Here is a 461,373-nt window from a genome sequence, read left to right on the forward strand (position 1 = left end):
TTGACGCTAAGTTTGCACAAGACAAAATAAAAGAATTGGAAAAACAATACTATAAGAAATATATGTTCATTAATAATACTGCAAAGTTGCTGAAATCCAAGCACAACATAATCCTTCAAGGTGCGCCAGGAACTGGCAAGACCTATAATACGGCAGCCATTGCGCTCAGTGTGCTCGGTATAGACGGAGTCGACCTTGACAATCACGATGAAGTAATGAAGAAATATCAAGAGTTGCAGGACGACCGCATATTCTTCACGACATTCCATCAGTCTCTTGACTATGAGGATTTCGTCGAAGGTTTGAAACCTCGCATTCAGTCGAATGAGAATGGCGAAAGTCTTGGCGTAACCTACGAGCCCGAAGACGGCATCTTCAAACGAGCATGCAACGCAGTGGTGACCGATGACAGCAAGGATATTATAGAGTGCATTGATGATTACCTGCAAAAGATAAAGGGATTTGAGAACCGTCGTGAAATACCTACGGTAACCGGGAAATCGTCGTTGTATGTATGGTGGAACGAAGGGAACAAGACCGTCAGCAGTAGAAGTACAAACTCTACAAGTCAACGTGAGGAAAGTTACTCTCCGTCTCCACTGAATATTGAGAAAATCAAGGCTCAAGCCTTGGGAAAAGGATGTGAGAATAATTGGCAGCAATATGCTCAGGCTTTCATTGAAGCGGTCAAGAATGAATATCACGCCAAGACAGACAAATCAGTGGTACTCATCATTGATGAGATAAACAGAGGAAATGTTTCCAAGATATTTGGTGAACTGATTACATTGCTTGAAGCGGACAAACGAGACAAAGGCAATCACCCTATAAAAGTGACATTACCATACTCCAAGACATTGTTTGGCGTGCCAAGCAACCTGTATATCATAGGCACAATGAACACAACAGACCGAAGTACGGGGACGCTTGACTATGCCCTCCGTCGCCGCTTTGCATTTGTGACGTTAAAGTCTGACCCGAATGTGATAGTCAAACATTATGAGAAATTGGGCAACGACGACTTGAAAGCAATAGCTATCGACTTGTTCAACAATATCAAAGCCTTCATCACAAATCCAAAACATCTGTGTGGCGACTTGGGCATTGACGACCTGATGGTGGGCCACAGCTACTTTATGGCATCCTCTAAAGAAGAACTACAATGCAAGGTGGAATTTGAAATAATACCCCTCATCGCTGAATATATCAATGACGGCATCTTGACCGTGAACGACCAAGAGAAAGAAAAGGCATTTGATGCCTGGGAGTCCCTCCACCCCGTGCAGATTGTAGACGATGAGGACGAAGATAATATAGACGAAGAAGACGAATAAAATGATACAACTCCAAGAACACGAACAACTATGCAAGAATGACTTACCCGTTGAAAAAAGCGAAAGGTACGATAACCTTCAACTCATTCAATGGGATAAGCCTATGGATAATAGTGCATGGGGGTACTATGCCTCATTCAAAATTGGAGCAGAATGGATTGACAAGCAAGAAGCATTGGTGGTTACGGCAAAACGGGGAATGGAGAAAATCGATTTCCTGCGCATGTTTATGACATGCTTCTGCTCTGACCTTGCGGTGGAATCGTTTTCCAAAATCTATTCCATTGATCAGGAGAATCCTGCCATTGTAGCCCCTGTATTGAGCAGTGTTGTTAGTCCACTTATCGTGTTTCATTTCATAGGAGTGGTAAACAGAATCAAGTCGTTAAGAAAAGGATATGTTCTGCGCCAAAAGAACCTTAAGAAGGTGAAGGGGCATATCAAGATGCTCAAAAACGAACGCATCAATATCGCCGTAAAACGATACGACCGTATTTATTGCGAATACGCTGACTACTCAGTAGATACTCCAGAGAACAGACTGCTAAAGAAAGCACTTGTCTTCTCTCAGAGATTTGTCGCCAAGATAAATCGCAATAATGTAGTATATTCAAAAGTCAACCAGATGGTCACGAAAGCACTATCGAAATTTGATTATGTGAGCGATGACATCAACATCAATTCCATTGGGCAAATACGCTCCAATAAACTCTATCGGGAATATGCGGAAGCCATGCGATTGGCCAAGGTCATATTAAAGCATTTTGACTATAGTCTCTCAAATGTGGAAGCCACGGAAAATAGGGTCACGCCGTTTGTGCTCGATATGTCTTTACTATACGAACATTATGTGTACGGTTTGTTACATGAAGCTTATCGGGAGAAAATCAGTTACCAGTATCCGGGAGTAACTGGACTGCCAGACTTTTTATACAAGTCGAAACATTTCAATGCTATACTGGATACCAAATATATCCCTAAATATGAGAAAGGGACGCTTGACAACTACGTCATTAGGCAACTGAGTGGCTATAGTCGCGATCTAACAATTTTGAGAAAGTTAGGATATGAAGACATTGACGAAGACTCACCGGCTCCTTCTGTTCCGTGCATCATTATATATCCCAAGGAAGGTGGAGATACTACCAATCCGTTCAAAAGCAATAAGCTGAGAGATCTTTGCACGAGACATCTAAAAAAAATCTCGAGGTTTTACAAAATCAGCATCTCTGTTCCAACTATTAGCAGATAAAAGAGAAAAATGTCGGCCTGTACGGTTGAAATTACCCAATACGCCCTTTCAGGGCGTGTGGAACTTACATGCGAAACTTGAACTTTATTATACTTCATCAGATTGTGATGAGGTTGCAAAAGTAAACTGTGTCAAATTACTTTGGTTGTAACTTGACACAGTTTTTTTATATCTCCAACTCTTAACGCAAGAACTTTCCGGTAAGGCTTGCCTTGCAGGCAGCTACTTCTTCCGGAGTTCCGGCAACAACAAGATTGCCGCCTTTATCGCCGCCTTCAGGACCGAGGTCAATGATATAGTCGGCACACTTGATGACATCCAGATTGTGCTCAATCACTACCAGCGAATGGCCCCTTTCTATCAGGGCATTGAAGGCATGGAGCAGGCGCTTGATGTCGTGGAAGTGAAGGCCCGTGGTAGGCTCGTCGAAGATGAAGAGCGTAGGCTCCTGTTCTTCCTTACCTATGAAGAAGGCGAGCTTTACACGCTGATTCTCACCACCCGAAAGCGAACTTGAATTCTGACCGAGCTTGATATAGCCCAGACCCACATCCTGAAGCAGCTTCAGGCGGTTTACGATGATGCGGCAGTTGTCGAAGTCGCCCTCGTTGCGCTGCAACTTTTCATCGCTGAAGAACTCAATGGCCTCGTTTACCGTCATGTTCAGCACATCATTGACGTCTTTTCCGCCATAGCGTACCTCCAGGATATCGTGCTTGAAACGCTTGCCCTTACAAGCCTCGCAGGTCAGCGTGAGGTCTGCCATAAACTGCATCTCGATGGTAACATATCCTGCACCCTTACATTCCTCGCATCTTCCACCTTCGGTATTGAAAGAGAAGTACTGGGGCGTGAATCCCATCTGCTTAGCCAGTGGCTGGTTGGCAAAGAGGGCACGTATCGCATCGTATGCCTTCAGATAAGTGGCAGGGTTGCTGCGGGTACTCTTTCCGATAGGGTTCTGGTCAACAAACTCTACATGACTGATGCTCTTCCAGTCGCCTTCCATCGATGCATATTCGCCTGGTGCCTCTGCTACGAGGTCCAGACGGCGACGCATGGCAGGATAGAGGATTCCCTTGATGAGCGAACTCTTGCCTGAGCCTGATACACCGGTTACACAGGTGAATACATTGAGCGGTATCTTAACGTCGATGCCGCGCAGATTGTTCATCCGGGCTCCCTTGATTTCGATATACTGGTTCCAGGCACGGTGGCTCGTTGGCGCCTTTATCTCCTCGTTGTGGGTCAGGTATTTGATGGTATAACTCTCCGGATATTCAGCCAGCAGCTTTTCCTGTTCAGCCTTGTCGGTGGTTGAATATTCTGATGACGGACCGGCGTAGACCACTCTTCCGCCCAGTCTGCCGGCATCGGGACCGATATCGATGAGATAGTCGGCTGCCCGCATAATCTCTTCGTCGTGTTCTACCACAACCACCGTATTGCCCAGTTGCTGCAGTTCTTTCAGCACCTTAATCAGTCGGGCGGTATCGCGGCTATGGAGTCCGATACTAGGTTCGTCGAGGATATATACGCTACCCACGAGCGATGAGCCCAGGTTGGTAGTCAGGTTGATGCGCTGACTCTCACCGCCGGAGAGGGTGTTGGAGAGTCGGTTGAGCGTAAGATACCCCAGACCTACATCCAGGAGGAACTGCAGGCGGTGGGTGATTTCGGTGAGCAGACGCTTGCTGATTTCCTTCTCATGCTCAGAGATTTCCAGTTTCTTGAACCATTCGCTCAGGTTCACAATCGACATTTCAACCAGTTCGGTGATGCTCTTTCCGCCAATCTTTACATAGTTGGCTTCCTTCTTGAGTCGGGTACCATGGCAGTCGGGACAAATCGTCTTTCCACGGAATCGGCTCAGCATCACGCGGTATTGTATCTTGTACTGGTTCTCCTTTACCATTCTGAAGAACTCATCGATGCTCACCCTTTCCTGCTGTTTACGTTTCTTTTCGCCAGGCAGACCGTGCCACAGCCAGTCCTTCTGCTGCTGAGTCAGTTCGAAATAAGGCTTGAAGATAGGGAAGTCGTATTCTGCAGCTCTGCGGATGAATTCCTTGAGCCACATACCCATCTTTTCGCCTCGCCAGCAAACCACACATCCGTCATATACGCTCATCGAAGTGTTCGGGATGACGAGTTTCTCATCGATGCCTATTATGCTGCCGAAACCTTCGCAGGTAGGGCAGGCTCCGAGAGGGGAGTTGAAGGCAAACATATTGTCGGTAGGCTCTTCAAACTGCATGCCGTCAGCTTCGAACCGGGTAGAGAAGTCGTAGCAGATATTGCTTGGCAGGAAGACGAGGCGGCAGGCTCCATCTCCCTCATAGAAGGCAGTTTCGGCAGAATCCATCAGTCGGCTGATGTCATCCTTCTCATCGCTTACCGAAGCACGGTCGATGACCAGGAAGATTTCTTCATCCTTCTGCTGCATTCTCTTTTTCAGTTTGTCGCCGCTTACTTCCAGCAGTTCCTTATCCGCCTGCTCCATGAAGTCTTCTATGCGCACGAATTCACCTTTTATATATATACGCGCGTAACCTTCCTGGTTGTACATCTCCAGCTGTTTGCCCAGACTGCGCCCTTCGATGACGTGGATAGGGGCGAGGATGACAAACCTGGTACCCTGGGAATACTGTCGGGTGCAGGCGAGTACATCTTCGGTAGTATGGCGTTTCACCTCCTGTCCGCTGATAGGCGAATAGGTTTTTCCGATGCGTGCGTAGAGCAGTCGCAGGTATTCGTAGATTTCGGTGTTGGTGCCCACGGTAGATCGTGGGTTGCGCGAAATCACCTTCTGTTCGATGGCGATGGCCGGTGGCAATCCCTTGATGAAATCACATTCCGGTTTGCTCATACGTCCCAGAAACTGGCGAGCGTATGAAGAGAGCGACTCCACATAGCGGCGCTGGCCCTCAGCATATAAGGTATCAAAAGCCAACGATGATTTTCCCGATCCTGAGACACCCGTAATGGCAACAAACTTGCCCTGAGGTATCTTCACATCGATATTCTTGAGGTTGTTGGCTCTTGCCCCTTTTATTTCTATATATTTATCTTTTGGCATATTCTTTCTTCTTTTAAGATTAGGGGACCAGCGATGGAATCGCTGGGGACGGGGGCGCAAGGGGGAAAGGCTCTTTTTACCTTTTTACCTTTTTACCCTTTTACTTTTTTACCCTTTTACCTTTATTCGTGGTGGTAAGGCTCACCTTTTATAATAGTACATGCTCGATAGAGCGCCTCGGTAAAGATAAGGCGCACCATCTGATGCGAGAAGGTCATCTTGGAGAGGGAAATCTTCTCGTTGGCGCGGTCGTAGACAGACTGTGAAAAGCCGTAAGGACCGCCGATGACAAAGACGAGCCTGCGGGCAGTAGCCTGCTTGCGCTCTATCCATTTGGCAAACTCGATGCTTCGGAATTCCTGTCCATGTTCATCCATCAGCACCACGGTATCCGAAGGCTGGAGGAGTTTCAGAATCAGTTCTCCTTCCCGTTCCTTCTGCTGCTGTTCGCTGAGACTCTTGGTGTTCTTGAGCTCAGGAATGGTTGTTATGTTGAAAGGCATATAATGGGTGATGCGCTCGGCATAATCCTTGATGCCCGCAATGAAATGCTTGTTCACGGTCTTTCCGACCAGAATGAGTTCTGTCTTCATTTCGCTGGCGTTTTCTTCCTATACACTTTACACTTGAATTGACTTTCACTTCGTCCGTCGAACGTTGTTTCTTCGTTCTTCACTTCGCTTCGTCCCTGTAATATCCTGTTCCTATTCTTTTCGGATTCTTCGGGAACCAGCCTTTCTCGCAGCGTTGTCTCTGTTCGAAGAGTTCACCGATGCTCCAAAGGCATGAAGCACCTACTACGCCCAGTATGGCAGAGAAGAGCACGTTGGCAACCAGGAAGGCAGCTCCGATGCAGATGATGCCTGCAACGAGGAAAACCCACCAATAGCGGGTGCCCGTATAATATTCCGTCTTCATGACGATAGGGTGAAAGATACCTATTATTAAAAAGGTGGATACGGCGATGATGACGCCCGTGTAATATACTTCCATATTCTATTGTTTTATATTTTGTTCATTCAACTTTTGCTATCTTACCAATACGATGTTGCTAAATATTAGCCTTATTCTATTTTCAATTCCATTTCAATGTGCAAAAATACAAAAAAAACTTCAAACATGTTTGGTTTATCAAATATTTTATATAACTTTGTACGCAAATAGAGAAAATATGCATTGTTTTCGTGCACATCCTTCTCGATAAGAATTAATTAATAACTTAATATAATCAAACTATGGCTAATAACGCAGAATTGATCAAGCAGTGTGAAGAAAGAGCACAGCAGTGGCTCACACCTGCTTTTGACGAAGAAACCCGTAAGGAAGTAAAGGCAATGCTCGACGCAGAGGACAAGTCTGCTCTCGTTGATGCATTCTATCAGAACCTGGAGTTCGGTACTGGTGGTTTGCGCGGTATCATGGGCTCAGGTACTAACCGCATGAACAAGTATATCGTTGGTATGGCTACCCAGGGCTTTGCTAACTACATTCTCAAGGCTTTCCCAGGTGAGGAGAACCTTTCTGTAGTGGTAGGTCACGACTGCCGTAACAACTCCCGTCTCTTCGCTGAGACCGTAGCTGCCATCTTCTCTGCCAATGGCATCAAGGCTTATCTCTTCGAGAGCCTCCGTCCTACACCAGAGATTTCTTTCGCTATCCGCGAGCTCGGTGCCAAGGCTGGTGTCAACGTAACAGCTTCTCACAACCCTAAGGAGTACAACGGTTACAAGGCTTACTGGAGCGACGGTGCTCAGGTTCTGGCTCCACATGATACAGGTATCATCGAGGAGGTGAACAAGGTTACTATCGACCAGGTGAAGTTTGAGGCTAACTGGGATAAAATCAAGATTATCGGTGGTGAGATGGATTACGACTACATGACAGCCGTTCATTCTGCTATGATTGACCAGGATGTCATCAACCGTCAGAAAGACCTCAACATCGTTTATTCTGCTATGCACGGTACAGGTCGTGTCATCGTTCCTCTCTGTCTGCGTTCTTGGGGCTTCCAGAACATCAATGTAGTTCCTGAGCAGATGGTAGTAGATGGCAACTTCCCAACAGTGGTTTCTCCTAACCCAGAGAATGCAGAGGCTATGACCCTCGGTATGAAGCTCGGTACTAAGTTGAACGCTGACCTCGTGGTAGCTACCGACCCAGATGCTGACCGTCTGGCTATCGTTTGCCGCGACGACAAGGGCGAGTGGATAATCATCAATGGTAACCAGACAGCCATGATGTTCTGCTACTACATCATCGAGAACAAAAAGAAGTTGGGCAAGTTGAAGCCAACAGACTTCCTCGTAAAGACCATCGTAACAACAGAAGTTATTGCTGAGATTGCCAAGAAGAACAACGTAGAGTTGCGCGACTGCTACACCGGTTTCAAGTGGATTGCACGCGAGATTGCTATCTCTGAGGGCAAGCAGCAGTACATCGGTGGTGGTGAGGAGAGCTTCGGTTTCTTGCCATACGATAAGGTACGCGATAAGGATGCTCCTGCATCTATCTGTCTCATCTGCGAGATTGCAGCATGGGCTAAGGATCAGGGCAAGACACTCTACGACCTCCTGATGCAGATTTATGCAGAGTATGGCTTCAGCAAGGAGTTTACTGTAAACGTAGTTCGCCCAGGTAAGACCGGTGCTGACGAGATTAAGCAGATGATGGCAGACTTCCGTGCCAACCCTCCACAGGAGTTGGGTGGAAGCAAGGTGGTAACCTGGAAGGACTACCAGAGCCTGGAGGCTAAGCATGCTGACGGCAGCGTAGAGAAGCTCGATATGCCTGCTACAAGCAATGTACTCCAGTGGTTCTGCGATGACAACACCAAGGTAAGTGTCCGTCCATCAGGTACAGAGCCTAAGATTAAGTTCTATATTGAGGTTAAGGATCCTTCATTCAAGTGCGCTGGCTGCTACAACCGCTGCACAGCTGCTGCAATGGATAAGATCGAGGCTATCAAGAAGAGCCTGAAGTTGGATTAATTTCATAGGAAATCATATCATGGCGCTCCGGTAATTATTGCCGGAGCGCTTTTCGTTTCAGTAGCCGTTTATTCTCCTCGAAATAGGGTAGCAAGTTACCCTCATTATCATGTTTTTATAGAAAAAAAGCAAAAAGACTTGCATATTTTCTGATTTTTATTTATCTTTGCACCCATATTACAAAATTATAACATAGAATTATACTCTTATGGGAGGCATTTTCGGAACTATTTCCAAGAAAAGCTGTGTCGCAGATCTCTTTTACGGCACAGATTACAACTCACATCTCGGCACACGCCGGGGCGGTTTGGCAACCTACAGTAGTGAGAAGGGCTTCGTGCGCTCTATCCACAATCTGGAAAGTTCATACTTCAGAACGAAGTTTGAACCTACACTCAACAAGTTTGAAGGAGCTACATCGGGCATCGGCGTGATTAGCGATACAGATGCCCAGCCACTCATCATGAACTCTCATCTTGGCCGCTTTGCCATTTGCACTGTAGCTAAGATAGTAAACAAGGATGAACTTACTCAGCTTCTGCTCGAAAAGAACATGCACTTTGCAGAGATGTCTTCGGGTAGTACCAATCCAACTGAGTTGGTGGCTCTGCTTATTATTCAGGGTAAAACCTTCAGGGAAGGTATCGAAAACGTTTTCCATCACATCAAAGGTTCCTGCACAATGATGATCCTTACCGAGGATGGCATCATCTGTGCGCGTGACAGTTGGGGACGTACTCCAATCATCATTGGCAAGAAGGAAGGTGCCTATGCGGCTTCCAGCGAAACCACCTCGTTCCCTAATCTCGATTATGAAACAGCATATGAGGTAGGACCAGGCGAAATCGTGAAGATTACAGCTGATGGCATGGAGCAGATCCGACCTGCCAACAAGAAGATGCAGGTTTGCTCTTTCCTCTGGGTTTACTATGGTTTCCCTACATCTACCTACGAAGGCAAGAATGTAGAGGAGGCGCGTTTTACCAACGGCTTTAATCTCGCCAAGACCGATGATGTGGAGGTAGATTGCTGCAGCGGTATTCCTGATTCGGGTACAGGTATGGCGATGGGTTATGCTGCCGGCAAGGGTGTGCCTTACCAGCGCTGCATTGCCAAGTATACTCCTACATGGCCTCGCAGCTTTACTCCTAGCAACCAGAGCATGCGTTCGCTGGTAGCCAAGATGAAGCTGATTCCTAACAAGGCGATGCTGAAGGGCAAGCGAGTATTGTTCTGCGATGACAGTATTGTGCGTGGTACCCAGCTTCGCGACAATGTAAAGGTGCTTTTCGACCAGGCTGGCTTGAAGGAGTGCCACATGCGCATAGCGTGTCCTCCATTGGTATATGGTTGTCCGTTCATCAACTTCACTTCTTCCAAGAGTGATATGGAGCTGATTACCCGCCGTATCATCGAGAAGTTTGAGGGCGATGCCAACAAGAATCTTGAGAAATACGCTACCACCGGTTCTCCTGAGTATCAGAAGATGGTAGGTGAGATTGCCAACCAGTTGGGCTTGACTTCCCTGAAGTTCAACACCATCGAGCAACTGGTAGAGGCCATCGGTCTTCCAAAGTGCCAGGTATGTACCCATTGTTTCGATGGCAGCAGTGCATATACTCTGAATGAGTTTGCTGATGAAGACTAAAATAAGAATATAAGTTCTTGATAGATTAGAAGATAGGTCTAGCGACCCCGCTTAGCGCAGTGTAACTAGACCTATTTTTATTGTTATTTTCGGAAATTTTGAACATATTATGATAAGATGTGAATAGTCATTTATCACCGAAAAGCCGTATCTTTGCACCCAGATAATAAATGAAACGTAAATCAATAAAAATCATTAAAATAGAAATCATTAAGAAGAAATGAAGAAAATAATCATCTTATGTTTCGCGCTCGGAGCTTTCCATACACTTGGCGCACAGGAGACGCTTACGCTCAGCCAGTGCCTGCAGATGGCAGTGGATAACAACCTGTCGCTCCAGAGCAGCCGAAACGAAATAGCTAAGGGAAAGTACGCTATCAGCGAAAATCAGGCTAAACTCTATCCGCAGATTAATGCGGTGGCACAGCTCAACGACAACTTTACGCCGCCAGTTTCGGTTACCGACGGCTCGGCTTACGGCAAGCCTTATAATGTAACCAAGACGTTGCAGTATAATGCATCGGCGGGTGTACAATTGCAGATGCCACTGTATAACCAGATGATTCTTACCGCCATCGACATTACCAAGATTGCCGATAAACTCAACCAACTCTCTTATGAGAAGGCGCGTGAAGACCTCATCGTGCAGACTGCCAAGATGTATTACATGGCGCAGAACATATCTGAGCAGATTCGTCTGACGAATGACAACATCAAGCGACTGGTAGAACTCAGAAACATCACCCAGGCTTTCTATGATAACCAGATGAGTCTGGAGGTAGATCTGAAGCGAGTGAATCTCAATATCGAGAACCTCACCGTGCAGCGCGATAACGCCATCGCCATGCTCGAACAGCAGTATACCATGCTCAAGTATGTGATAGATTATCCTGCCGAGAAGGAGATGAAGGTGACAGCCGTAGATCCGGGAAAGATTGAGATGGTGAAGGCTGACGGACTGGATACGGGACTCTACGAACTCCAGTTGCTGGAACAGAAGAAACTGCTCACCCAAAAGCAGACCAAACTAGCCAAGGACGGCTATCTGCCATCGCTCTCGCTGACCGGAAACCTGATGTATTCTGCCTTTACCGATAGGATAGATCACTGGATTCATTCGGGCGAGTCAAACCACTGGTATGGTTCCAACGGTCTGGGCATCCAGCTGCGAGTGCCTGTATTCGATGGTTTTGAAAAGCGTTCTAAAATCAGAAAGGCGAAGATAGAGGAGGAGAATGCACGCATCGGTTACGAGGACGCCCTGAAGGGACTGCAGGCAAACTATATGAATGCGGTGAGCGAGGTGAACAACAGTCAGCGCAACTACAAGAAACAGTTTGATAATTATACCATGGCGCAGGATGTTTACAACGTAACAGCCGACCAGTATAAGGAGGGTGTGGCTTCGATGACAGCGGTGCTGCAGGACGAGATGCGTATGAGCGAGGCGATGAACAATTATCTCACAGCCTACTATAGCTATAAGGTTGCCAATCTCTCGCTGCTCAAGTTGACTGGACAGCTCAACCAGATTTCGGTTGCTAAATAACGGAGAAGAATAAATCATTAAAAAATAAAATATAAACAGGAAAACGGGACATAAAAAAGTTTACTTCATATTCCCTGATTCCAAATTACAATATAACTATGGAACAGAACGAAAATAAAAATGTAGAAACAGCAGAGGCTACACAGGTATCTCACGAAGAAACCATGAAAAAACTGAAGAAGCAGCGCGTAAGACAGATTGTTGCCAGTCTGATAGGTATTGCTATTCTGGCTTTCGGACTCTGGAAAATCGTATGCCTCTTCCTCGATTATAACTCTAACGAAACGAGCAATGATGCTCAGATAGAGCAATATATCTCACCGGTTAATCTCCGTGCATCCGGCTATATCGCCAAGGTATGCTTCAGAGAACATCAGGAAGTACACAAGGGAGATACCCTCCTTGTGCTCGACGACCGTGAGTATCGTATCCGTCTGATGGAGGCTGAAGCAGCCCTCAAGGATGCCAAGGCAGGAGCCAATGTCATCAACGCTACAGAGCAGACCACCGAGACTTCAGCTTCTATCTATCAGGCATCCATCGATGAAATAAATGTACGACTTGCCAAACTTGCCAAGGACTGCGAACGTTATCGCAACCTGGTAGAAAAGAAGGCGGCTACTCCTATCCAGCTCGAACAGCTGGAGGTGGAATATGCTGCTACCAGGAAGAAACTCGAAGGGGTAAAGAAGCAGCAGGCTGCTGCCTATAAGGGCGTAAACGAGGTAACTACCCGCAAGCAGAATGTGGCTGCCTCCATCGAACGTGCCGAGGCTGCCGTAGAGATGGCAAAGCTGAACCTCTCTTACTGTGTGGTTGTGGCCCCTTGCGACGGTAAACTGGGTCGCCGCTCTATCGAGGAGGGACAGATGGTAAATGCAGGAACCACCATTACCTACATCATTCCAACTAATAACAAATGGGTGATTGCCAACTATAAGGAAACCCAGATAGAGAATCTCTATGTTGGACAGAAGGTGCGTATGACCGTAGATGCCATCAGTAACAAGGAGTTTGAGGGTACGGTGACCGCCATTTCTGGTGCTACCGGTTCGAAATATTCGCTGGTACCTACAGACAATTCGGCTGGCAACTTTGTCAAGATTCAGCAGCGTGTGCCTGTAAGAATCGATTTCAACAACCTTAGCAAAGAGGATAATGAGCATCTTGCTGCCGGCATGATGGTGGTTGTCAAGGCTGAGAGAAAGTAAAAAACAGCTAGATGGAAATGAAGTAATATATGGAAGAAGAATATAAGAATTATCCGTTTTATGATTGGGTGCCCAAACCGCTCGGCATCATCTTCATGATCATCCTCTTCGTGCCGATGATTACGATGAGTGGCGTCTATTCTGCCAACAGCGGCGAGATGATGAGCGGGCTCGGCATCCAGTCGGAATACATCGCCTTTGCGGGCTTCTGCACCTCGATAGGAATGGCGGCTTTCTCGCCGTTCTTCTATGAACTGGTGTGCATCCGTAGAGAGAAGATGATGTGTATCGTGGGCTTCTCCATTCTCTTTATCCTCAGTTTCGTGTGTGCCCAGACCGACTCGCTGTTTATACTCGGACTGTGCAGTCTGCTGATGGGTTTTGTCCGCCAGACGCTGCTGATGGCGCATCTCTTCGTGCTCATCAGATATGGTTTCGGAATAGAGGCTACGAGGAATCTCACGCCGGGATGCGAGCCTACTACCGAGGAAGCATGGGATGCGGCAGATTCGGAGAAGATGGTGTCGCAGCCGGTCATCTATCTCTTCTTCATGATTATCGGACAGTTGGGAACCTGGCTAACGGCATGGCTTGCCTATGCCTATGAGTGGCAGTATGTTTATCATTTCATGATGGCATTCATGCTGGCAGGCATCATTATCGTGTTCTTCACCATGCCTTATCATAAGTATCCGATGCCTAAGTTCCCGATAACGATGTCGAAGTTTGGCAATGTTACGGTGTTCAGTATCATGCTCTGTTCGTTTGCTTATGTCATGGTATTCGGTAAGACGCTCGACTGGTTTGATGATCCTACCATCCGTTTCTCTTCGGTGGTCTGTCTTATCTTTACCGCTCTGTTCATCTATCTGGAGAAGACGAGGCGTTCACCTTATTTCATCATGGAGGTGTTCCAGCTCAGGGTCATCAACTACGGCATCCTGCTCTTCTTCCTGATGATGGTCTGCAATTCGAGTGCCATGTTTGTCAACGTGTTCACCAATGTGAGCATGAAGATAGATAACTGGCAGAACGCCACGCTAGGCAACTGGGTGATGGTGGGCTACACCGTGGGACTGATATTCGCCGTCATCGCCCGAGCCAAGAATGTTCACCTGAAGTGGATGTACTGTCTGGGCTTCCTCTTTATCGGAGCCTATGCGCTGTACATGTATTTCGAGGTACAGAACGACGGCATGTATGAGCGTATGAAATGGCCTATCATCATCCGTTCTACGGGAATGATGCTGCTCTATTCGCTCATCTCCACGATAGCCAACCAGCGCATGCCTTACCGCTTCATGTCAACCTGGGTTTGCATCATGCTTACCGTTCGTATGGTCATTGCCCCTTGCATCGGCTCTGCGCTCTATACCAATGTGTTGCAGCACAGACAGCAGTATTATGTAACCCGCTTTGCCCAGGATTACGACCGCACGAACATCGAGACGGCGAAGACTTACGACCAGACGGTGAGAGGCATGCAATATCAGGGCAAGAGTGTAACCGAGGCGCAGAATATGGCTGCCATGAGTACGAAGGGAAAGGTACAGGTACAGGCCACGCTGGTGAGTATCAAGGAGATGGCAGGCTGGACCTTCTACGGCTGTCTGCTGTGTGCCGGACTGATGCTCGTTCTCCCTTGGCGCAAGCGCAATATCGGGGAACTGACGCGTGAGTATCTGCTGAAGAATGTAGATGTGAAATCCCTGGGAAGAAGGTAGGGGAGTGCTAAAATATCATAAAAGATACAGGGTGCTCATCTGATGAATGGATATTTTTGTTATCTTCGCAGTTAAATCTGAAGATAACAGACCCATATTCATCATGAAAATAACAGATAATATCATCATATACGAGGCTCATGAGTTTCCTCAGCTGTTGATGCAGCCTTTCTACTCCGACTATGTCGGAATCGTAATCTGTCATCAGGGGATGTTCCGTTTCTGCGTAGACGGAACATCCTTTGTTGCATCTGTGGGTGAGACAGTTTTCCTCACCAAAGGAGTGATGTTTCATGTGCAGGAAACGGGCAAGAACCTTAAATATACCCTTCTTTTTTACCGTGCTGAACAGATTCGTCACATGTTGGGCAATACTGTGGTTACCATGCGTCTTTATGCTACGATTTATCCCAAACCCTGCCATGTCAAGACGACGGGCTATGAGGATATGCTTACTTCTTATGCCATGATGCTGAGGAAACTGGAGCTGGAAAAAGAGAAGAGTGGTGAACTGGATGCCTATTGTGTGCATGAGCAGAAACTGTTGCTGATGGCTGTTACGTACCGTTTGTGCAGCATCTTCTCGGCATCGTTCAAGGCTGCCGGCAAGGAGATGGAACGGAAGATTGCCATCTTTGAGTCGCTGGTGCTGCTGATAGAGAAGAACTATATGCGTGAGCGCAGTGTGGCTTTCTATGCAGACGAACTCTGTCTTACACCGAAATATCTGTCGGTACTGGTCAAGTCGGTTTGCGGTCAGACGGTCCAGCAGTTGCTTTTCAAGGCGATGATCCGTCGCAGTATCTATCTGATGAAGAGCACCACGAAGACGATACAGCAGATAGCCAATGAACTCAGTTTTCCTAATGCTTCAGCCTTCGGAACCTTCTTCAAGAAACATACCGGTCTGTCGCCTAAGCATTACCGTAATTGGGAAGAGGGGAATGAACCGCCTTCTTTCAAATAAAGATTTCATCCTATACCTATAAAATAAAAAGGGACAGAGGATTTGTTCTGTCCCCTGTCCCGAAACTGTGATATAACTAAAACAACTGAGCGAAAGCCTCGGCTGTCTTTCCTGTATAGGTCTTCATCTCTGTAACCGGCTTGTAACCGAAATCCTTGAAGGCAAGGAGCTGTGTGGCAACAAACTGGTGGTCGTCAGAGATGCAAGCCTGTAACTTCATATTACCCATGCTGATGGAAGAAACAGGGAATTTGCTGATCGCTGTTTCTACATCCTTTGGGGCTGCTCTGAGGATGTTCTCAAGCTTTCTTCCATCCTCTGTAGAATATTCTTTCTCTTTTATCTTAATCACACTGTTGGTAGGTTGATAGATGAGCTTGACAGTCAAACCCATGAAACCTTTCTTTACCTGTACATCCTGGAGTGCCAAAACATCAGCACCCATCTCTAAATGATTAATCTTTGCCATAATTTTATACTGTTATTTGCTTATTCTTAATTCTTGAAAAATAATATATATTGAACTGTTTTTTGTTTTGAATAGGGGTGTAACCAGTCTTATCGCAATTCTTAGGAAAGATGCGATAAACCTATATGAAATTTTAAAAAGAGAAAAGAATAAGCACTAACAGAGCAGATGTCGCAGGCAAATGACATAATACTTGCTGGCGACATCAAAGTGGATTGGGGCAGTTTCCTGTCGGAAAGGCTCCATGCCACCTTCTATAGCTGATAAAAGGGATGATAAATAACGGATTCTATTTGTAAGCAATCTACTGGCAGTCTGACTGTTGTGCATGTTGCCACTTGGCAATAAGCGCTGCGGACGGCTGCTACAGATGCGGTAAGCAAGTTGTGAGGCGTTTTCAAGCTGTGCCTCAGGCTGGCTCTTGTCATGCTCAACCTTCGCCAAACCATCTTTCTTATGGCTTGCATCTTCGGTATAAGAATCCTCGGGGGTAAAAGAAATAGAGGCAGCAGATACCTCTCCATAGCCTGAGAAGACCATGGACACCAGAAAAAGGATGTATAGTATCAACTGCCTCATATTTGATATGTAGTTAAAGGAGTTAAAGAAGTTATCGCTCCCTACGGTCGCTGAGGAGTTAAGACAATAGTCTTTTTAGCCTGTTTTTGGGCGAAGTGACATACGTCTAAACTCCTTAACTCCTTAACTTCCCGTTTAATTAATAGCTTCTTGCGATGATGACACGGGCTACGGCTGGCTTGCCGCTTACCATATCTACCCCTGGAGTCTGCTCGTAAGCGAAAGGCACGCAGCGGATGGTAGCCTGAGTCTCCTCCTTAATCTTAGCCTCGGTCTCGGCTGTACCGTCCCAATGGCAGAGGAAGAAACCACCGTCCTTCACACGCTCCTTGAACTCCTCGTAGTTGTCGCACTCATAAACGTGAGCATCACGGTAAGCACGAGCCTTCTCGAAGATATTCTTCTGGATGTCTTCCAACATATTCTTTACGAGCTCAACGATGCCGTCGAAGCTTACGTTCTCCTTCTCCAAGGTATCACGGCGCATGATTTCGATGGTGTTGTTCTCCAAGTCACGGCCACCCATAGCCAGACGAACAGGAACACCCTTCAACTCATAGTCAGCGAACTTGAAGCCAGGACGCTTGGCAGGGTTGTCATCATACTTCACGGTGATGCCCAACTCGCGGAGCTGGTCGATGACAGGCTGCAACTTAGCAGTAATCTGAGCCAACTGCTCGTCGCCCTTGTTGATAGGAACGATAACCACCTGGATAGGAGCCAGCTTTGGAGGCAATACGAGACCGTTGTCATCGCTGTGAACCATGATGAGGGCACCCATCAGTCGGGTAGAAACACCCCATGAAGTAGCCCATACATACTCAGGCTTGTTCTCCTTGTTCAAGTATGTTACGTCGAAACTCTTGGCGAAGTTCTGACCCAGGAAGTGAGAAGTACCGCTCTGGAGAGCCTTGCCATCCTGCATCATTGCCTCGATGGTATAGGTGTTGAGAGCACCTGCGAAACGCTCAGTCTCACTCTTCACACCCTGCAATACAGGAACACCCATGTAGTTCTCTGCAAACTCAGCGTAAACCTTGAGCATCTCCTGAGCCTTTGCCTCAGCCTCTTCCTTAGTGGCATGAGCGGTATGACCCTCCTGCCAGAGGAACTCAGAAGTACGGAGGAACGGACGGGTACGCATCTCCCAACGCATTACGTTGCACCACTGGTTGCAGAGGATAGGGAGATCACGCCATGAATGGATCCAGTTCTTATAGGTGTTCCAGATGATGGTCTCAGAAGTAGGACGGATGATGAGCTCCTCATCGAGCTTTGCGTTAGGATCAACCTCAACCTCTTTTCCATCCTCTGTAGAACGGAGGCGGTAGTGGGTAACTACGGCACACTCCTTGGCGAAACCTGCCACGTGCTCAGCCTCACGAGAGAAGAAACTCTTCGGGATGAGGAGAGGGAAGTATGCGTTCTGTACACCTGTCTGCTTAAACATCTTGTCGAGCTGCTGCTGCATCTTCTCCCAGATAGCGTAACCGTATGGTTTGATAATCATACAACCACGAACTGGTGACAACTCAGCGAGATCAGCCTTTACTACCAAATCATTGTACCACTGACTGTAGTTGTCAGCGCGCTTGGTTAAATTCTTGAGTTCTTTAGCCATATTGCTTTATTCTATTTATTTTGTTTTTTATTTCTTCTGTTATTTATATATTAAGGTATAAACATGAGCCCCTTCATCATCTGCTGACGGCAGTTCATCTGTCTGCAGATTTCTGAAATCCTACTTTTAGGGATTTTCCACCCCCAAATAGGTGATTTCCTAGCTCTATTTCGACAAATACCCTTAAATTTGCATGCAAAAATACAAAAAAATATTAGAAAACTCTCCATTATGGAGAAAAAAGAGTTATCTTTGCAATTAAATAACATAAATATAGGAGATTTTAAAATGAAAAAGACTAATTTTGCAGTTGCAGGCCTCTCTTTGTGCTTGCTTTTCTCAAGTTGTGGAACCAATCAGAAGACAGGTACAGCTGTAGGTGCCGGTTCTGGTGCAGCCCTGGGTGCTATCGTTGGTGGATTGCTCAACAATAGCCATCGTGGTACAGGTGCTCTCGTAGGTGCTGCTATCGGTGCAGCTGTTGGTGGCGGTGCTGGTAACCTCATCGGAAAGCACATGGATAAAGTGAAGGCTGAGGCTGAACAGGTGAAGAATGCACAGGTTGAGACTGTAACAGATGCCAATGGCTTGTCTGCCGTTAAGGTAACATTTGCTTCTGGTATCCTCTTCCCAACTAACGGTTCTACTCTCAGCAGCAGCGCAAAGACTGATTTGGCTCAGTTTGCCGGTGTATTGAAGAACAATACCGACTGCGAGGTTTCTATCCAGGGTTATACTGATGCTACAGGTAATGACGGTATCAACTTGCCTTTGAGCCAGAAGCGTGCTGAGGCAGTTTACAACTATCTCGCTTCTTGCGGTGTTACCAGCCGTCAGGTAAAGAATGTTCAGGGTTTTGGTTCTGCTAACCCTGTAGTGAATACTACTGCTGCTTGTGCCCAGAACCGTCGTGTAGAGGTTTATATGTATGCTAGCCAGGCTATGGTTAACGCAGCCAACAACGGTACATTGAAGTAATAACTTTCATGATCCCGGAAGGGAAAAACTAAATAGATGATTTTGAAGAAAATCAAGAATATAGTAAAATGGGTGGTGGTGCTGTTTTTCAGTACCACCATTCTTGCTGTAGTGGCATATAGGTTCATTCCTGTGTATGTCACTCCTCTGATGTTTATCCGATGCTTCCAGCAAGTAGCTGATGGAGAGAGTATTACCCTGCATCATCATTGGATTTCGATGGATAAGATTTCGCCTCACATGCCAGTGGCGGTAATGGCGAGCGAAGATGCGAGATTCCTGAAGCATCACGGTTTCGACTTCAATGCCATCGAGAGTGCGGCGAAGAATAATGCACGTGGTGGAAAGGTGCATGGAGCCAGTACCATCAGTCAGCAGACTGCTAAGAATGTCTTCCTGTGGCCTGGCCGTTCATGGACCCGCAAGGGATTTGAAGTCTACTTTACCTTCCTCATCGAAATGATGTGGAGCAAGCAGCGCATCATGGAGGTTTATCTCAACAGCATAGAGATGGGACCGGGTATATATGGTGTGGATGCGGTTGCAGAATATCATTTCGACAAGAAAGCGAAAGATCTGTTTCGTGGCGAGTGTGCGCTGATAGCAGCTACACTTCCTAATCCGCGCAAATTCAGTTCGCTGCATCCTAGCGCTTATATGAAGAAGCGCCAGCGACAGATAGAACATCAGATGAGATTTATCCCTACCTTCCCTCGTGAGGGCGAAGATTTCGACCCGGGCACGGCTGTGGGAGGATATAGGGTGAAGTAATACTTAGTTGATAGTTTATAGTTTATAGTTGATAGGGGTGACCTTAAAATAGTTTTTTGCCTCAAATATTGATTCATGGATTTACTGAACGACTTGAACGAAGCGCAGCGTGCTGCGGTAGAATATATTGACGGACCTTCGCTGGTGATAGCCGGTGCAGGTTCGGGTAAGACGCGTGTGCTTACTTATAAAATAGCTTATCTCCTGAGCCAGGGCATGAAACCCTGGAGCATCATGGCGCTCACCTTTACCAACAAGGCGGCTAGGGAGATGAAGGAACGTATCGGAAAACTGGTGGGAAATGATCTCGCCCAGCATCTCTATATGGGTACCTTCCACAGCATCTTCTCCCGAATCCTGAGAGCGGAGGCTGAGCATATCGGCTTCAACAACAACTTTACCATTTATGACGAAAGTGACTCGCGCTCGCTGATCAAGGCGATAGTGAAGGAGATGGGGCTGGATGATAAGAAGTATAAGCCTGCTGCCGTTCATGCCAAGATTTCGATGGCGAAGAACAACCTGATGAGTGCTGCGGCTTATGAGAGCGATGCGACTATCTTCGAGCAGAACAAGCGTGCGCAGATGCCTGAGGTTGGTAAGATTTTCGTGGCTTACGTGCAGCGCTGCAAGCAGGCCAATGCCATGGATTTCGATGATTTGCTGATGCTTACCTATCAGCTCTTCAGGGAGCATGAGGATATTCGCCACAAATATGCCGCCCGCTTCGATTATGTTCTGGTGGATGAGTATCAGGATACCAATCACGTTCAGATGTCTATCGTCATGCAACTCTGTCAGGAGAAGCAGCGTGTTTGTGCCGTGGGTGATGACTCGCAGAGTATCTATAGTTTCCGTGGTGCCAATATCGATAATATTCTCAACTTTCAGCGCCAGTTTCAGGGCACGCGTCTCTTCAAACTGGAGCAGAATTACCGTTCTACCCAGACCATCGTTGAGGCGGCTAACAGTCTGATCAAGCATAACCGCAACCAGATTCCTAAGGATGTGTTCAGCGAGAATGCGAAGGGTGAGAAGATTCAGTATAAGCCTGCTTACAGCGACAAGGAAGAGGCGGCGATTGTGGCGAAGGACGTGAAGCGTATCCGGCGCGAGGATGGCTGCCAGTATAGTGATTTTGCCATTCTATACCGCACCAATTCCCAGAGTCGCAGCTTCGAGGAGGAGTTCAGAAAGCAGGGTATTCCTTATCGCATTTATGGCGGACTGAGTTTCTACCAGCGCAAGGAAATTAAGGATATTATTGCTTATTTCCGTCTGGTAGCGAATCCGAATGATGAAGAGGCTATCAAGCGTATCATCAACTATCCGGCTCGTGGAATCGGTGCTACTACGGTGCTGAAGATTGCTGACTGTGCCCATCAGAACCAGGTGAGTTTCTGGGAGGTGATCGGTGCCCCTGAGCGGTATGGACTGGCGGTTAACAAGGGTACGATGAACAAGCTGGAAACCTTCAGATTGCTGATTTCTTCGTTTATCGAACGGGCTCAAACCACGGATGTCTATGAATTGGGTGATGCCATTATCAAGGAGAGTGGTATCAGTCAGGATATCATGTCGGGCAAGGATGCCGATGATCTGGCACGTCAGGAGAACCTGGAGGAATTCTTGAGCGGTATGTCGGCTTTTGTGGAGGAACGGCGTGAAGAGGGTAAGTTCGATGAACTCTTCCTGCAGGATTATCTGCAGGATGTGGCGCTGCTTACCGATGCTGACAGCGATGGTGATAAGGATGAACCTCGTGTTTCTCTGATGACGGTTCATGCTGCCAAGGGTCTGGAGTTTCCTACGGTTTTCGTGGTTGGTTTGGAAGAGAATATCTTCCCGAGTCCGCTTTCTGCAACTTCGCTCCGAGACCTGGAGGAGGAACGGAGATTGCTTTACGTAGCCATTACGCGAGCTGAGAAACATTGTATCCTGACGAACGCCAAGAACCGCTGGCGATATGGCAAGATGGAGTTTGATAATCCGAGTCGGTTTATCGATGAGATTGACGGCAAGTTGATTGATAGCCTGGATGAGGCTGGTGGAAGCTTGTTTGGCTCTATGTCTGACCAGCCGGAGTGGGCGAGAGCGCAACGTCCTCGCAGACCGTGGGAGGATGCTGAGCAGCCTAGATACAGTAGCAGGTATCAGAATTCCAAACCGGTAGCATCGCAGTTTGTGGCAGATCCTAAGCCTTCTCTCTTTGATGATGAACCGGAGACTTCACGTATTTCCGGACGCTCGTCTGTTTCCGGACGCTCATCTCTCTCTGAAGGTAATTTCAAGTCTGTTAGAGCGCTGAATGCAGCGAAGCGTTATATGGAGACGCATTCTTCTCATCCTGCTTCTCGCGGTACAGGATCTTCTGCAGCATCAGTTTCTTCTTCTACAGCTTCATCTGCTGGCAGTTCTTCTTGCGGTTTGCAGGAGGGAATAAAGATTGAACATCAACGTTTTGGACGGGGAACGGTGTTGAAGATTGAAGGTACTGGTGAGAATACGAAGGCTACGGTTGAGTTCGTTCATTCTGGCACCAAACAGCTTCTGCTGAAATATGCCAAGTTTACGTTAGTAGATTAAGTTCAGTAGTCTGATGTTTATATTTAAAGGTTTATCCTGTTTTGAAGTTCTCTCTTACAGGTAGAATCTTATAATATAGATAAAGAGTTATAAAAATAGATTGAGCGAGGCCATCTCTGGTCTTGCCCTTTTTGTTTCTATATACTATAAATTGAAAAAGCGTCCCCGCAGTAGCCTCACGGTCACTACGGGGACTTATAATTACTAACATCTAACTTTAGCATTTTTGTTTAAACTTAAAAACATATTCTTTATGAGAGTAATTTCTCCATTATCTATAAACATAAACCAAGTATCTCATATATTGCAAGTAACTTGTATCCTGCAAATATCTTGATTATTTTTATTTTATTGCTTTTTGTCCGTTTAATATTAAATACTTTTAATTTGCAATGCAAAGATATAAAAAAATGGGTAAACTCCAAATTAATTTTGTTTTATTTTGTATTAAATGGCTTTTTTTGTACTTATGCAGCGGTTTTTAAGGACTAACCGGCAAAGTTAAGAGGGTGTATCATAAACATTCAAATGCTTTATGACACACTCTCTTTCTCAGAATTCTGAATATTTTTTCGTGTTTATAACGCTTCGTCTTCAGGACGTGGCATCTGTATCTGGGGCTTCTGTTTCTTGCCTGACTTCATGAATAGTTTCTTTTTCTTGAGCCATGCAGCCTTGCGTATTTCGTATTCTTCGCGATGACGCTCCAAAAAATTATCTGCCATGTTTCGTTTCCTTTTTTACTTTGCGTTATGAATGCTTATTCTTCTTTAAACTTACTGTAAATCACCTTGATTCGGATCGGACCAGATGCCACCTTCTTACCAGTCTTCTCGTCTGTGGTATAATCCTTGTCAGGATCATCCGTACCCACGATGAGTCGGGTAGAAGCGAGTGACATATCGTGATTAATCTTGGAGATGACGGTAGTATATCCCTGTGTGGTTGTGATGACGTTTACAGGAACCAGCACTACTTTATTCCAGTTTTCCCCCTTGCCCTTGTTCTTATACATGGCAGAAATCAGGTTGGCGATATTCTGGAATGTATAGGCATTCTTGTAGGTGCCGGTACTGCTGTAGCTTGCCGTATAAGAAGTACGATTGTCAGCCAACTTGCTCTTTTCGAAGAACGACTGCAAACTATCTTTCTGAACCATCAGGATGGTGCTTGGTGTAGCAAAGTTGTATGGGTTGTCTTCGTTTTCATTGTTGAGTCGTGGGAAAGAGATGGTAGCTGTGTTAAGCGTATCCTTCTCATGACCATTCATGATGTCTTCGATAGGGAGGGTAACCTCGGTGAAGATACCTGCCGGTGACTTGAGATAAGTACATTTCTCCTGATCCTGACTTGCCAACTTCTTCAAGTTCTCGGTATCGTTCTCAATCTTGTTGAGCTGCAATACCTCTTCTGTACCATCGAAACGGTTGTATCCGATGCTTACAGCAGTACTGTCAGTAACGCCGTCCTTAGCCTTGATGGTCTTGTGGCGGGTCCAGTAGAAGATAAGCTCTGTATTCCAGATCTTAGCCATGTTACCCGTACCGCCTACGTTCTTGATATAGAAGCCAGGGCAGACGTTGTGCAGGAACTTGTAGTTGGTCTTGAAGTACTCAGGATGTTCGGCGTATGTTTGCATGATGTAAGAACCATAGTTCTTGTATGTCTTGCCATCTTTCTTGTACTCCTTATTCAAGTATATCTTGAAGTTCTTGACATCTGATGTATTGCTCAAGTTGTAATTACTGCTCCAGTGCTGGTTGTTTTCGCTTACCCAGCCTTCCTTGACCTTGAAGGCATCATAATTAGAGTAATACTCCTGATCTTCTGCCATCGGCTTTGTCATCTCATAGGCTGTCACCTTCATTGGGGCGATGGTATCACCATAGCTGGCGTTGTATGAAACCAGGAGGTAGCATGAGTCTGCTTCGATAGAACCTTTGTTTGCCTGCTTGATGTAATCGAGTGTATCTACAGAGAAAGTAGGCAATACGCTCAACTGGGTCATGTAGTCGCCCTTTACATAGTTGCCGGTTTCCGGGTCTTTCATCTTTCCGATGAGCCCCGTGTTGTTGCGGCTCAATACGGAATCTGCTACTATAGACTTTGTGGTAACATTGAACGCTGAGTCAGAAATGTTAATGTTGTCTATCTTATTAGTGATGCTACCACCGATTCCCTCGGTGGTATCATCACATGCAGCGAAAGTAAGCGCTGCTATTACTAATACTGTTAAGAGTCTTAAAATTTTCATTATCCTTGTATGTATGTGTCTCTGTTGTCGGAATTTTATTCTGCGTCAGGACAAACCTTGTTGATGAAGTCTGCGTATGGCTCCTGGATATCTTCTCCCGGATAAGCCAGTACAGGCTTGTTCTTCTCCTTCGCATAATCAAAGAGAATCTTGTTAGCTTCTTCTTCACCTTCTACCACACCGTCGCTATAGTCGATGGCGAGTTTGCCGAGCTCAATGAAGTTGAAGTCGTCCTGATAGCCGTCGAGCAGTTCAGACTTGGCATCGCGGAAGGCAACGCAACGTTTGAAGTTGGTACCCAGTTCACCCTTGAGTTCGTTGGTATAGAGAGCGGTAATCACCTTTGATTCTGCAAATGAAGGCTCTTCGCTATAGGCAGTCTTTACATAGAAAGGCACTACTGCGCTAGCCCAACCCTGGCAGACGATTACATCAGGCTGCCAGCGGAGCTTCTTTACGGTTTCCAATACGCCACGTGCGAAGAAGATAGCTCTTTCTCCGTTGTCGGCATATTCCTTTCCGTTTTCATCGGTACCCATCTGGCGGCTCTTGAAATAGTCGTCATTATCGATGAAATAAATCTGCTGTCGTGTTGTTGGTATAGATGCAACCTTGATGATCAGCGGATGGTCTGTATCATCTATGATAAGGTTCATACCAGACAGGCGAATGACCTCGTGCAATTGTCCGCGACGCTCGTTGATGGTGCCCCACTTAGGCATGAAGGTGCGGATCTCAAAACCTGCTTCCTGCATCTTCTGAGGCAGTTCGCGTCCCATGATTGACATGTGAGACTCGGCTACGTATGGGTCGATCTCCTGATTGATAAATAATACTTTTTTTGCCATAAAATTTAAATTTTATTCTTACGAATTACGTGCAAAGGTACAAAAAAAACTTCAAATAGGGGCATTTTTTCTCCGAAATTCATTATTTTCGGCAATAATTCGCATATTTTTAGGTTTTTTCTTTCTCATTTGAGAAAAAAGTTGTTATTTTGCACCCGAAAACAGATTATGACGATGAAAGTATTCAATAAGATTGTTGACCTCCAGAACGAACTCTTCATGTGTCGTAAGGAGGGAAAGGAAATCGGCCTTGTGCCAACTATGGGTGCGCTGCATGAGGGTCACGCCTCTCTTGTTAAGCGCTGTGTGAAGGATAATGGCGTGACTGTAGTTTCTGTGTTCCTGAATCCTACACAGTTTAATGATCAGGGTGACTTGGATCGCTATCCTCGTACCCTCGATGCTGACTGCAAGCTCTTGGAGGCTTGTGGTGCTGACTATGTGTTTGCACCATCGGTGAAGGAGATGTATCCTACACCAGATACACGCCACTTTGAGTTTCCACCTGTTTCTACCGTGATGGAGGGTGCCAAGCGCCCGGGTCATTTCAATGGTGTATGTCAGGTAGTGAGCCGTCTTTTCTATATCGTTCGACCAACTCGTGCTTATTTCGGTGAGAAGGATTGGCAGCAGATTGCTGTCATCAAGCAGCTCGTGAAGTACATCAACAGCGATGTGCAGATTGTGGAGTGTCCTATTGTCCGTGATGAGGATGGTTTGGCTAAGAGCAGCCGTAATACTTTGCTGGCTCCTGATGAGCGTGCCATTGCGCCAAACATCTATAAGGCCCTGAAGGAGAGTGTGGAGTATGCCAAGACTCATACCGTACAGGAAACTCACGATAAGGTGGTTGCCGACATCAATGCTGTAGAGGGTCTGGAGGTAGAGTATTTCCAGATTGTGGATGGCGACAGCCTGCAGGATGTTTCTTCATGGGAGGATAGTGCCTATGTGGTAGGTTGCATCACCGTTTATTGCGGTAAGACTCCTATCCGTCTCATCGACCATATCAAGTATAAGGGATAATTCCTCGATAGATTTCTTTATTAAGTTTAATCCGTAACAGATCAAGTAATAACAGAACAATGCAGATAGAAGTATTGAAGAGTAAGCTCCATTGTGTAACCGTAACTGAGGCTAACCTGAATTATATGGGTAGCATCACCATCGATGAGGACTTGATGGACGCTGCTAATCTGATAGCAGGCGAGAAGGTTCAGATTGTAGACAACAACAATGGTGAGCGCTTGGAGACCTATATTATCAAGGGTGAGCGTGGCAGCGGTTGTATCTGCCTGAACGGTGCTGCAGCCCGCAAGGTGCAGGTGGGCGATACCGTCATCATCATCGCTTATGCCCTGATGGACTTTGAGGAGGCTAAGACCTTCAGGCCAACCGTGGTTTTCCCAAAAGAGGGAAATAAGGTTTAATCCCAACACGCCCTGCATCGCGTTTTGTTTTTCCCAACACGCCCTGCATCGCGTTTTGGCTTTTCCCACACGCCCTGAAAGGGCAGAAGCTCCTAGCCCAGGGCAACACCCTGGGTTAACATGCAAGCAACAATGTCGCCCTGTAAGGGCAAAAGCTTTAAAAAGCCAAAAGCTTTTGCCTTTGCAGGGCGATTATATTTTATTCTTCGAGAAATGACTCATGATGAACCTGCCTCCGAAACTCAACACCAATACGATGCCGCCCGCCAGAACCGTATATCCCGAAGAGAACTCTACGAAAAGGGGAGCAACATGCTTTGAAACCCAAGGCACGATGAGCAGGGTACCCCATACGCCATAGATGACGGAGGAAAGTCCGGCTAGAATATCGAGCAGCGGATATATCCCTTGTCCTGCAGCTTGTTATAAGGCACATGGTGCTTCTTTACATACTGCTCCACATCCTCTTCGCTCCAGTTGATGAGCGGGTTCACCTTAATCAGGTTATGAATGTCGTCCCATTCCACTACCTGCATATCCTTGCGGGTTACGCTCTGCTGCTTTCTCAATCCGCAAATCCATACATCCAGTCCCTGCATCGCCCGCTTCAGCGGTTCCAGTTTTCTAACCTGGCAGCAGCGGTGTCGGCTTTCAATCGAATTATAGAAGAGGTTGATGCCTTCTTCCTTCACCATCTGCTGCACCGCCTCATAGTTTGGGAAGAACACTTCCAGGTTGATGCCGTAGGTCATGTTTGTCTTGTCGATCAACTGGTAGGTCTCCGGGAAGAGTCTGCCTGTATCGAGTGTGAAGATGCGGGCAGATTTATCTATCTTCACGAGGGTGTCGCCACGCGAAATGTCGATGTCATCGTTCAGCGTCAGAGTAATGCTCATAGGGGCATAAGCCTCCTCCAAGTGCTCCTCTACGAAGTCGATGCTCTTCACGGTGCTCTCCGTGCCCGATGGCAATACTCTTATCTTATCGCCCGGACGGATGATGCCGCCGCTTACTCTGCCCGCATAACCTCGGTAGTCAGGGAACTGATATCCAGCGCCTCCGACATCTTCTTATAGTCGGCAACAATCTTGTCGTATACATCTTTACTGAAATCAACCAGGTCCATCTTGTTGATAGCCACCAGGATATGTGGTATGCCGAGCAACGATAAACTTGCGTTTCGGTGTGGCGAAATAGCGGTAAGCCACATCGATTGTGATGCCCTGTTCGCTTTTCTGGGTGCAAAGGTACTGCGATTTCCCCACTTGGGCAATACCACATGTGGTGTAAAAAGACTACCATACAGGGTGTAAAGAACATACCATACATTTGGTATAAGGCTGCCAAACGTATGGTATGTATGATGGATTAGGATGTGTGTCCTATATATAATAAGGTGTAATTGGGATAGACCAATTAAAATAGTATCTTCATTTTATTGCTAAATAATTATAAAGAAGTTGTTGGTATCAAATAAAAAGAGTATATTTGTACGATATAAAATTAATAAATCATGGCATTACCAATAAATATAGAAAGCCTTCTTAGTGGAAGTGCAGTAGAAAGCAACCAGCTTGAATACAAGGAAGGTTGGAATCCAGATACAATATATCGTAGCATCTGTGCCTTTGCCAATGATTTTGAAGACACTGGTGGTGGGTATATCATTGTTGGTGTAAAGGAAGAACGCGGTCATGCTGTTCGTCCTGTTTTAGGTGTTAATCCTAATTTGATAGAACAGATAGAGAAGGATATGGTTGGTTACAATAATCTTATCCGTCCATACTATCAACCTCGTCTTTTCATTGAAGAGGTTGATGGCAAGACTATTCTTGTAATCAAAGTGACGGCAGGAGAACGCCGTCCATATAAGGTGCCTGATCGTATTACTGCAAAGCAGAAGGATTTCAACTATTATATCCGCTATAATAGTAGTAGCATTGTGCCGAAAGATGAGTATGAACGTGAGCTGATAAATTTGGCTAATCGTACACCTTTTGACGACCGTGGCAATGATCAGATAAGTCTTAGGGATATTTCGGCTACTTTGTTGAGAGACTTTCTTGTTGAAGTAGGTAGTAATTTGGCAGATCAAGATCTATCGGGTGAAAACTTGAAAATAGTTCTTGACCAAATGGACTTGTTGGAAACTACACCAGAAGGTTTCAAGGTCAAGAATGTTGCTGCGATGATGTTCTGTGAGCATCCTGAGAAATTCTTCAAAATGACCCAGGTTGAAATCGTAATATTCCCTAAGGGGAGATTACAAGATCCTGATAATATGATAGAGATTGCACCGATAAGGGGTTGTGTGCCTAAGATGATTCGTGATACGATGAATTATCTCAAGACAAATATTATTCAGAAAACAATTCATAAGCCAGAGGATACCGAACGTTCCGTTGTTACATATAATTATCCTTATCAAGCTTTGGAAGAAGCTGTCGTAAACAGCCTTTATCATCGCAGTTATATTGAAAGAGAACCTGTTGAGATAACTATCGAACCAGATAAGATTAGTATTCTCAATTTTGGAGGACCTAATCACACAATATCTATGCAGGCTATAAAAGAAGCTCGTATGCTTCGTTCTCGTCGATACACAAATCGCCGATTGGGAGAGTTCTTAAAGGAATTGAATTTGACAGAGGGTAGAGCTACGGGGATTCCTACTATTCAGCAGAAGTTGCAGGAAAACGGTTCGCCTCGTGCAATAATTGAGACCGATGAGGAACGTACATATTTCTTAATCGATATACCATGTAATTTAGACTATATCGGTGTGCCTATTGGTAAAGAATGCAAGAAAGAATGCAAGAAAGAATGCAAGAAAGAACAGTCTGAATTACAGATGCTTATCATGGGGGCGTTGTCTGAAAATGCTAAGTTAACAATACCAGAATTAGCAAGAATGATGGGCATATCTGCAAGAAAGATTTCTCAGGAACTAAAGTCTTTACAGGAAGAATTTCAGGTCTTGAAACGTGAAGGAGGTCGCAAGAATGGTTATTGGGTAGTATTGAATCATGACGTGTAAAACGTATTATAAAATACAATTTATTTCTGTACGATAGCAAGTGCTTTCTAAAGTAACTCGAATGGTTGGGAGTTATTCAGAGCATAACTTGCTATCGTCAGATATTTCGTTCTGTTACGGATAGATTTCGATATGGCTGCTGCCGGAGTTGCCATTCTTGATAATCCTTATCTGGGTGGTGATGCGCTCGCTCATCGTGTCGGTATGACTGATGACGCCCACCTTCTTGCCTTGCGAACTTTGCAGCATGGCGAGGGAGTCGATGACGGTGGCTAGGGTATCGGGGTCGAGGGTTCCAAAGCCTTCGTCGATGAACAGGTTTTCGAAGGAGATGTTGCGGGAGGATAATGCCGACAGGCCCAAGGCGAGACCGAGACTCACGATGAAGGTTTCGCCACCTGATAGGGAGGTGGTGTCTCGGATGTCGTCGGCACGGTCGTGGTCGATGACTCGGATGCCCAAGGAATGCTTTACCTGCTGCAGTTCGTAACGGCTGTTGAACTTTCTGATTTCCTGGTTGGCGTGCGCTATCAGGAAACTGAGTGTATAGCATTGGGCTATCTTGCGCAGCGTCTTGCCGTCAGCTCCGATGGCATCCGTAATGGCTGTCCAGTCGTCCTTTTCCTGTGTTACTAGATTCAGAGCCTCAGCCTTGTCACCCAACTGCTTCACGGCTTCCTGATGGTTCTGCATCCTGGCGTTGGCAGCAATCAGTTCGTTGCGCTGGCTTCTCTCCTGATACTCCTGCTGAATGGCTAGGAGAGCATCACGGGTTTGGGCAGGCTGATGTTCCAAGTGCTGCTGATGCGCCTTTTCTGCACTCTGGTAAAGGGCGGTAGTCGAAGCCACGGCTTTCTCCTTTTCGTCCTTTTCCCGTCGGATAGCGTTCCAATCTTCGGCAGAGTGAAGCATCTCCCGGATGGTATTTCGGTCGATAAGGCTTGGCTCGATGCTTCTTTCCTCGATGCCTTCCTCTTCGGAGTCTTTTCCTTCGATGCTCTTTTCTTCAAGCTGCTTGTTGTATTCCTCAATCCAAAGGTCGAGTTCCTTTTCCTTCGCCAGCAGATTCTCTTTCATCGTCTTGTTCTGAGACAGCATGGTTTGATGCGAACCTTTGCTGTTGGCGAGTTCCGCCTTCAGTTTGTTAATGTTCTCGTTCTGCTTATCTGCTGCTTTTGTTGCCTCATCCTTTGCTGCTGTCAGTCTTTGTTCAGCCGCGTCTGGTTCTTCGCCATTCAGAATCTGCTGGTATTGCGCCTGCCATTCCTCCATTTCCTTCTTGGCGCTATTCCATGCCTGAAGGGCTTTCACGTAAGCCTCCTCCTTACTCTTCTGTTGCGAGATGAGGTTGGATGTAAGTGCTTTTTGCTCAGCTAGTTTTGTTGCGCAGGTTGAAGTGCTTTCTTGGGCTTTGTTCTGTATAGTAGAAGCCTTGCTTTCATACGCAGCTTCATCCTTTACAGCCTTATCCTTGAGTTGGGTCAGCCGTTCTATCTCTTTCTGAATCTTGTTAAAGAGGCTCAGTTTGCTGCTCGCATCTTTCGCCTTGTTTTCATAGATAGGCAAGAGCGATTTCAGTTCTGCCTCTGCCTTTGGAATCTTTGGATACTGGGCGATGAGCGCCTTCCAATCCTCTTCGTAAGTTGCTATTTCTTCCGAGAGCTTTTCCTGTTGTTTCTGGAGCGTCTGTACTTCGCCATCGTTCTGTTTTCTCTCGCCGGAAAGAACCTTCTCCTCTTTCTGCTGCAGTTTCAGCAGATTCTCCTTGACTTTCAGAAGTTGAGAGAGTTCCGTGGTGGCTTCCTCAAACTGTCTGTTGTCGGTATGATAAGGATGGGTCGTGCTGCCACAGAGCGGACACGGTTTGCCTTCGGTCAGGTTGGCACGATGAATCTCCCATTTCTCGCTCACCATGAGGGTATAGGCATTTCTCAGCGTCAGGGTCTCTTGTGTCAGCGCCTCGATGGTCAACTTGCCCAGGGCTGCATCTATCTCAGCGTTTCTCTTGCCCAAGACCAGGATGCGCTCCTCATTCTTCTGCTTTTCTTTTGTGGCAGTATCGAGATGAGCCACAACCTTGATGGCTTGCTGGACATCCTGCAGTTTCTTTTCGGCTGCCGATTTATGGCTCTGCAGCTCCTCTATGTTCTGTCCGGCAGTCTTATTTCTTTCCGTCTCCCAAGCCTGTTCAGCGGCTTGCGTCGCTTCGTGCAGAACCTGTTTCTGCTTGGCAATCTCTTCCTGTGTTGTTTTGAGGGCAAGGTTCGCTTTCTCCGTTTCTGCTTCCCATTTTTGGATGTTTCGGGCGTTTTCCTCCACGTCTTTCTGGGCAGTTTGATTCTCTTTCTGAGCCAACTCCAATGCCTCTTTCTTTTCTTTCAGATTCGGCATCGCCGCTTCCATTTTGGCTTTCAGCGCTCTTGCTTCTGCGATGACCGGCAGCGCCTTTTCCAGCTGTTCCTGTGCCTTGCTTACTGCTTCCTTCAGACTGGCGAGAGTTTTCTCGCTTTCGCTGATGGCAGACTCTTGACTTTTGATGTTTCCTTCCGCTTTCAGAATGTTTTCTTCCTGCTCGTGGATGCTTTGCGTCTGTCGCTCTACTTCCTGCAGCAGGTTGACGGCTGGCTGTACTTCATCGTGCAACTGAAGACGGAGAATCTGGGCTTGCATCGCTTTAATGGCATCTGCTGCTTGCTCCATATCAGTCTGGCAAATAGTGATTTGCTTGATTTGCTTATCGTTTTCCTCAAACCATTGCAGGTCTTTCGAAATGGCTTGCAACTGGCTGTCGAGTTCCTTCTCAGCCTTTTCCAAGCGGGCGATTTCCTCCTTCAGTTGGGCGAGTTCTTCATCGTTCAGCAGGTTCTGTTTAACGGCTTCCACCGATGCTGCCATCTGGTTGTAGGCATCCGTCGCCTGGTCTTTCGCCTTCTTGATTTCAGTAGCGATGTTCGTATAAGTTTCCTCGCATCCGATGAGTTTTTCCAGGAGTTCGTACCGCTCGTTTTCCTTCGCCGTCAGGAAGTTGGCAAATGAGCCTTGGGCGATGAGTACGGTGCGGAGAAACTGGTCGTAGTCGAGTCCGATGATGTTCGGCAGCTCGTTCCAGTCGGCAGTTTCCTCCGTTATCTCTTCGCCGTTTCTTGTGATTTTATAGAGCGCAGTCTTGGCGTTCTCGTAGCGCACTCTCTGGAATCTGACGTGCCATTCTGCGCGATAGATGCTGCCGTTGTTGGCAAGGAAGGTGAGTTTGCTGTAGCCTTCCTTCTTGCCCCGGGTCAGGATGTTTCGGCTGTCGGTAGGTGCCAGACGGTTACTTTCGCTGGCATCGGCAGCTCCGAAAATCTCGATGTTCTGGTTCTTGTCGCCTTTCTTCCTGGGGTAGCGAGGGGCGCGGTTGTAGAGAGCCAGACAGATAGCATCGAGTAGGGTGGACTTGCCACTTCCCGTCGGACCTACGATGCTGAAGATGGTGCTCTCGCCTAAGGCACCTTCTTCAAAGTTGATGACCTCGCCTCCCTGTTTGTCAAGCGAAGCGAGGTTGAGTATTTCGAGTTGTAGGAATTTCATAATGATGATGTCGTTAATAAATCGGATAACATTTTCTCCTGTCTTTCGTTCATCGGAGCGTTGTGTCTGATGGCGAAGGCTTCCTTCAGCGTGTCGAGCGGAGGACGGTTGATGATGTCTTCTATGCTGGTGATATGCTGGGAACCCTGGATGGTGGAGAGGTCCAGTTGCGGGATGATGCGCTGGATTTTGCAGAGCACGGCATCCTTTTCGTTGACGAGTTTCTCCAGTTCCTTGATGTCATCGCTGGTCAGTTTCTCCTGTTTCACCTTCAGCATCACGTAGTCGAAATGGTCGCTCAGTTCGCCGTCTGTTCTCTCCGAGAGTTCAGAATTGATGAGCTTCTGCCATTTCTTGAAGGTCAGCTCTTCCTCATCTTCGGGCAGGATGCGGAGGGCGTGCTGAGGCTTGTATTCCAGGAAATCTACTTTCCATTCCTTACTCTTGCCGGTTTCCTTTCCTTCCTCCTCTTCTCCGTGTTCTATGGTGATGAGGTCGATGCCGTGGGTGTAGTCTTTCTCGGCAAACGACATCGGGAGGATACTTCCCGTATATCTTGCCCAGTCGGTATTCCAGATATGTTGCCGCTTGTGGATGTGTCCGCAAGTCATATAGTCGGGATGGTCGTTCCATCCTTCCAGGTCCACTTCCTCCTGTCCGCCGATGATGATTTTCTCGCTCGCATCCTTTTTGGCGATATCCGAACCCTTGGCGTACATGTGTGCCATCATGATGCATTTCCTGCCCGGGTATTTCTGTCGAGCCTCAGCCGTCAGTTCTCTCAGAAAGTCGTTGACACCCTGCGAATAACTGGCGTTCTGCACCACATCGCTTCTTAGGAAAGGTACGGCGAGGATGATGACTTCTTCTCCTGCCTCGTTGGTTACGGGGATGATGAGGTCATCGAAGGAATATATCCAATGTCCGCCGGTTTTATCATCGTCCTCGCTTTCTCCCTGCTTCCAGATTTTCCTTACGTTTCCTCTTATTTCCACGTGGTATCGGGTGAGCAGCGGACGGGGAGCCTCCAGTCGGCTGGCGGAATCGTGGTTGCCGGCGGTAATGATAACCTGCATGTTCGGGCACAGTTGGGTAGCATCGGCAAGAAACTCGTAATAAACGGTCTGTGCCGCTGCCGATGGATTTCCGTTATCAAAGATGTCTCCTGCTATGAGGAGAGCATCGGGCTTTTGTTCAGCTATCTGTTCCAGGAGCCATTTCAGGAAATGCTTGTGTTCCGGCAGACGGTCGTTGCCGTGAAACAGGTTGCCCAGGTGCCAGTCGCTGGTTGCTAATATCTTCATACTCATAAGAATGTCTAATCTTTGTCTTTTTCTTTGTTTTTGGCTTGCAATCCTTTGGCCTTTTGCTTGCAATCCTTTGGCCTTTTGCTTACAATCCTTTGGCTTTTGGTTTGCAATCCTTTGACCTTTGGCTTGCAATCTGACTACAAAGTTAACACAATTATTTGGGATACGCAAAGAAATAAGCTCAAAAAACGAAGAATTATGGCCGGAAAAGTAAAGATATTCAGGAAAAGTCTTGTTTTATATCTGATAAAGTTGTATCTTTGCATAGTAGAAATCTTCGTTCACCGACGTTGAACCGACATTCACCGACGTTGAACCGCCGTTCACCGACGATGAACGGACATTCAGCGTCGGTGAACGGAGATTTCTCCTAGGATAAAATACTTTTCTTCCTAGGTTTGTGGTCTTTTCTTCTTAGGTATGATCATAAATGCTGTAGGATGCAAAGGCTGCTGCAATAAGGAGTGATAACAATCTTAATAAGAAAGGAAACTGATATGGCTAAGTACAAGTTGCAAGAGTTGAATGATTTGCGTGATGAAGGCAAGCGCAGAGTTTATCCCAAGATGGTGACCAACCGTACACTATCCCGAAAAGAGTTCGTCAAGATGATGCAGAACTACCATCGCGGTATTTCGGAAAGTACCACGGAGGCTGTATTGACCGATGTGGTTGATATGCTGACAGACATGCTCTCCATGGGGTACAACGTGAATCTGGAAGGTTTCGGCACCTTCTCCCTCTCCCTCGCTTTCGAGGATGAGAAGCCTAGGGAAATTCTGAATCCAGATGATAAGATGACGTACCGCAAGGTGGGTGTGAAGGACATCAACTTCAAGGCGTCTCCTGAGTTTATCAAGGAGGTGAAGCGTGAAACCGACCGTGACCTGGAGCGTGATATGGGTGGTGTAAAGGTTATCCGTAAGCAGCTCTATTCCAAAGAAGAGCGCATCGCCCGTGCCCTGGAGGTGATAGAGAAGAACGGAGTCCTCACCCTAGGCGATTATGCCTCCATCAACAACCTGAGCCGTACTTCTGCCTCTATGGAACTGAAGGAGCTGACCTGTGATAAATCTTCCCCGATAGATTCACTAGGCCGCGGCAGCCATAAGGTTTGGGTGAAGAGAAAAGAATAAATGCAAATATCTTTCAGAATATTTGTTAGTTTCAATTCTTTTTCGTATTTTTGCGGTGTAATAAAAATGATAGTGTTATGACGACAATAACAAGGGAACATCTTGAAGATGAGGTACTCAAGTCGATTCAGAAGAAAGCGGAGTCGATTATGCCGAAAGATGCCAAGGTTATCCTTTTCGGGTCAAGGGCTAGAAGGGATGCTAAAGCAGATTCCGACTGGGACATCCTTGTGCTTTTGAACAAGGATAAGATAGATGAGCAGGATCATGATAATTACACCTATCCTCTTTGGGAATTGGGATGGCAAATCAATCAGATGATTCACCCGATAGTGTATTCGATGAAGGATTGGAACTGCAAAAAGGGTAGTCCCTTTTATAATAATGTAGAAGAGGAAGGGGTGATGCTATGCTAGAAAAAAAGGATAATGGTATGCCGACAGATAGCCGCTATTTTGCGCAAAAAGCAATAGATGCCGCAGATGAATTGTGGGATAAGGGCTTGATAGATGAAAATACTATTGAGCAATGGAAGCATGAACATATGAGAACGCCTTATTCTGAATAAATGCAGCGGATTGTATTAAAATAGATGTTTAATTTAATGTCCAATAATTATGGAGCAGATTACCATAGATTTTAAGAACGCTTTTGATTGTTCCAAGAAGGAAAAGTCGAAGGTTTGTCGCTCTGGCTATGTACGTTTGGTTCGTTTTATGGATGATAAGAAGCATACTAGACCACAAGTGTATGAGGGCGATTTGTTGGAGGCTATTATGGATGTAAAGAGGGGGAATGTCAAGAACTTCGATACATTGGAGGATATGATGAACTATCTGGAAGCTTAGACATGAGTATAAAATGCCTGGTTAAGAAGTAAATCATTGAACTTTTGCATGTGGTTCAAGCACGGGCTGAAGGCCCAAAAGCTCCTAGCCCAGGGCAACACCCTGGGTATTAAGATGTTGTATCCCTGCGCCCTGTAAGGGCAAAAGCCTTGAATATATGCTGCTTTATAACCGATTTTATTGTGATTTGCAAGAAACTATTTTTCTTTTAAATCATTTGCCGACTTTTCGAAATCAGCTTTGATTTCATCTAATAGTGGATTTCTGTTTTAGCATAAATGTCAATGCCATCATATTGTTTTGCTCTTTCGAGCATCTCCTCTTTATGTTTTAGGAGTTGTTTAAACTTTCTGATGTTTTCCTCCTTTGTATTGTTCTTTATTGCTTGCATAATAACCTCCTTTTTAATGTTATTGTTATTAATTTGGTGGCAAAGATAAGAAAAGTAAATGAGATATGCAAGAAAAAAGACCCAAAATTTTGTGAACCCAATTCTTTTTCGTACTTTTGCAGTTGTCTTGCTGTGGATGGCTGGCGATGAGTCGCTGGCTAGGTAAAATCCATGGCTTGGCCTATCATAATTAAGAAAGACGTTCTCTACGTTTTCTTCTGACCTATTGAAATCTGGTAAATTACAAAAGGTGTTCAGAGGGAGACAGCAGTGGGCGTCTACCCACTGTGTATATACACATGGCATAGGTGTGCCCCTTCGTCTGGAGGGGGTACGCTCTGTGCTATCATATATATACCCGCTTGGCGTAGGCTCTATTGCTTCTTATCCTTGACACCAGGGTTTTACCAGAACCTCAATAGGCAAGGATTATGCGAGTGATAGATTCCCTACGCCTTCCTTTTTGATAGCTAATCAGTTATCCTATTCCTTATCTTACGATGAGGCTGGACTAGAATCAAAATAATCTTTTAAAATCAGATGGTTTCTGCTTTCGGGAATCGGTGGAGTAATAGGATGGCAAGGCTTTGCTATGCTCCCATCGGCAACGGAAGTTATGGCAAAGAAACAGCAACTCAGCTATAAGGAAATCGAATCCCGATTAGAATCGTTTAAAACTAAAGTGGTGCCAGCCTCTGAGGTTGGCTATGAGATACTGAAGGCTTTTGGTAAAAGCGAAAAGGATGTGTCGAGATACAAGGAAGGAAAGGGTGTCTTGAAGACATTCGACGGCTTGCTTATCAAAGGCTTGTTCTGCTATCAGGCTGTAGATACTTTGCATCTTACCACCAGGTTGGAGGCATTGAAGACCGATGCTCAGGTAAAGAAGGCTGCACCAAAGATTATTGCGGTGAGCGATGGTGAAATCCTCCTTGCTTGTGATACTCGTGAGAATGATACTTACGAGCAGAAACTCGTCAAGATGCACAGCGACTTTGGCTTCTTCTATCCTTTGATGAATGTTGAGCGAGTACACACTACGGCAGAAAACCCTGCCGATGTGAAGGCTGCTGAGAAACTTGCCAAGCTGCATGATGAGATTCGTGCTTATAACGAATATAATAGTGATGACGACTTGCACGACCTCAATATCTTCATTACCCGCCTGCTCTTCTGTTTCTTTGCCGAAGACACAGGTATCTTTGCCGAAAATCTCTTTACCAACTTTATCAAGCAATTTACCAAGGAAGATGGTTCCGATCTCGGCGAGATGCTAGGTCAGGCATTCCAGGTGATGAATGTGCCAAACAAGGAGCGTTCGGAAGAACTTACCAAGGAAATCAATCAGTTTCCTTACGTGAATGGCGGTCTTTTTGCCTCTGACATTCCTATCCCAAAGATGGGTTATAAGGCTAGAAAGATTATCATCGAATGCGGCGACTTGGATTGGAAGGACATCAATCCGGATATTTTCGGTAGTATGATTCAGGCGGTGGTGAATCCTGATGTGCGTGCCAAGGAGGGTATGCACTACACCAGTGTGCCTAATATCATGAAGGTAATCAATCCGCTCTTTATGGATGATTTGAGAGGGGAATATAAGAAACTGGAAGAGTTTTACGAACAGAAGAAGAACCTGCTTGATATGAGTGCCTTGTCTCAAAATCAGTTTATTGACGAGTGCAAACCAATCATTAATGGTTGCAATAAGTTGATGGTAAGAATGAGCAAGATGAAGTTCTTTGACCCAGCTTGTGGTAGTGGTAATTTCCTGATTATCACTTATAAGCAGTTGCGCTTGCTCGAAATGGATATTCTGCATCTCCGCAAGAAATGTACGCCTGAGCAGATGCTCGACTTTATTGATGGTTCGTGCATCCGTTTGGAGCAGTTCTTTGGAATAGAACTTCTCGACTTCCCTCACGAGGTAGCCATGCTTTCGCTCTGGCTTGCTGAGCATCAGATGAACAACAAGTTTCACGCCGATTTTGGTGTGAATGTTGCTGCCTTGCCTTTGCATAATATCAACCAGATAAAATGTGGTAATGCCTGTAGAATGGATTGGGAGGTAGTATGCCCACATACCAAGGATGAAGAAGTGTTTGTATTTGGAAATCCGCCGTATTTGGGGAGTAAATTACAAACCAAGGAGCAGAAAGAAGATATAAGTTATGTCTTTGGTAAATTAAAGAATAGTAAGATACTGGATTATATCACAATTTGGTTCTATTTGGGAGCAAAATATATTCATGAATCCAAAGCCAAGTACGCTTATGTGAGTACAAACTCAATATGCCAAGGAGAACAAGTATCTGTGCTTTGGCCTCAAATTTTGAAAATGAATGAAGAAATAGCTTTTGCTTATACTTCTTTCAAATGGACCAATAATGCAAAATATAATGCCGGTGTTACTGTTGTGATTGTTGGGGTGTTCAATAAGAGTAATAATAAGAAACTATTGTTTACCTCCGACAAACAAATAGAATCTTCTGTGATAAATCCTTATTTATCTGTAGGAACAGAAACGATAGTATATAAGGATGTTCATACACCTGATGGCTATCCGAAATTATGCTTTGGCTGCATGCCTTATGATAATGGTAACTTGTTGTTTAACAAAGTTGAATATGAAGATTTTATAGCCAAATATTCATCATTCTCTAAGTATTTGCGAATGATGTATGGTTCTGAAGAATTTATAAATGGGAAGCCTAGATACTGTTTGTGGATAGACGAACAGGATGCTGATGAGGCATTGAAAAATGAAGAAATTGCAAGGCGTGTAGAAAGAACTAAAGAACTTCGGTTGGATAGTACTGATGCTGCTTGTTTGAAATTGGCAGAAAAACCTTATCAGTTTAGAGAGCATCCGATATTAGATAGAGACAAGATTATCATTCCTCGTGTATCGTCTGAAAGGCGAAAGTACATTCCTATGGGATTTTTGGACAAAGGAACTGTTATTTCAGATTCAGCTTTCGCTATCTATGACGCATCACTATGGCTCTTTGGCTTTCTTACCAGCGAGATGCACATGGTGTGGGTTAGAACAGTAGGAGGCAGATTAAAGACTGATTACAGATATTCCGCAGGTCTCTGTTACAACACTTTCCCCTTCCCATCCATCTCCGACACCAAGAAGTCTGAGATAGAAGAGGCGGCAACGAATGTGCTTCTGGCTCGTGAAAACTATCCAGAGAAGACGCTTGCAGATCTTTACGACCCGGAAAAGATGCCGGAGGATTTGCGTACTGCACATGAGGAACTGGATGCCATCGTAGAAAGCTGCTATCCTGGCGCTCCGTTCCCAAATGATGAGGCTCGATTGGAATGCCTCTTCAAACTCTATGAGAAAATGACAGCTAACAAGTAATAATTTGAATGGCTTATGAACAAGATAAATGATAATATCGTTGATATTTCGTATCAGCAAACGGGTAAATCGAGTAATACGAATGAACTCGGTATGAGAGAGATGCAAGCCAAGGCTTACGAAGTCCGCAACCATCGCTTTCTGCTTATCAAGGCGCCACCTGCATCTGGCAAGAGTCGCGCCTTGATGTTCATCGCCCTGGATAAGCTGAAGAATCAGGGCATCAAGAAGGTTGTAGTGGCTGTACCGGAAAAGAGTATCGGCCGCTCCTTCCAAAACACCGACCTGATGAAGTATGGCTTCTTCGCCGATTGGAGGGTGGCGCAACAGTATAATCTTTGCGATAATAATCTTTGCGATACTACCGACGAGAAAGTTAAGGCGGTACGCTTTAAAAATTTCTTCCATCAAGATAAAAACAATATCCTGGTTTGCGCCCATGCTACCCTCAGAAACGGCATGAAGGAAATAAGTGACGAGGAGTTTAATGATTGCCTCTTGGCGATAGATGAGTTCCATCATACTAGTGCTGATGTGAACAGCGGATTGGGCGATATTGTGCGCCGGGTGATGAATAATTCCACCGGTCATATTGTTGCCATGACGGGCAGTTACTTCCGTGGCGATGGCGTTCCGGTGTTGAGGGCAGAGGATGAGGCCCGTTTCTTCCCGGTAACCTACAACTATTATCAGCAACTCAACGGTTATCGCTATCTCAAGAACCTTGTCCTGGGCTATCACTTCTATCACGGCAGTTATCTCGACCATATCGCCGAGGTGCTGGATACTACCAAGAAGACCATCATCCATATTCCGAGTGTCAACTCCCGAGCATCCAGCGGTTTGGGTAAATACACGGAGGTGGATGAAATCATCAAGATTATCGGTAAGGTAGAGGAACGGGATTACAACAATGGCGGCATCTATCACATCAGAACCAAGGACGGCAGACTACTGAAGGTTGCCGATCTGGTGGAAGACCACGCCGAGACCCGCAATCTGGTGCAGGGATATTTGCAGCGGATAAAGAAGCGTGATGATGTAGATATTATCATCGCTCTGGGTACTGCCAAGGAAGGTTTCGACTGGCAATGGTGTGAGGAATGTCTGACCATCGGTGTGCGTGGCTCGCTGACCGAAGTGGTGCAGATTATCGGAAGATGCACCCGTGATTGCGAAGGCAAGGAAACCGCCAAGTTTGTGAACATGATAGGAATGCCTGATGCCAATCAGCCCGATGTGAAGGTGGCGGTGAACGACTTTCTGAAAGCCATTACCGCATCGCTTCTGATGGAGCAGGTGATGGCGCCTAGTTGGCATTTCAAGACGGTGAAGGATGTGGATAGTGATGAGGGTAGTCCGTTGGATGCCCGTACCCTGGTGATAGAGGGCTTGAAACCTTTGTCGAGCGAGAAGACGAAGATGATTGTAGAGGAGCAGTTGGATGATTTGAAGGCTTCTATCTTGCAAGACGAACTGGTGGTGAAAGCCATCAGCGGAAGTACTACGGCTGAAACCATCACCAAAACGCTCATTCCGAAAGTGATTCGTGAAAAGTATCCGGATTTGAGCGAGGACGAAGTGGAAGAAGTTCGTCAGCGCCTGCTGCTTGATACCCTTGTCAAGGGTGGTGAAGTGGTGGATGATAAGGGAAATCCTATCGATTTCGATGCTTCGGCAAACGATGAGGAGAAGGAGTCGGAAGGCAATCGCCTCATCAAACTGGCAAACCGAATGATTAACATCGACCAGTTGAGCATCAATCTGATTGATTCCATCAATCCTTTCCAGCGTGCTTACGAAGTGTTGTCGAAGAATGTGGATAAACAGACCCTGAAGATTATCCAGGACACGATGGCTGAACAGAAATTCGATATGACCATCGAACAGGCGATGATGCTGTTCAAGGGGCCCTATAAGCGATGGGTGGCAGAGCATGACGGTCTGCGCCCAGACATCAATGACCCTGATCCGAAGGTAAGGGAACTGGCTGCTGCATTCCAGAAACTCAAGAACCTGAAGATTCGAAAGATGATGGGATTGGAGTATGAGCCGGAAAAGTAACATTTAACATTAACATAAATGGATTGGCCAGAAGAATTATTAGAGATATTTGATGACCCCTTGTTGGCGGATGTACGTCCGAAACCGAAGGCACCGACGCCCGATGACAGGCTGGCACAGAAATTGCTTGAAATCAACAAGTGGGTGGCAGAGCATGGTAGCGAACCTACAGCTGACGGTGGCTTGAAAGAAAAGTTGCTTGCTGCATCGCTCAAGGCTCTGCGAACCAAGGCAACAGATAGCCTCAGACAGTATGATGAGTATCATCTGTTGGGATAGGCTATAGTTTTTCACCTTATTATATATAGTGATATGGATATTGATAAAGAATTAGAAGATATATTCAGCGATCCCTTGATGGATGTTTCCTATCAGGAGGCAAAACTCTTCGATGTGCCTGCCGACATGAAAGGCGTAATGGCTCAGAAGAAGGATGCGCCCGACCATGTGGCGCAAAGAAAACTGTGTGAGAATTTCGCACAGTTTAAGCCGCTCTTCGAACAGGTGCATCAGGATTTGAAGACCGGTAAGCGACAGTTGCAGAGAATCTCGAAGACGACGAGCTTATTGGCTGGACGCTATTATCTTGTAGATGGTCAGATGGTTTTGTTATATGAGATTATTGAGAAGAAAAAGGGTACTAATGGTTTGCCCGATGGCAGAACCCGTTGTATCTATGAAAATGGTACGGAGTCGGATATCTATCTCCAGACACTTCGCAAGAGTGTGGTGGCAAGTGGTTATGCCATCACCGAAACTCTGGAGGAGACGGATGCTCATTTCTTCAATCCTGAGGATGTGAAGCAGGAAGACCAGGTGACGGGTTATATCTACGTGCTTCGTTCGAAATCAGAGAATCCGGAAATTCGTAACATCAAGAATCTCTATAAAATAGGTTTCTCTACGAATCGGGTGGAGGAGCGTGTGGCAAATGCCGAGCATGAGCCTACTTATCTGATGGCACCTGTAGAGATAGTAAGCACTTACAAGATAGTGAACATGCACTCTCAGAAGTTTGAGGACCTGGTGCATCAGGTGTTGCAGACGGTGAACTTCCGTTTTAAGGTGGCTGATGATAAGGGAGAGATGCATGAGGCTACGGAATGGTATCAGGTTCCGCTGGAAATCATCGACAGTATCATTCAGAAAATCATGAATGGCACTATCATCTACTTTGCCTACAATAAGGAACAGCAATGTCTGGAGCAGCGGATAGAGAAAAAGCCATCGCAGTTAAATCTGTCGGGCTTGAAGGTTTTGACGCTGATTATCGAGAAACAGTATTTCGAGGAGATTGTATCTGGTGTGAAGACCGAGGAGTACCGTTCGCTGAAGCAGACCACGCTTAACAAATATACTTATATTGATGAGGCTGATGGCAAGCGTTATCTCCGTCGTTTCGATGCGATAAGGTTTTATGTGGGTTATCATTCGGATAGGGATAGTGCCGTGGTTCAGGTATTGGACACCACCTATGAGGATGGCTTGGTAACTTATCATCTCGGAAAGGTATTGGAGGTGATAAGGGGAAAGGAAAATAAATAAAATAGTTGAAAACCAATAGTTTAAGGTCACAAATTGTGACCTTAAACGCTATTTCTATGTGTTCTAATATAGAGTGTTATACGAAGCTTTTGCCCTTACAGGGCGCATTGCTGACTGCGAGTGTACCCAGGGCGATGCCCTGGGCTAGGAGCTTTTGGGCTTTCAGCCCGTTCTTGAACCACCTGCAATGTCCTATATGTTAGACCTTTCGAGTATTGTGCGCATAGCACGATAGCGAGAATAATTTTGGTATTGCTTTTATTGGATAAGCCATAATCCTTCTGCCTTTAATTCTTCTATAAATTCTTCAAAATCTGTAGTCTTGCCTGTCCTTTCGTATTCCCCTTCAATGGCTTCAATCCTAGCCACGGCTTCTTCTTCATTAGCCGGATGCCAGCCAATTGGATATCTTTTCTCCTTCATAAGCTTTTTCCTTTATAGTTTTCTTTTGAATTGTCTAATCAGATATCTAGGACTTCTTCTCATATCCCATAAATCTACGAAAATGACGAGGTCGTTGGCTTCGTCGTAGCGATAGATAATCTTCCAATTCTCCTTGATAATTGCACTATGGTAAGGACGGTGGAATCGCTTAAGCATAGGCTCTCTGGGTGAAGAAAGAGGATGTTTGCTAAGTCTGTTTATTATTGCTTGCAAGCTTTCGTCAAATCTTTGAACGCAAAGTCGACCAAAGTTTTGATAACTATAGTCGGTTGTTTCTTTATAAATTTGAAGAAAGCTATTGCGTAGTGTTACTTTAGCCATGTTCGTTCTTCGTTTAGTTTATTGAAAAACTCTTCTACACTATAGCTAATGCCTGTCCTTTCATACTCCGCCTCAATAGCTTCAATCCTAGCCACGGCTTCTTCTTCATTAGCCGGATGCCAGCCAATAGGAATCTTATTCCAGTCAATAACTTCTTCTGCACATTCATCCTCGGGAAGTGCTATGGCGGCATTTCCGTGATAGGCTGGTGCAGGCTCTGCTGCGAAAGCTGCATCTTTCTGCTCTTCTGGCAATGTATATCTTTTCTCTTTCATAAGCTTGCGTATTTTATCTGCTGCAAAAATACGATTATTATCTGAATCATGCAAGAAAAATGGGAGAAATGTTTTATAAAGTATCTTATAATCAAGGTTTTTGTTCTTTGTAGGGCTTTGGGGTGGTTCTGAAAAAAAGTCACAATACCTAGCTGATAGAGCTGGGTATTGTGACTTTGCTTTTTGCTATATGTGTTTATTCGAAAATAATCACTAAATCTTAGTGGTGTTTCAAATCACACGCTGCCTGCTCATAGTCGATGAGATGATCGATGGTAGGGTGGTCGCCGCAGATTTCGCAGGATGCACGCTTCTTTACCTTGATGGTGCGGAAGTTCATCGTCTTGGCATCGAAGGTGAGCAATCGGTCGGTGAGCAGTTCGCCCACACCGAGGAAGTACTTCAACGCCTCGGCAGCCTGGATGGTTCCGAGCATACCAGCGATGGCACCAAGGACTCCTGCCTGGCTAGAGGTAGGAACAGTGCCTGCTGGAGGTGGTTCCTTGAAGAAGCAACGGTAACATGCCGTGCCTGGCAAGTGGGTAAAGGTCTGTCCCTGGAATCTCAGGATGCCGCCATGCGAGAATGCCTTGCCCAGTCGCACACAGGCGTCATTGATGAGGAACTTCACCGGGAAGTTGTCGGTGCAATCAATGACGAAATCCCATGGCTTGATGATTTCCTCGGCATTGTCTGAGGCGAGGAAGGTATGGTAGGTTGTTACCTCCACATCAGGATTGATGGCAATCATCTTCTCCTTGGCGCTTTCCACCTTAGGGGTGTTCAAGTCCTTGGTCTGGTGGATGACCTGTCGTTGCAGGTTGCTGAGGTCAACCACATCGGCATCCACGATACCGATATGTCCCACGCCAGCCGCAGCGAGGTAGAGGGCAACTGGGGAACCCAAGCCTCCGGCACCAATGATGAGCACCTTGGCATTGAGGAGCTTTTCCTGTCCCTCGAGGCCTACATCCTGAAGGAGGATGTGGCGGCTGTATCTTTCTATCTGTTCTTCTGTTAAATCTATCATTTTATAGTACTTTATGTCTTTTTTCTTTAGTAAAAAATTACTTTGTATAGCAGTTTATGCTCATACAGCAGTATAGAAAAAGGTCGCAAACAATTAACAGCTTGCGACCTTTGATATTCTTTATAAGAACCCGAATTATAATCCCGAATCTGGAAGTATAATTCTCTAATTCTCAAATTCTTGATTTACTCGATTACTACGAGTGCATCCTCTTCGAGCACAGCCTGACCAGGCTTAACGCAGATAGCAGTAACCTTACCATCCTTCTCAGCCTCGATGTTGTTCTGCATCTTCATAGCCTCGAGAACGACAACAGTATCACCTGCCTTCACCTCCTGACCAACAGCTACCTCGATGCTGGTGATAGTACCAGGGAGAGGAGCCTTTACAGCATTGGCTGTATTTACGTTGGCAGCTGGAGTAGCCTCAGCATCATCAGATGAAGCAGCTGGCTGACCAAGCACAACCTTCTTCTTCTCTGGCTCAGCCTCCTGTTCCATCTCAACCTTGTAAGCTTCGCCATTCACGTTCACGCTTGCGATGTTACCCTCAACAGCGTCAATCTGAACCTTGTATTCTTTTCCGTCAATTGTATATTTAAACTCTTTCATTTCTATATCTTTATGGTTTAGCTGTTAAACTCAAGAACTTGGCGTTCCACATCGTCAGACGTGGCTTGATAGTGATGATGCCAGGCTCCTTGTCGTGTACGTTATTGCCCTGGTACTCATAAAGAGCCATGGCAATCGCAGCATAAATATTCTTATCCATTTATTCTAATGTTTAATTGTATCATTACATTGGCATACAGCCATGCTTCTTAGCTGGCAAGCTCTGACGCTTGGTAGCGAGCTGAGCCAAACCACGGCAGATGCGGAAACGGGTGTTACGTGGCTCGATGACGTCATCGATGTAACCATACTGAGCTGCCTGATATGGATTAGCGAACTTGTCAGTATACTCCTGCTCCTTCTCAGCCAGGAATGCCTTTACATCCTCGCCAGCTTCCTTCTTAGCCTTAGCTTCCTTACCACAGAGAACGGCAACGGCACCGCTGGCACCCATTACAGCAATCTCTGAAGATGGCCAAGCGAAGTTCAAGTCGGCACGCAACTGCTTGCAACCCATCACGATGTGGCTACCACCATAGCTCTTACGCAATGTGATAGTAATCTTTGGCACGGTAGCCTCGCCGTAAGCGTAGAGCAACTGTGCACCGTGGAGGATGACAGCGTTGTACTCCTGACCTGTACCTGGCAAGAATCCTGGTACGTCAACCAGAGATACGATAGGAATATTGAAGGCATCGCAGAAACGGACGAAGCGGGCTGCCTTGCGGCTAGCGTTTACATCGAGTACACCTGCGTAAGCTGCTGGCTGGTTGGCTACGATACCAACGCTCTGACCATTGAAGCGGGCGAAACCTGTGATGATGTTCTTGGCGAACTTAGGCTGAATCTCGAAGAACTCTCCGTTATCGGTTACAGCACCAATCACCTTATACATATCGTATGCCTGGTTTGGATCGTCTGGGATAATCTCGTTCAGAGTATCGTCCATGCGGTCGATTGGGTCTGTGCACTCTACGCGTGGAGCCTCTTCTGTATTGTTGCTAGGGATGTAAGAGAGCAGGCTCTTGATCATCTCGATAGCCTCTTCCTCAGTTTTAGCAGCGAAGTGGGTTACACCACTCTTGGTTGCGTGAACAGATGCACCACCGAGGTGCTCTGCATCGATGTCCTCACCAGTTACGGTCTTGACAACCTTAGGACCAGTCAGGAACATGTAAGAAGTCTGCTCCTTCATGATGATGAAGTCGGTCAAACCTGGAGAGTAAACGGCACCACCGGCGCAAGGGCCCATGATAGCAGAAATCTGTGGGATAACACCAGAAGCGAGGATGTTGCGCTCGAAAATCTCACCATAACCAGCGAGGGCGCAGATACCTTCCTGAATACGAGCACCACCAGAGTCGTTCATGCAGATAACAGGTGCACCCATAGTCATAGCCATATCCATTACCTTGCAGATCTTCTGTGCCATAGTCTCAGAGAGTGAACCACCATTTACGGTGAAGTCCTGAGCATATACGTAAACCAGACGGCCAGCTATAGTAGCGCTACCAGCTACAACACCATCACCGAGGTACTGCTTCTTCTCCATGCCAAAGTTAGTGCAACGGTGCAACTTGAACATATCATACTCCTCGAAACTGCCGGCATCTACCAACATTTCGATACGCTCACGAGCGGTATATTTGCCACGTGCATGCTGCTTCTCGATGGCCTTCTCGCCACCGCCAAGACGAGCCTGTTCGCGCTTAGCGATCAGCTCCTTAATCTTTTCTACTTGTTTGCTCATAATTGATTATTATGTATTATTTCTTTATTCTTTATAGAATGGTTTTCTGAATCCATGGGATGAACGGACGAACCGTCATCGCATAATTCGGGCGCAAAGATACGAAAAAAACCGCAGATAGCGAACTATCTACGGTTAAATATTTAGAATAATGTGAAAAATCACTATTATTTGGTCCTAAAATTCCAAAAGAATGCGGGCATTGAGCTGTCTGCCGGTAAGATAATTAGGTACGGCGTATTGCTGACTGGTTACATCTGTCACCCAGTAATAGCTGTTTACGTTGTCTATGCCGAAGAGGTTGAGACAATCTACCCCCAGCATCACATTCTTCAGGAAGGTCTTCTTCTCCCGGCGGCTGTTGTCGAGCAGCTGATAGCTCATACCGATATCTGCACGGCGATAGGCGGTGGCACGGAAACTGTTGGTCTCCAGCTCTCTGTGGGGTGCTGCAAAAGGAAGACCATCGGCAAAGGCGAGTTTCAAAGACATGCGCCATTTCTTGCTGCCCGGGAAATAATCGGTGAAGAAGAGGTTTATCGCATAACGCTGGTCGGTAGGCAAAGGTATGCTCTTGCCACCCAGTTTCATCTTTGTATCCATGAGCGAAAGACTGAGCCAGGAATCGGTACCCGGAACAAATTCTCCGTAGAGCTTGAAGTCGAGTCCTGCTGCATGACCGCTGCATTCGTTCTGTCCGTAATAAACTACCTTCACGTTACTAACCGAATAAGGAACCAGATTGCCCAAAGCCTTGTAATAGGCTTCGGCGGAGAATTTATAGCGTTGGTCTCCTATCTTGAACCTATAGTCGTAGCCGGCGATAAAGTGGATGCTTCGCTGGCTCTTGATTTTCTTGTTCAGCGATGCGATGGTTATGCCGTTCACCGTAGATGTATCTCTCAATTCCTTGAAGAATGGAGCCTGATAATACAGACCTGCCGCAAAACGGAGAGTTGTATTCTCATGGTTGGCTGGTATGATGGCGAGCGACAGACGAGGACTCACGATGGTTTCTCTGTTGAAATTCCAATGACTCATTCTGATACCATAGTTCAGGGTGTAATGTGTCTGTCCGTTCCCGGTACTGTCGGCTGTTCCTCCCGAAAAACGGTAGGTGTCCTGGATATAAGCTTCCATGCGGTTGGCATTCAGTTCGTTGCGAGCCTTCAGTGAATAAACCATATAGAGGTCTTTGCCATTGTGAGGAATACTGTATCCTGCAGAATCACGCATCTCATATTCTACAGAATTCTCCTCGATATGTTCACGCTTCAGGCTTACTGCGGCCTCTATCTGATGTTTCTTCACCTTGTGTTTGAGCATCAGTTTGGCACTCATCACGCGAGCCGTAAGATAGTTTCGGGCATGTTCGAAATAGGTACCTACACCCAGGTTTTCTGAAGTCTCGGTTTCGTCGAGCCAGTATTGTCCCTGAATGTCATATTTCTCCTGTTCCTTGGTATAGAAAGCACTGCCCAGAAGCGAGAGACTGGTGTTGGCTGTAAACTGGCGGGTAATGCCGAGTGTACCGAAGTAGGTGAGGAAACGGTCTTTCTCCTGACCGTCAAAATATACTCTGAAGCTCTTTACGTTTTCCATTGTTCCGAACTTCGTTTCTCGGTCTTCCGGTTCGAAGTTGTAGTGATTATCAGAGATGTAGCCTATGAAGTCAAGCTTCCAGCGTTTGTTGGGCTGGTAACTCAGATATGTTTGATAGTCCAGATAGTTTGGCTTGTATTCGCCTTTGGTTTCCATCGAACCGAGCAGGTAAGAGGTAGTTTTGTAGCGCACGCTGTTGAGCCATGAAAGTTTCTGGGTTCCCAGACCGATGTATGCGTCAGCACCCAGCAGACTGGCAGCCAGACTGCCTTCAACCACCGGTTTCTTGCTTTTTGCTTTCAGGGTTTTGTAGGTGATGTCGAGAGCCGAACTCATCTTGTCTCCGTATTTGGCAGCATATCCTCCGGTTGAGAAACCGATTTTATCTACCATATAAGGGTTGATGACGGAGAGGCCTTCCTGCTGCCCGCTGCGAACCAGGAAGGGGCGGAATACTTCTACGTTGTTGATGTATACGGAGTTCTCATCGAAGGCACCGCCACGTACATTATATTGCGAAGAGAGTTCGTTGTGGGTACTCACGCCAGCCTGTTGCTGAACCAGACTTTCCACCCCATTTCCGTTGGCAGATGGCGTCATCTTCATGTCCTTAGTCTTCAGCTCCTGTATCTGGTCCGACTGTATTTTTTCTCCCTTGATATTCACCTCATCGAGGGTGGTGGATGCTTCGCGAAGTACCACCTGCAGGGTTTGTTTTCCTCGCGGTCTTCTCAGCACTTTTGTTTTTGTTTTGAAACCGATATATGAGAATTTGACTACCACGCTGTCTGCTGAATGCAGTTTGAGGCTATAGTCTCCCTTGATCGAAGTAACGGCAGTCTTTCCCTGGCTAGCCACCGAAACGATGGCAAACTCCAGTGGCTGGTTGTTCTCGTCTACCACTTTGCCGTGAAGGGTAAACTCCTGCGCCATCATCTTTATGGTTGCGATGAGGCATATTGTGAGTATCAATAATCTTTTTTTCATACTTTTATTAACGAGAAAAACTGAAAAATATTGTAGATGGTTGCAAGTTTTGATGAATGTCACTGGTTGTAATGCATTTGCGTCAGCCCGATTTGGCAGTCATGACGAGACCATATCTACATCAACCTTTATGATTGATGCAGCAAAGATACATTCTTTTCTGTTTCATAGCTATGCGATTTGTGGCAATTGTGTGGATTCGGGAAATAAAGTTGGCGAAAATTATATTTTTATGCCTTATCTTGAAAATCGAAGAAATATTTCCGAAGAATAGAAAATTATCTCCGAAGGATAAAATAATATCTCCGATAAATAGGAAAATATCTCCGAAGGATAAAATGATATCTCCGAAAGAGAATTGTCTCCTGATTATATATCCCGGCACAGATTGCTGCAGATGATTTTCTGTTGCATGCAGAACAGGATTTTGGATGTGATTTTTGGGAGGTGAAGGGTGGTGAAGGCACTTTCTTGTTTTGTATTAAACACTTTTTTGTATTTGGACATTTTAAGGAGAGTTTGGTTGGGAACGGAGAAATATGAACTTGCTTAGGAAAAGCGAAAGGAGATGATGAAAAAGCCCGATAAAAGAGTCTTTTATCGGGCTGGAATTGTTATGATTATTTACTTGTTGAATGCATAGAACAAACCATCATTCATAGCCATGCGAACCTGGTATAAACCATTGGCATCTGCTGGGACGTTGATCTTCTCGCCACTTGGCAAGCAAGCCTGGATGCTGCCATCCTCGTTGAAGCTGAAAAGCTCACGGATATCGCCATCCTTGCTGTATGACCAACTCTTGTGCTTCTTGTCGAACACAAAGTATGATTTCTCACCATCTGGGTCGGTAATCTCGTAGCCATTCTTCAATGTCTTGATGGCATACATGCGGCCATCCTTACCCATTACGTCCTTAGTAGTTCCTACCTGGCCAATCACCTTGTCGCCTGTCCAGAACTCGATAGAGTTGATAACGAGAAGGTCTGCAAATGAACATACTGCGTAAGCTGGAGAGATAAGCACGAAGATAATCTCGTTTACAAACTTGTTGTCTGTTGCTCTCTTGTTCCAGTCAAGTACGGAATTTGTCAGACCAAATGAGCCGATGCAAGAACTGAATGTCAAGGCGCCCAGCAGGACTGCGATGACAGGTTTAGTTAAATTTTTCTTCATAGTCATAAATTAATTTATATGTTGAGTATCTTTTACTTCGCAGACTCAAACTCGCGCAAGAAACGAGTATCGTTCTCAGAGAAGAGACGAAGGTCGCTCACGCGATATTTCAAGTTGGTGATACGCTCAACACCCATACCGAAGGCATAACCCGTATAGACATTGCTGTCGATACCGCAAGCCTCGAGATCATGAGGGTCAACCATACCGCAACCTAAAATCTCAACCCATCCGGTATGCTTGCAGAAGTTGCAACCCTTACCGCCACAGATGTTGCAGGAGATATCCATCTCGGCACTAGGCTCTGTGAATGGGAAGTAGCTAGGACGGAGACGAATCTTGGTATCTGCACCAAACATCTCACGGGCAAAGGTAAGGAGCACCTGCTTGAGGTCGGTGAAACTTACGTTCTTATCTACATAGAGACCTTCTACCTGATGGAAGAAACAGTGAGCGCGGGCGCTGATAGCCTCGTTACGGTAAACGCGGCCTGGGCAGAGCACACGGATAGGTGGCTCATGAGTTTCCATATAGTGAGCCTCGTCGCCAGAAGTATGGCTGCGGAGAAGCACATTCTTGGTAACGTCGTCGCTGTTGGTCTTCTCTATAAAGAAGGTGTCCTGCATATCGCGGGCTGGGTGGTCGGCAGCAAAGTTGAGCATCGTAAATACGTGCTTGTCGTCATCTACCTCAGGACCCTGGAAAAGGGTAAAGCCCATGCGAGCGAAAATGTCGATAATCTGATTCTTCACTACGGTGAGTGGATGGCGGGTACCGAGTGCTACAGGGTAGGCGGTACGGGTCAAGTCGATATCATCGCACGATGCCTCGGCTTCTTCCATCTGCTCCTTCAGTCCGTTGATCTTCTCAAGGGCTGCGTTCTTCAGTTCGTTGATTTTTACACCAACCTCTTTCTTCTGGTCGGCTGGCACTGTGCGGAAGTCGGCCATAAGGGCGTTAATCTCGCCCTTCTTGCTCAGATACTTGATTCGAAGCTGCTCTACTTCTTCTGCGTTTTGGGCAGTCAAAGTGCTCACTTCTTTCAAGAGTTCGTCTATTTTTTCTAATAACATATCTATATTTTTATCTTTTTTGACTGCAAAGATAACATTTTTTGCTTAAAAGATGAAATAATTCAAAAGAAAGTTGTACTTTTGCATGGAAAATTTGAGAAATTTAATAGGTTTATGAAAAAACTCTGTTTATTAACGGTGTTAATGGCGGTGCTTACCATCGTTTGTTTCACGTCTGTGGGATGCACAGACAAGAAGCCTGCGCCTGCCATTGATTCGGCTTCATCCGACTCGGTGATTGCCGACACCCAAGCGATGGACTCTACAGAACAACTGATAGAGGAGACTCCGATGCCAAAGGCGGCTGACGAGCTTTTTGATGATTTCGTGTTTAATTTTGCAGCTAACAGAAAGTTGCAGAAAAGTCGTATTGTCTTCCCGCTGCCGGTATATCACGGTAAGAAACTGACCAAGAAGATAGAAAAAAAACATTGGAAGATGGAGCATTTCTTCATGCGCCAGGATTATTACACGCTGATCTTTGATAATCAGAAACAGATGAAACTGATGAAGGATACTACTATCGATCATGTAGTAATAGAAAAGGTGTTCTATAGTAGAAAGACAGTTCAGCAGTTTGTGTTTAATCGCATCAATGGTCAGTGGATGATGACTAGCATCTGCTACGTGCCTATGTATCAGAATAATAATGCCAGTTTCCTGAAGTTTTACGGCCATTTTGCTACTGATACCGCTTTCCAGGCTCGCCATATCCATAATCCGGTGAAGTTTACCGGTCCTGATCCTGATGATGATTTCAGTACGATGACAGGCGATATAGACCCGGAAACATGGCCTGCCTTTGCGCCTCAACTGCCTCACGGCATGATTTACAATATAATCTATGGTCAGAAATATACCGAGAGCAACCGGAAAATCTTCGTGATTCGTGGTATTGCCAATGGTATGGAAACCTCTCTTACTTTCAAAAAGAGTGGAGGTAAATGGGAACTGATCAAACTGAATATGTAGCTTTTTAGTTAGTAGTAATAGTTTTAACCAGATATGAAGGATATTCGTAACTACAGCCTTTTGGCTCACAATACGTTTGGCATCGATGCCAAATGCAGCAGATTTCTGGAGTATGAATCGGTTGAGGAAGCCCGGCAGATAGTGAGTTTGCTGACAGAGGCAGATCAGCCGCTGCTTATTCTGGGCGGTGGCAGCAATCTCTTGCTGACCGGTGATTATGCAGGTACAGTGCTCCATTCGGCTATTATGGGTATTGAGGTTCTAGACAACAAGACTTTGGCAGCTGCAGAGGGGGATGATGCTTTGTGCAATCCGGATTGGGTATTCCTTTCCTGTGGTAGTGGTGAGGTGTTTGATGATGTGGTAGCTTATGCCGTAGAGCATGGCTATCATGGAGCGGAGAATCTGAGTATTATTCCGGGTGAAGTAGGTGCCAGCGCGGTCCAGAATATCGGTGCCTATGGTGTGGAAGCCAAGGATATTATATATAAGGTGGAAGCGGTTGAGATAGATACGGGTAGGGTAGTGGTGTTTGATAATGCTGACTGCGAGTATAGTTACCGTCAGAGTAAATTTAAGCATGACTGGAAGGATAAGTATCTTGTAACGCATGTGGTTTACCGTTTGCAGAAGACCTTCCGCCCGGATCTGGATTATGGTAATATCCGTTCTGCGCTCGAGGCTAAGCATATTGCTGAGCCTACAGCCCAGCAGCTTCGTGACGTCATCATAGAAATTAGAGAGGCAAAATTGCCTGATCCTAAAGTGTTGGGTAATGCAGGCAGTTTCTTTATGAATCCTATTGTAGAGAAGGCTAAGTACGAAGAACTGGCTGCTCTTTATCCGGGTATGCCTCATTATACCATCGATGAATCTCATGAAAAGATTCCGGCTGGCTGGATGATTGATCAGTGTGGCTGGAAGGGAAAGAGTCTGGGACGGGCCGGTGTGCATGATAAGCAGGCACTGGTGATAGTGAATCGTGGCGGTGCTACGGGCGAGGAAATCGTAAAACTCTGTAAGACCATCCAGGATGATGTGAAGCAGAAGTTTGGTATAGAGATTCATCCGGAAGTGAATGTGAAGTGAAGAATTCGGTTGTTTTCAGAAAAATATTTGATAATTAATGAAGGTTACTTTATTAGGTACAGGCACATCGGGCGGTGTTCCTTCGTTGGGATGTAACTGTGAAGTGTGCCGAAGTACGGATCCGCATGATAAAAGATTGCGTAGTGCGGCAATGATAGAAACGGAGAATACCCGTATTCTGATAGATGCCGGACCTGATATCCGACAGCAGTTGTTGCGTGTGCCTTTCAGAAAGATAGATGGCGTCCTGGTTACGCATATCCATTATGACCATGTTGGTGGCATAGATGATTTGCGCCCTTTCTGTATCTTTGGTGATATCAATATCTATGGCGATGAAATCGTTACTGCGGGGCTGCCTCATACGATGCCTTACTGCTTTCCGAAGAATGCAGAAAAACTCTATCCGGGAGCTCCTAAACTCAAATTGCATACCATTCATCCGCATGAGCATTATCAGATAGGTGACATTGAGTTTGTTCCTATCCGTGTGATGCACGATAAGATGCCTATTCTCGGCTATCGGTTTGGTAAGTTTGCCTATATTACTGATATGAAATCTATGGGCGATGAAGAATATGCTTATTTGGAAGGCGTGGAAATGCTCGTAATTAACGCACTCAGATTTGAGAAAACACATCACAGTCATCAGCTTGTATCTGATGCTATTGAGGTGTCGCGCAGGATAGGAGCAAAACATACTTATTTTATCCATGTGACTCATCAGATAGGTTTTCACGATGAGGCGAATAAAAGGCTGCCCGAAGGCTTTGAATTTGGCTTCGATGGAATGGAGATATATGTAGAAAAAGAATGATTTTTATCGAAAAAGGCTTAAAAATAGGTCTATAAAAGTTAATTAAACTAAAATAATGGGTCTTTTGCTAAGAAAAATTTGCGAGTATCATAGATTATTTCTATATTTGCATGTGTGTTTTTCATAGTATTAGATTTAAGGTTAACAAGGTATTGGGGTCGCAGCGGCGACCCTTTTTTGTTTTTATCCCCTTTTGGATGACTAAAAGATACCTTTTTTCAAGGCATCTTTCCTTTCCCCAAAACGGTATATGATTCATCTCTTCCGAGGTTTGAATCTCCGGTAAAGTTTCCAAGCCAACAGTGCACCGTCGAATGCTCCTGCTCCCACCTGCAGCAAACTCTGCAGTCGCTTGCTAGGACTCGTATTGCGTGACAGGATTGCAGGTTTTGTGAAAAGCGAGTTCCATAAAGTCTGAATCTTGGCATCATCGGCATCAATTTCCTTGCGTATCGCCTCTTTTTTGAGTCGGATATCGTTTAAGGAATTATATTCTGTGATTTCTGAATGATTTGTCATGTTGCGAAAAGGAGATTATTTTTCCATTAAGAGGCTGGCCAGAAATCTGACCAATGGTCTCTCGATCCACTTATGGCGGAAAATTACAAATAATATTAATATAAATAGGTATACTGCAGCAACAATGCAGAATCCGAAAGTCAGACTACCTATTAAGTCTGCCAATACAAAAGCAGCGCCAAAGGATAGGTAAATGAGGGTAAGCGTAAGTAAACCCAGGAGTACCAAGGTCATGGTAATGACTGTAAGCAGGCGTACCACCTTATCCACAATATCGAGCTTCAGAAATTCGCTCTGAAGCCCGATGTAATGTTTAAGCACCTCAATGAGCTGCCCGATAGTTTCTACATTTTTATCGTTAGAGAACATCATGATAGGTGATGATTAAACCTCAGGAGCAGCGTCCTTGATATCGTCAACCAGATCATCAACGTCCTTACGGCTCAACTTGATGTCGTGCTTCTTGCAGAAATCGTCTACTGCACCTGCAATCTTACTACGTGTATCCTCACCCTTCTCAGGAGCGAAAATCAAACCGAGTGCTGTACCAGCGATAGCACCGCCGAGGAAAGCACCAATGTAACCTAATGTTTTCATATGCTATAAATTTTAAACGTTAAACGATTATCTTCTTGTCATTTTCATTTGACAATGCAAATATACTAAATTCTCTTTAAAAAACAAGCCTTTTAGCCTTAATTTTTCATTAAAAATGTTTTAATAGCCTTATTTAACAAACTTTAGGCGGCATATTCTTCGTTTTTCGGGCATTTTTTTGTATTTTCGCAGAGTAAAAAACGCATAACGCGAAATTTATATTGAATGAACAACAAAAATAAACAATAAAACGAATAAGAATTATGAAGAAAATTACAGTATTAAGCATGGGTATGTGTGCAGTTTTGGCGCTTGCAAGTTGTGGTACATCTAAGGAAAGTGCATATAAGAAGGCATATGAGAAGGCTCAGCAGCAGGAACAGCAGGCAGCTCAGGCTCCTGTTGCTCAGGAACCAGTTGTAGCTCCTCTCGAGACTCAGGCTCCTTCTGATGAGCAGACAGAGGTTGATAATGCTACTGTTCGTTCTGAGGATGTTTCTCTCATCTCAGGTTCTGGTTTGTCAAGCTATAGCGTAGTAGTTGGTTCTTTCTCTCTCAAGGCTAACGCTGAGGGATTGGCTAGTACATTGAAGAGCGCTGGCTACGATGCTCAGATTGCCCTGAACACAGAGCGTAACATGTATCGCGTGGTAGCTTCTACATTTGCTGATAAGGCTGCTGCTGTCAAGAGCCGCAATCAGCTTCGCGCTGGTAAGTATCCTGATGCTTGGTTACTCCTTAAGAAGTAAACTGATATTATATAAGGATAAGATATCCGTAGATTAATGCGAATTTTATCTATAGATTACGGTAAAAAACGTACCGGACTGGCTGTGACCGACCCATTGCAGATTATTGCCAATGGGTTGGCCACTGTTTCTACACATGAACTTTTCACTTATATCGAAACTTATATTCAGAAAGAACAGGTGGAGCGCATTGTTATCGGAAAACCGATGCAACCTAACGGGCAGCCAAGTGAAAACCTGGCAAGAGTAGAAAACTTCTACAACCGTTGGCGAAAGGCTCATCCTGAAATTCCAATTGAATATTATGACGAGAGATTTACATCAGTCCTGGCACATAGAGCCATGATAGATGGAGGTGTAAAGAAGAAAGTGAGAAAAGAAAATAAAGGATTGGTAGACGAGATAAGTGCTACCATCATATTACAGGATTATTTGCAATCAAGAAGATAATGATTTTACCGATTTATATTTATGGTCAGCCAGTGCTGAGAAAAGTGGCTGAAGATATTACACCTGATTATCCAGATCTCAAGGTGTTGATTAATAATATGTATGAAACCCTTGATTCCAGCAACGGCATCGGACTGGCTGCACCTCAGATTGGCTTGCCTATCCGCCTCGTTGTTATCGACCTGGATGTGCTCAGCGAGGATTTCCCTGAGTATAAAGGATTCCGTCATGCTTTCATCAATGCCCATATCCTAGAGCGCGATGAGGAAAATACCGACTCTTCTGAAGAGGGATGTCTTTCTATTCCTGGTATCAATGAGAAGGTGGTTCGTCCTACACGCATCCATGTAAAGTATATGGATGAGGATTTTAATGAACATGATGAGTGGATAGAGGGATATCTGGCTCGCGTGATGCAGCATGAATTCGACCATTTGGAGGGTACAATGTTTGTTGACCGTGTGTCTCCTCTTCGCAAGAACATGATAGCAGGAAAGCTCAAGAGTATCATCAAGGGCAATTTCCGTGCTGCCTATCGTACTAAGATACGTCGATAGTTCTTCCGAAAATATAGTAAGCTTCATGGTAATCGTGACGATTGGGCTTACTATATTTTTTTATTCTACATTCAATAGGTTTTATTTCAGAGAGTTACGAACAGATGAAGAAGATTCTCTTAGTTCTTTTTATGGTAATGGGTGCCATGTCGACTTCTGCCCAATATCGTGTAGACCGACTTGTTACGGCCGGTCGGAGTGCTTTGTATTATGAGGATTTCGTCCTTTCAATCAAGTATTTTAATCTGGCTATCGGTGCCAAGCCTTATCTGTATGAGCCTTGGTATTACCGCAGTGTGGCAAAATTTAATCTGGATGACTTTACGGGTGCCGAAAGTGATGCCAGCGAGGCGTTGCATCTTAATCCCTATATCAATGATATTTATGACTTGAGAGCCATCTGTCGCATCAGACAAAACAGGTTTGATGATGCGATAGCTGACTATAATGAGGCTATCAGACTGGAACCGCGCAACCGAAATTACTGGTTCAACCGGGCTATCTGCCAGATGGAAAACAAAAAGTATGAGGCGGCGCAGCAGGAACTGGATACCATCGTGGGAAAATGGAAAGACTGGTCGAATGCTTATTCGCTCAAAGCTGAAGTGTATCTGCATCAGAAAGATACCGTGCAGGCTGAGAAATGGCTAGACAAGAGTCTGCAGCTCAATCCGTATGATGGGGATGCCTGGACTACGCGTGCCTATATGGCGCTGGCTAGAAAGGAATGGAAAACGGCTGATGAGGCATTTACCAAGAGTCTGCATTTCAAACCTAACAATGTGAACAGTTACATTAACCGTGCTTTGGTGCGTATCAATCTGAATAACCTCAGGGGGGCGATGAGCGATTATGACAATGCCCTTGATCTGGATCCGAACAATTTCCTGGCTCATTATAATAGAGGACTGATGCGTGTACAGTTGGGTGATGATAACCGTGCTATCACCGATTTCGACTTCATTATCAAGATGGAACCCCAGAACTTCATGGCTATCTTCAACCGAGCTCTATTGCATGACAAGACCGGTAATCTGAGAGCAGCCATCAAGGATTATACTATGGTTATCAACCAGTTCCCTAACTTCTGGACCGGTTTGTCTAACCGTGCCAGCTGTTACCGACGCCTGGGCATGACAGCCAAGGCAGAGATGGATGAATTCCGTATCTTCAAGGCGCAGATGAACAAGCATATCGGAATCCAGCCGAGATGGAGCGCAAAGACCAAGAAGGAGATGCGTAAGCGCTCTGAGGTTGACCCGAATAAGTTTGCTTCGCTGGTAGTAGATGACGAACCGAAGTATGAACACAACTATAAGAGCGAGTATCGTGGTAAGGTTCAGAACCGTCAGGTAGAAACCGCCTTCCTGCCGATGTATCAGCTCTCTTATTTCCCAAACAATCAGAATGTAAATGGAGTTCAGGCTTATGACAAGGAGGTTGATGCGCTCAATCAGCATACCAAGGCAGACAAGGTTTATATCGTTTGCAGTAAGGAGCAACTCGATGAGAATGGTTCTATGAAGATATTCTCGATGATTGATAAACTTTCGGCAGAGTTGAGTGTGGCGAGCGATAATGAAACCAGAAAACGTCTCCTGATGCGCAGGGCCATCGCTCATAGTGTACTTCGTGATTTTGAGGCTGCCATCAGTGATTTCACCTATTATATTTCGCTCGATGACAAGAACTCTTTGGCTTACTGGCAGCGTGCTGTCTGCCAGGCTGAGATGGATGAATTTAACAAGGCAGAGGGCAAGGGTGTTCTGAACATCCATTCTGCCGAGGCTGATTTCAGTGATGCCATCCGCCAGAACAGCAACAATGCTTACATCTATTATAATAGAGGTAATCTTCATGCAGGCAGAAACGAACTATCAAAGGCAATAGATGATTATACCATTGCCTTGAGAATTGATAACCGCCTTGCAGAGGCTTATTATAATAGAGGTATAGCACGAGCCAAGAGTGGCAATAAGCAGACTGCCATCCAGGATCTTTCAAAGGCAGGAGAACTTGGTTTGTATGATGCTTATTCTGTGATCAAGCGCTTGAATAAGTCGAAATAAAAAAATCCCGCAGATTTCTCTGCGGGATTTTTTTATGGTTATTTCTGTATTCCGGTTTTATATTCTCGTTACCTGCTTAACGCCCTTCACGGCGCTCAGTTTCTTGATGAGTGCATCAGTCTTGCCGGCATCATCAATCATCACGGTAACATTGCCTGAGAAGAGACCATCCTTGGAAGAGATGTTGATGCCTCGCATGATGAGTTTGTCTTCCTTGGAAATGATGTTGGTGATGTTGCTCACGATACCGATATCGTCGTTTCCGATGATGCGGAGCGTGATGGCATACTTGGATGTTCCCTTGCCGCTCCATTTCGCCTTCACGATGCGGTAACCGAAACGGCGGCGCAGTTCCTTGGCGTTAGGACAATCCATGCGATGTACCTTGATACCCTTGCTGATGGTAACGAATCCGAAGATTGGGTCGCCGTAGATAGGGTGGCAGCAATGAGCCAGCTCGAAATCGATGCCCTTGAGGTGCTCATCGATAACCAGTACATCGTCGCTCTGCTTCATCAGTTCCTCGGTAGGATTCTCAAACTCAAAATTCTCTGCGCTTTCTGCAGGCTTGTTGGTATTGGCGAGGTTCAGGTCGTGGTCGCGCTCCTCTATGTATCTCTCGATGATGCTGTTCACGTCGATTTTCTCCTCGGCTACATCCTTATAGAAGTCTGAATTCTCCTTATATCCCATTTTCTTGATGATACGCGCCATGATGCTCTCATCAATTTCCAGTTTCCTGTTCTTGAATCGGCGCTCCAGAAGTTCCTTGGCATAGAGGCCGTCCTTCTTCTGGGTTTCCTTCAGTGCTAGACGAATCTTGGCCTTAGCCTTGGATGTCTGCACGATGTTGAGCCATTCGCGGCGTGGCTTCTGGTTGCTCTGTGTGAGGATTTCTACCTGATCTCCCGAATGGAGTTCCTGTCGGAAGGTGACGGCTCTTCCGTTAATCTTTCCGCCCACACAGGTATTGCCGATGCGGGAGTGGATATAGTAGGCAAAGTCGAGTACCGTAGCTCCCTTCTGGAAGTTCAGCAGGTCGCCCTTTGGAGTGAACACGTATACTTCGTCTTCCTTCAGGTCGGTGGTAAACTGGTCCATCAGCTGCAGATCATCGTTGCTTTCCAAGGCAGCACGGATATTGGCAAGCCATTCGTCGATGCCGCCTTCTCCCTGCTTGATGCCCTTGTAGCGCCAGTGGGCAGCAAGTCCGTGCTCTGCAATATCGTCCATGCGCTCGGTTCTGATCTGTACCTCTACCCATTTGTTTTCAGGACCCAGTACTGTGGTATGCAGACTTTCATAACCGTTGCTCTTAGGCACGCTGAGCCAGTCGCGCATACGCTTTGGGTTTGGCTGATACATGTCGGTGATGAGGGCAAAGGTCTGCCAGCACTGCATATACTCTTTCTCTCTTGGTGCATCGAGGATTATACGGATGGCAAAGAGATCGTATACACCCTCGAAGGCGCACTTCTGCTTCTTCATCTTCTGCCAGATGGAGTGGATGCTCTTGGTGCGGCCTTTCATGTGATATTTCAGACCGGCAGCATCGAGCTTTTCCTGGATTGGCTGGATGAAGCGGGCAATATAGGCATCGCGCGAAGCCTTGGTGGCGTTCAGTTTGTCCTTTATCATATAGTAGGCATCGTGCTCGAGATACTTCAGACTGAGGTCTTCCAGTTCGCTCTTCAGTTTGTAGAGTCCCAGTTTGTGGGCGAGTGGGGCATAGAGGTAGCTTGCCTCTTCGCTTACTTCATGCTTTGCCTCTTCCTGTTTGGTATCGCGTATCTGTCTCATCACATTCACGCGGTCGGCAATCATGATGAGGATGACGCGCATATCCTCAGAGAATGAGATAAGCAGATTTCTGAAGTTCTCGCTCTCGATGATAGGGTTACGCTTATATAAATCGTGGATGCGGAGTAGACCACTGATAATGTGGGCTACGCTATCTCCGTATTTCTTCTGTATCTCTTCGATGGTCTGATAGCCATCGATGACGCTGGTCTGCATCAGGATGGCGATGATGCCATCTCTTTTCAGACCTATCTCGTTTACTGCGATTTCTGCGGTTTGCAGGGCAGCGAGTATTGGATTCATTCCAAAGACATTGCGCTTAATCTGATGGTTGATGAAGGCATGCTGTATGTCTTCACGCAGATGCTGCTCATCGCCTGGCTTGAATGTATCGCCCACGGCGGTTCTCAGGCGCTCCAGTATCTGGAGTGTCTGCTCCTTTTCTTCGGATGTGAATTTAAAAGTAGTTTCATTCATTGTCGTTCCCTCCTGCTGATGATATATTTATTGAGTTGTTATAACTCGTCTATCCACTTCTGACCTGATTTCGTGTTGAGCCAGATGGCGAAGCTGGTTCCTATTACCATCATGATAAACATGAATAGAGTAAATACTTCCATAATTAAAAATTTTAATCGTTATATTTCATTACTTTGTTTGCTGCATAGGCGAACATAAAAGCAGATAATGTACCAAATGCTAGACAGAGATAATTGAATACTGCTATTTCTCCACCTGTGACAAGTGGTGATAAACCACCGATTCCTGTTCCGCTAAGAACAAGATTAGACACTCCATAAAGATAGTGTGATAGGCCTGTTCTGCGGTCGTGCTCTTTTGATAATTTACTAACCATATCTGAAAGATCCTATTTTAAATTTGACAAACAATGGCGATTCGGCGTTAAAAAACGCCTACTTCGTTAAATTTTCAATGCAAAGGTACAAAAAAAAGCGGAAATATTTCTGATTATCAGAAAAAACTATTATCTTTGTAGCACATATAGTGTAAATTTAACATAAATATGGTATTATGAATCAGCAAGATCTAAACCAAATCTCTGCTCGCGGTATCTCCGAGCAGCAGATTGAACACCAGTTGGAACAAATCAAGAATGGCTTCCCATTCCTCAAGCTCGAGGGTGCGGCTGCCATCGGTAAGGGTATCATGGCTCCTACAGCTCAGGAAGTAAAGAACTACGAGAAGACGTGGAACGACTACAAGGCTGAGGGTCACAAGATTGTGAAGTTCGTACCTGCTTCAGGTGCGGCAAGCCGCATGTTCAAGAACATGTTTGCATTCCTCGATGCTCCATACGATGTTCCTACTACTGACTTCGAAAAACAATTCTTCGAGAATATCAAGAAGTTTGCTTTCCGCAAGGCACTCTGCGATAAGTGCCATGTAAACAACGAGAAGGGCATCATGTGCCTTATCAAGAAGGGTGATTACAAGGCTATCGTGGCTAATCTCCTCAAGCCAGAGGGATTGAACTACGGTCAGTTGCCTAAGGGATTACTCCAGTTCCACGAGTATGAGGACGAGGTTCGCACTCCAATGGAGGAGCATCTGGTTGAGGCTGCGCTCTATGCTAGCAGCAACGGCGAGGCAAACGTTCACTTCACCGTTTCTCACGACCACCTGGAACTCTTCAAGCAGATGGTAGCTGAGAAGGCTGATAAGTATGCACAGCGCTACGGCATCAAGTTTAATATCTCATTCTCAGAACAGAAGCCTAGCACCGATACCATCGCTGCCAATCCAGACAATACTCCTTTCCGTAACGAGGATGGCTCTTTACTGTTCCGTCCGGGCGGTCATGGCGCACTCATCGAGAACCTCAACGAGATTGATGCTGATGTGGTATTCATCAAGAATATAGACAATGTGGTTCCTGATCGCCTGAAGGCTGAGACTGTTACCTGGAAGCAGGTGATTGCAGGTGTATTGGTTACTCTGCAGAAGCAGGCTTTCGATTATCTGAAGGTTTTGGATTCTGGTCAGTACAACCATGAGAAGCTGGAGGAGATTATCCGCTTCGTTCAGCGCGACCTCTGCTGCCGCAAGGATGATATCAAGGAGCTGGAGGATGCCGAACTGGTTATCTATCTGCGTAAGAAGTTGAACCGTCCTATGCGTGTCTGCGGTGTCGTTAAGAACGTGGGCGAGCCTGGTGGTGGTCCATTCCTTACTTATAACCAGGATGGTACCGTAAGTCTTCAGATTCTGGAGAGCTCTCAGATTGACAAGAATAACGAGGAGTATATGAAGATGTTTACCGAGGGTACTCACTTCAATCCAGTAGATCTCGTCTGCGCTACCAAGGATTACCAGGGCAAAGCCTTCGATCTTCCTAAGTTTGTTGATCCATCTACCGGTTTCATCTCTAGCAAGAGTAAGAATGGCAAGGATTTGAAGGCACTCGAGTTGCCAGGTCTCTGGAATGGTGCGATGAGTGACTGGAATACAGTATTCGTAGAGGTTCCTCTTGGTACATTCAACCCAGTGAAGACCGTGAACGATCTGCTCCGCGACCAGCATCAGGCTGTAGAGGGTGGCATCAAGCACGAGCATCATCACGGAGAGGGCGGCTGCTGTGGTAAGCACTAATATCCGATTCCGTATATCTCGTTGATAAGATATAAACACAATAAAGGCTCAGTTCCCGATTTTATTCGAGGATTGAGCCTTTATCATTGAGCTAATAATGTGTCTGCTAAAAATTATAAGATGTTCTGAATCAAATAAAATAGCCTCATGTTTCATGTCTGCTAAAGAAAACTATCTGATACAAAGGATAGGAATCCTAAGCAGGAAGTTCTTAGTTGTACCAAATTTCTCCGCCTAATACTGTTGGATACTCTTCAGCTGTTGTTCTTTCTACAGGAGCCGCAATTTCTACGAACTCACCATACTCCTTTACTTTGTTAATGTTCATAATTTGTAGGTTTTGTTGATTTATTAATTTATATTACGGATTGGTATCTATTAAGGATACTGATCTTTTACTTTTTTTCTACGCTGCAAAGTTACACAAAAAAATGATATGCAACAAGTTTTTTGGCTAAAAATCTGTCGATATTTAACCTTCTTTAAAAGTTTCCTGCAATACTATTCTGTTTTAGTAGAATATTTTTGTTTGTATTTCGCTAAATACCTCATAATGAGCGGGTAAATGACAGCCTTCTAATCTATAGCTTAATCGTATACACTATTAGGAGGCTGTCATTTACTTCCATTGCTTCATTATATGGATGAAGATTTCACCTTATATTATATAGAGATTTCGCCCGCCAGAGATTCTGTCAGTTTTTCTCTTACCTTTTTATTGTCAGCATATCTTCCCTGCAGATACATCATCTTGGTGACCATAGCCTCTACCGTAGAATCGTATCCGCTTATCACATGAGCAGCTTTCAACTGGAAGCCGGCTCCGTAGCGTTCCATCTCTACACTGCCCGTAAGACATTGGCTGATATTCACGATGTTTACTCCGCGATGGGCAGCCTGATCCAGAAGACGCATGATCCATGGCGTGTGAGGAGCATTACCTGAACCGAAAGTACGCATCACGATGCCGCGGAGGTCTGGTGATTCCATCACGTGGCGCACAATGTTATCCTGGATACCCGGGAAGAGACTGAACACGATGACGTTCGGATCGAGCTTCAGATGTGGAACCATTGGCTTTCTGTAATCCGGCGTAAGAATGTGATGGTCGTGATATTGGAAATTGATTCCTACATCGCAGAGGTGAGGGTAGTTGAATGATTCGAAAGCATGAAATCCCTCGGCATTGATCTTGATGGCACGGTTACCGCGAATCAGCTTGCCGTTGAAGAAAATGCATACCTCGGGCACCATCGGGCGTCCTTCAGCATTCTTGGAAGAAGCAATCTCGATGGCTGTCATCAGATTCTCCTTGCCGTCGGTTCGCAATTCACCGATAGGCAACTGGCTACCTGTCAATATTACAGGCTTGGTCAGATTCTCAAGCATGAAAGATAGGGCAGACGAAGTGTAAGCCATAGTATCAGTGCCATGAAGGATTACGAATCCGTCATAGTCGTTGTAGTTGTTGGATATCATGCTTACGATTTCTGCCCAGCGCATAGGATCCATGTCGCTGGAATCGATAGGTGGGTCGAATTTTCGCACATCGATTTCTGCCTGAATGAGCTTGAATTCGGGCATGGAAGAAACGAGGTGATTGAAATCAAGAGGTTCCAGTACACCTGTCATCGGGTCCTTTCCCATTCCGATGGTACCACCGGTATAGATGATGAGAATCTTTGGTTTTGCCATTTTCTATGTTTCTTTACATTTTGTCACGTTATCGGATGCAAAGATAATGAAAATATTTGTTTCTCCAAAACTTATTGGCTAAAAATGTATCTGAATTTTACAAAGTGTTACGAAATGTTGGTAGAAAAGCAGATGAAAACTTCAATATCTCAGCATTTTCGGTCTTAAAAGCCCTTAATATAAAGAGGTATTAGCAAAGTTTAGCAAAATAAATGCATTTTTATTCGCTTGTTACAAAAAGAAATCGTACTTTTGCAGGCGATTTAATAAAAATACTAAGTTGTTATGGTAAAAATCACATTCCCAGACGGATCTGTTCGTGAGTATGAACAGGGCATAACTGGTTTACAAATCGCCGAGAGCATCTCACCGGCTCTCGCTCGCAACGTTGTATCTTGCGGTGTTAATGGTGAGACAGTAGAGTTGAACCGTCCTATCAATGAGGATGCAAATGTAGAACTCTACAAGTTTGAGGATGAGCAGGGTAAGCACACATTCTGGCATACATCTGCCCACTTGTTGGCTGAGGCTCTTCAGGAGCTTTACCCAGGCATCCAGTTCGGTTTCGGTCCAGCCGTAGAGAGTGGTTTCTTCTACGATGTGATGCCAGCCGAGGGGCAGGTGATCTCTGAGAATGATTTCGCCAAGATTGAGGCTAAGATGATGGAACTTGCCAAGAAGAACGAACCTGTGGTTCGCAAGGAGGTGGCTAAGGCTGATGCTCTCGCTGAGTTTAAGGCTGACGGTCAGACTTACAAGTGCGAGCATATTGAGCAGGACTTGGAGGATGGTACCATCACCACATATACCCAGGGCAATTTCACCGATCTTTGCCGTGGTCCTCACTTGATGAACACTGGCCTTATCAAGGCAGTGAAGATTACCAGTGTGGCTGGTGCATTCTGGCGCGGTGATGCCAAGCGCGAGCAGATGACCCGTATCTACGGTATCAGCTTCCCTAAGAAGAAGATGCTCGACGAGTACTTGGTAATTCTCGAAGAGGCTAAGAAGCGTGACCACCGTAAGATTGGTAAGGAGATGGAACTCTTCATGTTCTCTGAGCGTGTAGGTAAGGGTCTTCCTATCTGGTTGCCAAAGGGTACACAGCTCCGCCTGCGTCTGCAGGAGTTGCTCCGTTCTCTCCTGAAGCCTTACAACTATCAGGAGGTTATCTGCCCAGGTATCGGTGGCAAGAGTCTTTATGTTACATCTGGTCACTATGCTCACTATGGCAAGGATGCATTCCAGCCTATCCAGACTCCTGAGGAGGATGAGGAGTATATGCTCAAGCCAATGAACTGTCCTCACCACTGCGAGGTCTACGCTCGTAAGCCTCGTTCTTACAAGGATCTTCCTTTGCGTATTGCAGAGTTCGGTACTGTATTCCGCTATGAGAAGAGCGGTGAGCTCCATGGTTTGACTCGTGTTCGTACCTTTACTCAGGATGATGCACATATCTTCGTTCGTTCAGATCAGGTGAAGTCTGAGTTCGAGAATGTAATCGACGTAATCCTGAAGGTATTCAAGATTTTCGGTTTCGAGAACTACGAGGCACAGATTTCTCTCCACGATCCTAAGGATACAGAGAAGTATATCGGTTCTGATGAGATTTGGGAAGAGAGCGAGAACGCTATCCGCGAGGCTTGCAAGGAGAAGGGTCTTGAGACTCGTGAGGAGGTTGGCGAGGCTGCCTTCTATGGTCCTAAGCTCGACTTCATGGTAAAGGATGCCATCGGTCGTCGTTGGCAGTTGGGTACCATCCAGGTAGATTACAACTTGCCAGAGCGTTTCAAGCTGGAGTATACAGCTGAGGATAACTCTAAGAAGACTCCTGTGATGATCCACCGTGCACCATTCGGTTCACTGGAGCGATTCACAGCCGTTCTCATCGAGCATACCGCCGGTCACTTCCCATTGTGGTTGACTCCAGATCAGGTTGCAATTCTTCCTATCTCTGAGAAGTTCAACGATTATGCTCAGAAGGTACGTCAGTATCTTGACAAGCAGGGTGTACGTGCTTTGGTTGATGACCGTAACGAGAAGATTGGCCGCAAGATTCGTGACAACGAGTTGAAGCGTGTTCCTTACATGGTCATCGTAGGTGAGAAGGAGAGTGCCGAGGGCTTGGTATCTATGCGTAAGCAGGGTGGTGGCGAACAGGCTACCATGAGCATGGAAGAGTTCGCTCAGCGCATCAATGCCGAGGTTGCAGAGCAATTGAAGGCCGCTGAGGAGTAATCCCGCAGATTGATATTTTCTAATCTCCCGCAGATTTCACAGATTTACACAGATTTTTTCTGTTGAGGGTTTAGTCCCACAGATTTCACAGATTTACACAGATTTTTGTGTGTTCTGTTGAATATCTGTAACAACTGTGACGTCTGTGGGAGATTTTTTTTGTTAAGGAGGATTTTAAAATCGTTTGGTTATGACAGAAAATGAGATATCTTATAAGATCATTGGAGCTATTTATAAGGTTTATAATGAATTGGGACCAGGTTTACTTGAGTCGGTTTATGAAGCAGCTCTGTGCTATCAGTTGCGCAAAGATGGACTTAGGGTAGAGAATCAGGTAAAGTTGGATGTCATGTATGATGGTAAGGTTTTGCCTGTAGATTTCCGTCTGGATATTCTTGTAGAAGATAAAGTCATAGTCGAACTGAAGTCTGTGGCAGAAATGAAAGATGTCTTTCATAAGCAATTGCTTACGTATTTGCGTGTGGCGAAGAAGCATCTTGGAATATTGGTCAATTTTTCCACCACAGATATACGAAAATCAATCTTCCGTAAAGTCAATGGATATACTTCCATCGATTGATCTTCTTTAGTCCCGCAGATTGTTTTCTTTTAGTCCCACAGATTTCACAGATTTACACAGATTATTGAAGCAAAGATTTAAATCTGTGTAAATCTGTGAAATCTGTGGGACAAAAAACGAAAACTGTGTGATTTTTAATAAAATATAAGGTTAAAAATGAAAAATCTGCGGGAAATCCTTGGTGGTTTCACAAAATAATCGTAACTTTGCAGCCGTTTAATCAAAAAGACAAAAAAAGAATATATCGAATAGTTAATGAAAAATGACAAAATGAAAAATCAGTACCGCGTAAACGAACAGATTCGTGCACGCGACGTGAGAGTAGTGAGTGATGGTGGAGCAGAAGTGATGCCAACACGTAAGGCGTTGGAGTTGGCACGTCAGCAAGAGCTTGACTTAGTCGAGATATCTCCTAATGCGCAACCACCAGTTTGCCGTATAGTTGACTATTCTAAATTCCTTTACCAGCAGAAGAAGCATGCAAAGGAAATGAAGCAGAAGCAGGTAAAGGTGGAGACCAAGGAAATCCGTTTCGGACCTCAGACCGATGAGCACGACTATCAGTTCAAGCTCAAGCACGCTATGGAGTTCCTCAACGAGGGCAACAAGGTTCGTGCATACGTTTTCTTCCGTGGTCGCTCTATTCTCTTCAAGGAGCAGGGTGAGGTTCTTCTTCTCCGTTTCGCCAATGATTTGGAAGAGTACGGAAAGGTGGAGCAGATGCCAAAGCTTGAAGGTAAGAAGATGTTCCTCTACATGAGTCCTAAGAAGGCTGGTACTGCAAAGAAGAGCCAGCAGAAGATGGACCGTGAGAAGCGAGAGGCTGAAGCTAAGGCTGCTGCAGATGCAGAGCGTGCTGCTAATGCTGAGAAGAATGGCTTGCTCGCCAATGCTAAAGGCGGCGATACCCTGAAGAAACTCGCAGAAGGAACAGAGGATTAAGAAAAAAAGATGCGTAACGCCCTGGTATATGCGTTGCCATCGCTATAATAAATAACAATTTAAAATTAAAAGTAAAAATGCCAAAAGTAAAGACTAATTCCGGCGCAAAGAAGAGATTCCGTTTCACCGGTACAGGTAAGATTAAGCGTCATCACGCTTTTCACAGTCACATCTTGACTAAGAAGACAAAGAAGCAGAAGAGAAATCTCCTTGGTGAGACTCTCGTAGACCGTTCAAACTTGAAGCAGGTTCGCGACTTGCTCTGCCTCCGTTAATTATTAACTTTTTAGTCGAACTTTTAAAGAAAAAAAATTATGCCAAGATCAGTAAATCACGTTGCATCAAAAGCAAAAAGAACAAGAATCTTGAAGCTCACTAAGGGTTACTATGGAGCTCGCAAGAATGTATGGACAGTAGCTAAGAACACTTGGGAGAAGGGTCTTACCTACGCTTATCGCGATCGTCGTAACAAGAAGCGCACATTCCGCGCATTGTGGATTCAGCGTATCAACGCTGCTGCTCGCCTCGATGGTATGAGCTACAGCCAGTTGATGGGTGCTCTTCACAAGGCTGGTATCGAGATTAACCGTAAGGTTCTCGCTGACCTCGCTGTAAACAACCCTGAGGCTTTCAAGGCTATCGTTGCAAAGGTGAAGTAAATCCGACGCTAGGCTCTTTTCTTCCGTGAATTTTTCTCGTAAGAAAGTGTTTAGCCTCTAGATTAAAGAAAACTGAAGATTGCATTGGTTGGAAGTATTTCCGCTGATGCAATCTTTTTTTGTGCCTGGAAAACTAGGATGAAAACCCCTAGCGCCCTGAATCAATGGTAAAGGGCAGTAGTTCCAAAAGTTGGCAAAGATGTCTCCATACGCCCTGAAAGGGCAGAAGCTCTTAGCCCAGGGCAACGCCCTGGGTTAAACAAGAAACAGCAAGGCGCCCTGTAAGGGCAAAAGCTTTAATATATGGATAATAAAGCTTTTGCCCTTACAGGGCGCCTATGCTGTATCTTGTTTATACCCAGGGCGTTGCCCTGGGCTAAGAGCTTCTGCCCTTTCAGGGCGTGGGGGCAGAAGCTCCGGTTTACTTCATCAACTCAAGACCTGCCTCGAACTTGTTGGTCTTGCCCATCAACTCTGGCAACTGCTTTACAATCGCCTTGACCATTCCGGCAAAGCCGTTCAGATCTTCATCACCGAGGCTCTCAACCATTTTAACAAGAACCGGATTAGATGCCAATTTTGTAGCAAAATCCTGATTCAGATAGAAGAATGCAGTATTGTTGTCGTTGAAGCGAACGTTTACAGGAACACCATCCTTGAAAGCAGACAGAACTGCACCGATGGCAGCCTGCTTGGCAGGATCTGTAATAGTGCCGGCAATCTTTTCGTTGCTCAGGAAAACGATGATCTGGTTCTCATCTACAATCTTGTAAGTTGCATAGCCTTCAGCAATCTGCCAGTTTGGAGTGGCAGGTGCCTCTGTACCAGTTTCGCCTAACTTAGCCTCTGCGTATTGAGCGATGATCTTGCCATCAGCTGTGAATGTTACAGACTTCAAGAGGGTTGGTAACAACTGGTTTACAATGCTTTCTGCCATCTGTGGTGCTGTTGCTGCAGGGATGAAACCCATGATTGGAGGGCAGTCTGCTGCAGTTTCCCAATTCATCTTGAATGAGCCCTTCCATGCCGTAGCATCATCTTGCTTGTCTGTCTGATTGCCGTTCTCGTCATACATGGTTACAGGCTCGAGATTCCAGGTTGCAAGAAGCTTGGAAACTGCTGGCTTTTCTGTGCTGTTGCCTGCACTGAATGTACCATCTGCTGTCTTAAGTTCAACGCTGATGTTCTTGTAGTCTGCAGAAATCTTGGCTGTAAAATTTACCATCTCTGAGTTGGTGTTGTCTGTAGCCTTGGTTACATTGTCGTTATAGGTTACCGTTCCCTGTCCTCTCAATGTGTAACCATCCACTGCAATAATGGTTGCCTCTGGTATGTTCACGGTTACCTTGCCACTCTTGTCTGTCAAAGTTACCTTGGCAGTTTGATCTCCAGCCTTTTCGATATTCATATCGAAATCCATGAAGTTATAATCTACTTCGCCATCTTCTGTATCGAGCTCCTGCCCCCAGACATTGTAAGTACCTGCCTTGAATGTGTCCCATACCGTAGGATCATCATCATCGCTGCTACAAGCAGTGAAGAAGCCAAGGGTGCAAACCATGGCCATTAAATAAATAAACTTTTTCATTTTTCTTCTCTTTTTTGTGTATTAATAAATAATTATTGTATTGTTTCTATTTATTTATATAATAATGTACGCATACATTATATGATATATTACTTCAGCTGATACGTGATACCTACGCTGCCGTAGATAGGATACATCGTCTGCTCGATGGTCTCGAAATCTTTCTTGAAGATACCATTTAAGCCCCAGCTCAGGTCGGCGCAGATGCCCCAACGGTTGTTCAAGCGCCAGTCTATTCCGAAATCTACGCCCACCTGCCAGTTGCGCATATCATCGCTGAAATCATAATCACCACGCTCGCCTTCATCATGACCCAACTTTACCTTTTGTCCAGTAGGATCACCCTTAGGATGACCTTCCTCCTGGCGGCGCAAGTAACCATCGTATGCCCAGCCTTCAAACTTCTTTGATGTCACATAGCTAACATATGGACCCAACTTGAAACGGAGGTTGTCGCAAATGTCGTATGTTGCCTGCAATGGTACTGTGATGAGACTCATGTCTACCTTCGTAACCACGTTGCCTGTAAATATGCCTTTCAGCTCTTCGCCTCCACGAACTATTCTCATATAATAGTTTTTTACGCCTGCATCAATCTTCATGCCCTTGTTTTCAAAGTGCAGACCTCCAACGAATCCCCATTTGCCTGAAAGTGGGTGATAAGCATCAATACCCAGACTGAAGTTAGGTTGCAGGGTATAGCTGTGTAGTGTACGGATGGTGGCTGGAAGACCGATAGGGGCTGTGCCTCCTATATTATACGCCACGCGAGCCTGATACTGGTAGCCGTGGAGATATTTGTTCCACGAGCTGCGCTTGCTTTCTTCTACCTGTTTATGCTCCTCAGCTTCTTGATTTTCATTTTCTCCTGCCCATGTAGCAGTGCCCCATGTCAGCAGGAGAGCTAATATTGTTATCTTCTTCATTCTATGTTTTCCTCCTTAGCTTATTCGCAAATCAACTTGAAACTGTCTATCCAAAGGGTACTGCCTACGGCACCCAGGAAGTTAGCTCCATCTGAACTGGATGAACTGACAATAGTGAGACTGTAGCCACCATTCTTCAACTTGTTTGGGTCTATGGCTTTCTTGTACTCGAAATCTACGCTGAAGTGATGCCATTCCTTTGTGTTTCCAATAGCAACTTTTCCGTTGTCATCATGGGTTTCACCTACCAGAGCAAGTGCTACTATCTGTTTGCTGGTCTGTACATTATCTCCGTAGAGTAATACGGCATTTCCCTTTTCATCGATGTTCTCGTAAAGCACAGCATAAATGGTTCCGTAGTCATGGCGGTCAAGTTCCTTCATATTCTTATCGGTGAATTTTTCGCCAGCCTGATACTTATACCATCCTTCTAACTTAGCAGGTTGGGCATCGAAACTGAATGGATGACCAAACTTTGTTGCCTTCATCGCATCGCGCAGGGCATCGGTGGCATCAAACTGTCCGATGAAGAGGTTGCCGGCAGCGATAGGCTTGTGTACCATATCAGCGATCTTGCTTGTGCGTCGGGTTGTGAGTTGCACTCCCTTTCCCCTGTGTCCATCTTCAATCATCAAGGTAGGATATTCTTCCGGTTTAGATGAACTGTTACTCATTTTGAATCCAGAGTTTCCTGTTGCCCAGATGTCGAGTTTATTGCCGTTCCAGTTCTCTTGCCAGTTGTAGTATCCTTTGTCGAGATATGCGTCTTCAAATTCGAATTCTTTCTCGGTTAGTATAGTAGTCTGTCCCTTCTTGATGCTTACCTGATAGGTGCGGCTCCATTGCTTGTCTTCTGAAGTAACTGTATATGTTACAGGCCCTTTTGAGAAATCCTGAAGGCTTCCACTTTCTGGTGAGATGGTCGCTCCAGGTGTGAGGCGGAATATTGGCGCCTGTTTGGTAAGAGCGGCAAATGGTCTCATCGTGAACTCGATGTTTGTCTGATCACTCTGCACATTGACCAATGTATCAGATGGATTAGTAAACAATAAGTTCAATAAAATCTTGTTGTCTACATGTATGTATGCCTGCTCGATGTCGCATTCGGCATTGAGCGGTTCTTCCTTAAAGCAGGAGGAGAGGGTAGTGATGCAACTCATTGATAAAGCGGCTACTATAAATCTTGACTGTTTCATATCTTGAACTTTCTTTTCCTTTTGTACTCTGGAGAATCGCTTCTCTTTCTTTTCTGCTAATTCTTGAGAGAATGATTTCTCTAGATTGTCATTCGGTTGCAAAGATAAACAGAAAACTTGAAATCGCCAAAGGTTTTTGTATTTTTCGACATGTTTTGATAGAAAAATACCATAAATTAGTGGTTTTAGAACATGAATTAGTCGAGATGAGTTTACTGAAGTTGGCAGATAGCGCCTGATAGTTTTTTAATACACCTAATAAAAAAAGGGGACTGAAATCTCATTACTGAAATTTCAGTCCCCTGAATGTTATTTAGCTAATGAATAGCAAAAGCCTGATCTGTTTAAGATTAAGCCTTGCCCTCCATCTGAGCCTTCAACTTAGCGAGTGCATCGATATCACCGAGTGATGTGCTAGCAGCAACGTTGTTGATCATAGCTGTCTCGTTGTTGTTCTTGCGACCGCCGTTTGTACGCTTGTGAGCTGGCTTAGCAACTGGCTCGTTACCCTCCTCGAATGTACGAGAGTGAGAGAGGATAATGCGCTTTGTCTCCTTAACGAACTCGATAACCTTGAAGTCGAGAGTCTCGCCCTTCTTAGCCATTGTGCCGTCCTCTTTAGTGAGGTGCTTAGGAGTAGCGAAACCTTCACCACCCTCAGCGAGAACTACAACAGCACCCTTGTCCATCAACTCAGTGATAGTACCCTGATGAACAGAACCTGGAGTGTAGATTGCCTCATACTCATCCCATGGGTTCTTCTCCAACTGCTTGTGGCCGAGGCTCAAGCGACGGTTCTCCTTATCGATTTCGAGAACTACTACGTCGATAGAAGCGCCTACAGAAGTGAACTCAGATGGGTGCTTAACCTTCTTAGTCCAAGAGAGGTCAGAGATGTGGATCAAACCATCAACACCTTCCTCAAGCTCTACGAAGATACCGAAGTTAGTGAAGTTGCGAACCTTAGCTGTGTGCTTGCTGCCAACAGGGAACTTAGTCTCGATAGCCTCCCATGGATCTTCCTTGAGCTGCTTGATACCAAGGCTCATCTTGCGCTCAGCGCGGTCGAGAGTCAGGACAACTGCCTCTACCTCGTCACCTACCTTCATGAAGTCCTGAGCAGAACGCAAGTGCTGGCTCCAAGACATCTCAGATACGTGGATCAAGCCCTCTACACCTGGAGCAATCTCAACGAATGCACCGTAGTCAGCCATAACCACTACCTTACCCTTCACGTGATCACCTACCTTGAGGTTCTCGTCGAGAGCATCCCATGGATGTGGAGTGAGCTGCTTCAAACCGAGAGCGATACGCTTCTTCTCCTCATCGAAGTCGAGGATAACAACGTTGATCTTCTGGTCGAGAGATACAACCTCGTGTGGATCGCTTACGCGGCCCCATGAGAGGTCTGTGATGTGGATCAAACCGTCAACACCGCCGAGGTCAACGAATACACCGTAAGTAGTGATGTTCTTAACGGTACCCTCGAGGATCTGACCCTTCTCGAGCTTGCCGATGATCTCCTTACGCTGCTGCTCGAGCTCCTGCTCGATGAGAGCCTTGTGAGATACAACGACATTGCGGAACTCCTGGTTGATCTTTACAACCTTGAACTCCATTGTCTTGCCTACGAATACGTCGTAGTCGCGTATAGGGTGAACGTCGATCTGGCTTCCTGGCAAGAAAGCTTCGATACCGAAAACGTCAACAATCATACCGCCCTTAGTGCGGCACTTGATGTAACCCTGGATAATTTCCTCGTTCTCGAGAGCTGCATTAACACGCTCCCAAGACTTGCTGAGGCGAGCCTTCTTGTGAGAGAGTACCAACTGACCCTTTACGTCCTCCTGGTTCTCTACATAAACCTCAACCTTGTCGCCTACCTTGAGGTCTGGGTTGTAACGGAATTCAGAAGCAGGGATAATACCATCGCTCTTGTAACCGATGTTTACGATAACCTCTTTCTTGTCTACAGAGATTACTGTACCCTCTACAACCTGGTGTTCTGTTACCTTGTTAAGAGTTTCGTCATAGGCCTTCTCGAGGTCTGTTTTGCTGACGTTTGCGCTTGTGCCATTCTCAAACTCATCCCAATTGAAGTCGTCCAATGGCTTTACGTTCTTTAAATCTGACATAAAAAATAATTAAAAAATTAAAATTAATAAAGTTTGACTTTATGTGAATTATATAAATCGGGCGCAAAATTACTCATTTTCTTTGAATTACAGGCATTTACTCTTGATTTTATTCTTTTTGTTAGTAATATTTAACTTAAATCGCTGTTTTTGGTGGGTTCCTTCGGGGAAATACATAATATATATATATGCGCATAACCTATTAAATGTTCTGATAACTTCCTCCTCGATATTTCTTCCTGTGTTGTTCTTCTCTGTAATCCGTGTTTTCATCTGATTCTATGATGAAAATGAAGAGGGAAGAAAAAAACTGGCGAAATTTTCATTTGTATGAAAATGAGTTAAATTCATTAAAAAAAGACACCGAAATGTTGGCGATAACAAAATAATTGTTACCTTTGCGTTCAAAATGTAATGAATATAATAAAATAAATGATATGACACTAGTCATCCTTGCCATACTGATACTGGCATATATTCTCATTGCAACCGAGAATATTACCAAGGTGAACCGTGCTGCCGTAGCCATCTTTGCTGGAACGGTAGGATGGGTTCTCTATATCTGTTTCGGTATGGACTTCGTGACCAGTGAACACTCTTCTGATTATTCACGCTATCTGAATCTCGGAATGTGGAACGAGATAGAATCCACCAGTACAACGGTGAAGTATTTTATTGCCCGTAACATCTTCCTTCCTTATGTGGGTAGAGCAGCAGAAATCGTACTCTTCCTGTTAGCCACTATGACGATAGTTGAAATTCTCAATAACAACGGATGCTTCGATTTCATACGCCAGTTGTTACGTACCCGAAGCGCCAAGAAAATGCTATGGATTCTCGCTGCCGTAACCTTTGTTATCTCGGCAAATCTCGATAATCTTACTACAACAGTGATGATGCTTACGATGATGCATGGGGTAATTCCAAACCGTCGTCAGCGCATGGTGTATGGAGGTGCCATTCTCCTTTCTGCCAACTGTGGCGGAGCTCTTACCGTTATCGGAAATCCGGAAGGACTGGTGATGTGGAATATGGGTGCTGTAACGGCTACTCATTATTTCCTGTCGCTTCTGCTCCCATGTCTTGCTGCCTGGCTTATTCCGTTGTTGATGATGCAGCGCATGCTGCCTGAAAGAGTAGAGACAGAATGGATTGCTATGCCATACCGCGGGGATGATACCCGTCTCAATGTATGGCAGCGCTTGCTGATGCTCTTTGTGGGCATCGGTGGATTGTGGTTTATCCCTACCTTCCATAATATTACGAAATTAAGTCCTTTCCTCGGTGCGCTCTGCGTATTGGGCGTACTTTGGATTGTGAACGAGATATTCAACCGTAAACTCATGAATATGGATGCGATGGCTGACCGTCGCACTCCTAGAGTGTTCCAATACGGAGTTGTCCAGATGATTCTCTTCGTGATGGGTATCATGCTTGCCATCGGAGTGGTGAAGGAGACCGGCGCTTTTGACGATTTTGCTACTCTTCTCAACTCTGTCGGTATGGATGATAAGCGTCCTGGCGTGCTGTTGCATGGCGTCTTGGCTGGTATCATCAGTACTGTACTTGACAACTTTGCTACAGCCATGAACTTTTTCTCCCTTCATGATCTGGCAAATGTGAATGATCCTTCATTCAGCATGCTTACTGATTATCATACCAATGGTATCTACTGGCAGATGATTGCATATTGCGTAATGGCTGGTGGTAACGTTCTTGGTATCGGTACAATCAGCGGTCTTGCCCTGATGAAGATGGAACGTATGCACATGGGATGGTATTTCCGCAATATTGGCTGGAAAGCTTTGATGGGTGGCGTCATCGGACTTGCTATCCTTTGGCTCTCCCATATCCTGGTGGCTGGTGCCGCAAACCTAATTATTTAAATCGATAAACCCAAACAAAGCAAGGGGTATACCCTTGGATACCTACTGTTTATGTAGGGGTAATGGATGAAAAACATCATCCTGAGAGGATAATAAACTAACATTAAAAATATATATATAATATAATAAGGTATAGTTATGGCAAAGATTAAGACTATTGGAATTTTAACATCTGGAGGAGATGCTCCAGGTATGAATGCTGCTATCCGTGCGGTTACCCGTTCGGCTATCTACAACGGTTTCACTGTGAAAGGTATCTATCGTGGTTACGATGGTCTCATCAATGATGAAATTAAAACCTTTTCTACAGAGAATGTAAGCGGTATCATCGGCACAGGTGGTACGATGCTGAAGACAGCCCGTTCTAAGGAATTCATGACCGAGGAAGGTCGCCAGAAGGCATTTGAAACGATTCAGAAAGAGGAAATTGATGCGCTTGTCGTGATTGGCGGTAACGGTTCGCTGACAGGTGCGATGAATTTCGCACGTGAGTTTGATATATGCTGCATCGGATTGCCAGGAACAATTGATAATGACCTTTATGGTACAGACAATACAATCGGTTATGATACTACGATGAATACCATCGTAGAATGTGTAGACCGCATCCGTGATACTGCACAGAGCCACGAGCGTATCTTCTTTATCGAGGTGATGGGCCGTGATGCCGGTTTCCTGGCACAGAATTCAGCTATCGCCAGTGGAGCAGAGGCAGCTATCATTCCAGAGGATTCTACCGACGTAGACCAGTTGGCTCAATTCATGGAGCGTGGTATCCGTAAGTCTAAGAAGAGTTGTATCGTCATCGTGTCAGAGAGTCCTAAGTGCGGTGCTCTTTATTATGCCGACCGTGTGCGCAAGGAGTTCCCTGAGTTTGATGTACGTGTATCTATCCTGGGTCACTTGCAGCGTGGCGGCCGTCCGTCAGCCCGTGACCGTATTCTTGCGAGCCGTACCGGTTGTGGTGCCATCGAGGCTATCATGCAGGGACAGCGCAATGTGATGATTGGCGTACGCAATAACGAGGTGGTATACGTTCCGCTTTCTGAAGCTATCCGCTCAGATAAGCCATTCGACCGTAAACTGATCAAGGTTTTGGACGAGTTGAGTATCTGATTGATAGAGATTGGAGTAAGAAGAAGGGAGTTTGGACTCCTGACTTCTTGCTTTTGCATAGGAAAATGGTTTAAAGGGAACTAAAAATGGTTTAATAAGGTATAAAAGCCGAATAAAACTTTAAATTAATTTGTGGTTTCCATAAATTGTTGTTACTTTTGCAGTCAAGAATAATATAAATATATATATAACTTTTAAACTAATAAGCTTATGTCACAAATTAATGGACGTATCTCTCAGATTATCGGTCCTGTTATCGACGTTTACTTCGATACAAAGGGCGAGAATCCAGAGAAGGTGCTTCCTAAAATTTATGAAGCTCTGAAGGTAAAACGTCCAGACGGACGCGAGCTTGTCATCGAGGTGCAGCAGCATATCGGTGAGGATACGGTTCGCTGTGTCGCTATGGATAATACTGACGGTTTGCAGCGCGGCTTGGAGGTTATCCCTACAGGTAACCCAATCCAGATGCCAGCCGGAGAGCAGATCAAGGGCCGTATGATGAATGTCATCGGACAGCCTATTGATGGTATGAATGAATTGGACATGAAGGGTGCTTATCCTATCCACCGTGAGGCTCCGAAGTTTGACGAACTTTCTACTCACAAGGAGATGCTTGCTACCGGTATTAAGGTGATTGACCTGCTTGAACCTTACATGAAGGGTGGTAAGATTGGTCTTTTCGGTGGTGCCGGTGTAGGTAAGACGGTGCTTATCATGGAGTTGATCAACAACATTGCCAAGGGACACAACGGCTACTCTGTATTTGCCGGAGTAGGTGAGCGTACCCGTGAAGGTAACGACTTGATTCGAGACATGCTCGAGTCTGGTGTTATCAAGTATGGTGAGAAGTTCCGTAAAGCGATGGAAGAAGGTAAGTGGGATCTCTCACTTGTCGATCCTGAGGAACTTGCCAAGAGTCAGGCTACCCTGGTATATGGTCAGATGAATGAGCCACCTGGGGCACGTGCTTCTGTAGCTCTCTCTGGTTTGACCGTAGCAGAGGAGTTCCGTGATCATGGAGGTAAGAATGGTGAGGCAGCGGATATCATGTTCTTTATCGATAACATCTTCCGTTTCACCCAGGCTGGTTCTGAGGTATCTGCGCTGTTGGGTCGTATGCCATCAGCCGTAGGTTATCAGCCAACGCTGGCTTCTGAGATGGGTGCCATGCAGGAGCGAATCACTTCTACCAAGAATGGTTCCATCACCTCTGTACAGGCCGTTTATGTGCCTGCCGATGACTTGACCGACCCTGCTCCAGCTACCACCTTTACTCACCTGGATGCTACCACTGAGCTTTCCCGTAAGATAGCATCTCTCGGTATCTATCCTGCCGTAGACCCGTTGGGTTCTACCTCTCGTATCCTCGACCCGCTGATTGTGGGCAAGGCGCACTACGATTGTGCACAGCGAGTAAAGCAGTTGTTGCAGCGTTATAACGAGTTGCAGGATATCATCGCCATCCTCGGTATGGATGAGCTCTCTGATGAGGATAAGTTGACCGTGAACCGTGCACGCCGTGTACAGCGTTTCCTGAGCCAGCCATTCACCGTAGCAGAGCAGTTTACCGGTTTGAAGGGTGTGATGGTTCCTATCGAAGAGACTATCAAGGGCTTCAACGCCATCCTCGACGGTGAGGTAGATGACCTGCCAGAGCAGGCATTCCTCAACGTAGGTACTATCGAGGATGCCAAGGAGAAGGCTAAGCAGTTGCTCGCAGCAGCACAGGCGTAATCTTTAAAAATCCACGGCTTATGTTACAGCTAAAGATAGTATCTCCTGAGAAAGTCGTCTTCCAGGGTGAGGTAGAGAGCGTACTGGTTCCGGGAACCCTCGGCTCGTTCGAGATTCTCAAGGATCACGCGCCTATCATCTCTTCGCTCGAAGTGGGCAAGGTGGAATACACTACCAAGGAAGGCAAGCAGGTAATGAACATCCAGGGCGGATTCGTGGAATGTAAGAAAAACGAAGTAAGCCTTTGCGTAGAAGTATAATTTAGTTAATAGTTGACAGTTAATAGTTGACAGCTAATAGTTGACAGCTATATTGATAAAATAGAACAATGGAAAAAGACGAAAAGTTGCGCTTGCAGACTATCAGACAGGCGAGTATCAGGTATAAGCAGATTTCTTTGTGGCTTACAGCAGCAGTGGCTCTTGCCGTGCTCTTTGCCTGCAGATTGTCTGCTCAATGCGATGATATGATAGCCCAGGTTGTTAACCCGCTGGTAGTGAGTGCGATATTCTCACTCGTTGCAAGTACTGCTTATGGTGAAGCATGGAAGGCTGTTGCAAAGTCATCGCCAGCCAATCTCGCCAAGTTCTATCTGGCGGCACTGGTCTTGAAGCTGATGGCTGGTACGCTGGTATTCCTCATCTATGTGCTGGTATGCGACAGGCAGAACATTCTGGGCTTTACCGCCATCTTCGCCCTTTTCTATGTCGTACTTCTCGTGTTCGACTGCATCTACTTCGCTCGGGTAGAGAAAAAGAACCGTCTTTCATAAGCGGTTCTGAAACAAATAATTAATAAACAAAAGTAAGAATTAAAGAATATGAAACATCTCAAGCAATTCCTCTTGATGGCGATGCTGCTCTTTACGCTGGCACCTCTGCAGGTATCGGCTAAGGAGAACATCGACGTGAAAGAGATATTGTGGGGTCATATCAAGGATTCTTATGAATGGCATATCACCAAGGTGGGAGACCATCCCGTAGTGATTCATCTGCCAATCATCGTTAACACCACTTCGGGCTGGCACGTGTTCTGCAGCAGCGAATTCTCGGAAGAGAAGGATGCTAATGGAGACCGTCCAGGACCTTTCAACCTGGTGATCAAGAACGCTGATGCGCAGGCGAATCCCAACAAGATAGTAGAGAAGGTGGGAGGCCAGGAGGTTCGTCCGCTTGACATCTCCATCACGAAGACCGTTTGCGTGCTCTTCATCGATGCTATCATCCTGTTGCTCTGTGTCCTGATACCAGCCCGCTGGTGCAGGAAGCACAAGGTGGATGACCCTGCACCAAAGGGATTTGTGGGACTGATGCACATGTTCATCATGTCGGTATATACCGATGTAATTGAGGCCACCCTGGGTAAGGAAGCGCCAAAGTATGCACCATGGTTGCTTACTTGCTTCTTCTTTATCTTCGTGGCGAACATCATGGGTATCGTACCATTCCCTCCAGGTGGTGGTAACCTGACGGGTAATATCGCCTGCACCGTATTCTTCGGTGTAACGACATTCCTGATCACCAACTTCACCGGTACCAAGGAATACTGGAAGGAAATCTTCTGGCCGGAGGTACCAACCTGGTTGAAGGTCCCTGTGCCACTGATGCCATTCATCGAGCTCTTCGGAATCTTTACGAAACCGCTGGCTCTGATTATCCGACTTTTCGCCAACATGATGGCGGGTCACGCCATCGCACTTTCGTTTGCGGCTATCATTTTCATCATGTTCAACATCAGTGAGAATGCTATCGCCAATTATGTGGCAGGTACGGGTATGACAATAGTAAGTGTTGCGATGAGCGCCTTTATGATGCTCCTCGAAGTATTGGTAAGCTACATTCAGGCATTGGTATTCACCATGCTGAGTGCAGTATTCATCTCGCTGGCTCATGTAAAGTCTCATGAGGCTGAGCCAGAGGTAGTGAAGTAGTTTATAGTTTATAGTTTATAATTTATAGTTTATAGATTATAGATTACGGATCTAATTTCATTCAGATAATAAACAAAGAAAATATAAACAACTTAAATTATTAAGATTATGTTATCACTTTTATTAGCAGCAGAGATTGCAAAGTTGGGTGCCGCAGTAGGTGCAGGTTTAGCCGCTATTGGCGCAGGTATTGGTATCGGTCGCATTGGTGGCCAGGCTATGGACGCTATGGCTCGTCAGCCAGAGAAGATGGGCGACCTCCGTTCTTCTATGATTATCGCAGCTGCGTTGGTTGAGGGTGTTGCGTTCTTCGCTGTCATCATCGCCATCCTGGCAATCGTTATGTAATCATCTCATCTGTCACTATCATCTGCCCCGATAAAAGGAAGTCTCAGGCTTCAGCCTGATGTCTTTCCGGGGCATGATAGAGATGATTCTAGAGTTAGTTAAAATAAAACGTTTAAGTAAAACTTTAACCAGTATATATGGATTTATTAATTCCTGATAGCGGTTTGCTCTTCTGGATGACGCTGGTCTTCATCATCGTCTTCATCATTCTTTGGAAGGCTGGATTCCCAGCCATCATTAAGATGGTGAACGAGCGCAAGGCTTTCATCGATGATAGTCTGAAGAAGGCTCACGAAGCCAACGAGAAGCTTGCCAATATCCAAAAAGAAGGTGAATCCATCTTGCAGGAAGCTCGCGAGAAGCAGGCTGCTCTCCTCAAGGAGGCTGCCGAAACCCGCGATGCCATTGTAGAGAAAGCACAGGATAAAGCACGCGAAGAAGGCGCACGTCTCCTCTCTGATGCCAAGAAGCAGATTGAGACCGAGAAGCAGAACGCCATTCGTGAAATCCGAGGCCAGGTAGCCGAACTCTCTGTTCAGATTGCAGAGAAGGTGCTCAAGGCTAAGCTCTCTGACGACAAGGCACAGATGGATATGATAAATCGACTGCTGGACGAGGTTTCTTCTGACAACAAATAGTAAAGCTTATGGATATAGGTGTAATATCGGTGCGTTATGCCCGTGCCCTCATCAAGGCTGCACTCGGCATGAAGCTCGAAGATCAGGTCTACCAGGAGATGCAGACGCTCTTTAAGAGCTACATCGACGTGCCTGAACTGAGATTTACGATAGACAACCCTATGCTTTCCAAAGACAAGAAAGAGGCACTTCTCACCACAGCCCTGGGCAAAGAGCCTACGGAACTGAGCAGGAAGTTTATCGCTCTCGTCTTGAAAGAGGATAGGGAGAGCACCCTGCAATTCATGGCTGCTTCGTATATCACTCTTTACAGGAAACAGAAGAACATCATCCGCGGTAAGCTGATCACCGCCACTGCCGTTGATGCCTCTACGGAGGACAAGATGCGCAAGATGGTGGAGCAGAGAACGAAAGGTACTGTGGAGTTCAAGACCGAGGTGAACCCTGAACTGATTGGCGGTTTCATCCTTGAGTATGATACTTACAGAATGGATGCGAGCGTAAAGACTAAGCTCAACAACATTCTGACACAGCTCAAAAAGTAATTTTTTTGAGTAGTTAAGAATTTAAGAAGTTAAAGGAGTTAAGACAACACCTTTATCCTGATAAAACAGGAGGACTTCTTAATAATGAGAGAAACTGGATATAAGATAAGCTATTGTCTTAACTCCTTTAACTTCTTTCAACTCCTTAACTCCTCATTTAACAATTAAAGTAAATAAACAATGTCAGATAAAATTAAACCAAGTGAGGTGTCTGAGGTTCTTCAGCAGCAGCTCCAGGAGGTTAATGGCTCTCAGCAGTTTGACGAGGTGGGTACTGTGCTTACCGTCAGCGATGGCGTGGCTCGTATCTATGGTCTGCGTAATGCCGAGGCTAATGAGCTTCTTGAGTTTGAGAACGGAACCATGGCTATCGTCATGAACTTGGAGGAAGACAATGTAGGTTGTGTCCTCTTAGGTCCTACAGCTGGCATCAAGGAGGGACAGAGCGTGAAGCGTACACACCGTATTGCTTCTATCCGCGTAAACGACAACTTCCTCGGACGTGTCGTAAACCCTCTGGGTCAGGCTATTGATGGTCTGGGTGACATCGACCTCACCGATTCTTTCGAGATGCCTTTGGATCGTAAGGCACCTGGTGTAATCTATCGTCAGCCAGTAAAGGAACCTCTTCAGACTGGTTTGAAGGCGGTAGACTCTATGATTCCTATCGGTCGTGGACAGCGTGAGCTGATCATCGGTGACCGTCAGACCGGTAAGACTGCCATCGCAGTGGATACCATCATCAACCAGAAGAGTTTCTATGAGGCTGGCAAGCCAGTATATTGTATCTATGTAGCTATCGGTCAGAAAGCATCTACCGTTGCTGCATTGGTACAGAACCTCAAGGAGCATGGCGCCCTGCCATATACCATCATCGTAAGTGCTACCGCTGCCGATCCTGCAGCCATGCAGTATTACGCACCATTTGCCGGTGCAGCTATCGGTGAGTACTTCCGCGACCGTGGTTACTCAGCTCTCGTCGTATACGATGACCTGAGTAAGCAGGCTGTGGCTTACCGTGAGGTATCTCTGATTCTCCGCCGTCCATCCGGACGTGAGGCTTACCCTGGTGATGTGTTCTATCTCCACTCTCGTCTGTTGGAGCGTGCCGCTCGTATCAACGACCAGCAGGAGGTAGCCGAGCAGATGAACGACCTTCCAGAGTGCATGAAGGGTCACGTTAAGGGTGGTGGTTCTTTGACAGCCCTCCCTATCATCGAAACACAGGCTGGTGACGTATCAGCATACATCCCAACCAACGTGATTTCTATCACCGATGGTCAGATCTTCCTTGAGACCGACCTCTTCAACCAGGGCTTCCGTCCAGCTATCAACGTAGGTATCTCCGTATCCCGTGTAGGTGGTTCTGCCCAGATCAAGAGTATGAAGAAGGTAGCTGGTACACTGAAGATTGATATGGCTCAGTATCGTGAGCTGGAGGCCTTCTCTAAGTTCTCTAGTGATATGGATGCCGTAACAGCGATGACTCTGGACCGTGGCCGTAAGAACGACCAGTTGCTGGTTCAGCCTCAGTACCGCCCAATGCCGGTAGGCGAGCAGGTAGCTATTCTCTACTGTGGTGTTCACGGATTGATGCACGACGTGCCAATGGATAAGGTTCGCGACTGTCAGGATCTGTTCCTCGATGCAATGCGCAGCCAGCACGCTGATGTGATTGAGACTTTGGGCGATGGTAAGTTCACCGACGATGCCATTAAGGCAGTCGAGGAGACCATGGCTAATGTTGCAGGACAATATAAAGCGTAATAGCCTATGCCGTCATTAAAAGAGATTAAAACTCGCATAGCCAGCGTTAACAGTACCCGTAAGATTACGAGTGCAATGAAGATGGTGGCTTCCAGTAAATTGCATCATGCTCAGGTAGCTATCCAGAATATGCTGCCTTATGGAAATATGTTGGAACATATCCTCAAGAGTTTCCTGGTAAGTACTCCGAATGTCGACCATCCGTTGCAGTTGGAGCACAAGGAAACCAAGCGTGTAGCTCTTGTGGTATACAGTTCTAACAGCAGCTTGTGTGGTGGATTTAATTCCAACGTTATCAAGATGATGATGCATGCGGTGGACGAGTATAAGGCTCAAGGCATTGACGACATCACGGTATATCCTATCGGACGAAAAGTGGCAGAGAAGGCACAGAAACTGGGTTTGAAGATTGGCGGTAACTTTAATGATCTTGCCGATCATCCTCATGCCAGCGCCTGTGCAGATATCGCCCATTCACTTGCCAGGCAGTATGCTGCTGGTGAGCTCGATAAGGTGGAGATGATTTATCATCACTTTAAGAGTGCCGGTTCACAGATTCTGACCCGCAAGACTTTCTTGCCTATTGACCTCAGCACTGAGGCGATAGGAGTGGACAACGATCGTGACCTTACCTCTAATGTGGTTACGGCAAAGGCTCAGGAATATCTGCGCCAAAAGCAGGCTGAAGCTGACGGACGCCAGAGTTCTGAGGCAAAACCTCTGAATGATGACTTCATTGTAGAGCCAGACTTGGAGACTGTTTTGGGAGTCTTGATTCCTAAGCAGCTTCGTCTGATGATTTATACAGCGTTGCTGGATAGCCAGGCGAGTGAGCATGCTGCCAGAATGGTGGCCATGCAGACCGCTACGGATAATGCCGATGAACTCTTGCGCGAACTCAACTTGCAGTACAACAAGAGTCGTCAACAGGCCATTACCAATGAATTGCTTGATATTGTGGGAGGTAGCGTAAACAACTAAGTTGCGCATCTCTTCAATCTATAAAATTAAATCGGGATGTTTGCAGTTCTGAACTTGCAGACATCCCGATTTTTTTATCTCCCTTAGTTACGAATGCTATCTCCCTTAGTTACGAATGCTATCTCCCTTAGTTACGGGTATTATCTCCCTTAGTTATGAAAATATCTCCGAAGGTTATGAAATTATCTCCGAAGGTTATGAAAATATCTTTCGGAGATATTCTCCTGTTATAGTCCTGTATATTTCCTGATAGCCTTGATGAAGGTATCGCCATATTTATTGAGCTTGAATTCTCCGATACCACTGATCAGGCTCATGGCATTCTTGGTGGTAGGTTTCATTCTTGCAAGTTCATGAAGGCTCTTGTCGCTGAGTACGATATATGGAGGATAACCCTGTTCGTCGGCAAGGTTCTTGCGTATCTTTCTGAGGTGTTCAAAGAGCCCTTTGTCTTCCACGCCTTTCGAGTCTTCCTGGAAGAGGACACGTTCGGCATGTACCTCAGGAATGAGATTTCCCGGCTGGGCGATGGCGCCCTTCCTGTTGCGTACCGTTTTCTTTGGGCGGGTGGCTTTATCATCTTCTTCGATATAAGCCAGCGAAACATGATGTTCTCCCTTCAGTACCTTCCAGCCTAAATCGGTAACCTTCATGTAGTTGTGGTTGTTGTAGGCAATCTCGAAGAATCCCATCTGTAGCATCTGCAGCAGATAAGCATTCCAGTCCTTAGATGTTGTATCCCTGCCCACACCGAAGGTTTTCATCTCGTTGTATTTGTTTTTCACAACTGCAGAAGAATGCATGCCTCTCAGAATCTCGATGCAGGTACCTACTGCAATATGCTCACCCGAACGGACTACGGCACTCAGGGCTTTCTGGGCTCTGATGGTGCCGTCGAAGGTGCGTGGAGGATTCTTGCAAACATCACAGTTGCCGCAGTTGCAGGATGATGTCTCGCCAAAATAATTCAGCAGAATGCGTCGTCGGCATACTCTCGATTCGGCATATTCCTCCATGCGGCGCAGTTTCTCCATGTTCACATCACGCTGTCCGCTTTCTTCACAGAAAGAACGGAGGGTGATGATGTCGGCCATCGAATAGAACAGCACGGTATCTGATGGTGCTCCATCTCTTCCGGCTCTACCTATTTCCTGATAGAAACTCTCTATGCTTTTAGGCATATTATAGTGGATTACCCAGCGCACATTACTCTTGTCGATGCCCATTCCGAAAGCGATGGTTGCACATACCACCTGAATCTGGTCCATCTTGAACCGCTCCTGTACTGATGCTCTGGTCTGGGCAGTCATTCCGGCGTGATAGGCTGCGGCATTGATACCCAGATCGATAAGTTCCTGAGCTACCATTTCGGTGTTCTTGCGGGAGAGACAGTAGATGATGCCTGCTTCTTCCGGATGATTACTGATGAAGCGGGTGATGTATTGGAGCTTTGCCTTTTTGGTGCTCTCCTGTCTTACGGTGAGGGAGAGGTTGGGGCGGTCGAAACTGCTTACGAACGTCTGCCCATTGAGATGAAGCTGGCGTATGATATCTTCGCGCGTTATCTTGTCGGCTGTGGCTGTGAGCGCCATCACCGGGACATTGCGGAAATTCTCGTGCAGCATACCGAGTTGCGAATACTCCGGACGGAAATCGTGTCCCCACTGACTGATGCAGTGGGCCTCGTCAACGGCAAAGAGCGAAATCTTGATGTTGCTGAATAAATAAGGTATCTCGCTGATGAGTTTCTCGGGCGAAACATAAAGAAGTTTCAGTTCTCCCTTCTCGCATCGGCGGCGGATGATGAGTTCATCGGTCGTGTCGTTTCCGCTGTTCAGTGCCTCAGCCGGGATACCGTTTGCCTTGAGCGCCTCCACCTGGTCGTGCATCAGACTGATGAGCGGTGAAATGACCACAGCGGTACCTTCCATCGCTAATGCGGGAACCTGGTAGCACAGACTCTTTCCACCACCTGTCGGCATGAGAACCAGACAGTCGTGTCCCTGCATTACCTCTTTGATAATCGCTTCCTGGTTGGGGCGGAAGGAATCGTATCCAAAATAGCTTTTTAATATCTCGTTTATCTGCATGATTGCCGTTTTATGATTTCTGCCTTTACCGGCATGTTTTTGTTTTGATTTTCATGCAAAGGTAATGAATAATCTGCATAAATAAAAGTTTTCTCCAAGAAAAAGTGCATATTTCAAGTAAAAAACTTTGCAAAGAGCGAAAAACAGGAGGAAAAGTTTGGTATGTGGAAAAAATGTATTACTTTTGCATGGTAAATACAGATAAAAATGGCAAAATGTAATGTAAACACTCAAGAGCGATTTGCCGATATCCAGATGCTCCGTTATGAGCTGAAGGGTTTCGAAAACCTGTCGCTCACACAGAAAATTTATATTTATTGCTTGTCGAAGGCAACCCTCTTGGGACGAGATATCACCTTCGACCAGCAGGGCAAATACAACCTGCGCATCCGTAAAACCCTGGAGGCTGTATACCTTCATTACGAGGGTAATCGCGAAAGCGAAGATTTCAAGGCTTTCGAAGTTTATCTGAAGCGTGTCTGGTTTGCCAGCGGCATCCATCATCACTATGGATGTGAAAAGTTTGTGCCAGGATTTTCAGAGGAATCTTTCTATGAGATGGTTGGGGCTGTAGCCGATGAATATCTGCCTCTTTCCAAGGGACAGAGCAAGGAAGATCTGTTGGGCATTCTGGTGCCTGTCATCTTCAATCCGGAAGTTATGCCTAAGCGCGTGAATCAGACGGATGGCGAGGATCTGGTGCAGACTTCAGCCTGCAATTTCTATGAGAATGTTTCTCAGGCAGAAGTAGAACGTTTCTATGCCAGGATGAAGGAAGAGGGCAACGAACAGGCACCTTCGTATGGACTGAACTCTAAACTGACCAAGCGTAATGGTGAACTGGTGGAGCTGAAATGGACTGAAGACGGCCTCTATGGAGCAGCTATCAAGGAGATTGTTTCCTGGTTGCTCCGTGCTCAGAAATATGCAGAAAATGAGGAACAGAAACATCTCATCGATCTCCTGGTGAAGTATTACCGAACAGGCGATCTGAAGGATTTCGACCGTTACAGCATTGCCTGGGTGCAGCAGCACGAGGGAATGATTGATTTTATCAACGGATTTATCGAAGTGTATGGCGATCCGCTCGGACTGAAAGGTACTTGGGAAGGCATCGTAGAATATAAGGATCTTGAAGCAACGAAGCGCACCCAGACCATCAGTCAGAATGCCCAGTGGTTTGAGGACCATTCACCTGTAGACCCACGTTTCCGCAAGCCGGAGGTGAAGGGTGTTACAGCCAATGTCATCTGTGCTGCGATGTTGGGTGGCGAGGAATATCCTGCTTCTGCCATCGGCATCAATCTTCCGAATGCCAACTGGATCCGTCAGGAATATGGTTCTAAGAGTGTGACCATCGGTAACTTGACCGAGGCATATAACAAGGCAGCTCAAGGCAATGGTTTCCGCGATGAATTCGTTATCGACGAGGATACCATCAGTCTGATGAATCAGTACGAGGATATTACAGATGATCTGCATACCGACCTGCATGAGTGTCTGGGACATGGTAGCGGACAGCTCTTGCCTGGTACCGACCCTGATGCACTGAAGGCGTATGGCAGTACGATAGAAGAGGCGAGAGCCGATCTTTTCGGACTCTATTATGTAGCCGACCATAAATTGGTAGAACTGGGTCTGACTCCGAATGATGAAGCATACAAGGCTCAGTATTACGGTTATCTGATGAACGGTCTGCTCACCCAGACCATCCGCATCAAGGAAGGCGACAAGATAGAGGAAGCCCACATGCGCAACCGTGCGCTGATAGCCTGGTGGGTGATGGAGCATGCCGAGGGGGCTGTGGAACTGGTGAAGATGGATATGAACTATGCTTCTGCCGAGGATGCTTTGAAGGACAGTGAGGGCAATATCATTACGACGAAGACTTATGTGAAGATTAATGATTATGCCAAGCTCCGCCATCTCTTCGGCGAGTTGCTTGCTGAAATTCAGCGCATCAAGAGCGAGGGCGATTTCGAGGCTGCCCGCCTGTTGGTAGAGAAGTATGCCGTGAATATTGATCCGGAATTGCATCGCGAGATACTGGCAAGATACAAGAAACTGAATCTCGCTCCATACAAGGGATTCATCAATCCGAAGATGACGCTGGAGATGGATGAAGAAGGCGAAATTACAGACGTGGTATTGGATTACGAGGAGAGCTATGTCGACCAGATGTTGCGCTACTCTGATGAATACGGAACGCTTTAGAAAGTTAATAGTTAAGAGTTGATAGTTTATAGGGCAATCTTGCCATACGGCAACCATGCTATACGGCGAAGCCGCTATAAACTGTTAACTATAAACTTTTAAAAAAACGATGATAGATAATAAGAACGAGGAATTTCCGATAGTAGATGAAATGGGCAACATCCTGGGCGCTGTTACCCGCGGTCATGCCCATGACGGAAGCAAGATATTGCATCCGGTAGTTCATCTGCATGTATTCAACAGCCGGGGGGATCTGTATCTGCAGCATCGTCCAGCCTGGAAGGATATCCAGCCGGATAAATGGGATACAGCCTGCGGCGGTCATGTTGATTTAGGCGAAAGTGTGAGTCAGGCTTTGCATCGCGAGGTAAGGGAAGAATTGGGTATCACCGATTTTGAACCGGAATCTTTGGGACATTATGTCTTTGAGAGTCAGCGGGAAAAGGAACTGGTTTACGTACATCGCTGTGTATATGATGGCGAGGTGAAACCGAGCCAGGAAGAATTGGCCGGTGGCAGATTCTGGACAAAGGATGAAATCAGCGAAAACATCGGCAAGGGTGTTTTCACTCCGAATTTCGAAAACGAATACCAGAAGTATTTCATGTAACGCTGAAATTAGCCATAAAAAAACGTCCCGACGTAGCATTTGCTGCATCGGGACGTATTTTTTTGTATGTCGGGACGCAGCAAATGCTATGTCGGGACGTATTTTCAGCAGGGTCGTGGCCTGTTTCTGACTGCGTCAGCAGAGCCATTATATCTCGTAGATACCCTTGAGTGCGCCTCTTGCAATTTTCTCGAAATCTTCACCGAAGTCGCAGAAACGGAGAACCGCATTAGAGGCAGCATGTTTTATTCCCATGTTGTCACCCTGCAATGCAGTGGCAGCCTGATCCAGGAATTCGTTGATGCCACGCTCGTTAGGCTCTTTCCCATTGGCAAAAAGACGGGCAAGGAGCTGGAAACCGGCAATCTCATAGAGTGGCTTATCACTTGCTATCCACTGATAGGCGATGACAGGTGCATAATCTACGTGTTGCAATAGGTTGAAGGCAAGCATCTCTGCCATCTCCTGACTCTGTACCTGTTCCATCCATATATCTGTGATTTCCGGAAGCATCTTATCGGCAGGCATGATGAGTGTAGCCAGAATCTTGCATTCCCGGATATCTTCCTTCCACAGTTCGATGGCGAGGTCATAGTCTTTACCATATTCTTCAGCCATCTTTTTCAGTTCATAGAATGGTACGCCCCAATTCAGTTTATATCCCAGTCCCTTATCGCGCATAGATTGCGATCCCGGACCGTTCATCAGCAAGCGGAAGCTTCGCTTGATAGTCATCAGTTTCTGATGTGTTTCTTCGTTCATTATATTTAGAGTAAACTATTAATTAAATTAAAGTTTCATTATTTTACAGAACATTCCTTCGAACTGTTCCTCTATATTTGCAGGTTTATGCTTGAAGATACCGAAGATGGCACTACCGCTACCACTCATCGCTGCATATACGGCACCCAGGTTGTACAGCTTCTGTTTGATTTCTGCCAGTTCCGGGTGCATCTTGAAGATAGGTGCCTCAAAATCGTTGACAAGTTCCTCTTTCCAAGTCTCGATAGGCTGGCGTACAATGTCGCGGCAACATTTGGCTGGAGCCTGTGGGGTGATGGCTGCATAAGCCTCTTTGGTGCTGACGGCAATATCATCGCGCTTCACCACAACCAGATGATAGCCCCTCAGATTATCGCCAGGACCACTTACCGGCATCAGTTCTTCGCCGATACCTTCTGCATAGCAAGCAGTATCGCCATCCTCAGGATTGGCAGAAATGAAGTAGGCACAGTCTGCGCCCAGTTTGGCAGCATATCTTTCCATCTCAGGATTACCGATATTGAGGCGGAAACGCTCGTCAAGCAAACGGATCATGAAGGCTGCATCGGCAGAACCGCCACCCAAACCAGCCTGCGAAGGAATACGCTTCACCAGGTGAGCATGGATGCGTGGAATCCTGAAGTCGGCAGCCAGGAGATTATAAGCTTTTACAACGAGATTGTTCTGTTCGTCGCAATCCACGGCGTTACCTGTAATCTTCAGATCACAAGGAACATCGCTAGGGAATTCATCGCCCATGAGCTTGATTTCAAGTGCATCGGTCAGCGGAATAGGGTAGAACACCGTTTCAAGATTGTGGTATCCATCTTTCCGCTTGCTAACTATATTTAAACCAAGATTAATCTTGGCGCAAGGAAATGTAATCATAACTTTTCAGTTTAATGGGTTCGTTACTATTTCTTTTTCTTTGCAAAGATACGGAAAAATATCTAACATGGTGCATCTTTTACAGGATTATTTTTATCAGTAGCATTAAAAATATTAAAATAAGCCCTGTTTTGCAATATCTTTTGTATCTTTGCAATTACAAATTATTAATAGATTATGAAAAAAGGAGATAAAGTCAGATTCTTGAGCGAAGTGGGTGGCGGAAAGGTTGCCGGCTTCCAAGGTAAAAATATTGTGCTTGTTGAGGATGAGGATGGTTTTGAGATTCCGATGCCTATCAACGAGGTGGTTGTGGTGGAGCAGGATGAATACTCCATGGGCAAGATGATTTCGGCTAAAATGGATGCGCAGCAGAAGGCTGAGGAGCATGCCAATACCGAACTGCATCAGGACAGCCGGAGTATCAAGGCCATCTTGAATGATCACGATGACGTGGATATGGATGTAGAGGAATATGATGCTGCCGACCGTGAGATAACCTTTGTGAAACCGGTTCAGGAACGTACGGGAGGCAACAAACTCAGTGCTTATCTCGCCTTTGTACCTATCAACATCAAGGACGTAACCAATACCCGTTTCGAGACCTATATGGTAAATGACAGCAACTACTATCTCCACTATACCTATCTCGTGGCTGAGGGAAATGCATGGACTCTGAAAGCAGAGGGAGAAATAGAACCGAACACCAAACTCTTCATCGAGGAATTCGGTCGTGAGGCTCTGAACGAGATGGAGCATATCGCCATCCAGATGATAGCCTACAAGAAGGACAAGCCATTTCTCCTAAAGCCGGCAACAGATGTTCAGTTCCGTCTCGATCCCGTGAAATTCTACAAACTTCATCTTTTCGAGGAGAACGATTTCTTCGAGACTCCAGCCTATCTCTTTACGATTGTAGAGAACGATGAAATAGCCCGTCCGCTGGTTATCGATTCCAAGCGTCTGAAAGAGCAGATGTATAAGGATGAGAAGGTTGTCGCCAACACCAGCAAGAAGAAGAGCAAGAAGGATGATGGTACCCTTGTGATAGATCTTCATGCGGATGAAGTGCTTGAAACAACTGCTGGAATGAATTCTGCAGATATTCTTCATTATCAGATGGATATCTTCAAGAAGACCATGGAGGAATATAAGAAAAAGAAGGGACAGAAAATTATCTTTATTCATGGAAAGGGCGAAGGTGTGTTGCGCCAGACTCTCATTCATGAGTTGAACTATCGCTATAAGAGTTGCACCTATCAGGATGCTTCTTTCCAGGAGTATGGCTATGGTGCTACACAGGTAACAATAAAGTAATTTATTATGAAGTACGGATTTATTAAGGTAGCTAGTGCCATCCCTGCCGTAAAGGTGGGTGATGTCATTTTCAATACCCAGCAGATAGAGGAACAGATAGCGCTGGCTGAGGGAAAGGGTGTAGAGATCATTACATTTCCGGAACTCTCTATTACGGGCTATTCCTGTCAGGATCTCTTCCGTCAGCAGATGCTTCTCGAATCATCTGAGCAGGCGGTGATGATGTTGCTCGATTTCACACGCAAACTCGATATCATCTCTATCGTGGGTGCGCCGGTGATAGCGGGCGACTTGTTGCTCAATTGTGGTATCGTTATCCAGCATGGACAGATTCTCGGTATTGTACCGAAGACATATCTTCCAAACTACAGCGAGTTTTATGAGAAACGCTGGTTTGCCTCGGCTCAGGACCTGAGAGATTGCGAAGTCCGTTATGCCGGACATAAGGTGAAACTGACGCCTGATGTTCAGATTTTTCAAACTTTCGATGGCGTACAGTTTGGTGTGGAAATCTGCGAAGATGTATGGGCTCCGGCTCCTCCTAGCAACAAACTGGCGCTAGCAGGAGCAGACCTGATTTTCAATCTTTCTGCAAGCGACGAACTCATCGGAAAACATCATTATCTGAAGAGTCTGCTCAGCCAGCAGAGTGCCCGTACCATGACAGGATATATCTACAGTTCCTGCGGATTCGGTGAGAGTACGCAGGATGTGGTTTATGGTGGAAATGCCCTGATTTATGAGAATGGAGTTTTACTTTCACAGAGTGAACGTTTCTCTATTGAACCGCAGATGGTTATCTCACAGATAGATGTAGAGAAACTCCGCTCTGAGCGTCGTACGAATTCTACTTATGTAAATGCCCAGCGCAATATTAAGTATTCTGTTCTCGGCGGTCAGTTCAATATCCGTAATATCGAAGCCGATCCTACCGAAAATGAACGCGATTTTGTGTTGGAACGTGAGGTGAATCCTCATCCGTTTATTCCTACCAGCAGCGATATGAATGCCTCTTGCGAGGAAATTTTCAATATCCAACTCATGGGACTAGCCAAGCGTATCGTTCATACCCATGCCAAGACCGTAGTAATCGGTATTAGCGGCGGTTTGGATTCTACGCTGGCCTTACTCGTTTGTGTAAAAGCTTTTGATAAACTCAAGGTGAACCGAAAGGGTATTGTAGGTGTCACTATGCCGGGATTCGGAACCACAGACAGAACCTACAATAATGCTATCTCGCTGATGCAGAGTCTTGGTATTACCATTAAGGAAATCAGCATCGCCAAGGCTGTAACCCAGCACTTTGAGGACATCGGTCAGGATGCCAGTGTGCATGATGTGACTTACGAGAATTCCCAGGCTCGTGAACGTACCCAGATCCTGATGGATTTAGCCAATAAGATGGGGGGTATGGTTATCGGTACCGGTGACCTTTCAGAGTTGGCATTAGGATGGGCTACCTATAATGGTGACCACATGAGCATGTATGGCGTGAATGCCAGCATTCCTAAGACCCTGATCCGTCATCTTGTAAATCATGTAGCAGAGAGTGGGGTAGACGAACAGAGCCGCATCACCCTTCGTGATATCATCGATACTCCTATCAGTCCAGAGTTGATTCCGGCAGATGAGAATGGAAATATCAAGCAGAAGACGGAAGATTTGGTGGGACCATACGAACTGCATGATTTCTTCCTCTACTATTTCCTGCGTTTCGGTTTCCGTCCTTCCAAGATTTACATGTTGGCAAAGAAGGCATTTATTGATTCCGAACTGGAGCGTGTAAAGATCAGTGATAATGATCCTGACAGCTATGATGAGGAGACTATCAAAAAGTGGCTGAAGACCTTCGTGCGCCGTTTCTTCAATCAGCAGTTCAAGCGCAGCTGTCTGCCAGACGGCCCGAAAGTAGGTAGCGTAAGCCTCAGTCCTCGTGGCGACTGGCGTATGCCTAGTGATGCTGCATCTGCCATCTGGCTGCAAGAGGCTGAAAATTTATAATACATGGCAGCGAAGTTTTAATAAAACGGGAAATAAAAAGTTAGGAGTCGGGACGCTGTTCCAACTCCTAACTTTTTCGTTTATAATAAAATAATTATATAAAAAGTCTTTCTATTTTTGGGTAAAACATATTTTTTTTGTAACTTTGCGCCCAAAAGTAAAAACATTATAAAAATATAAGATAATATGGCTAAGAAATTTGCCGAGCACAACGGTCTGAATTTGACTCAGACAAACAATGACGTACTAGCAGCGTGGGAGAAAAATGATATCTTCCACAAGTCTATCGACGAGCGTGAAGGCTGCCCTCAGTTTATCTTCTTTGAGGGACCTCCATCAGCTAATGGCCACCCGGGTATTCACCACGTGTTGGCACGTAGTATTAAGGATACATTCAACAGATACAAGACCATGAAGGGTTTCCAGGTTCACCGCAAGGCGGGATGGGATACCCACGGACTCCCTGTTGAACTCGGTGTCGAGAAGGAACTCGGCATCACCAAGAAGGATATCGACAACAAGGCTTCAGAGAAGTATATCTCTACTGAGGATTATAACCACAAGTGCCGCGAGAACGTGATGAAGTTCACCGCTGAGTGGCGCGAGTTGACCGAGAAGATGGGTTACTTCGTAGATCTCGATCATCCTTATATCACCTACGATAACAAGTATATCGAGACTCTCTGGTGGCTCCTCAAGCAGCTCTACAACAAGGGGTTGCTCTACAAGGGTTACACCATCCAGCCATACTCTCCAGGTGCAGGTACAGGCTTGAGCTCTCACGAGTTGAACCAGCCTGGCTGCTATCGCGATGTTAAGGACCTTACCACCACAGCCCAGTTCCTCATCAAGGATCCTAAGGCAGAGTGGACCAAGTGGGGCAAGCCATACTTCATCGCATGGACCACTACACCTTGGACTCTGCCTTCAAACGTGGCTCTCTGTGTGGGTCCTAAGATTGACTATGTAGCCATCGAGACCTACAACCTCTACAATGGCGAGCCTATGACACTCGTGATGGCTGAGGCTCTGGTAGGGTCATATCTGAAGGCAGACCAGGAGTGCAAGGAAGGCGATCTCCTGCCATTCGACAAGGAGAAGAAGCAGTGCCCATGGCGCATTATCGACCACATGAAGGGTACCGACCTCGAAGGCATGCACTACGAGCAGCTCCTGCCATGGGTGAAGCCATGCGAGAAGGTTGATCTCTTCGCACCGGCTTTCGTAACAGAATATGCTGCTGCTCATCCTGAGAAGGTATTCGCTTCAGAGGATGGTCGCGATCAGTTCGTAGAGATGGATAGCGAGGCTTTCCGCGTAATCCTCGGCGACTACGTTACTACCGATGATGGTACAGGTATCGTTCACATCGCTCCTACATTCGGTGCCGATGATGCCAAGGTGGCTAAGGATGCCAACATCCCAGCTCTCTACCTTATTAATAAGAAGGGCGAGACCCGCCCAATGGTTGACCTGCAGGGTAAGTTCTATCTCATCGAAGACCTCGATGCCAACTTCGTGAACGCTTGCGTCAACAAGGAGGCATACGCTCATCACGCAGGCGACTACGTGAAGAATGCCTACGACCCACAGTTTAATGTGGATGGCGTCTGGGACAAGAAGGCTTCTGAGAAGGCTGAAGACCTGAACATCGTGCTCTGCTACGAACTGAAGCAGGAGGGCAAGGCTTTCAAGAGCGAGAAGCACGTGCACAACTATCCTCACTGCTGGCGTACCGACAAGCCTATCCTCTATTATCCATTGGATAGCTGGTTTATCAAGGATACAGCCCGCAAGGAGCGCATGGTAGAACTCAACAAGACCATCAACTGGCAGCCTGAGAGCACCGGTACAGGCCGTTTCGGCAACTGGCTCGAGAACCTGAACGACTGGAACCTTTCACGTTCCCGCTTCTGGGGTACTCCATTGCCAATCTGGCGTGACGAGAACCGTGGCGAGAAGTGTATCGGCAGCTTGGAGGAACTCTATGCTGAAATCGAGAAGTCTGTGGCTGCCGGTATCATGCAGAGCAACCCATTGAAGGAGAATGGTTTCGTTCCTGGCGACTACAGTCAGGAAAACTATGATAAGATTGACCTCCACCGTCCATACGTTGACAAGATTGTATTGGTTAACGAGGAGGGCAAGCCAATGTATCGTGAGAGCGACCTCATCGACGTTTGGTTCGATTCAGGTTCAATGCCTTACGCCCAGCTCCACTACCCATTCGAGGGTGAGATGGCCCGTGGCACAGAGGCAGACCGCGATGCACTCATCCACAGCACCTACGAGGGATATGCTATTCCTCCTAAGTTCTATCCAGCCGACTTCATCAACGAGGGCGTGGATCAGACCCGTGGATGGTTCTTCACCCTGCACGCCATCGCTACCATGGTATTCGATAGCGTAGCCTTCAAGAACGTAATCTCTTCTGGTCTCGTTCTCGATGCCAAGGGTAACAAGATGAGTAAGCACGTGGGTAACGTGACTAACCCATTCGAGATGATTGACAAGTATGGTGCCGATCCTGTTCGTTTCTATATGATGACCAACAGCGAGCCTTGGGACAACCTCAAGTTCGACCCTAATGGTGTGGACGAGACCCGTCGTAAGTTCTTCGGTACCTTATATAATACCTACAGCTTCTTCGCCCTCTATGCTAATGTAGATGGTTTCGATGCAGAGGCTGCTCAGGTGCCATTCGAGAAGCGCCCAGAGATTGACCGTTGGATTCTCTCTTCACTCAATACCCTCATCAAGGGCGTTGACAGAGAGTTGGCTGGCTATGATCCAACCCGCGCAGGCCGTCTCATCGATGCTTTCGTCAACGATGACCTCTCTAACTGGTACGTTCGTCTGAACCGTAAACGTTTCTGGGGTAAGGAGATGAGCGAGGATAAGCTGAGTGCTTACCAGACTCTCTATACCTGCCTGATGACAGTGGCTAAGCTGCTGGCATCATTCGCTCCATTCTATGCAGACGAGTTGTATCACGACTTGGGCGGCGAGTTGGAGAGCGTACATCTCGATAAGTTCCCTGTAGCCGATGAGGCTGCTATCGATGCCGACCTGGAGGAGCGTATGGCCATCGCCCAGAAGATTACTTCTATGGTATTGGCATTGCGTCGCAAGGTGAACATCAAGGTGCGTCAGCCACTCCAGCAGATCATGATTCCTGCAGTAGATGATGTACAGAAGGCACACATCGAGGCAGTAGCCGGACTGTTGAAGAACGAGGTGAACGTGAAGGAGGTTAACTTCATTGAGGGTCAGGGCATTCTCGTAAAGAAGGTGAAGTGTAACTTTAGAGTGATGGGTAAGAAGTTCGGCAAGCTGATGAAGGGTGTTGCTGCCCAGATGTCAGCGCTCGATCAGGACCAGATTGCAGCCTTCGAGAAGGCAGGCAACATCACATTGAATATTGACGGACAGGAAGCCGTGGTAGAGGTAGCCGACGTTGAGATTATCTCTGAGGATATTCCAGGATGGCTCGTATCTAACGAGGGCAATCTGACCGTAGCGCTTGAGGTAGAGTTGACCCCAGAATTGAAGAAGGAGGGTATGGCTCGTGAGTTGATCAACCGTATCCAGAACCTCCGCAAGGAGACAGGTCTGGAGATTACCGACCGCATCAACGTAACTGTGGCTCCTAATGAGGAGACTGACGCAGCCATCGAGGCATTCGCCGACTACATCAAGGGTCAGGTATTGGCAGACAGCATCGAAATCGGCGACAATGCAGGTGTTGAGACCGAGTTTGATGACTTTAAGTTGAACATTCTCGTAGAGAAGAATTAAATAGTTAGGAGTTAGGAGTTAGAAGTTAGGAGCATTTCCAAACTGCTTGCTTCTAACTTTCTAGTCCTTATTCCCTAAAAACATTAACAAATAACATAATAGATAACATCTATGGCTAACGAAAAACTACGTTATAGCGATCAGGAGCTCGAGGAGTTCCGCGCTATCATTAATGAGAAATTGAAGGTGGCAAAGCAGACTTATCATGATTGTATGGCTCAGCTGAACCACTCAGACAGTAATGATGTGGTAGATACATCACCAACCTACAAGGCTCTTGAGGAGGGTAGTGAAGCACAAAGCAAGGAAGAAATCATCCAGATGGCTCAGCGTCAGCAGAAGTTTATCAAGGGATTGGAAGCAGCTTTGGTTCGTATCCAGAACAAGACCTATGGTATTGACCGCGAAACAGGCGAGTTGATTCCTAAGGAGCGTTTGCGTGCTGTACCTCATGCCACTTTGAGTGTAGCTTCTAAGGAGGCTAGAAAGAAGTAATAAATGGAGAAAACAAGTAAAATTAAATGCGGATGGCTCGTCACGGCAATGGTGGTTGTGCTTCTTGTTATCGATCAGATTATCAAGGTGTACATCAAGACCCATTTTTGCCTTGGCGAGTCTGTTCGTGTTACTGATTGGTTTTATATCGAATTTGTAGAGAACAACGGAATGGCTTGGGGTATGTCGTTTATCGGCAAGTTCTGGCTAAGTCTGTTGCGCCTGGTAGCCATCTGTGCGTTGAGCATTTATCTGCATCGCATCATTAAGCGTGGTACCTATCGCTTGTTATATATCATTTTGGTGGCGCTGGTTCTGACGGGTGCAATCGGCAATATGATTGATTCCATCTTCTACGGACTTATCTTCACCGGTGCTTCACCTTATTATGTATCTTATCTTGTGCCTTTCGGCGAGGGGTATGCACCCGTGCTCATGGGCAAGGTGGTTGATATGTTCCGCTTTCCGTTCTTCACCTATACATGGCCTGAATGGTTCCCTTTCTGGGGTGGACAGCATGGTACATTCTTCGATCCTGTATTCAATTTTGCAGATTCCTGTGTATCAGTCGGCATCATTTCTCTCTTGCTTTTCTGTAGAAAAGAACTGGAAGCTCTCGGAGGTGGTGATAAGGAGAAGAAGGTTAAAGATTCTTCTTTTATTGAAACTGCTGAAGAAAAGATAAAGTCTCAATCTAAAGAAAATAAGGAGGACAACTAATCATGAAGAAAGCTTTTCTTTATCTCTGTTGGATAGTAACCTTTTGTGCAGCCTTCGCTTCTTGCAAGCCTTCGCTGCCAAGAGATGTGCTCTCTAAAGGAAAGATGACGGATATTCTCTTCGATTATCACATCGCTCTTGCTATGGCGCAGAGCGAAGACGGTGGTAGTGAGAAGAATAGTCTGGCTTATCGCGAGGCTGTACTGAAGAAACATGATGTCACCTCGGCAGACTTCGACAGTTCGATGGTTTATTATATGCGCCATACAGAATTGCTGCATGATGTGTATAAGGATTTGGCTGAAAGATTGGATAAAGAGGTGGTTGCATTGGGTGGAAACAGTGCAGGAAATAGTGATTTTGACAATCTTACTGCTGTTGGCGATACTGCCAATATCTGGAAAGATGCTACTTCGATGGTATTCTCGCCTGATGAGGGCTTCAACAGTCGCAGTTTTAAAATTGAAGCTGATACTGCTTTCCATAAGGGTGACCGGTTCCGTCTTGATTTCGAATCGCAGTTTATCTTCCAGGATGGTATGCGTGATGGTATCGCTTTGCTGGCTGTTCAGTTCAAGAACGATAGTGTGGCACAGACTGTAATTCATATTCAGAGTGCTCAGCACTATAGTGTAGAACTCGCTGATAATGATAGCCTTGGAGTCAAATGTATAAAGGGGTACTTTATGTTGAATGAGGGTGGCTTCAGTTCTGATGCCGGTTCTTTGACGACTCTTAAACTGATGTTTGTCAATAAGATTCGTCTCATCCGTATGCATCCTAAAAAGGTGGCACCGGTTTCTTCTTCTGCTGCATCTTCTGATTCGGCAAAAGTAGATACTGCTCGTAAGACCCGTATACCAGGTCCGAGTGTTCCAGCACGTCCGGATGGAGCTTTGGCACCTCCGACCAGTGCACCGGTTCCTATGCCTGATAAACCTATTCAGATGACGAGTAATTAGTCTGGATGTTTAAGATATGGCTGAAATGAGAAGATGCGGAGCCCATCAGGTGATATTGCCGGATGGCTCGATATTGCAGCAGGCTGTGGTAGAAATACAAGAGGGCAGGGTGGTGAACTACTTCGAGTTTCGAGAGGAGTTGCCGATGACCGAATGGTTAGGCGGCGAAATCCGGGTGGAATGCGATGAGGAAGGCATCCTCCGTGCCCTGTGGAACGGAAAAGTAATCAATAAACATTAAACATAAACATTAATAATATGTTAAGCGTAGATCAATTAGAAGACAAGTTGATAGACTTGGCATTTGCTGAGGATATCGGTGATGGCGACCACACAACTTTGTGTTGTATCCCAGAAGACGCCATGGGTAAGAGCCACTTGCTTATCAAGGAAGATGGCGTGTTGGCAGGTGTTGAAATGGCAAAGAAGGTATTTGCGCGTTTCGATCCTACCATGAAGGTAGAAGTGTTGCTTCAGGATGGAACCCACGTTAAGAAGGGTGACATTGCAATGATTGTAGAGGGTAAGACCCGTTCTTTGCTCCAGACAGAGCGTTTGATGCTCAATATCATGCAGCGTATGAGTGGCATTGCTACCATGACTGCTAAGTATGTAAAGCGTCTTGAGGGTACAAAGACTCATATCCTTGATACCCGTAAGACAACTCCAGGTCTTCGCATGTTGGAGAAGCAGGCTGTGAAGATTGGTGGTGGTATGAACCATCGTATCGGTCTCTTCGATATGATTCTCCTCAAGGACAACCACATCGATTTCGCTGGCGGTATCGATAACGCCATCGACCGTTGCCATGCTTATCTCAAGGAGAAGGGGCTCGATCTGAAGATTGAAATCGAGGTTCGCAGCTTCGATGAGCTCGACCAGGTATTGAAGCATGGTGGTGTAAATCGTATCATGCTCGATAACTTCTCTGTGCCTGATACTAAGAAGGCAGTAGACATCATCGCAGGTAAGTATGAGACTGAGTCTTCTGGCGGTATCACTTACGATACCATCCGCGATTATGCAGAGCAGGGAGTTGATTTCATCTCAGTTGGTGCCTTGACACATAGTGTAAAGGGCTTGGATATGAGTTTCAAGGCTTGCGAATAAGTGAAGAATGAAGAGGGAAGAGTGAAGAATTCAAATGCTCTTCTCTTTTTGTGTATATAAACTTGGTATATATAAATTAAGGTATATTTTATGAATAAGATTTTCGCTTCAGCCATAATGGCTGTAGCTATGTTGGGCAGTGTCTCTGAGGCTGAGGCATGTACCAACTTTATAGTAGGAAAAAAAGCATCGGTTGATGGATCTGTGATGTGTTCATATAGTGCCGATGACTATGGTATGTTCCAAAATCTCTGTCATTTTCCTGCCGGTAAGCATGCTAAGGGCGAGATGCGTAAGATTTACGATTGGGATACCAATAAATATCATGGTGAGATTCCGGAGGCTGCCGAGACTTATAATGTGATTGGCAATATCAATGAATGGCAGGTTACCATCGGTGAAACTACTTATGGTGGACGTGAGGAGATGGCTGATTCTACAGGTATCATGGACTATGGTTCACTCATCTATGTTGCCCTGCAGCGTAGTAAGACAGCCCGTGAGGCTATCAAAGTGATGACAACCATCGCCAATACTTACGGCTATAATTCAGAAGGCGAGACCTTTACCATCTGTGATCCGAACGAAGCTTGGATTATGGAGATGATGGGCAAGGGACCAGGCTCTAAGGGCGTGGTTTGGGTAGCTCTCCGTATTCCGGATAATGCAGTTTGTGCACATGCTAACCAGAGTCGCATCGGTAAGTTCAATATGAAGGATAAGAAAAACGTGATGTATGCCAAGGATGTCGTTTCTTTTGCTCGCAGTAAGGGATGGTATCAGGGCAAGGATGCTGATTTCTCATGGAAAATGGCATATGCTAAGCCTGATTTCTCAGGACGTCGTTTCTGTGATGCTCGTGCTTGGGCTCTCTTGAATCATTTCTATGATATGAGTCCTTATCTTGATTGGGCTTTGGGTAAGGATCCTAATGCGAAGGATATGCCTCTCTGGGTGGTTCCAAACAAGAAGGTGAGTGTTGCTGATGTTGAGGCTTGCATGCGTGACCATTATGAGGGTACACCTCTTTCTGTTGCTGATGGAACTGATATCGGAGGTGGTATCTGGCAAATGCCTTACAGGCCAACTCCATTGATGTTTAAGGTGGATGGAAAGCAGTGCTTCAACGAACGTCCGGTCAGCACCCAGCAGACTGGTTTTGTTTTTGTTAGCCAGATGCGATCATGGATGCCTAGAGAGATTGGCGGTGTTCTTTGGTTTGGTAATGATGATGCCAATATGGTAGCGTTCACACCAATCTATTGTTCTTCTACAGTTCGTCCTGAGTGTTATAACACGCCGGGAGCAGATGCTGTGAATTTCAGTTTCAAGAATGCTTACTGGGTGTGCAATATGACCAGCAATATGGTTTATCCTCGTTACAGCCAGATGTTCCCAACTTTGAAGGAGGTTCGTGATAGTCTGGATAACAGCTATTTTGCTGCACAGCCAGGTGTTGAGGCTAAGGCTCAGGAACTGTATGCACAGAATCCACAGGCTGCAGTCAAGTATCTCAATGATTATGGTATTGAGAAGGCACAGCAGATGTTGGCGCGTTGGCAACAGCTCTTCCAGTTTATGGTAGTGAAGTATAATGACATGATTATCAAGCCAACCAAAAAAGATGGCAGTTTCGAGAAGACTCCTTATGGATTAGGTGCAACTCCTGTTCGTCCTGGGTATCCTGAGAAATATGCCAAGGAACTTATTAAGCAAACAGGAGACAAGTTCCTGGTTCCTGAAACAAAGTAACAATATTTATCATCACATAAAGAAAGCCGATTCAAGTATATTACTATACAAGAATCGGCTTTCCTGTTTGCTTGACTTAAAATACTAAATAATCGTATTATAATTTTTAAAGTTACGTCTTTTAAAATCTATTACTTGAAGTATCTCTTGTAGAGACCTGCAAAACCTGCACAGTGGCGGGCTTCATCCTTAGCCATCTCATGAACGGTATCGTGAATAGCATCTGAACCCTGCTCCTTAGCAAGCTTGGCAATGCGGAACTTATCCTCACAAGCACCCTTCTCTGCTGCAATACGAGCCTCGAGATTGCTCTTGGTATCACCCAAAACCTCACCGAGAAGTTCTGCAAAACGAGAAGCGTGATCAGCCTCCTCATAGGCATAACGTTTGTAAGCCTCTGCAATTTCAGGATAGCCTTCACGATCTGCCTGGCGTGCCATAGCAAGATACATACCTACCTCGCCACACTCACCATTGAAATGGTCTTTCAAACCCTTGATAACGTCTTCATTAACGCCATCCTTAAATGCCTGACCGAGAACGTGAACGGTAGCAAATGTCATATCGTCATCTACTGCTTCTTCCATCTCTTTGAACTTGCTGGCTGGAGCCTTGCAGATAGGGCACTTCTCTGGTGCTTCTGTACCTTCGTAAATGTAACCGCAAACGGTGCAAATAAACTTTTTCTTCATAATGTTTTTGTTTTAAATATTGTTGTATAATTATTGTCTTTTGAATTAGTGAACAGTCTCTGTGAGAGGTGACTTTACACCTTTTTTAGCGCATTCTGCACAGATTCCTCTGTAGTAGAGCTGTTCTTCCAATACGATGTTTCCTTCAATTTCCTTTCCTGGTTCCACCGTTGGAGCAGGTTCGCCGAAAAAGTCAATTACCTTGCCACAATTTCTGCAATAGAAGTGAACATGGCTTTTAATATTTCCATCATAACATACGCGATGTTCATCGATTGTGATCATCTGGGCCGCATTGTGCTCACTAAACATTCTGAGCGTGTTGTAAACGGTTGTCTTGCTCAATGTTGTGATACTCTCGGCTAATCCTTTGTACACATCCTCGATAGTTGGATGAGTGGGATGCTTGATGAGCCAATCCATAATGGCAATACGCTGGAGTGATGGTCGGATACCTTTCTCCACGAGTCTTTGATAGGCTTCTGTCTGCTTCATAATTACTTGTTTTTATAATTTCTTAATGCAAAGATAACCAATTCTTTTGTATCTGCCAAATGTTTTTGCAAAAATTCCAAAGTATTTTTGAATATTTTACAATTACATAGTTGTTTTAAGATTTGTTGTGCAAAAAGGGAGAGTCTATGATTCGCTTTTGGAAATTATTGATACTAAAACCCTTTTGGAAAAAGTAATGCCCCGTCACGCTACCGGAGTGTTGTGGCGGGGAATCTTATTTGAAAATAAACTTTATACGATTTTTCTGGCAATTATCTCAGGTCGATGACTTCAGCTCCTGGACATTCCTTGCTGTTGAAATTGAATGTGCTGTTAGAAACGCTCCTGGCTCTGAAGTTACTTACCGTGATGGTACTCCAGGTATTGCCCTGTCGCATCTTGACAACTGATGGAATATGTGTCTTTTTGTTGATGGTGATATACATTTCGGCTACAGAACGTTTCTGGTTATTGGCAACGAGATGTACTACATAGTTACTGCCTACTGTCTTGAGCGTTGACTTATAACCAGTCTTATATATATTTGTAAAGGTATAAGGGTTCATGGACATCTGCTGAGCCTGTGTAGGGTTGCTGACATTCACCTCGTTGGTTTTCTTTAGATAAGTCCACTGGGTCTTGCCGTTGAACCAGACGATGGCTTGCGGGGTACGGGCGTTAAACTTGTTGCCTTTGATGGCAATACTGCCGCTTGCTGATCCATACTTAGAACTGCTCATATTGAAGTTGGCGCTAGCTCCACCTTTGTTGCCAATAACGGCAGCGGTCTTATCAAGTACCTGTTGCGCTGTCTGCGCCATGGCTCCGATGCTCATCATTGCAACGAAAGCCAATGCTAAAATCTTTTTCATTTTTATCTTTTCCTTTCTTTTAAAATTCTATGTTATATTATATCTTCTAAAATTTCATACTCTATCATAAAGCCGTAAAAACGTCTTTTCTCTCTTAGACGTTTTCACGGCTTCAGGGTTTAATAATTTAACCTTTTCCAATATTATCTTCTTTCATACCCTTAGTTATTTACTAAAATTAAGAGTTTCGAAGTGCCATTAACAGATTATTAAGCTGGTTTTCATCCTGTATCAGTACCTCACGAGGCTTGCTGCCCTGTGCTGCACCTACGATGCCTGCAGCTTCCATCTGGTCCATCAGTCGTCCTGCACGGTTATAGCCGATACTGAACCGGCGCTGTATCATGCTGGTAGAACCCTGCTGCGAAAGAACAATCGCATGGGCTGCCTCTTCGAAGAACGGATCCAGTTCGCGGGCACTGATGCTGCCGCTTCCACCTGCGCTTCCTTCATCATTAGCTGGTTCTGGCAACTCCATAGGTTCGATAGGGCCAGGCTGTTCGCAGATATACTCGTTGATGCGCTCGATTTCAGGTGTATCAACAAAGGCGCACTGTACACGGACAGGTTCATTGCCGCAGAGATAGAGCATATCACCACGACCAATCAGCTGGTTGGCTCCTGTACGGTCAAGAATGGTCTTTGAGTCGATGGCTGATGTAACCTTAAAGGCGATACGGCCAGGGAAGTTAGCCTTGATATTACCCGTGATGATGCTGGTTGTAGGACGCTGGGTGGCAATAATCATGTGGATACCCACGGCACGTGCCAGCTGGGCGATACGGGCAATAGGAAGTTCTACTTCCTTGCCGGCTGTCATGATCAGATCACCGAACTCATCTATAATCACCACGATGTATGGCATATACTCATGTCCATCTGTCAACTTCAACTTGTGGTTGATATACTTCTGGTTGTATTCTTTGATGTTACGGGCTCCTGCCTTTTTGAGCAAGTCGTAACGGCTATCCATCAGTACACACAGACTGTTCAGGGTTCTAACCACCTTGGTTACATCGGTTATGATAGGTTCTTCCTCATCAGGAAGCGCAGCCATAAACTTGTTGGCAATACGGGAGTAGACGCTAAACTCCACCTTCTTAGGGTCGATGAGAACCAGTTTGAGTTCGTTTGGATGTTTCTTGTATAATAAAGAGGTGATGATGGCATTCAAACCTACAGATTTACCCTGTCCGGTAGCACCCGCAACAAGCAGGTGAGGAATCTTAGCCAAATCAACCATAAACACTTCGTTGGTAATGGTCTTACCCAAAGCGATAGGTAACTCCATCTTGGTTTCTTGGAATTTCTTTGAGTTTAAAGTACTTTCCATACTAACGATGTTCGCCTTTGCGTTAGGTACCTCAATACCGATGGTTCCCTTTCCTGGGATAGGAGCGATGATACGGATGCCGAGAGCTGCCAGACTCAAGGCGATGTCATCTTCCAGATTCTTGATCTTAGAGATACGTACGCCTTCTGCAGGCTGGATTTCGTAGAGTGTGATGGTAGGACCAACCGTAGCACGGATGGTTTTGATCTGTACGCCAAAGTTGCCCAGCACCTCGATGATGCGGTTTTTGTTGGCGCGCTGCTCTTCCTCATCGATGGATACGCCGTCATCCTCATACTTCTTCAGAAGGTTGAGTACCGGATATTTATATCTGGTGAACGGCTCCTTCGGATTGATCGGAGTATTCAGTACTTCTGCATTGCTCAAGGTATTGCCTGTAGCCTTCTCGTCGGCTGTGGCTACAGAGATGTCCATACCTATATGCTCAGAAGCTGCAGCAGCCTCGGCAGCTTGCTTTTCCAATGCTTCCTGTTCAGCCCGTTTTGTACGGAGTTCGCGCTGACGTGCAATGAGTGACATATTCTCGTTCTGCGTGCCGTTGGCTATAGCGATGGTTTCATCTTTTTCTGTATCACCTTCTGTTCCTGTAGCTTCCGGTCCGTCTGCCTCTGGTTCAACAGGCGTAGAAGGTATGTCCGGGGTTGCGAAAGTCTGGTCCGGATCCAGATTCAGGTCGATGACTTTGGCAGGTTCTTCTTCCTTATATTCTTCTTTCTCATCCTCAGTGCCAGCACCATATGCTGCGCTGGCGTATACCTCGTCGATAGCTTCCGTATCTTTCCTGTTCTTTCCATGGTTAGTAATCTCAAATTTTACCTTATTTGATATATAACCGATAGGGTTGAGTGCTTTTCTGATTACCGTAATGGTTTCAGTGGTGAGATAGGTGAGGAATGCTACCGCCACGAAGAAAAGAATGGCAGTAAGTCCTGGAGGACCCATGATGTTCTCCAGATTCTGCACGACATAGAGTCCGTGCTTTCCGCCCGGATTGAAGATGAGGCTTGGCATGATAGGTGCGATGAACTTGGCAAAGGTTACCGACATCCATAGCATGACCACAATCATGCAGAAGAACCATTTCCACAGGTTCAGCTTGTAGGCATGCATCATCTGCAATCCCACCATAATGACAAAGAATGGGAGCATGAAGGCTGGAAATCCGAAATTGATGGCAATGAGCCAATAGGATACAATGGCTCCCCAGGATCCGCAGTAGTTCTGAAACTGTTTTTCCGTGTTGGTCCATTCACCCGGCTTCAGATTTTCGAGCAAACTCTGGTCATTGGCTCCTGTGTTGAGAAAGGAGATCATAGCGATGATGATAACCACAGCAATGACTACCAAGGCTAATCCTATGAAAAAGTCGGTGATAGTATTGTTGAAAATATACTGTAAACCAATAGCTTCGCTAAAGGTTTTGGTCTTTTTTTCAGTTCTTTTTTTAGCCATTTTATATATTTTTGAATAATTTATCTGCAAAATTAGCGAAAATAATTGAGAAAACAATTCTTTTTCTCATCTTTTTTTTCTAATTTTGCAACTTGTAAAGAATAAAAAGCATAATGAAGATTATTTTCACTAGTTTCGACAAGGCGGCAATCACGAATTTGCCAAGAGCTTTGTTTCCTGGCAAAATCGTAGTCGTTGACAAGCCTGAAGATACAGAAGCGGCTGTTAATGACCTACTTAGCCATTATATACTGGGTGTGGATACAGAAACGCGCCCATCATTCAAGCGTGGTCAGGCTTACCATGTTTCGTTGTTGCAGGTGAGTACACATGATACTTGTTATCTCTTCCGCCTGCATCATACGGGCATTACTCCTGCCATCATTCGCTTGCTCGAAGATACCACCGTGCCAAAAGTAGGACTTTCCTGGCACGATGACTTGCTGCAGCTCCATAAGCGAGCTGCTTTTAAGGCTGGCTACTTTATCGAGTTGCAGGATGTTGCAAAGAACTTTGGTATCGCAGACATGAGTCTGCAGAAACTGTATGCTAACCTGTTTCACCAGAAAATCAGCAAGGCGCAACGGTTGAGCAATTGGGAGGCTAGCGATTTGAAGGAATCGCAGGCTCTCTATGCAGCAACAGATGCCTGGTGCTGCATTAATCTGTATGAGGAATTCAAGCGTTTGTCTGCCACAGGCGATTACGAGCTCGATGAACTCAGGGTATGATATAAGTGGTAAGGAATAGAAATTGATAATCGTAAGAAACTTCATATATAAAATATGTATAAAAGCGTATATTTAAAGAAAGGTAAGGAAGAATCGCTCAAGCGTTTTCATCCATGGATCTTCTCGGGTGCTATCCAGGCAATGGATGAGGGCATAGAGGAGGGCGACATTGTGAGAGTGTTTACCCGTAGTGGTGAATTCATTGCTATAGGTCATTATCAGATCGGTTCTATCGCTGTACGTGTTCTTTCTTTTAGAGATATTGAGATTGATGAGGAGTACTGGTGTGCCAGATTGGATTCGGCATATAAAATGAGACTCGCTTTGGGTATTGCCGGTAATTCATCCAATACTACTTATCGCTTGGTTCATGGTGAGGGGGATAACTTGCCGGGACTTGTTATCGACTGTTATGGGCCTACTGCTGTCATGCAGGCTCACAGTGTGGGTATGCATGTTTGCCGCATGGAGATAGCCAAAGCCTTGAAGAAGGTGATGGGCGAAGCACTGGAGAATATCTACTATAAGAGTGAGACAACCTTACCGTATAAGGCTGACCTCAGACAGGAAAATGGCTTTATACTGGGAGGTGATGCTGACGATGTTGCTGTAGAGAATGGACTGAAATTCCATATCGACTGGTTGCGTGGTCAGAAAACGGGTTTCTTCGTAGATCAGCGTGAGAACCGTTCGCTGCTCGAGCATTATGCCAAGGGTAAGAGTGTGCTCAACATGTTCTGCTATACCGGCGGCTTTTCTGTTTATGCGATGAGAGGCGGGGCTAAGGCTGTTCACTCCGTAGACAGCAGTGCCAAGGCGATAGAATTGACCAATGAGAATATTGTGCTCAATTTCCCTGGAGATGCACGCCATGAGGCTATCTGCGAAGATGCCTTCAAGTATCTTGATGAACATGACCAGCAGTATGATCTGATTGTTCTTGATCCTCCTGCTTTTGCCAAGCACCGTGCGGCTTTGCGCAATGCGTTGAAGGGCTATACCCGCCTGAACGTAAAGGGCTTGCAGCGTATTAAGAAGGGCGGCATCCTTTTTACCTTCAGTTGCTCTCAGGTGGTTACGAAGGATCAGTTCCGCAATGCTGTGTTTACTGCTGCAGCGCAGGCTGGAAGAAAGGTTCGCATCTTGCACCAGTTGCACCAGCCTGCCGACCATCCTATCAATATTTATCATCCGGAAGGTGAATATTTGAAGGGATTGGTTCTCTATGTAGAATAACAAATGATTAAAGGATAGATAATGAATAAGTTCAAAACGTTTACAGCCTTGATGCTCTTGCTGGCTATAGGATTTGCAGGATGTGGCAAGTCGGAAGCAGAACGTCATCGCTTGAGCAAGAAGGAAAAGGCTAGATTGGATAGCCTAGACCGTGCTGCGCTGAAGATAGCGGTGATGCCAACAATGGACTGCCTGCCAATCTTTCTGGCATGTGATGACAGTATCTTCCAGCAGCAAGGTGTAGACGTACATTTGCGTAGATATACTGCACAAATGGATTGTGATACTGCTATCGAGCGCAAGCGCGTAGAGGGAGCCGTGACCGATCTGATTCGTGCTCATCATATAGAGAAACGGGGTACTGCTTTGACGTATCCTATTTCTACCAATCTTTATTGGCAGTTTATCACCAATAAGCGTTCGCGTATATCCGAACTGAAACAACTGTCAGATAAGATGGTGGCAATGACCCGCTACTCTGCAACTGATTATCTGGCTACTTTAGCAATCGATAGCGGTAAGCCTAAATATGATGCTTATAAGGTTCAAATCAACGATTTGAACATCCGTCTGCGTATGTTGCTTAACAACGAGATGGATGCCATGTTGCTGCCAGAACCTCAAGCTACCAAAGCCCGACTTGAACAGCATGTAAAACTCTTTGACAGCAGAGATAAGAACTTGCAGTTGGGTGTTGTTGCTTTCCGCAAGAAAATACTTTCAGAGCCGCGCCGTAAAGACCAAGTTGCCAAGTTTATCAAGGCGTATAATATTGCTGTTGATAGCATAAACAGTCGTGGGGTACAGCATTATGCAAGAATCATCACAAAATATACGGGTGCCGATGCTGAAACCATCAGTAATCTTCCAAAACTTAAATATGAACACGCTATGGAGCCAAGACGTCGTGACCTGGCTGTAGCACAAAAATAAGCGGCTTATGAAAAGAGAAGATTTTAGCTGGACAAAGTTTTCGCATGAAAATGTCACTACGATATCCAGAATAGAGGCAATTCGCAAGATAATTGACCAGGAAGTGGGTTTGGAGCCATGTCTGCCTGGAATAGCGGAAATAGAACAAAGATATGATGCTTTATATCATGATTATATAGATGGCAAACTTAAACATCGGGAACTTTATGATCTTGCTTCAGATTTGGATATGGATATAGACAAGCTCTATAGTAAAATGCGCCACGAATGGATTTTGGCTAATGAGTCTACATTTGTTGCACTTTGCAAAAGAGCTCAGAATCTGACAAGTTTTGATGAGGTACAGGAAACCTTTGAGAAATTTGCTACAGATGAAGCTATGCTAAATTTGAGGGTAGACTTGTCTGAAGAACAGATAGACGAGGAAAGACAAAAGATACAAGAGCAGCTTAATGCCTATCGCAATATGGTGTTTTCTTATATTTTGACAACTGATGATTGGAATGATGATTTTGTCAAGAATATTCTTGATATCATCGCTTCCGATTTGGTAGATCCATACACCATCAATATGATTGTTTCGGCTGTTTCATTGTCATGCTCTGTATTCATGGAGGCCCCTAGACTTGCAGTCTTGATGCGCTTAATCAAGTCTGACGACAGTACTTGCAGTGTTCGCCAGCGAGCTTTGGTGGGTTTCGTTTTCTGTGCAATAACCAATTCGGGTGAAAAACAGAAATATTGGGATTCTGCTGCTGGCTTGATCATGGATGATGAATTTTTGGCAGCCTGTGTTGATCTCCAACGCCAGATGCGTCTATGTCTTACCAGTAAAAAGGATAGCAAGGAGATGATGCATTCCGTGGTGAAGACCATGTTCACTTCTTTTACTCAGGATTTGGCCGAAAAGATAGACCAAACGGGTGAATTGGGACTTAATTGCTTCTCAGCAGATGGGGAGAATCCTGATGATGCCCTTAAGGGAGCCTTCGACTATATGTTGAATTCAGAAGATATAGGAGTTGATGTCTATTATCATCAGTTTGCCAATCAGAAGAGCTTCGGTCATTTCCATTCACTCTATAATTGGTTTGTTCCTTTCTATGTCCGTAATTCTACGCTCAAGAATGTTCGGGCTACGATGAAACAGCATCGCAATTTCATCAACAATCTGTTGAAAGGTGTCTCTATGTGTGATACCGATCTGTATAGCATCATTCTTTCATTGAATAATACATCTAAAGAATTTATTAAATCATTGGATATTGCCCCGGAAAATATGGTGTCTGGTCCTGTTTTTTATGACGAAGAAGATGAGGAGGAAAAAGAGCAGAATACCGAAGAGCCAGTAGAGGATGAGAATGATTCTACAGAAGCAAAGGATTCAGAAAATGTCACACTGCTTGATTCGGTAATGGAACATGAAGAGAATCTCTCTGAAGAGGAAAAGAAGAAACGTGCAATCAGGGTTCGTCATCGCTATGTGCAGGACCTCTACCGATTCTATACTCTCTCTCCGATGAGGAAGGCATTTGATAATCCTTTCGAAGTGCAGAAGGAAATTCCTTTCTTTACTACAGGACTGTTTGCTAAACCGGAATATGACAAGTATCGCCTGTCGCTGGCCCGTTTCTCTGCTAAAAGAGGTGACTATGCCTTTGTTAGCAAGATTTTGCGTAATCTGGAAAAATATACCGACGAAGAGCATATGATGCTTGCATTGGCATACAAATCGGAGGAAAAATATGATGAGGCGCTTGAACATCTCTATGTGATTAAGAAAACAAGCCCAACTTATAAGGCTGCCACGGAGTTGAAATTAGAAATAGAAGAAGAGATAAAAGATCCGGCGGCTTTAATATCATTGAATTGCTTGATTAAAGAAGAATCAGATGAGAGTAAGCAGTTTAAGCTCAAGCTGAAAAAGACCGATCTCTTATTGAAATTCCATCATTATAAAGAGGCTTTGGAATGGGCTTTCCAGATGGATGAACAGTATCCTAAGGAAGAACAGGTTGAATGCAGACTGGCTTTCTCTTTGCTCTTTTCAGAATCGGAAGGCGATAAAAACATTGACCATGCAATGGCTTTAATAGAACCTTATCTGCAAAATAGTGATGATAATGAGATCAGGGAAATTTTGAATTCTGACATGACAGATATGGATAAGGATGATAAGCAACGCATGTTCATGAAAATGTTATCTGCGATGGTGAGCAAAGTTTCCAAGCCACAAGACCACAGATGGGAGTCTTTGAAATTTTTCTATTATGGACTCTGCGTTCTAGTGAAAAAGGGAGGAACTGCAGCTATCAGATTTTTGGATGAAGCATCTGGTCATGCAGCTTTTTCCCCTAAGGAAGATATAGATGCATTCGGCCTGCTCGAGATGGGAGATTGGCTCGATGATCGTGGTATTGCGCCTATAGAATTGGAATTTATAACAAAAAAAGTTTTCGAGGAAAGGAAAAAACAATAAAGATGGCGGAGAATAATAAAAATAAGAATAAGGTACAGATAGATCCAACCTACGCCCATTTGCAGCCGCAGGCTGTGAATGTGGAGCAGGCGGTACTGGGTGCCTTGATGATAGATTCTGATGCCTTTTCGGTGGTGTCGGAGTTGCTCAAGCCGGATACTTTTTATGACCCGCGTCATAAGAGAATATTTCAGGCTATCCAGGTGATGAACATGGAGGAACGGCCTGTGGATATCATGACTCTTGCCGATCAGTTAGCCAAGACTGGCGAACTGGATAAGGTGGGAGGAGCACAATATCTCATGGATATTTCTGCAGGCATGGCTTCGGCTGCCCATGTAGAGTCGCATGCCCGTATCCTGGCGCAGAAATATATGCAGCGCCAGCTGATTCATTATGCCGGCGACATCGAGACGATGGCGTATGAAGAAGGTGTGGATGTGGATGAACTGATGCAGAAAGCTGAAGGTGAACTCTTCCAGCTTTCGCAGAACAATATGAAGCAGGATTATACACAGATTGAGCCGGTTGTAAAGGAGGCCGTTGCCATCTTGCAGCGCGCCGCTCAGAACTCGGGTGGTCTTACCGGTATTCCTACGGGTTATCGTGGATTGGATGATATAACATCAGGTTGGCAACCGTCCGACCTTGTGATAATCGCCGGTCGTCCTGCCATGGGTAAGACTTCCTTTGCATTGAGTATTGCCAAGAATGTGGCGGTAGATTATGATGTGCCTATCGGATTCTTCTCTCTGGAAATGAATAACGTTCAGTTGGTGAACCGACTCATCTCGAATGTTTGCGAGATTTCGGGTAAGAAAATACTGAACGGACAATTGGAACAGCCAGAATGGGAACGGTTGGATAAAAAACTGAGAAAACTGACAGGTGCACCTATTTATATTGATGATACGCCTGGTCTTTCTGTTTTCGAACTCCGTACCAAGGCGCGCCGACTGGTAAGGGAAAAGGGTGTTAAACTGTTGATGATCGACTATCTCCAGCTGATGAATGCCAATGGTATGAAGTTTGGTAGCCGTCAGGAGGAGGTGTCTACCATCTCCCGTTCGCTCAAAGGTATTGCCAAAGAGCTGAATATTCCTGTGCTTGCTCTTTCGCAGCTCTCCCGTAATGTAGAGAACCGTGAGGGTTTGGAAGGAAAGCGACCTCAGTTGAGTGACCTCCGTGAATCCGGTGCCATCGAGCAGGATGCCGATATGGTGCTTTTCGTTCACCGCCCGGAATATTATCACATCTATCAGGATGAAAAGGGTAATGACCTTCATGGTATGGCACAGATTATCATTGCCAAGCACCGTAAGGGCTCTGTTGGAGATGTTCTCCTGAACTTCCGTGGAGAATTTACCCGATTCCAGGATCCGCAGGATGCTGCAGCAGCACCTGTCGAAGAAGGTGGTGAGATTGTAGGCTCTAGAATGAATGGCGGAGGGCTGGATGGTAGTCCGCTACCACCGCCGCCTGCAGAGAATCTGCCTTTCTAAGGTTAGAGTTTGTCAATTTTTTCACTCAAAAACTGGCTTTTTCGCCAAATTCTTGCACAGGATTAACGTTTTTGGGTAAAAAATCTATAAGATTATAGGAATTTGTTATCATTTCTATTAAAAAAGTTATAAATTGTTTGCTAGTATCAAATAAAAGTGTTACCTTTGCATGCGAATTTAAGAATATAACATAATAAGATAGATATGAGAACAACATTGTTGAACATTACAAGCATTATTATTCGACTTCGACTGCAGTTTGTGGGCGGAAGTGATAAGGTGTGCGTATAGTTCATCGCTTAAGATATTAAAAGCCTTTCTACACTTCCGTCTATGGAGTGGGGAAAGGCTTTTTACTTTATCTGATGCTTCTGCACGGATTGCTATATAAACGTAGTGCGTTCTGAATGTGTAGCTCTTATATATAATAAGGTGTAAATTTAAAATTTTAAAGATATGAGTGACAGATTATACATTTTCGACACGACCCTCCGCGATGGCGAACAGGTTCCGGGATGTCAGTTGAACACAGTTGAGAAGATTCAGGTGGCAAAGCAACTGGAGCAGTTGGGCGTGGATGTAATTGAGGCTGGATTTCCAATATCAAGTCCGGGCGACTTCAATTCAGTGGTAGAAATCTCTAAGGCTGTAACCTGGCCTACTATTTGTGCACTTACCCGTGCCGTAGAAAAAGATATTGATTGTGCTGCTGAGGCTTTGCAGTATGCCAAGCATAAGAGAATCCATACCGGTATCGGTACCAGCGACAGTCATATCAAGTATAAGTTCAATTCTACCCGCGAGGAAATCATCGAACGTGCTGTAGCTGCTGTCAAGTATGCTAAAAAGTATGTTGAGGACGTAGAGTTCTATGCTGAGGATGCAGGCCGTACTGATAATGAGTATCTGGCTCGTGTCGTAGAGGCTGTTGTCAAGGCGGGTGCTACTGTAGTGAACATTCCTGATACTACAGGTTATTGTTTGCCTGATGAATATGGTGACAAAATCAAGTATCTCATGGAGCATGTTGATGGCATTGACAAGGCACGCCTTTCTACCCACTGTCATAACGACCTCGGTATGGCTACTGCCAATACCCTGCAGGGTGTTTTGAATGGTGCACGCCAGGTTGAGGTTACCATCAATGGTATCGGTGAGCGTGCAGGTAATACTTCTCTCGAAGAGATTGCCATGATTCTGAAGTGTCACAAGCATATCAATATTGATACCAACATCAATACCACCAAGATTATTCCTACCTCACGCATGGTGAGCAGCCTGATGAATATGCCTGTCCAGCCGAACAAGGCTATCGTGGGTCGCAATGCGTTTGCTCATTCTTCCGGTATCCATCAGGATGGTGTCTTGAAGAATGTCCAGACTTACGAAATCATTGATCCTAAGGATGTGGGATTGGATGACAATGCTATCGTATTGACTGCCCGTTCAGGTCGTGCTGCATTGAAGTACCGTCTCCATGTCAATGGTGTAGAGATAAATGATGAGGAGAAGCTCGACAAGATTTACAAGAAGTTCCTCCAACTGGCTGATAAGAAGAAGGAAGTTACCGATGAGGATGTTTTGATGCTTGCCGGTGCTGATTCTGCTGATAAGCATGGTGTTCAGCTCGACTGGTTGCAGGTTACTACAGGTAAGGGCGTGAAGAGCGTGTCAAGTATCGGTCTTGATATTGCAGGTCAGAAGTTTGAGGCTGCATCATCTGGTAACGGTCCGGTAGATGCTGCTATCAATGCTCTCAAGAAGGTCATCACCAAGGAGATGAACCTCAAGGAGTTCACCATCCAGGCTATCGACAAGGGCTCTGATGATGTGGGCAAGGTTCACATGCAGGTGGAATACGATGGTCATGTATATTATGGCTTCGGTGCAGATACCGACATCGTTACGGCTTCTGTTGAGGCTTACATCGATTGTATCAACAAGTTCAAGGTAAGATAAAATTAATTCAGATAAATATATAATAAACAGGATATTATGAATACATTATTCGACAAGATTTGGGACAAACACGTTGTCCAGATTGTTCCGGACGGTCCTACACAGCTTTACATCGACCGTCTCTATTGTCACGAAGTAACATCACCTCAGGCATTCGCTGGTATGCGAGCACGCGGACTCAAGATGTTCCGTCCAGACCAGATTTTCTGTATGCCTGACCACAATACTCCAACCCACGATCAGGATAAACCAATCGAGGATCCTATCTCAAAGAAGCAGGTAGATACCTTGGCAAAGAATACCGCTGATTTCGGTGTAACTCACTTTGCCATGAACACAAAGGATAATGGTATCATCCACGTAGTAGGTCCTGAGAAGGGTCTTTCTCTTCCTGGTATGACCATCGTTTGCGGTGACTCTCATACTTCTACTCATGGTGCCATGGGTGCCGTAGCTTTCGGTATCGGTACTTCTGAGGTCGAGATGGTGATGGCTTCACAATGTATTCTCCAGAGCAAGCCAAAGTCTATGCGCATCAGCATCAACGGTAAGCTCAGCAAGGGCGTTACTGCCAAGGACGTTGCTCTCTATCTGATGAGCCAGCTCACTACTTCTGGTGCTACCGGTTACTTCGTTGAGTACAGTGGCGATGTAGTGAAGGATATGTCTATGGAAGGTCGTCTTACACTCTGTAACCTCTCTATCGAGATGGGTGCCCGTGGTGGTTTCGTAGCTCCTGATGAGACAACATTCGAGTACATCAAGGGTCGTGAATATGCACCTAAGGGTGAAGAGTGGGACAAGGCTGTGGCTTACTGGAAGACCTTGAAGAGTGGCGATGATGCTGTATTCGACAAGGAGTTGACTTTCGAGGCAAAGGATATCGAACCACGTATCACCTATGGTACCAACCCAGGTATGGGTATCGGCATTACCGGGAATATCCCAACTCTCGATGAGATTCCTGAGGAAGAGCAGGCTGGTTTCAAGAAGAGCCTCAACTACATGGGCTTCCAGCCAGGCGAGAAACTCGAGGGGCATCCTATCGATTATGTATTCTTGGGCGCATGTACCAATGGTCGTATTGAAGACTTCCGTGCTTTCGCTTCTCTTGTTAAAGGAAAGAAGAAGGCAGATGGTGTAACTGCTTGGCTTGTACCAGGTTCATGGTTGGTTGATAAACAAATACGTGAAGAGGGAATTGATAAGATTGTTGAGGCTGCCGGCTTCGAAATCCGTCAGCCTGGATGCTCTGCCTGCCTGGCAATGAACGATGATAAGATTCCTGCAGGCAAGTACTCTGTAAGTACATCCAACCGTAACTTCGAGGGTCGTCAGGGACCAGGTTCCCGCACCATCCTTGCCAGTCCATACGTAGCAGCTGCTGCCGCTATTACAGGTAAGATTACTGACCCAAGAGAGTTTATGTAATGTTAAGTGTTCAATGTTAAATGTTAAATTGAAATGAAACAGAAATTCAATGTAATTACATCAAGCTGCATTCCTCTTCCTTTGGAGAATGTAGATACAGACCAGATCATCCCAGCCCGTTTCCTCAAGGCCATCGATAAAGAGGGCATGGGCGACAACCTCTTCCGCGACTGGCGCTACAATGCCGACGGAACTCCAAAGCCAGACTTCGTGATGAACGACCCTTCTTACAGTGGTGTCATCCTCGTAGCTGGCAAGAACTTCGGCTCCGGTTCTTCCCGTGAGCACGCTGCCTGGGCTATCGCAGGTGCAGGCTTCCGTGTAGTCATCAGCTCTTTCTTTGCTGATATCCACAAGAACAACGAGTTGAACAACCTCGTATTGCCAGTAGTAGTAAGCGAGGAATTCCTGAAGGAACTCTTCGAGAGCATCGACAAGGATCACAAGACAGAGGTGAAGGTAGATCTTCCTAACCAGACTGTGACCAATCTTGCTACCGGCAAGAGCGAGCACTTCGAAATCAACGGCTACAAGAAACACTGTTTGGAGAATGGTTTGGACGATGTAGACTTCCTCGTTCAGAACCGCGACAAGGTTGAGGCTTGGGAAGCTAAAAACAAGTAATTATGAACGTTAACGCAAAGAGAGATAATTCCCGTATCAAGGAGATTGAAATCATGGACTGCACGCTGCGCGACGGCGAGCAGACCAATGGTGTCAGTTTCCTTCCTCACGAGAAGTTGATGATAGCAAGAATGCTGTTGCACGACATCAATGTAGATCGCATTGAGGTGGCTTCAGCGCGTGTGTCAGAAGGTGAAAAGGATGCTGTCGCTCGAATTTGCCGTTATGCTAAGACTATAGGTAAACTGGATTCCGTTGAGGTATTGGGATTCGTGGATAACAACAAGAGTGTGGATTGGATTGCTGAATGCGGCGGTCATGTCATTAACCTCTTGGCTAAGGGTAGCTACAAGCACTGCACCCAGCAACTCAAGATGTCGCCAGAGGAGCATCTCGCTCATATCAAGCAGACCATCGGCTATGCTTTGAGCAAGGGATTCACCGTGAATCTCTACTTGGAGGACTGGTCGAGCGGTATGCGTGACAGTCGTGACTATCTCTTCATGATGATGGATGAGTTGGTAAAACAGCCTATCAAGCGCTTCCTTCTTCCTGATACGTTGGGTATTCTGAACCCATTGCAGTGTGTGGAGTATATGCGCCAGATGGTGCGCCGTTATCCGAATTCTCACTTCGACTTCCATGCCCATAACGACTACGATCTGGCTGTGAGCAACTCGCTGGCTGCCGTATTGAGCGGTGCCAAGGGTCTTCACGTTACCGTGAATGGTCTAGGTGAGCGTTGTGGCAATGCACCATTGGCAAGTGTTCAGGTGATTCTGAAAGACATGTTCGAGGCAAAGACCAATATTAAGGAAGACCGTCTGAACGATATTTCCCGATTGGTTGAAGGATATAGTGGCATTGCCGTGGCTCCGAATACTCCGGTAGTAGGAGACAACGTCTTTACTCAGGTAGCTGGTGTGCATGCCGATGGTGACAACAAGGACAAGCTTTATTGCAACGACCTGGTACCTGAGCGTTTCGGCAGACATCGTGAGTATGCGTTGGGTAAGAACTCTGGCAAGGCGAATATCGTGCAGAACCTCAATGAACTGGGATTGGAACTGACGCCTGAGCAGACCAAGGCGGTGACCAAGCGAATCACAGAACTCGGTGACCGTAAGGAACTGGTAACCCAGGACGACCTGCCATACATCGTGAGTGATGTGTTGAAGCATGGAGCTCCAGAGGATAAGGTGAAACTGGTAAGTTACATGGTATCAACCTCATACGGTTTGAAGCCTATAGCCAGCGTGAAGGTAGAAATAGAGGGTAAAGAGTATGAAGACCAGAGCTCCGGTGATGGTCAGTATGATGCTTTCGTGAAAGCTCTCCGCAATATCTACAAGGTGAAGCTCGGCAAGACCTTCCCTAAGCTCGACAACTATCAGGTAACTATCCCACCTGGTGGTCGTACAGATGCCCTCGTTCAGACCGTCATTACCTGGCGTGAAGGAGATCGTATCTGGCGCACCCGAGGCTTGGATGCTGACCAGACAGAAGCAGCTATCAAGGCAACGCTGAAGATGATTAATATGTATGAGGCAGATAAGAGCGACGATCAGGCTGTTTCGCCTCGAAATCTTGATATGGAATAATATCTCCGAAGATTACGAAATTATCTCCGAAGATTACAGAATTATCTCCGAAGATTACGAAAATATCTCCGAAGGTTTCTATTCAGCAGCACGCCCTGAAGGGGCAGAAGCTCCTAGCCCAGGGTAACACCCTGGGTATAAGATAGCATTTAGCAATGCGCCCTGTAAGGGCAAAAGCTTTAATCATTCAAAAAATAAACAATTAAAAAATCAGATAAGATGAAATTAAACATTGCAGTTCTCGCCGGTGATGGTATCGGACCAGAGATTATGAAGCAGGGCGTAGCAGTTATGCAGGCCATTGCAGAGAAGTTCAACCACGAGTTTACTTATAACGAGGCTATCTGCGGCGCTCACGCCATCGACGAGGTAGGTGATCCATTCCCAGAGGAGACCTTCAAGACTTGTATGGATGCTGATGCTGTACTCTTCGCAGCCGTTGGCGACCCACGTTTCGACAACAACCCTACAGCCAAGGTTCGTCCTGAGCAGGGTTTGCTCGCTATGCGTAAGAAGTTGGGCCTCTTCGCCAATGTTCGCCCAGTAGCCACATTCGATTGCCTGCTCCACAAGTCACCATTGAAGGATGAACTCCTGAAGGGTGCTGACTTCGTAGTTATCCGCGAGTTGACTGGCGGTATGTATTTCGGTGAGAAGTATCAGGATAACGATAAGGCATACGATACAGATATCTATACCCGTCCTGAGATTGAGCGCATCCTGAAGGTAGCTTTCGAGTTTGCCATGAAGCGCAACAAGCACTTGACAGTAGTAGATAAGGCAAACGTATTGGCATCTTCTCGTCTCTGGCGTCAGATTGCCAAGGAGATGGAGCCACAGTATCCTGAGGTAAACACCGATTATATGTTCATCGACAACGCTTCTATGCGCGTATTGACTGAGCCTACATTCTTCGATGTTATTGTTACAGAGAATACCTTCGGTGATATCCTGACCGATGAGACTTCTTGCATCACCGGTTCTATGGGCTTGCAGCCATCTAGCTCTCTCGGTGAGCACACACCATTGTTCGAGCCTGTTCATGGTTCATGGCCACAGGCAGCTGGCAAGAACCTGGCTAACCCAGTAGCTCAGATTCTTTCTGCAGCTATGTTGTTAGAGCACTTCGGCTTGAACGAGGAGGGCGCCTTGATCCGCAAGGCAGTAGATGCTTCTCTCGATGCCAATGTCCGCACACCTGAAATTCAGGTTGAGGGTGGTGCTCAGTATGGCACAACTGAGGTTGGTGCATGGATCGTTAACTGGATTAAGAATGCTTAATCTGTAAATGGATTTTTCGGCGCTGGATGAATTTTCTATCCAGATGCTTTATAGATAAAAGCCTTAAGAGGAGTGTTTCTTTCTCTTAAGGCTTTTCTTGTTGATTGTCCTGTCTTTCTGAAATTTAGTTCTTTTTGTAAAGTCAAATAAGTTTTATAGTTTTTTATTTGGCAGTTTGCGAAAGTCTTCTTAACTTTGCACCATGAAAAGTTTTTATACATTATTATTGGCATCGATGGTTTCTTTGTCTGTATCTGCGCAGAACGTAGATGCCGACAAGGCACGTGCTGCTCAGAATCAAGCCTTGCGCGATTCACTCTCCAAGGCTACAGAAGTGCTTGCATATCATCCCGATAGTATCGATCTGCGACTGAAAAAGGCTGCTTGGAATATCCAGTTGGAGCAATGGCAATATGCGAAGGATGATCTTGATAAGGTACTCTTTCTGAACAATACCAATATCGCCGGTTTGTTCTATCGTGCCTTTGTCAATGAGAAGTTGCTCCGTTATAACTTTGCACGTCTAGATTATCAGAATCTTCTGGTACTTGTTCCTGGCAACTTCCAGGCGCAACTCGGTCTGGCTTTGCTCAATGAGAAAGATAAGCATTATACCGAGGCTTACGATGGCATTAACAGTCTGATAGAGCAGTATCCTGACAGTGCGATGGCTTATGCTGCAAGAGGTGGCATGGAGAAGGAGAGGGGTATGCTTGAGCTGGCAGAGTTTGATTACGCCAAGGCGATGGAGTTGGATGCCGGTAATGAGGATTTTGCTTTCAATCATGTAGACATCCTGATTCTGCTTGGAAGAAAGGACGAAGCCTATCGTGATTTGAAGAAACTGCTCGATGCCGGTTGTCAGCCAGGTCGTTTGCAGAATTTCTATGCAAGGTTGAAAAAGAAGAAAAAGTAGTATTTCAGAGTTATAAAAAGGAGTTTTAATGATTAATAAGACAAGAATGCATAAAATTATTTCCTATATCCTGTCTGTTTGTTGTCTCTGTATGATGGCATCCTGCGATACCGTCTTCGATGTTCACCCGTATGATGTGCAAATCGATGGGGCAAGAAACTTGAATGTTACCAATATTCAGAAGATTGAGGCTGCAGTCAAGTCGAAAGATACAATCCGTTTTGCTATGATCAGTGATTCGCACCAGTGGTTGGATGATTTGAAGAGTGAGGTTAATGATATCAATCGCCGCAGTGATTCCCTCGATTTCGTGATTCATTGTGGAGACCTTACCGACTTTGGTGCTACCCGTGAGTTTCAGTGGACCCGTGACCATCTTCAGAAGTTGAAGATACCTTTCGTGGCTCTGCTGGGTAATCATGACTGTTTGGGAACAGGTAACCAGTCTTATCAGAAAATCTTTGGTAATCCGGATTTCAGTTTCATCGCCGGTAAGGTAAAGTTTGTCTGTCTCAATACCAATGCCATAGAGTTTGACTATTCCCGCCCTGTACCTAATTTCGATTTCATGGAAGAGCAGGTTAAGGCAGATGCAGATGACTTTTCGCGTACCATTGTCTGTATGCATGCTGCCCCTTATTCAGAGCAGTTTAATAATAATGTAGCTAAGGTCTTCAATTTTTATACGCATCAGTTCCCAGGTTTGATGTGCTGCCTTTACGGTCATGGTCATCATACCAAGCAAGAAGATATTTATGGCGATGGCATTATCTATTATCAGGTGGCCAATGCCGCTAAGCATCAGTACTATATATTCACCATTACTCCAACAGATTATCGTTATGAAATTATTGAGTTTTAAGCATATATTCATTCTGGGAGCTTTGCTTGCTGCAGGTTCTGTACAGGTTCATGCTGCCGATGAGGTTACCGGGAAAAGTGAGGAGTTGGAACTGACGGATAGTATTGTTCATGATACTCTGGTGTTGGCGGATGGCAAACTGACCCGATATGACCGCCGCGTCATGCGCTACCGTAAGCATTGGGATTTGCTGATACCTACTAGTGGCATCATTCAGACCTGTGGCAATATGGGTATCATTTCGCTGGGTATCGGGTGGGAATATGGTAAGCGCCGCCAGTGGGAAACGCAGCTCTTGTTTGGCTACATCCCGAAGTTCAGTTCTGACGATGAGAAGTTAACCATGACGCTCAAGGAGAATTTCATTCCTTGGCGTCGTAATATAGGTAAGGGCTGGTGGTTTGAACCGCTGGAGTGCAGCCTGTATTTCAATACGGTGTTCGGACATGATTTCTGGACTAAGCAGCCTACCAAGTATGAAAGCGGCTACTATCCGTTCTCTACCAGAGTCCGTCCTAATATCGCCTTGGGTGAACGTTTTAAGTATGATATTCCGCACAATAAACGTAAGCGTATCAAGAGTATTACGTTCTTCTATGAGTTGGGTACAACGGATATCTACTTTATGCGTTTCTACCGTAATGGCAATGCCGGTTTCTGGGATGTCTTCGGCCTCTCTATCGGTGCCAAGGTGCAGTACCTTTAAACCAAGAACTGGTTGATGAGTTTGCTTACTCTGATGATATCTTCATCGTTGAGCGATGAGTTGCAAGGCAGACTCAGTTCTTCGTCAGCTATTCTCTTGGCTACCGGAAATTCCAGATGATTCATTTCCGGATAGCATGGCTGCAGATAGGGTGGGCGGAAGTAATGAATCTTTGTGCCGACCCCATTCTCAGCCAGGAAAGCTTTCAGTTGGTCTCGTTTCGGGGTAAGGAAAGGGAAGACGTGGAAAACATTTTCATGAGCAGGAGAGAGGAGTTTCGCAGCGATGCATCTGTCCTTGATATCGTCATCCAGATGCTCCAGATATAGCTGTACCTGTCTGTATCTCGCTTTCTGTTCGTTTTCAGGATATTGCAGTTTCACATTCAGTACCGCAGCCTGAATCTCATCCATGCGCGAGTTGACGCCCTGGTATATGAAGATGCCGTCTTCTATCTTTCCATATTCGTGTAGTGACATGATGGCTTTCGCCAATTCCCTGTTATTGGTAGTTACAGCTCCTGCATCTCCCAATGCTCCCAGATTCTTGCTAGGATAAAAACTGTGGGCGGCAGCATCCGAAAGATTGCCGGTATATCTTCTTTTCGATGGTTTTTCAGAAGAATCAGCTAGAGTAGTGGAGCATCCGAATCCCTGCGCATTGTCTTCGAAAAGCAAGAGATGATGCTTCTTGCAGATTTCAGCAATCTTCGGAGTCCATGCCAGTTTGCCATAGAGATGAACAATCATGATGGCTTTGGTCTTCGGTGTGATTCGGGCTTCTATCAGTTGGTCATCTATCTGTAATGTATCGATATTGGCATCCACCAATACAGGAGTCAGTCCTACGCTGCTGATGGCAAGTACGGTAGCGAAATAAGTGTTGGCAGGCACAATCACCTCATCACCTTTCTGTAACTTTCCGATAGCCAGTTCGCCCATCAGCATCAGCTTGAGCGCATCCGTCCCGTTAGCGCAGCTGATGCAGTATTCAGTACCGATAAACTGTGCATACGATTTCTCAAACCTTTTTACGGCTTCACCTTGCAGATACCATCCGCTGTTGACCACCTTGTTGATAGCATCCTTTATCTCCTTCTCGTAAGGCTCATTGATAGCCTTCAGGTCGAGATAAGGAATCTTCTTTACTTCTGTTTCCATTGTTTCTTCTGTGATGATTTATACAAGTGATAAGACTTGTTTCTATAAATAAAAACGGATGTTTTGCGGTATTTATTATATGGGGAGCTATAAAAAAGACAAGAGCAGCTATCTTCTCAGACAACTGCTCTACATTCAATAGGTATTAGTTTTCTTTAAGGTAAAAAGATTGTATTCAGGATAACGTTTGCAAAGGTACTAAAAAAAAATGAAACAAAAAAATAAAATGGCAACAAAATTACCATCAACTTAAAAAAAAGTTTTAAAAAACCTTTGCGGAGTCTTTTCTATTTGTACAAGGAACCAGATTTTTATATAAATAATGCCAAATAAAAAGCTGTGAAATGGAAAAACTGTCACGAAACCGTCTTTTTCCCTTTCACAGCGTTCGATGTCTAAAATCTTTCGATTTGTATGTTTGAAATTACTCAACTGAGCCCTTCGGCCTGTTTCAACCATACAGTTCGCACCAATTTCTTCTGCAACTTTCGAGAATTGGATATATTTTTCAGCCTTTTATCGTTTAAAAGAATCTAAAAATCAATAATTGTCGTTTACGAGTTCCCACTATGGGAACTCTCATTTATTTTATTTTTACTATCTTTGCACCGTGTGACACAGATTAGTACCTTATTACCTACTTTGGAGGCGTCGCGATAAAAACAGTAATGTACGGATCTCTACTTCCGAAAGCCAACGGAGGCGGAGACAGGAGAGTTTATGCCCATAGCAAGAGAGCTATACAGAGCATTCTCTGCTCAGTGTTTACGGTGACAGGGTGACACGATGACACTAGTTTTTCAACTTTTCGCCTCGCACGCGGGCAGGCAGGAAAAATCAGGGCGAAAGTTCCTGCCTGCCCGCGCGAAAGTAAATCTTCAGAATTCCCTGTCACCTCTGTCACCCTGTCACCCAGAAGTCGGTTGCTTCCGAGACGGAAATCAAAGACTTACGATGCAAAAGTCAGTTACTTACGATATGAAAGTCAGGGACTTATGATGCAAAAGTCAGTAGCTTACGATGTATAAGTAGCTACTCATTAAAATATTTTGCCAAACAGGATGTTCATCATAGTTTTGAACAGAATCTTAGCATCAAACCACCAGGATCTGTGTTCCAGGTAGTAGAGGTCAAGACTCAGTCTTCTCAACATCTTCGGCATTGTATCCGTATATCCGTTATATAGGGTGGCATAAGAAGTAGCACCCGGTCGGATCTGATACAGATAAGTATAGCGAGGATCATGCTTGATGATTTGGTCAATGTAGTATTTCCGTTCCGGGCGTGGACCAACCAATGACATGTCTCCCTTTAGAATATTCCATAACTGTGGAAGTTCATCTAAATGGTGAGTTCTTATGAATTTTCCCACACGTGTGAGTCGCGTGTCGCCCTCAATCTCGAGTAGATTTGGACCATCTTTTTCTGCATCAGCCTTCATAGATCTGAACTTATAGATGTTGAAAGGTTTCCCGTGCAAACCTATACGTTCTTGCTTGTAGATGATAGGTAATCCATCTTCCCATTTGATAGCTAAGGAGATAATGACAAATAGGGGAGAAGATAGAACGAGACAAGGTACAGAAACAAGAATATCTGTGGAACGTTTTACAAAACGCTCCATTCTGTTGTTTCTATTCTTGGTTTCTGTTTTGTTTTGTTTGGTCATTTCTCTATTTTTTTCTTTAGTTTGATTTTTTGATTGATACCGATGTGTAGCATTGTATAGAGGGCTATATCGATAAGTAATATTCCTGTTAATCCTACACTCATATTACCTAGTATTACGTTGGTTCCAATGAATGCTAGGGCTAGTAGGATAATAATGAATAATGTATAGTGCTGGTTATATCCCATAGCCAGGAACTTGTGATGTATATGGCATTTGTCTGCATCAAAGATTGGTTTTCTGTTTCTGATGCGATGAAGCACAACCCTTACGACATCAAATGTTGGAATGATGAGTAGACTGTATGCTATCAGAACGCGTTTTGGAGACATAGGCATCACGTTCGGATTTACAGCAATTGCTTTGACAAATAGAAATGCCAAAAAGAATCCCAACGTTAAGCTGCCCGAATCACCCATGAATATCTTGGTTCCTTTTTCTACTTTCCCATACATGTTAAAATACAGGTATACAACCAGAACGCCTAACAATCCTGCAATCATTACTTCATAAGCAATCAAGTCGTATGGTATGAAGCAATAAAAGAAACCCAGCAGAGCTATGATGGAGAGACTTGTTGCCAATCCATCTATGCCATCTATCAGATTGAGTGCATTGTCTATGAACACAAATACAAGGATGGTTAAAGGAATACCAACAACCGAAGGTATTTCGTAAATTCCAAACAGTCCGTAAAGATCATTGATTTGAAGTCCACAGAAAGGCATGATGCTGGCAGCGAGAATTTGAGCGACAAATTTCACTTTAGCGTTAAGACCGATTAAATCGTCAATGATTCCTACAGAGTAGATAATTGACAGACTCAAGATAAAACCTACGCTCCACATACTGAGAGAGATTTTGTCTTGAATATTATTTGTAGCTATGATAAGCAAAACAGCCACAGCTGAAATCATCATGCTTGGTATGAATGCAATGCCACCCAATCGTGGTATAGGTGCGCTATGCACTTTTCTTAGGGTTGGAATATCATACAACTTTTTTTTCTTGCAGAATTTCAGCACTGATGGAATGAAAAACACACCACATGTCATGCTCAGTATGAATGCTCCTATGATTGGTAATATTTCTGTTAACATATTTATATCTTCATTTTATTATATAAACTGAAAAGGTACGTGAATATTGTATAAAACATAAAAATTGTTTGGCTGTTTCATATAAAAGGAGTATATTTGCAGAAAAATGAGACAAGATGACGCAACTGAATAGAAAATTGCCTTTGGGCATACAGGATTTTGAAGAGATGCGTAGAGATCATTATATCTATGCTGATAAGACTGATATGGTTTGGAAACTGGCTAATGGTACTAAATACAATTACCTGAGCCGTCCACGCCGTTTCGGTAAGTCTCTTTTGTGCTCTACCCTTAAGTGTTATTTTGAGGGTAGAAAGGAACTCTTTGAAGGTCTCAAAATTATGGAACTTGAATCGGAGTGGGTAAAACGTCCTGTAATCTATTTCAGTATGAGTTTGGGTGGTTCTTCTGCACAGACGCTTACAGAATATTTGAACAATGTATTGTCTTCATATGAGAAGATATATGGCAGAAATCCGGATGAGCAGTCTTTAGGTAATCGTTTAAATGGTATCATTCAGAGAGCATACGAACAGGCAGGAGTACAGATAGCCATTATCGTAGATGAGTATGATATTCCTTTGCAGCATACCTATGAAACCAATCATCATGATGCATGCCGTGAGATATATCGTAACTTCTTTACAGGGTTAAAAGACTATGGTTACTGCATCAAGTGCGTCTTTATTACTGGCATTACTAAGTTTACTCAGATAAGTTTGTTTAGTATGCTTAATACATTAACTAATGTCAGTTTTAGGAATGAGTACGCAACAATATGCGGTTTGACTAAAGATGAAATTCAGTTCTATTTTTCAGAACAGCTATCTGAATTGGCAGATAACTATGCTATCACGAAGAGTGCCCTTATGGATACAATGAGTTCTATTTATGATGGCTATCATTTCTCTCGTAGTCTCGTCGGTGTTTACAATCCTTTTAGTGTATGTAATGCCTTGGCTAATCTGCGCCTTAATTCTTATTGGATAGCTTCTGGTTCCAACGAAATGTTGCTCAAGGTTTTGCGTAAATTCATCAACGAGATTCCTGAGCTGGATAATTGTTTGATTGATTCTGACTATTTGGAAATGAGTGATGTCAATATGAATGATCCAAAACTCTTCCTTTATCAGTCCGGTTATCTTACAATCAAAAAGGTAGTAGGTAGCAGTTATATGTTAGGTTATCCTAACCGAGAAGTCCGAAATGCGATGTTTGGTATGATTCTTCCGATAATATTGCATAAGGAGTCTTCGCAAGTAAGCAATGCTATTCAAGAATTAAAGATATCGATGCTAGCTGCTAATATTGATAGGAGTATGCTTTGTCTTAAGCAGTTGGTTGCTGGCACTCCTTACAGTACCCAAAAGAAGGAAAACTTTGTTTTTGAGGAGCATTTCCGTTTTATTCTGAAAAATATTTTCTATCTCTGTGGCTTTAAGGTCTCAGAGGAACAGCAGATGTCTGCAGGTAGAATAGATTTGGTGGTCGAGACCTCAGAAAATATCTACATTTTAGAACTTAAGATGTCAGATAATGGTGGGGTAGTTTCTGCCTCACATCAAATCGCTTCTCATCATTATGCTGATGCCTATGCCGCATCTTCCAAACCTGTTATCTCACTTGCGCTTGAGTTTGATAGAGAGAGTAGGGGGCTGATGGATTGGAAGAAACTGAATATAGCACTAAAACAATACCGCTTGTAGCACTCATATGATACCACGTATTGTAGTTATATGAACGCTGCAAGCTGTATGAACTATGGATTTGCTTTTATCTCAATGCATGTTTATATATAAGTTCTCTTACAGAGTAAGGAACAATTCTGACAGCAAATCGGATTATGACATTTTGTAAAAAGCGATGGAAAGTAGTAAAGCCCATTTTATGAATGTTCCATTGCGTAATGGCTTCATCGCAGGCATATTTCCATCCTCCTCTTCTTTTGAATACACCAATATCAAATCTAAACCACAGAAGACTTTCTTGAATGTTATAGATTTTACAACCATTCATTAACATTCTTATCCATAAGAAATAGTCTTCCGGAAAGTATTTCGTTAAGTAACCTCCTGCAGCAAGTACATCTTTTTTGCGATACATAACAACAGGATGATTCACGGGACATCTTTTCTTTGCATATTTATAAATTTCATCAGGTGTCTCAGGAACCTTTCGGATGGATGATACATGGTTTATGTCTGTTATAAATTCGTCAATCCATGCTCCAACCATAGCATATTCAGGGTGAGATTGCATAATTTGTAGTTGAATCTCCATGCGGTTCGGTTTGGATATGTCATCCGTATCCATACGAGCAATTATTTCATTTTTGCATCTGCATAACCCATCGTTTAAAGCAAAGCCTAATCCTCTGTTTTTTGTAAATCTAAGAACATGTAGTTGTTGGTATTTTTTTTCATACTCACATACAACATCTTCTAGTTCTTTACCTAAAGTGCCATCTTCTATCAGTACTACATCATTGGACGTTACTGTTTGGGTAAATATAGAATCCAAAGCTTGTCTTAAGTTAAGTGGATCTTCCTTATAATATAAAGACATAAGAACAGAATAATTCTCCATAATGTTATAATTAATTATTTCTAAATTTCTTTCGTTCAACTAAAAATACTAAAACATAGAAAATCCAGCAATATAATGATAGCCAGATAAATCCTTTTAGTTCTATGTTATAGACTGCTACTAAAATCGTGCCCAACAATAGAACGGTAAAGTATTTCACTCTAAATGTATTTACATGCTTTTCATCAAAGACATGAAGGATATATTTTTTTAAGAATTTGTTTTGATATCCAAATTTCCCTTTGACGCTTAATTCCATGAAGATAAGTAGAGGATGTACTGCGAGCATCCAACAACTTAGTGCAAGATTTGCAAAATTGCATGAGAAGAAAACAGGAACAGCATATCTTAAAAACATAAGTATTACATGTATATGAAGATTCCATTTACATCTTATATGATTGTATATAAGGAATACGGGTATAGTTGTTACTGCAAGTATTATGATGAGTATTTTTATACCTATGGCATAAGATATTGCGATAAGTAAAAGCATGTAAAATAATCTAGACGCATAAATAGAGCCTTTGTGCTTTTCATAAAATACAAGGTCGTCATCTGTTAAACGCATAGTTGGATACTCTTCGTATTTTATAGTTTCTGCATCGTTTTGAATATACCCAAATTCATACATGGTGAACATTAGGAACATTCCAAGTATGAAATAGAAACCATTAAAAAATTGTTCATAGGCTTGTGAGCCCATGAAACATATCATTATATATTTAAATATAAAGGCTATAGTGCCTTTAATTCCTTTATAGCGAGTGTAAATTGAATACACTCCTGGAATATAAAAAAACAATTTATTCATATATCGTAATTAACTTTGTTTCAATGTTTAGTTTGTCAGACAAATGTTTCCAATAGTTCTTCTTGTTGCTGTATTGGATCAAAAATACATGTTGCGATTTCTTTATCAGCGCCATATCCGAATAGTTGTCTGTTATGATTCCCCAATAAGGAGGATTGATTTTATTATCAACTAGTACATTTAGCTTATTAGTTAATAAATCATGCTGTAAGCGTCCAAGACATTTATTATTCTTAAAGGCAAGTTTCGATGAGAAGACGCAAGGTATATTCATATTCTTAGAAACAGCAAAAGCTATGCAATCTAAAGTTGCAGAAACTAGAATAAGTTCCTTATTTTCTTCTTTAACTCTATTGATTATTTCTATAGTTTCATCGTTAATGCAATTAATTAGATAATTGTTATAGAATTCTTCAGCCATCTTGTTTAGCTGTTCTTTTGAATAACCTTTAAGATGGGTGAGTGCCCAATATCTTAAAAGATCTATTTTTGACAGACGCATGACTATAGCATTAACTATGATTAGAAATCTTGTTTTTCTAATTATAGTCAATACTTTATACCATGGTTTCTCTGAAAAAAAATATTTCAAAAAATCAAATGTCGTGTTCGAATTAAAAATCGTACCGCAAATATCAATTATGAAAATGTTATTTGTCATATGAATTTACTTCATTTTTAAAATTACGGAATCCATATCTTGAGCAAATGAATCCTTTAATTAATTGTTTCCAACAAGCCAGTCCTTTTCTATGATGCATAAATGGAAGAAAGACAATTCGAGCTATAAATTTTATTCCAGTCGCTAGTTTCCATTTAATTGGTACATAGTTAACTGTTATTAGCCATATGAAATTACGAGCCTGGAAATAATACCGAAATGGTGTCCAAACAAGTATTTTATAGCTACCTATAGTTATGCTTTTACCACCAACTTGATGATTCATTTGTATGTTCTGAGTGATTCCACATGTATACCCTTTATGTTTTGCTCGCCAGCACAGTTCAAAGTCTACGAAGTCTATGAAAAGAGTTGTTAATGTAAGACCTATTGATTGGAGTGTCACTAGTTCGATAATGCTTCCCGAAGAAATTATTTCACGCCTTTGGGTGAAACCTTCTTTGACGGTATCGTTTTTATGAACAGGTGATTTGTATTCCTCTTTCGTATAGTCATCTATTACCCTAGGTCCTAAAAACGCTAGCTTTTTATTATTAGACTTAATCCTACCGTATTCTTTTTGCATTTTGAGAGGAAAATCGATATCAATTTTACTATCTTGATCTAAAAATAAAATGTGCGTTATGCCGTTAGTTGATATTAGGCGCTTTATTCCTATATTTTGTGCAAATGCAATCCCAGTATTGTTCTCTAAAGGGTAATAGGTCATGTAACCTATTTTATCTTTTATAAAGTTACGGTAAGGTGAATTATCTACAATTACTCCCTTATAGTATAAGGCTATGTTTTTAACATTGTCGATTTCTTTCATGCTAGGGTTGTACATCACAATGATAATGCCTATATTTTCTGATAGTAATTTATTTTCCATATTCATTCGTCATTTTATATGTAATGCCAGTTTTTATTCCGTTTATCATCATTTTAATGCGATTAAATTTATCATCTTCTAGTAAGATGATTCTCAAAATTCGCATGATAAAAAAATCTTTAATTATTCGATATTTATCTTTGAGGGTTAGCCAATCGCGATGTTTGCGCCATAATAATACTTGGCTTCTGGTTATTTCTTTAGTTCGCCAGGCACTATAATTATTGGCTTTAATTGGCAGCCATTTTGCACTAGTGGGATTGCCCATTGTGTGACTTAAATTGTAATTTGTTAAACACACAATACTAAAACCTGCTTTCTGAACTCTTATGGACAAGTCATGATCAAGTGCATCCAAAGGAAAGCGTTTGTCAATTCCTCCTATAGCATTTAAAATTTTGGTTGGATATACTGTTCCTGAGTTTATGAATATTCGGCGTTGTTGAATTTCTTTGCAAATTGGCCATTTGTCTCCACCCAGTATGTACGGAGTATAAACACAAAATATGTTTTTTGAAAAAAACATTTCTATTTCTTTACGGTATGCTCCAAAATCTTCCCATTTACTATCTTGATCCATCGTTAGAACAAAATCGTAATGTTCGGATTTCGCATAATTCCATGCAAATTCTATTGCAGGAGCGATATATAAATTTTCTCCTGTAACATGCCATAAAACTTTTTCTTCCTCATTTTGCAATAAGCTCTCCATTCTCTTTCGTACAGATTTATCCTTATATGAATTATCCCAGATAATGAGTTTGTCTATGAAAGGAAGAAATAAATTAATATTAGTAGCAACCTGTTCTATTTCTGGGTTATATAATGTTACTACCCCAAGCATTCTATATTTATACATTGTCATATCAATTATTTATTGTAAAATTCTACTTATGTAAATTCTTATTCAATTTGTAAAGATCTACTACCTCTACTCTTATGAATTGTAAATTTTATTTTATTTTGACAAATTATATATACTAAGAACATGCGTTGCAAAAATTGTGGTATAGCCACAAAAATTAGTTCATCGAAAAATTGCATTGTTAGCACAAAAACTAAATATGTATACATACAAATACCAAACGCATTTCCATTACGAGCTTTACGATATATAAAACCAGTTACTAATCCATATATAAATGCATAAAATGCAACACCTATTGTGCCCAAATCTTGATAGAATGGTTTCATAATAGTGTATACATTTGTTGGCATTGGTACATATACAAACTCTCCGAAATCTTCGTGTTGAATAATACTTCCTGAACCCATGAGACGGTTTGTATATGCATATATCGTCCATAGACTTTCTGAACAGAATGAATCTGATATAGTTCGACGAAGATGCCCAAATGCAACAGGTGGTGACATAAGATACATGCCAAGAAAATCTAGTATAGATGTGTTCTTTTGGTAATCACTGTCACTATCTGATCTTGACAGATTGAAAATGTAGAATCCTATTATTAGTAAGATGCCACAAATAACAATAGTTCGCAGCTTAATAATCCTTCGTTCGAACAGCACGAAAAAAATCGTGATAAAGACAAGGAAAAAAGTCAGTTTTTCCATGTTGGCGATTGCATACGCTAGGCAACATCCTACAACACATATAATTTTCCATTTCGGGAGATAAGGAAAACGCCATAGACCTGTAAGGAGTAAAGCTTGATTTATCACCATAGTATAATTAAGAAAACCATGTCCATTGCCATTAACAGCTAATTCGCGCATATTATTCATCAAATCTTTTGAATCAAACATAGTCACAATTTTATAAATCTGATACATGTATAATGGTGTCATAATCATAGATAAGAAGAACAATATATTGAATATCGTTATATTAATTTTAATACCTTTTACGCCTGTTTTTATGTCTTGATTAGCTGGCATAAGTAGATATGTGCTAATAGAGGTTGCTGTAAATATTGCAAGCCAGACTGATATATTAGTGTAAAAGACATCTTGTATTGGGTCTATAATATCACTTGAGAAGGCTATAATAATGCCTAAAATGCTCCATATTAACAATGATAGAGTCCATGGCGCAAATATGTCTCCTAGGTCGTTGCTATAATACTTTTTAGTGACAACCTGTTTGTTCTCTCTCTGCCTGTATAGCATAAATGCTTTTACAAAAACTAAAGAGAAAATGTTGAAAAACAGAAGGTAACCTATGAGATGTTTATTGCTATGTTGCGGAACTACCACATTTCTTATAACAGCAAAAGACATATAATTCCTAGTAAATAAAGCTTTTTGACGCGCATACGCAATTGTTGCCTTTTGATAGGCAGCAAATGTTTGGGTCTTGTTGTTCTGTAATGTGCTAGCATTTTGCTTTCCTTCAACAGTTTGTTCATCAATATGACTATCCATATAATTTGCGTATTGTTTTTGAGCTTTATGATAATTTGAAGCTGTTGTAATAAGTTCTTGTTTTGCATTTTGCAAATATGCTTTGGATATATTGTGGCGTGTCTGAGTTACAAAATTTTGGAGCATCACTACAATGGAATCGAGCATTTGGGCTGCAATAACAGGATCTCTATCTGTAAATTGTATAGTTAAAGTTTGATGCTTTGTTGAAATATTGTACTCGATGTTATCTTTAATCATATTGATAGTGTCCTTGCATGCAAGATATTCCCCATAGGTCATACCTTTAACTGGTACATTTTTTTTTGATAATATTCTTGCAAAATCTTCAGTTTTTAAGGTTTTGCAATAGACTTCAATATCATTAATGCCAGAATTTTCACATCCAGAAAGGTCTCTGATTTTTGCACTAATATCATTTAGACCTATTGCAAGATCTGTTTCTTTAAATTCATCACCTAGTTTTGTTGTAGCTGAATATTTATTGGGCGTAAAATACCATGCTACTATTGAGAAAATAGTAGCCAAAATAATAGCGACAATATAGGGATAACTTTTAATATAATTCATTTTGAAATTGGTGAGAATTCTTCTTAAATAATGTAAATATTTATTGTGTTATGAATAATCTTAATTGATTCCATCCAAGTATGGTTGCACGGACTATAAATCCTAAAAACATCCATATAAAAATCGTCATGATTTTTGAACGACTGCTTGGCCGAATCGGTACACTTGCACTTTGTACAACTGTAAAAGCAGGAGTCTTTTCTTGTACTTTTGCTTGTGCTAATTGTAACTGTTCTACTACTTGTTGGTATATGTTGTATTTTAGTTGCATATCATTTTCTAAATCCTCAGTTTTTAATTTATAAGATTGAAGACTCAGATCCATATCCGCGTCTGCTGCAGCGCCATATTGTTGCCTGGCTTTATCGTATTGTTTACGTGCCTCATCAAAAAGTTTTTCCATATATTTTAAATCAACACGTGCTTTCTTTGTTTTGTAATTTGTAATTGCGATTTGAAGATGAGCTTTTACTGAGTCAGCCATAAGTGCAGCAACTAATGGGTCTTGATCAGTCACAGATATTGTTATGACACTAGTTTTTTTGTCAACGATACAATTAATATTTTGTTCTGTGGCTTTTGCAATGTTCGCTTCATCTTTGGTTAGCCAAAAAGGATTGATTTTGTTGTTCTCACGATGAGGGGTGATATCCTTTTGAGTAAACTTCTCTATAACTTTAGATAATGCTGCCAAAGGCCAATCCATAAGTGCTTTTTTTTGATGTTCTTTCAAATATGTGTAATAGTCGCACATGATTAAATTATCTTTAGTTCTAATTTTTACATTAAAAAGCCCAATAATAAAATCAGTAGAAGAAACCAAATCTGGATATATTTCAGGATAAAGGGCATCGCCAGACTGACCGATTTTCATATTCATACCGACCATTGAGGCCAATGAAGATATACTACCAGAAAAGCCAGCACCAGATTCTTCTGGTGCTAACATAACTGTACTCTTGTATGTTTTTGGAGTTGTGAATGCTACTATTAATCCTAATATGCCTGCTATAAATATATAGATAAGTATATATCGTTTGTCTGCCAGTAAGATTTTTATACAACTAACTAAATTAATTTTAATCTGTTTGTTGCAATTTTTATTTTCAATGTCTTTTCTCATAATGATATTTATATAATGTTATATTATTACTCTAACCAAATTCCGTGAGCTTTGCCACTTAAGATTTTGTAATATTGTTTGATGTTTATAATTAATCCAGGAACATTTATTAGCCACATAACAATGAGTAGACTATATATGCTTCCGTATACTCTACTTACTCCTATTGCTAAGGGTATATATATAGCAGCTGCTCCTGTTGTTGTTATTAGTTGAAGTTTAAGAGTACCTATTCCGTTTATTATATATGAGTAGCGTATACTTATTAACATTGTAAGAATGTACAGAGCCACTAAAATTTTCATTTTTATAGGTATATATACATTTGTACCTATCCAAATTGGAAATATGAATTTAGATGCGAATAACAAAGCTGCAATAAGCACAATAATTACTATTAAATACTTGTTCAATGTTATGTCTGAATGTCTAATCCATTGTATATCCCCCCTTCTATACGCATCTGTGGTTGCTGTCCAATATGGCATGCATATAATGTTAAAAAGTAACTGTGCCACGCTAAAATAACGATATGAAATTTGGAAAGGTGTCACTAATTCTGGGGTAAAAACATTTGATATAATTATATTAGATGACATGAATAATACCATACCAGCTAATTGAAGAATAAAAAATTTAATACCCATAGAAAATAATTCGGTTACCGTATTCCATTTTAAATATCGCAATGATGGACTTATGTACTTATACTTTCCATAAAAAGTAAGCCCCCAACTTGCTAGATATACGACTAATGGAGATGCTGTATTAACTAGCGTGATGGCAAGCAGAGAATGAATATCACTATAATATAATGCTGCTGTACCTAGTAACATGAGGGTTTGACCTGCGGTAACCATAAAGTTGTTTATTGCAGGTAACTGGAGTCCCATGAAAAAATTCCCAATAAATTTAAAAATAAATGTTGTACATATAACCGTGACAGCTGTGGTAACGACAGCTCGCAAATTATTGATAATTTCAGGATCTACATTAAAGAAAGCGTAAATATCTGTTTTCCAAATTAAGATATTAATGATTACGCAGGCTGGTAAAATAACGATAATGAGCATAATAAAGGTTGATGATACAGCTTTACGTGCACCATCTATATCGTTTTGAGCTAGACTTTCAGCCAATTTGTTTCGGAGACCATTTCCTAATCCAATGTCTAGGTTATCTACCCAAACTAGCATTGAACTTATTGTTAGCCAAACGCCATTTTCGTATGTACCTAAACATTTTAGAGTTAGTGGGACAAGGGCGAACAGTACTATTGTTGACCATCCCTTGATGAGAAGAGATGCTGCAATGTTTTTTTGTATAAGTGCTGTGCGTGGGGATTTTCCCCAAATTCTATTTCTCATGTTCTATTATAAAATAACCTTTAAAATATTTGATTTTTTACCACATCTTTCTAAGACAATCTCTTGTATTCATTTTTTTAAAACGATAATGGCTTACCCATACTGATGTCTCTTGTTTTTCTCATTGCGAGAAAAATAGAATGTCTTTATGTCTTTCGTCTTAAGACCTGTATAGAGACGGTCTTGATCGTCTTCAAATAGTTCTTTCATTGCTTCTGAATATTTGTTGCCTAGTATTTGCTTCAATAGGGTGTTAGCCCACGCAAAGTCGAGTAGAACAGAAGAGTGAGTGGAGATAATAACCTTATAGCCTGCATTCATCACTGCTATCACTTGCAGCAGAACTGTTTGCATGGCGTTTGGGTGAAGACCCATTTCTGGTTCTTCATTCACTATGTATCTATAATTTGGGGTAAGTCTCAGGTCCGCTAAAATGCTTTCCTCTTCATTGCGATGGTTGAAGATAATCGTACCATTCAAATCTTTGCATTGTTCTTCTGTTACGAACATACTCCCATTCACTCTTGGCTGTAAGACAAAGGAGTATTGGCTTTCTTCACAATTAATAACAGAACAGATTTCTTGGGTATGCTTTACACCGAAATAAACTAAGTCTTCGGCATTATTTTGCATAGTATAGTTGCATAACCTTTGTTCGTAAAGATTATGTATAAGTAAGAAATAGGATATAAAGTTACTCTTATCAGAGCCATTAGCTCTGATAAGGACGTTTATATCTCTTAGTTCCAGTTCCATCATTTTGATGGATTTGTAGTCTTCTATTGATATCTTTTTTATCATATAGTTTTATTTCTTTACTTACTCATATTAGCAATCGTAGCAATCATGGCGGCGATGCTGCTCATGCTGCTTCCAACTCTCAACTCCTCTTGTTTTGCTGGAGAAGTTGATGCCAAGCTTGACAACTGTTCGCTTATCCATAGCGAAAGGAGCTGCATAGTTTTTGACTTCTATCTGTTGCAGAGCTTCTTCGGCGCTTCCATCTAATTTGCATTCGATGATGTAAATGTAGTCGGAAGTTTGAATGAGAACGTCCATCCTGCCATCACTTGTCGGTATTTCTACCTGTGTGTGGAATCCCATAATCTTAAAAATGAGATATAGGGCATTTTGGAAGTAAAGTTCTGCTTCGCCTGCTACCTGATAGCTGTTATCTGCAAAGAAAGCCGTAAGCCGATTCATAAATTGTTCAACATGTCCTGCTTCAACATCCTTCACAAACTCATCGACCATAAAGGCGGAACGATCACCTGCAGAACAGTATAACGGTAGGAGGAAGTTAAGGAAACCTTCTTCCACCTCTTTGTTCGGGAAGCCTAGCAGATATTTCTTAAACCTTTCGTCATAGCCTTTGATAGTGAGATAACCACTCTGGTATATCACAGGTATCGGATTGGTTGACAGCGAATCCACGCTGTTGATTACATCGTCTGATACCCTTTCCTTTGTCATGTCTGGCAAACGATAGTTGTGCATTTTCAGCAAGTCAACTAGAAATGTTGGTGTGCCAGTCTCAAACCAGTAGTCTTTATAGCGAAGTCTTGACAAAGTGTTCAGTACGCTGAATGGGTTATAGATGCCTACTGTATTTTCCTCGAAATGATATCCGTCGTATCTTGCCTTCAGTTTTGCTATTGTGGCTTCTTCTGTATCGCCATTGGCTTCGGCTAATTCGTTGATACCTTCCTTGAAATTCGTAAGCAGTTCCTTCTCTGTCATTCCGCAGATGCTAATATAGCGGTGGTCCATCGAGATATCCGTCAGGTTGTTGAGGTCGCTGAACACGCTAACCTTGCCAAACTTGGTTACACCTGTGAGGAATGCAAACTTGATATATCGGTCTTGTGTCTTCAATACAGAATAGAATGCTTTCAGCTGTGCACGGTGTTCTGCCTGTAACTCTGGGTCGCGCAGGGTTTGGAGTATAGGCTTGTCGTATTCATCTATAAGAATTACGACACCACATCCTTCTTTCTCCGCAGCTCTTGCTATCACACCCTTGAAACGAAGGGCAAGTGTGGCTTCTGACTCACGGGCTCCATATTTGCTTTCCCAAGTTGTGAGGTAGTCATTAAGAACTGTATACAGACTATCTTTCTCTCGAAAGTTGGCTGTGTTGAGATCAATATGGAAGATAGGATATTTCTTCCAATCTGTTTCCAAGTCATATATGGCTAAGCCCTCGAAGAGTTCTTTCTTACCCTGGAAGTATGCTTCCAAAGTAGACAGAAAGAGACTCTTTCCGAATCGGCGTGGACGACTGAGGAAATAGTATTCTCCCTCTGTCGCCAACTTGTACACGAATCGGCTCTTATCTACATACGAATATCCATTTGTACGTAGCTTTTCGAAATCTTGTATTCCTATAGGATATTTCATAAAATGACTCCTTTTTTATAGGTGTTTGATTATTCTTACTTATTCATATTGGCAATCGTAGCAATCATGGCGGCGATGCTGCTCATGCTGCTTCCCATACTCATCATTTCGGCGGTACTCATCTTGCGCTTCAGCTTGGCTGGGATGACAATCTCGCTGCCTGGCTGCACTTTGGCACCATGAGAGAGCTTGGCTACCTTGCCATTCATATAGATGATGTATGCTTTGCTCTTTAATGCATCTGAGGCAAAACCACCTGCCTGGTCGATGTAGTAGCTTGGCTTCTTGCCCTTTTCGTAGGCTACCGTATTGGCAAACATTACAGCACCGTTGATCTTTACCGTACCATTGTACTGAGGAATGACCAGACGGTCACCCTCGCGCAAGATGATGTCGGCATCACTGCCTGGGTTCGCCAGTGCTTCTGGAAGATCAATACCTACAGGGTATTCGCTAGGTACATTGAACTTCTCTATGTTGGTGCGTTCTACATCCTTAGAGGTCTGCGAGATGGCACTGGCATTGTTGCTGCTGGAGGCTAGCTGCAGAAGATTTTTCTGCATCTCTTCGCGCTGCATCTTCAATACTGCCTCCATGCGCTGCTTCTCTTGTTCGTTGGCTTTGCGGATGATGCGGGCTCCCTTGAGATATGCCTGGTCGGTAGCTCCACCTGCCTTCTTGAAGAGTTCACTCAGGCGGGCGTTGCGACGGTCTAATGTATAGAGACCGGCAAACATCACTTCACCGGTAATCGATACGTTCTGCTGCTCTACATAAGCCGGACTCTGACGGATCATTACTTCATCAAATGGCATCAGCTTGAAGCCAGGGGTGCCGTCGATAACGAAGCCGTCTTTAAGAGATAGGGTGTAGGTCTTGGCGATAATGCTATCTGGACGTAAAGCCTTGGCATCCATTACTCTACGGCTTACCATTACATTAACGGTTGAAGCCTTGTCGGTCAAGCCGCCTGCCTGAAGAACGAAGTCTTCGAGGGTCTCATTGTCGGCATATTGATAGACGCCTGGATACTGCACTTCGCCACGGATGGTGAGGGTGCGCTCTACAATCTTTTCCTGTCGGGTAGGGATGAAGAGAACATCGTTTTCCTTCAATGGGATATCTGGAGTCTTGCCGTTCATAATGCCGGCAATGTCTACACTTACTACTTCGAGTGAGCGGTCTGACTTCATGCGGTGCATAACGGCACGGTTGGTGAAGGCTTCCTCTGTTAATCCTTCGGCATGCTCTATCAGAGTGCGTACGCTGTTGATCTGCTCGCCCAGGTTGTACATGCCAGGACGGAATACGGCTCCTTTCACCTCTACGGTGTTGGCGTAGCGTGGCAGGATGCTGTCTACGCTGATTGAGTCGCCGTCATCGATACGGAAACTGGAGAAGTCGAACTCTTCTATATTATATACGGCACGTTCTCTGCCGGTCTTGCGGTTCAGTCTTACTGATTTCTTATAAGCATCGCCTGTAAAACCGCCGGAATACTTCAGAAGGGAATTGACGCTCTCGTTCTTCTTCATTTCGTAAATCATCGGGCGCTTAACCTTTCCGGCGATGGTTACGAGACAATCGTATGGACCTACTACGATGACATCGTTGTCGGCAAGACGGACATTACCCGTCAGTTTGCCGTTCAGAATATAGTCGTAGATATCAACAACCGTTACCAGTTTGTTGTGTCTGTATACCTTGATGTTTCGCAATGTACCCAGATCGTTGGTTCCGCCAGCCATGTAGAGTGCATGGAATACGGTAGCGAAGGCTGAGAGGGTATAGGTGCCCGGAATCTTAACCTCGCCCATTACGTTTACCATGATGGTCTTGGTCTGTCCTACGGTAAGCTTGATGCGGCTTGAACGGTATCTGCTGCCCACGGTATTGCGCAGGCGGGCATTAGCCTGAGCTACGGTTAAGCCTGAAACGCTGACCGGTCCATAACCCTCGATGGTTACTTCACCATCTGGCGAAACGGTGCTCTCGATGGTTTTCTGAGAGGCGCCATAGATATCTATGATGACGGCATCGCCAGGCCCCAGACGATAGTTCTGTGGGGTAGCGATGTTCATATTTGGCTCGAAACTGAGGTCTTTGTTATTGAAGATGTCACGGCCGAAAACCTTACTGCGCTTCTGGTTGAGCTCAGCCTGCAGCTGTTTTACCATGGTAGCGGTATCGGGTACCAGGGCGTTCATTTCCTTGCTGAAATCGTCATAATCTGGGTTGGTTTCATCATAAGATGAGTAGTAGCTGTCGTTCTGCTTGCTCTGGATGCGATAATTGCTATAGGTTGAAGCCTGTTTCTCTTTTTCCTTGTCCTGGTAATCTTCTCTTTGCTTACCATTGTTGGTCCGCATTCTCTTGTTGCCTGCATTTCCTGCAGCGGTTGTGCTGTAGAGCTCGTTCTGCTGCGACATCTTCTGATACTTATTGCGTACACGTCGAATCTGGGAGATGTCTACGCCCTTCTGCATCAGTTTGGTAACAATCTGCGAATTGGCTGTGCCACGCTCATGTTCTTTCACTACAAAGCTCATGACCTGATCATCGGTCATGTGTGAACTCTGTGCGAAAAGAGGCCCTGAAGACAGGACGAGCGCCAGTACAAGTATGATATGTTTCTTCATTATTATTCTTTTATCTTAGTTTAATTTATATAATAACTCGAAATGAGTTATTTTGTTGTAGTAGAAGATTGAAAAGATGTTAATAAAACAAGAAACCCAGGGCTGAACCCTGGGTTACTGATGTTCTGAGCGAGATACGGGAGTCGAACCCGCCTCACAGGCTTGGGAAGCCCGTGCACTACCGATGTGCTAATCTCGCGAAGGAAAATACTAACTCCTTTCACAAGAAAGAGCCACGAGCGGGACTCGAACCCGCGACCCACGCATTACGAATGCGTTGCTCTACCAACTGAGCCATCATGGCTTTTTGCCCGAAAGCAGATGCAAAGGTAATGAATATTTTTTGAAATAAGAAATTATTGCCTAAACTTTTCTCGTGGTTAACTCTTATTAACTAAAGTTCGTTAGATACTTTGCCGGGGTCATAATAAAAGAGGGACTATCGCCAGTGGATAGTCCCTCTTCAGATTATACTTTCTTGAATGTCAATTCTTCTTTTTTCGAATTTTTGCCTACCGAGATGGTGTCGCCTGGCTTCATTGTGCCATCGAGTAACATCTCGCAAACGGAATCTTCGATGTAGGTCTGGATGGCGCGGCGGAGTGGGCGGGCACCAAACTGTACATCGTATCCCTTCTTGGCTACCATCTCCTTTGCCTTTTCGGTAATCTGGAAATGGAATCCCAGTTCTTCTATTCTCTTGACCAGTCCTTCCAGGTCGAGGTCGATGATGCGCTTGATGGCATTGAGATCCAGCTGGTCGAAGGTGATGATGTCATCGAGGCGGTTCAGAAACTCTGGAGCAAACTGCTTGCTCAGACTCTTCTGGACGATGCTGCGGGCATACTCCTTGTCTTTCTCATCCATCGCCAATCCGCCTTTTATACCTGCAGAAGTAAAGCCGACGCCTCTGCCGAAATCTTTCAGCTGGCGGGTTCCTGCATTAGAGGTCATGATGATGATGGTGTTGCGGAAATCGATGAGTCGGCCGTTGCCATCGGTGAGTCTGCCTTCGTCGAGTACCTGTAAGAGCAGGTTGAATACCTTGCTGTTGGCTTTCTCTATTTCGTCGAGCAATACGATGCTGTATGGTTTGCGGCGTACCTTTTCGGTCAGCTGTCCACCTTCGTTATAGCCTACGTATCCTGGAGGTGCACCTACCAGACGTGAGGTGTTGAAACTCTCGGAGAATTCGCTCATGTCTATTCTGATGAGTGAATCTTTCGAACCAAACATTTCCTCGGCAAGTTTCTGGGCAAGATAGGTCTTACCTACACCCGTAGGACCCAGGAACATGAATACGCCAATAGGATGGTTAGGGTCGCGCAAGCCTACACGGTTCCTCAGAATGGTCTTTACCATCTTGTTGATGGCATTATCCTGAGCAATCACCTTGTGCTTCAGGTTGTGTTCCAGATCTTTCAGACGTTTGCTTTCACCCTCTGCCATGCGTTGAGCCGGTACGCCGGTCATCATGCTGATAACGTTGGCAATGTCTTCGGCTGTCACCTCAACATATTCGCCAATCTCTCCCTGCTGCCATTGCGCCTTCATGTCCTCAATCTCTTTCTCGATCTTGGTCTGGGCATCTCTGCATGAGGCAGCCATCTCGAAGTTCTGATTTGCTACAGCCTGCTGCTTCTTGCTGATTATCTTTTTCAGTTCTTTTTCCAGCTTGATATATGGAGCAGGAACACTTGCATTATTAATATGTACGCGCGAGCCGGCTTCATCTATCACGTCGATAGCCTTGTCTGGGAAGTGGCGGTCGGTGATATAGCGCTCTGTCAGTTTGACACATGCCTCGAGAGCCTCGTCTGTATATCTCACACAGTGATGCTTCTCGTAATGTTGCTTGATATTGTGCAGTATCAGCAGGGTCTCTTCGCGTGTAGTAGGTTCAACGAGAACCTTCTGGAAACGGCGCTCCAAGGCTCCGTCCTTCTCAATGCTCTTGCGATACTCATCGAGCGTGGTGGCACCGATACACTGGATGATACCTCTTGCCAGGGCTGGTTTCAGAATGTTGGCAGCATCCATGCTTCCTTCGCCGGAACCGGCGCCTATCATGGTGTGAATCTCATCTATGAAGATGATGATCTCCGGATGGTTCTCCAGTTCCTTGATGACATTCTTGATGCGCTCTTCAAACTGTCCGCGGAATTTGGTTCCTGCAACGATGGCAGTCAGGTCGAGACTTACCAGACGCTTGTTGAAGAACATAGGCGATGTTTCCTGGTTGTTGATGAGCTGTGCCAGTCCTTCTACGATGGCACTCTTTCCTACGCCCGGTTCACCTATTAATACTGGGTTGTTCTTCTTTCTGCGACCCAGAATCTCGAGCACGCGCTGAATCTCCTTCTCTCTGCCCACGACAGGATCCAATTTTCCTTCGGCTGCAGCCTTGGTCAGGTCGAAACTGAATTTGTCGATGGTAGGGGTGCTGCTCTTTTTGCGCGGAGTTCCATTTGGACGGGTAGACAGTCTCATCGGGTTCTGGTCCTTTTCCATATCGAATGGCTCTTCGTCAGTTTCCATCATGTCGTTCTGCTCGTTGTAGTCATCTTCTGCTTCTATTCCACCTGCCATCTCCAGATTCTCTGCTTCCTCTTGCCTGTCAGCATCAGGGATTTCTGAATCTGGTGTTTGGGGTTCCATTTTGAAATCCTTCGGCTCTTCTGTCTTCTGCTCTTCATCCTTGTCAGTAGGATAGAGCATTTCGATGGCACGGTCGTAGCTTAAACCCAGTTGACTCAGCCAGTTGGCTACAGGGTTCTTGTCATTTCTCAAGATGGCAAGCAGCAGATGTCTTGGCTCTACAATCTTGGAGTGCTCGTAGTTGTTTGCCTCGCGGATAGAGTCTCTGATAATGCTGTCTGTTATCTGGCTGAATGGGATGTGGGTGTTCTCCTTCACGTTATCGGCAGGAGTTTCTTCCACACGCTTTTCCAGTTTGCTGTTAAGGACTCCGCTGAAAGCCATCGGACTGATGTCTGCGCCCTTCAGGAGCTTGTTGACATCGCTGTCGTTCTGGCTGATCAGACTCAGCATCAGATGCTCCACGCTGATTTCTCTTCCCATGGTGCGTGCTGCTTCTTTGCTACTTCTTTTCAGTATGTCCTGTATATGTGAAAACGGATTTATCATATTTGCTTATATTTTTAAATATTTCAGTGCAAAAGTACACATTATTTTCAATAATAGCAAATGATATGCCAACTTTTTTGCATTGTTAAAATACAAATAATGCTAAAATAATGCGATTTTTCGCCTCTAAAGCGTTTTGGTATCATTTTTTTTTGTATCTTTGTCGGGAAATTCAAAAGGGTAAAACGGCTTAGAACGCAAGGAAATGCCCTTAAACGCGATTTCCGGATGGAAAACAGGCGTTTTGAAAGTAATGAATAAACAATAATACATTAATATAAGAAATGGACGAAAATCAGACAATGGATCATGATAGAATCATGAAGATCAACATTGAGGAGGAGATGAAGTCGAGCTACATCGATTATTCGATGTCAGTTATCGTGGCTCGTGCCCTCCCTGATGTACGCGATGGTTTCAAGCCTGTGCACCGCCGTATTCTTTACGGTATGCTCGGTATTGGAAACACCAGTGACAAACCTTATAAGAAATGTGCGCGTGTTGTTGGTGAGGTGCTCGGTAAGTATCACCCTCACGGCGACTCTTCTGTTTACGGCGCTCTGGTGCGTATGGGACAGGAGTGGAACATGCGTTATACCTTGATTGACGGACAGGGTAACTTCGGTTCTGTTGACGGTGACTCTCCTGCTGCCATGCGTTATACAGAGTGCCGCCTCTCCAAGATGGGTGAGCATATCATGGATGACCTTGACAAGGAAACGGTTGATATGACCAACAACTTCGATGATACCCTGCAGGAACCTACCGTGATGCCTACCAAGATTCCTAATCTTCTGGTAAATGGTGGTAACGGTATTGCAGTAGGTATGGCTACCAATATGCCTACCCACAACCTGGGTGAGGTAATTGACGGTTGCTGTGCATATATCGATAATCCTGACATCGACACCGATGGATTGATGCAGTATATTCCTGCTCCTGACTTCCCAACCGGTGCTACCATCTATGGTATCCAGGGAGTGAAGGATGCATACGAAACGGGTCGAGGCAGAATCGTGGTTCGTGCCACTGCCGAGATTGAAAGTAGTGAAAACCATGATAAGATTGTTATCACCGAGATACCTTATGGCGTTAACAAGGAGCAGCTCGTGATGGCTATTGCTGACCTTGCCAAGGAAGGCCGAGTAGATGGCATCGCTAACGTAAACGATGAGTCTGGCCGTCAGGGTATGCGTATCGTTGTTGATGTGAAGCGTGATGCCAATGCTAATGTTCTTTTGAACAAACTCTTTAAGCTGACAGCTCTTCAGAGTTCATTCTCAGTGAATTGCATCGCTCTTGTTAATGGCCGTCCACGTCTTTTGAGCTTGAAGGAGTGTGTGAAGTATTTCGTAGAGCATCGTCATGATGTTACGATCCGCCGCACCCAGTTCGAACTGAAGAAGGCTCAGGAGCGTGCTCATATTCTCGAGGGCTTGATCATTGCCTGCGACAACATCGACGAGGTGGTACATATTATCAGAGCCAGCAAGACTCCTTCTGATGCTCAGCGCAACTTGGAGAAGCGCTTCGAACTCGATGAACTTCAGAGTAAGGCCATTGTGGATATGCGCCTCAGCCAGTTGACAGGCTTGCGTCTGGAGCAGTTGCACAATGAATTCAACGAGTTGATGAAGACTATCGACTACTTGAACCAGATTCTGAACGATCCTGAGCTCTGCAAGAAGGTAATGAAGGATGAACTTAACGAGGTGAAGGAGAAGTATGGTGACGCACGTCGTACCATGATTAAGCCAGATGACCATGAGTTCAATCCAGAAGACTTCTATCCAAACGACCCAGTGGTTATCACCGTGAGTCATCTCGGATATATCAAGCGCACCCCATTGTCAGAGTTCCGTGAGCAGGCTCGTGGTGGAGTAGGTTCTAAGGGTGCCCGTACCCGTGATAAGGACTTCACCGAGTATATCTATCCTGCTACCATGCACCAGACCATGCTGTTCTTCACAAAGAAGGGCCGCTGCTACTGGTTGAAGTGTTATGAGATTCCAGAGGGTGACCGCAACTCCAAGGGTCGTGCTATCCAGAACCTCCTCAACATCGAGAGCGATGACCAGGTGAATGCATTCCTCCGCCTCAGAGGCTTGAACGACGCTGAGTTCATCAACAACCATTATGTAGTCTTCGCTACCAAGAATGGTACGGTGAAGAAGACCTGTCTGGAGGCATATTCCCGTCCACGTGCCAACGGTGTGATTGCTATCAACATCGTAGAGGGCGATGAGGTGGTAGATGTTCGTCTGACAAATGGTCATAACGAGCTGATTATTGCCAACCGCAATGGTCGTGCTGTCCGTTTCGACGAGAACGAGATTCGTACAATGGGCCGTACATCTACCGGTGTTCGTGGTATGCGCCTCGATGAGGGTGATGATGCCGTAGTAGGTATGATTGTTGTCAACGATCCTGAGAAGGAAACCGTGATGGTAGTGAGCGAGCAGGGTTATGGTAAGCGTTCTGACGTACTCGATTACCGCGTTACCAAGCGTGGCGGTAAGGGTGTGAAGACACTGAATATTACCGACAAGACCGGTCGACTGGTAGCTATCAAGAACGTAACCGATGATAACGACCTCATGATTATCAACCAGAGTGGTATCGTGATTCGTCTTGCCGTAGCCGATTGCCGTGTCATGGGCCGTGCTACCCAGGGTGTACGCCTCATCAACCTTGCCAAGAAGAATGATGTCATTGCCAGCGTATGCAAGGTGATGAGTTCTGAGCTCGAGGCTTCTGTAGAAGAGGAGAGCCGTTCTGCTTGGGCAAAGAAGAGCGAGGAGATAGAGAATGATACCGTTGGTGCCAAGACTGCCGAAGAGGCTGCCGAGGCTGAGGCTCATCTCGCTGACGAAGCATCTGAAGCTGAGGATACCGATTCGGGCAACGTAGATTTCGAATAAAAGAAAAGACGCGTAAAAATAAATAACAACAACTTTTAAACTCATTAAGAAAAATGAAAAAGTTTTTAGTAGCTGCAATGATGGTACTAGGTGCCACATCAGCATTCGCAGGCGACAGTGACGCTCTCAAGGCTGTCATGAAGGCTAAGTCTTATGCCGAGGCTGAGGCTTTGGTTAAGCAGAATTTGGGTCAGATGGCTAACGATGCAGAGAAGGCCAAGGCTTACAACAAGCTCGTTGATCTCGCTATGAAGCAGTTCAACGACCAGCAGAGCATCCAGCAGACCAATCAGATCATGAAGAAGAACGACCCGGTTGACGAGGTTGCTATGTCTGAGGGCGCTTACAATGCATTGATCAATGCTATTGAGTGCTACAAGTACGACCAGCTTCCTAACGCTAAGGGTAAGGTTGCTCCTAAGTTTAACAACAACGCTAGCCGTGTATGGGGTGCTCGTGTTCAGCTCGTTAATGCGGGTCAGACTGCAGCTCAGAACAGTAAGGCTGATGAGGTATTGAAGTATTGGGGTACATTCCTCGATACAGACAATGAGCCTCTCTTCGCTTCTATAGACCAGAAGCAGAAGGATAGCGAGAATGAGTATATCGGTCAGGTTGCTCTCTTTGCAGCCCGTTATGCATACCAGGCTAAGGATGTTGCCCGTTGCGAGAAGTATTGCGACATCGCCATGAAGAGTGAGAAGGAGGCTAAGGATGCCCTCAACCTCAAGCTCTATGTGATGAAGGACGGCTTGAAGACTCACGAGGATTCTCTTGCCTATGTTAACAAGCTCAAGGACATCTTTGCAAAGGACGAGACCAATGAGGTTGTTCTCGATGGTTTGAACTCTATGTACACTTCATTGAAGATGGAGAAGGAGCAGACTGAACTTTTGGACGCAGCTATTGCAAAGAACCCTAACAACTTCGTAGCTCTTGCCAACAAGGGTATGATGTATATCCAGAAGAACGATGCTGACAACGCTATCAAGTGTTTGAAGCAGGCTCTTGCTGCAAAGGAGGATAACGTAGTTGTTCTTACTTATCTGGGTGCTTGCTACAACAGCAAGGCTGGTAACTTGCAGGATCCTAACGGCCGCAAGGTTGTTTACCAGGAGGCTATCAAGGTTCTCGACAAGGCTAAGCAGCTCGATCCAGAGAAGGCTCAGGCTAACTGGGGTTACACCCGTTACCAGGCTTACTATGGCTACTATGGTCCTAACGCAGCAGAGACCAAGCAGGCTGAGGCTGAGAGCAAGTAAAGTTTAAGCTTCAAAAGTATTTGATTCTCATAGGGGGATGTCACCTAGCGTGGCATCCCTTTTTTTGTTTCTTTGAGATAGTGAATTGTTCTCAGTTTTACCAAAGTATTGATCGGAATATGACTATAGTTTTTTTGACAAATACCCAGCTGAGATTCCCGTATTTTCATCCTGCTTTTATTTTGCTGTGAATATTGAAAATATGACAGAAAATCACAATATCTTGATAAACAGGAAGTTATGTGATTGTTGGTAAACGGCTTTTGCACAGATTCTTTAGTTGTACGGCTAAATGACCTATAGTTGTACGACCATAACTCTACGGTTGTACGACTATAGGTGTTATAGTTGTACAACCATAGCTCTACAGTTGTACGACTATAGGGGTTATAGTCGTACAACTATAGATTTTTCTCTTATAGAAAAACAGGTAATATGGCAAATGAAGTGCTTAATAGCTCTATTTCTATCTCTAGATTGTATAGTAATCAATATCAAAAATCCGGTTATAAGTTTTTACAAAACAGATAGATAAAACCATCTGTGACTAATGTTGGTTTGCTGTAGGCGCCCATCAGCTGGTCTGCGCATGCACAACAGGTGTTGTGCGAGCGCATATCAGCTGTTATGCAAGCGCACAACAGCTGTTGTGCGGCCTACGGAACTTACTTCTCCAGGAACCTATACTATCTTTTCCGACAACTTCATCTGTCTTTTCCGACAACTTCTTCCGTATTCTGCGATTGTATCTTACGCATTATCCTTTGATATCATACGCTTGCGTGTATTTAATAATGCAATAATACTAATAATTCGCTGAAAATCAAAGGAAATACCAGCTTTTTTATAGATTTGCCAGAAAATATTTGGTATTTTGAAAACTTCTGTGTATTTTTGCATGAAATAAGTGATATTCGGTATTTAGAAAGCAAATTTTTAAAAAGGATTTTGTATGACAGCATTAAATATACAAGCAGCACAGAATGATATTATTCGTCAGGTGCTTAATACACAAGATATCCATCTTTTGGATAGGATAAGAAACCTCTTTGCAAATAAAGAGGCAAATGAGGCGTGTATGGTTCAAGAAGAGCCTTGTATGACTAAAGAAGAAATACTCTCGGGTTTCGACAATGCCCTCCATGAGCTGAAGTCCTATCGTGAAGGAAAGCTAGAGCTTAAACCATTGGAGGACGTGCTGAATGAGTTGTAAGATATTTACTTTCCCTTCTTTTGAAAAGGAAGCTAAACGATTGAATAAGCGCTATAAGTCGTTTAAATCTGATTTGAAGGAATTGATGAATGAGTTAAGTTCTTCCCCCTCTTTGGGTGCAGATTTAGGTGGCGGCTTGCGTAAGGTTCGTATGGCTATTAAATCGAAAGGAACTGGTAAAAGTGGCGGTGCCCGTATTATAACAGTTGTGTTAGCCGATATAAAGGATGGTCTCGGCTTGCTTTATATTTATGATAAATCGGAGCGGAGTACTATAAAGGGGAAAGAATTGACAGATTTGTTGAAGAAGAATGGCTTAGTTTGATATGCTATTGAAGAAAGGAGTAAATTATGAAGGAAAAGAAATTAAAAATATTCACTCTTCCTATTGAGGAGTTTGAAAAGAAATATCCTGTTAGCTATTCGATAGTAGTACCAGGAATTCCTGAGGGACATGTGGCAAAGGTAGTTTCTGTACGCCCTTGCTAAACTTTTATAATCTTTGTAGATATGCAAAAGATTAGTAAGAAGCATCCATGTAGAGTAAATACAATTCAAACAGATTGCGTTATAACTTTCTTTTAAAAGAGAGGGTGTTAGTATCCTTAGGTTAAATCTGGCATTTTCTCGATTTTGGGAGTTTGTTGAATTGAAGTATACAGAAAATGAAAATCGAATGGTGTGAAATCTTAATGGGTTTTACAGGCTTTTAATGGTATTTGTTTGATTGGACTATTTATAAATAAGATTTACGGTATGATTTTGCAAGGACAACAATCGTATTTCTCATAGAATTTTATTACTTTTGCATCAAAATTAAAACATTTGATTCGATATGACAAATCTCAACAGACTAAAAGTTGTGCTTGTGGAATGTGGCAAGACTGGCAAATGGCTTGCAGGACAGTTGGGTAAATCAAATTGTACTGTTAGTAAATGGTGTAGTAATAGTATTCAGCCAGACTTGGTTACTTTGAACAAAATCGCAAAAATATTAGATGTTGACGTAAGAAGTTTGCTCAACAATACAAAAGAAGAGGATTGAACCTCTAATTTGTAATAGGGCTACTGCTAATTGTTTCACTTTATCTTAAAGAATAATGTCAAATTATACATTTACACAGCTATTTCGTAAGGGGCAGGAGTCTCTCAACCAATGGCAGCCTCAGGCGAAAAGAACTTCTGAGGCAGCTTTTGATGTAATTGACTTTTTCTGTTGCGGTGGTGGAATGTCTTTAGGATTTGCCTCTTTGCAGGAGTACTTCCGAATCATAGGTGGTGTGGATATCAATAGTACTTCATTAAAGACGTATGAGTTGAATTATGGAACTCCTGTGATGAACGCTGACATTACAACCATATCACCAAATTCAAATGTGGTTCAACAAACCTTCAAGATAAATAAAAAACGTCCTTTAGTAGTAATTGGATGCGCTCCATGTCAAGGCTTTTCCGCTCATCGCAAAAAGGATAGCGATAAGCCAGAAGACAAAAGAAACACTTTAATTGGTTACTTCTCTGACATTGCTGTAAATCTTAATCCTGATTTTGTGGTTATGGAGAATGTGCCAGAAATTCTTACTGGCAAATATAAGATGCACTACGAGGAAGCTAAAAACGTGTTCATCCAGAACGGCTATTATGTGGTCCAACGGGTTTACAATGCTGCAGGATTTGGTGTTCCTCAAGCAAGAATTAGAGCTATAATTGTAGCTTCAAAATATAAGAATTTTGTACTGCCTGACGAAATGCTATCCGTAGAGGAATACAAGACAGTACGTGATGCTATTGCCGATTTACCACATGTGGATGCAAGACACCAAATTCCAATGGTTGATAGGTACCATCGTTGCTCGACCCATAAACAAAGTACAATTGATGTAATAGCACAAGTACCCCATGATGGTGGAAGTCGCCCCAAAGGGGTTGGTCCAAAATGTTTGGACAAAGTAAATGGCTTTAGCGATGTTTACGGACGATTAAGATGGGATAAACCCTCTATAACTATCACACAATATGCCAGAAATCCGGCAAGTGGTAGATACTCCCATCCTGAACAGAACAGAGGATTGACCATACGTGAAGTCGCTCGCTTGCAAAGTTTTCCTGATGGTTATCTTTGGAATGGTAGTTTGGGAGACGCCTTTAAGCAAATCGGAGAAGCCGTTCCCCCTCTACTAGCATTAGCAATTGCCACACAAATAGCATTAACAATTAAAACGCAAGAAAACAATGAATAAAAAATATAAATGCATAGATTGCTTCTGCGGGGCAGGTGGATTGTGCCTTGGTCTAATTCAGGCAGGCTTTGATATTCTCTATAGTTTTGATATTGAGGCAAAAGCGATAGCTACCATAAAAGCGAACCCTGAGTATTTTAAAAATCATAAAGCAGAAACGCGTGATATTTATGACGTAGAAACAGCAGAGCTGTTGAAATCGCTAAACCTCAAATCTGGCGAACTTGATTTGTTAGCCGGCGGTCCTCCGTGCCAAGGCTTTTCTGTCCAAAGAATCGGAGCAGACCTTGACGAACGTAATCATCTTGTTGAGGAGTATATCAGCAAGGTTATTGCTATTCGGCCAAAGATGTTCATACTCGAGAATGTTCCTGGTATAGAAGGTAAAAGAGGTAAAAATATTCTGCATAGTGCCCTGGAAAAGGTTGAGAAAAGTGGATATTTCATTCATGAAAAGATACTCGATGCACAAGATTATGGCGTCCCTCAGCGCAGGAAAAGGGTTGTAATAGTTGGTGAGAGGAAGGATCATAAAATTCCACTCTTTGAATATCCAAAGCCACAAGAACATAAAATCACGGTAAGAGAAGCAATTGCATATCTTCCAGAACCGCCTGAAGATGGAAGCGATCATCCGCACATTTCCTTGCATCGTAGAGATAGGTTGTCTGCAAAAAATATTGCGCGATTGCAGGCACTTAAACCTGGGCAAGGTCGCGATTTTCTTCCTCCTGAACTACTTGCAGATTGTCATAAGGTAAGTTCTAAATTAATTGGGCATAGAAATGTATATGGTAGAATGCCGTGGGATGATGTTGCTCCTACTATAACTGCACGCTTTGATAGTTTCACACGTGGGATGTTTGGGCATCCTGAACAGAACCGAAGTATTTCACTACGCGAGGGGGCTATACTGCAAACGTTCCCCGCAGATTTTGTTTTTGTGGGAAATAAAGTTGAAGTAGCACGCCAAATAGGCAACGCTGTTCCAGTAGCTATGGCTATGGCAGTAGGATTACAAATAAAAAAATGTCTTGACAAATGGAACAATTGAATAAAATACTAGCAGAATATGTAAAGCGACTTGGCAATGACTACGAAACAGCTATTGCCACAGGTAATGCTACACCGGAGCTTTCGTTTCGTCCAGCATTAGATGATTTTCTCGTGCAGATGTCTGGATTCATAGATCGTAAGATTGATAGAATCTTTGAGCCTCGTCAGCAAGGAAAATATGGTCGTCCTGATTGGTTGTTCTGCAATAAGGACACAATGGGAATCTATGGTTATGTAGAAGCAAAGAGCTTCAATCCAAATGTTGTTCTTAATCCTGTCGATTATGAAAGACAGGTAAAGCGTTATCTGTATTTGGGCAATCCGGTGATTCTTACAGATGGGATCGACTTCATTGTGTATTATCCCAATAAGACATCATCTCTTATATCTGTCTGTAAAAAGCCTATCAATTGGAATGCGCCAGAATTAAATTCGGACATATTCCCTATGTTCAAGAATTTTTTCAAAAAGGAAGGGTTCAGAACTATTAGTGAGAAACAACTTGTTGCCGAATTGTCTAAACGTGCTAAGCACCTTTGTGAGGATTTAGAAGGAATCCTCGACATTAATGAAGATGAGGCAGAAAATGAAACTGAAAGAAAAACAATCATTTCGTTGAAGCATTTGTGGGATGTAGCCGCTAAGAGTCATGACAAGTCGCTTGCCGATAATCATACATTTGCAGGATTTGTTGCACAAATACTTGCATTTGGCTTACTTTATGCCCATCGTTATGTAAACGAAAAGGACATCACACCAGCCGATAAGTACCAAAAGTTACAGGTCTTTTGGAATTCACCTTCATTTAAGACACAAGCTTTACGTCTACAACCTTTCAAAACCCTTGTAAATGCACTTGCAGATGAACTTAATTCCCCATTCAGTAAAATAGGTATTTGGTATGACAATACTAGACGCATGCTTTCTTGCATTCGCTTGTCGGAGCATCAGATTACCACTCCTAATTTTCATGAACTCTATGAGTCATTTCTTGCTGCTTACGATGGCAAGACAAGAAATGACTTTGGGGCATGGTATACCCCTATGCCATTGGCAGAGTACGCAGCAAAGTTTGTTGATGCAATCCTGCCGTCTGTATTGCCAGGAGAAAATGTACGTGATAAAGCCATCAAGGTTGTTGATCCTTGCTGTGGTACTGGCACATTTATCGAAGCTGTTCTCAACAAGATGCCCCTTCTTGAAGGCTCTAAGATTATTGGATTTGAGATTTTACCTGTTCCATATGCTTTAGCCAACTATCGTATTTCAATGTTAGACGTTACCGACAATACTGATATTGTAGTTGTTCTTACAAATACGTTGAGTGATTCTACTTTCAAACAAACACATATAGAAGGAAGAGCAAGCGATGTCGTTTCCACCTTTTTTTTGAATGAACAACGAAAAGCCAAGAAACTCTCAGAACCACCGTTGACTATCATAATTGGTAATCCACCTTGTTCTGATTCTGTTGACATCAACAACGAGGGAAAGATTATTGCAAAACTTATGAACGATTTCCGTCCGAAAGTTCGTAAGGGGCGTTCAAACAAACAGAAGCAATTGGCAAACGAAATGACTAAGTTTCTGCGTTGGTGTCTGTTTAAGGCAGAGAAGAGTCGTCCTTCCATCTTCGCACTTGTTCTTCCATCCACGTTTGCGCAGAACGAATCATTTGTAAACGCCCGAAAGTATTTGGTAGAACATGTTAGCGAAATGTGGGTATTAGATTTTGATGTTGATAATCGAGCAGGTCATAATGCAGAAAACCTATTCAATACGCTTCAAGGAAGATTGTTGCTTGTTGGTACGCTTAGAGAACTGGATTTATCAATTCCTCATATTCACTACAAATGTATTTATCCACTCAGCAAACGTGAAAAGATTGAATTCTTTAATGCAAATGTCGATTTGGCTGATTGGGAAGATGTTAAAATAGGCAAGAGATACCTTTTCAAGCCTACATTAGATGTTAATGAAGAGTTGTATTCTAAGTTCTGGCATTTGAAGTCAGAATATGAACCTGCCATCTTTGATCGTGATTGCTCTGGATTAAAACTTGCACCTACACATCTGCTTGTGCATTTTTCTAAGGGTACATTGAAAAGACGTAGCCGTTTCATTGCTGACGAAAACAATACATACGAGCAAATTAAGGATTGTTGGTACAAAGGTCAAATGAAACCACCTGCACAGAAGAAACTTACGCATGAGGTTAAAAAAGCCCTTGCGAATAGTGATATGAGGATTGTTGATTATTCCTTTCGACCGTTCCTTACTGCAAGTTTAATATTAGATAATTCTTTAATGGATGCTTTGAGGAATACGCCAGGAGGGGGGATGCGTGAACGTCCGGAGGTACAAGCCGCCTACAGCGATGAGGGAGTTTTTGGTTTCGCAGTTGCTCCAGCACCTGCAGATATAAGTCCTGTAATCAAGAAATTCTCATCTTTCTGTTGGTATATTCCTGATAATGATCTCGCCACACGCGGGAATGCTCACATCTTCTGCAATCGTTTCCCAGAGTACAAAGCTGGAGGAAAAGAATGGGAAGGTAAAGCCGTTACTAATATTAATAAGAATTTGCTTCAACGGCTTGTTGCAATATTTGGGGAATCTGTTAACCAGTTGACAGATGAGATTGTTTACTATTCCTATGCATCTTTGAATTCCAACTTCTATATGAAGGCATTTGAAGGTAAGTTGCATACGGTTGCTGGGGAATGGGCATCTATTCCAATAACTTCTGACAAATCATTGTTTGAATCAATGGCGAAAGTAGGAAAGAATATGGCAAATATAGAACGCAAGGAATACAAAGCTAAGGAATCTACATTGATAACTGTATTAGAAAATGTTTCATCTAACAATTATCAGGAGTTTAAACTGTCTGATTATCAGATATCAGAAGGAAAAATCATCCTTCTTGACGAACATGAATCTGCAATTGTTTCCGTCGGTGTTTCTGACACCATCTTGCGATTTGAAGCCTCAGGTTACAACATCATAGAACAATGGCTTAAGTATCATCGTTATGCCTATTATCGTAAAGTATGCTCGAACGAAGATATTCATGATCTCTTCAATTTAATTGGAAGAATAGCAGAATATCAGACAGAAGCAGCAATAAGTGATGGTATCATGAAAAAGATTCTCAAAGGAGAATTAATAAAGCCAATTAAATAGCAGTACAACGTTAAAAATTGAAGATTATGATACTAACAGTTAAAGATGTAGATTATTTAGGAGATTATACTCTTCTTTGTACATTTAATGACGGAGTGACGAAGAAGGTTGATTTGCAGCCTCTGTTGAAATATCCGGCATTTGCAGAATTGAAGGACAAGAAAAAGTTCGTTCAATTCGGACTAGACCAAACTATCTTCTGGTATAATGGAGCTGATATTGCTCCGGAATATCTCTATGATAATGGTGTTATGGCTTAAAGATTTCTTAGGTTGAAAGACAGTCTGCCTTTCCATAAAAATAGGCTGAGCCATCATGCGATGACTCAGCCTTAATTCTTTTTTATCCATTCAGAACTTTACTGCTGAACAGGAATCTTCTTGACGCGACGCTCGTGACGGCCACCCTCGAATGTTGTGGCAAAGAACTCGTCGAGAATAGCCTCGGCGGTCTTGTTGTCTACGAAACGACCTGGAAGTACCAATACGTTGGCATCGTTGTGCTGACGAACCAAATGAGCAATCTCCTTGCACCATGCCAATCCGGCACGTACACCCTGATGTTTATTCAATGTCATGGCGATACCTTCGCCGCTGCCGCAAATGCCGATACCTGGATATACTTCGCCGCTCTCAATGCCTTTAGCAAGAGCATGACCGAAGTCAGGATAGTCTACACTCGCATCGCTGTATGTACCATAATCCTTTACAGGATAACCCTTCTTTTCCAAATATTCCAATACAAATTGCTTCAATGGAAAACCTGCGTGATCGCATGCAATACCAACTGTCTTTACTTCCATAATACTTAAGTTTTTAAGTGAAGAAAACGGGGTAAACCCTTATCCTTCACAAGGTTAATGTTAAAAGAGTGAAAGGAGTCGGATGCCGGAAATGGAAATCTGCCATCCGGCAAAATCTCCAACTCCAGCTTCCAACTCCTGTTTAGTTTATGCTAATTAAGCCTCTGCCAAGAAAGCCTTTACCTGCTTGTAAACGTTCTCGCCTGTGTAACCGAGCTTCTCATCAAGTACCTTGTAAGGAGCTGAGAAACCGAAGCTCTCCATACCCCAAACCTTACCATTAGCGCCTACGAGACCCTGGAGTGTTACAGGAAGACCGGCAGTCATACCGAAGATCTTAGCGTTCTTTGGCAATACGCTCTCCTGATACTCCTTGCTCTGACCGCGGAACAAGCCCTCTGATGGAGCACTTACCACGCGAACCTTGATGCCGTCGGCACGCAAAGCCTCGCAACCAGCCTCCAATGTAGAAACCTCAGAACCGCTAGCTACGAGGATAACGTCTGGATTCTCGTCGCTGCCTGCTACGATGTAAGCACCCTTGGCTGCCTGCTCATAGTCTGTTCCCTCTGGCAATTTAGCGATGCCCTGGCGAGAGAAGATCAAAGCTGTAGGAGTCTCAACATTCTCCATAGCGAGCTTCCAGCAAACTGTAGTCTCGTCAGCATCAGCTGGACGGAATACGCGAACGCTGTCCTTACCTGCGTGGTTCTTCAACTTCTCCATCAAGCGGATCTGTGCCTCCTGCTCAACTGGCTCGTGAGTAGGTCCATCCTCACCAACGCGGAATGCATCGTGAGTCCAGATGAACTTCACTGGAACCTGCATCAGGGCAGCGATACGAACAGCTGGCTTCATATAATCAGAGAATACGAAGAATGTACCCATTGCTGCAACCACACCACCGTGGAGCATCATACCGATACACATATCAGCCATTGTCAACTCAGCAACACCTGCCTGAAAGAAAGCACCTGAGAAATCACCACGAACGATGCTCTTGGTCTTCTTCAAGAAACCATCTGTCTTATCAGAGTTAGAAAGGTCAGCAGAAGCACAGATCATGTTAGGAACCTGCTCTGCCAAAACACCGAGACAGGCAGCTGATGCTGCACGTGTAGCTGAACCAGCCTTCTGCTCAACCTTGCTCCAGTCTACCTTAGGAGCCTTGCCGCTGAACCACTCATCCATCTGGGCAGCCTTCTCTGGGTTAGCCTTGCGCCACTCAGCCTCTGCAGCCTTGCGCTCAGCTACGATCTTCTTCAACTCCTCAGCACGCTTAGCGTAGATTTCCTTTACATCGTCGAAGATAACGAATGGATTCTCAGGATCACCACCGAGGTGCTTGATGGTATTAACGTAAGCGTCGCCACCGAGAGGAGCACCGTGAGTATTGATGCAAGCCTCGTAGCTTGTGCCGTCTGCGCGGAGAGCACCCTTACCCATTACGGTCTTACCGATGATGAGGGTAGGACGGTCCTGCTCCTTCTGGGCAGCATCGAGCGCCTCACGAATCTGAGCTACGTCGTTACCGTTGATCTTGATGACATTCCAGCCCCAAGCCTTGTACTTCATCTCTGTATCCTCGTTCATTACAACGCCACACTCTGTAGAGAGCTGGATGTCGTTAGAATCGTAGAACATGATGAGGTTGTTCAGACCGAGGTTACCGGCGATACGACCAACACCCTGAGAAATCTCTTCCTCTACAGCACCATCAGAGATGTATGCGTAGATCTTGTGCTGCATCATGGTTGAACCCAGACGAGCCTCGAGGAACTTCTCTGCAACAGCTGCACCAGCTGCGAGGGCATGACCCTGACCGAGAGGACCAGATGAGTTCTCGATACCACGCTCAAGGTCGAGCTCTGGGTGACCAGGAGTTACAGAACCCCACTGGCGGAACTGCTTGAGGTCTTCCATTGAGAAGAAACCACGCAAAGCCAAACCTGCATAGAGCATTGGACTCATGTGACCTGGGTCGAGGAAGAAACGGTCACGACCTGTCCATGTTGGATCTGATGGATCATAAACCAGGTACTCAGAGAAGAGCACGTTGATGAAGTCAGAACCACCCATAGCACCACCTGGGTGACCGGAATTTGCCTTTTCTACCATTGAAGCAGCCAAGATACGGATGTTATCAGCTGCATGATTCATTACTTTAATGTCGTTCATAATTTTATATTTATTATTGTTGTTATTTCTGCTGAAATATTCTTGTTTTTCTAGCTCTGAAGGCTACTCAAAAGAAGGATACTTCCTTTTTTCGCCTTCAAAAATACTATTTTATTTTCAAAACTACGATAGATTTTGCAGGAATTTTTACTTTAAGGGTGTTTTTCTTTACTTTTGCATCCTTAAAAACTGCAGGCTTCACTACATCCGGGTGTGCGAAGTCGTTGTAATCGCTCACCTTGTTGCAGGAAAGAATCTGTCCTGTTACAGTTTTCGGAGCAGCTGCACCATCCAGATTAAACTCTACCTGCTGAGCCTTGTCAAGGCTGACATTGGCAAGAGCAACCACAATGGTTCCATCTGCCTTCTTGGCTGCTGAAGTAGATACCAATGGAATCTTTCTTCCATCTCTTGCGTGATCATCGCCGCGAACATCCATAGAGTCGCACTTTACATCCATTGGGAGATAGGTTGCCTCCTGGAAGTCCTTGTACATGTTGAATACATGATAGGTTGGAGTCAGAACCATGTGACCTGTTCCCTTTGTATCTGTCAGGATCATTGACTGGAGTACGTTGACAATCTGTGCGATATTGGTCATCTTCACACGCTCTGTATGGCGGTGGAATACATTCAGCGAGAGCGCAGCAACGAAGGCATCGCGCATACAGTTCTGCTGATAGAGGTGGCCCTTGATAGTGCCAGGCTCCTCATCCCACCAGGTTCCCCATTCGTCAACGAGGAGGGCTACCTGCTTCTTTGGATCAGCCTTGTCCATGATAGCCTCGTGCTTCTTGATGACATCTTCTATGCCGAGCGCCTTGCCCATGGTCCAGTAGTAATCCTCATTGTTGAACTTGGTGGCAGAACCCTTGCTGCCTGTCCAGCCTGTTACTGTATAATAATGTAGAGAGATGGCGTTGGCACGGTTGCCGATGCGGTCCATCAATACCTTAGTCCAGTTATAATCGTAATCGCTCGCTCCAGATGCAATCTTATAGAGCTGGTTTCCGTCATAGTTGCGGCAATAAACAGAGTAGCGGCGGAAGAGATCTGAATAATACTCAGGACGCATGTTGCCACCGCAGCCCCAACTTTCGTTACCAACACCGAGGTATTTTACCTTCCAGGCCTTGTCGCGGCCGTTCTGTCGGCGGAGTTTTGCCATAGGAGTATCTCCATCGCTGGTCATATATTCCACCCACTTTGCCAATTCCTCAACAGTGCCGGAACCCACGTTACCGCTGATGTAAGGCTCGCAACCCAACATCTCGCAGAGATTCAGAAACTCGTGTGTACCAAAAGAGTTGTCCTCAATGGTTCCACCCCAGTTGTTGTTCTGCATCTTTGGTCGCTTCTCACGTGGACCGATACCATCCATCCAGTGATACTCGTCAGCGAAGCATCCTCCAGGCCATCTTAATACAGGTACTTTCAGGTCCTTGAGGGCTTGGAGCACGTCGTTGCGGTAACCCTGAGTGTTAGGAATCTTAGAATCAGGACCTACCCAAAGACCACCATAGATACAACTTCCGAGATGCTCGGCAAACTGGCCATAAATCTCTTTATTGATTTTCTGTGTTCCCTGGTTGGCATGGATTGTTCCTGTTACATCCTGAGCTTGAGCTGAGAATGCAACTGCTGTTGAAAGCAATGTGGTAGCGAATAGTTTCTTCATCATTGTTCTTATTAATTGTTGTCGATTTTTAGTATAATACGTTTGTGGAGGTAGAATCCCCACAAACGTATTTATCTTTTATTTACTTTTTGTTCTCAATTGCTGCCTTTTCGATAGCAAGACCAGCCTTGTAGGTTTCAATATATTTATCAAAACCGGCTACATCTTCGGCAGTAGGTGCAATCTCTACACCAGTATTGCCTGCAAATACCTTCTTGTCGAGATAATCTGCCAGGCTCAACTTCTCTTCGTTGTTAACGAGATAACCTGCGAGCAGGGCGATACCCCATGCACCACCTTCGCCTGCTGTCTCCATGACAGAGATAGGGGAGTTAATGGCTGCAGCGAGGATGCGCTGACCTACACCCTTGGTCTTGAACAAACCGCCATGACCTGTGATGCGATCTACCTGTACCTTCTCGTCCTTGAACAATACATCGTTACCAATCTTCAATACAGCTACTGAAGCATAGAGGTTGGCACGCATGAAGTTGGCAAGGTTGAAGTGGTCGTTGGCAGAACGTACGAACATAGGGCGACCTTCTGCAAGACCTGTTACAGGCTCACCAGAGATATAGTTGTAAGCAATCAATCCTCCGCAATCAGCATCGCCTTCAAGAGCGTGGTTGTAGAGCTTGCCGAATACCTCGTTCATATCTACTGGAACACCGAGCAACTCCTGATATTGCTTGAACAAACCTACCCATGCATTGAGGTCGGAAGTACAGTTGTTACAGTGAACCATTGCTACAGGGCTGCCGTCTGGAGTAGTCACCATATCAATGACTTCGTAAGGTTGGCTCAAGGCTTTCTCCAATACAATCATAGAGAAAGAAGATGTACCTGCACTGACGTTACCTGTACGCTGACGTACAGCGTTGGTAGCTACCATACCAGTACCTGCATCACCTTCTGGAGGACAGAGTGGGGTGCCTGCCTGGAGTGCGCCTGATGGGTCGAGCTTCTTTGCACCTTCCTCGGTCAATACGCCAGCATCTTCGCCTGCGTTCAGTACCTCTGGGAGAATGTCGAGAATCTTCCAGCCCAGGTTCTTAGGCTCGATGAGCTTATCGAACTTAGCTACCATCTCTGCATCGTAGTTGTTGGTGTTAGAGTCGATAGGGAGCATACCTGATGCATCGCCTACGCCCAAAACCTTCTTGCCTGTGAGCTGCCAGTGGATATAACCGGCGAGAGTGGTAAGGAAGTCAATCTTGTTGATGTGGTCCTCACCATTCAGGATAGCCTGATATACGTGAGAGATACTCCAACGCAATGGGATGTTGAAGTGGAAGAGCTCTGAAAGTTCAGCTGCGGCCTTGGCTGTATTGGTGTTACGCCATGTGCGGAAAGGAACGAGAATGTTCTCATCCTTACCGAAAGCCATGTAGCCGTGCATCATCGCAGAAATACCGATGGCAGCCAACTGCTTGATTTCGCAGTCGTACTCAGCCTTCACGTTCTTGCGGAGGTCGGCATAACAATCCTGCAAACCTTTCCAGATTGTGTCGATGCTGTAAGTCCAGAGACCATCAACCAACTGGTTTTCCCACTCAAAGCTACCCTGTGCGATAGGGTTGTTGTCGGTGTCGATCAAGACAGCCTTGATTCTGGTAGAGCCAAACTCGATACCGAGAATGGCCTTACCTGATTCTATAATAGTTTTTGCGCTCATTATTGATTCTTTCTTTAATGTAAGGAACAAAGAGAAAAGCAATGGAATTCTTCACTCTTCGTTCTTCACTCTTCACTTAAATTATCTCAACGCCTTGTTGAGCATGTAGTAAATCTCGTTGTTGCGGAGCTGCTGCTTGAAGCTGCTGATAGTTGTGTTCTTGTCGATGTTGACGAACTCAATACCGAGAATCTCGCAGAAGTCTTCCCAGTACTCAGCAGTGATATCGTAAGAGAATGCACTGTGGTGAGTACCACCAGCGAGGATCCAAGCACCTGCACCAATCTCGAAGGTTGGCTGTGGAACCCAGAGAGCTGAAGCTACAGGGAGCTTAGGCATTGCCTTTGGCTCGATGCACTCTACCTCACTTGCGATGAGACGGAAACGGTTGCCGAGGTCAACTACAGTTGCCTTAACACCCTTACCTGTCTTAGATGTGAATACCAAACGGGCTGTCTGCTCCTTGCGGATACCGATGCCGAGGAAGTGTACTTCGAGTGTTGGCTTGTTGACTGCGATGAGAGGGCAGACCTCAAGCATGTGGCTCTGGAGGCTAGATGTGCGGTCGGCAGCGAAGTTGAGGGTATAGTCCTCAAGGAATGAGCAGCCCTTTGTCAAGCCCTGGTTCATTATCCAGAGTGAGCGATAGAGACACGCTGTCTTCCAGTCACCTTCGGCACCGAAGCCGATACCTTCAGCCATCAGGCGTTGTGAAGCAAGACCAGGAATCTGGTCGAAGCCGATGAAGTTAGGATCGGTGATGTCTGCCTCACCAAGGTCGTCGAAGTTGGTAGTGAAGGCTGTTGCACCTTCCTCCTTGAGCACGCGACGAAGAGCGATCTCTGCCTTTGCGGCATGGAGCACTTTCTCCCAATAAACCTCTTCGCCTGACTCGTCGATCTTGATTATATATTCCTTCTTGTATTGCTCAATGAGAGCCAGTGCCTCTTCGTCAGAAACCTGCTTCCAATATTCCATGAGGTTAGAAACTGGATAGTAGTCAACATGATAGCCGAGACGCTGTTCGAACTCAACGCGGTCACCATCTGTTACAGCAACATTGTTCATGTTCATACCGAACATGAGGCAACGTACATTGTGTGCATCAGCAACGGCTGCAGCAACACGTGCCCAGATAGCAATCTTCTTCTGAGCCTCAGCGCTCTTCCAGTGTCCAACTACTACCTTGCGAGGAATGCGCATGCGAGAGCAGATGTGACCGAACTCAATATCACCGTGAGCTGACTGGTTGAGGTTCATGAAGTCCATGTCGATAGTGTCCCATGGCAACTCTGCGTTGTACTGGGTGTGGAAGTGGAGGAGAGGCTTCTCGAGAGCCTGCAAGCCCTTGATCCACATCTTAGCTGGAGAGAAGGTGTGCATCCATGTGATGATACCTACGCACTTCTTATCGTTGTTGGCAGCCTTCATGACGGCCTCTACTTCTGCAGAAGAGTTAGCTGTGCCCTTGTAAACTACCTTGATTGGGATGATGCCACTGTTGTTCAGACCATCTACCATGTCCTTTGAGTGACCATCAACTATCTTAACTGTTTCGCCTCCGTAAAGAAGCTGTGCACCAGTTACAAACCATACCTCTAAATTTTCAAATGCTTTAATCATGATTGTTTGTTGTATTAATTGTTATTGTTAATGTTATCTAATATCTTTATTTGAAACACCCTTTAATTAGTGCTTTTTTTGTCCATAGTAAGCGTTAGGACCGTGCTTGCGGTTGAAGTGCTTCTCTACGAGCAATGGGTTCATGGTGGTGTTTGGATTCACAGAGAATGAGATGAAAGCCATCTTGGCCACCTGTTCAGCTACTACTGCGTGATAAACAGCCTGGTCAGCATCCTTACCCCATGTAAAAGGACCATGGTTCTTAACCAATACGCCAGGAGTATGAACTGGGTTGATGTTATCTTTCTTGAAACGGTCAACGATGACAACACCTGTGTTGTGCTCATATTCTGCCATCATATCCTCTGTCATCGCATCAGTGCAAGGGATGCAATCGTGGAAGTAATCAGCATGAGTTGTACCAATATTAGGGATGTCCAAGCCAGCCTGTGCCCAAGCGGTAGCATAAGTAGAGTGAGTATGAACTACGCCACCCAACTCTGGGAATGCGCGGTAGAGAACCAAGTGGGTTGGTGTATCAGATGATGGATTCAGATCGCCTTCTACTACCTTACCTGTTTCCAAGTCTACTACTACCATATCGCTAGCCTTCATGGTGTCATAATCGACGCCTGATGGTTTGATGACAACCAGACCTTTCTCGCGGTCGATGCCACTCACGTTACCCCATGTAAAGAGCACGAGGTTGTGCTTAACGAGATCAAGGTTTGCCTTGAACACTTTTTCTTTTAATTCTTCTAACATAGTTTTTTTTGTTTTAAGTTGTTTATTCTATTTCAAATTGAACGATGGGTCTTCCTCGTATGCTTTCTTGTTGAAGCGGTAGAGGGCGGCGCCTCGTTTCGAGTTGACTTTATCGATGAGTTCTGTTTTCTCGATGAAGTCGATATCCTTCACGCGTTTGCGGAAGTTGCGCTTATCAATCTCTTCGCCTATTACTGCCTCGAATACATGCTGAAGCTGTGTCAGCGTAAAGAGGTCTGGGAGGAGTTTGAAGCTTAATGGCTCATGATTGATGCGGCGGCGTATCTGTGCGATAGCGTTGCGGATCATGAGTTTGTGGTCTGAGTAAAGTTCTGGAAGTTCGTTCAGACTAACCCATTCCAATCCGTGTTCTACACGGAGGCTGTCATCATAGTCTTTCACATTGATGAGAGTGCAATAGGCGATAGAGATAACTCGCTCACCTGGGTCACGGTCGATGCGGCCGAAAGCTCCTACTTGTCTTATATAGAGGTTTTTCATTCCAGTAAGTTCCAGGATGACTCTGTTGGCAGCATCTTCGAGATTTTCTGTTGCGCCAACGAAACCACCATAGAGTGACCATTCGCCTCTTCCCGGGTCCATCTTGCGTTTGCCTATCAGTACCTGGAGGTTACTACCGTCGAAACCGAAAATGATACAATCGACGGATACTAATACTTTGGAGTATTCATTATAAAACTGGGTCATGGTCTTACTGCTGTTTTGATGTAATGATTCAATGTATGTTGTGTTCTTTTGCTTGCTCTTCATAGAGCAGCTTCGAGAGGAAAATCAAGGAGTAAGAAGGAGAAGAAAGAATCACGGATTTTTCAACAGAAACAGTTTTGTCTGATCTTTGAGAAAATTCCAGACTCCTCACTTCTTACTCCTGACGTGAATAATATTTTACCAGAAGTATGCGTAGAATGCTGCGCAGAGGCCGATTACTACGAGGGTACCGATAATATCGAAGGCACTCCAACTCTCACGGATAGACTTCTTGAAGTCTGATGTGAAGGTGATTGCCTCTACCTGCTCCTTGCTTGGAGCTGGTGTGAAGCAGCTTACTACTACCATGAAGATGATGAGGAATACGAGCAACCAGCACTCGAATACGAGCCAGTTGGTCTGCCAGAACCATGCGGTGTAATCCCAGAATGCACCATCCATTGTAGCCTTACCTGTATCAGTGATGACGTTGGTAACGAGGCGGAGCATACCGATGAGGAAACCGGTGATCATAGTGTACTCACCTGCCTTTGGAGTAATCTTCTTGAAGAAGATACCCATTGCAAATACGGCTACCATGGCTGGTGCCAGAAGTGACTGGATACCCTGGAGATAGTTGTACAAAGTATCCATCTTCATCATGATTGGCAACCATGCGAAACCGAGAACTACAACTACAACGGTAGCGATACGGCCAACGAGTACGTAGTGAGCCTCAGACATGCCCTTCTTCAATGGCTTGTAGAAGTCCTCGGTGAAGAGGGTAGCACAGCTATTGAAGAATGCTGCCAATGAAGCAACGAGTGCGCAGATGAAACCGATGGTTACAATACCCTTGATACCTGCAGGAAGAACGGTCTTTACCATGATGGCGAAGGCTGCATCAGTCTCGTTCATCTGGATAGCACCCTTCTGAGCCAAGGCTGCTGCAATCATACCTGGGATGAGGAACATGAAGCAAGGGAGTACCTTGAAGAAACCGGCTGCGATAGTACCGCGGCGGGCACGCTTCATAACCTCTACGTTGCTCTCGCCAGGAACCTGACCGAGTACACGCTGAACGATGTGCTGGTCAGTACACCAGTACCAGAAACCGATGATGGTTGCACCGATGAATACTACGAAACCAGGATAATCCTGATACATAGAGTCACCTGCCTCCCAGTGGAACATGTGGGTTGTACCATAACCATTGTTCAGCTTGCCGCAGTAATCCATCATGTCGGCCCAACCGGCAGAGATGCTGCCACCGCCGAGGGTAGAGAGACCGAGGAAGAGTACGAGGAAAGAACCGATGACGAGGATAGGAGTCTGGATGGTTGACAATGTCATCACACCCTTCATACCACCGAATACGGTGAAGATGGTAGTGAGGATAATCAAGCCGATGGCACCAACCCAGAAGTTCAAGCCCCAAAGATATTCAAAGAAGATACCACCTGTAAGGGCTGTAACACTCACCTTAGTAAGGATGTAAGCTACGAGGGTGATGATAGAGAGCCATGAACCTGTGCGCTGGGTATAGCGGAACTTCAGGAAGTCTGGCATGGTGATGATTTTACCCATCTTGTTGATGAGCAACTGGTAGAAAGGTACGAACAGCCAACCCAAGATGAGGATCATCCAGCCCTGCATCTCCCAGTGTGCCATACCGACACCACTCTTGGCACCTGTACCAGCCAAACCAACGAGGTGCTCTGAACCAATGTTGGCTGCAAAAATAGCCATACCGATTACATACCATGGCTCACCCTTACCGAAGAGGTAGGCAGAAGAGTCTTCACCTTTCTGAGCCTTTCTGTCTTTCATGATTGCGTGCCAGACAGCCCAAATTACGCCGATAACACCAATGGCGAGTATAGCCCAATCAAGCCATACGAATTCTGTTGAATTCCAATTCATAATTACTATAAGATTGTTTGTTTATTATTATTTGTTTATTCTTTTCTTTTATTGGATGCTTATTATGTTAGTTTCTTATCCAGCACATTTCGTTTTTTTGTTATTGCGAAAACTTCTTGTTGGATGTTAGCTGTTCCAGCGGACTTTATCCGCCGGTTCGCTAACTTTTAAACTAACTTACGCTTACTTTTTAACGCTGAATTTGTAAGCGAGGTGAGAATAGTATTTCTCTCCTGGCTTCAATGTGGCATCTGTCCAATCCTTTACACCCTGAGCAATCTTGGTTGGAGAATCAGGATATTTCTGGCTCTCGAAGCAAACGCTTACGTGTTTAGGATACTTGATGCCATGCTTGCAGGCAATACCTGTGCCTTGGAAGTTACCGGTGTAAACCTGAATGCCTGGCTCGTTGGTAAATACTTCAAGAAGGATACCGCTCTTTGGTGAGTAGAGGCTTGCGCAAACTGTTTTGTCATCGCCCTTACCGTTCTTATATGTGTTCAAACACCAGTTGTGGTCGTAACCTGTGGCATTCTTAATCTGGTCAAAGTTATAGTCTACCTTCTTGCCGATTTCTGCAGGTTTACGGAAATCCATAGGGGTTCCCTCGACACTCTTGATTTCACCTGTTGGGATGTAAAGTGAATCTGCAGGAGTGAACTTATCTGCATTGATGTACATTACCTGATCGAAACCTTCCTTAGATGGATCGCCATTCAAGTTGAAGTAACTGTGGTTGGTCATATTGACAACGGTCTCTTTGTCTGTTGTAGCGCCAAACTCGATGTCGAGTGTGTTGTCACTCTTGACCGTATATTTAGCTGTTGCTGTTACGTTGCCAGGGAAACCATTCTCGCCATCCTTCGCATTGATAGTGAAGGTAACGGATGAGTCGTTCTTCTCTGTAATGTCGTAAACCTGGTTCAACCATCCTGTTGCACCACCACCATGCAGGCAGTTGCCATTATCATTTGCCTTCAACTGGTATGTTGAACCAGCAAGTGAAAGTTTAGCATCCTTGATACGGTTGGCATAACGTCCTACTGAAGAACCATAATCTGAAGGAGAGTTAAGGGTGTCAGCATACTGATGGATATTATCGTAACCAAGAACCACATCTGTTGGCTTTCCGTCCTTGTCTGGAACGGAAATGGAAACGACACGTCCACCATAATTGGTGAGGCAAACTTCCATGCCGTTTGCATTCTTGAGAGTTACTAACTCAGTCTTCTTGCCCAATACTGTTGAATCGAAATCTGCTGGATTCAAACCAGATTGTGTGAGACTTGCATTGCTGCTTGATGAACAAGCTGAGAGGGTAGCGATAGCCGCAAAACCAACTCCCATAAATAGGGTCTTAAATGTACTCATTTTTAGGCTGTTTTTTATTGTCTATTCATTTTGGGTGTAAAATTACAATTTTATTTCGAATCTGCAAGCGTTTTCCCTAACTTTTTTTCTTCTAAAGTGTCTTTTTAACACTATTTGTATGAAAACGCCTGTTTTTGTCTTATTTGGGACAAAAAAACTGCAGTTAGCAAATACTAACTGCAGTTCCTTATATTATATATAATGTATATATTAGCAAACCTTGTGAGAACCCTCAGAGATGATTACAGGGTAAATCTCTGGAGCATGACCATATTTAGCTGTGAACTTAGCTGTAACGTCCTCAACGAACTTGTCGTAGATATCGTCCTTTACCAGGTTGATGGTGCAGCCACCGAAGCCACCGCCCATGATACGGCTACCAGTAACACCGTTCTCCTTAGCAACATCGTTTAAGAAGTCGAGTTCCTCGCAGCTTACCTCGTATTCCTTGCTCAAGCCGTAGTGAGTCTCGTACATCTTCTGACCTACTGTCTCGTAGTCGCCCTTCTCAAGAGCATCGCAGACTGCCAAAACGCGGTCCTTCTCGCCCAATACGAAGTGAGCGCGGCTGTAATCCTCTTCGCCTACCTCAGCGCGAACCTCTTCCAACTGCTCCCATGTGCAATCACGGAGAGTTTCGAACTTAGTTTCTGGGTGCTTTGCTGCAATGTGCTTAACAACATTTTCGCAAGAGTTGCGGCGGTCGTTGTATGGAGAACCTGCCAGCTCGTGCTTTACCTTAGAGTTTACCAGGCAGAGTTTATAGCCCTTAGGCTCGAATGGGAAGTATTCAAATTCGCGGCTGTTGCAATCGAGGCGCATCAACTTACCTTCCTTACCGAAAACAGAAGCAAACTGGTCCATGATACCGCAGTTAACACCTACATACTTGTGCTCAGTAGCCTGGCCTGCGAGTACGAGATCCCATTTAGAAACCTTGTTGTCACCAAAGAGGTCGTTCAAAGCAAAAGCAAAACAGCTTTCAAGAGCAGCAGAAGAAGACATACCTGCACCGAGAGGCACATCACCATAGAATGCTGCATTGAAACCCTTTACGTCAACGCCCAAAGCCTTCATCTCCTGGCAAACACCATAGATGTAACGTGCCCATGAAGTGCGTGGACCTTCAGGATCATTAATCTTGAATTCTACACGGTCCTTCAAGTCGATAGAGTAGAGCATGACGGTATCTGTTCCGTTAGGACGGATTTCTGCCATAATACCCTTATCTACTGCACCTGGGAAAACAAATCCACCATTATAATCGGTATGCTCGCCAATCAAGTTAATACGACCTGGTGACATGTAGATGTTACCTGTTTTACCATCGAAATGCTTGATGAAACGGCTTCTTACTTTTTCAATATCCATAATTAGTTAAGTTTTTGTTGGGTTGTTACTAAAGATTTGATTATATGATTTAGCCCCAAGACTATATATGCCTTAGGGCTAATTTATTTCGTGTTATTAATCAACAGGAATATCCTTGTTGATGTTCTTGCAACCAGCTACAGCATAAAAGAACATGTATGCCATACAGATGAGAGGCACAATGTAACTAGCCATATAGCCAGCGTTGTCTGCGATGAAGTTCTGTACCAATGGCATCAATCCGCCACCTACTACCATCATCATGAAGATACCTGAAGCCTGGGCTGTATACTTGCCAAGCCCCTCGGTAGCGAGGTTGAAGATAGAAGACCACATGATAGAAGTGCAGAGACCGCAGAGTACCAGGAACATGGCAGCGATAGGCACTGTTACCATCTGGAATGATGTACCTGTAAATACAGGCATTTCTACTGTAGTTGACTTGCCGAGAAGTACGGCGAGGACGATAAAAATCATACCTGCACCATTGGCAATCATCATCATCATGCGGCTAGATACCTTGTCAGCAATAAAGCTAGAGCAAAGACGACCAACCAGCATCAGGAGCCAATATGTACCTGCAACGAAACCACCGATAGCTGCTGCATTTGCCAAGGCTGTACCATTGATGAAACCACCACCATTTGCTGTTGTATCAGAAATGTAGAAGTTCAATGTTCCAGGAATGCCTACCTCAACACCTACATAAACGAAGATTGCGATAACGCCGAGGTTGAAGTGGCGGAAAGCCCATGGTGAATGCTCGAATACAGTCTTGTCTGTAGTCTTACCCATCTCTGGATCCTGGATAGGGATGAAGTTCAAGATAACGAATGCTGCTGCGAAGACGGCAAGGGCAATGTAAAGCACGAGGTTCACATCTACCATTTTGGTATTAGCAGTAACAGTACCGATAAGGGCACCTACGAGCATTGGGGTTAAAGTTCCGGATAAACTGTTCAATGTACCACCGATGAGGTTCAACTGGTTACCGCGGTTACCACCACCACCGATGAGGTTCAACATTGGGTTTACAACAGTATTCAAAATACAAACTGCGAAACCTGAGATGAACGCACCGAAGAGGTAAACGGCGAAGCCTGAGATGTCGGCACCGAACTTACCTGAAAGGAACTGGATGAGCACGCCTACGAATCCGGTAGCGATACCGGTGAGGGCTGTCTTCTTGTAACCGATTTTGGTGAGCAACTTACCTGCAGGGATACCCATGAAGAGGTAAGCCAAGAAGTTCATGGCGTTACCCAACATACCGATCATGTTAGCACTTCCGCTGTCAGCGAATACATTTTTCCAAATAACTCCGATAGGAGCGGCCAAATTCGTTACGAACGAAATCATGGCGTAGAGGAACATCATCGTGATAATGGCGATGATATTGCCATTTTTACTTTGGTTTTCCATTTTTTTTGATAGTTGATATTGTTATTTGTTATTATTATTTGCGAAAAGCTTGTTTATACTCTTTTTGAAGAGGTTATTGATTCTCTTTTATGGTAAAGAGGTTGCTACTCTTTTCTTCTAAGAGGTTGTTTCTTCTTTAAAGACGTTAAGACTTCTCTTTAAGATTGTTGTCGCGCTGGATGGGGTTTGTCATTCAAGCGCGAAAATGGAGCAAGTGCTGTTTAGAGTACCTGCTCCATGATTTATTCTGATTTATTTGTCAATTCCAAACTTATAGATTGTCTTCTGGGTGTATGTTTCACCCGGATTTAATCTGCAACTTGGGAAATAGGTGTGATTTGGAGTGTCTGGGAACTTCTGTGCCTCGAAGCAGACTGCACTGCGACGTGGGAATGTTGCACCAAACTGTCCTGAGATACCTGCAAGGAAATTACCTGTGTACATCTGCAAACCTGGTTCTGTGGTATAAACCTCCATGGTACGGCAGCTTACAGGGTCTTTTATACGGGCAGCGAAACTCAACTCACCTTCTTCTGTCTTGTTCAATACATAGTTGTGGTCATAACCCTGACCATTCTTGATCTGCTCGTTGTCTGCATTGATGTCCTGACCAATTGGCTTTGGTGTACGGAAATCGAATGGTGTGCCCTCAACCTTCAAAATCTCACCTGTAGGGATAGAATACTTATCGATAGGGAGATAGTAGTTTGCGTTCACCTCACAGATGATATTGTCAACTGTTGGGGTAGGATTAGCAATACCCTGGATTGAGAAGAAAGCGTGGTGTGTCAGGTTGCAGATGGTTGTCTTGTTGGTTGTAGCCTGATACTTGATAACGAACTCATTGTCGTCGGTCAATGTGTAAGCTACCCAAACTGTCAATTCACCAGTGAAGCCTTCTTCACCATAAGGGCTTGTGTATTTCAATACGACAGCGCTATCACTCATGCGGGTTGCATCCCAAACTTTGGTGTGGAAACCTGTAGGTCCACCATGCAGGTGGTTGGGACCATCGTTGCATGCCAAATGATACTCCTTGCCGTGAAGTATGAACTTGCCTTCTTTAATACGGTTGCCATAACGACCGATGAGCACACTCAAGAATGGCTCTGGTGAGTTGATGACGTCCTGTATGTTGTCATGGCCTTGGATGAGGTTGGCATAGTTGCCATCCTTGTCAGGCATCATGATGGCTACGACTGCTCCACCATAGTTAGTCACTGCAACTTCGTTGCCTTGCTTGTTTCTTAACACGAAGAGATCAGTCTTCTTGCCATTCACTGTGGTCTGAAAATCTTCTCTTTTCAAACCACACTTATTTGCTGGTTCTGTATTCATAATATCTCACTTTTTTTAGTTACCTTACTTTGGTTTAAGTAATGTACTGCAAAGTAACTAAAAAAAAATGAGTATTACAAATATTTTATGAACTTTTTGATTTAAAAAATCCTAAAACGATTCTGATAGCAAATCGGCAACGACGTAACTTGATCCGCCAATAAAGATAAAATCATCTTTTTTTGCGTTTGCTTTTGCTGTGTTAAATGCCTGTGCGATAGTTTGATAGCATGTTCCGTTTAAGCCGTGCTTTTGTGCGTATCCGAATAATTTGTCTACAGGAATCGCTCTTTTGGTTGATGGCTGTGTCCAATAGAAAATCGTGCTTTCTTTTGGCAACTTTTCTAATAGTTCCATTACATGCTCTACATCTTTGTCGTCAACCATTCCGAAGACAATATGTTTCGTATCGGCTTTGACGGATGCAATCTGAGGTTCCAGATACTCCCATCCGGCAAGGTTATGTCCCGTATCACAGATGGTGAGAGGGTGCTCGTTGAGTTTTTCCCATCTGCCACGTAAGCCTGTCAGCTCGCATACATGTTCGAAGCCGTTCTTTATGCTTTGATCTTTGATTTCTATTCCTTCTTCCTTCAGGCATTCTACGGCTGCGGATATGGTGCAGAAGTTCTTTTTCTGATAGTTGCCTTTCAGTTCGAAGTTCATGTCTGCGTCAGTTTCATGTGCAAAATGGATAGGAGAATTCTGTTCATGGGCTTTCTTGATGAACACAGGTTGGGTCTCTTCGTTCCATTCGCCAATAACGACAGGAATCTTTGGCTTGATGATACCCGCCTTTTCGCCTGCAATCTCGCCGAGTGTATTCCCGAGAAATTGGGTGTGGTCAAAACTGATGTTCGTGATAACGGATAGGATAGGAGTGATGATGTTGGTACTATCCAGTCTTCCTCCCAATCCAACTTCGATGACGGCAAAGTCTACCTTTTGTTCTGCAAAATACTGAAATGCCATCATGGTGGTCAGTTCAAAGAACGAAGGATGTAGCGGTTCGAAGAATTTCCGGTTGTTTTCTACAAAGTCGATTACATACTCTTCGCTTACCATCTCACCATTTATGCGAATGCGTTCTCTGAAATCTACAAGATGTGGAGATGTGAACAGGCCGACCTTATAGCCCTGGCTCTGCAGGATTGCTGCAAGGGTATGGGATGATGAACCTTTTCCGTTGGTTCCTGCAATGTGGATACATTTATATTGGTTATGAGGATGTCCGAAGTGTTCATCCATTTTATACATCGTATCAAGCCCAGGTTTGTATGCCTTGGCTCCAATCTTTTCAAAAACCGGCGTGCTGGTGAAAAGATATTCAACAGTTTCTTGATAATTCATGTTATATGTTATACCTTATTATATATACAGATAATCCCCGAAAAGAGCGAACCGTTCTTTCAAAGATAGTTCGCCCTCTTCGGGGATAGCTCTTTACTGTTTATTTTTTAAAGAGATTCTTGAAACTTTCAAAGAGAGATTTCTTCTCTGCATTATCTGCTTTGAAATTATCGCATTCCTTGAATTTCACAACAAGATCCTTTTCTCCTTTGGTCAGAGAGGTAGGGATGAAAACGGTAATATTGACGATAATATCACCACGGCCATAACCATATCCCTTAATAGCCGGCATACCTTTGCCACGCAAACGGATCTGTTTGCCTGGTTGTGTGCCTGGTTCTATTTTAATCTTTGTCTTACCATCCAAGGTAGGGACTTCTACCTCGCCACCCAAAGTGGCAGTTGCAAAGTCAAGAACAAGATTATGGTATAAGTCCTGACCAACACGCTCGAAATCATCGTTCTTTTCTACGCTTACCATTACCTGTAGGTTTCCGTAGAGACCATTGTGCTTGCCTTGGTTACCCTTTCCTTCAACGGTAACAACCATATCGTTGTCGACACCTGCAGGAATATTGATTTCTACGAGTTCCTCGCCCTTCACGATTCCGTCGCCACCGCATTCCTTACATTTGTTCTTGATGATAGTTCCCTCACCGCCACACTTTGTACATGCAGCCTGAGTTTGCATCATGCCGAACATGCTGCGCACCGTCTTTAAGACATAGCCGCTTCCATGACATTCCGGACATGTTTCTGGCTGGGCACCACCTTCGCAACCTGTTCCGTGACATGCAGAGCAAGTTACATCCTTGCGAATCTTGAAGCGCTTGGTAACACCTGTTGCTGCCTCTTGGAGAGTCAGTTTTACTCTTACGCGAAGGTCGCCACCCTGGTAAACCCGCTTCTGTGAACCGCCACCGAATCCGCCGCCACCAAAGCCGCTGAATCCGCCGTGTCCGCCAAAGATATCTCCAAACATAGAGAAGATGTCGTTCATGTCCATGCTGGCACCACCGCCGAATCCGCCGAATCCACCTTGTGGGCCGTTGAAACCAAACTGGTCATACTGCTGGCGCTTCTGGGCATCGTGGAGAACTTCGTAAGCTTCGGCAGCTTCCTTGAATTTCTCTTCCGCCTCTTTGTTGCCAGGGTTGCGGTCTGGATGATACTTGATGGCTATCTTTCGATAAGCCTTCTTTATTTCGTCTTCTGATGCCGACTTGTCTACGCCCAGCACCTCATAATAGTCTCTCTTAGCCATTTGCTTATTTCAAATATTGAATTTTCTTGCAGAATTCTAATGGAATGTTCTGAATTTTGAAAAATAATTTTTGATATTTCTTTCTTACTGACCTACAGCTACTTTGGCATGGCGAATTACCTTGTCGTTCATCGTATAACCTGTCTGGACGCAGTCAATAATCTTTCCCTTCTTGTCATCGCCCATTCCCGGAACCATAGCAATAGCCTCGTGGAAATCTACATCGAAATCCTTGTCGTTGGTTTCAATCTTCTTTACGCCAAGACCTTCGAGTGTCTTTACGAACTTGTTGAAAATCATCTGGACACCTTCCTTGATAACCTTAGGATCTTCGCTCTTGTCAGCGATGGCGCGCTCAAAGTCATCGAGAATAGGCAGAATAGCAGCTACAGTCTTCTCGCCACCATTCAAAATCAGTTCTGCTTTCTCTTTGAGGGTACGCTTACGGTAATTCTCAAACTCAGCAGTCTTATAGAGCAACTGTTTCTTGAGTTCCTCTACCTCTTGCTGTGCTTTTGTTAAAGGATCAACCTCTTCTGCCTTCTTGTCAGCAGCGTCTGTATTGTTGTCACCTTCTTCTGCCTTGTTGTCAGTATTCTGATTTTCCTCAGTATTTTCATTTTGAGTTGTCTGCTCATTATTTTCATTCTGAACAGTCTCCTGAACGTTTCCGTCCTCTATATTGATTTCTTTTTCTTTTGACATAGTCTTAAATTTTTTAAACATGATAATTCTTGTTATTGGTTGTTTGACAAAAAGTGTGCCAACCCGATTCTCATCGAATTGGCACTATTGAATTATAAGATAATTTGTGGTTGCTGTTTAAAACAGCAGAATAACTTTCTGTTTAGAATCCGTACATCTTAGCCTTCTGCTCCTTGATAGCATCATCGTAGATATACTCATCATAAGACATGAGCTTGTCGATGGTGCCTGATGGAGTGAGCTCGATGATACGGTTTGCCACGGTGTTGATGAATTCGTGGTCGTGGCTAGAGAAGAGGATATTGCCCTTGAAACCTACCAGGTTGTTGTTGAATGCCTGAATACTCTCCAAGTCCAAGTGGTTGGTTGGTGTATCAAGAATCAGGCAGTTGGCGTTCTGCAACTGCATGCGTGCAATCATACATCTCATCTTCTCACCTCCGGAGAGGACATTTACCTTCTTCAGTACTTCTTCGCCGCTGAAGAGCATTCTTCCGAGGTAGCCCTTCATGGCAACTTCGTTACCTGGACCATACTGGCTCAACCAGTCAACCAGGTTCTTGTCGCTCTGGAAGAATTCTGTATTATCGAGTGGGAGATAAGCTGTTGTGATAGTAACACCCCACTTGTAGTCACCTGCGTCAGCCTTTCGGTTGCCGTTGATGATTTCGAAGAGTGCGGTCATCGCCTTAGGGTTATGAGAGAGGAATACTACCTTCTCGCCCTTTTCTATGTTGAAGTTAACGTTGTCGAAGAGCACTGTTCCGTCTTCGTCGCATGCTTTCAATCCCTCTACCTCCAGAATCTGGTTACCTGGCTCACGGTCCATCTGGAAGATGATGCCTGGGTATTTACGGCTTGATGGACGTATTTCTTCAACGTTCAGCTTCTCCAGCATCTTCTTGCGGGATGTTGTCTGTTTACTCTTAGCAACGTTAGCTGAGAATCGGCGGATGAATTCTTCCAACTGCTTCTTCTTCTCTTCAGCCTTCATCTTCTGGTTCTGAGCCTGGCGGAGAGCCAACTGAGAACTCTCGTACCAGAAAGAGTAGTTACCTGCAAACATAGTAATCTTACCGAAGTCGATATCTACGGTCTGGGTACTTACTGCATCGAGGAAGTGACGGTCGTGAGATACTACGAGTACGGTCTGTTCAATGTTGCTGAGATAGTCTTCCAACCACTCAACTGTGTCGAGGTCGAGGTCGTTGGTAGGCTCATCGAGAAGGAGGTTGTCTGGGTTGCCGAAGAGTGCCTTTGCCAGCATCACGCGCACCTTCTCTGTATTAGAGAGTTCTCCAACGAGTTTGTCGTGGCGGTCTTCCTTTACACCGAGGTTCTGCAGAAGTTGTGCGGCATTGCTTTCTGCCTCCCAACCATTCATTTCTGCAAACTTGAGCTCCAGCTCAGCAGCGAGGTTACCATCTTCTTCTGTCATCTCTGGTTTAGCATAGAGGCGCTCGCGCTCCTTCATGTTTTCCCATAATGGCTGATGGCCCATCAGAACGGTATCCATCACGCGGAAATCGTCATATTTGAAGTGGTCCTGTTCCAAGACAGAAAGTCGCTCGCCTGGTCCCATTTCCACTGAACCCTTGTTTGGTTCAAGGTCGCCGCTGATAGCGCGGAGGAAAGTAGATTTTCCGGCGCCGTTAGCACCGATGATACCATAAATATTACCATGAGTGAACTTGAGGTTTACATCCTTGTAAAGCACTCTCTTTCCGAATTGGATCGCAAGATTTTGTACTGTAATCATTATTTGTTCCTAAATATCTTTTATTCTGATTATATCTTTAATTCTGCTGCAAAATTACAAAAAAATATTTGAAACACAATGATTTATTGGCAAAAGTTACTAATTTTTAGTTAAAAACATGGTGGCTTTTTGTTATTTTGCAGAAAAGTCTTACTTTTGTAGGCTGAAACGGAGAAAATGCAGCATTGATTCTGTGTTTTTCATGTAAAGAAAATGATATCGATAACAATATGAGACAACAAAATAGAAAAGGAAATTTTAGTAAGCATACCAATAATGCTTATGGCTACGGAAACCCAAATGAATATGAGCATTACAAGGTAGAAAAACCTGCTCCGTTGCTGGAATGGCTGATGGAGAATGTGAAGGGACCTAGCAAGACCAAGGTGAAGCAGACTCTGCAGGGTAGGGGAATCAAGGTAAATGGCAAAACCATTACCCAGTTTGATTATGCCCTGAAGCCGGGTATGAAGGTGAGTGTGAGCAAGACAAAGAAGAATCAGGAGGTATTTAAAAGTAGATACCTTAAGATTGTTTATGAAGACAGATATCTGATTGTTGTCGAGAAAAACATTGGTATCTTGAGTATGGCAGCCGGTCATTCTACTCTGAATGTGAAAACGGTACTTGATGATTATTTTCATAAGACTCGCCAGAACTGCCAGGCGCATGTAGTACATCGCCTGGACCGTGATACTTCGGGCTTGATGATTTATGCCAAGGATAAGCAGACGGAGTTAGCTTTGGAGGATGATTGGCATCATAATGTGTACGACCGCAGATATGTGGCTCTGGTTTCCGGAGAGATGGAAGATGATGAAGGTACCGTTGCCAACTGGCTGAAAGATAACAAGGCCTACATTACTTACAGCAGTGATACGGATAATGGCGGCAAGTATGCTGTTACCTATTACCATACATTAGAGCGTACCACCGCTCATTCTCTGGTGGAGTTTAAACTCGAAACGGGCCGTAAGAATCAGATTCGTGTTCATACAGCTGATATGGGGCATCCGGTGTGTGGTGATATTAAGTATGGTAATGGTGATGATCCATGCCAGCGCTTGTGCCTGCATGCCTATGTGCTGTGTTTCTATCATCCCGTAACGCATCAGCCTATGGAATTTGAAACTCCGATACCGGCTGAATTCCGCAGGGCATTAAAGAATGATCGTTAATAGGGTGATGAATACTGATTGGTAGTTTATATATAATAATGTGATATGAATGATTTTGGATATTATGCGCTGGTATTGGTAGTCCTTGTTGTAGGACTGTTTGTCTTAAAGAAGGTGGCTACCTGCATGATTAAAGCAATGGTAGCTGTTGTTATGGTAGCCGTGCTGGCAGTTCTTTACTGGCTCTTCTGTTGATAGTAGAGTTGTATGATGATGACGGGATAAAAATTTAGATATTTTTGATTGGTAAATTGGTTGCAGTTGTCTGGGGGTAAACTTTGGATGGCTGCAATTTTTTATATTGATATTTAAAGAGATATAAAGTGATATTTAAAGGTGATATGAAATGGTAGGGAGAAATAAATAACAAAAAAGAGCATTCCTGTTAAGGAATGCTCTTTTTGTACACCCTTAGGGATTCGAACCCTAGACCCACTGATTAAGAGTCAGTTGCTCTACCAACTGAGCTAAGGGTGCAACTATTTGTTGGTGACTCCGCAAGGATTCAAACCTTGAACCTCTTGATCCGTAGTCAAGTGCTCTATTCAGTTGAGCTACGGAGCCAAAACCGTTTGTTTCAGTGAAGCTTTGATAGGAGAGTGACTCCGCAAGGATTCAAACCTTGAACCTCTTGATCCGTAGTCAAGTGCTCTATTCAGTTGAGCTACGGAGCCAATTCTTATCTTTTGTACACCCTTAGGGATTCGAACCCTAGACCCACTGATTAAGAGTCAGTTGCTCTACCAACTGAGCTAAGGGTGCAACATTTAAAAGCCTCATTTCTGAATTGCGAGTGCAAAGGTACTACTATTTTTTGATTCCACCAAATTTTTTCGCAACTTTTTTCGAAAAAAAACAATTTTTCTTCATCTTGAAGGTTCCTAATGTATGTCTATACCCCTTCTTGTTGATGCTTACCACGCGGTAGATACCCTCCTTTAAGTTTCTTACATCTAGCGTGTTATCTTTTGCATGGAGGTACAGAATATCGCATCCTTGCAGGGTTTCGATCATCAGAACGTCAAAAACGAGATTTTTGGTAGTTTCTGCTAGATATACCTTCTTTCCGTCACATTCGAGTAATTTCGCAGCTCCTGTGCTTTTGGAAAAAAGTTGATTCTCTTCCTCTTTTTCTTGGGTTGGCAGACTTTCTATGCCATATCCGTCCATTGAAGTTACGGCAACAAACAGATGTTTTGCATCAGGATTTTCTATTTTGAACGAATTTCCTATGATTCGTGCGGCAACCAGGTTGCGTGCATCGGTGATGTCAACCGGATATTTCTTGCTCGCGTATACATTATTATATATATAAGGGGTTGCGATGTTAGTGCCATCCGTATAGTTTGAAGGATTGCTCCAGGAAACTGATACCTTGTTATCGGTGGTGATTACCGATAATTGTTGTGGCTGTTCCGGTTGGTTCTTGCTTGCCCAGGTCATCGGCGGAACCAATGATGGGTATGGATTGAAACGTTGGGTAAAGTCGAGGATACCCTGTTTGTTGTCCAGAAGAAACTTGTTTCTGAAGAATGCATATCCCATTCCGAGGTTTCGGATGTGATACATTTCTGCCGTCACGTCATTGATGTTCCACTTTCCTTCTTTCGGATCGAGAAAGTAGATGCCCAGTCCTGGAACCACAATCTTGCCATGGCTCTGTTCCTGCCAGTCGATGGCAAACGGATAAAAGTGTTCGTTCTTGAAATACATCATAGGGAAGAGTTCGTCCATCAGACCGCTCTTGAGCCAGCCCTGTGCATCCTGACAGACCTTCGTGTATGCATTCCAGCCAAAACTCCGGTATCTGCTCAGGTCATCATACTTTCCTACAGGTGAGCAGCTCATTTTTACCCAAGGTTTTTCAGCCTTCACTGCATCGTGAATCTTTCTTACGATGTTGGTGATATACCGGCGTCCCTGTTCCCGGCTCACTTTGATGTTCCAGGTTTCAGGGTAACGGATATAGTCGAGGTGAATACCGTCTACATTATATTTATGTGTAATTTCCCTGCAGATGTTTGCTAGATAATCACCAGTCCGACTGTTTTCCGGATCCATGTATCCGTCGGCTCCAATTTTCTTGATGAGTTTCGGCATCTTCTGTCTGAGGGTTTTGCAGCCGAGTGCGTTCCATTTTCCTACAGGGATGGTTACCACCCAGGCATGCAGTTCCATACCGCGCTTATGGCATTCGTCGATGGCAAACTGCAGGGCATCATAGCCCGGACTTCTGCCCGGAAATCCTGACAGACATCCATCCCAAGGTTCGTATGCCGACGGATAAATCATGGTACCTCTTACGCGGGTCTGTATCAGTACGGTGTTGATTTTAGCCAGCTGTAACCGGTCCAGTATATCAGTAAGCTCCTTTTTCTGCTTTTCGGCAGAATAAGAAGACTGGGCATAAGAGTGTGGCCAGTCGATACCTCCTATGGTTGTCAGCCATACAGCTCTTACTTCATGTTTCGGCACCTGGTTATTGAACACGATACTCTGGGCTTTTGCGGCCAAAACAGAGCATAAAACGATAAAAAATATCTTAAATCTCTTCATAATCTTACAATTTGGCAACAAAGATACCAATATTTTTTTTTATTTCAAATAAAAATATTACTTTTGCGGTTGAAATATTAAAATAAAGTGCATTTTGCACCGAAAGAGAGAAAATTTTAAGCAATAAAAGAAAAATGGTCAGTTTCGTTATTAGTTTGGTCGCCCTTGTATTGGGTTACCTTCTTTATGGAAAGTTTGTGGCGCATGTGTTCGGACCTGATGACCGCCCTACGCCTGCAGTGACCAAAGCCGATGGGGTCGACTTTATGGTACTGTCTAGTTGGAAAATCTTCATGATTCAGTTCCTCAACATTGCAGGAACGGGTCCTATCTTCGGTGCTATTATGGGTGCCTGGTACGGACCGGTGGCTTATCTGTGGATTATCTTCGGATGTATCTTTGCAGGAGCCATGCATGATTACATGAGCGGTATGCTCAGTATCCGTAACGGTGGAGCTGGTTTGCCGGAATTGGTAGGTAAGTATTTGGGTGGACGCACCAAGAAAGTGATGTTGGTCTTTTCGGTACTTTTGCTGATGATGGTGGGAGCTGTGTTTGTATACAGTCCGGCTATCATTATGAGTGGCATTTGCAATACGGATGCATACTGGGGCAGCCAGATGTTTTGGATAGTGGTGATTTTCGTTTATTACGTCATTGCTACATTACTGCCTATCGATAAGATTATCGGTAAGGTTTATCCGCTTTTTGCCTTCTCGCTTCTCTTTATGGCGGGTGCTCTGATGATAGGTCTCTTTGTGAAATGGCCTTCATTGCCTGAACTCTGGAGCAATTTGCAGAGTTTCAATCTCAATGAGAATCCGGCTTGGTTGGGAACGGAGTCTTTTGTACAGAAGAGTCCGATTTTCCCTTGCCTCTTTATCACGATAGCCTGTGGTGCCATCAGTGGTTTCCATGCTACGCAGAGTCCGCTCATGGCCCGATGCATGAAGAATGAGAAGATGGGTCGCCCTATTTTCTATGGAGCTATGATTACAGAAGGTATTGTTGCCTTGATATGGGCTACGGTTTCCATGTATTTCTTCTATTATGGTGGATGGCGTGAATGCGTAAGTCCGGAGGTGGCTCAGCAGTTTATCGCTCAGTTTGATGGCGGCAAGTCGCTTATCCAGAACTTCGATGCGCCTACCGTTGTGAAGATAGTATGTTCCAGCTGGTTGGGTGTGGCTGGTGGAATCCTGGCTCTGCTGGGTGTTGTTGCAGCGCCTATTACCAGTGGCGATACGGCTTTGAGAAGTGCCCGTCTGATTATCGCCGAGTTTATCGGTTTGGAGCAGCGCTCTATGCGCAAGCGTCTTTATATCTGCGTTCCGTTGTTTGCTCTTACGGTGGGCATTCTGGTTTGGCAGATGGAGAATCCTGATGGTTTCAATATCATCTGGCAGTATTTCGGCTGGGCTAACCAGACGCTTTCTGTGTTCACTCTCTGGACATTGACGGTTTATCTGGTACAGCAGAAGAAGCCTTTTGTGATGACGCTGGTTCCTGCCTTGTTTATGACCGTGATATGTTCAACCTTCCTGCTCATTTCGCCAACAGCTTTGGCTTTGGGTGAGAGCCTGGCTTATACGGGCAGTGTCATCATTCTGGTGATTGCCTTGGTATGGTTCCTGGGTTGGTATCGCAGTTATCAGAAGAAACAATAGATTTATATATAAGTATTAATCAATATACGTAATTTTTTATGATACGAATGAAAAAATTAGCTATTGCAGCATTGGCACTTGTCGTTTCGACAGCTGCCCATGCTCAGTTTGAAAGTGGAAAACAGTATATAGGTGCGTCGATGACGGGCTTAAACTTGAGTTATAATGGCTCTCAGGACCTCAATCTCGGTATTCAGGCTAAGGCTGGATACTTCGTAGAAGACGATTGGATGCTGTTGGGGCAGGTAGAATATAATCATTCTGGTCTTGAAGGCGTGAAGGATTATTTCTCTGTCGGTGCCCAGGCACGTTATTATATCGAGCAGAATGGTCTGTATCTGGGTGGCGGCGTAAAGTTGGCTCATTCCGGAGGTTATAATGATTTCATGCCAGGGCTAGAGGTAGGTTATGCTTTCTTCCTCGGCAAGTCGGTTACCCTCGAGCCAGCTGTCTACTACGATCAGAGTTTCAAGAAGCATGTAGATTATTCTACTGTAGGTTTGAAACTGGGTATTGGTATTTATCTCTAAACTGCTAAGATGCAACAACAGTTTTCTTCGACTTTGTTGGAAAAGGCAGTGGCGGAGTTTTCTAAATTGCCAGGTATAGGGCGCAAAACAGCTTTGCGCCTTGTACTTTTTATGCTCAAGCGTAAGAGTGAGGATGTGGAACTCTTTGCTGATACCATTTCCAGGATGCGGCGTGAAGTGAAATACTGCAGAGTTTGTCATAATATCAGCGATACTGATGTCTGTCCGATCTGTTCTGATTCCCGGCGCGATGCTTCTACCATCTGTGTCGTCGAGAATGTGCAGGATGTGCTGGCGATAGAAAACACGCAGCAGTTTCACGGACTCTATCATGTCTTGGGCGGCATCATTTCGCCGATGGATGGTATCGGTCCTTCGGATATAGAGATAGAATCGCTGGTTCAGCGTGTGGCTGAAGGTGGGGTGAAGGAGGTGATTTTTGCTCTCAGCAGTACGATGGAGGGTGATACTACCAACTTCTATATCTCCCGTAAACTTGCTGATTATCCTGTTAAACTCTCTGTTATCGCCCGTGGTATCTCGGTGGGTGATGAATTGGAGTATACAGATGAGGTTACCCTCGGACGGAGTATCCTGAACAGAACTCCATTTGGACAATAACAAAAGACAACAAAATGAAAATCAAACAAGTACAACGAATATTGATGACCAATTTCCTCTTTGTCCTGTTGGTAGGATTCCTGCTGGTCTTGCTTTATGAGACAGAAATACTGGAACCTACTAATCTGGCAGGGGATGTCACGTTGGTCTATGTGATAACCGTAGCGATGGAGTTTCTTACCATTGCCGTAATTCCTTTGGCGCTCAAACTCTTCAGTTTCAAGACTATTCACCGTCAGTTGGTAACCCATAAGGGAGATGCACTTCTTCCTCTGGGCACTGCCCGTCTGAATATGCTCTGCTTGCCAATGCTGATCAATACGTTTATGTATTATCAGACGATGGCGCCTGCTTTTGGATATATGGCTATCATCCTTTTTCTCTGTCTCTTCTTTGTTTATCCTTCTGTCGGAAGATGTGAAGAAGAAACAACAGAGGCGGAAGGTTAAACTCTCAGTATCTAATATTTGCTATTCGGTATGAAACTCAGTGTTGTCATAGTAAGCTATAATGTGAAGTACTATCTTGCCCAGTGTCTGCGTTCGGTAGAGAAAGCTATCGGCGTGTTGGAGTGTGGGCAGCAGGGTGATGCAAGTGGCGATACGGCAGAGATTATCGTGGTTGATAATCATTCTCAGGATGGAACGGTGGAATATCTCGAACAGTGTTTCCCGGCTTCCCGATATCCTAATCTCCATGTTGTAGCCTGTACGCATAATAACGGATTTGCCCGTGCCAACAATCTTGCTATCCGCAAGAGCGAGAGTGATCTGGTTCTTTTGCTGAATCCGGATACCATTATCGGTGAGCATGTTCTCAAAGATGCTGTCTGTTTTATGCGTTCTCATCCTGATGCCGGTGCACTGGGTGTAAGGATGTTGGGAGCCAATGGCAAACCAGCTCCTGAGAGTAGGAGAGGATTGCCTTCTCCGATGGTGGCTTTCTATAAGATGATGGGGTTGTGCGGCCGGTTTCCTCAGCATCGCAGTTTCGGTCATTATTACATGGGTTATCTTCCATGGGATAAGCCGGCAAAGATAGAGGTTGTGAGCGGTGCTTTCTGTATGATTCGTCGTGAAGCCTTGCTGAAGGTGGGGTTGCTGGATGAGGATTTCTTCATGTATGGCGAGGATATTGATCTTTCTTACCGTATCTTGAAGGGTGGTTATCAGAACTATTATCTGCCTGTAGATATCCTGCATTACAAAGGTGAAAGTACTCAGAAGTCGAGCTTCCGCTATGTTCATGTGTTTTACGAGGCGATGCTTATCTTCTTCCGTAAACATTATTCGGGTATGTCGCTTCTCTTGAGTATTCCTATCAAATTTGCCATCTATGCCCGTGCCTCTGTAGCCTTTACGCAGATGATGACTGCGAGAATCAGAAAGAGTCTGGGATTCTTTTCTCCTTCTCATGTCGACCTGTCAAATCAGGTATTGTTTGATGCTGACGAGATGAGCTATGAAGAGATGCTGCATCAGCTTGCGCAGCGGTCTGACGAGAATATCAAACTGGCTACCTATACGAAGGACATCGGTAAGGTGATTACGGATAGGGAGGTGATGGATAAGGATGAATTTGGTTATTTATAAGGATAGATTTATTTCTATATAATAAGGTACGCGCGTACATTCTTAATAAGTGTAGTTTATGAAAGAACCGAATATTCGATTACGTGCTTTAGAGTTGGAAGATCTTGATTTTCTCTACCAGATAGAGAATGATGATCGGCTTTGGGAACTGGGTGTTTCCAATGTTCCATATTCGCGCCGGGTGCTGCTCGACTATATAACCAGTGCTTCGGCAGATATTTATGTAGACAATCAGGTGCGCCTGATAGTAGAGAATGAGCAGAATGAGCAGGTGGGCATCCTGGATCTTACAGATTTTGATCCCCGTCATCACCGTGCTGAACTCGGAATTGTCATCAAAAAGGAGTTTCAGGGGCAGGGTTACGCGAAGGCTTCTGTGTCACGCTTGTTGCAATATGCTCGGAATGTACTTCATCTTCAGCAAATTTATGCTATTGTAGGTATCAGAAACCAAAAAGCGGCTAAAATGCTGCAATCTGTTGGATTTGAGGGGAATAATATCCTGAAACAGTGGCTTTGTGGCCAAGTTGGATATGAGGATGCGATGTTTTTTCAATATTTTCTGTAAAAAGTTGCATAAAAATTTGGTAGAACAAAAAAAAAGTAGTACCTTTGCACTCGCAAATGAAAAATGAGCGCTAAGCCATTCAATTTGATTTCATGATTGGTGCGTTAGTTCAGTTGGTTAGAATGCCTGCCTGTCACGCAGGAGGTCACGAGTTCGAGTCTCGTACGCACCGCTCAAAAATCATCTTGCAGGTTTGCCAAAATAGTTTGGTGCGTTAGTTCAGTTGGTTAGAATGCCTGCCTGTCACGCAGGAGGTCACGAGTTCGAGTCTCGTACGCACCGCTAATTTCATTTGAACATTTCGACTCCTCCATAATAATAATGGTGCGTTAGTTCAGTTGGTTAGAATGCCTGCCTGTCACGCAGGAGGTCACGAGTTCGAGTCTCGTACGCACCGCAGAAACCTTCGAGAGTGATCTCGGAGGTTTTTTGTTTTTATTTAAATCTAAGAGAATATGGCTATCGTTATCACAGTTCTGGCATACTTCTGTGTGCTGCTGCTCTTCAGTCATCTTACTGCCCGTAAAATGGCAAGTAATGAAACTTTCTATCGTGCCAACCGCCGTTCGCCTTGGTATATGGTTGCTTTCGGTATGGTGGGAGCGTCTATTTCGGGCATCACTTTCGTCAGTGTGCCGGGCATGGTGATGAGAACGGATATGACCTATCTTCAGATGTGCATCGGTTTCATCCTGGGTTATTTCCTGGTTGCCTTTCTTTTGCTTCCTATCTATTACCGGTATAATCTCACTACGATTTACGGTTATCTGCAGCAGCGGTTGGGGGAACGTTCGTATAAGACTGGAGCTTCGTTCTTCCTCTTGTCCAAGATGACGGGTGCGGCGGTCCGTTTCTTTGTCGTCTGTATCCTCTTGCAGCGTTTCGTGCTCGATGGGATTGGTGTTCCGTTCTGGGTCACGGTTCCTGTCATGGTACTGCTTATCTGGCTTTATACGCGCAAGGGTGGCATCAAGACGCTGGTGTGGACGGATACCTTTCAGACGCTCTGTATGTTTGCTGCGCTCATCCTCATTATCTGTCAGGTGATGTCAGCGTTGGGCATGACTCCTTCCGAAGCGATCACCGCGATTGCTCACGACAGTCATTCCCGTATTCTTGTCTTTGATGACTGGATGTCGAAACAGAATTTCTGGAAACAGTTCCTCAGCGGTGTCTTTGTCGTGATTGTGATGACTGGTCTTGATCAGGACATGATGCAGAAGAATCTTACCTGCAAGTCGCTCCGTGAGGCCCAGAAGGATGTTTGCAGCTATGGTTTTGCCTTTGTGCCTGCCAATCTGCTTTTCCTGAGTCTGGGTGTGTTGCTGGTGATGCTGGCTCAGAAACAGGGAGTGGCTTTGCCTGATGCTCCTGATGATCTGTTGCCGATGTTTGCGGCTTCGGGGGCGATGGGAAACCTGGTGGTGGTCTTGTTTACCATTGGCATTGTGGCGGCAAGTTTCTCCAGTGCCGATTCAGCATTGACCGCGATTACTACGAGTCTCTGTGTGGATATATTGGGCAGGAAAGAGGATATGAAGCTTCGCAAGCGCATGCATCTGCTGGTGGCTTTCGTCTTCATGCTCTTCATCATTGCTTTCAAGGCGATTAATTCTACGAGCGTGATAGATGCCATCTACATCCTCTGCTCTTATACTTACGGTCCGCTGTTGGGTTTGTTTGCCTTCAGTCTGCTCACCAAGCGTCAGGTAAACGACCGCTGGTCGCCATGGGTCTGCATCGCCAGTCCGCTCATCTGCTTCGCCATCGATACCCTTACCTCGCAGTATGTGGGCTATAAGTTCGGTTATGAGCTTCTGATGCTGAATGGCGCCCTGACATTTGCAGGTCTCGCTCTTATAAAAAAAGAAACAGTTAAATACAAACAATAATGAAAACAAAAGTATTATTCGCAGCATTGTTGCTCAGTGCAACAACTGCTTTTGCCCAGCAGGAGAAGTTGGGCTCCGGTATTGACAAGACCAACATGGACTTGACCATTAAGCCGGGTAATGATTTCTATCGCTATGCCGCAGGCAACTGGATGAAGAATCATCCACTCGATGCCGAGCATACCGACAATGGTGCTTTCACCGATCTCTTTGAGCAGAACCAGAAGCGCATCCAGGACATCATCCTTGAATATGCTTCCAAGCCACAGCAGAAGGGGTCACTCGGACAGAAGATCGGTTCGCTCTACAACCTCCGTATGGACAGCGTTCGCCTGAACAAGGAGGGATGGGCACCTATCAAGCCAACTCTCGACCGCATTGCAGCCATCAAGGACCGCAGAGAGTATCAGCTCGTTACCGCTCAGCTCGATTTCCGTGGCGAGGGTACCATGATGTATGGCATCGGTGTGGGCGCCGACCTTCGTGATGCCGCCAACAACCTCGTTGAGGTAGACCAGAGTGGTCTCGGTCTTGGTGTACGCGATTACTATGTAAACGATGACGAGCAGACCAAGAAGATTCGTGATGCATACAAGGCTTATATGAAGAAGCTCTTCCAGATGGTAGGCAACGACGAGGCTACCGCCCAGAAGAAGATGGAGGCTGTGATGGCTATCGAGACCCGCATCGCTAAGGCAAGCTATAGCCAGGTACAGCTTCGCGACATCGACAAGAACTATCACAAGATGACCTACAACCAGCTCGTGCTCGATTATCCTGGCATCGACTGGGGCAATGTGTTCCTGGCATCCGGTTTCCCTGCTTTCAAGGAAATTTGCGTGGGTCAGCCTGAACCAATCCACGAGGTTGAGAAGATTCTCGCAGAGACCTCTCTGGATGATCTGAAGACATACGCAGAGATCAAGGTGATTTCTGGTGCAACCAGCGTATTGAGCGATGATTTCCGTGCCGTATCCTTTGAGTTGAGCAAGGTAATGAGCGGTGTTCAGCAGGACCGTCCTCGCTGGAAGCGTGCCGTAAGTACCGTGAGCGGTGTGTTGGGCGAGGCTATCGGAAAGATTTACGTAGAGAAGTACTTCCCGGAGAGCAGCAAGAAGCGTATGCTCGAACTGGTTCACAATCTCCAGACTGCGCTTTCACAGCGCATCGACGAGGCTACATGGATGAGTGCTGCTACCAAGGCACAGGCTAAGGATAAGCTGGAGAACTTCATCATCAAGATCGGCTATCCTGACAAGTGGAAGGACTATAGCGGATTGCAGGTAGATGACAGCCTTTCTCTCTACGAGAATATGGCAAATATCTCTGAGTTCTTTACCAAGGATGAAATCGCCCGCAAGGTGAACAAGCCGGTAGATAAGACAGAGTGGGGAATGACTCCTCAGACTATCAATGCTTATTATAACCCAACTACCAACGAGATCTGCTTCCCTGCAGCTATTCTCCAGCCTCCATTCTTCGACCCGACAGCTGATGATGCGATGAACTATGGTGGTATCGGTGGTGTAATCGGTCATGAGATGAGTCATGGCTTTGACGATCAGGGCAGCCAGTTTGACAAGACCGGTAACCAGCACAACTGGTGGACTGCTGCTGACAAGAAGAACTTCGAGTCTCGCACCAAGATCCTGGTTGACCATTTCAACAAGATTGAGTTGGCTGGCAAGAAGGTAAACGGCCAGATGACCCTGGGTGAGAACATCGGTGACAATGGTGGTTTGAATATTGCTTTCCGTGCACTTCAGAATGTGATGAAGATAGAGAAGTTGGGTGTGAAGGATGGATTTACTCCAGAACAGCGCTTCTTCCTGGCATGGGCACGTGTATGGGCAGGCAATGCCCGTCCTGAGTACCTGCAGTATCTGATGACCGTGGATGTTCACTCTCCAAACGAGGCTCGTGTAAACGGTGCCCTCCCAATGGTGGATTCATGGTATAAGGCATTCAACATCAAGAAGGGCGACAAGCTCTTTGTTCCTAAGAACAAGCGTGCACATATCTGGTAAAAACATAAAACATAAAAAAAGTCTTGCAGGCTATATGCTTGCAAGACTTTTTTTATCTAATCATTACTTTGTTCCGAAATAGAGGAACAGCATTCCGAGCAGAACGAGGAGAAGGTCTACGAACTTCGCCTTGAGATTCTTCTCATGGAAGATGGCTGCACCGAAGAGGAAGCTGACGATGACCGAACCGCGGCGAATCATGCTCACGATACTGATCATGGCGCCAGGCAGACTCAGAGCGTAGAAATATACGAAGTCGGCTGCCGAAAGGAAGATACTGATGAAGATGATACTCCAGTGCCAGTGGAATGGGGTAGAATTCTTCTTGGTAGGCCACCATATCATCAGAAGCATGGCTCCCATGAGGAAACACTGGTAGATGTTGTACCAGCTCTGCACAATCATTCTGTCTAATCCTACACCATCATTCTCTGGTGGAGCCATCAGATACTTGTCGTAGAGACCGCTTATTGCACCGAGCACGGCAGCCAGCACGATGAAGTAAATCCATTTGTTGTGCTTGAAGTCGATACCCTCTTTCTTGCCGCTGCGCGAAAGCATGGCAAAGGAGATGATGGCAAGTATGACACCAATCCACTGATACAGATTCAGTACCTCGCCATAAACCAGCAGGGCGCCTACGAGTGTCATTACCGGTCGGGTGGCGTTGATAGGTCCTACGATGGTGAGCGGCAGGTGTTTCATGCCGAAATAACCGAAGATCCAGCTGCTCAATACGATGAAACTCTTGAGCACGATGTACTTGTGAACTTCCCATCCGCCTTCTGCTACATGAAACATCGTTCCATCCAGCGAATTTCCTGTATAGCTCATTACGATGAACGGCAGGAAGATGAGCGATGAGAAGAGCGTGTTCAGAAAGAGCACGGGAATCACTGCGTTACCTGAAAGTGCCTTCTTCTTGAAGGCATCATAAAATCCCAGCAGCGCTGCTGAGAGAAATGCTAATACTAACCACATTTTTATGAATGTTAAATGTTGAATGTTGAATGAGGCTCACGCCCTTGTGTTTCTAATCATTTAATCTTTGAAATCATACCCCACGTCTTCCAGGAACAATGCGTTACCCGGCATGCTTTCGCCTGCATCGCTGCGGCTTCCGTTGTGCAGGATATCGAGAAACTGTTCCATCGTAATCTTTTCTCTGCCTACATCGATGAGTGTACCTACTACGGCTCTCACCATGTTTCTCAGGAACCGGTTGGCGGTAATCTCAAAATACCAGGTGGTAGGAGAGGTCTGTATCCATCGGGCGGCTGTTACGTGGCAGATGGTAGTCTTGTTGTCGCCACCCGCCTTGCAGAACGCTGCATAGTCTTCGTGATGCAGAAAATGCTGAGCAGCCTCGTTCATCTTCTCGAAATTCAGGGGATAGTTCATCTGCAGTGAATAATGGCGCTCAAACGGATCTTTCTGCGTATGTATATAATAATGGTATGTGCGCGAGATAGCAGAGAAACGGGCATGCATCTCCGGGGCTACCTCCATTACTTCGTATACGGCGATGTCGCGGGGCAGGATGCGGTTCAGGCGGTATACCAGCTGGTCGGGTTCCATCGGAATCCTGTCGGTATCGAAGTGGGCTGCCATGTGTCGTGCATGTACGCCGGTATCGGTCCTTCCTGCTCCCACCACCTCCATTTCCTTTCTCAGAAGTATGGAGAGGGCGCGCTGCAACTCCTGCTGCACCGAATTGGCATTGGGCTGAATCTGCCAGCCGTGGTAGTTGGTGCCGTCGTAACCGAAGAATATGAAATATCTCATGATAATCTTTAAACTTTTTTGTTTTTTTGCTATGAACTTTGAGCTTTGATTTGTTCTACGTTCTTTGCTTAATTCGGGTGCAAAGTTACTAAAAAAACGTGAAATATGGTATAATAATACAGATTTTTTTCAAAAATGGTACAATCTTGAAAGAAAAGTTCATTTTTATTTTGCAAATTGACAATAATTGTGTACTTTTGCCAACGTTTTTGATATTATAGATTATGGCACAGAACATATTCAAGGGTTTAGGTGTTGCCCTTATTACTCCTTTCAACACCGATGGCTCGGTTGATTATCAGTCGCTCAAGCGATTGGTAGAGTTTCAAATTGACAATGGTGCAGACTTCCTTTGCATCCTTGCCACAACTGGTGAGGCTCCATGTCTTACACAGGAAGAGAAAGATAAAATCACAGAATTGGTAAAAGATGTGAACAAGGGTCGCATCAAGATATTGAAATATTGTGGCGGTAATAATACTGCTGCTGTCGTTGAAGAAATCAAGAACACCGACTGGAGTGGCATCGATGGCATTCTCAGTATCTGTCCTTACTATAACAAACCTTCTCAGGAAGGTCTCTATCAGCACTTCAAGGCCATCGCCCAGGCTAGTCCGCTGCCTATCGTGCTCTACAATGTTCCTGGCAGAACCGGTATCAACATGAAGCCTGAAACAACCTGCCGTATCGCCCGCGACTTCCCTAATGTGGTAGCCGTGAAGGAGGCTAGTGGCAGTCTGGAGCAGGTAGATGAGATTATCAAGAACAAGCCTGATAATTTTGATGTTATCAGCGGCGATGATGCGCTTACCTTCTCAATGATTGCCAGTGGTGCTGCCGGCGTTATTTCTGTTATCGGCAATGCCCTGCCTAAGGCTTTCAGCCGTATGATCCGTCTCGAGTTCCGTGGCGAATATGAGCCAGCCCGTAAGATTCATCATTCTTTTACCGAGCTCTACAGTCTGCTCTTTGTTGACGGTAACCCTGCCGGTGTAAAGGCGCTCCTCAATGATATGGGCTTCATCGAGAACGAGCTCCGTCTGCCTCTGGTTCCTACCCGTATTGCAACCAAGCAGAAGATGAGCGACATCCTGAAGACTTTGAATATCTAAAATAGTGATTAGTTACTGAACTTTTGCATATGGGGAAGTTAAGTGAAGTTAGGGAAGTTAGAAGGAAGTTAAGGGACAAATGTCCTACGTTTTACGCTAGAAGACTATTGTCCCTTAACTTCCCGAACGACCGTAGGGAGTGATAACTTCTTTAACTTCAATCAATTCCCTCACTTGCGAAACTTGAATATAATACAGCCAACGTAATCGTTTAAGTGAAATTATCAAAAATATTTCGCTTAAACGATTCTTTTTTCGGATATTTGTTGTATCTTTGCGCTACAATTTGAAATGTATAAATAAACATTTAAAAACTACGATAACGAATTATGAAGCAATTTATGGATGAAAACTTCCTGCTCGACACGAAGACAGCACAGGATCTTTTCCACAATCATGCGGCTAAAATGCCAATTATCGATTATCACTGCCACCTCATCCCTGAGATGGTAGCCAATGATCACAAGTTTAAGAGTATTACAGAACTTTGGCTCGGCGGCGACCACTACAAGTGGCGTGCTATGCGTACCAACGGTGTAGATGAGCGCTTCTGCACAGGTACTGATACTAGCGACTGGGAGAAGTTCGAGAAGTGGGCTGAAACAGTGCCTTATACATTCCGTAACCCTCTCTATCACTGGACTCACCTGGAGCTCAAGACTGCTTTCGGTATCAATAAGCAGCTCAGCCCTAAGACTGCCCGTGAAATCTACGATGAGTGTAACGAGAAGTTGCAGTTGCCTGAATTCAGTGCTCGTGGCTTGATGCGTCATTATAACGTAGAGTGCGTTTGTACAACAGACGACCCAATCGATGACCTGCGTTACCACAAGCAGACACGTGAGAGCGGTTTCGAAATCAAGATGATTCCTGCTTGGCGTCCAGACAAGGCTATGAACATTGAGAAGCCAGATTTCGCTGACTATATGAACAAGCTCGGTGAGGTAGCAGGTGTTAACCTCGTTACATTCCAGGATATGTTTGATGCTTTGCAGAAGCGTCACGACTTCTTTACTGAGAACGGCTGTAAGTTGAGCGACCACGGTATCGAGGAGTTCTACGATGAGCCATACACAGATTCTCAGATTGAGACTATCTTTGCCAAGGCTATGCGTGGTCAGCAGCTTTCTGCTCTCGAAATCCGTCAGTACAAGCATGCATTCCTCAAGGTTTGCGCTGAGATGGATCACGCTGCCGACTGGACACAGCAGTACCACTATGGTGCTATCCGCGACAACAATACACTGATGTACAACAAACTCGGTGCTGATACCGGTTTCGATTCTATCGGTGAGTTCACTACAGCCAAGGCTATGAGCAGCTTCCTCAATGAGCTCAACATGGAGGGTAAGCTCACTCGTACTATCCTCTATACATTGAACCCATGTGCCAACGAGGTAATCGCTACCATGCTCGGTAACTTCCAGGATGGTTCTTGCCCAGGTAAGATTCAGTTTGGTTCTGGCTGGTGGTTCAACGATCAGCTCGATGGTATGACCCGCCAGATGAACGCACTCTCTGTATTGGGTCTCCTGAGCCGTTTCGTAGGTATGTTGACCGACTCACGTTCATTCCTCAGCTACCCACGTCACGAGTACTTCCGTCGTTTGCTCTGCAACCTCCTCGGCAATGATGTAGAGAAGGGCTTGCTTCCTAACGACATGGAGAGCCTCTCTCGCATGGTAGAGGATATCTCTTACAACAATGCTCGCAACTACTTCAAGTTCTATTAATCCATAGAACTGTAGCAATTTATACTAAGACAAATCCCTTCACGTCATCCCGGTGGTGTTGTGGAGGGATTTGATGTTTTTATCGTGAAACCAACACTTTAAGCTTATGGGGGTAATAGAAAGAATACTAGGTTTTTACGAAGATATCAGAGAGTTCAATTCTTCTAATATCAAAGACTTCCGGGGCAGACTCAAGTCTTGGATCAAGATGGGTATGCTTGCCGGTCGCATCTTCTATCTCAAGGATATGTGGGCCAGGGATGTGGCTGCCTTGACTTTTGCCTCCTTCATGGCTCTGATACCTTTCATGGCTATGATGTTTGTCATAGCCCGTGGTTTCGGCTATGCCTCTCTGCTCGAATCCTGGCTCTCTACCACCTTCGAGGCACAGCCCGTTGTAGCGCAGACCATCGTTAACTTCGTTCACAATTATATCGAGAATACGCAGAGCAACTACATCATCGGTACGGGTATCGTGATGTTTCTCTATACCATCGTTTCGCTGATGCAGAAGATAGAGCTTACCTTCAATGATATCTGGCATACGGGCGAGCGTTCATGGAAGCAGATTGTTACCGAATATCCAACCATTCTGTTTGGTCTGGGACTGCTGATACTCTTTGCTTCGAGCATCAATGTATGGACGGTGAATATGGTGGATAATGTAGACAGGATAGCGGATATCGGTGATACCATTCCTTCGTTCATCCTTCATCTGGCGGCTTTTGTTCCGATGTTCCTGTTCTTCGTGTTCTGCTATTATGTCATCCCGAATACCTATATCCGGGTTTGCAGTACCCTGGTTCCATCGTTCCTGGCGGGTGTCTGCATGACGGCACTTCAGTATGGATATATCTATCTGCAGGTTTTTCTGTCCAGCTACAATGTCATCTATGGTTCGCTGGCAGCCATTCCGCTTTTCCTGTTATGGCTTCAGATTTCGTGGGCTATCGTAGTGTTTGGCGCCTTGCTTTGCCATACCAACCAGAACATCCATTATTATGATGGTGATTTGCAGTACGATCATCTGAAACTGGTGCATCGCATCAAGGTTTGTGGGGTAGTGATGCATCTGGTATGTCGTCGGTTCAATCAGGGCGAACAGGCGTATACTCCGAAAGAAATTCATGATTTAACGAAGATACCTCAACAGATTGTCAACCAGTCGGTTAAGGAACTGTTACGTGCCCGTTTGCTGGTAGAAATCCGGATTGGTAAGAAGAGCAGTTTTGAGGAATCGGTGGTTCTTCATCCGATAGAGAAGATAGAGCATCTTACCTATGGTGTGATGATAGAGCGCCTCTTCAGTTATGGCGAGGATATCTCAAGCCTGGCCGCATTTGAGTCGGATATGGCGATGTGGAAGGATATCGACATCGTGAATGCAGAGTTCATAGAAAGGGGAAAGAAAATCGCTTTCTGTTAATAAACGGTGTTTTTTAGGCACGGATTTTATGTGAGATATTTTATTAGGCACGGATTACACGGATTACACGGATATTCTTTAAGAGTTGTTTATTGGCTTTAGTGCCATAAATCCGTGTAATCCGTGTAATCCGTGCCTAAATTATTTCTGGTCATATCCGTCAGAAATCTTTTTTCCCAGTGCTAGCGCCAGTTCAACCTTGGCACCATATCCTTCCAGCTGGTCGGCAAACTTGGCTACCGAATTGCCGGATGCGATGATGTCATCAAAGAGAATAATCTTTTTGCCCTGGAAGAAAGCCTCGTCGATATGGAGTTCATCTACAGGATCGCCATCTTCATCTACATCATGCGTGTAGCTGAAGGCAGGGTAGGCGTTGGTCATGCCCGTAGCCTTGCATATCTCCTCGCTGAACTCCTTGAAACGGCGCTTGGTATGCGCCTCAAGAGCTGCAGGAATGCAGACCAGGGTAAACTGTGCTGCCTCTTCGCCCAAAAGACTCTTCAGCTTGTCTGATACCATTTCGATAGCCTTCTTCAGGGCTTCCTGATGGTCCATCTCCGTAGTGAGCTCGGAGTTACCTTTAAAGTTGACGATAAGGTCGCGTTTTTCCCATTCCTCTGCTGTGAGTTCAAAAGTACCGAAGGCGCTGAATGCAGCGTAGTCGACAAGCCATTTGTAGTGCAGTCCGTTTTTCAGCACCGGCCACGAGTTGATTTCATTTTCGTAATTAGCCATAGACTAGAAATTTTTGATAATTAATAATGCATAGTTTCTGCAAAAATAGGAAATCTTTTCGAATTAAGGTGCCGGTTTCATAAAAAAGATTTGTTTTTTAAGTAATATTTCACGTAGCTGCCCTTTTTTTACTTATTTTTTAGTACCTTTGCACCGCATTTTAAGAAATACGTATATTTTTATGACGAGAAAAACAAAACTTCATGAAATCCGCGACTACGTTATCATTGCCCTGGCGATGATAGAAGGTAGTATCGGTTTGAACATCTTCCTGCTCCCCAATCATATCACGATGGGTGGTGTAGGAGGTATCGCTTCTATCCTTTACTGGGGATTTGGCATCCCGGCATCTGTATCTTATCTGGCGCTCAATGTGTTCCTGCTTCTCATTGCATTCCGCATTCTGGGCTATAAGTTCTGTCTGAAGACCATCTATGGTGTTGGTATCTTTGCCTTAACTACCCGTCTGATAGAGACGCATACGGTAGGCATGACGCCGCTGCTTCACGACCAGCCGTTCATGGCAACGGTCATCGGTGCGTTCTTTATGGGCAGCAGTGCCGGTCTGGGTCTTTCCTGCAATGGTTCTACGGGTGGTTCTGATACCGTAGCGGCGATGATCAACAAGTATTGGAACATTTCCCTGGGTCATGCCATCATGATTTGCGACCTGTGTATCATCACCAGTTCTTATCTGGTATTGCGCGATTGGGAGATGGTGATTTACGGTTATGTCTGCCTCTTTGTGCAGTCGCTCTGTGTAGATCATGTGGTGAATGCGTTACGCCGTTCGGTTCAGTTCTTCATCATCAGCGACAAATATCTGGAGCTCAGTGCAGCCATCAATACCGCCGCCGACCGAGGTTGTACGGTGATGGATGGTCATGGCTGTTATAGTGGCAAAGATGTCCACATGCTGTTTGTATTGGCGCGTCAGCGTGAGTCTCAGAAGATATTCCGTCTTATCGACGAGATAGATCCTACCGCCTTTGTCAGCCAGAGTGCCGTCATCGGTGTTTATGGCGAAGGTTTCGACCGTTTCAAGGTAGGCAAGAAGATAGGTTTGCCGAAGAAGAAATAGATAAATGGAAAAAGGGTGTGTCATAACTGCATGACACACCCTTTTTTAGTAATTTTCTAAGTATAGACATCTATATCCTCTGGCTTCGGCTAGATGTGGAAATCTACCAACTTCAGCCATCGCTTGACATCAAACGACGGACAGTCTTTGTGTACGTTCGGCAAATCGCGGTGGCCCAGTATCTCTGCATCAGGATAGGATAGGCAGAGGCTCTCCAGAAGCGAATACAGAGCCTGATTCTGGGCTGGAGTGCGCGTATCGGCAGGCTTGCCGTTCTTGTCGAGACCTCCCTCATAACAGATGCCGATGCTGTGGGCATTGTAATGACGGGCATGGGCTCCTACTTCCGATTCCGGACGACCCGGATATACCACACCATCCTTCGTGATGTAATAATGATAGCCGATACTCTTGAAACCGCGGGCAAGATGGCAGGCCTCCAACTGCTCGAATGTGAAATCCTGAGTCACTCTCGTGGCAGAACAGTGGATCACGATGAGTGAAATGCTACGATGTTTCTGTGTCATGGCAACCTCCCTTCTTTTAGCAGTTCTGTACACAGAATGAGCTTGCTACAGCTGTTAATACCGTGATGAGGAAGTTGATGATGGTTTTCCAATTTACTTTTTTCATTTTGCTTTGTTTTTTAATGATTAATACTAAGTGGATAATGATAGTCACATGCTTGTTTTAGTGGTTGAAATTTAGTTTCAGTAAGCGTTTCTGGAAGAAGAAGGGCGGGGGAGGAACTGCCAGCCCGGATACCCGTAAAAGGCAGGTTCTTGAGTCGTTATGATTTGCTGTTTATCCGTAATCGTCAGGATGAAAACCAGCCGCTTTGTGCCTTCGGAATATCCCTGTCGCCGGTCAGTTCTCTCCTTCCTTCTTCTGTCGTTTCGCATATTTGAGAGACGGATAACTACTCCAGACCGTCTCCGTTGTCGCCTGTTCCGTCGGTGCTGCCACCTGGTGATGTGCTGCCGCCCTCAGTGGTTCCGCCGCCCTGTGTGGTATCGCCTGCAGCGCTCTCGCTAGAGTTGAGGAGATCCATGGCGTTCTTGGCGTTGGCATCGAGAGAGAGCTGTGTGTTGCTGAGCTTGCCGGTAGCACGTGCTCTGAGACGGTAGCCTTCTACAAACTTGGCGAGGCTCCACTCCTTGATGCTGGCGGCTCCCATCTTGTTGATGATGCCGATGGAGAAGATGGCAAGGTTGTCTATCTTCACAGCCTTGTTCTGGAGCACGAGCTCCTTCACACAGCTCACCATATCGGTGAGAAGGCCCTTGATGGCACCCTTCGAGAACGGGGTGTTGTGGCTCGCCATGTGTTCGGCGAGTTCATCGATGCCGACGGTTTCTGTTACTACTGGTCGCGCATAATACTTGCCATACGCTTCCTTGATAGTCTTGTTCTTGTTCTTCACTAATTTGATGAGAATCATACTTTTAAAAATTTAGTTTTAGTAAAAGCAGTCTGTGTCTCCGCCGAGACCGTTGCTGCATCAACCTCTCTGATTGACGATACAAAGATACAACATTCCCGAACCCCCAACTATGCGATTTGTGCGATTTGCAGGGATTCGGGAAAAAAAGGTTGAAAAAAGTGGTATTTTTTTATGGTTCATCTAGAAATTCGATGATTTCTGCTACTTGTTGCCGGGTGTAGAAGTGGGAAAACTTGCCGGCGTAGCCCGAACAGAGGCTCTGCTTGAGCTCGGGACACCGGTTGATCCATCTCACCAGTCGGTTGAGCGCTACCCTGGGGGTAGCGGTGGGAAAGTAGAGCATGGCGAGCTCTGCCTTCCCGTAACTTCTGTCTTCTATCATAATTTGTTCGTTTTTTCTTTCGCATATCAGGAAGTTAAAGGAGTTAAAGGAGTTATCGCTCCCTACGGTCGCTGAGGAGTTAAGACAATAGTCTTTTTGGCGTAGTTTTTCAAGCAGTAAGACAATGTCTTAACTCCTTAACTCCTTAACTCCTTTAACTTCTGAACTTGCGAAACTTGAATAAAAAAATCCCTCCGAAAGATACGGAAATATCTCCGAAAGATAAAAAAATATCTCCGAAGCAGAATTTCCTAAAATGGGAGATCCTCGGGCGGAATATTCTCGCTGCCATCCATCTTCTGGTTGTTCTCTATCTCGTCAGGACGCATTTCTATCACCTTCCAGCCGTTGCCCGTCTTGCGGTGAATCTTCTTGAATCCCAGCGCCTCCATGAACATCGAAATATCCTTGTTCGACATCGACTGGCGGAAGGCGGGGTTCGTGCAGATGCGCTCCATCACATCACTCGCCGTAACAAACTTGCAGAACTCGGACGGCGTATCGGCATCAGGAACACGGTAGAACTTGTTGATGCGCTCGGCTATGTAATTGTTCACTCGGAAATAAAGATTGTGGCGCTGTATCTCCTCGTTCTCCTCCTTCGTAAACCAGTAAACCCAGTCGCAGGGCTCACCCCTCCGGCGCTTCTCTATCACCTCCTGAGCCAGTGCCACAGCCTGGGAGTAGATGCCCTCGTAATTGAAGGGGAAGTCGATGGGACTCTTGATCTTCTCGATGCGCCAGATGAGGAAACGGCGGTTCTCGTCATCATCTATGATATGAACCTCATTGCTCGTGGCACAGAACCCCGCATTGTTCTGCAGAATGCAGTCCCACTCGGCATAAGGGATTCGCATGCTGATGTTGCGCTTCGTGATGTTGCTCTTGAAGGAATCCAGGTTCTTACCGCGCAGACAGCTGAACTCATCGAGACATACTATCGCCTTGCTGGCACACATCTGCAGGAAATCCTTGTTCTTGTAGTCGCCCGTAGAATCGTTGGCGAAATACTTGCGCAGATGGGGCGGCAGAAGATGGTCGAAAAACGTGGTCTTGAAGATGCCGCCCTTGCCTACGAAAACCATGATAGACTGGTTGGTGACATCGGGCCGAACCCAGCAAACCACCATGTTGACCAGCCATTTCTTGAAGGCATAGGCAAAATCCTCCTCCGTATGGCGGTAACCGCCGGTCTGCATCACGGTTACCCGATGGGCCAATTCAGCGATATAGTCAGTCTTCCGGTCCCATTTCGGCAGACTCTTCAGATATTCCTCCATGGGATTGAATTCGGGACTGAAGTTGCTTCTTATCACCGTATCCAGCTTTTTCTGGGTGGTGCAGATGTTATCCAGTTCCATCTTCACGAACAAGGAATTGCTCACCCGGGTATCCACTTCGGTCCAGTCGAGATAGAGTTTCTCTCCGGTGTTGATGGCGCGCACTTCATACTGGTTGCTCAGCGTGTTGTGGTGCATTTCATATCGGGCTCCCAGCCATCCCAGCAGTGCTCTCATGCTGGTATAGCGTTTCTGCTCATCATCTCCCTGCTGTCTTATCTTCCAGGTTCCCAGCCGCTCGGTATGCTTGTAAATCTCCCGTGCCACCCGCTCGGTATCGGCATATTCGCCGCCAAACTTATCTGCCATGTGTTTCACAGCCTCCTCTTTTTCGGCTCCGAAACAGAGGCAGAATGTGGCGTATCTCACTACGTAGCTGTTGTGATGATGCTCCTCAAACCGCTCTTCCCATCTCTCTGCCAGTTTGTCTACATACTGCAGAATCTCTTCGGTAGTGAGCGTTTTGGGTGGCGCCTCGTCTTCCTGTTTGCGAGGGCTTTTCTTTCTGGGTTTTTCAGCCTCCGTCTGCCTTTTCCTGTTCTGTTCCTCCTGTTGCTTTGTGGCTTTTTCGAATTCCTCTACCTCCTCCTGGGTGATGGCGAAGACCTCGGCATTCCAGTTGAAGTAAGCCTCGGGGTCGTAAGCCAGTCCGCAGCTTCTCACCATGTCCTGGCATTGCTTGTCGCAGCAGATACCCAGCAGTTTGTCGTACACGCTCATGGCTTTCCTGATGGCGAGCTGGTGGAGCTCGGTGGCAGTGAGATTGCATCCTTCAGGCCGCATATATCTGAGCAGGATGCGGAATCCCTTGCCCGAGACGGTGATGTAGAAGACCATGGTGAAGGGGATTTTCCGGGCGGTCTGCCTGAGTGCCGCGATATTTTTGGGGGGCACGTCGTCATAATCGAGCATCAGCCAGTAGGTTTCCTTCTGGAAGTCAGTCAGCTTTTTGGAGCTTCCCTTGAGCTGCACGCTGGGAGTGATGCAGGGCAGCCGGTGCTTGATGTCCTCTGCCGTTCTCTTGTCCACCTTTATCATCGACCTGTAGCCTTCGGTATTGGTTTTCACCGGTGCCGAATGCATGATGGTGTACTCCAGCACCTCTCTGTTGGGGAGAGGCTTGCTGGTAGAGGTCTTCAGAGTCTGGAAAAAAGAGGGCAAGACCTCTTTCTCCTGTTCTGTTTCCGGGTTATTTCCGGTCTCGTTTGTGGGTTTAATCTCTTTCATTTCTTTTTGGGTTTTATGAATCTGTATCTTCTAATAATTCTTTAAGTTTATGAGTAATATACCAGTAGGGAAGGCTATATCTCCAGTAGCTCCATGCTCTGTTATGTTCCCTCCAGTATACCGAACCTTTGTTCTGTTCCCATATGTACACTTCATCGCAATAATACTGGAATCTTGTTTTATGATGGACATTTTCTTCATGAACCCAGGTTTTACCTTCGAAGGCATCATCTTCGTCTTTTTCCATGAGAATGGTTTTGATGGCTCTATCAATAGCGAATATGTACTCTGGTATGAGCGTCATCTTATCTGCCTTCTTATCGATAGTGTCCTGTCCTCCAGCTTCTTTACGAATCATAGTTGGTGATACGCCACATGTTTCTGCGATAGCCAGCTTAAATCTGGCTTCATCTTCAAGTTCTGCCATAAATTTCAGCAAATCTTTTTCTCTTATATTTTTCTTCTTTTTCATGTTGCGAAGGTATACAAAATGATTTACTTAGGCGGCGAGTCCTATAGGACTCGCTTTTTACAAAGAATAACCTAGGTTAAACTTTTTAACATGGTGGCTTTGCGCCCATTTTTGTTGGGGTATTTTGAAGAAGAAGTAGTGAAGAAGCGAAACATCGGAAAAGTGACGAGGTGAAGGGTGAAGGGTATATTTTAAATCTTATATTATATTCTTTTTTTAGGATTTTTGGAAAATCCAGAAAGTCAGAAAAATGAAAAAACGGATTTTTTCCCTTGCCGCGCGTATATATAAAAAAGAGTTTTCAAACCTTCACCCTTCACCTTTTTATTTAACATTTTGTGTGTCAAATAGTTACGGGTGAAGGGTGGTGAAGGGTGTTTTCTGCTTTTTATAAACATATTTTAAGAATTCAGTGCGTTTTTACATATTTTAAGCGTTTGTTTTTGGTCCCGAAATGGGTGTTTTTTTTTTAGGGTCCATTTTTTCCTCTTTTCTTACCGCTGAAATCTTTGAAAAAGCGAGTGGGGTAGGAAATTCCGTCTTATGTTGTGTTAAACAATTATCAGATAAAAGAAGTTAACGATACCGAGAAAGGACTGGTTTTTAAACAAATATTAACGCAGAAAACTTGAAGTTTCGCATATTAGATTCAGGTTTCGCAGGTTCAGGAGGTAAAGGAGTTAAATCGTTAAATGAGTTAAAGAAGTTAAATGAGTTAAAGGAGTTATCGCTCCCTACGTTCGCTGAGGAGTTAAGACAACAGTCTTTTTGGCGTAGTTTTTTAAGCTGCAAGACATACGTCTTAACTCCTTAACTTCCTTAACTCCTTAACTTCCTGATATGCGAGGTTCAGTAAAGCAAAGGTAATGCGAAGCTTTTGTCGGCGAAAAATCAGAAAGGCAAATCCTGAATCCTGTTCTCATCCGTTACCCCGAAGATATCAGCCTCTTCCGGTTCTCCATCCGCAATCACGATATCCCTTATCTTCTTGCGGTAGCTCTTTACGATACTCCCGTTCTCCAGTTCCACCCTTCTCCTGATGCTCAGGTCCAGATATTCCTTTTCCCTTTCTATGCCCAGATAGCGCCTGCCGGTCAGCGAGGCAGCGATGCCGGTAGTTCCGCTTCCCGAGAACGGGTCGAGGATCCATGCTCCGTGCCGGGTTGAAGCCAGGATGATGCGTACCAGCAGGGCGAGCGGTTTCTGCGTAGGATGCTTGCCCTGCGATTTCTCCCATCTTGCGATGGCTGGCAGCCTCCATACATCCGTCATCTGTTTGTTCTCGTTCAGCAGTTTCATCAGGTCATAGTTGAAGTAGTGCGGCTTCTTCGGGCACTTTCTTGCCCAGATGATGAACTCGGTGCTGTAGGTAAAGTACCGGCACGAGATATTGGGCGGTGGATTGTCTTCGCCCATGTGATGACATTGAGGATTTTGAATCCGAGTTGCGTCAGTTTGTTTGCCACCGAGAAGATATTGTGATAAGTTCCCGAAATCCAGATAGTTCCGTTCTCCGTCAGGTGTTCCCTGCATTCCGCAATCCATTCCTCGTTGAACAGGTCGATATGTTCGGGCGTCCCTCCCTTATCCCATTCCCCCTTGTCTACGCACACCACCTTCCCGCTCTATACGCTGATGCCGCCGTTCGACAGGAAGTAAGGAGGATCGGCAAAGATCATGTCGAACTTGAAATCAAATTCGCCCATCAGCCGGATGCAGTCTCCGTGAAGGAGAGTGAAGTCATCAGCCCTATGATATATCGCCTTTTTATTCATCATTTCGGGTGCAAAGGTAATGCAAATATTTGATTTATAAATGATTAGATCATACTTTAACTTTCATGATCAAAAAAGATCAATTCGGCAGAAAGAAAAGAAAAATTGGTTAAAATGAATAAAAACGGAAAGTTTTTCATATATTTTTTTGTTCTTTCTGAATATTGATGTAAATTTGCAGAGTGTTTATTTATACAGGCTTTAAACGAAATAAAACTTAGCGAGATATGAAACAATACGAAGCTGTAATAGAGACCTTGAAGAGGTTGGGTGGATGTGCTACATTCGGTCAGCTGAATCAGGAGGTGTTCAAGATTGAGGATTGCACATGGAATACCAAGACTCCATTTGCATCCATACGTCGTATTGTGCAAGACCGCAAGGAAATCTTTCGCATTCGTCCGGGATTATGGGCTTTGGAGGAATATAGAAGCCTCTTGGCGGATAGGGGGATTGTGGCACAAGATGTGACGAATTCGGATTCTGAGCAGGTGCAGGAATTCAATCATTCCTATTATCAGGGACTTCTGCTGTATATCGGTAACATGAAGAAACTTGAAACCTATGTCCCTGCACAGGATAAGAACAGGAGATGTATCAATGTGAAGCTGGGCGAAATCTCCACATTGACGAAAGTTCCGCCATTCTCCTATCAGGAATTCGTGAATAGGAGTAGCACGATAGACGTTATGTGGTTTCAGCCTAATTCTTTGGGCAGCGAGGTGATGATGCCCGATAGTTTCTTTGAGGTAGAGCATTCTACGGATATTCAGAATTCTCTCTGTAAGTTTTCTGACCTCCAGTGTTTCAATGCCCAGATGTTTATCGTGGCTGATGCCAGGCGCCATGATGAATTTATAGCCAAGTTGAGCCATGATTATTTCAAGCCTATCTCGGATAGGGTGAAATTTGTAAGTTATGACAAGCTTGATAGATATTATGAGGGGCTGATGACGCAGAGAAAGAGTTCGCTTATTCTCTGATGATAGGATTGGCTTGTCTATATTTTCGATAAATAGAAGTGGTATTTGTATATACTAATTAGAAAGTGGTACACTTTTAAATTAGTATATACAGATGTGTCAGGTTTTTACGAATGCCTGAAATCCGTCATATTATTCATTTTAAGGCTTAAGAAATATGGATTTTTTTGATTTATTGTTCGGTGGCGGTGAAGCCATACAGAGTATCTTTCAGCTAGGGTTTATCCCTAAAGAAGAGGACTTTAGAGAGTTTTCGAGTGTAGAATATCAACAGTTCAATGAGAAAGAGTGTGACATTTGCGGCAAGATGTACACATTCAATTCAGACTTCCCTGTTTCAGGAAATGATATTTATGCCTTCAGCGAGAAAGAGAAGGAGTTTATGCTGAAAGGGGCTGAGATTATTGACAACCTCTGTGAAAAGAAGACCTTCATCTCGGATGATGTAAAACTTCGATATGTTGCCACCTTATTGCCTGGCGTGTTCTCTGAAGGGACAAAATATGCTTGTAATGAAGAATAATCTATGCAAAAATGAAAAAGAGGGTGTGTCATGGATTTATGTCACACCCTTTTTGAACTACTTAACAGGGCGACAAGTTTGTGTCCGTAATTATCCAGGGCGTGCCCTGGGCTAGGAGCTTTTGGACCTTCAACCCGTACTTAAGCCACATGCGAAGTTCAGTAAGTAATTATTTTGAAAGTGCAAAAAAGATGAGAAAAGTATGGCGGTTTCGGAAAATAATCGTAAATTTGCAATTGGAAAACAAAGATTAGGAATTATGGTAGAGACTAACGATAGAATATTGCCGGTAGGCATCCAGTCTTTCGAGAAAATCAGAAAGGAAGGATACCTTTATGTTGACAAGACAGATATCATCTGGCAACTTGCCAACAAAAATAAAACGTACAACTACCTGAGCCGCCCACGCCGCTTTGGTAAATCTGTGCTGATCGATACGCTCGAAGCCTACTTCATGGGTAAGAAGGAACTCTTCGAGGGCTTGAAGATCATGCAGCTGGAGACAGAATGGGTGAAGCGTCCTGTCATCAGACTGGATATGAGTCGTGCAGGCGCAGAACCGGAAACTTTGCGCTCTTATCTCGACAACACTTTCGACAGATTAGAGAAGGAATATGGTATTCCACCTAATCCAACCGCCAAACTTGCCGACCGCTTCAATGCAATAATCGTGGGGGCGTATGAGCAAACCGGACAGCAGGTTGCCATCCTCATCGATGAATACGATTCTCCATTGCAGCATTCCTGGAAGACTCCTTATCACGAAGCATGTACCGCTGTTTATCGTGAAGTTTTTGCCATTCTCAAGGCAGATGATAAATACGAAAAGTTTGTCTTCATCACGGGTATCACCAAGTTTACGCAGCTTTCTCTTTTCTCTGTGCTCAACAATCTGAGCAATATCAGCTTTGAACCTGAATATGCTGCCATCTGTGGTATCACGAAGGAAGAAGTCTTACGTGATTTCAAGCCGGAAATCAATAAGTTGGCTGAATACGAAGACTGGACATTCAATGAAGCTGTTGCGAAGCTTACGGCTTATTATGACGGCTATCACTTCAGTCGCCGCAATATGGTTGATGTCTTCAATCCGTTCAGTCTCATCAATGCCTTGGCAGATTCTGATTTGAAGAACTATTGGGCTTCTTCGGGTGCAACCTCGCTGCTTCCAAAGTTTGTGGATGACATGGAGATTCGTTTGAAGGATTTTGATCATAGTGCCCTGTTGGACACAATCATAGAAACTTCTGACGTAACAGGCGGTGGAGCAGAGCTGTTTCTCTATCAGTCGGGCTATCTCACGATTAAGGGTTACATAAACGGAACTTATCTTCTTGGCATTCCTAACTTCGAGGTTCGGCAAGCCTTGAATGAAATCGTGTTGCCAACGCTTGCCATGCGCAAGAATAATGACCTTCAATCTACCCAGGCATTTCTGAATGTTCACCTCAGCCTTGGCAATCTTCCCGAAGCCATGAAATGCCTGAAGGCTCTCATAGCTGACGTGCCCTACAGCAACAAGAAGCTTGCCAGCATGGATATGGAGGAGCGCTACCGACTGATTATGAGCACCATCTTCTATGCTATCGGCTGCCGGGTAGAAGTAGAAAAGATGATTGCTACGGGCAGGATTGATATGGTGGTAGAAAACACTAACTTTATCTATGTGCTGGAGTTGAAGCTGAGTAACAATGGTGGTGTGGATGCTGCCACGGAGCAGATGAAAGCCAAGCAGTATGCCGAACCTTTCAAGGCTGATAAGCGCAAGGTAATTGCCCTTGCCATAGAACTGGATGATATGGGAAAGGGACTGGTTGATTGGAAGGAAGTATAATATTGCAAAAGATAATTGTGAAAAATATCTCTCCCAAAATTTTCCTATTCAAAAAAATATTCGTAACTTAGCAGCGCAAAACGTAAAGCATGTAGGAATATGGCAAAAATGGTAAATTTCTATCCTGTAGGAATACAGACATTCTCGAATATCAGAGAGGGTAATTATCTCTATATAGATAAGACCCAATACATCGTGGATTTTCGAGAGAAAAAAATGAAGTATGTCTTTCTGAGTCGTCCAAGACGATTCGGAAAGTCGCTCTTTGCATCTACCCTCCAGGCCTATTTCGAGGGAAGGAAAGAACTTTTTGAGGGATTGGCCATTGCTGATTATGAGAAGGATTGGGTGAAGCACCCTGTGCTGCATTTCGACCTGAGCGGCGCCAAGCACATGGGAGTGGAGCAGCTGGAAAGATACCTGGCTGATATGCTTGAAGAGCAGGAGACAATTTGGGGATATAAGACGCATCAGGTGGACGCTAACCTCCATTTGAAAGACCTGGTGAAAGAAGCATACAAGCAGACGGGTAAGAAGGTAGTGATTATCATTGATGAATATGATGCCCCTTTGCTGGATGTAGTGCATGAAAAGGAAAATTTGAAACCGCTGCGCCTCATCATGCAGAACTTCTATAGTCCCATCAAGATGCTCGACCCATACTTGGAGTTTACCTTCATCACGGGTATCACCAAGTTCTCGCAGCTCAGCATCTTCAGCGAACTGAATAACCTCGATAACATCAGTATGTTCGACCAGTATTCGGCTATCTGCGGTATCAGCAAGAAGGAACTTACCACTCAGATGAAACCGGATATTGAGGCATTGGGAGAAGACCTGGGTATGACGTATGAGGAGTGCCTGGCAGAGCTGACAAGATTCTACGACGGCTATCATTTCAGTAAGAAATCTGAAGATGTATTCAATCCGTTCAGTCTGGTAAAGGCACTGAATGCACAAAAGATTGCTCCTTACTGGTTTTCCGATTTATACATCCATAAAACAGTAAATGAGTACCTTTGTAATTTTGATGTTGCTAAGAATTATAATATTGGGGATTTGCCTGAAATTCCTTTTGGGGAGTCAGACATAATTCCTTTCCTTTATCAATTTGGAATTCTCTCAATAAAAAAATATAACCCTATTATTGGAGTATATACTATAGGTGTACCTAATGATGATATTCGAAAAGGGATATCTGATTCCATATTCTGCCGATGGTAAGCGCCTGTTTAAGATTGGCGTAAATTATGACAGCAACCAGCGGACGATAGGTGATTGGATTATCAAGGAATAGGTCACTTGAATCCAACCTTGTTTTGCCATGATGAAATGCTATACAAGATAGATAAGTAATTATACGAAAGTAAAATCCCCCATCCCGCTTGAGAAAGCAGGATGGGGAATTTAGTATTATTTGGCCAATAATGATGTTAATTTCATTCAAATATTTGGCGTTGTCAAGATTTTGCAGTATATTTGCATCCAAAGAATTTAAAACTACTTTAGCAACCAGATCTTATTCCAACAAAGATTAAGGATATTGTTAAATTTAAAATAATTAAGGATTATGAGTGAAAGTGAGATTGAGGGCTTTATCAACAAAGTTGAATCAGGCTTAGTTGAAGCTCAGCATGATATGTTGGTAGAAAAGGCTTTATACAATCGTCCTGTTGTCATTAGTGACGGAAATGGCGGGGTAGTAGAAGTTTCTGCCAAGCAATTATTAAATTAGAAAAGGTTTTATCATTCTTTTAACTAGAGTCGCCCTTTGCGGCATGGATTTTTAATACAGATGATTATGAAGCAGGTAGAAGAAAGATACATCAGCTTGCTGACCGACTTCGGTTTCAAGCGAATTTTTGGAACAGCAATGAACAAGGATTTGCTCATTTGCTTCCTCAACAGCTTGTTTAATGGCAGACAGGTTGTGAAGGACGTATCGTATCTGAACCCGGAGCACGTGGGAGATGTATATACCGACCGCAGAGCCATCTTTGATGTATATTGCGAGGGCGAAAACGGCGAGAAGTTCATCGTTGAAATGCAGAATGCCTACCAGACGTATTTCAAGGATCGCGCCCTTTTCTACTCAACCTTTCCTATCCGTGAACAGGCACCAAAGGGGAGTGAATGGGATTTCAGACTCAATCATGTCTATACCGTTGCCCTGCTCAACTTCAGCATGAACGAGGATGCTTTCGACAAGGAGAAAATCCGCCATCATGTGCAGTTGTGCGACACTGCTACCCACAAAGTATTTTACGACAAACTCGAATATATTTATGTAGAGATTTCCAAGTTCAACAAATCCCTGGAAGAACTGGATACGCTCTACGATAAGTGGCTCTATGCACTGAAGAACCTCTATAAGCTTACCCAGCGTCCTAAAGAGCTGTGCGACAAAGTTTTCGACCGCCTCTTCGAGGAAGCCGAGATAGCCAAGTTTACTCCGCAGGAAATGAGGGAGTACGAGACCAGCAAGATGGCATATCGCGATATCAAGAATTCCGTAGACACTGCTAAGCGTGAAGGTATAGCTGAAGGTATGGAAAAGGGAATGGAATTAGGTATGGCGAAAGGTAAGCAAGAAGGTCTTGCGGAAGGTATGGAAAAAGGTATGAACCAGAAAGCCCTGGAAATAGCTAAGAATATGCTGGCAATGGGACTTTCAGCCGAACAGGTTGCCAAGGCTACCCAGCTACCTTTAGAAATCATTAAGAATCTGAGCAATTCATAAAAAACAGAAAGCGGAGATGTAGATTACGAATATCACCATATAATCAAGGGTCTATACGCCACCTTTTCATCGTGGCATATAGACCTCATCGTTTGCCGTGAAGTGCGGGGAATTATACAGAAGAAAAATCCCCCAGCCCGCTTGAGAAAGCAGGATGGGGGATAGTTTCTTATTTCTTCTTGAGCCCCTTGTATGCAAGGAAAGCTACAATAACAACGGCAAGAGCCAAGATGATGTAACCGAGCTCATGACTATACTTTAATGCCTGCTGATATACATCTTGAGCTGTTTTATAGTCTGTATATTGGTAAATACCCCAACCGATGGTTGCTAAAACAGTATTCCAAATGCCAGCACCGATTGTGGTATAGAGCAAGAATTTGCCTACATGCATACCTGCCAAACCGGCTGGAATGCTGATTAACTGGCGAACAGCTGGTACCAGGCGCCCAAAAATAGTGGATGCGGCTCCATGCTTGCGGAAAAACTCTTCTGCAACTTCTACCTTTTGGCGGTCTATCAGGCACATATGTCCGATGCGGCTGTCGGCAAAACGGTAGATGATAGGACGGCCTACCCATTTAGCTAAATAATAGTTGATAAGTGCACCGATATTGGCACCAATGGTGGCAAATACGATGACTAGGATAAACGACATTCCGCTATCAGGATCCATGGCTTTCCATGCTGCAGGTGGAACAACCACCTCTGATGGGAATGGGATGAATGAACTCTCGATAGCCATGAAAAGGGCTACTACCCAGTAATTTAAATTGTCGAGTATCCAAAGAAAAAGCTCTGCTGTATTCATTTGTTATCTTGAATCTAAATAATATCTGTCTCAGCTGTTGAAACTGAGACAGACATAGGTGATTTATTTATTCTGTTTTGCCCATGTATCCTTCAAACCAACGGTTTTGTTGAATACTGGTTTTTCTGCAGTAGAATCAAGATCGGCCATGAAATAACCGATACGCTGGAACTGGAGATATTCACCTGGCTTCTTGCTGGCTGCATATTCCTCAACATAGCAGTTAGGATAGTCGTGGAAGCTATCCGGGTTGAGCAACTCGTGGAAGTCACGTTCATCAGCAGATGGATTTTCTACCACAAAAAGACGGTCGTATTCGCGCACCTCTGCCTTTACGCAGTGATCAGCTGATACCCAATGCAATGTACCCTTAACCTTACGGTTGGCACCTTCCATGCCGCTCTTGCTGATAGGATCGTATTCTGCCTGAATCTCAGTAATAACGCCATTTTCGTCCTTTGTGCATCCTGTGCACTTAACGATGTAAGCATTCTTCAGACGAACTTCTTTACCCGGAGTCATACGGAAGAATTTTTTAGGAGCATCTTCCATAAAGTCAGCACGCTCTATCCAGAGATTCTTAGAGAATGTGATGGTGTGTGTGCCATCAGCTTCATTTTCTGGATTATTGATTGCTTCCATTTCCTCTGTTTCACCTTCCGGATAGTTGGTAATTACGAGTTTTACAGGATCAAGTACTGCACTCACACGACATGCTTTCTTGTTCAAGTCTTCTCTAACAGATGCTTCGAGTAAGGCCATATCGTTGAGAGCATCGAACTTAGTATAACCTATACTGTCGATAAACATACGAATACTCTCAGGAGAGTAACCGCGACGGCGCATTCCGCAAAGAGTAGGCATACGTGGGTCGTCCCATCCGATAACCAGTTTCTCATCAACCAGCTGGTGAAGCTTACGCTTGCTCATTACTGTATAAGTGAGGTTCAATCTGTTGAACTCAATCTGACGTGGACGATTGTCGTTTAATACATCTGCAGTTCCGTCCTTCTCCTTCAAGAAGTCGATGAACTTATCGTAAAGCGGACGGTGAGGTACAAATTCCAATGTACAGATAGAGTGGGTTACCCCTTCAAAGTAGTCACTCTGTCCGTGAGCGAAATCATACATAGGATATGCATGCCATTTAGTTCCTGTACGGTGATGAGGAGTATGGATGATACGATACATGATAGGATCGCGGAAATGCATATTTGGATTCGCCATATCGAGTTTTGCGCGAAGAACCATGCTGCCTTCTACGGCCTCAGGAGTATTCATCTTCTCAAACAAAGCAAGGCTTTCTTCGATTGGGCGATCACGATATGGGCTAGCAGTACCCGGAGAGGTAGGAGTACCCTTCTGCTGTGCAATTTCTTCAGCAGTTTGTTCATCAATATAGGCATTGCCCTTCTTGATCATCCAGACAGCAAAATCCCAAAGCTTCTCAAAGTAGTCAGAAGCATAGTAGATATTACCCCACTTGAAACCGAGCCACTGGATGTCTTGAAGAATATTCTCTACATATTCATTGTTTTCCTTGCTAGGGTTAGTGTCATCAAAACGAAGATTGCAAACACCATTATATTTCTCAGCAACACCAAAGTCCATGCAGATAGCTTTGGCATGGCCGATATGCAGATAACCATTAGGCTCTGGCGGAAAACGCGTCTGGATTCGTCCTCCGTTTTTGCCTTCTTTGAGGTCTTCCTCAACTAACTGTTCTACGAAAGAGATACTTTTCTTCTCTTCCAAATTGTTTTCTTCATTAATTGCCATAATTCAATAAAAAGAATAATTTTTAAATTTATGGTGCAAAGATACAAATTTAATTGTAAGTACCGAAATTATCTGGCAGATAATTTTGTTTTGGGAGCGATAATTCACAAAATATGTTTTTAAACATATAAAAAGATTCGTTTGTTTCGAAAAATATGTCTACCTTTGCATCGTTATCCTGAATACAATCTTTTTACCTTAAATGAAACTAATACCAAAAAGAACGCCTTCGCTGTGAAGCGAGGGCGTTTTGCATTTTATACCAGGTTCATATTCTATTACTTTTTGCGGAATGTTTCGTTCTTAATAATGATAGAACCTTCTTCTGTATCGAGTGTAGCCTGTTCCTGAACATCGGCATCAAGACCCTTGCGGCTCAGGATAATCACAGCTGCTTTACCTTCTGGCTTAGCTGGCAATTCCCACTTGTAAAATTCCTTATCAAGGCCTTTTACTTTAACAGAGAAATCACTGTTCAAAGTTACACTACGCTCACCATCTGCGCTCTTATATTCACCGGCTGCTGCAGCCTGAAATGCAGAATCGGTTACAACTGTCTGTTCTGCCTGAGCTGGTGCAGGTGCTGGTGCCTTTTTCTCAGAACATGCTGTGAAAGCCATCAGGCCCATAGCAAATGCAAGAATTGATAATTTCTTCATAATCTTTAAATTTTATATGTTAATAATAATGTTAATCTAAACCGTTTTTATAAGCTAACTCTTTTTATACATTTGTTTATCTCAGTGGTATGCTATAGAAAGACAGTATTCCACTGGTACAAATGATTACCCAAATAGAAACGAGCCCCGTAATGATAGGGACGCTTGCAAATCTGATGTCGTGATTGGGCTTAAAACGTTCGGTATGCTTTCTTAAAAAATACTGAAATATATAATAATATAAGGTGGCATAGAGAAAACCAATGAGGGTACCAATCAGGATGTCGCCAAAATAGTGTACACCGAGATACATTCGGGAATAACTGGTTATCAATGCCCACAGGCATAAGAATATCGTGAGTTTGCTCCGGCGAACCAGATATTGGGCAAAGAAGGCCATGCTCCATGCATTGGCTGCATGAGAAGATGGGAAACCATATCTGCCACCCCGATATCCTTGAACAACATGTACCATCGGACTGATAGGATTATCAGGATTGCTGGGACGCATTCTTGCTACCAATGGCTTCAGAATTCCTGATGCAGTCTGGTCTGAAAACAAGATAATCAGAGTGATGACAACTATAGTGCTCATCACAACCTTGACAGGAAAATTCTTTAGCAGTACAAAGATAAAACTGGCATAGAACGGAACCCATACAAAACGGTCTGAGAAAATCATCATGAAGTAATCCCAATACTCGTTGTGAAAACCATTGAAAAACAGAAAAATCTGCGTATCAATCTGTTCTATTTGATGAAGTAATTCTATCATAGTCTTTCTTTATGAAATTCTGTAATGTTCGCTTTCTTGTTTCTGATAATCTGTTGCCCTGTCGTTTGGGCTATTTTGCACTCAAGTCATCGTACAACTTCTGAAGATAAGCCATGCCTCGCTTCAGGTTATAACCTTTTTTGCCTTTATCATAAACAACCTTTTTGGATTTATTGTCGTAGATGATAGAGTTCTCCTCTGATACCATGCCGAAAGCATCGGGTACATCAAAGAATGCAAATTTAGGCGTAGCATCACTCAACATGTTCTTGCTGAACAAGAAGTCTTTGTGAGGAATGCCTAATTGTCCGAGCAGTGTAGCTGCTATATCATGCTGACTTCCTATGAGCTTAACATTCATTGGGCGAGCTATAGCTCCACCGGTCATGATAAGTGGAATCTGATAGCGGCTGCGGTCAAAGTTGTCAAGATGTTCTTTGTATGCGCCAACATGATCGGCAACGAGTAATACCAAAGTATTTTTCCATCTAGGCAATTTGCTGTATTCACGCAGAAGATGACCTATGACACTATCAGTGTAAGCAAATGCATTTAAACGCTTGTCTTTCAGTCTGCTATATGGTACATCGAATGGCTCATGACTGCTTGATGTCTGGAATACTCTCAGCATAGGCTGTTTGGCATTCTGTTCTTTCCTGAGGTCTGCAAGCAGCCGGTTGGCTACAATATGATCGTGTACTCCCCATTTGCTCAATTTGTCTTCTATAGGGAAATCACTATCTGAAATGATTCTCTCATAGCCCTGGGAAACCAGCCAAGAGCGTTGGTTGGCAAAATCAACATCACCACCATAATAATATGCATTGCCGTAATGCTTTGCTTTAGCCAATGAACGTGCCAATGATGGTAATTGTGCAGATTTTGCCGGGTAGCGCATGATGCTGGTTGTAGGTTGTGCTGGATAACCGCTCAAAACAGCAACCAGACCACGATCCGTGCGGAAAGTGTTGGAATAGAATCTTGGGAAGAAAATTCCCTTTTTGGCTATTGAGTCCAAGCAGACAGCTACGTCTTTATGTGTTCCGACGGAAGGCATGATGTCGTTGGCAAAGCTTTCCATAATGATAATAAGTATATCCGGCTTTCCGTTTTTCCGAGCTTCTTCATTCAGGAGCGGGTAGGTATTCTGGTCGCTTGAACTTACCATTTGAGCAAAGAGTTGGTTAGCTTCTTCTTCTGACATGTATCGGTATTGCGATGCAAAATCTTCCTGATGGGTAAGTGATTCAAACAGGCTGAACATCGGATTGACGGCAGCATGATTCAAAAACGCATTTTGGCTGAAATATGCCTTTCCTGTATTTGTTGTAGATACAGTAAATCCTCCTCTGATAGGGATGAAGAGAAGGGCAGTAAGCAGCAACAGAATAAGAGAATGGCGCATACGATGATGCTCTATGTCAGAGTAGCGTGTTCTACGACCACTGCCGAAATCTCCAAAACCATAGTTGCTGTATCTGCTGGAATAGCGCTTCTGGGTATGAGGCATGCGGAGTGCGAACCAGACGGCTATGGTAAGCAGCACAGTGATGAGGAGAGCAAGAAAGATGTAAAGCCCTCCAACACTCGCAAGTGCATCCTTTGGCGAAGTAAAGAAATAATATAATGGTGTGCTATCTAGTGGGAAGTTCCAATATGGATATAATCCTGCATTCAGTACGAATGTAATGGAAACCAGGAAAGATGCCAGTATAAAATAAGCATTCAGAATGGGACGTATAATCTCCTTACGAAACCAAATCATTGCGATGAGCAACAAACCCGGTAGTGCGGTGAGGTAACCAGCCATAGAGAGGTCGAGTGATAAACCGTACCACATCACTGTAGGCATTTCGCTCCAGATATTATCGATAGGTTGTGTAGTAGAAGCCTTTTCCAATATCATGAAAAATGGTTTCTGAATACTGAACAAAATGACAAACGTAAAATACGTTTTTATAAACCACAATATTTGCTTCATATCTATGCTTCTTGACTAATAATTATGATATACTCGGCTTTGAGCTTGAAAATTAATGCAAAAATAACCATTTTATTTCATATAAACGACTTTTTTGTGTTTATTTTTCAAAAAAGTGAGAAAAAATTTGGTCGTTCTAAATAAAAGTTGTACCTTTGTTGTAATAAATTTTATAACATAACTATGGCTAAGTACAATATTCAACCTAAAAAAGAAAAAATAGCAAGATATCAATCTATGCTGAGTGAAGAAACTAAGGACCGCCTTCGCGACGAGATAATCCGTGTTCTTGTGACTGAAAGAAAGTACAAGGACCCAGACTATAGTTCCAAGAAACTTGCAGAGGATTTGAATACTAACTCTCGCTATATTTCTGCTGTATGCGCAACTCGATTTCATAAGAATTATGCCGAGTTGGTGAATGATTATCGAGTAAACGATGCTATGTCTTTACTTACCGATAAACGTTATGCAAGAATGAGTGTAGAAGGTATCAGCGAAATGGCTGGTTTCAATACTCGTCAGAGTTTCTATGCTAATTTCTTCAAGCGAATAGGCGTTACTCCACGTCAATATCGTGCTAATCATTTTAAGGGATTGGAGTAAGTTTAATTGTTAATAACTAGAACATGAAACAAAAAGGAGGGTGTATCATAAGTTAATGATTCACCCTCCTTTTTGTTTTTACAAACTATTGCGAGTTACCTCTTGAAGTAGTTTCTCAATGCCTGGTGGCGGATACTCCTGTTCAATCTGCGTATGGTCAGATTTCGTATCTGGCGAACTCGCTCGCGTTTGAGCCCCATATCTTCAGCAATTTCAGCCATCGTTTCCTTAGGAACACCTATACCATAGAATTTGGTGATGATTTCTTTCTCTCGTGGTAATAAATCTGCAATGCTTTCTGCCATCTTTTTCTTCATCATTTCTATATTCAGGGTATCATCTGCAATCTTTACATCCGGATCGTTTAATATGTCTAATAGGGTATACGGATTGTTTGCGCTTAGTGGCGCATCTACAGATACAGCCTTGTCTGCGTTTCTTGGGGCAAATTTCTTCTGGTCTTTCGGTAAACGATAAAGTCCTGATTGTTTATCGATGGCCTGTGATATAGCCTTGTGAACGAATGGACCGGCATAAGCCACAAAATCGGTGCCCCGGTCGGCTTGGAACTTTCTGGCTGCCATAAGCATTGCCAGCGTTCCTTCGCTAACCAAGTCATCAAACTCAACGCCTTTACCTTTATACTGGTTGGCTACTGATTTTACATAGTTTAAGTTCTCACTAACTATCTTGTTTATTTCTTTTTCTGTCATATTCAATAATTCTTTTTGCAAATATACATAGAATAATTCAAAAAAGCAAGTATTTTGCGCATTTTAACCAATCATTTTGGTTTCCACATATTATATATGTTTCTATGACTTGCATAAAGCTGCGTATGGACAGTATTCGCAACGATGCTTATCATCTGTAGGTCGGAATGGCTGCTCCTTGTCAAAGATGTTGGCGATGAGAATTTTCAGTTGTTTCATAAACTCTTCTTCGTATACATCTATGCTACTGATGAGTTCCTTGCCCATTTTTAATGTCGGATCATAATCTTCTGCTCCTGCATTTTGTATAAACAGCAAGCCTGGAGATACGGGCTCTTGAGCCGGATTCAGATTTCTGTTGTGTCTTACAATAATCGAGTAGAGCATAGATTGTAAATAATAATCTGTATGCTTGTTGAGCATGGATGGATCAAACACTTCGCTCAGTTCTCTTGGACGTGTTGTTGAAATACGTCCTGTTTTATAGTCTATTACGCGGATTCGTTCTGCAAGATTATTGCCATTTGCATGACCGTTAGCTGCAACAGCGTCCAGTCGGTCGATAAAACCTCCTATTGACAGAGATAAATTGCCGATACTTGTTTCTACTTCGACGTCAGTTTTTACAACCAGCTCTAATCCGAGTATGGTGAATGGAGCCTGTCGCATATCTATCGTGACAAGTTGCCGGATATATCTTGCTATTACTTCTTTGTTAATCAGTTGCAGACCATTATATTTTGGACGATACCCTGCAGCGCTAACTTTAAAGAGTTCTTCTCTGAACGCCTGATCTACCAGGCGATAAACAAGCGATTCATCTTTTAAGGCTTGCTCTAATTGCTCTTTTGATACAACGATAGGACGAGTCAGTTTGAGTTCTCCTTTACCGTCTGTTGTCAGAGCATCGCTGCTTGCTAATCCCAGATAGAACAGCTCTGCTGCCCGATGGAATATATTTCCAAATACTTTGTTGTCTACTTCGTCCTCATCCATTTCATCTGGCTCAATCAGTCCTTCTACATATTTATAGTAGAATTGCTTTTCACATCTCAAATAGGTATTCAAAAATGTTGGCGTAAGCATTTTCAAATTCTTGAGCTGGCTGAGCGTATGCAGTTTTTTCTCTATTGGTTCATAAGTAGGACGCAGTGTGTTTTGTCCTGCGACCAAAGAAAAGCGCTCGATGTCATGATGGCTTTCTACCAGGAGTTGTAGCATAAAACGGCTCATCTCACCCGATTGGCCATCTTCTGTTGCGTTATTGTAACATAAAGTGATGTCGTGTGAGCGTTGGAGCAGACTGTGAAAATAATAGGCGTATATAGCTACTTTGTTATCAATTGTGGTAAGACCATATGCCTTTCTCAATGAATAGGGAATAAATGAAGCATCGTTCACACCTTTCGGCAGTTTCCCTTCGTTGCATGAGAGTACTAAGATATGCTCGAAATCAAGATTTCGGGTTTCCAATACACCCATTACCTGTATTCCTTCTGCAGGTTCACCATGGAAAGGAATACTTGTTGACTGGATGAGCTGTTGGATGAGTCGTTCCAGAGTGATGCAGTCTACAGCTAAGTCTCCTGTCTGGATGAGTTCTTGCAGACGGTTCAATAAGGTATAAGTTCTGAAGAGCGATTCCTGGAATAAAGGATCGTCCTGTTCTTTACTATTCACACCTATTGTCTTCAAAATATCCAGCAGATACTGGATGAGTCTCAAGTTGTATTCATTTTCTGTTGCAGTCTCACCCAAATCTTTGAAAAGCAGTGACAAGCCTTCATCACCATCCATGCTTAGGAATGGGCGGGTAGGGTAGAACTGCTTCTGCTCGTCAAGAGCGCTCAAGAGTTTGCTATAATTTTGAGAAATATAGCGTGTATATGGATGGCGGAGCGCCATGAGCACATTGTGTAAGCGATAGTTGTTACTATGCTTGGGGTGACCTACGCCCTGCAACTTGATGAGTTGTTGCAGCAAGCTGTAGAATGGTGTCTGTTGAAGCGGATAGCCCAATGTTATGTTATATGCTAACTTGTCGTTCTCAGAATAATCTGGCAACGACTTGATGTCTTCGTTTGTAGGAAGACTATGTATAACACTTTGTAATAATCCTTCATCGGCTAATACTATAGCCACTTTTTTTCCATATTTATAGCGTTTCTTTTCTTTAAGCCATTGGTTTACATAGCGGGCCTGGATGTTTTCTGTAGATGCCGATATGTATGTAATGTCTTTATTGTTATCAAAGTTATGATAAATTTCACGAAAATCATGAGGAGGCATATCATTCAATTCGTTAGGATAATATTTGAGATATTCTCGAATGTAGTGACCTGCCTCATGATTGTTTTGCATATAATAGTCATCGTAGTCCCAATAGAAATGTGCTTTACCCTCTTTCATCAAGCGGTCGCAGAGTTTCCGTTCTACTACTTGCATCATATTAAAACCGACAAAGAGATATTTCTTGTGTTGGAATTTGATATTTTCATCATTTACAACTTTCCTGTATAGAGCCCCCTCATAAGCTAATCCTTGTTCTTCAAGACGCATGTTGAACTGCTTATAGATATCAAGAAAATGGCTCCATAATTGTAGAAATCTCTTTTTGAGTTCTGAGTTGTGATCATCGTTGAAATTGCTGAAAAATTTCTTAATCAGCGTTTTCTGTTCTTCTGTAAGATATGAGATGTCATCAAGTTCATGTATATTGCTAAGATTGGCAAAGAGTTTTTCTGCTTCTGCCATGTTTTTATCAATATCGTCAAAATCTGTGATAAGAAGTTGTCCCCATCCATAAAAATGGTCGAGGGTCTCATCAATACCAGTGCAGGCTACGAATGTTTTATGTAAATCGCAAACAAGTTTGATTGGGTCTCCAACTTTCAATGTGCTATGTTTGCGAAACAGGTCGCTGATTGTTATGTAAGATGGCGACCAGATAGGGTGATCAGTCAAACGGGCCAGACTCTCGTTGAGGAAAAGAGCGGCGCGTTTATTTGGAAACACGACGGCAATGTCGCTGAGATTGTTTCCGTATTTCTCGAGTATATCTCTTGCTACATATTTTAAAAATGCTTTCATATCTTAATGGACTTTTCAATGTTTGCAACTGTTCTTTATGTTGCCCTGTTTTTTTGAAGGGGGCAATAGAACCATATTATTTTATTACTTCAACTATTCTGTTAGGGTATACATACCATAGATAACCTTTTACTCGGTGATGTCCCATGCTTCTTAATAAACCGATGTATTTTCTAACCTGTTCATGGTGTTCTACTTTCTGTTTACCGAATTTGAAGTCTACCACGATGGTTTCATTTTTTGAGTTTTGCATCACGCGGTCTGGACGGTATTCAGCCACTTTTCCATTTTCAACTGTCAGGATAGAACATTCATTTAGTATGGTCAGTTCCTTGTCAAACCATTTTGCGACCTTTGGTGATTCAAGTCTTTTCCTGATCATCTCCTTTATTTTCTCTGGTGTGAGGTCTTGGTCGTATAAAAGTCCGTCTAACTCCAACTGTTTCAGGGCTCCATCAATATCATCAACCGTGCGTATTGTAGAAAAGAGGTTGTGCAAAATGGTACCCATTTTGATATAAAACTTCTGTTGTTCTTCAGTTTCATCACGCTTTATAAAGTCACGGCTCTGGTTACTTTGTCTGAATTCTGGCATTTCAGGCGTAACATTTATTTTAATTTCTAAAGGTTGAGAATAGGCTGAGAGCACGTTTGTATCCTTCTTCTCGTTTGATTTCTTGGAAGAATCAGGTACATATATTTCATTATAGCAGAAAGATATGTCATCTGTTTTGGCATCAGAACCTATTCCTGTTAACTTCATCTTTACATCATTAGCTTCAAGTCGACTGGCTACCTTATCGAGTACGGATTCGATAATGGCAGAACGATATGCACTATTAGCTCGTTTGCCAATTACAATCAGGTTATGACTGGCACGTGTGAAGGCTACATAAAGCAGATTCAAATTGTCGACTATGTTTTGCAGATGTTCATGATTATAATCTGCTTCATATATACTTTGCTTCATCAGTTTAGCACTGAAATCTATAGGTACCAGTGGAAGCTCGTTGTATGGAGCTTCTTGCGGTGTGCACCAGATCGTGTTGGCTTTTTCTAGTTGCCAGTCACAGTAAGGCATGATAACATGATCGTATTCCAGTCCCTTACTCTTATGTATAGTAAGGAATCTGATACCTCCATCGCCATCGCTATGGATGCTTTTTTCGTGGATACGGTTATCCCACTCTTTCAGAAATCCAGTGATATCACTACTGTTATCTGTGAGATATTTACTTAAGCAATCATAAAAAGTACAGATGTAGGCAGTTTGCTTGATCATGTCTTTTATTTCGCCAAGTTTAAGTTCTGCAAAAAGGCGTTCTGTGAGATCGAACAGTGGCATTTCCAGATACTCAGAACGATTGGTCAAAAGTTGTTCCGGCATATTTCCTGCTACAGAATACGTGTCACAAAACTTGTTGAGAGTTGCTAATGCAATATTGTCATTTGGGTGTACCAGTATGTAGAGAGCGTTAACCAATGTGCATACTGCTTGGGAGGCATCCAGCCTGAATGCCTCATCTGAAACCAACGGATAGTCGGAATGGTTCATAAAATACTCAGCAATGTCCTGTATGTTACGGTTGCTTCTTACCAGGATTGCTATTTTGTTGCAAGGAACACCTCTTTCAACCAACTTGTCTACAGTGTCCAAGGTTGTTTGCATCATTCTGTCTTCAATATTTTCACCGCCCAGGAGATGGATACTGATAGAACCATTAGGATTAGAATGGTGGACTGGTACTTGCTGGCAGACATCGCTATATGCGTTTTCCAGCTGTTTACATTCCTCAGGACCTATATCTTTCAGGTCTTCAATCTCCAACTTTACTGCTTCTGTGAAAAAAGCATTGTTAAACTCAATGATGTTTCTATCAGAGCGGTAGTTGGTACCCAAAGTTTCTATGCTTACTTTTTTCGCGCTTTTATTAAATTCTTTATCGATATTATTGAGCAGTCTCCAATCGCCGGATCGCCATCTGTAAATACTTTGTTTTACGTCACCAACAATGAGGTTACCTGCATCTTCTCTACTCATGGTTTCTTCGAGCAGCACTTTAAAGTTCTTCCATTGGATGGTGCTGGTATCTTGGAACTCGTCTATCATTATATGGTCGAGTTGAGTGCCAATCTTTTCAAAGATGAATGGCGAATCGCTATCCTTTATCAGTGAGTTGAGCAAGGTCTGAGTATCGCTCAAAAGGAAACGGTTTGCCTCTCTGTTCATCTCCCTGACTTTTTTATCTATGCTTCCCAAAAGGCGGAGCTGATTAAGATGCTTTATGGTCAGATCGGTACTTTTGAAGATTCGGGTGAGTCTTGGACGATTATCTTCTGCAAACAGCAGAATAGGGTAGAGCACCGATTCTACATAATTGAAGATATCAGTACAATTTTTTACATCAGATTTTTTGACCCATGCTTCCGGACTTTCCCGACATTTACAGAAAGTATCATTATGTAGATCATCATCACTGTATTTGCCATTTTTCAGCTTGTTGAAATAGCTCCAAATACCTCTCGTTTTTCCAGCTAAGTCGTCTGACGTAAAGCCTTCTTCTTCAAGGGAATCGAAAAAAGTAGCAGCAATTTCTTTAAGCTGCTCTTTTGCCTTATTGCGCATCTTTTTCATTCGGTCGGTAAAATCCTTGAAGAAATCTTCTTGTTCCATCAATTCTGTCAGCTTGTCGGAATGAGCTTTGTAATAATCCTTGAATATGTTCTCACCGAATTTCTTGATTTGTCCTATGACATTCCAACTCTTATCATCATCAATATTTTCTTTGATATAATCCATAATCCAGAAAAGCAGACGATCGGTATCTTCAAGACTTTCTATAAGTTCATCAACGGCATGCTGTTCTATTTGATAGTCATTGAGTTCTATCCGTAAATTGGCAGTCAGATCAAGTTCACGTGCTAGATTTCTCAATACACTCTGAAAGAACGTATCGATGGTCATAACCCGGAAATAGTTATAATTATGTATGAGCAAATGCAGGGCTGATTCTGCATTTTTCTGAATTTGTTTGGATGAAAGATATGGTAAAGCCTGTTGTATTTGATTTACATAATCGTTTGCTTCTGGTAGTCCGTGTGCAATTTCGTATAATTTTCCTAAGATACGCATTTTCATTTCTTCAGTAGCTTTGTTGGTGAAGGTTACTGCAAGAATGGTTCTGTAGGAAGCAGGATTAGCTATCACGAGTGTCATATACTCGCGAGCCAAAGTAAATGTTTTACCTGATCCTGCACTTGCTTTATAAACAGTTAGTTGTGAACTCATATTTTGATTTTTTTATGATGTTATTGATATTGTGCCCTAGAAATCATGTTTTATCCATGCTTTTATGAATATTACCAATCTCTAAATAGTTCAAAACCGAAGCGACAGCCTATGCCATTATACTTCGTGTTTTTGAAGGCTGCAAAGAATCCTAATGTAATAGCTCTTGTTGTTACTCCATATCCCCATTCTGTATATGGGTGTAAATGGTTTACAACAAGACTGCTTACATACAGACGCTCTGCTTCTATATATTTCCCAATCAGGGGGAGCCATGCAGTTGCAATCATGGGAGCTTCATAAGTGAAATTTCCGCGAACGTAATAATCACTGGCATTATACCATTGGGATGGCAGTAATTCGAATTCTCCACTCCAGCTATCATTCCAGCCTCCAGGAATATTGTCGTCATGGAAATTGGTATAGTCAACGAAGTCCCAATGATCACCTTTGCGGGTATAAAAGCCAGCTCCTAACCTTATAGAATATGATTGACGGCGTGATGCTTGAAAAATAGTTTGTGCATCTGCTTCTACCCGTTCGTAGTCTATGTTTGAACCTAGTAGGTTTTTCCATCCCTTTTCATAGTCTATCTTAAAGATAGAGCCTTTCTTACCCCATGGTAAGAGTTCTAAAGCTACAGCTGGTGCTACTGATACATATTTGCTTGGATTTTTAAACAGTTTATAGAAACTTTCTACTACAGCTTTTCGTTGATGTGAAACTAAACCTACTTCAAAACCGACATAGTCGTTGAAACTCCAGTGGTTAGTTAGACGAAGATAATCATCTTTAAACTCTGTCAGTTTCCTGTTATTAGCATCAATATCTGTTGAGATTTCCGGTAATGACAATCCTGGATATTCTGAGAATAGTGGATTTAGAAAATCGTTATCTTCAGGTTTGCTGATGCCTAACATCTTTCGTGCAACACGATTATTCGATATTCTATTACCGTTACCGATTTCTAACTTCAGATATCCATTGTGCTTCTGGTTATAGTTGAATGTCAATGGTATATTGAAATAAAATCTGTGTTGTTTCATACTGTAACCTCCTTTAAAGCGAAGCCCCAATTCCAGATTTTCTGTAAACCTGTAGCCTCCCTTCAGGTCAAACTTGTATACAATTCCTTTTCGCTCGGAGTATCCCATATAGAGTGGGTTGAGAATAGGACTGATACGGAAGTAGCCTTGGTTTTGCTTACCGAAGCCTTGGGAAATCCTGTTTAATACATTGTCACCGATAACATCCCAAAGTATGTCTTTTGCAAAGTTTTTCTCTGGTATGTGGTTATTCAAGGAATCTGTTATTTGGTTCCTTTTTTCGTAGAATTTTTTATATATGTCAGCCTCATCTTGGTTTAACTCAATAGGGCGCACTTTTGCCATTAATGCAGTGTCGGCAACATTATTGAGTGAATCACTTAATATTTTCGGCAGTCCGTATACAGTTGTATACATGCCCGTTATCTTGTTACCCATAAAACTGAAGTTGGCTCTCATGCTGCATCTTGCAGGAGAAAGTGAACCAAATCCGTCTTTACCCATAATAATAGAGATATAGAAACGGGTCATATCATATTCGCCCTCAAAGTCTACCATGCTTATCTTTCCGCTTTGGGAATCAACTATGGCACGTGCTTCAATAACTTGGGTGTTTTTGAGACGTGGATATACGTAGACTTGTGCTTTGCCGAATGGTAATTGGGTGACGGCATATTTATAATATCTGCGATTCTTATAGTGGAAAGGAGAAAGAATATTAGTTTCGAAAAGTGTTTCTCCATATACCGTTGGAGTCATGTATTTCAAAACTGATGACAATGTGTTTCTTCTATGCGGAATGGTGCTTATGTTCAGCAAACGCTTGGCAACTGGTCTGCCATTTGCGTCTAGCGTCATTTGGTTATAAAACTCGCTGATGAATCTCCTGCCACCGCCATGAGCCACCGCATACATTGTCGGTACTAGCATGAGCGTTGCATTACGTTTGTTTGTTTTGATTTGAAATTTAGTGTAGGCATAACTCTTGTGCTCAGCTCTACCTGTTGTGTCAACAGATTGCGCATATTTAAATACCAAACACATCACCGAGTCACTAAAGGCGTCTCTCGGTGACATTCTTCTTGCATGTGCTGCAAAAGCCATCATGCAGAAGATAATCGTCAAAATGATGTGTGTTTGATATTTCTTCATCTATTATGAGTTAAGATGTTACTTGGCAGAAGAACTATGTCAAATATTTTGGGCAGCAGCTTTCCTAGCCAAGATATTTCATAAGGATTCCTATCTTCCCGGATTCTCTCAGTTTGGTGATGCTTTTTTCTCTTATTTGGCGAACTCGCTCACGTGTCAGCCCCATTTTATCACCAATTTCCTCGAGCCCCTTTTCGGTTTCCCCAATTCCGTAGCATGCGCAGATAATTTTCAGTTCGCGATCCTTGAGGCAAACTTTTAAAACCTGTCTTAGGTCTTGTGCCATACTTTCATGGTCAACCTGCTTGTCTGTTCTGGCATCGTCTCCGCTTGCCATTACATCTGCCATAGAGTTGTCATCGTCATCACTGAATGGAGCATCGATGCTTACATGATGACCACTGGCAGCCATGCTCTGAGAAATCTTGTCCTCGTCAACACCCGTTCTGGCAGCAAGTTCTTCAACGCTTGGACGACGTTGGTTTTCCTGCTCAAACTTATTAATTTCCTGGTTTACCTTATTGAGTGATCCTACCTGGTTGAGAGGAAGTCGAACAATTCGGCTTTGCTCTGCTATTGCCTGTAAAATGCTCTGACGAATCCACCATACAGCGTATGAGATAAATTTGAACCCTCGTGTTTCGTCGAAGCGTTCTGCTGCTTTGATGAGTCCGATGTTTCCTTCGTCAATCAAGTCTGTCAAGGTGAGTCCCTGGTGCTGATATTGTTTTGCTACCGACACCACAAAACGTAAGTTGGCTTCAATCAACTTATTCTTTGCTCTTTCGCCAGCTCTGCCTCCCTTGCGGATAGCTTGAGCCAATTCTATTTCTTCATCAATAGAAACCATTGGGGCTCTACCTATCTCTACAAGATATTTGTCGAGGGCTTCACTATTACGATTGGTTATACTCTTTTGTATCTTAAGCTGTCTCATTATCTTTCCTCTTAGTTACACATTGCACAATTGGCGCAAAGATAATAAAAATATTGATACACGACTAGAATTATAACTTACTTTAACGTAATTAACCTAACTTACTCATTTAAAGGTTATTTTACGGTCTTGTTCTTAACAAAACTTTGAAAAGCGTCATCGTATCCGTTAAACACGTTGATGTCTACCTCTCCATGTATTCCTGCTACTCTTCCGTCGGGGCAGAGTTGCCAATATACCAATCGGATGTCTGGTTTATACTCTCCATATCGTGCAATCCAAACCTGGTAGTTATGTTTCAGATCGGGAGCCTTTGGCAGATAGCGATTTACGAAAGTTTGGCTGATGTAAAGAATAGGCTTAACACCAGTTGCTCTTTCTACAATTCTAAGCCAAGTTCTAATGCGTGCAAACAATACACCCGACCCTCCCATTTTCTTGATTTGACTAGGAAGCGGTTCAACATCAAGAACTGGAGGAAAATCGCCTTTCCTAATGATACTGTGTTTCAGAAAGTGTCGTGCTTGTTCGGCAGCAGGTGTGATGGTGGTAAAGAAGTGATAGGTTCCAACCTTGTAACCATGTGCTTTTGCATCACGATAATCTTTTCTATAATAAGGATTTAACAGCGATTTACCTTCTGTACTCTTGATATAGATGAAGCGAATCGGGAAGTTTACTGTTCCTGATATGGTCTTTTTGCTGAGACGTCCAAGATGTGTAATGCGTAAACGGTTCCAGTTGATAGCATATTTTTTTCTGCCTTTTCCATGCTGGTATTTGCTCAGATCAATGCCATAAATACGTTCCGATGTATATACGAGTCTTTCGCCTTTATAACGGTCATTTTTCCATTCGCCTATTCGTAAAGGCTTCTTGGGAGCAATGCTGAATCCGAATCCTTCACGTTTTCCGTTTTTCCAGTAACCTTCATAATAGGTTCCATCGTATCCTTGCCAGCATCCATGACCGTTTGGTTGATAGATACTGTCGGTTGTACCCCGGTAATATCCTAGAGAATCAGGTAAGAGGGTGTAATCAATAGAGCGTCGAAGTGTGACTCCATGAGCTGTTGCTAAAGATGCTGCAAGTTGAGGTGAAATAGCTTTAACCCCTTCAGGAGTTGTTTCTGAGGAAAGTTGGAATGTGTGGCTTTCTTGTGCAGTTTCTCCATTCATTGCTTTGATGAGTTTGCATGCCTGACTCTTCCATTTTCCGTTCTCGTCTCTATAATAGGCTTGATATGAAATGGAGCGTTTCAACTTGAAATGTCCCTTTTTCTGTACATGTTTCAGGGAATCAAGCAGTTTCTTGGCAGAATCGCGTAGTTCAAGTTCGTGTTGGGTATAAGCGCAAATAGAGTTGTAGCCTGCATCCAGGACAGAATGAGAGTGAATATAATAGTTCAGTTCTCCAACTTTCCATTTGGAGTCTCTATACAAACTGTCTAAAGAATCAACTTTCTCTTTAAAGATGCTATCCGCATCTTTGCCAAGATAGTGATTCCGGCTGATGCTGTTGTTGTAGCAGGCGGCAAGTCTTCCTTCACATGAAGGAATCAACGCCCAACGATTCATAAAGTTGGCAGCCAGTGTCGTAGTGTCTTCGTCGAATCGGAGTATTGTTTTTCCATTTTGAATTAATTCGTAGTGACTGTATACTTTTATGTTTGCTTTTGCCTTGTTCACTCTATCACTTGATGGGTTCAGACAATAATAGCTCCATGTGCTGGCGGCAGCCAACAGAATGAGAACTAAACTTGTGCTATATAATATTTTCTTTTTCATTTAATGATGACCTCCAATATTTTCTTGGTGGTTTCGGTAATCTTTGTTTTTTCAGACGTACGTTCGCCGATAAGCCAGATGATATCACCTTTACTATCAGTTAATACATGCTGTGTCTTCTTTTGTATATAGTCAAATTTCCTATCGGTCATATAGTCACTCAACAGTTTGCTACCCTTCATGCCGAAAGGTTGAAATCTATCGCCTTCTTTTACCAGTCGGTAGGTGAGGGGAAAACTGACTTTTTCAGCATCTAAAGTGATACATTGCGATTCTTTGCTTGGCATGAAGTCACCCATATGCGAGAAGATTCTTATCTTGATTTGGGTTCCTTCGTCCATGTTGTAAATGCCTTCTTCTGGCAGTCGGAACGCTCTTTGCTCCTGAATGTTATTCAAGTCTTTTATGTTAGAGATCAACAGCTGTTCTCTGTCGATGACTATCATATAGTCTTCGTTTTTCCAAATTTTACCGACACCACGATCCTGACTGAAGAGGCTTTCACAGATGTCATCAATGACATTGCTATGAAAACCATATCTGCCTAATTCTTTATGGAGTATGAATTCCGGACTTACAGCATTCATGACAGATACTTTAGGGATATATATAACTTTCCTATAAGAGTCGGTTATACTGATGCTATCCATGCTCTCAAGTATACTTTTCGCTTGGCGTATGTATTTGGCAGTGAGAGCGATATTTTCACTTGCTGCCGGGTTGATACTTTCCAAAAGAGGTACTACATGATGGCGAATTTTATTTCTTAAAGCATCGTCTTCCAAATTTGTTGAATCTGTGACAAAATCTTGCTTTTTTTCTTTTAGGTATTGCAATATATCCTGTCGGCTGATGCAGAGAAGAGGGCGCAGAATATTTCCGTTTTTGGGGGCGATGGCTGCTAATCCGTCTACTCCGGATCCTCTTAACAGATTCAGAAGTAAAGTTTCTACATTGTCATCGCGATGATGGGCCACACAAATGCCTCCTGCATGCAAGTCTTTTACTAATTGGGAAAAATAGCTGTAGCGTAAGTTGCGTGCAGCCATTTCGATACTTACCTTGTGCAAATGGGCATAAGCATAAGTATCAAAATGGATTCGAGACAAACTGATTCCCTGTTGTTGGCACAGATTTATACAAAATTGCTCGTCTCTGTCACTCTCTTCGCCGCGAAGGTGAAAGTTACAGTGCGCAGCAGAAATATTCAGTCCTATATTTTTCAAGATAAGCAATAGGGCAACGCTATCGGCACCTCCGGACAAGGCAACGATATATGGTGTTTGCCACTTGAACATACCATGGTGAATAATATATTTTTTGACGATATTTTCAATTTTGTTCATTCTGCGATACTTTAAAAGTATATGATGTTTCTTATTACTTTCTGTTTTTCAAAAAGTCTTCTGCCCGCTGCAAATCTTCTGGTGTGTCGATGCCTACAGTTTCTACATCTGTAGTACCAACTTTTATCTTGTAGCCATTCTGCAGCCATCGAAGTTGTTCCAGACTCTCTGCTATTTCTAGTGAGCTTTGTGGCTGTTTGGTTACCTCTTTTAAAACTTCTTTGCGGTAAGCATAGATGCCCAAATGTTTCAGATAAGGAAAACTCTTGAGCCATTCTTCCTCTTCTTTTCCTCTTACGTATGGAATGATGCTGCGAGAGAAATACATAGCAAAGCCTTGATTGTCTACAACAATTTTTGGACTATTAGGATTTTTTACAGCTTCCATACTGGTAAAAGCTTTTCCTAAAGTGGCAATTTGGGTTGTTGGGTCATCAAAACACTGGCAGATGGTTTCCAGTTGACTCTTGTCAACAAAAGGTTCATCTCCTTGAACATTGACAATGACATCCCAGTCTCCACCAATTTTTTCGATAGCTTCTTCTATGCGGTCAGTACCGCTCTTATGATCCTTGCGCGTCATAACAGCTTTACCGCCAAATGCTTCTACGGCATTGAAAATTCGCTCATCGTCTGTTGCAACATAGGCTGCTTCTAGACAACTTGCTACTTTCTCATAAACATGCTGTATCACTGGTTTGCCATCTAACATGGCAAGTGGCTTTCCCGGGAAACGTGTTGATGCGTATCTTGCTGGAATAATTCCTATAAATTTCATAATCTTCTATATTTAAACCTGTTTACTATTCAATTCATGCGATTCGTTTAACTTCAAATAAAAAAGTTGCACTTCCGCAAACGCAAAAGTACAACTTTATTTTGTATTCACCAAAAAACTTTTTGTTTTTTTGAAAAACCTCAAAGAATATTTAATGTTCTCCCCTTTTTTTTATTCGTATCTGATAGCCTCGATAGGGTCGAGCCTAGCTGCCTTCTTTGCAGGATACCATCCAAAGAAAACGCCAGTAAATGTACAGACTGCAAAACTCATAATAATGCTCCAAGGCTCTATTTGGGTGGCTATATGGAAGCAAGAGTTCAGACTGAGCGATAAACTAACGTATAGGGGGCAAGTACCAAATCATCCTGGTCCATACCCATACTATTGTAACCTTTCTTCTTCAATACACCGATTACTCTGAATGGAATGCTGTTAAATCGCACAACTTTACCGATAGGATCGCTGCCATCAGGGAAAAGATAGTCAACTACTGTCTGTCCTAAAATACAAACTTTAGATGCAGCCTTAATATCTGTATCAGTAAACATTTCTCCATCTGCCACTTTCAGTTGTCGGATGGAAAGATAGTTCATAAAAATGTATGTATACCTATTAATGATTTGCAATATGTTTTCGGATGTTAATACCAATCTTTCTCTTTAGATTCTGCCGTTTTGATAGAATTTCAACATGTTGATATTCAGAATGGTAAGATACTTTGCCTGAAGTTCGTTCTGCTTAGCCTTCAGAAGATTGTCTTTGCCAGTTCTCAATTCTACGATGTTCTTTAATCCCAGTTTAAACTGCTCACTTAACAGATCGTAGCTTGTTTGGGCACTCTCGCTGCTCACCTTGGCAGCCTTAAACTGGCTTTGGTTTGTATTAGCCTGCAACCAATAGTTTTCGATAGTAGAGTAGAGCTTAGTTTGCTCATTCTTTATATCGAGCAAGATGCTTTCACGCTGAATGAGTGCTTTATTGACAGAAGTCTTGGTCTGTCGGTTATCAAAGAGAGGAATACTGACACCGATTCCACCACCCAGGCTGAAGTTGGTTTTTATCTGACTGCCCCAACCGTTTTTGTTCATGGATGTGGTGCTGGTCGTAGCTCCTGCATTTGCGCTGATGGTTGGCAACTTTCCTACCTTTGCAATCTTGATATTCAGATCGTTCTGGTCGAGTTTGTTTTGATAGCTCAAAAACTCAGGGCGATTCTGAAGCGCAGCTGTATAGACACTGTTCATTCCTGGGATAGAGGCCAGAGCCATCTGGTCAGTTGTGCTTGGAATAGCGATGTCGAAAGCTTCTTCACTGGTAATCTGCAGGAGTTCCTTCAACTGTCGTTTATAGTTTTTAACGTTACTTTCAGCCTGCACGATGTTAAACTCATCTTGTGCTCTCTGTGCTGTAAGTTGTGCTAAGTCTGCTTGGCTCATCTTGCCAATTTTTACCATTTCCTTACCACGCTCTTCGTTTTGAACACTCGACTGATAACTTTCTTTGTTTACGTTGATAGCCTCTGTAGAGTAGAGTATCTGTACGTAAAGTTGAGCTATCTGTTCTTGCAGGTTGAGGGCTTGTGCTGTCGAATCGAGTTGTGCCGCTTCCTTTGCCAGCTTGTTCAGTTTCACCTGATTTCTGTTTTTGTTTCCGTTCCAAATCGTGTAATTGCCCATCACGCTATAGCTGCCATTGTAATATACCTTGTCGATGGAAGCTTTGCTGAAACCTTCTCCGCTGATTCCATTAGAAACCCAAGGCGTATAGTTTACACTTTGATTGGTGCTGGCAGAGAGCGATGGCAGAAGCGCTGACTTTGATTGCAGATAGTCCTCCTGAGCTGAAGCTTTTGTTAGTTGAGTCTTCTGCAGTTGAATGTTGTTAGCCAGTGCGTAACTGATACAATCCTGCAGTGACCATTGCTTAGCTTGTACAGCGATAGGAGCCGACATGATGAACAGCGCTACCGCCATGTTTTTAAAACTTGCGTTCATACTCTTTTTACTTTTTGTTTTCATCTTTACAGATTTCTTTGCATCTGTTCTGATTAAATGTGGATTAATGTTCTTACTTTCCATAATTGCAAATCTTAATAGGATACATTATTTTTAGCTTTGACGTAAGCGTCGCCTATAAAGTTGCAACTGATATGTGTTTTTGATTAAAAACGTGATGATAGGTTTAATATTCTCATTTATCTTTAACAATCCTTTTCACAGTGAAAGATTTCTTTTGCTTTTCCACATTAATTTATTTATATTTCTCAAAAAAATGTTTCTTCTTTCGTTATCTTCGCTGAAATTGTGTAACTTTGCAGAAAAATTTTAAGAAAGGAATAAAATAAATGCCGTTAAGATTACCAGATAAGCTTCCAGCTATCGAACTGCTGAAGCATGAGAATATATTCGTGATGGACGAAAGTCGTGCGCATAAACAGGAGATTCGTCCGTTGAAAATCTGTGTGCTCAATTTGATGCCCCTCAAGATTACGACAGAGACGGATCTCGTTCGTCTTTTGTCGAATACTCCTCTTCAGTTAGAGGTTTATTTCATGAAGTTGAAAAGTCACACGCCAAAGAATACTCCAATAGAGCACATGATGATGTTCTACAAGGATTTTCAGGAACTTTCCAAACAGAAGTTTGATGGAATGATAGTTACCGGTGCTCCTATCGAAACGATGGCTTATGAGGAGGTAGAATATTGGCCTGAAATCAAAGAGATTTTTGATTGGGCCCGTACCCATGTTACTTCAACACTCTATATCTGCTGGGGTGCCCAGGCTGGTCTTTATCATTTCTATGGTGTTCCTAAGTATCCTTTAGAGAAGAAGATGTTTGGTATTTTTAAGCAGAAGCCTCTCGATTTGTCTCAGCCAATCTTCCGCGGTTTCGATGATATCTTTAATATGCCTCATAGTCGCCATACGGAGGTAAGACGTGAGGATATTGAAAAAGTGCCAGGACTTGACATCATTGCCGAATCGCCTGAAAGCGGTGTCAGCATTGTGATGGCCAGAAACGGCCGCGAATTCTTTGTGACGGGTCATCTTGAGTATGCGCCAAACACGCTGGATAAGGAATATAAGCGTGATATGGGCAAGCGTGATGATGTAGAACTGCCAAAAAATTATTATTATCATGACGATCCGAACGAAGAACCTCTGGTGACATGGCGTGCTCATGCCAACCTCTTCTATAGTAATTGGATCAACTATTATGTTTATCAGGAGACTCCTTACAATATTGACGAAATCAGTTAATTTGAAGGAGTTGGATGATTTCGAGATCGATTTCTTATGCAAACATTAGAATTATTGGCACCTGCCAAGAACTTGGAGTGTGGTATTGCTGCCATTGATCATGGTGCAGATGCCGTATATATTGGTGCACCTCGTTTTGGGGCACGAGCAGCAGCAGGCAATTCGCTGGAAGATATCAGACAGTTGTGTGATTATGCTCATCAGTTTGGAGCAAAGGTTCATGTTACAGTGAATACTATCATCTATCAGGATGAGATGTTGGATACGCTTAAGATGATCCAGCAACTTGATGAGATTGGTGTTGATGCACTTTTGCTGCAGGATATGGGTGTGCTTACAGAGGTGAGGGCGCAGAATTTGTGGAGTAGGGAATTGCATTCCAGTACCCAGTGTGATGTAAGAACTCCAGAAAAGGCGTATTGGCTTACCACGTTAGGCTTCAAACGTGTTGTTCTGGCTCGTGAGCTTTCGCTCGATGAAATCAAGGCGATCCATCAGGCGATTCCTGATAGAGAAATAGAGGTCTTTGTACATGGAGCGCTCTGCGTAAGCTATTCGGGTGTATGTTATGCTTCTGAGAAGTGTTTCGGGCGCTCTGCCAATCGTGGAGAATGTGCACAGTTCTGTCGTATGAAGTTTGATCTGCTCGATTCCAATGGTCAGGAGATAGAACATCAGCGTTATCTGTTGTCGCTCAAGGATCTTTGTCAGCTTGATCATCTCAAGGATCTTGCTGATGCTGGAGCTACTTCGTTCAAGATAGAAGGAAGATTAAAAGATATCAACTACGTCAAGAATGTGGTGGCTGCCTATAGCAGTCAACTCGATGCAATCGTAAAAGCTGAACCGCGTAAGTATCGCCGTGCATCGGTGGGACATGTTCAATATAATTTTACACCTAATCTAAAGAAGACTTTCAATCGTGGCTTTACCCATTATTTCCTGAATGGGCGACAGCCGGATATTGCTTCTTTCGATACGCCGAAAGCTATCGGCGAGTTTGTGGGCAAGGTTAAGGAAATACGTGGCAACATTTCTTTCAACGTAGCCACAGTAGCCAGCTTTAAAAATGGCGATGGACTGTGTTTTATCAATGATGACCGTGAGTTGGAAGGCTTTCGTGTGAACAGAGTAGAGGGCAATCGCCTCTATCCGTTTGGAATGCCTGAACATTTGCGTCCGGGCATGGCTCTTTATCGTAATAACGATCGGGCTTTCGAGGCTTTGCTGGCTCGTAAGTCTGCTGAACGTAAAATCTATATTGTCATAGAAATGGAGCCTGTGATGGGCAATGAGTTCAGGAAAGAGCCACAGGGTGTAAAGGCTGTTGTCAACATCATGAAGACGAAAGAGGCTGATGGTGGCTTGATTTATCAGGTGGCTGAGGTGTTTAAAGAGTTGAAACTCGAAAAGGCGAAACGCCCGCAGGGCGAAAATATAAAGGCTCAGATGAGCAAACTGGGCGATACGATTTACGAAGCTTACCAGGTAGAACTTCTGAAGGGAATGGAGACATACTTTGTTCCGAACAGTATTCTCACTGCTATCCGGCGTGAATTGATAGATGAACTTACCAAGGCAAATCAGAAACAGCTTGATAAGTCGTTGTGGGGTGGATGGGATAGAACCCTGTTCAACAATGGTTTTGGATTCAGTCAGCCTGGTGAGCACCGACTTACGAAAGAGGAATTTACTTGGCAGCCGGAATACGGAAAATGGGGATATCTCTATAATATAGCTAACTATGATGCAAGAGATTTTTATCAGATTCATGGTCTGTCGCCAGTAGTTCCGGCATTTGAGTTGGGTAAGAATATTCCTTCTGCATGGGATGCTAAGACCCAGGAAGAATATGATGAGAATATAGAAAAAGACAAGGCAAACCGAAGTATGCAACCTAAGTTTACCAACGACAAGGGAGAATCGCTCCTGATGCAATGCCGCCATTGTATCCGCTATTCGTTGGGCTACTGTGTGAAGCGTGGAGGCAAGAAACCATCCTGGAGAGAGCCTCTCTTCCTGCAGTTGGGTGACGGTCGCCGTTTCCGTCTGGAGTTTGCGTGCAATGAATGTCAGATGAACTTATATAGTGAAAAATAAATGAAAAAGAAATGGACGATACAGATTCTTTGTATGCTGGGCATCCTCTTGATGTTCAGCAGTTGTTATCATCGCCGTGCTCATCACCAGATGCATGCAGCTATGGTAGAGTACAGTAATAAACAACTCGATTCCATTTCGTTTTCTACTACCCATCATTATACCAACAAATTCAATTTTCTGGTATTCAAGGATTCCCTGGAATTGATAGCGCAACAGCCTGAAGAATTTTTGAGCAATTTGCCTATCGACTCCTTCGCCGTCCGAAAGAACTGCCTGCTGGTGGTTACGGATATCCGTATGGTTCCTCAGGATTCCATAGATTCAGTTTGGGTGCAGTTGGCAACAGAAGATAATCAGTTTGGTTGGACCCGTGAGTCCCGTCTGCTGCCGAAGGTTGTGCCCGATGATCCTATTTCAGAGTTCATTATGACCTTCAGCAATACTCACTTGCTCATCTTCATGGTTATCATTATTCTCATAGCCGTAGCCTATACAGTTCGTAAGATTTTCCATAGCAATGGTAAACTGGTTCATTTTAATGATATTGATTCACCATATCCTACAGCCTTGGTGCTTATTGTTTCGATATCAGCAACCTTCTATGCAACCATTCAGTTGTTTTTGCCAGAAGTATGGCGTCATTTTTATTTTCATCCTACGCTCAATCCTTTTGCCGTACCGCCTATACTGGGCTTTTTCCTGGCTACAGTCTGGGCGATACTGATAGTAGGATTGGCTTGTGTAGATGAGGTGAAACACCGTTTGCCGGCAGGTGATGCAGTTCTGTATCTGGGTGGTTTAGTGGGCGTTTGCGCCATTGATTACATCATTTTCAGTGTTACTACCTTATATTATATAGGTTATTTGTTGCTCGTAGCCTATATATGGTTTGCCATACGGGTTTATCTGTTTCCTCATAAATAAGGATAGGGGGTGCAGGAAAAAATATGTACCTTTGCACCCGTTATGAAAAGAATAGTATTTTATAGTAAAAAGTGCGTATGCATTGGTTTGGCAGCAGTAGCGTTGCAGGCTAGTGCTGCGGATAACGAAAGGGCTACTTGCTCTGACCTGTCATTGGGTATGAGTGAAAAGTTTGCAGAAGCTAACGGCTTGCTGGCTGATAGCAGCCGAGTTTATGACATTGATGAAGTTGTGGTTGTTTCGCAGCCTAAGGAGAATTTCCGTCTTCGTCAACAGCCTCTCAGCAGCACTTCCTTTGGTTCTTATCAGATGCAGCGATTGGGTTCTCGCGATTTGCGTGAACTTTCCTGCTATGTTCCTAACTTCGTTATGCCCAACTATGGCTCGCGTTTTACCAACGCCATGTATGTGCGCGGTATTGGAAGTCGTATCAACAGTCCGGCTGTAGGAATTTATCTTGACGGAATTCCAGTGTTGAGCAAGGCTGCTTTCAATCTTCACCATTATCAGACCAGCCGTATAGATATTCTCCGTGGTCCACAGGGAACACTCTATGGTCAGAATTCTGAAGGTGGTTTGGTGCGCATCTATTCACGCGATGCTTATGATAGCAAGGGCACCTACGTTAATCTGGGATTGGGTTCTCATTTCTATCGTAATGTAGAAGCGGCTCATTATATGAAGCTTTCACCTCGTATCGCATTAGGGGTAGCTGCTTTCTATGATGGGCAGAAGGGATTCTTCCATCGTGCAGGAACCAGTGATTATGCCGATAATTATGATGAGGCAGGCGGTAAGTTTAATCTTAAGTTCCGTTTTGATAGAGGATGGAGCATGGATTTGCTAGCCAATTACCAATTTGTCTATCAGCATGCATTTCCTTATGGCCAGTTGGATTTAAACAGTGGCAAGGCTGCATTGCCAAATACTACATTCCCTGGGCTTTATCGCCGCAACATACTGCTTTCGGGTGTCAATCTTCGTCATGAAGGAGTGAAATGGGATTTTGCTTCTACTACCAGCTATCAGTTCCTTGATGACAATATGAAGATGGATCAGGATTATCTTCCTGGAGATTATTTGAGCTTGCAGCAAGACCAGTTGCAGAATTCTATCACTCAGGAGTTCACATTTAAGAGTCGTCAGCCTTTCTTCGGTTTCTGGCATCTTACCCAGGGTGCATTCTTCTCCCATGTGTGGTTGAAGACAAATGGTCCTGTAAAATTCGGTTCAGCATTGACGAAGCCTATCGGTAACGTTATTCAGCAGCAGATGCAGCAGGCTATGCTGGATAAGGGGATGCCTCCGGCAATAGTTAATGGGATTTCGGTCAATGTAGATATGGGAGCTCCGGGGTTGTTCCATACTCCTCAGAGCAATTTGGGTCTCTATCACGAGAGTACGTTTGATCTTTCTTCCCGTCTGAAAGCAACGCTTGGTTTGCGTTACGATTTCATGCATACAAGTATTCATTATGATACTTATGCTTATATGGCGATGACAGCTAAGGTGATGGGCAAGGAGGCTACTCGTACTTTGCGCTCTATACTCGACCGCAAAACGAGTGATGATTACAACCAGCTCCTGCCAAAATTTGGCTTAAGTTACAAGCTTGATGAGCAGGGTAGCAATGTTTATGCCACGGTGAGCAAGGGCTATCGTGCAGGCGGTTATAATATCCAGATGTTCAGTGACATCTTGCAGACCGAACTGAAAGCTAATAGTCAGAAGGCGATGCAACACGATTATGACGTTCCTCATACCGATGAAGATTATGATAGGGTGAACCAGACTATTGCCTTTAAGCCGGAAACCTCATGGAATTATGAGGTAGGAACGCATCTCAATCTTTTCGATCATCGTCTTCATTTCGATTTGAGTGCCTTCTATATGCAGGTTCGCAATCAGCAACTCTCTGTGATGGCAGGAACCTATGGCTTTGGTCGAATGATGGTTAATGCAGGTAAGAGTCACAGTTGTGGTATTGAAGCCGCGCTCAAGGGTCAGGCTTTCGACGGTGCTTTTGATTGGGGTGTAAACTATGGTTTTACACGCGCCGTATTTGATGAATATACTGATGGTGAGGGTGATAAGGCAGTGAATTATAAGGACAAGAAGGTTCCTTATGTTCCCCAGCATACGATAGCAGCCATGGCTGACTATCATTTAGGACAGTTTACCTTCGGATTGAACATGAATGCGCAGGGCAAGACTTATTGGGATAATGCCAATACCTACAGCCAGAAGATGTATTTCGTGATGGGTGCGCATTGTGATATTGATTTCAGCAAGATGAGCATCAGTATCTGGGGTAAGAACCTCACAGATACTAATTACAATACCTTTGCTGTTGATAATGCAGCAACAGGAAAGAAACTGTATTTTGCCCAGCGTGGCAATCCTTTCCAATGTGGTGTTGATCTGAAATTCCACTTTTAGGATTAAATAGAAAAGGAGTTCCGGCATTCTGAAATGCTAGAACTCCTTTTCTTTTTAATCTCATTTATTTCCTTCCTTTATTTTAATTCTCCATATCCTACCAGCCGGTCGGTGCGGTCGCTCTGAGCCCGATAGTAAACCAGTACATTGTATTTGTTCTGGGTCTGGTAGAAATTTCCTTCTGATGGGAGCAGCCTGATGCTTCCGTCCGCCATCTTCATGAGATACTGATAACTGTAATAACCTTGCTTCATGAAGAGACGTGCGTGATAGGTTTTCGTCATTTCATCATATTCCATCCTATATTCGGGGAGGAAACGGCCGTAGGTCCAATCTGCGTTCAGAAAAACATCGCCTGGCAGTTTTGGAGCTTTCAGGGTAAAGTGAATCTGTGCATATTCGCAGGTGTTGTTGTTTTCTACGTTGTCGCTGTTGCGGATATAAAACGAACCTTTGGCAGCTTCATCGTAAACGTAATTGGGGCGAGGGCTGTCAGTCATTACCTTTACCTGATAGTCGCTTCCATCCCAATCTATAGCGTCTATTCCCATGGTTGGATGATCGGTATCCAGAAATTCAAACTTTCTGTATTCGTTGCCCGCATCGAAAATCAGAGCTCTTACATGCTGCCAACTCATTTTCCCCGCACTCAGGTAGTCGGGTTTAGGGTTGATGACGGCATTGTCCCATCTTCCGTTCTGAAGCACTATGATGTTCAGCTGGTTGGGATGAGTGATTCTCAGCTGGCTGTGGTCCAGTTCCATTTTCAGTTGCTGATGGTCCTTCTGGATATCTATATCTGTTGTTGAAGTAGCTTCTAACTTGAGTTTAACCAATGGCTGAGGCTCTGTAATCATCCAGCAGGCTGTAAACATTTTGCCTTCTTCCTCGTTTTCCGCATTGTCGTCATAAACCGTCAGTCTGTAGTTGCCGCTCATGGTAAGTTGGCAGTCGGCATTGGGAATTGCCAGATGATAATGAGTATAAGGATGATTGGTGTTGATGGATTGCTCTACATCTTCAATAATCTGGTTGCCGTTGAATCCTTTCATATAGTCGCTTTCAAAGAGCGAAGAAGTTACGTTCCAGTTTGCATCACAATGTTCAATCTTGTATCTGTATCGGTGATACTCGTGCGTCATGTCGTCAAAATCGATGTGGATAGGTTCTCCGCCCAGTGACGATACTGGGAGCGATAACCAGTTGGTTCCGCCTACAACCTGTAGGGTTCTGATGCGCTGGTTGAATATCTCGTGCTGCTGCGCCCAGGCAGGATAGGTAAACAGAAAGAGAAGGGAGATGACAGTGTATAATAGTTTCATATGGCTTCGTACGTATATATAAAAAAATAACTTGCAGTAGCCTTTTGATAAAGAACTAAATGCAAGCTTAAACAATCTAAATTAATACATGAAAACACTTTTGTAGTCGATAGGGGAATCGAACCCCTATGCCAAGATTGAGAATCTTGTATCCTAACCATTAGATGAATCGACCATTCAAAAAAATCTCTATTGGTCTCCCGACTTATAGAGACTTATAAATCTAATACCATGAAAAACACATGTAGTCGATAGGGGAATCGAACCCCTATGCCAAGATTGAGAATCTTGTATCCTAACCATTAGATGAATCGACCAAGGGTACATTTTCGGACGATAGCTTGCGGAAGGTGGGGGATTCGAACCCCCGGTACGGTAACCCGCACGGCAGTTTAGCAAACTGCTGGTTTCAGCCACTCACCCAACCTTCCAGTCGGATTCTTAACCGAATCAACCAAGCATCGTTCTTAAATGCGAGTGCAAAGGTACTACTTTTTTCTGATTCTACCAAATCTTTTTGCTACTTTTTTTCAATAAAAATGCATTTTCTTTGTAACTCCCACATAATCAGGGGTTGTTTTCTTTCAGTATTATGAGTGTTTTAATTCCTAAAACGAGCAGAGGCGGATTTCTTTCTCAGAAATCCGCCTCTTGTAAAAGAAAGGGCCGCTCGATGATGTGATGAAACTCCGAATGTATAAACATTTGAGAGTCCTCCGCCTTTGTAATCCACCGGCTTTTCAGCTTACCTGCCTGCTGCAGTTTATGTGGCCCGCCATGAGCAAGAGAATGTCTTCTCGGTTTCAATAGTGTAATTTGATGAGTATCCCGATCGAACCGAAACGACCCTTATTCCTTCTGGCACCCATGCATCATCACGATGCAATGGTGCAAACATCTTAGTCATTATTTGATAATGCAAAGATAATGCAATATTTTGAAACTACCAAATGTTTTAGCTGTTTTCTTCGAATATTTTTTCGAAATATTTTTTCAGTTCCGTTTTGTCCTCTATGATATTGCGCAGTTCGTTGAGCGCTTTCTCGTTAGGGGAGTTGGGAATCCATAACCTGATGTATCCGTTTCTTGAATATTTTTCGTCCATGTGCTGGCTGAAGCGCTCCCATTGCAGCTCCTTGTCCTCATCTGGATTATTTTCTTTGCCATACTGTATGGCGCGCAGAAAAATTTCGTGAACATCAATATCGCGATCGGCTTCTGCCACAATCTTGCCATAGATGCTGCGAGGCTGACGGCTGGATGAAGCCCGATGGTCCTCAACAGCTTCTTTCATGATTTTGATCTGTTCTTTATTGAACCAGCGCTTCAGTCTTGAATCTGCCTGCAGAATCTTACTGCTGGTAATATGATGAATGGCACGCGGACCGCTCATCCCCAGGTCGTGGTAAGCGGCTATTACATACACCATATCGATGTCGGCTCCGGTTACAGGAACCAGTTTCAGAGAGTTTCTGATAACTCGGGTAACATGTCTGAGCCCATGACTTTCGCCAAAGGCATTATATTTGGGGAGAATCTGTTTCTCCACAAAGTCCATGATTTCGAGATTTACCTGTTGTTTCATAGATATTCCTCCACTTTGTTTATTTAATAAGGTACGCGCGTACATTATTATTAAGATGTTATTGTTCAATTAGCCATTCCGATAATGATCAGGGATGATACAATGCCGAAACAGAAGATGTTCAGAGCTGTTTTGCCTAGAATTTTGTTCAGTTCTCTGCCTTCGCCTATCTTTTTCATCTCCATATAGGTTCTGTTGTGCAGAATGATATAGAGTGCTGCAAGCGGCAGGAACATGCTGCTGGCTTCATGCTGAAATACTCCGTAGGTAGTTACACCTATTATGGTAATGATGCCCAGATTGCCCAATGCGCAGTATAACCGCTCGGCATTCTTCTTTCCTATGTGAACCACAAGGGTCTTCTTGCCGGCTCTCAGGTCGTTGTCATGATCGCGGTAATTGTTCAGAATGAGCAGCGTATCAACTACCAGTCCGCAGGCTACAGATACGAGAACCGCTTCCATGCTTACTCCCTGAATGGGTTCGGGCATTGCGAGATAGTATGTGCAGCATACGGGTACAATGCCGAAGAAGAGCAGTACCAGAAGGTCGCCCATGCCCAGATAGCTGAGACAGGTAGTATAGAGAAAACAGAAGACTACGCAACAGATGCCTACGATAACCATTTCCCAACCTCCGAAAAGAACCAGCGGAAGACCTATGGCGCAGCCCAGAAAAGTAGTGAGGATGATTCCCCATTTCATGGCTCCCAATGTTACCCAGCCTTCAGCGCAGGCACGTTTCGGTCCCAGCCGGGTTTCGTCGTCATTACCATGTTTGAAGTCGAAATAATCATTCACCAGATTGCTGTCTATCTGCATCACCCATGCAAAGAGCAGGCAGAGTAGGGCTGGCAATGTCTGTATCTGCTGAGCGTCTTTATGAGCCAGCGCAATACCCAATAAAACAGGAACAGCCGCCGCCGTCAGAGTCTTCGGGCGAGCGGCTAGATACCATGCTTTTATAGAATTTGTTTCTATCATATTCTGAAAAGATTAAAATTGAATCTCCTGAAATTCTTAAGGAAAATCAGAAAGATTAATTGAAGAAGTTCCAACTTACTCCTATGCGGAACACTCTCTCGTTCATCGGATAATGAGGAGCGAAGAAGTAGTTCTTGTCGCCCTGTCCTGCATTGATGTGGCTCATCATTACGAAGAAACGGGTGTGCTTGATATGAACGTTGGCGTAAACATTGACGATAGGATAGTTGCCTATCTTTACGTTGTTCTCGCCGTTGCCCTGTACCGTATACTGTCCCATATAAGGTGAATAGTCGGGAGCTTCATAGCTTGTAAAGTAGCGCATGTCAGCACCCAAGTCTACGTTCAGCACCTTTACTACCTTGAACTTGATGTAGAGATTGGTGTAGGCATTGAAGGCTGGTACTGGCAGAACACTTTCCTTGCTCGAATGCTGGTAGGTAAACTGGTTTTCCCAGTTCAGAATGCCCAGTCTGAAGTTCTGCTCCAATTGTGCTGTCAGCAGGTTGATTCCTCCGCTTTCCTGCATCGGTGTAACCATGACTCCTGTTCGCAAACCTTCTTCTGTAATGTCATAGCTCTGCGAGAAGTAGGTGTAGTTCTTGATTTCATCTACAGCCACTCTCAGCTTGGTGCGTGTCTTAGGGAAGGAGAGCGTACCCATGATGCGGGTATGGATGGTCTTGTCGAGATCATTCTCCCACCACAGATGGCGGGCGTGATAGTTGCGGTAATAGAACGATGGGGTTTCTCTATGGAAGAAAGCATCGCCTCTTACCTGAAGCGTGTCGCCCAGGAATGGGATGTTCACGTCTACATTACCATCTATGGCAAGGGTTCCAGCGTCAACACCCGTCAGTCCTATTTCTGCTACGGCATTGTAGTGGAGTGTCTTGCCTTCCTGCTTGCTCAGCTGTCCGCCTACGCTCAGCGCATGCTCGTTGTATTTTTCGAAACCACCTTCCATGGTTGGCAGTTCATAGTGACGGAGGTCGTAGCTGGCGAAAGCCTTCAAGCCTGCCTTTGCCCATTTATTAAAACCTTCAAGCATGGCAATGGCGAAGGTATTCTTCATGTGCCAGTGCTTGGTCTGGTCGTAGATGGAGTCGCCGGTCAGCCTGCCTGCATCATAATATTCATTCAGATAATAGTCGGCTGGGGTCTGATAAGCTTCGTAAATACGGCGATAGTTGTCAAACTTTACCGTATGGATGAAGCTCGTTACCGGAACATATTCGCTCTTGTAGAAAAGCGAGTCTTCGGCATTTTTCTTCTGGATGGCCAGCAGACTGTCGGCAGCAGCTTTTCCGTTTACTGCGATTCGGGTACTGTCGTTCCTGATGTCCTTTGCGGCTGCGCCTTTAGCCGGTTCATCGCCTGCAATCCTGGCTCCGTCAGGACGGCCGCTGAATTTAGCTCCCTGCTGTTTGTCGTAGGCTTTCTCATCAAATTTCTTGCCTTGTTCCTTGGCTTTCTTTCTGGCTTCTTCCTTCGCTTCCTCTTCAGCATTTTCCTTTTTCGAAGCCATGGCAAATTTCTTTGCCTTGATTTCTTCTTCGGTCATCTTTACCTTTCGGCTGAAACCTACGTTGTAGCGGTGGGTAAAGAAGATGTGCTGGTTGTCCAGTCGGTTCCAGTTCTGTTCCAGAACGGTAGGAATTTCATTGGTGGCAAACGATTCGGTGTAGATTTCCGGATGTTTGATGTAATCATCGTTGGTAATACCGCCGTTCTCGGTCATCTTCTCATGATTGGTACTGAAGAGGAGATGTGCCTGATAGCGGTCGCCCAGATAAGATGCCCACATGGTGTATTTAAAGTGGCTGGTACTCTGGGCGTTATAATATCCTCTGCCATACTTGTAGTCGAATCTGAAACCGGCGCCTAGCCTTTTGTTGGCATTTACTGCAAATATGGCCTTGAAGTCGTCTTCTCCCGTCACCTTGTCGCCGCAGCTGTTCAGGGTTATGTTCGTGATGGGTGAGTAGGTGTTGGTGAAGTGGAAGTCACTTACCGGATTTACGATATAATCGTAGGGCTCTGTAAAGATGAAGTTGCCCTGCGTGTTGCGGCGGTCGATGAAGATTCGGTTCAGTCGGGCAGTACCCATGTTTCCGAGGGTGTTGTATTCGCCTCTCAGTCCTTCCGTGAAGGTTGTGTTCATATACATGTGCTGCAAAGTGTCTACTACCGCAGCCTTTGTGTCGCCGAAGCGTTCGTCTACAGTCCATACCCTGATGCCCTTCGGAATCTCTTTGTCTGAGCCCAGTGAATCGGTGTTCACCTTGCGGTTGGTTTGAGGACGGAACTGCGAATCTTCGTTATAGTTAAAATCGTTTTGTGCCGCAACCGGGAGGGTTGCAGCACAAAATAGGAGTGATGAGAATATAATTTTCTTCTTCTTCATTATTTCTTAAATAGTCGGATACATACTTCGGCAATCTTGAGCACTACACCCACGATGAGTACGATGTAGGCGATATTGCGGCTTTCTTCCAGCTGGGTCCAGAGTATTACCCCCACGATGGCGAGCAGCATGAAGGCGATGTTGAGATAGTTGCGTACCTTCAGCATGTTGTTCTGGTCGCTGTAGGCCAATGGACGGAGCCGGCGGTGCTGAGGTCTTACGGCGTAGCTGGTAGGCTGCTTCTGTTCAGTCTGTTCTGCGCCCTGCTCAGCTGTAGGCTGGGCTGTAGCGTTTGCAGGCTGCTGTGCCTCGTTCTGTTGTATCTTGTTGTCTGTATTCTGATTATCCATTTTTCTTCAACTTATTGTTTTACTAATGCAGTTAACTCTGCGAATATCTGGTCCTTGCGGTCGATGGTGCATCTGCGGAACTTTCCGAAGATCTTAGCCAGGTCGTTCTGCTTCTTGTTGAGCGCAATCTTGTCGCTGATTACCTCTTCTGCAGGTTCCTTGAAACCGGTGCTTCTTCCTTCCTCGTAGTTGTAGATGATGCGGCAGAGCGAGAGATTCAGATGATTGTCTGAAATCCTGGCTATCAGCTGGTATTTGAATTCCGTGCGGTCGAGCGAGATGAATGACTGGCTGAAGACGAGCCATTCGTCCATCGTGTTGGCGATGACGTGTTCAGTATCGTTTACCAGTGCTACCCGGCTTGCTATGTTCTGCTCGTTCTGTGTCAGTTCACTCATGTATTTTAATACGATGTCGTAAATCTGCTTGGCAGTTTTTCCGTTAGCATCCGTATCGAGTGTGAATTCTATCTTGTTTTCATCATTATATGTGATGGCGCCTGCCAGATATTTCATGTCCACTTTGGCTGTTGTGCCATTTGCCAGCTTGTTGGCAGGCTTGGCAGCCTCCTTTGGCTTAGCGGCTACGGCAACAGGAATCGCCCATCCCGTGGTTGATGTAGTTGGCTCCTTGGCGCTTGCAGCGTTGATGCTGTCGGCCTGAGCCTTCAGTTTGGCAGCCTGTGCTTTAATCTTAGCCACTTCCAGTGCCTTCTTGGCAGCTTCCAGCTGTTTCTGTGCCTGTTCCAGCTGCTGCTCTTCAGTCAGCACGGTTTGGGCTTCTGCAGTCATCAGCGGGAGGAGCATAAATATGGGGATGATGAATTTTTTCATGTCGAGTTGTTTTATGAAACTGTAAAATGACGGTTCCTGTAGGGGAACTTAGCGGAAGATGAGGGATTCAAACCCCCGATACCCGGAAGAGGGTATACCGGATTTCGAGTCCAGCGCATTCGGTCACTCTGCCAATCTTCCTTTTTATTTTATCAGATGCAAAAGTAATACATTTTTTGCATCTGACAAAATATTGCTGTTATTTTTTAACTATATTAACCCCGCTTTATAGGATTTTATACTATAGTTTTTTACTGTTGCTGCAGGAATCTGTCGGCCTCGATGGCAGCCTTGGCTCCCGAGCCTGCGGCAACAACACCCTGGCGGTAGATTGGGTCGGCCACATCGCCTGCTGCGAAAACACCCGGAATGTTGGTGGTGGCAGTACCTGGCACAACCTTGATAAAGCCCTGCTCGTCGAGATCTATCTGTCCCTTGAAGAGGTCGGTGTTAGGCTTATGTCCGATAGCCAGGAAGAATCCGTCGATGCTGATGTCAAACTTCTCTTCGTTGGCTTCGCCCTTGTGGCGCACGAGATGAGCACCTTCTACACCGTTCTCGCCGAAGAGCCCCAGCGTATTGGTTTCGAACAGAATCTCGATGTTCTCCTTGTTCTTTACACGCTGCTGCATGATTTCTGAAGCACGGAGATAAGGCTTGCGCACAATCATGTAAACCTTCTTGGCAAGTCCGGATAGATACATAGCCTCTTCGCAGGCAGTATCGCCACCGCCCACTACAGCTACGGTGCGCTTGCGGTAGAAGAATCCGTCACAGGTAGCGCAGGCAGAAACGCCCTGTCCGCGATATTTCTCTTCATCGGCAAGACCCAGATATTTGGCAGATGCACCTGTAGCGATGATCACGGTTTCTGCCTCAATCTCGTTGTCGCGCTCATCTGTAAGATGAAATGGGTGTGAACTGAAATCTGCCTTCACGATGCTTCCGTCTCTCATTTCGGCTCCGAATCGGGCTGCCTGTTCTTTCATGTCCATCATCATCTGTGTTCCGTCTACGCCGTTAGGATAGCCCGGAAAGTTTTCTACCTCTGTGGTGATGGTGAGCTGTCCGCCCGGTTGCATACCTGAATAGAGTACTGGCTGCAGATTGGCTCTGCCGGCATAAATGGCAGCCGTATATCCTGCAGGACCGCTACCTATAATTAATGTCTTTATCTTTTCCATTTTTTATCTTATAGTTATATTTTTGTTTCCGATGGCTCGAAATGAGTCATTTTCTTTGCAAAGATACATCAAAACAATGAGAAATCAAAATAAAAATACAATATTTTTCTTTTCTTGCATAAATTATAGCTTTCGTTTGAAGAATTATTGTTATCTTTGCACCCGAAAATAAGATGCTCCGGAAAGAACATCAATTAGAAGAAACGAAAAATATTTACTTGATATATGAATCAGATTAAGAAGATTGTACTGACGGGTGGACCTTGTGCGGGCAAGACTACCGCTATGGTTAAGGTGATTGAACATTTCTCCAGTCTCGGCTATAAGGTCTTTACCATTCCCGAGGTTCCAACCATGTTCACCCAGGCGGGCATGAATTATCTCACCTCCAACAAGGATTTTTTCTTTGAGGGCGAGAAGGCTACTTTCCAGACTCAGATTAACCTGGAAGACAGTTTCCTGCGCATGGCTGAAACATTGCAGCAGCCGGTCATCATCGTCTGCGATCGTGGTACGATGGATATTTCTACCTATCTCACTCCCGATTTCTGGCACCGCATCATCTCTGAAGAGGGTTATACAGATGCCCAGCTTCGCGATCGCTATGATGCTGTGCTGCATCTGGTGAGTGCTGCTGATGGTGCCGAGCAGTTTTATACTACAGCCAACAATGCGCAGCGCCTGGAGAAGGCCGATGAAGAAGGACTGAAGATAGCGCGCGAGTTGGACAAGAAGATTGTTTCTGCATGGAAGGGTCATCCTCATCTCAGGGTAATCAATAATCACGAAGATTTCAACAACAAGCTGAACCGTGTGCTCAAGGAGATAAGCAATGTGCTTGCCATTCCGCAGCCGATAGAGGAGGAGCGGAAATATATCGTGAAGCTGACGGGCGAGGTTCCTAATGCGATAGACAGCGATATTGTTCAGACTTATCTTACGGGTGAGCCGGGCAGCGAGATTCGCCTTCGCCGTCGCGGTTTCGAGGGAGGCAAGTATGTGTATGTTCACACCACCAAGAAGCGTATTTCAGACAATGAGCAGATTGAGACCGAGCGACAGATTAATGCCAATCTTTACGAGAGTATGCTTCAGCAGGCAGATCCTTACCGCCAGCGCATTCATAAGCATCGCAAGAGCTTTATCTGGAAGGGCCAGTATTTCGAGCTAGACGAGTTTCTTGAGCCGGTTTCCGACCTGATGATTCTTGAAACCCGCGGCATTTCTGCCAACGAGAGTGTGAAGTTTCCTCCTTTCATTCAGGTGCTGGAGGATATTACGGGCAACAGCAAATATTATAATTATAACATAGCGCTGAAGCGGTAAATCTCAGCCGAAAATGTAAAAAGTTACGGAGATAATTCATATTCTCCGTAACTTTTTACATAAACCACTCACTTTTGGCGTTATTGAGTTTCATCATTATTGTGTCATAATTATTTTATCTTCAATGTCCGCAGATATCCTTTCTGTTTAAAGACGTTTTCCTTTCTTGCAACGTTCAGCAATTTTGTACGTATTGACTTCCCGTAGTTTTTATTTTGTTCTTTACTCATAGCTTCACTTGTAGATAATTATCCAGGATATTGCCAACACGCAATTGTCGGGCATAATCCATTAGTTTACTGATATTTCTTTCTGGTCTGGAAAGATAGTTATCGATGATTTCAGAACAGACATCAATGCCCACCTTGTTGCGGAACTTTACAGCATCGCATACGCATCGTTCTACATCATATACCTTTACCTTAAATCCATCTATTACTTTCTCCATCACGCCGATTTCAAGAATGTTGGAAGTATAGTGATGGAGCTCAATCTTTGGGAATGAAGGTACTTTTACTTTTCTATCCCTTTTGATGGCGACATGATAAGCCTGCGGCATGGATGTCGTAAGCTGATGGATATTCCAGGCAGACCAAAGGCAGAGGATTCCGTTGGGAACAATAGACTCAATATCAACCATACATGCTGACAATTGGTCTATGTTAGCATATACGCCACGGCAAACCTGAATCAGTTCACCTTGGCGAACGGCTTCCAGCATCTTGTAGTAAGCTGTTCGTCCTTGCACTTTGACGTTTGCTGATGATATGAATGAATTCTTTGTTTCCATAATTGTTCTCCTAATTTTGGTACAAAAGTACCACAAATATTTTTAATTGTGGTACTTTTGTACGGAAATCTTTTAAAATCCACCTAATTTTTAATACCTTTCAACAGTTTTATAGCTATTTTAGTACAAAAGTACCACAAATATTGCTAAGTGTGGTAGTTTTGTACAGGATATTAAAAAGGCTATTTCTCCATTTCATGGTTATTCGCCTTTTCTATATTTTTCCTTTATTTTATCTTCAATGTCCGCAGGTATTCCTTCTGTTCGGGCGTGATTCTGTAGCTCTCGATGGCCTTCTGATCCGTGTAGGAATCATATCTTCTTCATGCTCTAATCTTCAATGTCTTGTTTACTTTGTGTCTATTATCATGTAGCAGAGATATTTGGGGGTACTAGCTTATCTTTCCACCCTTAAAATGCATCTCAAATGTGACCACGAAAGATTTTGCACACGCGCGTGCAAAATCTACCAATCAGGGAAATAATGGTATAATTGCTTGAAATAGTCAAGGTTCCGAACACTATAGCCGGAGCCGAATTCAGTCGTCAACTGTTGAGATATGGACTTGATGAGCTGTATGCCATAATCAGCACGCTGCTTGCCAAGCTGCTCTTCTTCAACAATACGTTTGCCGATTTCCCGGTTTGAGCGTATCAGGGTTTCGTTGATAGATTGATACGCCCTGATCCAACGGTCACCGGCCGAAGGGAAAGGTAAAGGGCAGAAGCCCCTAGCCACACGCCCTGAAAGGGCAGAAGCTCCTAGCCCAGGGCATCGCCCTGGGTAATTACGGACGCAAACCTGTCGCCCTGTAAGGGCAAAAGCTTTAAAACCCCAGGCAAAAATCACAAAGCTTTTGCCCTTACAGGGCGCCTTGCTGACTGCTACTATACCCAGGGCGATGCCCTGGGCTAGGAGCTTCTGCCCTTTCAGGGCGTGCTGCTCCTGACCTTTTGGACCTTCAGCCCGTACTTGAACCACATGCAAAAGTTCAATTATTAATTTTTAAGGCAAAGATAATAAAAAAAAGGAAAATGAGCAAAAAAATGATGATTTTTTACTCGTTTCCCTTTAACTTTCTTTGGAAATCCTTAATGACCTTAATGACCATGACCTTAATGACTGGATTTCTCTGTTTTCTTTATCCCATGCAGCTCGTTACTCCGAGCGTAGTAGCGATAGCGGTCAGTATGCTGATGGCTATCTGAAGAATTGTTTTCCAAGTGTTCGCTTTCATCTTTTTTGAATGTTGAATGTTGAGTGTTGAATGTTGAATTTTTTGTGGGCGGATAGGCTGGGCTAGGGGCTAGCACCCTAGCCAGTCTATCCTTGGGCTATTCAAGGCCGTCGCCAGTATCGTCCTTGCCGGTAGTACCGCCGCCTGATTCAGAGCCTTGGCCTTCGCTGCCGGTCTGACCGGTGTTTGAACCACCTGGGGTAGAACCGCCTGGCGTATTATACGGAGTGGTTGGAGCGTTGAGGTCAACGTTGGTCTTACCCTCCTTCTTTGCCTGGTTGATGCGTGACTTAGCCTGGTTGATTTCCAGAAGATTTGCGTTCACGCTACGCATTACGATGCTGTAATTAATCATAGTCGTTTGTAGTATGTTTAGAGTCCTTTGTTTTGCAACTCCCCAGAACGCCCCGTTCCTGCCGTTTTCGAGGTCTTCATTGATGACCGGCGCCTGCCATCATTTATGACCCGTGTTGGTCTTAATAGAAGACCCGAGCAAGGCACAAAAGGCTGTTCTTTCGATTGCCGGTGCAAAGATACAACATTTTCGGGCAGAATGCAAGCTTTCACCCTGACTTTCTATGCTGAAAATGACGTAAGTAGCTGATAGATAATACTTTCTATCGTTTTCTATCAGAACTTTATTGCAGAAACATAGCAAAACAGGAAAATACGCATTGAAGGTAGCCGAAGAAACGTGAAAAGCGGTCATTAAGGTCATGGTCATTAAGGTCATTAAGCACTTTTCGCTCGCTCTCTTTTCTTATAATATAATATTAAATAATTTTAATATTATATTATATATATATTCCGTTCCCCCCGAAACCCTTAATGACCTTAATGACCTTGACCTTAATGACCGGGGAACACCAGTTTTTGAATGTTTGTTTGTGGTATAAATACTTTACATTTGCAAAATGAGTATTGGGAGGATGCTTATAGGTGTTGAGTTGATAATATGTCATTTTGGGTCATTAAGGTCAAGGTCATTAAGGTCATTAAGCTTTTTGCATGAAGTTTAGAATCCGCTTTTTTAAAAAACGACCTGTGTTTGCATACGTTTGTAACTGTTTGAATGATAGTGTAAAAGCTTTGCTAATTGCCTGGAATTCTAAAGTTTTTGCCCTTGCAGGGCGTGTGGAGCCTACATGCGAAACTTCAGTAAATCATGTGTTTTTAAAAGAAAACCTCTCCCTCAGCAAATCAACAGCTAAGGAAGAGGTTTGTACAGTTGGTCTTTTTGAAGACCGATTATAACTTAAAAATATTTGAATTTTCTTAAAGCTTTGACCAGTCGATGCTGCGGATAAATGCTAAGGTTGAAACCCAATCGCAGTCTAGGCAGAAAGGAGTAGGAATATCCGGGGTGTTGTAATAAGCCAGGGTAAACTCTGTATCTGCATCCTTAAATGCCTTGTGGTCGATGGTTGCCTGCCTGAAAAACTGGGTTACGAGCGGCTTGTTCTTGTTTGAAGCCTCCTTCAGTCGCCTCTGATAGAGCGTAATATAAACGCTCATGGCGTAGGCCTGCTCGTTGAGATAGCGAACCTTGATGTTCAAGGTGTCCTTGCTCAGATTCTTGTCGAGCATTACATACGGTGGCAGAATCTTGCTGCGCATGTAGGTCATTGCGTCAAACTTGAAGAGAGCTGTACGGCGCTCGTCCATACTCTTCGTGGTGTCGTTGATGATTGCATCAGAAGTGCGGAGCACCTCGTTTAATACATCCTGGGCGCTTGCCTTAGCTATGCTGAGGGTGAGCGCAAATAATAATATTATGTATCTCATCTTTCTGAAATTATTGATTATCAATTCTTTTTAATCGTTGGTGTGGCGCAAGAGGAAGATGCTGTGGTCGATGCACTCTGGCAATTCTTCCTTATAATGCGTTACCATGATCATGGTTTTGTTCTGGCGGCGACAGAAGGCTTCGATGACGTCTTTTACAAGACGGCGGTTGCGGTTATCGAGTCCGTGGAGCGGCTCATCGAGAATCAGCAGTTCCGGATCCTTGACAAAGGCTCGTGCCAGGAGAACGAGGCGCTGTTCGCCGCTGGAGAGCTTCAGGAAACCACGGTCTTCAAGACCTTCCAGTCCGAAGACTTTCATCCAGAAACGGCACTTGTCCATATCTTCTTCCTTTGGCTTTACATAGAGGCCTACGGAATCCATCAGACCGCTTGCTACGATGCGGATGGCTGGCAGGTCGCGCTGGTAAGAGCGGTGAAGCTCAGGCGATACGTAGCCGATGTGCTTCTTGATGTCCCAGATGCTTTCGCCGCTGCCTCGAGGATTGTCGAAGAGGGTGATGTCGCAGGCGTAACTCTGCGGATTGTCGGCACAAACCAGACTGAGAAGTGTACTCTTTCCGGCTCCGTTCTGTCCGCTCAAAGCCCATCGCTCGCCGTTCATCACGGTCCAGTCGAGGTCGTTGAGGATGATTCGCTCGCCATACTGTATGCGTACCTTGTTCATCTTCACCACTTCCTGGGTGTGATATTCGCGGTCGCTGTAAGGCTGGTCTACGATGGCCTGTTCCATCTCGGGGCTCAACACATGGGCAGGTACGGATTCTCTGCCGGCAAGATATTCGGCGAGGGTTACCTTAGGCAGAACCTTCATATCCTTCACTTCTACCACGTGGGTGATGAAATCGGGAATATCATCGCTCTTGCTCAGTACGAGGATAATCTGCAGGGCTCGTTCTGAAGAGAGGGTCTTGAGCAGTTCCTTGAGCTGGTCGCGGGTTTCAGCATCGAGTCCGATAAACGGATTGTCCATGATGAGCACGCGAGGCTCTGAGAAGAGGGTAGAGGCAAGTTTGAACTTGCGGAGCTCGCCACTTGAGAGCAGGATGGTGTATTTGTCCATCAGGTGCTGCATGTGGAAGAGCTCGTAGATGTGCTGCTGCAGGGCTCTGCGCTCCGGTGTGTCTTCGCCAGCCATCTGGTAGGCTTCTTCCAGCTTGTCCTTTACGATAGGCGTGTTCTCGTCTATCTCGAGCTGGTTCCAGCGCTGCTGCAGGAAATAAGTGCGGTCGTTATCGCCTCCGTAAGTGTCGCGGAAGGTAATATACTTGATGTTGTCGCTCACCATTGTTTTCTGACTAGGTGAGAAATCGTAATCAGGGTCGTGCATCAGGAGTGGGTGGCGACCTACGATGATGTCGACAAACATTGATTTTCCTCCACCGTTCGGACCTACGATAGCGATGTGTTCACCATCGCACGCCTCGAAGTTTACGGGTTCTGCCATACGCCATTCTGGCATACGGGTAACACCATTTTTAATGCTAATAATCTTTTGCATCTCTCTTATTTTTTTATTCTACTCTGATTCTTTGTTGCAAAGTCTTTCCAGCTGCTGTAGTGCTTGGCGTCGGTTTCCGGGCGGTTCATCTGCAGAAAGTGGCAGTAGGCTGCCCCCAGTGCATCGGTAGCGTCCATGAACTTCGGCATTTCGTCTTGCTGAATATGGAGCAGTCGTTGCAGCATTCCCGCCACCTGTTCCTTCGAAGCCTGTCCCTGTCCTGTAATGGCCATCTTGATTTTGAGCGGCGCATATTCGTGGATAGGAACGCTGTGATGAATGGCGGCTGCGATGGCTACTCCCTGTGCCCTGCCCAGCTTGAGCATCGACTGCACGTTCTTGCCGAAGAAGGGGGCTTCGATGGCCATCTCATCGGGCAGATAGCTGTCGATGATGCCGGTTACGCGGTCGAAGATCTTGCCCAGCCGGAGATAGGGATCGCTCTCCTTGCGCATGTCGATGACGCCCATCACCACCAGTTCGGCCTTGTTGCCGATGATGCGGATTACGCCATAGCCCATCACGTTGGTTCCGGGGTCAATGCCGAGAATGATCTTCTCTGTATTCGATTTCTTGATCATCGCTGATAAATCTCCTGACTTTTAAAAAATGCTGTTTTAACGGTCCATATATGGATTGTGAGCGAGCTCTTCGCCTATGCTGGTGTATTCGCCATGACCCGGGAGGACCTGGGTTTCGTCAGGCAACTGACCGAGATGGCGCAGACTGTTGATGATGCGGAACATGCTGCCTCCAGGGAAATCGGTTCTGCCGATAGAGTTGTGGAAGAGGGTGTCGCCGGTGAAGGCTACGTGCTCTGCCTCGCAATAGAAGGTGACGGAACCGCTGCTGTGGCCCGGAGTGGCGATGACCTGGAACTCGTGGTTGCCGAACTTGATGACCTCTTCATCTTCGAAGAATCTGCCAATAGGCGGAAACTGGTAATCGAGTTGCATCTGATAGAAGGTTTCTGCCTGCTTGGCGAGTCCCTTCATCAGGTTTTCATCAGCTGCCGATACTTCCGGTTTCAGTCCGAACTCCTGATAGATGGTGTTGTTGCCGAAGTTATGGTCAAGATGGCCATGGGTTACGAGCAGGTGAACGGGCTTGAGCTGGTTCTCCTTAATATATTGTGTAATAGCCGTGCGCTCTTCCGGATAGAAGGCGCCGCAATCGATGATGACGCATTCTTTGGTCTCATCGCTCACCACGTAGCAGTTTTCCTGCAACATGTTTACTTGAAATCTTTCTATATGTAACATTTCTTACTTTGAACTTTATGATTACTTTTCACTCTTCACTCTTCTATGCCGGAACGTAAACCAGTTGCTTGTCCTGGCTGAACCATTCTTCATCGAAGAAAGTGCTGAGCGGAGTGATTTCTGAAATCTTGAAGTATTGCTTCAGTTCTTCTTTCAGATTACCGCCCTTCAGACACAGAAGTCCGTTAGGCAGAGCGTTTTGCCCCTTCTGCTTAAAGTTTTTCTTGATAATCTTCATCAGGTCAGGAAGCTGCATTACCGCACGGCTTACCACGAAATCGTACTTGCCTTTTTCGTCCTCTCCGCGCAGGTGTTCAGCCTTGAGATTCTGCAGATTGATGGCCGTAGCCACCTCGTTGCAGACTCTTATTTTCTTGCCCGTTCCATCTATCAGCTTGAACTTGCATTCAGGGAAGAGGATGGCGAGCGGAATGCCCGGGAAACCTCCACCGCAGCCGAAATCGAGAATCTCCGTGCCCGGACGGAAATGGATGGCTTTGGCTATAGCCAGAGAATGGAGCACGTGGTGCTCGTACAGATTATCGATGTCCTTGCGGCTGATGACATTGATCTTGCTGTTCCAGTCGCGGTATAATGCATCGAGTGCCTCGAACTGCTTTTTCTGCTCTTCCGTGAGGTTCGGGAAGTATTTCTCTATTATTTCTATCATATAATTATATGTATTCTTCTTTATTTCTACTGATTTTTCTGCAAAGGTAGTGTAAAAAATCGGAAAACACGTCATAAAAACATCAAAATCTGTAAGATTATGCTCGTATATTAAGTTTTTTGCGTAACTTTGCACCCGTTTTCAATATAATTTAAGCAAAAATAGATAAAAACAGACAAGAAAATATGATAAAAGCAGCACTCTTCGATCTGGATGGTGTGGTATTCGACACAGAATCACAGTACTCCATCTTCTGGGGAATGATAGGCAGGGAGTATCATCCGGAAATGCCCGATTTCGAATATCGCATCAAAGGACAGACTCTGGTTCAGATTTACGACAAGTATTTCACCGATGAAGCCGTCTTCGCCCACATCGAAGGTTTTACAGGCGCAAAGGAGGAACAGGCTAAGATTACAGCCCGACTGGATGAGTTTGAAAAGACCATGCAGTATGAGTATATTGCAGGGTTCGAAGACTTCATCAGCGACTTGAAGCAGCATGGCGTAAAATGCGCTGTGGTAACGAGCAGCAACATTCAGAAGATGCTGAATGTCTACGACCGTCACCCGGAATTCAAGGCTTATTTCGACCGCGTGCTGACCAGCGAGGATTTCGCTGAGAGCAAGCCTCATCCAGACTGCTATCTGAAAGGTGCAGCCTATTTCGGTGTGAAACCGGAGGACTGTGTAGGACTGGAAGACAGCTTCAACGGACTGAAGGCGGTGAGAGCCTCAGGAGCCTTTACCTTGGGTCTTGCCACAACGAACAGCAGAGAAGCTATCCAGCCGCTATCCGACTATGTGATAGATGATTACAGAGGTTTCAGCTTTGCTGACTTGCAGCGTATCGTGGAGAATGCGAAATAGATTCAACGCAGAACAATAAATAAATCAAAATAAAAAATGGGATATTTATCTACTGACAAGAAGAAAATTACCACCAAGACCTTCGCAGAAATGAAGAAGGCTGGCGAGAAAGTAACCATGCTGACAGCATACGACTTTACAACAGCCGGAATTATAGATGCTGCTGGAATTGACTCTATATTAATAGGTGATTCGGCGAGCAATGTGATGGCAGGAAATGCAGACACATTGCCGATTACCGTAGACCAGATGATTTATCACGCCCGCAGCGTGGCACGTGCCTGCCAGCATGCTTTCGTGGTTTGCGACATGCCTTTCGGCAGCTATCAGATCAGCAAGGAAGAGGCGCTGCGCAATGCTTGCCGCATGATGAAGGAAACGGGTGTAGACGCTCTGAAACTGGAAGGCGGCGTAGAAATCTGCGAAACCGTTAAGGCGCTGGTTAATGCAGGTATTCCTGTTCATGGTCATCTCGGACTTACTCCGCAGAGTGTGAACAAGTTTGGCGGTTATGGCATTCGTGCCAAGGAAGAGGCTGAGGCACAGAAGCTTATCAGCGACGCCATTGCGCTGGACGAAGCAGGCTGCTTTGCCATCGTGCTGGAGAAGGTTCCTGCTAAGCTCGCTGCAGAAGTAAGCAAGAAGGTAAAGGCTGTAACGATTGGAATCGGTGCAGGTAACGGCTGCGACGGACAGGTTCTGGTTTATGCTGATGCACTCGGAATGACACAGGGCTTCAAGCCTAAGTTCCTGCGCCATTTTGCTCAGGTAGGAGAGGAAATGACCAAGGGTGTGAAGGCTTATATTGATGCGGTGAAGACCGTAGATTATCCTAGCGCTGAAGAGAGTTATTAACATTAACTCTCTTTTTATGCGAAGTGTAAGAGACTCAAGTTTCGCAAGTGAGCTCCACACGCCCTGAAAGGGCAGAAGCTCCTAGCCCAGGGCATCGCCCTGGGTAATCATGGACGCAAGTTTGTCGCCCTGAAAGGGCAAAAGCTTTCAAGTACCAGGCAATTTACAAAGCTTTTGCCCTTACAGGGCGCATTGCTGACTGCCATTATACCCAGGGCGATGCCCTGGGCTAAGAGCTTTTGGGCCTTCAGCCCGTACTTGAACCACGTGCGAAAGTTCAGTAAGAGAGTATATTGACAATAGAAACATAAATAATTCGGATTATGGATACACAAAATACACCAGTACATATCAAACTGTGGCACAAGGACTTCTGGCGATTATGCTTTGCCAACCTCTTGCTGATGTCGAGTGTGTACATGCTCGTTTTTGCTATTCCTTATTTCCTGATTCAGGATAAGTATCAGATGTGGCAGATAGGGTGTGTGCTTCTTGCATACGGCTTTGGACTGTTTCTGTTTGGCGGCTTCTGCTCTTATCTGGTACAGCGCTACCGCAGAAATATGGTCTGTCAGCTTTCCATTTTGGGTGTGGTTGTTTGCCATTCGGTAATTTATTATCTGGATACGTTCTGGAACATCAGGTTTTCTTTTGAGATTCTCCTGGCGGTCCGTTTCCTGTTGGGAGCATTTCTGGGGCTGGCTCAGATGTCGCTTGCCAGTACGCTGGTTATTGATTCCTGCGAGTCGTTCCAGCGCACCGAGGCTAATTACATTACCTCCTGGTTTGCCCGTTTTTCGATAGCCGTAGGGCCCTTGGTGGCATGTTTTGTTTACAACTATTTCGGCATGGGCTATGTTTTCCCTACGGCTTCGTTGCTGGCTTTGGGAGCCTTCGTGCTGGTTTCTCGCGCCAAGTTTCCTTTTAAGGCACCAGCCGAAGGAATTAAGACTTTCAGCCTCGACCGCTTCTATCTGCCACAGGGAACTCCGCTTTTTGTCAATATCATCCTGATTACTTTTTCTGCGGGATTATACTTTTCTGTGCCTCATTCTATTGGTAACTTTCTGATGATTTTCGGAGGATTGGTCTTGGCGTTCCTGGCAGAAAAGTTTGTCTTTGCTGATGCAGATTTGAAGAGTCAGATATTGGTAGGCCTGATATTGTTGGCTTCTGCTGAACTGATTTCGTTCGGAACTCAGGAGTTTGCAGTCGAAATCGTGGTTCCAACCTTGCTGGGTTTCAGCTTGGGAATCATCGGAAGCCGTTTTCTGCTCTTCTATATCAAGCTTGCCAAACATTGCCAGCGCGGCACGAGCGTGAATTCGTTCTTCCTGGCTTGGGAGTTGGGCTTGAGTTTGGGAATCGGTCTCGGATTCATGTTCCATAATCTTCCGGCGAGAGCGCATTTTAACGTAGGTCATCCTGTATATAATATGATTGAATCAGGGATGTTGCACTATGCGCTTCTTTTTACAATCGTATCGTTGCTGGTGTACAATTTCTTGGTTCATCCATGGTACATGAAGCATAAAAACAGATAAAATATTTGAAATCTCGTTTGTTTCATAAAAGCTATTCTTTAAAAGAACCTAAAAATAGCTTTTATGAAACATTTTTAATATTATTTAGATAGGTTTTTTCGCTTTTGTGGCTTAATTTGAGTACTTTTGCGTTTGGTTTTGGAAATATATTGTTTGAATTAAGAAATTAAACGTAAAAATATAGAATTATGGCAGAAGCTATTGATATCCGCGAATTGAATATCCGGATAGAACAACAAAGTCAGTTTGTTACCAATCTGGTAATGGGCATGAATAAGGTAATCGTAGGCCAGAAACACCTCGTAGATTGCCTTCTTATCGGTCTTCTCTCTGATGGTCATATCCTGCTTGAGGGTGTACCTGGACTGGCGAAGACACTTGCAATCAAGACATTGTCACAGCTAATCAGCTCCGACTATAGCCGCATTCAGTTTACTCCTGATTTGTTGCCTGCCGATGTGGTGGGTACTCAGATTTATTCACAGAAAGATGAGGCTTTCCATGTAAAGCGCGGTCCTGTCTTCGCCAATTTCGTTTTGGCAGATGAGATTAACCGTGCCCCAGCCAAGGTGCAGAGTGCGCTGCTCGAAGCCATGCAGGAACACCAGGTTACCATTGGCGATGAAACCTTCAAACTGCCTAGTCCGTTCCTGGTAATGGCTACACAGAACCCTATCGAGCAGGAAGGAACCTATCAGTTGCCTGAAGCACAGGTAGACCGTTTCCTGCTGAAGGTAATCATCGATTATCCTACACTGGAAGAGGAGAAGCTCATCATCCGCGAGAATATTCAGGGCGGACTTCCTGAGGTTACTCCTGTAACATCAGCTGAGGAGATTCTGAAGGCTCGCAAGATAGTAAACGAGGTTTATCTCGATGAGAAGATTGAGCAGTATATTGCCGATATCGTCTTTGCTTCACGTTATCCTGAGCGCTACGGACTGGGCGAGCTGAAAGACATGATTACCTTCGGCGGCAGTCCTCGTGCCAGCATCTCTCTTGCCAAGGCAGCCAGAGCCTATGCGTTTATCAAGCATCGCGGCTATGTGATTCCTGAAGATGTAAGAGCTGTGGCTCATGACGTATTGCGCCACCGTATCGGTCTTTCTTACGAGGCTGAGGCAAGCAATGTGACAAGTGAGGAAATCGTGAGCCGCATCATTAATAAGGTGGAAGTGCCTTGATGGTTAACAGTTAATAGTTAACAGTTAATAGTTTATAGTTAATAGTTTAGGATTTTGGATACACAAGATATCTTAAAAAAGGTTCGGAAGATAGAAATCAAGACTCGCGGACTGAGTCAGAACATCTTCGCAGGTCAGTATCATTCTGCCTTTAAGGGCAGGGGAATGGCCTTTGCCGAGGTGCGCGAATATCAGTATGGCGATGATGTGAGAGACATCGACTGGAACGTGACCGCCCGCTTTCATAAGCCTTATGTCAAGGTGTTTGAAGAGGAAAGGGAACTTACCGTGATGCTGCTCGTAGACGTCAGCGGGTCGCTCGATTTCGGTACGATGAAGCAGATGAAGCGCGATCTGGCTACTGAGATTGCTGCCACACTCGCCTTCAGCGCCATTCAGAACAATGACAAGATAGGTGTCATCTTCTTCTCTGACCGTATCGAGAAGTACATTCCGCCTAAGAAAGGAAGAAAGCATATTCTCTATATCATCAGAGAAATGCTCAACTTCCAGCCGCAAAGCCAGCGTACCGATATCGGTTGCGCCCTGGAATATTTCACCCGCGTGATGAAACGCCACTGCACAGCTTTCGTAATCAGCGACTTCTACGATCATAAGGATTTCCAGCATCAGCTGCAGATTGCCAACCAGAAACATGATGTAGTAGCCATCCAGGTTTACGACCCGCGTGCCAAGGTGCTGCCTGATGTAGGACTGCTCAAGGTGATGGACGCAGAAACCGGACACGAAATGTATATTGATACAAGTTCGAAGAAACTGCGAATGGCCCATACCCAGCAATGGCTGATGCAGCAGGAGAATCTGAAAACCGACTTTGCCAAAAGCAAGGTCGACTGGACTTCGATTGCCACTAACGAGGACTTTTCGAAGGCGCTCCTGATGCTTTTCAAGCAGAGGGGCTGATAAACCGAAAGCTCAAAGTAAAGAAACTATGTTTAAAGTAAAGAATATCATATTGTCGCTCGCTCTCCTGGGGTGCTCAGGCTTAGCTCAAGCCCAGCAGGTAGAGCAACGCATCGACTCGCTGCAGATACTGATAGGACAGCAGACCGTGCTACATCTGAAAGCTTCGGTAAAGCAGGGCGATAAGGTGCAACTGCCATCTTTCAAGCCGCAGCAGCAAATTACACCAGGAGTGGAAGTGGTAGAGCAGAGTAAAGGCGACACTTCGCACATAGGCGACGACCGCATGGTGGTGAGCCGCGACTATACGCTGACTTCATTTGATGAAAAGGTGTATGTGATTCCTGCGCTCAATGTGAAGGTAAACGGCAAGAACTTTCATGGCAACCAGCTTGCGCTGAAGGTGCTCACCGTGCCCGTAGATACGGTTCATCCCAACCAGTTCTATCCGCCCAAGGATGTTCAGGATAATCCTTTCTCCTGGAGCGAATGGAGTGCGCTGTTTTGGTTGAGCCTATTGCTGTTAATCATCTGTGGTGCATGGCTTTATCTGCGCAACAGACTGAAGAACAACAAGCCAATCATCACCCATATCCGCATCGTAAAACATGTTCCGGCTCATGAAAAGGCGCTGAATCAAATTAACGTCATCAAGCAGCAGCACGTAGAGAATCAGGAAACACAGAAGGCTTACTACACCCAGCTTACCAATACGCTGAGAGAATATATCGTGAGTCGTTTCGGATTCAATGCGATGGAAATGACCAGTATGGAAATCATCGAACGTTTGCGCGAAGCAGGCGACCAGAAGATGATTGATGAACTGAAGGAACTCTTCCAGACTGCCGACCTCGTGAAGTTTGCCAAATATGAAACCCTGGTGAATGAGAACGATGCAAACCTGGTGAATGCCATCAACTTCATCGACCAGACCAAGACAGATGAGAAACCTACAGAAGAAAAGGTGGTTCCTCAGCTGACCAACGAAGAGCAGAAGACGCAATCTCAGCGCCGCCTCATCAAGTCGCTCCTCTGGATAGGAGCCATCGTAGGTCTGGCTCTGTTGGGTTACATCATTTACCAGTCAGCCATGCTGCTGATGTAAGGTAGGGTGTTCTTATGAAACGTTTCGCCGGGCAAAGCGGTTTATTCCGCAACTCTTTGCCTGGCTATAAATAGAAAAATATAGAAATGGAATTTGCAAGTAAAGGCTATTTTCTGTTGCTCCTGTTGCTGATACCTTATATATTATGGTATTTCCTCTACAGGAAAAAGAATGCGCCAACCATGCGCATGAGCGACACGAAAAAGTATCAGTATGCTCCGAAGAGCCTGCGTGTGCGTCTCATCCATCTGCCAATGGTGCTGAGATGCATCTGTTTCGTGCTCATCGTCTGTGCGATGGCTCGTCCGCAGACGCATACGGCTTGGGACAACAAGACGGTGGAAGGCATTGACATTATGTTGGCGATGGACGTTTCCACCTCTATGCTTGCTGAAGATTTGAGACCGAACCGAATGGAAGCGGCTAAGGATGTGGCTACAGAATTCATCTCGGGAAGACCGAACGACAACATCGGTCTGACTATCTTTGCCGGTGAAGCCTTCACCCAGTGCCCGATGACAACCGATCATGCCAGTCTGTTGCGTCTCTTGCAGGCAACCCGTACGGATATTGCCGCCCGGGGACTGATTGACGATGGAACCGCAGTGGGAATGGGACTGGCCAATGCCGTGAGCCGCCTGAAGGATTCTAAGTCAAAATCGAAGGTTGTGATTCTTCTTACCGACGGCAGTAACAACATGGGCGAAATCTCGCCAATGACCGCAGCAGAGATTGCCAAGAGCTACGGAATCCGTGTTTACACCATCGGTGTAGGAACCAACAAGGTGGCTCCTTATCCAATGCCTGTGGCAGGAGGAGTACAGTACGTCAACATTCCGGTAGAGATAGATACGAAGACGCTGAGCGACATAGCGCAGACAACCGATGGAAATTTCTATCGCGCTACGAACAATAACGAGCTGAAGAAGATTTACAGGGACATTGATAAACTGGAGAAAACCAAGTTTAATGTCAAGCACTTTGCTAAGCGATATGAAGCTTATCAGCCATTCGCCTTGGCAGCTCTCCTGGTATTGCTGGTAGAAATCCTCCTCCGCATCACCTGGTTCAGAAGAATTCCGTAACCCGGATACTGAGCCATTACTGATTATCGGAGATATCCCGCTATCTTTCGGAGATATTTCGCTATCTTTCGGAGATATTTTACCAGTTATCGGAGATATTTTACTGATTATCGGATAATCGAATAGAAGATATAATTAGAATAGAAAATGTTAAGATTTGAAGATCCTATATTTCTCTGGCTGTTGTGGATAATACCAGTACTGATTCTGATCAGACTGATAGGGTGGAGAAGAAGAAAGGCGAAACTGAAGAAGCTCGGCGATCCGGAACTTCTGAAACAGCTCATGCCCAACATCTCCAAATATCGCCCTACAGTGAAGTTTGTGCTGATGCTCGCAGCCTTGGCGCTTCTTATCGTGATGGTAGCTCGCCCTCAGATGGGCAGCAAGATTTCTCACGATAAGCGACATGGCATTGAAACCATCATCTGCCTCGATATTTCAAATTCCATGCTCTGTCAGGACGTGGTTCCATCCCGTTTGGACAAGAGTAAGATGCTTATCGAAAATCTGGTCGACAACTTTAACAACGACAAGATTGGACTCATCGTCTTTGCAGGCGATGCTTTCGTGCAGTTGCCAATCACCACCGATTATGTTTCGGCAAAGATGTTTCTCCAGAACATAACCCCTGGTCTTATCCAGACCCAGGGAACCAATATCGGAGCAGCCATCGATTTGGCTTCCAAGAGTTTCACCCAGCAGGAGAATGTGGGCAGAGCCATCATCGTTATTACCGATGGCGAAAACCATGAGCCTGGCGCACAGGAGGCAGCGGCTGCTGCCAACAAGAAAGGAATCAATGTCTTTATCCTGGGCATAGGTAACACCAAGGGAGCACCAATCCCTATGGGAGACGGCTCTTATCTGAAGGACAATGCGGGCAACACCGTAATGACCGCCCTGAATGAGCAGATGTGCAAGGAACTTGCCCAGGCAGGCAAGGGTCAGTACATTCATGTAGATAATACCAGCGATGCGGAAAGAGCATTGAATGATGATATTGCCAAATTGCAGAAAGGCGATGTAACGAGTGTGGTTTACAGCGCCTATGATGAACAGTTCCAGGCTGTAGGTATTCTTGTCATCCTGTTGCTTATCATCGAAATCTGTCTGCTTGAGGTAAAGAATCCTCTGCTCAGAAACATCAAGTTTTTTAAGAAAGACATCAGGAAGCCTTTCTGATAAACGTTTATACATAACTGAACTTTCGCATATCAGGAAGTTAAAGGAGTTAAGGAAGTTAAGGAGTTAAGACGTATGTCTTGCTGCTTAAAAACAACGCCAAAAAGACTGTTGTCTTAACTCCTCAGCGACCGTAGGGAGCGATAACTCCTTTAACTTCTGAGCTTGCGAAACTTGAATACATTATTATATAATAAGAATGAGATATTTAAGATATATATTGGTTTTTGCCCTGATGGTGCTGGGCTTGGCAAAGGTGGGAGCACAGAACGACCGCAACTTCATCCGCCAGGGAAACCGCGCCTATCATAAACAGAAGTGGGCTGCAGCCGAAACGCAATATCGCAAGGCTATCTCCAAGAACCAGAAGAATGCGCAGGCTGTCTATAATCTGGGTTGCGCCCTGATGATGCAGCAGAAGGATTCGATGGCAATGATACAGTTTGAGAATGCTTCGAAACTGGAAACGAACAAGATGCGACGCGCCAGAAGTTACCACAACATGGGTGTGGTCATGCAGCAGCATCAGCAATATGCGCAGGCCATAGGATGCTATGAGAACGCCCTGCGCTGCAATCCGCAGGACAATGCAACCCGATATAATCTTGCCCTCTGCAAGAAACTGCTTAAAAACCAGAAGCAGAACAAGCAGAACGATAAGAACAAGAACAATAAGGATAAAAACAAGGACAAGAACAAAGACAAGCAGAATAAGGAACAGAACAAAGATCAGAATAAAGACAAGAACAAAAACGACAAAAACAAGAACAACCAGAATAAGAACAATCAGCAGAATCAGAATAATCAGGACAAGATGAGCAAAGATAATGCTGAACAACTCTTGAACGCTGCCATCCAGCAGGAGAAGGATACGAAGCGCAAGATGCAGAAAGCGATGAGTCAGCCTCGCAGAAAGCAATATGAGAAAAACTGGTAAAAAGTAAAATAATACAACGAGTATAATAAATTTAGAACATGAAACATATAGGTTGGTTTATTATTATATGGGCAATGCTTCTGGGCTTCAGTTTGCAGCTGAAAGCCCAGCATATCAGTGTGTCGGCACCAACACACGTGGCGGCGGGAGAAAACTTCCGTGTGGCCTATACCATCAATACACGTGATGTAGAGGAATTCCGCCTGGGCGGAGTAGGAGAAGGACTTGAGGTAATCGCAGGTCCTTACACCTCATCGCAGTCCAGTTATCAGATGATCAATGGCCATACTTCCTCTTCATCGTCGGTAACCATTACCTATACGCTCTACGCAGCTAAGAACGGAACCTTTGGCATTGGTGCCTCTCATGCCATCGTAAATGGTAAGAAACTCTCTTCTCATCCGGTTAAGATTACGGTTTCTGGCCATGCTGCACGCAACAACGGTGCACCTTCCATGCACGGACAGAATGATTATAATGAACCACGCATGCGAACTGCCGGATCAAGAATATCAGGCAGCGACCTCTTCATCAAGGTTACAGCCAACAAGCGACGTGTTCACGAACAGGAACCGGTGCTCCTTACTTATAAGGTTTACACGCAGGTAGACCTTACCCAGCTGGAAGGTAAGATGCCTGACCTGAAGGGATTCCACAACCAGGAAGTTCCGCTGCCTCAGCAGAAGACCTTCCATACTGAAACCGTAAACGGCCGACCTTACCGATGCGTTACATGGAGCCAGTATGTCATGTATCCGCAGATGACGGGAAGCCTCACCATTCCAGCCATTACCTTCAAGGGAATCGTGGTTCAGCAGAACAGAAACGTTGACCCGATGGAAGCTTTCTTCAATGGCGGTTCTGGCTATGTTGAAGTAAAGAAAGATATTATAGCACCTAGTGTGAAAATTCAGGTTGATCCATTGCCTCAGCGCCCTGCCAACTTCTCGGGCGGTGTAGGTAAATTCAATATTACTGCTTCCATCGACAAGAAGGAAGTGAAGGCTGGCGAACCAATCACCATCCGTGTGGTGGTAGGAGGTATCGGAAACCTGAAGTTGCTCAAGCAGCCTGTCATTACCTTCCCTAAGGATTTTGACAAGTACGATGCGAAGGTGACAGACAAGACCCGCCTTACAGCCAATGGCGTAGAAGGCAATATGATTTATGACTTCCTGGCTGTGCCTCGTAATCAGGGAAATTATACCATTCCTGCGGTAGAATTCACCTATTATGATACTTCGGCTAACAAGTATAAGACAATTAAGACCCAGCCGTTTACGCTGAATGTAGAGAAGGGCGATGGAACTTCAGACAATGAAACATCAGATTTCAGCAACAGGGATAAGGACATTCACGCGCTGAAACTGGGCAAGTCTAAGCTCCATGATATTGACGATATGTTCTACGGAAGCTTCGGCTACTGGACCAGTCTGCTGGTTCCATTGGCAGCCTTCTTTGCCCTGCTCATTGTTTTCCGCCACCGTGCTCTCGAGAATGCCGACCTGGTAAAGGTCCGTTCCAACAAGGCAAACAAGATAGCAACCAAGCGCCTGAAGAAGGCTCATCTGCTGATGCTCGGTGGCAAGCAGGAAGAATTCTATGATGAAGTGCTCCGTGCTTTGTGGGGCTATGTAAGCTACAAGCTCAACATGCCTGCCGAAAAGCTCTCACGTGAAAACATTCAGGCTATGCTCGAAAAACATTGTGTAGAGGAGAGAACTATCGAGAAGTTTACAACTGCGCTCGATGAATGTGAGTTTGAACGCTATGCGCCGGGCGACCCTGCCGGCAATATGAACCGTACATTCGAATCAGCAATGACTGCTATTATGGATATAGAAAATGCTATCAATGCAACGCGTAAGCAGCGCAAGAAGAGTGTAACCGGATATTCGTTCGTCATGATGATCATGGTAATGTTGGGCTGCTCGGTTTCTGCAGGCGCTGTAACCAAGAACAATGCTGATACGGAATATCAGAAAGGTAACTATCAGCAAGCCATACGCGACTATGAGGAAATATTGAACAACTATGGTGTTTCTGCCGAAGTTTACTATAACTTGGGCAATGCTTATTACCGTACAGACAATATTACCAAGGCTGTACTCAATTATGAGCGTGCCCATCTGCTCTCGCCAGGCGATGAAGACATCAGCTTCAACCTGCAGTTTGCACGTAGCAAGACCATCGATAAGATTACTCCGGAAAGCGAGATGTTCTTCGTAACCTGGTGGAAGGCGCTGGTTAACCTTACGAGTGTTGACTGTTGGGCTAAGACAGGCATCATAGCTATCATCATGGCGCTGGTTCTGGTTTTGGTTTATCTCTTCGGTTCGCATATCGTTTTGCGCAAGATTGGTTTCTTCGGTGGAATCTTCTTCGTGGCAGTCTTCCTGCTGAGCAATCTCTTTGCTTACCAGCAGCGGCAGATGCTCATCAACCGTACGGGAGCCATCATCATCGCTCCTTCTGTCAATGTGAAGAAGACTCCAGCCAAGACGAGCGTTGACCTCTTCCTGCTGCATGAAGGAACCCGCGTTGACATTACCGATAAGGCGATGAAAGGCTGGCGTGAAATCAAGGTAGGAGACGGCAGAGAAGGCTGGATTGAAACCAAGGCAATTGAGGAAATCTGATTAAGATAAAATCTGACTAATATAAAGAGAATGGATTTTAGTAGGATACAAGATTTTGACATGCAGCTGTTGCATGTGTTTAACGGCAGCGAGAATGTCTGGCTCGATCAGATGGCGATGGCGCTTACGTCGGGCTGGACATGGATTCCGCTTTATATCGTCCTCTTCGTTGTTGTGATAAGAAACAACGAGATGATGGGCCAGATTGCTCTCGTGGTTGGAGGAGCGGTGCTCTGCATCTTTCTGGCTGATGGACTGGTGGATGGAATCATCAAACCGCTGGCTGAAAGATGCAGACCTTCCAGCGACCCGATGTTCAAGTATACGGTTCAGGTGGTTGACAATATGCGCCTCAAGAGTTTCAGCTTCTGTTCGGCTCATGCGGCCAATACGCTTTCTATAGCCATCTTCTTCTCGTTGCTTATCCGCAGCAAACTGGTTACGTGGACCCTGTTATTATGGTCGCTCGTAAACTGTTGGACCCGTCTTTACCTGGGTGTTCATTATCCGGTCGACATTCTTTGCGGTCTGGCTATCGGAGCTGTGGTGGGAGTTGTCGTTTATCTTATCTACATCAGGATGTATTACCGCATCTCCCCAAAGATTAAGTATATTTCCAACCAGTATACGAGTACGGGTTACGACTATGATGATGTAGATAAAATCATGACCGTAGTGATATTTACCCTTATCATGGTTGTGTTTTATGCCACCTGCCAGATGGCTCATCTTTAGTACAGAAATAAAAGTTTAAAATAGAAAGTTCACAAGTAAAATAAATAATGGATACAAAACACATTAAAATTAGTGATTATAACTATGATTTACCGGATGAGCGCATCGCAAAATTCCCTATCGCCCAGCGCGACCACAGCAAACTGCTGGTCTATAAGCACGGCGAGGTAAGCGATGATGTTTTCCATCATCTTCCCACATATCTCCCTCAAGGAGCCTTGATGATATTCAACAATACCAAGGTGATACAAGCGCGTCTGCACTTCCGCAAGGAAACAGGTGCGCTTATTGAGGTTTTCTTGATGGAGCCTGCAGAACCTACTGATTATGAACTCATGTTCCAGACCACCGGACATTGTTCCTGGCTCTGCATGATCGGTAATCTGAAGAAATGGAAAGAGGGCAGCCTGAAGCGTGATTTCGAAATCAAGGGCCACAAGCTTACGCTCAGCGCTACCATGCGACGCGGAGATGCTCTCGGTTCTGAGGCGCAGAAAATGGTTGCCAAAGGCGGAGGAACCAACTATTGGGTTGATTTTGATTGGGACAACGACAAGGTGTCTTTCGCTGAGATTCTCGAAGCAGTAGGTGAGTTGCCTATTCCTCCATATCTCAACCGCAAGACTGAGGAGAGTGACAAGACCACCTATCAGACGGTTTATTCTAAAGTCAAGGGAAGTGTGGCTGCTCCAACTGCCGGACTCCATTTTACCGATGCGGTTCTCAAGGATCTTGATGCGCATGGAATCGACCGCGAAGAAGTAACCCTGCATGTAGGAGCCGGCACTTTCAAACCGGTGAAGAGTCTTGAAATCGAAGGTCATCAGATGCACACGGAATACATTGTTGTTCATCGCCGCAGTCTGGAAAAACTCATCAAGCACGAGTGCCGGGTCATTGCCGTAGGAACCACCAGCGTCCGTACCATAGAGAGTCTCTATTACATGGGCGTTCATCTGCTGAAGCATCCTGAGGCAAATGAAGAAGATCTGCATGTAAACCAGTGGGATCCTTACGAGCTTTCTGAAGATGGCAATCTGGTAGATGGAATTACTCCGATGCAGGCTATCCAGGCAATCATCGATTATCTGGACCGCAACGGCTTGGAGGCTCTCCATTCCAGCACGCAGATTATCATTGCTCCTGGATATCAGTATAAGATTGTGAAGATGCTGGTCACCAATTTCCATCAGCCTCAGAGTACGCTCCTGCTCCTGGTGAGTGCTTTCCTCAAGGGCGACTGGAAGAAGGTTTACGATTATGCTCTTTCGCATGATTTCCGTTTCCTGAGCTATGGAGATTCATCCCTGCTCATTCCGTAAAAGGAGTTAGGAAAACTATAAATTATTAATTGTAAATTATAAACTGAACTTTCGCATATCAGGAAGTTAAAGGAGTTAAGGAAGTTAAGGAGTTAAGACTTATGTCTTGCTGCTTAAAAAACTACGCCAAAAAGACTGTTGTCTTAACTCCTCAGCGACCGTAGGGAGCGATAACTCCTTTAACTCCTTTAACTTCTGAGCTTGCGAAACTTGAATAAATTAAAAATAGATGATTTCAGTAGAAGGACTGAAAGTAGAGTTTGGCGTCAAGCCTCTCTTTCATGATGTAAGTTTCGTCATCAACGACCGCGACCGCATTGCCCTGGTGGGTAAGAATGGTGCCGGAAAATCTACGATGCTCAAGATTCTCTGCGGTTTGCAGAAACCTACTGCTGGCGTTGTGGCTATTCCTAACGAAACCACTATCGGCTATCTACCACAGGTGATGAAACTGCAGGACGATACGACCGTGAAAGAGGAAACCCGCAAGGCTTTCGCCCATAATACCGAGATGAAGGCGCGTCTGGACAAGATGCAGCAGGAAATGGCCGACCGCACCGACTATGAGAGCGAAAGCTATGCTCAGCTCGTAGAGCAGTTTACTCAGGAACATGAACGCTACATGATGATGGGTGGCGAAAACTATGAGGCTGAGATAGAGCGCACCTTGAGCGGTCTTGGCTTTACGCGCGATGATTTCGAGCGCCCAACCAAGGAGTTCTCTGGTGGTTGGCGAATGCGTATCGAACTTGCCAAGATTCTGTTGCAGAAGCCTGATGTACTGCTTCTCGATGAGCCTACCAACCACCTTGATATTGAAAGTATCCAGTGGTTGGAGCAGTTCCTGGCGCAGAGTGCCAAGGCTGTGGTTCTGGTGAGCCACGACCGTGCTTTCATCAACAATGTAACTAACCGTACCCTCGAAATTACTTGCGGAAGGGTAGAAGACTATAAGGTGAAATACGATGAGTATGTGGTGTTGCGTGCTGAACGCCGCGAGCAGCAGCTCCGTGCTTACGAAAACCAGCAGAAGGAAATTGCCGACATCAAGGATTTCATCGAGCGGTTCCGCTACAAGCCTACCAAGGCGGTTCAGGTGCAGAGCAGAATCAAGCAGCTCGAGAAAATCGTGCCTATCGAGGTGGATGAGGTTGACAACAAACAGATGCACCTCAAATTCCCTCCTTGTCTCAGGAGTGGCGATTATCCTATCATCTGTGATGAGGTGCGCAAAGATTACGGTGCACACACCGTCTTCGACCATGTTACCTTTACCATCAAGCGTGGCGAGAAGGTGGCTTTCGTGGGTAAGAACGGCGAGGGTAAGTCTACCCTGGTAAAATGTATCATGGGTGAGATTCCTTTCACCGGAACTCTCAAGATTGGTCATAATGTGCAGATTGGTTATTTCGCCCAGAATCAGGCGCAGCTCTTGGATGAGAATCTTACCATCTTCCAGACTATCGACAATGTGGCAACAGGCGAAATGCGTCTGAAGGTGAACGATCTCCTGGGCGCCTTCATGTTTGGCGGCGAGACTTCTGAGAAGTTTGTCAAGGTTCTGAGTGGAGGCGAACGCAGCCGACTGGCTATGATCAAGCTCCTGCTCGAACCGGTGAATCTCCTCATTCTCGATGAGCCTACCAATCACCTCGACATGCAGTCGAAGGATGTGCTGAAAGAAGCCATCAAGGCTTTCGATGGAACAGCCATCATCGTGAGCCACGACCGTGAATTCCTCGATGGTCTGGTAGATAAGGTCTATGAGTTTGGTGGCGGCAAGGTTCGTGAGCATCTTGGTGGTATTTACGATTATCTCCGTGCCCATAATGCCGAGAACATCAATCAGGCTCTTGCCAACCAGAACATGGCTTCTGCCGGTTCGCCTTCTGCCAATACTTCCGGCTCTTCTGTCGCATCAGGTTCTACAGCCGACAGTCTTGCCTCTGCCACATCCGGCAAGCAGAGCTACGCTGAACATAAGGAACAGCAGAAGAAGATCCGCAAGGCTGAGAAAGCCGTGAAGGAATGTGAGGCGAAGATAGAGAAGCTGGAAGCGAGAAAGAAGGAGATTGATGAACTCCTGATGAAACCGGAAAATGCAACCAACATGGAACTCGTGACCGAATACACCGAACTCATGAAGAGTCTCGATGAGGAGAACGAGCGCTGGATGCTCCTTTCGGAAGAACTGGAAGAAGTTTCGAAATAATTGTAACATTAATATAAAATAAAGAGAAGAAAATGAAAATGAAAATGATCTTACCGATGATGCTGATCGCAGCTCTGCCATTAGGCGCTGATGCTCAGAATAAATCGGGTCTTGTCATGAGCAATCTCGACAAGACAGTGAAGCCAGCAGACAGTTTCTATCAGTTTGCTACAGGTGGATGGCAGAAGAACAATCCTCTTCCTGCCGCTTACAGCCGTTATGGCAGTTTTGACCAGCTGGCTGAGAACAACAACAAGCGCATCAACACCATTCTTTCTGAACTCCAGAAGAAGACTTACAAGGCTGGAACCATTGAGCAGAAATTGTCTGATTTCTACAAACTCTCTATGGATGTTGACAGCCGCAACAAGGCTGGAATCGCTCCAGTAAAGCCTCTGTTGGATGAGATTGAAGCTGCCAAGACCAAGGACGAGCTTCAGAAGCTTCAGGTTAAGTATGCATGGATGGGTCTTGGTTTGGGCTATGTCTCAGGTTTCGATGCCGATGAGAAGAACGTAACCATGAACATCTACATCCTGATGCAGGGCGGTCTTACTCTCGGTGCCAAGGATTATTACCTCAACAACGATGCTGCAACTGTAGCTATCCGTGAGGCTTATAAGACTTACCTCAGCAAGATGTTCCAGCTCTATGGTTTCTCTGCTGATGAAGCTGCCAAGAAGGCTTCTGCCGTATTCCTTCACGAAACAACGCTCGCTACTTTCTCAAAGAGCCGTACCGAACTTCGTGATCCTCAGGCCAACTACAACAAGATGACCTTGGCAGAATTCAAGGAGAATTATCCTAACATTCCTCTCGAGGCACTTGCCAACGCCGAGGGAATCAAGAGCGAATATCTCAAGGAGATGATCGTAGGTCAGCCTGCTTTCTTCGCCGGTTATGACAAGGTGGCAGCTGCAGAATGTGCAGGCACATTGAAGGCTTTGATGGAGTGGGACATCATCAGTAGTTCTGCTTCTTACCTCAGCGATGAGATTCGCGAAGCCCGTTTCGAATTCTTCGGCAAGACTATGAGTGGCCGTAAGGAGGATTATCCTCTTTGGAAGCGCGCTACTACTCAGGTAGAGGCTCAGTTGGGCGAGGCACTCGGTCGCATCTACTGCAAGCGCTATTTCCCAGAAAGCTCTAAGAAGATGATGGAGACACTCGTGAAGAATCTTCAGATCAGTCTCGGTCAGCGTATCGATGCTCAGACCTGGATGAGCGATGTAACAAAGAAAGCTGCTCACAACAAGCTCGACAAGTTCTATGTAAAGATTGGTTATCCTAACAAGTGGACTGATTTCAGCAAGCTCAGCATTGACCCATCTAAGAGCTATTATGAGAACGTATTGGCTTGCCGCAAGTTTGCCAACGATAAGGAGATTGCAAAGAAGGCAGGAAAGCCAGTAGATAAGGATGTGTGGTACATGACTCCTCAGACCGTGAACGCTTACTATAATCCTACTACCAATGAGATCTGCTTCCCAGCAGGTATTCTCCAGTATCCTTTCTTCGATCCTAAGGCTGATGCTGCATTCAACTATGGTGCTATCGGCGTAGTAATCGGTCATGAGATGACTCACGGATTCGATGATCAGGGTCGTCAGTATGATGCTAGCGGTAATCTGAAGGACTGGTGGACTCCTGCTGATGCAGAAGGTTTCAACAAGCGTGCTGATATGTATGCTGATTTCTTCAGCAACATCAAGGTGTTGCCTGATCTGAATGCCAACGGCCGTTTCACCCTCGGCGAGAACCTTGCCGACCATGGTGGTTTGATGGTTTCATACAATGCCTTCAAGAATGCTACAGCCAAGAAGCCATTGAAGAACAAGGATGGTTTCACTCCTGACCAGCGTTTCTTCCTCGCCTATGCAGGTGTTTGGGGACAGAACATTACTGATAAGGAAATCCGCAACCGCGTAAAGAATGATCCTCATTCTCTCGGCAAGTGGCGTGTTGATGGTGCGCTTCCTCACATCGATGCATGGTATGAGGCATTTGGTGTAAAGCAGGGCGACAAGCTGTTCATTCCTAAGAACCAGCGCCTGGAGCTTTGGTAATTCCGGAAGGAAATTTTTCCGAATAGAATTTTTCGGGAATGGTTTTTCCGAATAGATAGAAAAAATAAAGTCCTGATGTTTCGTTTGTTTGAAACATCAGGACTTTTTGTTTTATGCTTGAAATATTTTTGATAAGAAAACAATAGAATAGGGAGTTATTGCTTCTTCTCCAGTTCCTGAAGATTTTCCATCTTCTTAGATTCCAGGAATTCGTAGTAGCATTTCTCACACCGGCGATGATCTTGAGCAATGTGCTCTTTCCTGCGCCATTCTTTCCCATCAGGGCTATACGGTCCTTCTCGTTGATCTGGAAGGAAATGTCTTTGAATAGGGTGGTGCCGCCAAATTCTACGGTCAATCCATCAACTGTAATCATATTATTTTCTTCTTGTTCAAATTTTTGTTTCTTTAAGCAACTCCCCAGAATGCCCCGTTCCTGCCGTTTTCGGGGTCTTCATTGATGACCAGCGCCTGCCATCATTTATGACCTGTGTTGGTCTTAAGAGAAGACCGGAGCAAGGCACAAAAGGCTGTTCTTTCGATTGCCGGTGCAAAGATACAACATTTTTGGGCAGAATGCAAGCTTTTACCCTGACTTTCTTTCGGAGAAGTAGTGTAAGTGATTGATTGATAATGATTTCTATTGGTTTTCTAGCTGAACTTTGTTACAGAACAATCTAATGGTAAGGTGTAAGGATAAAAAGCCAGCGTGTCATTAAGGGTCAGTGTCATTAAGGGTCATTTAGAAAAATGAAAGTGTCATTTTGAGCTATAGTATATATAAATATTTATTTATATATATACTATAGGGGATTTTTCTCCCCCGAAAATGAAAATGACCCTTAATGACCTTGACCCTTAATGACACCCTAGATGAACTTGTGAGTTTTACCAGATATAGGTTGTGTGTATTCCTGAATGTATTGGTTATTAGTGTATTATGTGTATTTTGTTATATTTCTACTCTAATGTTCTGTGTATAATAATTATCTACATATTAAGTCACTTAAGTTAGCTATTATACTGTTCAATTCTGCATTTTTATCCTTGTTTTATGTTGCTTTTGTTAAAAATATATCATCTCAGAGGCTGTTTTTATGTCCGAGGAGGGGCATTTTTCACCCTTTGTAGAGGGGGGAAAACACCTTTCTACCCCTCATATTTTGCATTTTTTCTTCGAAATCTCACTAAAAAGCACTGATTTTTGCCTCTTTTGGTTTCTGTTTTGGGTAGGTAAGGATAATTTACATTACTCAGTCTGATTGCGCTTCTTGCTCCGTTTCTTTTAGCGGATTAAAAATCCATAATAGTTCGATCTGTATGGTTGAAATTACCCAATACGCCCTGAAAGGGCAGAAGCTCATAGCCCAGGGCATCGCCCTGGGTAATTATGAACGCAAACCCATCGCCCTGTAAGGGCAAAAGCTTTAAAGAACCAAGCAATAAACAAAGCTTTTGCCCTTACAGGGCGTCTTATTGATTGCTATTATACCCAGGGCGATGCCCTGGGCTAAGAGCTTTTGGGCTTTCAGCCCGTCTTATACCACATGTGAATGTTCTGTTTTCTTAACAAAAGTATTCTGAATTGCCCCTAATGAACTCAATCTTAAAATCACGATTTTTCCCTATATTTCATCACTTATTTCCAATTTTTACATGAATATGGAGCATTTTTAAACAAAAAAGACCTTGATTGCAGAACGCAACCAAGGTCTTCGGAGATGATATATTTAACCTATTGAAATCTCGCTAGATTAGATTTGCTCGCTCCAGTCCTCCTGGCTCTTACGAACGTAAGTCTGGTAACGGAGCTTAGCCATCTTCTCTGCCTGAGAGAAGAGCTCATCAGCCTCCTTAGGGAATGCCTTCTGTACAGAGAGGTAACGAACCTCACCGAGCAGGAAGTCGCGGAAGTTCTCCCAGTTAGGAGCCTTAGAGTCGAGTGTGAATGGGTTCTTACCCTCTTCAGCCAACAGTGGGTTGTAACGCCACAAGTGCCAGTAACCGCACTCAACAGCCAACTCTTCCTCGTGCTGTGAACGACCCATACCGCCCTTACGCTTCAAACCATGGTTGATACATGGTGCGTAAGCGATGATGAGTGATGGACCTGGATAAGCCTCAGCCTCGCGGATAGCCTTCAATGTCTGAGCATTGTCAGCACCCATAGCTACCTGAGCTACGTAGATGTAACCGTATGTAGTCTGCATCAAACCGAGATCCTTCTTACGGATACGCTTACCCTGAGCAGCGAACTGTGCGATAGCACCGAGTGGAGTAGACTTAGAAGACTGACCACCAGTGTTAGAGTAAACCTCAGTATCGAGTACCAGGATATTAACATCCTCACCAGAAGCCAATACGTGGTCGAGACCACCGTAACCGATATCATAAGAAGCACCGTCACCACCGATGATCCACTGTGAACGCTTAACGAGGTAGTGATCCAAAGTCTTGAGCTCCTTGCAGATAGGGCAACCCTTCTCAGCGCCGGCAGCGATAAGAGGCTTCAACTCTGCAGCAGCCTCCTTAGAACCCTCAGAATCGTTCATGTTAGCCATCCACTTGTCAGCAGCAGCTACGAACTCAGCAGGAACATGCTCCTGAGCCTTAGCCTCCTCGAGCAAGTGAGCGATGCGCTCCTTCATCTTCTTGTTACCCATTACCATACCGAGACCGAACTCGCAGAAGTCCTCGAACAATGAGTTGTCGAATGCAGGACCCTGACCCTTAGCGTTCTTTGTATATGGAGTAGATGGGATAGAAGCTGAGTAGATAGAAGAACAACCAGTAGCGTTAGCAATCATCTGACGGTCACCGAAGAGCTGAGAAATCAACTTAACGTATGGAGTCTCACCACAACCAGAGCAAGCACCAGAGAACTCGAACAATGGCTGAGCGAACTGAGAGTTCTTAGGGCTCTGCTTGATGTCTACGAGATCCTGCTTAGAAGCTACCTTGTGTACGAGGTACTCCCAGTTAGCTGCTTCCTTGACCATATCCTCTGCGTCTACGTTGAATGGAACCATTGTCAACGCCTTCTCACCCTTCTTACCTGGGCAGACGTCAGCACAGTTACCACAACCAAGACAGTCGAGTACTGAAATCTCGATGCGGAAGTGCATTCCAGCCAAAGCCTTAGGTGCCTTAACATCCTGAGTCTTGAGACCCTCGATGCCTGCGAGCTCCTCGTCGGTCAATACGAATGGACGGATAGCTGCGTGAGGACAAACGAATGAACACTTGTTACACTGGATACAGTTCTCTACGTTCCATACTGGTACGAACGCCTCAACACCACGCTTTTCGAATGCTGCAGTACCGTTCTGCCATGTACCGTCAACTGTGTTGTGCTTAACGAAGTCAGAAACCTTCAAGAGGTCACCTGCCTGGCCGTTGATAGGACGAACGAGCTCCTTAACGAATGCTGGAGCGTTATCCTCCTTAGCCTCATCGTCAGCGAGGTTAGCCCAAGCTGGATCTACTGTCAACTGCTTGTACTCACCACCACGGTCTACAGCGCCGAAGTTCTTGTCAACAACGTCCTGACCCTTCTTAGAGTAAGACTTAACGATGAATGCCTTCATCTGCTCTACAGCGAGATCCAAAGGAATAACCTCTGTGATACGGAAGAATGCAGACTGGAGGATGGTGTTGGTACGGTTACCGAGACCAATCTCCTGAGCAATCTTAGTTGCGTTGATATAGTAAACAGTGATGTTGTTCTGAGCGAAGTAACGCTTTACCTTGTTAGGGATGAAGTTAACCAACTCCTCACCATCGAAGATAGTGTTCAACAGGAAGAAACCGTTCTTACGCAAACCACGAGTTACATCGTACATGTGGAGGTAAGCCTGTACGTGGCAAGCTACGAAGTTAGGAGTATTTACCTGATAAGCACTGTGGATAGGGCTGTCGCCGAAACGCAAGTGAGAGCAGGTGAAACCACCAGACTTCTTAGAGTCGTAAGAGAAGTATGCCTGGCAATACTTGTTGGTATTGTTACCGATAATCTGAACTGAGTTCTTGTTAGCACCAACAGTACCGTCAGCACCCAAACCGTAGAACTTAGCCTCGAACAAGTCGTCGCCACCCATTGGGATTTCCTCCTCTTCTGGGAGAGAAGTGAATGTAACGTCATCAACGATACCTACAGTGAAGTGGTTCTTTGGCTGTGGCAACTCGAGGTTCTTGAATACAGCAACAATCTTAGCTGGAGTTGTATCAGAAGAACCGAGACCGTAGCGACCGCCAACGATCAATGGCTTGCGCTCGTCATCGTAGAGAGCTGACTTAACGTCGAGGTACAATGGCTCACCCTCTGCACCTGGCTCCTTAGTACGGTCGAGAACAGCGATACGCTTAACGGTAGCTGGGATAGTCTTCTTCAGGAAGTCAACAGAGAATGGACGGAAGAGGTGAACTGCAACCATACCAACCTTCTTGCCCTGCTTGTTCAAGTAGTCGATAGCCTCGCGAGCTGGCTCTGTAGCAGAACCCATCAGGATGATGATGTTCTCAGCATCCTCAGCACCATAGTAGTTGAAGAGGTGATACTCACGGCCAGTAATCTTAGTCATCTCCTGGCAGTACTTCTCTACAACCTCAGGAATTGCATCGTAGTAAGTGTTGCAAGCCTCACGGTGAGTGAAGAATGTCTCTGGGTTCTCAGCGGTACCGCGAGTAACAGGACGCTCAGGAGTCAAAGCACGGTTACGGAAGTCCTCGATGAACTCTTCCTTAACCAATGGACGGATGTCTTCCATATCCATCTCCTCGATCTTGTGGTACTCGTGAGAAGTACGGAAACCGTCGAAGAAGTTAACGAAAGGAACCTTTGTCTCCAATGTAGCCAAGTGAGGAACTGCAGAGAGGTCCATAACCTCCTGAACAGAACCTGAGCAGAACATAGCGAAACCTGTCTGGCGGCAAGCCATTACGTCCTGGTGGTCACCGAAGATACAAAGTGAGTGAGAAGCCAATGTACGAGCTGATACGTTGAACACGCAAGGGAGCAACTCACCAGCAATCTTGTACATGTTAGGAATCATCAGCAACAAACCCTGAGAAGCAGTGTAAGTTGAAGTCAAGGCACCAGCCTGGAGAGAACCGTGAACTGCACCGGCAGCACCAGCCTCTGATTCCATTTCCTGGATAGAAACTCGCTGACCGAAAAGGTTCTTACGACCTTTGGCAGCCCATTCATCTACATGCTCCGCCATTGGTGATGATGGAGTAATAGGGTAGATAGCAGCAACCTCAGTAAACATGTAGCTTACATGTGCGGCAGCTGTGTTACCATCACAAGTGATAAATTTTTTCTCTTTAGCCATTTTACTTTTAGATAAAATATTAAAAATGTTTTGTATTTAATTCATTCTTATTCTAATGTTGCGTGTTGAATGTTGAGTGTTGAGTTAGGCTTGCGCCCTTATGTGTCTTCATGCTGATGCCGTTAGGCAATTCAACATTCAACACTCCACATTCAACATTCCCTAATATAGGAAACCCAGAAGCCATAACGGAATTCTGTTATCCTTGCCTACCTCGGTATTGTATCGGGCGTAGATGATGTCGGGATTGTTGCGCACCTTGTTTGGAGATTGCGCATCGCAGATTCTGAACTTCTTCTCACCATCTACAATGAAGTAGTGGTCCTTGCCGGTCTGGCTTACCTTGTGGTCTTTCCAGACCGAGTTGACGAAGAATGTTTCCATCACCTCCTGCTTGTCTATCTTGATAGGATAGATGGCGTACATCAGGTTGGAGTTGTGCATCATCACCTTGGATGGTTTCTTTGGGAACTCCTGCCCGGTTGGGTAAATCATGTTGATGAGTCGCGCATCAGCAAGATACTTGATGTAGTTCATTACCGTAGCTCTGCTGGTGTTGATCTCTTCGGCAAGCTGGCTCACGTTGGGAGCCTTGGCACCTTCTACAGCTAGCTGATAGAAGAGCCGCTTGATTTTGGTGAGATATTTCAGTTCGATTTGCTTGATGAGGAGGATGTCTACCTCGGTCATCATGTTCATTGTCTTTAGTAGATTCTCTGTGAAGTTGCGGTTCTCCAGGAAGAATGGATAGAATCCATGATGCAAGTAGTCCTGGAAGTATTTTATCGGGCTCACCTTAGGCAGTATCTGCTTGATGATGTGCTCGTGATTGCGCAAGATTTCATCGAGTGTATATGGCTTGAAACTGTTGCCAGTCTGCAGGTTGATAAACTCTCTGAAAGAGAAGCCTCGCAAATTATAGCTTTTCACGATTCCATTGAGCTCAGGATTCTCTTCCTTCAGTCTCATCACGCTGGAACCTGTGAACACGATTCTTAACTCTGGATAGAGGTCGTAGCATTTGCGCAGTTCCTTGCTCCAGTCCGACTGCTTGAAGACCTGGTCGATGAGAAGGGTTCTGCCGCCGTGGCGAACAAAGTCACCTGCAAAATCTGCGATTCCTCTGCTTTGAAAATAGAAATTGTTCATATTCACATACAGACACTTGCGGTCAGTAGGGCCAAAGTGCTCCTTGGCATATTGAAGGAGGAATGTAGACTTTCCTACACCGCGTGTTCCCTTTATGCCAATCAAACGGTCGCTCCAGTCGATTTCGTCCATCAGAGTTCGTCTTACTGGTGCGTCCGTATGCTCTACGAGGTATGTATGTGTTCTGAAGAATGCTTCTTCCATGAGTTTATATCGTTTCTAATTGTTTTTACGATGCAAAGGTAATTAAATATTTCTAATTTGCAAACTCTAGATAGCAAAAAGTAACTTTTTTTTCATTATTTAGCACTTGTCTAAGTAAAAATGGGGATTTTCTTCCCTATTTTGCGCTTTTCTTTATATCTTTGCACCATGAAGTTACATATTTTCAATCCAGAACATGATTTGGCTTTGGCTGCAAATCTGAAACAGTTCACCGCGCCTCATGCGGGTAGACAACTTAGAAGTGATCTTGCTTTCATTCCGGCTCTTTGGGCGGAAGAGGGCGACCTCGTACTTGTGGATGATATTGATTTTGCGAAGAACAGGGTACGCCATTTTGGGGCAGAACTGAACAGCAAGGTTGAGTTCATCACCAAGCCTCAGCTGAAGCATCTGCTCAAGACGGAATTTCTGGACAGTGTTCATCCCTGGGGATGGAACCTGTCGCTGAAAGGTGAGTTGGAGCGTTTGGGAATGCCGGAGATGATGTTGCCGACTGATGCTGTATTAAATAAGGTACGCGAGGTGAGCAGCAGACAATGGGCTGCCCTTCATCTGCAGCGTGGCGTGGAATATGTTACTGAGACGGCTCGCGTCAAAGAGCTCATTCTCCAGCACGGCAAAGCTGTTGTCAAGGCTCCCTGGAGCAGTAGTGGGAGGGGAGTGAAATATGTAAGTGCTGAGGACTTCAGGACTGCCGGAGATTATCCTACCTTCGAAAGATGGGTGGCAAACATGATTTATCATCAGGGCGGCGTAACCGTAGAGCCCCTATATAATAAGGTGAGAGATTTCGCCATGGAGTTTGAAATGAAAGATGGCAAGGCCCTCTATCGAGGTCTTTCGCTATTCGATACGATCAAGAATGCCTATTCGGGCAATGTGCTCTGCTCTGAAGATGATAAGGTGGAAATGATGAAACCGCTCATTAGCGAGGCTCAGCTTGCCGGAATCAGACAGCGCATCATCGAGGTAATGGAGCCGGCGCTGAAGGATATTTACAGTGGTCCGTTCGGCGTTGACATGATGATCTGCACGAAAGGGGAGAAGGATGAATTCTGCGAGGCTGTGCTGAATCAGGAAGGTGAGGACGTAAACAGAACCGGACTGGGCGTGGTTCCTTGCATCGAAATCAATCTGCGCAGAACGATGGGTCATGTGGCAATCGATCTATACGAACATCTTGTGACTCATTCGAGCGATGAGATGAAGACCAACAGGACGAACATCATGCGCGTGGAATATGATGGAAACAGATATCATCTCAGAATAAAGCCTGGCAGACCTTCGGAAGAGGCACCGCTGCATTGATTTTTTTTGTAAAGTACTCAAATTTAGCAAGTAAGCCCCACACGCCCTGAAAGGGCAGAAGCTCCTAGCCCAGGGCATCGCCCTGGGTGTTTATGGACGCAAACCTGTCGCCCTGTAAGGGCAAAAGCTTTCAAATATGGCAATATACAAAGCTTTTGCCCTTACAGGGCGCCTTGCTGATTGCCATTAAACCCAGGGCGGTGCCCTGGGCTAGGAGCTTTTGGGCCTTCAGCCCGTACTTGGACCACATGCGCACGTTCAGTAAAGAACATAGATTTTTTGTTAAGAAATAGTAAAATCGGCTTTTCCCGTGCAAGGATTAGCCGATTTTTCATTTTATCTTCAGAACTCACGATTCAGATTCCGATTCGGGAACTGCCTTTTAAAGAGGAACAGTCCCTTTTGGGTTCAGGAGCGTTGAGTCATTAAAATGAACCAATAAATTAGAGAAATATGAACAAGAAAGTATTTAGTGCAGCTATTTTAGCTTCAGCTGCAATGGCAATGACTTCTTGCAGCTCAAGCAAGAATGCACAGAATGAGAGCGCAACAAAGGCCGAGAAAATAACGGAGGCAGAGGCTGCCCGTCTGTCGGCAGATGAGGAAATGGACGAGAGTTATCTTATCCTCTCAGAGGCTCAGCAGAACATCGTGAAGAAGAATAATGATTTCGCTTTCAGACTTTATCAGCAGATCAGCGGCATGGATTCTGAGGTGGTTTCGCCAATGAGCATCGCCTATCTGATGGGAATGCTTGCGAATGGTGCCGACGGCAAGACTCAGCAGGAGATTCTGAAGGCAATCGGTTGCGAGGGCGTGAGCGTGAAGGAACTCAACGACTGTTATAAGGCGCTGATGCTTTCGGCTGGCAAACTCGACAAGCAGACAACCGTTAATATTGCCAACTTTATCGCCATCAATAAGAATTTCACATTGAACAGCGATTTCGCTCGTACCGTGGCCGATTCTTATCAGGCTGGCGTTGAGAGCATGGACTTTACCAATTCTAAATCTGCCGCCCGCATTAATGACTGGTGCAAGAAGCAGACTAAAGGAATGATTCCTAGCATCATCGACCAGGTAGACCCTGCAGCCGTTTCTTACCTCCTGAATGCTATTTATTTTAATGGAATCTGGCAGGAGAAGTTTGATGCGAAGAATACCCGCCTCGAGAACTTCAGCGGTTACACCCGCGATATTAAGAAGGTGAACATGATGCACCAGAACAAGAAGTTTGCCTATACTGAAAATGATATGCTGCAGGCTGTAGAGCTGCCATACGGAAATGGAAGTTATCAGATGACCGTTCTTCTTCCTAAGGCTGGCAAGAGCATCAGCGAGGTGATGAAGGAGATGGATGCTGATAAACTTCAGAAGTTGAGTAATGACATGGACCGTTGCCAGGTAGATTTAAAATTCCCTAAGTTTACCACAGAGATGGATTTGTCGCTCAACCAGATTATCAGTAAATTGGGAGCTCCAAGCATCTTCCAGCCAGGCACGGCAGATTTCAGCCGTTTTGCCAATGGCAGCTTCTATGTATCGAAGATGTTGCAGAAGGCAAAGATTGAGGTAAGCGAGCGTGGAACCAAGGCTGCTGCCGTAACAGCTGCTGTGATGCTGACCTCACTGGGTCCTCACGAGATGAAGCGTGTAGAGTTTCATGCCAACCGTCCATTCGTTTATTTCATTACAGAACGTAATAGTGGCGCCATTCTCTTCATGGGTCAGTTCCTGGGAGAATAATAACAGAGAATTTGCAGGTTCTTAAAACTAGAAAAGCGAAAGCCAAGTCCGTAATCCGGAATCTGGCTTTTGCTTTTTATTTCGCTTAGTTCACTTGTTTACTCCTGAAACTTTTCAATGAACTCATCCTCAGTAATGATTGGAATATTGAGTTCATGGGCTTTCTTATTTTTCGAACTCTGCGAAGCTGCATCGTTGTTAATCAGGAAGTTAGTGCTCTTGCTCACACTTCCCGTAACCTTGCCGCCCTGGCTTTCAATATAAGCCTTCAGCTCGTTGCGGTTCTTGTAATGATGCACATCTCCCGTTACGACGAAAGTCAGTCCCTGGCATTTGTTGCCCGTTTCTACAGGCTCCTGCTCCTCGATAATCAGTTCGGACAGCAGATGCTGCACATGCAGGAAATGAACATCATCCTTGAACCAGGCGATAAACTTGGCACTCTTTTCAGGTCCAATACCATCAATGCTTGCAAACTCATCATCGAACATGCTCAGGCGAGCCGTTTCTATCAGTTCCTTCACCTTGTAACGGCTGAGCAGTTTTTTAGCCACATCGCCGCCGCAGAGCGGAATATTCAAGGCGTAGAGCAGATGACGGCCATCAGTATGGCGGCTCTTCTCAACACTCTCCAGAAGATTGCTTACGCTCTTCTTGCCAAATCCTTCGAAACAGGAAATCTCGAACGCATAATTCTTCAGTTTGTAGAAATCAGCATATTCGCTGATAAAACCATGATTGATGAATTTCCAGACAGTCTGTTCTGAGATTCCGTCAATATTGATTCCTTCCTTGCTGACGAAGCGGGCAAATTTCTTAAGTTGTTTGGCTGGGCAGGCTGCATTGGTGCAATGGAGAGTCTTGGTGCCGCTCTCACTCTCGCGCACTACGGCTGGCGCATGGCAAACCGGGCATTCGGCGGGAATGACAAAACTACCCACAACCTCTGTAATATTGATTACCTTCGGGATAATCTTATTGGCCTTGATGACCTGCAGCCTGGTTCCCTTGTCGCCAATGCCCAGACGCTCGCATTCGCTTACATTGCAGAGCGAGGCACGCTGCACGGTGGTTCCTTCTAGTTCTACCGGTTTGAAAACAGCTACAGGCGTGATGGTGCTGGCTGCGCACGACCATTCGATGTGGTCGAGTACGGTGTCAGCATGTTCATCTTGCCATTTAAAGGCAAATCCTGCCCTCGTAGCGTGGTGGCCTGTAACCGACCCCGTAGCTGCATAAGCCGTATCATCGTAGCAAATCACCAGTCCGTCTACCGGGAAAGGATTTTTCTTGCTTGTCACCTTCTCCGTAAACTTGTCTATTTCCAGCTGGATATTTTCTGTGGTAGGGTGGTCAATACGCTCACGTTCTACAGGATTCATTCCCAGGTCTTTCAGCATCTGCATGCGTTCGCCCCATGAGGAAAGTTCCCGCTCAGTATAAACCAGGGTGAACGGAATCCATTGGATGTGGCGCTGCTTCACCTCTTCAATATCCTTCAGCGTGAGTGAGCCTGAAGCGAGGTTTCGTGGATTGGCGTAATCGCCTTCGCTTTCGATGATGAACTGTTCAAAATCAGCATACGAAATGACGGCTTCTCCTCTTACTACAAGATGTCCTTTCTCTGAAATGGTAGCAGGAATGCCTGAAATGGCTGGAGCCAAGTGGGTAATGTTGGTGCCGATATGTCCATTACCGCGGGTAACGATTTTGGTGAGTTTTCCGCCGTCATAGGTTACTACGAGGGTCAGTCCGTCCAGTTTCCATGAAATCCAGATAGGGCGGTCTTCTGCCCATTTTACAAGATCACTTACCTGTTTGGTCTTTGCCAGAGAGAGGGCGGCAAATTCATGCTCCTCTTTCTTTCCTACGATAGAATCTTCTGACACGCGATTAGTAGGGGAGTTAGGCAGAATTTCGCCTGTTTCCTCTTCCAATCTCTTGAGCTGGTCGAAAAGGGCGTCCCACTCATAGTCGGTCATGAGTTCGCCTTTTCCGTTATAATAACTATCCGAAGCTTGGTTGAGTCTTTCAACCAAGCTCTTCATCTGCAATAGTTTCTCTTCCATAATGAATGTTTGAGGATGTTAATCAAATGTTGTGTTTTTCGATGGCCAGAAATTATTCTGCAGGTTCCATGGCTATGGAGAGTTTTTCAAAGGCGAAACGCTGACCTCTGTTTCCTCCATAGTTTACACGTCCGCAGATGCAGAAACCCATCGAAGACAGAAGGTTAATCATCGGCGTATTGTCAAAGTTGGTGTCAACCTTGATGCTAGGTATTTTTTCTACCTCGCACATGCTGTTCACCTTACTGATGAAAATACGCGCCAAACCTTCACGCTGGAAACTAGGCAACGTGGCAAAGCGATGTATTACATAATAATCGCCATCAGTAATCCAGTTGCCTACTAATTTCTTATATTTGGGTTCGCCATTCAATATGACTGCTCCATAGACAACCACCTCTTCGTTTACTGTCAGAACGAAGGCGTTGCCATTTTCTATGTCTTTTCTGATGTCTTTTTCTGATGGATATTCCTCAGTCCATTGGTGACGTCCCGATTCTATCATACTTTGGCGAGCCTGGTCGATGACTTTCCAGCAAGCAGCAAAGTCCTTTATATACGCCGGTCTGAAGTTTGTCTTCATATTAATTACGCTTTTATTATTCGGGTGCAAAATTAACAAAAAAAAACGAATTAAACTAAAAAACGGAGGAAAAACTTCACTTTTTTGTTCGTTTTCCTCCGTTTTTCTTGTTCTCTGCTCATTTTGAGCTATTTTTCCTTTGCTTTTTGCCAGGAAGCCGGGTGAATATGATTCTACGCCAAGCACTTGTCGAGCTCAGCAATGATAGCATCTTTCTGTTCCTTGATATGCTGACCGATGAATACGATTTTTATCATGCGGTCGCCCAATTCCTGATCCCATTCCTTCTGCAGTTGTGGGTTATTCATCAAGACCTGGTCGAGTTCGTCTTTCGGCATGGTAGCCAACCATTGGCCAGCCTGCTTTACAGTCTTCTGCTTGCCAGCCTGTTCGAACACGTAGCACATGTCGCGCTCATCATCGAAATAGCAGATTCCCTTGGCGCGAACCACGTCTCTAGGCCATTTTCTAGCTACGAAATCATCGAAGAGACCCAGGTCGAAAGGCTTGCGACGATAGTAAACGAAGGTGCCGATTCCGTATTCCTCAACTTCTCCGCCTTCATGATCATGGTCATGGTCGTGATGATGGTGATGATGATGTTCGTGCACGTCATGATCGTGGTCATGGTCATCGTGGTCATGATGATGATGCTCATGTTCGTCTTCCTCGTCATGATGGTGATGATGTTCATGTGGTTCTTCTTCATCATCTTCTTCATGCTCTTCGTTTCTTTCTGATTCAATTTCCTGAATCCAACCGGCTGAAGTGGATACGGTTTCCCAATCAAACTTCTTGGTGTTGACGATCAGATTCAAGTCAACGTCACCAAAGTTGCATTCAAAGATTTCTGCCTTAGGCTGGATGGCGCGGATAATCTGCTTCAGGTGCTCCAGCTCCTTAGGCTCAACCTCTGCAGCCTTGTTCAGAAGAATGATGTTGCAGAACTCAATCTGCTGGATGACGAGCGAAGCCAAATCTTCCTCATCAATATTCTTCTTCATCAGGTCGCTGCCGTTGGAGAATTCATCCTTCATTCGCAAAGCATCTACTACGGTAACGATGCTGTCAAGGCGCAGAATGCCATTCTCGATGTACTGAGGACCGAGGGATGGGATAGAGCAGATGGTCTGTGCAATAGGAGCAGGCTCGCAGATTCCGGAAGCCTCGATGACAATGTAATCGAAACGCTTCATGTCTACGATTTCCTTGAGCTGTTCTACAAGGTCCATCTTCAATGTGCAGCAGATGCAACCATTCTGGAGAGAAACGAGCGAATCATCTTTCTGACCTACTACGCCACCTTTTTCTATCAGGGCTGCATCAATATTGACTTCACCAATATCGTTGACGATGACGGCAAACTTAATACCTTTTTCGTTAGCTAAAATCTTGTTGAGAAGGGTTGTCTTTCCACTACCCAGGTAGCCTGTCAAGAGCAATACAGGCACTTCCTTCTTTGCGTTCATATTAAAATATTTTAATGTTATACTTCTTAAATCCAGTCTGCTGATAATGCTGCTTTCTCGGGCAGCTGTCATCTGGCTGTCTGACGGTTTTGCGAAACTGCAAAGATTGTGCCACACCTTATTTTTTTGCCATCTTTTTTCGTACACCTCTTTTTTGTCAGTTATCTTGTGTTATTTTTAGGTTATATTTCATGTTTTTCTCATTTTTCTTTGGTGGTTTCAACTAGAAATAGTATATTTGCAGAGAAAATGTGTTTCAAACAGCACATAAACTTAATGAATAAACATATTTTATATACATAAGTAAGTTAAGATGAAAAAGTTTAAGGTTTTAGTTCTGACGGTTGTGGCAGTCCTTGCGCTGGCATCTTGCGGCACTACTCAGACGGTGCCTCTGACCGGTCGCACTCATCGCATCTCTGTATCCGATGAGCAGGTTCTCAGTCTGTCTAATCAGGAATACACAAAGTACATGGCTTCTGCCAAGAAGTCGACCAATGCAGCCAATACGGCGATGGTTCAGCGAGTAGGAAAAAGACTTGCCGATGCTGTTGAACTCTATTTGAAGCAGAATGGATTTGAAGCCGACGTGAAGAATTATTCATGGGAATTCAACCTGGTACAAGATAAGTCTGCCAATGCATTCTGTATGCCTGGCGGTAAAATCGTGGTTTATGAAGGACTTTTGCCTTACACTCAGAATGAAACCGGTTTGGCAATCGTTTTGGGTCACGAAATAGCTCATGCTGTGGCTAAACATAGTGCTGAGCAGCTCACCAAACAGCAGAATCAGCAAACCGGTACAAGTATCCTGGGAACTGTGTTGAACCAGACAGTAGGTAATGGTGTAGGTAACGTGGCAAGTGCAGTTGCCGGACAGTATTTCTCATTCCGCAATCTGAAGTATTCCCGTGATAATGAAACCGAGGCAGATTACATGGGGCTTATCTTCGCTGCCATGGCTGGTTACGATCCTCAGCAGGCCATTCCTTTCTGGAAGAGAATGTCACAGGGCTCTAGCAGCAATCAGAGTGATATTTTCAGTGATCACCCTTCAGACGCCAAGCGTATTGCTGCCTTGCAGAAGGAAATGCCTACTGCGCTGAAGTATTATAAGCCTCAGAAGACTTATAAGGTAGGTTCTACGAGCAAGACTTCTACAACCAAGAAGACCAGTAGAAAAAAGAAGACTACAACCCGCAGAAAATAAGGAATTTTCCGAATCTCTCGAATCTGAAGAAATGAATTCATCTTCTCTTCCGAATCTCTCGAATCTGAAGAATCAAATTAAAATAGTTAAGTATGGAGTATTTATCTCATAACCTTTGGCTGATATGGACATCGGTGATGTTCATCTGCCTCATCTTAGAGTTGTCTTCCGGCGATTTCTATGTTACTTGTTTTGCCATTGGTGCGCTTATCAGCATTCCTGTGGCATTAGTAGGAGCACCTTTCTGGGTGCAGGTAGTGGTTTGGGCTATCTGCTCTATGCTTAGCATCTGGTTGGTTCGTCCGCATCTGCTGAAATCGCTACACAAGGGTGGGGAAGACCGCTGCAGTAACGCCGATGCGCTGGCAGGACAGATAGGGGAAGTGACCGAGATGATTCCTGCCGGAGGATATGGTAGAGTGAAGCTGGATGGAGATGATTGGAAAGCGGAAGCTCCGCATCTTGCCGAACCGCTTGCTGTAGGCGATAAGGTTCGAATCTTAGGTCACGAATCTATCATCCTCAAGGTAGAAAAAGTTTAGATAGGAAAAGTTTAGATTCAACATTATTCACTTAATCGTATAAACATCATGAACATAGGAATTTATGTGCTGGTGGCTCTAGTAGCACTTGCACTCGTAGTGGTTAAGAAAACCATCGTCATCATCCCTCAAAGTGAGACGAAAATCATAGAGCGTCTCGGACGATATTTTGCTACGCTCAAGCCGGGTATTAATGTCATCATTCCTTTCATTGACCATGCCAAGGATATTGTGGCGATGAGAAACGGAAGATACGTTTATACAAACTGCATCGACCTTCGTGAACAGGTCTACGATTTCGACCGTCAGAACGTAATCACTAAGGATAATATCCAGATGCAGATAAATGCGTTGCTCTATTTCCAGATTGTGGACCCATTCAAGAGTGTGTATGAAATCAACAATCTGCCAAATGCCATAGAGAAACTGACCCAAACCACCTTGCGTAATATAATAGGTGAGATGGAACTTGACCAGACTCTTACCTCCCGCGATACGATTAACACCAAACTCCGTGCAGTTTTGGATGATGCAACCAATAAGTGGGGAATCAAGGTAAACCGAGTAGAGTTGCAGGATATTACACCTCCAGAAAGTGTGCTCCAGGCGATGGAAAAGCAGATGCAGGCTGAACGCAACAAGCGTGCTACCATCCTGACTTCTGAAGGTGAGAAGGAAAAGCAGCGCCTGCTCTCAGAAGGTGAGAAGGCTGCCATCGTGAACAAGGCTGAGGCTGCCAAACAGCAGGCTATCCTGAATGCAGAAGGTGAGGCTACTGCCCGCATCCGTAAGGCTGAGGCCGAGGCTATTGCCATTCAGAAGATTACGGAAGCTGTAGGACAGAGTACGAATCCTGCCAACTATCTCCTGGCCCAGAAATACATCAGCATGATGCAGGAAGTAGCACAGGGGAAGGATAATAAGGTGGTTTATCTGCCATACGAGGCAACCAATCTCTTGGGTTCTATAGGAGGAATCAAAGATCTTTTCAAAGGATAAATGCCTCTGAGTCAATGGATAATGCCCTTTGACTCAAGATTGGCTCAAGAAATAAAGCACTCTGAATATCAGTAAACTGTAACTTCAGTAAATATATTAAACAGGATAAAAATGAAGAAAATCTGTATCGTTGCAGGCGCAAGACCTAACTTTATCAAGGTTGCGCCCGTAATTAGAGCAATTCGTAATGCTCAGGAAGCTGGTAACGAAATCAGCTATCAGTTGGTTTACACAGGAAAAGAGGATGACCCGACTTTGGAATCTTCTCTTTTCGATGACTTAGGCATTCAGAAACCGGATGCTTATCTCGGCGTAGACTGTCCAAACATGAACGAACTTACCGGACAGGTGATGGGTCAGTTTGAGCGCTATCTGCAGCAGAATGCTACAGATGTTGTCATTGTGGTTGATGATCTGGCTTCAACCATGGCTGTGGCTATTGTTACCAAGAAGCAGGGTGTGCAGCTTGCTCATATTGCAGCCGGAACCCGCAGTTTTGACATTACCATGCCAAAGGAAATCAACCGTCTGGTGATTGATGGCTTGTCAGATATTCTCTTTACCGCAGGCATTTCAAACAACAGCATCGCCAACAAGGAAGGTGCAGAATTGTCTAAGGTTTACATGGTAGGAAATGTGCTTATCGACAACATCCGCTTCCTTCAGTCTAAAATGCAGCGTCCGGAAATCATGGACGAGTTTCATCTGAAAGAAGGCGAATATATGGTTCTGACCTTGAACCGCAAGGCCATCGTCAATAACATTGATGAGATGAAATCGCTCATTTCTGTCATAGATGAAGAGGCGCGCCAGGCTGGAGTGAAGGTGATTGCTCCGCTTCGAGGCAAAGCATTGGGCTTCGTGCTCGCATTCAAGGCTTATCAGGAAGAGAGCAATCATCAGAGTGGAATCCAGGTGGTTCAGCCGCTCGATTATCTGTCGTTTGCTTATCTTACAGCTCACGCCAAAGGTGTGATTACCGATTCGGGTAATGTGGCTGAAGAAGCTACCTTCAATGGGGTTCCTTGCATTACGCTCAACAGCTATACTGAGCATATTGAAACTGTAAAGGTGGGTACAAACGAACTGGTTGCTGAAGATCCGGAGTTACTGAAGCAATCTATGCAGAAACTTCTGAAGGGTGAATGGAAGAAAGCGGGCATTCCTGACAGATGGGATGGTCGCTCAGCAGAAAGAATAGTCCAGATTCTCGCTGAATAGAATCTAAACTCATAGGTATAATCTCATGGAGAGAGATGATGCTATGTAAACTGATTCTTTTCAGAATAAACTTAGAGGTTCACTTCAATATCGTTATATTGAAAAGTGAACCTCTTTTCTTTTATGTTTTATCTTTTTCTTAATCTTTTTCAGGCGCCTTTGGCACAGGATAGTCGTATTGCTTGAAATAGGACGGCGTCTTATTATCATACCATACTCCTTCTACGTTTAAGCCGATAGAGAAAGTCTTTTTGGAATTAGTGTATCTTACACCGGCTCCTAAAACGTTGGCGCCAGGTACTACCATTCCGTAGCCACCCGGCATGATTCCTCTGCCCATACCCCAAGGATACATTCCGTAGCCCCAAGGCGAATAGCCGTAGGGACCATAGCCATAACCGCCATAACGGCCATAGAGAGAACTGTAATTGTTGGCTACACTAAGCTGACCGTAAACGTAAGCCTCCCAATGCTCATTAAACTGGTAGCCCAGAATGCCGTAGACTCCACCGTCATGATAACTGTCTCCACCATAGTTTACGTTGTTGATATAAGTGCCCAGAGCCAACCAGAGTTTGTTGTCTTTGGTGAGTGGCGTTAGGTAGGTTGCATCGATGGTCTGAGTGACACCGCCTCTGTGAGGCACATTCTTGCCGAATGTGGCAAAGGCAGAAAGATCTACCGAGAGATTCAATCCCTTGTGCAGCCCCCAGCCATAGCCCAACGGATAACTCAAGCCGTTGGTAAGGTTGGAGATGGGATTATTATAATAGGTGCTGTCTAGCGAAGCATCACCCAGCAATCCGTTTTTGCCGAGAGTTTCTTTCTTATCTGATAGTCGGGCAGGAGTCATATATGTATTCTTCACCGGTTTTCCCTGATAAATCATAGGTTTTCCTGCCTGGTAAACCGTATCGCCAGGCAGCAACCATTCTTCGCGCGGACTGTCCGGACTGTGCAATGGTCCGAAGCTTACCTGTTGCTGTGCACTTGCTTCTGTAGTGAGGAAAGTGCAAAAAGCGATGATAATATATATATTTTTCTTCATAATTGATTGCATTTTCTGTCTTCTGCTGCAAAGATATGAAGAATGTATGAAACAAAGGAACTTTTCCCGCATAAAAAATCAATTTTTTAGAATAAAATCATTATCTTTGCATCCGATAACATAAATAGATGTAAAATTATACAAAAATATGAAGAAGATCATCAGATTATTGTCACTCGCTCTTCTTACGGTGCCTGTTACGACATTCGCTCAGAGTGAAGGCAATCAGAACACATCAGAACCAGCCGGAAAAGTTGTGGCGTCTAAGCCCGATTCTCTGCTCGACTGGGAAACACCGCACGATCCAACCTGCCCTCAGGTGTTGCTGGAAACATCGATGGGCAACATTCTCGTGGCTCTCTACAACGATACTCCCAAGCATCGGGATAATTTCCTGAAACTTGTCAATTCGGGCTATTATGACGGTTGCATCTTTCAGCGTGTCATCAAGAATTTCATGATTCAGGGTGGCGATTATTCATGCAGAAAGGTGAACATGGAAAAGCCGCAGAAGTTTGATGTAAACTATACGGTTCCGGCAGAAATCATCTATCCTAAATATTATCATAAGCGCGGACAGCTCTGTGCTGCTCGCGAAGGAGATGATGAAAATCCGACCAAAGCTTCGGCGTCTACTGATTTCTACATCGCCTGGGGCAGAAATTTTTCTCCACGGCAGATGGAATATTATGTAGAAAAACTGAAACGGGACGGCAAGTATTACGCCATTCCTTCAGAACAGTTGCAGAAAGGCTACATCAAGCATGGTGGTGTTCCTCACCTTGACAACGGCTACACAGTATTCGGAGAGGTGCTTGAAGGCATGGATGTGGTTGATAAGATTCAGAATGTGGCTACCGATAAGGCGAACAACGACAGACCTCTCACGGATGTCATCATCCTGAAAGCCAAACAGATGAAGTAACTTTCGGATGGTAAACTGAAGAAATAAGTAACTGAGCCCATTAAAAGGTAAAAATCGATAAGTAAAAATATTAAATACGAGAAAAATGAAGTCATTAAAGGAATTATATAGAGTAGGTAAGGGACCATCGAGCAGTCATACGATGGGGCCTCAGCGTGCTGCCAAACTTTTTCTGGAGCGTTGCCCTAACGCTTCTTATTATGAAGTAACCCTCTATGGAAGTCTGGCTGCTACAGGTAAGGGACACATGACTGATGTGGCAATAGAAGAAGTGCTCAAACCTCATAAAACTGTGAATATTATCTGGCAGCCACAAACTTTCCTGCCTTATCATCCCAACGGAATGAAATTTGTGGGCAAGGATCTGAACGGCGATATTATTGATGAATGGACCGTTTACAGTATTGGTGGTGGAGCCATATCAGATGGTACTGCCGGCAACCAAGAGCTGGGCGCCAAGGATGTTTATGATCTGAACAAGCTCGCCGACATCAAGCAATGGTGCTATGATAACGGACGCTCATTCTGGGAATATGTTGAGAAATGCGAATCGGAAGATATCTGGGATTATCTCGATATGGTTTGGCAAACGATGAAGCAGAGCATCAGAAATGGTTTGGACCATGAAGGTGTTTTGCCTGGTCCGCTGAAGCTACAGCGTAAGGCTGCTACCTATTATATAAAGGCGAAGGGTTACCGTGCTTCCCTGCAGAGCCGCGGCTTGGTTTATGCTTATGCGCTGGCTGTGAGCGAAGAGAATGCTTCGGGTGGCACCATCGTTACAGCTCCTACCTGTGGCGCCTGTGGTGTATTGCCAGCTGTACTCTACCACATGTTTACTTCTCATGATATGAGTGAACAGCGCATCTTGAGAGCCTTGGCTACAGCCGGATTGGTGGGCAACATCGTAAAGCAGAATGCTTCTATCAGTGGTGCTGATGTAGGTTGCCAGGGCGAGGTAGGTGTTGCCTGCGCCATGGCTTCGGCTGCAGCCTGTCAGCTTTTCGGAGGCAGTCCGGCTCAGGTAGAATATGCTGCCGAAATGGGATTGGAGCATCATCTCGGAATGACCTGCGACCCGGTTTGCGGACTGGTTCAGATTCCTTGCATCGAGCGAAATGCCTTTGCTGCCGCCCGAGCTTTGGATGCAGACCTCTACGCTTCCTTCTCAGATGGTCATCATACCGTATCTTTCGACCGGGTAGTTGAAGTAATGCGACAGACGGGTCATGACCTACCTTCGCTTTACAAGGAAACAAGCGAAGGCGGTTTGGCAAAGGGATTTCCAAGAGACATTTAGTCATAAAATGCTTCGCTGAATCATAAAATGTTTTTCAGCTATTTTATTCAGTTTGGTAAGAGGGCTTTTATTTTGGCACGCTATTTGTTAGCCCCCTTGCCAAACAATAATAAAGTAAATACGAATAAAAACATTTTATATTATGGCACAGAAAGGTAATATTGGTGTAACGACAGAGAACATTTTCCCTGTCATCAAGAAATTCTTATATTCAGATCACGACATCTTCCTCCGTGAGATGGTTTCAAACGCCGTAGATGCTACACAGAAGTTGAAGACTCTTGCAGCTCAGGGCGATTTCAAGGGCGAGATAGGCGACACAACCGTTCGTGTCTCTCTCGATGAGAAGGCTGGAACCTTGACTATCAGCGACCATGGTATAGGTATGACTGAGGAGGAAATCGATAAATATATCAACCAGATTGCATTCTCAGGCGTAACTGACTTCCTCGACAAGTATAAGGAGAATGCCAACGCCATCATCGGCCACTTCGGTCTCGGCTTCTATTCTTCTTTCATGGTAGCCAGCAAGGTAGAAATCATCACTAAGAGCTACAAAGAGGGAAGCAAGGCTGTAAAGTGGAGCTGCGATGGTTCACCTGCTTTCGAAATCGAAGATGCAGACAAGGCTGAGCGTGGTTCAGACATCATCCTCCATATTGCTGATGATTGCAAGGAATTCCTGCAGAAGAGCAAGATTGAGGAACTTCTGAACAAGTACTGCAAGTTTATGGCAGTACCTGTAGCCTTCGGCAAGAAGACCGAGTGGAAGGACGGCAAGAATGTGGAGACAGATGAGGATAACATTATTAATAATGTGGAGCCTCTCTGGACCAAGGCTCCTAGCACCTTGAAGGATGAGGACTACAAGAAGTTCTATCACACCCTTTATCCGATGCAGGACGACCCGTTGTTCTGGATTCATCTGAATGTAGACTTCCCATTCAATCTCACGGGTATTCTCTACTTCCCACGCATCAAGAGCAGCATCGACATGCAGCGCAACAAGATTCAGCTCTATTGCAACCAGGTGTTCGTAACCGACCAGGTAGAAGGCATTGTACCAGAATTCCTCACATTGCTTTATGGTGTAATCGATTCACCGGACATTCCGCTGAACGTAAGCCGCAGCTACCTTCAGAGCGACAGTAACGTGAAGAAGATTTCTACCTACATTACCAAGAAGGTAGCCGATCGCTTGAACTCTATCTTCAAGGAGAACCGCAAGGAGTTTGAAGAGAAATGGGATGATCTCAAGATCTTCATCAACTACGGAATGCTCTCTCAGGAAGATTTCTACGAGCGTGCAAAGGACTTCGCACTTCTGAAAGATGTTGAGGGCAAGTACTTTACTTTCGAGGAGTACAAGACGCTGATTAAGGACAACCAGACCGATAAGGATGGCAACCTGGTTTATCTCTATGCCAACAATAAGGAAGAGCAGTATTCTTACATCGAAGCTGCCAAGCAGAAGGGTTATTCTGTACTCCTGATGGAAGGTCAGCTCGATACGCCGATGGTAAACATGCTGGAGCAGAAGCTGGAGAAGAGCCGCTTTACACGTGTTGACGCCGACATCATCGACCGCCTCATCGTGAAGGAAGATGCAAAGAAGACCGATTTGAGCAAAGAGCAGTCTGACAACTTGACAGAAGTATTCCGCTCTCAGATGCCTCAACTCGACAAGACAGAATTCTTTGTAGAGATTCAGGCTTTGGGCGAACAGAACCAGCCAGTGCTCATCACTCAGAACGAGTACATGCGCCGTATGAAGGCGATGAGCCAGTTCCAGGCAGGCATGAACTTCTACGGTCAGATGCCAGACAGCTACAACATCGTACTGAATTCAGACCATGCTCTGGTAAAGAAGGTATTGGAAGATGCTGAGGCCAACACAGCTGAAACATTGAAGCCAATCCTTGCAGAAATCAAGGGTCAGGAAGCCCGCCTTGCCGTACTCCATCAGGAGCAGAACAAGAAGAAGCCAGAAGAGATTACCCAGCAGGAGAAGGATGATGTTCACAACACAGAGAAGGCCATCAGCGATGAGAAGGCTAAGCGCAACGAAATCATCTCGGGCTATGCTAAGAACAACAACATTGTTCACCAGCTCATCGACCTCGCCCTGCTTCAGAATGGTATGTTGAAGGGTGCTTCGCTCGACGCATTCCTCAAGAGAAGCGTTGACATGATTAAGTAATCCAACCTGAAAAAAGGTATGAATGGAGAAATAAAACTTTGCGATGCGTAACATTTCATGTTACAAATTGTATCTATCATATGTGCTAAATGTTTAAAAACGAACATTTAGCACATTTTTTTTCGCTTTCCTTTGGTGGCTTTCTTTTTTTTTATTACCTTTGCAATATCGATAAACGAAAAACATGATTAAAAAAATCGCCATCATGGAACAAACAAATTCAAATTACAGCATTATTGCTGATTATTACTCTGAACACTACAACGAGCTGAAGTTGTATGTCATGTCCCGTTCGCTTCCGGCAGACGAGGCTGAAGACATCGTGCAGAATACTTTTGTGCGATTACTTCGAGGCGATAAGATGATTACGCCTGTTACTTTACCTTGTTTTGTATACACCATTGCCAAGAATCTGATTATCGATTATTACCGTCGCAAGCATAAGATTGAGGAGTATGAACACTTCCTGGGAGCTAGTGACTGGATGGGAAGATATGATGTTGATGGCGAATCTGTTTTCTCTGCCCAGCAGATCAACGAGATTCTGGAGCGTGGCATTGCCCGGCTCACGGAGAAGAGAAGCAAGGTTTACCGCCTGAATCTCTTCGAAGGAATGCAGGTGAGCGAGATTGCCCAAAGTCTGAACCTCGGATATAAAGCGGCTGAGAATCGTCTGACTCTGGCTAGAAAAGAAATAAGAGATTATATGAAAAAAGAGTTGGCTAGTTAAAATGCTAGTCAACTCTTTCTGTTTATTCTTACTGCCTTGCTGAAAGGCTATTCTTAACTTTTTTTTTTTAGTTTTCCTTAAACCCGATTACTCTTGTCAAACCTTTATCAAGATAAAAGGTTTGGGTTACTTCCTGCTTCTCGCCCTGATGGTTGGTCAGCTTGTATGTAGCCCTTAAATATAATAAGGTGTCGGGATAAGCAGCATCATTATAATCAATATTCTTCTTGATGTAAGGCAGTTTGCTGACATTTTGTCGCATCACCTTCATCTGGTCGAAACTGATCATGGCGGTAGGAGTGAGGCGGGAGAACCGCTCATAGCTGCAGTCCTGATCAACGAGGTTTTCATCAAGAAAATCCTTGACCAGAGATTGAGCCTTGTGCTGATCGCCACACGAGGTGAACATCAGCACAAGTCCTGAAACCATGACAAACATCATTTTCTTTATCATAGACATCTTCTTTTTTATTAAGCCGCGCTGCTTTTATGAAGCTCGTTGTTTTATTTAGCACGCTTGCTTATTTAGCCACGCTGCGGAGAATCTCCAGCAAGTGATCCCAAACCATCTCTACTGTAGGAATGAGAAGAGTCTCGTCTGGGGTGTGAACATTGCGAAGGGTAGGACCGAAACTTACCATATCGAGCTCAGGATAACGCTCTGAGAAAAGACCACACTCCAAACCGGCATGAATACCCTTTACCAATGGTTTTTTGCCGAAGAGCTTTTCGTAAGCCTTCACAGCCAGGTCGGTAAGCTTGCTGTTGGCGCGCATCTTCCAGGCAGGATACTTGTCGCCTACAGTTACCTCGGCGCCAGCCAGAAGGAAGGCTGCCTTTACGGTGTTGGTCATGTTCTCCAGATTGCTCATCACGTTACTTCGCTGAGAAGCTACGATGTTGATGCTGCTTTCATCGGTCATCACGCTTGCCACATTGCTTGAGGTTTCTACCATCCAGGCAATCGCCTCATCCTGACAGGTAGTAAGCGGACCGTTGTCTACAGCCTGGAGAGCCATTATGAACTTGTCAGCTACTGCTTTCTCGATGACAGGTGCAGCATCGGTGCTGCTCATATTAAACTGCATAGCCTGTTCGGTTACGTGGAATTCATCTTCTACTTCTGATGCAAAGATGTTCCAGTCGGCACGAACCAGTTCCTTATCAGCATTCTTGACGGCGAAAACAATCTTTCCGTCGCGAGGAATCGCATTGTGCATTTTGCCGCTGTTGAAGCTTACGAGGCGCAGACTTCCATCCAGTTTCTCATTTTCGAGGAAGAGGAAGCGGGCAAGAATCTTGATGGCATTGGCGCGCTTCTTGTTGATGTCATCGCCCGAGTGACCACCGTTGAGACCCTTCAGCGAAGCTTCCATGAAGAAATAACCCGCAGGAGCCTCTTCGCGTGAGAAGTGGAAAGTGGCATGGGTTGTCTGACCACCAGCACAGGATACGAAGATTTCGCCCTCATCCTCTGAGTCAAGATTGATGAGCATCTTTCCGGTCATAAAGCCCGCCTTCATGCCGTGAGCACCAGTCAGTCCGGTTTCTTCATCACGTGTAAAGACGCACTCGATAGGACCATGCTCAATATCGTTGCTTGCCAGGATAGCCAGCTCGATGGCGCAGCCTATACCGTCGTCAGCACCCAATGTAGTGCCTTTTGCCTTAAGCCATTCTCCGTCTACGTAAGTCTGGATGGCGTCTTTGTGAAAATCGAAATCAACATCTACCAGTTTATCGCAAACCATGTCCATGTGGCTCTGTAGGATGATGGTTTCAGCATGCTCGTAGCCTGGAGTGGCAGCTTTACGGATGAGCACATTACCGGTTTCATCTACCAGCGTTTCGAGCTGACGAGCCTCTCCGAAAGATTTCAAAAACTCAATCATGTTCTCCTCGTGCTTGGAAGGACGAGGTATTTCGTTGATTTTTGCGAACTGCTCGAACACGAGAGCAGGCTTCAATTCACTTTTATTCATTTATTTTCTATTATTTTGTTTTGATAAAACATTTATTTCTGCTATTTTGTTTTGGTTATTCCCAAAAAAATAGTACCTTTGCACCCAAAAGTGCACTAAGGCACTGCAAAGGTAATAAAAATGATAAAATTAATGTTATTAAGCGTGTTAATAATTGCTATTTGCATGGCATTATTTTGCGTAAAGTTGATTTTTAAGAAGAACGGCAAGTTCTCTTCCCAGCATGTGCACGACAATCCGGGCTTGCGCAAGCAGGGCATTCATTGTGTGGTGGATCAGGACCGCGAGGCAAGGGAAGCCAACAAGGCTTATTAGAAAATAGTAATAATATAATATGATAGAAAAAATGAGAAAGAACATTTTGAGTTCAGTGGCAATTGCAGCTGTTGCTGCCCTGTCATTGGCATCATGCAACAAATCTCAGCCTCAGGTAGAGGCTAAGTCAGAGAGCAAGGCTCCTGCTGAATTGAAGATTGCTTATGTAGAGGTAGACTCTATCATGACTCAGTATACCTTTGCTAAGGAGTATTCTTCTATCTTGGAGAAGAAGGGGCAGAACATTCAGGCTACTATTGCGCAGAAGGGTCAGCAGCTCCAGGCTGCAGCAGCCAACTTCCAGCAGAAGATTCAGCAGAATGCTTATACCCGCGAGCAGGCTGAGGCTATCCAGGCTGGTTTGCAGAAGCAGAACAACGACCTGCAGGGCTTGCAGCAGCGCTTGAGCAACGAGTTTGCTGCTGAGCAGGAGAAGTACAACAAGGCGCTCCACGACAGCATTGCCAACTATCTTGCCCGCTACAACAAGGACAAGAAGTATAGTATCATCTTCTCTAAGAGCGGCGATAACCTGCTCTATGCTGACAAGGCTTACGATATTACAAAAGAGGTGATTTCCGGTTTGAACAAGGCTTACAAGGGTAAGCTGAAGAAAGAGGAGGCTGCTCCTGCTAAAAAGTAAGAGATATGCTTCGTAAGGAAAGATACGATTTTATATTGAATCATTTCAGAAGTGCGCTGCCGAATGTAACTACCGAGTTGCAGTTCGGTAGCGCATTTCAGCTTCTGGTGGCTACTTTGCTTTCTGCGCAATGCACCGACAAACGCATCAACATGGTTACGCCTGCTCTCTTTGCCCGTTATCCTGATGCGCAGCACATGGCACAGGCGAGCGAGGAAGATATTTATGAGTTGATCAGTTCGGTGAGTTATCCGAATGCCAAGGCGAAGCATCTTGCTGAAATGTCTCGCCAGCTGGTTGAGATGTTCGGAGGTGAGGTACCTGAGGCTGCGGATGATTTGGAGAAGTTGGCAGGAGTGGGGCGCAAGACGGCGAATGTGATTCGTGCCGTATGGTTCGGTCATGCTACGATGGCGGTGGATACGCATGTTTACCGTGTGAGTCATCGTATGGGGTTGGTGCCGAAAACGGCAGATACGCCCCGAAAAGTAGAAGATTATCTGATGAAACACATTCCGGCTGAGGATATTCCGAATGCGCATCATTGGATTCTGCTGCATGGCAGATATATTTGCAAGAGTACGAAACCGCTCTGCGATAAATGCTTTTTTAATGAATATTGTCCAAAACTATTAAAGGACAGTAAACTTTAGAAATAGTTAAAGTTATTCAAGTTTCGCATGTAAGTTCCACACGCCCTGAAAGGGCAGAAGCCCCTAGCCCAGGGCATCGCCCTGGGTAATTACGGACGCAAACCTGTCGCCCTGTAAGGGCAAAAGCTTTAAAACTCCAGGCAAAACATAAGGCTTTTGCCCTTACAGGGCGCCTTGCTGATTGCTATTATACCCAGGGCGATGCCCTGGGCTAGGAGCTTTTGGGCCTTCAGCCCGTACTTGAACCACATGCGAAAGTTCAGTTAGTTAGTAGTGATTAGTTTGTTTATCACTAATCACTACCAATTAATCACTAATTAAAGTTTTATTGTTTGATTCAAGAGATAATTATCCAGAATAACCATGGCAGCCATGGCTTCAACCACCGGCACGGCTCTTGGCAAAACGCAAGGATCATGACGGCCGCGGGCAGTCAGCGTGGTGGCATTTCCTTCCAAATCTACCGTATTCTGCTCCATCAGCAGAGTAGCAACCGGCTTGAAGGCAACACGGAAATAGATGTCCTGACCATTGCTCAAACCGCCCTGTATTCCTCCGCTATGATTGCTCTTTGTTGTAATACGGGCAGCAACATCCTGATTCACGGCAGCATCTTCTGTCGTCTCTGCAGCATCAGCCTTCGGGATAAAGACATCATTCTGCTCACTTCCGCGGGCAGTAACTCCGGCAAAACCCTCGCCATATTCAAAACCCTTCACGGCGTTAATGCCAAGCATGGCAGCACCCAGTTGGGCATGAAGCTTGTCAAACTCAGGCTCGCCCAATCCTACCGGGCAACCCTTGATGACGCAAGTGATGATTCCACCAATCGTATCGCCGTCACCCTTAACCTGGGCGATGAGATCTTCCATCTCCTTCGCCTTCTGCTGGTCAGGACAGCGCACCGGATTATCTTCTATGGTGTTAAGGTCATACAGATGATAATCTTTTTCCAGCGCGATGCTGCCCACCTGCGATGTATAAGCCGTGATGCTGATGCCCAACTTTCGCAAGGCAAGTTTAGCCAAGGCTCCGCCTACGCATCGGGCAATGGTGATGCGGGCTGAAGAACGGCCGCCGCCACGATGGTCGCGTACGCCATACTTCTCGTTATAGGTGAAATCTGCGTGAGAAGGGCGGAAGAGACAGCGCATGTTCTCATAGTCCTGAGAATGCTGGTTCTGGTTACGCACTTCAAAGCCGATAGGGGTTCCTGTTGATTTGCCTTCGAACACACCACTCAGAAACTCTACCTTGTCAGCTTCCTTTCTGGCCGTAGTGATGTGGCTCTGTCCTGGGCGTCGGCGGTTCAGCTCGCTCTGGATAAAGTCCATGTCGATTTCTATGCCTGCAGGAAATCCGTCAATAACACCTCCTACAGCTATTCCATGACTCTCTCCAAACGTAGTGAGAGTGAAAAGATTACCAAATGTATTCCTCATTACCTTATATATTAAAAAGGTGTTTATTACTTGTTGCAGCCGCCTTCGCAACCACCTTCACAGTTGCCATCCTTGCAGTCGCCGCCGCAGTTGTCGCAGCCACCTGAGCAGCCGCCACCTTCGCCGCTGATCATCTGAGCCATCTTGGCAATCTCCTCAGCAGTAGCCTCGCGGCTCTCGAGAATCTGACCGCAGAAGTTGAGCTTCAAGCCAGCCAATGGGTGGTTCAGGTCGCAGGTTACCTTTGTATCGCTGATGTTCTTCACTACTGCGTTGAAGTGGTTGCCATCCTCGTTCTGCAATGGGATGATAGCGCCTACCTGTACGTGCTGTGCATCAAACTGGCCGTTGACGGTAAAAATCTGCTTGTCGAGCTCCAGTACGCGCTCATCATAGTGCTGTCCGTAAGCCTGCTCTGGGTCCAGCTGGAAGTCGAACTCTTCACCTTTAGCCAGGTTTACCACCTTCTCTTCGAAAGCTGGCAGGGTAACACCCATACCGCTGATGAAGATGAACGGACGCTCGTCGGTTGTGCGCTCGATGAGCATCTCCTCACCGTTGTCACCATTAGTTACATCATACAGTGCGTATGAAACTACAATAAACTTGTTTTTGTTGTTTGTTTCCATTTCTATATTTATTTTTTATTATTTCTTTTTCTTTTCTGAATGCTTACGCTCTTTACCATCTCCATGCGCTCCAGATAGATAGGGCGCCATTTGTCGATGATGTCCTGCAGACTTTTGCTCTTCTGCGAGAGTTCAGCATATTCCTCGCCGTCGGTCAGATTCTCTTTCTTGAGATCCAGCATTCGGGCGATGAGCTGTTTCTGGTGTTCCTCAGCCGCCTTGAGCTGGTTTCCCAGTTTCTCGAGACTTTCCATAAAGGCGAGTGCCTTGTCTATATGATTTTCCTGTACCATTTTGCTTGTTTTATAGGTTGAATCTTTTGCAAAGGTACTAATAATATTTGGTATAAACGAAGAAAAAGGGCTTTTTTTTCGATGATATTACAAAATGATAGCGAAAATGCAATATCTCTAACGTTCTGACGCCTATTTCGGTGTATTGTTGTTGATATAAGTCAAGAAAAAGGCAGAAAACTGAAAATATCCCAAGAAATGTTTGCGCACACAGAGAAATGTTCGTATCTTTGCAGCGTCTTAAAGAAAAAGACTATAGGATAATGTTTAACAGAGCCGGCGTCTACGGATGTGCAGGACTCACAAATTAAAGAAAGGTAAAAAGATTATGAAGAAGATTATGGTATTAGCAGTAGCTATGTTTGCAATGGCAACAGCTACTTTCGCAGCAGATGAGGAGACAAATGCAACAGCAGCTTACAACATGAATATTAAGATGTCTAGCTTGGCAGATGCTTTGAGCTTGAACATCGACCAGGTAGAGGCTGTAGCTGATGTACACAAGAACTTCACCGCAGACATGATGAATGCTGCAACAGCAAAGGGTGAGGAACGTTCTGCAATGATTGACAAGGCAGTTTTGAAGGATCTCAAGTACATGCACGTTATCTTGGACAACAGTCAGTATCGTAAGTACGTGATGCTTCTCAACACAACCCTTATCAACCGTGGTTTGAAGTAATCATCTTTTTATAGATGAGAAAAATAAGAGAGAGATTTAAAATAAGAATCCCAGTCGAGGTTTTATCCTGACTGGGATTTTTTTTGCCTTTGGGCCTTCAGCCCGTACTTAACCCACTTGCTAAACTTAGCTTCCTGATATGCGAAAGTTCAGATAACTTGATAATCAGTCAATATCTATTAATTGGAAATGCTTGTTGAAGGTCAAATCCAATCCGTTAGCCAGTTCTACCTCGTATTCATTCTTGCTCATTTCAATCTTCTTTACCGCTTGCGCTGGATAATTCTTCTTCAGGTAGTTTCTGATGGCCTGCGGAATCAACTTGGCTGGCACTTTTCCCTGCTTGCAGTCAATCTCTGTGAGATTGCCTTTCTTATCAAATTCCAGCTTGGTTCCGTTCTGAAGAACCACATCATAGCTCTTGTTAATAACCCCCGTCTCAATGGTAGCAAGTATCACCTTCTGACCATTGAAATGCTGGCTGAGTAAGGTCTGAGCCTTGGCAGGAAGTGCATTTACAGAGATAGGCTTGTCGTTGTCCGCATTCGCCACCATATTGCATGAAACCATGCAGCAGATGGCAATCATCAAAATTCGCAAAATTCTTTTCATACGCTACAAATTTAAAAATTATAATAACTAACTGAACTTTCGCATATAGGGAAGTTCAGTTATTTCAATTTACTCCTTTACGATTTCTTTTCCTGCTGCCTGCCAGCCTATAAAGCCGGAATCGAGTTCTATTACCTGATAGCCGTTCTTTGTCAATATAGCTGCGGCATTTTTGCTTCGCTTGCCGCTTCGGCAGTTCACGGCGATAGTCTTGCTTTTGGGAAGAGTGGCAGCGGCCTTCTGCTCGAAGTCTGATTTCAGTACGTCAATGTTGATTGCCCCACGAATATGCCCATTGGCAAACTCCTCTGCGGTTCGTACATCGAGACGGATTACTGCGGTGTCAGCGATGGCTTTCTCATAGTCATCTGCCGACAGACTCTTATAGCCCTTATTTTGCGCCTGACAAGAAGACAGGCTTGATAGCATGGTTATAATGCTCATGATAAATATTTTCTTCATTCTTTAATCTTTTAATAATTATGCGCCTTTAATCTAGGAGGATAAGCCATGCTCAACCCCCTACATTCTTGCAATATATCTGCAAAAATACAAAAAATATTCAGAAAGTTGATGATATGGATGGATTTTGTTAGCCGGGCGAACTCGATTTAACCTTATTTATACGATAGAGGGATGTTTTGATAATCTGAAATCCTTAATGACCGGAAATGACCGTGACCGGAAATGACCGGAATCTTAGGGGTTTGAAAATGATAATGACCCTTAATGACTTTGACCCTTCATGACCGGCTGAACCCCCTCTCGCCCTGAAGGGGCAGAAGCTCCTAGCCCAGGGTAGCACCCTGGGTAAATACGGACGCAAACAAGTCGCCCTGTAAGGGCAAAAGCTTTTAAATATCAGGTAATTTATAAAGCTTTTGCCCCTACAGGGCGACCTTTTGTTTTTATCCCATGCAGCTCGTTACTCCGAGCGTAGTAGCGATAGCGGTCAGAATGCTGATGGCTATCTGCAGAATCGTTTTCCAAGTGTTCGCTTTCATTTTTTTGAATGTTGAATGTTGAATGTTGAATGTTGAATTTTTTGTGGGCGGATAGGCTGGGCTAGGGGCTAGCACCCTAGCCAGTCTATCCTTGGGCTATTCAAGGCCGTCGCCAGTATCGCCAGTGCTGCCGCCTGATTCAGAGCCTTGGCCTTCGCTGCCAGTCTGACCGGTGTTTGAACCGCCTGGGGTAGAACCGCCTGGCGTATTATCCGGAGTAGTTGGGGCGTTGAGTTCAACGTTGGTCTTACCCTCCTTCTTTGCCTGGTTGATGCGTGACATAGCCTAGTTGATTTCCAGAAGATTTGCGTTCACGCTACGCATTACGATGCTGTAATTAATCATAGTTGTTTGTAGTATGTTTAGAGTCCTTTGTTTTGCAACTCCCCAGAACGCCCCGTTCCTGCCGTTTTCGGGGTCTTCATTGATGACCGGCGCCTGCCATCATTTATGACCCGTGTTGGTCTTAAGAGAAGACCGGCTTCAGGCACAAAAGGCTGTTCTTTCGATTGCCGGTGCAAAGATACAACATTTTCGGGCAGAATACAAGCTTTCACCCTGACTTTCTATGCGAGAAAGGCTATAAGTAGCTGCAATACAATAAGTTATATTGATTTTCTATCTGAACTTTATTGCAGAAACAATCAGCAATGGAAAAGTAAGGATGAAAAACAAGCGTGTCATTAAGGGTCAGTGTCATTAAGGGTCATTTAGAAAAATGAAAGTGTCATTTTGAGCTATAGTATATATAAATATTTATTTATATATATACTATAGGGATTTTTCTCCCCCGAAAATGAAAATGACCCTTAATGACCTTGACCCTTAATGACACGCAAGATGAACTTGTGAGTTTTACCTGATATAGATCTGGCGTATGTCTGAATGTGTTGGTTGTTAGTGTGTTATGTGTATTTTGTTATATTCATACTCTAATATTTTGTGTATAATAATTATCTATATATTAAGTCGTTTTAGTTAGCTGATATGTTGTTCGATTCTACATTTTTATCCTTGTTTCCTGTTGCATTTTGTCAAAAATACGTCATATTAGAGGCGCATTTAATGTCCGAGGAGGGGCATTTTTTACCCTAGGAGAGGGGGTAATATACCTTCCTAACCCCCATATTTTGCATTTTTCCGTTAAATAACGTGATGAAATTCTTTGGTTGCCAACTTTTTATTATCTTTGGTAGTGATTGATAAAATATTGACGTAGTAATAGTTCGGAAAGCTAGAAACTACATAATAACAATACTAATATGAGAAGGGATAACCTATTGTTATATAACTATTTAGTATGTATATTTTGTGTGTGAAGCGAATCCTGTATGTTGTGTTATGAATGGAATATATATTTACTTTTCAAATCATAGCATTCGCTTTTTATGCATTCTTCCAATACCTGTTTTCAGCGATGAAAAACGGAAAAATTAGAGTTTTCTGATTACATAAACCCCTTTTTTAGCCCATGAATAGCTGATTTTGCACTTTAATTTATGACCTCATCGAGCAGCTGAAGGAGGAATATCCATTAGCCACGATTCATGGTCATAATGAATTTGCCAACAAAGCCTGCCCCTGCTTTAATGTGAAGAAGGAGTGGGGCTAACAGATAGGGAACGCACTGCGTTCCCTATTTTCGTTATCTATTATTTCCAGATGCAACATGTGGATGTTGCTGATAGTATAGCTTTCTCTTGGATTTTTGGCTAAATGATATGCTAAATAATAATAAAATTGCTGCAAAGTAAGTCTGTTTTCAAAATTTTCAATTATCTTTGCTGATTGCAATAAAATAGATAAAAGATATTAATCGAATAAAAGGCGTGTTGGTTATCAATATGTAACCACCGATTTGTATTATCTAAAAACTAAGGATTATGGCAAAGATAAAAGTTGAAAATACAGAAATATCTGTTGTTAATGTTCAAAATGAGGATTATATCTCTCTGACAGATATGGCACATAGCCAAATGCAAGAGCATATTATTTTCAGATGGATGAGCCTCAAAAGTACAATAGAATACCTCGGTGAATGGGAAAAGCTATATAATCCGAATTTTAATTGTACCGAATTCGATACAATTAAAAATGCAGCAGGAAGCAACAACTTCGTGCTTTCTGTAAAGGCATGGATTCAAAGAACAGGTGCAATAGGCATCATGGCAAAAGCTGGCCGATATGGTGGAACTTATGCTCATCGAGACATTGCGTACCACTTTGGAATGTGGATTAGTCCTCGTTTCCAGCTTTTGTTGGTAAAAGAGTATCAACGTCTTAAAGCTGATGAGCAGAAACAATTGTCATGGTCTGCCAAGCGGGAACTATCAAAGATAAACTATCGCATTCACACGGATGCTATCAAAGTAAATCTCATTCCTGCGGAAGTGACTCGTGAGCAAGCTGCCATGAAATATGCTGATGAAGCGGATGTACTCAACATAGCCATGTTCGGCATGACTGCGAAACAATGGCGTGAGCAGAATCCCGACAAGAAAGGCAACATTCGTGACTATGCCAGTATTAATGAACTTATCTGTCTCTCAAATATGGAGAATCTCAACGCTGTATTTATCAATGATGGTATGGCGCAGTCTGAGCGACTTATCAAACTCAATCAGATTGCCATTCAGCAGATGAAAATTCTTGAAGATACAGGCGGAAGAAACTTATTAAAATAAAGATGAACATGGCAATAAAGGATAAGGATGGAAATACGGTGGGATGCATTTTTATCAGATGCATCCCCCTATGTAAATCCATATATTTCTTGTAGCGGCTTTAAACTTTATCTTCTATCTTTGTGAATAGGCATTTCCCTTTTCTATAATCGTTGGGAAAATTTCAAGTTCCTCATCATTTTCAGTACCTATTTTATATTATATATGGTACTTATTCTGGTAGTGGCGCTTGGATTTAACAGGGGCTCCATGGAAGGAACCGCTGCCCATACCGCTGCCACGAAAACTCTCATGGAAGCCTGAACCACCGCTATATTCGCCCCAGCGGGCTCTGATTCTATCTACATAATTAACCGTTTCCGTGCCTCGCATATAACCATATTTCACTACCGGATCTGTGTAATAAGCCGGTTGAGAAAGGCGCAGAATATAATCGCGAATTACGCCCCAATTGTACGGATTCTGACCATGTTTGCGAGCCAGCGCCATCGCATCTCTGATGTGGAAATAGCCACCATTATAAGAAGCAAGGGCGAAAAGCATGCGCTGGAAAGGGTCGCCTACGTCAGAGAAATGCCCCTGCAGTTCCGCCATATATCTGGCTGCCGCAGCCACATTCGCCTCAGGTTCATGAATCATGCTCATCGGCAAACCCAGATGGGAAGCCGTGCCTGGCATAATCTGCATCAGTCCGCAAGCTCCAGCCCATGACTTCGCATTCGGGTCGAAACAGCTCTCCTGATAACATTGGGCAGCCATCAGACGCCAGTCCATGCGAGCCGTTCCGCTATAGCGCTGGAAGAGGTGGTCGTAGCGGGAAATAACACCCTTAGAACGGTTCAGGAATGGTGAATAAACGTGGCGGCGCACGCTGGCAGAAGAAAGCAGCCACGATTCTTCCTGCTTGACCTGAGCAATCAGCTTAGGCTTAAACCAGCCGTTCAGGGTGTCGGCAAGACTCTTGTTACCGTTCAGCACAGCCCATTGGGTGCGGGTGCTGTCGGGCGTAACACCACAGAACAGCAGGTTGCCTCTGGTCTGTTTTCGGGGTAGGGGCACGGCAATCACATCACCTTCTCCCTTCTCCAGTTTGCGCACCATTTCAGCCGTATCCTTACATTCTTCTACGCGTAACGACACGCCGATCTGCTGGGCAAACTTCTCGCAGAGCAGATATTGCAGTCCCATTCCGTGGCTGTGGTAATCATAATAGGTAGTAGGGCCGTTAACGGTAAGCATGATGAGCTCACCATTGGCCTGAATATCTTCGAGCGAAAGCCCCTTGCTGGTTGAAGCAGGTTTCTTTTCATCGCCATCAGCCCCATCAGAGTTGTCAGCATACTCCATTTCGCCTACGGGAGTTCCCCATGGCGTAAGCTCCTGCTGCGGTTTCTTGTCGGCACAGGCAGCGAGCAAAAATAGTGCATATAATGCGTATAAATATCCTTTATTCTTCATTTCAGCTGCAAAAGTACGAAATATTTTGCACATAAGTGAGAAATTATTTGTTTATTCTAATAAAAATATGTACTTTTGCAATGTTTTTCAAACAAAATATAGAAATATGTTACGAATAGCAGTACAAAGTAAGGGTCGTCTTTTCGACGACACCATGAATCTTTTATCAGAGGCTGACATCAAAGTAAGCGCCTCTAAACGCACCCTCCTGGTGCAGTCAAGCAACTTTCCTCTCGAGGTTCTCTACCTTCGTGATGATGATATTCCTCAGAGCGTAGCCTCTGGTGTGGCAGATATCGGAATCGTGGGCGAGAACGAGTTTGTAGAGCGTGGAGAGAATGCGCAGATTATCGACCGTCTGGGTTTCAGCAAGTGCCGCCTGAGTCTCGCAATTCCTAAGAAGATTGATTATCCGGGATTGCAATGGTTCAACGGCAAGAAGATTGCTACTTCTTACCCTAACATCCTGCGCAAGTTTATGAAGAAGAACAATATCAATGCCGACATCCATGTCATTACGGGTTCTGTAGAAATCAGTCCGGGCATCGGTTTGGCTGACGGTATTTTCGATATTGTAAGTTCTGGTTCTACTCTGGTCAGCAACAATCTTGCTGAGGTTGAGGTGGTGATGAAGAGCGAGGCTCTGCTCATCGGAAACTGGAACATGGACGAGGAGAAGCATGAGATTCTGAACGAAATGCTGTTCCGCTTCGAGGCTGTACGTTCTGCACAGGACAAGAAGTACGTGATGATGAATGCTCCTAAGGAAAAGATTCAGGAGATTACAGAAGTATTGCCAGGCATCAAGAGTCCTACGATTATCCCATTGGCTGATGAGGAATGGTGCTCTATCCACACCGTGCTCGATGAGAAGCGTTTCTGGGAAATCATAGGCAAGTTGAAGGAACTCGGTGCACAGGGCATCCTGGTAACACCAATCGAAAAGATGATATTATAATAATGTGTAGTGTTTAATGTGTAATGTTTATTTAGAGACATTATGCGTTAAAAACCAAACATTAAACATTAATAATTAAAAATTAATAATAGGAATGAAGGTAATAAAGTATCCTGCAAAGGAGGAATGGAGCGAGATTGTAAAACGCCCACACCTGGATGTTTCGCAGCTGAATGCGACCGTACAAGGTGTACTCGACGATGTGAAAAACCATGGCGACGAAGCCGTGAAGCGTTACGAGGAGAAGTTTGATCATGCCCATCTCGATTCTTTGGCTGTGACTGAAGCTGAAATCGAAGAGGCTGAGAAAACGGTTTCTCAAGAACTGAAAGACGCTTTGCACCTCGCCCATCATAACATTGCCGCATTCCATCATAGCCAGAAGTTTGATGGTGTAAAGGTTGAAACTTGCCCTGGTGTAACCTGCTGGCAGAAGAGTGTGGCTATAGAGAAGGTGGGATTGTATATCCCGGGAGGTACTGCTCCTCTCTTTAGCACCGTTCTGATGCTGGCTACTCCTGCCAAGATTGCGGGATGTAAAGAAATAGTACTGTGTACTCCTCCAAATAAAGAGGGCAAGGTGAACCCGGCTATCCTCATGGCGGCAAAGATTGCGGGCGTAAGCAAGATCTTTAAGGCGGGTGGCGTTCAGGCTATCGGAGCCATGGCTTACGGTACGGAGAGCGTGCCTAAGGTTTATAAGATTTTCGGTCCGGGCAACCAGTTTGTCATGGCTGCCAAGCAGCAGGTTTCCCTGCACGATGTGGCTATAGACATGCCTGCCGGTCCGTCTGAAGTTTGTCTTATTGCTGACGAAACAGCCAACCCTGTGTTTGCTGCTGCCGACCTGTTGTCGCAGGCTGAACATGGTTTCGATTCTCAGGTTTTCTTCATTACTACATCTGAAAAAGTGTTGGATGATGTAAAGAATGAAGTTGAAGCACAACTTGAACGTTTACCACGTAAGGAGATGGCACAGACCTCGTTAGACAACTCTAAGTTTATCCTCGTTAAGACCGAAGAGGAGGCAATCGACCTCTGCAATACTTATGCACCGGAGCATCTGATTATCGCCACAGCCGATTATGAGCAGCTGGCAGAAAAAGTTGTGAATGCAGGTAGTGTATTCCTCGGAAACTATGCGTGCGAAAGTGCAGGCGACTATGCAAGCGGTACGAATCATACCTTGCCAACCCATGGTTATGCTTTGGCTTACAACGGAGTGAACCTGGACAGTTATAATCGCAAAATCACCTTCCAGCATCTTACAGAAGAAGGTATTCGTAACATTGGAAATGCTGTAGTGACCATGGCGGAAAATGAGCAATTGGAAGCTCATGCCAATGCGATGAGACTGAGAGTGAACAGTTTGAAACAATAGGGTGAAACAGGAAGTTGTAAAGATACTTCTTAATAGCTTTTGAAAGAATAATGAAAGAATTGAAAGATTTGTGCCGAGAGAACATCTGGAATCTGGCACCTTACAGTTGCGCCCGTACGGAGTTTGCAGGCAGAAATGCCCGCGTCTTCCTCGACGCCAACGAAAATCCATATAATGACCCTTACAATCGCTATCCTGATCCGCTGCAGGTTGAACTGAAGAAGCAGATCAGCAAGATTAAGGGTGTGGCTGAAGAGAAAATCTTCCTGGGCAACGGTTCCGACGAGGCCATCGATTTGGTTTACCGTGTATTCTGCCGCCCGGGCAAGGATAATGTAGTAGCGATTGCACCTACTTATGGAATGTATGAAGTTTGTGCAGACATCAACGATGTGGAGTATCGTTCTGTATTGCTTGATGAAAATTATCAGATTTCTGCAGAAAAACTGCTGGCAGCCTGCGATGAACAGACAAAGGTTATCTGGATCTGCAGTCCGAACAATCCTACGGGCAATCACATCAACCGCGAGGCAATCGTAGAGGTGTTGCAGAAATTCCAGGGTATTGTCATCATCGACGAAGCCTACAGCGATTTCTCTCCGGAGCGCACATTCCGCAGCGTGCTCGACAGATTTCCTAACATGATTGTGCTCAACACCATGAGTAAGGCGTGGGGCTGTGCAGCCCTCCGTTTGGGAATGGCTTTTGCGAGCAAGAAGATTGTTGACATATTCAATAAGGTGAAATATCCTTATAACGTCAATCTGCTTACTCAGGAGCATGCGCTGGAAGTGATGAAGAATCCGCTGAAGGTTGACGAATGGGTGAAGAACATCCTACAGGAGCGTTCTAAGGTAATGGCTGCATTCCTGGATCTGCCTATCTGCGAGAAGGTTTATCCTACTGATGCAAATTTCTTCCTGGCTAAAATGACCGACGCCAACGCCATCTATAATTATCTGGTGGCACAAGGCATTATCGTAAGAAACCGCAACAAGGTTCAGTTGTGCGGCAACTGTCTGAGAATTACTATCGGAAACAAGAGCGAGAATGCTGAATTACTCGGTGCTTTGAGACAATATTAGCATTTAAGCAGCAAGCCCTGAAAGGGCAGAAGCCCCTAGCCCAGGGCAGCGCCCTGGGTCATATATATTAACAACCAAGTCGCCCTGTAAGGGCAAAAGCTTCATATATTTAAAGCTTTTGCCCTTACAGGGCGACTTTAGTATCTCACATTCTAAACCCAGGGTGTTGCCCTGGGCTAGGAGCTTTTGCCCTTTCAGGGCGTATTGCTGACATTTATCTTCTTCTGCCTCTACCTTCATTTCTTCCTTGATTTCCACGGCCGCCGCGTTCGTTCTTATCCCCGCTGTTGTAGCGGTTCTTGCGACTGTGGTTGTCGTTGTCGAAATTAGGGTTGAAGCTCTTTTTCTTCTTATTCTTGAAGAAGCCGGCACCTCCGCTTAATGGGCGGCCTTCGTTCAGATATTTATCTTCATCATAGCAACCTACATTTCCGAAACCCTTTGGTGCATAGCGGTCAGACGCATTTCTGCCAGTTCCACGCTTGCCCTTAGCACCTTTTCCTACACCAGGATTATCGTATGTAGAACCAATCGCCTTATCGTCATAATGCGTCTTCTTACCCTTGAAACTGCCACCCATGCTCTTCCTGTCGTAGAGTTTGTCGATGAGGTCGGCTCTGCCTATCCGGCGAAGTTCACTCTCGATGGCACGGCGCTCTTCAGGCTTGTACCAGAAGAAGAACATGCGCTGGGCAAGCTTCTCTTTCTGAGTCTTGGCGCTGGAGACCGGCTCCAGGGTGTAAGGATCGTACCCCGTGTACCAGGTCTCGGTAGAAATGGTCATAGGAGTAGGGGTGAAATCCTGCACCTGCTCCAGATGGAAATCCAGTCCCTTCGTAATGACGGCAAGTTCGGCCATGTCTTCTTCATGACAGCCCGGATGCGAACTGATGAAGTAAGGAATGATCTGCTGGTTCAGACCTTCTTCCTTGTTGATCTTGTCGAAGATGCGCTTGAACTCGTAGAAGAGGTCGAACGATGGCTTGCGCATGAACTTCAAGACCTCCGGACTCGTATGTTCGGGAGCCACCTTCAGTCGGCCGCTCACGTGCTTGGTAATCAGTTCGCGCGTGTATTCTCTAGCCGCCTGATTCACCTTTTCGTCCTTGCTCTTATGCAGCAGAAGGTCGTAACGCACACCACTACCAATGAAACTCTTCTTGATTCCCGGCAAAGCATCTACAGCATGATAAATCTCCAGAAGCTTGCTGTGGTCGGTATTGAGGTTCGGACAAATCTGAGGGTTTACACACGATGGGCGCTTGCACACTTCGCAGGCTTTCTGATTCTTGCCGTGCATTCCGTACATGTTGGCAGAAGGACCGCCCAAATCGCTCAGATAGCCCTTGAAATCAGGCATTTGGATGATTTTCTTCACCTCCTTCAGAATGCTCTCCTTGCTGCGGCAAACCACGAATTTACCCTGATGGGCAGAAATGGTGCAGAAAGAACAGCCGCCGAAACAGCCACGATGAAGGTTCACGGAGAACTTGATCATCTCGTAGGCAGGAATGGTCTTGCCCTTGTATTTAGGATGAGGCAAACGCGTATAAGGCAGGTCGAAAGCCGCATCCAGCTCCGCGGTAGTCATCAGCGGGAAAGGCGGATTCACCACTACATATTTGCCGTCAACTTCCTGAATCATGCGCTGAGCATGCATCTTGTTGGCTTCTTCCTCCAGATGGCGCACGTTCTCAGCCTGTCCCTTCTTGTTGTGAAGACATTCTTCGTGGCTGTGGAGGATGATGTCATCGTCCTTGAAACCGCCCGGAATCTCACTTTCCTTGCAGTAGAAAACCACCTGCGGCATTTCGTGGATTTGGCTAAGCGTCTTGCCTTCTGCAAAGGCATTGGCCAGTTCTACGATAGAACGTTCGCCCATTCCGTAGAGAATGAGGTCGGCGCCCGAATCGCAGAGAATGCACTTGCGGAGCTCGTCTTTCCAATAGTCGTAGTGGCTGATGCGGCGCAACGAAGCCTCAATACCGCCTAGTGCTACAGGTACGTCGGGAAAGAGTTTCTTCAGTATCTGCGTATAGACGATAGAAGGATAGTCGGGGCGCATGTCGTGGCGGGAGTCAGGACTGAAAGCGTCCTCGCTACGCATGCGGCGGTTGGCCGTGTAGCGGTTCACCATCGAGTCCATGGCACCCGGAGAAACACCAAAGAAGAGGCGAGGGCGACCGAGTTTCTTGAAGTCTCGGAAATCGCCGTGCCAGTCGGGCTGGGGAACGATGGCTACCCGATAGCCGTTGGCTTCCAGTATTCGTCCGAGGATGGCAGGGCCGAAGGATGGGTGGTCAACGTAAGCATCTCCTGAAAAGAGGATGACGTCGAGTTCGTCCCATCCGCGCAACTCGCATTCTTTCTTGGTGGTAGGTAAGAAATCTGTTAACTTATAATCCATTCAATATTTTTTAATCATTTACTGCGTCTGGTTCTGCATCTGCTGCAGCCTCAGCCTGCTTCTTGTCTTTCCAGTCTACGTAGAGCAGAACGAGGTTGTGAAGACCGAGCGCCTTCATGTTCTGATTGTAGATGACGTCGAGACAGAGATCGAGCAACTCCTTATCCTTGATGTCGCTGCTCTCGAGGAGTGAACGCACATTAAGTTTCAGTTTATCGAGCACTTCCTCGTCGACAATGCCGTTGCTGTCTACGAGGTTGCGGAGTAACTGATACTTTTCGATGGTCTCTAAATGCTGGTCGCTCACTTCGATAGAGCGAGTGCCAGACTGGTTGGCTTGAATCTTATACATAAGCTTAAATTTTTTTATCTGTTTTACTTTTAATTTAATCTGTCAGAAATTTGAGAATGCCGAGCAACACGCTGGTGCGGGTTCTTTCGTCGATGATGCATTCCAGCGGGAATCCCATGACGAAGCTGCGGTAAGTAGTGCTCTTGTAGGCAACTGCCGCACTCGTTCCCGTATCGTATTGCATCGCCGTGAAGGCGTAATTGCCAACCGGTTTCAATATCTCGGGATGGGTTGCCGCATAATGCTGGGCATTCAGCTCGTTATAATAGCTGAACTGCAGACCTAAACCCTTGACGTTAGGCGAAGTGTAGACAATACTGTCTCGTTCTGTTACGGTTGAATCTTCGGGATTGATGTCCCTGGTGATGGCCGTAGAACCTGTAGGCTCATAGCTGAGTTTCAGAATATCGCTCAGGAACGCCTGTTCCTCTTCAGTCTGCATGTCGCTTCCGGTGTAAGAACCGCTTATCAGGATTCTGCCGCCTTGGCTGGCGTATTGCCTGATGCTGTTCTGCAGGGCAGGCGTGAACGACTTGAAGTAGGCGTGAGTATAGCCGTCATGGCGCTCCAGTCCGTTGATGAGGTCAACTGCCTGATAGTTCTTCATCTGAACCCTGCCGCTGGCGATGACTTCGCTCGAACAGCTGGAAATATTATATTTGCCCGAAGCCGCAATACTTGTAGCATGCGCCTGAACGTAGTTGAAGTCGTTGCCTGCCACAAACTTGCCAATCATTTCGTTGCCGCTGAAACCGAGTCCGAAACTGGTTTCGTTGCCCATTCTGCTTCTGTCGAATACCTGCTGCTTGCCGCTCCATCCCGCCGTCAGTCCGTAGCTTACGCCCGGATCCTGATTGAGGTCGAATCCCTGCTTTTCCTCATCATCCACGACCTGCGGAGAGGCAAGGCGATGGAAATTGTTTACGATGAGCACAGACTTGCTGGCAGCAGGATTATAGAGCACAGAGAGGGTTTCGGTGGTGAAACTTTCTCCTCCTGCATTAACCGCAGCCACCTTAAAATGGTAAAGCTTGCCCGGTTTCAGCTGCATCTGGCAGCGGGTGGTGTTCACGATGGTTCCGTTGTCAAAACCGCCTTGTCCCTCAGCCTTATAAATAATGTAAGAAGTAGGGCGGGCAGATGGTTCCGTCTTGTCCAGCTGGGCAGTCCATGAGAGTAGGGCAACACCTTGGTTCTGCGTAACGCTGAAGTTCTGCGGAGCCAGCGGCTGGACCACGTATCGGGTTCCATGATTGCTGTTTACGAAGCGCAGGATAGTTTTGTAGATGGAGCGTGCGATATAGAACTTTCCGAGCGGATCCTGAGCAATTCTCATGTCAGGGAAATTCTGATGCGAAAGCATTTCGATAATAGCTGACGGAACTTCCGGCAGACGGGTTTCAGAATAGTTTCTGTCCCATAGGTAGCGTTTGCCGAATTCTCCGAACTGAGCCGTGAGATCCGTAACGAGATTATCGCGCAAAGCCCTGGCGAAATCCTTGGATGTGAATCTGGAGATTCCGCTGTTCAGTATTCCGTCGTTATAATCTGTGGTGCAGATAGCAAGGGCTCCAAAGGTAGTTTTTCCGTCCTTATTGTAACCCGCATCACTATGAAGTGCCAGCGAGAGTTCTATAGGCACGTGCTTGCCCTTTCTGGCAGGCATGTAAACCGAACCGCCGCCCAGCCAATTGGTCATCAGCGAACGGGTGTTGATGTCGTCGGCGTAATCATTTTCTCCCTTTCTGCCTCCATAAACCTTATAGGGAGCACCAGCCCATTGGGCGTAGTATCTGGCTCCTTCCAGGCAACGGGGCAATCCGCTGGTGTAACCGCCACGCTCTATGTTTCCCATGCCGCCGCCAAAGCGGACAGCATCTGTAGTTACTACTCCACGGTGTGAAGCCTTGTTGGTGCAGACCACGCGGTTGAACTCGTTGCAGCCCTTGTCGAAATCGAAGGTGCCCAGGTAAACCCAGGTGCCTCCGCCCATGCGCTGGTTAACGGAAAACTCTGTAGCTTCGCCCTTGTGATAAACGATGTATCTTGCATCGCTCACGCTCTTGGGGAGCGACTGGTAGCTTACGTAGACTGCGTATTTGCCGGCTTCCTTAAAACGGGGCTGGTAGCTTACCTGGCTGGTTTTCTTCCGCTTGGTAGCCTTCGCCTGTCTCACGGTTCCCATGCGGAACGGATTTTCCCCATCTTTCAGTCGGTAGCGGTTGGCAAAACCGAGCGAATCGCATTTTTTCCATCGCTTGCTCGCCTCCTTTTCGAAATAATAAACCGACTTGACAGCATCATCATTATCGATGACGATTTCGTTCCTCTGCCAGTCTCTTTCGCGGGGTGTGAAGACGATGGCTCCCGCATTCTGGAGCATCGGGATGAGGTAGGGCACTACGATGGTTTGGGTAAAGAGATCTTCGTTTGTGCAAAACAGGTTAGGGCGTTGCCATTTCCATACATCTCTGTCGGCATAATAATACCGTCCGTGCGAGGCCCATAGCGAAAGGTGCCTGTTCTGTAGTCCTGCCGTAACGAAATAAGGGCGGGAAACATTAAACACCCATGGGTCGCCATCATAATCTATGCCTTGCCATGCGCCGCTGTTAGCCTCGTCGTAGATAGGAAAAAACGATTTGCCGTTAGCCTGAAGCGAAGCTCCAGCGGCTAACAGCAAACTGCTTATCAAACAATATGTTATGTTTTGGTGTTTCACTATACGATTACTCCTTCTTTAATAGCTGACTAAACCGTTATCTTCTAACGTTTAATCAATATTTCCGATTGTGAACTTCTCCGGTTTCTTTCCTTTGAAATCCTTGAAGTACAACTTGATTTCACGCATGTCTTTGTCAACATCTCCTGACGGGATAATCTGCCTGGTGCATTGGATGACCTTCTTCTCATAGTCAAGCCCATAGAGATGGATAGGCAGATGCGCCTTGAGGGCTATGAAATAGAATCCCTTTTTCCATTCTGGGTTGAGCGAGCGGGTACCTTCGGGCGTAATGCACAGTCCGAAAGCCTTCCGCTTATCCGCTTCTGCAGCCAGATTATCCGTCATGCTGGTATGTTTGCTTCTCCACACAGGAATACCTCCCATCTTTCTGAAGATAGGACCTAGCGGCCAGAAGAACCATTCCTTTTTCATAAGGAAATTACATTTGATTCCCTCAGCATGGGCAAAGAGCTGGCCCAGTATCAGATCCCAGTTGCTGGTGTGCGGAGCCATGCAGATAATATACTTTTCAGGAAGCTCCTGGGTGATGATTTTCTTATATCCCAAGAGCTTATACAATATCCATTGACAAATTCCTTTTACCATATAAATAAATAGGTGTATATTCTGATTCTGATGATGAAAGGATTATACCAGGTTTGAAATCTGGTCGATGATTTCGCTCACCTGCTTGTTGAAGTCGCTTATAAGCTTTTTATAATATTCACCCTTCTTGATTCCCGGTTCCGGGTGAGACACGCGGCTGATGTAATCGCCGTTGATCATGACGATAGCTGAAAGAATGCCATCCACATTTTCCTGTGAAGGCTTACCATTATACAAAGATGCAGCTACTGTCTCGGCGAAAAGTTCGCTTGTAATGTAGTTGATCGTGCGCTTTAAATCTCTTTTATTAGCCATAATTCTTTTCTCCTAATTAATGAATAATTAAAAATATCGCTCAAAGATAATCATTTTCTTTGAAATAACATCATTTTTTGGGAAAAAATGTATCTATTAACGCATTTTTAGCATTTTTCTTTCCGTATCTCGCAGAAAAGAGTTATTTTTGCAGATGTTTTTGAAGTTTCAACTAATTAAAATATAAACGAATTATGGAAAAAAGTGCATTGCAGATTGCAAGAGCTGCTTATCAGCCAAAATTGCCTAAGGCTCTCCAGGGCCCAGTAAAGGCAGTTGAAGGTGCAGCAACACAGTCAGTAGGTAATCAGGATGAAATCAAGGCGTTGTTCCCTAACACTTATGGAATGCCTGTTATTACATTCGAGGCAGGTGAGGCTAAGGAACTTCCTGCTTTCAACGTAGGTGTTATCCTCTCTGGTGGTCAGGCTCCTGGCGGTCACAACGTGATTTCTGGTCTCTTCGACGGTGTGAAGTCTCTCAACCCAGCTAACAAGCTCTATGGTTTCATCCTCGGTCCTGGTGGTCTCGTTGACCATAAGTACATGGAGATTACTTCTGAAATCATGGACGAATACCGCAATACTGGTGGTTTCGACATCATCGGTTCCGGACGTACCAAGCTTGAGAAGGAAGACCAGTTTGAGAAGGGTATTGAGATTCTTCGTGAACTCGGCATCAAGGCACTTGTCATCATCGGTGGTGACGACTCAAATACCAACGCTTGCGTTCTCGCAGAATACTATGCTGCCAAGAAGTATGGCGTACAGGTAATCGGTTGCCCTAAGACTATCGACGGCGACTTGAAGAACGAGCAGATTGAGACTTCTTTCGGTTTCGATACAGCCTGCAAGACATATTCTGAGCTCATCGGTAACATCGAGCGCGACTGTAACTCATCACGTAAGTACTGGCACTTCATCAAGCTGATGGGTCGTTCAGCATCTCACATCGCTCTTGAGTGCGCTCTCCAGACTCAGCCAAACATCTGCTTGATTTCTGAGGAGGTAGAGGCTAAGGATATGTCACTCGATGATGTTGTTACTTATATTGCAACTGCAGTAGCTAACCGTGCTGCTGAGGGCAACAACTTCGGTACTGTTCTCATCCCAGAGGGCCTGATCGAGTTCATCCCAGCTATCAAGAAGCTCATCGCAGAATTGAACGAGGTTCTTACAGACCCTGCAACAGGCGAGAGCCGTGAGTTTGCAAATGCTGAGGAGCAGATTGCATTCGTTAAGGGTGCCATCGCTAAGGACAACCTCGCAGTATTGGAGTCTTTGCCAGCTGACGTAGCTCGCCAGCTTTGCCTCGACCGCGACCCTCACGGAAACGTACAGGTTTCTCTTATCGAGACAGAGAAGTTGCTTTCTCGCATGGTAGCTGAGAAGTTGGCTGCATGGAAGAAGGAAGGCAAGTTTGTTGGTAAGTTCTCTGCACAGCACCACTTCTTCGGTTACGAGGGACGTTGCGCAGCTCCTTCTAACTACGATGCAGACTACTGCTACTCACTCGGTTTCAACGCTTCACGCCTCATCGCTAACGGCAAGACCGGTTACATGTCAATCATCAAGAACACAACAGCTCCTGCAGCAGAGTGGATTGCAGGTGGTGTGCCAATCACTATGATGATGAACATCGAGCGTCGAAATGGTGCTAACAAGCCAGTTATCCGCAAGGCTCTCGTTGAGCTGGATGGCGCTCCATTCAAGTTCTTCGCTTCTAAGCGCGATGAGTGGGCTAAGGAGACAGCTTTTGTATATCCAGGTCCTATCCAGTACTGGGGTCCTTCTGAGGTTTGCGACCAGACCACAAAGACTCTCCTGTTGGAGCAGGCTAAGTAAAAAATAGAATAAATATTTTTTATATGTCAACAAGACGAACGGCTTCTTCACAGAAAAAGAGTGCCATGGCGAGAAAGAAAATTCCTCGGCGTGGCGGCTCCCGTGGTAGAAGGCGTTCGTCTTCTTTTTTGCAACGCTATCCCCGTTGGGCGTGGTGGATAGGCGGAACGGCGGTTATCGTGCTCTATGTCTTTCTGTTCTATCATTTCTTTGTAGGTCCAACTGGTTTCCGATGGCGTGCGCTTTATGGCGATGCTGAATATCCCGAAGGTTATGAGATTCATGGAATCGACATTTCGCATTATCAGGGCAAGATAGACTGGGAACAGCTCACGAATGCGATGATAAAGGGATGTCCTGTGCGCTTCGTCATCATCAAGAGTACGGAGGGTTCTTCACGGCTCGATGAGAATTTCCGCGAGAACTTTAATCAGGCTCGCGATTTCGGCTTCATCCGGGGTGTTTATCATTTCTGGAGCAATAAGTCGACAGCCCGAGAACAGGCTTATTATTTCCTAGACCAGGTTCATCTTACGGATGGCGATTTGCCTCCGGTACTGGATATTGAACATAAGCCGGCAGATAAGAGTGTGGAGGATTTCCAGCGTGATGTGCTTACCTGGCTGCATATTGTAGAGGATAAGTATCATGTTAAACCTATCATCTACACCTATTATAAATTCAAGGAGCAATATCTGAGTGCGCCTGTCTTCGAAGATTATCCTTACTGGATAGCCCACTATTATGTTGACAAGGTTCAGTATAAGGGCAAATGGAAGTTCTGGCAGCATACGGATGTGGGCAAGTTGCCGGGCATTAAAGGCTACGTAGATTTCAATATTTACAACGGCAGTTATTATGAGCTCAAGCAGCTCTGCATAGGAAACAATAATAATGAGAAGAAATTCATGGAATAAAGGTTGGACTTTTGGCCATATGCGAAAATCCAACCTTTATTCGTATGTTTTAATCTGATATTTCTGATTTCAGATTTTTCGTTCTGAATGTTTAGAATCAGAAAAGAATCTTTATGAACCTAAAACAAGGCAGGCCCAATTATTGTCAATCTGTCTGTTTATTTCATGCATTCCCAGATCTTCTGCTTTCTCCAGGAGTACAGGAATATCTTCCTCGTAGAAGCCGCTCAGAACCAGGGTTCCGCCGATGTTCATCACGCTACGGAAAGCGCGCATGTCGTCGAGCAGAATGTTGCGGTTGATGTTGGCTAGAACCAGGTCGAAAACGCCGCTGATGTGGTTGATTACCTGACTGTTGCCAAAGAGTACTTCCATGTTAGTTACGCCGTTGAGCACGGCATTATGCTTGGCATTTTCTACGCTCCACTCGTCAATATCGTAGCCTACCACGTCTTTCGCTCCGAGTTTTGAGCAGGTGAGGGCAAGGATTCCCGTACCCGTTCCGCAATCCAGGATGCGCTTGGTTCTGATAGGCATGTGGAGCAGCTGCGAAATGATCATGCGTGTGGTTTCGTGGTTTCCTGTTCCGAACGCCAGTTTCGCCTCAATACCTATTTCTATCATGTCGGGTCTGTTGCTCGTATCGGGATAGAATTCGGGATGTTTCGCATCGTAAATCACCACCTGGTTGTCCACATAAATTGGTTCGAATCCCTGTTCTTCCCATTCCTGGTTCCAATCCTTGTCTTCTGCATCTTTCACCTCGTAGGTAATTTTCGTATCCCCGATGGGGAAATCAGCAATATAGGCATCCAGCATCTCCTTGTCGAAGAGTTCTTTCTGCACATACGCTTCCAGTCCGTTTTCTGTTTCTTCAAAAGATTCAAATCCGGCTTCGGCTGCACCATCGGCAAGCAGATCCTGAGAGGCCTGCATCAAGTCGGCAGTCGTTTCAATAGTGAATGTTGCTACTAAATATTTCATATTTAATTTGTATTAATTTCTTGTCTAAAAACGCCTTCGAATGTTCAAAAAAGCTAGATTTGTTTTAAATCTTCTGCAAAATTATAAAAAAATAGGGGAAAACCTACAATTATTTAGGGAAATTCTGTATTTTTGCATAAAGATAAGCAATATTTTTGCATCCAGATTATTATATAATCAGAAAAGGACTCTTTCTGGATGATCTGGAAAGAGAAAAAAGGGAAAAAATAAATAGGAGAACAGAATATGAAAAGAAAGTATCTTCTTGCAGTCCTTATCGCAGCTGCGATGCCACTCACTTCGATGGCACAGGACGATGACCTCTACTTCAATCCGAAGAAGGAGGCCAAGGAAAAGGCTGAAAGACGGGCTCTGCTCCAGCGCCAGTATGCTGAACAGCGGGCGCGTAGAGATAGTATTTATCGCTTGAATTGGAGCGGAAGCGACCGTTCTGTTGATGAATACAATCGAGGCGGCAGAATCTTCAGCCATTATGAGAATGTAGGGAAAGATTCCCTGGGCAACGACATTATCCAGTTCCATGTGGGCAAAGGTGTGGCGCCCGACAGCATTTATGATGATGCTTACTTCGCCCAGAAGTATGCTGACAGGGATGAGGATTTCGTACGCACACGCGAGATGAGCCGATGGGACGGATTCTATGATCCATGGTTCTACGATTATTATGGTTACGGTCCTTACTACTGGCGCAGCCGCATGTGGGGCTGGCACAATCCTTGGCGCTACGGCTATTATGCCGGCTGGTATGATCCTTGGTTCGACCCATGGTATGATCCATGGTATTATGGTTACTGCGGCTGGTATGGTGGCTGGTACGCCCCTTGGTATTATGGCTGGGGCGGCTACTACAATCCTTGGTATTGGGGAGGTCCGGTAATCGGGCATGTTAGCTATGGTGGAAATCCTAATGGCTATGCCGGTCGTCGCAACTGGACATTTAATGGCAACAAGTCTCAGTCTGGCTGGGGGAGCCGAGGCACTAACGGAGGCTATGGCTCACGTCGTGGCAATAATACCAGCCGTTTTGGCAATCGCACTACGTATAATAATGTGAACTACAACAATTCTACGCGTTCCAATTCATCTTTCGGTAGTTTTAGTGGCGGTTCTCGTTCTGGTGGCTTCGGTGGCGGCAGCTTTGGCGGAGGCCGTTCTGGTGGCGGTAGCTTTGGTGGTGGACGCTCCGGAGGCGGAGGCTTTGGCGGTAGAAGATAGTGAAGTCTAAACGTGTTATGTATTTTTGAAATAATAATTAATATTGAGGTGCGTCCTCTTAGCTAACGTGTAAGAGAGACGCATTTCTGCTTATCTTTTTAGATTTATGAACAATTTTAAGCATATACTCTTCGCCAGCTTGCTGATGGCAAGTTTGTCAGCAACGGCACAGGAGACTTATCAAGACTCAAAGTTGGCTGAAAACCAGCTTACGGGTACCGCTCGCTATTTAGGTATGGGTGGTGCCATGGAGGCGTTAGGCGCCGACATCTCTACGATTTCTACCAACCCGGCAGGTATAGGTCTCTTCCGCAAGAGCCAGGTATCTGTCTCTGCTGGCGTAATTGCTCAGGGTGGAGCGGAAAACTATACATCCTTGTCTGGCAATCGAATTGATTTCAATGGCAAAAAGTCGCATCCAACATTCGACCAGATAGGTATCGTTTGGAGCCCGAAGTTGAAGGGCAACAGCTTTATCAACTTGGCCTTCAACTATCATAAGAGTGCAGATTTCGGACAGATACTTAACGCAGCCAATTCGCTCAAGACTTATGATGAGAATGGCAAAGAACGTTTTGCCTCTCAAAACAAATTGGCGGCTGCCAAGTATGCTTGGATTAAGGGAAATAACTTTAGCCAAGATGAGGCGAATGTGCTGTGGAGTTCTGTTGACGACGGCTACTTGACTGCTTTTGGTGCTAATGAGGATGCTTCGCAGATGAACTATCTGAATTCAGACCTTTTCCTTTACGGTCAGTATCAGCATGGTTATATTGGTGAGTACGATTTCAATGTAAGCGGTAGCCTTAACAATCGTGTGTGGCTTGGTCTGACCATCGGCTTGCATGATGTTCACTACAACAGCACCTCTTTCTATTCTGAGAATTTGGAGAATGGAGCAATCGCCGACAGCAAGGAGCAGGTGAAGATAGATGGTACAGGCTTTGACGTGAAGGCAGGTGTTATCTTCCGTCCAGTTGAAGACTCTCCTTTCCGTATCGGAGCGTATTTCAACACTCCTGTATTCTATGATTTGACCACCCATAATGACAACGACATGAAGTTGTATTATGCCCAGGCCAATGCTCAGGAGACGTATCCTGACATCAAGCCTGCTGCTTCTGATTACGATTTCCGACTGAATACAGCTTGGAAAGCTGGTTTTAGTCTGGGTCATACTATTGGCAACAACTTTGCTTTGGGTGCTACGTACGAGTATGCTTGGTACGACCACATGGACAATCGCATCAAGGATAGTGGCTATTATGACGTTTACTATGATAGCTATTATGAGTCAAGCTCTAGCGACGAGGAGATGAATGCAAACACTCGCAGAACTCTAAAGGGTGTAAGTACATTGAAGGTGGGTTTGGAATATAAGCCTATCTCTATGCTTTCTCTTCGTTTGGGTTATAATTATGCTTCTGCGATGTTCGATGAGAATGGTTATCGAGATATGACTATTTATTCACCTGGTGTCGCTTACGCAACATCTACGGATTATACCAACTGGAAATCAACCAATCGTTTTACATGTGGTATAGGTTTCAATTATCAGAACCTCTTCATCGACTTGGCTTACCAGTACAGTATGCAGAAAGGTGAATTCTACCCATTTATGTCGTATGTGGATAATACATCAAGCGAGTGTGACTGTGTTCCGCCTGTAACGGAAGTAAACAACAAGCGCCACCAGTTGCTGATGACCGTTGGCTATAGGTTCTAAAATGTGAAGTAGGGGAGTTATTGATTAAATAATGTGAAATCCCGATGAAAAAGCCCACTCTTAGGAAAAAAGTTGGGAAAAAGTTTGGCGGTTTCATATAAAAGCTCTATCTTTGCAATCAAGAAATCGGGATGATTTCGTGTCATAGATTAGGTTTTTAGAGTAAAGGTGTTATTCACCTTATTTTCTAGGATTAAATAATATTAGTTTTTTTAGTGGTTAATTTAGTTTTAGTAAGTATGTTTAGGGTCTGTTGTGAAACAGGCCCTATTTTTTTGTGCCTTTACAAAAAAAATCCCCCAACAGGATGGCTTGGAAACCATACCTGTCGGGGGAAGTAATAATCCTAAATATATCTACCTTGAATAAACTAATCTATTGAAATTTATCCTTCATAAATCTACTTATATGAACCAATACCGGCCTTATTTGAACTATTAAATCAAAAACATTATTTGTTTCTGTAATTATCTAGACCCTTGTTCAGGAAGTCGAGATAAGCACTAACATCTTCTTTGAAACTGAAGGCTGCTGCAAGAGGATTGCCATCGTTGTCAATAGCCACATAGAATGGCTGGGCATTAGCTCCAAACTTGCTTGCCTGAAGATAACTCCACTTGTCGCCAACGGTTCGCAGGGTGCGCTTCTCGCCATTAAACGTTACCTCCATAGGCTCAGGAAGAGGAGTCTTGTCATCTACATAAAGTGAGATGAGAACATAATCCTTTGTCAGCTTATCGGCAACCGATGGATCTGTCCAGACAGAAGCCTCCATCTTGCGGCAGTTTACACAACCATAACCCGTGAAATCAAGCAATACCGGTTTGCCGGAAGCCTTGGCAGCAGCCATTCCCAACTCATAATCCTTGTAAGCAGGCTCTACGGTCTTGGTGTTGAGGTTGAAGTCCTGTGTATTAATAGGTGGAGCAAATGCGCTCACAGCCTTGCAAGGAGCACCCCAGAGACCCGGAATCATGTAAACCGAGAATGCCAAAGAACAGAGACCCAACATGATGCAGGCTACAGGCATAGGCTTGTTGATGTCGCCCCCGATTGCATCAACCTGGAACTTCAGCTTGCCGATGAGATAGAGACCCAACAGACCGAAGATAACAATCCAGAGAGAGAGGAATACCTCGCGGTCCATGATGTGCCAGCCGTAAGCCAGATCGGCTACAGAGAGGAACTTCAGAGAGAAGGCAAGCTCGATGAAGCCGAGCACAATCTTGATGGTCTCCATCCACGAACCCGACTTAGGAGCCGACTTCAACCATGATGGGAAGAGGGCGAAGAGGGTGAATGGGAGCGCCAGAGCCAGCGCAAAACCGAACATTCCCACGGTAGGAGCGAGCCAGTCGCCGGATGTTACGGTCTGAACCAGCAGCAAACCGATGATAGGAGCTGTACATGAGAAGCTGACCAATACCAGGGTGAAAGCCATCAGGAAGATAGAAATCATACCCGTGGTGCTGGAAGCCTTATTGTCTACCGCATTTCCCCAACTGTCAGGCAATTTGATTTCGAACCAACCGAAGAACGAGAAGGCGAAAACGGCAAGCAGGAGGAAGAGGATGATGTTGAAAACGGCACTTGTGCTGAGCGCATTCAGGGTGCTAGGACCTGCGATGGCTGTTACGGCAAGACCCAAAACCAGATAGATGACTACGATGCTCAAACCATAAGTAATCGCATCGCGGATACCTTTCTTCTTATCGTTCTTAGCACGCTTCAGGAAGAAACTTACGGTCATCGGAATAATAGGCCAGATGCAAGGCATGACGAGCGCAAGCAGACCGCCCACAAAACCGATGAAGAAGATATAGAAGAGCGAATGGTTGGCGATGTCGTTAGCTCCGCCAAATGCCTGAAGTTCTTTAACAACCGGTTTCCATAAGTCCTTGACGTTCAGATTTTCCATAGCTGATGCCAAAGCTGCGGAATCTACGGGCTGAGTAGCGCTGTCGGTCTGAGCCAGGGCTGCGGCCTTGGTAAGCGAATCTGCCTTCATCTTGGCTGCAAGGGCAGGATCAATCGCCTTTGCATCCTTTGTATTCAGAGCATCTTTTGCCCCAGCTGCCGGAGCATCAACGGCTGGCGATTTGCCACTCTGCTTAAAACCAGCCTCGCTTGGTGGCAGACAGTTCTGGTCGTTGCAGGCGCCATACTCCAGATAGGCATCAATATGATAATTTGGTTGGGTAAACTTCACCTTCTGTACAAAGGTAACGCTACCTTCAAAATAACGGAGTTTCATCTCGAAGAGAGGGTCGAACTTTGCAATCTCTCTGCCGCGTGGCTGAAGTTTGCCTACGAGCTCAGCTCCTTCAAGCTTGTTTACGTTGAACGAAGCGGAAATCGGACCATCGCCCCCCAAACCGGTAGAATAGACGTGCCATCCCGGTTGGATTTTTCCGCTAAACACGATTTCGGCCACAGCACTTCCGTCTGTTTTCAGCGAGCTGGTGAACTTCACAGGGTTCATCATCTGCGCCTGAGCCAGCATTACTACAAGGAGTAATTGAAAGATTAAAAATACTTTTTTCATTTCTATTTTTTAATTTTATGTTGCAAAGTTACTAAAAAACTACTCATATTACGTATTCAAAGGGCTTTATGGGTACTCGGTTTTAATTTTTTTAAGAAAAAATGCTAAATTTCTCAGTTTTACTTGGCTATTTCGTTCTTTTAATGTAATTTTGCGGGCAGAATGAAAGCAATCGTAAAATTGGAAACAGAATAAAATGGCAAAGAAGAAACTATACTTATTCAGCCTCCTTGTGGCCACGATGAGTGTGCTGCTCTCTACGGTGGTGATACATCATCACCACATGGGGCGTATATGTATGGTTGTAGAACGTTGCCAGCAGGATGGTAATCTCAACGATGAGCATACTGAGCATCATGAGAATGAAAACGATAGTTGCCGCGTGCATCAGATGTACTATTTTGTAACCAACGGCAAGATTTTGAAGAGCATTCAGAAGCAGCTTTTCGATGGCAACCATCTTCTTTCCGTGCTTTCTTCTGAGTATTTGTTTATCCCTACCTCGTCGATTATTAGCGTACGTTGGCAGCAGTTTGCAGCCAGCCTTCCTTGTGTTGACGAAACGGCCATCAGTAGGCGAGGACCTCCTTCTTTTTGTTGATTTTCTGTAGTTAGAGCAACCAGGATGCAGTTTTTGCAACCGGGTTGCAGGGAAAGGTGCGTACTTTTGCACTCAAGTTTTAATGAAATATCAATTTAAAAGAAGAAAAAATGAAAAGAATATTGGTGGTTGCCGTTGCGGCAATCTTCGCCTGGTGTGGTTTCACCTTTTTCTCAAACCACGCCGGAGCAGAGGCTCATGATGCCGAACACGGACATGAGCATGAAAATGAAGAGGTGGATTTTGATAATATTCCGCTCTCTCAGAAACAAGTTGATGCGGTAGATCTGAAGATGGGCGAGGCGGTTGACCGCGTGATGGATGCTACGATTGCAGCCAACGGCCAGCTCGTTTTGCGCGCTCAGAACAAGGGCGATGTGGCTTCGCTCATGGGTGGCGTGGTGAAGGCTATCTACGTGAAGGAAGGACAGAATGTGAAGCGCGGACAGGTGGTGGCGCTGGTCGAAAATACAGATGTGGTCAGTCTGCAACGCGAATATTTTTCTGCCAGCAAGGAGTGCGAACTGGCACTTACCGACCTGGAGCGACAGAAACTGCTGAACAAGGCCGGAGCTGGCGTCAAGAAGAATGCGCAGCAGGCAGCTAAGGAGTATCATGTGGCCCACGCCAACCTCATCGGCATCGGCAAGCAGCTTGCCCAGATGGGCATTTCTACCGCCGCCGTAGCCAGGGGCAAGTTTACCACAGCCTTCCCTTTGCGTGCTCCGATTGCGGGTACGGTTTCGCAGATTACAGCCAGCTTGGGCAGCTTTGCCGACATGCAGACTCCGCTCATGAAGATTCAGAACAACCAGGCGATAGAGTGCGATTTGAACATTTTCGAGAAAGATTTGCAGAAGGTAAAGCCGGGCGATAAGGTTTATCTCTCGCTTACCAATCAGCCGGGCATCAAGCTCGTCGGCCATGTCTATGGTTTAAACCAATACTTTAACGATAATTCGAAATCAGTTGCTGTTCATGTAAAAATAGATGCGCAGTCTCTTAAAACCAGCGGCGTTCACGGCTCAGCCCGACTCTTCGACGGAATGTACGTAAGCGGCAAGATAGCTACGGGCAGCCAGTCGTGCATCGCCCTTCCTTCCAAGGCCATCGTCAGTACCGACGGCAAGCAGTTTGTCTTCGCTCTGAACGGCAAGCCAGAGAAGGGCGAGTACAGTTTCTCCCGCCACGAGGTTATTACGGGCGTTTCGGATGGAGCTTATACCGAGGTAAAACTCTGCAAACATCTGAAGCAGGAGGGCAAGAAGATTGTGACAGAAAATGCATATTATCTGGCTTCGCTCACGGGCGAACATGCGGATGAGCATTAATATAAGGTGAGCTTTTCATCAATAAAGAGCTTTTTAAAGAAAAACAGATTATGTTTCAGAAACTGATTACTTACTCCATCCGCCACAAGCTGGTGGTGGGAGTTTTCACTATAGCCCTCGTCATCTGGGGCATCGTTTCGCTCATCCATCTTCCTTTCGATTCTACGCCGGATATTACCGACAATCAGGTGCAGGTTATCACCCAGGCGCCTTCGCTCGGAGCGCAGGAGGTGGAGCAATACGTAACTACTCCGGTAGAAATGGCGCTCGCCAACATCCCCGAACTCAAGGAGCGCAGAAGCATCTCGCGAAGCGGACTCTCGGTCATCACCCTCGTTTTTGATGATGATGCAGATATCTACTGGGCACGTTCGCAGGTGAGCCAGATGCTGACCCAGGTGGAGAAAGATTTGCCCAAAAATGTGGAAACCGAGATGGGACCGATTGCTACCGGACTGGGCGAGATTTACCATTATACCGTGCGCGCCGAGAAGGGCTACGAGCACAAATATTCGCTCACCCAGCTGCGAACCATCCAGGACTGGATTGTGAGAAAACAGCTCTCGGGAACCCCGGGCGTAACGGAAGTGAGCGGCTGGGGAGGCTATGTGAAGCAATATGAGGTGGCCATCAATACGGATAAGCTCAACGCCAGCAATCTGACTGTGAGCGAGGTGTTTGATGCGCTCGAAAAGAATAACGCCAACACGGGCGGAAGTTACATAGAGGAAAATTCCAACCAGTATTTCATCCGCGGCATAGGCGTGGTGAAGAGTCTGGAAGATGTGGCAAATATCGCCGTGAAGACCGTAAACGGCACTCCTATTAAGATAGGTGATGTGGCGAAGGTTCAGCTGGGTCATGCCACCCGTTTCGGAGCCGTTACCCGAAATGGCGAGGGCGAAGTGGTTGCCGGAATAGCCATCATGCTGAAGGGCGAAAACTTTCAGGAGGTTATCAGGAATGTGAAGCTGCGCATAGAGCAGATTCAGAAATCCCTGCCCGAAGGCGTGGTTATCGAGCCGTTTATCGACCGAACCAACCTGGTTGACCGAGTGGAGGGAACCATCGCCCGAAACCTGATTGAAGGCGGACTCATCGTCATCTTCGTGCTGGTTATTTTCCTGGGCAACTGGCGTGCCGGACTGGTTGTGGCGAGCGTCATTCCGCTCAGCATGCTCTTTGCTTTCGGCATGATGAAGACCTTCGGAATCGACGGCAATCTGATGTCGCTCGGAGCCATCGATTTCGGTATGATAGTCGATTCTGCCGTCATTATCGTAGAGGCTGTTGTGGCCCATCTGGGCGTGAAGAGTATTGAGCGGAAGGCGAGAAATTCTGCCGATACTCCCATCCGTTTTTCTCAGGCAGAGATGGATGAGGAGGTTCATGATTCCGCTTCGCGCATCCGCAAGAGTGCGGCATTTGGCGAAATCATCATCATGATAGTTTACATTCCGCTGATGACGCTTGTGGGCATCGAGGGCAAGATGTTCCGTCCGATGGCGCTTACCGTTTTCTTCGCCATCCTGGGTGCCTTCATCCTCTCGCTCACCTATGTTCCGATGGCGAGTGCGCTCTTCCTGAGCAAGAAGGGATATGTGCGTAAAACCTTTAGCGACAGAATGATAGAGAAACTTCAGGGCTGGTATCGACCGGTTCTGGAATGGGTCTTGGCGCGATATAAGGATGTGATTACCGGCGCCGTTTCGCTCTTCTGCATGAGCGCAGTAGCCTTCCATTTCCTGGGTGGCGAATTCATTCCGAGTCTGGAAGAGGGCGATTTTGCGGTAGAAATGAGCATGTCGCAGGGCACTTCGCTCTCGCAGATGGTAGAGAACTGCTCCAAGGCTGAAAAACTTCTGAAGGCTGAATATCCTGAAATCAAGCAGGTGGTGAGCCGCATAGGTAGCGCCGAGATTCCTACCGATCCGATGCCGGTAGAAAGGGCCGACATCATGGTGGCGCTCAAGCCGAAAGCTGAATGGACTTCGGCAGAAACTACCGCCGAACTGATGGAGAAGATGGAAGAAACCCTGAAGACGATTCCGGGCTTGAAGGCTGAGATTTCGCAGCCTATCCAGATGCGTAACAACGAGTTGCTTACGGGCATCAAGCAGGATGTAGCGGTTAAGATTTTTGGCGACAATCTCGATGTGCTTACCCAGCAGGCTGATAAGGTTTCAAGAATGATAAAGAATGTGCCGGGCGTGAGTGGAATCTTCGTGGAAGAGGTTTCCGGATTGCCTCAGATTCAGGTAAAATACAACCATGAACGCATGGCGGCTTATGGGGTAACTGTTGACGAAATCAACCGCATTCTTGAAACCACCTTTGCGGGCGCTAGGGCTGGAGCTGTGTACGAAGGCGATAAAAAGTTTGACATCGTTCTGCGTCTTGACCCTAAGGAGCGCAACTTCCAGTCGCTTCAGTCGCTCCGTATTCCGCTGGCTGGTGGCGAGAGTATTCCGCTTTCTCAGTTGGCTGATGTGGTTTACGAACCGGCTCCTGCTCAGGTTTCTCATGAGAATGGTGCCCGCCGCATCTACGTAGGTTTCAACGTGAAGGGTAGGGACGTGCAGAGTACCGTGAAGGATATTCAGTCCATCCTTGATGAGAAGCTGAAGCTGCCTGAGGGCTACTATTATAATTATGGTGGCGAGTTTCAGAATCTTCAGAGTGCCACCCAGCGCCTGATAATCGTGGTTCCGGTAGCGCTCATCATCATTCTGCTGCTGCTCTATGCCACGGTCAAGAATCTGCGGGAGTCGCTCTTCGTGTTCTCCGCCATTCCGCTTGCCGCCATAGGTGGCGTCTGGGCGCTCTGGTTGCGCGGAATGCCTTTCAGTATTTCGGCGGGCGTAGGTTTCATCGCCCTCTTTGGTGTGGCAGTTCTCAACGGTATCGTGCTGATAGGTCAGATGCACCAGATGCAGAAGCAGGCGGCTGTGGTTCCTGAGGAGAATGGCGCAAGTTTGGCGGCTGTTATTCAGAAAAGAATTATTGACAGTTGCATGATTCGTCTCCGTCCGGTTCTGATGACGGCCCTGGTAGCCTCTATGGGTTTCCTCCCGATGGCATTATCCCATGGCGATGGAGCAGAAGTCCAGCGTCCTCTTGCCACGGTTGTGATTGGTGGTCTCATTACCAGCACGCTCCTCACGCTCCTGGTTCTGCCAGCCATCTACAAGATGTTTACGAAAAAGTAAGATTTAGAAATTAAGAAAATAATGAACAGAAAAAAGATAACAAAGAATAGGGTGGTGGCTTGCTTTGCCGCCATCCTGCTCCTGCTGCCATCCCCAGCTGGAGCCCAGCATTTTGATACTCATATTGCGGGCAGGAAAGTAACCCTGCAGGAATGTTTCGATTTGGCAGCCCGACAGAACCTTCAGATGCAGGCAGGAAAGAAGTCGGTAGAGCGTGCGCAGGTGATGCAAGGCACGGCTTGGGAACTGGATAAAACCGAGGTCGCTTTCTCTCAAAATCCTGCTACGGGTGGCGAATCGGACAACGGCTTTACCTTTACCCAGAGCCTCGATTTTCCTACCGTCTACGCCTCACGCCGCAACCAGCTGAAGGCTGAAACCCAGGCAGAAAAGAGCCGCCTGAACGTGGTTAGCCAGCAACTGAAGACTGAAATCGCCAACACCTATTATCAGATGCTTTATCAGACTCACAGACTCCAGATATTGGAGCGAATCGACTCAGTATTAGAGCGTTACAGCCAGATTGCAGAAATGCGTTACAAGGCAGGAGAGAACCGCCAGCTGGAATATCTCTCAGCCGACCGCAAATGCAACGAAAACCGTCTGGAAATGGCAGATGTAAAGAGCGAAATCGAGCGCCTGCAAATCGACCTCATGACGCAGATCAACACGCAGGAGCCCATAAAACCGGCAGAAGAGAATCTCTCGGCCATCGCAGCCCAGAATCTCAATTCCTATAATTATCAGCAGTCTGCCGACGGCATTTACCAGCAGGACAAGCTCATCGCTCTGGATAAGGAAATCAAGGCTGCCAAATCTGGTTTTGCTCCAAGTTTATCCTTATCTTTGCGCACCCAATGTGTCATTTCCAGTTGGAATCCATACAACATAGACCGTTCGAGATTTGCCGAGGGCAATTTCTTCGGTTTCGAGATTGGCGTAGGCATCCCTTTATTTTACGGTTCTACGAAGGCAAAAGTAAAGGCAGCCCAGAAAGACCGCGAATTGGCTGAAATCGAAATGCGCCAGGAGCAGACAGAAAAAGAGCGCGATTTCCGTCTTTGTACGAAGCGTCTCCAGGCAGCATCCAACCGTCTGAAATATTACGAGCAGAATAATCAGGCTCATTCTGCGCAAATTTCGAAGTTGAGTGCGATAGAATATGAAAATGGCGAAATTTCGTATGTAGAATACGTGAATGCTATCGAGGAAACCATCGATGTTCTGATGAAGCATGCTGATGCGATTAATGAATACAACCAGGCAGTCATCGCCATCCAGCGGCTTACGGGCATGATGTAAGATTCTGTTCTGAGATATTTCTTTTTGATTGAAATGAGAATTAATCTCAGAACAGGCAGAAAGTAAGTTAAAGAATGAAATGATCAGAAAGGGGTGAACAGGTTCCATTTTCAGGCTCCAAATTTCACCTCTTTCTTTATCTCATAATGTTTATTTATCATAATACCGGTTAGAATTAAAAAGAGGAGAATAAAAAAAGGAGGTAATTTTCGATAAACCACCAAGAAAAAGCCCCAAAATCTTTGCTTATTCCAAATAATAATCTTAACTTTGCGGCATAAAAACAAAAAACTGGTTTCGATTATGGCAAAAATAGAAAGACAAAAGCGAATCTATCGCAAGCGCATCCCTTATGGAATGCAGAATTTCGAGGATGTTATCAAGGAAGATTGCTACTTTGTTGACAAGACTCCTTTCATTGAGAATATAGAAGAATCAAACAAATATTTCTTCTTCATACGCCCTCGCCGTTTCGGAAAGAGCCTTACAATCTCCATGCTCGAAAACTATTACGACATCAATAAGAAAGATCAGTTCGAAAGCCTCTTCGGGAAACTTTACATCGGAGAAAATCCTACCCCCGAACGCAACAGTTATCTTATCCTGCATCTGAATTTTGCCATGATTTCAGCAGGATTGGATAATTATAAAAAAGGACTTGATGCCCATTGCAGCAACAAGTTCAATACCTTCTGCAGCAGATACGCCCACCTGTTGCCACCGGGCATAAAGGAAGAGATGAACCAGAAGGAAGATGCCGTTGCCCAATTGGGATTTCTATGCGACAAATGTGCTGAAACAGGCTTGAAGATTTATCTTTTCATCGATGAGTACGATCATTTTACCAATCAGATTCTTGCCCACAAAGAGCATGAAACCCGATACCGCGAGCAGACTCACGGCGAGGGATATTTGCGCCATTTCTTCGACACAATCAAGGGAGCTGCAGGAGATTCGTTGGGTAGAGTCTTCGTTACAGGAGTAAGCCCCGTAACCATGGATGATCTGACCAGCGGTTTCAACATTGGAACCAACTATTCCCTATCTCCTGAGTTCAACGAGATGGTAGGATTTACCGAGGATGAAGTACGTGAAATGCTGGCTTATTACTCTAGCGTGCTGCCATTCCGCCATAGCGTGGATGAGCTTATAGAAGTGATGAAACCATGGTATGATAATTATTGTTTCAGCATCAGAAGATATGGCAAGACAACCATGTACAACTCCGTGATGGTGCTCAATTTTGTGGACAATTACATTCGCAACGATTATGATATTCCTGATAGCATGTTGGAAACCAACATCCGCATCGACTACGATAAGATTCGCATGCTCATCCGCCATGACAAGGAGTTTGCCCTCGATGCCAGCATCATACAGGATATTGTAACCAAGGGATACACCACGGGAACCCTGATGGAGAATTTCCCTGCCGAGCGCATCAACGATCCTGACAATTTCCTGAGTCTGCTCTTTTATTTCGGCATGGTAACGATAGGCGGAACCTACCAGGGCAACACCCGTTTTGTGGTTCCCAACGAGGTGGTACGCGACCAGATGTACACCTATCTGCTGGATACCTACAAGGAGAACGACCTCACCTTTGAGCAATACGACAAAACCCAACTGGAGAGCAAGCTTGCCTACGAAGGCGCATTCAAACCCTACTTTGCCTACATAGCCGATTGTCTGAAACGCTTCTCCTCCCAGCGCGACAAGCAGAAGGGCGAGGCCTACGTACATGGTTTCACTCTGGCGATGACGAGCCAATGCAAGTTCTACCGTCCAATCTCGGAACTGGACAACGATGGCGGTTATGCTGACATATTCCTCCTACCCCTCTGCGACATTTATAAGGACATGGAAGATTCCTACATCGTGGAGCTGAAATATTGTAAGCCGGGCACCAGCGATGAGCAGTTGAACCATCTCTTCGAGGAAGCCTCTGCTCAGGTAAGGCGCTACGCCGATAGCGACATCGTGCGCGAATCAGTAAAGAGAACGAAGCTTCATCAGCTCGTTGTTATTTATCGTGGCGCAGAGATGGCGATGTGCGAGGAGGTAGAATAAAGAGAAAGGGCAAAAGTATTTACCTGATGATAGGTAATGCCTTTGCCCTTTTATCTTTAGTTGATAATGTATTTCAAGATGCCGATAACGGCAATATTTGCTTCATTATCTTCTGGAACTTCTATGGTCTTGAAGCCATCCTTGTTGAGGGGTTGGAGTTCTATCTTAGAATGAACTTCTATCCCGTCCTCGTTTGCAGTTTTCTCGCTATGAAACTTTTTGATGGTGTATTTTCCGCCATATTCCTCGTAATATTCATTTACTTGCGAGAGTACGATTTCTCCTTCCCTCGAACCTCCATGGTAACGCTCAAACACGCACAAGTCTCCATCCTTAATTTTCGGCAGCATAGAGTTGCCCTTGGCGTGAACCACGAACATTTCCCTGTTCGGAGTGAAAGGCAATGAAGATACATCCACCCATCCTTCCGCCTCCGGCTCCTCATATTCTTCGAAGTAACCACAGGCAGCCTGAATGGAATACAGAGGGAGAAAACGGGTGAAGCGGTCGGAAGGAGAGATGCTATGAAGAATTTCTGCATTCAAGCTACCCCCATCCATAAGCACATCAAACATATCCTGCATCATTTTCCATCCATCTGTACTACCAGGCTGATAGGCATATTCCTCATTATCATTATAATACCATGTGCCATTAGCAGCTATTACAATACCGCCAACGTATTTTATTCTGCCTTCAGCCAACCTGTTCAACATGGAAAGTCGCTTCTGCAAAGCCTCAGCCTTGTTTTTCGTGTCTTTAGATGCAGCCGTCTGACCTCCTTTGGTGTCAAAGATACCGATAGTACCATCCTTCTTTTTGAAAATCCAGTCGGGATAGAAAAGTGCTTCTTCGTTGCGTTCTTCGCTGAAATAACGAATGGCAAGCCAATCCTTACCGCTATCTCCATTCTTAAACCACCATTCTATACCATCCTGACCCTCAAGAAACTTGTAAAAGCTCTCTTCCGTTTTTCTGCCAGTATAGTTTTGGCCCAAGAAGAAAGGATGCAACAGGCATTTCTGCTCCGTCAACTCATCATGTTCTTCTGTATAAGAATACATCTTCTTCAAGACAAAAGGAACACTCTGTCGCTTTCGGTTTTCCTCTCTGCGCTTACGTAGTTGTTCTTCGAGCAAAGGATGGTATGCCTTAAGCGTTTCCGTGATAAGGCGTCTGAATATACTTGAAGCAGAACCGTTTAATGCATCATGCAAGAAAATACGATACCATTTGTCTTCGTCTTCATTCTTCAGAGCATAATACTTGAACCACAAGCGTATGGCACTTTTCAAAGTTGGAACAGAACGCACGATGTTTCCCACCTTGCAATCATTATCTGATTGCGAACGCAGGATTTCCACCAAAGTGAAAGTAAAGAGTTTCTGCACATCACTCCTACTCCACTCGCGCTCTACCCCTTTAGCTTCCTTGAGGTTGATTCCAATATTTTCGTAATCATAGAATTGAGCATCTGAAACTATCTCATGCGCTAAATTTCCCTTCAAGTAGAGTCCTTTAGTTTCTAGTTTCCTTTTTACAACATCATCAAACACATCCTCATCAGTAATGCCGAAATAGCGATTGAATGTATCAAACAGACATTGTTGGAATTCACCCGATTTACCCAAATCTCCATAATCTACACGCGACAGCATTTCTGTCATCAGATTCGGGTCGATGATGTAGTCTTCCCCCTTTTTGTTGTAAGAGATAAGCGTTTTTGGCTTGTTGCCCATTCCACCATAATCAGCCTCTGTTACAGCTTTGCGTGAGAAGTTGGTATAAAGATAACCATTACGGAAAACCTTAGACACTTCTTCGTGCATGATTGGAACACGGAGAATTCTACCGATGGTCTGAGTACTGAAAATTTCAGATTTAATATCACGAAACATGACCAGAACCTGAGCACGGGGACAATCCCAACCTGTACCGGCTGCAGTTTTAAACAGAAGGTATTCGTATTCGCTATCATTCCGTTCCAGCCCCTCAGGCTTAGCCTTACCAGTAAACCAAGATGCAATTCTGTTTGCCTTTACCCCCTGCGAGATAAGATATTCTTTCGTAATCTCTTCCTTGGTAGGCTGCCCCTGTTCTATCAAGGTTTCATCATCATTTGGCAACTGGATAATAACTAGCGGATTGACGTTTTTGCCGAAGGCCTCAATCTCCGCTTTAAGTTCCCTACGCTTTTCGATAGCAAGTTTCAGCAGGACATGATCTTCATCTTCGCCTTGATATTTATCCAAATCCTCTTTCGTCTGGGTAACGATGCTCTCCTTAATCAGCCCTTGTGCTACCACATCTTCATGCTTTATTACCACATTCGAGTCATAATCTGCAGCTTTTACCATCACTTCAGGAGGCGGAGTAGCAGAGACATGAATGCAGATTTTCGGGTCGAGTTTGCTAATCACGTCACGATTAGCAGCTTCGGTTACATTCAGATGGCACTCGTCGATTATAAATACTATTTCCACGCCGTTGGCATGGGTATTCTCTACAAAATCCTCGAAGTATACTCTACTCTCATGTCGCTCATCTGGATTTTCCGGTCGTCTGTATATACGGTTTCCGGCTTTCTCGCTCACCAGTTTTTGCCAGTTGATGAAAAGCACATCGTTTTTCTGCAGAGCCCCAAGACTAAAATCTTCTATCGTCAACAATCGCCCATGCTTACTCGTAGGGAAGTAGACATCAAACTTATGCTTGCTCTGCATGGCGAGGTCGTCGGAGAATGTAATCCATACATAAGCCACCTCTCTATCCCAATCTGGCTGTTCTGCCATCTCGCAAATCATCTTCTGAGTCATATAAGTCTTACCGCTTCCTGTAGGAGCTTTCAGTACAACAGGAATCTGGCGATCTCCATGTCCCCATAATCGCTTTATATTAGCCACCAGTTTATCAACGGCTTCTATCTGAAAAGGTATCTGTTCCATACTTTCTTAAGCATTTAAAGATTTGTAAATATCGAGGATAGGCTGAGGAATGCTCTTCAGATTTACCCCAGAAAGATATTCGAAATAGGAATCGAAAGAACCGACGTCGCCCCAACTGAAAATATATACATTCTTCACGCCCTGAAGCTGCTCTACTTCATGAACAAATTCGTTGAAATATTTCGGGCGATAATCTTCTTTGAAATAGATTGCCGTCCATACATCATGATTTTTGTCCTTGAATATCTGATAGCTATCAGTTTTCTTCATTTCGTAAAGCGTATTCTCAGCCAAGGCCAGCAGGCATCCAGCCTTTTGGGCAAGGATTGTCTTGTCATGGTCTGTAGCCTGATTGGCCGTACTTGTTCCTACGAAAGAAGTGCGATAATACTTGAGAGAATTGCCGAGAGGCGGACAAGTTTTCTTTTTCGAGATTTCTCCTTGCAGCATAAGCACCCCATCTTTAACATGCACATCAAACGAATGATACAACTTTTCATTTTCCTGCTTTATTTCGTTTATCCTTGCAAGATAATCAGGAACTTTCTTTAATGATGTAGGAGTCAGTTCTTCCTCAAATAATACTTTCGAAATCTTTTTGTCAGTCACATATCCGCCAATAGCATTTTCGATACGTTTTCTTGTTATCTGTGTAATAGTTTCGAATCCAGCATTAAAAACGCCCTTACAATTGTTCTTGGCTAACTTCTTGCCTTTTTTGATTTCATAAGTCTTTTCTGGCGCTTGAACTAAGATTACCTGGCCTGTATAGCCTCCATCCAAAAATGCATGCCCTGTAGACCCACTACCGGCAAAAAAATCTAGAACAACAAGATTTTTATTATTACCTTTAGCTATTTTCAACAAATACTGTATAAATGCAATCGGCTTCTTTCCGCCATCAAAAGGAACGCCACCTTCTGTTCCAACCAGATTGAACTCTTGTTCAAAATCCAAGAAATTAGGATATGGAATTTCTTTTGTGTCATTTCTCTGTAAAGGTGCTCCCTGGAAGTAAAATCCGTTTGCGTGAGAACTATCGCTTCTAGAGAGGAAATATCTACCATCCCTGCCATCATCCCCCATATTAGGGACCTTATAAATTACCCCAAAATCATTATTTCTTTCTTCGAGGTAGCTCATGTGAAATCTTCCGGAACTATTACCCGTCTTTATGGAACCACGAATATTTATTTTCTTAAGATGTTCAAAACTTGGTTCATATTCTACAATCCGATATTCTCCAGGATGAAAGACTTTTACTTTCTTACCTCCCATCATAATTATTTCCGGATTATCTATCAACTCCTCAATTTCATAAATATAATCTTTAGGATCAGAATTATCAACTATACGTTTACTTATGTTAAACTTGTCTGACTTCCTATACATCAAAAGCAATTCTGTCGTTTCGTGCATAGGTTTATCACCCTTGAGAATTCTATTCTCATGACGCACTTTTATTGTGATAGTGGTAATATAATTAGAATAACCAAAAACACTATCACACAGCAACTTTAAATTAGCATATTCTTCTTCATTAATGCTGATATAGATAACTCCATCTTCTTTCAACAAAGAAGATGCGAGTTTCATTCGTTTGTCCATAAACGACAACCAAGAACTATGACGTAACGGATGATTCTTTGGCAACTGGGTACCATCAGGATATTTATCTAGGAATCTCTTATCCTTATACGTAAACCCATCACTACCCGTATTATAAGGAGGATCAATATAAATTACATCCACCTTACCTTGATGCGTATAATTAAGGCAAGTAAGAGCATGATAATTATCACCTTCTATGAGTATATGAGTAGGTTTTCCATCATCTGTCGTGATGGAAAGATCGGGTACTTCCTCAAGAATCGGAATAGCATTTTCTCCTCCAGCTTCAAAAGCTTCAGGCACATCTATCCAATGAAGTCCAAAACGGTTATCTTGCTTCAACTGAGCATTAAGATAAGCCACTTCACTCTCCAAATCTTTTATTTTTCGATGTAGTTCATCAATATTGTCTGCCATATTCTGATAGTTATTAATAGCTGCATCCAACTATCATCAGGCTACACGCAAAGAGACACAAAAGAAGGGTGTGAACGATTCTTAAGGTCTTCCGTGGCAAGCCTAGGAAATGTCTGAACCACCGTCAAATATAAGAATGCTCACACCCTATATCGGGCATGAACATTGACTCTACATATTTGACGAGAGGCTCACCTATGCTTACCACAGATGAAGCCAACCATTATTGGTGCGGTCGTATATTCAGAAAGAAAGTTTCCTAGGCTTTTTCTGGAAGACCACAATAATAGTCAATGCTTTGTTTTTACTAAAATGTCTGGAAGCGGCTCCTGCCGAATCCATTTGCAAAGGTACGAAGAAACTGGCAAAAAACAAAAAGAAATGGGATTTATTTTCATTTTTATTGCAGATAAGCAAGATTAAAAGAAGCTCTTTAGCTATACATAAATTTAATTTTACCATAGAATTGGCTTTTTAAAGCAGGAAAAATAACGAAAAACACAGCTTTTAATATTAAATTACGTGAATTTATCACGAAACGCGAGATTTTGCTTTGCGTTTCTGTTTTTTTATCGTAAATTTGCATCAAAATAAAAAAAGAACAGCTATGAATCAAGTATTTCAAGTACAAAAATTTCTTCAGCATCAGGGAAAGGCAAACGCTAAGTTCCTTACTACTAATGATGACAAGATGAGAAGCCAATAGTGGATTTGCCTCTCCTTGGAAGTTTTTTATCTGGATAAGGAGGATTAGACCGAGTTGTATGGAGAATATTAAAACATAATATAGAAAACTTAATAATATAGATAAAAATGAATTTCGAGATTACTGCAATCAGATACCAAATGCCTGGAAAGAATTTCGAGGAGAAGACCCAAAATGCCCAAAAATTTGTAGCACAACTGCCTATTCCATCAATGGTCTACTTGAAAAGAGAACCTGACAACGTTTATAGTTCAAACGCTATTGCCGTGTACTATCAGAACTACAATAAGATTGGCTATATATCAGAAAACTACACCAAAGAAATACAACGTGTATTTCCCCAAGAGCAGTCTTCTACAACAATAGTAAAGGCCAAGGTTATTGGCAAGGTTGGCTACATCACTTTAACAGCAGATGTTGACATTCCAAAGGAATGCCTGTTGCCCCCCGAACCATACAAAAGAAAAATTGATCCATCCCCATTTGATATTTCTATGCCATTCATGGAGGAAGAAAATAAGATTGAGTTAGTAACAAGTTTACTGCTACCAAGAGATTTCAAGGATGAGGATGCAGAAGAACTCATTAGGCTAAGTGAGCACTACTGCGCCCAAATTCCCCTAACACTTTGCGATGTTGATTGCAAAAATACAAGTCGAATTCTCAATAAGTTGAAAGATTTCACAAATAATCACTCAGCAATATCAAGTTCAACTAAAAAGAAATTAGAAAATCTCTGCCATAAAATCCAGAATCTTGTGGCAAATATACATAGAGAAGAGGATAGAAACAAGATTTACGAGACACATCTGGTTAGAATGAAAAAGTTTTTCTCCAATGAAAAGGATGGATTTTTTAAAAGATACGACGACAACTATTTAAAAGTTCCATTGGGGCTGGCTAAAACGGAAGTAATAGAATCTGAAATCAACAGGCTTACAGCTTGGCTAGACAAAGTACCAAGAGGAATTTTTCATTCCCACAACTTGAAAAAGAAAGATATCGTACCTCAAATGCGTTATCTGCACCTTTCAAGAAGAGAAATGTATGATATCATGGGTACCGAACTTGTGGTTTTAAGACTCAAAGAGCAACTCTATCAAAACGAGTTGATAAAGAATCTGGAATCCTATACAAAACAGCAAAATGCAGTTCCTGATGAAGTATGCATCCCAGATGACTGTAGAGATGCCATCAATAAAGTAATGAAACCTACTTTTACTTTGCCAAATAAAGTTGTAAAGATTTCCAGAAATCAAATTGAAAAAGCAGCTTATGTGATTGACTTGACAGCCAATGTACAGGTGGCTATGCTAATGGCTATTTCCATAGACGTAGAAGCAATTCGCTCTGGAACGAAGTCTATTGATTTTATCCGTGCTTTGATTGGAATTGGGGTACTTAAGTATAGCGATGATAAGGCTATAAAAAATATGTCAGATGGAATGAATAAGAAACTGAAAACATTGAAAAGAAATAAAGAACATGTTTCTTCAAATCATCCAGACTACCTTCTTTGGAAGGATAAAGATAAAGAAATCGGGAAAGAAATCTACAAAGCTATGACAACGGAATAACTATCATCTGTTGTTTTCTGAAAACAAAAAATACGCTATTGAAAGCGGCAACGATTATCCGACAAAAGGATGGTGGTTGCCGCTTTTTGTGTTTTTTGCATTCCGATTGATTCCTTGATTTTATTCCGATTGATTCCTAATGATTCCTACCGATTCCTAACACCATGGATTTCAAGGATTTAAACCGATTATTTTTGCACTCGCACGGATTTTTCGCCTTATCTTTGCACCCGTCATCTGATAACAAGATGACTACCCATCAGGCGAGTTGCAAATCACAAAATGGGGAATGATGGTACTAGAAAAGATGATGGGGAAACCTCTTCGAACGTCATCGTACCAGAGAGGCTTATTTAATACTCAAACAAAAAATGATTATAGTATTAAATGGCAATATGAACGAAAGTTCAGGTAAGGCAGGAAAGGGATTCTACCCAAACACAGAATTGGGTATCGACCTCAAGTTGATGACTAAGGAGCCAGGGCGCATGGCCGTTGGCGAGTATCTGGATGGAGCCATTACGCACGACGAAGAAGACCACTTCACCTTCGTACAGAATGACCAGGAGAAGAAACTGCAGAAGGTGGTGCAGAGAAATCCGCACGTGTATGAAGGAAAGTACATCAACGTGAACCGGAAGAAAGACGGTACGCTCTACCCTACCTTCAACCGCCCGCAGTTCTCAGAGCGGTTCACCTTCCAGGACTTCTGCCAGGGTGCCGCCAACGAGCTGCGAATCATTAGCGGCAAGAGTGATGACAGATAAACGGAGTTGAGGCTTTCTAGAGGAAATGGGGACTTCGGGGGTGCCGGTAACAGGCTCAAAACAGAAGTGATTTTCGGGCAAGCGTTCCAGTTGTTCCAGTTGTTCCAATTGTTCCAAATAGGTTTTCATAGGACAATATCCCTTTATAGAGACTCTATAACTACTTAATATATAGATAGTTATATATATAAGAAAGTGGAATGGAACGCTCAAAAAATTAATTGGAACAACTGGAACTGGAACGCTCCATCCAACTCCACTTCTCTCTAAAAAGCTCATAATCAATAAATTAAGAAGAAATGAAGACAAAAAATTTGAAGTATAATATCACAATTTCAACCGCTCCGACGATGCCAAAGCTGGGAAAAGGCACCGAATGTGTACAACTTTTGCTCTCTCAGGTATCAAAAGACATGCATGAACCCTTAGTTCCGATGCTCTTTCCGATACTCGGAGCGCAGGTAAGTGAGGCGAAATTTCAATATCCTGACCTCAGTTGGAAGGAATTATGTGGCATGATGGCCAATCTCGTGGCCGATTCGGGCTGTAATAAGGGACAACTGTCCAACATCGTGGAAGCTATCTGTCACAACTTCCGTGAACATGATGAGAAGGAACTTGATAAGCTTGTGGAATGGCAGAGACAGATGAAAACGAAGTCGGCCAACAAGGAGAAACCGGCACGCCCGGATGTGAGTTTCTGGTTTCCACCCTCAGATGTCACCAACGCCGCCTTCATCCAGAATGCCATGGGATGCGAGAAGTTGGGCGAGAGAACGCAATACCTCAATCTGCCCGAGGTGGAGATGGCGGACCGGATGTGTGGCGGACATAAGCAGATCTCTCAGATGCTGCGCAATATCTACGACCGCCAGCGAGCCGGAGCTCTGAGAGCAACGGCAGACGGCATAACAGGTAATCCGGTTCTGCGCGCCAATCTCACGCTCTCTTCTACCCCATTTGCAGCCCGCAAGTTTTACAAGAACGAGCTCTTCAATGGTACTTTCGGCCGAATGGTATTCTCTTATAAGTCGCGTCAGGCGCGAGTGGGAAAGATTCCAAGACAGGGTGAATATGATGCCTGTTTCTTTGAAAAGCTGGATGAGTATCTGGTGAAACTCAGCATCTGTAAGGGACGGTTTATCATCAAGCCTCTGAACTCGCTTACCGACCGTCTGGCGGCAGATATGGCTACGCTTGCTGACTTGACGGATGATGATGTGCTGTGGGATATCTCAAAGCGCTCCATCGTGTCGGCATGGAAGGCGGGCTGCCTGCTCTGGGTGCTGAACGACCAGACTTGGACGAAGGCGATGGGTGAGCTTGTGGAGTGGCTGGTTTATCATGATATCTGGAGCAAGATGCAGCTATTCGCCGACCTGCTGAACCAGGATGCTGACTCGGTAAGCGAGGCGCAGCGAAGAGGACCTAAGAACCTGCTTGACGACCTGCCAAACCCTTTCAACGAGGCGCAGCTGGAATCGCTCCGCTTGCAGCTGGGGAAATCGAAAGATGGCACGAAGGGGCAAATCAGGAAATGGGTGTTTCGCAAGTTTATCACCTTTTCGGCAGAAACGGGGCTTTATACTAAGACTGAGGAGTACTTGACAGGAAGTGGGACGAGCGATGGAATCGCTCGGAACAGGGGCAAGAGTGGCGGCTCTGGAAGAAAGAAGAAAGAGGCTGATGACGAGCAGAAGGAGATGGCTGCTGATGCCAAGAAAAAGAAAGGGAAAGGGATATGATGGAGAAATATGAGATTCAGAAACTGCGCGAACTTCCGATAGAGAAGGTTGCGAAAGAGATGGGGATGAAGGTGGAGCACCATAAGGCGCTCTGCCCCTTCCATGACGACCACCACGCCAGCCTTACGTTCAACAAGACCAAGAACAGCTGCAGATGCTATGTCTGCATGAGGAGTTCTATCGGCACCATCGACCTGGTGATGAGATACCTGGGGAAGGATTTTCCGGCGGCTTGCCGATGGCTCGCCGAGGAACATCAGATTCAGCTGGAGGAGGATTCTTCTTCGGGCTCTTCATCCGATAGTTCTTCTTCGGGTGATGATTCGGGGAAATCTTCCTTCGATGCAAGCAGGTATGCTAGGTTCTTCGAACATCCCTGGCTCAACCAGGCAGCTCGGAGATTTCTCTTCGAGGAGAGGAAGATTGACTGGAGAGTGGTGAACTGGTGCAGACTTACTTCCTGGACGGATAAGAAGGGCATCAACTGGCTGCAGATTCCTTACTTCGATACCGATGGGCGGCTTATCGGTATTCAGAACCGAAACCTGGATTACAAGAAGGAGCAGGATGCTCCCCGCTTCAGGTTCCCTTACGGCGCAAGATGCAGCATCTATAACCTGCCGGTTGTGAAGAGACTGAAGCCGGGCGATAGGCTGTTCATTACGGAGGGATGTAGCGACTGCTGGGCGATGCTTTCTGCCGGACATAAGGCGATAGCCATCCCTTCTGCCACGCTCCTCAAACCCGAGGATAAGCAGCTGCTGACGGATATCGGAAAACTGTATCAGGTGGAATTCCACATGTTTCCCGATCAGGATGTGCCGGGCGAAAGCCTCTTCATGCAACTCAGGGAGATGCTCCCCCAGCTGGTTCACCACCAGTTGCCACCGGGCTGCAAGGATTTCAGCGAATACTATCTTTTAGGGGCTGCTGCACCTTCCGGGAGCAAGGAGCCGATAAACAAATGATTTAAAAATTGAGATTATGGAAAATTTTATAAACCGCACGTATACGAAGAAGGAACTGGGGCTGATGTACTTTCCCGAGAGTATGCCACGCACGGCCGTGAATCATCTCATGAGTTGGATTCGGCGTTGCCAACCGCTCTGGGATGAATTGCAGCAGATGGGATATGAAAAAACTTGCAAGTCGTTCACGCCTAAGCAGGTAAAGGCTATTTTCGATAACCTCGGGGAACCGGGATATTAGTTATTGGTGATTAGTGTTTAGTGTTAACTTGGCGGGTGACGGACCAGCGATAGAATCGCTGGGAACGGAGGCTTTTTCAATGTTGAACGTTAAGTGTTAAATGTTGAGTGTTTTAAAGAAAATGTTCCGCTATCGCATGGTATCGCACGCTATCGCACACCTGATAAATCGGGATTTCGTATCTTTGCATCGTGATTCAGAAAGCGCGCAAAATCACTTGCCCAGTTGGAGAAAAATATCTTCCTAATTGGGAAAATAAAAAAGAAAATGAAACCAAGACTCCAAGCCTCGAAACGAGTCGTTTCGCTAGCGAAACTTAACAGGGGGCAGAAAAAAATCATGAACCAGAACATGAAGGCATTCATCCGGTATCTCATCGTGGCGATCTGCTCAGCCATCGTCACCTTCCTATCCAGCTCCTGCACGGCAGGACTCGTAATCGGAAAGAACCAGCGGCAACATCAGGAGAATAACATCTCCACCAAAGTAGATTCTACCTACTACGTGCCAACCATCACCATCCGGTAGGATTTACAAGTTAACAAGAGTATTCATCATTTAAAAATCAAAAGATTATGGCAATTAATTTGAAAGCAAAGGAGACCCTTATCCAAGTAGGCGAAATGAAGGGTCAGTACAGATTCATCCTCGGTACCGAACTTTACAACAAGCTCTCTGAGAGCAAGGTAATCAAGGAGGCGGCTATCAGAAGCGGCGTTAGCGTGGGCGTGATGCAGGTTTGCTGGGATGCAGCAGGCGAGGTTATCAAGGCGTGGTGTACCGAAGGCCATTCCGTAGCCGTTCCGGGATTGGGAACCATGCGATTCGGCGTAAGAGCCAAGAGTGTGCCTACCGTAGGCGAAGTGGCTACCAGTCTGATTACCAACCGCCGTGTAATCTTCACCCCAAGCGTTGACATCAAGCGCGAGCTGCAGGAAACCTCCATCCAGATTACCTGTTACGACCGCAACGGCAAGGTGGTGAAAAACGTTACCTCCGACGATAAGGGCGATGTGGAAGACCCAGACAATAACCCAGGTGGCGGCGGTTCGGATAACACCCCGGGCGGCGGAAATACCGAAGGCGGTGGAACTACCGGCGGTAATGAGGGTGACGGTTTGGAGTAAGCGAACTCCCCGAAAAACCGAACAGCCCCCCTGATTTTACCACAATAAGAAAAGAGCCCCTGATGCAAGGAAACGAGCATCGGGGGCTTTTATCTTACTCCATTACATAGAGGATGGATGTATAGAGCTGCATCACGAGAATGTAGAAAAGAAAGCAGGGCGACAGGAGGCGGATGCCTTGATTCATCGCATCATAAACCTGACTGATGCCCTTGATGCTCTCGCTCATGATGCCGTAACTCATGCTCATCACCATGACCGAGAAACAGATGTACGGAATGAGACTATGCGTGAACGGACCCGGAAAGAGGGTTCCTACGGCATTCAGCAGAATGGCATGGGGCAAGAGGGTGAGCGCCAGCATGATACCTGCAGAGATGCATAACTCGATGAGCATCAGGCGCAAGGCCGTGCGCTGGCGATACTGGGTATGGTCGAAATGGAGCACCCTACTCTGCTTTACCACCCCGATGGTGATGCTGATGAGCACCAGCCATACGAGCCATACTGAGGTGAGATGGTCTACAAAATGGCCCGTAAACCAGCGGATGCCCTCGGGGCTGGTAAGCGAATGGGTGAACGACTCGGGCATCGCAGCTGTAAGCAGCCACGAAACCAGAATCACCACTACTTCGGCTATTCCCAACGATAATGCCAGATAGGCCAATACTTTCTTATACATTCTTTAAAAAGCGCTTATTGAAACGAGTTATTCTTCATCTGCCTGCAGATGGTCGATATCGAGGATGCGGAGCTCGCAGGCTTTTACCACCAGGCGGGTGGCGTTGATGCCCATGCCGTGGTTGCCGTCAGGGAAGAGTTTCTGAACCAGTTCTGCCTGTCGCTTCTCCAGACTCTTTACGCCGAAAGGCATTCCGCGCAGGTTGGTAATCTGCTCCTTGGTATAGCCCAGCGCAAGATGGCGCAGGAAACGCTCGTCATACTCATCAATCTCATAATTCACCAGAGCCTCCTGACGCATCAGCTGGCTGTTTACGCTCCGCTTGAAACGGTCTACTATCTTCTGAAGGATAGGCTGGTTGAACACCAGTTTCTTACCTCCCATGCAGCTCGCCACATCGCCACGCGTAAGGAGTTCGCCACTCTTCAGAATGATGCCGTCGCAGCCCGCATCGAGCACATCTACCCAGAGTTTTTCGTTCAGAATTTCTCCTGTAAAGATGAGCACCTTCACGTCAGGATACTGCTCCTTGGTCTGGCGGCAGATTTCTACGCCTACCGTGGTGGAACCGCCCAGTCCGAGGTCGAGCAGAACCAGATCGGGCAACTGCTGCTTGATGAGTTTCCAATAGGCTATTTCGCTCTCGGCAGTACCGATGATTTCAGCCTCTGGAATATCATTCTTGAAGATACCCTCTGTGCCCTTCAGTTCCAGGGGCACGTCTTCTACTATGATGACTTTAAAATTTTCCATTTTCTGATATTTTTATTTTCTTATGATTTTAAACTTTTCCATTTGATGCGTGCCGGCAGCACGGCCTCTATCCTGAGGCAACCCTTATCGCCCTGGCAAGCCTTGATGCCGCAGCCGCGCAGATTGGTAATCTCGCCCAGTTCCCTCACAATCTGCCGGCACAGGAGATAGCGCAAATCGCCCGTCAGAGGGGTGAAGAGCTGGGCATGGAGCGCAGCATCATAGGCCACATCCTGCTGGTCAATCCAATATCTCACGTAGGCAGAACCCGGAATCTCAGCCACTCCGGTATGGTAATCCTTGGAATTGCCGCGCATCAGAGAAACAAGATAGCGGTTCAGGAAATCATCTGCCTTGATGTTGCCTTCTACCTGCTCCATCGCCTGGGCGCTGAGCAGAGAATAGAGCGATTTATAATAAGCTACCAGTTCCTTGAGCGAATCTACATCATCGGGCTGCGAATCGATAAGCTGGCGGATGCGCGACGGATAATACATCGTTTCGTGCTTGAGCGTAGACAGACAGTTGTCGAGCACAGAATTGGAGATATGAAGCTTATCATTCTCATATTCAGCCCTATGCAGCTCATCGGTCATCAGCTCCAGTTTCAGGGATTCCTGCTCAGCCTCGTCGGTCCGCTTAGCCTTGGTCTGCTCAATCATGGCAAACCGGTAGCTCAGCACGTGGCGGTAATAGAGCAGATAATAAGCCAGCGGCAACTGCAGCAGCAACAGGATGAGCAGCACCACGGCCACGGTCTTCGAGTTCTCGCTCTGCTGCATCGTGTGCACGTAATTATCGAGCGTATTATCGGCACTTATCTCGCGGAACAGCTGGGTATAAACCTTGTTGTTGCTCTGGTAGAGCGACCATTGGTGCAACGCCAGGGCAGCCACGGCACACTCGTTTCTCAGGTCCAGGATGACGTGATAATTGGTTCTAAGCCCTTCGCGCATCCAGGAGAGTTCTGCCGCCATTCCCACCTCCGGATGAGCCACCATGAGATACTTGCCGTCGGGATATTTCGACAGATAGAACGCGTTGAGATAATGGCGCGAAGAATCGGCAAAGGCCAGGGTGCGCTGGTAGGTGCCGTTGATATTGCTGAAGTAGGCACTATCTGCAAAATCGTCGGCACGCTGGAGATTGGCATCTACGTTCGTCTTGTGATGATTGTGGCGCTGGCGGATGTCGTTTGCCTTCTTAGCCTCGCAAGGCTGGACCGCAGCCGACAGCAGCACGAAGAGCATGATGAAGATGCCCAACAACTGATGGGTTCGGCGGGCGATGCCCTTAGGCAGACGGAAACTGAAGCGGCTCCCCTCGCCCAACTTGCTTTCTGCCTTGATCTGGCAGCCGGCAAAGAGCGAACTCACCTTCTTATATTTCTCTATGATGCCCTTACAGTTGAGCAGTCCGAAGCCGTGACCGCCCGTATAGGTCCGGTCGAAAACATGCGCCAGCTGCTCCTCGTCCATACCCTTTCCGGTATCTGAGATGCTGATTTCCACGAAGTCAGAAACCTTGGCGCTAATGGTTACCTTTCCGCCTTCGGGTGTAAACTTGCGGGCATTATCGGCTATGGTATTGATCATGAAGAGCGTAAGGATGCGGTCGGCCTTGACCACGGCATCTGTAGGTTCTACATCGAGTTTCACGCCCTGCATCTGGAAGCTCATCTTGCCCTTGCTTACAATATCGAAAAGCTGCTGGAGCGGGAAACTTTCGATACGCAGGCTGAGTGAGCCCTGGCGCATCTGAATCCACTCCGTAAGCACGTTGTTATATTGGTTAATCTTATCTGTGAGTTCGGCGATATACTGGTAACGTTCCTGCCGCACCTCATCGCTTTCGCCCCCTTCGGAGAGTCGGTTTACCTCGTGAATCATGCGGTCGATGAAAGGCGTAATGCTGTTTACGAGCGAAATCTTAGCCCTTTGTTCCAGATTGCGTTTCTTGTTTTCTTCGATATGCAGTCGGGTTACGTTCAGTTCATCCTGAACCTCCTCCTGCTTATCTTTTAATTCGTTGATTTTCCTAGTGTTATTCTCGCTCCACTCACGCAAAGGTGCAAGCAGTTCATCCATCGACTGGTTCTTCATCTTCTTGCGTTTCATGCGGTCGAATACGTAGAGCAGAACCACCACGAGCACAATCATCGCCACCACGGCAGCAATCATCAGGTTGAGCTGCTGGGCGTTCTCGTCGAGTGCCGCGGCACGTGCCTCCAGCTGGCGGTCCTGTCGCGAACGGTCCTGCAAATCCAGATAGATATTGCGGTTGTAATCGCTCTGCTGCTTATCATCTATAGCCGAATAAACCAGGCAGAGTCTTTCACGTATCGACGCTACGAGGTCGGGTGCCTGCTCGATGGCCTTGTTGTCGTTCAGGGCATGATTCAGGCAGTCGAGCGCCGAAGAATAATCATGGATATCCCAGAAACATTCAGCCAGCGTACGGTTGGCTCCGGCAGTCTGATAAACATCTCCGTAGCTCGAAAAGAGGTTGAGGGCACGCTGGGCAAAGTTGCCTGCCAGCAGATTGTTCGGCATCTGCTCGATGTTGAGATACTGGAAGGCAGGCAGGTTGTTGCGTATGAGGAATTCGCTCACCTCTCCTTTTCTGAGGTGCTCGCTAATAGACTGCAGGGCGTTAGCCTGCCAGTAAGGATAAGGATGGGCAGGGTCGCTAGCCAACATGTAGCAGCTGATCAGCCGGTCGAATTCCGCCTGATTGATTTCGTTTTCGGTTCCCTTGACGATAGCTCCGCCCGAACCTATATTATAAAGATAGTTGAGATATTGTGCCGAATCCTGTTCCAGCTCATCTGGGTCCAGACGGTTAAGCTCCTGAAACATCGGCTCGTCTAAGCCCACATAATAAAAATAGGTGGCGGCCACAATATAGAATTCAGATTTCGCATAAATCACGCGTTTGCTTTCTCTCGGGGGCATGGAATTCACCTCTTCGCGAATTCTGCGCAAACGCCTCATCGCCTTTTCGCGATAAGCATAAAAATCTTTGTTGTGCGATTCTCTCTGGCAGAGTCGCATGTTCTGAACATCGGCAATAGCGAGTTCTATCTGGTTATCGCTCTCCTCTTCAATCTTCTTCAGCCATCCCTTGGCTCCCTTGTAATCCATCTTGGCTATACATACGAAGGCAAGGTTGTTATAGGCTTCTGCACGACCTGAGGGATAATCTTCTGAAAGCTTCAAAGCCCTCTCAGCCAGCACTTTAGTAGAATCGAGATTGCGATAATGATAAGCATAGGATTGCTCGTTCAGCTCATCTACCCTTGCCTTATTCGCAGGAGAACAAGCTGAAAGAAAAAATGCCGCCACCACCAGAATTGATGATGGCGACATGGAAAAAAAGGATGCTGAAATCTGCATCTCGATGAAAAATAGCCTAAATTAAGCGCGAGCCTTCGCGATGTAACCGAGAGCCTCCTGACACTTGGCTGTGATGGCAGCCCAGTCGCCAGCAGCAACAGTCTCCTTAGGGAAGAGCTTAGAACCCATACCTACGCAGAGAACGCCAGCCTTGATCCAAGGAGTAAGATTCTCCTCTGTTGGCTCTACGGCACCTGTTACCATGATGTTGCTCCAACGCAAAGGTGCCATTACGTTCTTGACGAATGAAGGACCGCCTACGTTACCTGCTGGGAATACCTTGGTTACGTCGCAACCGGCAGCCTGAGCATTATTGATTTCAGTTACAGAACCGCAACCTGGTGAATAAGGAACCAGACGACGGTTGCAAACTGGAGCAATATCTGGGTTGAAGTTAGGACCTACGATGAAGTTAGCGCCGAGCTGGAGATACAGAGAAGCTGTACCGGCATCAACAACTGTACCTGCACCCAGAATCATCTCAGGGCAAGCCTTGTCGGCCCACTTTACCAACTCTCCGAAAATCTCGTGAGCGAAGTCACCACGGTTAGTAAACTCGAAAACACGTACGCCACCCTCGTAACAAGCCTTGATGACGTTCTTGCAGATTTCAACATCCTTATTGAAGAAAACAGGTACCATACCAGTCTCTTTCATGGCTGCCATAACCTGCATTTTGCTAAACTTTGCCATTACCTTATATGAATTAACAATGAATAGTTTATAGTTTATAGGAGCTACGCCGTAAGCAAGACAGTCTATAAACTATCAACTATAAACTTTAAACTATAATTATCTCTGAACTCGACCATTAGCGTTACCGCCAGCCAGGCTCTCTACCTCGTCAGCAGATACCAGGTTGAAGTCGCCAGGGATAGTATGCTTCAAAGCAGAAGCAGCTACCGCAAACTCAAGAGCCTCGCCCTGAGTCTCCTTAGTAAGAAGACCGTGGATCAGACCACCAGAGAAAGAGTCGCCACCACCAACGCGGTCGATGATAGGGTTGATGTCGTAGTGCTTGCTCTGATAGAACTCCTTACCATCATAGATAAGAGCCTTCCAGCCGTTGTGTGTAGCAGAGAGAGATTCGCGGAGAGTAGAAACAACATACTTGAATCCGAACTCCTTCATCATGCCCTTGAAGATTCCGTAGTAACCCTCAGCATCAGTCTTACCGCCCTCTACATCTGCGTCTGGCTTGAAGCCCAGGCAGAGCTGAGCATCTTCCTCATTACCGATACAAACATCAACATACTTCATCAGAGGACGCATAACAGAGATAGCCTTCTCAGAAGTCCAGAGCTTCTTTCGGAAGTTGAGGTCAACAGAAACAGTTACGCCGTGACGCTTAGCAGCCTCACAAGCCAACTTGGTAAGTTCAGCAGCCTTGTCGCTAATAGCTGGAGTAATACCGCTCCAATGGAACCATTGGGCACCCTCCATAATCTTGTCGAAATCGAAATCAGATGGGTCAGCCTCAGCAATTGCGCTGTGTGCACGGTCGTAGATTACCTTGGATGGGCGCATAGAAGCACCAGTCTCGGCATAGTAGAGACCTACGCGGTCGCCACCACGAGCGATGAACTCTGTGTTAACGCCGTAACGACGGAGACCGTTGACAGCAATCTGACCGATCTCGTGCTTAGGGAGCTTAGATACGAAGTAAGCATCATGACCATAGTTAGCCAAGCTTACAGCTACGTTAGCCTCACCACCACCAGGGATGATGCGAAGTGATTCACTCTGAATGAAACGATCATTGCCTTCTGGTGATAAACGAAGCATGATCTCACCTAATGTTACAATTTTTGCCATGTTTGATAGTTTTAATTTTTTTGTTTTTATTTTGTTTGTTATGAGTAACAAATTAAATTCCACTTTTCAGTAGAGAAATGAAGTTCAATTATCAGTTGTCATTCAATTTCGAGGGCAAAAATAACCATAATTTCTCGAATAACGAAATAAAATCGCATTTTTTTTTGTTTTTCGTGCAAAAAAGTTGCTGTGTCTTCGCACAATTCAAAAAATTGTTGTATATTTGCGGCAAAATTCGTACTTGTGGTCGCACACAACAGAATTGCTTAATACTAATTGTGGTCTGTGCACAGCTGGAAGTACCTGCGACGTTTTATCTATCGTAGCCCCCAGGAGAGGCTCCTTATATAATAAGTACACGCGAAGCAACCAGACCCGTAATGCTAAAAAACAATGGCCGAAAAAATCAGAATCAAGGATATTGCCGAGAGAGCTGGCGTATCCGTTGGAACCGTAGACCGAGTTCTGCACGACCGTCCAAACGTGTCGAAACCTGCACGCGACAAGGTCGAGAAAGCCCTCAAGGAAATGAATTATCAGCCTAATGTGTACGCCAGCGCTCTGGCTTACAACAAATCCTATACCTTCTACCTGCTGATTCCGAAACATGAATCGGAGGCTTACTGGGAGGAAATAGAGGAAGGCGCAAAAAAATGTGAAGATACCCGACGTGACTTCCATATCGATGTAGCGATTCGTTTCTATGAGCGTTCCAGCGAGGAATCGTTCCGCGAAGAAGGCAACAAGATTCTTGAGGCCAGTCCGGAAGGAGTCATCGTGGTGCCTTCATCGCTCGATGTGACCCGCGAGTTTACCGAGGCGTTGCATCACAAAAGCATCCCGTTCATCCTGCTCGACTCCTACATGCCCGATCTGCGTCCGCTCTCTTTCTTCGGCCAGGATTCGTTCTGTTCCGGTTTCTTCGCAGCCAAGATGCTGATGATGCTTGCAGCAAAGGAAGATGAAATCCTGCTCATGAGGCAGACCAAAGACGGAAGAGTGGTCAGCAAGCAGCAGGATAACCGAGAGGTAGGATTCCGCCATTACATGCACGACCACTTCCCTAACGTGAAGATTACCTTGCTCGACCTGCCGTTGAGCGGCACACGTGCAGAATTCGTCAAAATGCTGGAGAAGTTCTTTGCCGTGCATCCGAACATCCACCATTGCATCACCATGACTTCGAAGGCGCACATCGTGGGCGACTTCCTGCTGAAGACCAACCGCCGCGACGTTCAGATCATGGGCTATGATATGGTAGAGAAAAACGCCCGCTGTCTGCGCGAAGGAAGCATTTCCTTCCTCATCGCCCAGCACGCCTACATGCAGGGTTACTCCTGCGTAGACACGCTCTTCCAGGCCATCGTGCTGAAGAAGAAAGTTACGCCGGTAAACTATATGCCTATCGAGCTGCTGATGAAGGAAAACGTAGATTTCTATCGCAGAACCCAGCTCTAAGGCGAATTGGCAGAATTAAAGCTTTTGCCCTTACAGGGCGACAGGGTTGCGTCCGTAATTACCCAGGGCGATGCCCTGGGCTAGGAGCTTCTGCCCTTTCAGGGCGTATGGAGCCAACTAGCGACAATACAGAAACATTATAAATTATAAACAATAAATAAAAAACAGACTACGTATGGAACAATCAAGTTTTATCAAGATTAACCCTGCCGACTCGGTAGTGGTTTGCTTGCGCCCTATGAAGAAGGGTGAAACGATTGAAGTAGATGGTAAGACCATCACATTATTGCAGGATACACCTGCAGGACACAAGGTGCTCATCAACGATGCAGCCGAGGGTACAGATATCCTGAAGTATGGCTACCCTATCGGTCATGCAAAGACCGGTCTCAAGGCGGGCGAATGGGTTAACGAGAACAACCTCAAGACCAATCTTGCCGGTACGCTCGAATATACCTACAACCCGGTTAACGAGCAGCTTAACATCGCTAAGGAAAACCGCACCTTCATGGGCTACGTTCGCAAGAATGGCGAAGTAGGCGTAAGAAACGAAGTATGGGTAGTTCCTACCGTGGGCTGCGTTAACGGCGTGGCTGAGAAACTGGTAGAACTCCTCAAGAAAGAAACAGGCTGCGAAGGCATCGACGCCATCCATGCATGGCACCACAACTTCGGTTGTTCACAGCTCTCGGGCGACCATGAGAATACCCGCAAGGTGCTTCGCGATATCTGTCTGCATCCAAACGCAGGTGCCGTGCTCGTTCTCTCGCTCGGCTGCGAGAACAACCAGCCAGATGATTTCATGAAGATGCTCGGCGACTATGATCACGACCGCATCAAACTTCTTGTAACACAGAAGGTTGAAGGCGACGAACTCGAGGAAGGCATGAAGATTCTGCGCAACCTCTATGCCCTGGCTAAGGAAGACAAGCGCGAGGAAGTTCCGGTAAGCAAACTGCGCGTAGGTTTGAAGTGTGGCGGTTCTGACGGCTTCAGCGGAATTACAGCCAACCCATTGGTAGGTGAATTTAGCGACTGGCTCGTAGCTCAGGGCGGTACAAGCATCCTGACAGAGGTACCGGAAATGTTTGGCGCAGAAACCATTCTGATGAACCGTTGCGAAAATAAGGAACTCTTCGACAAGACCGTTCACCTGATTAACGACTTCAAGGAGTACTTCTTGAGCCATGGTGAACCGGTTGGCGAGAACCCTTCTCCAGGTAACAAGGCAGGTGGTATCTCAACCCTCGAAGATAAGGCTTTGGGTTGCACCCAGAAGTGCGGCCGTGCTCCGGTAAGCGGCGTGCTCCAATATGGCGACCGTCTGGAGACAACCGGTTTGAACCTGCTTTCAGCTCCAGGTAACGACCTTGTAGCAGCCACAGCTCTGGCTTCAGCAGGTTGCCAGCTCGTTCTCTTCACCACAGGTCGCGGAACCCCATTCGGAACCTTTGTGCCAACGATGAAGATTTCTACCAACAGCAATCTGGCAAAGAACAAGCCAAACTGGATTGACTTCAACGCCGGCGCTCTGGTAGAAGGTGTAGAAATGAAAGACTTGGTAAGCAAGTTTATTGATAAGATTATAGCCGTAGCAAGTGGCGAGGAGGCTCGCAACGAGTATAATGGCTATCGTGAAATCTCCATCTTCAAGAATGGAGTAACTCTTTAATTAAGAAGAAAAAAGAAGTATGAGTAATAAAAAAGGTTTGCTGGCGTTGTCGCCATTATTTTTGCTGATTGTCCTCATCGTGGCTTTTACCGTATATTCGGTAGACAGCAGCCATCAGGACACCAGCCTCTCGCTCACAGTAGCGTTCATGATTTCGAGCATTTATGCCGTGGCTATTTCCGGCGGAATGCCTGTCAGGAAACGAGTGGATACATACAGCAAGGGTGCCGGCGCCAACAACCTGATGCTCATGCTCTGGATTTACGTGCTGGCTGGCTCGTTTGCCGCATCAGCCAAGGCGATGGGAGCCGTTGATGCAACCGTCAACCTGGCGCTCAGCATCCTGCCAGCCAGCATGATTCTGCCAGGACTCTTCCTGGCTGCCTGCTTTATCTCCGTATCTATCGGAACAAGTGTGGGAACCGTAGTGGCTCTGGTTCCGATAGCCGCCGGACTGGCCCACTCGATGGATGCTAACGTAGGCATGATGACCGCCATCATCGTAGGTGGCGCTTATTTCGGCGACAACCTCTCGTTCATCTCCGATACGACGGTTGTTGCTACGCAGACGCAGAACTGCAAGATGAGCGATAAGTTCAAGGTCAACTCCATGATTGTGGTTCCGGCCGCCGTACTCGTACTCATCGCCTATTCTGTCATGGGAGTCGGTCTTCAGGCCCCAACCCATATCAACGAGGTAGAATACATGAAAGTATTGCCTTACCTCACCGTCCTCGTTACCGCTATTGCCGGCATGAATGTAATGGCTGTTCTCACCCTGGGCACCCTACTCTGTGGCGCCATCGGCATAGGCAGTCATCTTCTGGGTGCCTCCGGAAGCTACGATCTCTTTGGCTGGTTCTCAGCCATGGGCAACGGCATTATCGGCATGGGCGAACTCATTATCATCGCCATGATGGCAGGTGGTATGCTCGAAATCATCCGCGAAAACGGCGGAATCGATTTCATCATCAACAAGATTACAGCCCACGTAAACAGCAAGCGTGGAGCCGAACTTTCTATCGCCGCCCTCGTTTCGATGGTAAACATCTGTACGGCAAATAATACGGTAGCGATTCTGACAGTAGGAAATATTTCGAAAAAGATAGGCGACCGGTTTGGCGTAGACAACCGCAAGGCAGCCAGCATTCTAGACACCTTCTCATGCATGGTTCAGGGATTGATTCCTTATGGCGTGCAGATGCTCCTGGCAGCCGGTCTGGCCAATCTCAGTCCGATGGACATTCTTCCTTATCTCTACTATCCGCTGGCGATAGGTGTGGCAGCCCTGCTGGCCATCCTCTTGCGCTATCCTAAGAGATACAGTTAGGAAGACTTCTAAAAATCAGAGGAGGGTCTCCTTCTGCGTTAGAGATTTCTTGACAGGAAGAACAAAACTTTATTATTGACTATTAATAAGAACAAGGCATATGAATTTTCTTCAGCGCAACCTTTTTACCAAGCTCCGTGCCGACAACTTCGGCATCAAGGAAGAAATGGAACCGATGACTACCTTTAAGAAGAAAAAGATAGCTCAGATGCTCAAGAACGTGAATGATGTTCCTGCCGGAGAGGTGAAGATGAACAACAGTTTTCTGAACCGGCGGCTCAGCAAGATTCAGGAAGATGAACGCCACGCCATCGATACCTCTATCGAGACTATTTATCTGCTGCGCATCATCGTGGCAAACGTAAATGGAATGTTGGCTAACGGAATCAATCTCAGAGGAATCATCCAGTTGGGAGACTACCTGAGAACCCGAGGCGACAAGGTAGATTTCGTGAAACTGGAGAAGTGGCTTGCCAAGCTCCGCATCCAGCGCATCGCCCAGCTGGAAGGAAGCGTGCTCATCACCTTCTTCGATTTTGAACAGGACGAAATCCCGTTCGTTCATCACATAGAAAGAGGCGCCTACAGGCTGACGCTTCGTTCGCTCTACTATAATATCATGGACCAGCAGGCCATTCAGTTTGAGCAGACCAGCAGCGGCTTTGTACGCACTACGGGGGGAACCATGCGCAAGAATCTGCGCCGCAGCATGCGCTATCTGCAATACGCTCCGATAGAAACCATGAGCAATTTCATGAACAATTTCTTCCGGTCATTATCTGAGATTGAAGAGTAATTTCAGTAAGGATTGAAGGGGGTTAATCTGGGATTCATCAGGACGAAGAGTAAAATATCTATAAAATTACTCTCTTAGTAGTACGATTTTCATCTGATTTTCGTATCTTTGCATCTATGAAAAAGTTATTTATCTCTATTATAGCATCCATTATTGCCTTGGGAGCCCATGCCCAGGTGCAATGCGAAGACACTTGTCGGCACGTTCACGGCATCGACTTGAGTCATTATCAGGGCAACGTGTTCTGGGAAACCGTGGGCGACAACTCTAAGATGGCTTACGTTTATCTGAAAGCTACCGAGGGAGGAACCAACATCGACAGCAAATACAAGCAGAATATCGACCTGGCTCATCGCTACGGAATGAAAGTAGGTTCTTATCATTTCTACAGACCCCGCATCCCACAGCAGACGCAACTGGAAAATTTCAAGGCCCAATGCCGTCCGGGAGATCAGGACCTCTTGCCTATGATTGATGTGGAGACGAAAAGCGGCATGAATACAGAAGAATTCTGCGATTCGCTCTTTAAGTTTCTGCATCTCGTAGAGAAAGCATATAAGCAGAAACCCCTCATCTATACGGGAGCCAATTTCTATGACAACTATCTTCTGGGCAAGCTAGACAGCTACAAGCTGATGATTGCCCAGTATACGAAGCGCATCCCTGTATTGCGCGATGGTAGAGATTTCGAAATGTGGCAATATACGGGTAAGGGCAGGCTCAACGGAATAAACGGCTATGTTGACAAAAGCCGTTTCATGGGGCGCCACAAGCTCAGAGAAATCAGATTCAGACATCGATAGTACTTGGAACCTTGAACTTGGAACTTTATGATTAGCTTCAAGGTAAAGAGTGGATAAGGTCTGGAAATAGAGAAGCATGAATTTTATAAGTAAATTAATAAACAAAAAATAGAATTATGGCAATTATAAAATGTCCGGAATGCGGACGCCAAATTAGCGATAAAGCACCTACCTGCCCTAGTTGCGGAGTAGAAATAGCAGGCAAAATTACCAAATGCCCAAATTGTGGCGAGATTTATTTCAGCAACCTGGAAATGTGTCCTAACTGCCATGAGCTGAATCCTTCGCTCACAAGAATGACTTCTTCGGCGGGAATGAGCCAGCAGACTCCTTCTATGACTCAGCAGCAAGAAGCTGAAAATGTAGCCAGACAGAATGCTATCAGACAAGAAGAAATTCGCCGTCAGGAGGCTCTCAGACAGCAGGCTCGTCCTCAGACACCTGTCAGAACAGCAACACCTCCTACTCCACCCGTTCCTCCGGTTCGCCCACAGCAAACCCATTCTCAGAACGGCGGAAACGGAGAAGGAACCCAGGAAAAGAAAAAAAGCAACCGTGGCGTCATCATCATCTCTCTGATTTTCGCCTTCCTCGTTTGTGGCATTTTCTACTATTTCTATGATAGTGCCAATAAGAATAAGGAACTGGAAGCTTACGAGTATGCGATGCAGAGTAGCGACCCGATGGTTCTGCAGAGTTACCTAGATACTTACAAAGATGCTGACGAGGCGCATCGTGATTCCATCATGGCTCACCTCGAACTTCTGAAACAGACCGATCAGGACTGGACCAACGCCGTAGTAAGCGGTTCGAAAGAGGCCCTGCAGGCTTATCTCGACAAATACCCAAACAGTCCACACAAGCAGGAGGTTTTGAACAAGATAGATTCCATCGACTGGAATGTGGCCAAGAATGCTGATAATGTAGAAGCTTACCAGGCTTATCTCGCCGCTCATGCTGACGGTTCGCATATCGAACAGGCTGAGAATGCGATGAAGAAAGCCAAGAGCAGAGATTTGCAGCCAGAAGAGAAAGATATGGTAAGCAGTCTGTTCCGCCATTTCTTCCAAAGCATCAATACCCGCGATGCTGATGGTTTGCAGGCTTCATGCGAGGACATTCTCTCTTCGCTTCTGGGTAAGAATTCTGCTACCAAGGCAGATGTTGTTACCTTTATGAATAAGCTTTATAAGGAAGATGTGACCAACCTGAACTGGTTCCTCACCAACGATTATAAGATCAAGAAGCGCGAGGTGGGTGACGAAGATTATGAATATCAGGTTCAGTTCTCAGCACGTGAGGAAGTTCAGCTTACCGACGGTACAAAGAAAACCAACCATTTCAAAATCAACGCAACTGTTTCGCCAGACGGCAAGGTTTCTGCGTTCAACATGTCGAAGATTAATGCCGCAGAATAGAATAAAAAACGCCCTGCAAGATTAAATAGAATAAAAAACGCCCTGCAAGATCAGGAACTTCATTTCTGAATGTTCCCTTCTTGCAGGGCGTTTCTTTTTACCTTCATGTTTCGGGAAGGTTCTCATGTTCGAGAACCCGTTCCCTTCTTTTAGAAATTACTTTGCATCCTTCATCTGACGGAGCAAATCTTTCTGCTTATCATTCAACCCGGTTGGCAACTTCACGTTGTAAGTAATCATCAGGTCGCCAAAGGTTCCGTCACCTCGGTCGTATCCTTTTCCGCGAACACGAACCTTCGTGCCATTCTGCGTTTCCGGCTTAATCTTCAGTTTGATTTTAGAACCATTACTCAATTTAATGATTCCCTCGCCGCCCAGCAGAGCCGTATAAAGGTCGATATTCACATTCATGTTCATTTCGCCGTTATTGGCACGCCCGTTCTGGCCGCAACCACCGCCACAACCACCAGTACCGAAATCAGCACCAGCTCCGTAGCCAGCCCCATTAAAGCCGCTACCATAACCGGCAGAACCATTAAAACCGCCGAAATTGCCGGAACCGAATCCATCAGCCGACTGCTGGCTTCTGCCACGACCTCCGAAGAGATTTTCGAAGAAGCTGGAGAAACCTCCGCCTCCACCAAACTGGCTGAAGTCGAAACCCTCGAATGGATTTCCACCTGCTCCACCATAGCTTCCAGAACCGCCTGCACCACCAGCTCCGCCGAAACCGCCGAATGCATCAGCATTCTTCCATTGTTCGCCATACTGGTCGTATTTAGCACGCTTATCTGGGTCAGAAATCACCTCATACGCCTCGTTCAGCGCCTGGAACTTAGCCTTCGCCTTCGGGTCGTTAGGGTGCAAATCTGGGTGAAACTGTTTTGCACGTTTACGATACGCAGCTCTCACATCCTTCTGCGGAATGTTCTTGTCTACGCCGAGAATCTTGTAATAATCAACAAATGCCATATTATAAAACCTCCTATTTTTTAGTTTTTAAAAAATATCCAACAAAAAGTATGCCTATTTAAGTTCTTTTTTGTACTTTTGCAGAGAAAATAAGAAACAGAGCTCAACTGATGGGCTTCCATTACTCAAAAGTAATACATTAATTAAATGAAACAATTATTTGCTGCGCTTCTTCTGGCGCTAACTTTCAATTCACAAGCTATGGCACAACAACGTACCGTAAAACTGGGAGTGATAGAGACAAGCGATGTGCACGGCTCTTTCTTCCCTTACGATTTCATCAACTGTAAGCCAAAAGCAGGAGCCTTGGCGCGCGTTTCTTCCTACGTCAATAATTTGCGAAAAGCCTACAAGGATAACCTCATCCTCTTGGAGAATGGCGATATTCTGCAGGGACAGCCTACCTGCTATTATTATAATTATGTAAACACAAAGGCTAGAAACGTGGCTGCCGATGTGGTAAACTACATGAAGTATGATGCGCAAGTGTTTGGCAATCATGATGTTGAAACGGGTCATCCAGTTTACGACAAATGGATAAAAGAACTCAATTGCCCAGTTCTTGGTTCCAACATCATCAGCACTTCTACAGGCGAGCCATACGTTAAGCCTTATCTCATCCTGAACCGCGAGGGCGTGAAGGTGGCAGTCTTGGGAATGATTACTCCTGCCATTCCAAACTGGATCACGGAGAATCTCTGGAGCGGACTGAAATTTGAAAATATGGTAACAAACGCCCGCAAATGGGTGAAGTATCTCCAGGAGAAAGAAAAACCGGATGTTATCATCGGCCTCTTCCACAGCGGAAAAGACGGAGGCATTCAGACTGCCGAATATGATGAAGACGCCTCTATCAAGGTGGCAAAAGAAGTGCCGGGCTTCGACCTCGTTCTCTTCGGCCACGACCATACGCGCGACAACGAAACCGTAACCAATACTGATGGAAAGCAGGTGGTTTGCCTGGATCCTGCCAACAACGCCATTAGCGTGGCTGATGCAGAAATAACCCTCACCCTCAACAAGAAAAAGGTAAACGGAAAGAAGCAGCTGGTGGTAACTGACAAAAAGGTGACAGGCAAGATTGTGGATGTGACAGATTGTCCTATCGACGAGGATTTCATGAAAACTTTCGAACCTCAGATTGCGGAAGTAAAGAAATATGTGGGCAAGCAGATTGGCAACTTCAAGACTACCATCTACAGCCGCGACCAGTTCTTCGGCAGTTCTGCCTTCAACGATTTCATCCTCAACCTCCAGTTGCAGATGACAAAAGCCGACATTTCGTTTAACGCTCCTCTTCAGTTCAACGCGGTTCTGAAAGCCGGCCCAATCTGTGTGAGCGACATGTTCAATCTCTATAAATATGAGAACCAGTTCTACGTAATGCGCATGACGGGCGAAGAAATCAGAAAGCATCTGGAAATGAGTTACGACCTCTGGGTGAACACCATGAAGAGCCCGGACGACCATCTCCTGCTGCTCGATGAAAAGACCGTTGGCGACCAGCAACGCCTCGGTTTCAAGAATCTCTCGTTTAACTTTGATAGTGCTGTGGGAATCGATTACGAAGTTGACGTAACCAAGCCAGATGGCGAGAAGGTGAAGATTCTGCGCATGAGCAACGGCGAACCTTTCGATGAGAAGAAATGGTACAAGGTAGCCGTTAACAGCTATCGTGGAAATGGCGGCGGCGAACTCCTAACCAAGGGTGCCGAAATCCCGAAAGACAGTCTTGAAAGCCGAATCATCTATCGCAGCAAGCGCGACCAGCGCTACTATCTGATGGAAGAAATTGAAAAGATGGGAACGGTTGATGCAAAACCAAACAACAACTGGAAGTTTGTGCCGGAAGCATGGACCAAGCCTGCTGCCCAGCGCGATTTCGAATTGCTGTTCGGTAAGAAGGAATAGCTCCTCGAAACGCTTCTGGAAAAGCATATTATAAAGATCAAAGTAAAAAAGCAAATAAGTTCAAAATAAAGAATGAAGTATTGGTTTATATTTTGCAAGACTGATCTCTTGCTCGAAAAGAAAGAAGACGGAACCTATACGATTCCTTGTTCAGAAGAGAGTCCAATCCCAACAAAGCCTTGGACTCACATTCTCAACATTACCCCGATGGAAGACGGAACAGAGGTGAAGACCTTCACCATTCCTGAGCCCGTTACCGGCAATCCGAAGTACGAAATGTGCGGCTTGCGCCCTAGTTTCTACAAACTCTCTCCTGCCCTTTACCAGAAAGCGGGAAAGTGTCAGGAACTCAACTATTGGGACATGAATACCCAATTCTGCGGCGTTTGCGGAGCTCCGATGAAAATGGCAACCGACATCAGTAAGAAATGTACAGAATGCGGCAAACAGGTCTGGCCTTCGCTTGCCACAGCCATCATCGTTCTGATTAAGAAAGATGATCAGGTCTTGCTGGTACACGCTCGCAATTTCAAGGGAAATTTCGACAGTCTCGTGGCTGGTTTCGTAGAGACTGGCGAGAATCTGGAAGAGGCGGTTCATCGTGAAGTTATGGAAGAAACCGGTCTGACTATCAAGAACTTGAAATATTTCGGCTCCCAGCCTTGGCCTTATCCGAGCGGTCTGATGATTGGCTTTTCGGCAGAATATGTAGATGGAGAAATTCATCTTCAGAAAGAGGAACTCTCTCGTGGTAAATGGTTCACGAAAGAGAATCTCCCTATTCTCCCAGAGAAACTTTCCATCGCCCGAAAACTCATCGACGCCTGGCTGGAGGACAAACTCTAATAATGCGGACAAACTCTAAAAGTGAGGATAGACTCTAAAAAATGATGAAAGAGAAACTTTGGAATGCAAACTACATCAAGGTGATGACTACCAACTTTCTGTTGTATTTCGCCTTCTATCTGCTCACACCTTTGCTCCCTCTCTATCTGAGCGAAAATTTTGGAGCCACGAAAGATGTGATTGGAATTGTGCTGAGCGGCTATACGGTTGCCGCCCTCATCATTCGTCCGTTCAGCGGATATGTAGTTGACAGCTTTTCGCGCAAGAAGGTTCTGATGGTCTGTCTCTCAGCCTTCGCCATCTTCTTTGCCGGCTATATTGCAGCCAGCACCATCCTGATGTTTGCCATCTGCAGAACCTTGCACGGAGGTCCGTTCGGAGCCGTAACGGTTGCCAACAGCACCTGCGCCATCGACGTTCTTCCGGCAAGTAGGAGAAATGAAGGAATCGGACTCTACGGGCTGAGCAACAATTTTGCCATGGCAATTGCTCCATCCATCGGAATCTATCTCCATAATGCGGTAGACAGTTACATGATTCTCTTCTGGATAGCTTTCATCGTGGCGATTGCCTCAGTTGTGATTGCAGGAACCGTCCGCCTCCCCGAAAAGGAAATCGTTAAGAACAAGGAGAAGCTTTCTCTCGACCGCTTCTTCCTGACGCGTGCCTGGCTCCTAGCCATCAACATCGCCATGTTTGGTTTCTGCTGGGGCGTTCTGAGCAATTATCTCGCAATCTACAGCAAGGAGGAACTCGGAATTACGGGCGGAACGGGCACTTATTTTGCCCTTCTTTCCATGGGTCTGTTCCTCTCAAGACTGCAGGGAAGAAAAGCCTTGAGCCAGGGCAAACTTACCCAGAATGCGGCCGAAGGAATGCTGCTTTCGCTTGTTGGTTTCATCATCTTTGTTGCCATCAAGCACCCGGTAGCCTATTATCTTTCGGCTTGTCTCATCGGCCTGGGCAACGGTCATCTTTACCCAGCCTTCCTCAACATGTTCATTAATGTGGCTCGTCACGACCAGCGTGGAACGGCAAACAGCAGCATTCTTACAGGTTGGGATTTGGGCTTCGGAATCGGCTGTCTGCTAGGCGGAGTCGTGGCAGAACATTTCGGTTACAACGGAACATTCTGGATGGTTGCTATAGAAAATGCAGCTTCCGTTCTCCTCTTCTTTGCCGCTTCGAAACAATTCTTTGAGAAGAGACGCAGAGAATAGAAAACAGTTGATAAAGAGAAATATAAGATTATGAATAAAAAAAGAGCACTTCATCCGAGACAGAAGAAAGTCTCAGGCGAAGTGCTCTTATTTTTATCTTACTTTTCTGTTTTTAGAAAGGAAGATCATCTGCGCTACCACCCTCAGCTGCAGGAGCTGCAGGCTGAACTGGAGGGAATGCTGCAGTTGCGCCATTAGCAGGAGCTGCTGGCTGAGCAGGAGCTACAGGAGCACCTACTGGAGGAAACGCACCTGGCTGCATTCCGCCCATAGCACCAGCTACGGCGCTAGGGTCAACACGCTGGATGTTCCAGGCACGGACGCTGTTGAACCAACGGCCCTGATACTCGTGAGCATCTATGTCGAAAGAAACCAGAAGTTCCTCACCACTCTGAATGTTGAACTGAGCCAGACGGTCTGCTCCGAAAACATCAAAGCACAATTTCTTTGGATACTGCTCGTGAGTTTCAATTACGAACGACTGAGCTTTCCACTCTCCTCTCTGAGAGACGCCGCTTCTTTCAGGCAAAACGGCAATAACCTTTCCTTGTAATTCCATATGATAATATTTAAAGTTTTTCCTTTGTTTAAAGGGTGTTTTTTTCTTTCTGACTGCGAAATTACTAAAAATAGTTCAAAAACTAGAACTTTTCTCCAATTATTTTTGCTTATCAGCGATATTTTTTGTATTTTTGTGCTCAATTAGGTGATATAGCCTAATTAAATTAAGGTGAAACAGAAAACAAAATAAAATTTAAATAAAATACTCATGAGATTTACAGTATCAAGTTCTGCATTGAGCAGCAAGCTCAACATGCTCGCAAAAGTGATTGGAAGCAAGAATTCATTGCCAATCCTCGATTGTTTCCTTTTCCAAGTTGCTAACGGTGAAATGAGCATCACGGCTAGCGATAGTGATAATGTCATCAAGAGTACACTCGCTCTTACCGACCACGATGGAGAAGGTGAGTTTTGTGTGCCTAACCGCGTTATCCTCGATGCGTTGAAGGAACTGCCTGAGCAGCCTCTTCACTTCGATGTGGATGCTGCCGGAGAAGCCGTTGCCATCAAGATTGTTTACCAGAACGGTCTTTATAACTTCACAGGTCAGAGCGCAGAGGAATATCCTCGCACACAGAGCATGAACGATGCTTGCACCACCGTTTCTTTGCCTACAGAAATGCTGATCAACAACATTTCACGCTCGCTCTTCGCTACAGCCAGCGATGAGTTGCGCCCTGTCATGAACGGTATTTACTTCGACCTGACAGCAGATGCTCTCGCTATCGTAGCAAGCGATGGTCACAAGCTGGTTCGCAGCAAGAACTTCACTATCAAGAGCGAATCTCCTTCAGCATTCAACTTGCCTAAGAAGCCAGCTTCTCTGCTGAAGAATATTCTGAGCAAGGACGGCGACGACGCTATCATCAAGTTTGATGACCGAAGCGCAGAAATCCAGTTTACTGACGGCGTTATGAGATGCAGACTGATTGATGGCCGCTACCCTAACTACAACTCTGTCATTCCAAACAACCCTAACGAGGTTACAGTAGACCGCAGGGGCTTGCAGAGTGCTTTGCGTCGCGTATTGCCATTTGCAAGCGAGAGCAGCCAGCTCATCCGTTTCCACATCGAGTCAGGCCGTTTCGAGGTTTCTTCTGAGGATATTGACTTCTCAACATCTGCAAAGGAACAGTTGTCTTGCGAATACAACGGCTCTCCTATCAGCATCGGCTTCAAGGGAAGCAGTCTGATGGAAATCCTGAGCAATCTCACCAGCGACAACATCATCATCCAGCTGGCAGACCCAAGCCGTGCCGGAATCATCGTACCAGCAGAACAGCCTGAGAACGAAGATATTCTGATGCTCATCATGCCTATGCTCCTTAACGACTAAAGGAGCACGGGCTTTCTCTGAAACAACAAAAAGAAAAGTATTTCTACAAAAATGAAACTCAATTTGACAAAGCCTCTGATTGTGTTCGACCTGGAGACAACAGGTCTTGACATGATCAAGGATCGTATTATACAGATTTCTTACATCAAGGTAATGCCTGATGGAACTGAAGACCGCAAGAACCTCTACGTAAATCCTTGCATGGAGATTCCTGCCGAAGTAGTTGCCCTTACAGGCATCAGCAACGAAGATGTAAAAGATGCGCCAACCTTCAAGCAGCTGGCAGCCACATTAGAGAAGGAATTTACAGGTTGCGATTTCGCAGGCTACAATTCCAACCACTTCGATGTACCGATGCTCGCAGAAGAATTCCTGCGTGCTGGAATAGACTTCGATTTCAACAAGTGCCGTCTCATCGATGCGCAGACCATCTTCATGAAGATGGAACGCCGTAACCTGGCTGCTGCCTACAAGTTCTATTGCGGCAGAAAGATGGAGGAAGATTTCGAAGCTCATCGTGCAGATCAGGATACAGAGGCTACTTACCGCGTGCTCATGGGCGAGCTCGACAAGTATGCTCCAGGCGTGCAGGATGAACCTGAGCGCGTGCTCAACAACAACATGGATGAACTTGCCGATTTCTCTAAGCAGAAGGATAATGTAGACTTCGCCGGACGCATAGTTTGGGAAGAAGTAAAAGACGCCCAGGGCAACGTAGTAAACGATGAGAACGGAAATCCTTTGAAGCACGAAGTATTCAACTTCGGCAAATACAAAGGATGGGATGTGGCTGAGATTCTGACCAAAGACCCGGGTTACTTTACATGGGTCTTGGGAAGCGATTTCACCAACAATACCAAGCAGGTGCTTACCCGCATCCGCCTTCGTGAATTCAACAAGAGAATGGGAAAATAATTGTTACCGGACTTTCGCAAGCGGTTGAAGAACAAACCTTGCGAAACTCGGATTTATTTCTTAACAGTTAGAAAAATTCATGTTAAAAGGAAAGAAAATCGTATTGGGCATTACGGGCTCTATTGCAGCCTACAAGTCTTGCCTCATCATACGAGGTCTCATCAAGCGCGGAGCCGAAGTGCAGGTGGTCATTACGCCTGCAGGAAAGGAGTTCATCACTCCCATCACCCTTTCGGCTCTTACGCATAAGCCTGTGGTAAGCGAATTCTTCTCGCAGCGCGATGGAACCTGGAATTCGCACGTAGACTTAGGTCTGTGGGCCGACGCCATGCTCATCGCTCCTTGCACAGCCTCTACCATGGGAAAGATGGCTCACGGAATTGCTGACAACATGCTCATCACAACCTATCTGTCGATGAAAGCGCCTGTTTTCATCGCTCCAGCCATGGACCTCGACATGTATAAGCATCCTTCTACCCAAGCCAACATGAAAACACTTCTGGGCTATGGAAATCACATCATAGAACCCGAAGTGGGATTCCTGGCAAGCGGACTGGAAGGAAAGGGACGCATGGAAGAACCTGATATTATCGTAGAATGCCTCGACAGATTCTTCGATGAACAGGCTCAGCAGAATGCAGAGACCGATGAAGCTGCATCAGAAAACTGCAAGGAAAAAGAAAGCGATAAGCTCGATTTGAAAGGCAAGAAGATCATGATTACAGCCGGACCAACTTACGAAAAGATTGACCCGGTACGTTTCATCGGCAATTATTCTTCCGGCAAAATGGGCTTTGCCCTTGCTGAAGAGTGCTGCCGTCGTGGTGCTGAGGTTACGCTGGTTGCAGGTCCGGTTTCGCTCAGCTGTTCCGAAGCCATTCATCGCATCGATGTAGAAAGTTGCGAGGAAATGTATCAGGCAGCCACTAAAACTTTTGCCTCTACCGATGCAGCCATTCTCTGTGCTGCTGTTGCTGATTTCAAGCCAAGCGAGATTGCTGACAGGAAAATCAAGCGCGAGAAAGATGATCTGAAACTCCGCCTCGTCCCTACTCACGATATTGCTGCAGCCCTGGGTAAGATGAAACAAAAACATCAGCGAATTGTGGCTTTCGCCCTGGAAACCAACGATGAAGAGGCTAATGCACAGAAAAAACGCAAAAAGAAAAATGCCGATTTCATCGTGCTTAACTCTACTCGCAATCCGGGAACCACATTCCGTACGGATGACAACCAGATAACGATTATTTCTGAAGAGGGTAAGAAAGAATATGAGAAGAAACCGAAAACTGAAGTGGCTCGCGACATTATCAACGAGCTGGCTCATCTCTTGTAGTCCCATCACATCAGCCGCTCAGGAGTTGCAGGCTAAGATTACCATCAACCATGCACAGATTCAGGGCACGGAAAACCGGGTATTCGATAATCTGCAGCAAACTCTTGAGCAGTTTGTGAACGACAGGCAATGGACGAATCTTCAATTCAGGAAAAACGAGCGCATCGTGTGCAACTTCAATATCACGGTAAGCAAGTATGATAAAGACCAGAATATCTTTACCTGCAAGGCGCTCATCCAGGCCAACCGTCCCGTCTACAATTCAGCCTATACGTCCACCTTATATAATAATGTGGATGAAAACTTCACGTTCAAGTTTGCCGAGTTCGACCAGCTGGAGTTTACCGAAGAGCGGATTGACAACCAGCTAACGGCTCTGCTCGCCTACTATGCTTACCTCATCATCGGTTTAGATCTTGACAGTTTTGCGCCTAAAGGTGGTGAAGACATTCTGCAACGTTGCATGAACCTCACCAACAACGCCCAGAATCTTGATTTTCCGGGCTGGAAAGCGTTTAGTGACAACAGAAACCGGTTCGCCATCATTTCCGATTATCTAGACGGAGCCATGGAACCTTTCAGAATGCTGCAATACAACTATTACAGAAAAGGGCTCGATGAAATGGCGAATAATGTGGAACGAGGCAGAACTGAAATCACCAACACCCTGCTCCAGGATCTGAAGAAGGCACGTACGGACAGACCGCTCAGTCTGCTGCCACAAATCTGGACCGACTATAAGAAGGACGAGCTTGCTAACATCTATCAGAAACATGGCACTCAGAAAGAGAAAGAAAGCATTTATGAGCTGCTCTTCTCCATCAATCCTTCTCAAAACTCATATTGGGACAAAATCAAGGAATAAGGCTACATGCTGAATGATTCGAAGCAACTTCTCGGATGATAAAGCAAAGATTCTTCCTAGGTAGGTTAAGTTCCTTTAAAACAATAAGATAAGAAATTATGCTCAAGCAATTATACATCAAGAATTTCACGTTGATTGACGAGTTGGACATTCCTCTTTATCCAGGATTCTCAGTCATCACGGGCGAGACGGGTGCCGGAAAGAGCATCATTCTCGGAGCCATCGGACTGCTCCTGGGCAACCGTGCTGACAGCAAGGCCATCAAGGCAGGAAGAGACCGATGCGTGATTGAAGCCCACTTCGACCTGTCAAAATACGGAATGCAGGATTTCTTCGATGCTAACGATATTGATTATGATGCAGAAGACACCATCATCCGCCGCGAACTGACAGCTGCCGGAAAGAGCCGTGCCTTCATCAACGACACGCCCGTCCCCCTGAGCAAGATGAGAGAACTGGGCGAACAGCTCGTCGATATTCATTCGCAGCACCAGAACCTCCTGCTGCAGAAGGAAGACTTCCAGCTCAGCGTGGTCGACATTATTGCCCACGATGAAAAGCAGAAGAAGGCTTATCTTGCCGAATACAAGAACTATAAAAAGGCTAAGCAACAGCTGGAAGACCTGAAAGCGGAAATCGCAAAGAACAGGGAGAACGAGGAATTCATGCGCTTCCAGTTTAAGGAACTGGATGATGCAAACCTGCAGGAAGGCGAACTTGAGCAACTGGAACAGGAAGCAGAAACCCTGAGCCATTCTGAAGACATCAAGACTGCGCTCTATGAAGCAGATAATGCACTCTCGGGCGAAGACGGCAGTATTCTCGACAAACTGAAGAATGCAGCCCAGCAGATTGACAACATCAAGGAGGTTTATCCGGATGTGAAGGAGGTGGCTGAGCGAATGCAGAGCAGCTATATAGAACTCAAGGATATTGCCCAGGAAATAAGCGGAAGCGTTGACAATATAGAGTTCGACCCGAACCGGCTTGAAACCATCAATTCCCGGCTTGACCAGCTCTACTCGCTCCAGCAGAAATTCCATGTGGAAAATGTAGAGGAACTCATCGCCACTCGCGAGCGAATCAACGAACAGTTGCAGCACATAGATAATGGAGATGAAGACATAGAAGAGCTGGAAAAGCATGTTGGCCTTCTGCTTGCCAAGGCTGAAAAGCTGGCTGGTGAACTGACTGCCATCCGAACGGAATCGGCTAGAAAGATAGAAGAAGAAATGAAGAAACGTCTCATTCCTCTGGGAATTCCAAACGTCCGCTTCGAAATTTCATTCTCCGTCAAGCCGCTCAGTTCTGATGGTGTTGACAAGGTAAATTTCCTGTTCAGCGCCAACAAGAGCACGCTTCTCCAGCCGGTGAGTCAGGTTGCTTCCGGTGGAGAAATCGCCCGCGTCATGCTTTCTCTGAAGGCTATGATCAGCGGCGCCGTAAAATTGCCAACCATCATCTTCGATGAAATCGACACGGGAGTAAGCGGTAAGATTGCTGAAAAGATGGCGGAAATCATGACAGAGATGGGCAACCTGAACCGCCAGGTGATTTCCATCACCCACCTGCCGCAGATTGCTTCCATGGGAACCCATCATTACAAGGTTCTGAAAGAAGAAACCGAAGAGGGAACACTTTCTCACATGAAGGAACTCAACGAGCAGCAGCGTATAGAAGAAATCGCCCAGATGCTCAGCGGAAGCGACATTACGCCTGCTGCCCTGGCAAATGCTAAGGAGTTGCTCAATAAACACAAGCAACACAAATAAGATTATGAAAAAAATAAATATGATCATGATGGGACTGATGCTCGGAGCATCGTCCCTCTATGCCCAGCCGGGTTCGGTCCAGAAACTGGCTAAGAGCGTTTTCACCTTGACTACTTTCAATCAGAAAGGCGACATTATCGCCTCTACCCAAGGTGTTTTTATCGACAACAAGGGAACGGCTATCAGCACCTTCAAGCCATTTGTCGGAGCTGTAAAGGCTAGCGTAGTTGACGCTTCCGGCAAATCGATTCCTGTTGAGGCCATCATGGGAGCCGACGAGCTCTATGATGTGGCTAAATTCCGCATCAACGCCTCTACAGTTGCTGCCCCTATCGCAACCAAGGAATCGGCTGCTGGCGACAAGGTCTGGCTGGTTCCGTATTCTATCAAGAAGCCGGCTTACCAGCAGGAGGACATCAGCAGCGTAGAGAAGTTCAAGACTACGTACAACTATTACATCTTCTCGAATAGTGCTCCGGAAAATGCAGTAGGTTGTCCATTTGCCAACAAGAACGGTCAGGTCATCGGTCTGATGCACACCAATGGTCAGGTAACGGCCATCGACGCCAACTACGCCAAGCAGCTGAAGGTAACCGGTCTTTCGAGTCTTGACGCAGCACTTCGCGAAACCACCATCCGTACAGCTCTTCCTGATACAGAGAACGAAGCGATGACGATGATGACTCTGAAGAAAGGCCAGACTACAGCTGATGAGTATGCGAAATATAGCGATGAGTTTATCAGCAAATTCCCTACTTCAGCCTTCGGTTACAAGGAGAAAGCCGCTTATCTGACGGATAAGGCAGAATATGATGCAGCTGCCAAACTGATGGAAGAAGGCATTAAGAAATCGGCTGCCAAGGATGAGGCTCATTCCAACTATGCCGACCTGATTTATCAGAAGATTATTTACAAGGGTGATTCTGTTTATAAGGACTGGACGCTTGATAAGGCCATAGCTGAGGCTCAGAAGGCATACGAAATCAAGGCTCAGCCTATTTACCGCCATCAGGAAGCGCAGATTAATTTTGTAAAGGGTGAGTATCAGAAAGCTTACGATACTTTCATGGATTTGACCAATACTTCACTTCTCAGCGGCGAACTCTATTTTGAGGCTGCCCAGGCTAAGAAGAATCTCAAGGCTCCAGCTAAGGAGATTGAGGTTTTGCTCGATAGTGCGGTAAGCGTTGGAAACAAGACCGGAATGGTTGCGAATTATTATCTGGCACGTGGAGAATTTCTGAAGGAGCAGGGTGAATTCCGCCGCGCTATTCAGGATTATAATATGTACGATTCCATTGCACGTCCTGTTTCGCCAGCCTTCTTCTACACCCGTTACCAATGCGAAACCAAGTTACGCATGTGGCAGCCAGCCCTGCTTGATATTGCCCGCACCTGTTACCTGGCTCCTAAAGAGCCTACATATTTTGCAGAATGGGCAAGTCTCGACTTGCGTGTAAAGCGTTATGATGAAGGAATCAGCGCAGCCACCCATTGCATAGAGTTGGCTCCTGAATATGCTGACGGCTACCTTCTCTTAGGTCTGCTCCAGAAGGAGAAAGGAAATAAGGAAGAGGCCATCAAGAACCTGAAGAAAGCCCAGGAACTCGGCGATTCCCGCGCTGGAGAATATCTCAAGAAAATGAAGTAATTATTTTAGTAATAAGTAAGAAAGTCCGTAGGCATTTTAACAGAACGCCTACGGACTTTCTTTTACATTTTAGTCATGTGGTAACCCAGCATTTTTAGCTCTACGGCTATTCCCATGAGGAACATCTGGTGAAGGGCGGCAACGAAACCACGGAAGGCTTCCTCGCTTCCAGGCTGCAGATTCAGATGAATCAGCTTGCTGTAAGAGCGCGAAGCACATTCTGCCACTACATTCGTAACAGCCTTATGCGCTTCCACATTCAGCAGCAGAACCTTTTCGCAGATGTAATCATCCATGTGGTCGAAATCTATTCTGTCACGAAGATATTCATAATGATTCTCTACCTTGCTGTAGAGTTCCCAATCCTCATCCCAATACTTGGCAAGCGCCATTCCTACATACATGATCCAACCCAATGAAACCGTAGGATATTTGGCAAACTCGCGAATCGCATCAGGCAGATAACTCTCGCCTATTTTCTGCCACAGCTCTTCCAAATCCGGAGCTTCCGGCAAATGAGCATCTACCTTATCAATACCCAGCAGATATTGATAAAGATCTTCCTTGAAGATCGCTTCAAAATTATTTTTCTCTTCCATTTATCTTTTCTTTTCTAATATTTTTTTACTGAACTCTGCAAACCCTGATTCCTATTTGCACCGGATGTTTATGCATGTAAGTATAAAGTGTCATCGGTTCATCAATCACCTTCTTGTGAATACTGCTGGCGTTGAGCAGATGCAATCCGTCTTTGTGCCAGGAAGCAATACCGATGTGGGTCGTGTCGAGCCCCTTCTTGTTGGTAATGATGGCGATAATGTCACCATCGTGAATAGCGTTGCGGAAAACTGTCGTGTTGGCAATCTTACCCTTCGGAACATAACGGTAACGCTTGCCGTTCACACTCTGTTCCAGTTTTCTGATTCCCGATTTCCATTCCGGATGAGCCTTAAGCATCTTATAACTCGAAACATGCGTACTCATCCAGTTGATGTTCACGGTCTGAACGGCCGAGAAAGGAGGATTGGGCGCAATATTCTTCACGATTCCCTCGCGCTCGTTTGCATCCATCCAAATCGTGAAATAATGCTGACGCTTTACATAGGAAACCTCTCCGCCCACATAACGCACATTTCGGAGATGTTCACAGAAAGCCGAGAAAGAAGTCTCGTTCTTCTTGGCGCACAGGGTGAGCGCCGTAACCATCTCTACGTATGTGGTGCAGTCCAGTTCACGGGTGTTCACGATGAGCACCTCTTCATTCGTCTGGTCCAGCGTGCCGCCCACATAAGGAACGTCCGCCATCTGCTTGCCGAACCAGAGCATCCAACTGGCAGGTTTCTTCTTCATCGCCCTTGCCTGCTGCAGCAGTCCTACAATCCGCAGACTGTCCTGCTGCTGATAAACCACATTCACCCTGGCTTCTCCCGGAACAGCCAGCATGCAAGCCAGCACGACAGCTGCCATTTTCGTAAATATTTTCATCTCTTCTCTTTTTATATGTTAATGATGACGTTTCCTGCCGAAGTTCACACCCACATAAATATTGAGTGAGCCAAACGAATTGTTGGTAGAAAACTGTTTTTTCTTATAGTTGTAGGAATGGATAATGGTGCTGGCGCCCGCGTACCAATGCGTGTTGTTCCACACAATACCGAAGCGGCCTATTCCATCCAGGTTCACATTTTTGAAACTGAAGTTGGTAATGTCCAGATGTTCCCTTTCATTATCCGATTTCGAGCTGTTGTAAGCCACACCTACCGAGAGCGAAGCGTTGAAGAGCCAGTTCTTGGCGAAAACCCAGTTGTAAGCATAGCCGCAGGTTACGTTCACATCGCTGTATTTCACCTTGCTGAACATCAGCGAACTGTCTATCTTGGCTTCCGGAGTTCCCCCGTTTGTCAGATTTTTATTCAGCTTTTCATCTACAAGATTGGTCAGTTTATCCCAGTTCACCTCCAGTTCATGCTCCGTGTAACCGATTCCCAGAAGCATGGAACCGGCACTTCTCCGCTGCACCGTACTCTGCGAATAGGCGGCAGGATAAGAGAAGCGGCGATGGTTGAAGATGTAATAAAGATTGAATCCCTTGATGCTCGATTTGAAACCGTCGAAAGGAGCCTTGCGGATAGGGTCACAATCGATGTGCTCACCCAGATTCATCCGCCGAACGTGATAGTCATTTCCCGTCTGTCGCCAGAACAGGTCTATTCCCAGCAGACTGCTGTAGAGGCTCAGGTCAAACTCCTTTTTATTAGTGTGGTTATTCCTGAAATTAATGTGCTTCAGGTCGAACGTATAACCCAGAAACACCCATCGCCAGCCCAGATAAGGCCCCAGTCGGTAAGAAGGATCAGGCGAGAAGGAAATGCTCTGTCCTTCTCTGTTTCGGAGCGTATATTCCTCGTAGGTATTGGTGTTCTGCAGCATCACCGTATAATTGTAATGCTGGTCTTCGATATAAGCCGAATCCGTACTGTTGAATTCTCTGAAGAACCGGGTGAACACATCTCCCACCTGATGGAAGAAGGTTTTGCGATGGCGCTCTTTCACGAGGCTGTCCTGGGAATTGGACATGAACATCGTCTTGTTGGAGAGCGTTCCCAGCATAGTAGAATCCACGGGCTCCCCTGCTCTTGCCGAAGTGCAGGCAAGGGAACAGATAAATCCTACTATACAGAAACATCTCTTCATAACTTACGCTCTAATCCTGATGATGATTTTGTAAAAAATCAGTTCTTCCACAATACTCGGTCCAGCACCCAGTTGACGGCCGTAGCCGAAACGCTGGTGCAGTCGCATTTTCCTATTCCCTGCAGATGCTGAATCACACTCTTGATGAGCGGCAGCTGCACATAAGGCGGATTCGGAACCGTAATCAAGTTCTTTCCTTCGCTCGTAATCACTTCTATCGGCTGGTAAGTGAACACCGAGAATGAGAGCGAACCTTTCTCGCCAATCACTTCGATGCAGTCTTCCTTCGCACTCTCATGTCCCACGAAGCACCAGCTTCCGCTGCCCGGAATTCCGCTCTCAAAGAAGAAGCACGCCGAGAGCGTATCTTCAGCCTGATAAAGATGCGCTCTGTTGGCAGGATAGCCGTGCGCACGGGTAATCACACCAAACAGATTCTGGAGCAAATCTATCTGATGAGGAGCCAGGTCGTAGAAATAGCCGCCGCCCGCAATATCCGGCTGCAGTCGCCAAGGCATTTCCTTGCCGCTCTGAAAGTCGAGATCGCGCGGAGGAACCGAGAAGCGCACCTGAACATTCACCACGTTACCGATGGTTCCGCTCTCGATAATCTCCTTTACCTTCTGGAAGTAAGGAAGATAACGGCGATAGTAAGCTACGAAGCAGGGAACACCCGTCTGCTCGCTGATGCGGTTGATGCGGATGCAGTCGTTGTAGCTCGCTGCCAGCGGTTTCTCAATATAGCAGGGTTTGCCCGCACGCATCGCCATGATGGCGAAGGTGGCGTGAGAAGAAGGTGGCGTGGCGATGTAAACAGCATTCACATCGGGGTCTTCTATCAATTCCGATGAATCCGTGTACCATTTGCGCACATGATGGCGCTCAGCATAGCTGCGTGCCTTGTTCTCGCTTCGGCTCATCACAGCCACCACCTGCGAACCCTCCACTTCGTTGAAAGCCGGTCCGCTTTTCTTTTCGGTTACTTCTCCGCAGCCGATAAATCCCCAATTAATCTGTTTCATTCTCTATTGGTTTATTCTCTCCCGAAAGATTATTCTCCGGCGAGCGATTTGTTGATTTCATCAATATAGTCGAGCACCTCATCGCGTCCCAGCTTCTTTTCACTACTGGTAATGAAATAAGGTGGAAGTGCTTCCCAGCGGTCTTCCAGCGCATGCATCCATTTCTCCGCATTCATGCGAGCCTTGACCGGACCCAACTTGTCGGCCTTGGTAAAGACGATGCAGAAAGGAACGCCGCTCTCGCCCAACCAGTCTACAAACTCGCGGTCTATCTTCTGCTGGTCGTGGCGCACGTCGATGAGCACAAAGACATTAGCCAACTGCTGGCGCTGCAGAATATAACTGCTTATCATTTGTTCCAGCTGCTTCTGTACGGTCTTCGAACGCTTGGCGAAACCATAGCCAGGAAGGTCAACCAGATACCATTCGTTGTTGATGATGAAGTGGTTGATAAGCAGCGTCTTACCCGGTGTGGCTGAAGTCTTAGCCAAACCCTTGTGGTTGCAGAGCATATTGATGAGGCTCGATTTTCCCACATTACTTCTGCCGATGAAAGCATATTCAGCCTTCGTATCTTTCGGACACATGCTCACTCGTGGAGCCGATATTGTAAATTCTGATTTCTTAATTTCCATTCTTTCTATTTTATTATTTTTATTATTTTTGTCGCCGCACGCCCTGAATCAACGATAACCATCATATTGCAGATAGGTAAAGGTCACTCCTAGCCCATGAGAACCTGCAAGCAGCACGCCCTGAAAGGGCAGAAGCCCCTAGCCCAGGGCAACGCCCTGGGTAATTTCGGACGCAAACCTGTCGCCCTGAAAGGGCAAAAGCCTTCAAATACCGGACAATAAACAAAGCTTTTGCCCTTACAGGGCGCCTTGTTGATTGCCATTATACCCAGGGCGTTGCCCTGGGCTAGGAGCTTCTGCCCTTTCAGGGCGAGAGGCGTTAGAACTTTTGTGCCTTCAGCCCGTACTTCTAAGTCTAGAGCATTTCAGCCAGTTCCAGCCATCTCATTTCCTTCTCATCAAGTTCATCCTTGATTTCAGGCAGGCGCTTGCTTTTCTCCGTCAGTTCCTCAACCGATAGATTTCCGCTGCAGAGTTCCTCTTCCAGCTTCTTCTGTTCCTCGGTCAGCGCATCTATTTCCTGAGTCAGCTGCTCATATTCGCGCTTCTCCTTGTAGCTCATCTTGCGCTTGTTCTCAAAATTGGCGTCGCGCTTTGCCGTGCCTGCTCCGTCGCTTTCTGCCGTTGCATTTCCGCTCTTTGCCGGTTTCACCTGTTCCGCCTCGTCCTTCGCCTGCATCCGGTTCCATTCCCTGTACTGCGTATAGTTGCCTGGGAAATCCTGTATTTCGCCTTCGCCCTTGAAAACCAGCAGATGGTCTACTACCTTGTCCATGAAATAGCGGTCGTGGCTCACCACGATGACGCAACCCGCAAAATCCTGAAGATATTCTTCCAGTACCTGCAACGTCTGGATGTCTAGGTCGTTGGTCGGCTCGTCCAGCACAAGGAAGTTCGGATTCCTCATCAGCACCGTGCAGAGGTAAAGCTTGCGCTTCTCGCCGCCGCTCAGCTTGTAAACGTAGTTGTGCTGCTCCTCAGGCGTAAAGAGGAAGAACTGCAGAAACTGCGAAGCCGTCATGTGCTTGCCGCCGCCCAGATCTATGTAATCAGCAATCTCCGTAATCACGTCAATCACCTTCTGGTCTTCACGGAATTTCAGTCCCTCCTGCGAGAAATAGCCGAAGCGAACCGTCTCGCCGATGTCAAACTTGCCGCTGTCGGGCTGAACCTCGCCCAGCAGCATCTTGATGAAGGTCGATTTTCCCGTTCCGTTATTACCCACAATACCCATCTTCTCGAAGCGGGCAAAGTTGTAGTAGAAGTTGTCGAGAATCACCTTCTTCTGCCCCCTGTCGTCGAAAGCCTTGCTCACATACTGGCATTCAAAAATCTTCGAACCTATATAAACGGTAGAAGCCTTCAACCTTACCTGCCTGTCTTCGATGCGCTGTTTTGCCACCTTCTCCAGCTCGTAGAAAGCATCCTCGCGGTATTTCGCCTTGTGTCCGCGCGCCTGAGGCTGGCGGCGCATCCAGTCGAGTTCCCTGCGGTAGAGATTCTTCGAGTGCTGAATTTCGGCTCTCAGATTGTCCATTCTCTCCTGCCTCTTCTCCAGATAATAAGCATAATTGCCACGATAGGTGTAGATGGTGCGGTCGTCGAGTTCCAGAATCGTATTGCACACCTTGTCCAGGAAGAATCGGTCGTGCGTAACCATGAAGATGGTCTTGTTGCCGCGGTTCAGATAACCCTCCAGCCACTCTATCATCTCCAGGTCCAGGTGGTTGGTCGGCTCGTCCAGCATCAGGAAGTCGGGTTCCGTAATCAGCACATTCGCCAGCGCCACTCGCTTCTGCTGTCCGCCGCTGAGCTGTCCCATCGGCTGTTCCAGGTTGGTAATGTGCAGCTGTGTGAGAATCTGTTTCGCCTTCAGCACCTTCTCCGGATCATCCTCATGATTGAAGCACGCCTGCAGCACACTTTCCTCCGGATCAAACTGCGGCGACTGCTCCAGATAGCCCACCTTCAAGTCGCGTCGGTAGATGATGTCTCCGCTCTCGTGGCCCTCTTTATCCATCAGCACCGACATGAGCGTAGACTTTCCCGTGCCGTTTCTCGCCACGAGTCCCACTTTCTGTCCTTCAGCGATAGAGAAGGAAATATTATCAAAAAGAACCTGTGCACCAAAGCGTTTGGTGAGGTTTTGAACGTCTAAATAGGGTATTTGACTAGCCATTTTTATTTTTTTTGTGCAAAGATAGGCAAAATATTTGGCAGAAACAAATTTTTTAATTATCTTTGCACACGAATTTATCAATCAATACCGTGTTTCCATTCAGAAACGCGACATTTCAGAAAGAAAATCATTAATATACAATATATAATATATGTATAGCAAAGAAGAATTACAAGCAAAGAGTGTCGTTCAGTTGAAGGACATTGCCAAGGAACTTGGAGCCAAGGTAAAGAAGAGCGATAACAAGGGAACTATCGTCTACGCCATTCTCGACGCCCAGGCAGAACAGCCAGCTCCTGAAGCAGCCCCTAAGCGCAAGCGCACCCGCATTGCAACCAAGAAAGAAGACCGTGTTTATTCCGTACACGGAAATGAAGGAGAGAATTTCGACGTGCAGAAGAACCAGGTATTGGGTCCTAACGGCGGCGAAACTGCTCCTCAGGCTATGAGCGAAACTGCCCCAGCCCCAGCGGTTGAGGAAGAAATCCAGTTCAGCCCGGCAGAGCAGAGTTTACAATCAGCTGCCCAGAAGCAGACTCTAAACCAATCAGGCGAAGACATCGAGGCTCAGGTACTTGCCAACTTCCCGAAACACCGCGGCAGAAGAAGCAAGGCAGAACTCGAAGCTATTGCAGAAGCCAGAGCAGCTGCCATCAGAAAGCATCAGGCGGTAAAAGCCGAGATAGAAGCGCAGATGGCGAAAGATGCACAGGCGACGGCTAACCAGCAGGCTGCTACTGAGGCAGAACAGCCGGAAGAGGCAACAGCCGATAACCAGCAGACAGCTCCTGAGCAGGCAGCACCTGAGCAGGCAGCACCTGAGCAAGCTGCCGTTCCTGAAGAGCAGTTCTCTGCCGGAAACGCTGAGAGCGCTAACATCAGCGGTGATTTGCAGGCGATGCTCCAGGCTAAGATGAATGCACAGAACGCAGCAGCTCCAGCTCCGGCAGCCGCTCCGGCTCCAGCTGAGGACGCAAAGGAAGAAGCTACTGAAAAAACTGCAACCGATAAGAAACAGGAGTCAGCTCCTATCTACTATACTGAAGGTATGAAGGTAGAACTCGATGCAGACGGAACCTGGAAGGGTGATCCGGGCGATGGAACCGATTTCATCCCAGTAGTCGACATTCCTATCGAAGACCAGGCTGCCATTCCTACTGTCGACATCTTCGACCGTCCTACCACTCCACAGACTTCTCACCAGCACACACCTGCTGCTGCCCCTGCAGCCAAGAACAAGCAGGAAGCACCAGCCTACGATTTCAGCAATCTCGTGAAATCCAACGGTGTGCTCGAAGTGATTTCAGAGGGCTACGGATTCCTGCGCAGCAGCGATTACAATTACCTTTCTTCACCGGACGATGTTTATGTAGCATCCAGCTTCGTCAAGAAGTTCGGTCTGAAGACTGGCGATGTCATCGAGTGCAAGGTGCGTCCGCCTCACGAGGGCGAGAAATACTTCCCGCTCACCAGCATCATCAAGATCAATGGCCGTGACCCGTCAGAGGTTCGTGACCGTGTTCCTTTCGAGCACCTCACCCCACTCTTCCCTGATGAGAAGTTCAATCTCTGTGGCGACCGCCGCACCACCAATCTCAGCACCCGCATCGTAGACCTCTTCTCGCCAATCGGTAAGGGTCAGCGTGCGCTCATCGTGGCTCAGCCAAAGACCGGTAAGACTATCCTCATGAAGGATATTGCCAACGCCATCGCAGCCAACCATCCTGAGGCTTACCTCATGATGCTGCTCATCGACGAGCGTCCTGAGGAGGTTACCGACATGGCACGCACCGTGAATGCAGAGGTTATCGCCTCTACCTTCGACGAGCCAGCAGAGCGCCATGTCAAGATTGCCGGAATCGTGCTCGAGAAGGCTAAGAGAATGGTAGAATGCGGACACGATGTTGTCATCTTCCTCGATTCCATCACCCGTCTCGCCCGTGCCTACAACACCACAGCTCCTGCATCTGGTAAGGTGCTCACCGGTGGTGTGGATGCAAACGCCCTCCAGAAACCTAAGCGACTCTTCGGTGCTGCGCGTAACATCGAAGGCGGCGGTTCGCTCACCATCATCGCTACCGCCCTCACCGATACAGGTAGCAAGATGGATGAAGTCATCTTCGAGGAGTTCAAGGGAACCGGTAACATGGAGTTGCAGCTCGACCGCTCACTCAGCAACAAGCGCATCTTCCCTGCTGTCAACCTCATTTCTTCGTCTACCCGTCGCGACGATCTGCTGCAGGACAAGACAACGCTCGACCGCATGTGGATTCTGCGCAAGTATCTGTCTGACATGAATTCTATCGAGGCGATGAGCACCATCCACAAGAATATGCAGCATACTCGCAACAACGACGAGTTCCTGCTCTCTATGAATTCATAACCCAAGTTTAGCAAGTGGTTTAAGTGCGGGCTGAAGGCCCAAAAGCTCCTAGCCCAGGGCAACGCCCTGGGTATAATAGCAATTAGCAAGGCGCCCTGTAAGGGCAAAAGCTTTGTATATTGCCCGGTATTTTAAAGCTTTTGCCCTTACAGGGCGACAGGTTTGCGTCCGTAATTACCCAGGGCGATGCCCTGGGCTAGGAGCTTCTGCCCTTTCAGGGCGTGTGGAGCAAAAACTAGTATATAAAAGAAGAGAGATTTGAAAGAGAAGGGCAAGTTCCATTTTCGGGATTTGCCCTTCGTGTTTTTTACTGTTTAAAATCATTAAAAAAATATCGCATTTCATTTTTTATTCGTATCTTTGCTTATCTTAAACACAGAGGGGCGCAAAGCACTAATATAAATAATGTATAACTTAAAATCAAGAGAACTATGAGCAAATATTTTGCAGAATCAGAATTGATTATCAATGAAGACGGAAGCTGCTTCCACCTTCATCTACGCCCGGAACAAGTGGCTGATAAAGTAATCCTCGTTGGCGACCCAGGTCGCGTAGCCCTCGTAGCCTCCCATTTCGATGAGAAGGAATGCGAAGTCTCAAGTCGGGAATTCCACGCCATCACCGGCACATATAAAGGCAAGCGAATCACCGTGCAGAGCACCGGAATAGGATGCGATAATATCGATATCGTAGTCAACGAGCTCGATGCGCTGAAGAACATCGATTTCAAAACCCGCACCGAGAAACCTGAGCACACCACGCTCACTCTCGTGCGCATCGGAACCTGCGGCGGCCTGCAGCTCAACTGCCCTGCCGGAACCTTCGTAGCCTCGCAGAAGAGCATCGGTTTCGACGGACTCATCAACTTCTATGCCCGTCGCAACGAAATCTGCGACCTTGAAACAGAGGCAGAATTCAAGCGCCAGGTAAAATGGAACGACCAGATTGGCAACCCATACTGTGTAGACAACAATCCGGAACTGCTCAACCAGATAGCCGGCGATGATATGGTACGCGGAATCACCATAGCCTGTGGCGGTTTCTACGGACCTCAGGGCCGCGAACTCCGTGCTCCACTTGCCGACCCGGAACTTAATCAGAAGATTGAAGCATTCGAGTATAACGGTCTGCGTGTCAATAACTTCGAGATGGAGAGTTCAGCCCTCGCCGGTCTTTCTCTTCTCCTCGGTCATAAGGCATTAACCTGCTGCATGGTCATCGCCAACCGCCGTGCCCTCAGCGCCAACACCGGCTACAAGAGCACCATCGACAATCTCATCAAGGTTGTATTAGATAGAATTTAAACAATAAAAAAATGAATCAAGAAGAATGTATCTGCGCCCTGGCAACCCCAGCCGGCGGTGCTATCGGAATTATCCGACTCAGTGGCTCCGACGCCATTACCCTCACCGACAAAATCTTCCAGTCTGCCAACGGCAAATCCCTGGAAGAAGCCAAGCCCTACACGCTGCATTATGGCGAAATCAAGGATAAGGATGGCAACACCATCGATGATGTACTGGTGAGCGTGTTCCGTGCACCCCACAGTTATACAGGCGAGAACTCCACCGAGATTTCCTGTCATGGCAGCCGATACATTCTTCAGCAGGTTCTCCATCGCTTTACGGAGGTAGGATGTCGCCAGGCAGAACCGGGCGAATACACCCGTCGTGCCTATCTCAACGGCAAGATGGACCTCTCTCAGGCAGAAGCCGTAGCTGATCTCATCGCCTCTACCAACAAGGCAACCCACAAGATGGCGCTCAGCCAACTGAAGGGTCATTTCAGCAACGAACTCTCCCTCCTTCGCGAAAAATTATTAAAGATGACTTCGCTCCTGGAGTTGGAGCTCGACTTCAGCGACCACGAAGAACTGGAGTTTGCCGACCGCAGCGAACTCCAGGCACTAGCCGAAGAAATCAATCACAAGATTACCACCCTCGCCCACTCCTTCGAAACCGGTAATGCCCTAAAGCAGGGAGTAGCCGTAGCCATCGTAGGCAAGACGAATGTGGGCAAGAGCACCCTGCTCAACCGTCTGCTTCACGAGGAGAAGGCTATCGTGAGCGACATTCACGGAACCACCCGAGATGTAATCGAAGACACCACCCTCATCGACGGAATCACCTTCCGCTTTATTGACACAGCCGGAATCCGAAAGACGGATGATGTGGTAGAAAACATCGGAATAGAGCGCACTTTCCAGAAGATGGAAGAGGCGAAGATAGTAATCTGGCTATTAGATGAGCAGCCGTCAGCCTCAGAAATCGAGGAGATGAAGCTGAAGAACCAGGGCAAGAAGCTGCTGGTAGTATTTAATAAGATGGATAAACTTGAGAATGATAAACTTGCGTTCGATAAATTCACCCATTCCTGTGGTTCAGATTCCAGTGAATCAGAAGCCCCACTCTTCATCAGTGCCCGCACAGGCGAGAACGTTTCATCCCTGGAGCAGGCATTAGTAAAAGCCGCTGATATTCCTGAGATTACCGAGAACGATGTCATCATAACGAGTGCCCGCCACTACGAGGCCCTACTCCGTGCCCATGATTCCCTCTCCCGAGTATTGGAGTCGATGGAAATGGGCATGAGCGGCGACATCATCGCCGAAGACCTGAAAATGGTGTTGGAAGAATTGGGCGAAATCACTGGCGGACAGATCAGTAGCCAGGAAACGCTAAACAATATCTTCAAGCACTTTTGCATCGGGAAATAATTTTGCTGTTTTTAATATATAGCAAATATCAAGAAATGGATTATTATGTTAAGAGATAAACTTGTTGAGATTGCCTTGCAATGGCAATCAAAATATGGTGTTGCGCCACAGATTACTTCTGTTATATCTGAATTTGATGCAGCGATGTTAGTTGGAATGTCAGAAAGTGATTATTCTGTTTACATGCAGGATAAAACCGCAGTAAGTAAAGGTGCAGATTTTGTTTTTAATCATCAAAGATACCAGGTAAAAGCAAATAGACCAAGTGGTAAGCCTGGAAGTAAAGTCACAATGGTTCCTAAAGCAACGAATTATCTTTGGGATAAACTCATTTGGATTCTATATGACCAACATTATGTAATGCTAGAAGCTTGGGAATGGGATGTTGAAGACTATAAATTAGAATTTGATGACAAAAAAAGAATTTCTCCCAACGATTATAGAAAAGGGAAATGCCTATTCACAAAGATAGAAGACAAAGTTTAAAGCCGCTACAAGAAATATATGGATTTACATAGGGGGATGCATCTGATAAAAATGCATCCCACCGTATTTCCATCCTTATCCTTTATTGCCATATTCATCTTTATTTTAATAAGTTTCTTCCGCCTGTATCTTCAAGAATTTTCATCTGCTGAATGGCAATCTGATTGAGTTTGATAAGTCGCTCAGACTGCGCCATACCATCATTGATAAATACAGCGTTGAGATTCTCCATATTTGAGAGACAGATAAGTTCATTAATACTGGCATAGTCACGAATGTTGCCTTTCTTGTCGGGATTCTGCTCACGCCATTGTTTCGCAGTCATGCCGAACATCGCTATGTTGAGTACATCCGCTTCATCAGCATATTTCATGGCAGCTTGCTCACGAGTCACTTCCGCAGGAATGAGATTAACTTTGATAGCATCCGTGTGAATGCGATAGTTTATCTTTGATAGTTCCCGCTTGGCAGACCATGACAATTGTTTCTGCTCATCAGCTTTAAGACGTTGATACTCTTTTACCAACAAAAGCTGGAAACGAGGACTAATCCACATTCCAAAGTGGTACGCAATGTCTCGATGAGCATAAGTTCCACCATATCGGCCAGCTTTTGCCATGATGCCTATTGCACCTGTTCTTTGAATCCATGCCTTTACAGAAAGCACGAAGTTGTTGCTTCCTGCTGCATTTTTAATTGTATCGAATTCGGTACAATTAAAATTCGGATTATATAGCTTTTCCCATTCACCGAGGTATTCTATTGTACTTTTGAGGCTCATCCATCTGAAAATAATATGCTCTTGCATTTGGCTATGTGCCATATCTGTCAGAGAGATATTTTATTATTATTTAGCATATCATTTAGCCAAAAATCCAAGAGAAAGCTATACTATCAGCAACATCCACATGGTAACTACTCAGCACCCCTATGGGCATGAGTAATCGTCTTACTGTTGTACTACAGCAAGAATTGCATTGAATTTAGAATTTCCGTTCTTCATAGCAGTTTCAGCAATGGAGTGCAACTTGGCAAAATCATCGGCACCGCTGTCTGTTCGGAAGCAACCGCTGACTTTCTGCTTTATCTTGATTTTCCTAACTCCCCGCTCACTGGCATTGTTCTCGTAAGGCACACTTGGATTGGAGAGAAAGGTAAATAGGTAGTCTTTGACTTTAAGGATACCCCTCTTGAATTTCTCAAACTCGTTATCTAAATGCGTGAGGCTTTCACCCAAGAGGTTCTTCATCTTTGTCTTCAGTACCTTTATCTTTCTAGAGGTAATGTTGTCCTCTCTTCTGAGATTTATAGAGTGTTCTATCAGATGGATGAATCTCCGTGACCAGTTCTGGTTTGGATCCAGTTCGTTCAGATACTCTGCATTCCTAAGAAGATGAGCCAGGCAGACCTGATGGTCCTTAACATTCATCCTGAAGTAGCTCTGATGTCTGTCAGTCACAAGTGTCGAATAGGGAAGTCCCTTTGGAAACTTGGAATCTATGGCCTTCTGACCTCGCGATTCTGACTGGAACACGTATGTAAGCAGGTCGTTCTGGAATATCCAGTTCCAATGCAGATGCTTTCCTACCGTAGCACCAGTTTCATCGGCTCCTACGACTGACGCTGTTTCCAGCCTCTTGCGTATTTCCTCATATGCACAGTCTGCCTTGCCGCTATTCTCTTTGAGTATGTTCTGCACTGTTCCCTCACTTATATTCTGGCCGGACAGGTCGGATATAAGTTCTGCAATCCTTTTGAACGGAATACACTGCACTACATTAAGGTATGTCACCAGTGCACGGAGGTTGTCACCATACTTGATACGACAGTTGGGAGCTTCGCAGTTGTTTACGCAACCGCATTCACAGACCTTCTCGTAATACTGTTCCTCGCAGGTCTCTACGACCACCTTGATATCAACAATTTGTGTCTTACGGATCTTTTGGCATGGTATATCAATCAAGAGCCGACCACAACATTTACAATAGACGGGTTCGTGCTTTACAATTACGTCTGGTTCTGCTATAGTCTGCAGTGTGTGACCCTTGTGGCCAGGCTGTCCACCGCTCGGCTTTCCGCTTGGCTTGCGAAGAGACTTGGTCCTGCGCAGCTCACGGGAAGCGATACTTTCTTGGGATGGAGGGATACTGCTGTTACTGCTGTTTTTCTCGGGCTTTCCTGGTGTACTTGATGTATCGTCATCAGCACCCTCGAGTTCCTTGATGCGCTTTTTGGCAACGGCTAGTTCAGCCTTTGTGGAAGCAAGTTCTGTCTTTAGATTATGTATCTCCACGTCCTTCTGGTTAATGACACGGTTGAGACGTCCGATCTCCTCAGTCTTCTCGGAGTCGGACTTCTCAAGTTTGCGCAGACGCTGGTTTATCTGGCGCAAAACAACATCTATGTCAGTACAGTCGCTTGCCATTTTTTGGTGCAAAGATAAGCATTTATCTCCACATGGCAAAATCACGATTTACATCCCTTAACGCAGACTTTTGACTTACGGGGAATGCAAAAACGCATCTCCTGGCAGATAATCTGTTGAAGGGCGATAATAGACAAAGGAGACATGTTGGAGGCATCATCGGAAAAGAACTCGTTAAATGAACTGTTTTAAACAGCCTACGTCCTCATCGACTCAATCATTAAAAAGTTTGTAATGATGAAGAAAATAAGCAAAATCAAGTTTATGCTTTATTAACGAGAAGTTTTCTATAGGGGTGCTGAGTAGTTACTCCACATGTTGCATCTGGAAATAATAGATAACGAAAATAGGGAACGCAGCGCGTTCCCTATCTGTTAGCCCCACTCCTTCTTCACATCAAAGCAGGGGCAGGCTTTGTTGGCAAATTCATTATGACCATGAATCGTGGCTAATGGATATTCCTCCTTCAGCTGCTCGATGAGGGCATGAATTAAAGTGCAAAATCGGCTATTCATGGGCTAAAAAAGGGGTTTATGTAATCAGAAAGCTCTAATTTTTCCGTTTTTCATCGCTGAAAACAGGTATTGGAAGAATGCATAAAAAGCGAATGCTATGATTTGAAAAGTAAATATATATTCCATTCATAACCCAATATACAGGATTCGCTTCACACACAAAATATACATACTAAATAGTTATATAACAATAGGTTATCCCTTCTCATCTTAGTATTGTTATTATGTAGTTTCTAGCTTTCCGGACTATTTCTACGTCAATATTTTGTTAATTGCTAGCAAAGATAATAAAAAGTTGGCAAACCAAAGAATTTTATCACGTTATTTAACGGAAAATGCAAAATATGGGAGTTAGGAAGGTGTTTTTATCCCCTCAATCAGGGTGAAAAATGCTCTTCCTCACATCAATTCATGCTCCAAAGAAAGGGCATTTATGGCTGAAATGAGAGCGAAGGGAAGGCGAAAAGTGGGGCAAAAAAGCAACGATATTGTAGGAAAGGACGCTGACATATGTAGTTTATTCCCATACATTTATATACAGACAAAAAAATAAATGTCTTATTATAAATCATTAATACAAAACAAATTACAAGTACAATACTAGCATAAAAGAGTATTAATTAAAGCCTCAGAATCCGGTCATTAATGCCCGGTCATTTTCGGTCATTAAGGTTTTCGGGGGCGAAAAAAGAGCTATAATATAATATTAAAATATTTAATATATATTATAGGGGCTAAATGACCGGAAGTGATTTTTCTTAATGACCGATAATGACCGGTCACTAATGACCGGATGCAGGCCGTTGCCATGAATCTCTTCACCTACTCTCGAAAGGCTCCATTTCACAAGATTCCGGAAAACTGAATTCAAGTTGCCGGAAAAGTATTGCTTCCTACAGTGCTTTTTCGTACCTTTGCATCAGCAATCGAAAGAAAGCTATCTTGTACCTAAAGGCGGTCATCTATGAAGACCGAGACAGGGAGCAAAAGATGACAGGCGCCGGTCATCAATGAAGACTCTGAAAAGGACAAGAAAAAAGCATCTGGGAAATTGTGATTAAATAAACTCTTTAAAGCATAACATAGTATGATTAATTACAGCATCGTAATGCGTAGCGTGAACGCAAATCTTCTGGAAATCAACCAGGCTAAGTCACGCATCAACCAGGCAAAGAAAGAGGGCAAGAATCCTGACCCAAAGGACCTGGAACTCGTGAAGACCGAGAAGCAGAATGCTTTCGCCATCTCACAGTACACCGACATCATGACCATCGAGAAGTTTGCCAAGCACATCACCTCTCATGGCAGTGTTTATTCGAGAGCTGACATCAGCGCCATCCTCTACATTGCCGTAGACTGCATGCGTGAGATGTTGCTTGAGGGCAAGAAAATCCGTCTGGGCGATCTCGGTGATTTCTCTCTCCTTCTCACCTCGAAGGGTGCTGAGGATGCTGACAAGTTCACCGCGCAGAACATCACCGGTGTGAAGGTTCAGTGGGAGCCTGGTCAGGAGTTCAAGAACCTTCGCGATGACGCCGAGTTCAACCTCGTAGCCAGCCGCAGCGCTCAGGCAGCCGTTATCAAGGCGATTAAGGAGGGTAAGACCAACGTTGACCTCAACGCCCCAACTACTCCGGATAATACGCCAGGCGGTTCTACCCCAGGCGGTTCAAACACCGGTCAGACCGGCAGCGACGGCCAAGGCTCTGAACCAGGCGGCGGCACTACCGGCAAGGACGATACTGGCGACGGCCTTGAATAGCCAAAGGATAGACTGGCTAGGGTGCTAGCCCCTAGCCAAGCCTATCCGCCCCCAAAAAGTCAACACTCAACATTCAAAAAAAATGAAAGCGAACACTTGGAAAACAATTCTGCAGATAGCCATCAGCATACTGACCGCTATCGCTACTACGCTCGGAGTAACGAGCTGCATGGGATAAAGAACATGGAGTCTACCTTATTATAATAAGCAGACTCATCCATAAATAAATCGACCGCTCACCTCAATACGAGGAGAGCGGTCTTTTTGTTTCTACCTAAAATCCGGTCATGAAGGGTCAAAGTTATTAAGGGTCATTATCATTTTCAATCCCCCAAGAATCCGGTCATTAAGGTCAAGGTCATTAAGGTCATTAAGGATTTCGGTTTTTCAAAATATCCCTCTACCTTATATAAAATAAGGTTAAATCAAGTTCGCCCTGCCAACAAAATCCATCCATAAAATCACTTTTCTGAATATTTTTTGTATTTTTGCAGATATATTGTTTAATCATAAAATTAAGTAAACATGGACATGGCAAAATATATAGGTGAGACTACTGAATACGATAAGAAGCAGGAAGTGGAACGCCGTAAAGTGAAAAGTTGGCTAAAGAGCGTCAGTGCCTTTGCCAATGGAGGTGGCGGCTGCCTATTGTTTGGTATTGCCGATGACGATACTATCATAGGATTGAACGATGCCAAGGCTGATGCAGAATTTATCAGTCAGAAAATCAAGGAGCGCATAGACCCTATGCCCCAAATCGACTTAAAGATAGAGCGTGTAGAAGACAAGGAACTGCTCATTCTTCATGTGCATGGCGGTGAAGATACACCTTATTATTATATTGGCGACAGCGTTCTTGAAACCTTTGTGCGCATTGGCAGCGAATCGGTTGTGGCTGATAGTACCGAACATAAGCGTCTGGTACTAAGAGGTCGCAACTCTTCATTCGACGCCCGCCCAAGCGATGAAATGTTTGAAGATTATGCATTTTCAAAGATTCGCAGCCGCTACTATGCCTGGAATGGTCTAAGCTTCGACAATAAGCTCTACCGCTCGTTTGGCCTGGTTGACAACAAGGGAATACTTACCTATGCCGGTCTGTTGATGGCAGACGAATGTCCATTGCGCCAAAGCCGTGTGTTCTGCACAAGATGGAACGGCAAGACAAAAGCAGGAGGAAGCATCGATGCTCTCGACAGCGCAGAGATTACAGGCGGACTTGTAACTCTTCTTGAAGACACCATGTCCTTCATCCGTCGCAACAATCGTACCCTTTGGTATAAAGAACCGATGCAGCGCATTGAGATTCCTCAATATATGGAACGTTGCGTGATGGAAGTTGTAGTGAATGCCCTGACTCATCGCGACTATCTGATTCAAGGTAGCGAGGTGCATGTAGATATGTTCGATGACCGTATGGTGATATATTCTCCAGGTTCCATGCCAGAAGGAAGACTTATCCAGACGATGAACTTAGAAGATATTCCTTCTGTCAGACGCAATCCGGTTATCGCAGATATCTTTGCTCAGTTGGGTTATATGGAGCGTAAAGGTTCGGGCATGGGCAAAATCATCAAACCAATCAAAGCACTTCCCTACTTTGAGGAAAGGATGCTTCCAAGCTTCTTCTCCGACCGTGCCCAGTTTACTGTCACATTCCCGAATATGATCTTAGCCTGGCAGGAATCTCATCCTGATATTGAGGTAAACTTTGTGGAAAATAAAGGTGATACTCAAGGTGATACTCAAGGTGATACTCAAGGTGATACTCAAGATGTCCCTCAAGGTGGCACTCAAGGAAAAGACTTAGATAAATGGATAGAATATCAAGTAGCTGTTTATCCTAAAATAACAACAGGTGAACTGGCTCAACTATCAGGGAAAAGCATTATAACCATCAAGCGTCGTATCGCAAAAATGCCTCATATTGTGTATGTTGGCAGTGGCTATAGTGGTCATTGGGAAGTAAGGAAAAAGGAATGAAACAAGAGTTTAAGCCAGCTTCCATCCAATTTACTACATAAAGATACAGACAATACAATATAAGCATGAAGAAGATATTATTCCTACACGGATTCTTCGCCACGGGCAGCTGTCCGATGGCGAGAGCCTTGAAAGAGGCGTTTGAGGGGACTGCGGTGGTGCTGACTCCTGACCTGCCATTGCACCCCAAGGAGGCACTGAAGGAGATTCGCTCCATCATCGACCGGGAACAGCCCGACTTGCTTCTGGGCAACAGCTGCGGCTCTTTCCTCGCCCAGATGCTGGCTCCGGTGGTGGGCATTCCTGCCCTGCTCGGCAATCCGTATTTCATGATGACGGAGTTTCTGAAGGAACGAATCGGCGAGCATGAATACAAGGCACCGAGAAGGGACGGCAATCTGCGGCTTGTGATTGACGAGGCGCTGATAGAGGAGTTTGCGGAGCTGGAAGCCGTGCAGTTCGACCATTGCAACCCCTATTATAAGGATCGTGTGTGGGGACTTTTCGGTGAGCAGGACACCCTGGCTCACTTCTCCCCTCTCTTCCTGAAGCATTACAACCAAGCCTTCCATTTCCCTGGCGGTCATACGCCTACTGAGCAGGAGGTGAAGACATGGTACGCTCCCCTTGCCCAGAAAATGCTGATGGAGTTTTCAGCTAAGGAAGAAAGATATTTCCAGCACTTCAAGGGCGGCAAATATAAGTTCATCCATTCTGCCTTTGACTCCGAGACTCAGGAGCGCATGGTGGTTTATCAGGCTCTCTATGGAGACCAAGCCTATTGGGTTCGCCCAGAAAACATGTTCTTCGGGAAAGTTACGAGGGACGGCAGAACTTTTAATCGTTTCACAGAGATAGACATAAAATAAATGATAAAGATACGTTGCGTAGTAGAACACATTACCTACCAAAATCAAGAGAATGGATATTCCGTGATGAGGGTTAAGGTCAAGGATTATTCAGACCTTGTTACCTTGGTAGGCAACCTGCTGGATGTACCAGTGGGCGCTGTACTATTGTGTAATGGTGACTGGAAAGTCGATAAGCGATACGGACGTCAATTCGTATGCGAGACGTGGGAAGAAGTGATGCCTGCAACTGTATATGGCATAGAGAAATATTTAGGAAGCGGACTGGTGAAAGGCATTGGTCCGAAGTATGCTCATCTGATAGTTGAGAGGTTCGGTACTGATACAATCGAGGTAATTGAAGATGACATCGAACGACTATATGAAGTGGCTGGCATCGGTAAGAAGCGTGTAGAGAAAATCCGAGACAGTTGGGAGAAACAGAAGGACATCAAGAATGTAATGATCTTCCTGCAACAATACGGAGTAAGTACCGCTTATGCCGCCAAAATTTATCGCCAGTACGGCAAGGAAAGCATCGACAACGTGAAAGAGAATCCTTATCGCCTTGCAGATGATATTTGGGGCATCGGATTTAAAACCGCTGATGGTATTGCCTCTAAGATGGGCTACGAGAAAAACGATTTGAGACGTTGCAAAAGTGGTATAGGTTACACTTTGAATGAACTTTCCAACGAAGGACATGTATATGCTATAGAAGAGCAGCTTATAGAAGCAGCCAAAAAACTGCTTGAAGCAGACGAAGAACCTATCAGACAAGCCATTTCAGAGATGATTGCTTCGGAAGATCTCATCCGTGAGAATGAAGCTATATATCTGCCTCCATTCTATCATTCTGAACGTGGAACGGCAAAGAAACTCTTGACCTTAATAAATAGTCAAGGAGCAAATAACCTCGGATTGAAGGCTGATATTAAAGCGATTGAAAAGACCTCTGGTATAGAATATGACGAGGTTCAGATTGCTGCCATCCAACAAGCGATCCGCTCGAAAGTGATGGTACTGACTGGCGGTCCTGGTACAGGTAAGACCACAACTACGCAAGGTATTATTACTGCGTATAAAACGGCAGGAATGAGGATTTTGCTTGCAGCACCTACTGGCCGTGCGTCCAAGCGAATGAGCGAAGCTACCAATATGGAAGCCAAGACCATTCATAGACTATTGGAGTTTAATCCACAAGATGGTTACAAACGGAATGAGGAGAACCCACTGGAAGGTGATGCGCTGATTGTGGATGAGTGTTCTATGATTGACATCATATTGATGTATAATCTAATGAAGGCTATTCCCGAACACATGCGCTTAGTGCTTGTGGGTGATATTGACCAGTTGCCAAGTGTTGGAGCTGGCAATGTTTTGCGTGACATTATTGACTCCGAGAAGATTCCCGTAGTTCGACTAACCCGCATCTTCCGGCAGGCTCAATCCAGTAGAATCGTCATGAGTGCCCATGCCATCAACCAAGGGCATTATCCAGATACGAGCAACGGCAAGCAGACCGACTTCTTCTTTATCAAAAATGAAGACCCGGAACAAGTGGCTGAAGAAATAGTAAAACTTGTGAAGTATCGCTTGCCAAAGGCTTACAATCAGCCTTTAAGCAACATCCAGGTACTTACGCCGATGCAAAGAAGCGTGGTAGGTGCAGCCAACCTGAACATGATGCTACAGCAAGCACTCAATACAACTACATTGGGCATAAGCCGTGGTGGTACAACTTATAAGTTGGGCGACCGTGTGATGCAAATACGTAACAATTACGACAAGAATGTGTACAATGGTGACATCGGAACTGTAGAAAAAGTCAACATAGAAGACCGCACACTCTGTGTCAACTTTGACAACAATCTGGTGGAATATGAAGCAACGGAGCTTGATGAGCTAACATTGGCCTATGCTTCTACCATTCATAAATCGCAAGGTTCAGAATATCCGATCGTGGTAATCCCAGTTTTGATGACTCATTTTGTGATGCTTCAGCGCAACCTCATCTATACAGGCATTACGAGAGCTAAAAAAATCTGTGTGCTTATCGGCCAGCCCAAAGCTCTCGCTTATGCAATACGTAATCTGACGGTAATCAACAGAAACACCAAATTGAAAGAACGACTGCGTGGAGAGATAGAAGCGAACAATGATTCTGGTCTCCACATCAGCAGTAGATACATACTTCCTGAGGAACAGCCAATGATGGCTGCGGAACCAGAGCCAAATCCAGACATTAGAAGTAATATTAAATGATCATATATATAGCAAGAAAGATGTATTTTTTCTGATATGGTAAAGGTGTTTAGTATAACAGATATAAAATAATAGGATAAAAATGAGAAAGGAATCAAGAGCAATGGATAGTGAGTGGGCTTTGGAAATAATGCACAAGGCTCCGTATATAACGGTCAGTTTTATTGACGAAGAAGGCAAGCCTTATGGTTTACCCCTGTCACTCGCATCAGATGATGATGTGAACTGGTATTTTCATGGTGCTTTGGAAGGCAAGAAACTGGAGGCTATTAAGGCTCATCCTGAGGTTTGCATTTCAGCCGTAACCCGTTGTGCGCCTACGGTTGGTCCGAAAGACGGCAGTTTCACCCTGCAATTCAAATCAGCCATTGCATTCGGCAAGGCAGAAATCGTGACCGATGAAGCAGAGAAGATTCATGGGCTCCGACTAGTTTGTGAACGTTTCCTTCCTCAACACATGGATGCTTTCAACCAGAGCATCGCCCGTTCCCTTTCACGCACGGCTGTTGTTCGCATCACGCTTACTGAGCCACCAACCGGCAAGCGCAAGCAGTATGATAAGGAGGGCGTGGAAATGAAATATGGCAGAATGGAATAAAGAGGCAATTGCTCCTTCTATGTTGCATTATAAAACAAAGAATTTATGACTTCACTTCAAGAAAGACTGTTCGCCATGCAGGATAAGCATTATGCTGCTTTCCAAGCTAAACTGACACCAGGAGTGCCTGTGGAGAGTTTCATAGGTATTCGTGTTCCTGTGCTTCGCAAGTTTGCAAAAGTATTTACAAAGGAGGCTGAATGCGAGGAATTCCTTCATCAGCTTCCTCATCAGTACTACGATGAGAACATGCTTCACGGACTCCTCATTTCAGAGGTAAAGGACTACGAAGAGTGCATTCGTCTGACAGACAGCTTCCTGCCATTCGTGGACAACTGGGCAGTTTGCGACATCATGTCTCCGAAGGTGTTTATCAAACACAAGAAGGAACTATTGGCGAAGATCAAGACTTGGAGTAAATCGTCACACATTTATACTTGTCGCTTTGGAATAGAGATACTTATGTCTCATTACCTGGATAAAGACTTCAAGGCAGAGTATCTTGAAATTCCTGCATCAGCAAGGAGCGAAGAGTATTACGTAAAGATGATGGTTGCCTGGTTCTTTGCCACAGCCCTTGCCAAGCAATGGGACGCAACGATTCCCTACATCGAGCAAAAACGTCTTGCTCCCTGGACGCACAACAAGACCATCCAGAAAGCAATCGAGAGCTACAGAATCTCGCCTGAGCAGAAGGAATATCTGCGGACGTTGAAGATAAAATAATTATGACACAAGATACTTCTACATATTACGTTTGGATAGGTGGCTCATGTGATTATGGCCATAAAGAGCGAGCTGGTGGTGCTGCCGTTGTGATTGAGCATAACGGCAATATCATCAGCCGTGATGTAATCAGCGACCTTCACACTACAGAGTTTCGAATGATGCTAACCCTCATGGTGAAGGTAATGCAGGAAATACCGGAAGGTTCCGACATTCTCTTCCTGACCAACGCTGCCTATATTCAGAACTTTGACAAGACTCCAACATCAAAGTCGGCAAATCCGGACTTGATTGTCCAATGCATCGAGGAAAAGAAAAGGCACAACTCTGTTGGTGTCAAGATTGTGCAATATCACAAAAGCCCATTGCTTATAGAGACCCATGATAGGGCTACAGAAGTAATGGCTAAGACAAGGAAGGAGTTTCATCAGAAAAACAAATAAATGTTTAGGGGCGTTTTCCGGTGATTAAGGTCACGGTCATTAAGGTCATTAAGGATTTCTGGTTATTCAAGATGCCATCAACAACCCTCTAGCATATAAATAAGGTTAAATCAAGTTCGTCCTGCAAACAAAATTCATTCATTAAATCACTTTTCTGAATATTTTTTGTATTTTTGCAGATATATAGTGCCAATATGGGGTTGAACTTGGCTTATCCCATAGATTCAGGCGCATATCTATCAAATGATTAGAGCATGAAGAAACAATAAAGAATACAAAATAAACGGAATACAGAATATGGCATATACAGACAACGATACATACAGACATATTCACTTCGCCGTTATGGCAATAGAGAGTGGAGCACGTAAATTGGGTATTTCCGGAAAGGAGATGCACGACCGCCTGCTGAAGCAGGGATTGATTCACCGTAGGCTGATAAAAAGGTATGAAGACCTTCATACACAAAGCCTTGACTGGGTGGCAGACGACATTAGTGAAACTTTATTGAACTGGGAGAAAGAAGTATGATTACACTATATCATGGCTCTTATATACAAGTTGGAAAACCACTTGTTAAATTAGGAAGAAAGAAGGTGGACTTTGGGCAAGGCTTCTACCTTACCAAATTGCGCCTACAGGCTTCGTCATGGGCAAAGACTATTGCTGAAAGAAAAGGACGTAACGCCCTACCGACATTGTCTATATATTCATTTGATTACGATGCGGTAAAGAGTAAAGATTATCGCATTAAAATCTTCGACAGTTACAATCTTGAATGGCTGGAATATGTAGTTGATTGCCGTAAAGGAGGTACAAAGCAAACCATGTATGACATCGTGGAAGGTGGCGTTGCCAACGATAATGTCATTGATACTGTAGAAGACTACGAGAACAATGTCATTACAGCCGAGCAAGCCCTAGGACAATTGAAATACAAGGCTGTAAATCATCAACTCTGCATATTGAACCAAGAGATTGTTGACAACTATCTGTCGTTTGTTTCGTCAGAACAAATAGAAAAGGAGGATTGACTATGAGAGATTCTGTATTATGGCGCAAACAAAGCCGAATAATAATGATGCTTGCAGAAGCTCTGCATATTGATGCAGAAAGGGCACTCAACTTGTTTTACGCTACTAAGGTGTACCAGCAACTGTCTGACCCGAAATATGGTTTACAGCTTATGAGTGATGATTATATTCTTGAAAACCTCATAGAAGAACTGAGGGAAACCCAATAACTTCAAAAATGGAGGCTTAATGTAAGAAGTTACGGAGAATATGAATTATCTCCGTAACTTTTTACATTTTCATCTTATATGTTTATGGGAGCATTTCACTCCAAAACTATACAGTATTAGAAGTCACATGTATCTGGGTCTGAACCAATTCTGTCAGTTTTCAGCGATGCGATTTCAAGCATTTCCTGCTGAGAGAGTTCAAAGTCGAATACATCGAAGTTTTCCTTGATTCGGCTTGGAGTAACCGACTTCACCAGTGGCAGCACGCCTGTCTGCATCACCCAGCGAATAACTACCTGAGCCACGCTCTTGTTATGGTTGGCAGCAATCGACTTCAAGAGAGGATTATCCAAAACATTGCCTCTTCCCAACGGGCTCCATGCTTCCACAAGAATGTTGTTCTTCTGGCAGAACTCCACGCACTCCTTCTGGGTGAATCCAGGATGATACTCTATCTGGTCAACCATCGGACAGATGTTTGCCTTCGCCATTACTGGCTCTGCATGATGCTGCATGAAGTTGGAAAGACCGATGCTGCGAATCAAGCCCTCCTCATGAAGACGTTCCATCGCTTTCCAAGTATCTACATTCAGCTGATTAGCATCCTTACCAAACTGAAATTCGTTGGCTGGCCAATGAATGAGATAGAGGTCGAGATAATCAAGCTGCAAATCGCTCAAAGTCTTGTCAAACGCCTTCAAGGTCTTGTCGTAACCACGCTCCGTGTTCCAAACCTTGCTGGTAACAAAGAGATTCTCACGCTTGATTCCACTTTCCTTGATTCCCTCGCCCACGCTCTTCTCATTCTTATAGATAGCAGCGGTGTCGATGTGGGTGTAGCCTGCAGCGATGGCAGCCTTCACAGCTTCAACGCAGGTTGCTCCATCAGGAGTAAGAAACGTTCCGAAGCCCGGTGTAGGAATCTTCACTCCATTATTCAATAATATTTCCTTTTCCATAATTAAACTAATCTTTTAAATTTCAACTATTCTTTTGACGGTGCAAAGTTACTGACTTTTCCGCTTAACAAAGTTCTGTATGTTTGCAATATCATAGAGTATCTTTGCAATTTTCGCCATCACTTAGCAGCCCCATTGATTTCCCTGCGATATTCTGCAGGAGTAAGATGGATGATCTTCTGAAACTGCTCGAAGAAGAGAGTCGGCGTATTGTAGCCGGAACTGAAAGCCACTTCTGTGATGGTCAAATCTGAATTGGCAAGCAGCTTGCAGGCGTATTCGATGCGGATTTCTGCCAACACCTGGAAGATGCTCTTATCGGTGGATTTCTTGAAATAGCGGCAAAGCGAAGTCGGATTCTGACCTACAAAATCGGCAACATCCTTCAGCACCACCTTCTCACGGAAGTTATTATATAAATAGGTGTAGATTCTGCCGATAGGCTCCTCCAACTCAGGTTGTCTGTTGGCATTGTTATAAGCTGTTGATGACAAGAGTTGCGTTTCCTTGCAATGATGCAGGCGGTCGAGAATCTGGAGCAGGATGATAAGCCGTGAGGTGTGGGTGGATGAATCGAAAGCCTTCATCATCTCTAAGAGTTCATCATACAAACCCTCATCATAGAACCGGATTCCATACTGGCTTTTTGAAAGAAGCTCTGAAATATGGGCGTAATCGGGTAGATTCAAAAGAGACGAAGGAAACAATTGAGGACTGAACTGGATGGCTTCGCCACTACTATACAGCCTATCTTCCTGTTCTGTTTCAAGCCCTGGTTTAAGTTCTTCTTTCCCAGCATTCTCCCCACTCTTCATCCGGCTTTTACAAAGATGAAGATGCGGAACATTGCTTCCTATCAGCGCAACATCACCTTCTGTATAAGGCGCAACGCCCTCGCCCACGAACTGCTTTCCGCTGCCGTGGGTGAAAATCATGAGTTCATACTCCGCATGCTTATGCAGGGGCAGAACGAACTCCGGATAAGTAATATGACTGCACAAAGTTATCATTTCGTGCGCAATCTTTCGTTCTAATATAGGCATAATCTCCATTTATCTGCGTTTGTGCAAATATCCACTATGATAACGCAAATATAATGGATAATATTGTACGAAAGAAGCCGTAATTTTGCACCCACAAATAAAATAGAATAGTAACAAATAAAAAGAAGAGAGAAAATGATTGAAACTTTATCCGTATTTCAATGGTCAATCCTGGCACTGGCTGCATTGTGCATAGGAATGTCGAAAACCGGTGTGCAGGGAATGATGCTCCTTATCGTGCCCTACATGGCAATGGCTTTTGGAGCCAAGGAATCAACAGGCGTAATCCTGCCGATGCTCTGCATGGCCGACATCATGGCTGTGGCTTACTACAAGCGCATAGCCGACTGGAAGACTGTGGCAAAGCTCTTGCCAACAGCCTTATTAGGCTTTCTCGTAGCACTTTTTGTTGACAAACTCGTCCCGGCACAGGGATTCCGCCAACTGATGGGTTGGACGCTCGCCCTGGCGATGGCTGTAATGATTTGGAGCGAAATATTCGGCAAGGAAAACAGATGGATGCATAAATGGTGGTATTCTGCCCTCTTCGGTCTGCTCGGCGGTTTCACCACGATGATTGGCAATGCTGCCGGACCGGTAATGTCTGTCTATCTGCTCTCGATGCGCAAGGAGAAGATGGAATACATCGGCATTAACGCCTGGTTCTTCCTCGTTGTCAATCTGCTGAAAGTTCCTTTCCAAATCTTTGCCTGGGACAATATCACCTGGGGCTCGTTCTCGCTGAACCTCCTGATGCTCCCGGTAATAGGAATCGGAGCCTTGCTCGGAATCCGTCTGGTAAAACTCTTCCCAGAAAAAGCCTTCCGAAGATTCATCCAGATTGTCACTATACTTTCTGTAGCAATGATGCTCGTATAGGTCATTGAGAAATAGTACACAAAACTATTGAGACCAATCCTTTTATCGGTCTCGTCTGAAATCGTTGCGTCCGTCTCCATGCCACCATGCGCCCAGGAAGGCGAGGATGGCACGGAGAACGATGTAGATAACAATGATGTCAACAAATTCATTCATAAGCTTGATATTTAGCGAGTTATTCAATATACATTCACAACCGTAATGCCCAAACAGTTGGCTTTCTTGAAAGTGTAGTAAGTTCCACCCTTCTCTCTCCCATCATAGAAGGCAATGAGAAGGGACGCATTCTCAACCATGAACTCGTCTCGATCAAGAAAACATCGGGTGTAATAGTATTCTGAAAGGATGATCACCTCATCTGCAGAAGCCATTAATCCATCATAAACCACCCTATCACTGGGCTTGAACCTATCTGCCTGACCTCTGAAAGGAATGGCTGCGGTAAGCGTCATTCCCGGGCAGGAAGGTTTCAACGACTGCACAATCTGGGCTGCCATCAAGTCAATACCGATGGCGAATCCCGAAATAAAATTGCTGATGCCATGCTCGTAAGCTTCGAGGATGGCTTTGGTCAATCGCTCTCTTATGACCTCCTGCTGTGAGAAGTTGTAAAAGCGATGTCCTGTAAAGGCTGCCGAAACAGCCTTGTCAAACTTTGTCATGTTCTTTCTTTTCATTGCTGTACGTATTTATAAGATGTCTTGCCGAGGAAAATGCCGTTTGTAACGTGCGCCCCGACTTGTTCCAATTGTGCGGTGTAGGCACAGAAAGAAGTGCCGGTAGTGACCACATCGTCCCAAATGCAGACTATCTTGTTTTTGAAGAAGTTCGCATCCACCTCAATATTATTCTTTTCCTTCAAGCGCTTTGCTCGCTCTTCCTTCTTGACCTTTGTGCCATGAACTGCGGTACGTTCGCCAACAACCTTGACAAGCATCTTTGCCACGCACTTCGCCACATCTGCATGATTTCGACCATCCTTGAAATCATAGATAACCTGGCGGTCGAAGAAAGCATCCATACCGATGTTCTTGATACGTACCGGATAATAGCGCAAAAAGCTGCTCAACTCCTTATCCTCCTGTCCCTTGATGTAAACCTGTACCATGTTCATTGCTTTAAGTGTTGTTACTTGGCAGGTAGCAGCCATCAGCCACTACCCACCGAGAAAAATGTTTTCAATCGTAAAGTCTGTTGAGAAAAGACTGCAACTCTCTGTCGATGATTTCAGAAAGCTGACATGGTTGGAATGGCTTTCTCTGCTCCACTCTGACCTTGCCGAGTCCGAACTTGGTTGCGTCCAACTCCACACTTGCCATTTCATTGGCAGAAATGTAGCTGTACTCAGTCTCAGCCAAACCTACAACGATGCCAAAGAGCACAAAATCATCATTCTCTCGCTGTCCTTCAAGAATGTACCAGCGAGCGTTGCCGATGAAAAACACTGCGATGCAAACTGCATCCTTCTTTTTGCTATCCTGGGAATAGAGCGGATAGTCCTGCATTGCCTTCTCCAATTCTGGAGTAATCAGGCGGTTGTTGAAATCTTTTGCCATAGTCTCTAAATTTATTTTCTCCCTTTCGTTAAGTCCTTTCGGACTTGGGATCGGGAAGCTTTTTCTGCTTTTCAAAGTGCGTACAAGGCAATAAGGCAAGTCTGATGGGAAAAATACTCTTTTGCATGTTACATGGAAAAGGAAGATTGTTACCGAATCACGACTTGCTATTTGCCAAATACGCGATAACTTTGCAGAAAAAGAATCCCGAAATCCCAAAGACGATACGGCATCAAAGCCTTCTGGTTTCAGTAAGAAGAAAAAGTATAACAGGGAATGACTGCAGGGATAGAAAAGCCGGGTGGGAATAGGCCAAGCAAGTATCAACAGTTTTTAAAACCAGCGTGTTGCTCCTTCGTAAGTCGATATAATCGGCCTCGAAAGAACAACACCCTGGCTAACTGTTCATGCTTACTGGACTATGGCGTGGGCGAAGCATTAAAAGGGACAATTAGCCGATTATCACTATAAGAACAGCTCATTTTGGTTAAAATCCGCATGTTTATACCATTTTTTTGCTGCTACGCAAAAAGATTTCGCACTATTTTTGTATCTTTGCACCCGTTAAAAGAATTTAGAAGTAAAATACAATAAAAAATCCTATACGGAAATGAATTTAAATATGCACATAACATCACAATCATTCGTTCAGAGCTATCGACGCTTTGAGCGGAATAGTTATGTACATACATCAAGTACATCAGATACAGCCGGTATAGGATTCCCATATCATTATTCGCATAGTTATTTCTATCGGGTATCGTAGCAGCGTGCCCCACAGAGAACAGAGATAATATTGAAGAGTTGGAGTTTCCTTGCCGGGAGAATCCAACTTTTTCTTTTTAGCCAAATGCTTGCATCTGCTCTGACATGGCGAGGAAAAGCTGGATAAAATCCAACCATTTTTTACGCTTAAAATGAAAGAACTATGCCAGCAAATAAGAATGCCTTAATAAGGTACAAAACTATAGACAACTGTTTAAGAAACAGATACAGAAGATGGACTCTCGATGATCTCGTGGAGGCATGTAGCGATGCACTCTACGACATGGAGGGAATCACCAAAGGAGTATGCGCCAGAACTGTTCAGATGGACATACAGATTATGAGATCTGACAAACTGGGCTACAATGCTCCTATCGAGGTTTATGACAGAATATACTACAGATACGCTGATCCAGACTACTCTATCACTGAAATGCCTTTATCCATAGAGGACTGCAAGCTGATAAAGAAGGCTATCATTCTTCTTGAAAACAAGAAGGATAAGAACAACGAAGACTCCATCCAGGTGCTCAACAAAGTACAGGACAGACTCAAATCTATTCTGAACTTTGTGTAAGGATAAAGGAGGAAAATTATGAGTGAACATCAACGAGCCATCGTCTTACAAGAAAGCTAAAAGGCTTCTTTTCAAGCAAAATTGCCTGAAAAGAAGCCTTTCTTATGTGGAGCTTCAAGTAGGATTCGGACCTACGACCTGCTCATTACAAGGGAGCTACACTACCACTGTGCTATTGAAGCATTTGGGAGTTTGATGGGGATCGAACCCATGACCACCAGAGCCACAACCTGGCACTCTACCAACTGAGCTACAAACTCCATATAAACTCCAGATGGATTTCTTTGAGAATCGCCATGCACTCGGCATAATCCAAGCAAGCTTGGCTTCTGCTCTCGCTTAAGGCGATTTCGAACCACCACCTCCAGAACCGAAATCTGGTATGCTACCAATTACACCATGAAGTTGTTTATTTTACTTGTCGCCCCAGAAGGATTCGAACCTTCGGAACCTTTCGGTTCGGCACGTTAGCAGTGTGCTGGTTTAAGCCGCTCACCCATACTTCCTTGTTTTGACGATGCAAAGGTAGAAAGGGAGAGTGAAGTCTTTTTTCGTAGCAAGAAAAAAGTTTCAAAAAAGTTGTTTATTGAGCGATTTTTCTAGAAAAAAGGGTTTAAAGAGTCTCTTTTTCGGCATTTTACGGCTTTTGAATGTGTATTCATGTACACACCTATACATATATACATTTATTCACGTCCACATGACCAACAACAATGAAAGTTAGATTTTCCTAATTGCGTCCACAGTGCGGACGTAATCCAAAAAGTTGCTATTTTTGCATCGAAGTATTCATATACGAATATCTGCGTACAAAAATAGCAACTTTCTTATGCAGGATTTTCAACGATTAAATTACCTCTGACACACCACAAAAACCGTTTTAACCCCGATATTTGTAATTTTATTGCAGATTACGGGGTTAAATCCTGTTTTTATATATGTTTAAGGCTTTTACTATCAATAAACCAATGAATAGTTCACATTGAAATAGGAGTCTGAAATCTTCATGGTTGTAATCACCATGGATTTTTCCTGGTTGGTGAAGCAGTACTGCAGGCTGGCTTCATCGGCTGAAACAAGCGTGTAGTGCTTCTTCAGATAGTCAATGACAAGCCCACGGTTCACACTTTGCTCCGTATCAATGACAGAATAGAGCGAACCGTCAAGACGGGAGAAGCTGTAAAGAACGCCTTCACTACCCTGCCCTGTCATATAGGTCAACGAGATGTTGTCGCCGGAAGTCTCAGCCACCTGGCGGTAACGCTTCATGGATTGAGCCATATAGCTCTTGACCTCATCCACATTCGCACCCATGATGTGGAATGGCTCTGTCCAAACGTCCAGTTTTGTTTCCGGACTCTCGACCTCCCCCATCGGGTCATCATTGCCGCAAGAGGTGAATACTACTGGTGAAGCCATCATCATCAGAAGGATGGCGATTGAAAGATACTTTTTCATTTTCATGACTTTTCGTTTTTGATGTTATTTAATTTCATTGTATTCATATCCACATGGGGATTTGTATCATCGTACACGTGTATCAATGTATTCATGTGTACATGGCTACACGTCCACACTTTCTACATGACTTCCCGGATGGTTTTAGTCCTGATTTTCTTGACCTTACCATACTTCGACTCATAAGCTTCAACGCCTTGTTTCATGACGTATTCCATGAAGGAACGGATGGTGAAACCTTCTTTTCGGGCGATGCTCTGAACCTTGTCAACGAGTTCCTTTGAGCATATAAAGGAGAAATGTCGCCAGGGTTCATCATTAGGCGAATCGCTCACTGCCTGAGGGTTGGGAGCAGAAATCTGTTGCTCCTGAGGATTCCCAGGAGACCTGTCAAATCTGTCCTGCGGATGAATGGCAGCCTTTCCGAGAATGTTGCCAAGCAGAATGTCCATATTCTTCTTTGCCATAGTCTTTACTGATTACGTGAAATAATTTCTTCTGTCAATGCCTGATAGTCCTTCGCTCCGTTCGACTGAGGGTCATATTCAAAGATACTCTGACCGCTGCCTGCCGATTCTGCCAGGGCGATGTTTTCACGGATGCGAGTCTGCATGGTGATAGTCTCGTAACGGGACTTCACGGCTTGCTCAACCACCTTGTTCAACTTGCGATGGTTGAATCTGGCGATGAAAACTCCTCCCAGTCTGAGGTTCGGCTTCACTCGCTGCAATGTAGAGACAAAGGAATCGAGCATTCTCATTCCTTTCAGAGGAAGAAGCTCTGGAGTCATCGGAACGATGATTTTATCAGCTGCGAGGAAAGCGTTTGTGGTGACGATTCCCAAAGATGGAGGACAGTCTATGAGAATGTAGTCATAGTTCTGCTTCACGGGTTCGAGCAGTCGGCTCAGCAGCTGTTCTCTTGCCAGGAGATTGGTCAAGGCAATCTCTGCGCTTGCCATTTCGAGGGAGGAAGGAACGAGGTCGAGGTTCTCCCTGATGTGTTTCACTGGCAGGGGTGCGCCTTCAACCAGAGAGTCAAAGATGCTTGCCTGCACTTCATCTTCATTAGGGATGAAATACAGGGTAAGATTTGCCTGACCGTCAAGGTCTATGAGCAGGACTTTCTTGCCCATACGTGCCATGCAAGCCCCGATGGAGGCTGTAGAGGTGGTCTTCGAAACGCCACCTTTATGATTGGCGAATGTAATGATTTTCAATGACATAATATAAAATCTTTTGTATATATGTATAAACGTATTCATGTGTACATGGCTCCACGTGTACGTGGCTACATGTATTAACGTGTACAAAGGTACGGGTATCTGGCGAGAGTTCCTTCACGCTTCCCCTAACAACCCAAAGTGTCAGGGGAAACGTTAGGATTACCATTCTGTATAATAACTCTGGTCGTTGGATTCACATTCCTCTGCCCATTCCTCATCCGTGAAGTCGCTATGCAGACATTCCTTGCTGCAATAGTAGGCTACTCCCATGTCAGCGCAATAACCCTCACGCATCAGCTTGCCACATTCCGAGCATCGTCTGCAAGCCCTGTCGGTGTTCCACCAATAGTCCACGAAAGACTCTGCCACCACGTCCTCGCTTGTGTTTTCATCCCACTTGTCAAGATAGAATGAAACAAACTGGTTCAACTCCTGCTCACTGAAGAGCTCCTTGTCTGTGCCGCTCACTGCCTGGGTAAGTCGGCTGAGAATTGATTTAATTGTTGTCATAATGCCATCTGATTTAATCTCCCTTTCGTAGATCAACTACTTCGGGGATGGTTAAAAATTATGTTGCATTCAGAAGGTGTTATGGCTATCCATACAAGGTTTTGTCTGCAAAATACTACCCGAAAGGTGTGGAGATTTTTCAGCAAAGCAGCGCCCTGACCTTGTAAAGATAAGACAGAACCGTTACCTTCGCAACAGAATTCTTACCGATTCCCAGAAGTCGATGAATGAAATCCTCCTATAACTGGCTATCCTTTCAGCAAGGAAAAGTATAAGCATAAAATAGAAAAAGCTGTTGTATATCTGTTGGTTATTGACGGTTTTGCATCGTTTTAATAGGGTATTAAAATGAAGCAGAATGATTAAAATGACAAGAAGTATAAGCACAAAAAAAAGCGACCCGAAGGCCGCTCTTTTATCTGGAGAGAAGGATTTACTTATCCTTCTGGGTCTTGCCCTGCTGAGAATCAGGAGCATTCTCCTTCTCAACAGCTTCGTAGAACTTGGTGGCTACGAGAATCACTCGGTTGTGCTTGACTCCCTCGGCATCCTGCCATTCCTCTGGCTTGAAGTAGCCCTCTACAGTGAGGAGTGCTCCCTTGACCAGGCGGTCGAATGAAGAGGTATTCTCGTTCTTGCGCCAAGCCTCTACATTCATGAAGGCAGAAGTGCGAGAGTTTTCATCGCCATTCTTCTCATTGCGGCTGATGGCCAGTGAGAAGCGAGCTACGCTTGCGGTTGTAAACTGATGGATGCTTGCATCCTTACCTACGAAACCAGTTACTGCGAAAGAATTTTCCATCTTTTTCATAATTCAATATTTTTAGAAGTGAAACATTTATTTTTTACGATGCTATCAGAGTTGGCAAGGAAAACATAGGAAGCAAGGAATTATCGAATTATTTCACCCTTGGGCAGGAAAAGTTTTTTGGATGAGCAGCAGACGGAAAAGTTTTTGAAAAAATTCTGAGAATAAGGCATCTGGTACTTGCAGAAATGTGGCTTGCACTAACTTTGCAGCGGAAAAAGTAAGTGTGGATGCTTCGTCCAAAAATATGAATGAAAAGGATGAGTAGAAAATATCTGCAGTTGGTTGGGTAAAGGAAAGCAGCATCCTCCTCGATGTTGTTCAAACAAACTGGTTGCGCAATACGGCTTATAAGTTCAAGAGACTGGCAGGAAAACTCACACTTCATCATGAATATGGCTAAGTTAAGGAAAGAACAATCAGACCTACGACTGCCAAGGGTAAGCATCTGTCTGTAGATGGAAGCTAACCAGAGAAGCATGATGCCTGAGACAAGAGGCAAGCTCAACCAATATCTCTTGTCAACAAGCGAAACTGCAGAGAAGGACTACGAAATTTCAGTAAGGAGAAGAAGGCAAAGTCCTGAACCGGCTAAAGAGCAGCCAAGGCAAAGTTTACGGCGCATACAGCATACAGGTTTAAGTTTACCCATGTATATATACATGTTCTTTCAAACTCAAATAGTAAACCTCTACCGATTTTTAGCCACTCAAACCAGGAAGTTTACAAGTTTAAGAAAACCATATATGTATATATGCCGAAATAAACTTGTTTATAACATATAGTCAAGGATTTTGGGAGAATCTATTTTTCCTTGCTGAAATGCAAGAATAGTTATACGAAATGGGGCAAGGTTGCATCATTCGTCTATCAATTCTAAAAATACTATAATTATTTATTTTTCTTGCCTAAACATTTGGATATTTGGAGAAAAGTTGCTATTTTTGCACAAAGTTATTCATATATAAATACTTCGATGCAAAAATGGCAACTTTTACGCCTTTATACAAGATTAGGATCTTCAACTTTGAAGATGTGATGCGTGAGATGAAATTGTCTCATGCAGGAACATCTACGGCCATATCCCGATGGCAATCTCAGAAGGTTCTGAAACCGATTAGGCGAAACATGTACGTCACTATTGATCCATCGACAGATGCTCCCATGTGTGACAAGTTCGAGTTGAGTTCCAAGATTTCAGAATCTTCATATGTTGGTTGGCACACAGCTCTTGAATTACATGGAGTTGCCCACCAACCTTTCTACAATGCCTATGTTGGCAGCAAAAGCCGTTTCAAAGATTTTGCTTTTGAAGGAATAGACTTTGTGTACTGTGCAACCCCTTTTGAACCAACTGCGGAAAATGGCGTTATAACTCCCAAGGGAAATCCTTATGTACGTGTAACTGATTTGGAACGAACAGTCATAGACTGCTGTGACCGTATAGAACGTGCTGGAGGCATTGAGGAATTGCTTCATTGCATGGAAGGAATATCACTGCTTGATGAGCCAAAACTCGAAAAGTATCTGGCATTGTACAATAAAGCATTCCTCTATCAAAAGGTAGGATTCATCCTGGAGCATAGCAAAGAGCATCATCACATAAGCGACCAATTCATAGAAATGTGCCGCTCGAAAGGTGCCTTGCATACCAAACGTCTAACCTCCACAGGCGATTCTGACACCTATTTATGTCGATGGAAGCTTTATGTACCAGAAGATTGTGTAATTGAAAAAACTATTGAAAATGAACTCATATAACAAGATATATTTAGAAAAAATAGCCAAAGAGAAGGGATTTGTCCGTGACAATCTCGAAAAGGTAATGCGTCTTTCAGAAATTTTACAATATTTCAACCAGAATGAATTTCTACACGATTCACTTGTATTAAAAGGCGGAACAGCTATCAATCTCACCGTTTTTCAGATGCCACGACTATCTGTTGACATCGACTTAGATTTTGCCAAGAATTGCAGTAGAGAAGAAATGATTAAAGCAAGAAAAAATATAAATGACGAGATTCTTGCTTATATGTCCAACGAGGGATATGTTCTAAAGCCTGGCTCTAAAAGTCCACATACACTGGACTCGTGGGTATTTGGATATATAAACGCAGGAGGAAATCCGGACAACATTAAGATAGAAATTAATTATAGTGACCGTTGCCACGTACTGCCAATGGAAGAACGTACAATCAGTATCGACTTTCTTGGAGACATAAGGGTTTGTGCCCTCGCACCGATGGAACTCTTTGCCAGCAAGCTCAACGCACTTATCAGTAGAGCTGCTGTACGAGACATTTATGACGTGTATGGTATGATACAGGCGAATCTATTTGAAACAATGGAAGAAAGAGCTCTTCTCCGTAAAATTCTCGTTTTCTACTTGGCTGTCGGTTCCAGTTGCAAAGCAGAGGAGGTTACACTTGATATCAAAAACATCAAGCACATAGAAAAACTTTCCTTCTCGCAAGTTCGTGCCCATCTACTCCCAGTATTAAGCAGAAAAGAAAAATTCGACTTTAACGCACTAAAAGAACAAGTACTTAGTTTTCTTGGTTCTTTTCTATCTTTCACAGAAGGTGAAAGAAAGTTTATTGAACACTTCAATCAGAGAGAATATAGACCAGATATTCTATTTAATGAAAGTTCAATCGTTGAACGAATAACAAGTCACCCTATGGCTTTATGGAAATGCAGACCCAAAGAGATGAAGTGAGATCCATATCGATATTAAAATCGAAATGATTAAACAACGAGGTATGTTTAATACTATAGCTTCCTCCTGTTTGAACTATCCCATTTTTTAGGATAGTTGCCCTTTTGGGCAATTCTCTATAGCTATAAAAGAAAGAAACATGTCAGAATATATTGATTTTATCACTTATCAAGACGATGCAATAATCCAACGCCCCTTACGTTATTACAGAAGACGAGGACAACCGCATCCACAACCGAAGGGAGACCTTCATCAGGGAAACAGGCACCATTAAAACGGTACTCATCACGATGATCACCTCCTATGGACTTGCGCCGGGCGGCTATTCTGATGACATCCAATGCCAGCTGACGATGGCAGATTTATTCAGATAAAAGCCGACCTCTCAAAAATGATAAAAAAACACGTTTTAGCACGAAAATGCAGATTTTGAGTGTTTACAAAGGTTAAATATGTTAAACATTCAACCCCTAAAAATGGGTGTTTGTAAAGATATATGATATACGAAATGAATGAAATCAAGTGAAACCAAGTGAAAATACGAAAATCGTAAGTAGCTGATAATAAGCATTCTTTTCATTCAGAAAGAAAGCGGCTCACAAATAGCGCGTTAACTCTTAACCGATTGAGAATCAATGACATTCATTATTTGCATCGGGAAATAAGCATAAATAGGGAACGCATGCGTTCCCTATCTGTTAGCCCCACTCCTTCTTCACATTAAAGCAGGGGCAGGCTTTGTTAGCAAATTCATTATGACCATGAATCGTGGCTAATGGATATTCCTCCTTCAGCTGCTCGATGAGGGCATGAATTAAAGTGCAAAATCGGCTATTCATGGGCTAAAAAAGGGGTTTATGTAATCAGAAAACTCTAATTTTTCCGTTTTTCATCGCTGAAAACAGGTATTGGAAGAATGCATAAAAAGCGAATGCTATGATTTACAAAGTAAATATATATTCCATTCATAACACAACATACAGGATTCGCTTTACACACAGAATATACATACTAAATAGTTATATAACAATAGGTTATCCCTTCTCATCTTAGTATTGTTATTATGTAGTTTCTAGCTTTCCGGACTATTACTACGTCAATATTTTATCAATTACTACCAAAGATAATAAAAAGTTGGCAACCAAAGAATTTTATCACGTTATTTAACGGAAAAATGCAAAATATGGGGGTTAGGAAGATGTTTTACCCCCTCTAGTATGGGTAAAAAATGCCCCTCCTCGGACATTAAATCCGTCTCTAACATGATGTATTTTTGACAAAATGCAACAGAAAACAAGGATAAAAATGTAGAATCGAACAACATATCAGCTAACTGAAGCGGCTTAATATGTAGATAATTATTATACACAAAATATTAGAGTATGAATATAACAAAATACACATAACACACTAATAACCAACATATTCAGACATACGCTAAACCTATACCAGGTAAAACTCACAAGTTCATCTTGCGTGTCATTAAGGGTCAAGGTCATTAAGGGTCATTTTCATTTTCGGGGGAGAAAAATCCCCTATAGTATATATATAAATAAATATTTATATATACTATAGCTCAAAATGACACTTTCATTTTTCTAAATGACCCTTAATGACACTGACCCTTAATGACACGCTTGTTTTTCATCCTTACTTTCCCATTGATGATTGTTTCTGCAATAAAGTTCAGATAGAAAATCAATAGAACTTATTGTATTACAGCTACTTATAGCTTTTCTCGCATAGAAAGTCAGGGTGAAAGCTTGCATTCTGCCCGAAAATGTTGTATCTTTGCACCGGCAATCGAAAGAACAGCCTTTTGTGCCTTGCTCGGGTCTTCTCTTAAGACTAACACGGGTCATAAATGATGGCAGGCGCCGGTCATCAATGAAGACCCCGAAAACGGCAGGAACGGGGCGTCCTGGGGAGTTGCAAAACAAAGGACTCTAAACATACTACAAACGACTATGATTAATTACAGCATCGTAATGCGTAGCGTGAACGCAAATCTTCTGGAAATCAACCAGGCTAGGGTGCTAGCCCCTAGCCCAGCCTATCCGCCCACAAAAAATTCAACACTCAACATTCAACATTCAAAAAAGATGAAAGCGAACACTTGGAAAACAATTCTGCAGATAGCCATCAGCATTCTGACCGCTATCGCTACTACGCTCGGAGTAAAGAGCTGCATGGGATAAAGAACATGGAGTCCACCTTATTGATATAAGCAGACTCAGCCATAAAAATGAAAATCGACCGCTCACCTCAATGCGAGGAGAGCGGTCTTTTTTTGTTTCTACCTAAAATCCGGTCATGAAGGGTCAAAGTCATTAAGGGTCATTATCATTTTCAAATCCCAAAGATTCCGGTCATTAAGGTCAAGGTCATTAAGGTCATTAAGGATTTCGGGTTTCAAAAATATCCCTCAACATCCCTCTATCTTATAAAATAAGGTTAAATCGAGTTCGCCCTGCCAACAAAATCCATCCATATAATCACTTTTCTGAATATTTTTTGTATTTTTGCAGAAATATTGCCTATTAAGGGAGTAAAGCATAGCTTATCCTCCTAGATTACAGGCGCATCATTATCAAATGATTAGAGCATGAAGAAGATATTATTCCTACACGGATTCTTCGCCACGGGAAGTTATACGCCTACTGAGCAGGAGGTGAAGACCTGGTACGCTCCCCTCGCCCAGAAAATGATGATGGAGTTTTCGGCAAAGGAAGAAAGATATTTCCAGCACTTTAAGGGCGGCAAATATAAGTTCATCCATTCTGCCTTCGACTCCGAGACTCAGGAGCGCGGAGTTAAGACAACAGTCTTTTTGGCGTAGTTTTTTAAGCTGCAAGACATACGTCTTAACTCCTTAACTTCCTTAACTCCTTTAACTTCCTGATATGCGAAAGTTCAGTTACTTTAATACTTTAATTCCATTCTTAATGACCAGTCCCTTTGTCTGAGCATCGCGCTTTCTGCCGAGCAGGTCATAAACGGCATCGGTGTCGCCCGTAGCTTTTGCGTCTATAAGGCGCAGGTCGGTGGAGGTGCCGTCGGAGTGAATCACTTTGGTGTTGCTGAATGCGCCCTTTGCCACGAAATAGCAGCGGAAGCCTTTCATCTCCACGTCTGAATTAACATGGTATATCTTGTCGCCGCTGATGACGTAGATGTTCTCACTTTCCGTTACATCGAAAGGAGTTATCATGCGCTTGTTGTATTCACCCTGCATGGTGATGGTGAGGGTGGTGTTATTTGCGGTTTGGGATGTACCAGTCGGAACGTATGTTTCAGAAGTACAAGTTATCGTCCTGTCCTTAATCTCGTAGATGTTGCCCGAAACATCTTTCGAAGGTTTAATAAGATAAGGTGTGCCGGCTGTAATTTCCGCTGCAGCGCTGAACTTCATGGTGTAGGAATTAGTCCCACTGTTATATTCCAAGCCGCTGAACGTCTCTACCTTAGTGCCGCTGCCGAACAACGGAGAAATCTCATCAGATGTTAATGAATATGGCAGGCAGATGGTGTTCCAATCATCTTTCTTCAATGCACGGCGCATCTTAATATTACAATTCTTGGCGTTATCTTCAGAGAGCGTCACGGTCATCGCCTTGTTCTCCTCGTCGAGCAATATATAGTCAACTATCTGCACGTTGTTGCCTGTTGCTCCTTCGAGCCATGCGGTGAAGGGCTGGGCTGTTGTTGTCACCGTATTTCTGACAAAGCAAGGCAAGGTGTTGTTGCCACTATATTTTGCCGTTGTGCAAGCTCCTGCAGGAACATTAGTGTTCTTGGAGAACGTTCCCTTGAAATTGCTGTAAGTCGCATTGACTGTAGGAGTAGATACTATGCCGCTGCGCATGACGAGAGGTATTGTTGTTCCTGTTGTCACTGTTGTCGTTGGAACATAGAGTATGCAAGGCACTCCGGCCGGTATGGTGTCAACCATCACCACGTTCACCTGCTCCTGTGCGCCAACCGTCTGTATCTTTCCTATTATCATCACCTTTGCGCCATCAGGCAAATCATCGCGCTCCACCACTCCTGGCAGACAAATCATGTGGTAGCCCTTGTCGGTTTGCGTCAGGTCGTAGCGAAGCTGTCCTGCAGTAGCCGTGGCATCTGCTGAACGATTGTATTGGAAGTCAGCCGACTGGTCGAGATAGCCAGTGGTGATATAGTCCTTCTTCTCGTTCGGCACATATACCGCCATGTTTGGCAGCTGCCACAGCGACACGTCGGAATAAGGATCATCAATGCTGATGTTGTAGAAATAGTTCTTCTTCGGGTTTGCTTCGGGGATGGCGTCGAAATAAGCAACCGCTCCATCCGGCGACTTCGCCATATAGTGCTTGGCGGAAACAAGCAATGGACGATAGACACCTTGCAGCCAGCCTGGCTTGCCATTGAACTTACCGTTCAATTCCGACTCTGAACCCAACTTTTTGCCACCGTTATAGTTTTCACTCACTCTGTAGTCGGAACATACAAAATAGTTGCCATTTGATTCGTTATTAAGGCCATTGGTGATTCCGTATGTATTTCGGGTTTCCTTCACGCTTGCCTCCACTTTGACATCAAACGAGGCATAGCAATTGAATATGCCTTCAGGGGATTCTGCCGATGTGTTTACTGTTCTATTGCCGTCATAGATGGCAATCCCTGCCACATTATAAGTACTGAACGTTTGTTCCTTGACGATAAATCTTCCCTTGAAATAGCAATCGTGGATGGAAGAGCCCTTAGCGAGTTGGAAGGCGAAGGTTGACGCATAACCCAACTGGTCCCAAGGCGTACTGAAGGATATCGCACCCGAAACATAGCAGTTGCTCACCTCAGCCTTATTGTTCTCGTCTCCAACCGACCTCGCAAGTGCCGTGGCATAATTGCCGTCCCAAATGTCGCAGTCAACGAGGGCAAGGTTCTTCACCGTGCCATACATATAGCCGAAGAGGCTCTTGCGCAGACCTATGATGGCATGGCCACAGCCGTCAAGATGTCCCTTGAAAGGCCTTTCACTAACATTACCAATACAGTTGTCCAGAGCACCGGTAATATGTATGTCGAAGCCTAACTTGAAAAACTTGCCCTCGAAAGAACTTCCATTGTTGACTGATTCCATCAATCTCTTAATGTCATCTTCAGTTTTTATGATATATGCCGAATTTTCAGACATGCCATCTCCTGTATAGTCAGAGAGCACACCGCCGCAAGCTACAGGCATGGGCAGGCCGTTAAGGCTCGCGTCGCTCATTCCAGTCAGCTTGCCCCACATGTTGCTGCCTGCTTCGGCATTCAGTGTCCTGAGAAAGTCATCATCCTTCATCTGGGCAAGGGTCTTGGAGTATTGCGCTGGAGCAATAGAATGTTTGCATTCAATGCTTTTACCGTTAGTAGTTTCAAAGTGGTAATAGTCCTGATGCTTCTTATCCCCAAATATTAAGTTGCATACTTGGTCAATGTGAAAATCATCTGCATCAACATCGATTACATTCCCTACAGAATAAACGACATTGTGCTTGTATTCATCGCCGAAAAGACAATAATTGGCAACAGGAGCAACTAAGGCATTTTTTTCGGCGGTGCAGTGAACATCAAATTTTCCGTAAAACGCACAGCCATTTACCTTTGATCTATTATTACCAATACCGCAAACCCGCAAAGACTTCGTTTTCACTTTGTTGGCAGCATCTCCTATTCTTATATTCCCGAGATACGCACAATTGTTAATTGTCATATTAACGTCATGTTCATACTCTGTCTCAGCTCTTGAAGCAAGTCCCCCGACATAACAAGCATTAATTTGTGCAAGAGGAGAATTGATATTAATATCCATTGAGCTAAAACAATTACTAAATCTACCACGATCTGGTGTGCGCCCACAAATTCCACCGGCATAAAGAGCCTTAACATTATGATTGCCATGATATTCAATCTCACCAACTGACGAACAGTCATCCATATTTATTTCGTTAAATTCACTAATTACATTACCAATAATTCCACCAAGAGTTCTAACATCAGCGACATCATTTACACATAATCTGATATTCCCACTGAATTTACAATTAGAAAGATGCGATATAATATATGAATAAGCCCCTCCTGGAATACATCCTATTAAACCTCCAATGTACGCCGCATTTTTCGTTTCAACATTTATGAAAGACTTGGAAACTGTACAATTGAGAAATGTAGATTCGGAAGAATAACCACAAAGGATTCCGAAAGATATACCTTTTCCGTCCCCTTCTTTACGTTCAATATAGCAATCCTCCATATTGATGTTTTTGATGAGTGCCTCGTCAATAGCTCCGAACAAACCGTTATACCTTTTTTTGCTGTCAGAACATATACAAACCATTCCTCTTATCGTATGCCCGCATCCGTCGAATCTGCCCATGAAGTCATCATTGTATATTACTCCATCTTCACCGATAGGTTTCCAAAGATTATACGCACTCAGAGATTTCTTCAGGCTTTTGCCGTCATCGGCGATGACGTCATCGTTGAGCGTGATGTCGTTGGTAAGTACGAAATACTTGTCCTTGTAATACGTGTTTGCGTCCGTCACCATATAGGCGAGGTTGGCAAGATGCTGGGCGGTCTCAATCCTGTAGGGATCATACGAGGAACCGTCGCCGCCGCCAAAAGGCGTTTCCGGCTTCGTTGTAGGATAACTCCACGTGTCAGCCGCAAGACATACACTCTGCCCTCCCGCCACAAACAGCAGGACGAGGCTCATAATGATTAGATGTAACTTTGTCTTCATACTCAATAATGTTAGTTAATTCAATATTTTGCGGCAAAGGTACGAAAAAGATTTGAAAGTCACTTGTCAATAAAGAAAAACTTTCGGTCAATAAAGAAAAAAGTGACTTTTCACGTCGGAAAAGCCACTTTTATTATTAATAATGATTATTATTCAGCCACGAGTCGTACAGGACGGATGACACAGCCTGTCATCCTGCGGCATGTGGTGAACACGCCTGCAGAGCCATCGCCAAATCCCATACCCCATATATTATAAGGTGTACCGAGGGTTGAGCTGAGATAGTTGCCCTGAATGCCTACATAGAGGAATTCCTTCTCTATTATTCTTCCCGTAGCTGGCAGGAAGATGTAGTTATCAGGATTCGACTTGCTTGAAATCTTCATTCCCGGTTTTCCCGTCTCGTCGATGAAGGTCATTTTCATTTCTCCGTCCTTGCCCCATGTAACCGATTGGTTGTTGGCATCCAACAGGGCTTGCCATACGGCACGCGACGGAATCTGCCAGTCGCCTCCGAGCAAGTTGTGGGCTGCATCATCTTCTGCCGACAACTGCTCGTTCTCAGTCTGGTATTTCGTGTATCGTGTTCCGTCATAGTATTGCGCATTATCCAATGTATATCCATCCGTCTTGCCCGAAATCCATGCCGTGGGAGACAAAGAAGTGGCAGTGCGCTCGTATGCTGTACACCATGGTTCAGGAGCTGCCCATGAGAAATAGTCGCCGAAGTCGCTCTCCGCTTTGGCAAGTCCCCTTGCCGTCAGGTTGGTCTTGGCAAAGATAAGCCTGTAGTTCTTACCGTCGATGTTAAACACTCCCATATCCACCTGTTGCGAAGGCTCCACCACTCCGTTCTTCTGGATAACATAAGAGCTTGTCTTGTTCTCGTCATCATCATCGGAACATGCCGACAATGTCGTAATTGTGAGTGCACCTGCTATCGCAAGTCCCATCACTGAAAAAAATGTCTTCTTCATTTAAAAATTCTAATTACTATTATTACTTTGGGGTTATTATTTAAACTCTATTTATTCACTCTCACCTTTCCACCTTTTATATATATACCCTTCTCGGCCTTCTTCTCCATGCCGCGAAGATCGTAGATACGCACTCCATCCTTGGTGTCAACAATGATGGAATTCATTCCCGTAGGTGTGGCGATATGCTTGAACTCCTTCCACACCTCGGCATTGCGATAGGCAGCCTCCGAACCTTCGGGCACGATGAGGATAGCCTGCTCGGTGACAGGCGACTGGAATGCCTCAGCCTCGGCTGTCGGAGGCTCTGTGGCAAGCACTTCCACTACGCGGATGTTGTCGCAACCGGCGAATGCCTTTGCACCTACGAAATTGCAGGTGGCAGGGAGGTGCACCTCTTCAAGATGGGGATTGTTGGCAAATGCCTCCCATATGATGAGGTTGAGAGCCGTTTGCGATAGGTCAACACGCTTGAGTGAGGAGCCCGAGAAAGCCTGATTGCCAATACATTCCAAGGTAGCTGGGAATGACAGTTCTTCGAGTGCGCTGCAGTTTTCAAACGAGTTACACTCTATCAATCGAAGATTTGAGGGCAGTTTCACGCTCGTCAAATTGGGACAGTCACAGAACAGACCTGTTGATAGTTCCGGCATACTGTCAGGTAAAACGACGTGTTCCAAACCATCTAATCCAGAGAGCGCAAAGGGACTAATATCTACCTTATCAGGAAAGACGAGTTCCTTCAGGTTTGAACATCCGCAGAAAACTTCTGCCCCAAACGTCTCCAGGTGTTCGGGCAAGGTGACTTGTGCTATGTTGGTGTATGCTAATGCTTGCGAATCAAGATATTTGAGCGTAGAAGGCAAGTGCAAATTCGTCAGATTGTTGCCTATAAAAGCACCTACACCGATATATTCCACACCTTCGGGAATGACAATATCCTTCATGCCACAGTTGTAGAACGCGTTTGGACCTATAAACTTCACACTGCCCGGAATAACAATACCGTTGGGCAATTTACTTTCACGGAAGGTCTCGCCGTTAATATCCTCTATGCCATCGGGCAGGACAAACTTCTCAAACGCACGTTTGTTGTTGGCAAAAGTAAGAGAAGAGATGGTGTGAACACCGGAGGGGAGCACTATCTCAGAAGGGAGATTAGTTCTACAGAATGCCCAGCCTTCTATCTCCTCCAAGTCATCAGGCCAGTTGATCTCAGACAAATTTTCGCAACTGTAGAAAGCATTGAAAGGAATGACCTTCAGATGCGGAGGCAGCACCACCTTCTCCAACTGTTCGCTATATCTAAAGGTATAGGAGCCCAGTTCTTCTACAGTAGAGGGAAGAATAGCCTGCTTCAATGCCGAATACCTGAAGTTGCCCTCGCCAATGCGTCTCAAACCTTCAGGAAAATCCAAGCGGTTAATCACCCTATACCGTCCAATGGCATAGTCTGCAATCTCCGTTGTACCGATTGGCAGAGTGAAAGTACTGTCAACGATCGTTGAGGTATGTACATAGAGCAAAGACAGACCGTCACTATTCTTACAAACGAGCATACTGTCGGGAGTGAGCTGGAGCGTAGGATGTCTCTCGGCAATAATAATGTTCTTCAGGCTGTCACAATGTTCCATGGGATTGCCCCCAAACTCGGTGAGGCTCTTGGGGAACGAGATGGTCTTGAGATGCGCGTTCTCACCGAATGCATTGCAACCAAGTTTCACCACACCGTCAGGAATGATGACCTCTTCAATTGGACAGTATTTGAATGCGTTGTCTCCTATCTCCTTTATGCCCTCATGCAGCAGGTCAAGAGAGGTGAAGGGGCAGTTGTAAAAAGCATAGGCGGGAATGGAAGTGACACCCTTAGGAAGCGTCACATGAGTCAACAGAGTGTTAGAGTAAAATGCCCGCTCACCAATCTCCTTCAATGTCTCAGGCAACACTATTTCTTTCAGTTTGGTCGAGCTGAAACATCCAGAACCTATCTTCTCAACGTTGGCAGGAAGGTGGACCTCCTCCAAATTAGAGCAATAAAGGAACAGACTATCGGGCACTTCCTTCAGGTGGTCCGGCAGGGTGAATTTCGTCAGAGGACTATTCTTACTCGTAATAAAACTGAAGATACCCGCCCCCAGGGTCTCTATTCCATCAGGAAAGGAAGAAACAGAAATGGAATAACATCCTCTGAAAGCACATCTGCCGATGTGCTTCAACGTCGATGGGAACTCCGAGAGTTCAAGATATTTACAACTATAAAAGGCCCAATCGCCTATTGACACAAGCCCTTCTGGAAGGTTGATGCGTTGCAACGTACTATTCCAGAACGCATTGTCACCTATCGACTCAAGCCCTTCTGGAAGGTTGATGCGCTGCAATTTACTATTCCTGAACGCATTGATGCCTATCGACTTGATGGTCTTTGGCAACACCACTTCTTCCAAACCATTGGAGTAATAACACCCATCGCGATAGATGAAATTGTTGCCAATGGCTGTCACGGTATAGGTGTTGCCATCCTTGGTCTCGATGGTTTCGGGGATGATGAGTGTCCCCTTTGATTCGGTGTAATACGTTCCGCTCACCTCAGCCGTCATTGTCTCGTCGTCGCAGAGGAAGGCAAGTGTTGGTGAGTAGTGGTAGAACTTCTTCGCATCGGCATTGGCGGTGCCTAACGCCACCAATGCCATAAAAATCAAACCTGCTTTGTTCATAATCCCTAATTCTTGACTCTCAATTTTCCTCCTTGTATATATATGCCCTTCTTCGCTTCTTTCATTTTTATTCCTCTAAGGTCATAGATATAATCGGGAGTAATTGCTTTTGTCGAATCCTTGATGTTGTCTATAGATGTGGTATTGCCGAGCGAGACTTCAGCGGCATTCACCACGGTGCCTCCCGGGTTGACAAGCATTGCCACAAGGTGAAGGTTGTTTTTGTCGCGGATGTTTATTTCCGACAGGTCGAGCGTGGCGCTGTAGGTCTGTGGAACATCCTTGATGATTGGAGCCGTTATGCTGCCATCGATGCCGGACAATGCACCCCAACATGCCCTCACCTGGTTTTCAACATTATAATTGGTCAATATAAAATAGGCATTGACAAACTCGTCGAACTCCTCGGGCAGTTCTACCTTGCTCCCGTAAAAGCCGTTCACGATGGCTTCGTTCACCCAGTTCGGATCGTCCATTCCCACCGTAAGCAGAGGACTTTCCTTCAGGTAAAGTTCAAGATGGTAGGGAGCATCCTCACGGTCGTAGAGGAAGGTAGTGGCTACGTTCACATCAATCGCCGAACATTCGCTGTCATGCCATCTTGCGTCAATTCCCACTGTGGCTTCAGATACGAGGGCATTGATAAAGTCAAATGCCTCATTGGTGGAATACACCATCTCCGACTGGTCGTCGTACAGGTGATATCCTCTATATGGGTCGATGGCTGGCAAGGCGCGGTCGAAGCAGAAGTTGCCGAGATTGTTGTAGTAATACTTTCTCACCACATCCTGATAGTCGTCACACTTGAAGTAGTCTCCGCTGTTGGCTCCCAAGATGATTGCCTTGTCCCCATAGAGTTCCTTCAGTTTGCGCTCGCCGACGATGTTCAGCGGCATCATGCCCTTTGAGGCGTTTCGGAAACTCTCTACAATAGTGTATCTTGGTGCAGACTCTGGCACGGTGACGAGCATCAGCTTCATGTTCTTTGCGTCTGAAGTGTTGTCCACCCCATCCACCTTAGTAATCTCAACGTTCATGGCATGACATCCGTCGGTGTCGGGAGCGTCAATCGTACCCACAATGGAGCTCAGTCCAAATGCCTTGAAAGGATACTGGAACGTATAGGTATATTCCTTAGTCTCGCCGCCGTCGATGTTTATAGTGTATGTGAGTGACTTTATCTCCTTCGCGCTGAGGTTTTTCACAGGCAGGATATACTCGAAATTCTTCTCTCCTGTTTTCTTCACATACTCCGTCTTTTCATACAGGGCCACACTGTTTTCCTCCACAGTCCTCTCCTTGATGTGGGCAGTAACGGCAGCTGCGCCGAAGGTTTTGCCCACTGGTGTCCAGAACAGCTCGCCATCATCACTCTTGCATGTGATGCACATAGTCTCATCAGATGAGACAGTGCCGCCTTCAGGGTCAGTTGTCCATGTGAAAATGTCAGGAGCATTCTCTTCCGTTGGCTTTGAGCTGTAGCCAATATATGCCCCTCCAAACGGAACGGTATAGTCCTCTGGCAACTTGACGCTCACGCGCCATCTACCCTTTGCGTCAGGCTCAGTAGGCAGTTCGCTCGGCGTGAGCACCATATCAAAGTTGTCGAGGCTTTGGCTCAGCTTGCTTGTCACGAAAAGGCGGATGTCTGTCAGACGCGATATTTCAGTGGCATAAAATGCCAACTCGTCAATCACACATCCCTCCATCTCCTGCGGCATCGTTGCCACTGCATAGTTGTTTACAATAAAATTTGATTCTGACGACCAAACGTAGCTATCCGGCTGGTCGTTCCACCAGTAGTCTTCCTTGACCACCTGCTTTTGTGCCATTGCTGCCACTGCCATAGTAAGCATAACGGCAATTAATGAAATACTCTTCTTTATCATAATTCTTGATTACTTTAATTCTTCATTACTTTCCTCGCCTTTCCATTGCTTCTCACAATGTTCAGGCCGTGGTGCAAGATGTCGCGACGCTTGCCGTCAATGCCGTAAATCTGCTCGGCGGGAGCGTTGGAGTCGGTCTTCACGCTGCTGATACCTGTTGTCGTGTACTCTGTAATGTTCTTGAAGCGTCCCCAATATGTGTCAAGCTCGTAGGCATTTTTCGTTCCAGCTGGCACATAGAGTGTGGCTTTCTCAAATATATCAGATTCGAAAGGCTCTGTGGTTGGAGATACCACATTCTCTGAGCGCAGGTAGATCGACTTTATATCAAAGCAAACAAAGAACGTCTCTTCGCCCCAACTCTCCACGCCACTTCCAACGACAACTGTCTCAAGTCCTTCGCAGCAACCAAATGCAAAGTTTCCCAATGCCTTGACACCATCGGGAATAACCAATTCCTTGGTATTCAACAGGTCTGCCGAACTTCCATAAATGGTTGTCACCGTCTCTGGAATGTCATAATTATCAAGCATTGGCGGTATTTTCACCAAGCCTGTAAGGTCTTTGGTCAGAAGCATACCGTTTTTCACTGTATAGTTTTGATTTCCCTCCGCAACTGTCACTTCCCTGAGTTGCTCCATAAACCAGAATGCCTCCTCTATGGTGGTCACACTGGCAGGGATATGAATCGAGGTGAGGTTGTTGCAGCCCAATGCGGAGTCACATATTCTCTCAAGTCCCTCCGGCAAGGTCAGGCTTGCCATTCCGTACGCCCCGTACATTGCCATAGGCTCCAATGACTTGACCGTAGAGGGGACAACGACTCTGACGTTACTTCCTGCTCTTGAAGCTCCAATCAGTGCATATACCTTTGTCTTGTCAGCCGACATCAGCAATTGGTCGGAGAATACGAAATTCTTGTTGCCCTCTGCAATCACTATGTTTTCCAAATCTTCGCAGAAAACAAGTGAGCCGCCCTCAATAGTCTCCACGGAGGCCGGAATAGTCAGTGTATTGAGTTGCTCAACGAAAGTGAACGCCCCGTCGCGGATTGCCTTAAGTGTTGAAGGCAGGGAAACGCTGGCCAACTTGCAGGAGCATAAAGACCACCCGCCTATCTCGGTCACGACGTAGTCAACACCATCGACGGTGATTGCCTCTGGAATGACTATGTCGCCGGAATACTTAGGGCATAGCTCTATTGACTGGCTGCTGTCAGAGTCCCAATATCGATAACACACCACGGTGGCTGTCATGTCCTCGCGGTTTAGGTCGTAGGCTATGCCATCCACCACTACCGACTCTGCCGATGCTTCGCCGGGATGCTGATCGATGCCTGCGAGCGAGTATTCCTTTATGTTCTTGAAGTTCTTCCAATTAGCAGCGGCAGCGTAGATATCCTTCGAGCCTTCGGGCACATAGAGTGTGACATTCTCTTCCGCATCGCCTGAATAAAAGGCATCGCCTTCCAATGTTGCGGGCTTGTTGCCCCTCACGAAGACTGACCGCAATGCCAAGTTATTCCAAAAGGTGAAGGACTCGATAAGCTCCAGTCCACCACCAATGACGAGTGTCTTGAGCTGCTGGTTGTTAGTCACGGCAAATAATGAAATCTCCTTCACCGATTTGGGTATGACGAGAGCCTTCAGGGCGGTGTTTTCTATGGCACCTTCACACACCTTCGTCACCGTCTCAGGTATCGCCAGACTCGTACATGCTGGCGACACCCAGTAAAGCATTGTCTTGTCGGTATCATACATTGCGCCGCCCTCGATCTTGTAGTTCCTGTTGCCCTCAGACACTATGATTTCCCTCAGGTTTTTGGACAACAAGACAAAACCTCCAGAAATATGGGTTACTGTGGAAGGGATTGTTATAGTAGTGATGCTGGTACTGGAGAAAGCCATATAACCTATCGAATCCAGTCCCTCGGGCAGGGTAATCTCGTTCACCCCTTCGCAGAGTGAAAGCGCACACGCTCGAATAGTCTTTACAGTGGAAGGAACGGTGACACTCACCGGTTTGTCCTTGTCGCTCTCACCAAACAGATGCAGCAACGTGGTCTTGTCGGCGGTCATCAGCATGTTCGACTCAAGAATATAGTTCTTGTTGCCCTCTTCAATAGTGAAATCGTCGAGTTTCGGACAAGAGCAAAACGGACGTTCCCCTATATCCTCCACCGATGCCGGCAAGTTTGCCTTGACAAGTTCGGGGCAGTAGTCAACTGAGCGGAATCCCATCTTCCTGATTGTCGATGGCAGTTTCAGAGAGGTAATGTCGGACATGCCGAATGCCATCTTCTCCAGTTCCGTAACCTTGTAGTCAATGCCATCAACGGTTATTGACTCAGGCACGACGACATCGCCCTTATACCCTTCGGACAGTTCGTTTCCATCCTTGTCTGTTGCATAGTGGGGAACCACTGACGCTTCCTTCGTGGTCTCGTTTAGGGAATAGCCCAAGCCATCCACCAAGACACAATTTTCAAACTCTTTGTAATCACTCTGAGACTGTGCCTTTACTGTGCAAGTCATTAAAAGAATTACCGTAAGTAAAAAATATAAATGCTTCATAACAATAAATATTTATAAAAAAACAATGCAAAAATACGAGAAAAAAACGAAAGAAACTTGTCAAAACGGAAAAAAAAATCAGTCAAAACGGAAAAATGTTTGTCAAAACGGAAAAAAGAGAGTTCTTAGGGCTGTTTTTACCGTTTTTCTACCTTTTTTGCGATGTTTTCCCTTCTTTGGCTACTCGTTTTCCTCCGCCTTCGTCATTTTCTCGAAGAGATATTTCCTTGGGCTTATTCCCTTGAATTTCGCAAATTGGCGGTAGAAAGACGAGATGGAATTAAATCCGCTCTTGATTGAAATGTCTATTATCGTCCGCTTGCTGTCCTGCGGCAAGGCATCAATAATACGGCACGCCTCTTCCACACGATACTTGTTCACAAAGTCGTGGAACGACATGTTCAGGTTGCTGTTCAGATATTCGGAAAGATAGGTTTTGTTGGTGCCTATCTTTGTAGCCAGGTCCATGATAGTGAGTTTTGACATGAGGAAGAGCTTCTCTTGTTCCATTAACAGCTGAATGCGCGATTCTATGTATTTGTAGCGTTCTTGCTTCCGCATGTCGGCCTCTGTCTCCGTCAGTCCTGTCTCGTCGGTGTCGCCGGCAGGACTGCCATTATTCTGGAATAACATTTTCAGCACCCTGTGCCTTTGGGCGAACTTAAACACTATAGTCCACAACACCATGCCTGAGATGTTGAAAATGACATCGCTGAGCCACACGGCGTTTTGGAACATCAGTTCGTAGAGGACGAAAGAGCCGAAAGAGGCATAGCACGACAGCATCACCCAAACGACATCCACATTCTCGGTGTAGGAATAGTTTTCATACAGCATTTTGCGGTATCTCACCGCAAACACAGTAACATAGACCAACGTTAAGGCAGAAATGGCGAACGCCACACAGGAAGCGATTAGTTCAATCGCCTTGAAGGGCAAGAAAACGTATATAAGGGCAAACGACGCGAGAAACGCCACCGAAGCCCATGTCTGCCGCATGGAAACAGCTCCCGGTCGAACCACTTCGAGGAAGAAGGCGGAAATCACGGGTATGTAAACCATGTCCAATATGCCGCAAATGTTGTTCAAGTGGGTGGAATATTTTATCGACGTGAAAGCGAACAGCACGTCTTTGGCATAGCAAACAGCAATGAGAAGCGATGAAAAATAGAGCAGCTTCAGCATATAGCTGCGTTTCTCGTATTTCCTGAGCATGAAGCACCAAAAGACAAAGAATATGGTCACGCCACCGCGAGTGTAGTGTGCCAAGGCTTCCAACGATTGTATGTCGAGTATCATAGAATGAGCTTTTTGAAGTGTTTTTATTATTAATGAGAACCTACCTGCTTTACTTTTTTGCCTGTTTACGGCTATCCGACATTAATGTCAAACCCATAAAGAAGGAAGAACATCACCATTATTCTTGTGCAAAGGTAGTGTTTTTATTTCAAAAAAACGTCCAACAAAGCGAAAAAAAACTCTCATTACACCAAATTTGGCAAAAATATACTCCAAAAAGGCTTCTCGTAATTCTTAATTGAGTCACCTTGAAAAAGTGTCATCAAAACATATGGGTACCTCAAAATGCTTATAGTTTAAAACTTAAAAGCATAAAAAGAACTATTCTGCATGAAATTTATAGTATAAAAGAGCTCATTTTAGGCTTCTTTTTGCTATTTAACTTTCAGATTGATAGTGCTCTGACTTTTTCAAGTGGTCTCTTAATTCAAGTTTCGCAAGCACAGAAGTTAAAGGAGTTAAAGGAGTTAAGACAACAGTCTTTTTGACGTAGTTTTTTAAGCAGCAAGACATACGTCTTAACTCCTTAACTCCTTAACTCCTTTAACTTCCTTAACTCCTTAGCTTCCTTAACTCCTTTAACTTCCTGATATGCGAAACTTCAGATACATATATAATAAGGTATGGTAATAAAGAATCTCGAAAACAAAATCAAGTTGGTGAAGATCATCTGCTCACTCTTTTTTTTCCGAATAACATGACGAAAACATCAATTTATTTGCTTTAGGAGTGTTATTTTTATGAAAAATGTCTGTTTTTCGAAGAAAAAACCTTATTTTTGCATATTGAATAATATAAAAATCAAGAAATATGGAGAAACAACCTCTAAATCGGATTAAGGTGATGCTTGCAGAACGCATGCTAACCAATAAGCAACTGGCTGAGATGCTCGGTAAGGATCCTGCAACAATATCAAAGTGGGTCACCAATACATCACAACCAACTTTAGAGAATTTGATTGAGATAGCTCGCTGTCTCAAATGCGATATGAACGACCTTGTCAGACTGGACGATGTCGTTACTATAAAAACAGATAAATGAACTAATTAAGAAAGACTCTATGCCAACAAACAAGAATGCGCAACTGCGCTACCGGATACTGGACAGATGCTTTAGCGATTTTCATAGAACATATAGTATTGAGGACCTCATGGACACGGTTAATGAGTCCCTCATGGATCTCTATGGCTCCCAGGTCAGCATCCGTCAGATACGTGAAGACATCAAGTATATGAGAGATAGAGTCACCTACAATGCCCCTATCGAAACATATCCCTTCGATGGGAGGAAAAGTTACTACCGTTATTCAGACCCAAGCTTCTCCATCTTTAATAATGAGTTGACAGCCGAAGAAGTAAAGTCTCTTCGCTCCACTATCGACATACTAAGCCGTTTCCGTGGTGTGCCGAGTAATGCATGGTTGGAAGATGTTATCTCAAATCTCGAATTCCGTTTTGGTGTCAAGCCCAATACAGAGAATATCGTGTCATTTGACCACAATGATCTGCTGAAGGGAACAGAATTCTTGGGAGAACTGATAGAGTCCGCATTGAATCATCAGCCTTTGAATTTGCTCTATCGCACTTTTGCTGGCAATGAACGAACTGCCATCCTCCATCCTTACCATATCAAGCAATTCAATAACCGCTGGTTCCTCATCGGATTGCAGGAAGGAAGTCATGGCAATTACATCACCAATAAAGCCCTTGACCGTATCGTGAAGTTTTCACGTGCCAATGTGCCGTTTATTCCCAATACGGATATAGACTTCAATGAGTATTTCAAGGACATCGTTGGAGTAACATTACCCGAAGACCATCCAGTTGCAGAGGAAGTGCTGTTGAAATTTGATGAAGCCCGTTTCCCTTACGTGGTGAATAAACCCATCCATCCTTCACAGGAGGTTGACGACGAAGAACAGCGAATTATTAAACTCACGGTTCGTCCCAACAAGGAACTTGAAGCACGCATCTTTTCATACGGAAATCAGGTAGAAGTACTCAAACCTGAGTGGTTGAGGCGGCAAATTGCTGAGAAAATTGAGAACTTATTGAAAAAATATTCAACAGTGCAGAAAGACTGCAACATAGAATAATAATTTTGCAATTAAATTATAAACAATGATAAATGACGCAGACATAAGTGAGAACCAACTCCTCTACAGCTACGGAGAGAAGGTCTGTATGAATCTTCTGAAAGATCATACCACCCAGCAGAATATCTACTGGGCAACAGATTCGTATGCTGACTACGGAGAGGATTTTACTTTCTTTGCACCTATCACGCTCGACAAGATTACATCCTATGCCTCAAAAGAAGGCAAGGTGATTACGAAGGAGCAATATAATGAGTTGGTCAAAAAGAATCCTGAGGAGAAAGACAATTACCAGGAGATTATCCGACCACGTGCCGTAAAGTCGAAAGAAGAACAGACGCAGCGTGCTAAGGATAAGGCTGAGGTGTTTACTCCTGCATGGATTTGTAATGCACAGAACAATCTCATTGATGAAGCATGGTTCGGCAGAAAAGAAGGACTCTTCAATTCGCCCGACCCTGAAAACCCTCAGAAGTGGATTAACAATGAGGAGAAAATTGAGTTTCCTGAAGGTAAGACCTGGAAAGACTACGTGGCAGATACCCGTTTGGAAATTACCTGCGGCGAAGCACCATACCTCTGTAACAGATATGATGCCGTTACCGGTGAGTATAACGAGAATGTGAAATATCGCATAGGAATGCTCGACCGTAAACTCAGAATCGTTTCCGAGAATACGAAGGATTCCAAGGATTGGATTCTTTGGGCTAAGATTGCCCTCCGTGCAACATACGGTTTCGAATGGCAAGGCGATAACCTCCTACTTGCCAGAGAAGCTCTCTTCTTTACATTTGAAGAACATTATATCGCTCGGTTTGGTGAAAAGAAGTTCAACCAGAACAAGATGCGCATGATGCCAGGTGCTGCTTACATCATCTCCTGGAACGTGTGGCAGATGAATGGACTCTCCTATGGTCTTCCTGGCTATGAGCCTTACATCGAAGAAAAGAAGCAGGACCAGGATTCTGGACCTTCTCTTTTTGACGGCATGGATGGCTGGGACGAACCAGCTAAGGCTTATAAGCCAAAGCCACAAGAGCGGTTCTGTCTTATCAAAGACTTCCTCAAAGGCATCAACCTTCAGAAGGCAACGCTGAGTAATACAGACTTTCACGACAAGTCGGCTATCAAACAGACCTTCGAGTCGTTAGTAAACAAGAATAATAATCAATAACATCATTATGGCAACGTATTCAACCCTTGAAGAAATAAAGACCGGCACGCAGGATGACCTGTTTGCCGATGACCTTATCACTCTTCGATCTGAGCAAAGGGACGCAATCGATCAAGCGAAGGAGCGTTTCTGTAAAAGAAGTGGAAGACGCGGTGAATACCAGTATGAAGTTCTTCCTGAATATCGCCAGTTCCTCTGGAATGCCAAGATGCGTTTCGGCAAGACCATCTGTGCCATGCAGCTTATGCGTGAACTGGATGTCAAGCGCACCCTTATCATCACCCACCGTCCTGTAGTAGGAGAAAGTTGGCTGAAAGCCTTCAAACAGGTTGTGGGCAGCAAAAGTTCTGAACCTAAGGTGAAAGGCAACAGCGATATTCATAAAACCTATGGCTTCGGTATGCGTTCGGACGATGAGAGTGAGACTGTAGGTAACTACTATGATTTAGAAAAGTTTGTCGAGACTCCAGGCAATCACTATGCCTTCTTTGTCTCCATGCAATATATTCGTCTCTCTGAACTTGTCAACAGCAAGACACAGGCAAAAAATGCAGGTAAGGAACTGGGCAATGGAAACTCCACATCCAAGGAGAACGAGATGCTGAAAGCAGACATTCTGAAAACCGACTGGGATTTGATCATTATTGACGAGGCTCACGAGGGAACACTTACCTCATTGGGCAAAGGTGTCATCCAGGACTTCTTGAAGAAAGAGAAGACCAAGATGCTCTATCTATCTGGTACTCCTTTCAATCTCTATGAGGATTTCAAAGAGGATGAAATCTACACCTGGGACTATATTGCCGAGCAAACTGCCAAGCATAACTGGAACCTGGAACATCCCAACGAGAAGAATCCATACGCCGAACTGCCGAAGATGAATATCTTTACCTACGATATTACCAAGAATATTGATAATATCCTGGACCAGACAGGTGTATTCTCGTTCCCTGAGTTCTTCCGTACCTGGACAGGTAATCCTAAAGCCGACAATGCATCTATGCCAGAGGGTGCTAAAGGCCGTTTTGTACATGAGCCGGAAGTATCTGAGTTTTTGTATTTACTCTGCAAGAAAGATGCTGAGAATAATTTTCCATTCTCTACCAATGAATATCGCCAGATGTTCCGCCATACTCTTTGGGTAGTTTCTCATGTCAACGAAGCGGCTGCTTTGGAGCAACTGCTGAAAGAACACAAGATTTTCCGTCACTTCGATGTTGTGAATGTAGCAGGTAGAAGCGAAACTGACGAGCAGAATGAGAATGCGCTCGATAAGGTACTTAAGGCGATTGGCGACAATCCAGAGAAGACTTCTACTATTACCATATCCTGTGGCCGTCTGACTACAGGCGTTACTGTAGCGCCTTGGACTGCCGTGTTCTATCTGAAAGGTGGCGACCGTGCTGCCACTTACATGCAGACCATCTTCCGTGTGCAGTCTCCCTACAAGACTCATGAAGGTAAGATCAAGAAAGAATGTTATGTATTCGACTTTGCGCCCGACCGCACCTTGAAGATTGTGGCAGAAACAGCCAAGTTCTCTTCTATGGCAACAGCCAAGGAAAAGAAAAAACAAGAAGGTGATGAAGAGAAGACGCAGGAAATGCGTGACAAGGAGACTGTTCGTGAATTTATCGAACTTTGTCCTGTCCTCTCCATGGATGGAGGCAAGATGAGCGCAATGGATGTCAACGACATCTACAAGCAGTTGGAAAATGTGTTTATCGACCGACTGGTACGCAAGGGCTTTGACGACCCATGCCTCTACAACCAGGATGAGTTGAACAAGGTGAATCCAGAAATCATTAATCATATTGGTGAAAATGGTGGCAAGGCTCCTGACGAGAAGCGCAAGGATGCAAGCAAATCTGTAGACCTCAGTCACATGACTCCGGAGGAACGTGCCGAATGGGAGGAAAACAAGAGACAAAAGATTGCTGAAGCCAAGAAGAAAGCAGAAGAAAAGCTGAAGAAAGACGAGGAGTTTAAGGCAAAATGGGAAGCCATGTCTGATGAAGAACGTGAGGATTGGCTGAAGGAAGAAGCTGAGCGTATTGCCCGACGTGAGAAGGCAAAGGAGGAACGTGAGGAGTTTAAAAAGCGCATGACCAATATTCGTGGCATTGCACTTCGTATTCCGTTGCTGATGTATGGTGGTGCTGATGCCGGCGACCCTAAGGATGAACTGACTGTTGAAAACTTCACCCGAAAGATTAAGGATGAGTCATGGACCGAGTTTATGCCGGAGGGAATCTCGAAAGAAGATTTCAACAAGATTCGTAAGTGCTTCAATGCTACCCGTTTCGAGGAAGCGGGTAAGAAATATCGTGCCCTTACCCGTGAGGCTGACTTTATGCATATAGATGAACGCATCCGTCAGATTACGGAGATTTTCTCTTATTTCCGCAATCCTGATAAAGAGACGGTGCTTACTCCTTGGCGTGTAGTGAATATGCACATGAGTGACACGATTGGTGGTTGGTGCTGGTACGATGAAAGTTTTGACGAAAAGACCGGAATGCTTGACACACCTCGTTATGTTGACCAGGGCGATGTAACCCGTCAACTCTTTGACAATGTTGACCTTGCAGGAGAAGTTCAGACAAAGATATTGGAGATCAATTCAAAGACTGGTCTCTACCCTCTTTATGTCACCTACTCTCTTTTCCGTCGCCGCTTGGATGAATACATCAAAGCGGAATGCATCGACAAGGAGACAGTCAGCGTGCAAGAAGAACAAGTGGTTTGGGATGATATTGTAAAGGATAACATGTATGTTATCTGCAATACTCCTATGGCTGTGGGCATCACTCGCCGCACCCTCTTTGGCTTCCGCCAGGTTGACCAGAAAGCGAATATCAAAAACGTACTATTAATCGAACGTGCTTCTAAAGACCAGGAAGGACTCGTAAAAGAACTGAAGTCTGTTGGTTTCTGGAAGGGCAATTCAAGTAAGCAAGAAATGAAATTTAATGCTGTGGTGGGAAATCCACCGTATCAGATTAAGGATGGTGGAGCAGGAGCATCTGCCAAACCTATATATAACCAGTTTGTTGATTTAGCAAAAGCAATCAAACCCAATTATATGTCGATGATTATGCCTGCAAAATGGTATACTGATGGCAAAGGGTTAGGCTCGTTCAGAGATGCTATGCTGAATGACAAGCAGATTTCGAAGCTTGTTGACTTCACCGATTCAAGAGACTGTTTCGATAATGTTGATATTGCAGGTGGAGTTTGCTATTTCTTTTGGGTACATAACAGAAATGGTTTATGTGAATTTGTAAGCAGACATAGAGGAAAATTTAAGTCTTCTATGAGGGATTTAGCTGCTGATGATTCTTTCATCAGACATCTTGAGGCTGTTGATATTGTTGATAAAGTAAAGCATTTAGCAGCAAATTACTATAATGAACGAGTAAGTACACGTAAGCCGTTTGGATTATCGACCAATGTAATTCCTATGGATTCAGGTGATGTTGTTCTAAAAACAAATTCAGGGAAAGGTTATTATCTGTCTGCATTGATTGAGAAAGGTAAGGAAATGATTCCTCAGTGGAAAATTACAATTTCATATTTAACAGCTGAACATGCTGGACAAACAGACAAGCAAGGTCGTAAAAAAATTCTTTCTTCTCTTGATATGTTAATACCAAATGAGATTTGTACAGAGACTTATCTTGTTGTAGATGCTTTTGACACAGAATTGGAGGCTAAAGCATTACAGTCTTATCTTAAGACTTGTTTTGTTCGTTTTCTAATTTCCCTTCTTGCATCCACTCAGCACCTTTCTAAAGAAAAGTTTGCATACGTCCCTCTCCAAGACTTTACATCAAACAGCGACATCGACTGGAGTCAGAGCATCGCGGACATCGACCGCCAGTTATATGCCAAATATGGCTTGTCGGACGATGAGATAGCCTTCATAGAGAAAATGATCAAGCCAATGGAATAGTCGCATTCATCCCGAACGAATCCCGAAGGCATCCCGAACAAATCTAAAATAACAACAATATCAAAACCAAACATATTATGTCAAAACCAAAGAAAGAATATACGGCTTTACCGATAAACTATCCTGTATGCGAGCATAGTAGCTGCTCTATGGCAGCTACCTGCTTACATCAGGTAGCCTACTCCATGATGATGGAGCAGAATGAAGAGTATCTGCGTCTGATCAATCCCACCAGATGCAGCAAGGACGAGGCTTGTACATACTATCGGGATAAAAAGCCGGTGATATTCGCCAGAGGATTCACCAACTTCCAAAAGCGGATGTACCCACAGCAGTATGACAAGTTCATGACTACCCTCATCCTCCACTTCGGACGTAACCAATATTTCAAGCGCAGGCGTGGTGACATTCTTCTTCCACCTGAGGAGCAAGAAGTGATAAAACTGATGCTTGAAAAGGTAGGAGCAGACTCCAAAATGGACTTCGACAAATACGAGGAACACATCAATTGGAGTGCCTGATTCATGCCTTCAAAATACCTTCTCTGTACCACATAAGTGTTACTACGGTGTCAGTTACTTGATACTCCAGTACCACCTAAGATAAACTCCAGTACCAGTTAAGCAGTACTAAAAGCGGTACTGAGTAAGGATATACATTAACATCAAATCAAGTACGCAATGAAACAAGAGATAAAAGACATCATGCTAAAATTGCTCAAACGCCATAAGGAGTTGGGCATAACCGATCAGATAGACTACGAAAAGTTCTACCTGTATTCTATCATTACTCATAGTACAGCCATAGAAGGTAGTACTGTGACTGAGGTGGAAGCTCAGCTGCTTTTCGACGAAGGCATTACTGCAAAAGGAAAGCCTTTGATAGAACAATTGATGAACCTCGATTTGAAGGCTGCCTACGATTATGGTCGCATTTGGATCAAGCAACATGAGGACATCACCATAGAATCTCTTGTAACTCTTGCGTCTAAAGTAATGGCACGTACAGGCGGCGAATACTATTCATTAGGTGGTAGCTTTGATGCTTCGAAAGGAGAACTTCGTAAACTAAATGTTACAGCAGGAGCTGGCGGCAGGTCGTATATGAACTGGATGAAGGTACCCATGAAACTGAAAGATTTTTGTGAAGAACTTAATAAACGTCGCAAAGCTATAGATACAACTGATGAATTGTCTATATATGAACTGAGTTTCTGGGCGCACTACGAACTTGTAACCATCCATCCATGGGCAGATGGAAATGGGAGGACAAGCCGCTTGCTTATGAACCTTCTGCAAATGGAATATGATGTATTGCCAACAAAGGTATATAAGGAAGATAAAGCTGAATACATCCAAGCTCTCATTGACACCAGGGAAGCTGAGGACACAGACATCTTCATCAACTGTATGGCAAAACTTCATTGCGAACATCTACAGCAAGATATCGACCATTTCCTTATATCGACATCAGAGAAAATGGTCGATAAAACAGAAATTCTGCAAGAAATGGTCGATAAATGGTCGATAAAGCCAACTCTGGCAGGGAAATTGGCCGATATTATAGTTTTCATGGCCGACAAAGAAGAAATCAGAACCGAGCAGCTTGTTACTCAATTGGGTTTGACAGAAACCACAGCTAAACGCTATTTAAGACAACTGACAGATTTCGGTTACCTGGAAGCTCATGGAGGCAATAGAAACAAGTCATATACAAAGAAGGTATGAGCAAGAAAAGTATGATACCAACACCAGCATCCATCCGCAAGGCTTACGTGGAAGAATATCTGAAACGCAGAACGGATGCAGAGGAGTTTGCCCGATTCACAGAATCGGAATTGGCAGACTTCATCCGAAAGCATGAGTCGCCAAACTTTGAAAGCATCTATACACAGCTCGACCATAACTACTACGACCGGGTACGCCATGATATGGCTATAGACGGACAGATGAGAACAGAAGACAATGCTGCTGACAACAGGTATTCTTTACATCTGAAAACATGGTCAGGGTTCCTGGAATCAAAAGCATTCCGCAATCTCTTCAAAACAAAGATTGCCATAGAGGATTTGTCATCTGATGCGGAACCATCAGCACCTTCTACTCCATCTTTCCGGGAAGAAACCGAAGGCGAACGGAAGCATATTCTGAAAGAGACGGATGTGATAAGGCGCAATCCACAGCTCCGCCAGATGTGCCTTGACAAGTATGGCTATCAATGTCAATGCTGCGGAATGGATTTTGAGGAAACATACGGCAAAGAACTGGGTGTCAACTTCATGGAAGTGCATCATATAAGGATGATCTCTACTTACGAGACCGATGGAGTACCCGAGAACTTCCTGGAGAATCTGGTACCGCTATGCAGCAACTGCCACAGTATGATTCATCATATCAAGGATTCGGAACATCCGTTAAGGGATTTGCGTGAAGCATACCGAGGCATCAAGAAAGAAATTAAAATATGGAAACAAGACTAAGCAAGAAGCTTGCAGACAAAATAGCATCCCTGGACATCAGCCATCCATACGTTTGGAAACTGAGATTGTCGGAGGCAGATTTCAATGAACTTGAAGTCTGCCTAAGCGCTATTGTGTCTGATTGTGGAGTAGCAGCGTTGGCAAAGCCTGAAAATGCCACATCAACCATTGTCTATATGGCAGAATGGTATAAACGCAAATACCAAAGTGCCAACAGGAACCAACTGATAGAGAATCTGGATCTTGAAACACTCTGGACCAACTCAGGCATCAGCAAGAAACGCTATCTGTATCAGGATGATAGCGGACAGAAGCGATGGCTCTACTCCATCTATGTGCTTGGTGGTCTTGCCATACAGCATGAGCTGAACCGTCATGACAAGATGCAGTTCCTGAAGGGACTATGCCGTATCTATCATGGCGAGAACTATACCTTGGAAAATCTGGATGAAGCATCAAGAGCTGCTGCTTTCAGAGAGAGCATCAAGCGCCAGCACTCCCTTTATGAATACATGAAGGAGATTCTGAACGGAGAAATGCCCTTCCATGAAGACGATCTGAAGGATGCAGCATCTGACGTGAACCGATTTGTGGCAACCATCAAGGCTGCCAACGATGAGATATTGAAGGTGAAATTCCGTTTCGAATGGCAAGTAATATTCTCGCCAGACTATACCTATATGTCACGCCGCCTCAACCTTTGGCTGAAGCCAGAGGAGGTAGGTGGAGGTTTGCACCAGTATCTTCGTTATGATCGTGTGCATCTCTGGGGTGTGCCAAACCCGGAGAAGCAATTACACCTATTTATATATATAAGGTTCAAAAGAGGCGATGAGGTGATAGAACCATCGACCATGGAAAATCCTATCATCACCTATCTGAACCACAGCGTGAACGACTTCGTTGCCTTTGGCGTAGAAAAAGGAGTACAGATTAAAAACATCCCTACATCACGATTTGATAAGATTGAAATCGTGGTGAAGGATGATGATGGTAATGAATATCTGGCTCAAACACAAAATACAACAGAATACATCCAACTCTGGCGACAGGGAGACTATGGGGAAACATGGTCTTCTACCCAGAACACTCAGAAGGAAACGGCTCTTCTGTTTTCAAACTGCTGCAAACTGAAGGATGAGACCATTGCCGAAAATGTGTATCGCAAGCGATTCCGTGATCAGAAGTTTGGTACAACCGAGACATGGAACTGGATTTACATCTATGATTGCGTCAGTTTCCTGGATGAACAAGGAAAAGAAATCAACCTGTATAACCGCATAGGCTATGACCAGGTAACCACAAGACTTTATACCGACATCATTAGATATGTGGGTGGCGGAAAGGTGAAACATTATTATATAGACGACCCAGACATCAGCGATGAATATGAGGTAGATGAACTGCCCCTGATATTTGGATGGGAAGATGTTATCGTTCGCCACTTTGCCACCAAGGATGATATTCTCCATGCTCAGCCAGAGGAGGAAACCGAGGCTGAAATGATAGAATACAAGCAAGAAAACGGCAGATATACAGAATGGACAAAGATGGATGAACCTCCGTATGGTGAGGTGACATTAAGAGTAACAGTAAAAGGAAAGCCGCTATTGTTTACCGTATTTTATCTGCCAAGATTGGAGATTGAATCGCCTATCAAGCGAGACTTCGAGTCAACGCTCATCAAATACAAGAATGTTGATGGAACAGAGGCAGAACTTCAAGATGAAATACCGATGGATGGAAATCCCCTCTCCCCTACACTACCTGTCAGGTACGGAAAAGGTAAAAGCTACTATGAAGTAGATGTCTATCGACCAACTCTATTGAAAGAGGTTATGCTTGACGGCAAGATTATCGAGTATCTGAATGATGAGGAAAAACTCAATCTTCCTTACATCTTCAAAGACAGGGTTCAGCTGAATGACTTCAGCGAGAAAGGTTATCAGGCATACGAATGCAGGAATCTGCGTAGTATTTATTCGCAGGACTTCATCAATATCTCCGGTAATCCATCAGTAGGTGAAGCTGCCTTAAATGCCTGGCGAAGTGACAATCATTATGTAGGAAAGCTGCTCGATGCTATGGCGCCAGAAAGCCTGGTAGTATGTTTCGGTAATGACCAGGAGCACAGTTCATGGAATGGTGAACAAGCTCTATACTGGAACTATGACGAGCAGACTGAACCTGAGCCTATCAATCCGGATGAAGATGCAGACTCAAAGAGTACGGGGGTGATATTTCAAGACATCTGTACGACAGAAAATCTGCAATGCAACCTGGGAATGGATATCGACAATGATCCATGGGCATGGGACGACATCACGGAATCCATCCTGAAGTGTTTCGAAGTGGCAAATCATTATGGAACATACTTCTTCCTGATGAAGCCATTGAGAGATATGGATATGGACAAGGACAAGATCGTGTCGGAAATATATGAGCCTTTACTCGAAAAGAGAAACGGCACATTAACGCCAGAAGACAAACAAGGACTGCTCCGCTTTGCCGAAGAGTCTGGATTTGACTGGCAAGAGTTTAATATACACATAGATAACGAAATATAGACAAGAAATATAACAAGATTATGAACTTCTCTGAACTATATAACAACAATAGAACAGCGGTGGAAAGAGCCCTCGTTGCGATGTGGTGCGGTGAGTCGAACAACGACAGTCAGCGCTCATACATCAAGCAGATGAAGACTCTTATCGGCAATCTATTTGCGCCTGAGAATGCCGTGCCTGTAGTTCAATGCATGAACTCATATATCCCAGTTGCGCCTGAGAAAGCTGAGGAAGCCAAGGCTTTGGTGGGCAAACTGTGGAACTTTAAATATTCTCCATACGAGCACCAGTATAAATGCTGGGATGTATTGCTCAGACAAAGAACGGCAGACGATAAGCCAAAATCGGTTGTCGTGACTACGGGTACTGGTTCTGGTAAGACGGAGTGCTTTATGATGCCATTGATTCATGACCTCTCACAAAATGCACTGCCAAATGAAATACAGGCTCTCTTTCTCTATCCTCTCAACGCCTTGATGGAAGACCAGAAGGAGCGTTTGGAAGAACTTCTGACGGTTGCAGAATCATCTACAGGCACTCGCCTGACCTATACAGTATATAATGGTGACTTACCAGAAATGGAACCCAAGAATACGGACAAGTCAGATGATGCAGAGAAAATGCGCCGTCGCATAGAGCATGTGACAGGAGGCAAATATGAATGGGTAAAGAAAGATCCAGACGGGCAAGGACATTACGAGCTGAAGGACTCGAAATATCCTCACATGATCTATACCCGTAAGGATGTTCGCAACAACCCTCCTCATATTGTATTGACCAACCCAACCATGCTGGAATACATCTTGCTGAGAGGAGCCGATGCAAAGTTGATTGTTGCTGGAAAGCATAGTCTTCGCTGGGTTGCTATCGACGAGACCCACTCTTATACTGGAGCTGGAGCAGCTGAACTTGCGATGCTTCTTCGTCGTGTACTTCTCGCCTTCAAAGTGAATGCACAGAATGTGCGTTTTGCAACATCATCTGCTACCTTCGGAAATGGTGAGGACAAAGAGAAGGATGAAAGAGAACTGAAAGAGTTTATTGCCGGTATCACTGGCGTGAGAGCTGACCAGGTGGAAGCTATTGGAGGTAAGCGTATCGGAGAAAAAGAAATTCCGAAGGGTGAAGACGAAGATCGTTGGAGAAAAATTTTCAAGGCTGACTATATCTCTCTGGATGAACTATATCCAGAGAAAGCTTCTATCAGCCAGAAACTCCAGTGGCTCGACGAGATGTGCCAGCGAGAAGAAGACCGCTGCAAGGCAGAGGGGCTTAAGATGCCTGTATGCAAATTGAAGGTACACTACTTCTATCGTGTCCCTAACAACGGACTCTTTGTCCGATTGAATGAGTTTGCTGATGGTTCTTTCAAAATATATACAGAAAACGCCATCGGAAAGAAGATTGGTGAAGATGCTCTGTCATTGACTCCTATCGAGGAAGCTCCACTGCTGGAACTCAGCCGATGTAAGCATTGTGGCGAGTATGTAGCACTGGCTTCTGTCAATACTGAGGATTGGACTTATGAGGCCATCGCAACTGATGATAGCGATATGTTCGACCTCGACATGGCAGAAAATAATGACAACTCAACGAAGAAGTATGCCATCTTCGGACTCTCTAATGAAAAGAACATGAAGGGAGACGGTAACGTGAAATTCCGTTTGGTTCCTGGAGGCAAACTGCAACCATTGGCACCTGCCGATGAAAAAGAAACGGGAAACTGGCATGTTGTTGGCAACATCCAGGGATGCTGTCCTTACTGCAATGCCAAACAGACCAAGAACCACAATACAGACCAGGATGTGGAAGGTGATGCAAACGGGAATATGGAAGACAACCGTCTGCAGAAGTTCCGTCTCTCAGCCGACTTCATCTCACGCATGATGGCTCCAAGCATCCTTGACCAGTTGGATAAAGGCGATTCAAAGACAGGCGGCATCGTACTTCATGACGGACAGCAATATATCAGTTTTGTAGATAGCCGTCAGGCTGCAGCAAAGGCAACCTTGAAACAGAATCTGGAACAGGAACGTATGTGGTTCAACAGTACCATATACCATGAACTGTGTCGCAGGAAGGCAAATGGACTGACCAAAGAGGCTGCTATGGCACAAATCTTAGCTGCAGTTCAAGCAGATCCTATGTCTATGATGAAATATACACCAATGATGGCTAATCTCCAGTCGCCTGACCCTAAGGTGGTTCAGAAGCAGCTGGACGAGATGTCGTGCAAGTATATGACCTGGTCAGAGATAGTAGAACTTCTGAAAAATGATCCATACTGTCCGGTATTTGCATCCGTATTCGTGAAGCGTTCGGGTGATAGCGATGAGGTGGAAGACGGACTTCCATCAGATGAAATCATTGACAAGTATATCCAGAGTATTATGGTGATGTATCTGGCACATCGTCCTGCATCTGCAGCATCTCCGGAAACTTTGGGTCTGTTTGAGACATGTTATCCTCAACTGGAGAAAATCAAGTTGCCAAAGGCTGTAGAAGACTTCAATGATTTGCTGGACAACCCAGTTAACCAGATTACAGAAGAGGACTGGAGAAACCTGATGCAGGTTTATCTCGACTATACGGTACGAAGCAACCAGTCTTTCTATCTTCGCATTCCTGGAAATGACAAGATTGACATCTTCTCTACGGTACGTTTTGCTACAGAGAAGCCTCGCCGTCGTCCATTTAACAAACCTAAACTGGAAGAAGGCAAGGTATCAACAGCCCGTATTGTGCGTTATCTCTGTGCGCTGATAGCCCGTGATGACAACACATTGACCATGAACGATGCTCAGCGTCAGTATTTCCATGAGATTTCTGCCGTAATAGATTCTCTTTGGGAAACTCTGACTGGCGATGAGTATAAGATATTGCAGGTGGGTCAGCGTCTGGATGATACAGGACACTTTGTCAATGAAAAAGACAATGCGCCTCGTTTCAATCTGAATGACCTCTGCTTCAAGCTCTATGATGACGTTTATCTCTGCGATACAAAAGCAGACGGTAACCGCCATGCAGTCTGCCTGCGCCCTATCGGAAACAATTTCAAGCGTTTCTCTCCATATTTGGAAGGTACTACACCTGTAGAATTACGTGAGGATTTGCATGAGCAATGGGAGGCTTTCCCATACTATAAGGGTTCAGCAAAGGAAGGAGACAAAAAGACTATAGAATCCTGGGCTAAGACGCATAGAGCCTTACTTTGGAACAATAACATTTGGGGAACAGACGGTGTATTCTCTGATCGTCTGGAGGATATTCATGCCTTCCCAAATCTTTTTGTACAACAGGAACATACCGCTCAAGTTGATAAGAGTGTGGCTCGTGGATTGCAGTCGAAGTTCAAGGATCATACCATCAATATCCTTGCCTGCTCTACAACTATGGAGATGGGTGTGGACTTGGGTAACCTGGAGGTAGTATTGCTGTCGAGTGTTCCTCCTCTGCCTGCCAACTATAAGCAGCGTGCAGGTCGAAGCGGACGTAACAACAAGGTTCGCAGTGCCTGTATAACTCTTTGTGGTTCAGACGTGATAGGTCTCAGAACTTTGAGCAATCCTATAGACAAGATTATCAGTCGACCAGTAAGAGTACCATCTGTAGATTTGAAGAGTCCACAGGTGATTCAGCGTCATGTAAACTCATTCCTTGTTCGTGCCTTTGGCGTGTTTACCGAAGGTGCCAATGGTGGACGCCTGACACAAAAGGTAGCAGACTATTATACCCCATTTGAAGTGAAGGTAATCAACGGCAAGATTGAGTTTGTGAAGGACAATTCAAGTAATGCGGACCCTAACGACCTGCTTGGCGATCCAAAGGGAACAATGTATGAGAAATTCAACATTCTATGTTCCAAGCAACTTGAACCAGAGGTACGTGAGGACCTGATGAAACTTTTGAGTGGTACGGTTTATGATGATCAAATCAATCAGGTGGTCAAGAATGCGCAGGAAATCAACGAGCGTTGCTACTCTGAACTGCGCAACAAACTGATAGACTACAAGACTGCATTTTCGGGAGGTGGTCCTATCACGGACAAATTCCGCATCAAGCTGAAAATGCAGTATATAGAGGTGTTGTATAAGCGATTGTTGAACTTCTGGGCAACCAGTCGTTTCACTCCGAATGCCAATATGCCGGTCAACGTGCTCACGCTCGATTTGAACAGCAATGGCAAGAAGGACTTTTTTACTCCTATGACATCATCCAATCCATCCTACTCATTGCGTGATGCCATCGCCCAGTATGCGCCAGGCAACAGCGTGGCAGTGGATGGTGTTGTATATATCGTTCGTGGTATAGAAATCACCAACATGTATGATGACAACCACAAAACATACAAGACCATCTATCGAAACAGCGACAAGACGGTGATCAATGATTCTACGCTCAGTAATCAGATTAAATGGACTGTGAATGATAACTATGGGCTGGAACTGATTCAGCCAGTTGGTTTCATGCCTGATATGAATGAGGACAAGACCCGAATTATGGACAGTAATGTCTATACACGAGTTAGTGCTCAGCTGATTGATGCTGATGACTGGGCAAACAATGTGACGGAACCTCATCTTTTCTCTGTTCGCCCTAATAGTGACTCTGGCAATGCCAAGATACTCTATTACAATGAAGGTAAGGGATATGGATATTGCTTCTGTCCTAAGTGTGGACGTACAGTATTGGAGGAAGATGTAGCAGACAAGGATGAACCATTGAAGTTCCCGTATGAGTTTAACAATATAACGCCTGAAAAGAAGGAAGGAAAGCCAGAGAAGCCAAAATACCATTTCGCCATCACCGGTAAGGAAATGCGCAAAGCTTGCTGTTGCTCACATGATGCCTCAAAGGTGAAGCGCAATGTGATTATTGGCGACACAATACAAACCGACTATAGCGAGATTCGTATTCGCCATAAGGGAAAGAACAAATGGATGTCTAACCGTGATGAGGAGGAGAACCTGCTCTTTACATTGGGTATAGCCTTCACTCAGACCTTGGTGGACATTCTGGGCAAAGAACGTGGAGCCGTTGACTTCGCCATCATGCCAAACGGTCATCTCTGTATCTTCGACTGTAATCCAGGAGGAGCTGGCTATGCTAACCAAATGGCTAACATTCAGGTAATGAAGGATGTCATCAAGGCTACGAAGAAACTCCTGATGGAAGCTCGTGAGAAGAAATCAAAGGATATGCTCCTCGACAAGTTTACACTCAGATATGCCAAGTTCGTTGATGTAGATGCAGCTTTGGCTTGGATAGAAGAAGAGGAAGAGGTGGGTGATACCGTTCCTCAAAATATCAAGGATGCATTCCCTGGTACTTCTCCATCACAGACCACATTATATGATTTAGAGAAGGCCTTTGCAGCATCTCATCAAGAACTGGTTCTGTTTGCTGACAATGACTATACCGAATGGGATTATGAGGATAGAGAAAACGGATGGCAGCCACAGTTCATGAATCGTTTTGTGATAAAGAGCCAGACTACGACTTTCTGTCTGATGGAATCGGAACAGACAGCAATAGTGGAACCAGTTGTGGCAATGTGCCGTGAGATAAAAGCATGGGCAAAAGGGAGCGATGTCAAAAAGATGAAGAATCCTTGGGCAAGCAAGTGCCTCTACCCTATTGCTTACATTGACGGCAGCCTTTACTTCATGAGCAGCAAGGAACATGCACAACTGAATGCACAATGGGGCAACGACACTATGTTCTTTGTTCGCACGGATAATCCTATTGCTTCTGCGAAGTCTATGGACTTGTCTTATAAACCATCGGCTATGCTGCTGAAACTGGCTGGTGATGAGTTCAAGGAGATTCATACCTATCAGTTGGGTGAAATTCTCCAGACAAAATCGAATGGTCTCATTGATGAGTTCATTTCCTATGCTAAGCAGAACGGTGGCAATTTGAAGATTAGCTATCAGGACGAACATCTGAAGAGTATCATGGGTATGATGATTACCATACAGACTGTCTGGCACATAGTGAAACAGATTGGTTCAAACTTCGACATCGAGTTTAAGGTTGAAGCCTACAGAGATGACAAGGGCAATGCCAACAAGATATGCACCAACATGCCATCTTCTGAAGTGCGTGACAAATGGTTGACGAACTTCACAAATGCATGGATAGATGACCTCAAATATGATCAGAACATAGAAGGTCATTTACTCCCTGTCGTTTCCGTTCCTAAGCGTACTCTCACCCATTGGCGAGTATTGTCAATAACTTGTGGTAACAAGAAGCTCTCTATCTATCCAGATGGAGGTTTCATCAACGAGTGGAACATTGCCCGTCAGCCAAATGGCGAACGATTCGAAGTAGAGACAATAACCTACGACACAAAGATTTATCTCTATCGTAATAAGGATATTAAATTTGATATAGCAATAGAAGATACGAAATGAATTTAAGAGATATAGTCACATTATTCAAGAATCACCAAATCCAATATGGGCTAAATGGTGATTCTGAAAACCAAATGCAAGAATTATATAAATGGGAATTGGTGTCCAAACAAAATGGACACCCAGACCCTAATGCTGTAGATTTTTCTAAAGAGATTAATTCACTGGAATTTAAGAATCTATGTTTTAGTTCACAGATTACCGCAATTAGAAATTTTGTGAAATATGAACCAGAAGAGTATAGAAAACTCTTTAGAGCACTATTTGATGAAAATATCCTTCTACAAGAAAGAATAGAAAACTTTACTGAAAGCTGCAAAACATTATGGGATGACAAGATCAAAGCAAAGTTTACCAATCATACGAGTGCAATGTGTGATGAGCGACTTATCAGTTGTTTCCTGACATTCCATAATCCTCAGAAATATACTTTTTATAAAAATGATGTATATAAGAATTTATGTAAGCTTTTAGGGGTTAAGCCACGAAAGGCAGGTCTAAAGCTTGTTCATTTTTACGAATTACTGGATCAATACGTTATTCCAGAGATTGAGAAAGAGAATGAATTGATTTTGTCCATCAATGACGAAATAAAGAATAATGGATGTATTAAAAGTATGCCACTTACAGCCCAAACGGTATTGTGGTACTATAATAGGGCATTATTAAAAAATACAGATACTGACAAGGAAGATAATGAAAATGATCTTGTTGAAACAAAAATAGACAGCACTATGATGTATCAAAAATATATTGACTTGCTTAAAGAAAGCAAGAACTTAGTTCTGACTGGTGCTCCTGGTACCGGTAAGACCTTTATGGCACAGGCCATAGCAAAAGAAATGGGATGTGGTAAGTACGAAATGTGCTTTGTGCAATTTCATCCCTCTTACGACTATACTGATTTTGTAGAAGGTCTAAGACCTATCATGATGTCTGAAGGACAGATGGGATTTGAGCGTAAAGATGGAATTTTCAAAGAGTTTTGCAAAAAAGCTATCAAGAATTTGGAGGACAGCAAAAAAACTCTCACTGAGTTATCGGAAGAAAAATCACTGAATGATAAATATAATACAGTTATTGATAAAATTAATAATGGTGATTTGAATGAATTTAAGCTCAAAACAAACGGAAAATCCATGGAAGTGGTTAAGGTTACAGACTTTAATAACATAGAACTGAAAACTCCTGGAACTAGTAGTAATCGTACTTATACCGTTTCTTTTGACAGATTGGCAAAACTTGCAAAAGTATTTACTACAACAGAGTCTTTGAACAATATTTCAAACATTAGCGATGCTGTAAGGGATGCTATTGGAGGTTGTCATGCTTCAGCTTACTGGGCTGTACTTAAAGAAGTGTACAAACAAAAGAACATTTCAACATTAACAGCAAGTAACGTAGTCAAAAAAGATTTTGTTTTCATCATTGATGAAATCAATCGTGGAGAGGCTTCAAAAATATTTGGTGAACTATTCTATGCCATTGACCCTGGTTATAGAGGCAAGAAAGATATTCGAGTAAAGACTCAATATCAGAACCTTGTCCCTGAAACAGATGTATTTGCAGAAGGATTTTATATTCCTGAGAACGTATTCATTCTTGGTACAATGAA

At 45.0% G+C, this 461,373-nt stretch carries 370 protein-coding genes, 15 tRNA genes and 5 pseudogenes (2 of these 390 cut by a window edge); 206 read left to right on the forward strand and 184 right to left on the reverse strand.

Annotated features, from left to right (window positions below; genetic code table 11):
• Both NQ544_RS02780 and NQ544_RS02785 read left to right on the forward strand, forming a co-directional pair.
• Positions 1 to 1,334, forward strand: the 3' portion of a protein-coding gene (locus NQ544_RS02780; protein ID WP_260113668.1) for an McrB family protein. The gene continues 667 nt to the left of window position 1, outside the view; only the last 1,334 of its 2,001 coding nucleotides appear in the window; the start codon falls outside the window, past its left edge; the stop codon is at positions 1,332 to 1,334.
• A gap of 103 nt (positions 1,335 to 1,437) precedes the next feature.
• Positions 1,438 to 2,586, forward strand: a complete 1,149-nt coding sequence (locus tag NQ544_RS02785) for a 5-methylcytosine restriction system specificity protein McrC (protein WP_228023603.1) — start codon at positions 1,438 to 1,440, stop codon at positions 2,584 to 2,586.
• Positions 2,587 to 2,767: 181 nt separating this feature from the next.
• On the opposite strand, the gene uvrA is transcribed toward NQ544_RS02785, so the two are convergent.
• The 3 genes from uvrA to NQ544_RS02800 all read right to left on the reverse strand — a co-directional run bounded on the left by uvrA (position 2,768) and on the right by NQ544_RS02800 (position 6,658).
• Complete coding sequence (uvrA, locus tag NQ544_RS02790) at positions 2,768 to 5,665, reverse strand: excinuclease ABC subunit UvrA (protein WP_006846933.1); 2,898 nt, start codon at positions 5,663 to 5,665, stop codon at positions 2,768 to 2,770.
• Positions 5,666 to 5,787: 122 nt separating this feature from the next.
• Positions 5,788 to 6,258 (reverse strand): 23S rRNA (pseudouridine(1915)-N(3))-methyltransferase RlmH, encoded by a 471-nt coding sequence (rlmH, locus tag NQ544_RS02795; RefSeq protein ID WP_006846932.1) that lies wholly within the window; start codon positions 6,256 to 6,258, stop codon positions 5,788 to 5,790.
• A gap of 79 nt (positions 6,259 to 6,337) precedes the next feature.
• A complete protein-coding gene (locus NQ544_RS02800) occupies positions 6,338 to 6,658 on the reverse strand; it encodes a DUF4491 family protein (RefSeq protein WP_006846931.1) in 321 nt (106 codons plus the stop codon).
• A 242-nt stretch (positions 6,659 to 6,900) separates the two neighbouring features.
• Between NQ544_RS02800 and NQ544_RS02805 the strand changes: the two genes are divergently transcribed.
• The 6 genes from NQ544_RS02805 (at position 6,901) to NQ544_RS02830 (ending at position 15,751) form a co-directional block, all read left to right on the forward strand.
• Complete coding sequence (locus NQ544_RS02805) at positions 6,901 to 8,652, forward strand: phospho-sugar mutase (protein WP_006846929.1); 1,752 nt, start codon at positions 6,901 to 6,903, stop codon at positions 8,650 to 8,652.
• Positions 8,653 to 8,860: 208 nt separating this feature from the next.
• Complete coding sequence (locus tag NQ544_RS02810; RefSeq protein ID WP_006846928.1) at positions 8,861 to 10,300, forward strand: amidophosphoribosyltransferase; 1,440 nt, start codon at positions 8,861 to 8,863, stop codon at positions 10,298 to 10,300.
• Positions 10,301 to 10,520: 220 nt separating this feature from the next.
• Positions 10,521 to 11,849: a TolC family protein gene (locus tag NQ544_RS02815; RefSeq protein ID WP_006846927.1), complete on the forward strand. Its 1,329-nt coding sequence runs from the start codon at positions 10,521 to 10,523 to the stop codon at positions 11,847 to 11,849.
• A 98-nt stretch (positions 11,850 to 11,947) separates the two neighbouring features.
• On the forward strand, positions 11,948 to 13,060 hold the full coding sequence (locus NQ544_RS02820) for an HlyD family secretion protein (protein ID WP_006846926.1): 1,113 nt from the start codon (positions 11,948 to 11,950) through the stop codon (positions 13,058 to 13,060).
• 29 nt (positions 13,061 to 13,089) lie between these two features.
• The gene (locus NQ544_RS02825; RefSeq protein WP_006846925.1) at positions 13,090 to 14,784 is read left to right on the forward strand and encodes an MFS transporter; all 1,695 of its coding nucleotides are present in this window, start codon (positions 13,090 to 13,092) and stop codon (positions 14,782 to 14,784) included.
• A 103-nt stretch (positions 14,785 to 14,887) separates the two neighbouring features.
• Complete coding sequence (locus NQ544_RS02830; RefSeq protein WP_167529915.1) at positions 14,888 to 15,751, forward strand: AraC family transcriptional regulator; 864 nt, start codon at positions 14,888 to 14,890, stop codon at positions 15,749 to 15,751.
• 76 nt (positions 15,752 to 15,827) lie between these two features.
• Here NQ544_RS02830 and NQ544_RS02835 read toward each other — a convergent pair whose 3' ends face one another.
• The 3 genes from NQ544_RS02835 to proS all read right to left on the reverse strand — a co-directional run bounded on the left by NQ544_RS02835 (position 15,828) and on the right by proS (position 18,420).
• Positions 15,828 to 16,220 (reverse strand): hypothetical protein, encoded by a 393-nt coding sequence (locus tag NQ544_RS02835; protein WP_006846923.1) that lies wholly within the window; start codon positions 16,218 to 16,220, stop codon positions 15,828 to 15,830.
• A gap of 156 nt (positions 16,221 to 16,376) precedes the next feature.
• Positions 16,377 to 16,799 (reverse strand): hypothetical protein, encoded by a 423-nt coding sequence (locus NQ544_RS02840; protein WP_006846922.1) that lies wholly within the window; start codon positions 16,797 to 16,799, stop codon positions 16,377 to 16,379.
• Positions 16,800 to 16,938: 139 nt separating this feature from the next.
• Positions 16,939 to 18,420, reverse strand: a complete 1,482-nt coding sequence (gene proS / locus NQ544_RS02845) for a proline--tRNA ligase (RefSeq protein ID WP_006846921.1) — start codon at positions 18,418 to 18,420, stop codon at positions 16,939 to 16,941.
• A 288-nt stretch (positions 18,421 to 18,708) separates the two neighbouring features.
• Between proS and NQ544_RS02850 the strand changes: the two genes are divergently transcribed.
• The 3 genes from NQ544_RS02850 (at position 18,709) to NQ544_RS02860 (ending at position 22,755) form a co-directional block, all read left to right on the forward strand.
• The gene (locus tag NQ544_RS02850) at positions 18,709 to 19,398 is read left to right on the forward strand and encodes an OmpA family protein (protein WP_040552641.1); all 690 of its coding nucleotides are present in this window, start codon (positions 18,709 to 18,711) and stop codon (positions 19,396 to 19,398) included.
• 36 nt (positions 19,399 to 19,434) lie between these two features.
• Positions 19,435 to 20,169 carry a monofunctional biosynthetic peptidoglycan transglycosylase gene (mtgA, locus tag NQ544_RS02855; protein ID WP_006846918.1) on the forward strand — a complete coding sequence of 245 codons (735 nt, stop codon included), beginning with the start codon at positions 19,435 to 19,437 and terminating at the stop codon, positions 20,167 to 20,169.
• A 75-nt stretch (positions 20,170 to 20,244) separates the two neighbouring features.
• The gene (locus NQ544_RS02860) at positions 20,245 to 22,755 is read left to right on the forward strand and encodes an ATP-dependent helicase (RefSeq protein ID WP_006846917.1); all 2,511 of its coding nucleotides are present in this window, start codon (positions 20,245 to 20,247) and stop codon (positions 22,753 to 22,755) included.
• A gap of 578 nt (positions 22,756 to 23,333) precedes the next feature.
• Here NQ544_RS02860 and NQ544_RS02865 read toward each other — a convergent pair.
• The 3 genes from NQ544_RS02865 to NQ544_RS02875 are packed head-to-tail and all read right to left on the reverse strand — an operon-like array spanning position 23,334 to position 25,857.
• On the reverse strand, positions 23,334 to 23,480 hold the full coding sequence (locus tag NQ544_RS02865; RefSeq protein ID WP_006846914.1) for a hypothetical protein: 147 nt from the start codon (positions 23,478 to 23,480) through the stop codon (positions 23,334 to 23,336).
• A 35-nt stretch (positions 23,481 to 23,515) separates the two neighbouring features.
• The gene (locus NQ544_RS02870) at positions 23,516 to 25,009 is read right to left on the reverse strand and encodes a DUF4270 domain-containing protein (protein WP_006846913.1); all 1,494 of its coding nucleotides are present in this window, start codon (positions 25,007 to 25,009) and stop codon (positions 23,516 to 23,518) included.
• A 35-nt stretch (positions 25,010 to 25,044) separates the two neighbouring features.
• Complete coding sequence (locus tag NQ544_RS02875) at positions 25,045 to 25,857, reverse strand: glycogen/starch synthase (protein WP_006846912.1); 813 nt, start codon at positions 25,855 to 25,857, stop codon at positions 25,045 to 25,047.
• Between the two features lie 174 nt (positions 25,858 to 26,031).
• On the opposite strand from NQ544_RS02875, the gene panC reads away from it, so the two are divergent.
• Both panC and panD read left to right on the forward strand, forming a co-directional pair.
• Complete coding sequence (gene panC, locus NQ544_RS02880; RefSeq protein ID WP_040552640.1) at positions 26,032 to 26,883, forward strand: pantoate--beta-alanine ligase; 852 nt, start codon at positions 26,032 to 26,034, stop codon at positions 26,881 to 26,883.
• Between the two features lie 59 nt (positions 26,884 to 26,942).
• A complete protein-coding gene (gene panD / locus NQ544_RS02885; protein ID WP_006846910.1) occupies positions 26,943 to 27,287 on the forward strand; it encodes an aspartate 1-decarboxylase in 345 nt (114 codons plus the stop codon).
• A 380-nt stretch (positions 27,288 to 27,667) separates the two neighbouring features.
• Here the strand turns inward: panD and NQ544_RS02890 are convergent, their stop codons facing one another.
• The gene (locus tag NQ544_RS02890) at positions 27,668 to 28,258 is read right to left on the reverse strand and encodes a phosphoadenylyl-sulfate reductase (protein WP_228023601.1); all 591 of its coding nucleotides are present in this window, start codon (positions 28,256 to 28,258) and stop codon (positions 27,668 to 27,670) included.
• A 38-nt stretch (positions 28,259 to 28,296) separates the two neighbouring features.
• On the reverse strand, positions 28,297 to 28,497 hold the full coding sequence (locus NQ544_RS02895; RefSeq protein ID WP_006846907.1) for a hypothetical protein: 201 nt from the start codon (positions 28,495 to 28,497) through the stop codon (positions 28,297 to 28,299).
• Positions 28,498 to 28,800: 303 nt separating this feature from the next.
• On the opposite strand from NQ544_RS02895, the gene NQ544_RS02900 reads away from it, so the two are divergent.
• A complete protein-coding gene (locus tag NQ544_RS02900) occupies positions 28,801 to 30,324 on the forward strand; it encodes an RNA-binding domain-containing protein (RefSeq protein WP_006846906.1) in 1,524 nt (507 codons plus the stop codon).
• Positions 30,325 to 30,438: 114 nt separating this feature from the next.
• On the opposite strand, the gene NQ544_RS02905 is transcribed toward NQ544_RS02900, so the two are convergent.
• Both NQ544_RS02905 and NQ544_RS02910 read right to left on the reverse strand, forming a co-directional pair.
• Complete coding sequence (locus NQ544_RS02905; protein ID WP_006846905.1) at positions 30,439 to 33,894, reverse strand: AAA family ATPase; 3,456 nt, start codon at positions 33,892 to 33,894, stop codon at positions 30,439 to 30,441.
• Entirely contained in the window at positions 33,891 to 35,198 is a 1,308-nt protein-coding gene (locus NQ544_RS02910; RefSeq protein WP_050758578.1) for an exonuclease SbcCD subunit D, read from the reverse strand. Before NQ544_RS02910 ends, NQ544_RS02905 begins: the two co-directional genes overlap by 4 nt.
• 503 nt (positions 35,199 to 35,701) lie before the next feature.
• Between NQ544_RS02910 and NQ544_RS02915 the strand changes: the two genes are divergently transcribed.
• The 8 genes from NQ544_RS02915 (at position 35,702) to NQ544_RS02950 (ending at position 44,561) form a co-directional block, all read left to right on the forward strand.
• Positions 35,702 to 36,340 carry an HU family DNA-binding protein gene (locus NQ544_RS02915; protein ID WP_006846903.1) on the forward strand — a complete coding sequence of 213 codons (639 nt, stop codon included), beginning with the start codon at positions 35,702 to 35,704 and terminating at the stop codon, positions 36,338 to 36,340.
• 77 nt (positions 36,341 to 36,417) lie between these two features.
• On the forward strand, positions 36,418 to 36,756 hold the full coding sequence (locus tag NQ544_RS02920; protein WP_006846902.1) for a nucleotidyltransferase domain-containing protein: 339 nt from the start codon (positions 36,418 to 36,420) through the stop codon (positions 36,754 to 36,756).
• Positions 36,750 to 36,908 carry a DUF8507 family protein gene (locus tag NQ544_RS02925; RefSeq protein ID WP_006846901.1) on the forward strand — a complete coding sequence of 53 codons (159 nt, stop codon included), beginning with the start codon at positions 36,750 to 36,752 and terminating at the stop codon, positions 36,906 to 36,908. Before NQ544_RS02920 ends, NQ544_RS02925 begins: the two co-directional genes overlap by 7 nt.
• A 49-nt stretch (positions 36,909 to 36,957) precedes the next feature.
• On the forward strand, positions 36,958 to 37,188 hold the full coding sequence (locus NQ544_RS02930) for a hypothetical protein (protein WP_006846900.1): 231 nt from the start codon (positions 36,958 to 36,960) through the stop codon (positions 37,186 to 37,188).
• Positions 37,189 to 38,195: 1,007 nt separating this feature from the next.
• Entirely contained in the window at positions 38,196 to 40,952 is a 2,757-nt protein-coding gene (locus NQ544_RS02935) for a class I SAM-dependent DNA methyltransferase (RefSeq protein ID WP_040552636.1), read from the forward strand.
• Positions 40,953 to 40,967: 15 nt separating this feature from the next.
• Positions 40,968 to 43,016, forward strand: a complete 2,049-nt coding sequence (locus NQ544_RS02940) for a DEAD/DEAH box helicase (RefSeq protein ID WP_006846897.1) — start codon at positions 40,968 to 40,970, stop codon at positions 43,014 to 43,016.
• A gap of 18 nt (positions 43,017 to 43,034) precedes the next feature.
• Positions 43,035 to 43,295 (forward strand): hypothetical protein, encoded by a 261-nt coding sequence (locus NQ544_RS02945; protein WP_006846896.1) that lies wholly within the window; start codon positions 43,035 to 43,037, stop codon positions 43,293 to 43,295.
• A gap of 33 nt (positions 43,296 to 43,328) precedes the next feature.
• Positions 43,329 to 44,561, forward strand: coding sequence for a GIY-YIG nuclease family protein (locus NQ544_RS02950; protein WP_006846895.1), 1,233 nt, complete (start codon positions 43,329 to 43,331; stop codon positions 44,559 to 44,561).
• Between the two features lie 258 nt (positions 44,562 to 44,819).
• On the opposite strand, the gene NQ544_RS02955 is transcribed toward NQ544_RS02950, so the two are convergent.
• The 10 genes from NQ544_RS02955 to pheS all read right to left on the reverse strand — a co-directional run bounded on the left by NQ544_RS02955 (position 44,820) and on the right by pheS (position 53,830).
• Positions 44,820 to 44,984, reverse strand: coding sequence for a hypothetical protein (locus tag NQ544_RS02955; RefSeq protein ID WP_006846894.1), 165 nt, complete (start codon positions 44,982 to 44,984; stop codon positions 44,820 to 44,822).
• A gap of 12 nt (positions 44,985 to 44,996) precedes the next feature.
• Positions 44,997 to 45,326, reverse strand: coding sequence for a type II toxin-antitoxin system RelE/ParE family toxin (locus tag NQ544_RS02960; RefSeq protein WP_006846893.1), 330 nt, complete (start codon positions 45,324 to 45,326; stop codon positions 44,997 to 44,999).
• Positions 45,314 to 45,601, reverse strand: a complete 288-nt coding sequence (locus NQ544_RS02965; protein ID WP_040552635.1) for a hypothetical protein — start codon at positions 45,599 to 45,601, stop codon at positions 45,314 to 45,316. The genes NQ544_RS02960 and NQ544_RS02965 overlap by 13 nt, the downstream gene beginning before the upstream one ends.
• Before the next feature lie 220 nt (positions 45,602 to 45,821).
• Entirely contained in the window at positions 45,822 to 46,631 is an 810-nt protein-coding gene (locus NQ544_RS02970; RefSeq protein WP_006846891.1) for a HesA/MoeB/ThiF family protein, read from the reverse strand.
• Positions 46,632 to 46,816: 185 nt separating this feature from the next.
• Positions 46,817 to 47,242 carry a biotin/lipoyl-containing protein gene (locus NQ544_RS02975; protein WP_006846890.1) on the reverse strand — a complete coding sequence of 142 codons (426 nt, stop codon included), beginning with the start codon at positions 47,240 to 47,242 and terminating at the stop codon, positions 46,817 to 46,819.
• Between the two features lie 10 nt (positions 47,243 to 47,252).
• A complete protein-coding gene (locus NQ544_RS02980) occupies positions 47,253 to 47,402 on the reverse strand; it encodes a hypothetical protein (protein ID WP_006846889.1) in 150 nt (49 codons plus the stop codon).
• Positions 47,403 to 47,426: 24 nt separating this feature from the next.
• Positions 47,427 to 48,992, reverse strand: coding sequence for an acyl-CoA carboxylase subunit beta (locus NQ544_RS02985; RefSeq protein WP_006846888.1), 1,566 nt, complete (start codon positions 48,990 to 48,992; stop codon positions 47,427 to 47,429).
• Positions 48,993 to 49,169: 177 nt separating this feature from the next.
• The gene (locus tag NQ544_RS02990; protein WP_006846887.1) at positions 49,170 to 51,581 is read right to left on the reverse strand and encodes a TonB-dependent receptor; all 2,412 of its coding nucleotides are present in this window, start codon (positions 51,579 to 51,581) and stop codon (positions 49,170 to 49,172) included.
• A gap of 624 nt (positions 51,582 to 52,205) precedes the next feature.
• Positions 52,206 to 52,757 carry a DUF3332 domain-containing protein gene (locus tag NQ544_RS02995; RefSeq protein ID WP_040552794.1) on the reverse strand — a complete coding sequence of 184 codons (552 nt, stop codon included), beginning with the start codon at positions 52,755 to 52,757 and terminating at the stop codon, positions 52,206 to 52,208.
• A 32-nt stretch (positions 52,758 to 52,789) separates the two neighbouring features.
• On the reverse strand, positions 52,790 to 53,830 hold the full coding sequence (gene pheS, locus NQ544_RS03000; protein WP_006846883.1) for a phenylalanine--tRNA ligase subunit alpha: 1,041 nt from the start codon (positions 53,828 to 53,830) through the stop codon (positions 52,790 to 52,792).
• 114 nt (positions 53,831 to 53,944) lie between these two features.
• On the opposite strand from pheS, the gene NQ544_RS03005 reads away from it, so the two are divergent.
• Genes NQ544_RS03005 through NQ544_RS03015 form a run of 3 tightly spaced genes read left to right on the forward strand, consistent with a single transcriptional unit; the run spans position 53,945 to position 56,708 of the window.
• Positions 53,945 to 54,802 (forward strand): DUF4348 domain-containing protein, encoded by an 858-nt coding sequence (locus tag NQ544_RS03005; RefSeq protein ID WP_006846882.1) that lies wholly within the window; start codon positions 53,945 to 53,947, stop codon positions 54,800 to 54,802.
• 33 nt (positions 54,803 to 54,835) lie between these two features.
• On the forward strand, positions 54,836 to 55,891 hold the full coding sequence (gene murB / locus NQ544_RS03010) for a UDP-N-acetylmuramate dehydrogenase (RefSeq protein WP_006846881.1): 1,056 nt from the start codon (positions 54,836 to 54,838) through the stop codon (positions 55,889 to 55,891).
• Between the two features lie 37 nt (positions 55,892 to 55,928).
• Positions 55,929 to 56,708: an MBL fold metallo-hydrolase gene (locus NQ544_RS03015; RefSeq protein ID WP_040552634.1), complete on the forward strand. Its 780-nt coding sequence runs from the start codon at positions 55,929 to 55,931 to the stop codon at positions 56,706 to 56,708.
• Between the two features lie 255 nt (positions 56,709 to 56,963).
• Here NQ544_RS03015 and NQ544_RS03020 read toward each other — a convergent pair whose 3' ends face one another.
• From NQ544_RS03020 to NQ544_RS03030, 3 genes are read right to left on the reverse strand one after another with little or no spacing between them, the layout of a single operon-like run.
• Positions 56,964 to 57,227 carry a hypothetical protein gene (locus tag NQ544_RS03020; protein WP_006846879.1) on the reverse strand — a complete coding sequence of 88 codons (264 nt, stop codon included), beginning with the start codon at positions 57,225 to 57,227 and terminating at the stop codon, positions 56,964 to 56,966.
• 15 nt (positions 57,228 to 57,242) lie between these two features.
• Positions 57,243 to 57,596, reverse strand: coding sequence for a hypothetical protein (locus tag NQ544_RS03025; RefSeq protein ID WP_040552793.1), 354 nt, complete (start codon positions 57,594 to 57,596; stop codon positions 57,243 to 57,245).
• 15 nt (positions 57,597 to 57,611) lie between these two features.
• Complete coding sequence (locus tag NQ544_RS03030) at positions 57,612 to 57,824, reverse strand: YtxH domain-containing protein (protein ID WP_006846877.1); 213 nt, start codon at positions 57,822 to 57,824, stop codon at positions 57,612 to 57,614.
• 263 nt (positions 57,825 to 58,087) lie between these two features.
• On the opposite strand from NQ544_RS03030, the gene NQ544_RS03035 reads away from it, so the two are divergent.
• From NQ544_RS03035 to NQ544_RS03050, 4 genes are all read left to right on the forward strand, one after another.
• On the forward strand, positions 58,088 to 58,573 hold the full coding sequence (locus NQ544_RS03035) for an SPOR domain-containing protein (RefSeq protein ID WP_006846876.1): 486 nt from the start codon (positions 58,088 to 58,090) through the stop codon (positions 58,571 to 58,573).
• Between the two features lie 36 nt (positions 58,574 to 58,609).
• On the forward strand, positions 58,610 to 59,023 hold the full coding sequence (gene ruvX / locus NQ544_RS03040) for a Holliday junction resolvase RuvX (RefSeq protein WP_006846875.1): 414 nt from the start codon (positions 58,610 to 58,612) through the stop codon (positions 59,021 to 59,023).
• Positions 59,023 to 59,580 carry a peptide deformylase gene (gene def, locus NQ544_RS03045; RefSeq protein ID WP_006846874.1) on the forward strand — a complete coding sequence of 186 codons (558 nt, stop codon included), beginning with the start codon at positions 59,023 to 59,025 and terminating at the stop codon, positions 59,578 to 59,580. Before ruvX ends, def begins: the two co-directional genes overlap by 1 nt.
• 104 nt (positions 59,581 to 59,684) lie before the next feature.
• Positions 59,685 to 61,649, forward strand: a complete 1,965-nt coding sequence (locus tag NQ544_RS03050) for a tetratricopeptide repeat protein (RefSeq protein WP_006846873.1) — start codon at positions 59,685 to 59,687, stop codon at positions 61,647 to 61,649.
• Between the two features lie 57 nt (positions 61,650 to 61,706).
• On the opposite strand, the gene NQ544_RS03055 is transcribed toward NQ544_RS03050, so the two are convergent.
• Complete coding sequence (locus tag NQ544_RS03055; RefSeq protein ID WP_006846872.1) at positions 61,707 to 63,926, reverse strand: RelA/SpoT family protein; 2,220 nt, start codon at positions 63,924 to 63,926, stop codon at positions 61,707 to 61,709.
• A 154-nt stretch (positions 63,927 to 64,080) separates the two neighbouring features.
• Positions 64,081 to 64,305, reverse strand: coding sequence for a hypothetical protein (locus NQ544_RS03060; RefSeq protein ID WP_153133981.1), 225 nt, complete (start codon positions 64,303 to 64,305; stop codon positions 64,081 to 64,083).
• A gap of 176 nt (positions 64,306 to 64,481) precedes the next feature.
• Between NQ544_RS03060 and NQ544_RS03065 the strand changes: the two genes are divergently transcribed.
• A complete protein-coding gene (locus tag NQ544_RS03065; RefSeq protein WP_006846870.1) occupies positions 64,482 to 66,059 on the forward strand; it encodes a DUF4301 family protein in 1,578 nt (525 codons plus the stop codon).
• A gap of 663 nt (positions 66,060 to 66,722) precedes the next feature.
• On the opposite strand, the gene NQ544_RS03070 is transcribed toward NQ544_RS03065, so the two are convergent.
• Positions 66,723 to 67,754, reverse strand: coding sequence for an asparaginase (locus NQ544_RS03070; RefSeq protein ID WP_006846869.1), 1,032 nt, complete (start codon positions 67,752 to 67,754; stop codon positions 66,723 to 66,725).
• A 285-nt stretch (positions 67,755 to 68,039) separates the two neighbouring features.
• Here NQ544_RS03070 and thrS point away from each other — a divergent pair, with 285 nt between their 5' ends.
• The 5 genes from thrS (at position 68,040) to rplT (ending at position 72,173) form a co-directional block, all read left to right on the forward strand.
• On the forward strand, positions 68,040 to 69,992 hold the full coding sequence (gene thrS / locus NQ544_RS03075) for a threonine--tRNA ligase (protein ID WP_006846868.1): 1,953 nt from the start codon (positions 68,040 to 68,042) through the stop codon (positions 69,990 to 69,992).
• Between the two features lie 190 nt (positions 69,993 to 70,182).
• Positions 70,183 to 70,572, forward strand: coding sequence for a GxxExxY protein (locus tag NQ544_RS03080; protein WP_006846867.1), 390 nt, complete (start codon positions 70,183 to 70,185; stop codon positions 70,570 to 70,572).
• A 255-nt stretch (positions 70,573 to 70,827) separates the two neighbouring features.
• The gene (infC, locus tag NQ544_RS03085) at positions 70,828 to 71,514 is read left to right on the forward strand and encodes a translation initiation factor IF-3 (RefSeq protein ID WP_006846866.1); all 687 of its coding nucleotides are present in this window, start codon (positions 70,828 to 70,830) and stop codon (positions 71,512 to 71,514) included.
• 77 nt (positions 71,515 to 71,591) lie between these two features.
• A complete protein-coding gene (gene rpmI / locus NQ544_RS03090; RefSeq protein WP_006846865.1) occupies positions 71,592 to 71,789 on the forward strand; it encodes a 50S ribosomal protein L35 in 198 nt (65 codons plus the stop codon).
• A gap of 39 nt (positions 71,790 to 71,828) precedes the next feature.
• Positions 71,829 to 72,173, forward strand: a complete 345-nt coding sequence (gene rplT, locus NQ544_RS03095; protein WP_006846863.1) for a 50S ribosomal protein L20 — start codon at positions 71,829 to 71,831, stop codon at positions 72,171 to 72,173.
• 421 nt (positions 72,174 to 72,594) lie between these two features.
• On the opposite strand, the gene NQ544_RS03100 is transcribed toward rplT, so the two are convergent.
• The 4 genes from NQ544_RS03100 to rpsA form a co-directional block, all read right to left on the reverse strand.
• Entirely contained in the window at positions 72,595 to 73,761 is a 1,167-nt protein-coding gene (locus tag NQ544_RS03100) for a hypothetical protein (RefSeq protein ID WP_006846862.1), read from the reverse strand.
• An 89-nt stretch (positions 73,762 to 73,850) separates the two neighbouring features.
• Positions 73,851 to 74,687 (reverse strand): porin family protein, encoded by an 837-nt coding sequence (locus NQ544_RS03105; RefSeq protein WP_006846861.1) that lies wholly within the window; start codon positions 74,685 to 74,687, stop codon positions 73,851 to 73,853.
• A 20-nt stretch (positions 74,688 to 74,707) separates the two neighbouring features.
• The gene (locus NQ544_RS03110) at positions 74,708 to 75,883 is read right to left on the reverse strand and encodes a PCMD domain-containing protein (protein ID WP_040552787.1); all 1,176 of its coding nucleotides are present in this window, start codon (positions 75,881 to 75,883) and stop codon (positions 74,708 to 74,710) included.
• A gap of 350 nt (positions 75,884 to 76,233) precedes the next feature.
• A complete protein-coding gene (gene rpsA, locus NQ544_RS03115; RefSeq protein ID WP_006846859.1) occupies positions 76,234 to 78,018 on the reverse strand; it encodes a 30S ribosomal protein S1 in 1,785 nt (594 codons plus the stop codon).
• A 437-nt stretch (positions 78,019 to 78,455) separates the two neighbouring features.
• On the opposite strand from rpsA, the gene NQ544_RS03120 reads away from it, so the two are divergent.
• From NQ544_RS03120 to NQ544_RS03170, 11 genes are all read left to right on the forward strand, one after another.
• A complete protein-coding gene (locus tag NQ544_RS03120; protein WP_006846857.1) occupies positions 78,456 to 79,904 on the forward strand; it encodes an SLC13 family permease in 1,449 nt (482 codons plus the stop codon).
• A 138-nt stretch (positions 79,905 to 80,042) separates the two neighbouring features.
• A complete protein-coding gene (gene pfkA, locus NQ544_RS03125) occupies positions 80,043 to 81,020 on the forward strand; it encodes a 6-phosphofructokinase (protein WP_006846856.1) in 978 nt (325 codons plus the stop codon).
• A gap of 210 nt (positions 81,021 to 81,230) precedes the next feature.
• Positions 81,231 to 82,757 (forward strand): F0F1 ATP synthase subunit beta, encoded by a 1,527-nt coding sequence (gene atpD, locus NQ544_RS03130; protein WP_006846855.1) that lies wholly within the window; start codon positions 81,231 to 81,233, stop codon positions 82,755 to 82,757.
• 20 nt (positions 82,758 to 82,777) lie between these two features.
• On the forward strand, positions 82,778 to 83,017 hold the full coding sequence (gene atpC / locus NQ544_RS03135) for an ATP synthase F1 subunit epsilon (protein ID WP_006846854.1): 240 nt from the start codon (positions 82,778 to 82,780) through the stop codon (positions 83,015 to 83,017).
• Between the two features lie 68 nt (positions 83,018 to 83,085).
• Positions 83,086 to 83,529 (forward strand): hypothetical protein, encoded by a 444-nt coding sequence (locus tag NQ544_RS03140; protein WP_006846853.1) that lies wholly within the window; start codon positions 83,086 to 83,088, stop codon positions 83,527 to 83,529.
• A gap of 48 nt (positions 83,530 to 83,577) precedes the next feature.
• Entirely contained in the window at positions 83,578 to 84,687 is a 1,110-nt protein-coding gene (locus NQ544_RS03145; protein ID WP_006846852.1) for a F0F1 ATP synthase subunit A, read from the forward strand.
• Positions 84,688 to 84,795: 108 nt separating this feature from the next.
• Positions 84,796 to 85,035, forward strand: a complete 240-nt coding sequence (gene atpE / locus NQ544_RS03150) for an ATP synthase F0 subunit C (RefSeq protein ID WP_006846851.1) — start codon at positions 84,796 to 84,798, stop codon at positions 85,033 to 85,035.
• Positions 85,036 to 85,172: 137 nt separating this feature from the next.
• Complete coding sequence (atpF, locus tag NQ544_RS03155) at positions 85,173 to 85,673, forward strand: F0F1 ATP synthase subunit B (RefSeq protein ID WP_006846850.1); 501 nt, start codon at positions 85,173 to 85,175, stop codon at positions 85,671 to 85,673.
• Between the two features lie 8 nt (positions 85,674 to 85,681).
• Positions 85,682 to 86,218, forward strand: a complete 537-nt coding sequence (locus NQ544_RS03160; RefSeq protein ID WP_006846849.1) for a F0F1 ATP synthase subunit delta — start codon at positions 85,682 to 85,684, stop codon at positions 86,216 to 86,218.
• A gap of 180 nt (positions 86,219 to 86,398) precedes the next feature.
• The gene (gene atpA, locus NQ544_RS03165; protein WP_006846848.1) at positions 86,399 to 87,985 is read left to right on the forward strand and encodes a F0F1 ATP synthase subunit alpha; all 1,587 of its coding nucleotides are present in this window, start codon (positions 86,399 to 86,401) and stop codon (positions 87,983 to 87,985) included.
• Between the two features lie 6 nt (positions 87,986 to 87,991).
• A complete protein-coding gene (locus NQ544_RS03170; RefSeq protein ID WP_006846847.1) occupies positions 87,992 to 88,966 on the forward strand; it encodes a F0F1 ATP synthase subunit gamma in 975 nt (324 codons plus the stop codon).
• Between the two features lie 227 nt (positions 88,967 to 89,193).
• Here NQ544_RS03170 and recQ read toward each other — a convergent pair whose 3' ends face one another.
• A complete protein-coding gene (gene recQ / locus NQ544_RS03175) occupies positions 89,194 to 91,056 on the reverse strand; it encodes a DNA helicase RecQ (protein ID WP_006846846.1) in 1,863 nt (620 codons plus the stop codon).
• A gap of 207 nt (positions 91,057 to 91,263) precedes the next feature.
• On the opposite strand from recQ, the gene NQ544_RS03180 reads away from it, so the two are divergent.
• Together NQ544_RS03180 and NQ544_RS03185 are read left to right on the forward strand one after the other, a co-directional pair.
• On the forward strand, positions 91,264 to 93,270 hold the full coding sequence (locus NQ544_RS03180; protein ID WP_006846844.1) for a dipeptidyl-peptidase 3 family protein: 2,007 nt from the start codon (positions 91,264 to 91,266) through the stop codon (positions 93,268 to 93,270).
• 109 nt (positions 93,271 to 93,379) lie between these two features.
• The gene (locus tag NQ544_RS03185) at positions 93,380 to 93,880 is read left to right on the forward strand and encodes an NUDIX hydrolase (RefSeq protein WP_006846843.1); all 501 of its coding nucleotides are present in this window, start codon (positions 93,380 to 93,382) and stop codon (positions 93,878 to 93,880) included.
• A 147-nt stretch (positions 93,881 to 94,027) separates the two neighbouring features.
• Here the strand turns inward: NQ544_RS03185 and NQ544_RS03190 are convergent, their stop codons facing one another.
• Together NQ544_RS03190 and ispE are read right to left on the reverse strand one after the other, a co-directional pair.
• Positions 94,028 to 94,642 carry a DNA alkylation repair protein gene (locus tag NQ544_RS03190; RefSeq protein ID WP_006846842.1) on the reverse strand — a complete coding sequence of 205 codons (615 nt, stop codon included), beginning with the start codon at positions 94,640 to 94,642 and terminating at the stop codon, positions 94,028 to 94,030.
• Positions 94,643 to 94,669: 27 nt separating this feature from the next.
• Complete coding sequence (gene ispE, locus NQ544_RS03195; RefSeq protein WP_006846841.1) at positions 94,670 to 95,530, reverse strand: 4-(cytidine 5'-diphospho)-2-C-methyl-D-erythritol kinase; 861 nt, start codon at positions 95,528 to 95,530, stop codon at positions 94,670 to 94,672.
• A 177-nt stretch (positions 95,531 to 95,707) separates the two neighbouring features.
• Here ispE and NQ544_RS03200 point away from each other — a divergent pair, with 177 nt between their 5' ends.
• The 9 genes from NQ544_RS03200 (at position 95,708) to NQ544_RS03240 (ending at position 107,685) form a co-directional block, all read left to right on the forward strand.
• A complete protein-coding gene (locus NQ544_RS03200; protein WP_006846839.1) occupies positions 95,708 to 96,847 on the forward strand; it encodes a DUF2027 domain-containing protein in 1,140 nt (379 codons plus the stop codon).
• Between the two features lie 6 nt (positions 96,848 to 96,853).
• On the forward strand, positions 96,854 to 98,848 hold the full coding sequence (locus tag NQ544_RS03205) for an NAD(+) synthase (protein WP_006846838.1): 1,995 nt from the start codon (positions 96,854 to 96,856) through the stop codon (positions 98,846 to 98,848).
• A 186-nt stretch (positions 98,849 to 99,034) separates the two neighbouring features.
• The gene (gene ileS, locus NQ544_RS03210; RefSeq protein ID WP_006846837.1) at positions 99,035 to 102,646 is read left to right on the forward strand and encodes an isoleucine--tRNA ligase; all 3,612 of its coding nucleotides are present in this window, start codon (positions 99,035 to 99,037) and stop codon (positions 102,644 to 102,646) included.
• 111 nt (positions 102,647 to 102,757) lie between these two features.
• The gene (locus NQ544_RS03215; protein ID WP_006846836.1) at positions 102,758 to 103,141 is read left to right on the forward strand and encodes a TraR/DksA family transcriptional regulator; all 384 of its coding nucleotides are present in this window, start codon (positions 102,758 to 102,760) and stop codon (positions 103,139 to 103,141) included.
• Positions 103,142 to 103,144: 3 nt separating this feature from the next.
• Positions 103,145 to 103,861 carry a lipoprotein signal peptidase gene (locus tag NQ544_RS03220; RefSeq protein ID WP_006846835.1) on the forward strand — a complete coding sequence of 239 codons (717 nt, stop codon included), beginning with the start codon at positions 103,145 to 103,147 and terminating at the stop codon, positions 103,859 to 103,861.
• A gap of 2 nt (positions 103,862 to 103,863) precedes the next feature.
• Complete coding sequence (locus NQ544_RS03225) at positions 103,864 to 104,823, forward strand: DUF4296 domain-containing protein (RefSeq protein WP_006846834.1); 960 nt, start codon at positions 103,864 to 103,866, stop codon at positions 104,821 to 104,823.
• Positions 104,824 to 104,839: 16 nt separating this feature from the next.
• Positions 104,840 to 105,064 (forward strand): hypothetical protein, encoded by a 225-nt coding sequence (locus NQ544_RS03230; RefSeq protein ID WP_006846833.1) that lies wholly within the window; start codon positions 104,840 to 104,842, stop codon positions 105,062 to 105,064.
• A gap of 17 nt (positions 105,065 to 105,081) precedes the next feature.
• Positions 105,082 to 105,933: a carboxylating nicotinate-nucleotide diphosphorylase gene (nadC, locus tag NQ544_RS03235; protein WP_006846832.1), complete on the forward strand. Its 852-nt coding sequence runs from the start codon at positions 105,082 to 105,084 to the stop codon at positions 105,931 to 105,933.
• Positions 105,934 to 106,050: 117 nt separating this feature from the next.
• Positions 106,051 to 107,685 (forward strand): dipeptidase, encoded by a 1,635-nt coding sequence (locus NQ544_RS03240; RefSeq protein WP_417159039.1) that lies wholly within the window; start codon positions 106,051 to 106,053, stop codon positions 107,683 to 107,685.
• 131 nt (positions 107,686 to 107,816) lie between these two features.
• Here the strand turns inward: NQ544_RS03240 and NQ544_RS03245 are convergent, their stop codons facing one another.
• The 4 genes from NQ544_RS03245 to NQ544_RS03260 form a co-directional block, all read right to left on the reverse strand.
• A complete protein-coding gene (locus NQ544_RS03245) occupies positions 107,817 to 108,377 on the reverse strand; it encodes an NADH peroxidase (RefSeq protein ID WP_006846830.1) in 561 nt (186 codons plus the stop codon).
• A 45-nt stretch (positions 108,378 to 108,422) separates the two neighbouring features.
• Positions 108,423 to 108,872 carry a Fur family transcriptional regulator gene (locus tag NQ544_RS03250; protein ID WP_006846829.1) on the reverse strand — a complete coding sequence of 150 codons (450 nt, stop codon included), beginning with the start codon at positions 108,870 to 108,872 and terminating at the stop codon, positions 108,423 to 108,425.
• A gap of 272 nt (positions 108,873 to 109,144) precedes the next feature.
• Positions 109,145 to 109,744 carry an outer membrane lipoprotein periplasmic chaperone LolA1 gene (gene lolA1 / locus NQ544_RS03255; protein ID WP_006846828.1) on the reverse strand — a complete coding sequence of 200 codons (600 nt, stop codon included), beginning with the start codon at positions 109,742 to 109,744 and terminating at the stop codon, positions 109,145 to 109,147.
• Positions 109,745 to 109,922: 178 nt separating this feature from the next.
• Positions 109,923 to 112,550: an FtsK/SpoIIIE family DNA translocase gene (locus tag NQ544_RS03260; protein ID WP_006846827.1), complete on the reverse strand. Its 2,628-nt coding sequence runs from the start codon at positions 112,548 to 112,550 to the stop codon at positions 109,923 to 109,925.
• A gap of 113 nt (positions 112,551 to 112,663) precedes the next feature.
• Between NQ544_RS03260 and NQ544_RS03265 the strand changes: the two genes are divergently transcribed.
• The 13 genes from NQ544_RS03265 (at position 112,664) to NQ544_RS03325 (ending at position 128,811) form a co-directional block, all read left to right on the forward strand.
• Positions 112,664 to 113,281, forward strand: coding sequence for a 3'-5' exonuclease (locus NQ544_RS03265; RefSeq protein ID WP_006846826.1), 618 nt, complete (start codon positions 112,664 to 112,666; stop codon positions 113,279 to 113,281).
• Between the two features lie 54 nt (positions 113,282 to 113,335).
• On the forward strand, positions 113,336 to 114,517 hold the full coding sequence (locus tag NQ544_RS03270; protein ID WP_006846825.1) for a class I SAM-dependent rRNA methyltransferase: 1,182 nt from the start codon (positions 113,336 to 113,338) through the stop codon (positions 114,515 to 114,517).
• A gap of 21 nt (positions 114,518 to 114,538) precedes the next feature.
• Complete coding sequence (locus tag NQ544_RS03275; RefSeq protein ID WP_006846824.1) at positions 114,539 to 115,450, forward strand: ABC transporter substrate-binding protein; 912 nt, start codon at positions 114,539 to 114,541, stop codon at positions 115,448 to 115,450.
• 7 nt (positions 115,451 to 115,457) lie between these two features.
• The gene (locus NQ544_RS03280) at positions 115,458 to 117,929 is read left to right on the forward strand and encodes a hypothetical protein (RefSeq protein ID WP_006846823.1); all 2,472 of its coding nucleotides are present in this window, start codon (positions 115,458 to 115,460) and stop codon (positions 117,927 to 117,929) included.
• Positions 117,930 to 117,931: 2 nt separating this feature from the next.
• The gene (dnaB, locus tag NQ544_RS03285; RefSeq protein WP_006846822.1) at positions 117,932 to 119,431 is read left to right on the forward strand and encodes a replicative DNA helicase; all 1,500 of its coding nucleotides are present in this window, start codon (positions 117,932 to 117,934) and stop codon (positions 119,429 to 119,431) included.
• A 456-nt stretch (positions 119,432 to 119,887) separates the two neighbouring features.
• Positions 119,888 to 121,390 carry a 2-isopropylmalate synthase gene (locus NQ544_RS03290; RefSeq protein WP_006846821.1) on the forward strand — a complete coding sequence of 501 codons (1,503 nt, stop codon included), beginning with the start codon at positions 119,888 to 119,890 and terminating at the stop codon, positions 121,388 to 121,390.
• A 36-nt stretch (positions 121,391 to 121,426) separates the two neighbouring features.
• Complete coding sequence (leuC, locus tag NQ544_RS03295) at positions 121,427 to 122,821, forward strand: 3-isopropylmalate dehydratase large subunit (RefSeq protein ID WP_006846820.1); 1,395 nt, start codon at positions 121,427 to 121,429, stop codon at positions 122,819 to 122,821.
• A gap of 33 nt (positions 122,822 to 122,854) precedes the next feature.
• Positions 122,855 to 123,445 carry a 3-isopropylmalate dehydratase small subunit gene (gene leuD, locus NQ544_RS03300; RefSeq protein WP_006846819.1) on the forward strand — a complete coding sequence of 197 codons (591 nt, stop codon included), beginning with the start codon at positions 122,855 to 122,857 and terminating at the stop codon, positions 123,443 to 123,445.
• Between the two features lie 2 nt (positions 123,446 to 123,447).
• Positions 123,448 to 125,046: a hydroxymethylglutaryl-CoA lyase-like TIM-barrel protein gene (locus NQ544_RS03305; protein WP_006846818.1), complete on the forward strand. Its 1,599-nt coding sequence runs from the start codon at positions 123,448 to 123,450 to the stop codon at positions 125,044 to 125,046.
• Positions 125,047 to 125,265: 219 nt separating this feature from the next.
• Positions 125,266 to 126,327, forward strand: coding sequence for a 3-isopropylmalate dehydrogenase (leuB, locus tag NQ544_RS03310; protein ID WP_006846817.1), 1,062 nt, complete (start codon positions 125,266 to 125,268; stop codon positions 126,325 to 126,327).
• A 202-nt stretch (positions 126,328 to 126,529) separates the two neighbouring features.
• Positions 126,530 to 127,243, forward strand: a complete 714-nt coding sequence (locus tag NQ544_RS03315) for a tetratricopeptide repeat protein (RefSeq protein ID WP_040552628.1) — start codon at positions 126,530 to 126,532, stop codon at positions 127,241 to 127,243.
• A gap of 46 nt (positions 127,244 to 127,289) precedes the next feature.
• Positions 127,290 to 128,105, forward strand: coding sequence for a metallophosphoesterase family protein (locus NQ544_RS03320; RefSeq protein ID WP_040552625.1), 816 nt, complete (start codon positions 127,290 to 127,292; stop codon positions 128,103 to 128,105).
• Positions 128,086 to 128,811 (forward strand): hypothetical protein, encoded by a 726-nt coding sequence (locus NQ544_RS03325; protein WP_006846813.1) that lies wholly within the window; start codon positions 128,086 to 128,088, stop codon positions 128,809 to 128,811. Before NQ544_RS03320 ends, NQ544_RS03325 begins: the two co-directional genes overlap by 20 nt.
• On the opposite strand, the gene NQ544_RS03330 is transcribed toward NQ544_RS03325, so the two are convergent.
• The 3 genes from NQ544_RS03330 to NQ544_RS03340 form a co-directional block, all read right to left on the reverse strand.
• Positions 128,808 to 129,971 (reverse strand): DegT/DnrJ/EryC1/StrS family aminotransferase, encoded by a 1,164-nt coding sequence (locus NQ544_RS03330; RefSeq protein ID WP_006846812.1) that lies wholly within the window; start codon positions 129,969 to 129,971, stop codon positions 128,808 to 128,810. The genes NQ544_RS03325 and NQ544_RS03330 overlap by 4 nt on opposite strands.
• A 1,039-nt stretch (positions 129,972 to 131,010) precedes the next feature.
• Positions 131,011 to 131,640: a sugar transferase gene (locus tag NQ544_RS03335; protein WP_006846809.1), complete on the reverse strand. Its 630-nt coding sequence runs from the start codon at positions 131,638 to 131,640 to the stop codon at positions 131,011 to 131,013.
• Positions 131,637 to 132,740: an MraY family glycosyltransferase gene (locus tag NQ544_RS03340; protein ID WP_006846808.1), complete on the reverse strand. Its 1,104-nt coding sequence runs from the start codon at positions 132,738 to 132,740 to the stop codon at positions 131,637 to 131,639. The genes NQ544_RS03335 and NQ544_RS03340 overlap by 4 nt, the downstream gene beginning before the upstream one ends.
• A 116-nt stretch (positions 132,741 to 132,856) precedes the next feature.
• On the opposite strand from NQ544_RS03340, the gene NQ544_RS03345 reads away from it, so the two are divergent.
• Positions 132,857 to 134,446 carry an ATP-binding protein gene (locus NQ544_RS03345; protein WP_006846807.1) on the forward strand — a complete coding sequence of 530 codons (1,590 nt, stop codon included), beginning with the start codon at positions 132,857 to 132,859 and terminating at the stop codon, positions 134,444 to 134,446.
• Positions 134,447 to 134,513: 67 nt separating this feature from the next.
• On the opposite strand, the gene NQ544_RS03350 is transcribed toward NQ544_RS03345, so the two are convergent.
• The 14 genes from NQ544_RS03350 to NQ544_RS03415 all read right to left on the reverse strand — a co-directional run bounded on the left by NQ544_RS03350 (position 134,514) and on the right by NQ544_RS03415 (position 151,324).
• The gene (locus tag NQ544_RS03350; protein ID WP_006846806.1) at positions 134,514 to 135,326 is read right to left on the reverse strand and encodes a glycosyltransferase; all 813 of its coding nucleotides are present in this window, start codon (positions 135,324 to 135,326) and stop codon (positions 134,514 to 134,516) included.
• Positions 135,327 to 135,336: 10 nt separating this feature from the next.
• Complete coding sequence (locus tag NQ544_RS03355; RefSeq protein ID WP_006846805.1) at positions 135,337 to 136,140, reverse strand: hypothetical protein; 804 nt, start codon at positions 136,138 to 136,140, stop codon at positions 135,337 to 135,339.
• Positions 136,133 to 136,801, reverse strand: a complete 669-nt coding sequence (locus NQ544_RS03360) for an HAD-IB family phosphatase (RefSeq protein WP_006846804.1) — start codon at positions 136,799 to 136,801, stop codon at positions 136,133 to 136,135. Before NQ544_RS03360 ends, NQ544_RS03355 begins: the two co-directional genes overlap by 8 nt.
• On the reverse strand, positions 136,791 to 137,693 hold the full coding sequence (locus NQ544_RS03365) for a glycosyltransferase family protein (RefSeq protein WP_153133980.1): 903 nt from the start codon (positions 137,691 to 137,693) through the stop codon (positions 136,791 to 136,793). The genes NQ544_RS03360 and NQ544_RS03365 overlap by 11 nt, the downstream gene beginning before the upstream one ends.
• Positions 137,683 to 138,552, reverse strand: coding sequence for a glycosyltransferase family protein (locus NQ544_RS03370; RefSeq protein WP_153133979.1), 870 nt, complete (start codon positions 138,550 to 138,552; stop codon positions 137,683 to 137,685). Before NQ544_RS03370 ends, NQ544_RS03365 begins: the two co-directional genes overlap by 11 nt.
• Before the next feature lie 44 nt (positions 138,553 to 138,596).
• Positions 138,597 to 140,648, reverse strand: a complete 2,052-nt coding sequence (locus NQ544_RS03375; RefSeq protein WP_006846801.1) for an O-antigen polymerase — start codon at positions 140,646 to 140,648, stop codon at positions 138,597 to 138,599.
• Between the two features lie 40 nt (positions 140,649 to 140,688).
• On the reverse strand, positions 140,689 to 141,771 hold the full coding sequence (locus tag NQ544_RS03380; protein WP_006846800.1) for a Wzz/FepE/Etk N-terminal domain-containing protein: 1,083 nt from the start codon (positions 141,769 to 141,771) through the stop codon (positions 140,689 to 140,691).
• Between the two features lie 26 nt (positions 141,772 to 141,797).
• The gene (locus tag NQ544_RS03385; protein ID WP_006846799.1) at positions 141,798 to 143,138 is read right to left on the reverse strand and encodes an MATE family efflux transporter; all 1,341 of its coding nucleotides are present in this window, start codon (positions 143,136 to 143,138) and stop codon (positions 141,798 to 141,800) included.
• Between the two features lie 93 nt (positions 143,139 to 143,231).
• Positions 143,232 to 143,939: an AAA family ATPase gene (locus tag NQ544_RS03390; protein WP_006846798.1), complete on the reverse strand. Its 708-nt coding sequence runs from the start codon at positions 143,937 to 143,939 to the stop codon at positions 143,232 to 143,234.
• Positions 143,940 to 143,966: 27 nt separating this feature from the next.
• On the reverse strand, positions 143,967 to 145,538 hold the full coding sequence (locus tag NQ544_RS03395) for an ATP-binding protein (protein WP_006846797.1): 1,572 nt from the start codon (positions 145,536 to 145,538) through the stop codon (positions 143,967 to 143,969).
• A 35-nt stretch (positions 145,539 to 145,573) separates the two neighbouring features.
• The gene (locus NQ544_RS03400) at positions 145,574 to 148,177 is read right to left on the reverse strand and encodes an SLBB domain-containing protein (protein ID WP_006846796.1); all 2,604 of its coding nucleotides are present in this window, start codon (positions 148,175 to 148,177) and stop codon (positions 145,574 to 145,576) included.
• 128 nt (positions 148,178 to 148,305) lie between these two features.
• Positions 148,306 to 148,376 (reverse strand) — tRNA-Gly (locus NQ544_RS03405).
• A gap of 32 nt (positions 148,377 to 148,408) precedes the next feature.
• Positions 148,409 to 148,481: transfer RNA gene (locus tag NQ544_RS03410), tRNA-Thr, on the reverse strand.
• Positions 148,482 to 148,645: 164 nt separating this feature from the next.
• Entirely contained in the window at positions 148,646 to 151,324 is a 2,679-nt protein-coding gene (locus tag NQ544_RS03415; RefSeq protein ID WP_006846795.1) for an ATP-dependent Clp protease ATP-binding subunit, read from the reverse strand.
• A gap of 284 nt (positions 151,325 to 151,608) precedes the next feature.
• Between NQ544_RS03415 and gyrA the strand changes: the two genes are divergently transcribed.
• The 10 genes from gyrA (at position 151,609) to NQ544_RS03465 (ending at position 163,462) form a co-directional block, all read left to right on the forward strand.
• Positions 151,609 to 154,245 carry a DNA gyrase subunit A gene (gene gyrA / locus NQ544_RS03420; RefSeq protein WP_006846794.1) on the forward strand — a complete coding sequence of 879 codons (2,637 nt, stop codon included), beginning with the start codon at positions 151,609 to 151,611 and terminating at the stop codon, positions 154,243 to 154,245.
• 53 nt (positions 154,246 to 154,298) lie between these two features.
• Entirely contained in the window at positions 154,299 to 155,507 is a 1,209-nt protein-coding gene (locus tag NQ544_RS03425) for a hypothetical protein (RefSeq protein WP_006846793.1), read from the forward strand.
• Positions 155,508 to 156,459: 952 nt separating this feature from the next.
• Positions 156,460 to 156,720, forward strand: a complete 261-nt coding sequence (locus tag NQ544_RS03430) for a hypothetical protein (protein WP_006846791.1) — start codon at positions 156,460 to 156,462, stop codon at positions 156,718 to 156,720.
• Complete coding sequence (locus NQ544_RS03435; RefSeq protein ID WP_006846790.1) at positions 156,710 to 157,045, forward strand: type II toxin-antitoxin system RelE/ParE family toxin; 336 nt, start codon at positions 156,710 to 156,712, stop codon at positions 157,043 to 157,045. The genes NQ544_RS03430 and NQ544_RS03435 overlap by 11 nt, the downstream gene beginning before the upstream one ends.
• A 26-nt stretch (positions 157,046 to 157,071) precedes the next feature.
• Positions 157,072 to 157,209 (forward strand): hypothetical protein, encoded by a 138-nt coding sequence (locus tag NQ544_RS03440; RefSeq protein ID WP_006846789.1) that lies wholly within the window; start codon positions 157,072 to 157,074, stop codon positions 157,207 to 157,209.
• 346 nt (positions 157,210 to 157,555) lie between these two features.
• On the forward strand, positions 157,556 to 157,765 hold the full coding sequence (locus tag NQ544_RS03445; RefSeq protein ID WP_006846788.1) for a helix-turn-helix domain-containing protein: 210 nt from the start codon (positions 157,556 to 157,558) through the stop codon (positions 157,763 to 157,765).
• A gap of 55 nt (positions 157,766 to 157,820) precedes the next feature.
• Positions 157,821 to 158,960 (forward strand): DNA cytosine methyltransferase, encoded by a 1,140-nt coding sequence (locus NQ544_RS03450; RefSeq protein ID WP_006846787.1) that lies wholly within the window; start codon positions 157,821 to 157,823, stop codon positions 158,958 to 158,960.
• The gene (locus NQ544_RS03455; RefSeq protein ID WP_006846786.1) at positions 158,953 to 160,014 is read left to right on the forward strand and encodes a DNA cytosine methyltransferase; all 1,062 of its coding nucleotides are present in this window, start codon (positions 158,953 to 158,955) and stop codon (positions 160,012 to 160,014) included. Before NQ544_RS03450 ends, NQ544_RS03455 begins: the two co-directional genes overlap by 8 nt.
• A complete protein-coding gene (locus NQ544_RS03460) occupies positions 160,002 to 163,202 on the forward strand; it encodes a type ISP restriction/modification enzyme (protein WP_006846785.1) in 3,201 nt (1,066 codons plus the stop codon). Before NQ544_RS03455 ends, NQ544_RS03460 begins: the two co-directional genes overlap by 13 nt.
• A gap of 26 nt (positions 163,203 to 163,228) precedes the next feature.
• Positions 163,229 to 163,462, forward strand: coding sequence for a DUF2442 domain-containing protein (locus NQ544_RS03465; protein ID WP_006846784.1), 234 nt, complete (start codon positions 163,229 to 163,231; stop codon positions 163,460 to 163,462).
• 98 nt (positions 163,463 to 163,560) lie between these two features.
• Here the strand turns inward: NQ544_RS03465 and rpiB are convergent, their stop codons facing one another.
• The 16 genes from rpiB to NQ544_RS03545 form a co-directional block, all read right to left on the reverse strand.
• Positions 163,561 to 164,004, reverse strand: a complete 444-nt coding sequence (gene rpiB / locus NQ544_RS03470) for a ribose 5-phosphate isomerase B (RefSeq protein WP_006846783.1) — start codon at positions 164,002 to 164,004, stop codon at positions 163,561 to 163,563.
• 156 nt (positions 164,005 to 164,160) lie between these two features.
• On the reverse strand, positions 164,161 to 166,182 hold the full coding sequence (locus tag NQ544_RS03475; protein WP_006846782.1) for a transketolase family protein: 2,022 nt from the start codon (positions 166,180 to 166,182) through the stop codon (positions 164,161 to 164,163).
• Positions 166,183 to 166,288: 106 nt separating this feature from the next.
• On the reverse strand, positions 166,289 to 167,863 hold the full coding sequence (locus tag NQ544_RS03480) for an alpha-N-arabinofuranosidase (protein ID WP_006846781.1): 1,575 nt from the start codon (positions 167,861 to 167,863) through the stop codon (positions 166,289 to 166,291).
• A gap of 79 nt (positions 167,864 to 167,942) precedes the next feature.
• Entirely contained in the window at positions 167,943 to 169,535 is a 1,593-nt protein-coding gene (locus NQ544_RS03485; RefSeq protein WP_006846780.1) for a xylulokinase, read from the reverse strand.
• An 81-nt stretch (positions 169,536 to 169,616) separates the two neighbouring features.
• Entirely contained in the window at positions 169,617 to 171,158 is a 1,542-nt protein-coding gene (araA, locus tag NQ544_RS03490) for an L-arabinose isomerase (protein ID WP_006846779.1), read from the reverse strand.
• Positions 171,159 to 171,224: 66 nt separating this feature from the next.
• On the reverse strand, positions 171,225 to 171,923 hold the full coding sequence (locus tag NQ544_RS03495; RefSeq protein WP_006846778.1) for an L-ribulose-5-phosphate 4-epimerase: 699 nt from the start codon (positions 171,921 to 171,923) through the stop codon (positions 171,225 to 171,227).
• A 27-nt stretch (positions 171,924 to 171,950) separates the two neighbouring features.
• A complete protein-coding gene (locus NQ544_RS03500; RefSeq protein WP_040552774.1) occupies positions 171,951 to 172,631 on the reverse strand; it encodes an NUDIX hydrolase in 681 nt (226 codons plus the stop codon).
• Positions 172,632 to 172,829: 198 nt separating this feature from the next.
• Positions 172,830 to 174,554: a sodium:solute symporter gene (locus NQ544_RS03505; RefSeq protein ID WP_006846776.1), complete on the reverse strand. Its 1,725-nt coding sequence runs from the start codon at positions 174,552 to 174,554 to the stop codon at positions 172,830 to 172,832.
• A gap of 183 nt (positions 174,555 to 174,737) precedes the next feature.
• Entirely contained in the window at positions 174,738 to 175,925 is a 1,188-nt protein-coding gene (locus tag NQ544_RS03510) for an aldose epimerase family protein (RefSeq protein ID WP_006846775.1), read from the reverse strand.
• Positions 175,926 to 176,135: 210 nt separating this feature from the next.
• Positions 176,136 to 177,296, reverse strand: coding sequence for a galactokinase (galK, locus tag NQ544_RS03515; protein WP_006846774.1), 1,161 nt, complete (start codon positions 177,294 to 177,296; stop codon positions 176,136 to 176,138).
• A 96-nt stretch (positions 177,297 to 177,392) separates the two neighbouring features.
• Positions 177,393 to 178,718, reverse strand: a complete 1,326-nt coding sequence (locus tag NQ544_RS03520; protein WP_006846773.1) for an MFS transporter — start codon at positions 178,716 to 178,718, stop codon at positions 177,393 to 177,395.
• A 252-nt stretch (positions 178,719 to 178,970) separates the two neighbouring features.
• Positions 178,971 to 180,056, reverse strand: coding sequence for an aldose epimerase family protein (locus NQ544_RS03525; protein WP_006846772.1), 1,086 nt, complete (start codon positions 180,054 to 180,056; stop codon positions 178,971 to 178,973).
• A gap of 111 nt (positions 180,057 to 180,167) precedes the next feature.
• On the reverse strand, positions 180,168 to 181,406 hold the full coding sequence (locus NQ544_RS03530; RefSeq protein ID WP_006846771.1) for a bifunctional folylpolyglutamate synthase/dihydrofolate synthase: 1,239 nt from the start codon (positions 181,404 to 181,406) through the stop codon (positions 180,168 to 180,170).
• Positions 181,407 to 181,506: 100 nt separating this feature from the next.
• Complete coding sequence (gene dnaJ, locus NQ544_RS03535) at positions 181,507 to 182,670, reverse strand: molecular chaperone DnaJ (protein WP_006846770.1); 1,164 nt, start codon at positions 182,668 to 182,670, stop codon at positions 181,507 to 181,509.
• Positions 182,671 to 182,754: 84 nt separating this feature from the next.
• The gene (locus NQ544_RS03540; RefSeq protein ID WP_040552621.1) at positions 182,755 to 183,375 is read right to left on the reverse strand and encodes a nucleotide exchange factor GrpE; all 621 of its coding nucleotides are present in this window, start codon (positions 183,373 to 183,375) and stop codon (positions 182,755 to 182,757) included.
• A gap of 142 nt (positions 183,376 to 183,517) precedes the next feature.
• On the reverse strand, positions 183,518 to 185,134 hold the full coding sequence (locus NQ544_RS03545; RefSeq protein ID WP_006846768.1) for an ABC-F family ATP-binding cassette domain-containing protein: 1,617 nt from the start codon (positions 185,132 to 185,134) through the stop codon (positions 183,518 to 183,520).
• A gap of 230 nt (positions 185,135 to 185,364) precedes the next feature.
• Here NQ544_RS03545 and NQ544_RS03550 point away from each other — a divergent pair, with 230 nt between their 5' ends.
• Together NQ544_RS03550 and NQ544_RS03555 are read left to right on the forward strand one after the other, a co-directional pair.
• The gene (locus NQ544_RS03550) at positions 185,365 to 186,312 is read left to right on the forward strand and encodes an RluA family pseudouridine synthase (RefSeq protein ID WP_006846767.1); all 948 of its coding nucleotides are present in this window, start codon (positions 185,365 to 185,367) and stop codon (positions 186,310 to 186,312) included.
• A gap of 45 nt (positions 186,313 to 186,357) precedes the next feature.
• Positions 186,358 to 186,507 carry a hypothetical protein gene (locus NQ544_RS03555; protein ID WP_006846766.1) on the forward strand — a complete coding sequence of 50 codons (150 nt, stop codon included), beginning with the start codon at positions 186,358 to 186,360 and terminating at the stop codon, positions 186,505 to 186,507.
• Between the two features lie 209 nt (positions 186,508 to 186,716).
• Here the strand turns inward: NQ544_RS03555 and NQ544_RS03560 are convergent.
• The 5 genes from NQ544_RS03560 to NQ544_RS03580 form a co-directional block, all read right to left on the reverse strand.
• Positions 186,717 to 186,789, reverse strand: a tRNA-Lys gene (locus NQ544_RS03560).
• 10 nt (positions 186,790 to 186,799) lie between these two features.
• Positions 186,800 to 186,876, reverse strand: a tRNA-Arg gene (locus tag NQ544_RS03565).
• Between the two features lie 36 nt (positions 186,877 to 186,912).
• A tRNA-Arg gene (locus tag NQ544_RS03570) sits at positions 186,913 to 186,986 on the reverse strand.
• Between the two features lie 15 nt (positions 186,987 to 187,001).
• Positions 187,002 to 187,074: transfer RNA gene (locus NQ544_RS03575), tRNA-Lys, on the reverse strand.
• A gap of 45 nt (positions 187,075 to 187,119) precedes the next feature.
• Entirely contained in the window at positions 187,120 to 188,868 is a 1,749-nt protein-coding gene (locus tag NQ544_RS03580; protein ID WP_006846765.1) for a glycoside hydrolase family 10-like protein, read from the reverse strand.
• A gap of 134 nt (positions 188,869 to 189,002) precedes the next feature.
• Between NQ544_RS03580 and NQ544_RS03585 the strand changes: the two genes are divergently transcribed.
• From NQ544_RS03585 to NQ544_RS03635, 11 genes are all read left to right on the forward strand, one after another.
• On the forward strand, positions 189,003 to 190,535 hold the full coding sequence (locus tag NQ544_RS03585) for a carbon starvation CstA family protein (protein WP_006846764.1): 1,533 nt from the start codon (positions 189,003 to 189,005) through the stop codon (positions 190,533 to 190,535).
• Positions 190,536 to 190,573: 38 nt separating this feature from the next.
• A complete protein-coding gene (locus NQ544_RS03590; RefSeq protein WP_006846763.1) occupies positions 190,574 to 191,065 on the forward strand; it encodes a putative outer membrane beta-barrel protein in 492 nt (163 codons plus the stop codon).
• A 9-nt stretch (positions 191,066 to 191,074) separates the two neighbouring features.
• Positions 191,075 to 191,686, forward strand: coding sequence for a recombination mediator RecR (gene recR, locus NQ544_RS03595; protein WP_006846762.1), 612 nt, complete (start codon positions 191,075 to 191,077; stop codon positions 191,684 to 191,686).
• A 14-nt stretch (positions 191,687 to 191,700) separates the two neighbouring features.
• Positions 191,701 to 192,135, forward strand: coding sequence for a hypothetical protein (locus NQ544_RS03600; protein WP_006846761.1), 435 nt, complete (start codon positions 191,701 to 191,703; stop codon positions 192,133 to 192,135).
• Positions 192,136 to 192,165: 30 nt separating this feature from the next.
• Positions 192,166 to 193,278, forward strand: a complete 1,113-nt coding sequence (locus NQ544_RS03605; RefSeq protein ID WP_006846760.1) for a glycosyltransferase family 2 protein — start codon at positions 192,166 to 192,168, stop codon at positions 193,276 to 193,278.
• A 58-nt stretch (positions 193,279 to 193,336) separates the two neighbouring features.
• Complete coding sequence (locus tag NQ544_RS03610) at positions 193,337 to 193,846, forward strand: GNAT family N-acetyltransferase (RefSeq protein ID WP_006846759.1); 510 nt, start codon at positions 193,337 to 193,339, stop codon at positions 193,844 to 193,846.
• 98 nt (positions 193,847 to 193,944) lie between these two features.
• Positions 193,945 to 194,018 (forward strand) — tRNA-Asp (locus NQ544_RS03615).
• Positions 194,019 to 194,054: 36 nt separating this feature from the next.
• Positions 194,055 to 194,128: transfer RNA gene (locus tag NQ544_RS03620), tRNA-Asp, on the forward strand.
• A gap of 41 nt (positions 194,129 to 194,169) precedes the next feature.
• Positions 194,170 to 194,243, forward strand: a tRNA-Asp gene (locus NQ544_RS03625).
• A 58-nt stretch (positions 194,244 to 194,301) separates the two neighbouring features.
• Complete coding sequence (locus tag NQ544_RS03630; RefSeq protein WP_006846758.1) at positions 194,302 to 195,738, forward strand: sodium:solute symporter; 1,437 nt, start codon at positions 194,302 to 194,304, stop codon at positions 195,736 to 195,738.
• Complete coding sequence (locus NQ544_RS03635) at positions 195,738 to 197,765, forward strand: M13 family metallopeptidase (RefSeq protein ID WP_006846757.1); 2,028 nt, start codon at positions 195,738 to 195,740, stop codon at positions 197,763 to 197,765. Before NQ544_RS03630 ends, NQ544_RS03635 begins: the two co-directional genes overlap by 1 nt.
• A 63-nt stretch (positions 197,766 to 197,828) precedes the next feature.
• Here the strand turns inward: NQ544_RS03635 and NQ544_RS03640 are convergent, their stop codons facing one another.
• Positions 197,829 to 198,746 carry an EamA family transporter gene (locus tag NQ544_RS03640; protein WP_153133978.1) on the reverse strand — a complete coding sequence of 306 codons (918 nt, stop codon included), beginning with the start codon at positions 198,744 to 198,746 and terminating at the stop codon, positions 197,829 to 197,831.
• A 60-nt stretch (positions 198,747 to 198,806) separates the two neighbouring features.
• Positions 198,807 to 199,550 carry a tRNA pseudouridine(38-40) synthase TruA gene (gene truA, locus NQ544_RS03645; protein WP_006846754.1) on the reverse strand — a complete coding sequence of 248 codons (744 nt, stop codon included), beginning with the start codon at positions 199,548 to 199,550 and terminating at the stop codon, positions 198,807 to 198,809.
• Between the two features lie 224 nt (positions 199,551 to 199,774).
• Here truA and dapA point away from each other — a divergent pair, with 224 nt between their 5' ends.
• The 3 genes from dapA (at position 199,775) to NQ544_RS03660 (ending at position 203,821) form a co-directional block, all read left to right on the forward strand.
• Entirely contained in the window at positions 199,775 to 200,662 is an 888-nt protein-coding gene (gene dapA, locus NQ544_RS03650) for a 4-hydroxy-tetrahydrodipicolinate synthase (RefSeq protein ID WP_006846753.1), read from the forward strand.
• 329 nt (positions 200,663 to 200,991) lie between these two features.
• Entirely contained in the window at positions 200,992 to 202,395 is a 1,404-nt protein-coding gene (uxaC, locus tag NQ544_RS03655) for a glucuronate isomerase (RefSeq protein ID WP_006846752.1), read from the forward strand.
• Between the two features lie 106 nt (positions 202,396 to 202,501).
• Positions 202,502 to 203,821 carry a YihY/virulence factor BrkB family protein gene (locus NQ544_RS03660; RefSeq protein ID WP_006846751.1) on the forward strand — a complete coding sequence of 440 codons (1,320 nt, stop codon included), beginning with the start codon at positions 202,502 to 202,504 and terminating at the stop codon, positions 203,819 to 203,821.
• Between the two features lie 141 nt (positions 203,822 to 203,962).
• Here the strand turns inward: NQ544_RS03660 and NQ544_RS03665 are convergent, their stop codons facing one another.
• Positions 203,963 to 204,559, reverse strand: a complete 597-nt coding sequence (locus tag NQ544_RS03665) for a phosphoribosyltransferase (protein WP_006846750.1) — start codon at positions 204,557 to 204,559, stop codon at positions 203,963 to 203,965.
• A gap of 181 nt (positions 204,560 to 204,740) precedes the next feature.
• Between NQ544_RS03665 and NQ544_RS03670 the strand changes: the two genes are divergently transcribed.
• Positions 204,741 to 205,640: a YitT family protein gene (locus NQ544_RS03670; protein WP_006846749.1), complete on the forward strand. Its 900-nt coding sequence runs from the start codon at positions 204,741 to 204,743 to the stop codon at positions 205,638 to 205,640.
• Positions 205,641 to 205,729: 89 nt separating this feature from the next.
• On the opposite strand, the gene NQ544_RS03675 is transcribed toward NQ544_RS03670, so the two are convergent.
• The 7 genes and pseudogenes from NQ544_RS03675 to NQ544_RS03705 all read right to left on the reverse strand — a co-directional run bounded on the left by NQ544_RS03675 (position 205,730) and on the right by NQ544_RS03705 (position 212,280).
• Positions 205,730 to 206,167 carry an N-acetylmuramoyl-L-alanine amidase gene (locus tag NQ544_RS03675; RefSeq protein ID WP_006846748.1) on the reverse strand — a complete coding sequence of 146 codons (438 nt, stop codon included), beginning with the start codon at positions 206,165 to 206,167 and terminating at the stop codon, positions 205,730 to 205,732.
• Positions 206,168 to 206,183: 16 nt separating this feature from the next.
• A complete protein-coding gene (locus tag NQ544_RS03680) occupies positions 206,184 to 206,273 on the reverse strand; it encodes a smalltalk protein (protein WP_022120265.1) in 90 nt (29 codons plus the stop codon).
• A 286-nt stretch (positions 206,274 to 206,559) separates the two neighbouring features.
• A complete protein-coding gene (locus NQ544_RS03685; protein WP_006846745.1) occupies positions 206,560 to 207,081 on the reverse strand; it encodes an HU family DNA-binding protein in 522 nt (173 codons plus the stop codon).
• Positions 207,082 to 207,253: 172 nt separating this feature from the next.
• Positions 207,254 to 207,466 carry a DUF4248 domain-containing protein gene (locus NQ544_RS03690; protein WP_006846744.1) on the reverse strand — a complete coding sequence of 71 codons (213 nt, stop codon included), beginning with the start codon at positions 207,464 to 207,466 and terminating at the stop codon, positions 207,254 to 207,256.
• Between the two features lie 251 nt (positions 207,467 to 207,717).
• Positions 207,718 to 210,033 (reverse strand): BT4734/BF3469 family protein, encoded by a 2,316-nt coding sequence (locus NQ544_RS03695; protein WP_006846743.1) that lies wholly within the window; start codon positions 210,031 to 210,033, stop codon positions 207,718 to 207,720.
• 13 nt (positions 210,034 to 210,046) lie between these two features.
• On the reverse strand, positions 210,047 to 210,505 hold the full coding sequence (locus tag NQ544_RS03700) for a hypothetical protein (protein WP_006846742.1): 459 nt from the start codon (positions 210,503 to 210,505) through the stop codon (positions 210,047 to 210,049).
• Positions 210,506 to 211,396: 891 nt separating this feature from the next.
• Positions 211,397 to 212,280 (reverse strand): annotated as a pseudogene (locus NQ544_RS03705) (DNA-methyltransferase).
• Between the two features lie 227 nt (positions 212,281 to 212,507).
• On the opposite strand from NQ544_RS03705, the gene NQ544_RS03710 reads away from it, so the two are divergent.
• The 6 genes from NQ544_RS03710 (at position 212,508) to NQ544_RS03735 (ending at position 218,360) form a co-directional block, all read left to right on the forward strand.
• Positions 212,508 to 213,263: a type II restriction enzyme NmeDI-related protein gene (locus tag NQ544_RS03710; protein ID WP_006846738.1), complete on the forward strand. Its 756-nt coding sequence runs from the start codon at positions 212,508 to 212,510 to the stop codon at positions 213,261 to 213,263.
• A 157-nt stretch (positions 213,264 to 213,420) separates the two neighbouring features.
• Complete coding sequence (locus tag NQ544_RS03715; RefSeq protein ID WP_006846737.1) at positions 213,421 to 213,786, forward strand: hypothetical protein; 366 nt, start codon at positions 213,421 to 213,423, stop codon at positions 213,784 to 213,786.
• Positions 213,787 to 214,045: 259 nt separating this feature from the next.
• Positions 214,046 to 215,620 (forward strand): ATP-binding protein, encoded by a 1,575-nt coding sequence (locus tag NQ544_RS03720; RefSeq protein ID WP_040552611.1) that lies wholly within the window; start codon positions 214,046 to 214,048, stop codon positions 215,618 to 215,620.
• 99 nt (positions 215,621 to 215,719) lie between these two features.
• A complete protein-coding gene (locus tag NQ544_RS03725) occupies positions 215,720 to 216,844 on the forward strand; it encodes an ATP-binding protein (protein ID WP_006846735.1) in 1,125 nt (374 codons plus the stop codon).
• 346 nt (positions 216,845 to 217,190) lie between these two features.
• The gene (locus NQ544_RS03730) at positions 217,191 to 217,355 is read left to right on the forward strand and encodes a DUF8506 family protein (protein ID WP_006846734.1); all 165 of its coding nucleotides are present in this window, start codon (positions 217,191 to 217,193) and stop codon (positions 217,353 to 217,355) included.
• 66 nt (positions 217,356 to 217,421) lie between these two features.
• Positions 217,422 to 218,360: an Rpn family recombination-promoting nuclease/putative transposase gene (locus tag NQ544_RS03735; protein WP_422784782.1), complete on the forward strand. Its 939-nt coding sequence runs from the start codon at positions 217,422 to 217,424 to the stop codon at positions 218,358 to 218,360.
• A gap of 169 nt (positions 218,361 to 218,529) precedes the next feature.
• On the opposite strand, the gene NQ544_RS03740 is transcribed toward NQ544_RS03735, so the two are convergent.
• The 5 genes from NQ544_RS03740 to NQ544_RS03760 all read right to left on the reverse strand — a co-directional run bounded on the left by NQ544_RS03740 (position 218,530) and on the right by NQ544_RS03760 (position 224,365).
• Entirely contained in the window at positions 218,530 to 219,171 is a 642-nt protein-coding gene (locus NQ544_RS03740) for a DedA family protein (RefSeq protein ID WP_006846732.1), read from the reverse strand.
• A 63-nt stretch (positions 219,172 to 219,234) separates the two neighbouring features.
• On the reverse strand, positions 219,235 to 220,950 hold the full coding sequence (locus tag NQ544_RS03745) for a glutamine--tRNA ligase/YqeY domain fusion protein (protein ID WP_006846731.1): 1,716 nt from the start codon (positions 220,948 to 220,950) through the stop codon (positions 219,235 to 219,237).
• A gap of 278 nt (positions 220,951 to 221,228) precedes the next feature.
• Positions 221,229 to 221,609, reverse strand: a complete 381-nt coding sequence (locus NQ544_RS03750) for a hypothetical protein (RefSeq protein WP_006846730.1) — start codon at positions 221,607 to 221,609, stop codon at positions 221,229 to 221,231.
• A gap of 76 nt (positions 221,610 to 221,685) precedes the next feature.
• Positions 221,686 to 222,384, reverse strand: coding sequence for a phosphatase PAP2 family protein (locus NQ544_RS03755; protein WP_006846729.1), 699 nt, complete (start codon positions 222,382 to 222,384; stop codon positions 221,686 to 221,688).
• A gap of 70 nt (positions 222,385 to 222,454) precedes the next feature.
• On the reverse strand, positions 222,455 to 224,365 hold the full coding sequence (locus NQ544_RS03760; RefSeq protein ID WP_006846728.1) for an LTA synthase family protein: 1,911 nt from the start codon (positions 224,363 to 224,365) through the stop codon (positions 222,455 to 222,457).
• A 237-nt stretch (positions 224,366 to 224,602) separates the two neighbouring features.
• Here NQ544_RS03760 and NQ544_RS03765 point away from each other — a divergent pair, with 237 nt between their 5' ends.
• The gene (locus tag NQ544_RS03765) at positions 224,603 to 224,971 is read left to right on the forward strand and encodes a helix-turn-helix domain-containing protein (RefSeq protein WP_228023599.1); all 369 of its coding nucleotides are present in this window, start codon (positions 224,603 to 224,605) and stop codon (positions 224,969 to 224,971) included.
• A gap of 95 nt (positions 224,972 to 225,066) precedes the next feature.
• Here the strand turns inward: NQ544_RS03765 and NQ544_RS03770 are convergent, their stop codons facing one another.
• The 10 genes and pseudogenes from NQ544_RS03770 to NQ544_RS03815 all read right to left on the reverse strand — a co-directional run bounded on the left by NQ544_RS03770 (position 225,067) and on the right by NQ544_RS03815 (position 241,106).
• Positions 225,067 to 225,684, reverse strand: a complete 618-nt coding sequence (locus tag NQ544_RS03770; protein ID WP_006846726.1) for a sigma-70 family RNA polymerase sigma factor — start codon at positions 225,682 to 225,684, stop codon at positions 225,067 to 225,069.
• A gap of 102 nt (positions 225,685 to 225,786) precedes the next feature.
• Positions 225,787 to 228,774, reverse strand: coding sequence for a PD-(D/E)XK nuclease family protein (locus NQ544_RS03775; protein WP_006846725.1), 2,988 nt, complete (start codon positions 228,772 to 228,774; stop codon positions 225,787 to 225,789).
• A gap of 76 nt (positions 228,775 to 228,850) precedes the next feature.
• The gene (locus NQ544_RS03780; RefSeq protein WP_006846724.1) at positions 228,851 to 232,063 is read right to left on the reverse strand and encodes a UvrD-helicase domain-containing protein; all 3,213 of its coding nucleotides are present in this window, start codon (positions 232,061 to 232,063) and stop codon (positions 228,851 to 228,853) included.
• Between the two features lie 71 nt (positions 232,064 to 232,134).
• On the reverse strand, positions 232,135 to 234,261 hold the full coding sequence (locus NQ544_RS03785; protein WP_006846723.1) for a DUF5686 family protein: 2,127 nt from the start codon (positions 234,259 to 234,261) through the stop codon (positions 232,135 to 232,137).
• A 64-nt stretch (positions 234,262 to 234,325) separates the two neighbouring features.
• On the reverse strand, positions 234,326 to 235,198 hold the full coding sequence (locus tag NQ544_RS03790; RefSeq protein ID WP_006846722.1) for a sigma-70 family RNA polymerase sigma factor: 873 nt from the start codon (positions 235,196 to 235,198) through the stop codon (positions 234,326 to 234,328).
• A 116-nt stretch (positions 235,199 to 235,314) separates the two neighbouring features.
• Positions 235,315 to 236,985 carry a GH25 family lysozyme gene (locus NQ544_RS03795; protein WP_006846721.1) on the reverse strand — a complete coding sequence of 557 codons (1,671 nt, stop codon included), beginning with the start codon at positions 236,983 to 236,985 and terminating at the stop codon, positions 235,315 to 235,317.
• Positions 236,982 to 238,331, reverse strand: a complete 1,350-nt coding sequence (gene tilS, locus NQ544_RS03800) for a tRNA lysidine(34) synthetase TilS (RefSeq protein ID WP_006846720.1) — start codon at positions 238,329 to 238,331, stop codon at positions 236,982 to 236,984. The genes NQ544_RS03795 and tilS overlap by 4 nt, the downstream gene beginning before the upstream one ends.
• Positions 238,332 to 238,365: 34 nt before the next feature.
• On the reverse strand, positions 238,366 to 239,109 hold the full coding sequence (gene kdsB / locus NQ544_RS03805; RefSeq protein WP_006846719.1) for a 3-deoxy-manno-octulosonate cytidylyltransferase: 744 nt from the start codon (positions 239,107 to 239,109) through the stop codon (positions 238,366 to 238,368).
• Between the two features lie 171 nt (positions 239,110 to 239,280).
• Positions 239,281 to 239,705, reverse strand: a pseudogene (locus NQ544_RS03810) (ABC transporter permease); the annotation flags it as partial.
• Positions 239,706 to 239,771: 66 nt separating this feature from the next.
• Complete coding sequence (locus NQ544_RS03815; RefSeq protein ID WP_040552766.1) at positions 239,772 to 241,106, reverse strand: TolC family protein; 1,335 nt, start codon at positions 241,104 to 241,106, stop codon at positions 239,772 to 239,774.
• Between the two features lie 350 nt (positions 241,107 to 241,456).
• Here NQ544_RS03815 and metA point away from each other — a divergent pair, with 350 nt between their 5' ends.
• The 4 genes from metA (at position 241,457) to NQ544_RS03835 (ending at position 247,840) form a co-directional block, all read left to right on the forward strand.
• Entirely contained in the window at positions 241,457 to 242,374 is a 918-nt protein-coding gene (gene metA, locus NQ544_RS03820; RefSeq protein ID WP_006846715.1) for a homoserine O-acetyltransferase MetA, read from the forward strand.
• Between the two features lie 36 nt (positions 242,375 to 242,410).
• Entirely contained in the window at positions 242,411 to 244,474 is a 2,064-nt protein-coding gene (locus tag NQ544_RS03825; protein WP_006846714.1) for a peptidase U32 family protein, read from the forward strand.
• Entirely contained in the window at positions 244,475 to 245,401 is a 927-nt protein-coding gene (locus tag NQ544_RS03830; protein ID WP_006846713.1) for a hypothetical protein, read from the forward strand. It abuts the gene before it with no gap.
• An 87-nt stretch (positions 245,402 to 245,488) separates the two neighbouring features.
• A complete protein-coding gene (locus NQ544_RS03835) occupies positions 245,489 to 247,840 on the forward strand; it encodes a TonB-dependent receptor (protein ID WP_260113669.1) in 2,352 nt (783 codons plus the stop codon).
• A 77-nt stretch (positions 247,841 to 247,917) separates the two neighbouring features.
• On the opposite strand, the gene NQ544_RS03840 is transcribed toward NQ544_RS03835, so the two are convergent.
• From NQ544_RS03840 to trxB, 11 genes are all read right to left on the reverse strand, one after another.
• On the reverse strand, positions 247,918 to 249,162 hold the full coding sequence (locus tag NQ544_RS03840) for a type IX secretion system plug protein (protein ID WP_006846711.1): 1,245 nt from the start codon (positions 249,160 to 249,162) through the stop codon (positions 247,918 to 247,920).
• A gap of 103 nt (positions 249,163 to 249,265) precedes the next feature.
• Positions 249,266 to 249,337 (reverse strand) — tRNA-Glu (locus tag NQ544_RS03845).
• Between the two features lie 70 nt (positions 249,338 to 249,407).
• Positions 249,408 to 249,479: transfer RNA gene (locus tag NQ544_RS03850), tRNA-Glu, on the reverse strand.
• Positions 249,480 to 249,506: 27 nt separating this feature from the next.
• Positions 249,507 to 249,593, reverse strand: a tRNA-Ser gene (locus tag NQ544_RS03855).
• Positions 249,594 to 250,117: 524 nt separating this feature from the next.
• Positions 250,118 to 250,747 (reverse strand): HD domain-containing protein, encoded by a 630-nt coding sequence (locus tag NQ544_RS03860; protein WP_040552609.1) that lies wholly within the window; start codon positions 250,745 to 250,747, stop codon positions 250,118 to 250,120.
• Between the two features lie 65 nt (positions 250,748 to 250,812).
• Positions 250,813 to 251,730 carry a 1,4-dihydroxy-2-naphthoate octaprenyltransferase gene (menA, locus tag NQ544_RS03865; protein WP_006846709.1) on the reverse strand — a complete coding sequence of 306 codons (918 nt, stop codon included), beginning with the start codon at positions 251,728 to 251,730 and terminating at the stop codon, positions 250,813 to 250,815.
• A 55-nt stretch (positions 251,731 to 251,785) separates the two neighbouring features.
• Entirely contained in the window at positions 251,786 to 254,137 is a 2,352-nt protein-coding gene (locus NQ544_RS03870) for a putative porin (RefSeq protein ID WP_006846708.1), read from the reverse strand.
• The gene (locus NQ544_RS03875) at positions 254,137 to 254,487 is read right to left on the reverse strand and encodes a hypothetical protein (RefSeq protein WP_006846707.1); all 351 of its coding nucleotides are present in this window, start codon (positions 254,485 to 254,487) and stop codon (positions 254,137 to 254,139) included. The genes NQ544_RS03870 and NQ544_RS03875 overlap by 1 nt, the downstream gene beginning before the upstream one ends.
• Before the next feature lie 11 nt (positions 254,488 to 254,498).
• On the reverse strand, positions 254,499 to 255,320 hold the full coding sequence (locus tag NQ544_RS03880) for a DUF4468 domain-containing protein (protein WP_006846706.1): 822 nt from the start codon (positions 255,318 to 255,320) through the stop codon (positions 254,499 to 254,501).
• A gap of 52 nt (positions 255,321 to 255,372) precedes the next feature.
• Positions 255,373 to 255,461, reverse strand: a tRNA-Ser gene (locus NQ544_RS03885).
• Between the two features lie 110 nt (positions 255,462 to 255,571).
• The gene (gene trxB / locus NQ544_RS03890; RefSeq protein ID WP_006846705.1) at positions 255,572 to 256,504 is read right to left on the reverse strand and encodes a thioredoxin-disulfide reductase; all 933 of its coding nucleotides are present in this window, start codon (positions 256,502 to 256,504) and stop codon (positions 255,572 to 255,574) included.
• 225 nt (positions 256,505 to 256,729) lie between these two features.
• Here trxB and NQ544_RS03895 point away from each other — a divergent pair, with 225 nt between their 5' ends.
• Positions 256,730 to 257,830, forward strand: coding sequence for an AAA family ATPase (locus tag NQ544_RS03895; RefSeq protein ID WP_006846703.1), 1,101 nt, complete (start codon positions 256,730 to 256,732; stop codon positions 257,828 to 257,830).
• Between the two features lie 226 nt (positions 257,831 to 258,056).
• Here NQ544_RS03895 and NQ544_RS03900 read toward each other — a convergent pair whose 3' ends face one another.
• The 4 genes from NQ544_RS03900 to NQ544_RS03915 all read right to left on the reverse strand — a co-directional run bounded on the left by NQ544_RS03900 (position 258,057) and on the right by NQ544_RS03915 (position 260,213).
• Positions 258,057 to 258,620, reverse strand: coding sequence for a type IV toxin-antitoxin system AbiEi family antitoxin domain-containing protein (locus NQ544_RS03900; RefSeq protein WP_006846701.1), 564 nt, complete (start codon positions 258,618 to 258,620; stop codon positions 258,057 to 258,059).
• A 466-nt stretch (positions 258,621 to 259,086) separates the two neighbouring features.
• A complete protein-coding gene (locus NQ544_RS03905) occupies positions 259,087 to 259,602 on the reverse strand; it encodes a DUF1016 N-terminal domain-containing protein (RefSeq protein ID WP_006846700.1) in 516 nt (171 codons plus the stop codon).
• Between the two features lie 160 nt (positions 259,603 to 259,762).
• Entirely contained in the window at positions 259,763 to 259,858 is a 96-nt protein-coding gene (locus NQ544_RS03910; protein ID WP_153072405.1) for a smalltalk protein, read from the reverse strand.
• A gap of 97 nt (positions 259,859 to 259,955) precedes the next feature.
• Positions 259,956 to 260,213, reverse strand: a complete 258-nt coding sequence (locus NQ544_RS03915; protein WP_006846698.1) for a hypothetical protein — start codon at positions 260,211 to 260,213, stop codon at positions 259,956 to 259,958.
• A gap of 653 nt (positions 260,214 to 260,866) precedes the next feature.
• Here NQ544_RS03915 and NQ544_RS03920 point away from each other — a divergent pair.
• Positions 260,867 to 261,112, forward strand: coding sequence for a hypothetical protein (locus NQ544_RS03920; protein ID WP_006846696.1), 246 nt, complete (start codon positions 260,867 to 260,869; stop codon positions 261,110 to 261,112).
• A gap of 21 nt (positions 261,113 to 261,133) precedes the next feature.
• On the opposite strand, the gene NQ544_RS03925 is transcribed toward NQ544_RS03920, so the two are convergent.
• The 5 genes from NQ544_RS03925 to rsmG are packed head-to-tail and all read right to left on the reverse strand — an operon-like array spanning position 261,134 to position 265,096.
• Positions 261,134 to 261,643 carry a hypothetical protein gene (locus tag NQ544_RS03925; RefSeq protein WP_006846695.1) on the reverse strand — a complete coding sequence of 170 codons (510 nt, stop codon included), beginning with the start codon at positions 261,641 to 261,643 and terminating at the stop codon, positions 261,134 to 261,136.
• A 30-nt stretch (positions 261,644 to 261,673) separates the two neighbouring features.
• Positions 261,674 to 263,164, reverse strand: coding sequence for an ATP-binding cassette domain-containing protein (locus NQ544_RS03930; protein ID WP_006846694.1), 1,491 nt, complete (start codon positions 263,162 to 263,164; stop codon positions 261,674 to 261,676).
• 5 nt (positions 263,165 to 263,169) lie between these two features.
• Positions 263,170 to 263,745 carry a crossover junction endodeoxyribonuclease RuvC gene (gene ruvC / locus NQ544_RS03935; protein ID WP_006846693.1) on the reverse strand — a complete coding sequence of 192 codons (576 nt, stop codon included), beginning with the start codon at positions 263,743 to 263,745 and terminating at the stop codon, positions 263,170 to 263,172.
• A gap of 36 nt (positions 263,746 to 263,781) precedes the next feature.
• Positions 263,782 to 264,426, reverse strand: coding sequence for an MBL fold metallo-hydrolase (locus NQ544_RS03940; protein WP_040552607.1), 645 nt, complete (start codon positions 264,424 to 264,426; stop codon positions 263,782 to 263,784).
• Between the two features lie 43 nt (positions 264,427 to 264,469).
• Positions 264,470 to 265,096 carry a 16S rRNA (guanine(527)-N(7))-methyltransferase RsmG gene (gene rsmG / locus NQ544_RS03945; protein WP_040552760.1) on the reverse strand — a complete coding sequence of 209 codons (627 nt, stop codon included), beginning with the start codon at positions 265,094 to 265,096 and terminating at the stop codon, positions 264,470 to 264,472.
• Between the two features lie 185 nt (positions 265,097 to 265,281).
• Here rsmG and NQ544_RS03950 point away from each other — a divergent pair, with 185 nt between their 5' ends.
• From NQ544_RS03950 to NQ544_RS04015, 14 genes are all read left to right on the forward strand, one after another.
• Positions 265,282 to 265,965, forward strand: a complete 684-nt coding sequence (locus NQ544_RS03950; RefSeq protein WP_006846690.1) for an HAD family hydrolase — start codon at positions 265,282 to 265,284, stop codon at positions 265,963 to 265,965.
• A 36-nt stretch (positions 265,966 to 266,001) separates the two neighbouring features.
• A complete protein-coding gene (gene panB / locus NQ544_RS03955; RefSeq protein WP_006846689.1) occupies positions 266,002 to 266,820 on the forward strand; it encodes a 3-methyl-2-oxobutanoate hydroxymethyltransferase in 819 nt (272 codons plus the stop codon).
• A 323-nt stretch (positions 266,821 to 267,143) separates the two neighbouring features.
• Complete coding sequence (locus NQ544_RS03960; RefSeq protein WP_006846688.1) at positions 267,144 to 268,364, forward strand: MFS transporter; 1,221 nt, start codon at positions 267,144 to 267,146, stop codon at positions 268,362 to 268,364.
• Positions 268,365 to 268,552: 188 nt separating this feature from the next.
• Positions 268,553 to 269,548 carry an AAA family ATPase gene (locus NQ544_RS03965; protein ID WP_006846687.1) on the forward strand — a complete coding sequence of 332 codons (996 nt, stop codon included), beginning with the start codon at positions 268,553 to 268,555 and terminating at the stop codon, positions 269,546 to 269,548.
• A 54-nt stretch (positions 269,549 to 269,602) separates the two neighbouring features.
• A complete protein-coding gene (locus NQ544_RS03970) occupies positions 269,603 to 270,472 on the forward strand; it encodes a DUF58 domain-containing protein (protein WP_006846686.1) in 870 nt (289 codons plus the stop codon).
• A 28-nt stretch (positions 270,473 to 270,500) separates the two neighbouring features.
• Positions 270,501 to 271,577, forward strand: coding sequence for a BatD family protein (locus NQ544_RS03975; protein ID WP_006846685.1), 1,077 nt, complete (start codon positions 270,501 to 270,503; stop codon positions 271,575 to 271,577).
• 86 nt (positions 271,578 to 271,663) lie between these two features.
• Positions 271,664 to 272,662 (forward strand): vWA domain-containing protein, encoded by a 999-nt coding sequence (locus NQ544_RS03980; protein WP_006846684.1) that lies wholly within the window; start codon positions 271,664 to 271,666, stop codon positions 272,660 to 272,662.
• Between the two features lie 147 nt (positions 272,663 to 272,809).
• On the forward strand, positions 272,810 to 273,847 hold the full coding sequence (locus NQ544_RS03985) for a vWA domain-containing protein (protein ID WP_006846683.1): 1,038 nt from the start codon (positions 272,810 to 272,812) through the stop codon (positions 273,845 to 273,847).
• A 199-nt stretch (positions 273,848 to 274,046) separates the two neighbouring features.
• The gene (locus tag NQ544_RS03990) at positions 274,047 to 274,784 is read left to right on the forward strand and encodes a tetratricopeptide repeat protein (RefSeq protein WP_006846682.1); all 738 of its coding nucleotides are present in this window, start codon (positions 274,047 to 274,049) and stop codon (positions 274,782 to 274,784) included.
• Between the two features lie 38 nt (positions 274,785 to 274,822).
• The gene (locus NQ544_RS03995; RefSeq protein ID WP_006846681.1) at positions 274,823 to 277,423 is read left to right on the forward strand and encodes a BatD family protein; all 2,601 of its coding nucleotides are present in this window, start codon (positions 274,823 to 274,825) and stop codon (positions 277,421 to 277,423) included.
• A 30-nt stretch (positions 277,424 to 277,453) separates the two neighbouring features.
• Positions 277,454 to 278,158 carry a phosphatase PAP2 family protein gene (locus NQ544_RS04000; RefSeq protein ID WP_006846680.1) on the forward strand — a complete coding sequence of 235 codons (705 nt, stop codon included), beginning with the start codon at positions 277,454 to 277,456 and terminating at the stop codon, positions 278,156 to 278,158.
• A gap of 47 nt (positions 278,159 to 278,205) precedes the next feature.
• Entirely contained in the window at positions 278,206 to 279,480 is a 1,275-nt protein-coding gene (locus tag NQ544_RS04005; RefSeq protein ID WP_006846679.1) for an S-adenosylmethionine:tRNA ribosyltransferase-isomerase, read from the forward strand.
• 229 nt (positions 279,481 to 279,709) lie between these two features.
• Positions 279,710 to 281,692: an ABC-F family ATP-binding cassette domain-containing protein gene (locus tag NQ544_RS04010; RefSeq protein WP_006846678.1), complete on the forward strand. Its 1,983-nt coding sequence runs from the start codon at positions 279,710 to 279,712 to the stop codon at positions 281,690 to 281,692.
• Between the two features lie 32 nt (positions 281,693 to 281,724).
• Complete coding sequence (locus NQ544_RS04015) at positions 281,725 to 283,758, forward strand: M13 family metallopeptidase (RefSeq protein WP_006846677.1); 2,034 nt, start codon at positions 281,725 to 281,727, stop codon at positions 283,756 to 283,758.
• 223 nt (positions 283,759 to 283,981) lie between these two features.
• Here NQ544_RS04015 and NQ544_RS04020 read toward each other — a convergent pair.
• The 3 genes and pseudogenes from NQ544_RS04020 to NQ544_RS04030 form a co-directional block, all read right to left on the reverse strand.
• Positions 283,982 to 284,134: pseudogene (locus NQ544_RS04020) on the reverse strand (ATP-binding cassette domain-containing protein); the annotation flags it as partial.
• Positions 284,135 to 285,512: 1,378 nt separating this feature from the next.
• Positions 285,513 to 289,091, reverse strand: a complete 3,579-nt coding sequence (gene nifJ / locus NQ544_RS04025; RefSeq protein ID WP_006846674.1) for a pyruvate:ferredoxin (flavodoxin) oxidoreductase — start codon at positions 289,089 to 289,091, stop codon at positions 285,513 to 285,515.
• Between the two features lie 162 nt (positions 289,092 to 289,253).
• Complete coding sequence (locus NQ544_RS04030; protein WP_006846672.1) at positions 289,254 to 290,444, reverse strand: ATP-binding protein; 1,191 nt, start codon at positions 290,442 to 290,444, stop codon at positions 289,254 to 289,256.
• Positions 290,445 to 290,612: 168 nt separating this feature from the next.
• Between NQ544_RS04030 and NQ544_RS04035 the strand changes: the two genes are divergently transcribed.
• Complete coding sequence (locus NQ544_RS04035) at positions 290,613 to 291,773, forward strand: hypothetical protein (protein WP_006846671.1); 1,161 nt, start codon at positions 290,613 to 290,615, stop codon at positions 291,771 to 291,773.
• Between the two features lie 453 nt (positions 291,774 to 292,226).
• Positions 292,227 to 293,519 (forward strand): serpin family protein, encoded by a 1,293-nt coding sequence (locus tag NQ544_RS04040; RefSeq protein WP_006846669.1) that lies wholly within the window; start codon positions 292,227 to 292,229, stop codon positions 293,517 to 293,519.
• Between the two features lie 98 nt (positions 293,520 to 293,617).
• On the opposite strand, the gene ligA is transcribed toward NQ544_RS04040, so the two are convergent.
• From ligA to NQ544_RS04055, 3 genes are all read right to left on the reverse strand, one after another.
• Positions 293,618 to 295,588 carry an NAD-dependent DNA ligase LigA gene (gene ligA / locus NQ544_RS04045; protein WP_006846668.1) on the reverse strand — a complete coding sequence of 657 codons (1,971 nt, stop codon included), beginning with the start codon at positions 295,586 to 295,588 and terminating at the stop codon, positions 293,618 to 293,620.
• A 52-nt stretch (positions 295,589 to 295,640) separates the two neighbouring features.
• Positions 295,641 to 296,171 carry a GNAT family N-acetyltransferase gene (locus NQ544_RS04050; protein ID WP_006846667.1) on the reverse strand — a complete coding sequence of 177 codons (531 nt, stop codon included), beginning with the start codon at positions 296,169 to 296,171 and terminating at the stop codon, positions 295,641 to 295,643.
• Positions 296,172 to 296,344: 173 nt separating this feature from the next.
• The gene (locus NQ544_RS04055) at positions 296,345 to 297,640 is read right to left on the reverse strand and encodes a CobW family GTP-binding protein (protein ID WP_040552755.1); all 1,296 of its coding nucleotides are present in this window, start codon (positions 297,638 to 297,640) and stop codon (positions 296,345 to 296,347) included.
• A gap of 313 nt (positions 297,641 to 297,953) precedes the next feature.
• On the opposite strand from NQ544_RS04055, the gene NQ544_RS04060 reads away from it, so the two are divergent.
• From NQ544_RS04060 to NQ544_RS04075, 4 genes are all read left to right on the forward strand, one after another.
• Positions 297,954 to 298,850, forward strand: coding sequence for a M48 family metallopeptidase (locus tag NQ544_RS04060; RefSeq protein ID WP_006846664.1), 897 nt, complete (start codon positions 297,954 to 297,956; stop codon positions 298,848 to 298,850).
• A gap of 92 nt (positions 298,851 to 298,942) precedes the next feature.
• On the forward strand, positions 298,943 to 299,392 hold the full coding sequence (locus tag NQ544_RS04065; protein WP_006846663.1) for an NfeD family protein: 450 nt from the start codon (positions 298,943 to 298,945) through the stop codon (positions 299,390 to 299,392).
• 48 nt (positions 299,393 to 299,440) lie between these two features.
• Positions 299,441 to 300,391: an SPFH domain-containing protein gene (locus NQ544_RS04070; RefSeq protein WP_006846662.1), complete on the forward strand. Its 951-nt coding sequence runs from the start codon at positions 299,441 to 299,443 to the stop codon at positions 300,389 to 300,391.
• 111 nt (positions 300,392 to 300,502) lie between these two features.
• The gene (locus NQ544_RS04075; protein ID WP_006846661.1) at positions 300,503 to 301,612 is read left to right on the forward strand and encodes a UDP-N-acetyl glucosamine 2-epimerase; all 1,110 of its coding nucleotides are present in this window, start codon (positions 300,503 to 300,505) and stop codon (positions 301,610 to 301,612) included.
• Positions 301,613 to 301,751: 139 nt separating this feature from the next.
• On the opposite strand, the gene NQ544_RS04080 is transcribed toward NQ544_RS04075, so the two are convergent.
• Positions 301,752 to 302,660 (reverse strand): hypothetical protein, encoded by a 909-nt coding sequence (locus NQ544_RS04080; RefSeq protein ID WP_153134135.1) that lies wholly within the window; start codon positions 302,658 to 302,660, stop codon positions 301,752 to 301,754.
• A 148-nt stretch (positions 302,661 to 302,808) separates the two neighbouring features.
• On the opposite strand from NQ544_RS04080, the gene NQ544_RS04085 reads away from it, so the two are divergent.
• The 4 genes from NQ544_RS04085 (at position 302,809) to NQ544_RS04100 (ending at position 307,815) form a co-directional block, all read left to right on the forward strand.
• Positions 302,809 to 303,585 (forward strand): peptidylprolyl isomerase, encoded by a 777-nt coding sequence (locus tag NQ544_RS04085; RefSeq protein ID WP_006846659.1) that lies wholly within the window; start codon positions 302,809 to 302,811, stop codon positions 303,583 to 303,585.
• Between the two features lie 85 nt (positions 303,586 to 303,670).
• On the forward strand, positions 303,671 to 304,885 hold the full coding sequence (locus NQ544_RS04090) for an L-serine ammonia-lyase (protein WP_006846658.1): 1,215 nt from the start codon (positions 303,671 to 303,673) through the stop codon (positions 304,883 to 304,885).
• Positions 304,886 to 305,027: 142 nt separating this feature from the next.
• Positions 305,028 to 307,085 (forward strand): molecular chaperone HtpG, encoded by a 2,058-nt coding sequence (gene htpG, locus NQ544_RS04095; protein WP_006846657.1) that lies wholly within the window; start codon positions 305,028 to 305,030, stop codon positions 307,083 to 307,085.
• A gap of 205 nt (positions 307,086 to 307,290) precedes the next feature.
• Positions 307,291 to 307,815: an RNA polymerase sigma factor gene (locus tag NQ544_RS04100; RefSeq protein WP_040552751.1), complete on the forward strand. Its 525-nt coding sequence runs from the start codon at positions 307,291 to 307,293 to the stop codon at positions 307,813 to 307,815.
• Between the two features lie 67 nt (positions 307,816 to 307,882).
• Here NQ544_RS04100 and NQ544_RS04105 read toward each other — a convergent pair whose 3' ends face one another.
• Positions 307,883 to 308,269, reverse strand: a complete 387-nt coding sequence (locus tag NQ544_RS04105) for a hypothetical protein (protein WP_006846655.1) — start codon at positions 308,267 to 308,269, stop codon at positions 307,883 to 307,885.
• Between the two features lie 67 nt (positions 308,270 to 308,336).
• A complete protein-coding gene (locus NQ544_RS04110; protein WP_006846654.1) occupies positions 308,337 to 309,797 on the reverse strand; it encodes an aminoacyl-histidine dipeptidase in 1,461 nt (486 codons plus the stop codon).
• Between the two features lie 120 nt (positions 309,798 to 309,917).
• Between NQ544_RS04110 and NQ544_RS04115 the strand changes: the two genes are divergently transcribed.
• Genes NQ544_RS04115 through nth form a run of 3 tightly spaced genes read left to right on the forward strand, consistent with a single transcriptional unit; the run spans position 309,918 to position 311,408 of the window.
• A complete protein-coding gene (locus NQ544_RS04115; RefSeq protein ID WP_006846653.1) occupies positions 309,918 to 310,112 on the forward strand; it encodes a hypothetical protein in 195 nt (64 codons plus the stop codon).
• Between the two features lie 31 nt (positions 310,113 to 310,143).
• Positions 310,144 to 310,755, forward strand: coding sequence for an OmpH/Skp family outer membrane protein (locus NQ544_RS04120; protein WP_040552750.1), 612 nt, complete (start codon positions 310,144 to 310,146; stop codon positions 310,753 to 310,755).
• A gap of 5 nt (positions 310,756 to 310,760) precedes the next feature.
• Complete coding sequence (nth, locus tag NQ544_RS04125) at positions 310,761 to 311,408, forward strand: endonuclease III (protein ID WP_006846651.1); 648 nt, start codon at positions 310,761 to 310,763, stop codon at positions 311,406 to 311,408.
• A 317-nt stretch (positions 311,409 to 311,725) separates the two neighbouring features.
• Here the strand turns inward: nth and aroC are convergent, their stop codons facing one another.
• Genes aroC through NQ544_RS04140 form a run of 3 tightly spaced genes read right to left on the reverse strand, consistent with a single transcriptional unit; the run spans position 311,726 to position 313,772 of the window.
• The gene (gene aroC, locus NQ544_RS04130; RefSeq protein ID WP_006846649.1) at positions 311,726 to 312,850 is read right to left on the reverse strand and encodes a chorismate synthase; all 1,125 of its coding nucleotides are present in this window, start codon (positions 312,848 to 312,850) and stop codon (positions 311,726 to 311,728) included.
• A 26-nt stretch (positions 312,851 to 312,876) separates the two neighbouring features.
• Positions 312,877 to 313,479, reverse strand: a complete 603-nt coding sequence (locus NQ544_RS04135) for an FKBP-type peptidyl-prolyl cis-trans isomerase (protein ID WP_006846648.1) — start codon at positions 313,477 to 313,479, stop codon at positions 312,877 to 312,879.
• Between the two features lie 8 nt (positions 313,480 to 313,487).
• Positions 313,488 to 313,772, reverse strand: a complete 285-nt coding sequence (locus tag NQ544_RS04140; RefSeq protein ID WP_006846647.1) for a hypothetical protein — start codon at positions 313,770 to 313,772, stop codon at positions 313,488 to 313,490.
• 328 nt (positions 313,773 to 314,100) lie between these two features.
• On the opposite strand from NQ544_RS04140, the gene NQ544_RS04145 reads away from it, so the two are divergent.
• The gene (locus NQ544_RS04145) at positions 314,101 to 314,454 is read left to right on the forward strand and encodes a hypothetical protein (RefSeq protein ID WP_040552599.1); all 354 of its coding nucleotides are present in this window, start codon (positions 314,101 to 314,103) and stop codon (positions 314,452 to 314,454) included.
• Between the two features lie 165 nt (positions 314,455 to 314,619).
• Here the strand turns inward: NQ544_RS04145 and NQ544_RS04150 are convergent, their stop codons facing one another.
• The 4 genes from NQ544_RS04150 to NQ544_RS04165 form a co-directional block, all read right to left on the reverse strand.
• The gene (locus NQ544_RS04150; RefSeq protein WP_040552598.1) at positions 314,620 to 315,066 is read right to left on the reverse strand and encodes a PepSY-like domain-containing protein; all 447 of its coding nucleotides are present in this window, start codon (positions 315,064 to 315,066) and stop codon (positions 314,620 to 314,622) included.
• 69 nt (positions 315,067 to 315,135) lie between these two features.
• Positions 315,136 to 315,528 (reverse strand): rhodanese-like domain-containing protein, encoded by a 393-nt coding sequence (locus NQ544_RS04155; protein ID WP_006846644.1) that lies wholly within the window; start codon positions 315,526 to 315,528, stop codon positions 315,136 to 315,138.
• A gap of 446 nt (positions 315,529 to 315,974) precedes the next feature.
• On the reverse strand, positions 315,975 to 316,070 hold the full coding sequence (locus NQ544_RS04160; protein ID WP_153072405.1) for a smalltalk protein: 96 nt from the start codon (positions 316,068 to 316,070) through the stop codon (positions 315,975 to 315,977).
• 96 nt (positions 316,071 to 316,166) lie between these two features.
• Positions 316,167 to 316,352: a hypothetical protein gene (locus NQ544_RS04165; RefSeq protein ID WP_006846643.1), complete on the reverse strand. Its 186-nt coding sequence runs from the start codon at positions 316,350 to 316,352 to the stop codon at positions 316,167 to 316,169.
• 1,601 nt (positions 316,353 to 317,953) lie between these two features.
• Between NQ544_RS04165 and NQ544_RS04170 the strand changes: the two genes are divergently transcribed.
• On the forward strand, positions 317,954 to 318,754 hold the full coding sequence (locus tag NQ544_RS04170) for a KilA-N domain-containing protein (RefSeq protein WP_006846641.1): 801 nt from the start codon (positions 317,954 to 317,956) through the stop codon (positions 318,752 to 318,754).
• Between the two features lie 198 nt (positions 318,755 to 318,952).
• Here NQ544_RS04170 and NQ544_RS04175 read toward each other — a convergent pair whose 3' ends face one another.
• Entirely contained in the window at positions 318,953 to 320,212 is a 1,260-nt protein-coding gene (locus NQ544_RS04175) for an MltF family protein (RefSeq protein ID WP_040552597.1), read from the reverse strand.
• A gap of 106 nt (positions 320,213 to 320,318) precedes the next feature.
• On the opposite strand from NQ544_RS04175, the gene hisG reads away from it, so the two are divergent.
• From hisG to hisC, 3 genes are all read left to right on the forward strand, one after another.
• Positions 320,319 to 321,170 (forward strand): ATP phosphoribosyltransferase, encoded by an 852-nt coding sequence (hisG, locus tag NQ544_RS04180; RefSeq protein WP_040552594.1) that lies wholly within the window; start codon positions 320,319 to 320,321, stop codon positions 321,168 to 321,170.
• A gap of 94 nt (positions 321,171 to 321,264) precedes the next feature.
• Positions 321,265 to 322,551 (forward strand): histidinol dehydrogenase, encoded by a 1,287-nt coding sequence (gene hisD, locus NQ544_RS04185; RefSeq protein ID WP_006846638.1) that lies wholly within the window; start codon positions 321,265 to 321,267, stop codon positions 322,549 to 322,551.
• Between the two features lie 50 nt (positions 322,552 to 322,601).
• The gene (gene hisC, locus NQ544_RS04190; protein ID WP_006846637.1) at positions 322,602 to 323,636 is read left to right on the forward strand and encodes a histidinol-phosphate transaminase; all 1,035 of its coding nucleotides are present in this window, start codon (positions 322,602 to 322,604) and stop codon (positions 323,634 to 323,636) included.
• A gap of 214 nt (positions 323,637 to 323,850) precedes the next feature.
• Here the strand turns inward: hisC and NQ544_RS04195 are convergent, their stop codons facing one another.
• From NQ544_RS04195 to NQ544_RS04215, 5 genes are all read right to left on the reverse strand, one after another.
• The gene (locus NQ544_RS04195; protein ID WP_006846635.1) at positions 323,851 to 326,043 is read right to left on the reverse strand and encodes a YgiQ family radical SAM protein; all 2,193 of its coding nucleotides are present in this window, start codon (positions 326,041 to 326,043) and stop codon (positions 323,851 to 323,853) included.
• 10 nt (positions 326,044 to 326,053) lie between these two features.
• Positions 326,054 to 326,395: a DUF8442 family protein gene (locus NQ544_RS04200; RefSeq protein ID WP_006846634.1), complete on the reverse strand. Its 342-nt coding sequence runs from the start codon at positions 326,393 to 326,395 to the stop codon at positions 326,054 to 326,056.
• A gap of 34 nt (positions 326,396 to 326,429) precedes the next feature.
• A complete protein-coding gene (locus NQ544_RS04205) occupies positions 326,430 to 329,078 on the reverse strand; it encodes a golvesin C-terminal-like domain-containing protein (RefSeq protein ID WP_006846633.1) in 2,649 nt (882 codons plus the stop codon).
• 90 nt (positions 329,079 to 329,168) lie between these two features.
• Positions 329,169 to 329,726, reverse strand: coding sequence for a 1-acyl-sn-glycerol-3-phosphate acyltransferase (locus NQ544_RS04210; protein WP_006846632.1), 558 nt, complete (start codon positions 329,724 to 329,726; stop codon positions 329,169 to 329,171).
• Between the two features lie 42 nt (positions 329,727 to 329,768).
• Complete coding sequence (locus tag NQ544_RS04215) at positions 329,769 to 330,041, reverse strand: hypothetical protein (protein WP_006846631.1); 273 nt, start codon at positions 330,039 to 330,041, stop codon at positions 329,769 to 329,771.
• Positions 330,042 to 330,235: 194 nt separating this feature from the next.
• Between NQ544_RS04215 and NQ544_RS04220 the strand changes: the two genes are divergently transcribed.
• Both NQ544_RS04220 and NQ544_RS04225 read left to right on the forward strand, forming a co-directional pair.
• On the forward strand, positions 330,236 to 331,885 hold the full coding sequence (locus NQ544_RS04220) for a diphosphate--fructose-6-phosphate 1-phosphotransferase (protein ID WP_006846630.1): 1,650 nt from the start codon (positions 330,236 to 330,238) through the stop codon (positions 331,883 to 331,885).
• 65 nt (positions 331,886 to 331,950) lie between these two features.
• Positions 331,951 to 332,802 (forward strand): glycoside hydrolase family 25 protein, encoded by an 852-nt coding sequence (locus NQ544_RS04225; RefSeq protein WP_006846629.1) that lies wholly within the window; start codon positions 331,951 to 331,953, stop codon positions 332,800 to 332,802.
• Positions 332,803 to 332,913: 111 nt separating this feature from the next.
• Here the strand turns inward: NQ544_RS04225 and prmA are convergent, their stop codons facing one another.
• Positions 332,914 to 333,786, reverse strand: coding sequence for a 50S ribosomal protein L11 methyltransferase (gene prmA / locus NQ544_RS04230; RefSeq protein ID WP_006846628.1), 873 nt, complete (start codon positions 333,784 to 333,786; stop codon positions 332,914 to 332,916).
• Between the two features lie 246 nt (positions 333,787 to 334,032).
• Between prmA and NQ544_RS04235 the strand changes: the two genes are divergently transcribed.
• Both NQ544_RS04235 and NQ544_RS04240 read left to right on the forward strand, forming a co-directional pair.
• Positions 334,033 to 335,022, forward strand: coding sequence for a hypothetical protein (locus tag NQ544_RS04235; RefSeq protein ID WP_040552587.1), 990 nt, complete (start codon positions 334,033 to 334,035; stop codon positions 335,020 to 335,022).
• Positions 335,023 to 335,128: 106 nt separating this feature from the next.
• A complete protein-coding gene (locus NQ544_RS04240; RefSeq protein ID WP_006846625.1) occupies positions 335,129 to 336,748 on the forward strand; it encodes an OmpP1/FadL family transporter in 1,620 nt (539 codons plus the stop codon).
• Positions 336,749 to 337,199: 451 nt separating this feature from the next.
• Here NQ544_RS04240 and NQ544_RS04245 read toward each other — a convergent pair whose 3' ends face one another.
• Positions 337,200 to 339,293 (reverse strand): protein-disulfide reductase DsbD family protein, encoded by a 2,094-nt coding sequence (locus tag NQ544_RS04245; protein ID WP_006846623.1) that lies wholly within the window; start codon positions 339,291 to 339,293, stop codon positions 337,200 to 337,202.
• Between the two features lie 196 nt (positions 339,294 to 339,489).
• Here NQ544_RS04245 and NQ544_RS04250 point away from each other — a divergent pair, with 196 nt between their 5' ends.
• From NQ544_RS04250 to NQ544_RS04270, 5 genes are all read left to right on the forward strand, one after another.
• The gene (locus tag NQ544_RS04250; RefSeq protein ID WP_040552582.1) at positions 339,490 to 339,894 is read left to right on the forward strand and encodes a DUF6769 family protein; all 405 of its coding nucleotides are present in this window, start codon (positions 339,490 to 339,492) and stop codon (positions 339,892 to 339,894) included.
• Between the two features lie 110 nt (positions 339,895 to 340,004).
• Positions 340,005 to 341,225, forward strand: coding sequence for an efflux RND transporter periplasmic adaptor subunit (locus NQ544_RS04255; protein WP_006846621.1), 1,221 nt, complete (start codon positions 340,005 to 340,007; stop codon positions 341,223 to 341,225).
• A gap of 50 nt (positions 341,226 to 341,275) precedes the next feature.
• Entirely contained in the window at positions 341,276 to 344,434 is a 3,159-nt protein-coding gene (locus tag NQ544_RS04260; protein WP_006846620.1) for an efflux RND transporter permease subunit, read from the forward strand.
• A 21-nt stretch (positions 344,435 to 344,455) separates the two neighbouring features.
• Entirely contained in the window at positions 344,456 to 345,736 is a 1,281-nt protein-coding gene (locus NQ544_RS04265) for a TolC family protein (protein WP_006846619.1), read from the forward strand.
• Positions 345,737 to 346,039: 303 nt separating this feature from the next.
• Positions 346,040 to 347,806 (forward strand): ATP-binding protein, encoded by a 1,767-nt coding sequence (locus NQ544_RS04270; RefSeq protein WP_006846617.1) that lies wholly within the window; start codon positions 346,040 to 346,042, stop codon positions 347,804 to 347,806.
• A gap of 56 nt (positions 347,807 to 347,862) precedes the next feature.
• Here NQ544_RS04270 and NQ544_RS04275 read toward each other — a convergent pair whose 3' ends face one another.
• Entirely contained in the window at positions 347,863 to 350,751 is a 2,889-nt protein-coding gene (locus NQ544_RS04275) for a DEAD/DEAH box helicase family protein (protein WP_006846616.1), read from the reverse strand.
• Positions 350,752 to 350,757: 6 nt separating this feature from the next.
• Complete coding sequence (locus NQ544_RS04280) at positions 350,758 to 352,779, reverse strand: DNA methyltransferase (RefSeq protein ID WP_006846615.1); 2,022 nt, start codon at positions 352,777 to 352,779, stop codon at positions 350,758 to 350,760.
• 210 nt (positions 352,780 to 352,989) lie between these two features.
• Here NQ544_RS04280 and NQ544_RS04285 point away from each other — a divergent pair, with 210 nt between their 5' ends.
• The 8 genes from NQ544_RS04285 to NQ544_RS04320 all read left to right on the forward strand — a co-directional run bounded on the left by NQ544_RS04285 (position 352,990) and on the right by NQ544_RS04320 (position 359,910).
• On the forward strand, positions 352,990 to 353,202 hold the full coding sequence (locus tag NQ544_RS04285; protein WP_040552577.1) for a hypothetical protein: 213 nt from the start codon (positions 352,990 to 352,992) through the stop codon (positions 353,200 to 353,202).
• 390 nt (positions 353,203 to 353,592) lie between these two features.
• A complete protein-coding gene (locus NQ544_RS04290; protein WP_006846612.1) occupies positions 353,593 to 355,062 on the forward strand; it encodes an HIRAN domain-containing protein in 1,470 nt (489 codons plus the stop codon).
• A 371-nt stretch (positions 355,063 to 355,433) separates the two neighbouring features.
• Entirely contained in the window at positions 355,434 to 355,829 is a 396-nt protein-coding gene (locus tag NQ544_RS04295) for a hypothetical protein (RefSeq protein WP_006846610.1), read from the forward strand.
• Positions 355,830 to 356,128: 299 nt separating this feature from the next.
• Positions 356,129 to 357,574, forward strand: a complete 1,446-nt coding sequence (locus NQ544_RS04300) for a hypothetical protein (RefSeq protein WP_006846609.1) — start codon at positions 356,129 to 356,131, stop codon at positions 357,572 to 357,574.
• Entirely contained in the window at positions 357,571 to 358,542 is a 972-nt protein-coding gene (locus tag NQ544_RS04305; protein ID WP_153134098.1) for a CHC2 zinc finger domain-containing protein, read from the forward strand. The genes NQ544_RS04300 and NQ544_RS04305 overlap by 4 nt, the downstream gene beginning before the upstream one ends.
• Before the next feature lie 16 nt (positions 358,543 to 358,558).
• The gene (locus tag NQ544_RS04310; protein WP_006846606.1) at positions 358,559 to 358,783 is read left to right on the forward strand and encodes a DUF4248 domain-containing protein; all 225 of its coding nucleotides are present in this window, start codon (positions 358,559 to 358,561) and stop codon (positions 358,781 to 358,783) included.
• A 267-nt stretch (positions 358,784 to 359,050) separates the two neighbouring features.
• Positions 359,051 to 359,311 (forward strand): hypothetical protein, encoded by a 261-nt coding sequence (locus NQ544_RS04315; RefSeq protein WP_155814054.1) that lies wholly within the window; start codon positions 359,051 to 359,053, stop codon positions 359,309 to 359,311.
• 47 nt (positions 359,312 to 359,358) lie between these two features.
• Positions 359,359 to 359,910: an HU family DNA-binding protein gene (locus tag NQ544_RS04320; RefSeq protein WP_006846604.1), complete on the forward strand. Its 552-nt coding sequence runs from the start codon at positions 359,359 to 359,361 to the stop codon at positions 359,908 to 359,910.
• A 94-nt stretch (positions 359,911 to 360,004) separates the two neighbouring features.
• Here NQ544_RS04320 and NQ544_RS04325 read toward each other — a convergent pair whose 3' ends face one another.
• The 5 genes from NQ544_RS04325 to NQ544_RS04345 form a co-directional block, all read right to left on the reverse strand.
• A complete protein-coding gene (locus tag NQ544_RS04325; protein WP_006846603.1) occupies positions 360,005 to 360,592 on the reverse strand; it encodes an AbgT family transporter in 588 nt (195 codons plus the stop codon).
• Between the two features lie 27 nt (positions 360,593 to 360,619).
• Positions 360,620 to 361,345: a DUF5932 domain-containing protein gene (locus NQ544_RS04330; RefSeq protein ID WP_006846602.1), complete on the reverse strand. Its 726-nt coding sequence runs from the start codon at positions 361,343 to 361,345 to the stop codon at positions 360,620 to 360,622.
• Between the two features lie 20 nt (positions 361,346 to 361,365).
• Positions 361,366 to 364,713 (reverse strand): sensor histidine kinase, encoded by a 3,348-nt coding sequence (locus tag NQ544_RS04335; RefSeq protein WP_006846601.1) that lies wholly within the window; start codon positions 364,711 to 364,713, stop codon positions 361,366 to 361,368.
• A 48-nt stretch (positions 364,714 to 364,761) separates the two neighbouring features.
• Positions 364,762 to 365,433 (reverse strand): bifunctional 4-hydroxy-2-oxoglutarate aldolase/2-dehydro-3-deoxy-phosphogluconate aldolase, encoded by a 672-nt coding sequence (locus NQ544_RS04340; protein ID WP_006846600.1) that lies wholly within the window; start codon positions 365,431 to 365,433, stop codon positions 364,762 to 364,764.
• A 99-nt stretch (positions 365,434 to 365,532) separates the two neighbouring features.
• On the reverse strand, positions 365,533 to 366,555 hold the full coding sequence (locus NQ544_RS04345; protein WP_022121227.1) for a sugar kinase: 1,023 nt from the start codon (positions 366,553 to 366,555) through the stop codon (positions 365,533 to 365,535).
• A 393-nt stretch (positions 366,556 to 366,948) separates the two neighbouring features.
• Between NQ544_RS04345 and NQ544_RS04350 the strand changes: the two genes are divergently transcribed.
• From NQ544_RS04350 to NQ544_RS04375, 6 genes are all read left to right on the forward strand, one after another.
• Positions 366,949 to 368,013, forward strand: coding sequence for a LacI family DNA-binding transcriptional regulator (locus tag NQ544_RS04350; protein WP_006846598.1), 1,065 nt, complete (start codon positions 366,949 to 366,951; stop codon positions 368,011 to 368,013).
• A 175-nt stretch (positions 368,014 to 368,188) separates the two neighbouring features.
• Positions 368,189 to 369,685 (forward strand): UxaA family hydrolase, encoded by a 1,497-nt coding sequence (locus NQ544_RS04355; RefSeq protein ID WP_006846597.1) that lies wholly within the window; start codon positions 368,189 to 368,191, stop codon positions 369,683 to 369,685.
• A gap of 19 nt (positions 369,686 to 369,704) precedes the next feature.
• A complete protein-coding gene (locus NQ544_RS04360; protein WP_006846596.1) occupies positions 369,705 to 371,015 on the forward strand; it encodes a Na+/H+ antiporter NhaC family protein in 1,311 nt (436 codons plus the stop codon).
• A 100-nt stretch (positions 371,016 to 371,115) separates the two neighbouring features.
• Entirely contained in the window at positions 371,116 to 371,811 is a 696-nt protein-coding gene (locus tag NQ544_RS04365) for a hypothetical protein (protein WP_006846595.1), read from the forward strand.
• A gap of 116 nt (positions 371,812 to 371,927) precedes the next feature.
• Positions 371,928 to 372,614, forward strand: a complete 687-nt coding sequence (locus tag NQ544_RS04370) for a glycoside hydrolase family 25 protein (protein ID WP_006846594.1) — start codon at positions 371,928 to 371,930, stop codon at positions 372,612 to 372,614.
• A gap of 116 nt (positions 372,615 to 372,730) precedes the next feature.
• A complete protein-coding gene (locus NQ544_RS04375) occupies positions 372,731 to 374,032 on the forward strand; it encodes a zinc ribbon domain-containing protein (protein WP_040552562.1) in 1,302 nt (433 codons plus the stop codon).
• Between the two features lie 156 nt (positions 374,033 to 374,188).
• Here NQ544_RS04375 and NQ544_RS04380 read toward each other — a convergent pair whose 3' ends face one another.
• Positions 374,189 to 375,004 (reverse strand): J domain-containing protein, encoded by an 816-nt coding sequence (locus tag NQ544_RS04380; protein ID WP_006846592.1) that lies wholly within the window; start codon positions 375,002 to 375,004, stop codon positions 374,189 to 374,191.
• A 147-nt stretch (positions 375,005 to 375,151) separates the two neighbouring features.
• Here NQ544_RS04380 and NQ544_RS04385 point away from each other — a divergent pair, with 147 nt between their 5' ends.
• The 3 genes from NQ544_RS04385 (at position 375,152) to NQ544_RS04395 (ending at position 378,981) form a co-directional block, all read left to right on the forward strand.
• On the forward strand, positions 375,152 to 376,915 hold the full coding sequence (locus tag NQ544_RS04385; protein ID WP_006846591.1) for a bifunctional metallophosphatase/5'-nucleotidase: 1,764 nt from the start codon (positions 375,152 to 375,154) through the stop codon (positions 376,913 to 376,915).
• Positions 376,916 to 376,987: 72 nt separating this feature from the next.
• Positions 376,988 to 377,761, forward strand: coding sequence for an NAD(+) diphosphatase (gene nudC / locus NQ544_RS04390; protein ID WP_006846590.1), 774 nt, complete (start codon positions 376,988 to 376,990; stop codon positions 377,759 to 377,761).
• 41 nt (positions 377,762 to 377,802) lie between these two features.
• A complete protein-coding gene (locus NQ544_RS04395) occupies positions 377,803 to 378,981 on the forward strand; it encodes an MFS transporter (RefSeq protein WP_006846589.1) in 1,179 nt (392 codons plus the stop codon).
• Positions 378,982 to 379,093: 112 nt separating this feature from the next.
• Here the strand turns inward: NQ544_RS04395 and NQ544_RS04400 are convergent, their stop codons facing one another.
• A complete protein-coding gene (locus tag NQ544_RS04400; protein WP_006846588.1) occupies positions 379,094 to 379,540 on the reverse strand; it encodes a DUF3127 domain-containing protein in 447 nt (148 codons plus the stop codon).
• A gap of 210 nt (positions 379,541 to 379,750) precedes the next feature.
• Here NQ544_RS04400 and dnaN point away from each other — a divergent pair, with 210 nt between their 5' ends.
• From dnaN to NQ544_RS04430, 6 genes are all read left to right on the forward strand, one after another.
• The gene (gene dnaN, locus NQ544_RS04405) at positions 379,751 to 380,878 is read left to right on the forward strand and encodes a DNA polymerase III subunit beta (RefSeq protein ID WP_040552560.1); all 1,128 of its coding nucleotides are present in this window, start codon (positions 379,751 to 379,753) and stop codon (positions 380,876 to 380,878) included.
• A 51-nt stretch (positions 380,879 to 380,929) separates the two neighbouring features.
• A complete protein-coding gene (locus NQ544_RS04410) occupies positions 380,930 to 381,793 on the forward strand; it encodes a 3'-5' exonuclease (protein ID WP_006846586.1) in 864 nt (287 codons plus the stop codon).
• 79 nt (positions 381,794 to 381,872) lie between these two features.
• Entirely contained in the window at positions 381,873 to 383,129 is a 1,257-nt protein-coding gene (locus NQ544_RS04415) for a bifunctional phosphopantothenoylcysteine decarboxylase/phosphopantothenate synthase (RefSeq protein WP_006846585.1), read from the forward strand.
• Complete coding sequence (gene porD / locus NQ544_RS04420) at positions 383,065 to 383,994, forward strand: type IX secretion system protein PorD (protein WP_082231212.1); 930 nt, start codon at positions 383,065 to 383,067, stop codon at positions 383,992 to 383,994. The genes NQ544_RS04415 and porD overlap by 65 nt, the downstream gene beginning before the upstream one ends.
• Before the next feature lie 98 nt (positions 383,995 to 384,092).
• Complete coding sequence (gene recN, locus NQ544_RS04425) at positions 384,093 to 385,766, forward strand: DNA repair protein RecN (protein ID WP_006846583.1); 1,674 nt, start codon at positions 384,093 to 384,095, stop codon at positions 385,764 to 385,766.
• Positions 385,767 to 385,770: 4 nt separating this feature from the next.
• A complete protein-coding gene (locus NQ544_RS04430) occupies positions 385,771 to 387,417 on the forward strand; it encodes a tetratricopeptide repeat protein (RefSeq protein WP_006846582.1) in 1,647 nt (548 codons plus the stop codon).
• 62 nt (positions 387,418 to 387,479) lie between these two features.
• On the opposite strand, the gene NQ544_RS04435 is transcribed toward NQ544_RS04430, so the two are convergent.
• From NQ544_RS04435 to NQ544_RS04460, 6 genes are all read right to left on the reverse strand, one after another.
• A complete protein-coding gene (locus NQ544_RS04435; protein ID WP_006846581.1) occupies positions 387,480 to 388,016 on the reverse strand; it encodes a hypothetical protein in 537 nt (178 codons plus the stop codon).
• Positions 388,017 to 388,041: 25 nt separating this feature from the next.
• A complete protein-coding gene (locus tag NQ544_RS04440) occupies positions 388,042 to 388,902 on the reverse strand; it encodes an N-acetylmuramoyl-L-alanine amidase-like domain-containing protein (protein ID WP_006846580.1) in 861 nt (286 codons plus the stop codon).
• An 18-nt stretch (positions 388,903 to 388,920) separates the two neighbouring features.
• Entirely contained in the window at positions 388,921 to 389,994 is a 1,074-nt protein-coding gene (locus tag NQ544_RS04445) for a DUF4421 domain-containing protein (RefSeq protein WP_006846579.1), read from the reverse strand.
• 155 nt (positions 389,995 to 390,149) lie between these two features.
• A complete protein-coding gene (locus NQ544_RS04450) occupies positions 390,150 to 391,133 on the reverse strand; it encodes a Gfo/Idh/MocA family protein (RefSeq protein ID WP_006846577.1) in 984 nt (327 codons plus the stop codon).
• Positions 391,134 to 391,162: 29 nt separating this feature from the next.
• Positions 391,163 to 391,768 carry a ribosome biogenesis GTP-binding protein YihA/YsxC gene (yihA, locus tag NQ544_RS04455; RefSeq protein WP_006846576.1) on the reverse strand — a complete coding sequence of 202 codons (606 nt, stop codon included), beginning with the start codon at positions 391,766 to 391,768 and terminating at the stop codon, positions 391,163 to 391,165.
• A gap of 355 nt (positions 391,769 to 392,123) precedes the next feature.
• The gene (locus tag NQ544_RS04460) at positions 392,124 to 393,947 is read right to left on the reverse strand and encodes an ABC-F family ATP-binding cassette domain-containing protein (RefSeq protein ID WP_040552553.1); all 1,824 of its coding nucleotides are present in this window, start codon (positions 393,945 to 393,947) and stop codon (positions 392,124 to 392,126) included.
• A gap of 151 nt (positions 393,948 to 394,098) precedes the next feature.
• On the opposite strand from NQ544_RS04460, the gene rho reads away from it, so the two are divergent.
• The 4 genes from rho to NQ544_RS04480 all read left to right on the forward strand — a co-directional run bounded on the left by rho (position 394,099) and on the right by NQ544_RS04480 (position 399,532).
• Positions 394,099 to 396,330, forward strand: coding sequence for a transcription termination factor Rho (gene rho, locus NQ544_RS04465; RefSeq protein ID WP_006846573.1), 2,232 nt, complete (start codon positions 394,099 to 394,101; stop codon positions 396,328 to 396,330).
• A 431-nt stretch (positions 396,331 to 396,761) separates the two neighbouring features.
• Entirely contained in the window at positions 396,762 to 397,634 is an 873-nt protein-coding gene (locus NQ544_RS04470) for a nucleoside phosphorylase (protein ID WP_006846571.1), read from the forward strand.
• A gap of 11 nt (positions 397,635 to 397,645) precedes the next feature.
• Positions 397,646 to 399,046, forward strand: a complete 1,401-nt coding sequence (gene mnmE, locus NQ544_RS04475; RefSeq protein ID WP_040552549.1) for a tRNA uridine-5-carboxymethylaminomethyl(34) synthesis GTPase MnmE — start codon at positions 397,646 to 397,648, stop codon at positions 399,044 to 399,046.
• A 45-nt stretch (positions 399,047 to 399,091) separates the two neighbouring features.
• A complete protein-coding gene (locus NQ544_RS04480; protein WP_006846568.1) occupies positions 399,092 to 399,532 on the forward strand; it encodes a hypothetical protein in 441 nt (146 codons plus the stop codon).
• 100 nt (positions 399,533 to 399,632) lie between these two features.
• Here NQ544_RS04480 and NQ544_RS04485 read toward each other — a convergent pair.
• From NQ544_RS04485 to NQ544_RS04495, 3 genes and pseudogenes are all read right to left on the reverse strand, one after another.
• A pseudogene (locus NQ544_RS04485) lies at positions 399,633 to 400,370 on the reverse strand (KilA-N domain-containing protein); the annotation flags it as partial.
• 111 nt (positions 400,371 to 400,481) lie between these two features.
• Complete coding sequence (gene tnpC / locus NQ544_RS04490; protein ID WP_153134078.1) at positions 400,482 to 401,957, reverse strand: IS66 family transposase; 1,476 nt, start codon at positions 401,955 to 401,957, stop codon at positions 400,482 to 400,484.
• Between the two features lie 374 nt (positions 401,958 to 402,331).
• Positions 402,332 to 402,472, reverse strand: coding sequence for a peptidoglycan recognition protein family protein (locus NQ544_RS04495; protein ID WP_006846565.1), 141 nt, complete (start codon positions 402,470 to 402,472; stop codon positions 402,332 to 402,334).
• Positions 402,473 to 403,559: 1,087 nt separating this feature from the next.
• On the opposite strand from NQ544_RS04495, the gene NQ544_RS04500 reads away from it, so the two are divergent.
• The 11 genes from NQ544_RS04500 (at position 403,560) to NQ544_RS04550 (ending at position 412,343) form a co-directional block, all read left to right on the forward strand.
• The gene (locus NQ544_RS04500) at positions 403,560 to 404,234 is read left to right on the forward strand and encodes an HU family DNA-binding protein (protein ID WP_006846563.1); all 675 of its coding nucleotides are present in this window, start codon (positions 403,560 to 403,562) and stop codon (positions 404,232 to 404,234) included.
• Positions 404,235 to 404,316: 82 nt separating this feature from the next.
• Positions 404,317 to 404,412 (forward strand): smalltalk protein, encoded by a 96-nt coding sequence (locus NQ544_RS04505; protein ID WP_153072405.1) that lies wholly within the window; start codon positions 404,317 to 404,319, stop codon positions 404,410 to 404,412.
• A 353-nt stretch (positions 404,413 to 404,765) separates the two neighbouring features.
• Positions 404,766 to 406,220, forward strand: a complete 1,455-nt coding sequence (locus tag NQ544_RS04510; protein WP_208854994.1) for an ATP-binding protein — start codon at positions 404,766 to 404,768, stop codon at positions 406,218 to 406,220.
• A 65-nt stretch (positions 406,221 to 406,285) separates the two neighbouring features.
• The gene (locus NQ544_RS04515) at positions 406,286 to 407,089 is read left to right on the forward strand and encodes a YqiA/YcfP family alpha/beta fold hydrolase (RefSeq protein WP_006846561.1); all 804 of its coding nucleotides are present in this window, start codon (positions 406,286 to 406,288) and stop codon (positions 407,087 to 407,089) included.
• Positions 407,090 to 409,333: an SF1B family DNA helicase RecD2 gene (recD2, locus tag NQ544_RS04520; RefSeq protein WP_006846560.1), complete on the forward strand. Its 2,244-nt coding sequence runs from the start codon at positions 407,090 to 407,092 to the stop codon at positions 409,331 to 409,333.
• Between the two features lie 82 nt (positions 409,334 to 409,415).
• On the forward strand, positions 409,416 to 409,931 hold the full coding sequence (locus tag NQ544_RS04525) for a pyridoxamine 5'-phosphate oxidase family protein (RefSeq protein ID WP_006846559.1): 516 nt from the start codon (positions 409,416 to 409,418) through the stop codon (positions 409,929 to 409,931).
• A gap of 45 nt (positions 409,932 to 409,976) precedes the next feature.
• On the forward strand, positions 409,977 to 410,657 hold the full coding sequence (locus tag NQ544_RS04530) for a DNA alkylation repair protein (RefSeq protein WP_006846558.1): 681 nt from the start codon (positions 409,977 to 409,979) through the stop codon (positions 410,655 to 410,657).
• Positions 410,658 to 410,659: 2 nt separating this feature from the next.
• On the forward strand, positions 410,660 to 411,100 hold the full coding sequence (locus NQ544_RS04535) for a hypothetical protein (protein WP_006846557.1): 441 nt from the start codon (positions 410,660 to 410,662) through the stop codon (positions 411,098 to 411,100).
• A gap of 297 nt (positions 411,101 to 411,397) precedes the next feature.
• Entirely contained in the window at positions 411,398 to 411,631 is a 234-nt protein-coding gene (locus tag NQ544_RS04540; RefSeq protein WP_006846555.1) for a DUF3791 domain-containing protein, read from the forward strand.
• On the forward strand, positions 411,628 to 412,134 hold the full coding sequence (locus NQ544_RS04545) for a DUF3990 domain-containing protein (protein WP_006846554.1): 507 nt from the start codon (positions 411,628 to 411,630) through the stop codon (positions 412,132 to 412,134). Before NQ544_RS04540 ends, NQ544_RS04545 begins: the two co-directional genes overlap by 4 nt.
• Before the next feature lie 2 nt (positions 412,135 to 412,136).
• Positions 412,137 to 412,343 (forward strand): DUF3791 domain-containing protein, encoded by a 207-nt coding sequence (locus NQ544_RS04550; protein ID WP_006846553.1) that lies wholly within the window; start codon positions 412,137 to 412,139, stop codon positions 412,341 to 412,343.
• A gap of 116 nt (positions 412,344 to 412,459) precedes the next feature.
• On the opposite strand, the gene NQ544_RS04555 is transcribed toward NQ544_RS04550, so the two are convergent.
• Both NQ544_RS04555 and NQ544_RS04560 read right to left on the reverse strand, forming a co-directional pair.
• The gene (locus NQ544_RS04555; protein WP_006846552.1) at positions 412,460 to 413,302 is read right to left on the reverse strand and encodes an aldo/keto reductase; all 843 of its coding nucleotides are present in this window, start codon (positions 413,300 to 413,302) and stop codon (positions 412,460 to 412,462) included.
• Positions 413,303 to 413,421: 119 nt separating this feature from the next.
• A complete protein-coding gene (locus NQ544_RS04560; RefSeq protein WP_040552736.1) occupies positions 413,422 to 414,345 on the reverse strand; it encodes an AraC family transcriptional regulator in 924 nt (307 codons plus the stop codon).
• 135 nt (positions 414,346 to 414,480) lie between these two features.
• On the opposite strand from NQ544_RS04560, the gene NQ544_RS04565 reads away from it, so the two are divergent.
• On the forward strand, positions 414,481 to 415,224 hold the full coding sequence (locus NQ544_RS04565) for a sulfite exporter TauE/SafE family protein (RefSeq protein WP_006846550.1): 744 nt from the start codon (positions 414,481 to 414,483) through the stop codon (positions 415,222 to 415,224).
• Between the two features lie 179 nt (positions 415,225 to 415,403).
• Here NQ544_RS04565 and NQ544_RS04570 read toward each other — a convergent pair whose 3' ends face one another.
• The 3 genes from NQ544_RS04570 to NQ544_RS04580 all read right to left on the reverse strand — a co-directional run bounded on the left by NQ544_RS04570 (position 415,404) and on the right by NQ544_RS04580 (position 416,780).
• Entirely contained in the window at positions 415,404 to 415,886 is a 483-nt protein-coding gene (locus NQ544_RS04570) for an SLOG family protein (RefSeq protein ID WP_040552734.1), read from the reverse strand.
• 11 nt (positions 415,887 to 415,897) lie between these two features.
• On the reverse strand, positions 415,898 to 416,338 hold the full coding sequence (locus tag NQ544_RS04575; protein ID WP_040552732.1) for a type I phosphoribosyltransferase: 441 nt from the start codon (positions 416,336 to 416,338) through the stop codon (positions 415,898 to 415,900).
• 64 nt (positions 416,339 to 416,402) lie between these two features.
• On the reverse strand, positions 416,403 to 416,780 hold the full coding sequence (locus NQ544_RS04580) for a DUF2958 domain-containing protein (protein ID WP_040552543.1): 378 nt from the start codon (positions 416,778 to 416,780) through the stop codon (positions 416,403 to 416,405).
• A gap of 928 nt (positions 416,781 to 417,708) precedes the next feature.
• On the opposite strand from NQ544_RS04580, the pseudogene NQ544_RS04585 reads away from it, so the two are divergent.
• Positions 417,709 to 417,988: pseudogene (locus NQ544_RS04585) on the forward strand (hypothetical protein); the annotation flags it as partial.
• A 241-nt stretch (positions 417,989 to 418,229) separates the two neighbouring features.
• Here the strand turns inward: NQ544_RS04585 and NQ544_RS04590 are convergent.
• The 7 genes from NQ544_RS04590 to NQ544_RS04620 form a co-directional block, all read right to left on the reverse strand.
• A tRNA-Thr gene (locus NQ544_RS04590) sits at positions 418,230 to 418,304 on the reverse strand.
• 5 nt (positions 418,305 to 418,309) lie between these two features.
• Positions 418,310 to 418,382: transfer RNA gene (locus tag NQ544_RS04595), tRNA-His, on the reverse strand.
• Positions 418,383 to 419,079: 697 nt separating this feature from the next.
• Positions 419,080 to 419,580, reverse strand: a complete 501-nt coding sequence (locus NQ544_RS04600) for a hypothetical protein (protein ID WP_260113670.1) — start codon at positions 419,578 to 419,580, stop codon at positions 419,080 to 419,082.
• 122 nt (positions 419,581 to 419,702) lie between these two features.
• Positions 419,703 to 420,047 carry a hypothetical protein gene (locus NQ544_RS04605; RefSeq protein ID WP_006846542.1) on the reverse strand — a complete coding sequence of 115 codons (345 nt, stop codon included), beginning with the start codon at positions 420,045 to 420,047 and terminating at the stop codon, positions 419,703 to 419,705.
• Between the two features lie 5 nt (positions 420,048 to 420,052).
• A complete protein-coding gene (locus NQ544_RS04610; protein ID WP_208854993.1) occupies positions 420,053 to 420,805 on the reverse strand; it encodes a ParA family protein in 753 nt (250 codons plus the stop codon).
• Positions 420,806 to 420,964: 159 nt separating this feature from the next.
• Positions 420,965 to 421,315, reverse strand: coding sequence for a hypothetical protein (locus NQ544_RS04615; RefSeq protein ID WP_208854992.1), 351 nt, complete (start codon positions 421,313 to 421,315; stop codon positions 420,965 to 420,967).
• Positions 421,316 to 421,748: 433 nt separating this feature from the next.
• Positions 421,749 to 422,126, reverse strand: coding sequence for a single-stranded DNA-binding protein (locus NQ544_RS04620; RefSeq protein ID WP_006846538.1), 378 nt, complete (start codon positions 422,124 to 422,126; stop codon positions 421,749 to 421,751).
• Positions 422,127 to 423,107: 981 nt separating this feature from the next.
• Between NQ544_RS04620 and NQ544_RS04625 the strand changes: the two genes are divergently transcribed.
• Both NQ544_RS04625 and NQ544_RS04630 read left to right on the forward strand, forming a co-directional pair.
• On the forward strand, positions 423,108 to 423,884 hold the full coding sequence (locus NQ544_RS04625; protein WP_006846534.1) for a type IV toxin-antitoxin system AbiEi family antitoxin domain-containing protein: 777 nt from the start codon (positions 423,108 to 423,110) through the stop codon (positions 423,882 to 423,884).
• Positions 423,871 to 424,842 (forward strand): nucleotidyl transferase AbiEii/AbiGii toxin family protein, encoded by a 972-nt coding sequence (locus NQ544_RS04630; RefSeq protein WP_006846533.1) that lies wholly within the window; start codon positions 423,871 to 423,873, stop codon positions 424,840 to 424,842. Before NQ544_RS04625 ends, NQ544_RS04630 begins: the two co-directional genes overlap by 14 nt.
• Positions 424,843 to 425,540: 698 nt before the next feature.
• On the opposite strand, the gene NQ544_RS04635 is transcribed toward NQ544_RS04630, so the two are convergent.
• The gene (locus tag NQ544_RS04635) at positions 425,541 to 425,681 is read right to left on the reverse strand and encodes a peptidoglycan recognition protein family protein (protein WP_006846531.1); all 141 of its coding nucleotides are present in this window, start codon (positions 425,679 to 425,681) and stop codon (positions 425,541 to 425,543) included.
• A gap of 1,263 nt (positions 425,682 to 426,944) precedes the next feature.
• On the opposite strand from NQ544_RS04635, the gene NQ544_RS04640 reads away from it, so the two are divergent.
• The gene (locus tag NQ544_RS04640; protein ID WP_167529918.1) at positions 426,945 to 427,040 is read left to right on the forward strand and encodes a smalltalk protein; all 96 of its coding nucleotides are present in this window, start codon (positions 426,945 to 426,947) and stop codon (positions 427,038 to 427,040) included.
• Positions 427,041 to 427,447: 407 nt separating this feature from the next.
• The gene (locus tag NQ544_RS04645; RefSeq protein WP_006846527.1) at positions 427,448 to 427,681 is read left to right on the forward strand and encodes a DUF1653 domain-containing protein; all 234 of its coding nucleotides are present in this window, start codon (positions 427,448 to 427,450) and stop codon (positions 427,679 to 427,681) included.
• Positions 427,682 to 427,759: 78 nt separating this feature from the next.
• Here NQ544_RS04645 and NQ544_RS04650 read toward each other — a convergent pair whose 3' ends face one another.
• The 6 genes from NQ544_RS04650 to NQ544_RS04675 form a co-directional block, all read right to left on the reverse strand.
• Positions 427,760 to 431,617, reverse strand: coding sequence for a M26 family metallopeptidase (locus NQ544_RS04650; RefSeq protein ID WP_006846526.1), 3,858 nt, complete (start codon positions 431,615 to 431,617; stop codon positions 427,760 to 427,762).
• 149 nt (positions 431,618 to 431,766) lie between these two features.
• The gene (locus NQ544_RS04655; RefSeq protein WP_006846525.1) at positions 431,767 to 432,594 is read right to left on the reverse strand and encodes a hypothetical protein; all 828 of its coding nucleotides are present in this window, start codon (positions 432,592 to 432,594) and stop codon (positions 431,767 to 431,769) included.
• A 47-nt stretch (positions 432,595 to 432,641) separates the two neighbouring features.
• Complete coding sequence (locus tag NQ544_RS04660) at positions 432,642 to 435,308, reverse strand: leucine-rich repeat domain-containing protein (protein ID WP_006846524.1); 2,667 nt, start codon at positions 435,306 to 435,308, stop codon at positions 432,642 to 432,644.
• A gap of 5 nt (positions 435,309 to 435,313) precedes the next feature.
• Positions 435,314 to 437,197 carry a hypothetical protein gene (locus tag NQ544_RS04665; protein WP_006846523.1) on the reverse strand — a complete coding sequence of 628 codons (1,884 nt, stop codon included), beginning with the start codon at positions 437,195 to 437,197 and terminating at the stop codon, positions 435,314 to 435,316.
• 14 nt (positions 437,198 to 437,211) lie between these two features.
• A complete protein-coding gene (locus NQ544_RS04670; RefSeq protein WP_006846522.1) occupies positions 437,212 to 439,770 on the reverse strand; it encodes a leucine-rich repeat domain-containing protein in 2,559 nt (852 codons plus the stop codon).
• A 180-nt stretch (positions 439,771 to 439,950) separates the two neighbouring features.
• Positions 439,951 to 441,039: a helix-turn-helix domain-containing protein gene (locus NQ544_RS04675; RefSeq protein ID WP_167529914.1), complete on the reverse strand. Its 1,089-nt coding sequence runs from the start codon at positions 441,037 to 441,039 to the stop codon at positions 439,951 to 439,953.
• Positions 441,040 to 441,879: 840 nt separating this feature from the next.
• Here NQ544_RS04675 and NQ544_RS04680 point away from each other — a divergent pair.
• The 10 genes from NQ544_RS04680 to NQ544_RS04725 form a co-directional block, all read left to right on the forward strand.
• Positions 441,880 to 442,110, forward strand: coding sequence for a helix-turn-helix transcriptional regulator (locus NQ544_RS04680; protein ID WP_006846518.1), 231 nt, complete (start codon positions 441,880 to 441,882; stop codon positions 442,108 to 442,110).
• Between the two features lie 19 nt (positions 442,111 to 442,129).
• A complete protein-coding gene (locus NQ544_RS04685) occupies positions 442,130 to 443,164 on the forward strand; it encodes a helix-turn-helix transcriptional regulator (RefSeq protein WP_006846517.1) in 1,035 nt (344 codons plus the stop codon).
• 25 nt (positions 443,165 to 443,189) lie between these two features.
• Positions 443,190 to 444,338, forward strand: coding sequence for a hypothetical protein (locus NQ544_RS04690; RefSeq protein ID WP_006846516.1), 1,149 nt, complete (start codon positions 443,190 to 443,192; stop codon positions 444,336 to 444,338).
• Positions 444,339 to 444,345: 7 nt separating this feature from the next.
• Positions 444,346 to 448,293: an Eco57I restriction-modification methylase domain-containing protein gene (locus NQ544_RS04695; protein ID WP_006846515.1), complete on the forward strand. Its 3,948-nt coding sequence runs from the start codon at positions 444,346 to 444,348 to the stop codon at positions 448,291 to 448,293.
• A 77-nt stretch (positions 448,294 to 448,370) separates the two neighbouring features.
• Positions 448,371 to 448,814: a DUF6078 family protein gene (locus NQ544_RS04700; RefSeq protein ID WP_040552518.1), complete on the forward strand. Its 444-nt coding sequence runs from the start codon at positions 448,371 to 448,373 to the stop codon at positions 448,812 to 448,814.
• Positions 448,815 to 448,973: 159 nt separating this feature from the next.
• Entirely contained in the window at positions 448,974 to 450,020 is a 1,047-nt protein-coding gene (locus tag NQ544_RS04705; RefSeq protein WP_006846513.1) for a Fic family protein, read from the forward strand.
• The gene (locus NQ544_RS04710; RefSeq protein ID WP_006846512.1) at positions 450,017 to 450,772 is read left to right on the forward strand and encodes an HNH endonuclease; all 756 of its coding nucleotides are present in this window, start codon (positions 450,017 to 450,019) and stop codon (positions 450,770 to 450,772) included. Before NQ544_RS04705 ends, NQ544_RS04710 begins: the two co-directional genes overlap by 4 nt.
• Entirely contained in the window at positions 450,757 to 453,339 is a 2,583-nt protein-coding gene (locus NQ544_RS04715; RefSeq protein ID WP_006846511.1) for a hypothetical protein, read from the forward strand. Before NQ544_RS04710 ends, NQ544_RS04715 begins: the two co-directional genes overlap by 16 nt.
• Before the next feature lie 20 nt (positions 453,340 to 453,359).
• Positions 453,360 to 459,758: a DEAD/DEAH box helicase gene (locus NQ544_RS04720; RefSeq protein ID WP_006846510.1), complete on the forward strand. Its 6,399-nt coding sequence runs from the start codon at positions 453,360 to 453,362 to the stop codon at positions 459,756 to 459,758.
• Positions 459,755 to 461,373: the 5' portion of an McrB family protein gene (locus tag NQ544_RS04725; protein ID WP_006846509.1), read on the forward strand. It continues 394 nt past the right edge of the window; the window shows 1,619 of its 2,013 coding nt (coding positions 1-1,619); the start codon lies at positions 459,755 to 459,757; the stop codon falls past the right edge of the window. The genes NQ544_RS04720 and NQ544_RS04725 overlap by 4 nt, the downstream gene beginning before the upstream one ends.

Origin of the sequence: Segatella copri DSM 18205 (assembly GCF_025151535.1) — a bacterium.
Lineage (GTDB): Bacteria > Bacteroidota > Bacteroidia > Bacteroidales > Bacteroidaceae > Prevotella > Prevotella copri.

Coding starts and splice junctions, on each gene's coding strand:
- truA (WP_006846754.1), bottom strand. CDS start 199,550: ATGAGATATTTCATATTCTTCGGTTACGACGGCACCAACTACCACGGC.
- NQ544_RS04340 (WP_006846600.1), bottom strand. CDS start 365,433: ATGGCAAAGTTTAGCAAAATGCAGGTTATGGCAGCCATGAAAGAGACT.
- NQ544_RS03915 (WP_006846698.1), bottom strand. CDS start 260,213: ATGATTAATTACAGCATCGTAATGCGTAGCGTGAACGCAAATCTTCTG.
- NQ544_RS03520 (WP_006846773.1), bottom strand. CDS start 178,718: ATGGAAAACCAAAGTAAAAATGGCAATATCATCGCCATTATCACGATG.
- NQ544_RS03430 (WP_006846791.1), top strand. CDS start 156,460: ATGACAGCATTAAATATACAAGCAGCACAGAATGATATTATTCGTCAG.
- NQ544_RS03305 (WP_006846818.1), top strand. CDS start 123,448: ATGAACGTTAACGCAAAGAGAGATAATTCCCGTATCAAGGAGATTGAA.
- NQ544_RS04135 (WP_006846648.1), bottom strand. CDS start 313,479: ATGGAAACAAACAACAAAAACAAGTTTATTGTAGTTTCATACGCACTG.
- NQ544_RS02860 (WP_006846917.1), top strand. CDS start 20,245: ATGGATTTACTGAACGACTTGAACGAAGCGCAGCGTGCTGCGGTAGAA.
- NQ544_RS03340 (WP_006846808.1), bottom strand. CDS start 132,740: ATGTTAACAGAAATATTACCAATCATAGGAGCATTCATACTGAGCATG.
- NQ544_RS04370 (WP_006846594.1), top strand. CDS start 371,928: ATGAAAAAGTTATTTATCTCTATTATAGCATCCATTATTGCCTTGGGA.
- NQ544_RS02945 (WP_006846896.1), top strand. CDS start 43,035: ATGGATTGGCCAGAAGAATTATTAGAGATATTTGATGACCCCTTGTTG.
- NQ544_RS04100 (WP_040552751.1), top strand. CDS start 307,291: ATGGAACAAACAAATTCAAATTACAGCATTATTGCTGATTATTACTCT.
- NQ544_RS03700 (WP_006846742.1), bottom strand. CDS start 210,505: ATGAAAAAGAAGAAAAATATAAGAGAAAAAGATTTGCTGAAATTTATG.
- NQ544_RS02865 (WP_006846914.1), bottom strand. CDS start 23,480: ATGGCAGATAATTTTTTGGAGCGTCATCGCGAAGAATACGAAATACGC.
- NQ544_RS03670 (WP_006846749.1), top strand. CDS start 204,741: ATGACGAGAAAAACAAAACTTCATGAAATCCGCGACTACGTTATCATT.
- NQ544_RS03750 (WP_006846730.1), bottom strand. CDS start 221,609: ATGAAGAAATTATCAATTCTTGCATTTGCTATGGGCCTGATGGCTTTC.
- NQ544_RS02830 (WP_167529915.1), top strand. CDS start 14,888: ATGAAAATAACAGATAATATCATCATATACGAGGCTCATGAGTTTCCT.
- rpsA (WP_006846859.1), bottom strand. CDS start 78,018: ATGTCAGATTTAAAGAACGTAAAGCCATTGGACGACTTCAATTGGGAT.
- NQ544_RS04355 (WP_006846597.1), top strand. CDS start 368,189: ATGGAACAATCAAGTTTTATCAAGATTAACCCTGCCGACTCGGTAGTG.
- NQ544_RS03680 (WP_022120265.1), bottom strand. CDS start 206,273: ATGAAAAAAGTAAATTGGAAAACCATCATCAACTTCCTCATCACGGTA.
- NQ544_RS03110 (WP_040552787.1), bottom strand. CDS start 75,883: ATGAAACAGTCAAGATTTATAGTAGCCGCTTTATCAATGAGTTGCATC.
- NQ544_RS03480 (WP_006846781.1), bottom strand. CDS start 167,863: ATGATGAAGAAACTATTCGCTACCACATTGCTTTCAACAGCAGTTGCA.
- atpC (WP_006846854.1), top strand. CDS start 82,778: ATGTTACAGCTAAAGATAGTATCTCCTGAGAAAGTCGTCTTCCAGGGT.
- leuB (WP_006846817.1), top strand. CDS start 125,266: ATGAAATTAAACATTGCAGTTCTCGCCGGTGATGGTATCGGACCAGAG.
- ispE (WP_006846841.1), bottom strand. CDS start 95,530: ATGATTACATTTCCTTGCGCCAAGATTAATCTTGGTTTAAATATAGTT.
- NQ544_RS03465 (WP_006846784.1), top strand. CDS start 163,229: ATGATACTAACAGTTAAAGATGTAGATTATTTAGGAGATTATACTCTT.
- NQ544_RS03780 (WP_006846724.1), bottom strand. CDS start 232,063: ATGAGTTCACAACTAACTGTTTATAAAGCAAGTGCAGGATCAGGTAAA.
- thrS (WP_006846868.1), top strand. CDS start 68,040: ATGGTAAAAATCACATTCCCAGACGGATCTGTTCGTGAGTATGAACAG.
- NQ544_RS03225 (WP_006846834.1), top strand. CDS start 103,864: ATGAAGAAAGCTTTTCTTTATCTCTGTTGGATAGTAACCTTTTGTGCA.
- NQ544_RS03440 (WP_006846789.1), top strand. CDS start 157,072: ATGAAGGAAAAGAAATTAAAAATATTCACTCTTCCTATTGAGGAGTTT.
- NQ544_RS02965 (WP_040552635.1), bottom strand. CDS start 45,601: ATGAAAGAGAAAAGATATACATTGCCAGAAGAGCAGAAAGATGCAGCT.
- hisD (WP_006846638.1), top strand. CDS start 321,265: ATGAAGGTAATAAAGTATCCTGCAAAGGAGGAATGGAGCGAGATTGTA.
- NQ544_RS03760 (WP_006846728.1), bottom strand. CDS start 224,365: ATGAAGCAAATATTGTGGTTTATAAAAACGTATTTTACGTTTGTCATT.
- NQ544_RS04615 (WP_208854992.1), bottom strand. CDS start 421,315: ATGACAACAATTAAATCAATTCTCAGCCGACTTACCCAGGCAGTGAGC.
- NQ544_RS03270 (WP_006846825.1), top strand. CDS start 113,336: ATGTATAAAAGCGTATATTTAAAGAAAGGTAAGGAAGAATCGCTCAAG.
- lolA1 (WP_006846828.1), bottom strand. CDS start 109,744: ATGAAAAAGATTTTAGCATTGGCTTTCGTTGCAATGATGAGCATCGGA.
- NQ544_RS03495 (WP_006846778.1), bottom strand. CDS start 171,923: ATGTTAGAAGAATTAAAAGAAAAAGTGTTCAAGGCAAACCTTGATCTC.
- NQ544_RS03745 (WP_006846731.1), bottom strand. CDS start 220,950: ATGGCAATTAATGAAGAAAACAATTTGGAAGAGAAGAAAAGTATCTCT.
- NQ544_RS04080 (WP_153134135.1), bottom strand. CDS start 302,660: ATGAAGAAAAATATATATATTATCATCGCTTTTTGCACTTTCCTCACT.
- NQ544_RS03585 (WP_006846764.1), top strand. CDS start 189,003: ATGGTCAGTTTCGTTATTAGTTTGGTCGCCCTTGTATTGGGTTACCTT.
- NQ544_RS03200 (WP_006846839.1), top strand. CDS start 95,708: ATGAAAAAAGGAGATAAAGTCAGATTCTTGAGCGAAGTGGGTGGCGGA.
- NQ544_RS04285 (WP_040552577.1), top strand. CDS start 352,990: ATGAAGCCAACCATTATTGGTGCGGTCGTATATTCAGAAAGAAAGTTT.
- NQ544_RS03530 (WP_006846771.1), bottom strand. CDS start 181,406: ATGAATTATCAAGAAACTGTTGAATATCTTTTCACCAGCACGCCGGTT.
- NQ544_RS04685 (WP_006846517.1), top strand. CDS start 442,130: ATGCCAACAAACAAGAATGCGCAACTGCGCTACCGGATACTGGACAGA.
- NQ544_RS04625 (WP_006846534.1), top strand. CDS start 423,108: ATGGCAACTTTTACGCCTTTATACAAGATTAGGATCTTCAACTTTGAA.
- NQ544_RS03940 (WP_040552607.1), bottom strand. CDS start 264,426: ATGTTACATATAGAAAGATTTCAAGTAAACATGTTGCAGGAAAACTGC.
- dnaB (WP_006846822.1), top strand. CDS start 117,932: ATGGCGGAGAATAATAAAAATAAGAATAAGGTACAGATAGATCCAACC.
- NQ544_RS03505 (WP_006846776.1), bottom strand. CDS start 174,554: ATGAATTGGAATTCAACAGAATTCGTATGGCTTGATTGGGCTATACTC.
- NQ544_RS04515 (WP_006846561.1), top strand. CDS start 406,286: ATGAAGAAGATATTATTCCTACACGGATTCTTCGCCACGGGCAGCTGT.
- infC (WP_006846866.1), top strand. CDS start 70,828: ATGAAAAATGACAAAATGAAAAATCAGTACCGCGTAAACGAACAGATT.
- NQ544_RS03980 (WP_006846684.1), top strand. CDS start 271,664: ATGGAATTTGCAAGTAAAGGCTATTTTCTGTTGCTCCTGTTGCTGATA.
- NQ544_RS04375 (WP_040552562.1), top strand. CDS start 372,731: ATGGCAATTATAAAATGTCCGGAATGCGGACGCCAAATTAGCGATAAA.
- NQ544_RS03775 (WP_006846725.1), bottom strand. CDS start 228,774: ATGAAAGCATTTTTAAAATATGTAGCAAGAGATATACTCGAGAAATAC.
- NQ544_RS04200 (WP_006846634.1), bottom strand. CDS start 326,395: ATGTATAAGATTCAAGCCAACCAGTCTGGCACTCGCTCTATCGAAGTG.
- NQ544_RS04120 (WP_040552750.1), top strand. CDS start 310,144: ATGAGAAAGAACATTTTGAGTTCAGTGGCAATTGCAGCTGTTGCTGCC.
- NQ544_RS04175 (WP_040552597.1), bottom strand. CDS start 320,212: ATGAAGAATAAAGGATATTTATACGCATTATATGCACTATTTTTGCTC.
- rsmG (WP_040552760.1), bottom strand. CDS start 265,096: ATGATAGAAATAATAGAGAAATACTTCCCGAACCTCACGGAAGAGCAG.
- NQ544_RS03435 (WP_006846790.1), top strand. CDS start 156,710: ATGAGTTGTAAGATATTTACTTTCCCTTCTTTTGAAAAGGAAGCTAAA.
- NQ544_RS02990 (WP_006846887.1), bottom strand. CDS start 51,581: ATGAAAAAAAGATTATTGATACTCACAATATGCCTCATCGCAACCATA.
- recD2 (WP_006846560.1), top strand. CDS start 407,090: ATGATAAAGATACGTTGCGTAGTAGAACACATTACCTACCAAAATCAA.
- NQ544_RS03550 (WP_006846767.1), top strand. CDS start 185,365: ATGAGACAACAAAATAGAAAAGGAAATTTTAGTAAGCATACCAATAAT.
- NQ544_RS04670 (WP_006846522.1), bottom strand. CDS start 439,770: ATGAAGCATTTATATTTTTTACTTACGGTAATTCTTTTAATGACTTGC.
- NQ544_RS03920 (WP_006846696.1), top strand. CDS start 260,867: ATGAAGTTTAGAATCCGCTTTTTTAAAAAACGACCTGTGTTTGCATAC.
- NQ544_RS03350 (WP_006846806.1), bottom strand. CDS start 135,326: ATGGAGAATTATTCTGTTCTTATGTCTTTATATTATAAGGAAGATCCA.
- NQ544_RS03715 (WP_006846737.1), top strand. CDS start 213,421: ATGGATTTTTTTGATTTATTGTTCGGTGGCGGTGAAGCCATACAGAGT.
- NQ544_RS04115 (WP_006846653.1), top strand. CDS start 309,918: ATGATAAAATTAATGTTATTAAGCGTGTTAATAATTGCTATTTGCATG.
- ruvC (WP_006846693.1), bottom strand. CDS start 263,745: ATGATCAAGAAATCGAATACAGAGAAGATCATTCTCGGCATTGACCCC.
- NQ544_RS03930 (WP_006846694.1), bottom strand. CDS start 263,164: ATGCAAAAGATTATTAGCATTAAAAATGGTGTTACCCGTATGCCAGAA.
- aroC (WP_006846649.1), bottom strand. CDS start 312,850: ATGAGGAATACATTTGGTAATCTTTTCACTCTCACTACGTTTGGAGAG.
- NQ544_RS03335 (WP_006846809.1), bottom strand. CDS start 131,640: ATGACCAAACAAAACAAAACAGAAACCAAGAATAGAAACAACAGAATG.
- NQ544_RS02925 (WP_006846901.1), top strand. CDS start 36,750: ATGCTAGAAAAAAAGGATAATGGTATGCCGACAGATAGCCGCTATTTT.
- NQ544_RS03910 (WP_153072405.1), bottom strand. CDS start 259,858: ATGAAAGCGAACACTTGGAAAACAATTCTTCAGATAGCCATCAGCATA.
- rho (WP_006846573.1), top strand. CDS start 394,099: ATGTATAGCAAAGAAGAATTACAAGCAAAGAGTGTCGTTCAGTTGAAG.
- NQ544_RS04660 (WP_006846524.1), bottom strand. CDS start 435,308: ATGAACAAAGCAGGTTTGATTTTTATGGCATTGGTGGCGTTAGGCACC.
- NQ544_RS03030 (WP_006846877.1), bottom strand. CDS start 57,824: ATGAAAACATTAGGTTACATTGGTGCTTTCCTCGGCGGTGCTATCGCT.
- NQ544_RS03365 (WP_153133980.1), bottom strand. CDS start 137,693: ATGGAAAATAAATTACTATCAGAAAATATAGGCATTATCATTGTGATG.
- NQ544_RS04445 (WP_006846579.1), bottom strand. CDS start 389,994: ATGTCCAATTCCCAGGACAGCCTCGTGAAAGAGCGCCATCGCAAAACC.
- NQ544_RS03055 (WP_006846872.1), bottom strand. CDS start 63,926: ATGAATGAAACTACTTTTAAATTCACATCCGAAGAAAAGGAGCAGACA.
- NQ544_RS04530 (WP_006846558.1), top strand. CDS start 409,977: ATGACTTCACTTCAAGAAAGACTGTTCGCCATGCAGGATAAGCATTAT.
- NQ544_RS04215 (WP_006846631.1), bottom strand. CDS start 330,041: ATGGCTAATAAAAGAGATTTAAAGCGCACGATCAACTACATTACAAGC.
- NQ544_RS04610 (WP_208854993.1), bottom strand. CDS start 420,805: ATGTCATTGAAAATCATTACATTCGCCAATCATAAAGGTGGCGTTTCG.
- NQ544_RS04620 (WP_006846538.1), bottom strand. CDS start 422,126: ATGAAAAAGATGGAAAATTCTTTCGCAGTAACTGGTTTCGTAGGTAAG.
- NQ544_RS03185 (WP_006846843.1), top strand. CDS start 93,380: ATGATAGATAATAAGAACGAGGAATTTCCGATAGTAGATGAAATGGGC.
- NQ544_RS02985 (WP_006846888.1), bottom strand. CDS start 48,992: ATGAGCAAACAAGTAGAAAAGATTAAGGAGCTGATCGCTAAGCGCGAA.
- NQ544_RS03145 (WP_006846852.1), top strand. CDS start 83,578: ATGAAACATCTCAAGCAATTCCTCTTGATGGCGATGCTGCTCTTTACG.
- NQ544_RS04330 (WP_006846602.1), bottom strand. CDS start 361,345: ATGGAAAATTTTAAAGTCATCATAGTAGAAGACGTGCCCCTGGAACTG.
- NQ544_RS04075 (WP_006846661.1), top strand. CDS start 300,503: ATGAAGAAAATCTGTATCGTTGCAGGCGCAAGACCTAACTTTATCAAG.
- NQ544_RS04705 (WP_006846513.1), top strand. CDS start 448,974: ATGAAACAAGAGATAAAAGACATCATGCTAAAATTGCTCAAACGCCAT.
- NQ544_RS03425 (WP_006846793.1), top strand. CDS start 154,299: ATGAAAAAGTTTTTAGTAGCTGCAATGATGGTACTAGGTGCCACATCA.
- NQ544_RS03960 (WP_006846688.1), top strand. CDS start 267,144: ATGGATACACAAAATACACCAGTACATATCAAACTGTGGCACAAGGAC.
- NQ544_RS04040 (WP_006846669.1), top strand. CDS start 292,227: ATGAACAAGAAAGTATTTAGTGCAGCTATTTTAGCTTCAGCTGCAATG.
- NQ544_RS04255 (WP_006846621.1), top strand. CDS start 340,005: ATGAAAAGAATATTGGTGGTTGCCGTTGCGGCAATCTTCGCCTGGTGT.
- NQ544_RS04430 (WP_006846582.1), top strand. CDS start 385,771: ATGAAAAAAATAAATATGATCATGATGGGACTGATGCTCGGAGCATCG.
- rpmI (WP_006846865.1), top strand. CDS start 71,592: ATGCCAAAAGTAAAGACTAATTCCGGCGCAAAGAAGAGATTCCGTTTC.
- ligA (WP_006846668.1), bottom strand. CDS start 295,588: ATGGAAGAGAAACTATTGCAGATGAAGAGCTTGGTTGAAAGACTCAAC.
- NQ544_RS03610 (WP_006846759.1), top strand. CDS start 193,337: ATGAAAGAACCGAATATTCGATTACGTGCTTTAGAGTTGGAAGATCTT.
- NQ544_RS03245 (WP_006846830.1), bottom strand. CDS start 108,377: ATGAAGAAAAAGTTTATTTGCACCGTTTGCGGTTACATTTACGAAGGT.
- NQ544_RS03925 (WP_006846695.1), bottom strand. CDS start 261,643: ATGAGATACATAATATTATTATTTGCGCTCACCCTCAGCATAGCTAAG.
- NQ544_RS04210 (WP_006846632.1), bottom strand. CDS start 329,726: ATGGTAAAAGGAATTTGTCAATGGATATTGTATAAGCTCTTGGGATAT.
- NQ544_RS03025 (WP_040552793.1), bottom strand. CDS start 57,596: ATGTTCTCTAACGATAAAAATGTAGAAACTATCGGGCAGCTCATTGAG.
- NQ544_RS03205 (WP_006846838.1), top strand. CDS start 96,854: ATGAAGTACGGATTTATTAAGGTAGCTAGTGCCATCCCTGCCGTAAAG.
- NQ544_RS04440 (WP_006846580.1), bottom strand. CDS start 388,902: ATGAAAATATTTACGAAAATGGCAGCTGTCGTGCTGGCTTGCATGCTG.
- tilS (WP_006846720.1), bottom strand. CDS start 238,331: ATGAACAAAATTGAAAATATCGTCAAAAAATATATTATTCACCATGGT.
- NQ544_RS04290 (WP_006846612.1), top strand. CDS start 353,593: ATGAATTTCGAGATTACTGCAATCAGATACCAAATGCCTGGAAAGAAT.
- NQ544_RS02895 (WP_006846907.1), bottom strand. CDS start 28,497: ATGTGGCTTACCGCTATTTCGCCACACCGAAACGCAAGTTTATCGTTG.
- hisG (WP_040552594.1), top strand. CDS start 320,319: ATGTTACGAATAGCAGTACAAAGTAAGGGTCGTCTTTTCGACGACACC.
- NQ544_RS03580 (WP_006846765.1), bottom strand. CDS start 188,868: ATGAAGAGATTTAAGATATTTTTTATCGTTTTATGCTCTGTTTTGGCC.
- NQ544_RS03390 (WP_006846798.1), bottom strand. CDS start 143,939: ATGATAAAAAAGATATCAATAGAAGACTACAAATCCATCAAAATGATG.
- NQ544_RS04140 (WP_006846647.1), bottom strand. CDS start 313,772: ATGGTACAGGAAAATCATATAGACAAGGCACTCGCCTTTATGGAAAGT.
- yihA (WP_006846576.1), bottom strand. CDS start 391,768: ATGGAAATTAAGAAATCAGAATTTACAATATCGGCTCCACGAGTGAGC.
- NQ544_RS03280 (WP_006846823.1), top strand. CDS start 115,458: ATGAAAAGAGAAGATTTTAGCTGGACAAAGTTTTCGCATGAAAATGTC.
- NQ544_RS04695 (WP_006846515.1), top strand. CDS start 444,346: ATGGCAACGTATTCAACCCTTGAAGAAATAAAGACCGGCACGCAGGAT.
- dnaN (WP_040552560.1), top strand. CDS start 379,751: ATGAGATTTACAGTATCAAGTTCTGCATTGAGCAGCAAGCTCAACATG.
- NQ544_RS03875 (WP_006846707.1), bottom strand. CDS start 254,487: ATGGATAATCAGAATACAGACAACAAGATACAACAGAACGAGGCACAG.
- NQ544_RS03355 (WP_006846805.1), bottom strand. CDS start 136,140: ATGAATAAATTGTTTTTTTATATTCCAGGAGTGTATTCAATTTACACT.
- NQ544_RS04165 (WP_006846643.1), bottom strand. CDS start 316,352: ATGTCACGCATCAACCAGGCAAAGAAGGAGGGTAAGACCAACGTTGAA.
- NQ544_RS04495 (WP_006846565.1), bottom strand. CDS start 402,472: ATGAATAGCCGATTTTGCACTTTAATTCATGCCCTCATCGAGCAGCTG.
- NQ544_RS04335 (WP_006846601.1), bottom strand. CDS start 364,713: ATGTCGCCATCATCAATTCTGGTGGTGGCGGCATTTTTTCTTTCAGCT.
- prmA (WP_006846628.1), bottom strand. CDS start 333,786: ATGAAATATTTAGTAGCAACATTCACTATTGAAACGACTGCCGACTTG.
- NQ544_RS03140 (WP_006846853.1), top strand. CDS start 83,086: ATGGAAAAAGACGAAAAGTTGCGCTTGCAGACTATCAGACAGGCGAGT.
- leuC (WP_006846820.1), top strand. CDS start 121,427: ATGAATACATTATTCGACAAGATTTGGGACAAACACGTTGTCCAGATT.
- NQ544_RS04645 (WP_006846527.1), top strand. CDS start 427,448: ATGAAGAAGATATTATTCCTACACGGATTCTTCGCCACGGGAAGTTAT.
- NQ544_RS03525 (WP_006846772.1), bottom strand. CDS start 180,056: ATGAATACAGAACCAGCAAATAAGTGTGGTTTGAAAAGAGAAGATTTT.
- NQ544_RS04635 (WP_006846531.1), bottom strand. CDS start 425,681: ATGAATAGCCGATTTTGCACTTTAATTCATGCCCTCATCGAGCAGCTG.
- NQ544_RS03695 (WP_006846743.1), bottom strand. CDS start 210,033: ATGAAAGAGATTAAACCCACAAACGAGACCGGAAATAACCCGGAAACA.
- NQ544_RS03065 (WP_006846870.1), top strand. CDS start 64,482: ATGAATCAGCAAGATCTAAACCAAATCTCTGCTCGCGGTATCTCCGAG.
- NQ544_RS03415 (WP_006846795.1), bottom strand. CDS start 151,324: ATGATAAATCCGTTTTCACATATACAGGACATACTGAAAAGAAGTAGC.
- dapA (WP_006846753.1), top strand. CDS start 199,775: ATGGCACAGAACATATTCAAGGGTTTAGGTGTTGCCCTTATTACTCCT.
- NQ544_RS04350 (WP_006846598.1), top strand. CDS start 366,949: ATGGCCGAAAAAATCAGAATCAAGGATATTGCCGAGAGAGCTGGCGTA.
- NQ544_RS03455 (WP_006846786.1), top strand. CDS start 158,953: ATGAATAAAAAATATAAATGCATAGATTGCTTCTGCGGGGCAGGTGGA.
- NQ544_RS03870 (WP_006846708.1), bottom strand. CDS start 254,137: ATGAAGAAGAAGAAAATTATATTCTCATCACTCCTATTTTGTGCTGCA.
- NQ544_RS02900 (WP_006846906.1), top strand. CDS start 28,801: ATGGCATTACCAATAAATATAGAAAGCCTTCTTAGTGGAAGTGCAGTA.
- NQ544_RS04065 (WP_006846663.1), top strand. CDS start 298,943: ATGGAGTATTTATCTCATAACCTTTGGCTGATATGGACATCGGTGATG.
- NQ544_RS03070 (WP_006846869.1), bottom strand. CDS start 67,754: ATGGCAAAACCAAAGATTCTCATCATCTATACCGGTGGTACCATCGGA.
- NQ544_RS03675 (WP_006846748.1), bottom strand. CDS start 206,167: ATGACACAGAAACATCGTAGCATTTCACTCATCGTGATCCACTGTTCT.
- NQ544_RS03005 (WP_006846882.1), top strand. CDS start 53,945: ATGAAAAAACTCTGTTTATTAACGGTGTTAATGGCGGTGCTTACCATC.
- htpG (WP_006846657.1), top strand. CDS start 305,028: ATGGCACAGAAAGGTAATATTGGTGTAACGACAGAGAACATTTTCCCT.
- NQ544_RS04275 (WP_006846616.1), bottom strand. CDS start 350,751: ATGGAACAGATACCTTTTCAGATAGAAGCCGTTGATAAACTGGTGGCT.
- NQ544_RS04450 (WP_006846577.1), bottom strand. CDS start 391,133: ATGAAACAGATTAATTGGGGATTTATCGGCTGCGGAGAAGTAACCGAA.
- NQ544_RS04325 (WP_006846603.1), bottom strand. CDS start 360,592: ATGTATAAGAAAGTATTGGCCTATCTGGCATTATCGTTGGGAATAGCC.
- rpiB (WP_006846783.1), bottom strand. CDS start 164,004: ATGGAAGTAAAGACAGTTGGTATTGCATGCGATCACGCAGGTTTTCCA.
- NQ544_RS04300 (WP_006846609.1), top strand. CDS start 356,129: ATGAAGACAAAAAATTTGAAGTATAATATCACAATTTCAACCGCTCCG.
- NQ544_RS04050 (WP_006846667.1), bottom strand. CDS start 296,171: ATGAAGACAAACTTCAGACCGGCGTATATAAAGGACTTTGCTGCTTGC.
- NQ544_RS03275 (WP_006846824.1), top strand. CDS start 114,539: ATGAATAAGTTCAAAACGTTTACAGCCTTGATGCTCTTGCTGGCTATA.
- NQ544_RS03445 (WP_006846788.1), top strand. CDS start 157,556: ATGACAAATCTCAACAGACTAAAAGTTGTGCTTGTGGAATGTGGCAAG.
- murB (WP_006846881.1), top strand. CDS start 54,836: ATGAAGGATATTCGTAACTACAGCCTTTTGGCTCACAATACGTTTGGC.
- NQ544_RS04105 (WP_006846655.1), bottom strand. CDS start 308,269: ATGATAAAGAAAATGATGTTTGTCATGGTTTCAGGACTTGTGCTGATG.
- NQ544_RS03985 (WP_006846683.1), top strand. CDS start 272,810: ATGTTAAGATTTGAAGATCCTATATTTCTCTGGCTGTTGTGGATAATA.
- NQ544_RS02975 (WP_006846890.1), bottom strand. CDS start 47,242: ATGAAAGAGTTTAAATATACAATTGACGGAAAAGAATACAAGGTTCAG.
- NQ544_RS03895 (WP_006846703.1), top strand. CDS start 256,730: ATGAATCAGATTAAGAAGATTGTACTGACGGGTGGACCTTGTGCGGGC.
- NQ544_RS03325 (WP_006846813.1), top strand. CDS start 128,086: ATGAAATTATTGAGTTTTAAGCATATATTCATTCTGGGAGCTTTGCTT.
- NQ544_RS04365 (WP_006846595.1), top strand. CDS start 371,116: ATGAATTTTCTTCAGCGCAACCTTTTTACCAAGCTCCGTGCCGACAAC.
- NQ544_RS03825 (WP_006846714.1), top strand. CDS start 242,411: ATGCAAACATTAGAATTATTGGCACCTGCCAAGAACTTGGAGTGTGGT.
- NQ544_RS03370 (WP_153133979.1), bottom strand. CDS start 138,552: ATGTATAAATATAGAATGCTTGGGGTAGTAACATTATATAACCCAGAA.
- NQ544_RS03080 (WP_006846867.1), top strand. CDS start 70,183: ATGACAGAAAATGAGATATCTTATAAGATCATTGGAGCTATTTATAAG.
- NQ544_RS03190 (WP_006846842.1), bottom strand. CDS start 94,642: ATGAACGAAGAAACACATCAGAAACTGATGACTATCAAGCGAAGCTTC.
- NQ544_RS04170 (WP_006846641.1), top strand. CDS start 317,954: ATGGCAAAGATAAAAGTTGAAAATACAGAAATATCTGTTGTTAATGTT.
- NQ544_RS04110 (WP_006846654.1), bottom strand. CDS start 309,797: ATGAATAAAAGTGAATTGAAGCCTGCTCTCGTGTTCGAGCAGTTCGCA.
- NQ544_RS03240 (WP_417159039.1), top strand. CDS start 106,051: ATGGCTGTAGCTATGTTGGGCAGTGTCTCTGAGGCTGAGGCATGTACC.
- ileS (WP_006846837.1), top strand. CDS start 99,035: ATGGCTAAGAAATTTGCCGAGCACAACGGTCTGAATTTGACTCAGACA.
- proS (WP_006846921.1), bottom strand. CDS start 18,420: ATGGCTAAAGAACTCAAGAATTTAACCAAGCGCGCTGACAACTACAGT.
- NQ544_RS03260 (WP_006846827.1), bottom strand. CDS start 112,550: ATGGCTAAAAAAAGAACTGAAAAAAAGACCAAAACCTTTAGCGAAGCT.
- atpF (WP_006846850.1), top strand. CDS start 85,173: ATGGATTTATTAATTCCTGATAGCGGTTTGCTCTTCTGGATGACGCTG.
- NQ544_RS03510 (WP_006846775.1), bottom strand. CDS start 175,925: ATGAGTACATTTAAGACCCTATTTATGGGAGTTGGTTTTGCGGCTATC.
- NQ544_RS03605 (WP_006846760.1), top strand. CDS start 192,166: ATGAAACTCAGTGTTGTCATAGTAAGCTATAATGTGAAGTACTATCTT.
- NQ544_RS03950 (WP_006846690.1), top strand. CDS start 265,282: ATGATAAAAGCAGCACTCTTCGATCTGGATGGTGTGGTATTCGACACA.
- NQ544_RS04630 (WP_006846533.1), top strand. CDS start 423,871: ATGAACTCATATAACAAGATATATTTAGAAAAAATAGCCAAAGAGAAG.
- NQ544_RS03860 (WP_040552609.1), bottom strand. CDS start 250,747: ATGAAACAACAGGTAAATCTCGAAATCATGGACTTTGTGGAGAAACAG.
- NQ544_RS04560 (WP_040552736.1), bottom strand. CDS start 414,345: ATGCCTATATTAGAACGAAAGATTGCGCACGAAATGATAACTTTGTGC.
- NQ544_RS03050 (WP_006846873.1), top strand. CDS start 59,685: ATGAAGAAGATTCTCTTAGTTCTTTTTATGGTAATGGGTGCCATGTCG.
- NQ544_RS03880 (WP_006846706.1), bottom strand. CDS start 255,320: ATGAAAAAATTCATCATCCCCATATTTATGCTCCTCCCGCTGATGACT.
- recN (WP_006846583.1), top strand. CDS start 384,093: ATGCTCAAGCAATTATACATCAAGAATTTCACGTTGATTGACGAGTTG.
- nadC (WP_006846832.1), top strand. CDS start 105,082: ATGTTAAGCGTAGATCAATTAGAAGACAAGTTGATAGACTTGGCATTT.
- NQ544_RS04655 (WP_006846525.1), bottom strand. CDS start 432,594: ATGAAGAAGACATTTTTTTCAGTGATGGGACTTGCGATAGCAGGTGCA.
- NQ544_RS04000 (WP_006846680.1), top strand. CDS start 277,454: ATGGATTTTAGTAGGATACAAGATTTTGACATGCAGCTGTTGCATGTG.
- nifJ (WP_006846674.1), bottom strand. CDS start 289,091: ATGGCTAAAGAGAAAAAATTTATCACTTGTGATGGTAACACAGCTGCC.
- NQ544_RS03590 (WP_006846763.1), top strand. CDS start 190,574: ATGATACGAATGAAAAAATTAGCTATTGCAGCATTGGCACTTGTCGTT.
- NQ544_RS04470 (WP_006846571.1), top strand. CDS start 396,762: ATGAGCAAATATTTTGCAGAATCAGAATTGATTATCAATGAAGACGGA.
- NQ544_RS04070 (WP_006846662.1), top strand. CDS start 299,441: ATGAACATAGGAATTTATGTGCTGGTGGCTCTAGTAGCACTTGCACTC.
- NQ544_RS04565 (WP_006846550.1), top strand. CDS start 414,481: ATGATTGAAACTTTATCCGTATTTCAATGGTCAATCCTGGCACTGGCT.
- NQ544_RS03015 (WP_040552634.1), top strand. CDS start 55,929: ATGAAGGTTACTTTATTAGGTACAGGCACATCGGGCGGTGTTCCTTCG.
- NQ544_RS03100 (WP_006846862.1), bottom strand. CDS start 73,761: ATGAAAAAGTTTATTTATTTAATGGCCATGGTTTGCACCCTTGGCTTC.
- NQ544_RS03220 (WP_006846835.1), top strand. CDS start 103,145: ATGGAGAAAACAAGTAAAATTAAATGCGGATGGCTCGTCACGGCAATG.
- NQ544_RS03035 (WP_006846876.1), top strand. CDS start 58,088: ATGAAGAAAATTACAGTATTAAGCATGGGTATGTGTGCAGTTTTGGCG.
- NQ544_RS03900 (WP_006846701.1), bottom strand. CDS start 258,620: ATGGAAACAAAGAATTCATTCATATCATCAGCAAACGTCAAAGTGCAA.
- NQ544_RS03555 (WP_006846766.1), top strand. CDS start 186,358: ATGAATGATTTTGGATATTATGCGCTGGTATTGGTAGTCCTTGTTGTA.
- NQ544_RS03375 (WP_006846801.1), bottom strand. CDS start 140,648: ATGAATTATATTAAAAGTTATCCCTATATTGTCGCTATTATTTTGGCT.
- pheS (WP_006846883.1), bottom strand. CDS start 53,830: ATGTTATTAGAAAAAATAGACGAACTCTTGAAAGAAGTGAGCACTTTG.
- NQ544_RS02950 (WP_006846895.1), top strand. CDS start 43,329: ATGGATATTGATAAAGAATTAGAAGATATATTCAGCGATCCCTTGATG.
- NQ544_RS03330 (WP_006846812.1), bottom strand. CDS start 129,971: ATGGAAACAGAAGTAAAGAAGATTCCTTATCTCGACCTGAAGGCTATC.
- NQ544_RS04460 (WP_040552553.1), bottom strand. CDS start 393,947: ATGGCTAGTCAAATACCCTATTTAGACGTTCAAAACCTCACCAAACGC.
- mtgA (WP_006846918.1), top strand. CDS start 19,435: ATGATTTTGAAGAAAATCAAGAATATAGTAAAATGGGTGGTGGTGCTG.
- NQ544_RS03360 (WP_006846804.1), bottom strand. CDS start 136,801: ATGACAAATAACATTTTCATAATTGATATTTGCGGTACGATTTTTAAT.
- panD (WP_006846910.1), top strand. CDS start 26,943: ATGCAGATAGAAGTATTGAAGAGTAAGCTCCATTGTGTAACCGTAACT.
- NQ544_RS02820 (WP_006846926.1), top strand. CDS start 11,948: ATGGAACAGAACGAAAATAAAAATGTAGAAACAGCAGAGGCTACACAG.
- NQ544_RS03720 (WP_040552611.1), top strand. CDS start 214,046: ATGGTAGAGACTAACGATAGAATATTGCCGGTAGGCATCCAGTCTTTC.
- NQ544_RS02995 (WP_040552794.1), bottom strand. CDS start 52,757: ATGAAGAAAAATTTAACTAAACCTGTCATCGCAGTCCTGCTGGGCGCC.
- NQ544_RS04315 (WP_155814054.1), top strand. CDS start 359,051: ATGAAACCAAGACTCCAAGCCTCGAAACGAGTCGTTTCGCTAGCGAAA.
- NQ544_RS04600 (WP_260113670.1), bottom strand. CDS start 419,580: ATGAAAAAGTATCTTTCAATCGCCATCCTTCTGATGATGATGGCTTCA.
- NQ544_RS04550 (WP_006846553.1), top strand. CDS start 412,137: ATGAGAGATTCTGTATTATGGCGCAAACAAAGCCGAATAATAATGATG.
- NQ544_RS04650 (WP_006846526.1), bottom strand. CDS start 431,617: ATGAAGACAAAGTTACATCTAATCATTATGAGCCTCGTCCTGCTGTTT.
- NQ544_RS04715 (WP_006846511.1), top strand. CDS start 450,757: ATGGAAACAAGACTAAGCAAGAAGCTTGCAGACAAAATAGCATCCCTG.
- NQ544_RS02850 (WP_040552641.1), top strand. CDS start 18,709: ATGAAAAAGACTAATTTTGCAGTTGCAGGCCTCTCTTTGTGCTTGCTT.
- NQ544_RS04345 (WP_022121227.1), bottom strand. CDS start 366,555: ATGGCAAAAATTGTAACATTAGGTGAGATCATGCTTCGTTTATCACCA.
- def (WP_006846874.1), top strand. CDS start 59,023: ATGATTTTACCGATTTATATTTATGGTCAGCCAGTGCTGAGAAAAGTG.
- NQ544_RS04260 (WP_006846620.1), top strand. CDS start 341,276: ATGTTTCAGAAACTGATTACTTACTCCATCCGCCACAAGCTGGTGGTG.
- NQ544_RS03315 (WP_040552628.1), top strand. CDS start 126,530: ATGAAAAGTTTTTATACATTATTATTGGCATCGATGGTTTCTTTGTCT.
- NQ544_RS04265 (WP_006846619.1), top strand. CDS start 344,456: ATGAACAGAAAAAAGATAACAAAGAATAGGGTGGTGGCTTGCTTTGCC.
- NQ544_RS02960 (WP_006846893.1), bottom strand. CDS start 45,326: ATGGCTAAAGTAACACTACGCAATAGCTTTCTTCAAATTTATAAAGAA.
- NQ544_RS04505 (WP_153072405.1), top strand. CDS start 404,317: ATGAAAGCGAACACTTGGAAAACAATTCTGCAGATAGCCATCAGCATA.
- NQ544_RS02935 (WP_040552636.1), top strand. CDS start 38,196: ATGGCAAAGAAACAGCAACTCAGCTATAAGGAAATCGAATCCCGATTA.
- NQ544_RS03765 (WP_228023599.1), top strand. CDS start 224,603: ATGCTGAGTGAAGAAACTAAGGACCGCCTTCGCGACGAGATAATCCGT.
- NQ544_RS02915 (WP_006846903.1), top strand. CDS start 35,702: ATGGCTAAGTACAAGTTGCAAGAGTTGAATGATTTGCGTGATGAAGGC.
- NQ544_RS03965 (WP_006846687.1), top strand. CDS start 268,553: ATGGCAGAAGCTATTGATATCCGCGAATTGAATATCCGGATAGAACAA.
- NQ544_RS04710 (WP_006846512.1), top strand. CDS start 450,017: ATGAGCAAGAAAAGTATGATACCAACACCAGCATCCATCCGCAAGGCT.
- NQ544_RS04410 (WP_006846586.1), top strand. CDS start 380,930: ATGAAACTCAATTTGACAAAGCCTCTGATTGTGTTCGACCTGGAGACA.
- NQ544_RS04640 (WP_167529918.1), top strand. CDS start 426,945: ATGAAAGCGAACACTTGGAAAACAATTCTGCAGATAGCCATCAGCATT.
- NQ544_RS04240 (WP_006846625.1), top strand. CDS start 335,129: ATGAACAATTTTAAGCATATACTCTTCGCCAGCTTGCTGATGGCAAGT.
- NQ544_RS04035 (WP_006846671.1), top strand. CDS start 290,613: ATGAAGTTACATATTTTCAATCCAGAACATGATTTGGCTTTGGCTGCA.
- NQ544_RS03790 (WP_006846722.1), bottom strand. CDS start 235,198: ATGAGACAGCTTAAGATACAAAAGAGTATAACCAATCGTAATAGTGAA.
- NQ544_RS03690 (WP_006846744.1), bottom strand. CDS start 207,466: ATGATAGAAGACAGAAGTTACGGGAAGGCAGAGCTCGCCATGCTCTAC.
- NQ544_RS04270 (WP_006846617.1), top strand. CDS start 346,040: ATGGCAAAAATAGAAAGACAAAAGCGAATCTATCGCAAGCGCATCCCT.
- NQ544_RS03500 (WP_040552774.1), bottom strand. CDS start 172,631: ATGACCCAGTTTTATAATGAATACTCCAAAGTATTAGTATCCGTCGAT.
- NQ544_RS04540 (WP_006846555.1), top strand. CDS start 411,398: ATGGCATATACAGACAACGATACATACAGACATATTCACTTCGCCGTT.
- NQ544_RS04015 (WP_006846677.1), top strand. CDS start 281,725: ATGAAAATGAAAATGATCTTACCGATGATGCTGATCGCAGCTCTGCCA.
- NQ544_RS02955 (WP_006846894.1), bottom strand. CDS start 44,984: ATGAAGGAGAAAAGATATCCAATTGGCTGGCATCCGGCTAATGAAGAA.
- NQ544_RS03450 (WP_006846787.1), top strand. CDS start 157,821: ATGTCAAATTATACATTTACACAGCTATTTCGTAAGGGGCAGGAGTCT.
- NQ544_RS04545 (WP_006846554.1), top strand. CDS start 411,628: ATGATTACACTATATCATGGCTCTTATATACAAGTTGGAAAACCACTT.
- NQ544_RS03795 (WP_006846721.1), bottom strand. CDS start 236,985: ATGAAAAAGAAAATATTATATAGCACAAGTTTAGTTCTCATTCTGTTG.
- NQ544_RS03385 (WP_006846799.1), bottom strand. CDS start 143,138: ATGAGAAATAGAATTTGGGGAAAATCCCCACGCACAGCACTTATACAA.
- NQ544_RS04310 (WP_006846606.1), top strand. CDS start 358,559: ATGGAAAATTTTATAAACCGCACGTATACGAAGAAGGAACTGGGGCTG.
- NQ544_RS04400 (WP_006846588.1), bottom strand. CDS start 379,540: ATGGAATTACAAGGAAAGGTTATTGCCGTTTTGCCTGAAAGAAGCGGC.
- NQ544_RS04555 (WP_006846552.1), bottom strand. CDS start 413,302: ATGGAAAAGGAAATATTATTGAATAATGGAGTGAAGATTCCTACACCG.
- NQ544_RS04415 (WP_006846585.1), top strand. CDS start 381,873: ATGTTAAAAGGAAAGAAAATCGTATTGGGCATTACGGGCTCTATTGCA.
- NQ544_RS03665 (WP_006846750.1), bottom strand. CDS start 204,559: ATGGCTAATTACGAAAATGAAATCAACTCGTGGCCGGTGCTGAAAAAC.
- trxB (WP_006846705.1), bottom strand. CDS start 256,504: ATGGAAAAGATAAAGACATTAATTATAGGTAGCGGTCCTGCAGGATAT.
- NQ544_RS03475 (WP_006846782.1), bottom strand. CDS start 166,182: ATGAACGACATTAAAGTAATGAATCATGCAGCTGATAACATCCGTATC.
- NQ544_RS04220 (WP_006846630.1), top strand. CDS start 330,236: ATGGAAAAAAGTGCATTGCAGATTGCAAGAGCTGCTTATCAGCCAAAA.
- NQ544_RS03640 (WP_153133978.1), bottom strand. CDS start 198,746: ATGTGGTTAGTATTAGCATTTCTCTCAGCAGCGCTGCTGGGATTTTAT.
- NQ544_RS03250 (WP_006846829.1), bottom strand. CDS start 108,872: ATGAAGCAGACAGAAGCCTATCAAAGACTCGTGGAGAAAGGTATCCGA.
- NQ544_RS03395 (WP_006846797.1), bottom strand. CDS start 145,538: ATGAAATATCCTATAGGAATACAAGATTTCGAAAAGCTACGTACAAAT.
- NQ544_RS03785 (WP_006846723.1), bottom strand. CDS start 234,261: ATGAAGAAATATCAAACACACATCATTTTGACGATTATCTTCTGCATG.
- NQ544_RS03635 (WP_006846757.1), top strand. CDS start 195,738: ATGAAAACAAAAGTATTATTCGCAGCATTGTTGCTCAGTGCAACAACT.
- NQ544_RS03815 (WP_040552766.1), bottom strand. CDS start 241,106: ATGAACGCAAGTTTTAAAAACATGGCGGTAGCGCTGTTCATCATGTCG.
- NQ544_RS03120 (WP_006846857.1), top strand. CDS start 78,456: ATGACACTAGTCATCCTTGCCATACTGATACTGGCATATATTCTCATT.
- NQ544_RS03710 (WP_006846738.1), top strand. CDS start 212,508: ATGAAACAATACGAAGCTGTAATAGAGACCTTGAAGAGGTTGGGTGGA.
- NQ544_RS04005 (WP_006846679.1), top strand. CDS start 278,206: ATGGATACAAAACACATTAAAATTAGTGATTATAACTATGATTTACCG.
- NQ544_RS04145 (WP_040552599.1), top strand. CDS start 314,101: ATGAAGAAGATTATGGTATTAGCAGTAGCTATGTTTGCAATGGCAACA.
- NQ544_RS03630 (WP_006846758.1), top strand. CDS start 194,302: ATGGCTATCGTTATCACAGTTCTGGCATACTTCTGTGTGCTGCTGCTC.
- rlmH (WP_006846932.1), bottom strand. CDS start 6,258: ATGAAGACAGAACTCATTCTGGTCGGAAAGACCGTGAACAAGCATTTC.
- NQ544_RS03840 (WP_006846711.1), bottom strand. CDS start 249,162: ATGAAACTATTATACACTGTCATCTCCCTTCTCTTTCTGTTTACCTAT.
- metA (WP_006846715.1), top strand. CDS start 241,457: ATGCCGTTAAGATTACCAGATAAGCTTCCAGCTATCGAACTGCTGAAG.
- NQ544_RS02970 (WP_006846891.1), bottom strand. CDS start 46,631: ATGATAGATTTAACAGAAGAACAGATAGAAAGATACAGCCGCCACATC.
- NQ544_RS03460 (WP_006846785.1), top strand. CDS start 160,002: ATGGAACAATTGAATAAAATACTAGCAGAATATGTAAAGCGACTTGGC.
- recR (WP_006846762.1), top strand. CDS start 191,075: ATGCAACAACAGTTTTCTTCGACTTTGTTGGAAAAGGCAGTGGCGGAG.
- NQ544_RS02930 (WP_006846900.1), top strand. CDS start 36,958: ATGGAGCAGATTACCATAGATTTTAAGAACGCTTTTGATTGTTCCAAG.
- rplT (WP_006846863.1), top strand. CDS start 71,829: ATGCCAAGATCAGTAAATCACGTTGCATCAAAAGCAAAAAGAACAAGA.
- NQ544_RS04700 (WP_040552518.1), top strand. CDS start 448,371: ATGTCAAAACCAAAGAAAGAATATACGGCTTTACCGATAAACTATCCT.
- NQ544_RS03735 (WP_422784782.1), top strand. CDS start 217,422: ATGAAGCAGGTAGAAGAAAGATACATCAGCTTGCTGACCGACTTCGGT.
- nudC (WP_006846590.1), top strand. CDS start 376,988: ATGAAGTATTGGTTTATATTTTGCAAGACTGATCTCTTGCTCGAAAAG.
- NQ544_RS02870 (WP_006846913.1), bottom strand. CDS start 25,009: ATGAAAATTTTAAGACTCTTAACAGTATTAGTAATAGCAGCGCTTACT.
- NQ544_RS03685 (WP_006846745.1), bottom strand. CDS start 207,081: ATGATTCTCATCAAATTAGTGAAGAACAAGAACAAGACTATCAAGGAA.
- NQ544_RS03345 (WP_006846807.1), top strand. CDS start 132,857: ATGACGCAACTGAATAGAAAATTGCCTTTGGGCATACAGGATTTTGAA.
- atpA (WP_006846848.1), top strand. CDS start 86,399: ATGTCAGATAAAATTAAACCAAGTGAGGTGTCTGAGGTTCTTCAGCAG.
- NQ544_RS03755 (WP_006846729.1), bottom strand. CDS start 222,384: ATGATAGAATTACTTCATCAAATAGAACAGATTGATACGCAGATTTTT.
- uxaC (WP_006846752.1), top strand. CDS start 200,992: ATGAAGCAATTTATGGATGAAAACTTCCTGCTCGACACGAAGACAGCA.
- NQ544_RS03400 (WP_006846796.1), bottom strand. CDS start 148,177: ATGAAGAAACATATCATACTTGTACTGGCGCTCGTCCTGTCTTCAGGG.
- NQ544_RS02810 (WP_006846928.1), top strand. CDS start 8,861: ATGGGAGGCATTTTCGGAACTATTTCCAAGAAAAGCTGTGTCGCAGAT.
- NQ544_RS03060 (WP_153133981.1), bottom strand. CDS start 64,305: ATGGTTAGTAAATTATCAAAAGAGCACGACCGCAGAACAGGCCTATCA.
- NQ544_RS02940 (WP_006846897.1), top strand. CDS start 40,968: ATGAACAAGATAAATGATAATATCGTTGATATTTCGTATCAGCAAACG.
- NQ544_RS03975 (WP_006846685.1), top strand. CDS start 270,501: ATGTTTAAAGTAAAGAATATCATATTGTCGCTCGCTCTCCTGGGGTGC.
- NQ544_RS03740 (WP_006846732.1), bottom strand. CDS start 219,171: ATGAATACAGCAGAGCTTTTTCTTTGGATACTCGACAATTTAAATTAC.
- panB (WP_006846689.1), top strand. CDS start 266,002: ATGGGATATTTATCTACTGACAAGAAGAAAATTACCACCAAGACCTTC.
- NQ544_RS02805 (WP_006846929.1), top strand. CDS start 6,901: ATGGCTAATAACGCAGAATTGATCAAGCAGTGTGAAGAAAGAGCACAG.
- NQ544_RS04245 (WP_006846623.1), bottom strand. CDS start 339,293: ATGAAAAAAGTATTTTTAATCTTTCAATTACTCCTTGTAGTAATGCTG.
- NQ544_RS03265 (WP_006846826.1), top strand. CDS start 112,664: ATGAAGATTATTTTCACTAGTTTCGACAAGGCGGCAATCACGAATTTG.
- kdsB (WP_006846719.1), bottom strand. CDS start 239,109: ATGAAATTTATAGGAATTATTCCAGCAAGATACGCATCAACACGTTTC.
- NQ544_RS03770 (WP_006846726.1), bottom strand. CDS start 225,684: ATGACAGAAAAAGAAATAAACAAGATAGTTAGTGAGAACTTAAACTAT.
- hisC (WP_006846637.1), top strand. CDS start 322,602: ATGAAAGAATTGAAAGATTTGTGCCGAGAGAACATCTGGAATCTGGCA.
- NQ544_RS04500 (WP_006846563.1), top strand. CDS start 403,560: ATGATTAATTACAGCATCGTAATGCGTAGCGTGAACGCAAATCTTCTG.
- NQ544_RS04570 (WP_040552734.1), bottom strand. CDS start 415,886: ATGACAAAGTTTGACAAGGCTGTTTCGGCAGCCTTTACAGGACATCGC.
- NQ544_RS02840 (WP_006846922.1), bottom strand. CDS start 16,799: ATGAGGCAGTTGATACTATACATCCTTTTTCTGGTGTCCATGGTCTTC.
- NQ544_RS04160 (WP_153072405.1), bottom strand. CDS start 316,070: ATGAAAGCGAACACTTGGAAAACGATTCTGCAGATAGCCATCAGCATT.
- NQ544_RS03105 (WP_006846861.1), bottom strand. CDS start 74,687: ATGAAGAAGATAACAATATTAGCTCTCCTGCTGACATGGGGCACTGCT.
- porD (WP_082231212.1), top strand. CDS start 383,065: ATGAGAAGAAACCGAAAACTGAAGTGGCTCGCGACATTATCAACGAGC.
- NQ544_RS04090 (WP_006846658.1), top strand. CDS start 303,671: ATGAAGTCATTAAAGGAATTATATAGAGTAGGTAAGGGACCATCGAGC.
- NQ544_RS04525 (WP_006846559.1), top strand. CDS start 409,416: ATGAGAAAGGAATCAAGAGCAATGGATAGTGAGTGGGCTTTGGAAATA.
- NQ544_RS04010 (WP_006846678.1), top strand. CDS start 279,710: ATGATTTCAGTAGAAGGACTGAAAGTAGAGTTTGGCGTCAAGCCTCTC.
- NQ544_RS03170 (WP_006846847.1), top strand. CDS start 87,992: ATGCCGTCATTAAAAGAGATTAAAACTCGCATAGCCAGCGTTAACAGT.
- NQ544_RS04085 (WP_006846659.1), top strand. CDS start 302,809: ATGAAGAAGATCATCAGATTATTGTCACTCGCTCTTCTTACGGTGCCT.
- NQ544_RS03830 (WP_006846713.1), top strand. CDS start 244,475: ATGAAAAAGAAATGGACGATACAGATTCTTTGTATGCTGGGCATCCTC.
- NQ544_RS02785 (WP_228023603.1), top strand. CDS start 1,438: ATGGATAATAGTGCATGGGGGTACTATGCCTCATTCAAAATTGGAGCA.
- leuD (WP_006846819.1), top strand. CDS start 122,855: ATGAAACAGAAATTCAATGTAATTACATCAAGCTGCATTCCTCTTCCT.
- NQ544_RS04225 (WP_006846629.1), top strand. CDS start 331,951: ATGGCGAGAAAGAAAATTCCTCGGCGTGGCGGCTCCCGTGGTAGAAGG.
- NQ544_RS04605 (WP_006846542.1), bottom strand. CDS start 420,047: ATGGCAAAGAAGAATATGGACATTCTGCTTGGCAACATTCTCGGAAAG.
- NQ544_RS04480 (WP_006846568.1), top strand. CDS start 399,092: ATGTTAAGAGATAAACTTGTTGAGATTGCCTTGCAATGGCAATCAAAA.
- NQ544_RS03380 (WP_006846800.1), bottom strand. CDS start 141,771: ATGAGAAAAGACATTGAAAATAAAAATTGCAACAAACAGATTAAAATT.
- NQ544_RS03540 (WP_040552621.1), bottom strand. CDS start 183,375: ATGTCAAAAGAAAAAGAAATCAATATAGAGGACGGAAACGTTCAGGAG.
- NQ544_RS04680 (WP_006846518.1), top strand. CDS start 441,880: ATGGAGAAACAACCTCTAAATCGGATTAAGGTGATGCTTGCAGAACGC.
- nth (WP_006846651.1), top strand. CDS start 310,761: ATGCTTCGTAAGGAAAGATACGATTTTATATTGAATCATTTCAGAAGT.
- uvrA (WP_006846933.1), bottom strand. CDS start 5,665: ATGCCAAAAGATAAATATATAGAAATAAAAGGGGCAAGAGCCAACAAC.
- menA (WP_006846709.1), bottom strand. CDS start 251,730: ATGATAGAAACAAATTCTATAAAAGCATGGTATCTAGCCGCTCGCCCG.
- NQ544_RS02815 (WP_006846927.1), top strand. CDS start 10,521: ATGAAGAAAATAATCATCTTATGTTTCGCGCTCGGAGCTTTCCATACA.
- NQ544_RS02980 (WP_006846889.1), bottom strand. CDS start 47,402: ATGGATAAGAATATTTATGCTGCGATTGCCATGGCTCTTTATGAGTAC.
- NQ544_RS04280 (WP_006846615.1), bottom strand. CDS start 352,779: ATGGCAGACAATATTGATGAACTACATCGAAAAATAAAAGATTTGGAG.
- atpE (WP_006846851.1), top strand. CDS start 84,796: ATGTTATCACTTTTATTAGCAGCAGAGATTGCAAAGTTGGGTGCCGCA.
- atpD (WP_006846855.1), top strand. CDS start 81,231: ATGTCACAAATTAATGGACGTATCTCTCAGATTATCGGTCCTGTTATC.
- dnaJ (WP_006846770.1), bottom strand. CDS start 182,670: ATGGCTAAGAGAGACTATTATGAGGTGCTGGGCGTAGACAAGTCGGCA.
- NQ544_RS03725 (WP_006846735.1), top strand. CDS start 215,720: ATGGCAAAAATGGTAAATTTCTATCCTGTAGGAATACAGACATTCTCG.
- NQ544_RS03485 (WP_006846780.1), bottom strand. CDS start 169,535: ATGAGCGCAAAAACTATTATAGAATCAGGTAAGGCCATTCTCGGTATC.
- NQ544_RS02800 (WP_006846931.1), bottom strand. CDS start 6,658: ATGGAAGTATATTACACGGGCGTCATCATCGCCGTATCCACCTTTTTA.
- NQ544_RS03160 (WP_006846849.1), top strand. CDS start 85,682: ATGGATATAGGTGTAATATCGGTGCGTTATGCCCGTGCCCTCATCAAG.
- NQ544_RS04295 (WP_006846610.1), top strand. CDS start 355,434: ATGATTATAGTATTAAATGGCAATATGAACGAAAGTTCAGGTAAGGCA.
- NQ544_RS04575 (WP_040552732.1), bottom strand. CDS start 416,338: ATGAACATGGTACAGGTTTACATCAAGGGACAGGAGGATAAGGAGTTG.
- NQ544_RS04320 (WP_006846604.1), top strand. CDS start 359,359: ATGGCAATTAATTTGAAAGCAAAGGAGACCCTTATCCAAGTAGGCGAA.
- NQ544_RS03180 (WP_006846844.1), top strand. CDS start 91,264: ATGGCAAAATGTAATGTAAACACTCAAGAGCGATTTGCCGATATCCAG.
- NQ544_RS03660 (WP_006846751.1), top strand. CDS start 202,502: ATGGGGGTAATAGAAAGAATACTAGGTTTTTACGAAGATATCAGAGAG.
- NQ544_RS04510 (WP_208854994.1), top strand. CDS start 404,766: ATGGCAAAATATATAGGTGAGACTACTGAATACGATAAGAAGCAGGAA.
- NQ544_RS03600 (WP_006846761.1), top strand. CDS start 191,701: ATGAAAATCAAACAAGTACAACGAATATTGATGACCAATTTCCTCTTT.
- galK (WP_006846774.1), bottom strand. CDS start 177,296: ATGGATATTGAAAAAGTAAGAAGCCGTTTCATCAAGCATTTCGATGGT.
- NQ544_RS02835 (WP_006846923.1), bottom strand. CDS start 16,220: ATGGCAAAGATTAATCATTTAGAGATGGGTGCTGATGTTTTGGCACTC.
- NQ544_RS04250 (WP_040552582.1), top strand. CDS start 339,490: ATGGCAAAGAAGAAACTATACTTATTCAGCCTCCTTGTGGCCACGATG.
- NQ544_RS03215 (WP_006846836.1), top strand. CDS start 102,758: ATGGCTAACGAAAAACTACGTTATAGCGATCAGGAGCTCGAGGAGTTC.
- NQ544_RS03995 (WP_006846681.1), top strand. CDS start 274,823: ATGAAACATATAGGTTGGTTTATTATTATATGGGCAATGCTTCTGGGC.
- NQ544_RS02905 (WP_006846905.1), bottom strand. CDS start 33,894: ATGAAATTCCTACAACTCGAAATACTCAACCTCGCTTCGCTTGACAAA.
- NQ544_RS03290 (WP_006846821.1), top strand. CDS start 119,888: ATGAGTGACAGATTATACATTTTCGACACGACCCTCCGCGATGGCGAA.
- NQ544_RS04665 (WP_006846523.1), bottom strand. CDS start 437,197: ATGATAAAGAAGAGTATTTCATTAATTGCCGTTATGCTTACTATGGCA.
- NQ544_RS04580 (WP_040552543.1), bottom strand. CDS start 416,780: ATGGCAAAAGATTTCAACAACCGCCTGATTACTCCAGAATTGGAGAAG.
- pfkA (WP_006846856.1), top strand. CDS start 80,043: ATGGCAAAGATTAAGACTATTGGAATTTTAACATCTGGAGGAGATGCT.
- NQ544_RS03230 (WP_006846833.1), top strand. CDS start 104,840: ATGGCTGAAATGAGAAGATGCGGAGCCCATCAGGTGATATTGCCGGAT.
- NQ544_RS03020 (WP_006846879.1), bottom strand. CDS start 57,227: ATGACAAATCATTCAGAAATCACAGAATATAATTCCTTAAACGATATC.
- NQ544_RS04380 (WP_006846592.1), bottom strand. CDS start 375,004: ATGGCATTTGTTGATTATTACAAGATTCTCGGCGTAGACAAGAACATT.
- NQ544_RS04360 (WP_006846596.1), top strand. CDS start 369,705: ATGAGTAATAAAAAAGGTTTGCTGGCGTTGTCGCCATTATTTTTGCTG.
- NQ544_RS02825 (WP_006846925.1), top strand. CDS start 13,090: ATGGAAGAAGAATATAAGAATTATCCGTTTTATGATTGGGTGCCCAAA.
- NQ544_RS02920 (WP_006846902.1), top strand. CDS start 36,418: ATGACGACAATAACAAGGGAACATCTTGAAGATGAGGTACTCAAGTCG.
- NQ544_RS02875 (WP_006846912.1), bottom strand. CDS start 25,857: ATGGCAAAAAAAGTATTATTTATCAATCAGGAGATCGACCCATACGTA.
- araA (WP_006846779.1), bottom strand. CDS start 171,158: ATGATTAAAGCATTTGAAAATTTAGAGGTATGGTTTGTAACTGGTGCA.
- NQ544_RS04055 (WP_040552755.1), bottom strand. CDS start 297,640: ATGAACGCAAAGAAGGAAGTGCCTGTATTGCTCTTGACAGGCTACCTG.
- NQ544_RS04235 (WP_040552587.1), top strand. CDS start 334,033: ATGAAAAGAAAGTATCTTCTTGCAGTCCTTATCGCAGCTGCGATGCCA.
- NQ544_RS04030 (WP_006846672.1), bottom strand. CDS start 290,444: ATGGAAGAAGCATTCTTCAGAACACATACATACCTCGTAGAGCATACG.
- NQ544_RS04395 (WP_006846589.1), top strand. CDS start 377,803: ATGATGAAAGAGAAACTTTGGAATGCAAACTACATCAAGGTGATGACT.
- NQ544_RS04060 (WP_006846664.1), top strand. CDS start 297,954: ATGAAAAAGTTTAAGGTTTTAGTTCTGACGGTTGTGGCAGTCCTTGCG.
- NQ544_RS04305 (WP_153134098.1), top strand. CDS start 357,571: ATGATGGAGAAATATGAGATTCAGAAACTGCGCGAACTTCCGATAGAG.
- NQ544_RS04195 (WP_006846635.1), bottom strand. CDS start 326,043: ATGGATTATAAGTTAACAGATTTCTTACCTACCACCAAGAAAGAATGC.
- NQ544_RS03545 (WP_006846768.1), bottom strand. CDS start 185,134: ATGATTACAGTACAAAATCTTGCGATCCAATTCGGAAAGAGAGTGCTT.
- recQ (WP_006846846.1), bottom strand. CDS start 91,056: ATGCAGATAAACGAGATATTAAAAAGCTATTTTGGATACGATTCCTTC.
- tnpC (WP_153134078.1), bottom strand. CDS start 401,957: ATGGCAAGCGACTGTACTGACATAGATGTTGTTTTGCGCCAGATAAAC.
- NQ544_RS03730 (WP_006846734.1), top strand. CDS start 217,191: ATGAGTGAAAGTGAGATTGAGGGCTTTATCAACAAAGTTGAATCAGGC.
- NQ544_RS04155 (WP_006846644.1), bottom strand. CDS start 315,528: ATGAAGAAAATATTTATCATGAGCATTATAACCATGCTATCAAGCCTG.
- NQ544_RS04385 (WP_006846591.1), top strand. CDS start 375,152: ATGAAACAATTATTTGCTGCGCTTCTTCTGGCGCTAACTTTCAATTCA.
- panC (WP_040552640.1), top strand. CDS start 26,032: ATGAAAGTATTCAATAAGATTGTTGACCTCCAGAACGAACTCTTCATG.
- NQ544_RS03320 (WP_040552625.1), top strand. CDS start 127,290: ATGCATAAAATTATTTCCTATATCCTGTCTGTTTGTTGTCTCTGTATG.
- NQ544_RS04435 (WP_006846581.1), bottom strand. CDS start 388,016: ATGGAAGAGAAAAATAATTTTGAAGCGATCTTCAAGGAAGATCTTTAT.
- NQ544_RS04690 (WP_006846516.1), top strand. CDS start 443,190: ATGATAAATGACGCAGACATAAGTGAGAACCAACTCCTCTACAGCTAC.
- gyrA (WP_006846794.1), top strand. CDS start 151,609: ATGGACGAAAATCAGACAATGGATCATGATAGAATCATGAAGATCAAC.
- NQ544_RS02910 (WP_050758578.1), bottom strand. CDS start 35,198: ATGAAGATATTAGCAACCAGCGACTGGCACCTGGGCAACCTGTTTCAC.
- NQ544_RS04535 (WP_006846557.1), top strand. CDS start 410,660: ATGACACAAGATACTTCTACATATTACGTTTGGATAGGTGGCTCATGT.
- ruvX (WP_006846875.1), top strand. CDS start 58,610: ATGCGAATTTTATCTATAGATTACGGTAAAAAACGTACCGGACTGGCT.
- mnmE (WP_040552549.1), top strand. CDS start 397,646: ATGAATCAAGAAGAATGTATCTGCGCCCTGGCAACCCCAGCCGGCGGT.
- NQ544_RS03990 (WP_006846682.1), top strand. CDS start 274,047: ATGAGATATTTAAGATATATATTGGTTTTTGCCCTGATGGTGCTGGGC.
- NQ544_RS04720 (WP_006846510.1), top strand. CDS start 453,360: ATGAACTTCTCTGAACTATATAACAACAATAGAACAGCGGTGGAAAGA.
- NQ544_RS04150 (WP_040552598.1), bottom strand. CDS start 315,066: ATGAAAAGAATTTTGCGAATTTTGATGATTGCCATCTGCTGCATGGTT.